At 61.0% G+C, this 375,943-nt stretch carries 346 protein-coding genes, 3 tRNA genes, 7 pseudogenes and 1 riboswitch (1 of these 357 cut by a window edge); of the genes and pseudogenes, 188 read left to right on the top strand and 168 right to left on the bottom strand.

The window, feature by feature from the left end; translation table 11 throughout:
• From AC1D1L_RS06295 to AC1D1L_RS06280, 4 genes are all read right to left on the bottom strand, one after another.
• On the bottom strand, positions 1–223 hold a 223-nt coding region (locus AC1D1L_RS06295; RefSeq protein WP_477339718.1), incomplete at its 3' end, for a hypothetical protein.
• 204 nt (positions 224–427) lie between these two features.
• Complete coding sequence (locus tag AC1D1L_RS06290; protein WP_477339716.1) at positions 428–727, bottom strand: DUF982 domain-containing protein; 300 nt, start codon at positions 725–727, stop codon at positions 428–430.
• A 143-nt stretch (positions 728–870) separates the two neighbouring features.
• Positions 871–1,380 (bottom strand): Hsp20/alpha crystallin family protein, encoded by a 510-nt coding sequence (locus tag AC1D1L_RS06285; protein ID WP_477339714.1) that lies wholly within the window; start codon positions 1,378–1,380, stop codon positions 871–873.
• Between the two features lie 86 nt (positions 1,381–1,466).
• On the bottom strand, positions 1,467–1,934 hold the full coding sequence (locus AC1D1L_RS06280; RefSeq protein WP_477339713.1) for an Hsp20 family protein: 468 nt from the start codon (positions 1,932–1,934) through the stop codon (positions 1,467–1,469).
• A 239-nt stretch (positions 1,935–2,173) separates the two neighbouring features.
• Between AC1D1L_RS06280 and AC1D1L_RS06275 the strand changes: the two genes are divergently transcribed.
• Positions 2,174–2,368, top strand: a complete 195-nt coding sequence (locus AC1D1L_RS06275) for a hypothetical protein (protein WP_477339711.1) — start codon at positions 2,174–2,176, stop codon at positions 2,366–2,368.
• Positions 2,369–2,550: 182 nt separating this feature from the next.
• Here AC1D1L_RS06275 and AC1D1L_RS06270 read toward each other — a convergent pair whose 3' ends face one another.
• The 3 genes from AC1D1L_RS06270 to AC1D1L_RS06260 all read right to left on the bottom strand — a co-directional run bounded on the left by AC1D1L_RS06270 (position 2,551) and on the right by AC1D1L_RS06260 (position 3,892).
• Positions 2,551–2,865 (bottom strand): DUF982 domain-containing protein, encoded by a 315-nt coding sequence (locus AC1D1L_RS06270; protein WP_477339709.1) that lies wholly within the window; start codon positions 2,863–2,865, stop codon positions 2,551–2,553.
• Positions 2,866–3,099: 234 nt separating this feature from the next.
• Complete coding sequence (locus AC1D1L_RS06265; protein ID WP_352561483.1) at positions 3,100–3,369, bottom strand: usg protein; 270 nt, start codon at positions 3,367–3,369, stop codon at positions 3,100–3,102.
• Between the two features lie 22 nt (positions 3,370–3,391).
• Positions 3,392–3,892 carry a hypothetical protein gene (locus AC1D1L_RS06260; RefSeq protein WP_477339708.1) on the bottom strand — a complete coding sequence of 167 codons (501 nt, stop codon included), beginning with the start codon at positions 3,890–3,892 and terminating at the stop codon, positions 3,392–3,394.
• Between the two features lie 186 nt (positions 3,893–4,078).
• On the opposite strand from AC1D1L_RS06260, the gene groES reads away from it, so the two are divergent.
• The 5 genes from groES to AC1D1L_RS06235 all read left to right on the top strand — a co-directional run bounded on the left by groES (position 4,079) and on the right by AC1D1L_RS06235 (position 7,042).
• Positions 4,079–4,393 (top strand): co-chaperone GroES, encoded by a 315-nt coding sequence (gene groES, locus AC1D1L_RS06255; RefSeq protein ID WP_352561487.1) that lies wholly within the window; start codon positions 4,079–4,081, stop codon positions 4,391–4,393.
• A gap of 59 nt (positions 4,394–4,452) precedes the next feature.
• Positions 4,453–6,081: a chaperonin GroEL gene (groL, locus tag AC1D1L_RS06250; protein ID WP_477339707.1), complete on the top strand. Its 1,629-nt coding sequence runs from the start codon at positions 4,453–4,455 to the stop codon at positions 6,079–6,081.
• A 58-nt stretch (positions 6,082–6,139) separates the two neighbouring features.
• A complete protein-coding gene (locus AC1D1L_RS06245; protein ID WP_477339705.1) occupies positions 6,140–6,370 on the top strand; it encodes a hypothetical protein in 231 nt (76 codons plus the stop codon).
• Between the two features lie 83 nt (positions 6,371–6,453).
• On the top strand, positions 6,454–6,768 hold the full coding sequence (locus AC1D1L_RS06240; RefSeq protein WP_477339703.1) for a DUF982 domain-containing protein: 315 nt from the start codon (positions 6,454–6,456) through the stop codon (positions 6,766–6,768).
• 25 nt (positions 6,769–6,793) lie between these two features.
• Positions 6,794–7,042, top strand: a complete 249-nt coding sequence (locus tag AC1D1L_RS06235; RefSeq protein ID WP_477339701.1) for a DUF982 domain-containing protein — start codon at positions 6,794–6,796, stop codon at positions 7,040–7,042.
• 138 nt (positions 7,043–7,180) lie between these two features.
• Here the strand turns inward: AC1D1L_RS06235 and AC1D1L_RS06230 are convergent, their stop codons facing one another.
• From AC1D1L_RS06230 to AC1D1L_RS06220, 3 genes are all read right to left on the bottom strand, one after another.
• The gene (locus AC1D1L_RS06230; protein ID WP_477339780.1) at positions 7,181–7,537 is read right to left on the bottom strand and encodes an ethanolamine utilization protein; all 357 of its coding nucleotides are present in this window, start codon (positions 7,535–7,537) and stop codon (positions 7,181–7,183) included.
• A 191-nt stretch (positions 7,538–7,728) separates the two neighbouring features.
• Positions 7,729–8,469, bottom strand: coding sequence for an SDR family NAD(P)-dependent oxidoreductase (locus AC1D1L_RS06225; RefSeq protein WP_477339699.1), 741 nt, complete (start codon positions 8,467–8,469; stop codon positions 7,729–7,731).
• A 375-nt stretch (positions 8,470–8,844) separates the two neighbouring features.
• A complete protein-coding gene (locus AC1D1L_RS06220) occupies positions 8,845–9,738 on the bottom strand; it encodes a LysR family transcriptional regulator (protein ID WP_477339697.1) in 894 nt (297 codons plus the stop codon).
• 154 nt (positions 9,739–9,892) lie between these two features.
• Between AC1D1L_RS06220 and AC1D1L_RS06215 the strand changes: the two genes are divergently transcribed.
• Positions 9,893–10,537 carry a hydrolase gene (locus AC1D1L_RS06215; RefSeq protein WP_477339695.1) on the top strand — a complete coding sequence of 215 codons (645 nt, stop codon included), beginning with the start codon at positions 9,893–9,895 and terminating at the stop codon, positions 10,535–10,537.
• A gap of 231 nt (positions 10,538–10,768) precedes the next feature.
• Here the strand turns inward: AC1D1L_RS06215 and AC1D1L_RS06210 are convergent, their stop codons facing one another.
• Complete coding sequence (locus AC1D1L_RS06210; RefSeq protein WP_477339693.1) at positions 10,769–12,769, bottom strand: CocE/NonD family hydrolase; 2,001 nt, start codon at positions 12,767–12,769, stop codon at positions 10,769–10,771.
• Between the two features lie 57 nt (positions 12,770–12,826).
• Entirely contained in the window at positions 12,827–14,389 is a 1,563-nt protein-coding gene (locus tag AC1D1L_RS06205) for an ABC transporter substrate-binding protein (protein WP_477339692.1), read from the bottom strand.
• Positions 14,390–14,493: 104 nt separating this feature from the next.
• Here AC1D1L_RS06205 and AC1D1L_RS06200 point away from each other — a divergent pair, with 104 nt between their 5' ends.
• Complete coding sequence (locus AC1D1L_RS06200; RefSeq protein WP_477339690.1) at positions 14,494–15,336, top strand: helix-turn-helix domain-containing protein; 843 nt, start codon at positions 14,494–14,496, stop codon at positions 15,334–15,336.
• A gap of 236 nt (positions 15,337–15,572) precedes the next feature.
• Here the strand turns inward: AC1D1L_RS06200 and AC1D1L_RS06195 are convergent, their stop codons facing one another.
• Positions 15,573–16,436, bottom strand: a complete 864-nt coding sequence (locus AC1D1L_RS06195) for a class I SAM-dependent methyltransferase (protein WP_477339688.1) — start codon at positions 16,434–16,436, stop codon at positions 15,573–15,575.
• A gap of 34 nt (positions 16,437–16,470) precedes the next feature.
• A complete protein-coding gene (locus AC1D1L_RS06190; protein WP_477339686.1) occupies positions 16,471–17,118 on the bottom strand; it encodes a TetR/AcrR family transcriptional regulator in 648 nt (215 codons plus the stop codon).
• A gap of 281 nt (positions 17,119–17,399) precedes the next feature.
• On the opposite strand from AC1D1L_RS06190, the gene AC1D1L_RS06185 reads away from it, so the two are divergent.
• The 10 genes from AC1D1L_RS06185 to AC1D1L_RS06140 all read left to right on the top strand — a co-directional run bounded on the left by AC1D1L_RS06185 (position 17,400) and on the right by AC1D1L_RS06140 (position 27,312).
• Entirely contained in the window at positions 17,400–18,293 is an 894-nt protein-coding gene (locus AC1D1L_RS06185; protein ID WP_477339684.1) for an NAD(P)/FAD-dependent oxidoreductase, read from the top strand.
• Between the two features lie 441 nt (positions 18,294–18,734).
• Positions 18,735–18,968 carry an acylphosphatase gene (locus AC1D1L_RS06180; RefSeq protein WP_352583499.1) on the top strand — a complete coding sequence of 78 codons (234 nt, stop codon included), beginning with the start codon at positions 18,735–18,737 and terminating at the stop codon, positions 18,966–18,968.
• A gap of 154 nt (positions 18,969–19,122) precedes the next feature.
• Positions 19,123–19,776: a Rieske 2Fe-2S domain-containing protein gene (locus AC1D1L_RS06175; RefSeq protein ID WP_477339682.1), complete on the top strand. Its 654-nt coding sequence runs from the start codon at positions 19,123–19,125 to the stop codon at positions 19,774–19,776.
• Positions 19,773–20,618 (top strand): aromatic ring-hydroxylating dioxygenase subunit alpha, encoded by an 846-nt coding sequence (locus AC1D1L_RS06170; protein ID WP_477339680.1) that lies wholly within the window; start codon positions 19,773–19,775, stop codon positions 20,616–20,618. The genes AC1D1L_RS06175 and AC1D1L_RS06170 overlap by 4 nt, the downstream gene beginning before the upstream one ends.
• Entirely contained in the window at positions 20,615–21,280 is a 666-nt protein-coding gene (locus AC1D1L_RS06165) for a glutathione S-transferase family protein (RefSeq protein ID WP_477339678.1), read from the top strand. Before AC1D1L_RS06170 ends, AC1D1L_RS06165 begins: the two co-directional genes overlap by 4 nt.
• Positions 21,277–22,656 carry an amidohydrolase gene (locus AC1D1L_RS06160; protein WP_477339676.1) on the top strand — a complete coding sequence of 460 codons (1,380 nt, stop codon included), beginning with the start codon at positions 21,277–21,279 and terminating at the stop codon, positions 22,654–22,656. Before AC1D1L_RS06165 ends, AC1D1L_RS06160 begins: the two co-directional genes overlap by 4 nt.
• A 26-nt stretch (positions 22,657–22,682) precedes the next feature.
• Positions 22,683–23,780, top strand: a complete 1,098-nt coding sequence (locus AC1D1L_RS06155; protein WP_477339778.1) for a BMP family ABC transporter substrate-binding protein — start codon at positions 22,683–22,685, stop codon at positions 23,778–23,780.
• Positions 23,781–23,783: 3 nt separating this feature from the next.
• Positions 23,784–25,307 (top strand): ABC transporter ATP-binding protein, encoded by a 1,524-nt coding sequence (locus AC1D1L_RS06150; RefSeq protein ID WP_477339674.1) that lies wholly within the window; start codon positions 23,784–23,786, stop codon positions 25,305–25,307.
• Positions 25,304–26,404 (top strand): ABC transporter permease, encoded by a 1,101-nt coding sequence (locus AC1D1L_RS06145; protein WP_477339672.1) that lies wholly within the window; start codon positions 25,304–25,306, stop codon positions 26,402–26,404. Before AC1D1L_RS06150 ends, AC1D1L_RS06145 begins: the two co-directional genes overlap by 4 nt.
• Positions 26,401–27,312, top strand: coding sequence for an ABC transporter permease (locus tag AC1D1L_RS06140; RefSeq protein ID WP_477339670.1), 912 nt, complete (start codon positions 26,401–26,403; stop codon positions 27,310–27,312). The genes AC1D1L_RS06145 and AC1D1L_RS06140 overlap by 4 nt, the downstream gene beginning before the upstream one ends.
• Before the next feature lie 378 nt (positions 27,313–27,690).
• Here AC1D1L_RS06140 and AC1D1L_RS06135 read toward each other — a convergent pair whose 3' ends face one another.
• The 6 genes from AC1D1L_RS06135 to AC1D1L_RS06110 all read right to left on the bottom strand — a co-directional run bounded on the left by AC1D1L_RS06135 (position 27,691) and on the right by AC1D1L_RS06110 (position 32,860).
• Positions 27,691–28,230: a HupE/UreJ family protein gene (locus AC1D1L_RS06135; RefSeq protein ID WP_477339668.1), complete on the bottom strand. Its 540-nt coding sequence runs from the start codon at positions 28,228–28,230 to the stop codon at positions 27,691–27,693.
• An 89-nt stretch (positions 28,231–28,319) separates the two neighbouring features.
• Positions 28,320–28,844 (bottom strand): hypothetical protein, encoded by a 525-nt coding sequence (locus AC1D1L_RS06130; protein WP_477339666.1) that lies wholly within the window; start codon positions 28,842–28,844, stop codon positions 28,320–28,322.
• A 2-nt stretch (positions 28,845–28,846) separates the two neighbouring features.
• The gene (locus AC1D1L_RS06125) at positions 28,847–30,055 is read right to left on the bottom strand and encodes an agmatinase family protein (RefSeq protein WP_112559951.1); all 1,209 of its coding nucleotides are present in this window, start codon (positions 30,053–30,055) and stop codon (positions 28,847–28,849) included.
• Between the two features lies 1 nt (position 30,056).
• Complete coding sequence (locus tag AC1D1L_RS06120; protein ID WP_477339664.1) at positions 30,057–30,878, bottom strand: ATP-binding cassette domain-containing protein; 822 nt, start codon at positions 30,876–30,878, stop codon at positions 30,057–30,059.
• Positions 30,875–31,687, bottom strand: coding sequence for an ABC transporter permease (locus AC1D1L_RS06115; RefSeq protein WP_436260852.1), 813 nt, complete (start codon positions 31,685–31,687; stop codon positions 30,875–30,877). The genes AC1D1L_RS06120 and AC1D1L_RS06115 overlap by 4 nt, the downstream gene beginning before the upstream one ends.
• Positions 31,688–31,795: 108 nt before the next feature.
• Positions 31,796–32,860 carry a putative urea ABC transporter substrate-binding protein gene (locus AC1D1L_RS06110; protein ID WP_477339661.1) on the bottom strand — a complete coding sequence of 355 codons (1,065 nt, stop codon included), beginning with the start codon at positions 32,858–32,860 and terminating at the stop codon, positions 31,796–31,798.
• Between the two features lie 100 nt (positions 32,861–32,960).
• Positions 32,961–33,076, bottom strand: a riboswitch (guanidine-I (ykkC/yxkD leader).
• A 307-nt stretch (positions 33,077–33,383) separates the two neighbouring features.
• On the opposite strand from AC1D1L_RS06110, the gene AC1D1L_RS06105 reads away from it, so the two are divergent.
• Both AC1D1L_RS06105 and AC1D1L_RS06100 read left to right on the top strand, forming a co-directional pair.
• The gene (locus AC1D1L_RS06105; protein WP_352590651.1) at positions 33,384–33,701 is read left to right on the top strand and encodes a plasmid stabilization protein; all 318 of its coding nucleotides are present in this window, start codon (positions 33,384–33,386) and stop codon (positions 33,699–33,701) included.
• Positions 33,698–34,173, top strand: a pseudogene (locus AC1D1L_RS06100) (PPC domain-containing DNA-binding protein). The gene AC1D1L_RS06105 and the pseudogene AC1D1L_RS06100 overlap by 4 nt, the downstream one beginning before the upstream one ends.
• 26 nt (positions 34,174–34,199) lie before the next feature.
• Here the strand turns inward: AC1D1L_RS06100 and AC1D1L_RS06095 are convergent.
• A complete protein-coding gene (locus AC1D1L_RS06095) occupies positions 34,200–34,808 on the bottom strand; it encodes a cysteine hydrolase family protein (protein ID WP_477339659.1) in 609 nt (202 codons plus the stop codon).
• A gap of 261 nt (positions 34,809–35,069) precedes the next feature.
• Here AC1D1L_RS06095 and AC1D1L_RS06090 point away from each other — a divergent pair, with 261 nt between their 5' ends.
• Complete coding sequence (locus tag AC1D1L_RS06090; protein WP_477339776.1) at positions 35,070–35,522, top strand: HD domain-containing protein; 453 nt, start codon at positions 35,070–35,072, stop codon at positions 35,520–35,522.
• 27 nt (positions 35,523–35,549) lie between these two features.
• Here the strand turns inward: AC1D1L_RS06090 and AC1D1L_RS06085 are convergent, their stop codons facing one another.
• The 6 genes from AC1D1L_RS06085 to AC1D1L_RS06060 all read right to left on the bottom strand — a co-directional run bounded on the left by AC1D1L_RS06085 (position 35,550) and on the right by AC1D1L_RS06060 (position 44,595).
• Entirely contained in the window at positions 35,550–35,957 is a 408-nt protein-coding gene (locus tag AC1D1L_RS06085; RefSeq protein ID WP_477339657.1) for a DUF427 domain-containing protein, read from the bottom strand.
• Positions 35,958–36,086: 129 nt separating this feature from the next.
• Positions 36,087–36,983 (bottom strand): alpha/beta fold hydrolase, encoded by an 897-nt coding sequence (locus tag AC1D1L_RS06080; RefSeq protein WP_477339656.1) that lies wholly within the window; start codon positions 36,981–36,983, stop codon positions 36,087–36,089.
• Positions 36,980–37,165, bottom strand: a complete 186-nt coding sequence (locus AC1D1L_RS06075; RefSeq protein ID WP_477339654.1) for a hypothetical protein — start codon at positions 37,163–37,165, stop codon at positions 36,980–36,982. Before AC1D1L_RS06075 ends, AC1D1L_RS06080 begins: the two co-directional genes overlap by 4 nt.
• Before the next feature lie 745 nt (positions 37,166–37,910).
• Positions 37,911–39,791, bottom strand: a complete 1,881-nt coding sequence (locus tag AC1D1L_RS06070; protein ID WP_477339652.1) for a polysaccharide biosynthesis protein — start codon at positions 39,789–39,791, stop codon at positions 37,911–37,913.
• Between the two features lie 748 nt (positions 39,792–40,539).
• Positions 40,540–43,986 (bottom strand): autotransporter outer membrane beta-barrel domain-containing protein, encoded by a 3,447-nt coding sequence (locus AC1D1L_RS06065; protein WP_477339651.1) that lies wholly within the window; start codon positions 43,984–43,986, stop codon positions 40,540–40,542.
• Positions 43,987–44,241: 255 nt separating this feature from the next.
• Positions 44,242–44,595, bottom strand: a complete 354-nt coding sequence (locus AC1D1L_RS06060; protein ID WP_477339649.1) for an ATP-binding cassette domain-containing protein — start codon at positions 44,593–44,595, stop codon at positions 44,242–44,244.
• 796 nt (positions 44,596–45,391) lie between these two features.
• Between AC1D1L_RS06060 and AC1D1L_RS06055 the strand changes: the two genes are divergently transcribed.
• Positions 45,392–45,616, top strand: a complete 225-nt coding sequence (locus AC1D1L_RS06055) for a hypothetical protein (RefSeq protein ID WP_477339647.1) — start codon at positions 45,392–45,394, stop codon at positions 45,614–45,616.
• A gap of 723 nt (positions 45,617–46,339) precedes the next feature.
• Positions 46,340–47,098, top strand: a complete 759-nt coding sequence (locus tag AC1D1L_RS06050) for a LuxR C-terminal-related transcriptional regulator (protein WP_477339775.1) — start codon at positions 46,340–46,342, stop codon at positions 47,096–47,098.
• 297 nt (positions 47,099–47,395) lie between these two features.
• Here the strand turns inward: AC1D1L_RS06050 and AC1D1L_RS06045 are convergent, their stop codons facing one another.
• Together AC1D1L_RS06045 and AC1D1L_RS06040 are read right to left on the bottom strand one after the other, a co-directional pair.
• Positions 47,396–47,674, bottom strand: coding sequence for a hypothetical protein (locus AC1D1L_RS06045; protein ID WP_477339645.1), 279 nt, complete (start codon positions 47,672–47,674; stop codon positions 47,396–47,398).
• A gap of 484 nt (positions 47,675–48,158) precedes the next feature.
• Positions 48,159–48,971, bottom strand: coding sequence for a LuxR C-terminal-related transcriptional regulator (locus tag AC1D1L_RS06040; RefSeq protein WP_477339643.1), 813 nt, complete (start codon positions 48,969–48,971; stop codon positions 48,159–48,161).
• Between the two features lie 493 nt (positions 48,972–49,464).
• Here AC1D1L_RS06040 and AC1D1L_RS06035 point away from each other — a divergent pair, with 493 nt between their 5' ends.
• The 7 genes from AC1D1L_RS06035 (at position 49,465) to AC1D1L_RS06005 (ending at position 58,619) form a co-directional block, all read left to right on the top strand.
• The gene (locus AC1D1L_RS06035; protein ID WP_477339641.1) at positions 49,465–51,255 is read left to right on the top strand and encodes a polysaccharide biosynthesis/export family protein; all 1,791 of its coding nucleotides are present in this window, start codon (positions 49,465–49,467) and stop codon (positions 51,253–51,255) included.
• A 275-nt stretch (positions 51,256–51,530) separates the two neighbouring features.
• Entirely contained in the window at positions 51,531–52,709 is a 1,179-nt protein-coding gene (locus tag AC1D1L_RS06030; RefSeq protein ID WP_477339639.1) for a GNAT family N-acetyltransferase, read from the top strand.
• Between the two features lie 125 nt (positions 52,710–52,834).
• Positions 52,835–52,919, top strand: a tRNA-Asn gene (locus AC1D1L_RS06025).
• A 349-nt stretch (positions 52,920–53,268) separates the two neighbouring features.
• Positions 53,269–54,111 (top strand): 4'-phosphopantetheinyl transferase family protein, encoded by an 843-nt coding sequence (locus tag AC1D1L_RS06020; RefSeq protein WP_477339637.1) that lies wholly within the window; start codon positions 53,269–53,271, stop codon positions 54,109–54,111.
• Between the two features lie 184 nt (positions 54,112–54,295).
• Positions 54,296–55,366 (top strand): TubC N-terminal docking domain-related protein, encoded by a 1,071-nt coding sequence (locus tag AC1D1L_RS06015; RefSeq protein ID WP_477339635.1) that lies wholly within the window; start codon positions 54,296–54,298, stop codon positions 55,364–55,366.
• A 32-nt stretch (positions 55,367–55,398) separates the two neighbouring features.
• Positions 55,399–57,405: a non-ribosomal peptide synthetase gene (locus AC1D1L_RS06010; RefSeq protein ID WP_477339633.1), complete on the top strand. Its 2,007-nt coding sequence runs from the start codon at positions 55,399–55,401 to the stop codon at positions 57,403–57,405.
• A 110-nt stretch (positions 57,406–57,515) separates the two neighbouring features.
• Positions 57,516–58,619 (top strand): acyl-CoA dehydrogenase family protein, encoded by a 1,104-nt coding sequence (locus tag AC1D1L_RS06005; RefSeq protein WP_477339631.1) that lies wholly within the window; start codon positions 57,516–57,518, stop codon positions 58,617–58,619.
• Positions 58,620–58,745: 126 nt separating this feature from the next.
• Here AC1D1L_RS06005 and AC1D1L_RS06000 read toward each other — a convergent pair whose 3' ends face one another.
• The 8 genes from AC1D1L_RS06000 to AC1D1L_RS05965 form a co-directional block, all read right to left on the bottom strand.
• Positions 58,746–59,585, bottom strand: a complete 840-nt coding sequence (locus AC1D1L_RS06000; protein ID WP_477339629.1) for a class I SAM-dependent methyltransferase — start codon at positions 59,583–59,585, stop codon at positions 58,746–58,748.
• Between the two features lie 28 nt (positions 59,586–59,613).
• Complete coding sequence (locus AC1D1L_RS05995; protein ID WP_477339627.1) at positions 59,614–60,936, bottom strand: lipopolysaccharide biosynthesis protein; 1,323 nt, start codon at positions 60,934–60,936, stop codon at positions 59,614–59,616.
• On the bottom strand, positions 60,927–62,204 hold the full coding sequence (locus AC1D1L_RS05990) for a glycosyltransferase family 4 protein (protein WP_477339625.1): 1,278 nt from the start codon (positions 62,202–62,204) through the stop codon (positions 60,927–60,929). The genes AC1D1L_RS05995 and AC1D1L_RS05990 overlap by 10 nt, the downstream gene beginning before the upstream one ends.
• Positions 62,205–62,213: 9 nt before the next feature.
• Complete coding sequence (locus AC1D1L_RS05985; RefSeq protein ID WP_477339623.1) at positions 62,214–62,978, bottom strand: hypothetical protein; 765 nt, start codon at positions 62,976–62,978, stop codon at positions 62,214–62,216.
• Positions 62,965–64,944: a hypothetical protein gene (locus AC1D1L_RS05980; protein WP_477339621.1), complete on the bottom strand. Its 1,980-nt coding sequence runs from the start codon at positions 64,942–64,944 to the stop codon at positions 62,965–62,967. The genes AC1D1L_RS05985 and AC1D1L_RS05980 overlap by 14 nt, the downstream gene beginning before the upstream one ends.
• Positions 64,941–66,086: a glycosyltransferase family 4 protein gene (locus tag AC1D1L_RS05975; protein WP_477339619.1), complete on the bottom strand. Its 1,146-nt coding sequence runs from the start codon at positions 66,084–66,086 to the stop codon at positions 64,941–64,943. Before AC1D1L_RS05975 ends, AC1D1L_RS05980 begins: the two co-directional genes overlap by 4 nt.
• 5 nt (positions 66,087–66,091) lie before the next feature.
• Positions 66,092–66,892 carry a glycosyltransferase family 2 protein gene (locus tag AC1D1L_RS05970; protein WP_477339617.1) on the bottom strand — a complete coding sequence of 267 codons (801 nt, stop codon included), beginning with the start codon at positions 66,890–66,892 and terminating at the stop codon, positions 66,092–66,094.
• A gap of 537 nt (positions 66,893–67,429) precedes the next feature.
• A complete protein-coding gene (locus AC1D1L_RS05965) occupies positions 67,430–69,007 on the bottom strand; it encodes a glucosamine inositolphosphorylceramide transferase family protein (RefSeq protein ID WP_477339615.1) in 1,578 nt (525 codons plus the stop codon).
• Positions 69,008–69,167: 160 nt separating this feature from the next.
• On the opposite strand from AC1D1L_RS05965, the gene AC1D1L_RS05960 reads away from it, so the two are divergent.
• The 9 genes from AC1D1L_RS05960 to AC1D1L_RS05920 all read left to right on the top strand — a co-directional run bounded on the left by AC1D1L_RS05960 (position 69,168) and on the right by AC1D1L_RS05920 (position 79,358).
• Entirely contained in the window at positions 69,168–70,421 is a 1,254-nt protein-coding gene (locus AC1D1L_RS05960; RefSeq protein ID WP_477339613.1) for a glycoside hydrolase 5 family protein, read from the top strand.
• Positions 70,418–71,500: a glycosyltransferase family 2 protein gene (locus tag AC1D1L_RS05955; RefSeq protein ID WP_477339611.1), complete on the top strand. Its 1,083-nt coding sequence runs from the start codon at positions 70,418–70,420 to the stop codon at positions 71,498–71,500. The genes AC1D1L_RS05960 and AC1D1L_RS05955 overlap by 4 nt, the downstream gene beginning before the upstream one ends.
• Positions 71,501–73,117, top strand: a complete 1,617-nt coding sequence (locus AC1D1L_RS05950) for a Rossmann-fold NAD(P)-binding domain-containing protein (RefSeq protein WP_477339609.1) — start codon at positions 71,501–71,503, stop codon at positions 73,115–73,117.
• 8 nt (positions 73,118–73,125) lie between these two features.
• On the top strand, positions 73,126–74,034 hold the full coding sequence (locus AC1D1L_RS05945) for an NAD-dependent epimerase/dehydratase family protein (protein ID WP_477339607.1): 909 nt from the start codon (positions 73,126–73,128) through the stop codon (positions 74,032–74,034).
• Between the two features lie 367 nt (positions 74,035–74,401).
• Positions 74,402–75,379 carry an NAD-dependent epimerase/dehydratase family protein gene (locus tag AC1D1L_RS05940; protein ID WP_477339605.1) on the top strand — a complete coding sequence of 326 codons (978 nt, stop codon included), beginning with the start codon at positions 74,402–74,404 and terminating at the stop codon, positions 75,377–75,379.
• Positions 75,379–77,301 (top strand): HAD-IIIA family hydrolase, encoded by a 1,923-nt coding sequence (locus tag AC1D1L_RS05935; protein ID WP_477339603.1) that lies wholly within the window; start codon positions 75,379–75,381, stop codon positions 77,299–77,301. The genes AC1D1L_RS05940 and AC1D1L_RS05935 overlap by 1 nt, the downstream gene beginning before the upstream one ends.
• On the top strand, positions 77,298–78,299 hold the full coding sequence (locus AC1D1L_RS05930; protein WP_477339601.1) for a GHMP family kinase ATP-binding protein: 1,002 nt from the start codon (positions 77,298–77,300) through the stop codon (positions 78,297–78,299). Before AC1D1L_RS05935 ends, AC1D1L_RS05930 begins: the two co-directional genes overlap by 4 nt.
• Entirely contained in the window at positions 78,296–79,003 is a 708-nt protein-coding gene (locus AC1D1L_RS05925; RefSeq protein WP_477339600.1) for an SIS domain-containing protein, read from the top strand. Before AC1D1L_RS05930 ends, AC1D1L_RS05925 begins: the two co-directional genes overlap by 4 nt.
• Before the next feature lie 13 nt (positions 79,004–79,016).
• Positions 79,017–79,358, top strand: coding sequence for a hypothetical protein (locus AC1D1L_RS05920; RefSeq protein ID WP_477339598.1), 342 nt, complete (start codon positions 79,017–79,019; stop codon positions 79,356–79,358).
• Positions 79,359–79,725: 367 nt separating this feature from the next.
• Here AC1D1L_RS05920 and AC1D1L_RS05915 read toward each other — a convergent pair whose 3' ends face one another.
• Together AC1D1L_RS05915 and AC1D1L_RS05910 are read right to left on the bottom strand one after the other, a co-directional pair.
• The gene (locus AC1D1L_RS05915) at positions 79,726–80,442 is read right to left on the bottom strand and encodes a class I SAM-dependent methyltransferase (protein WP_477339596.1); all 717 of its coding nucleotides are present in this window, start codon (positions 80,440–80,442) and stop codon (positions 79,726–79,728) included.
• Positions 80,443–80,754: 312 nt separating this feature from the next.
• Positions 80,755–80,887: pseudogene (locus AC1D1L_RS05910) on the bottom strand (cysteine hydrolase); the annotation flags it as partial.
• A gap of 768 nt (positions 80,888–81,655) precedes the next feature.
• Here AC1D1L_RS05910 and AC1D1L_RS05905 point away from each other — a divergent pair.
• The 8 genes from AC1D1L_RS05905 (at position 81,656) to AC1D1L_RS05870 (ending at position 93,805) form a co-directional block, all read left to right on the top strand.
• Entirely contained in the window at positions 81,656–82,003 is a 348-nt protein-coding gene (locus tag AC1D1L_RS05905; protein WP_477339594.1) for a hypothetical protein, read from the top strand.
• Positions 82,000–84,174, top strand: coding sequence for a family 16 glycosylhydrolase (locus tag AC1D1L_RS05900; RefSeq protein ID WP_477339592.1), 2,175 nt, complete (start codon positions 82,000–82,002; stop codon positions 84,172–84,174). The genes AC1D1L_RS05905 and AC1D1L_RS05900 overlap by 4 nt, the downstream gene beginning before the upstream one ends.
• Positions 84,175–84,281: 107 nt before the next feature.
• Positions 84,282–86,951, top strand: coding sequence for a type I secretion system permease/ATPase (locus tag AC1D1L_RS05895; RefSeq protein ID WP_477339590.1), 2,670 nt, complete (start codon positions 84,282–84,284; stop codon positions 86,949–86,951).
• Complete coding sequence (locus AC1D1L_RS05890; protein WP_477339588.1) at positions 86,938–88,365, top strand: HlyD family type I secretion periplasmic adaptor subunit; 1,428 nt, start codon at positions 86,938–86,940, stop codon at positions 88,363–88,365. Before AC1D1L_RS05895 ends, AC1D1L_RS05890 begins: the two co-directional genes overlap by 14 nt.
• 180 nt (positions 88,366–88,545) lie before the next feature.
• Entirely contained in the window at positions 88,546–90,048 is a 1,503-nt protein-coding gene (locus tag AC1D1L_RS05885) for a phosphomannomutase/phosphoglucomutase (protein WP_477339586.1), read from the top strand.
• Between the two features lie 13 nt (positions 90,049–90,061).
• Positions 90,062–92,362, top strand: a complete 2,301-nt coding sequence (locus AC1D1L_RS05880; protein WP_477339584.1) for an AGE family epimerase/isomerase — start codon at positions 90,062–90,064, stop codon at positions 92,360–92,362.
• A 264-nt stretch (positions 92,363–92,626) separates the two neighbouring features.
• Entirely contained in the window at positions 92,627–92,908 is a 282-nt protein-coding gene (locus AC1D1L_RS05875; RefSeq protein WP_477313983.1) for a hypothetical protein, read from the top strand.
• 252 nt (positions 92,909–93,160) lie between these two features.
• Positions 93,161–93,805, top strand: a complete 645-nt coding sequence (locus tag AC1D1L_RS05870) for a Crp/Fnr family transcriptional regulator (protein ID WP_477339582.1) — start codon at positions 93,161–93,163, stop codon at positions 93,803–93,805.
• 197 nt (positions 93,806–94,002) lie between these two features.
• On the opposite strand, the pseudogene AC1D1L_RS05865 reads toward AC1D1L_RS05870, so the two are convergent.
• Both AC1D1L_RS05865 and AC1D1L_RS05860 read right to left on the bottom strand, forming a co-directional pair.
• Positions 94,003–94,218, bottom strand: a pseudogene (locus AC1D1L_RS05865) (methyltransferase family protein); the annotation flags it as partial.
• 107 nt (positions 94,219–94,325) lie between these two features.
• Positions 94,326–94,649: a hypothetical protein gene (locus tag AC1D1L_RS05860; protein ID WP_477339580.1), complete on the bottom strand. Its 324-nt coding sequence runs from the start codon at positions 94,647–94,649 to the stop codon at positions 94,326–94,328.
• Positions 94,650–95,424: 775 nt separating this feature from the next.
• On the opposite strand from AC1D1L_RS05860, the gene AC1D1L_RS05855 reads away from it, so the two are divergent.
• From AC1D1L_RS05855 to AC1D1L_RS05840, 4 genes are all read left to right on the top strand, one after another.
• Complete coding sequence (locus tag AC1D1L_RS05855; RefSeq protein WP_477339578.1) at positions 95,425–96,744, top strand: epoxide hydrolase family protein; 1,320 nt, start codon at positions 95,425–95,427, stop codon at positions 96,742–96,744.
• A gap of 28 nt (positions 96,745–96,772) precedes the next feature.
• Entirely contained in the window at positions 96,773–96,937 is a 165-nt protein-coding gene (locus AC1D1L_RS05850; protein ID WP_477339576.1) for a hypothetical protein, read from the top strand.
• A gap of 413 nt (positions 96,938–97,350) precedes the next feature.
• Positions 97,351–98,928, top strand: coding sequence for a caspase family protein (locus AC1D1L_RS05845; protein ID WP_477339574.1), 1,578 nt, complete (start codon positions 97,351–97,353; stop codon positions 98,926–98,928).
• Positions 98,929–98,969: 41 nt separating this feature from the next.
• The gene (locus AC1D1L_RS05840; RefSeq protein WP_477339572.1) at positions 98,970–99,113 is read left to right on the top strand and encodes a hypothetical protein; all 144 of its coding nucleotides are present in this window, start codon (positions 98,970–98,972) and stop codon (positions 99,111–99,113) included.
• A gap of 530 nt (positions 99,114–99,643) precedes the next feature.
• Here AC1D1L_RS05840 and AC1D1L_RS05835 read toward each other — a convergent pair.
• Positions 99,644–100,315: a GntR family transcriptional regulator gene (locus AC1D1L_RS05835; protein WP_477339570.1), complete on the bottom strand. Its 672-nt coding sequence runs from the start codon at positions 100,313–100,315 to the stop codon at positions 99,644–99,646.
• A 137-nt stretch (positions 100,316–100,452) separates the two neighbouring features.
• Between AC1D1L_RS05835 and AC1D1L_RS05830 the strand changes: the two genes are divergently transcribed.
• From AC1D1L_RS05830 to apnL, 16 genes are all read left to right on the top strand, one after another.
• Positions 100,453–101,040, top strand: coding sequence for an amino acid synthesis family protein (locus AC1D1L_RS05830; protein WP_477304633.1), 588 nt, complete (start codon positions 100,453–100,455; stop codon positions 101,038–101,040).
• Positions 101,033–102,826, top strand: coding sequence for an alpha/beta fold hydrolase (locus AC1D1L_RS05825; protein WP_477339568.1), 1,794 nt, complete (start codon positions 101,033–101,035; stop codon positions 102,824–102,826). The genes AC1D1L_RS05830 and AC1D1L_RS05825 overlap by 8 nt, the downstream gene beginning before the upstream one ends.
• Before the next feature lie 5 nt (positions 102,827–102,831).
• Positions 102,832–103,881 carry an LLM class flavin-dependent oxidoreductase gene (locus AC1D1L_RS05820; protein ID WP_477339566.1) on the top strand — a complete coding sequence of 350 codons (1,050 nt, stop codon included), beginning with the start codon at positions 102,832–102,834 and terminating at the stop codon, positions 103,879–103,881.
• Positions 103,878–105,356: an aldehyde dehydrogenase gene (locus AC1D1L_RS05815; RefSeq protein ID WP_477339564.1), complete on the top strand. Its 1,479-nt coding sequence runs from the start codon at positions 103,878–103,880 to the stop codon at positions 105,354–105,356. Before AC1D1L_RS05820 ends, AC1D1L_RS05815 begins: the two co-directional genes overlap by 4 nt.
• An 83-nt stretch (positions 105,357–105,439) precedes the next feature.
• Positions 105,440–106,444 (top strand): ABC transporter substrate-binding protein, encoded by a 1,005-nt coding sequence (locus AC1D1L_RS05810; RefSeq protein WP_477339562.1) that lies wholly within the window; start codon positions 105,440–105,442, stop codon positions 106,442–106,444.
• 60 nt (positions 106,445–106,504) lie between these two features.
• Positions 106,505–107,365 (top strand): ABC transporter permease, encoded by an 861-nt coding sequence (locus AC1D1L_RS05805; protein WP_477339560.1) that lies wholly within the window; start codon positions 106,505–106,507, stop codon positions 107,363–107,365.
• A 1-nt stretch (position 107,366) separates the two neighbouring features.
• Positions 107,367–108,167 (top strand): ABC transporter permease, encoded by an 801-nt coding sequence (locus AC1D1L_RS05800; protein ID WP_477339558.1) that lies wholly within the window; start codon positions 107,367–107,369, stop codon positions 108,165–108,167.
• Complete coding sequence (locus AC1D1L_RS05795; protein WP_477339557.1) at positions 108,164–109,240, top strand: ABC transporter ATP-binding protein; 1,077 nt, start codon at positions 108,164–108,166, stop codon at positions 109,238–109,240. Before AC1D1L_RS05800 ends, AC1D1L_RS05795 begins: the two co-directional genes overlap by 4 nt.
• Positions 109,241–109,330: 90 nt before the next feature.
• Positions 109,331–109,498 (top strand): hypothetical protein, encoded by a 168-nt coding sequence (locus AC1D1L_RS05790; protein ID WP_477339555.1) that lies wholly within the window; start codon positions 109,331–109,333, stop codon positions 109,496–109,498.
• A gap of 109 nt (positions 109,499–109,607) precedes the next feature.
• On the top strand, positions 109,608–110,435 hold the full coding sequence (locus AC1D1L_RS05785) for a phosphogluconate dehydrogenase C-terminal domain-containing protein (protein WP_477339553.1): 828 nt from the start codon (positions 109,608–109,610) through the stop codon (positions 110,433–110,435).
• Between the two features lie 342 nt (positions 110,436–110,777).
• Positions 110,778–111,719, top strand: a complete 942-nt coding sequence (locus AC1D1L_RS05780) for a substrate-binding domain-containing protein (protein ID WP_477339551.1) — start codon at positions 110,778–110,780, stop codon at positions 111,717–111,719.
• A 94-nt stretch (positions 111,720–111,813) separates the two neighbouring features.
• Complete coding sequence (locus tag AC1D1L_RS05775; RefSeq protein ID WP_477339549.1) at positions 111,814–112,458, top strand: DUF2291 family protein; 645 nt, start codon at positions 111,814–111,816, stop codon at positions 112,456–112,458.
• The gene (locus AC1D1L_RS05770; protein WP_477339547.1) at positions 112,455–114,011 is read left to right on the top strand and encodes a sugar ABC transporter ATP-binding protein; all 1,557 of its coding nucleotides are present in this window, start codon (positions 112,455–112,457) and stop codon (positions 114,009–114,011) included. Before AC1D1L_RS05775 ends, AC1D1L_RS05770 begins: the two co-directional genes overlap by 4 nt.
• Positions 114,004–115,068 carry an ABC transporter permease gene (locus AC1D1L_RS05765; protein ID WP_477339545.1) on the top strand — a complete coding sequence of 355 codons (1,065 nt, stop codon included), beginning with the start codon at positions 114,004–114,006 and terminating at the stop codon, positions 115,066–115,068. Before AC1D1L_RS05770 ends, AC1D1L_RS05765 begins: the two co-directional genes overlap by 8 nt.
• Before the next feature lie 2 nt (positions 115,069–115,070).
• Complete coding sequence (locus AC1D1L_RS05760; RefSeq protein WP_477339543.1) at positions 115,071–116,105, top strand: Gfo/Idh/MocA family protein; 1,035 nt, start codon at positions 115,071–115,073, stop codon at positions 116,103–116,105.
• Entirely contained in the window at positions 116,102–117,937 is a 1,836-nt protein-coding gene (gene apnL, locus AC1D1L_RS05755; RefSeq protein ID WP_477339541.1) for a D-apionate lactonase, read from the top strand. The genes AC1D1L_RS05760 and apnL overlap by 4 nt, the downstream gene beginning before the upstream one ends.
• A 1-nt stretch (position 117,938) precedes the next feature.
• Here the strand turns inward: apnL and AC1D1L_RS05750 are convergent, their stop codons facing one another.
• Positions 117,939–118,652 carry a transcriptional regulator NanR gene (locus AC1D1L_RS05750; protein WP_142866853.1) on the bottom strand — a complete coding sequence of 238 codons (714 nt, stop codon included), beginning with the start codon at positions 118,650–118,652 and terminating at the stop codon, positions 117,939–117,941.
• A gap of 187 nt (positions 118,653–118,839) precedes the next feature.
• Between AC1D1L_RS05750 and oiaX the strand changes: the two genes are divergently transcribed.
• Both oiaX and AC1D1L_RS05740 read left to right on the top strand, forming a co-directional pair.
• A complete protein-coding gene (oiaX, locus tag AC1D1L_RS05745) occupies positions 118,840–120,090 on the top strand; it encodes a 3-oxo-isoapionate-4-phosphate decarboxylase OiaX (RefSeq protein WP_477339539.1) in 1,251 nt (416 codons plus the stop codon).
• A gap of 4 nt (positions 120,091–120,094) precedes the next feature.
• Positions 120,095–121,429, top strand: coding sequence for a four-carbon acid sugar kinase family protein (locus AC1D1L_RS05740; protein ID WP_477339537.1), 1,335 nt, complete (start codon positions 120,095–120,097; stop codon positions 121,427–121,429).
• Here the strand turns inward: AC1D1L_RS05740 and AC1D1L_RS05735 are convergent.
• Entirely contained in the window at positions 121,400–121,657 is a 258-nt protein-coding gene (locus AC1D1L_RS05735) for a hypothetical protein (RefSeq protein WP_477339535.1), read from the bottom strand. The two genes, AC1D1L_RS05740 and AC1D1L_RS05735, sit on opposite strands and share 30 nt — an antisense overlap.
• 48 nt (positions 121,658–121,705) lie before the next feature.
• On the opposite strand from AC1D1L_RS05735, the gene AC1D1L_RS05730 reads away from it, so the two are divergent.
• Positions 121,706–122,713 carry a dihydroxyacetone kinase subunit DhaK gene (locus AC1D1L_RS05730; protein WP_477339533.1) on the top strand — a complete coding sequence of 336 codons (1,008 nt, stop codon included), beginning with the start codon at positions 121,706–121,708 and terminating at the stop codon, positions 122,711–122,713.
• Positions 122,714–122,739: 26 nt separating this feature from the next.
• Entirely contained in the window at positions 122,740–123,381 is a 642-nt protein-coding gene (gene dhaL, locus AC1D1L_RS05725; RefSeq protein WP_477339532.1) for a dihydroxyacetone kinase subunit DhaL, read from the top strand.
• Positions 123,382–123,460: 79 nt separating this feature from the next.
• On the opposite strand, the gene derI is transcribed toward dhaL, so the two are convergent.
• From derI to AC1D1L_RS05680, 9 genes and pseudogenes are all read right to left on the bottom strand, one after another.
• Positions 123,461–123,898, bottom strand: a complete 438-nt coding sequence (gene derI / locus AC1D1L_RS05720) for a D-erythrulose-4-phosphate isomerase (RefSeq protein ID WP_477339530.1) — start codon at positions 123,896–123,898, stop codon at positions 123,461–123,463.
• A 24-nt stretch (positions 123,899–123,922) separates the two neighbouring features.
• Entirely contained in the window at positions 123,923–124,690 is a 768-nt protein-coding gene (locus AC1D1L_RS05715) for a triose-phosphate isomerase (protein ID WP_477339528.1), read from the bottom strand.
• Between the two features lie 83 nt (positions 124,691–124,773).
• Complete coding sequence (locus AC1D1L_RS05710; RefSeq protein WP_477339526.1) at positions 124,774–125,712, bottom strand: sugar phosphate isomerase/epimerase family protein; 939 nt, start codon at positions 125,710–125,712, stop codon at positions 124,774–124,776.
• Positions 125,712–127,229, bottom strand: coding sequence for a glycerol-3-phosphate dehydrogenase (locus tag AC1D1L_RS05705; protein WP_477339524.1), 1,518 nt, complete (start codon positions 127,227–127,229; stop codon positions 125,712–125,714). Before AC1D1L_RS05705 ends, AC1D1L_RS05710 begins: the two co-directional genes overlap by 1 nt.
• The gene (locus AC1D1L_RS05700) at positions 127,226–128,785 is read right to left on the bottom strand and encodes an FGGY family carbohydrate kinase (RefSeq protein ID WP_477339522.1); all 1,560 of its coding nucleotides are present in this window, start codon (positions 128,783–128,785) and stop codon (positions 127,226–127,228) included. The genes AC1D1L_RS05705 and AC1D1L_RS05700 overlap by 4 nt, the downstream gene beginning before the upstream one ends.
• Before the next feature lie 109 nt (positions 128,786–128,894).
• Complete coding sequence (locus tag AC1D1L_RS05695) at positions 128,895–129,836, bottom strand: substrate-binding domain-containing protein (RefSeq protein WP_477339520.1); 942 nt, start codon at positions 129,834–129,836, stop codon at positions 128,895–128,897.
• A 38-nt stretch (positions 129,837–129,874) separates the two neighbouring features.
• Positions 129,875–131,008, bottom strand: coding sequence for an ABC transporter permease (locus AC1D1L_RS05690; RefSeq protein WP_477339518.1), 1,134 nt, complete (start codon positions 131,006–131,008; stop codon positions 129,875–129,877).
• Positions 131,009–131,032: 24 nt separating this feature from the next.
• Positions 131,033–132,571, bottom strand: a complete 1,539-nt coding sequence (locus tag AC1D1L_RS05685; RefSeq protein WP_477339516.1) for a sugar ABC transporter ATP-binding protein — start codon at positions 132,569–132,571, stop codon at positions 131,033–131,035.
• Positions 132,568–132,852 (bottom strand): annotated as a pseudogene (locus AC1D1L_RS05680) (DUF2291 family protein); the annotation flags it as partial. The pseudogene AC1D1L_RS05680 and the gene AC1D1L_RS05685, both read right to left, overlap by 4 nt.
• Positions 132,853–133,041: 189 nt before the next feature.
• On the opposite strand from AC1D1L_RS05680, the gene AC1D1L_RS05675 reads away from it, so the two are divergent.
• Complete coding sequence (locus AC1D1L_RS05675; RefSeq protein WP_477339514.1) at positions 133,042–133,518, top strand: hypothetical protein; 477 nt, start codon at positions 133,042–133,044, stop codon at positions 133,516–133,518.
• A gap of 109 nt (positions 133,519–133,627) precedes the next feature.
• Here the strand turns inward: AC1D1L_RS05675 and AC1D1L_RS05670 are convergent, their stop codons facing one another.
• The 4 genes from AC1D1L_RS05670 to AC1D1L_RS05655 all read right to left on the bottom strand — a co-directional run bounded on the left by AC1D1L_RS05670 (position 133,628) and on the right by AC1D1L_RS05655 (position 136,470).
• Positions 133,628–133,996: a hypothetical protein gene (locus AC1D1L_RS05670; RefSeq protein ID WP_477339773.1), complete on the bottom strand. Its 369-nt coding sequence runs from the start codon at positions 133,994–133,996 to the stop codon at positions 133,628–133,630.
• Positions 133,989–134,645 (bottom strand): nitrile hydratase subunit beta, encoded by a 657-nt coding sequence (nthB, locus tag AC1D1L_RS05665; RefSeq protein ID WP_477339512.1) that lies wholly within the window; start codon positions 134,643–134,645, stop codon positions 133,989–133,991. The genes AC1D1L_RS05670 and nthB overlap by 8 nt, the downstream gene beginning before the upstream one ends.
• Positions 134,645–135,292, bottom strand: coding sequence for a nitrile hydratase subunit alpha (gene nthA / locus AC1D1L_RS05660; protein ID WP_477339510.1), 648 nt, complete (start codon positions 135,290–135,292; stop codon positions 134,645–134,647). Before nthA ends, nthB begins: the two co-directional genes overlap by 1 nt.
• Before the next feature lie 485 nt (positions 135,293–135,777).
• Complete coding sequence (locus AC1D1L_RS05655) at positions 135,778–136,470, bottom strand: TetR/AcrR family transcriptional regulator (RefSeq protein WP_477339508.1); 693 nt, start codon at positions 136,468–136,470, stop codon at positions 135,778–135,780.
• Between the two features lie 198 nt (positions 136,471–136,668).
• Here AC1D1L_RS05655 and AC1D1L_RS05650 point away from each other — a divergent pair, with 198 nt between their 5' ends.
• The 6 genes and pseudogenes from AC1D1L_RS05650 (at position 136,669) to AC1D1L_RS05625 (ending at position 142,792) form a co-directional block, all read left to right on the top strand.
• Entirely contained in the window at positions 136,669–137,538 is an 870-nt protein-coding gene (locus AC1D1L_RS05650; protein ID WP_477339771.1) for a shikimate dehydrogenase, read from the top strand.
• 19 nt (positions 137,539–137,557) lie between these two features.
• A complete protein-coding gene (gene dctP, locus AC1D1L_RS05645) occupies positions 137,558–138,544 on the top strand; it encodes a TRAP transporter substrate-binding protein DctP (protein ID WP_477339506.1) in 987 nt (328 codons plus the stop codon).
• Between the two features lie 76 nt (positions 138,545–138,620).
• Positions 138,621–139,139, top strand: coding sequence for a TRAP transporter small permease (locus AC1D1L_RS05640; RefSeq protein ID WP_477339504.1), 519 nt, complete (start codon positions 138,621–138,623; stop codon positions 139,137–139,139).
• Positions 139,136–140,437 (top strand): TRAP transporter large permease, encoded by a 1,302-nt coding sequence (locus tag AC1D1L_RS05635; protein WP_477339502.1) that lies wholly within the window; start codon positions 139,136–139,138, stop codon positions 140,435–140,437. The genes AC1D1L_RS05640 and AC1D1L_RS05635 overlap by 4 nt, the downstream gene beginning before the upstream one ends.
• Before the next feature lie 20 nt (positions 140,438–140,457).
• On the top strand, positions 140,458–140,913 hold the full coding sequence (locus AC1D1L_RS05630; RefSeq protein WP_477339500.1) for a type II 3-dehydroquinate dehydratase: 456 nt from the start codon (positions 140,458–140,460) through the stop codon (positions 140,911–140,913).
• Positions 140,910–142,792: pseudogene (locus tag AC1D1L_RS05625) on the top strand (bifunctional sugar phosphate isomerase/epimerase/4-hydroxyphenylpyruvate dioxygenase family protein). Before AC1D1L_RS05630 ends, AC1D1L_RS05625 begins: the two are co-directional and overlap by 4 nt.
• A gap of 633 nt (positions 142,793–143,425) precedes the next feature.
• Here AC1D1L_RS05625 and AC1D1L_RS05620 read toward each other — a convergent pair.
• Positions 143,426–144,343: a LysR substrate-binding domain-containing protein gene (locus AC1D1L_RS05620; protein WP_477339498.1), complete on the bottom strand. Its 918-nt coding sequence runs from the start codon at positions 144,341–144,343 to the stop codon at positions 143,426–143,428.
• A gap of 123 nt (positions 144,344–144,466) precedes the next feature.
• On the opposite strand from AC1D1L_RS05620, the gene AC1D1L_RS05615 reads away from it, so the two are divergent.
• The 14 genes and pseudogenes from AC1D1L_RS05615 to AC1D1L_RS05550 all read left to right on the top strand — a co-directional run bounded on the left by AC1D1L_RS05615 (position 144,467) and on the right by AC1D1L_RS05550 (position 161,425).
• Complete coding sequence (locus AC1D1L_RS05615; protein WP_477339496.1) at positions 144,467–145,507, top strand: aromatic ring-hydroxylating dioxygenase subunit alpha; 1,041 nt, start codon at positions 144,467–144,469, stop codon at positions 145,505–145,507.
• Positions 145,504–146,631 carry a 2Fe-2S iron-sulfur cluster-binding protein gene (locus tag AC1D1L_RS05610; protein ID WP_477339494.1) on the top strand — a complete coding sequence of 376 codons (1,128 nt, stop codon included), beginning with the start codon at positions 145,504–145,506 and terminating at the stop codon, positions 146,629–146,631. Before AC1D1L_RS05615 ends, AC1D1L_RS05610 begins: the two co-directional genes overlap by 4 nt.
• 47 nt (positions 146,632–146,678) lie before the next feature.
• Positions 146,679–147,800: an aminotransferase class I/II-fold pyridoxal phosphate-dependent enzyme gene (locus AC1D1L_RS05605; RefSeq protein WP_477339492.1), complete on the top strand. Its 1,122-nt coding sequence runs from the start codon at positions 146,679–146,681 to the stop codon at positions 147,798–147,800.
• Complete coding sequence (locus AC1D1L_RS05600) at positions 147,797–149,323, top strand: FAD-binding oxidoreductase (protein WP_477339491.1); 1,527 nt, start codon at positions 147,797–147,799, stop codon at positions 149,321–149,323. The genes AC1D1L_RS05605 and AC1D1L_RS05600 overlap by 4 nt, the downstream gene beginning before the upstream one ends.
• A pseudogene (locus AC1D1L_RS05595) lies at positions 149,316–150,392 on the top strand (DUF2817 domain-containing protein); the annotation flags it as partial. The gene AC1D1L_RS05600 and the pseudogene AC1D1L_RS05595, both read left to right, overlap by 8 nt.
• A gap of 165 nt (positions 150,393–150,557) precedes the next feature.
• Positions 150,558–151,361 carry an ABC transporter ATP-binding protein gene (locus AC1D1L_RS05590; RefSeq protein ID WP_477339769.1) on the top strand — a complete coding sequence of 268 codons (804 nt, stop codon included), beginning with the start codon at positions 150,558–150,560 and terminating at the stop codon, positions 151,359–151,361.
• Positions 151,362–151,436: 75 nt separating this feature from the next.
• Entirely contained in the window at positions 151,437–152,234 is a 798-nt protein-coding gene (locus AC1D1L_RS05585) for a transporter substrate-binding domain-containing protein (RefSeq protein WP_477339489.1), read from the top strand.
• A gap of 72 nt (positions 152,235–152,306) precedes the next feature.
• Positions 152,307–153,014, top strand: coding sequence for an ABC transporter permease (locus AC1D1L_RS05580; protein WP_477339487.1), 708 nt, complete (start codon positions 152,307–152,309; stop codon positions 153,012–153,014).
• 4 nt (positions 153,015–153,018) lie between these two features.
• Complete coding sequence (locus tag AC1D1L_RS05575) at positions 153,019–153,750, top strand: ABC transporter permease (protein WP_477339767.1); 732 nt, start codon at positions 153,019–153,021, stop codon at positions 153,748–153,750.
• Positions 153,751–154,749: 999 nt separating this feature from the next.
• Positions 154,750–155,934 carry an ROK family protein gene (locus tag AC1D1L_RS05570; RefSeq protein WP_477339485.1) on the top strand — a complete coding sequence of 395 codons (1,185 nt, stop codon included), beginning with the start codon at positions 154,750–154,752 and terminating at the stop codon, positions 155,932–155,934.
• A 111-nt stretch (positions 155,935–156,045) separates the two neighbouring features.
• Positions 156,046–157,356 carry an ABC transporter substrate-binding protein gene (locus AC1D1L_RS05565; RefSeq protein WP_477339483.1) on the top strand — a complete coding sequence of 437 codons (1,311 nt, stop codon included), beginning with the start codon at positions 156,046–156,048 and terminating at the stop codon, positions 157,354–157,356.
• A 172-nt stretch (positions 157,357–157,528) separates the two neighbouring features.
• Complete coding sequence (locus AC1D1L_RS05560; RefSeq protein WP_477339481.1) at positions 157,529–158,356, top strand: carbohydrate ABC transporter permease; 828 nt, start codon at positions 157,529–157,531, stop codon at positions 158,354–158,356.
• Positions 158,356–159,258, top strand: coding sequence for a carbohydrate ABC transporter permease (locus AC1D1L_RS05555; RefSeq protein ID WP_457153239.1), 903 nt, complete (start codon positions 158,356–158,358; stop codon positions 159,256–159,258). Before AC1D1L_RS05560 ends, AC1D1L_RS05555 begins: the two co-directional genes overlap by 1 nt.
• A gap of 25 nt (positions 159,259–159,283) precedes the next feature.
• Positions 159,284–161,425 carry a beta-galactosidase gene (locus AC1D1L_RS05550; RefSeq protein ID WP_457153240.1) on the top strand — a complete coding sequence of 714 codons (2,142 nt, stop codon included), beginning with the start codon at positions 159,284–159,286 and terminating at the stop codon, positions 161,423–161,425.
• Between the two features lie 363 nt (positions 161,426–161,788).
• On the opposite strand, the gene AC1D1L_RS05545 is transcribed toward AC1D1L_RS05550, so the two are convergent.
• The 3 genes and pseudogenes from AC1D1L_RS05545 to AC1D1L_RS05535 all read right to left on the bottom strand — a co-directional run bounded on the left by AC1D1L_RS05545 (position 161,789) and on the right by AC1D1L_RS05535 (position 163,794).
• Positions 161,789–162,145, bottom strand: a complete 357-nt coding sequence (locus AC1D1L_RS05545; RefSeq protein WP_477339479.1) for an L-rhamnose mutarotase — start codon at positions 162,143–162,145, stop codon at positions 161,789–161,791.
• A gap of 10 nt (positions 162,146–162,155) precedes the next feature.
• Positions 162,156–162,673 (bottom strand): annotated as a pseudogene (locus AC1D1L_RS05540) (SDR family NAD(P)-dependent oxidoreductase); the annotation flags it as partial.
• Positions 162,674–162,873: 200 nt separating this feature from the next.
• Complete coding sequence (locus tag AC1D1L_RS05535) at positions 162,874–163,794, bottom strand: LysR family transcriptional regulator (RefSeq protein WP_477339477.1); 921 nt, start codon at positions 163,792–163,794, stop codon at positions 162,874–162,876.
• Between the two features lie 125 nt (positions 163,795–163,919).
• Between AC1D1L_RS05535 and AC1D1L_RS05530 the strand changes: the two genes are divergently transcribed.
• Entirely contained in the window at positions 163,920–164,345 is a 426-nt protein-coding gene (locus tag AC1D1L_RS05530; RefSeq protein WP_477339476.1) for a RidA family protein, read from the top strand.
• 333 nt (positions 164,346–164,678) lie between these two features.
• Here the strand turns inward: AC1D1L_RS05530 and AC1D1L_RS05525 are convergent, their stop codons facing one another.
• Positions 164,679–165,572: a LysR family transcriptional regulator gene (locus AC1D1L_RS05525; RefSeq protein WP_477339474.1), complete on the bottom strand. Its 894-nt coding sequence runs from the start codon at positions 165,570–165,572 to the stop codon at positions 164,679–164,681.
• A 151-nt stretch (positions 165,573–165,723) separates the two neighbouring features.
• On the opposite strand from AC1D1L_RS05525, the gene AC1D1L_RS05520 reads away from it, so the two are divergent.
• The 6 genes from AC1D1L_RS05520 to AC1D1L_RS05495 are packed head-to-tail and all read left to right on the top strand — an operon-like array spanning position 165,724 to position 170,553.
• Complete coding sequence (locus AC1D1L_RS05520; RefSeq protein ID WP_477237010.1) at positions 165,724–166,914, top strand: MFS transporter; 1,191 nt, start codon at positions 165,724–165,726, stop codon at positions 166,912–166,914.
• A complete protein-coding gene (locus AC1D1L_RS05515) occupies positions 166,911–167,381 on the top strand; it encodes a cyclophilin-like fold protein (protein WP_477339472.1) in 471 nt (156 codons plus the stop codon). The genes AC1D1L_RS05520 and AC1D1L_RS05515 overlap by 4 nt, the downstream gene beginning before the upstream one ends.
• A 19-nt stretch (positions 167,382–167,400) precedes the next feature.
• Positions 167,401–167,796: a (R)-mandelonitrile lyase gene (locus AC1D1L_RS05510; RefSeq protein WP_477237006.1), complete on the top strand. Its 396-nt coding sequence runs from the start codon at positions 167,401–167,403 to the stop codon at positions 167,794–167,796.
• Between the two features lie 26 nt (positions 167,797–167,822).
• The gene (locus AC1D1L_RS05505) at positions 167,823–168,839 is read left to right on the top strand and encodes a zinc-dependent alcohol dehydrogenase family protein (RefSeq protein WP_477339470.1); all 1,017 of its coding nucleotides are present in this window, start codon (positions 167,823–167,825) and stop codon (positions 168,837–168,839) included.
• A gap of 57 nt (positions 168,840–168,896) precedes the next feature.
• On the top strand, positions 168,897–169,331 hold the full coding sequence (locus tag AC1D1L_RS05500; RefSeq protein ID WP_477339468.1) for a lipocalin-like domain-containing protein: 435 nt from the start codon (positions 168,897–168,899) through the stop codon (positions 169,329–169,331).
• A 31-nt stretch (positions 169,332–169,362) separates the two neighbouring features.
• Positions 169,363–170,553, top strand: coding sequence for an arabinose transporter (locus AC1D1L_RS05495; protein WP_477339466.1), 1,191 nt, complete (start codon positions 169,363–169,365; stop codon positions 170,551–170,553).
• A gap of 184 nt (positions 170,554–170,737) precedes the next feature.
• Here AC1D1L_RS05495 and AC1D1L_RS05490 read toward each other — a convergent pair whose 3' ends face one another.
• Positions 170,738–171,724, bottom strand: a complete 987-nt coding sequence (locus AC1D1L_RS05490; protein ID WP_477339464.1) for an aldo/keto reductase — start codon at positions 171,722–171,724, stop codon at positions 170,738–170,740.
• Between the two features lie 604 nt (positions 171,725–172,328).
• Here AC1D1L_RS05490 and AC1D1L_RS05485 point away from each other — a divergent pair.
• Positions 172,329–172,622 (top strand): hypothetical protein, encoded by a 294-nt coding sequence (locus AC1D1L_RS05485; RefSeq protein ID WP_477339462.1) that lies wholly within the window; start codon positions 172,329–172,331, stop codon positions 172,620–172,622.
• A 19-nt stretch (positions 172,623–172,641) separates the two neighbouring features.
• Here AC1D1L_RS05485 and AC1D1L_RS05480 read toward each other — a convergent pair whose 3' ends face one another.
• The gene (locus AC1D1L_RS05480) at positions 172,642–173,460 is read right to left on the bottom strand and encodes a hypothetical protein (RefSeq protein ID WP_477339765.1); all 819 of its coding nucleotides are present in this window, start codon (positions 173,458–173,460) and stop codon (positions 172,642–172,644) included.
• A gap of 232 nt (positions 173,461–173,692) precedes the next feature.
• On the opposite strand from AC1D1L_RS05480, the gene AC1D1L_RS05475 reads away from it, so the two are divergent.
• Together AC1D1L_RS05475 and AC1D1L_RS05470 are read left to right on the top strand one after the other, a co-directional pair.
• On the top strand, positions 173,693–173,896 hold the full coding sequence (locus tag AC1D1L_RS05475) for a CsbD family protein (protein WP_120018918.1): 204 nt from the start codon (positions 173,693–173,695) through the stop codon (positions 173,894–173,896).
• A gap of 611 nt (positions 173,897–174,507) precedes the next feature.
• Positions 174,508–174,804 (top strand): hypothetical protein, encoded by a 297-nt coding sequence (locus AC1D1L_RS05470; RefSeq protein ID WP_477339460.1) that lies wholly within the window; start codon positions 174,508–174,510, stop codon positions 174,802–174,804.
• A 1,644-nt stretch (positions 174,805–176,448) separates the two neighbouring features.
• Here AC1D1L_RS05470 and htpG read toward each other — a convergent pair.
• Together htpG and AC1D1L_RS05460 are read right to left on the bottom strand one after the other, a co-directional pair.
• Positions 176,449–178,338: a molecular chaperone HtpG gene (gene htpG, locus AC1D1L_RS05465; protein WP_477339458.1), complete on the bottom strand. Its 1,890-nt coding sequence runs from the start codon at positions 178,336–178,338 to the stop codon at positions 176,449–176,451.
• A gap of 956 nt (positions 178,339–179,294) precedes the next feature.
• Positions 179,295–181,532 (bottom strand): adenylate/guanylate cyclase domain-containing protein, encoded by a 2,238-nt coding sequence (locus AC1D1L_RS05460; RefSeq protein WP_477339456.1) that lies wholly within the window; start codon positions 181,530–181,532, stop codon positions 179,295–179,297.
• 735 nt (positions 181,533–182,267) lie between these two features.
• On the opposite strand from AC1D1L_RS05460, the gene AC1D1L_RS05455 reads away from it, so the two are divergent.
• Positions 182,268–182,879: a cell envelope biogenesis protein TolA gene (locus AC1D1L_RS05455; protein ID WP_477339454.1), complete on the top strand. Its 612-nt coding sequence runs from the start codon at positions 182,268–182,270 to the stop codon at positions 182,877–182,879.
• A 113-nt stretch (positions 182,880–182,992) separates the two neighbouring features.
• Here the strand turns inward: AC1D1L_RS05455 and AC1D1L_RS05450 are convergent, their stop codons facing one another.
• The 7 genes from AC1D1L_RS05450 to AC1D1L_RS05420 form a co-directional block, all read right to left on the bottom strand.
• A complete protein-coding gene (locus AC1D1L_RS05450; RefSeq protein ID WP_436258555.1) occupies positions 182,993–183,196 on the bottom strand; it encodes a hypothetical protein in 204 nt (67 codons plus the stop codon).
• A gap of 340 nt (positions 183,197–183,536) precedes the next feature.
• Positions 183,537–184,439, bottom strand: coding sequence for an ankyrin repeat domain-containing protein (locus AC1D1L_RS05445; RefSeq protein ID WP_477339452.1), 903 nt, complete (start codon positions 184,437–184,439; stop codon positions 183,537–183,539).
• A 237-nt stretch (positions 184,440–184,676) separates the two neighbouring features.
• Positions 184,677–184,904 (bottom strand): hypothetical protein, encoded by a 228-nt coding sequence (locus AC1D1L_RS05440; protein ID WP_477339451.1) that lies wholly within the window; start codon positions 184,902–184,904, stop codon positions 184,677–184,679.
• Between the two features lie 210 nt (positions 184,905–185,114).
• On the bottom strand, positions 185,115–185,354 hold the full coding sequence (locus tag AC1D1L_RS05435; protein ID WP_477339449.1) for a hypothetical protein: 240 nt from the start codon (positions 185,352–185,354) through the stop codon (positions 185,115–185,117).
• Between the two features lie 265 nt (positions 185,355–185,619).
• Positions 185,620–185,880, bottom strand: a complete 261-nt coding sequence (locus AC1D1L_RS05430) for a hypothetical protein (protein WP_477339447.1) — start codon at positions 185,878–185,880, stop codon at positions 185,620–185,622.
• 119 nt (positions 185,881–185,999) lie between these two features.
• Positions 186,000–186,401 (bottom strand): hypothetical protein, encoded by a 402-nt coding sequence (locus tag AC1D1L_RS05425; protein ID WP_477339445.1) that lies wholly within the window; start codon positions 186,399–186,401, stop codon positions 186,000–186,002.
• 60 nt (positions 186,402–186,461) lie between these two features.
• Positions 186,462–187,346 (bottom strand): IS1 family transposase, encoded by an 885-nt coding sequence (locus tag AC1D1L_RS05420; protein WP_477339443.1) that lies wholly within the window; start codon positions 187,344–187,346, stop codon positions 186,462–186,464.
• Between the two features lie 112 nt (positions 187,347–187,458).
• On the opposite strand from AC1D1L_RS05420, the gene AC1D1L_RS05415 reads away from it, so the two are divergent.
• From AC1D1L_RS05415 to AC1D1L_RS05395, 5 genes are all read left to right on the top strand, one after another.
• A complete protein-coding gene (locus AC1D1L_RS05415) occupies positions 187,459–188,142 on the top strand; it encodes a hypothetical protein (protein WP_477339441.1) in 684 nt (227 codons plus the stop codon).
• Entirely contained in the window at positions 188,139–189,317 is a 1,179-nt protein-coding gene (locus tag AC1D1L_RS05410; RefSeq protein WP_477339439.1) for a helix-turn-helix domain-containing protein, read from the top strand. Before AC1D1L_RS05415 ends, AC1D1L_RS05410 begins: the two co-directional genes overlap by 4 nt.
• Before the next feature lie 1,186 nt (positions 189,318–190,503).
• Complete coding sequence (locus AC1D1L_RS05405) at positions 190,504–190,695, top strand: hypothetical protein (protein ID WP_477339437.1); 192 nt, start codon at positions 190,504–190,506, stop codon at positions 190,693–190,695.
• 177 nt (positions 190,696–190,872) lie between these two features.
• Positions 190,873–191,157 carry a hypothetical protein gene (locus tag AC1D1L_RS05400; protein WP_183459484.1) on the top strand — a complete coding sequence of 95 codons (285 nt, stop codon included), beginning with the start codon at positions 190,873–190,875 and terminating at the stop codon, positions 191,155–191,157.
• Between the two features lie 155 nt (positions 191,158–191,312).
• Positions 191,313–191,663 (top strand): low affinity iron permease family protein, encoded by a 351-nt coding sequence (locus AC1D1L_RS05395; RefSeq protein ID WP_477339434.1) that lies wholly within the window; start codon positions 191,313–191,315, stop codon positions 191,661–191,663.
• Between the two features lie 817 nt (positions 191,664–192,480).
• Here AC1D1L_RS05395 and AC1D1L_RS05390 read toward each other — a convergent pair.
• Positions 192,481–192,669: a DUF3606 domain-containing protein gene (locus tag AC1D1L_RS05390; protein ID WP_477339432.1), complete on the bottom strand. Its 189-nt coding sequence runs from the start codon at positions 192,667–192,669 to the stop codon at positions 192,481–192,483.
• Between the two features lie 120 nt (positions 192,670–192,789).
• On the opposite strand from AC1D1L_RS05390, the gene AC1D1L_RS05385 reads away from it, so the two are divergent.
• On the top strand, positions 192,790–192,999 hold the full coding sequence (locus AC1D1L_RS05385; RefSeq protein WP_477339430.1) for a hypothetical protein: 210 nt from the start codon (positions 192,790–192,792) through the stop codon (positions 192,997–192,999).
• Between the two features lie 326 nt (positions 193,000–193,325).
• On the opposite strand, the gene AC1D1L_RS05380 is transcribed toward AC1D1L_RS05385, so the two are convergent.
• A complete protein-coding gene (locus AC1D1L_RS05380; protein WP_477339429.1) occupies positions 193,326–193,856 on the bottom strand; it encodes an inorganic diphosphatase in 531 nt (176 codons plus the stop codon).
• A 103-nt stretch (positions 193,857–193,959) separates the two neighbouring features.
• Between AC1D1L_RS05380 and AC1D1L_RS05375 the strand changes: the two genes are divergently transcribed.
• Both AC1D1L_RS05375 and AC1D1L_RS05370 read left to right on the top strand, forming a co-directional pair.
• A complete protein-coding gene (locus AC1D1L_RS05375) occupies positions 193,960–194,169 on the top strand; it encodes a hypothetical protein (protein WP_477339427.1) in 210 nt (69 codons plus the stop codon).
• A 514-nt stretch (positions 194,170–194,683) separates the two neighbouring features.
• On the top strand, positions 194,684–194,980 hold the full coding sequence (locus tag AC1D1L_RS05370) for a hypothetical protein (protein ID WP_477339425.1): 297 nt from the start codon (positions 194,684–194,686) through the stop codon (positions 194,978–194,980).
• Between the two features lie 849 nt (positions 194,981–195,829).
• On the opposite strand, the gene AC1D1L_RS05365 is transcribed toward AC1D1L_RS05370, so the two are convergent.
• The 10 genes from AC1D1L_RS05365 to AC1D1L_RS05320 form a co-directional block, all read right to left on the bottom strand.
• Positions 195,830–196,072 carry a hypothetical protein gene (locus AC1D1L_RS05365; protein WP_477339423.1) on the bottom strand — a complete coding sequence of 81 codons (243 nt, stop codon included), beginning with the start codon at positions 196,070–196,072 and terminating at the stop codon, positions 195,830–195,832.
• A gap of 1,028 nt (positions 196,073–197,100) precedes the next feature.
• Positions 197,101–197,703, bottom strand: a complete 603-nt coding sequence (locus tag AC1D1L_RS05360; RefSeq protein ID WP_477339421.1) for a hypothetical protein — start codon at positions 197,701–197,703, stop codon at positions 197,101–197,103.
• 269 nt (positions 197,704–197,972) lie between these two features.
• The gene (locus tag AC1D1L_RS05355; RefSeq protein ID WP_477339419.1) at positions 197,973–198,161 is read right to left on the bottom strand and encodes a hypothetical protein; all 189 of its coding nucleotides are present in this window, start codon (positions 198,159–198,161) and stop codon (positions 197,973–197,975) included.
• A gap of 254 nt (positions 198,162–198,415) precedes the next feature.
• Complete coding sequence (locus AC1D1L_RS05350; protein ID WP_477339417.1) at positions 198,416–198,682, bottom strand: hypothetical protein; 267 nt, start codon at positions 198,680–198,682, stop codon at positions 198,416–198,418.
• 239 nt (positions 198,683–198,921) lie between these two features.
• Positions 198,922–199,344 carry a hypothetical protein gene (locus AC1D1L_RS05345; protein WP_477339415.1) on the bottom strand — a complete coding sequence of 141 codons (423 nt, stop codon included), beginning with the start codon at positions 199,342–199,344 and terminating at the stop codon, positions 198,922–198,924.
• A gap of 380 nt (positions 199,345–199,724) precedes the next feature.
• Positions 199,725–199,847, bottom strand: a complete 123-nt coding sequence (locus AC1D1L_RS05340) for a hypothetical protein (protein WP_477339414.1) — start codon at positions 199,845–199,847, stop codon at positions 199,725–199,727.
• A gap of 146 nt (positions 199,848–199,993) precedes the next feature.
• Positions 199,994–200,218 (bottom strand): hypothetical protein, encoded by a 225-nt coding sequence (locus AC1D1L_RS05335; protein ID WP_477339412.1) that lies wholly within the window; start codon positions 200,216–200,218, stop codon positions 199,994–199,996.
• Positions 200,219–200,251: 33 nt separating this feature from the next.
• On the bottom strand, positions 200,252–200,461 hold the full coding sequence (locus tag AC1D1L_RS05330; protein ID WP_477339410.1) for a hypothetical protein: 210 nt from the start codon (positions 200,459–200,461) through the stop codon (positions 200,252–200,254).
• 43 nt (positions 200,462–200,504) lie between these two features.
• Positions 200,505–200,705, bottom strand: coding sequence for a hypothetical protein (locus AC1D1L_RS05325; RefSeq protein ID WP_477339408.1), 201 nt, complete (start codon positions 200,703–200,705; stop codon positions 200,505–200,507).
• Positions 200,702–201,577, bottom strand: coding sequence for an ATP-dependent DNA ligase (locus tag AC1D1L_RS05320; RefSeq protein WP_477339764.1), 876 nt, complete (start codon positions 201,575–201,577; stop codon positions 200,702–200,704). Before AC1D1L_RS05320 ends, AC1D1L_RS05325 begins: the two co-directional genes overlap by 4 nt.
• Positions 201,578–201,956: 379 nt before the next feature.
• On the opposite strand from AC1D1L_RS05320, the gene AC1D1L_RS05315 reads away from it, so the two are divergent.
• Positions 201,957–202,178, top strand: a complete 222-nt coding sequence (locus AC1D1L_RS05315; protein WP_477339406.1) for a hypothetical protein — start codon at positions 201,957–201,959, stop codon at positions 202,176–202,178.
• 630 nt (positions 202,179–202,808) lie between these two features.
• Here AC1D1L_RS05315 and AC1D1L_RS05310 read toward each other — a convergent pair.
• Both AC1D1L_RS05310 and AC1D1L_RS05305 read right to left on the bottom strand, forming a co-directional pair.
• Positions 202,809–203,681: a dihydrodipicolinate synthase family protein gene (locus AC1D1L_RS05310; protein ID WP_477339404.1), complete on the bottom strand. Its 873-nt coding sequence runs from the start codon at positions 203,679–203,681 to the stop codon at positions 202,809–202,811.
• A 17-nt stretch (positions 203,682–203,698) separates the two neighbouring features.
• Positions 203,699–205,054 (bottom strand): NAD(P)/FAD-dependent oxidoreductase, encoded by a 1,356-nt coding sequence (locus AC1D1L_RS05305; RefSeq protein ID WP_477339402.1) that lies wholly within the window; start codon positions 205,052–205,054, stop codon positions 203,699–203,701.
• Between the two features lie 137 nt (positions 205,055–205,191).
• Between AC1D1L_RS05305 and AC1D1L_RS05300 the strand changes: the two genes are divergently transcribed.
• The 6 genes from AC1D1L_RS05300 (at position 205,192) to AC1D1L_RS05275 (ending at position 211,804) form a co-directional block, all read left to right on the top strand.
• Positions 205,192–206,100, top strand: coding sequence for a LysR substrate-binding domain-containing protein (locus tag AC1D1L_RS05300; protein ID WP_477339400.1), 909 nt, complete (start codon positions 205,192–205,194; stop codon positions 206,098–206,100).
• Between the two features lie 258 nt (positions 206,101–206,358).
• Entirely contained in the window at positions 206,359–207,900 is a 1,542-nt protein-coding gene (locus AC1D1L_RS05295) for a trimethylamine methyltransferase family protein (RefSeq protein WP_477339398.1), read from the top strand.
• A gap of 62 nt (positions 207,901–207,962) precedes the next feature.
• Positions 207,963–209,612 carry an ABC transporter substrate-binding protein gene (locus AC1D1L_RS05290; RefSeq protein WP_477339396.1) on the top strand — a complete coding sequence of 550 codons (1,650 nt, stop codon included), beginning with the start codon at positions 207,963–207,965 and terminating at the stop codon, positions 209,610–209,612.
• A gap of 93 nt (positions 209,613–209,705) precedes the next feature.
• The gene (locus AC1D1L_RS05285; protein ID WP_477339394.1) at positions 209,706–210,398 is read left to right on the top strand and encodes a corrinoid protein; all 693 of its coding nucleotides are present in this window, start codon (positions 209,706–209,708) and stop codon (positions 210,396–210,398) included.
• A 73-nt stretch (positions 210,399–210,471) separates the two neighbouring features.
• Entirely contained in the window at positions 210,472–210,963 is a 492-nt protein-coding gene (locus tag AC1D1L_RS05280) for a hypothetical protein (RefSeq protein WP_477339392.1), read from the top strand.
• On the top strand, positions 210,932–211,804 hold the full coding sequence (locus AC1D1L_RS05275) for a M24 family metallopeptidase (RefSeq protein ID WP_477339390.1): 873 nt from the start codon (positions 210,932–210,934) through the stop codon (positions 211,802–211,804). The genes AC1D1L_RS05280 and AC1D1L_RS05275 overlap by 32 nt, the downstream gene beginning before the upstream one ends.
• 69 nt (positions 211,805–211,873) lie before the next feature.
• Here AC1D1L_RS05275 and AC1D1L_RS05270 read toward each other — a convergent pair whose 3' ends face one another.
• From AC1D1L_RS05270 to AC1D1L_RS05245, 6 genes are all read right to left on the bottom strand, one after another.
• Positions 211,874–213,220 carry an NAD(P)/FAD-dependent oxidoreductase gene (locus AC1D1L_RS05270; RefSeq protein WP_477339388.1) on the bottom strand — a complete coding sequence of 449 codons (1,347 nt, stop codon included), beginning with the start codon at positions 213,218–213,220 and terminating at the stop codon, positions 211,874–211,876.
• Positions 213,217–214,716, bottom strand: coding sequence for an aldehyde dehydrogenase (locus AC1D1L_RS05265; RefSeq protein ID WP_477339386.1), 1,500 nt, complete (start codon positions 214,714–214,716; stop codon positions 213,217–213,219). The genes AC1D1L_RS05270 and AC1D1L_RS05265 overlap by 4 nt, the downstream gene beginning before the upstream one ends.
• A gap of 2 nt (positions 214,717–214,718) precedes the next feature.
• Positions 214,719–215,624 (bottom strand): dihydrodipicolinate synthase family protein, encoded by a 906-nt coding sequence (locus AC1D1L_RS05260; RefSeq protein WP_477339384.1) that lies wholly within the window; start codon positions 215,622–215,624, stop codon positions 214,719–214,721.
• A 92-nt stretch (positions 215,625–215,716) separates the two neighbouring features.
• On the bottom strand, positions 215,717–216,778 hold the full coding sequence (locus AC1D1L_RS05255; RefSeq protein ID WP_477339382.1) for a GlxA family transcriptional regulator: 1,062 nt from the start codon (positions 216,776–216,778) through the stop codon (positions 215,717–215,719).
• Positions 216,778–217,899, bottom strand: coding sequence for a mandelate racemase/muconate lactonizing enzyme family protein (locus tag AC1D1L_RS05250; protein ID WP_477339380.1), 1,122 nt, complete (start codon positions 217,897–217,899; stop codon positions 216,778–216,780). Before AC1D1L_RS05250 ends, AC1D1L_RS05255 begins: the two co-directional genes overlap by 1 nt.
• Positions 217,896–219,446, bottom strand: a complete 1,551-nt coding sequence (locus tag AC1D1L_RS05245) for a trimethylamine methyltransferase family protein (protein ID WP_477339378.1) — start codon at positions 219,444–219,446, stop codon at positions 217,896–217,898. Before AC1D1L_RS05245 ends, AC1D1L_RS05250 begins: the two co-directional genes overlap by 4 nt.
• Before the next feature lie 314 nt (positions 219,447–219,760).
• Here AC1D1L_RS05245 and AC1D1L_RS05240 point away from each other — a divergent pair, with 314 nt between their 5' ends.
• Positions 219,761–220,762, top strand: coding sequence for a LysR substrate-binding domain-containing protein (locus AC1D1L_RS05240; RefSeq protein ID WP_477339376.1), 1,002 nt, complete (start codon positions 219,761–219,763; stop codon positions 220,760–220,762).
• A 179-nt stretch (positions 220,763–220,941) separates the two neighbouring features.
• On the opposite strand, the gene AC1D1L_RS05235 is transcribed toward AC1D1L_RS05240, so the two are convergent.
• Together AC1D1L_RS05235 and AC1D1L_RS05230 are read right to left on the bottom strand one after the other, a co-directional pair.
• Positions 220,942–221,361, bottom strand: a complete 420-nt coding sequence (locus AC1D1L_RS05235; protein WP_477339374.1) for a hypothetical protein — start codon at positions 221,359–221,361, stop codon at positions 220,942–220,944.
• A 377-nt stretch (positions 221,362–221,738) separates the two neighbouring features.
• Entirely contained in the window at positions 221,739–223,385 is a 1,647-nt protein-coding gene (locus tag AC1D1L_RS05230; RefSeq protein ID WP_477339372.1) for a type 2 periplasmic-binding domain-containing protein, read from the bottom strand.
• 150 nt (positions 223,386–223,535) lie between these two features.
• Here AC1D1L_RS05230 and AC1D1L_RS05225 point away from each other — a divergent pair, with 150 nt between their 5' ends.
• Positions 223,536–229,058: a trifunctional serine/threonine-protein kinase/ATP-binding protein/sensor histidine kinase gene (locus AC1D1L_RS05225; RefSeq protein ID WP_477339370.1), complete on the top strand. Its 5,523-nt coding sequence runs from the start codon at positions 223,536–223,538 to the stop codon at positions 229,056–229,058.
• Positions 229,059–229,409: 351 nt separating this feature from the next.
• Here the strand turns inward: AC1D1L_RS05225 and AC1D1L_RS05220 are convergent, their stop codons facing one another.
• The 5 genes from AC1D1L_RS05220 to AC1D1L_RS05200 all read right to left on the bottom strand — a co-directional run bounded on the left by AC1D1L_RS05220 (position 229,410) and on the right by AC1D1L_RS05200 (position 233,689).
• Positions 229,410–230,690 (bottom strand): HlyD family secretion protein, encoded by a 1,281-nt coding sequence (locus AC1D1L_RS05220; protein ID WP_477339368.1) that lies wholly within the window; start codon positions 230,688–230,690, stop codon positions 229,410–229,412.
• An 11-nt stretch (positions 230,691–230,701) separates the two neighbouring features.
• On the bottom strand, positions 230,702–230,905 hold the full coding sequence (locus tag AC1D1L_RS05215; RefSeq protein WP_477339366.1) for a DUF1656 domain-containing protein: 204 nt from the start codon (positions 230,903–230,905) through the stop codon (positions 230,702–230,704).
• Positions 230,902–232,845, bottom strand: a complete 1,944-nt coding sequence (locus tag AC1D1L_RS05210) for an FUSC family protein (RefSeq protein ID WP_477339364.1) — start codon at positions 232,843–232,845, stop codon at positions 230,902–230,904. The genes AC1D1L_RS05215 and AC1D1L_RS05210 overlap by 4 nt, the downstream gene beginning before the upstream one ends.
• A gap of 16 nt (positions 232,846–232,861) precedes the next feature.
• Positions 232,862–233,008 carry a hypothetical protein gene (locus AC1D1L_RS05205; RefSeq protein WP_477339362.1) on the bottom strand — a complete coding sequence of 49 codons (147 nt, stop codon included), beginning with the start codon at positions 233,006–233,008 and terminating at the stop codon, positions 232,862–232,864.
• A 213-nt stretch (positions 233,009–233,221) separates the two neighbouring features.
• Positions 233,222–233,689, bottom strand: a complete 468-nt coding sequence (locus tag AC1D1L_RS05200; protein WP_477339360.1) for a MaoC family dehydratase — start codon at positions 233,687–233,689, stop codon at positions 233,222–233,224.
• 119 nt (positions 233,690–233,808) lie between these two features.
• Between AC1D1L_RS05200 and AC1D1L_RS05195 the strand changes: the two genes are divergently transcribed.
• Positions 233,809–234,042, top strand: coding sequence for a hypothetical protein (locus tag AC1D1L_RS05195; RefSeq protein WP_477339358.1), 234 nt, complete (start codon positions 233,809–233,811; stop codon positions 234,040–234,042).
• A gap of 430 nt (positions 234,043–234,472) precedes the next feature.
• On the opposite strand, the gene AC1D1L_RS05190 is transcribed toward AC1D1L_RS05195, so the two are convergent.
• From AC1D1L_RS05190 to AC1D1L_RS05140, 11 genes are all read right to left on the bottom strand, one after another.
• Positions 234,473–236,128 carry a fatty acid--CoA ligase gene (locus tag AC1D1L_RS05190; RefSeq protein WP_477339356.1) on the bottom strand — a complete coding sequence of 552 codons (1,656 nt, stop codon included), beginning with the start codon at positions 236,126–236,128 and terminating at the stop codon, positions 234,473–234,475.
• A gap of 81 nt (positions 236,129–236,209) precedes the next feature.
• Positions 236,210–237,175, bottom strand: a complete 966-nt coding sequence (locus AC1D1L_RS05185) for a 3-hydroxyacyl-CoA dehydrogenase NAD-binding domain-containing protein (RefSeq protein WP_477339354.1) — start codon at positions 237,173–237,175, stop codon at positions 236,210–236,212.
• Between the two features lie 22 nt (positions 237,176–237,197).
• Positions 237,198–238,118 carry an SMP-30/gluconolactonase/LRE family protein gene (locus AC1D1L_RS05180; RefSeq protein ID WP_477339352.1) on the bottom strand — a complete coding sequence of 307 codons (921 nt, stop codon included), beginning with the start codon at positions 238,116–238,118 and terminating at the stop codon, positions 237,198–237,200.
• Between the two features lie 36 nt (positions 238,119–238,154).
• Positions 238,155–238,937 (bottom strand): enoyl-CoA hydratase, encoded by a 783-nt coding sequence (locus tag AC1D1L_RS05175; protein WP_477339350.1) that lies wholly within the window; start codon positions 238,935–238,937, stop codon positions 238,155–238,157.
• Positions 238,938–238,968: 31 nt separating this feature from the next.
• Positions 238,969–240,195: a CaiB/BaiF CoA transferase family protein gene (locus tag AC1D1L_RS05170; RefSeq protein WP_477339348.1), complete on the bottom strand. Its 1,227-nt coding sequence runs from the start codon at positions 240,193–240,195 to the stop codon at positions 238,969–238,971.
• Positions 240,196–240,220: 25 nt separating this feature from the next.
• Positions 240,221–241,075, bottom strand: coding sequence for an enoyl-CoA hydratase-related protein (locus AC1D1L_RS05165; RefSeq protein WP_477339346.1), 855 nt, complete (start codon positions 241,073–241,075; stop codon positions 240,221–240,223).
• Positions 241,076–241,137: 62 nt separating this feature from the next.
• Positions 241,138–242,343 carry an acyl-CoA dehydrogenase family protein gene (locus AC1D1L_RS05160; protein ID WP_477339344.1) on the bottom strand — a complete coding sequence of 402 codons (1,206 nt, stop codon included), beginning with the start codon at positions 242,341–242,343 and terminating at the stop codon, positions 241,138–241,140.
• A 152-nt stretch (positions 242,344–242,495) separates the two neighbouring features.
• On the bottom strand, positions 242,496–244,016 hold the full coding sequence (locus AC1D1L_RS05155; protein WP_477339342.1) for a mechanosensitive ion channel domain-containing protein: 1,521 nt from the start codon (positions 244,014–244,016) through the stop codon (positions 242,496–242,498).
• Positions 244,017–244,356: 340 nt separating this feature from the next.
• On the bottom strand, positions 244,357–244,974 hold the full coding sequence (locus AC1D1L_RS05150; protein WP_477339762.1) for a response regulator transcription factor: 618 nt from the start codon (positions 244,972–244,974) through the stop codon (positions 244,357–244,359).
• A gap of 82 nt (positions 244,975–245,056) precedes the next feature.
• Positions 245,057–245,431, bottom strand: coding sequence for a response regulator (locus tag AC1D1L_RS05145; RefSeq protein ID WP_477339340.1), 375 nt, complete (start codon positions 245,429–245,431; stop codon positions 245,057–245,059).
• Positions 245,428–249,927, bottom strand: a complete 4,500-nt coding sequence (locus tag AC1D1L_RS05140; protein WP_477339338.1) for a PAS domain-containing protein — start codon at positions 249,925–249,927, stop codon at positions 245,428–245,430. The genes AC1D1L_RS05145 and AC1D1L_RS05140 overlap by 4 nt, the downstream gene beginning before the upstream one ends.
• 190 nt (positions 249,928–250,117) lie before the next feature.
• On the opposite strand from AC1D1L_RS05140, the gene AC1D1L_RS05135 reads away from it, so the two are divergent.
• From AC1D1L_RS05135 to AC1D1L_RS05080, 12 genes are all read left to right on the top strand, one after another.
• Positions 250,118–250,348 (top strand): DUF1127 domain-containing protein, encoded by a 231-nt coding sequence (locus AC1D1L_RS05135; protein ID WP_477339336.1) that lies wholly within the window; start codon positions 250,118–250,120, stop codon positions 250,346–250,348.
• Positions 250,349–250,455: 107 nt separating this feature from the next.
• The gene (locus tag AC1D1L_RS05130; RefSeq protein ID WP_477339334.1) at positions 250,456–251,214 is read left to right on the top strand and encodes a sulfite exporter TauE/SafE family protein; all 759 of its coding nucleotides are present in this window, start codon (positions 250,456–250,458) and stop codon (positions 251,212–251,214) included.
• 171 nt (positions 251,215–251,385) lie between these two features.
• Positions 251,386–252,183 (top strand): alpha/beta fold hydrolase, encoded by a 798-nt coding sequence (locus tag AC1D1L_RS05125; RefSeq protein WP_477339332.1) that lies wholly within the window; start codon positions 251,386–251,388, stop codon positions 252,181–252,183.
• 271 nt (positions 252,184–252,454) lie between these two features.
• Positions 252,455–253,756 (top strand): epoxide hydrolase family protein, encoded by a 1,302-nt coding sequence (locus AC1D1L_RS05120; RefSeq protein WP_477339330.1) that lies wholly within the window; start codon positions 252,455–252,457, stop codon positions 253,754–253,756.
• A 114-nt stretch (positions 253,757–253,870) separates the two neighbouring features.
• Positions 253,871–254,677, top strand: coding sequence for an SDR family NAD(P)-dependent oxidoreductase (locus tag AC1D1L_RS05115; RefSeq protein ID WP_477339328.1), 807 nt, complete (start codon positions 253,871–253,873; stop codon positions 254,675–254,677).
• Positions 254,678–254,729: 52 nt separating this feature from the next.
• Positions 254,730–255,167 (top strand): organic hydroperoxide resistance protein, encoded by a 438-nt coding sequence (locus tag AC1D1L_RS05110; RefSeq protein ID WP_477339326.1) that lies wholly within the window; start codon positions 254,730–254,732, stop codon positions 255,165–255,167.
• A gap of 76 nt (positions 255,168–255,243) precedes the next feature.
• Positions 255,244–256,296 (top strand): alpha/beta fold hydrolase, encoded by a 1,053-nt coding sequence (locus AC1D1L_RS05105; protein ID WP_477339325.1) that lies wholly within the window; start codon positions 255,244–255,246, stop codon positions 256,294–256,296.
• 213 nt (positions 256,297–256,509) lie between these two features.
• A complete protein-coding gene (locus tag AC1D1L_RS05100; RefSeq protein ID WP_477339323.1) occupies positions 256,510–256,710 on the top strand; it encodes a response regulator in 201 nt (66 codons plus the stop codon).
• A 243-nt stretch (positions 256,711–256,953) separates the two neighbouring features.
• Entirely contained in the window at positions 256,954–257,580 is a 627-nt protein-coding gene (locus tag AC1D1L_RS05095; protein WP_477339321.1) for a VOC family protein, read from the top strand.
• 268 nt (positions 257,581–257,848) lie between these two features.
• Complete coding sequence (locus AC1D1L_RS05090) at positions 257,849–258,298, top strand: epoxide hydrolase N-terminal domain-containing protein (RefSeq protein ID WP_477339319.1); 450 nt, start codon at positions 257,849–257,851, stop codon at positions 258,296–258,298.
• 9 nt (positions 258,299–258,307) lie between these two features.
• Positions 258,308–258,718, top strand: coding sequence for a cupin domain-containing protein (locus AC1D1L_RS05085; RefSeq protein ID WP_477339317.1), 411 nt, complete (start codon positions 258,308–258,310; stop codon positions 258,716–258,718).
• A 40-nt stretch (positions 258,719–258,758) separates the two neighbouring features.
• A complete protein-coding gene (locus tag AC1D1L_RS05080) occupies positions 258,759–259,874 on the top strand; it encodes a redoxin family protein (protein ID WP_477339315.1) in 1,116 nt (371 codons plus the stop codon).
• Between the two features lie 554 nt (positions 259,875–260,428).
• On the opposite strand, the gene AC1D1L_RS05075 is transcribed toward AC1D1L_RS05080, so the two are convergent.
• Positions 260,429–261,091, bottom strand: a complete 663-nt coding sequence (locus AC1D1L_RS05075) for a transposase (protein WP_477339760.1) — start codon at positions 261,089–261,091, stop codon at positions 260,429–260,431.
• An 885-nt stretch (positions 261,092–261,976) separates the two neighbouring features.
• Here AC1D1L_RS05075 and AC1D1L_RS05070 point away from each other — a divergent pair.
• From AC1D1L_RS05070 to AC1D1L_RS05060, 3 genes are read left to right on the top strand one after another with little or no spacing between them, the layout of a single operon-like run.
• Complete coding sequence (locus tag AC1D1L_RS05070) at positions 261,977–263,317, top strand: DNA modification methylase (protein WP_477339313.1); 1,341 nt, start codon at positions 261,977–261,979, stop codon at positions 263,315–263,317.
• Positions 263,314–263,778, top strand: coding sequence for a DUF5681 domain-containing protein (locus AC1D1L_RS05065; RefSeq protein ID WP_477339311.1), 465 nt, complete (start codon positions 263,314–263,316; stop codon positions 263,776–263,778). Before AC1D1L_RS05070 ends, AC1D1L_RS05065 begins: the two co-directional genes overlap by 4 nt.
• Positions 263,771–265,210 carry a phage terminase large subunit family protein gene (locus AC1D1L_RS05060; RefSeq protein ID WP_477339309.1) on the top strand — a complete coding sequence of 480 codons (1,440 nt, stop codon included), beginning with the start codon at positions 263,771–263,773 and terminating at the stop codon, positions 265,208–265,210. The genes AC1D1L_RS05065 and AC1D1L_RS05060 overlap by 8 nt, the downstream gene beginning before the upstream one ends.
• Positions 265,211–265,685: 475 nt before the next feature.
• On the opposite strand, the gene AC1D1L_RS05055 is transcribed toward AC1D1L_RS05060, so the two are convergent.
• Complete coding sequence (locus AC1D1L_RS05055; RefSeq protein WP_477339307.1) at positions 265,686–265,892, bottom strand: helix-turn-helix domain-containing protein; 207 nt, start codon at positions 265,890–265,892, stop codon at positions 265,686–265,688.
• A 178-nt stretch (positions 265,893–266,070) separates the two neighbouring features.
• Here AC1D1L_RS05055 and AC1D1L_RS05050 point away from each other — a divergent pair, with 178 nt between their 5' ends.
• Positions 266,071–266,976, top strand: a complete 906-nt coding sequence (locus AC1D1L_RS05050) for a hypothetical protein (RefSeq protein WP_477339305.1) — start codon at positions 266,071–266,073, stop codon at positions 266,974–266,976.
• Positions 266,977–267,153: 177 nt separating this feature from the next.
• Positions 267,154–267,585, top strand: coding sequence for a hypothetical protein (locus tag AC1D1L_RS05045; RefSeq protein ID WP_477339303.1), 432 nt, complete (start codon positions 267,154–267,156; stop codon positions 267,583–267,585).
• Positions 267,586–267,968: 383 nt separating this feature from the next.
• Here the strand turns inward: AC1D1L_RS05045 and AC1D1L_RS05040 are convergent, their stop codons facing one another.
• Positions 267,969–271,976, bottom strand: a complete 4,008-nt coding sequence (locus AC1D1L_RS05040) for an AAA family ATPase (protein WP_477339301.1) — start codon at positions 271,974–271,976, stop codon at positions 267,969–267,971.
• Positions 271,977–272,124: 148 nt separating this feature from the next.
• Between AC1D1L_RS05040 and AC1D1L_RS05035 the strand changes: the two genes are divergently transcribed.
• From AC1D1L_RS05035 to AC1D1L_RS05025, 3 genes are all read left to right on the top strand, one after another.
• Positions 272,125–276,243 carry a GMC family oxidoreductase N-terminal domain-containing protein gene (locus tag AC1D1L_RS05035; RefSeq protein ID WP_477339299.1) on the top strand — a complete coding sequence of 1,373 codons (4,119 nt, stop codon included), beginning with the start codon at positions 272,125–272,127 and terminating at the stop codon, positions 276,241–276,243.
• 165 nt (positions 276,244–276,408) lie between these two features.
• Complete coding sequence (locus tag AC1D1L_RS05030) at positions 276,409–277,920, top strand: alkaline phosphatase D family protein (RefSeq protein ID WP_477339297.1); 1,512 nt, start codon at positions 276,409–276,411, stop codon at positions 277,918–277,920.
• Positions 277,921–278,346: 426 nt separating this feature from the next.
• Positions 278,347–279,417 (top strand): hypothetical protein, encoded by a 1,071-nt coding sequence (locus tag AC1D1L_RS05025; RefSeq protein ID WP_477339295.1) that lies wholly within the window; start codon positions 278,347–278,349, stop codon positions 279,415–279,417.
• Between the two features lie 136 nt (positions 279,418–279,553).
• On the opposite strand, the gene AC1D1L_RS05020 is transcribed toward AC1D1L_RS05025, so the two are convergent.
• The 4 genes from AC1D1L_RS05020 to AC1D1L_RS05005 all read right to left on the bottom strand — a co-directional run bounded on the left by AC1D1L_RS05020 (position 279,554) and on the right by AC1D1L_RS05005 (position 284,665).
• The gene (locus tag AC1D1L_RS05020) at positions 279,554–281,911 is read right to left on the bottom strand and encodes a hypothetical protein (RefSeq protein WP_477339293.1); all 2,358 of its coding nucleotides are present in this window, start codon (positions 281,909–281,911) and stop codon (positions 279,554–279,556) included.
• Positions 281,912–282,336: 425 nt separating this feature from the next.
• Positions 282,337–284,184 carry a hypothetical protein gene (locus AC1D1L_RS05015; protein WP_477339291.1) on the bottom strand — a complete coding sequence of 616 codons (1,848 nt, stop codon included), beginning with the start codon at positions 284,182–284,184 and terminating at the stop codon, positions 282,337–282,339.
• 10 nt (positions 284,185–284,194) lie between these two features.
• Complete coding sequence (locus tag AC1D1L_RS05010) at positions 284,195–284,392, bottom strand: hypothetical protein (RefSeq protein ID WP_477339289.1); 198 nt, start codon at positions 284,390–284,392, stop codon at positions 284,195–284,197.
• Positions 284,393–284,467: 75 nt separating this feature from the next.
• Positions 284,468–284,665: a hypothetical protein gene (locus AC1D1L_RS05005; RefSeq protein WP_477339287.1), complete on the bottom strand. Its 198-nt coding sequence runs from the start codon at positions 284,663–284,665 to the stop codon at positions 284,468–284,470.
• A 174-nt stretch (positions 284,666–284,839) separates the two neighbouring features.
• On the opposite strand from AC1D1L_RS05005, the gene AC1D1L_RS05000 reads away from it, so the two are divergent.
• Complete coding sequence (locus AC1D1L_RS05000) at positions 284,840–288,829, top strand: NACHT domain-containing protein (protein WP_477339285.1); 3,990 nt, start codon at positions 284,840–284,842, stop codon at positions 288,827–288,829.
• A 92-nt stretch (positions 288,830–288,921) separates the two neighbouring features.
• On the opposite strand, the gene AC1D1L_RS04995 is transcribed toward AC1D1L_RS05000, so the two are convergent.
• Positions 288,922–289,548, bottom strand: coding sequence for a hypothetical protein (locus AC1D1L_RS04995; RefSeq protein WP_477339284.1), 627 nt, complete (start codon positions 289,546–289,548; stop codon positions 288,922–288,924).
• A 359-nt stretch (positions 289,549–289,907) separates the two neighbouring features.
• On the opposite strand from AC1D1L_RS04995, the gene AC1D1L_RS04990 reads away from it, so the two are divergent.
• Genes AC1D1L_RS04990 through AC1D1L_RS04980 form a run of 3 tightly spaced genes read left to right on the top strand, consistent with a single transcriptional unit; the run spans position 289,908 to position 292,479 of the window.
• Positions 289,908–290,282, top strand: a complete 375-nt coding sequence (locus AC1D1L_RS04990; RefSeq protein WP_477339282.1) for a DUF3489 domain-containing protein — start codon at positions 289,908–289,910, stop codon at positions 290,280–290,282.
• Between the two features lie 5 nt (positions 290,283–290,287).
• Positions 290,288–290,794 carry a DUF2924 domain-containing protein gene (locus AC1D1L_RS04985; RefSeq protein WP_477339280.1) on the top strand — a complete coding sequence of 169 codons (507 nt, stop codon included), beginning with the start codon at positions 290,288–290,290 and terminating at the stop codon, positions 290,792–290,794.
• 2 nt (positions 290,795–290,796) lie between these two features.
• Positions 290,797–292,479, top strand: coding sequence for a recombinase family protein (locus tag AC1D1L_RS04980; RefSeq protein ID WP_477339278.1), 1,683 nt, complete (start codon positions 290,797–290,799; stop codon positions 292,477–292,479).
• Positions 292,480–292,697: 218 nt separating this feature from the next.
• Here the strand turns inward: AC1D1L_RS04980 and AC1D1L_RS04975 are convergent.
• A tRNA-Ile gene (locus AC1D1L_RS04975) sits at positions 292,698–292,773 on the bottom strand.
• A 134-nt stretch (positions 292,774–292,907) separates the two neighbouring features.
• Between AC1D1L_RS04975 and AC1D1L_RS04970 the strand changes: the two genes are divergently transcribed.
• Positions 292,908–293,618 carry an SIMPL domain-containing protein gene (locus AC1D1L_RS04970; RefSeq protein ID WP_477339276.1) on the top strand — a complete coding sequence of 237 codons (711 nt, stop codon included), beginning with the start codon at positions 292,908–292,910 and terminating at the stop codon, positions 293,616–293,618.
• A 249-nt stretch (positions 293,619–293,867) separates the two neighbouring features.
• Here the strand turns inward: AC1D1L_RS04970 and AC1D1L_RS04965 are convergent, their stop codons facing one another.
• Both AC1D1L_RS04965 and AC1D1L_RS04960 read right to left on the bottom strand, forming a co-directional pair.
• Positions 293,868–294,212 (bottom strand): hypothetical protein, encoded by a 345-nt coding sequence (locus AC1D1L_RS04965; RefSeq protein WP_477339274.1) that lies wholly within the window; start codon positions 294,210–294,212, stop codon positions 293,868–293,870.
• Between the two features lie 302 nt (positions 294,213–294,514).
• On the bottom strand, positions 294,515–294,961 hold the full coding sequence (locus AC1D1L_RS04960) for a YcgN family cysteine cluster protein (protein ID WP_112563363.1): 447 nt from the start codon (positions 294,959–294,961) through the stop codon (positions 294,515–294,517).
• Positions 294,962–295,163: 202 nt separating this feature from the next.
• Here AC1D1L_RS04960 and AC1D1L_RS04955 point away from each other — a divergent pair, with 202 nt between their 5' ends.
• Both AC1D1L_RS04955 and AC1D1L_RS04950 read left to right on the top strand, forming a co-directional pair.
• Complete coding sequence (locus AC1D1L_RS04955; protein ID WP_477339272.1) at positions 295,164–297,377, top strand: OmpA family protein; 2,214 nt, start codon at positions 295,164–295,166, stop codon at positions 297,375–297,377.
• A gap of 325 nt (positions 297,378–297,702) precedes the next feature.
• Positions 297,703–298,227, top strand: coding sequence for a TIGR00645 family protein (locus AC1D1L_RS04950; RefSeq protein WP_192259993.1), 525 nt, complete (start codon positions 297,703–297,705; stop codon positions 298,225–298,227).
• Between the two features lie 54 nt (positions 298,228–298,281).
• On the opposite strand, the gene AC1D1L_RS04945 is transcribed toward AC1D1L_RS04950, so the two are convergent.
• Positions 298,282–299,148: an SDR family oxidoreductase gene (locus tag AC1D1L_RS04945; protein ID WP_352589637.1), complete on the bottom strand. Its 867-nt coding sequence runs from the start codon at positions 299,146–299,148 to the stop codon at positions 298,282–298,284.
• Between the two features lie 177 nt (positions 299,149–299,325).
• Here AC1D1L_RS04945 and AC1D1L_RS04940 point away from each other — a divergent pair, with 177 nt between their 5' ends.
• Positions 299,326–299,592 (top strand): type II toxin-antitoxin system VapB family antitoxin, encoded by a 267-nt coding sequence (locus AC1D1L_RS04940; protein WP_352589640.1) that lies wholly within the window; start codon positions 299,326–299,328, stop codon positions 299,590–299,592.
• Positions 299,589–299,978: a type II toxin-antitoxin system VapC family toxin gene (locus tag AC1D1L_RS04935; RefSeq protein WP_477339269.1), complete on the top strand. Its 390-nt coding sequence runs from the start codon at positions 299,589–299,591 to the stop codon at positions 299,976–299,978. The genes AC1D1L_RS04940 and AC1D1L_RS04935 overlap by 4 nt, the downstream gene beginning before the upstream one ends.
• Positions 299,979–299,984: 6 nt before the next feature.
• Here the strand turns inward: AC1D1L_RS04935 and AC1D1L_RS04930 are convergent, their stop codons facing one another.
• Complete coding sequence (locus tag AC1D1L_RS04930; RefSeq protein WP_112563265.1) at positions 299,985–300,620, bottom strand: helix-turn-helix transcriptional regulator; 636 nt, start codon at positions 300,618–300,620, stop codon at positions 299,985–299,987.
• 8 nt (positions 300,621–300,628) lie between these two features.
• The gene (locus AC1D1L_RS04925) at positions 300,629–301,501 is read right to left on the bottom strand and encodes a S1C family serine protease (protein ID WP_477339267.1); all 873 of its coding nucleotides are present in this window, start codon (positions 301,499–301,501) and stop codon (positions 300,629–300,631) included.
• A gap of 226 nt (positions 301,502–301,727) precedes the next feature.
• On the opposite strand from AC1D1L_RS04925, the gene AC1D1L_RS04920 reads away from it, so the two are divergent.
• Entirely contained in the window at positions 301,728–302,678 is a 951-nt protein-coding gene (locus AC1D1L_RS04920) for a S1C family serine protease (protein ID WP_477339265.1), read from the top strand.
• A 2-nt stretch (positions 302,679–302,680) separates the two neighbouring features.
• Here the strand turns inward: AC1D1L_RS04920 and AC1D1L_RS04915 are convergent, their stop codons facing one another.
• Complete coding sequence (locus AC1D1L_RS04915; protein ID WP_477339263.1) at positions 302,681–303,592, bottom strand: arginase family protein; 912 nt, start codon at positions 303,590–303,592, stop codon at positions 302,681–302,683.
• A 95-nt stretch (positions 303,593–303,687) separates the two neighbouring features.
• On the bottom strand, positions 303,688–304,113 hold the full coding sequence (locus tag AC1D1L_RS04910) for a VOC family protein (protein WP_477339261.1): 426 nt from the start codon (positions 304,111–304,113) through the stop codon (positions 303,688–303,690).
• Between the two features lie 66 nt (positions 304,114–304,179).
• On the opposite strand from AC1D1L_RS04910, the gene AC1D1L_RS04905 reads away from it, so the two are divergent.
• The gene (locus AC1D1L_RS04905; RefSeq protein WP_477339259.1) at positions 304,180–304,806 is read left to right on the top strand and encodes a TetR/AcrR family transcriptional regulator; all 627 of its coding nucleotides are present in this window, start codon (positions 304,180–304,182) and stop codon (positions 304,804–304,806) included.
• Here the strand turns inward: AC1D1L_RS04905 and AC1D1L_RS04900 are convergent.
• On the bottom strand, positions 304,739–305,695 hold the full coding sequence (locus tag AC1D1L_RS04900; protein ID WP_477339257.1) for a LysR family transcriptional regulator: 957 nt from the start codon (positions 305,693–305,695) through the stop codon (positions 304,739–304,741). The genes AC1D1L_RS04905 and AC1D1L_RS04900 overlap by 68 nt on opposite strands.
• Before the next feature lie 108 nt (positions 305,696–305,803).
• On the opposite strand from AC1D1L_RS04900, the gene AC1D1L_RS04895 reads away from it, so the two are divergent.
• Entirely contained in the window at positions 305,804–306,445 is a 642-nt protein-coding gene (locus AC1D1L_RS04895) for an FMN-dependent NADH-azoreductase (RefSeq protein ID WP_477339255.1), read from the top strand.
• Between the two features lie 225 nt (positions 306,446–306,670).
• On the opposite strand, the gene AC1D1L_RS04890 is transcribed toward AC1D1L_RS04895, so the two are convergent.
• Positions 306,671–306,967 carry an HlyU family transcriptional regulator gene (locus tag AC1D1L_RS04890; protein WP_436260952.1) on the bottom strand — a complete coding sequence of 99 codons (297 nt, stop codon included), beginning with the start codon at positions 306,965–306,967 and terminating at the stop codon, positions 306,671–306,673.
• Between the two features lie 165 nt (positions 306,968–307,132).
• Entirely contained in the window at positions 307,133–307,807 is a 675-nt protein-coding gene (locus tag AC1D1L_RS04885; protein WP_477339253.1) for a PadR family transcriptional regulator, read from the bottom strand.
• Positions 307,808–308,080: 273 nt separating this feature from the next.
• On the opposite strand from AC1D1L_RS04885, the gene AC1D1L_RS04880 reads away from it, so the two are divergent.
• Complete coding sequence (locus AC1D1L_RS04880) at positions 308,081–308,338, top strand: DUF2798 domain-containing protein (protein WP_477339251.1); 258 nt, start codon at positions 308,081–308,083, stop codon at positions 308,336–308,338.
• 43 nt (positions 308,339–308,381) lie between these two features.
• Here AC1D1L_RS04880 and AC1D1L_RS04875 read toward each other — a convergent pair whose 3' ends face one another.
• The 4 genes from AC1D1L_RS04875 to AC1D1L_RS04860 form a co-directional block, all read right to left on the bottom strand.
• Positions 308,382–308,762, bottom strand: a complete 381-nt coding sequence (locus tag AC1D1L_RS04875) for a thiol-disulfide oxidoreductase DCC family protein (RefSeq protein WP_477339249.1) — start codon at positions 308,760–308,762, stop codon at positions 308,382–308,384.
• On the bottom strand, positions 308,762–309,826 hold the full coding sequence (locus AC1D1L_RS04870) for a DMT family transporter (RefSeq protein ID WP_477339247.1): 1,065 nt from the start codon (positions 309,824–309,826) through the stop codon (positions 308,762–308,764). Before AC1D1L_RS04870 ends, AC1D1L_RS04875 begins: the two co-directional genes overlap by 1 nt.
• A gap of 53 nt (positions 309,827–309,879) precedes the next feature.
• Positions 309,880–310,509: a sulfotransferase family 2 domain-containing protein gene (locus AC1D1L_RS04865; RefSeq protein WP_477339245.1), complete on the bottom strand. Its 630-nt coding sequence runs from the start codon at positions 310,507–310,509 to the stop codon at positions 309,880–309,882.
• Positions 310,510–310,605: 96 nt separating this feature from the next.
• Complete coding sequence (locus AC1D1L_RS04860; RefSeq protein WP_352589676.1) at positions 310,606–310,899, bottom strand: GYD domain-containing protein; 294 nt, start codon at positions 310,897–310,899, stop codon at positions 310,606–310,608.
• 321 nt (positions 310,900–311,220) lie between these two features.
• On the opposite strand from AC1D1L_RS04860, the gene AC1D1L_RS04855 reads away from it, so the two are divergent.
• Entirely contained in the window at positions 311,221–312,276 is a 1,056-nt protein-coding gene (locus AC1D1L_RS04855) for a TauD/TfdA family dioxygenase (RefSeq protein WP_477339242.1), read from the top strand.
• Positions 312,277–312,351: 75 nt separating this feature from the next.
• On the opposite strand, the gene rpoD is transcribed toward AC1D1L_RS04855, so the two are convergent.
• The 3 genes from rpoD to AC1D1L_RS04840 all read right to left on the bottom strand — a co-directional run bounded on the left by rpoD (position 312,352) and on the right by AC1D1L_RS04840 (position 317,256).
• Positions 312,352–314,379, bottom strand: a complete 2,028-nt coding sequence (gene rpoD, locus AC1D1L_RS04850) for an RNA polymerase sigma factor RpoD (RefSeq protein ID WP_352589682.1) — start codon at positions 314,377–314,379, stop codon at positions 312,352–312,354.
• Between the two features lie 419 nt (positions 314,380–314,798).
• Positions 314,799–316,739 carry a DNA primase gene (gene dnaG, locus AC1D1L_RS04845; protein WP_477339240.1) on the bottom strand — a complete coding sequence of 647 codons (1,941 nt, stop codon included), beginning with the start codon at positions 316,737–316,739 and terminating at the stop codon, positions 314,799–314,801.
• A 148-nt stretch (positions 316,740–316,887) separates the two neighbouring features.
• Positions 316,888–317,256 (bottom strand): RcnB family protein, encoded by a 369-nt coding sequence (locus tag AC1D1L_RS04840; RefSeq protein ID WP_477339238.1) that lies wholly within the window; start codon positions 317,254–317,256, stop codon positions 316,888–316,890.
• Positions 317,257–317,643: 387 nt separating this feature from the next.
• Here AC1D1L_RS04840 and AC1D1L_RS04835 point away from each other — a divergent pair, with 387 nt between their 5' ends.
• From AC1D1L_RS04835 to AC1D1L_RS04825, 3 genes are all read left to right on the top strand, one after another.
• Positions 317,644–319,308 carry a Na/Pi cotransporter family protein gene (locus tag AC1D1L_RS04835; RefSeq protein ID WP_192260027.1) on the top strand — a complete coding sequence of 555 codons (1,665 nt, stop codon included), beginning with the start codon at positions 317,644–317,646 and terminating at the stop codon, positions 319,306–319,308.
• 92 nt (positions 319,309–319,400) lie between these two features.
• Positions 319,401–319,610, top strand: a complete 210-nt coding sequence (locus AC1D1L_RS04830) for a DUF2061 domain-containing protein (RefSeq protein WP_142866937.1) — start codon at positions 319,401–319,403, stop codon at positions 319,608–319,610.
• A gap of 129 nt (positions 319,611–319,739) precedes the next feature.
• Entirely contained in the window at positions 319,740–320,921 is a 1,182-nt protein-coding gene (locus AC1D1L_RS04825) for an MFS transporter (protein WP_477339236.1), read from the top strand.
• A 24-nt stretch (positions 320,922–320,945) separates the two neighbouring features.
• Here AC1D1L_RS04825 and AC1D1L_RS04820 read toward each other — a convergent pair whose 3' ends face one another.
• Positions 320,946–322,322: an aminotransferase-like domain-containing protein gene (locus AC1D1L_RS04820; protein WP_477339234.1), complete on the bottom strand. Its 1,377-nt coding sequence runs from the start codon at positions 322,320–322,322 to the stop codon at positions 320,946–320,948.
• Positions 322,323–322,456: 134 nt separating this feature from the next.
• On the opposite strand from AC1D1L_RS04820, the gene AC1D1L_RS04815 reads away from it, so the two are divergent.
• Positions 322,457–322,843 carry a DUF983 domain-containing protein gene (locus AC1D1L_RS04815; RefSeq protein WP_477339758.1) on the top strand — a complete coding sequence of 129 codons (387 nt, stop codon included), beginning with the start codon at positions 322,457–322,459 and terminating at the stop codon, positions 322,841–322,843.
• A gap of 15 nt (positions 322,844–322,858) precedes the next feature.
• Here AC1D1L_RS04815 and AC1D1L_RS04810 read toward each other — a convergent pair whose 3' ends face one another.
• A complete protein-coding gene (locus AC1D1L_RS04810; protein ID WP_477339232.1) occupies positions 322,859–323,416 on the bottom strand; it encodes a GNAT family N-acetyltransferase in 558 nt (185 codons plus the stop codon).
• A gap of 55 nt (positions 323,417–323,471) precedes the next feature.
• Positions 323,472–323,921 (bottom strand): GatB/YqeY domain-containing protein, encoded by a 450-nt coding sequence (locus tag AC1D1L_RS04805; protein WP_477339230.1) that lies wholly within the window; start codon positions 323,919–323,921, stop codon positions 323,472–323,474.
• 252 nt (positions 323,922–324,173) lie between these two features.
• Here AC1D1L_RS04805 and carA point away from each other — a divergent pair, with 252 nt between their 5' ends.
• The gene (carA, locus tag AC1D1L_RS04800) at positions 324,174–325,391 is read left to right on the top strand and encodes a glutamine-hydrolyzing carbamoyl-phosphate synthase small subunit (protein WP_477339228.1); all 1,218 of its coding nucleotides are present in this window, start codon (positions 324,174–324,176) and stop codon (positions 325,389–325,391) included.
• Between the two features lie 4 nt (positions 325,392–325,395).
• Here carA and AC1D1L_RS04795 read toward each other — a convergent pair whose 3' ends face one another.
• From AC1D1L_RS04795 to ypfJ, 3 genes are all read right to left on the bottom strand, one after another.
• Entirely contained in the window at positions 325,396–325,614 is a 219-nt protein-coding gene (locus tag AC1D1L_RS04795) for a hypothetical protein (protein ID WP_477339226.1), read from the bottom strand.
• A complete protein-coding gene (locus tag AC1D1L_RS04790) occupies positions 325,598–326,863 on the bottom strand; it encodes a TCR/Tet family MFS transporter (protein WP_477339224.1) in 1,266 nt (421 codons plus the stop codon). Before AC1D1L_RS04790 ends, AC1D1L_RS04795 begins: the two co-directional genes overlap by 17 nt.
• 169 nt (positions 326,864–327,032) lie before the next feature.
• A complete protein-coding gene (ypfJ, locus tag AC1D1L_RS04785; RefSeq protein ID WP_142866943.1) occupies positions 327,033–327,965 on the bottom strand; it encodes a KPN_02809 family neutral zinc metallopeptidase in 933 nt (310 codons plus the stop codon).
• Positions 327,966–328,156: 191 nt separating this feature from the next.
• On the opposite strand from ypfJ, the gene AC1D1L_RS04780 reads away from it, so the two are divergent.
• The 4 genes from AC1D1L_RS04780 to AC1D1L_RS04765 are packed head-to-tail and all read left to right on the top strand — an operon-like array spanning position 328,157 to position 330,211.
• Positions 328,157–328,375 carry a hypothetical protein gene (locus AC1D1L_RS04780; protein WP_477339222.1) on the top strand — a complete coding sequence of 73 codons (219 nt, stop codon included), beginning with the start codon at positions 328,157–328,159 and terminating at the stop codon, positions 328,373–328,375.
• Entirely contained in the window at positions 328,363–328,866 is a 504-nt protein-coding gene (locus tag AC1D1L_RS04775; protein WP_477339220.1) for a hypothetical protein, read from the top strand. The genes AC1D1L_RS04780 and AC1D1L_RS04775 overlap by 13 nt, the downstream gene beginning before the upstream one ends.
• The gene (locus tag AC1D1L_RS04770) at positions 328,860–329,315 is read left to right on the top strand and encodes a hypothetical protein (protein ID WP_477339218.1); all 456 of its coding nucleotides are present in this window, start codon (positions 328,860–328,862) and stop codon (positions 329,313–329,315) included. Before AC1D1L_RS04775 ends, AC1D1L_RS04770 begins: the two co-directional genes overlap by 7 nt.
• Complete coding sequence (locus AC1D1L_RS04765) at positions 329,312–330,211, top strand: hypothetical protein (protein WP_477339216.1); 900 nt, start codon at positions 329,312–329,314, stop codon at positions 330,209–330,211. Before AC1D1L_RS04770 ends, AC1D1L_RS04765 begins: the two co-directional genes overlap by 4 nt.
• 40 nt (positions 330,212–330,251) lie before the next feature.
• Here the strand turns inward: AC1D1L_RS04765 and AC1D1L_RS04760 are convergent, their stop codons facing one another.
• On the bottom strand, positions 330,252–330,440 hold the full coding sequence (locus tag AC1D1L_RS04760) for a hypothetical protein (protein ID WP_192260049.1): 189 nt from the start codon (positions 330,438–330,440) through the stop codon (positions 330,252–330,254).
• Between the two features lie 100 nt (positions 330,441–330,540).
• Positions 330,541–330,996, bottom strand: a complete 456-nt coding sequence (gene mntR / locus AC1D1L_RS04755) for a manganese-binding transcriptional regulator MntR (RefSeq protein WP_181058845.1) — start codon at positions 330,994–330,996, stop codon at positions 330,541–330,543.
• Positions 330,997–331,239: 243 nt separating this feature from the next.
• Between mntR and AC1D1L_RS04750 the strand changes: the two genes are divergently transcribed.
• The 3 genes from AC1D1L_RS04750 to AC1D1L_RS04740 all read left to right on the top strand — a co-directional run bounded on the left by AC1D1L_RS04750 (position 331,240) and on the right by AC1D1L_RS04740 (position 334,388).
• Complete coding sequence (locus tag AC1D1L_RS04750) at positions 331,240–332,598, top strand: Nramp family divalent metal transporter (protein ID WP_477339214.1); 1,359 nt, start codon at positions 331,240–331,242, stop codon at positions 332,596–332,598.
• Positions 332,599–332,776: 178 nt separating this feature from the next.
• Positions 332,777–333,637, top strand: a complete 861-nt coding sequence (locus tag AC1D1L_RS04745) for a protein-L-isoaspartate O-methyltransferase family protein (protein ID WP_477339212.1) — start codon at positions 332,777–332,779, stop codon at positions 333,635–333,637.
• 100 nt (positions 333,638–333,737) lie between these two features.
• Positions 333,738–334,388, top strand: a complete 651-nt coding sequence (locus AC1D1L_RS04740) for a dihydrofolate reductase family protein (RefSeq protein ID WP_477339210.1) — start codon at positions 333,738–333,740, stop codon at positions 334,386–334,388.
• Between the two features lie 43 nt (positions 334,389–334,431).
• Here the strand turns inward: AC1D1L_RS04740 and AC1D1L_RS04735 are convergent, their stop codons facing one another.
• Positions 334,432–335,310: a LysR family transcriptional regulator gene (locus AC1D1L_RS04735; RefSeq protein ID WP_477339208.1), complete on the bottom strand. Its 879-nt coding sequence runs from the start codon at positions 335,308–335,310 to the stop codon at positions 334,432–334,434.
• Between the two features lie 87 nt (positions 335,311–335,397).
• On the opposite strand from AC1D1L_RS04735, the gene AC1D1L_RS04730 reads away from it, so the two are divergent.
• Positions 335,398–335,997, top strand: a complete 600-nt coding sequence (locus tag AC1D1L_RS04730) for a LysE family translocator (protein WP_477339206.1) — start codon at positions 335,398–335,400, stop codon at positions 335,995–335,997.
• A 189-nt stretch (positions 335,998–336,186) separates the two neighbouring features.
• Here AC1D1L_RS04730 and AC1D1L_RS04725 read toward each other — a convergent pair whose 3' ends face one another.
• On the bottom strand, positions 336,187–336,981 hold the full coding sequence (locus AC1D1L_RS04725) for an SDR family NAD(P)-dependent oxidoreductase (RefSeq protein WP_477339204.1): 795 nt from the start codon (positions 336,979–336,981) through the stop codon (positions 336,187–336,189).
• 181 nt (positions 336,982–337,162) lie between these two features.
• Here AC1D1L_RS04725 and AC1D1L_RS04720 point away from each other — a divergent pair, with 181 nt between their 5' ends.
• Entirely contained in the window at positions 337,163–337,627 is a 465-nt protein-coding gene (locus tag AC1D1L_RS04720) for a MarR family winged helix-turn-helix transcriptional regulator (RefSeq protein WP_477339202.1), read from the top strand.
• Between the two features lie 33 nt (positions 337,628–337,660).
• Here AC1D1L_RS04720 and AC1D1L_RS04715 read toward each other — a convergent pair whose 3' ends face one another.
• Entirely contained in the window at positions 337,661–338,839 is a 1,179-nt protein-coding gene (locus AC1D1L_RS04715; protein ID WP_477339200.1) for an MFS transporter, read from the bottom strand.
• A gap of 207 nt (positions 338,840–339,046) precedes the next feature.
• On the opposite strand from AC1D1L_RS04715, the gene AC1D1L_RS04710 reads away from it, so the two are divergent.
• Positions 339,047–339,403: an ArsR/SmtB family transcription factor gene (locus AC1D1L_RS04710; RefSeq protein ID WP_352589730.1), complete on the top strand. Its 357-nt coding sequence runs from the start codon at positions 339,047–339,049 to the stop codon at positions 339,401–339,403.
• Positions 339,404–339,437: 34 nt separating this feature from the next.
• Here AC1D1L_RS04710 and AC1D1L_RS04705 read toward each other — a convergent pair whose 3' ends face one another.
• On the bottom strand, positions 339,438–339,908 hold the full coding sequence (locus tag AC1D1L_RS04705) for a nucleoside deaminase (protein WP_477339197.1): 471 nt from the start codon (positions 339,906–339,908) through the stop codon (positions 339,438–339,440).
• A gap of 214 nt (positions 339,909–340,122) precedes the next feature.
• On the opposite strand from AC1D1L_RS04705, the gene AC1D1L_RS04700 reads away from it, so the two are divergent.
• The 4 genes from AC1D1L_RS04700 (at position 340,123) to AC1D1L_RS04685 (ending at position 345,843) form a co-directional block, all read left to right on the top strand.
• Positions 340,123–340,893, top strand: a complete 771-nt coding sequence (locus AC1D1L_RS04700) for a metallophosphoesterase family protein (protein WP_352589735.1) — start codon at positions 340,123–340,125, stop codon at positions 340,891–340,893.
• 149 nt (positions 340,894–341,042) lie between these two features.
• Complete coding sequence (locus AC1D1L_RS04695) at positions 341,043–341,879, top strand: SH3 domain-containing protein (RefSeq protein WP_477339195.1); 837 nt, start codon at positions 341,043–341,045, stop codon at positions 341,877–341,879.
• A gap of 259 nt (positions 341,880–342,138) precedes the next feature.
• Positions 342,139–345,642, top strand: coding sequence for a carbamoyl-phosphate synthase large subunit (gene carB / locus AC1D1L_RS04690; RefSeq protein WP_477339193.1), 3,504 nt, complete (start codon positions 342,139–342,141; stop codon positions 345,640–345,642).
• A 128-nt stretch (positions 345,643–345,770) separates the two neighbouring features.
• Positions 345,771–345,843: transfer RNA gene (locus tag AC1D1L_RS04685), tRNA-Ala, on the top strand.
• Between the two features lie 2 nt (positions 345,844–345,845).
• Here AC1D1L_RS04685 and AC1D1L_RS04680 read toward each other — a convergent pair.
• The 4 genes from AC1D1L_RS04680 to AC1D1L_RS04665 all read right to left on the bottom strand — a co-directional run bounded on the left by AC1D1L_RS04680 (position 345,846) and on the right by AC1D1L_RS04665 (position 349,755).
• Entirely contained in the window at positions 345,846–347,375 is a 1,530-nt protein-coding gene (locus AC1D1L_RS04680) for an ATP-binding protein (protein ID WP_477339191.1), read from the bottom strand.
• Between the two features lie 208 nt (positions 347,376–347,583).
• Positions 347,584–347,979 carry a RidA family protein gene (locus AC1D1L_RS04675; RefSeq protein WP_477339189.1) on the bottom strand — a complete coding sequence of 132 codons (396 nt, stop codon included), beginning with the start codon at positions 347,977–347,979 and terminating at the stop codon, positions 347,584–347,586.
• 259 nt (positions 347,980–348,238) lie between these two features.
• Positions 348,239–348,703 (bottom strand): cupin domain-containing protein, encoded by a 465-nt coding sequence (locus AC1D1L_RS04670; RefSeq protein WP_477339187.1) that lies wholly within the window; start codon positions 348,701–348,703, stop codon positions 348,239–348,241.
• Between the two features lie 308 nt (positions 348,704–349,011).
• Positions 349,012–349,755, bottom strand: a complete 744-nt coding sequence (locus AC1D1L_RS04665) for a DUF899 family protein (RefSeq protein ID WP_477339756.1) — start codon at positions 349,753–349,755, stop codon at positions 349,012–349,014.
• A 159-nt stretch (positions 349,756–349,914) separates the two neighbouring features.
• Here AC1D1L_RS04665 and AC1D1L_RS04660 point away from each other — a divergent pair, with 159 nt between their 5' ends.
• On the top strand, positions 349,915–350,259 hold the full coding sequence (locus AC1D1L_RS04660; RefSeq protein WP_477339185.1) for a hypothetical protein: 345 nt from the start codon (positions 349,915–349,917) through the stop codon (positions 350,257–350,259).
• A 201-nt stretch (positions 350,260–350,460) separates the two neighbouring features.
• Here the strand turns inward: AC1D1L_RS04660 and AC1D1L_RS04655 are convergent, their stop codons facing one another.
• Together AC1D1L_RS04655 and AC1D1L_RS04650 are read right to left on the bottom strand one after the other, a co-directional pair.
• On the bottom strand, positions 350,461–350,949 hold the full coding sequence (locus AC1D1L_RS04655; protein ID WP_477339183.1) for a GNAT family N-acetyltransferase: 489 nt from the start codon (positions 350,947–350,949) through the stop codon (positions 350,461–350,463).
• 5 nt (positions 350,950–350,954) lie between these two features.
• On the bottom strand, positions 350,955–351,890 hold the full coding sequence (locus tag AC1D1L_RS04650; RefSeq protein WP_477339181.1) for a transglycosylase SLT domain-containing protein: 936 nt from the start codon (positions 351,888–351,890) through the stop codon (positions 350,955–350,957).
• Positions 351,891–352,068: 178 nt separating this feature from the next.
• Here AC1D1L_RS04650 and AC1D1L_RS04645 point away from each other — a divergent pair, with 178 nt between their 5' ends.
• A complete protein-coding gene (locus AC1D1L_RS04645) occupies positions 352,069–352,638 on the top strand; it encodes a methylated-DNA--[protein]-cysteine S-methyltransferase (protein WP_477339179.1) in 570 nt (189 codons plus the stop codon).
• A 20-nt stretch (positions 352,639–352,658) separates the two neighbouring features.
• On the opposite strand, the gene AC1D1L_RS04640 is transcribed toward AC1D1L_RS04645, so the two are convergent.
• Entirely contained in the window at positions 352,659–352,985 is a 327-nt protein-coding gene (locus AC1D1L_RS04640) for a hypothetical protein (RefSeq protein ID WP_477262471.1), read from the bottom strand.
• A 298-nt stretch (positions 352,986–353,283) separates the two neighbouring features.
• Between AC1D1L_RS04640 and AC1D1L_RS04635 the strand changes: the two genes are divergently transcribed.
• Entirely contained in the window at positions 353,284–353,496 is a 213-nt protein-coding gene (locus tag AC1D1L_RS04635) for a cold-shock protein (protein WP_015316174.1), read from the top strand.
• Between the two features lie 380 nt (positions 353,497–353,876).
• Here the strand turns inward: AC1D1L_RS04635 and AC1D1L_RS04630 are convergent, their stop codons facing one another.
• Together AC1D1L_RS04630 and AC1D1L_RS04625 are read right to left on the bottom strand one after the other, a co-directional pair.
• Complete coding sequence (locus tag AC1D1L_RS04630) at positions 353,877–354,734, bottom strand: EAL domain-containing protein (protein WP_477339177.1); 858 nt, start codon at positions 354,732–354,734, stop codon at positions 353,877–353,879.
• Entirely contained in the window at positions 354,731–355,624 is an 894-nt protein-coding gene (locus tag AC1D1L_RS04625) for an EAL domain-containing protein (protein ID WP_477339175.1), read from the bottom strand. Before AC1D1L_RS04625 ends, AC1D1L_RS04630 begins: the two co-directional genes overlap by 4 nt.
• 275 nt (positions 355,625–355,899) lie before the next feature.
• Between AC1D1L_RS04625 and AC1D1L_RS04620 the strand changes: the two genes are divergently transcribed.
• Positions 355,900–357,102, top strand: a complete 1,203-nt coding sequence (locus AC1D1L_RS04620) for a pyridoxal phosphate-dependent aminotransferase (protein WP_477339174.1) — start codon at positions 355,900–355,902, stop codon at positions 357,100–357,102.
• A 122-nt stretch (positions 357,103–357,224) separates the two neighbouring features.
• Here AC1D1L_RS04620 and AC1D1L_RS04615 read toward each other — a convergent pair whose 3' ends face one another.
• Both AC1D1L_RS04615 and AC1D1L_RS04610 read right to left on the bottom strand, forming a co-directional pair.
• A complete protein-coding gene (locus tag AC1D1L_RS04615; protein ID WP_192257884.1) occupies positions 357,225–357,620 on the bottom strand; it encodes a (R)-mandelonitrile lyase in 396 nt (131 codons plus the stop codon).
• A gap of 42 nt (positions 357,621–357,662) precedes the next feature.
• Positions 357,663–358,211 carry a methyltransferase family protein gene (locus AC1D1L_RS04610; RefSeq protein WP_477339171.1) on the bottom strand — a complete coding sequence of 183 codons (549 nt, stop codon included), beginning with the start codon at positions 358,209–358,211 and terminating at the stop codon, positions 357,663–357,665.
• Between the two features lie 148 nt (positions 358,212–358,359).
• Between AC1D1L_RS04610 and AC1D1L_RS04605 the strand changes: the two genes are divergently transcribed.
• The 3 genes from AC1D1L_RS04605 to AC1D1L_RS04595 all read left to right on the top strand — a co-directional run bounded on the left by AC1D1L_RS04605 (position 358,360) and on the right by AC1D1L_RS04595 (position 362,749).
• The gene (locus AC1D1L_RS04605; RefSeq protein ID WP_477339169.1) at positions 358,360–359,217 is read left to right on the top strand and encodes an alpha/beta fold hydrolase; all 858 of its coding nucleotides are present in this window, start codon (positions 358,360–358,362) and stop codon (positions 359,215–359,217) included.
• Between the two features lie 254 nt (positions 359,218–359,471).
• On the top strand, positions 359,472–361,523 hold the full coding sequence (locus AC1D1L_RS04600) for an elongation factor G (RefSeq protein WP_477339167.1): 2,052 nt from the start codon (positions 359,472–359,474) through the stop codon (positions 361,521–361,523).
• A gap of 728 nt (positions 361,524–362,251) precedes the next feature.
• Complete coding sequence (locus AC1D1L_RS04595) at positions 362,252–362,749, top strand: methyltransferase family protein (protein ID WP_477339165.1); 498 nt, start codon at positions 362,252–362,254, stop codon at positions 362,747–362,749.
• Positions 362,750–362,768: 19 nt separating this feature from the next.
• On the opposite strand, the gene AC1D1L_RS04590 is transcribed toward AC1D1L_RS04595, so the two are convergent.
• Positions 362,769–363,665, bottom strand: a complete 897-nt coding sequence (locus AC1D1L_RS04590) for a LysR family transcriptional regulator (protein ID WP_181058731.1) — start codon at positions 363,663–363,665, stop codon at positions 362,769–362,771.
• A gap of 80 nt (positions 363,666–363,745) precedes the next feature.
• Entirely contained in the window at positions 363,746–364,720 is a 975-nt protein-coding gene (gene trxB / locus AC1D1L_RS04585) for a thioredoxin-disulfide reductase (RefSeq protein WP_477339164.1), read from the bottom strand.
• A gap of 256 nt (positions 364,721–364,976) precedes the next feature.
• On the opposite strand from trxB, the gene AC1D1L_RS04580 reads away from it, so the two are divergent.
• Positions 364,977–365,447: an Lrp/AsnC family transcriptional regulator gene (locus AC1D1L_RS04580; protein WP_477339162.1), complete on the top strand. Its 471-nt coding sequence runs from the start codon at positions 364,977–364,979 to the stop codon at positions 365,445–365,447.
• Here AC1D1L_RS04580 and AC1D1L_RS04575 read toward each other — a convergent pair.
• From AC1D1L_RS04575 to AC1D1L_RS04560, 4 genes are all read right to left on the bottom strand, one after another.
• Positions 365,444–366,094 (bottom strand): D-glycero-alpha-D-manno-heptose-1,7-bisphosphate 7-phosphatase, encoded by a 651-nt coding sequence (locus AC1D1L_RS04575; protein WP_477339160.1) that lies wholly within the window; start codon positions 366,092–366,094, stop codon positions 365,444–365,446. The two genes, AC1D1L_RS04580 and AC1D1L_RS04575, sit on opposite strands and share 4 nt — an antisense overlap.
• Entirely contained in the window at positions 366,087–366,659 is a 573-nt protein-coding gene (locus AC1D1L_RS04570) for a D-sedoheptulose-7-phosphate isomerase (protein WP_477339158.1), read from the bottom strand. The genes AC1D1L_RS04575 and AC1D1L_RS04570 overlap by 8 nt, the downstream gene beginning before the upstream one ends.
• Positions 366,660–366,667: 8 nt before the next feature.
• A complete protein-coding gene (gene rfaE1 / locus AC1D1L_RS04565) occupies positions 366,668–368,161 on the bottom strand; it encodes a D-glycero-beta-D-manno-heptose-7-phosphate kinase (protein WP_477339156.1) in 1,494 nt (497 codons plus the stop codon).
• A gap of 123 nt (positions 368,162–368,284) precedes the next feature.
• Positions 368,285–368,917, bottom strand: a complete 633-nt coding sequence (locus AC1D1L_RS04560) for a LysE family translocator (protein WP_477339154.1) — start codon at positions 368,915–368,917, stop codon at positions 368,285–368,287.
• A 132-nt stretch (positions 368,918–369,049) separates the two neighbouring features.
• On the opposite strand from AC1D1L_RS04560, the gene rfaD reads away from it, so the two are divergent.
• From rfaD to waaC, 3 genes are read left to right on the top strand one after another with little or no spacing between them, the layout of a single operon-like run.
• Positions 369,050–370,000 carry an ADP-glyceromanno-heptose 6-epimerase gene (rfaD, locus tag AC1D1L_RS04555; RefSeq protein WP_477339152.1) on the top strand — a complete coding sequence of 317 codons (951 nt, stop codon included), beginning with the start codon at positions 369,050–369,052 and terminating at the stop codon, positions 369,998–370,000.
• Positions 369,973–370,980 (top strand): lipopolysaccharide heptosyltransferase II, encoded by a 1,008-nt coding sequence (gene waaF / locus AC1D1L_RS04550; RefSeq protein ID WP_477339150.1) that lies wholly within the window; start codon positions 369,973–369,975, stop codon positions 370,978–370,980. Before rfaD ends, waaF begins: the two co-directional genes overlap by 28 nt.
• Complete coding sequence (gene waaC / locus AC1D1L_RS04545; RefSeq protein ID WP_477339148.1) at positions 370,977–371,951, top strand: lipopolysaccharide heptosyltransferase I; 975 nt, start codon at positions 370,977–370,979, stop codon at positions 371,949–371,951. The genes waaF and waaC overlap by 4 nt, the downstream gene beginning before the upstream one ends.
• Positions 371,952–371,975: 24 nt before the next feature.
• Here waaC and greA read toward each other — a convergent pair whose 3' ends face one another.
• Both greA and AC1D1L_RS04535 read right to left on the bottom strand, forming a co-directional pair.
• Positions 371,976–372,449 (bottom strand): transcription elongation factor GreA, encoded by a 474-nt coding sequence (greA, locus tag AC1D1L_RS04540; RefSeq protein WP_112561000.1) that lies wholly within the window; start codon positions 372,447–372,449, stop codon positions 371,976–371,978.
• Positions 372,450–372,736: 287 nt separating this feature from the next.
• Positions 372,737–373,276 carry a tetratricopeptide repeat protein gene (locus AC1D1L_RS04535; protein WP_352589817.1) on the bottom strand — a complete coding sequence of 180 codons (540 nt, stop codon included), beginning with the start codon at positions 373,274–373,276 and terminating at the stop codon, positions 372,737–372,739.
• A 217-nt stretch (positions 373,277–373,493) separates the two neighbouring features.
• On the opposite strand from AC1D1L_RS04535, the gene AC1D1L_RS04530 reads away from it, so the two are divergent.
• The 3 genes from AC1D1L_RS04530 to AC1D1L_RS04520 form a co-directional block, all read left to right on the top strand.
• Positions 373,494–373,919, top strand: a complete 426-nt coding sequence (locus AC1D1L_RS04530; RefSeq protein WP_112561002.1) for a DUF3775 domain-containing protein — start codon at positions 373,494–373,496, stop codon at positions 373,917–373,919.
• A 76-nt stretch (positions 373,920–373,995) separates the two neighbouring features.
• The gene (locus tag AC1D1L_RS04525) at positions 373,996–375,165 is read left to right on the top strand and encodes an extensin-like domain-containing protein (protein WP_477339145.1); all 1,170 of its coding nucleotides are present in this window, start codon (positions 373,996–373,998) and stop codon (positions 375,163–375,165) included.
• 105 nt (positions 375,166–375,270) lie between these two features.
• Positions 375,271–375,943 carry the 5' portion of an extensin-like domain-containing protein gene (locus AC1D1L_RS04520; protein ID WP_477339143.1) on the top strand. Its footprint extends 128 nt past the window's final position, so only the first 673 of its 801 coding nucleotides appear in the window; it begins with the start codon at positions 375,271–375,273; its stop codon lies off the right edge, out of view.

Genomic DNA, 375,943 nt, shown 5'->3' with positions numbered 1-375,943 from the left:
CTACATTGAGTTCGCGGACGATGGCTCCGGCGAATTCGCCTTCGGATGCGTCACCGGCCAGATCTTCGGCTCGGGTGACGGCAACAATGTCGCCTTCTCCTGGCAAGGCAATGACGAAATGGACGAAGCCCAGGGCAATGGATGGGCTGAAATCCAACCAGACGGCTCTATCAACGGACAAATCTGCTTTCATGGCGGCGACGAAGCAGACTTCGTCGCTCACAAATGGACTTCTTCAACAGCCTGCTAAAGCGTTGATAACGACAATGGTAGGCCTGTAGGACATATTTAGATCATTGATTTTATTGGCTTTTTCGTTGGCCAAAATCAGAAGTCCTCCCGTCTCGTTCCGTTTGGCTTCCGCGACCGAGCTCGTCCAGTCGAATTAAACGGCCTATGCGCGCCCAGGAGAAACCCTGAACTGAAGTCAGGGACCGCGCTCAGAAACGCGCAGCTTTTGATCAGCCCCGGCCAGTGGCGCAAAATCGGATTTGGCCAGCACCCCAGCTATCCTGGCAAAGCCGACAAATGCCTGCCGCGCCTGATCGGTTGTCATCTGACCAGCAATCGCGGCGTTGCAGCTTCTCACTGCGCAGCTGTATACCGGTCCCCGACGGGCCCTTGGCCATTGATTCAAGAATACCAGCGCCTCCCGCACCGAGTTGATGTCGTGTATCACGTCACTGGTCTTAACCCGCACGGGGGCACGGAAAGCCAGACTGGTCATTTGTTACCTCCCTGGGATTGCAAGGGTTGATTCAGCATCACATGATGCGGCTCTTTCGTTTGAGGCTGTCGGACGCCATTTGACCCATCCTCGCTGTCTGCAGGGGCCAGGGCTCGACGAGCCCCGGCCTTCCTTCGCGAACCTCATTTGCTGCCGTTGATTGCAATGCGTTTGGCGTTTGCCTGCGCCTTTTTGGTCTTCGGCAGTGTCACCGTGAGCACACCGTTCTTGAACGTGGCCGCCACCTTGTCGTCTTCAACCTCACGGCCGAGATTGAAGTGCCGCTCAAAGCGCCCATAATAGCGTTCACTGAACTGGCGGTCCTTGTCCTCGGTTTCTGCTTTCTTCTCGCCGCGAAGCGTCAGAACACCATCATCCAGCATGACCTCGACGTCGTTTTCATCGAGGCCCGGGATTTCGGCCGTCACCCGGATTTCCTTATCGGTTTCCGAGAACTCCACGCTTGGCCAAGTGCCATTGAGAGGAGGCATGCGGCCAAGAACCGAAGGCGTGTCAAAACCGCGGAACACCTCGTCGAATAGCCGGTTGACATTGCGGTGCAACGACAGGAACGGATCCATGTCGTCACTGCGATAAATGCTCGGTGCCTGGCTGCCGCCACGGCTCCAGGGAATCAGGTCACGTACGCTCATTTTCCTTCTCCTTTCCGTTTTATGGGTCGCACCCGGACCCCACCCACGACAGGACGGAGTGTCTGCTGCAGGCCGACCGCCAAAGATCAGGCCGCCGCGCTTTCAATGCCCTTGGAGGCCGCATTCTTGCCAGTATCGACATTAATCGCGATCCGGCGCGGCTTCATCTCCTCGGGAATTTCCTTCTTGAGGTCGATGATCAGCAGGCCGTTTTCGAGCTTTGCCCCGACAATGGTCACATGATCGGCGAGCTCGAAGCGGCGCGCGAACGACCTTAACGCCAAGCCATGATGGAGGTCCTGAACCCCGTCATTCTCTGTCTTGGCGCCCTCGATCACGAGCATGTTTGGCTCATGCGTGATCGCAAGCTCGTCTTCACCGAAACCGGCGACCGCGAGGACAATGCGATAGGTGTCTTCGCCGAGCTTGGCGATATCGTATGGCGGCCAGCTATCCGCGTTCTGCGGGGGGCTGGCGTTTTCGAGCAGGTTGAAGATGCGGTCAAAGCCGATGCTCGACCGATAGAAGGGGGAAAAGTCCAGGTTCGTTCTCATAGCTACATCCTCCTTGGAGCAACATAGATACGAGGGAACGCCAAGAAGCCCCCGGCGCTCCCTGACACATCGGCCCCTTGCGCGGCGACCGACAAAGATGAGTTGGGAATCGATTTCGGCCGTGTCAAGAGCGACCGCTAAAGCAGTTTCGCGACCGCCTTCGGATGGCAGGGTGGCAAGCTCTCCAGCGAATACCCCATCTACTTCGCAGGTATTTCGAACGGAGGAAAAGGATGACTATGACACGCCAAGACGTCGTCTCGGTCCTTGGATTCATATACGACGTGACGATTGCGGAGATCATCGCGTCCGGTGCCTCGCTCGAGGAATTGAGAAGGCTGGCCTGGGCCTTCGGTGATGAGGCGCTGATGAGCCAGGGGCGACCATTGCCGGGGACACGGGTGGCAGCGCAAGGGAACCGGGACGAAACGTGAAGATGCCGGCAGGTCCTGCCATTCATGCAGACGTGCTTAGTCGTGCGGTGCGATCCGCTTGGAAAGTTGTCCGTGCTGGAGGCATCTAATGAACAGACAACGACAAGGGGCTCGGCTTCCCGCTCCCCTCGCCCCGGTGACGCACCGCTTTGATGCTGCGGCGGTAGATTGCCGCCGCAGTACTAGCCCTGACTATCTATAGATGGTCTATTTTGCTGATCTTCGGCCCCTGTCATCCACTGCGGCGCCGCGGGCAGATCCTCGATGACGGCGACCCTGCGTGCCCAGGTCATAAAGGCCCTGTTCGCCGCCTCGACAGACTTCCGGCCATCGTACGCGGAGTAGCATGCATCCGACGCCGCAGCGTGGAGGAGGCCGCGCCTTTCAACCGGCCATTCTTCCAGAAACTCTATCGCATCCATGACACGGCCGATCTTTTGGACAACATGGCCCTCGTTTCTTACGAAAACCGGTTGTTTGAACGTCGCACTTTCCATAGTGACCTCCCTTCAACCTTGGGGCAACTGAATCTTGCCTCCCCGTGCGCGGCTCCCGGCAAACGATGTCGGCTAGCTTGGCGAACGCCACGGCAAACGGCGGAAACCGGATTTTCAAAGAGCATCGTTTCCATGCGATCCTTCGGCTCCTGCTAACCCGACATCCGGCAAGCCGCGCTGGACACATAAAGAGATTGGAAACGCCACTTTCCAGTTCAAGGGGAGCGGACCCGGCTATTGAATTGTGAAGATGCCGTCTACGGCCTGCCATTCGGAAGGCCGGATAAGGCGGTGATGGGCGACTCGCACGGAATGCAGCGCTCCTTCGAGTTCGCGCTCCCAGTAATCCAGAAACCCCTTGAGGGTCGGGAATTCCGGTGCCAGGTCGTATTCCTGCCAAACGTAGAGCTGCAAAAGGCTCGGATGATCGGGAAGGTGGTAGTGAATTTCCGCAGTTGTGAGACCGTAGCCCTCCATCTGCAGCCGGAATTCCCTGCTGACCATGCGTCTCTCCTATCGCGCGCGTTCAGGCATCAAGTCTTTGCGGGCGTTCTCGGGCCCGCCGTTGCTCGAGGTTACAGCCTACCTCGGCGCGACTATCGTCCAGTCGGCGAAGTGCATCCATGACGGCGTCAAATGTCACCGGGTTCGCAGCACCCGGTGGCTTTCGCAGCGCAGGCATGGAGTCGACGGCGCAAGCATCAGAAGCCCATGAGGCAAGAATGGCGCGCTTCTCCTGAGTGTCGAGCGTGCGGTCGCCCACCACCTCATCGGGGTGGCTAAAGTACCGCGCCGGAAACAGCAGGCGGTCAAGCGAAGGATCAGTGGTTTCAGGGGCGATCGAGGGGATGTTTTTTGGGAAAGTTCGTTCCATCGACAGTCTCCGCTTCCTAACAATCTCCTTGGCATTATTGGTGTTGCAGTGACCCTTTTCGGGTCCCCCAACCGCAAAAAATTTCGTGGAGTTCGGGCCGAATTTCAAGACCTGAAAATCGCGCGCCCCGCAAAAATAGCTGCATGAATTCATGCGGCTAGCACTCCGGAATGCCGAGTGCCAAAATTTTTTCAGCGACCTCTTGAAACGCAGAAAATGCAAAACTAGTTCGATATGCGCGCGATGCCTGAAAGGGGTCGCGGCGCCCCGCACTGGCCCGATATTGCCGGTCCGGTGTGGAGGAACTCAAAAAATCTGTTTGTCCTGAAGGAGAACGATATGACGTTCCGTCCATTGCATGACCGTATTCTGGTCCGCCGCATCGAAGCCGAGGAGAAGACGGCTGGCGGCATCATTATCCCCGACACTGCCAAGGAGAAGCCGCAAGAGGGCGAGGTGATTGCCGTCGGCCCAGGCGCCCGCGACGAGAGTGGCAAGCTCACGCCGCTCGACGTCAAGATCGGCGACCGCATCCTGTTCGGCAAGTGGTCCGGCACGGAGATCAAGCTCAACGGCGAAGATCTGCTCATCATGAAGGAAAGCGATGTGATGGGCGTGATCGAGCAGGCCGCGACGGTCAAGAAAGCCGCCTGAGCGAGGCTCTGGTCCAACCGCAATCCAGTCCGTGAACTGCCTAGTGAAGGAGTGATCCAATGGCTGCCAAGGAAGTGAAATTCCATTCCGACGCCCGCGAGCGCATGCTGCGCGGCGTCAACATCCTCGCCGACGCGGTGAAGGTGACGCTCGGCCCCAAGGGCCGCAACGTCGTCATCGACAAGTCGTTCGGCGCCCCGCGCATCACCAAGGACGGCGTGACCGTCGCCAAGGAGATCGAGCTCGAGGACAAGTTCGAGAACATGGGCGCGCAGATGGTGCGCGAGGTCGCCTCGAAGACCAGCGACATCGCGGGTGACGGCACTACCACCGCTACAGTGCTCGCCCAGGCGATCGTCCGCGAAGGCGCCAAGGCGGTCGCGTCGGGGATGAACCCGATGGACCTGAAGCGCGGCATCGACAAGGCCGTAGAAGCCGTCGTGGCTGAGCTGAAGACCAATGCCCGCAAGGTGACTAAAAATGACGAGATCGCCCAGGTTGGCACCATCTCGGCCAATGGCGACGCCGAGATCGGCCGCTTCCTTGCGGAAGCGATGCAGAAGGTCGGCAATGAGGGCGTCATCACCGTCGAGGAGGCCAAGACCGCCGAGACCGAGCTGGAAGTCGTCGAGGGCATGCAGTTCGACCGCGGTTACCTCAGTCCCTACTTCATCACCAACCAGGACAAGATGCGCGTCGAGCTTGAAGAGCCCTATGTGCTGATCCACGAGAAGAAGCTGTCCAATCTGCAGGCGCTGCTTCCGGTGCTGGAAGCTGTCGTACAGTCGTCCAAACCGCTGCTGATCATCGCCGAGGAAGTCGAGGGCGAAGCGTTGGCGACGCTGGTCGTCAACAAGCTGCGCGGTGGCCTCAAAGTCGCCGCCGTCAAGGCGCCGGGCTTCGGCGACCGCCGCAAGGCAATGCTGGAGGATATTGCCATCCTCACCGGCGGCACCGCGATCTCGGAAGATCTCGGCATCAAGCTGGAGAATGTCACGCTCAACATGCTGGGCCGCGCCAAGAAAGTGGTGATCGAGAAGGAGAACACCACCATCGTCGACGGCGCCGGCTCGAAGAGCGAGATTCAGGGCCGCGTCAGTCAAATCAAGGCGCAGATCGAGGAGACTACCTCCGACTACGACAAGGAAAAGCTGCAGGAGCGGCTGGCCAAGCTCGCCGGCGGTGTCGCCGTCATCCGCGTCGGCGGCTCGACCGAGGTCGAAGTCAAGGAGCGCAAGGACCGTGTCGACGATGCCATGCATGCGACGCGCGCTGCGGTCGAGGAAGGCGTGTTGCCAGGTGGCGGCGTGGCGCTTCTGCGTGCGGCCAAGGCACTGGACAGCGTGCAGCCCGAGAATGAAGACCAAAAGCACGGTATCGAGATCGTGCGCCGCGCGATCGAAGCGCCTGTGCGCCAGATCGCCGAGAACGCCGGCGCGGAAGGCTCGATCATCGTCGGCAAGCTACGCGAGAAGCCGGAATTCGGCTGGGGCTGGAACGCACAGACCAACGCGTTCGGCGACCTCTACAACGAGGGCGTCATCGATCCGGTAAAGGTGGTGCGGACCGCGCTCCAGGATGCGGCATCGGTTGCCGGCCTGCTGGTAACGACGGAAGCGATGGTTGCCGAGAAGCCGAAGAAGGAACCCGCCGTTCCGGCAATGCCGGCTGGTGGCATGGACTTCTGATGGTAACGGCTGTGTCCGCGCCCGATGGGCGCGGACACCCTGACAAATGGGTGGAGCCATGAACGTGATGAACTTGAACGTAATCCCCCCGCCGTCGCGTGCGGCCACCGATCTGAACTACGAAGCAGACCTGAAGGTTGCGCTTGGCCCGATACTGGTCGAGTTGCTCGACAGAGCGGAGGCCGCGGGTTGGGATCGGCGCAAAGCCGCATACACGGTGATGTTTCTGGCCGCGCGGAATCTTACCGACGGCAAAGGCCCTCCTGGAAACGGGAGTTCGGCAGGCTAAGGCGCGACGCACGCAACCTATCGCGCACGCGCCGTGGGAAAGGCTTCCGATCGATTGAGCTAACCACGTGAACGGAGGAAAACATGGAACACAATCAATTTCAGCATGCAGTGAGGGTGCTCGTGGGTCTTGGGTTTCCAACCGACATTCAAAGCGTAAAGGACGCCTTCGTCCTGCTTGATGAATGGCCGCCATCGAAGCGAAGCCCTGCTCATGGCGTCGCGCTCAATGCCTGTCGGGCAGCCCTCGCCGGCGAAGTGGATGCCGAAACCGCTCGCAGCACTTTTGTTGCCTTTGCCCGCCGCATGGATTTGCTTGTGCCGACCGCAGCGGACATCGTCGCGGCCAAGGCAGTCGGCACCTTCGCTGCGGGAGGCCATTTCGACAAATCGATGTAATCGATCTGTCGGAACGGAGGAAACCATGAGGGATATTCGATTTCCCGAACCAGTGAGACTGCGCGTGAGACCCTCAAGGGAGCGGGTGGTTGCCAGCAGTTGGGAAGCACTTGAGTGCCTTTATGACCAGTGGCCAGAATGGGCGAGAGGACCAAGCTATCGAGCAGCCTGCCGCACTTGCCGCGACTCCCTGGACGGATGGCAGGCCCCGCAACAAGCAAGAAGGGCATTCTTACAAGCAGCCCGTCGTGCAGGTTTGGTCCAGGCTTCATAGTGAGCTCAGATGCGCGCGAGCCGTCGCTGGGACAAAGCGGAGAGGCCTCGCGCCAGATCTGCGCAGGCGAGACCTCAACGCCTACTCGGATGAGCATGATCCGCCTGGACGTCGAACTGCGGCGTCACCCCGGAGGGCTTACCCCCGAGCCTCCTGCCAGTGGGGATAGGTGACATAGGCGGTGACCGCGCCTTGCTCGTGCGAGCGGATCGTGACCTTCTGGCCTTTGGGCATATGGACGATTTCGCCCGGCCCTGCGGTGACGCTGCCTGACTTTCCGGACACCGACAGCCGCCCCTCGAGGATGACCATCACATCATCGACGGCCATTGTCTCCTCAAGCGTCTGGTTCGGCCCATAGCGCCCGTACCCGATGGTGATCGGGGAGGCATCGTGCTGGTCGATCAGATTGCCCACAAATACGTCTCCGCCCTGCCCCAGGGAACGCTCCAGCACTGCGTCGGTGATGTTGAACTTGCGAACCTTCACGGCAATTGCTCCTTCTCGCTGGCGTGGTTGAGCGGTTGGCTCAAACTCCTGAGTCTCAACGCGGAGTCCACAGGGCTGCCTCCTTCACGTCGTCCTCGACCCGACTCTGTCAAGGCCGGGGCTTAGCGCGAATGGCGATGGGGCGCTCGATGCATTGCCGAGCACGCAATTGGCCCGCTTGCGAACATCAAGTCCGCTCAGGCGGTTGCGCCACCGTCGGCGGTCAGGATGGAGCCCGTGATCATGCTCGCGGCGGGACTTGCCAGAAAGACCACAGCGTTCGCGATTTCGCGCGGCTCGGCGTAGCGTCCCAGTGACGTCAGGCTTCGCTGGAAATCGGCAGCCTCCCCATCCGCCGGATTTGCATCCGTATTGGTCGCCCCCGGCTGCACGAGATTCACGGTGATGCCGTTCGGACCGAGTTCACGCGAAAGACCGCGGGTAAAGGAGGTAAGTGCCGCTTTGGACATCGCGTAAACCGTTATGCCTGGGAATGGGACCCGCTCTCCCAGGGCCGAACCGATCGTGATGATGCGTCCCCCTTCGGTGAGATGCGGGATAACTGCTGTCGCAAACAGCACTGGCGCTCGCACGTTGACGTCCATCACGGCCTGATAGTCGTTCACGTCGATCTCGGCGATCGTTCCGGTGTGGCCGATAGCCGCGCTGTTGACGAGGATATCGAGTCCACCGAGCGCCGAGACGGCTTGGCTCACGGAGCGCATGATGGCCTCCGGGGCGGCGCTGTCGGCTTGGATGGCGACTGCGCGACGCCCCATGTTTTCGATGGACTTGACCACCGCATCAGACTTCTCGGCGGAGCGCCGGTAAGTAAATGCAACGTCGGCGCCGCTCTCCGCCAGTGCTAACGCGATCGCGGCCCCGATGCCCCGCGATCCTCCAGTCACCAATGCACGCTTCCCACTCAGATCGATCATGTGTCCGTCCTTTTCTACCAACTTAGTTCAGGCATCCAATTGGTTCGCGTAGGATGCGACACCCGCTCGACGGCCTGATCCGGAATTTGGTGTTCTGCATTGGTCCCGATTAGTGTCGAGAAGTGCCAAACAGTGTTGCGGGGGGAGGAACGCTGCCCGATGGCTCACAAGGCAGCCAGGGTAATCATCCTCAGGAGCGATGGCCGCTTCGTCCTGGAGCCTAGGAAGCCACCGGCCCGGTAGAGTAGAGCCCGGGTAAAGCCGCCTCGGGCGGCCGCTGATGTGCGCCCGGATGGGTGACACCGCGCCCGCCCCGGTGCTGTCCCGATGATGGAAGTCGGTTCCTTGACAGGGCCTTGAGCGGTTCGCGTTCTACTAGGGGTCGAGACCCCAAACTTCCGGGTTCCTTTTGAAATACTCAGTCAGCATTTCGGTGAGCACCCGCACTTTCCGCGTGGGATGCTGACCCGGCGGGCGTACGACATACGCGGCCCCCGGAGGTACCGGATAGCGTGTCATGATCGGAACCAATGCACCGGAGGCCACATATTCATATGTGATGCAATCGGGGAGCCAGGCGATACCGAGGCCTGCCGCAGCAGCAGCGGCAAGCGCCGTGGCGCTGTCGGCCTTGAACCTGCCCTGCGGCTGGACCGTGACGATCCTGCCGCCATCCATGAACTGCCAGGCTTCCGTTCCCTGCATGAGGGCCTGATGGGTGATGAGTTCGTCCAGCGTCTCAGGTGAGCCATGCGCCTCGATATAATCCGGGCTTGCGACAAGCTTGCCATGGATCGGCCCCACGCGCTTCGCGATCAAGTTGGAGTCCTGAAGGTAGGCGCCCCGGATCGCGCAATCGAAACCCTCCGCAATGAGATCGACGAAGCGATCGCTGTAGGAGGTATGGATTTGAAGCTTCGGGTGCAGACGCGCCATTTCCGCGATCACCGGGGCGAAGTGGGTTGGGCCGAAAGTAAGCGGCATGGCAACCCTCAGGCGGCCGCGAAGGTCGCCGGTCGGGAGGATCGTTTCCCTGGCGGTGTCGATCTCGGCGCTGGCCCGGGCCGCATGGTCCCTGAACGTGATTCCCGCTTCGGTGAGCGCGGCGCCGCGGGTCGTTCGTGCAAGAAGCTGGACGCCAAGCTCCGCTTCAACCCGAAAGAGCCGTCGACTGACAATTGACTTGGAGACGCCAAGCCGGCGCGCGGCTGACGATATGCCCCCTGCATCGGCCACTGCGACGAATGTCTGTAGATCTTCGATGTCCATCCTGGCGTTCCTTGTTTCGCGACACAGCTCGCCCGACTATGGCACTACCGCATCACCAACAGGAACAGCAAATTGTGCCCAGGCAACGTCGCCCGCTGGCGCATGTCTCCCGTGAACCCATTCCCGTCCATGGCGGCAGAGAAAGGAAGTCCTGATGACCCTTCGTAACGGCCTCGATTCGCTTCTTCGTCCTGAAGACTCGGTACTCGTCCTGATCGATCACCAGCCCTATCAGCTCGCAAACCTGAACAGCCACGATCCGCAAGCTGTGGTCAATCTCACGACCGCGTTGGCGAAGCTGGCAAAAGCCTTCAATGTTCCGACCATTCTCACGAGCGTGATTGCGGGTCGCGGTGGCCTCCTCTTCAAGCAGATCACCGACGTCTTTCCGGGCCAGGAGGTGATCGACCGTACCTGGGTGAACACCTGGCAGGACGAGAAGGTCGTGAACGCGGTCAAGGCGACCGGCCGCAAGCAACTGATCATCGCCGGCCTTTGGACCGAAGTCTGCGTAGCGATGCCTGTGATCCAGGCCGCTGGCGAAGGCTGGGACGTGACCGTGATCACCGACGCGTCGGGCGGCATTTCGAAGGAATCTCACGAGGTTGCCGTCCAGCGGATGATCGCAGCCGGCGCGAACCCGATGACCGTGATGGCGCTCGCTGGCGAATGGCAACGCGATTGGGCGCGCACCGAGCATGTCGAGGAGTTGACCGAGATTCTAATCCAGCACTTCGGCGGCAGCGGCATCGCGTATCTTTGGGAGCAGCAGCTTCTCAACACGCCGGTAGCTGGCTGATCCCGGCCGGGATGGCGAGCATTTCGGTGAGGGTCGGACTCGATCCGTTTGCCGGCCCTCGCCATCGACGGTCACGACAAGACAATCGAGGCGCACGCCGTCGAGCGTCGCCTGGACGGGCATAGGCGAGAAGGTCGGTGAGGCCCGCCTGGTCCATGTTCTTTCCCGATTTGATGTCGGTGAACACCCTGATTGCGCTGGCCGCAGCTCACCCCTACATGTAGCTCACCCTTACATATGGTCACGCGGTATTCGAGCGCTGCGCTCGCGCTCGAATACCTTATGACCGTCAGCCAATGCTTCAACCCGCTCCGTAACCACCCATTCGGTCGCCGTGCAGGAGAGATGCGTGGTGCAATGGCTCTGCGTCCGCCAGCCTTCCCGCTCGGCACAGCACGTCCAGCGGACCTCTGCCGTCAGCGACACCGGGTTATCGGGCGCTATCGACCATACCTCCTGCCGGACGTCGCGCGTGCACAAGCCGTTGCCCGGATGGCGGCTAAGACCTGTGTCCTCGTGCACCCGATAGCGCGTCACGCCATTTTGCAGATCGCGTTCAACAGAGCGGTCCGACGATCCGTCTGTCAGGACTTCGTAACGGGGCAGAGGATCGGGATTGGATGGCTGCGGGATTTCGACCCTTCGATGCTCGCCAAGCAGCGGCAGTTCCAATCGCAGCGTGGCAAGATCGATCGTCAGCGTTGCGTCGCAGGGCTGGGGCAGGATCGTCGGCCAATACGCGCTCGACAAGGACAGACGCAGACGGTGGCCGGGCGCAAAACGGTAGCCGCACGCACCGAGCACCAACTCGATTTCGACCGTCTCGCCCGGCTTCAGAGGCTGTGGATCGGCATTGCCGTTGCGATGCGAGAGGTTGAGCACACCGTAGCTGACGCGCGTCGCCCCACCGTCGGGATGGACGTCGACGAGCCTGACGGCAAGGTTGGCGAAGTTGGCATCACTGGAAAGCGACAGCTTTGCGAGCGGCTGGCCAAACACGACGCATTCCTCAGCAAGGACGGCGCTTTCGAAGGTGATCGATCCAGCATCGTCGACACGCTGGTCGCCGGCCATTTCCGAATCCGGCCTCCGCGGGAAGAACTCTCCCCCAGCGGTGCCCGTATCCTGGGGAGAGCGCAGGAGGGTATTTCCTTCAGCATGCGATGAAGTGCTCCGAGCGAGCCTGCCCGACGCGTCCAGGCTAAGGACGAGTGTGTCGGGAACGTCCCATCTGTCCATGGCAACCCAATAGCCAAGGTCGGTCTCGCGCCGGCGGCCGGGTCGCGGCCCGTCCAGAATATAAGCACGCAGCCTCGGCGTATGATCCACCTTGTTGTCTTCTGCGCATAGCCAATGCCGCCACCATGAAATTGCCTCGGCATGGAAATCGACGCGGGGCTTCGGACAGGCGAAATGTGGATACTTGTGAACCCAAGGACCGATCAGGCCCCAGGCCATTTCCGGCATACCGGCGACCGCCTTCAAGGGCGTGTTGCGGTAGCCGTCGGCCCATCCGGCAATCACCAATGCGGGAACGGAAAAACCGTCAAAGTCCTCGCAGATCGAACCATGACGCCAGAAGTCGTCGCGGCGTTGATGGGACAGCCACTCCTCCATGAAGAACGGCTCGCCTTCCAGGCGCTCGAGCCACATGTCGCGCCAGCGTTCTCCGACGAGATCGGGATCGGGGGACCGCGACTGGAAGGCATTCATCGTCGCCGCCCATGACAGTTGCGCCGACAGATGCGCGCCATTCTTGTAGTGGATGTCGTCATTGTAGCGGTCGACGGTGGACGACAGGGAAATCACGGCCTTGAGAGCTGGTGGTTTTAGAGCCGCGACCTGGAGTGCGTTGAACCCGCCCCAGGAAATTCCCATCATGCCGACATTGCCGTTCGACCAGTCCTGCGCTGCGATCCATTCGATAACCTCGACGGCGTCGGCTAGCTCGCGCGCGGTATATTCGCCATCGATCACGCCGTCGGATTCTCCGCAACCGCGAATGTCGACACGCACGCCCGCGATGCCGGCCGCCGCGAAGACCGGATAGGTGGACTCGTCACGCGCGGCGGTGCCGTTGCGTTTGCGATAAGGCAGGAATTCGAGCACCGCCGGTACCCCGCCAGGAACCGTTTCGGGCATCCAGATGCGCGCGGCGAGCCGGGTGCCGTCTTTCAGGACAATCCACTCATTTTCAATGACACGGAAATTTATCGTTATGCGATCAACCACAAAAGCTCCACTCGGCGGCAACTATCGGCCGCCGGAATTGCACGATCATTTCCCGGTTCAAGCTTCCAGCCAGACCCGGCTGGCGATGCGGCCATTGGAGAAGTCATTGCCAATATCGGGAACAAAACCCTTAAGGTGGCTCGTGCAGGCGTTGATGAAATCGTTGAATACCGGCAGTATCAGGCCGCCCTCATCCCGCACCATCAGCGCCATGTCACGGTAGAGTACGCGCCGTTTGGTCTCATCCAGTTCACCGCGCGCCTTGACCACCATCTTGTCGAAGTCGGGCCGCTTGAAGCGGGTGTCGTTCCACTCAGCGTTGGAAACGTAGGAAGTGGAATAGCGCGCGTCCTGCGTCGGACGACCACCCCAAAAGGAGGTGCAGAACGGCTTGACGTTCCAGACTTCCGACCAGTAGCCGTCACTCGGCTCGCGCTGCACATTGATCTTGATACCAGCCTTTTCCGCGCTCAATTGGAAAAGCTGGGCCGCATCGACCGCGCCGGGGAACGCCGCTTCCGAGGTGCGCAGCAGGATTGGATCTTGAAGGCCGGACTTCTTGAAGTGGAATGCAGCCTTGTCGGGATCGTAATTGCGCTGCTCTATATCGGCAGGCGCGAGCGCATAGTTGGCGTTGATCGGGTAATCATTGCCAATGGTGCCGAACCCGCCCAGAACCCCCTTGAGGATAGCCTCGCGGTCTATCGCATATTTGAGCGCCAGACGCAGATCATTGTTGTCGAAGGGCGCGGTGTCCCAATGCATCAGGAAGGAATAGAACCCCTTGCCGGAGGTGCGCAGGATCTCGACGCCCGGAACCCGCTTCAGCAACGGCACGATCTTGGGTTCGACGGTGCTGATGAAATCGACCTGACCGGATCGCAAGGCGCTGGTCCGGGCGGTCAGGTCGTTCATCACGGTAATAAGGACGCTGTCGACGTAGCCACGGTCCTGGCGCCAGTCGTCGGTGTTTTTTTCGAAAGCAGCGCGAATGCCCGGCTCGAACGCAACCAGCTTGTAGGGGCCAGTGCCGATGGCAGCTGTCGGCTTCTCCACGCCGCCGCCCGGCTGGATCTGAAGATGATAATCGGTAAATATCAGCGGCAAGTCAGCATTGGCTTCCTTCAGCGTCACCACCATGTCGCCCGACCGTTCCTCGATGCGGTCTATCCCGGACAGCAGGCCGAGTGCGCCCGATTGCGATTTCTTCCCGGCGTGGCGGCGCAAGGTCTCGCCTGCATCGCTAACAGTAAATGCCTTGCCATCGTGGAAACGAACGTCTTTGCGTATCTTGAAGGTCCACTCCTTGGCGTCGGCCGACGGAGACCAGGATTCGGCCAGCGAGGGAACCGCCGCGCCCGTCTTGGGGTCGGATTCGACCAGCGTATCGCCCCAGCAATGCGCGATCACAAAATTGACGCTGGCGGACGCCAGGGCTGGGTCGAGCGTGTCGGCGGAGGCGCCGCCATCGAGCCCCAGCCGCAACTGTCCGCCGCGCACTGGCGTTTGCGCCGCGGCCGGTGACGCCAGCGAGCCTGCGGCTGCGACAAGGCCTAGAGCCACCCCCGCTTGAAGAAGATCACGGCGTGAGAGACTTGATAACCTGCTGGAAGCGCTCATTGGGTTCCCCTTTGGACTGAAGCCTTGTGGTCGATACTAGGCAGAGCCCTCGGCAACGCAATTTCGTCGCTTGAAGCGTTTTTAAGCGGGTTTATACTGTCTCCATGAGCAAGCCATGGGCCAATTTCAGCAGCAACCTGAAACTCGCCTGCAGCACGCACAGATCAGTATCCGATCTATGCCGCACCGTCGGTATCAACCGGCAGCAGTTCAACCGCTACCTCAATGCAGGAACCCTTCCTTCCGCCCATAATCTCCTGACGATCGCGGCAGCCTTTGGCCTCGAACCAGCCGATTTCGACCTTCCTCCGGGCGTGTTCCGCAGCAAATTGGGCGAGCGGCGCCGACACGCCGACCTTACAGGCCCGCTAGCGGATGCCTTTCCGGGCGACCTGCATGCACTCGAACCCTATCTCGGATTCTACCAGGCATGGCACACATCGCTGTCCTGGCCTGGCCGGATCGTCTGCGCCTGCGCTCACTTGCGCGAAAATGGCGGACAAGTTCTGGTTTCCACGCTTGAGCGCATCGAAGATTCCGAAAACGGCATCGTGCAGCGTTCACGGTACGTCGGGCTCGCGGCGTATCGCCACGAGCGCATCTTCCTGACGGAACTGACGCGCGGCGAGGCTCCAACCTTTGGACAGACGATCCTCATGCCGTTCGAAACGTACCAGCGGCGTTACCTGCGGGGCATTACTATGGGCATATCGTGGCGAGCCAACAATCTGCCCTACGCCACCCGAACCGTCTGGCACTATCTGGGGAAACGCGTCAACAAGAGGAGTCTTATCTCGCGTTGCGGCATCTATGCGCCCAATTCCGCAGCGCTACCCCCGGCCGTGCTGTCTTTCCTGACCGAGGCCCAGCCGGTTGCCGCCGCGCCTGTGCAGGCACCAAGGGGCTCTGTGGGCATTACTGCACTAATACCCGCTAAGGGAAGTTGACTTGTTTGGATTGAAATGGTTAGCGCGGATTGGCCTGAATCGTTCGAGGGGGCGGTCAATTTCGTTCCAGAGGTAATCGCCGATGAGCGCGATATAAACCAATGGCAGCGGTGCGACCTGGGACAAAAGCCCGCCGCCCTATTTCCTCTGCGTTCCGGCCGCAAGCAGTGCGGGTCGATCGCGTCACGGCCAACGCCGAGCCATCGAGACGGGGCGTCTACCCCTGTCAATCCCTGTCAGCTTGCCGGATTGCGCGCGGTGACGATCCACGCCGCGCCGTCGATCATCACCGGCCGCTCACCGGGGCAGTCCGCGAAGGCGGCACGAACCGCGGCCGAGGCGCGGGCCCGGATGTCGTCGGGCTGATCAGCGAGAGCGCGCGCCAACGGGCCGACCTCGAGTGTCATCTTCACCGCGTCGTCGAGCGCCGCGTCCCTCGTCTCCCCCTTGCCGAACGGGATGGAGGCATCGAATGGCGTGATAGCGACATCGGTGAAACCAGCCGCCGTTAGAATACGCGCCACCCGCCCCTGATCGCCAAACGAGAACGGGCCGGGCGCTTCGGGATCGGGCGGCGCCATCGGCGGGACAATGTCCTTGAGCGCGCCCATCGGCAAGCGCACCCAATCGTTCTCGGCCATGCCGCGCCAGCAGACGAAAGCGACCCGCGCGCCCGGCTTGAGCGCACGCCGCATATGAGTGAAGGCCGCTGTAGGATCGTCAAAGAACATCACTCCGAAGCGCGAGAACAGGATGTCGAATGCGCCCTCGGGCAACTCGGTGCTGCTGGCGTCGGCCACCTGGAACAGGACCGGCGTATCCTGCGGCGCTAGCGCGCGCGCTCTGCCGATCAGCGGTTCGGATATGTCCACGCCCAGCACATGGCCCCTAGCGCCGACGCGGGCGGCCAGATGCAGACTAGACGCCCCTGCGCCGCAGCCGACGTCCAGTACGCGTTCGCCCGTGACGGGCGCGGCGGCTTCGATCGCCGCCTGGCCGAACACCGCCATCATGGCATCGAGCCGGGCCTGGTAAGCGACCCAGCGTTCCCCGCTTTGGCCATTCCAGTCGGCTACCTGATAAACATTTTTCTCTGCCATGCCATATCCTTGTTCTGATCCGTTCTTAACTAGGCTATCCGCCCGCGTGGTCGTTGCCACCGTGCGCGGCGATGAACATGGCGACGGCCGACCGGCAATAGGATTCGATTTCGTTGTCGTCCTCTGCTCTCGCCTGATCGAAGCGTGCGATAATCAGGAGATCGGATCCTTTGATAAGCGCGGCAAACAAGCGGGCGGACCGGAGAGGATCGGGCACGTTCAGAAGCGCCTTCGCGTGCAACTGACGCAACAGGGCCTCGATTTGAGCGATGACATAGGCGGGGCCAGCTTCGTAATGGAGCTTGCTTAACGAGTTTTGATTCGTCTTGTCGGCCATGACCATGGCTTCGACACTGCGGACGTCCGGGCTCAAAAGCGTGCGAAGCAGGGATGTTCCCACCGCCATGAGTTGATGTTCTGCCGAACCGTCGACGCCTTCAATAAGAGCCTGTGGTGCAAACTGATGGCAGTGGGCCGCGATGGCCGCACTGAACAGCGCCTCCTTGTTCTCGAAGTGCCGATAGATGCTGAGCTTGGATATCCTCGCTCGCTGGGCGACCTTGTCCAAAGTCGTCGCTTGAAAACCCAATTCCACAAAGAGTTCGCACGCGGCGTCGACTATCGTTTGGCCAAGCGCCTCGTTGGCGGGCCGGCCGCGCCGGGCCTGGCTGTTTTCGGTCACGACAATTCCAGTCCTTGACAGTATCCTAATTCTTGCATTACGATACCATGTAGTATCTGAAATGTGCAAGCCAATGGGTAGGTGTCCTCCAAATCAAGTTTCCCCGGGGCCGCCCGGCGATATCGAATGCGGCATCGTCGGGCCGATCAACACAGTGAGGGGCGACTGTCTCGTCGATGCCGGAGCCCTGCTCGCTGCACGTCTCGAGCGCGTATCGCTGGACGCTATTTCGCGCCCCGCCCAACCCAACCCCCTCCATCCGCAACACGGAGCCCATCACCATGGATGACGTTATCATCATCGGCGGCAGCTTTGCCGGCCTCGCCGCCGCCCTGCAGCTCGGCCGTGCCCGCCGCAAGGTCACCGTTCTCGATACCGGCCTGCCGCGCAATCGCTTCGCCGGCCACTCGCATGGCCTGCTCGGCCACGATCACAAGCCACCGCTGGACATCCTGGCCGAGGCGCGGCAGCAAATGGCTCGTTATCCCACGATCAGGCTGCTCAATGCCCGGGCCGACAGCATCTCCGGCGCCATCGACGATTTCTCCGTCCTCACTGGCGATGGCGAGAGCCTCGGGGCGCGCCGCCTGATCCTGAGCTATGGCGTTGTCGATCAGATGCCTGCTGTTCCCGGCTTTGCCGAAAGCTGGGGCACATCCATCGTGCCCTGCCCCTATTGCGATGGCTTTGAAGTCGCTGGCCAGCATTGGGGTCTCGTCTGGTCCGGCCCGCAGTCGATGAATCAGGTCAGGCTGTTCCACGATTGGACCGACAGGTTGACGGTCTTCGCCGATGGTCACGACATTGAACCCGATATCCGGGCCGATCTGGCGCGCCGCAACATACCTGTCATTGATGGCCGGATCGCCGAGGTCGCCCGTCACGGGCCCCACAATGCCACCGTCAAGCTCGATAGCGCCCCGGATGTCGCAGTCGACATCCTGTTCGCGCATCCGCGCAACAAGCCGTCCGCAAGCCTGCATGAATCACTGGGTCTCACCACGGTCAATACGCCGACTGGCATCGCCCTCAAAGTCGACGAGCGCCGCGAAACCAGCATACCCGGCATCTACGCCGCCGGCGACCTCGCCAACCCCGGAATGCCCTCGGTCACCACGGCATCATGGCAGGGCGCGACGGCGGGTATCTCGGCCCAGCAGTCGATGCTGGTTTGAGAGCGCAGATTCCCTCCGGTTGCCGCAGGCAATCATATTCAGAAGGTTGCGGGCAGCGGAAGGGCCGGGCGCTCTACCTCGCTAAGACCTCCGGCCGCAATCGTGTGGTTACGGAGGCACCTGCCGAGCGACGCCTAGCCCCGCAACCTTCGTGCACTTAAGTCCCTGTCGGCGGGGATGATGTTGTTTCGAAGCAGCATCGATCACGCACCGTGGCTCCACAAGTCGGCTGCCCTCTGAATCGCCCTCCTTCGCGTGCAATCAGGCGATCCATCCGCTCGACAACCGTCACCTCGGCGCCGAAACGGCGGTACATCTGCGCGAATTGGCGCGTCGATAACCACTTCCGCCCGTTCAGTCAGACGCTATGCTGCTGACCATGACACCAAGGCGCGCGGTCCGTTCGTGATGAAGCGAAGTCAACACCACTTCCATGAGCGGATGACCATTCGCGGCCACCTCGAACCCGCGTCCTTCGTGCCTTGGATCATGCGCCATGCGGCCAAGCTCGGTCTCGCGCACCACATCGCTCATGCAAGTACCGATCGCATCGAACTCGATATTACCGGTGCGGCGGAACTGATCGACATGATGGAGATGGGATGTTCGCTTGGGCCCATTGAAGTCTGGGTCGAGACGATCGACCGCGCCCCTGTCGAGCAAAAAAACATATAGCTTTGTGTGTGGTTACCGTCCGTTTGCACTTAATTTAATCAATATTGCAATTGCGAAATAATTATGCATACGTCAGCCCATCGAGCGGTTCGCCAACTCCTTGCGCTGGCATCTCTGGTCGGCAAACAGTGGTATCAGTACGAAAGTTAAGGTCATGCTGTCCGACAAGACGGACACCTGGGTGCCGGTCGCCCTTTCCCAGGATCTGCCAACAGGACAGGCAATGCCGGCGCGGACGCCCGCCGGTCCCATTGCCCTCTGGCGAAGCCAATCGGGGCGCTTGGCGGCATCGGCGGATCGCTGTCCGCATCGCGGCATGCGCCTCTCCCATGGCTTCGTGCGCGGCGAGGCGCTCTCCTGCATCTATCACGGCTGGACCTATTCGCAGGCCGGTCAGTGTCTGCGCATTCCTGCCCATCCCAGCCTCACGCCGCCGGAGACGATTCGCGTTGCGACCCGGTCTGTCAAAGAGGCAGGTGGGATCATCTGGGTCGCTGATGGAGCGCCTGACGACAACCCACCCCTTTTTGAGGGTTACGTCCCGCTCCGTTCATTGACGGCCCGTGCCGGATGTTCGGCACTCTCTGTCGCTGCCGGTACGAAGGCCGCCGTTGAAGGATTCGTCTGGCAGGCGCCCGGCGCACCGGCAATCCGCCTGCTGCCCATCCCGCAGGAAGCCGGCGAGACGCTGATCCATGTCCTTGTTACAGCCGACTGCAGCGCGTCCGAGCGCATCGCCGCCTCGCGAGCCGCCGAGAGCCTTCGGCGCGTGGCCGAACGGATCGAGGCGAAAGGGGGCGTGTCATGATCGACGATGCGATGCGCGACGAATGGTATCCGGTCGGGCTTTTCAGCAGGCTCGACCGCGATGGGCGCGAGACCACCCTGATGGGCGGACCGATCAAGGTTGCGCTCGACGCCAATGGCGCGGCGAAGGTGACAGGCGAAAACGGGCGCGTGCTGCCGGTTTCGGTGCGCTATGGCCATATCTGGTCGTCGCTCGGCGAACCGAAGAAACCGGTCTTTCCGATTCCCGAGGCGGACCAGCCCGGGCGCCGTTTCGTCGATGTCGGTGTGGTGCGGGTGCGCTGCTCGCCGCTCCGCGCCGTCGAGAACTTCCTCGACATCGCACACTTCCCCTTCGTCCATACCGACATCCTCGGCTCGGAGCCGCATACCGAGGTCGAAGACTACAAGGTCGAGATCCGCGAGGAAGAGGACGAGGTCTGGGCGACCCAGGTGAAGTTCTACCAGCCGCAGGCGGCGAAATCCGCGAGCGGAGGTATCACGACGGAATACATGTACCGCGTGCCGGCTCCGACCTGCTCCGTCCTCTACAAGACCTGCCCGCCGCGCCCGGGCGAATGGGATGTCATTGCGCTATTCGTCCAGCCGCTTGCCGAGGATCTCTGCGACGTCTGGCCGTGGATGGCGCTTTTCGATGACGAGACACCACTGACCGACCTCATCCACTTCCAGCAGACGATTTTTCTGCAAGACCGCTCGATCCTCGAAAACCAGATCCCGCGGCTTCTGCCGCTCGATCCCGGCATGGAAATCCCCACGCGCGCGGACCTGACCTCGGTCGCCTATCGCCGCTGGCTGAAACGCCACAATTATACCTACGGCGCGCAGTTGGTGGCACAATGAAGCTTTACGACTACGTCCTCTCCCCCAGTTGCTACAAGGTGCGCCTGATGGCCGCGCTGTCAGGCGTGAAGCTCGAAATCCGTCCGGTCGACTTCCATCCCGGCGCCGAGCATCGCGGCCCCGAGCTTATGGCGCTTAATCCGGGAGGCTCCATCCCGATCCTTGAAGACGGCGACCTGATCCTGACCGAGTCTTCCGCCATGCTTGGCTATCTCGCCGCGAGGGCAGCACCGGCCTGGCTCGGCAGCGGCGCCCCTGAGGAGACGGCGCGCATCCAGCAATGGCTTTCCTTCTCGCACAGGCTGACCGCCAACCTCGGCGGCGCGCGCCTGCATGAGATGCTGCTGCGCCCCGGTGACATCGGTGCGCTTCAGACCAATGGCATAGCGGCACTACGCGAACTGGAAGCCAGCCTCTTCGAACAAAAAATGCGTGGCAATCGGTTTCTCGCGTCCGACCTGCCGACAATTGCCGACATTGCCTGCTTTCCCTATGTCGCGCTCGCGCCCGACGGGGGCGTTTCCCTCGACCCGTATCCCACGATCCGGCTCTGGTCGCGAGCGCTCCGCAGCCTCGACAACTTCATCGAGATGCCCGGTATCCACCGGCTGCACGAGTTGAAGCCCGAACCGCGACCCATGCCCGGACGAGGCGTGAGGTGACCGGCTATCTCCTGAAGAATTGCGCAGCGGTCATCATCGACGAGGGCAGGGGTCCGAGCGTCCGGCGCAATGTCGATGTGCTGACGAATGGCCCGCAGATCGAGGCAATCGGGGAAGGCCTGCACAGAAGCGAGTTGCCGGCCGGTACTATCGTGCAGGACGCCGACGGCTGGTTCGTCTATCCCGGCCTCGTCAACACGCACCATCACTTCTTTCAGTGCTTTGTGCGCAACCGTGCCGAACTCGACTGGACGAAGCTGTCGGTCATCGAATGGCTCGACCGGATCTATCCGATCTTCTGCCGGCTCAACGAGGATTGTTTCTACCACGCCTCGATCACGGCGATGGCAGAGATGATCAAGCACGGTTGCACGACGGCCTTCGACCACCAGTACAATTTTCCACGCCATGCCGGAAAGCGGCTCATCGACCGGCAGTTCGAAGCGGCCGACCTTCTCGGCATGCGTTTCCACGCGGGCCGCGGCGGCAACACGCTGCCAAAATCGGAAGGCTCGACCATTCCAGACGAGATGCTGGAGACCACGGACGAATTCATCGTCGACTGCGCACGCCTCATCGACACTTATCACGACACCAGTCCCTTCAGCATGCGTCAGGTCGTGGTCGCCCCCTGCCAGCCAGTCAACTGCTACCGCGAGACCTTCGTGGAATCGGTTTCGCTGGCGCGTGATCGCGGGGTGCGGATGCACACCCATGTCGGCGAGGGCGAAAGCCCGGTCATCGAGGCCCGCCATGGCATGCGCACGGTGGACTATCTCGAGGAACTCGGATTTGCCGGCCGAGACACTTTCTATGCCCATTGCTGGGATCTGACGCATGACGAACTACGGGTGATGGCGGCGAGCGGCACCGGTGTTTCGCATTGCCCAGAGCCGGTCTATCTGGTGGGTGCGGAGGTGACTGATATTCCCGCCATGTCCGCCTTTGGCCTGCGGGTCGGTCTCGGCTGCGACGGTGCTGCCTCGAACGATAATTCCAACCTCATGCACTGCATCCATTCCGCCTACATGCTGCAATGCCTGGCGGCCTCGACGCGCGCTCATCCCGTGCCTGCGCCGGCCGATTTCCTCGGCTATGCGACAACGGGCGGGGCCGCGCTTCTGGGCCGCAAGGACATCGGCCGACTGTCGTCCGGCATGGCCGCCGATCTCTTCGCGATCGACACCCGCCGCATGGATTATGTCGGCACGCGTCACGATCCATTGAGCCTGATTGCCAAGGTCGGCATCGGCATGCCCACCGACATGACCATGATCAACGGCCGCATCGTCTGGGAAAAGGGTGCGTTTACCGGGCTGGACGAGGCCCGGCTTGCTGCAGACGCGGAAGCCGCTCTAGCTGCAGTGGAATTCTAACAACTTAAAACAGGGGAACTGACATGCTGAACTACCTGACCCGCAGAACTCTGATGAAGGGCCTTGCCGCGACAGGGCTTGCCGGCGCGCTTGGCGGCCGTCCCGCCTTCGCGGCCGACGAGCCGCTCGGTATCACGCTCGTGCTCCCGTCGCCGGTCGGCGATGTCGGCTGGGGCCATGCGCTCGCCGCCGGCCTCGAGCCGGTCAAGGCCGCATACGGCGACAAGGTGAAGATCACCGTCATCGAGAACATCGCCGAGGGGCCGGACGCCGACCGGATCATGAACAAGACTGTCGCCGACGGTAACAAGTTCCTGATCGCCGGCTCATTCGGCTACCAGAATGGTGCACTGCAGATCGCCCGCCGCGATCCTGGGGTCACCGTGCTGCATGCCTCCGGCTTCCAGACCGCGCCGAATTTCTCGCCCTTCGCGGCGAAGTATTTCCAGGGCACTTACTTGCTTGGCATGGCCGCCGCAGCTCTTTCCAAGACCGGCAAGCTCGGCTCCGTCTCGGCCTTCGCCATTCCGGAGCTGATCACCTCGATCAACGCATTTACGCTCGGCGCACAGACCGTGAATCCCGCTATCGAACTATCGGTCGTCTGGGTGAACTCCTGGTTCGACCCGGCCAAGGAACAGGAAGCCGCCAAGGCGCTGATGGCACAGAACTGCGACGTGATCTTCTCGAACGCGCAGGACACGCCCTCCGTCATCTCGGCCTGCGAGGAGGCTGGCGTCTACGCGTTCAACCTCAATTCGTCGATGAAGAAATATGCGCCGAATAAATACCTCGGCTGCATCGCGACGGACTGGTCGCCCTTCTTCAAGGCTTCCGTGGATGCCCATCTCGCCGGAACGTTCAAGGGCGCCAACGCCTTCCTCGGTGTCGCCGAAAAGGTGGTGGAGGTCGTGGACTGGAACTCCGAGATCCCAGCCGACACGATGACGAAGATCAAGCAAGTGGCGGCGAAGATCGCCGACGGCAGCTTCTCGCCCTTCACAGGTCCAATCATCAAGGCCGACGGCAGCGAAGCCGCCGCCGCCGGTGCGACGATGGCGGATTCCGAGATCGTCGCGATGGACTGGCACGTCAAGGGTGTCACCACACCACTGCCGAAGTAAGTCATGACCCCGCCCCTTCTGTCGCTCCGCGGCATCTCGAAGAGCTACGGCCAGATCCGGGCCAACCAGGCCATCGATCTGGACGTGGCGCCCCAATCGATCCATGCGATCCTCGGGGAAAATGGGGCGGGCAAATCGACGCTGATGAAACTCATCTATGGCGTCGAACAGCCGGACGAGGGCACCGTCGCCTGGAACGGAGAGCCTCTGAGCCTTGCCTCGCCGGCCGAGGCACGGCGCAGGGGCATCGGCATGGTCTTTCAGCATTTCTCGCTGTTCGAGACGCTGACTGTTGTCGAGAACATCCAGCTCGTCGTGCCCGGCGGCAAGACGGAGCTGGCGGGGCGCATCCGCACCCTCGGCCAAGATTTTGGCCTTGAAGTAGATCCTCTCGCCGATGTGCACGCGCTCTCGGTCGGCGAGCGGCAGCGGGTGGAGATCATCCGCTGCCTGATGACGGACCCGAAGCTGCTCATTCTCGACGAGCCGACCTCGGTGCTGCCGCCGCAGGCGGTGAAGACGCTGTTCGACACGCTCAGGCGCCTTCGCGACCGCGGCGTCTCCATCCTCTTCATCTCCCACAAGCTGGAGGAAATTCGCACGATCTGCGACCAGGCGACCATCCTGCGTGGAGGTCACGTTATCGGCACCGTCGACCCGCGCGACCATGATGCGCACGACCTCGCCCGCATGATGATCGGCCGCGACATGCCGGATGTGATGCCGGCGTTGGCCATGCCCGAGGGAGAGAAGCGGCTGGAAATAATCGGCATGGACTACACGCCGGATGACCCCTTTGCCAAGCCGCTCTCCGGCATCAGCCTCACGGTACGATCAGGCGAGATCCTTGGCGTGGCCGGAATATCGGGTAATGGCCAAGGCGAACTTGCCGCGCTCATCTCAGGCGAAGCGATGCTGCCGAAGGAACAGCGCGACCGAATCTACATGATGGGCCGCGACGTAGGCACACTCGATGCGGCCGCCCGCAGGAGATTAGGGTTCGCCTTCGTGCCCGAAGATCGGCTCGGACGCGGCGCGGTCCCTGAAATGTCGCTCGTGCTCAACACCGTTCTTACCGCCCATCCTTTCGATCTCGTGAGGCGCGGCCTCATCAACAGCGCCGGAGCGACGGCTTTCACCAGCGAATGCATCCGACAGCACGACGTCCGCGCCTCCGGCCCGGATGCCGAAGCGGGCTCGCTGTCCGGCGGCAACTTGCAGAAATTCATCGTCGGTCGCGAGATGATGCTCTCGCCAAAACTGCTCTTCGTGGCGCAGCCGACCTGGGGCGTAGACATTGGCGCTGCATCCGCCATCAGAAGGCGGCTCATTGCGTTGCGCAACCTGGGCGTGGCGATCCTCGTTATTTCCGAGGAACTCGAGGAACTTTTCGAACTCAGCGATTTCATCCAGGTGCTGCATCATGGAATGTTGAGTCCGCCTCTGGTCACGCGGGATACGCGCCCCGAAGACATCGGCAGATACATGATCGGAGCACATGCCTTGCCAGAGAAGGTTCCTGCATGAGCGTTTGGGCCGCGACGTTCCTCCCCGCGCTCGTCCGCCGGGAGCATGCCTCGCTCGTCGCGGCCATGCTGGCCCCGGCTGCCGCGCTTGGCATGGCGATCATCCTCAATCTGGGCCTTTATGTGCTGATAGGCCGAGATCCGGCGGCCGTCCTGTACGCGATGCTTCTCGAGCCGTTCCTCTCCTGGGCATCGTTCACGGAGGTGCTGCTCAAGGCGGGGCCTCTTCTCCTCATCGCGCAGGGGCTGGCGATCGGTTTCCGCGCAAAAGTGTTCAACATCGGCGCGGAGGGCCAGTTCATCCTGGGCGCTATTTTCGCCTCGGCGATCCCCGTCTGGTTTCCGCAGGCGACCGGGCAGTGGATCTGGCCGCTGATGCTGCTTCTCGGTGCCGTCGGCGGTGCGCTTTGGGCATCTATCACCGCCTTCTGGCGCGTCAGGCTCAATGCGAACGAGATCCTGGTCTCCCTGATGCTGAGCCTCGTTGCGGCACAAGTCCTCAACTACCTGCTGCTCGGCCCCTGGAAGGACCCGGCCGGCTTCAATTTCCCACAATCCGTGATGTTTCAGAGCGACGCGGTGATGCCGACCCTGATCGCCGGTACCCGCGTCAACGTTTCACTGCTCATCACACTCGCGCTCTCGCTGGTGGCCTGGGTTTTCATGCAGCGAAGCTTCATGGGTTATAAGCTCAAGGTCGGCGGCCTTGCCCCGCGCGCGGCCGGTTACGCCGGCTTCAGCGAAGGGCGTGCGATTTGGCTATCGCTTCTGATCGGTGGCTTGGTGGCGGGACTGGCAGGCGCCGCGGAAGTCGCGGGGCCGCTCGGCCAGTTGCAGCGCTCGATCTCGACCGGCTACGGCTATGCGGCCATCATCGTCGCCTATCTCGGCGGCTTGCATCCGATCGGCATCATCTTTTCCGCGCTCTTTATGGCTGTCCTCTATATCGGCGGCGACAATGCGATGGTGTCGGCAAACCTGCCGATCGCAGCCGTCCGCGTCTTCCAAGGCAGCTTGCTGCTCGCCTATCTCGTCGCTGTGGCCTTCGTGCGCTACCGCATCGAATGGCGCCGCCCCTATCACCGGAGCCAGCCATGAACGCCGTCGAGTTCATTATTTCAGGCATGCTAGCAGCGGCAACCCCCTTTCTCCTTGCCGCACTCGGCGAGCTGGTGGTCGAGCGCGCCGGCGTCCTTAACCTCGGCGTGGAGGGCCTGATGGCCCTCGGCGCGGTGCTCGCGTTCATCGTCGTCTACCACGGCGGTGGACACCTGCTGGGCTTCGTTGCCGCCGGCCTCGGTAGCGCCGTCCTGTCCCTCGTCTTTGCAATGCTGGCACTAGGATTCCGGGCAAACCAGGTCGCGACAGGCCTTGCGATCGGCATCCTCGGCCAGGGCCTTTCGGCGCTGTTCGGCAAAAGCTACGAGAGCCTGACGGTCAAGGGGCTCCCGAAGCTTGCCTTTCCCGGCCTCTCGGAAATCCCGGTAGTCGGCAGGCTGTTTGTCCAGGACGTCGTCGTATGGCTTTCCCTTGCCGTGACGTTCGCGATCTGGGCGATGTTTGCCTATACGAGGGTCGGCCTTGTCGTGAGGGCAATCGGCGAGAATCCCAAGGCGGCCCACGCCATCGGCTATCCGGTCATCGCTATCCGTGTCGCGGCGATAGCCTTTGGTGGCATGATGGCGGGTTTTGCCGGCGCCTATGCGGCGGCGGTGTACACGCCCCTTTGGGCGGACGGTATGATTGCCGGACGTGGCTGGATCGCGATCGCACTCGTTGTCTTCGGTACGTGGCTCGCTGGCCGCATCTTCCTGGGTGCCTGCCTCTTCGGCGCGGTTTCGCTGATGAGCCTCGCCGCCCAGGCGACCGGTCTGGACGTGCCGTCGCAACTGCTTTCCAGCCTTCCCTATCTCGTTACGATCATCGTGCTCGGTGTCATCTCGGCAGACCGCCGCCTGCTCAGGCTGAACGGCGTCGCCTCGCTTGGCGAACCTTTCGAACGCTAGCCAGGACGCAAAGTGGATTTGCGAAACTCGGCGTAAGTTGAAGGGATTCGAAACGCCAACAGACGATCGGCACCCGATCCAAAGGGCAGAAACGCCAATCGCGGCGAAGGTATGCCCGGAAGGGTAGCGCTGATGCGACATTCCGCCGTCCACCAACAGAGTTTGCCCCGCAACAAAGCTTGTGGCCTCGGACGCGAGAAACACAGCGTCGCCGGCCAATCCATGTCCTCAATCACTATACAACGATAGTCAAAGTCGCTCGGCGCGGGCCTTCACCAGTTGATATAGCATGTCGCGAAGGCGACGAAGCCCTATTAGCCACTTCTGTCTCATCACCTTTTCGTCCCTGTTGAAAGCAACTTGCTTCGCAGACTTGATTCAGATGAACTGCGCGGCCGTGGCCACCCCGACCAGCGAAGTGGCGAGACCGGCGGTGCGGATGGCCCCCGGCCAACCGGCGAATTTGGTGGCGGACAACACGCCCACCGCATGCAGGGTCGAGGTGGCGAGGACGAAACCGACGGCATAAGCGAGGCCACTGTCGCTTTCGGGAATCTCAAGGCCATGGGCGTTTCCATGGAACAATCCGAACAAGGTCGTCAGCGACATGGCGACGGCCAGCGGCAAAGGCTTCGCCAGACCGACCATCGCCCCGAACACCACGAGCGACAGTGCGATGCCGGTTTCAAGGGAGGGCAAGCCGATGCCGGCGACTCCGAACAGGGCTCCGACGACTATAGCGGAGACGAAGAGCAACGGAACGAGAAGAACGGCGCGCCCGCCGGTTCTCGCGGCGATCATGCCGACAGCTACCATCGCGAGCAGATGGTCGATGGCGAACAGAGGATGCTCGACGCCGGCCAGGAAGCCATGGACGTGATAGCCGCCCGGATGGGCGAACGCCAGCGAGGGCGTCAAGACGGCTAAGGCCGAAAGGATAGTCATGCCAAGTCTTTGGAGCGTTTTCATGGTTGGGTCTGTCCGATGAATGAGGTTGGCGAATGAGTTCAATGTCCGGGAACGGCGAATTGCGAGGCAGCGGAACGGTCGGCAAGGGCGCGCGCCGCGGCGAAGCCGAGATGTTTTTGCTGGGTGCCATCGTGATAGATGAAAGCAAGGCGGCGGCGGTGCGATGTCAGGCGCGCCGGCAACGGATGATAGACGACGCCAGTACCGCCGACGAGCGGCATGACCGCGCCTACGTCGACCAGGTCCTCGGTCTCGACGCGTAGCAAATGAAGCCTCACGCCGTCCTCCATTTGACCAACAAAAGGTATGCCGGCGAGACGCAGAAAGCTGGATGGGTCCGGTGCTCGCGCAAATCCTTCCAGGAAGGCCGTTTCAACAAGATCGAGATCGACCGACGCGGGATCGACAGGCGACTCCTGGGCCTGGTCAGGTGGCAGATGCGGCGTCTGCCATTGCAGCGGCTTGCCAGCGGGTCCGTTGTGGCCAAGCGTGTGATGATCGTTCGGCCCATGGTGATGGTGGCCGTCGCGATGGCCATGAAAATGGTCATGATCGTCGTGCATGGTCAGAAACTCACCGGTTTGTCGATGATGGATTTATGCTTGCCGAGATTACCGTGGGCGACCATCGAACCGAGCGCCTCGACGACGACGCGCACACCGAACAGCGCAGTGATGTCCGACGTGTCGTAGGGCGGCGACACCTCGACCACTTCCAGCCCGCAGATGCCCGGCGCCGTCACCAGTCCGAGAAGCTTGAGTGCCTCGCGCGGCAGGAAACCGCCAGGCTCTGGCCATCCCGTGCCGGGCACGAAACCGCAATCAAGGCTGTCGACGTCGAAAGAGATGTAGACGGCATCGGTGTCCTTCCAGGCGAGTTCGAGAGCGACTTCCGCCGCCTTCTCAAGCCCCATCTGCTCAATATCCGAAATGGTGAGCACGTTAGTGCCCCGCTTCCTCGCCTCGGCGACGCCGTAGCGGGGAACCTGCCAGCCGCCGATGCCGAGTTGCACGAGATTGGTTGCCGAGACATTCGGCAGGTTGGTCGCCCAATACCAGGGCGTGGTGTGCATGCGCTCGTCGAGATCCTTTTCCTGGATGTCGATATGCCGATCGAAATGGATGATGCCGATGCGCTTCGAGGTGACGTCGGCGATGCCGCGCACACAGGGGAAGCCGATCGAATGGTCGCCACCCAGCATGATCGGCAGCGCGCCCGACGAGGCTACATGGCTGACGCCCTTGGTGATCTGGTCAAAACTCTTTTCGAGGTTGGCCGGAATGGTGAAGACGTCGCCGGCGTCGCAAAGCGTCATCTGTTCGCGCAGATCGACGCCGAGTTCGTAGTTGTAAGGCGTGTAGAGCGCCGAGATACGGCGGATGCCTTGCGGACCGAAACGGGTTCCCGGCCGGTAGGTGGTGCCGCTGTCAAAGGGAATGCCAATGACGGCCGCATCATATTTGCCGACATCGCGGACGTTTTCGACATAGGGCGCCTTCAGAAAGGTGTTGATGCCGGCGAAATGCGGCAGCTCGCCGCGCGCGAATGTCGGGATCGACTTGTCGATGATCGAGTCCGATCCGGGCAGGCCCATGTCGAGCGCCCATTGCTGCTCCTTGCGCCAGCCGCTTTCCGGCAGCTTCCCCTCGGCCTCGATCGACTTCCAGCCCTGCGTGCCGCGGGCATCAAAATCAGGATGGTGCAAACGCCGCGACGGCTCTCGGGCGACCACGCCCGCCCGGCGGTGGCTGCGTTCGGGGATATTTCCAAACATTCTAAGATCTCCCTTGCGACGCCGTCGTCGCCATTGCTGCATCCGGCCGGGCCGTCCCGACCATCGCGGCCACCTTGGCCACGTCTCGTGAGGAAGCCCGGTTCTTGCGGTCGAGCTTCAGATCGTAGGTGATCGTCGCGCCGTAGGCCGACGGGAACTGCGGGTCGTGGCGCACCTTGTCGAAGACCAGCACGCGGGTGCCGAGCTTGAAGGCCTCGCCGATGTCGTGGGTGACCATCACCACCGTCATGCCATGCTCGGTCCAGAGCTCGGTCAGCAGCTCGTGCATCTCGACGCGGATGCCGGGATCGAGCGCACCGAACGGCTCGTCGAGAAGCAGGATCTGCGGACGGCCGAGCAGGGTCTGCGCAATCGCAAGCCGCTGCTGCATACCCCCAGAGAGCGATGCCGGATAAAGGTCGCGCGCATGGGCAAGGCCAACCCGTTCCAGCATGGCCTCGGCCTCTTGCCTGGCGCTTCTGCGCCTGACACCGAAGACGCGGCCAAACGGCCCGCCCGAGCGAAAGTCTTCAACCAGCAGCAGATTCTGAATGGCGGTCAGATGCGGAAACACCGAATAGCGCTGAAAGACGATGCCGCGCTGCGGTGTCGGCTCGGGCACAATCGGGCTGTCGCCGACGATGACCACGCCCCCGCTTTGCTGTTCCTGACCGAGCAGGATGCGCAGGAACGTCGATTTTCCGCAGCCGCTGGCGCCGACTAGTGACAGGAATTCGCCGGCCTCGGCCGTAACGTTGACCCGCTCGAGCACCCGGGCATCGCCATAGCTCTTCTCCAGCCCATGGACGACGATGCGGCTCATTTGGCCTCCACCGGATGAGCCCAGGGAGACAACGCCCGGGACAGTCGCACCAGAAGCCAGTCGGTGATGACGGCAAGCAGCGTAATCCAGGCGACGTAAGGCAGGATGACGTCCATCGACAGATAGCGGCGGACGAGGAAGATGCGGTAGCCCAGTCCTTCTGTCGAGGCGATGGCTTCGGCGGCGATCAGGAACAGCCAGGCTGGTCCGAGTGCCAGCCGCACGCAGGTGATGAGCCGTGGCATGACCTGCGGCAGCACGAGCCTTAGAACCATGGTCCAGCTGTTGCCGCCGAGTGTCTGCGCCTTGGCGATCAGTTCCGGCGGCAACTCCATCACCCGGTTGCCGATGTCGCGCACCATCACCGGCGCCACGCCGATGGCGATCAGCGTGATCTTGGCCGTTTCGCCGAGGCCGAGCGCAATGAACAGGATCGGCAGCAGCGCCAATGGTGGGATGACGCAGACGACGGTGACGAACGGTAGCAGGAAGGCCCGCACTCGCGGTATGAAGCCGATGGCGATGCCGAGCGAAAGGGCGACCAGCGTGGCGGCGGCCACCCCCGCGAATAGCCTGACGAGACTAGCATAGGTATCGACCCACAGGATGAGATCGCCGGAGCGTTTGTCCGGAACCGTGGCAAGGTCCAGGAAAGCTGACCACATCTGTGCTGGCGAGGGCAACAGCTTGTCGGCAGGGTTGGCGTCCAGCCTTTTGCCCGACGCGATCAGATAGGCGCCCGCTGCGACCAGAAATGGCAAAGCGCCGAGAAACAACGCGCCACCTCGGGAGACCCTTGCGTTGATCATGCGAAGGCGCACCTTCGGCCCTGGCTGGGGAGGGCGCGTACCCTCCCCGCCCGCCTCGGAGACTGCATTCATGATGCCAATGCCCCTGGCTAGCATGTCATGCCTATGTCAGGGCGTTGCGGCTGCAGCCTCAGCCATGAAGGCTGGATCGAAACGCAGCTTGACGTTTTTGGCGTCGCCCAGCGTGGATCCGTCGGGAAAACTCATGCCGACCACATCGACACTCACCGCGTTTGTGCCGAGGATGCCGTGGCTGAACAGAAAGTTGCGGACAAGATCCATCGTCTTCGGCAGTTCGGCGCCCTTGGTGAATTCGACAGCCTTGGCGGGATCGAAGAACATCGCCGTCGAGGCAAGCTGCGCGTCGAAGCCAGCGAGGTCAGTGCCGGACGCCTTGGCCATCTCCTCCTTGGCTGCTTGGCCTTCCGGCGTGCCCGAGGTCATCAGACGCATCGCTTCGTACCATGCGCCAACAAGCGCCTTGCCCAGCGCGGGGTTGTCCTTCAGCGTCTCGGTGTTGACGACCATCATGTCGATGATCTCACCGGGAATCTGCGACGAATCGAACACCTTGTGAGCACCCGGCATGGCGACGATCTCGGAAACCAGCGGGTTCCAGGTGACGACGGAGGTGACGTCGCTGGTGCCATAGGCGGCAACCATGTCGGCATCCGAGGTGTTGACGACGGTGATGTCCTTCTCGGTGAGCTTGACCGTGTCCAGCGCCCGCGCCAGCAGATAATGCGAGACCGAGAGTTCGACGAGATTGACCTTCTGGCCGGCAATGTCGGTGAGTGCAGCTTTGTCCTTGAGGATGACGGCGTCGTTGCCATTGGAGAAGTCGCCGATGATCATGGCTGTGCTGTCGACGCCGCCGCCCGCAGGGATCGACAGCGCGTCCATGTTGGTCATCGCACAGCCATCGAAGCCGCCGGCTGTGTACTGGTTGATGCTCTCGACATAGTCGTTGATGCGAGTGACCTCGACATTGATGCCGTATTTGTCCGCCCATTTCTTCATGATGCCGCTTTCGGCAAGATAGCCCCACGGCATCCAGCCGACATAGATCGACCAGCATATCTTGAAATCTTTCTTGGGCGCCGCGCCTGCAGCGGAAACGATAGGAAGGCTGAGTGTTGCGGCTAGGATGATTGCGGCCAGCTTGCGAAGCATTGCGTACCCCCGTTCGCGATCCGGATTGCGTCCGGACTTTATGTTGGGGTTTACAGAGCGCGCATCCGGGAGAGGTTCGCGCCAGCAAACCCGTGCAGGGTTCTCCCGGGATTTTGGCCCGCCGTGTTCCGCCGGATGCCTCAATGCATCCTAGGCGGTCGCATCTCTTGGACCAGCACCGCTCTAACCGCAGTCGGAACCCTAGACGCTCTGCACGTAAAACAACATGCAAGGTGTGTGCCAGGTTCGAATGGCACGGTTTGCACGACATATTCGCGTGCGCCGCCCCTCGACCCGCCGCGCCGATGATAAAAAATTCATCGCGGCGCCCGAAGATTGGGCAACCTTGATCGCACACCAACCGATGACAGTCCTGATCTTCCGAATCCCTCGGCTCCATCCTGTCGATCTCAACGGCGCTCGGCCAGGTGGAGTTTGCTTTCTGACGTCCGGTTGGAACTCAGGCCCCGGCTTTTCGTTCAAACCCTGTCCAACAGGAGAAACGGCCATAGGAGAAACAGCCATGCCACGTGGAGAAAAATCGAAATACACCGACAAGCAGGAACGCAAAGCCGATCATATCGCCGAAGGCTATGAGAAGCGCGGGGTTTCCGAAAAGGAAGCCGAACGCCGGGCATGGGCGACCGTCAACAAGGACGATGGCGGCGGCAAGAAGGAAGGCGGCTCCGGTCGCGGCAAACATACCGGCCACCCCGCGGCGCACAAGGGCGGCAAAAGCGGCGGAAAGGCTTCGGCCTCGCGCTCTGCAGCCAGCCGGTCTGAATCGGCCAAGAAAGCTGCGGCAACCCGTAAGCGAAACGCCGAACACCATGCCCACTGAGGGGCCAAACTGATGTTCGGAGGACAGGCACGAAATCCCGGCTCGTCAACGAGGTCGGCGGTCAACGCACATTTGTCATCGTGCTCGACCCCGGCGAAGAGGCGTTTGCCACACTGATCGGTTTCGCAACCGAGCAAGGCGTCGACGGTGCTTTCTTGACTGCCATCGGCGCATTCGAAAGAGCCACCGTCGGCTGGTTCGACCTCGATGCGAAAACCTACCGCAAAATCCCGGTTCACGAACAGTGCGAGGTGCTGAGCGCGATCGGCGATGTTGCGCTGGGGATGATGGCAAACCAAGCCTTCACGTCCACGCGGTGCTCGGCCTGAGCGACGGCACCACCCGAGGCGGGCATTTGCTCGAAGCGATCGTTCGCCCGACGCTCGAAACCACATTGGTGGAAGCTCCCGGTCACTTGCGCCGCCGCAAACGCCCCGAAATCGGCGCCGCCTTGATCGACCTGGGCGTCTGATCGTCCAGATCAGATCGGTCGGATTTTCAAGTCCAGTTCAAGAGAACCACCTCCATCTCGACCGTCTCGACCTGCTGGGCAAATCGCTGGTGATATACGGTCAGCAGCGCGTCATGCGTCGCGTCGGAAGAACTGCACAGCGCGTCCGTGACGAGGACCACGCGATAACCGAAGTCGATTGCTCCGAGCACCGTGGCCAGAACGCATACGTCGGTTTCGCCGCCAGTTATGACCAGCGTATCGATGTCGCGCTCCGCCAGAAAAGCCCTGAGCCGGCCCTCAAACCAGGGCGAGTAGATGTGTTTGTCGATGACTGCCGCCGGCGGGCAGTAAGCGGCTAATGCCGGCAACAGGTCGACCATTTCGTCGCCGATACTTTCGATCGTCATCGTGGCCCAGTGCTCATAATAGCGCTTCCATGTGCCGACACCCTGCCCCGGCTTCTGGGCAGGCAGGAAGCGCGTGAAGACCGTCTGTCGCGCCTTCCTTTCGACCAGACTCTCGATGCGAGGGAGCACGCGGGTGATCCATGGAGTGGCCCACTGCGACGGCTCGGCAAACAGCCGCTGCATGTCAACACAGACATGCATGCAGCGGTCGCCCAGAGGCCCGTATGCCAAACCCGGCATCGACATCAGGAAGTCCGTACCCGGTCGGATTTTTTCACGAGCTTTTCCTTGCCGTCGAAGGCATGGATCAGAACGTCCCGTGCCGGCACTCGTTCCTTGTCGCTTCAGGAACCGACATCAGCCATCGACGTTTCCGCCTCATGGATCCGATGCCATCCGCTGATAGAGCGCATCGGTAAGGCGAACGGCGACCCGAGGAAATCCTCGAGGCAAGGAACAATGGCCACGGCAGCGACTTGGAGATGAACTCACAAGAAGTTCCTATGTCTGCAATTTATCAGCATCTCGAAAAGCGGCCGGGACGGCGACGATGAGCATTTTCTATCGAGCGGCCAAGAGGTTCACGCAGCGCAGCGCGACAAGACCGGGCGGCCCTATATCGAGCATTGCCGTCGTGTCGTCGATGCTGTCGAGACGATGGATCAGAAGGTCGTAGCCTATCTGCATGATGTCCTGGAAAAAGGCGAAGGCTGGTCACGAGCCAAGCTGGAAGCGACCGGGTTTGGACCGTCGATTGCTTCCGCGGTCGATGCCATGTCGCGCAGAGACGGCGAGGACTATTTCACGTTCGTGCGGCGGGCTGCATCGAATCCGCTGGCGCTGCCGGTAAAACGCGCTGACCTCGAAGACAACATCTGGCAGTCACGGCAAATTGGAGCCTCGACAGCCAGATACGAAGAAGCCTTGCGCATTCTCGATGACGAATTCTCCGGGCGCTAGCAAATGCCTGCCAGAGGTCCAACGATACTATTCCTTGACATGTGGCGTGTGCCGTTTGTCCTCCAACGGGTCGACGTCGATGCGCGCCTTTTCCGGATCAAAAGCGCCATGGCGTGCGATGGCCCGTGCTGCCGTATCCGGCGTCTCGTATGCCCACATGAAGTCATCGGCCGAGCCACCGACAGCATGGACACGCCAATAGCTCGCTGTCCCCTTCAACGGAGACTTGCTTGTCGTGTTTGTCTTTTCGAAAAGCTCGAAATAGATGTCCTCGAACGGAATATAGAACACCGGCTCATGTCCCTCTTCCCTGAGTACCTTCGCGCGCTTCGTGGCCGCGACTATGGCGTCGGAGAATCGCACCGTTACCGTGCCGGCAAACGGTTCTATGGTTAGTAGGCGGTGGTGTTCTGAAGTTGCGACTGAAGTTTGCATCCGAATTCTCCGTGGCTACCGAATGATCGCGACGGCGTTCCGGTTCGCCATCCATGGAGACGAAATGCGCGGCGATGCATCAGGTTCCAGCTTGTCCGATGAAGCCGAATGACTGCCGAGCCAGGCGCTTTATTGCCTGCCGTACCTGGCGAGAAAGCTCGCCAACAGCCCGGAAACCTCTTGTGGGGCCTCACGTGTTGGGAAGTGCCCGACCGCGTCCAGGACCACTCGTTTGTAGAAGGCAGTGAAATGCTCCTCCAGCCCTTCCGACGATGCGATCAGGACAACACGGTCGTCGCCACCATGAAGCGTCAAGGTCGGCACGGTGATGATCTTGACCGATGTTTGCCGGCGGGCCAGCTCCGCGTAGTGGGGATCGGGCTCCGCCTCACCCCAGCGAACCCGATAGGAATGCAATGTCACATCCGGCCAATCCGGATTTTCGAAGGATGCGGCCACTTCATCGAAAGTGGCATCGTCGAACCAGCCCAACGGGCTCCAGCTGTTCCATTGGAATCTGGCGAATTCCTTGCGGTTCTTTCTCACGAACTCGGCGCCGCGCGCCGTCGCCATGAACCATTGATACCAAAATGCTCTCGCCTGTTCAGGCGCTGGCGTTGCCGGCTTGCCGGGTTGCCAGCCAAGCGATAGCGCGGCACAGCAACTGATGCGATCGGGAAAAATCGAGGCCAGGAGGTAGGAGATCCGTGCTCCCCAGTCGTGCCCTACGACCGCAAAGCGGCTGAGGCCCAGCGCATCGGCAAAATCCAGTACGTCCTGCGCCATTGCGGCAATCTCGCCTGACCGCATGGTTTCTTTTGACAGGAACGATGTCCGTCCGAAACCTCGCAGCCACGGCGAAAACGTCCGAAAGCCCGCGTCATGAAGGAACGGCGAAATGCGCGCGTAGGTGGTCGCGTCGTCCGGCCACCCATGCAGCAGGACAACGGGCGCACCGTTTTCTGGCCCGCCACTGAGATAAGCGATGCGCAGCAGTGGCGTATCGCAAGATGAGACGGGGTTCATTTGCTCTCCGGCGCTGTAACCGGCTGGTCGCCGCCGGTCGTCGACTTGGATCTGGCATCCTGATCAACCTGCGGGTTCCTGTTGACCGTGTCGGTGTTGGCTTTCGTCGGTTCGACGCTGTTATCACAGGCGCCGAGCGCAAGATCAGCGGCCAACACCAGAAGCGACAAGGATCTCTTCATCGAAACCTCCTCTGACTGATATTCGACAAACCAGGCTCCGCGAATTTGGTTGTCTTGCTGGACGCTCGGGCCAGCCTTCAATCCTTCAAGCTTTTTGAGCCGGCGCTGACTGTCGGGTCGGGCACGACAGGGCCGCGTTCGGTCTCGGGACCTTCTCCCTCGATCTCCTGCACGGCTTGATCCCAGTGCTCCTGCTCGCGTTCAGTCGGACGGCCTCCCGTTCCCAGATTTCATAGGCACGCCGTTTTCCCGAGCACAAAAATGTCGGCCGACAGTATCTTCTTCCTGAGTTTCGGCCAATCATCACCCTTGCCCATGTCGGATAGCACACCGGCTTGATATCGTGATCGACCGAACGCACGATCCCGCCGGGCCGATTCCGGTCAGGCAGCTTTTCAAGAACCACCCTACGAATGCAGACGTTTAGGTCGGTTTGAATTGACGATCCATCGGCTGATGGACCGAAGTGAGAGCTTTCGCGACATCTGCGAGGAACTCGCCGATGCAGAGTTTGCGCTTTCGAAGATCGCCGAGGCCCCGTTGGCATTGCGCGAAGCCAGACGAGCCTAATGGCAGGAACTGGTGGATCGGTTGGTTGAAGAAGTAGGAGCAGCAGTGCTGAATACCGACGCTGCCCGGAAAACGGGTATCAACCCATGGTCGCCACGGTGAACATGCACGAATGGTCAGAATGAGGGTCTTCCGATTGTCAGCGGGCGGCAGTCGGTGGGCACCGCGATGAGGCTCAGTGCTTGCTCGAGTCCTTCCCGCTCATCAGCAGATGAATCTCGCTCCCCGGAGTAAACTCCCCGACGGTCGATTTCAGAAGCCGTAGGGCACCGGGCAAATCTTGGGCGTCGATCCTCCGCTTCATTTCGTCGAAGATGCGCACGATCAGCGCTTTCTCAATCGACCGTGGAGCTGCAGCCAGGATCCCCGACGCACCGGTCCCGCTCAAGGTTTCCTTGTTGTCGAAAAGTTCCTCGTAGAGTTTTTCCCCAGGCCGAAGCCCGGTGTAGATTATCTGAATGTCGGTGTCCGGGCGGCGCCCCGAGAGACGGATGAGGTTTCGAGCAAGATCCACGATCTTCACCGGCGAGCCCATGTCGAGAACGTAAATTCGGCCGCGCTCCTCCTGTCGTGCGTGGCTATGCGCCGCCGCCTGCAGGACGAGGAGGCAGGCTTCCGAAATTGTCATGAAAAAGCGTTCCATGTCCGGATGGGTAACTGTCACAGGCCCGCCGGCCCTGATCTGCTTCTCGAACAGCGGGACCACGGATCCGGCCGACCCCAGGACGTTGCCGAACCGAACGGTGACGAAACGTGTGCCGTTGACCTGCGAGTCGATATCCATCGCCTGGCAGAACATCTCCGCCATCCGTTTAGTCGCGCCCATTACGTTAGCGGGATTCACAGCCTTGTCGGTCGACACCAGAACCATCGTGGAGACGTTGGCCTGAAGCGCGGCCTCGGCAACATTGCGCGTCCCGATCGCGTTGGTGAAAAGGCCTTCAAGCGGTTGAGCCTCAACGATCGGTACGTGCTTTAGTGCGGCGGCGTGGAAGAGCACCTGGGGTCTGTGGGCCTGGACAATGGTGTTGACAGCGTCTTTTTCACGCACATTGCAAAGGGCAGCATGCAGTTCGAGGCTCGGGCGGGTGCCAGTGAGTTCAGTCGCGATTGAGTAGAGAAGGTGCTCGCTGGCATCCAAGAGAACGAGGGTCCGTGGGTTCAGGGCCGCGACCTGACGTGCCAGCTCGGATCCAATCGAACCGCCCGCGCCGGTGATCATAACGGTCCTGCCCTCGATCATCGAGGCGATCTTGGGCACATCAAGCTTAAGGGGCGGACGTTGCAAGAGATCTTCCAACTTGATCGGACGCAGTTCGATTTCAGCGTCGATGCTTTGCATCTCGAGGAGGTTCGGGAGCCTCAGGATTTCGACTTTCTGCTGTGCCGCGATCTCAACCAGCGCCTCGATGCTGGCGTGTCGCTGATAATCCTCGCGCGAACGTGTCAGGATGAGCGCCCCGGGCCGGCGCCCCTGGGCCTCGAATTGATCGAAGATTTGCGGCAGTCTTTCCAGCGGACCCAACACTGGAACCCCGCGAATAGAACGCCCGGTCCTGCGATCCCGTTCGTCGATTATCGCAAGGACCACGAATGACAAGGCACTGTTTCTCTCCTTAATGGTCCTCACGAAGGCGTCGGCGTTGTCGGTGGCTCCAACCAGCAGCACGAACTTACAGGTGCTGCGATCGAACAAGCGACCGGTGTCGTGGCGATTGCGATAGAGCCGATACGCGGCACGCGGCCCGGCTAGCAGCACGATCACGAAGGCCCACGCGATAAGGATCGAAGAACGGGGAATCAAGGTCAGTCGATCCAGCAGGAACTGGGCAACTGTGAAACTAGCGACGGACGCAGTAGCTGCATAGGTGATTGCCAGAAGATCCGACAGCGACGCATAGCGCCAAATACCACGGTTCAGTCCGAGCAAAAAACCTGCGCCGCCGACAATAATCCCAAATAGCACCGCCGCGCCAAGGAAATTCGTCAAGTTTTTAACAACTATATCAAAATCAAACCTCAACGCGATCGAAAGAAACATTGCGGCAGCACCCATTGTGCCATCGTGCACCAGTGCCAGGCCCCGCAATACTATCAGTCGAGAAACTCGCCAGGACCGAGTCGTTTTGTCTCCAGCATAAACATGCTTTCGCTGTTGCCATTCTTCTGGAGACACTAGTCTTAGACCTTTCGATAAAAGCCGGCGATCAACTCGATCCGCCGACGTCCAATGCTCGAACAGCCGAGGTTCGGTCGCTCGGAGTCGCAGTATAGGGCCCTGGCGCTGACATGTGCCAGTAACGTCTGAAAATGTGAATCGTCCACGCGGCGATTATCAACACTTCCCCGAGGAGGACGCCCAAGTTCAAGGCGATGGTCGAAGCCGGTGCGATGGGATCTTGTCGAGGCCACACTGTCTGGCAGGGCGCCGAAGACTTCATCGAGGAACTCGACCTTTCAAAGATCGCAATGTCGCCAAACGGGACAACGCGGTCCATCTTCGGCCAGACTGCGATTTTCAACCAAGCTGCTCCATACCCAGCTGACTCCATCAAGTGCCTTGACCTCGCAGAGAACGCAGGTATCCGAAAGCGTCGACAGCGCTCAAAATCGAGCGGCCGCCCCTTGACCCATTAGAGAACACTGTCGACGCTAAAGAGACGTAACCGATCGCTTCTCGCTATGCCCGCTAATGGCGCAACCGCGACCTCCAGCGCGGTCGCCGGTAATGTCCGCTTCAAGGCGGTGGCCGAGCTAACTTCAATGACCGACATGAGGCAGAGCTGCCGTTGACGCTGCCCTCGCTACCACTTCACACTGAAGCCGACCGAGCCGCCGATGGAATGGCTATCGCCGAAATCCTCCAGGCTGGTGCGAGCAAGCAACTCGCCATGCACGGCGTAGCGGTGATCGGCCCAGCTCAGCGAACCACCGAAACCCACCCCGCCCCAAAGCTGCTGCGGCTTGCTGGTCAGCCCGGTGCCCGATACGTCGACATGGGTGCCGTCGAGGAAGTCGTAGTAGAGATTGCCGATGCCGTAGACATGCGAGCGGCTGGTGCGGCCCATCTTGTCCTTCCACTCACTCTCATAGTCGGCGGAGAGGCCAAGGCGGCCGATCAGGCTGTCGCTGCTGTCGTTGGAGACACGGGCGCCATAAGGGTCGGTGAAGCTATCGAAGTCGACCGAGGCATAGCTGAGCTGCACCTGTGGCGTCAGCGACCAGTTGCCCTGCAGCGCGATCTTCTGCCCTGCCTCGATGCCAAGACCATAGCCGAAGCCGTTATTGCCGTCGGCAAGCGTCCGGCCAAGTGTGGCTGAGGACAGGTCGCTATCGAACCAGGTCAGCTCGGCCTGCGTGTCGACATAGAAGCCGTTCTTGCCGTACCAGGTCAGCGTGCCGCCGAAGCCATAGCCATTGGTGTCGATAGAGCCTGTGCCGAAGGACGAGGAGACATCCGATTTCACCGTGCCGTAATGGACGGCGAGGCCGCCGACCAGCATTCCCGTGGCCGTCTCGGACAGCAGCACGTCGAGGCCGGCCTGCAGCCGCCAGAGATCGGCGTCGTAATCGGTCCCGGTCGTGGTCGTGCCCGGTTCGAATTCGCTGTGCGAAGCCTCGATGCGGCCCCAGATCGGGCTGCCGCCTTCACTGCTCTCGCCTGTCGCCGATTGAGCGGCGCCGGTCCATGACCGGTTGCCCATGCGCTGCTGCAACGTGCCCAGCTGGGTAAAGCTCTGCAGCACGCCGGCATAGGCCTCATATATCGGCACGGCGGGCGAATAGAGCGGCGTCGTCGGGCCGCCCGGATCGACGGGATTGATCAGCGCCGAGCGCAAATACCAGTCGCCGTCGGCAGGCGTGCTGATGCCGTTCTGGTAGAGCCGGTAGGCATAGGCGCCGGCCACGACGGCCTGATCGCCCTGGAAGACATAGTCGCCTTGCAGGTTGAAGGCCCCGGCTGAGAGACCGCCCACATCGATGATCTTGATGCCGTTGTCGGTCTGCGCGCCGGCGCCGCCAAGGCCGATCACCTTGACGTTGGCACTGCCCGAGGTGTTGCCGGTGATGATGAGCTTGTCGGTGGAAGAAGCGTCGCCGTCGAGCATCGCCTCGATCTCGACCGTGCCGCCGGCGCCGGTGAAATTGCCCTGGACGGTGAGTTGGCCGATCGAATTGCCGGGCGCGATGACACCGCCGGCCTGGAGCGTCGTAGAGCCGACCGTGCCGTTGCCGCCAAGCGCGCCGCCACTTAGAATAGTGACGGCGGAATTGGCGAGCGAGCCGTTGACCGAGAGCTTGCCGGCCTCGACAGTGGTCGCGCCGCTCAGCGTGTTAGTGCCGGTGAGGTTGAGATTGCCGGCCCCCCTTTTGGTGAGCGTGCCGGTGCCTTCGATGATGGCGGCAAAGCTGGCGTCGGTCGATTGATCGAAAACGAGTGCCGCGTCGTCGAGGATGTTGCCGGTGCCGAAGCTCGTTGCCTGGCCGATCAGCGTGCCGGCGGAGATGGTGGTGCCGCCGCCGTAACTGTTCGTGCCGGCGAGCGTCGTGCTGCCCGCGCCCTGTTGCACCACGGCGCCGCTGCCGGAGATAGCGCCGGCAAAAGTCACGTCGTCGGAGCGGTCGAAGGCCAAAATGCCGTTGTTGACGACATTGCCGGCGATTGAACCGGTGGTGCCGCCATTGCCGAGCCGCAGCGTGCCGGCGGAGATCGTCGTGGGACCGCCGTAGCTGTTGTCGGCGGTGAGGATCAGCGTTCCGGCGCCGATTTGGTTCACGGCACCGGTGCCCGAGATTGCACCGGCGAAGGTATAGGTGTCCGAGCGGTTGAAAACGAGGGTGCCATTATCGATGACGTCGCCGACGATCGATCCGGTGGTCCCGCCATTGCCGAGCTGCAGCGTGCCAGCGGAGATCGTGGTCCCGCCGCCATAGGTGGTGGCGCCGGTGAGTATGGTCGTGCCGGAACCGATCTGATTTACAGCGCCGGTGCCGGAGATGGTGCCGGCGAAGATGGAGGTGTCGGAGCGGTTGAAGGCAAGCGTGGCGTTGTCGGTGATATTGCCGATGATCGAGCCGCTGGTGCCGCCGTCGCCGATCTGCAGAGTACCGGCTGAGATCGTCCAATTGGTGGTGGCAGTGCCGGTGCCGGTCAGCGTCCAGGTGCTGGTGCCGGCTTTCTCGAAAATGTCGAAGTTCTGGTACTGCCCGGAAGGGCCGATCAAGGACACATCGAAGCTGCTGTCGGTCGAGCCGCCGAGCCGCAGCGCATCGCTGGTGCTCAGGCTGCCGGCAAGCACATCGCCAATGATCTGCGAGCCGGCCTGGAGCTCCAGCGTTGACTTGGAACCGACGTTGTCACTGAACAGGATGGCGGTGGTCGACCCGATGCCAGCGCGGATCGTGCCGCTGTTGACGACCGTGACGTTCCAGATCGTGCTTTGATCACGACCGATTGCCGCCGCCCCGTTGCCGCCCTCCAACGTGCCGTAGTTGGTAATCGCGACATTGGTTCCACGGCTGCGGACGGCGAAATTGCCTGCGCTGTTTCCGGTCAGGTCCGAGCCGCCGCGGATCGTGCCGTAGTTGACGAGGGTCGTGGGTTTCGCGGCGGTGCCGGTCATGGAGACGCCGGCGCCGGCATATGCGCCCTGGGTGTTGCCGCCCTGGATCGTGCCGGTGGCACTGTTGACGATCGTTGCGCCGGAGTTCGAGATGTTCACGCCGGCCCCGTTGTTGCCGAGGCCTCCGCTGGTCCCTCCCGTTCCGCCAGTGACGGTGCCGTTATTGACGAAAGTCACGACATTGGCGAGCGAAGTGCCGATGCCGCCAGGGCCGCCTGCTGCTGCAGCAGCACCGCCCCTAATTGCCCCGTTGTTGATAAGCTGCGCGGTCGTGCCGCCGACCGTCGTTACGCCGCTGTCGAAGACCAGGCCGGTGCCGGCCGCCGTGGCACCAGACTGATCGGCGCCGGTGATTGTGCCCGACAAAGTCACCGTACCGCTTGTAAGGGTTCCGCCGCTGAACCTGACATTGCCCGAATTGGCCGGGACGCTGATGCCCGACAACGTAAAGCCCTGCGTGTCGATCGACAGCGATTTGGTCGGAACCGGCAGAGTGTTCGGCGCCGTCACGCCGAAGCTGTTCGTCATCACGATTGACGAGCTTGGGTCGCCGTCGGCATTGGCCGTGTTGATGGCGGCGGTCAGCTCTGTCTGGTTACTGACGAAGTAGGTCGCGGCTGAAGCCATGCCCGGAAGAAAGCAGGCGATAGCCGCGCCGCTCGCCCCCGCCAGCAGGCTTAAGCTACGAATGCGTCTGAATTCAATCCTGCCGCCGCTCACCCTCATAGCCCCTGCCAGCCCCCGTTAAATACGCTGCCAGCCACCACCGATAGCTGTTCTTTGCCGATGCCCGCCGCACCAAACCGCTAATAGGTTAATGCGACGTTTGTTCCCTGTCTCAATATTGAACTGGCAAGTACCGATTTTTTGTTGATAGTTACTTCAAAGCAACATTAGAAAGTTCGAATTTAGTAAGTATAAATATAAGAAGCTACTTGGATACGGCTGAGTCCTGGATGCTGAGTTCTTGCTCGTGCGGCGCGCAGTCGCGGATCGAAGCGACGAGCTCCAAATACTGGCGTCCCGAAAGCGAGCCGGCAATTCATGCGGCTCTATGGCGAGGCCAAATCCGGCCTTGGCGCGCTCCGGCGCTGCAGCGAGGTCGATACCGTCGATCATTACGCTGCCGTCGATCAATGGAATCTGGCCGGTGATTGCCCTGAGCAGCGTCGACTTGCCCGAGCCGTTGGCGCCGCGCAGGCCGAGTATATCGCCCCGGCCGAGCGAAATACCCATGCCGCAAGCGGCAGCGCCTTGAGGAAGGGCGCGAAGGCCCGCGCCAGGCAGAGCCCGGACACCGCGTTGCCGGCGACCGCTCGAACACGCTTCCAAGGTCGAACCAGATGCGGCGTCTCGCAGCGACGGCCATGACGAGCAGGGCCGCAAATATGATGTAGATCAGCGGAGACGACCCACCTAAAAAGGTCAGCGTCACGACGGCCGTCGCACCGAATGCCTGGGAAGCGACCAGGCCGATGATCAGCATTCCCCTGGAATAGTAGGCAACGACCAAAATGGCCACGACCACCAGCAGCCCTGGCAAGGACATCTGCATTGCGGAGCGGGAAAGAGAGCCAAAGGGCGTAGCCCGACACCCACATCTGCAGGACACGGGGCAAGTACTTCTACCTACGATGGGAACCAAGAGGTGGTCGTCCGCTCGGCGGAGGCTTGAAGACTGAATGGCTGCATGTCCCGCCCACGGCTGTCGCAAAACGCACGCGGCATGATCGCAGGACGTGAAAATAGGTGCCCTTTCGCTTTCGAGAGGGGGACCATCTAGTCGATGGACTCCTCGAGTTGTTTCGCGATTGCGGTCTTTTCGTAATCCGGCTCACGCCTCCTGCAAACGGCTAACCTCAATTCACGAACGCCTACTAAAGAACGCCTCGACCAGAGAAAAGGGTAATCTATACTAGGATTGCAGGTTGTTTTTGGTGCCAATCGCAAAACCCTGTGTTAATGATGAAATCGTGGGAGCGCTGGGCAACGGGTGGGTTGTTGGAGTGCCGGCACGAGGAGGAGAAGCGGTATGACCATTCAGGTTGTACGTAGCGCATTCGGTCCCAAGCAAGTCAGGCAACTCAAGGAAGTTTACGAGCGTGCGCGGGCCGTGGAGGCAAAGTACCCCGAGTCCCACATTGCCAGCAAAGCCGCCAAAAGGCTGATAGCCGCCTTCGAAGCCGCGATCCAGACGGACGGGACGGTTCTGGATGTGCACTGGCTAAGCGAGGCTGATCCTCAAGGAAACGCCTGAGACCAGGCCCCCATCCAGCGTCCGCGAAGCCTTCGGGCAGACGACTAATTGCTGTCGACGCCAGCTACGCCCTGCAGGCGGATTCTGCTTGCCGTTCCAAATCAAACTTCTCTGGGAACTGGCCTGACCGCGTGTTTGCCGCGCGGGGCGATAGGGGAGCCGTTGGGCGGGCAGTGACTCCCCTATCCTGTCCTCCGCGTTTTCGCCGCAGACAGGCAGCGTAAGCCTTGAGCACACGCCGGCATTCCAATGTTCAGCCTGGTGCATGTGCCGTCAACGAAGCTTTTGGAGGTAAGATGTAGTGTCGTCAGGGGATACGAGCAGATCCTGCTTCCGCCTATCGGATGAGGACCGGCCGAACAGTCGCAATCGGGGTGATCTGCTTGGCTGATCGGCTGACGGCATGATGTGTCCGACAAGGTACGGTGCTGGCTAAGCGTCCTCAAGGGATCGCAGCGCCTTGGGGTCCAGTTTGGCTACGTCTTTTCGAGGACTTAAAAATTTATAGAAAATTAACCTAAGTTAGAGACTGCTTATTAAGAACTCATAGACTGCTCAGGCTGTTCTAGGTGGCGGGCAGTGAGGAACTGCTCAAGGCTCCAAGCTGGGGTATCCAGCCTGAAGCTTTTCAATGGGCTGGGTATCAAATTTCAATCCAAAAGAATGAGGGAGCTCTATTGGGCCGCCACAGGCAGATCGCGTTGGGGAAAGGCGGGTATTAATATGGGTTCTACAGTAGGGTTGCATAATTACACTTCAACAAATCAGACAGGAGTTCCGTCCGGCGGAACTGAAAATGTCAACGAACAGGCGGGCAGGCAATGCCTCCTCATCCTGGACGGAAGGGCCCTAGACCGCGAGTGTCTCGCATCGGCCCTTGAGGACCACGAACTCGGCATGGCGGTCGTCGCCATGGGTTCGATCGGCGAATGGCGCACGAAGAAGGGCTCGGCCCCTCCCCTCGCAGCCATTCTATTCAACCTTGGCGGCCGGAAAGTCAGCGATCATGGCATCGCCGACGAGATCAGGAACATTTCGTCCGAGTTCAAGTCAGTCCCAGTGGTTATCCTGGCCGACACAGAGGATCTTGCACAGATACTGGCGGCGCTCGAATGCGGCGCACGCGGCTACATTCCGACTTCGGTCGGGATAGACGTGTGTGTCGAGGCGATCAACCTTGCGGCAGCGGGAGGCATCTTCGTCCCGGCGAGCAGTGTCCTATCGATGCGGCACCTGATAGATTCAGGCAGCTGCGACACGCGGCCTTTGACGGGCATGTTCACGCTCAGGCAGGCTGAGGTCGCCCAGGCGCTCCGGCGCGGCAAGGCGAACAAGATCATCGCCTACGAACTGAACCTGCGTGAAAGCACAGTGAAGGTCCACATCCGAAACATCATGAAGAAGCTGAAGGCGACCAACCGGACGGAAGTCGCCTACAAGGTCAACGATCTCTTCGCAGAAGGAGCTATGGTTGAAGAGTAATCGCGAGCGATCAGACGGCCCGCCTTGGTGAATCCTGGCGGGCCGTGTTCGTTTGTTCAGCCTTTGAAGGTTGAATGACCCATTGCAGGGAATACCAGCAGGGTCGGGCAGCAGCCACACCTACGCGGCGAGGATCTCGTCCTCGCGCCGTTTGGGGTGCCCTGTCTGGGAAGTCGACGAAGTCTGACAATCTGACAAACGGTTCAAGATCCCTCTGGCGACGAAGGTATCAGAACACTGGGCGAGAGGGCTCGCCGGGACCTGTACAGGGCGGCTTGCCGCCGCGGAATCTGCCGATCAATCTACAGCGGGAGCGAGCTCAGGGAAGGTGTATGTGCCCACCCATCTAATGGCTTCCTCGATCGTATCGAAGTTCTTGTGCTGCCCGCTCAGTAGCCCGAAGCCGGTCTCGAGAAACCATTTGCCTTTCGTGCAATAAGCTTCCTCGTCGATCTGGGTAAGGACGGCGACCAGCTGGTCGGATTTCCAAACCAGAACACCGGATTCTCCCCCCTCGACCGTTCCGATCCGGGCTTCGCTGAACGAAAATCCACGAGCAATTTCTTCTTTGCCCACGTTGATGCTTCCCCAACTTCAAAATGGATATGAAAATCCGTCGGCCTTGAATGGCTGGCCACTTCTGGAAGAGTCTTTTGGAGCGGACGTCACCCGACGGCGACAGTGGAATTTGTTAGCAGATCGCCCGGCAAGTTCAATGGCTCTTCGCGCGATTTGTTCGTTGATCCACCGTTAGTTTTTTCGCTCGGGAATTCGTGAAAAACCGCTAAAGAATTTTGTCTTCCGGAGTGTGAATGCCCCGGCGAAACTGGACTGCTGCCCGCTCAGCAACCCGAAGCCTGTCTCAAGGAACCATTTGCCCTTCGTGGAGTAGGCTTCCTCGTCGATCCGAGTAACCAGTTGGTCGAATTTCCAGACCAGAAGCCCCAATTCTCCGCCCTCGAACGTTCCGATTCGGGCTTCGTTGGGCCAAAATCCAGGAGCCCTCATCGCGGAGCCTGGTACTGGGGCAAGTGAATTCATCAGATCCCGAATAAAGCGGTCACATCGGATGAGCGTTCTCGAGAAAGTGGTACCCCTTTTGTGCTTCAAATAGATCTTGCGGATAGTGAGAGGGCTGAGTTGTCATCTTTTCGTTCCCGGACGGGCCAGACGCGAGAGTGAGCACACCATGGTTCATCGCCCAAACTGCAGCCTGCGTACGGTTGCGAACCCGAATCTTTCGAAGGATCGCCTTTACGTGTACCTTCACCGTAGCTTCGGCGATTCTAATCTCGCGTGCGATGGTTTTGTTTGACTCCCCTTCAACCAAGCAACGTAGAATACATTTTTCCCTGGCTGACAAAATTGATAGGTGTCTCTCCACATTCTCCATTTTAGCAGCCGCGCTTGTAAAATCGTCAGTCACCGCATCATATTTAAGATCAGACCTTATATCTTGAATAAACGCCGAAGGTTCCGCAGGTAACACCGTCTGCCCAAGCATAACCAATTCGAGAGCTTTGATGAACGTGTCGGAGGGAGCGGCTTTTGTCAAATATGCGTCAGCCCCCGCACGAAAAGCCGAAACTATATCGCTCGATCGACAGTGATCTGCTAGCGCAACAACATGACTGTTCGGAAAAATTGCCTTAAAGTCAGCAATTTGTGCGAATTCAGCATCTGCATCAGTACCGCCGACATCCATGATGAGCAAGATGGGCCGGTGCTGGGGTAGCGGCTTCTGCAGAAGATCGTGAACACAAGCCGCAGAGAAAAGAATACGAAACTTTGCTGTATCCAAGATTCGACTAAGGCCTTCTCGGAGTAACTCGCTCGGCCCGACAAGCACCGTTATAAAGGATTGTTTTGTCATCGTAGCTCCCCAACGCGCCCGGTAAGGCGCTCGGCGCGCCAACCGCATTAACGTTACGCTAGGAAAACCCTAAACCAAAATACCCCCTTTAGGCGTAGGGCAGCATCCTCGAGACTATCCGGCTTTCACAAACCTGTGGCCTTGGGGAAGGCATGATGCGGGCGGCGGGGCCGGCGCCATCGTGGCGTTGGATGCGCGGCCGTGAGGGTTGCCGGGCTTGGTTTCCCGCGATGCCGCTGCCGCGTGCCAAGCTGCTTCGGTAGGCCGGCTCTTCGTTGCGTTGGATCGCTTTTGCCATCGAAGAGGTTCTTCTGCAGCGCAGCACATTGGACGAGCTCGTCCAAGTCGGTGCTTCATCCAGAAGGAGTGCCCACAAAGGGATAGTTGTGCCGCAGGCGGTGAAGGGTCACGATAAGGGAGAGTCTTGCTCCGTCGACCTGTGCTCGACCAGTTTGGGAGGCATGGTCACCATTGAAGGTGAAAGCTACACGCCATGGCCACACAATACAATTCCGAGCCCGTCACTCCCTCGTCACAGGCCGGCGGCCGCAGGCGGATCAGGGGAATAAAGGCCATCCTGCTGGTCTTTGGACTCTCCGGAGTCGCCGCCCTGGGAGGGGGCGTGGTCAGAAACTGGGAGCCCATCAACTTGGAGGTCATCGGGGCTGTTTCCAGAGCCGCGGCGCAGAAGGTCGAGGATGTCTCCGGAGCCGTGGTGCAAAAGGTGTCTGCTGCTATCGATAGCTGGCAAGATCAACCGGTTCGAGCCACGGCCGAACCCCGGGCGATCGTGTTGGGACCGGATGCGTCGGCCGTGACGTTGGTCGAAGGGAGCGCCGCTCCTGCCGTCCCCACCAGTGCCGAGCGCCCAAAAACCCTCAGCACGGGACCGGATGCGTCGGCCGTGGCGTTGGTCGAACGCAACGCCGTCCCTGCCGTTCCCACCAGTGCCCAGCGCCCCCTCAGCACGGCGCCAGACGTGCCAACCGGAAGCCTGTTCGGCGTCGGCGACCGCCTCAAGGTCGTGTTCTACGAGCGCGTCGACGTCGAAGAAGACAAATGGGGGGGCGCGTCCTCAGCCTCGGCCCTGCGCGGTATCGTGCAGCGTCCGGAGCTGAGCGGCGAGTATACTGTCCAAGAGGACGGCACGATTTCCGTGCCCTTGCTTGGCTCCATTGCGGTCGCCAACCGGTCGGCGCAACAGGTACAGGCCGACCTAGCGGATACCTTCGAACAACTGCTGGGCCGCAAAGGACTGGTCAACATCCTGTCGCTGGAGCGCCCGCCCATTTACGTACTGGGGCCAGTCAAGAATCCGGGCTCGTTCAAGTACGCGCCCGGCATGACGATCCTGCACGCCATCGCTCTGGCCGGCGGCCTCGACCGGGGCCAGGGCGAGCCGTGGCAGAAGATCGAAGCCGTGCGTGAAACCCAGAGGCGGGGCGGGGCGATCGATGCAATCTCGAAGTTGCTCGCCCGCGTGACGGTGCTGAAAGCCGAGCGCGACGGCACGGCGCCCAAGATCCCGCGCCAGTTGCTGGAGTTGGCCGGCGCGACTGAAGCCGCCAACCTCGTCAGCGAGCAGAGCGACCGGCGCAAGGCCGTCGCCACGACCCGCAAGGACCGCGAGCGCACGATCCTGCGTGCACTGGAGGCGGCCAGGCAAGATGTTGCCGCGTATGGGCGGATGGACTCCCTCGACGAACTCGTTAGGCTGCGCGAGGAGCGCGTCAACAGCATGCGCACGCTCGTGAACCGCAACGTTCTCAGCATGACGGTGATGGATCAGGTCCGGAGCGAGTTGTCCGACGCGGAACAGCGTCGGCAGGACGCCCTCAACCAGTACGCGATGGCCAAGCAGCGCCTCGCTTCGCTGGAGGCTGAGGCGTTGCAGACCCAGGCCGACCTCAGGAACGATCTGGAGGTTGAGATCGAATCCACGGAGACCCAGATCGCGGCCAACATGCGCGACTTGAACGCCAGCGAGGGCGTCCTGGACACGTTGCCGATGACCCGCGCCCAGGCTGTGAACGCGAACAGCGTAACCTATCAAATCGTGCGGCAATCGGCAGCCGGGCCGGTCAGCATCGAGTCCCCCGGGATGACCCTGTTGCAGCCGGGCGACCTCGTCAACATAATCGTGGCCGAAGGCGAGCCAGACGCGCTGGGCGGTTCGCCGGTCCCGACCTCGTCGCCGACCGGCGAGAGCTCGCCGGCCGGGTCCACTCTCAACGATGCAGGGCCTGGCAGCGAGGTGGCGGAGCAGCCAATCGGTCCGAATTGATGCCCTGCAAGGAAACTGTTCTGCACGGCCTGGTCTGCGTGGATGAACTCGTCGGGCCGACGTGGGAAGCGCGCAACGATCACTCGCCGACAGCTTGAACCGTTTCACGAACGGGCATGTCCGCCTCCGCCGAGTTCGAAGTATGGCTTGGACTGCCCGTCGTGAGTAGTCAGCAATAGGGTCTTCACTTCTCGCGCTGGCGATACGAGACTTCGCCAAACAAGACAAACCCCGCGTGCTCCATGGCTGAGCGGCAAGGCGCAACGAGGATACCCTTGGCATCACCGCAGCAAACTTCAGTAGAGCAAGCCATGAGCCAGGATGCGGTCATCGACGTTACCGTGGAGGCCTTGCCGGACATCGCGAGACTTGAGACCATTTGGAAGGAGCTCGAAGCCCGAGCAACACACTCATTCTACCTGTCCTGGCTCTGGATCGGAACTTGGCTGCGGCATCTGCCGGGGGGCGCTCAACCACATGTTCTGGTCGCCCGAACGTCAAGCAGAATCGTTGGGTTGGCGATTATTTGCCGGCGGAGCGCCTGGAGTTTCGGGCCACATGCGCGGGCGCGTTGGCTACTCAATGAAACCGGCGATGTTCGTTTCGATCGATTGTTCATCGAGTACAACAGCATTCTTGCCGAGCGATCCCTGGCCGATGCCACCAGGGCGGCATGCCTCGAGGCATTAGCGCATCACCTGCGCTACTCTGACCAGCTGGTGCTCTCCGGAATTGATCCGGATTTTGAGTTGGCTGCTTGTCGCACCGCGGGCCGGGCTGGGCTCCATACCGAGGTGAGAGCGGACGATACGGCGCGGTGGATCGATTTCGCCAAAGTCCGCCGGAAAGGTGGAAATTTCCGCGCCACCTTGGGCCGCAACACTCGGCAGGCGGTAAGCCGCGCCATGCGGTTATATACTGAACGCGGCCCCATTGCGTTCCAGACTATGAAAGTCACGTCGGAGGCGCTCGCCGCGTTTGATTTGCTCGCCGAGCTCCATCAGGCGCGGTGGGGACGCAAGGGCGCCTTTGCCAATCCGAGCTTCCGTCGATTTCACGAGGACCTCATTGCACTCGGAGTTCCCACTGGGACCGTCCGCATCTCGCGGACGTTGGCTGGGGACCAGACAATTGGGGTCTTATACAATTTCGTGCATGACGGCCGTGTTTACAACTACCAAAGCGGCTTTCTCTTTGAGCGCGACGGCCGGCTTAAGCCTGGGCTTATCAGCCATGTTCTGGCTATTGAGGACAGCATCGGACGCGGGGAGTGCAGCTACGATTTTCTGGCAGGCTTCTCGGGGCACAAGTCGCACCTGGCTAATGCGGAGCATTCCATGAAGTGGATCGCAATAGGCAGAGACGGTCCAGAGCGCCGCATCGAGGCAAAGCTGCGCGGGGCCAAGCGGGTGCTAGGGACCATTGCTGCGAACATGAAAGAGGCCATGGCTTGAAGCGCCAACCAAAAAAGGAGCTCCACTATATAGCCCACCGGAAGAGCGGCTGTTTGAAGCACAGCGCGTATCCCGTTCAATTCGGGATCAGAGCACCAGTTCGCTCGGCGGGCTCTAATCTATGTTTCAGCGTGGCGGAATTGGTAGACGCACCGCACTGTTGATGCGGCGCCGACAGGCTTGTAGGTTCGACTCCTACCGCTGGAGCCATCATATTAGGTCGTTGAATAAGGGCATTTCGGCCCCTTCTGCCCGTGCGGGAGGTACTTTTGGTCCACCAGATCCGCCTCCCAGCAAGGAAATCACTGGAGCGCCAGTTCACTGTCCCTCCGGCAAGATACATCTGGCAGTTTCGCCTCCGGGCATACCCCCTTGCGAGCAGCAGTATGTCTGGGTCTTTTGATGTAGCCCATCCATACATCAAAATATCCACCAGGCGCTCCTTGCTTTCGCCCTTACGCGATTGTTTCATCAGGGAAATCCGCATGAATGGCGCTGCCGTTCATTAGAAAGAATTGCACTTGTGCGCATGAGCGCTCCCAGCGATCGGCATCCACGTATGACTCCTGACTTCTACCCTGAGCTCGACTTTATCCAATTTTCTGACGCGGACGGGGACGATCGCCATGGCGCATTGGGCGCGAGCTGGAATTTTCATGCTGCCTCGGTTCGGCCGGAACATCGATTAATTCGACCCGTCAGAATCGGCGTCAGTCAGCTTCTTGTGGAGCCGGCACCGCCCCCTCCAAACTTTTTGGATAAGGTCGAACTGAGACCCGAGATCATAATGCCGGTTCTTGAGAATGATGGTTTAGAGGTCGTGGCATTCATGCTCGATGCGGAGCAGAACGTCATCCGCGAGATAGGTGTTTGCCTCAACGAAGAGGAACGTCGGCGCGCCGAGGGGTTGAGACTGGAGCGGGACCGCCGGCGCTTTGTCGCTACCCGTGGGCAACTGCGCCGGGTCCTCGCTTCCAAACTGGGAATCTCGCCATCCGACGTCGAACTAGAATATGGGCACCTGGGCAAACCACACCTCTCGCACCGCATGCCTGCTCGCGATTTGTGCTTCAGCGTCTCACGATCCGGAGATGTCGCGGTCGTCGCCCTCTCGACCAGGCAGGAGGTCGGGGTGGACATCGAGGCAGTTCTCCCTGTGCCCGAAGCGGACGAGATCGCAGCGCTCTGCTTTTCCGCCTCCGAGTGTGGGTCCTACACCGACCTTGGTCCGGAAGACCGGCTGGAGGGCTTCCTCCGGCGCTGGACCCGGCTGGAGGCTATCTCCAAGGCCCTGGGGTGCGGCCTAGGACAGCCCTCTTCCCGGGATGAAGGGGATTGGGCGGTCCGTAGGTTCGTACCGAAACCTGGGTACATCGGGACGGTGGTAGTCCGGAATTGGTAGTCCGGAATTGAAGTGCCCGCGGTGCCATCATTCGCTTACGATGCACTGTGGATAAACGAGGGCACGCAAGTTCATTAACGGGGCATCGCTCCACAACGGGGCAGCGCTCCACTCACATGTCCCGGGCGTACGGAGAAAGAGGCGGCAGTTTCAGCGGTGAAACCGTCGTGCTGGGGGAGTTGGGATGCGGGTCGTGAATCATGAAGGAAGTGGTTCGGGAGGCCCTGTGTCGGCGGACGTGATGCAGATCCCGGAGCTTCTCGCAAACCTCGCGGTCAAGGACATCAAGGTCTGGGTAGAGGGCGACCGGCTGCGGTGCAACGCCCCAGCTGGCATACTGACGGCGGAGTCTTCCGACCAGTTGCGGAACCGGAAGGGCGAAATCATCGCGTTTCTGAACATGGCCACGGCGGCGGCCCGGCAACAGCCTGCAATCATTCCCCTGCAGTCTCGTGGAACACGCACGCCCATTTACGCCGTACCCGGGCATATCGGCGCGCCCTTCTCATTCTCGGACCTGTCGAAGCAGCTGGGCGGCGATCAACCGTTTTACGCACTCCAGCCGCCTGGCTTCGATGGGCAGAGCGAGCCGATGGACCGCGTCGAAGATATCGCCAATTACTTCGCCCGCCAGATCGTCGAATATCAGCCCACTGGTCCGTACATCATCGCCGGTTACTGCTCCGGCGCTGCAACCGCTTTCGAGCTGGCGAAAATCCTGAGTGGACGCGGAGCGGAGGTCCCTTGCATAGCGCTCTTTGGCCCTCTTCACCCCACCACCTATAACAAATTGCCGCGTCTGCTGTATTTCTATGCTAGCCGTAGCGCCGATTCACTTCTGCGAGAGATGGCGAAACTGCCGACATTCGCTGCCCGTCTCCGACATTTCGGCAGTCGCCTCCGGAATCTCGGCGAGCGCGCCATCGTGACCCCCATTCGCAGAAGCAAGGAGCCTGTCACGACAGATCCGGTGCTGGCGAGCAGAGCTCGACTCAAATCCGCGGCGATCACGGCTTTGCGGCGGTACATTCCCACTCCGTATTCAGGTCGAGTATGCATATTCCTTCCGAACAAGGCTTGGATGCGATCGGGTGCAGCACCGCACCGATGGCTTCGAGTGGTGCCCCATGCCGAATTCTATTTCGGGCCCGAGGACTGCAACGATACCCTTATGCTGGAGGAACCGGACGCACCTGCCATCGCAGAGCTTTATCGCCAAGCAACCCAAAAAGCTGAACGATTTGACGTGATTTGATTTTTTGATTTCTGCTATGGAGAGCGCATCTCATGAATGAAGTCCTACCTATCGCGGCGGAGGGCGTAGCGCTTCCCCTGCTGAAAGATGCCGATCATCAGGCGCTGGTTGTCGAGTACAACGCCACGGCAGCGCCTTACCCGTCGGACAGGACGATCATCGATCTCTTCCTCGACCAGGCGATGCGTAATCCTGACGCCGAAGCGATCCGCTTCGGCGACGCAACGCTGACGTACCAGCAGCTCAACGAACGCTCCAACCAGATGGCCACGCATCTGAGCTCGACCGGCGTGGGGCGGGGTCGGATTGCCGTTGTGTTCATGGAGCACTCCATTGAAGTCGTCGTCGCGATCTTAGGCGTCCTGAAGTCGGGCGCGGCCTATGTGCCGGTGGATGCGGCAACACCGAAGGGGCGTCTCGCAACAATCTTGAAGGACATTGCCAACGGGACCGACGGGCGGGCGCCGGTGGCGATCACCCAAACGCGCTTGCGGTCCGCCATTTCCCCGAACCTTGCCGACATTTTCGTGCTCGACGCCGATTTCGGGTCGATTTTGAATCAGCCAGACTCGGCCCGACCGTCTGCTGCCACTCCGGACGGCGCCGCCTATATCATCTTCACCTCAGGCTCGACCGGCACGCCCAAGGGCGTCGTGATCGAGCACCGGAACCTGGTGAACTACATCTGGTGGGCCGCTCGGATGTACAGTTCCGGCGAACGTCTCGCATGGCCCCTTTTCTCATCCCTCGCCTTCGACCTGACCGTCACGACGCTCTTCACGCCACTCATAACCGGCGGCAGCATCGTGGTCTATCTTGGTGATCCCGGAGTTCAGAGCATGGTCGTGCTCAAGGTCATCGACGACAACGCCGTCGATATCATGAAGCTGACGCCGGCGCATCTCGCGATGATCCGCGACCGCAATCTTGGGACCACAAGGCTACGCAAGTTCATCGTGGGTGGCGAGGACTTCAAGACCGAGTTGGCTCGCGATATCACGCAAGCCATCGCCCATCCTATCGAGATCTACAACGAGTACGGACCAACCGAAGCCACGGTGGGCTGCATGATACACCGTTTCGACATCGACCGGGATCAATCCGCATCGGTGCCGATCGGCGTTCCGGCCGCCAATGCGGGCATCTACGTCCTCAGCAAGGCATATCAGCCCACCACCCCCGGCATTGTCGGTGAGATGTTCATTGCCGGCGACGGTCTCGCGAGAGGCTATTTCAATCGCCCTGACCTCACTGACGAACGTTTCCTCACGGCCATCGATCCCCGAGATCGGTTTTCGAAGCTGCGGCTGTACAAGACGGGCGATCTCGCCCGCTGGAACTCGGAAGCGCGCCTGGAATTTCTCGGCCGCGCCGATCATCAGGTGAAGGTTGGTGGCGCGCGTGTCGAACTGGGCGAGATCGAAGCGCGGCTTCTGAAGCACCCGCACGTTCAGGAATGCGCTGTCGCTGCCATCGCCACCTCGGTGGTGAAACCGGCGACACAAGTCGGCCATGTCGAACCGCCAGCGGTCGAAGACGGCATCGCACGACTTGTGGCCTACTATGTCTCGTCGAAACCTGTGACCGTCGCGGACCTGCGCGCCCACCTTGCCGAAGAACTCATGGAGTCCATGATTCCGACACACTATGTTCGCCTCGAACGGATGCCGCTCACGTCCAACGGGAAGATCGACCGCGCCTCGCTTCCCGAACCGACGGCGGAAAATATCCAGCCTGCACAAGACTTCGCCGCTCCCTCGACGGAGACCGAGAAGATGCTGGCCGCGCTGTGGTGCGATCTCCTCAAGGTCGAGTCGATCGGCCGTGACGACAACTTCTTTGGCCTGGGCGGGCAGTCGCTCTTGGTGATGCGGGCGGTGTCGCAAATGCGAAAGACCTTCGGCGTCGACGTGCAGCTTCGCAATCTCTTCGAGCGCCCGACAGTGGCCGGACTGGCGGAAGTGATCGACGCAATGCGCTGGGTGGCCGATTCCAGAGCCCCTTCACTCGAGGGACCGAGAGAGGAAATCGAACTCTAGCCTATCGGACGGCCCTCCGAATGGCCTTGGGGCGGATGAAGATGATGGACAAAGCTTGGGTACCGTCGCGAGGACCGGGGCTGCCTTGGGCAGCGGGGGAGTATGAGCTCTTGCGGGACCAGGTCCGCCGGTTCGTCGAGGAGGAGATCAAGCCCTGTGCGGATCGCTGGGAAGAGGAGGGATTCATTCCCCGTCCGATCCTGCGCCGCATGGGCGAACTCGGCTTCTTCGGCATCCGCTACCCGGCCGAGTATGGTGGTGCCGAGATGGACGCGGTTGCATCGACGGTCTTCGCCGAGGAGCTCGGGCGCTCGACCTATGGCGGCGCCGCCGATGCAATGCTGGTCCATAGCGACATGGCTTCCATGTATGTCTTTCACGACGGGACCAAAGCCCAGCGCGACCGCTGGATGCCGGGCATTGTCAGAGGCGAGGTGATCACCGCGGTCGCCATCACGGAGCCGGATGCGGGCTCGGACGTGAAGGCCATCCGCACGCGCGCACTCCGAGAGGGCGACTCTTACGTCCTCGACGGCACGAAACTCTACATCACGAATGGCGTCCACGCGGATCTCTACTGCGTCGCCGCCAAGACTGATCCCTCGGCAGGAAGCAACGGAATCACGATGTTCCTCGTCGAGAAGGGCACGCCCGGCTTCAGCGTCGCGCGCGAGTTGGACAAGCACGGCTGGCGCTCCTCCGATACGGCGGAGCTCGTCTTCGACGGTTGCCGTATCCCCGCCGAGAGCGTGCTCGGCGCGGAGGGACAGGGCTTCTACTCCATCATGCGCAACTTCCAGAACGAGCGCCTTGTCCTCGCGGCCATGGCGATAGGGACGGCCGAGGCGGCGATCGATATGACCCTCGCCTGGGTGAAAGCTCGCCGCGCATTCGGGGGCGCCCTATGGGACATGCAGGCGATCCGTCAACGTCTCGCGATGCTCTCTGCGAAGGTGGAGGCAAGCCGCCAGTTTCTCTATGCCACCGCTTGGCGCATGGCGGCGGACGAAGATTGCCTGCGCGAGGTCTCGATGTTGAAGGCCATCTGCGGCGAACTCGTCAACGAGGTCGCCTATGCGTGTGTGCAGTTCCACGGCGCCATGGGCGTCATGCGCGAGAGTCCGATCGAGCGGATAACGCGTGACGCCCGCGTCCTATCCATCGCCGGCGGCGCAACGGAGGTGATGCTGGAGGTGGTCGCCTCAATGTCGTGAGCCTGATGCGCAGCATCCCACCGCGCCAACCGTCCTGCTCTCCAGGTCAGGTCGTTTCAACTCGAATTTCAATTCGTCATGGCTCGGCGGAATGGAGCACCGGTCTCCGAAGCTGGGTGTCGCCAGTTAAGTGTGGCCGAGGGGGCGGGTCGCTACGACCAGGGTTGAAACGCCGAATTTCCGCAAAGGCGTTTTTTCGATCCGTGGCATGAGCCGCCGGTAGGTCGGTATCACGCTAGCCGGCAGCCATTGATAACGCTCCAACACCGGCAGCACATAGTCGACCTTCTGTATCTCGAATCCCGCCGCAGCCACAATATTGCGCAATTCATGCGGCCAGTAGTTCCGTGCCGCCATAACGCGAGTCGACCACGAACTCGGCAGCCAAGGAAGCAGTGGGATAGGGAAACCGAAATCACGGCCCAGAAACCGCATCCCGTGGCCCTCGAATGGAAACCAGCGATTTGGACTCATCACGACCAGATGACCGCCGGGCCGCAGGACCCGCCAAATTTCGCGCAGCGTGGCCGCCTCGTTGGCGACGTGCTCAAGAACCTCATTCAACAATGTCGCATCAACGGACGCATCCGGTAATGGGAAGTCGTCGGTGCAGCAGTGGTATTCGATCGCATCTGGCCGCCGATTAAGCTTCTCATCATTCACCAGCTTGCGAGCGATGGCCTCGTCGATCCTCGATCGTTCAGGATCGACACCAATGGCTTTCTGGGCACCCCAGGCGACCAGGGCCTCGGTGTAGCCGCCCTCGGCACAGCCGCAGTCGAGCCAGACTCCCTGCAGCAGTCCCAGGTCTCTCAACTTGCCGAGCCTGTAAGCAACATTGCTTCCGATCGCGGTCGAGTCGCCGGGATGGGGGTAGCGTGGCGCAGTACGCGCGCGCGATAAAGAATTCTCGCTTGTCGCGATGACCCGCAGGCCATCCAATTGCGGTCGATAACGTTGCGCCATGAGCGGTGTCTCCTCAAGTCTCAGATTGTTACGCAACCGGCGGCCCTTCGTGCACAGGACCGCCGGCGGAATTCAGCTTCGTTGCGAAGGCCAAAACGAGGGCCGCGCACACGCCTTCGATGCTGACGGCGAGCGTCCAGCCCAGGACCAGGCCTTGAAGTCCGCCAAGCTTCGCCCCCGCGACCACGAGGCACAGCTCCAGCAATCCGCCAAGCGCGAACCAGCGAGATGCCTTGCGCATCCTGTCGCCCAGCCGCGCCACCGCGCAGGCATGAAACTTAAGCGTTGTTCCCAACAGGCTGAAGCCGAGGAAGCGCAGGCTCGAACCGGCGATCTCAGGATAGGCCGGATTGAAGACCGCAAGGATCGTCTGCGAATAGGTGAAGACGAAGACGGCGCAGACCAGTGAGAAGAGCAGTGACGCCATCACCGATAAGAGGATGTCGTGTCTGGATTGTTTCGGGCTCGCTCTCACTACGGGGAACAGGGCCGTGGCCATGGCTGCGGGAATCAATGAGGCCATGGTGACCAACATCCATAAGCATACGAAGGCAGCATTGATGGCCGGCGACAGGAGAACCAGCACGAGGTAGGGCATGCTGATGCCCGGGGCCTGCAAGGCCACGTCGAGCGCGTAGTGGTCGAAGACCTTCTTGCGGAGCGTTTGGAGCAGCTGGAAGTCGGGAGGCCCAACGAGTTGACGCGCACCGCCCCGGGTCAACAGGTCCACGCCGACGAGGGACGCCAGCAGGCCGACCGCCCAGCTCAGAAGAAGCGCGACATGGGAGGTGTAGCCAGCAGCCGCGGCGGCGGCGATCAGCATCAGCTTCAACGTGCCGAACAACATTAGCCGGATCATCCTGCCGGCGCTGCGCAGGTTGGCCAGGAATGCCTGGTCGGCCACGATGGTGAGAACGGTCAGACCGCAGCCGAGGACGAACGCAAAACCCTCGAACCAGTCGCCGATCAGCGCGGTCGAGCTGTAGAAGTACGCATGCCCGAAGACGAACAACAAGGCGAGGCCGACCGCCAGCGCCACCCCGACGCACGCCGCTGCGGCCACCAGGCCGCGCTCCTTGCCAGGATTCCGGACGATCTCGCCCACCAGCATGGTTCCGAGCCCCGCCTCCCCCAGCGTGCCGATAAGCCCCATCACGGACAGTAGCGCAGCGGTGTTGCCGATCACCTCCGGCGGAAACAGCCGCGCCGCGAGCCACCAATAGACAAACCCGAGACCGGCCGCTGCTGTCGTTCCGATTGCCAGAGCGCCGGAATTTATCACGAGCGCGGAACTCTTTCGAAGCTCTCGACGTACGCGAACAATGGCCGTTCCGGCGCGGTCTACCGACATGGTTGCTGTCCCGAACCTTGCTGCGCCGGCACTGCGGACCTGGCGGCGGCTGGGCGCAGGACGTCCCGGTAGACCTGCTCGATCCGGGTCACGACCGCTCCGGCCTTGAGACGCTCGACCCTGGCGAGGCTTGTCGCCTCCAGGCGGGCGCGCAAGGCGCGGTCGTCCAGAAGTGTCTGCATTGCGTTGGCGAGGGCGTGCGCGTCGCTACTCGGCACGAGAAGGCCTGTTTCGCCATGATCGACCATATCCGGCATGCCGCCGACGTCGGTTGCAACGACTGCTTTGCCGGATGCCATCGCTTCCATGATGACCGTCGCGCAAGCTTCGGGCCCGACCGACGGCAGCACGCCGAACAGTGAGCGCCGCCATGCATGCATGATGGCGGAATGCGGCCACGTACCGAGGACACGGACGTTCGGCGGAAACTCGGTTGGTGTATCGGCGGCCCGGCGCCCGATCAGGACCAGCTGCGGCGCCCGCTCCAGGCCGGCATAGGCTTGCAGAAGAACGTCAATGCCCTTGAGGCGCGCCATGTCGCCGACGAACAGGATGAATCCATCCCCGGGCAGTTCCCGCAGGCAGGGATCTTCCGGGCCAAGCACCCCGACATCGTCGGGCACGAAGTTGGGGATGACCTGGTAGGGGGCGTGGCCTTGGGTGAGTCCGGTGTGATACGCCACCGCGTGGCTCACCGCGATGAAGCGGTCCACCACGCGCCGAGTGGCGAAGCTCGACGCCCAGTTGCCCAAGGTGGTCCCGGCTGCCTTCACGGCCCCGTAGTGCCCTGTGGCGCAGGGCAGGCACTTCGCCAGCGCCGGGCCGCTGCAGAGATGGGCGCCCAAGTGCATGAAGTTCTTCTTGGCGCAGACAAGACCATAATCGTGGAGCGTAACCACGAGGCGTGCCCCACTCAGACCTTTGAGCGGCAGGAAGGACGCGTAAATCCAGTTATGGGCGTGAACGATGTCCGGCTCCTCCCGGGCTACCAGCCGCTTCAGGGCAAGCACCAGTTCGGGATCCGGGAAAGGCGGTGCATGGCGACGCTCGGGATCGGTGTGGAGGCCCGACAGGCGCTGGAGCGTGCCGCGCAGGCGATGCACGCGGACCGCGCCGTCCAGCTCGGTTTCGGGCGATCCGGGATGCATCAGGGTCCCGACGCTGACATGATGGCCCCGCTGCGCCAGCGCTGCGCCCAGATTGCGGACGTGCCGCTCCTCTCCCCCGATCACCGGAGGGTAGAACTGCGATAGCAGCAGGATGCGCATGATCGAACCTCATTTCAGATGCGCGGGCACCAGCGTCGAAACCCTGCGATAGAGCCGGTTATCCTCCGGTCGATAGAGCCGCGCCTCGGCCGTCTGGCGAGTTGCCAAGGCGGGCACCGGGATTTCTTGCGTCCAGGTGTCGCCCGGCGCGACGGCGACCGATCGGAAAACGGCGAACTGTTGCCCATCAACAGTGATTTCCAGGTCGAATCGCTGAGGTTGGGTCTCGGCGCTCCTGATGCCGACGGTGATCCGGCCGGCCCCGCCACTGGCCCATGGCAACAACCAGAACTCCGTGTATTTGAATTCCCGGTGGTCCGCTTCGTCCCGGACGGCCAGCGCATAGGCTCCGGTCGCCACAAGCATCGCCAGCATGACCGCGGCCCCCTGCCAAAGCCGCAGCGGCACCAGAGCCGGCCAGGCTGGCAGGTCGGGAGTGTCGCGTCGGATGGCGGCCACCAGCGCCGCGGCGGCCGTCACCACGCAGTACCAGACCGCCCAGCCGAGCGGCGTAAGGGAGCCTGTGGCGTTCAGGGCAAAGCCCCCGGCAATGGCGGCGGCGAAGCTTGCTCCGACCGCGTAGGTGAGGTGTTGCAGCACTGAGGTGGTCCGGACGCCAATGGCCCGCAGAATCGAGTGGCCCGAGACCAGGAACACCAAGGGCGCGCCCAAAAGGGTACGGAGGAACACGCTGTCGCTGACCGCAACGGCCGCCACCGTGGCCGCCGCCCACAAACAGGCGGCCAGAAGGTCCCGCTTGCTAGGAGTTCCCATGCAATCCCCTCACGTCGTAGATCACAATCGAGCCGTTGTCGTAGATGCGGGCGACGCCCGGGATATCATTGAACTTGAGCAGGGCTGCGGCCGAAAGCGGCAGTCCCTTCTGCCGTTGCCACGACTGAAAGTAAAAGCCGAGTACGGGCGGCGCCGTGGTCAGGCGCAGGTCCACCAGCAGGAAATCGATGTCGCTTCCCGCCAAGGCCCAAAACTCGTCAGACCCCAATGTCTCGCCCTCGAATATGCGCGCGGCATCGACGCCCTCTTTGATCTTGACCCTGACGTCCTGCCGGCCGTAGCTCGCAAGCAGAAGGCGGTTGATGCGGTCGGTGGTGAAGCGGTTTCCGGCACCGAGCCACTCCTTGGCCCAGCGTGCCGTTTCGATTCCCATGGGCTCAATTGAGTCCTGATCAGCGCCCACCCTGTAGCGCCCATGGATGGGATTGATCGTAGCGCTCGCGACGCCGCCCACGACGATGACCGACAGAGCGACGGCCGGCACGATGCGGCGCCACCCGCGCGGCGTGCGCCCCTGCCAGAAGTGGACAATGCTCACCGCGACCACCAGCCCGACGCCGATGAACACGAACGTTCCCATGCGGTTGCCGATTTCCCATCCAGCGCTGGTCAGTCGGAAGGCCACCGAGAGTGGGAGCCCGAAGGCCAGCAAGGTGAGGAGCACGAGGCGGCTGTCGCGCCAGCGGCGTTTGAGAATGGCCTGGATCGCACGCCAACCGGACCGCTCATCACTCGGCGCAGCCATGGCGAGTGACCGAAAGAATCCCGTTGCCAGGCCAAGTGCCAGCAGGAGGAGCGCCAGCAAGGTGGTCATTTGCATGTAGAGGGCCTTGTCCGGCGCTCCGAGGTGTTCCGACACTGGGGTGGCCACGCCCAGGATCTTCGCGAGCAAGGTGTCGATGCCGGCCTGGATCACCGGGCCGAAATAGGCTGCGAGAGGGACGCCACGGGCCTGCGCCCACAGGAACGGCAGACCTATTGCCAGGATCGCCGTGAGGCCCACGACGACCGCGGCCCCAATCCGCAGGGGGTCGTGCCGGCGCAACGCCTCGAGGCCCGCCAGCGCCGCGAAATAGATGGCGGCAAAGGCGGCCGAAAGATGATGCGTGACCGCGAGGCTTGCCAACAGCAAGGCAATCAGCCCGAGCGACTTCAGCCTCGGTCGCCCGACGAGATCCCTGGACGCGGCTTCGACCGCGAAGGTCAGCACGCACAGCACGATGCCGGCGCTCTCGTAGGAGAACATCGAGTCGAACAGGAAGAAGGTCGAGCAGCCCATATAGACGAGACAGGCGATGGCCGAGATGCGCGGCGATCCGGCGATGCTCTCGATGAACAGAAACAGGGCACTGATGAAGGTGCCCTTGAGGACGGCCAACAAGAGCGTCCCCGCCACAACCAAGGGCAGTCCCGTCAGATCGACGATCGCCGTCGTCAGGATTTCCAGGGCGGGATACGTTGGCCCGATGGGGAAAAGCGGGTTGGACAGGAACAGCCGGTGGGCCGTGATGAGATCCTGGGCTGCAATCCAGTGCAAGAACTCGTCGTAACCGCTGAAGCTTGTCGGGGAATAGACCCTCTTGCAGTAGAACAGGGCTTCGGCAAGCAGGAACAGAAGGCACAGGCGCTCGCCGCGGGCTGTCGTCGGCCCGGCGATGCGAAGGCTGGTCGGAACCACGAGGAGGACAACACCGGACCAGAAGAGCAGCGGCGCCACGTCATAGCCCCGGCGCCCGGCCGCGTGCCCGGCCACGACCAGGAGCAGAGCCGCGGCGACCGTCAGGCACAGAATCGCGATCCATCCTGAGTTGGCCCGTTGCGGCGGGGGATCTGCGCTGCCGCCGCGAAGGTCGGGGCCGATAACGGCCGAGATGAACCGTATCCCCGCCCTGATCGGGTTTATCCTGGCTCCCACGGTGAAATGAGCCGACATCATCAGCCTCATGCCCCCGTCGCAGGAGGCCACGAGATCACCCCGCCGGGAGGCAATCGGACCGCGGATCGGCTGCTCAGGACATCGCAATAGACGTCGCTCAGCTTTTGCGCGCAGGCATCCCAGTCGGGCAACGCCAAATCCGGCACCTCCCGATGGGCCTCCAGTTCCGCGGCCATGGCGGCGGCCAGTTCCCCCGGACCGGCGTTGCACGAAATCGCCCGGCACAGGCCATTGGCGGCCAGCTCCCGCAGACCGGACGTGTCGCTGACGAGGACCGGACGGCGCAGCGACAGGGCTTCCATCACGGCGACCGGATGGGCTTCGTACTCGCTGAACAGCACGAACAGCGCGGCACTCGCCAGCAGGTCTGCCATTTTCTGCCGCTCGGATCCGGGGATACCCGCAATTGTGACCCGCTTCTCGAGGCCGAGCGTCGAGACGAGGCGCCGCAATTCTCCCTCGTACGGGCCTGTACCTACGATGTGCAGCCGCACGTCCGGCACCCGGCGGATCAGTTCGGGCAAGGCCGCGATCGCCCGGTGATGGCCCTTGTAGCGCTCCAGCCTGCCGCCCGAGACGATCAGGTGCGGATCGACCTTGACGCCGGGGCTAGGAGCCGGCATCGCGGCCCCGTTGGGGATGACGACAAACCGCTCCCGCGGCACGCCCATCCTCGAGCTGAAGAAGTCGGCTTCGAATTCGGAGACGCCGATCAGCCGCGCGGCCCGGGCTACCAGCGGCCGGAGCAGCGTATGCTGGGTGCTGCGTACGGCGTTGCGCAGCCGGGAGGAATGCCCGCCGCTGTGGAAGGTCAGGACGAACGGCAGGTGCCCGCGGACGACCGCAAGCAGCCCGATCGGCGCCACGAAACTGCTATAACCCTGGAAGTGGACCAGATCCCAAGCCCCGCGCCGGATCGCGGTATAAATGCCGGGTGCCACATAGAGGTCCAGCTCCCTTGGCCAGGCCGGCACGCGCTTCACACGCATGCCGCACACCTCCTCCTCAACCGGCAGTTCCCCCGAGGGATCGGTAGTGAGCACGTCGACCGCATGGCCACGCGCCACCAAGCGGGGACCGACCTCCTGGATGTGAGTTTCAGTGCCGCCCATGAAGGGGTAGCAGCGAGCGGCAACCATCAGGATTCTCATCAGGCTTACCCGCCGTCATCACAGGCTGTCGCGCCTCGCCTGTGCTGTTGGTACACCCTCTCACGCAGGATGGTCTTGAGGACGCGCCAGCCGTCCGGGATGGCGCGCAAATGGCTCTCACCGCTGATGCGCGGAGCCTCGAAACTCGCCACCTCGACGATGTTGAGGCGGTTCTTCAATGCCCGTACGTTGATGAGGGTCTCTATCTCGAAGCCATCGCAGTCGCAATTCAGCGTGTCGACGTGCTTGGTCCAGAAGGCGATGTATCCGTAGCATAGATCGGAGAACCAACCGCCATAGAGCAGCCGCACGAACAGGGTCAGCCCCCTGTTGCCGAACATCCGGAACAGCGACATGTCGTCGGTACCGGCGCCCTGAATAAAGCGTGAGCCCTTGACGAGATCCGCGCCGGCCATCAGCACACTGACAAAGACAATCGCCTGCTCCGGGACCATGGAGCCGTCAGCGTCCAGCATGACGATGATGTCGCCTGTGGCGGCCCGGAATCCCGCTTGCAGTGCAGCGCCCTTGCCCGGCCGGGGTTCCATGACAACCTTCACGTCCGCGCGCAGGCGGCGCGCGACCGCGACCGTGTCGTCAGTCGAACGACCATCCACGATAATAACCTCATGCGCCCAGTTGGGGATGCGCGGCAGAAGCCAGGGGAGGTTCTCGGCTTCATTGAGCGTCGGGACGATAAAGCTCACTCGGGGCAGAGTCAGTGCTGGCTGCAGTGCAAAATCAATCGGGTCGGGCGGCGATACGGCACCGACGTGGGCGAGATTGCTGGGGAGACGCTCATTCATGGCAGCGCTGTGAGGTCGAGTGATGGGACCCAGGGGGCGGGCTGAAAGTGCGCCAAGACTGCCGGTATTGGGCGAGACCCCATGAGCACCCCGAAAGTCCGGTGCTCCCCATCGCGCGCACGCAAATGCGCTGCCGGCCACAAGTCGTAGGGACCGGTTCCAATAACCGCCACATCCACGGATGTACTCCAACCATTTGCGGACTCTGGGCCAAAACGAAATGAAGATGAGATGCAAGAAGATTGGTACGCTTGTGGTCGGCCATTAAAGTACACTTGTGGACCGCCCTTAAAGTTTTTGTCGTTGTGCGAGCATTACCGGTGAAGACTTGAAATGGAAGGACGATGGATGGTTAGGAAAGGACAATAGATGATTAACTCTTTTGGGGTATCCCTTAAGGTTGTTTTCAGCTCATACCACCAGCGCGGATGGTACGGCGGCGGCGATCACCTTCAGCAGCTGTGTTGGCAGGATCGAGCGCGCCCGACTCTTTGCAGGCGGGGTACCCTTGCGCTCGACCGCCTTGGCTGCGGATAGCTAACCCAGTGAGACCGGCCAGGAGAGGGGCGGCTGCCCACACGGCTCCGAGACCCCACTCAGTTCCGAGACCGGCGCGTCGGGCTCCAGCAACCGATACGAGGTCGTGACCTCTCGCAAACCCCGGATATGCCCGAACAGGTCGATCACCTCCAGGCCGGACCGGCGGTTGTAGGTGTGACATCCCAACGCTCCGGACCAAATGCGACCGATCGGGGTCTGGGCAAACTCCAACTCGCCCAGCGCATCGATCTGGCAGAACGTCACCGCGCCGCCATAGCCGCGCGCGCAGTCCTGGACCGGGCGTAGCGCGCGTCCGCGGTGTCGGATGACGGCGCCTGCGGGCCGACTGAGCCTGGCATCGAGCAGGACCGGGTTGGCGGCATGGGGCGTCCAGGACCCGGTCAGGCTCTCGGCATGGTAGAGGCTCAAGGCATCCCAGGACGTGGACCTCCATAGCCTTGGGCTGACGAAAAACCAAAAGCCGCCTTCATGACAGAGCGGCGTGGTATCGTAGCCCTCAATGCCTTCCATGAGGCAGGCCTCCCGTGTCCATCGGTAAGGGAACTCCACTGCCCTGTAGAGGCAGACATTCCTGGCCGCCCCCGATTCAGGGATCATCCAGATCTGACCATTCTGCTCGAACACGAACGGGTACGAGAGGTGATGCGGTTCCTCTACAACGATCCGGGGTGCACCGGCTGTCCCGTCCCGGTTCACTGCCACGACCGCAATGCACCCCCGGTTCTTCGAGTAGAGGTACTGCTCGACAAAGATGAAATCCTGCCCCTGGTGCCGGAATGGGAACGGGTCGGCAAGGTAGCTGTCGGCATTTCCGGTGAACACCCGGAAGGCTGCTTCGCCTTTGTCCAGCAGGCTCGCCGATTCGTCGAAGCGCCAGCCAATCCCCCACATCCTGCCGCCCCTCGCCAAGGCGTCCAGACGCCCGATCACCTTCGATGCAACCGTGCCGGTCGCCCTTGCGAGCGCCGAAAGCGCACCAAACGAAGGTAGTGCTGCCGTCCGTGGACCGGGGCTAGCGGACGCAGCTGAACCGGTTTCCTCGCACAGGGCCTTGAGGATCAGCGGCACAGCGCAGGAAAGGGCGCTGTCGAGCCTCAATGCCAACACTTGTCGGTCTGCACTGGTCGGGCGCGCCGTCCACGGTCGCAACGGGCGCGCCGTGTCATGCAGGTCGACGAGAAGATCCTGATGATGCACCCAGGCCGCCACGACACCGATCTCGCCGGGTGCGCCATTGAAGACCGGGGTGAGCACACGCCGCGCCGGCGGGAGCGATTCCGACCCGCTCAAATCGATCACCACATCCACTTGGCCGGCTGGAGGCGGCGGCAGGCACCGCAGCGCCGCCTCTACGGGGTCGATGGCGCCCTTCCCGCGAAAGCCATAGACCAGTCGTTCGAGTTCGAGCAGCAGACGGAAGATCAACGGCAGCGGGCGGCAGCCAGCCGCGAAAACGCAGGAGACCTCGTTGCCGGGCACTTCAGCGAGCGCCTCTGCCAGCCATAGATGCCAGCGCAGCAGCCGCGACGGATCGAGACTCAAGCAAATGCGCATTGTTGTTCTCACGTCAGATTTCAAGAAGACGAGAGCTTTGACGAGAACCCCCAGCCAAGCACCACTATGCCCGATCGACGCCGGTCTGTGCGAGGCCAGAGGAGGTAATCCTTAGGGGCGATTGCACTCGGCGCCCGGCCAGAGCCACATGCAGGGGATGATGATCGACTGGCAGTGGGCGAAATACGGACTGCGCAATGCGTGGCTATGTGCATTTGCGTTCGCGTTCGTGTCCGTTCTGGCAATCGCGAGCACCGCGAGCACCGTGGACAAGCCATCGGCAATGTCTTTCATCAAGACTTCCGGAACGAATTTCACGTTGGACGGCAAGCCGTTCTTCGTGACCGGCGTAAACAACCACTATCTGACCTATGGTTCGCAGGTTGAGGTCACCCGCGTTCTCGATGACGCGGTGGCGATGGGCGCCAATGTGGTCCGCACCTTCCTTCAGCCGGTGATCGGGTCGATCGACGGAAGCGTCCCTACGATCTGGGATTGGCGGCTAGAAGGCGAAGCCAGCAATCTCGCGGTCAAGGGCACGTACCTGCTCTACTGGGATCCAAGTCAAAACAGGATGGCGATCAATGACGGCACCAACGGCATGCAGAAGGTCGATTTCCTTATCGCCGAGGCCGGCAAGCGACACCTGAGGCTGATCATCGCTGTCGTGGATTTCTGGGGTTTCACGGGCGGCGCCCAGCAGATGCGGGCCTGGTATGGAAGCAGCGACGAGTCCGCGTTTTTCTTCACCGACCCGCGCACGAAGCAGGACTACCGGACTTGGGTCCGCCACGTCGTGGAGCGCGTCAACCCGCTCACCGGACTTGCCTACCGGGACGACCCGACCATCATGGCTTGGGAGTTGATCAACGAAGGCAATGCGCAGCCATTGGCCTTGCGGTTGAGCTGGACTGCAGAAATGTCGGCCTACGTGAAGTCCCTCGATTCCAATCACCTTGTCACCTCAGGGAATGCCAACATTTTGGATCCGAAGGTAGCCGATTTGACCATCCCGACCCTCGATTTCGGGACCTGGCACGGCTACCCGATCTTCTACGATCTTACGATCCAGCAATTCAACGACATGATCCCCGAGTTCTGCCAGCTGGCGGCCCGCGCCAAAAAGCCGGTTCTCCTGGAGGAATTCGGCCATGCCCGCTCCAACCAGAACGCGCCTGAAGCTTACGCCATGTGGCTCGACTCGGTGACGCGTGATGGCAACTGCGCCGGCTGGATGGTGTGGCGACTGGTGTCGCTGCAGGACAGCGGACGCTATCCCGCCGACGAACACGACCAGTTCGATATCCACAATGACGGCGGTGCGCTCTGGAACATCCTCAAAGCTGCCACGGCACGGGCAAGGCAGACACGCGAAACCAGCCTGGCCTCGGAAACCAGCCGGCGGGTGCCATGACTAAAGCCTCCGTCGTTGGCACAACCGCGCAGCCTGGATCGAAAACCGTGCAGCCCGAGGATGGCGTCAGCAGCGAACGCAGGCAGATTCCGCGCCGCCCCACGATCTCAGTGCTTATCTGTGCCTACACTGAGGACAGATGGGAGCTGTTGGTTCAGTCGGTGGCCTCGGCGCAGAAGCAGACCTTGCAACCCTGCGAGATCATCGTATGCGTCGACCAGCCCCTGTTCCGCCGTTGTGCCGCCTACTGGGCTGAATCCGCCGCATCCATCCCTCCGACACGGGTGATCCAGAACAAGTTTGACGGGCACCTGGGGGCGGCCCGAAACACGGCAGCCGAGGCGGCCGCCGGAGAGATCCTGGCGTTCCTGGATGACGATGCGGCTGCGGACAAGGACTGGCTCGATATACTCACCGAACCGTACCAGGATGAGCGCATCGGCGCCGTCGGCGGGCGTCCCATACCGGTTTTCGAGACTGGCCGCCCGGCCTGGTTCCCCGTGCAGTTCGACTGGGTGTTCGGATGTGCTTATGACGGCCTTCCGACCAGCCGAGGCCCTTTGGCTCACCTCATAGGAGCCAACATGTCGGTGCGGCGGACCCTCCTCAAGCAGGTGGGAGGGTTCCATTCCGACCGTCACGACGACATGGACATGTGCCACCGCGTGGCGCACATCAAGGGCAGTGAGGCGGTCATCTACGAACCGGCGGCGACCGTCCGCCACTTTGTACCCGCCTCACGGACGACCTGGAAGTACTTCTGGCGCCGCTGCTTCTTCGTCAATAAGGGGAAGGTCGAGGCCTTTGCCCAGATGGGCGATGCCGCCACACTGGGTGCAGAGACCCGCTTCGTCTGGTACACGCTGACCAAGGGCGTACCGCGGGAGATTTTGCAAGCTGCCAAGGGTGACGCCCACGGACTGGCCCGGATCGCGGCAATAATCGCTGGCGTGGGGCTGGCCGCGGCAGGCCACCTCGCCGGCCGGATCGAGCTGGTGCGGCGCTTGCGCCGGCGGCGCCAACAGGCCACCAAGCAGATACTGGACACGGCCGCGCAAGGCGGTGGGCCTGAGAAGTAGATGCCGTCTTCGATAATCATTGGTTCGGGTCCGGCTGCGGCCGCCGCCGTGTTGGCGCTGTCCGAGAACCCGGATGAGAAGATAACCGTGTTCGATCCGGGCACCGTGCTGGAGGCGGAGACGCGGGAGGTTATCTCCAGGCTGTCCAGGCTGCGTGTCGACAACTGGGATGAGGAGGACGTCCGCCGCGTCAGCCTGCAGCCCAAGCGGATCCAGCCCGATTCGCTGCCTGAAAAGAGAAGCTACGGATCCGATTTCCCGTTTGCCAACAAGGGCCAGCTCGACGGCGTCCACGCCGAGGGCAGAGTCAACCCAGCTGTCATATCAAGCGCCTACGGGGGTTTCAGCAATGTCTGGGGGGCCCAGATCATGCCCTTCAGCGCCGCCACGTTCAAGGGATGGCCGTTCGCCTTCTCGGATATGGAAGAGCACTATAGGACAATCCTGCGTCACATTCCTTTCGCTGGAGAGTCCGACGATCTCGAGGAGTGGTTCCCGCTCATAGGATCCCCGGACCCGCTTCCGCCGCTGGCGCCGCGGACTCAGATGGTCCTGGCCAACTACGCCCGGCACCGCGATCGAGTGCGCTCCACTGGAATAACGATAGGCCGCGCCCGGCTCGCCTTCTCAGCGCCGGAATGCCAACCCTGCGGCCTATGCATGACTGGATGCCCGCGGTCGCTAATCTTTTCGGCCTCGCACAGCTTCGATCGCTTCAGGCGCAGCGGAAGGATCGACTACCACAGCGGGCTGCTCGCGGTGCGGGTCGACCAGGAGGGCGACACAGCCGTCGTGCAGGCCCGGGAGCTGTCCAGCGGCCGGATCCATCGATTCACAGCCGACCGCGTCTTCGTGGGCTGCGGGGCAATCGGGACCACCCGGCTGATCCTAGGCTCGCTTGGATCGGACCAGCCGGTGCATCTTTCGGAATCGGCTCAGTTCGTTCTTCCAATGATATCCATGAGGCCGACCCCCGATCCACGTGCAAGGCGCGAGTTCACACTCAACCAGTTCACCATGGTCATCGGCCGGGACGACGAAGGCTTCGATGTCTCACAGATTCACTTCTATCCGTTCAACCAGGCATATTACGATGCGCTTCCCGGCTTCCTCCAACATCGCGCCGCCGCCTTCGCGACGGATCGGCTCCTGAGCCGGTTGACCGTTGGCCTGGGCTACTTGCCGTCCTGGGCGTCACCAAAGGTCCGGGTGAGCGCCCAGATGTCCGCGGTTCATGATGAGCTACCCCAGATCACCCTCACTTCAGAGGGCTTCAGCGAGGCCAAGGTCAGGGGCAAACACGTGCCTCCGATGCTGCCTGACGTAATAAAGCGGATCCGCAGGGCGGCACCCTACCTTGATTTGTGGCCGGTCACGCCGCAGATGCTGTGGTCGGGCGGGGCCAAGAGCTACCACTTTGGCGGCAGCTTTCCTCACGCCAGTGAGCCGGATTCTGGGAGCGCGACGACTGACCGCCTCGGGCGGCTGGCCCGCTGGGACCGGGTCCATCTCATCGACGGGTCGGTTTTCCCAAATGTTCCAGCTACTACCTTTACCCTGACTGTGATGGCCAATTCTCATCGCATCGCCCGCGAAGCGATGCAGCTGGCGAGTTGAGCGTTCAAATGCGGGTCGGCATCACAGGAGCCAACGGATACGTCGGGACCATCCTGCGCGCCATCTTCGCCGAAGAAGGGCATGAGGTCATCGCGTTCGTCCGTCCGAACCGGCTGACCTCCGGATCTGCCGCCGCAATGGCCGGCGTCGCCGAGTGGCGCCCCTATGAGATCAGGCGCCCGCCGTCGGGGAGCGCAATCAGCGACCTAGATGTGCTCATCCATGGTGCATGGGACCTGACTCTCGTCAGCGCCGGCGATGTGTGGGGTGTCAATGTGTCCGGCTCGCAGCACCTCCTGCGTAATGCCGCCGACGCAGGGGTTCGCCGGGTTATTTTCATCTCATCGATGTCCGCTTATGAGGGAACCCGACAGCTTTACGGTCAGGCGAAGCTGGCCTGCGAGCGCACCGCCAGCAGTCTGGGAGGTGTCTCCGCCCGCCTCGGACTGGTGTACGGCCCCGGTTGGGGCGGGATGGCGGGCGCGCTCCGCAAGCTCACTAACCTGCCGGTCACACCTCTCATTGGAGCGCGCTCCCATCAGTTCACCGTGCATGAGGCGGACATGGCGGCCGCCATAGTGCGTATTGCCGAGTCGGACATGCCCTTGCCGGAACCGGTAGGACTGGCCAACCCCGAACCGGTACCGTTCCGACGGCTCATGAAAGAGATCGCCGCATCACAAGGCAGAACACTGCACGCCGTCGCCGTGCCCTGGCAGCTTGTGAGTGGCGTCCTCAAGGCAGCCGAGGCCCTGCATGTCCCCCTACCCTTCCGATCCGACTCCATCCTTGGGCTGGTGCACCCGGCGCCAGAGGTTCCCGGTGCAGAGCGGCTCAAGCAGCTCGGAATCGAGTTTCGGAGCTTCTCGCTGGACGGCGATCGACCCTCATCTGGGACATTGCGTCGATATTCTTAGTCGAAGACCGGCTCGATGCGCCGGAGGCGCAAGTGGCGAAATTCTGCGGTCAGTCGCGCGTGAACAAACTGCAGAGCGCATTGACCGTTCTTGGGATGTCACTGGCGTCGCCGCGCAGGCGATGCGGCGCGATTCAATCCGGATAGCAAAATGGGGCTACCCCTGAGGAACGATCGCGGATCGGAGAAAACCATGCGATGATTCAGAAAGACGCGTGACACGCATGACCTTGGCGACAGGCGCAGCTTAACGCCCAATCCGGTCGAACTCACGGCTCTCCAGCGGCGAAGGCTTGCAAACGGAAGTCAATTGCAGAATCCGGAAGACTTGTGGCGAAACCCTGAGCACATAGGAAGGGGCAATCCGATTGGGTGATCCGCACGCCATCTTCATATCGGGAGTTGCGGGCTTTGTAGGAAGCAGGCTTGCAAGGATCTTTGTTGATCGTGGGTATCCGGTCTTCGGCTTTGACAACCTGTCGCGAGGTTCTCGGGAAAACCTGAAAGGGCTTCTCACGAATGAGAGGTTCATCTTTGAGAAAGTGGAACTCTCAGACGCGGGTGCGGTGAGAAGCCGCTTTATGAAATGTCACAGTCGCATTCCGATTTCCGAGGTTTGGCACATGGCTGCCAATTCGGACATTCCTGCAGGAATCGCCGATGCCTCTGTTGATCTGCGCGATACCTTTCTATCGACGTTCAACCTGTTGGACGCAATGAAGGAGGCAGGGGTTCCGTTCCTTGCTTTCGCTTCCAGCTCCGCCGTGTACGGGGACTTGGGGGAGGCTCCGATTGGAGAGAATGTCGGGCCGCTGCTGCCCATTTCCAACTACGGTGCCATGAAGCTCGCATCGGAAGCGCTAATCAGCGCTGCCGTCGAGAACTGGTTGGCCCGGGCCTTGATCTTTCGCTTTCCGAACGTGATCGGTGTTCCGGCAACACATGGTGTCATTCTGGATTTCGTGAGAAAGCTAAGGGTTTCACCAAACAAGCTGAATGTTTTGGGATCGGGCCGGCAACGGAAGGCATATCTTCACGTCAATGATTTGATTGATGCGATTGTCTACTTGCGTGCAAACGCATCCGAGCGGCTTGGTTGCTACAATATCGGTCCCGAGGACAAAGGGGTAACCGTTAGCTTCATAGCAGAAACGACTGTAGAGACTGTCGCACCGGGCGCCGGGATCGAATACGGCGTTGAAGATCGCGGTTGGACGGGGGATGTTCCCCGATTTTCCTATGACACAGCAAAACTTCGTGCGCTCGGTTGGCGGCCCGAGCTTGGTTCGGCCGACGCTGTCCGAAAAGCGGTCGTAGAAATCGTGCGTCAGGAAGGACACCTGTGATGCAGGCCGTTGTACTTGCAGGTGGTCGGGGGACGCGGCTCAGGGGCCGGATAGGCGATTTGCCTAAGTCGCTAGCCAACATTGGTGGCAAGCCACTTCTTGAGCATCAAATCATCCTCGCCAAGCAACACGGGATTGAGAAGATCTTGCTCCTGGTGAACCACGCAGCCGAGCAAATTGTGGAATTTTGCAAGCAGCGTGAAAATTGGGGGATTGACGTTCTTTGTGTGGATGACGGTGCGCCTCGCGGGACTGCTGGAGCAGTACTATCCGTTTTGGATCTGCTCGACGACGACTTCCTTACGATCTATGGCGACACGATGCTCGACGTCGATCTCACCCGCTTTAAGTGCTTCCATGAAAAACACAAAGCAGCAGCGGCAACAATTTTCACCCATCCGAATGATCACCCGCATGATTCCGATCTGATAGAAACGTCCGAAGATGGTATCGTTACCGCATTCCATCCGTATCCACATGATCCTGGTATCTTTTATCCCAACAAAGTCAGCGCGGCCCTTTATTACATTCGAAGACAAGGTTTATTGCCGTGGCGTGCCACGGCAACTCCGCTTGATTTTGGCAAGGACCTCTTTCCTGAAATGCTTCGCGCCGGCGCGGAAATTAGAAGCTATAGCAGCCCTGAGTATATAAAGGACGCGGGAACCCCGGCGAGATTTGACAAGGTTTGCGCCGACTTAGCATCGGGCCGCATAGCTCGAGCTTCACTCGCGTCTCCACAGAAAGCAGTATTTTTGGACAGGGATGGGTGCATCAATGTTGACTATGGACATATCGATCGTCCCGAACGCTTCGAACTGATTGAGGGGGCCGCGGACGCGATCGCCTGTTTCAACCGGGCGGAATACCGGACAATCGTCGTCACCAACCAACCCGTTGTGGCGAGAGGCGATTGCTCCTTACAAGACCTGCGGATGATCCATAACAAGATGGAGACTGAGCTTGGCCGCTGCGGAGCTTTTGTTGACGCCATCTATTTCTGCCCGCACCATCCAGATCGCGGCTTTATCGGTGAGGTAGAAGCACTGAAGATCCGCTGCAATTGCCGCAAGCCTGCTACCGGGTTGGTCGATGAGGCGGTCGAGGCATTCAATATCGATCGCAGTCAATCCTGGATCATCGGCGATTCCTCCTCGGACGTCGCTCTCGCAAAACGGTCTGGAATCAGATCGATCTTGGTCGAGACGGGCGCGGGCGGGTTGGACAGCAAGTATCATGTCATGCCCGACTACACCGTCTCGGACTTGTCCGAGGCTTCCAAGCTCATTCTCACTGTTCATCCGATCTTGATAGACACAGCATCTGATCTGATCGCGCATGTGAAGCCGGGTGATGTTTGTTTCGTGGGAGGGCTCTCCCGCAGCGGAAAGAGTGTTCTCTCCAGCGCTATCGCGGAGGTTCTTCGCGGCCGCGGCTTTGATGCGCAAGTCGTTGCTATTGATCGCTGGATACGGTCCGTCGCCGATCGCGAACCAACGGTGATGGGTCGCTACGATATGAACGAGATCAGGAAGGTTCTAAGCCGCCTGGTGGGAGTTCGTTCTCCAGAGACGCACGATCTGCCCTATTACGAAAAGCTGAGCCGCGTATCACATCCAAGATCGGAAAAGATTACCATTTCTCCAGAAACCGTCCTGGTCGTGGAAGGAGCCGTCGCTCTTTCGCTATCCGATATGGTTTTGCACGGCCGTGCACACACATTCTTCGTTGATATCGATGAGGACCTGAGGAGGTTCCGAGTAACGCGCGAATACTCGCGGCGAGGCGTGGATCGGGAGGCTGCCGCGAGTATCTACAGTTCGCGCCAGGAGGATGAGGCACCGATCGTGCTGGCATCGCGGGCGCGTGCCGAACATTGCATCCAATTGCGGGCGATCGAGCTGATTGAGGCAGTCGGATGATTATCAGTCAGACGCCGCTTCGAGTCAGCTTTGTCGGAGGAGGCAGCGATCTTCCTGCCTTCTATCGGCAGGAGGGCGGCGCCGTCCTGAGCGTTGCCATCGACAAGTACGTCTACGTGAATGTGAACCGCAAGTTCGATAACGGCACTCGAATCGCTTACTCCAAAACGGAAGAAGTGGATAGTGTTGAGGATATCCAGCATCCGATTGTCAAGGCGACTATGGAATATCTCGGTATTTGCGGAGGGGTCGAGATAACAACCATTGCCGATATTCCATCGAAGGGAACAGGACTTGGATCCTCAAGCACTTTTACTGTTGGCCTTCTGCACGCGCTGAACGCGTTTCGGGGGCAGTACGTCTCGAAGGCAAAGCTCGGCGCTGACAGTTGTCGCATTGAGATCGAACTTTGTGGCGCACCCATTGGAAGGCAAGATCAATACGCCGCTGCCTTCGGAGGGTTAAACCTTATCGAGTTCCACTCTGATGACAGCGTTTCGGTATCACCGCTTATATGCCCACGTGATTTCATCGCTTCAATTGAGAAGCAAGTTCTCATGTTTTACACCGGCATTACGCGCAGTGCTTCAGACATCCTCGTCCGACAGTCGGAAGGCATCGCAAGAGCACCGGACAAGCGGAAAGCGCTCAGCCGGATGGTCGAGCTCACGTATCAGCTTCGTGATGAGCTGCATCGATGTAACCTCAACGCCTTCGGTGAAATTCTGCACGAGAACTGGCTCTTAAAAAAGGGCCTCTCCGAAGACATCACGAACGATGCAATCGATCACTGGTACCAAACTGCGATGCGGGCGGGTGCCAGGGGCGGGAAGTTACTCGGAGCAGGTGCGGGAGGTTTTCTCATGTTCTTCGCGCCTCTCGATCGCCACGACGCAATCAAAGCAGCCCTCGGGGAGCTAAAGCACTTCCCCGTGAAGTTCGACTTCGCCGGGAGCCGCATCGTTCATTATCAACCGACATCGGAGTCCACCCAATGAAACATTTTGGCGGTAGTACTCAATCAACAGACATCGGAGCCCGCCCAATAAATCATCTTGGGGGGAGTGCTCAAGCTTATTTCAAGAGACTTGAGGTCGTCCTGGCTTCATTAGACCACCAAAGCTTCGACAACGCAGTGGCCTTGGTCGCGCAGGCACAGGAGGATGGCAAGCAGATAATCACGCTTGGAAATGGTGGCAGTTCACTCACTGCGCTCCATTTCATCACGGACTGGAACAAGAGCATCTATCTCTCCACCAAGCGCCCGTTTCGTGGCCGGACGCTAGTCGACAATGTGGGACTTACATTCGCGTATGCCAACGATGTTTCTTTCCAAGATGTGTTCGTCGAGCAGCTGAAGAACATCCTGAACGAGGGCGACTTGGTCATTGCAATTTCGGGAAGCGGAAACTCGGAAAATGTTTTGCGCGCCGTTCGATACGCCAACGATCATGGCGCAGTTACGCTAGGTCTTTGTGGATATGGCGGAGGAACGCTCAGGCAGATCGCCCAACACGTGGTTTGGGTCAATGTGAATGACATGCAACTGTCGGAAGATATACATTCCATGTTCGGGCATGTCGTTATGCAGACTCTTTGTCTTGCAAGCACACAAGAGTGGAGCGGTGGGGCGCAACGGCGCAGCGCTGCTGGCGACCTCAATCCAAATCGAACTGGCGCCGAAACGGGCTGGCCATCCTGATCGAGAACAAGCGATGCCGCACTATCTGTTCTACGTTCTGGACGAACGCGGCCAGTTCATTGGCGGGGTCAGCCTTGCCTGCATCGACGACAGTACGGCGAAAGAGCACGCCAGGCGGTTTGCCGACGGCCACGAGGTGGAGCTTTGGCGACTGGTTGCGCGGTTCAAAATTGACAAACCGCCGCGAGGCCGTCCCGCGGCGACGAAGCACCCTCGTGCCGTTGCGCCACGTTCCAGCCATTTGAACAAGCCCCTTAAGCGATCGCACTTGCCCCTGGGACACGGTTGCACATCTTTGCGCTATTCGGATCTTGAAAATATGATCGCGATACAGGCACGTTGGCGTTGTGATTGAACGGCCTGTCCAGCGCTGCAGGGGCCGCGCTCGATGATGGTGCCAGCCTTCCATTTTCGATGGTCCGAAGCGGAACGACGGCTGGCGCTTCGTGGACGCCGACCTTGGGACCGCGCAATCGTGCTAGACTAAGGCAACGCGGCAGAACAATTGCTTCAAAACGCGACGCCTACCAATCCCTTCCCCGGCAAGTCGGATGTTTCCGACTTGCTCACTCAAGAGCCAATCTCGGGAACACCCGAGATTGGTGGAGAGGAAAGGCGCCACCCTCGAGCAAAATTCGATACCGCAACGTCTTGCCCCTTGGGTCTCGCCATTTCCCTTGCCGCTCCGATTCGGTTGTTCTGCCGCCTTGCCCCACACCACCTCAGCTAGTGAGGACCATCAGCGAGGCGCCGCCGAGCAAGCGCACAGACAGGTCCTCTCCGGCAATAGTCCGGACAATGCGTCGCGCGGCGTTACCGAGGATGGCTGTCGTGGTTCGCCATTCGGGATGGATCTGGAGGATATCTTCCGCCGTCCTAGTGTACTGCGTGCCAATAATCTTAAAGCCCGTGTCGCGCAGAGTCGCTAGAGCTGTTGCCTGATCAAAGTAATGCAGGTGACCCACCTCCTTGCGTTGCTTAACGTGCTGACTGCGCAGAAGGCCGGTGATACTAATGTCGAGAGGAATATGAAACACATAGTATTTCGAACGTCCTCTGAGCTTTCGAAGAAATCCTATATAGTCATCGACGTGCTCGAAGACATCGATGCACAATAGAAGATCGTAATTTTCGTTGGTTTGCAAGAAGTCGCCGCAGTGAAAGCTTAGCTTGTCTCTTTCTCGCTGTTTGGCCATGTTTATGGCATAGGGAGCAATATCGTAGCCGATGGCGGTTGAGTCACGGAAGATGTCGTGCTGAAGAAGGGCATTCAGAACGGCTCCCGTCCCGGAGCCTATGTCGACGATTTTCTGGCAACTGATGTTGTTGGCGCGCACGATCTTGGCGATGTTCGCGGCCTTGACACCGCCATCTTCGTCATGCCAAGTCGGATTGGCAGCGGCATAACCTTTTCCGGTATAGAGGTCGTCACTTGACATAATCTCTGCCCTCTCCGTGTGTTTGAACCTAGGAAACAACCATTGGATCGAAATCTCTGCATGGCCCCAAGGCCGGCTCCAGAAGGGGAGTCCTCGTCAACTTTGAAGTAGCCCCTCCTGATCGAACTTCACATATTGGAGATGAACGAATTTTGGGACGACACCGGTCCGGCCTCGAGGTCGCTCCAGAGTTCGAGAGTCCCTGCCCCGGAGCTGCACACCACGTGCGAACCGCGCACCTCAGAAAGTGCGCGCAACTGAATAAAAAACAAAAACCTAGTCATGACAAATGTAACGACACTCTCGATGCCGTCAAGCCGCCCCTCTCGGGCAAGGCAAGGCAGCGATCAGTCGGCTCTCGTCAGATTGCGTGGGCGAAGGTGGGGCCGTTCGGCTTGTGTGCGGCGTGCATCATTTCCTGAGAGAAGGCGGCCGTCGGGTCGCGCGCGAAGCGCCCTCACGCCCAAGGGCCACGTTTCAGCCGTTTCAACAAGCCGCTTAAGCGATCGCATTTTCCCTTGGGATACGGTTGCACATCTTTGCGCTATTCGGATCTTGAAAATATGATCGCGATACAGGCAGGTTGGCGTTGCGATTGAACGGCCTGTCCAGTGCTGCAGGGACTGCGCTCGATAACGGAGCCAGCCTTGTACCTTCGACCATTGAAAGCGGATGATGCGGACATCGCCGCCATGCTGCCGGCGACCTCGCAGGAACGTCGTCAACGCCGCAAGGCGTCCTCAACCAAGCGCATTGACGCGCAAACGGCACAGTCGCCGGCAGCCCCAACAGACTCGACGCCTGTCCGGCACGCAGTAGGGAAGTCATCCCGGGCCCGCTTCTGGAGGACCTCATACGCGAACGACCCCCCTCGAACCAACGGGCGTCCAAGCCGCACAACATTTCAGCCGACGGCCGCGGTTTTGGTAGGACGTCCGGAAGGCTGTATCGAGACTCCTGTTCGATCACTTTCCATATTAGAACGTGTCAATAAGTTATATTAGGAATGTGTTAATAAGCGTTAACCAAGCCTCATTCTCGCCGCAAACCGTGGTAAGGTCCGGCTGGGTTTCGTACATCGTCCTCGAATGATCAATTCAGTAGGTGCAAGACGGCGTGGGCGAATAAGTAAATGAGCGGAAATGCCTGTGTTTTACTTAGGGGCGCGGGTGAAATGAAAAACAAAAAAGACGCAATAAACTAAGGAACTACCGTGCCTATACTAGACAGCAAGCTCGGCGGATCGTCCGCCGGGAGAGATGCGCTCAACTTAAATTCGGCCGCGGCTCGAACCGTCGAACATCTTGCGCGCGTTGTCAGCAACACCCTTTGTGGGTTCAAGGGCGAAGGCCCGACGAGCATTCCCGTCGACAACACACCGATGGCGAGTTCAACGTTAGGCTCGCTCGACAATCATGTCTGGGGCGAGGACTTCCAAATCTCCGCCAACTTTGAAATCCGTTCGCGGTGCCCAGTTGCGAGCATGCGACATGTCGCGCGCCTTGGCGATGCGTGGCAGTGGAACTCCCTGTTTTCAACGCCAAAGAGGATCACTGAATGACTCTTTCCGCACCCGCAGGCTTTGCTTCTAGCGACCTCGTCTTCGAGGAAAACTTCTCCGGTACGGCGCTCGATAGCGATTGGCATACCTATATCACCAGCAATGCCGCCAACGGCTGGCCATGGGCCAGCAATGGATCGGGCGGAAGCGGGATGGGCAACCAGTTTAATGCCGAGTACGAGATGCCGAGCCAAGTCTCCGTGAGCAACGGGACCTTGGATCTCACGGCGATCAAGCAGCCCATCAGCGGCGTCAACCAGGGGGGAGTGACACAAACATTCCCGATCACGTCCGGCGCCGTCAGCAGCTACGGCAACTTCGAATTCAACGGCGGCTACCTTCAGATCAGCATGAAGGCGCCGAGCGGCGATGGCGCATGGCCAGGCCTCTGGCTGATGCCCGGCGACGGCGCGGGCAGCAGCGGCGACAATTTCGAGCTCGATATTCAAGAGGGTGGATTTACCGGTTCGGGGCCGGCAGACCAGAATTTCTCCTGGCACCTGCACGGGCCATCAGGGTGGGTCGGCAACACCATCGACAGCGGCATCGACCTCACGGCCGGCTTCCATACTTACGGCATCAACTGGGTGCCCGGTGAATCGATCACCTGGTATCTGGACGGCAAACAGATGGCGCAAGTGACCAGCGCACAGGTCGCGATCCCGGATGAACCGATGCAATTGATGATGAGCATGTCGGTCGCGAATTCGAACGCGAGCGGATGGCATACGTCTCTGGATGGCTCGACCCCATCGTCGATGCAGATGCTGGTCGATGAGGTTCAGCTCTATCAGAAGGCGGGCAGCGGCGACACCGTCACGGGTGCCAACGTCACTCCCTCGACATCCTCATCGACCCAGCCCCCGACGACGCCAACGATCCAGCCGGCGGTGACGCAGGTCGCCGCTTCACCGGCAACGGGAATCGAGCATGCCGGCGATGCCATCACATTGACGGTCGCCTTCAACAAGGCCGTGACCGTCACGGGCACGCCCGCACTGTCGCTCAATGATGGCGGAACGGCCAGCTATGTCAGTGGCTCGGGCACCAGCGCGCTCACCTTCCGCACCACGGTCGCTTCGACCGACAAGGATACCTCGGCACTCGCCGTCACCGGGGTCAATCTTCCGAGCGGCGCGAGCATCAAGGATGCATCCGGTGTTGCGGCGAACCTCTCGGGCGCGGTGAAGACGTTCTCCGGCCTCCAGATCGATCCGGTCTTGCCGGCGGTGACGCAGGCCACAGCCTCGCCGGGAACCGGCACCGAGCACGTCGGCGACACGGTCACGCTGACACTCGGCTTCAACGAGGCCGTGGCGGTGTCGGGCACGCCGACACTATCGCTCAACAATGGCGCGACCGCCACCTATGTGGGCGGATCCGGAACGAGCGCGCTCAACTTCCGCACAACGGTCGCATCGACGGACACCGATACCTCGGCGCTCGGCATTACCGGGGTCAATCTGACGAACGGTGCGAGCATCAAGGACGCAAGCGGTGTCGCTGCGAATCTTGCGGGCGCAGTGAAGACCTTCTCCGGTCTCCAGGTCGGGACGTCATCGACAGCCCCAACTATCCCAACTACCCCAACTACCCCAACTACTCCGACCACCCCGTCATCGATCGCGCCGGTACTCAGCATCGCGGATCCCACGCTCAATGTGAACGGGGGAGGCGGTACGGTCGACCTGGGGGTCAAGGTGACAACGACCGACCCCAACGATGTCGTGACCGTGAACATAACGGGCTTGCCGAGGTACGAGACGATCACCGACAAACTGGATGGTAAGACGTTCAGGGGCGACAACATCACCTTGACGGCCGCGCAGGTCGACAGCGGATTGACGCTGCAATCGAACTACAGGGGCTGGGCCCATCCGGTGGCGACACTCAAGTTGACGGCAACGGCGAAGGACCCGGCCACCGGCGCCGTCGCGACAGCCTCGCCGCAGACCATGGCCATAACGGATCCTCGGCCTGCGGCCACCACGGCGGATCATCGGCATGCGACCGGCACGGCCACAGCGTCCCGGGCAAGCCACAGTTTTGCGCTGCTGAACCAGTACCTGGCCGGTCACTCCGGCCGGGCTGATCACGGTCAGATCGTGGCGTCCTTGTCGAATGGAGCCAACTGGAATCAGGACTGGAACCTGACCAGACCGCACCATTGATTGCCTCCGCACCAGGGGCTTCAGCGCCTGGTGCGGCACCGTCAAGTTCGCGAATGCTGAGAAGGAACATCGAACGCGGACGTGTATCCGCGAAGGGTTAAGCCAGAATGGCGATGCAGAACGAGAATGCCCACGCCGCAGACCTTGGACTTCGAGCCCTGGCTCTGTTCCTGCGCTTTCATGGCGTAGACGCTAAGCCCGATCAGATCCGCGATCGCTGCGGTGGCGGCGATGCGATCGGCATCCGTGCGATGATTCGCTGCGCCCGCGGGCTCGGGCTGAAGGTCGGCTCGCGCAAGACAAACTGGAAGCAACTTGGGAGTGTCCGGCTCCCCGGCATCGCGTCGCTGCGGAATGGCGGGTTTCTGCTCCTTGGAAAGGTCAACGACAAGGCAGCGGTTGTGCTTGATCCAACCTGGTCCCGTCCCAAGCAGATCACGCGCGCTGAATTCGAAGCAATCTGGGATGGCCGTTTGATCTTGGTTGGACCACGGACTGTTGCAAATCGGGTGGTTGATGCATTCGTCAAAATCAGTGCCCGCGGGCGCGACCTGGCGCAAGGTGCGGGCAATGCCTTGATGCGCGCTCGCGATACCTTGATGCGTGCGCGTGTCGCCGATCGACGCGATCTGGCGCCTCAGGCGGCGAGCAACGATTCTGAGAATGACGACTCAGGGCTACTTGCCCTGGCGATATTGCTACATTGCCATGGTATCGCGGCCGATCCGGGTCAAATTCGCCACCGGATGGGCGCGGCGCGCGCAGGTGTCACTGAAATCCTGCGCTGTGCAAGGGATTTCGGGCTCAAGGCTAAGGTACAGAGGACGAACTGGGATCGGCTCGCGGTTACTCCGCTGCCGGGGATCGCCGTGCTACGGGACGGTGGATTCCTGATCCTTGGCAAAGTCCTCGACGACAAACTCATCGTTCAGCGCCCGTCGTCACCGCAACCCTATTCATTGACGCAGGAGGAACTCGAGGCCATCTGGGACGGCGACATCATCCTGATGACACGGCGCGCGGCCCTGACGGATCTCTCTCGGCGATTCGATATCAGCTGGTTTCTCGGCGCGGTCCACAAGTATCGCCATCTTCTCGGCGAGGTGCTGATCGCATCGTTCTTCCTTCAGATATTTGCCGTCATCTCACCGCTGTTTTTCCAGGTGGTCATCGACAAGGTGCTTGTGCATCGAAGCATGAGCACGCTCGACGTTCTGGTCTCTGGTCTGGTCGCGCTGACCGTTTTCGAAGCTATTCTCGGCACGCTGCGCGTCTATCTGTTCGCGCATACGACGAACCGCATCGACGTCGAGCTCGGCGCCCGGCTGTTTCGTCACTTGATGGCGTTGCCGATCGCATATTTCCAGACACGCCGCGTCGGGGATTCAGTCGCACGCGTTCGCGAGCTCGAGAATATCCGCCAGTTCCTGACGAGCTCGGCGCTCACGCTTGTCATCGATCTCGTCTTCACCGTCGTTTTCCTTGTGGTGATGTTCTATTACACGACGTTCTTGACGCTGATCGTTCTGGCGTCGTTCCCATTCTACATCTGCATTTCTGCGGGAGCTGCACCGCTGTTTCGCCGGCGCCTTGATGAGAAGTTCGATCGCGGCTCGGAGAACCAAGCTTTCCTGGTCGAGACCGTCACGGGCGTCGAGACGCTGAAGGCCATGGCGGTCGAGCCGCAGATGCAGCGCCGCTGGGAGGAGCAGCTCGCCGCCTATGTCACCGCAAGCTTCCGCGTGCTCAGCCTGAACAATACGGCGAGCCAGGCGGTGCAGATGATCAACAAGCTGGTCGTCGCCGCAACCCTCTACTTCGGTGCCAGGCTCGTGATCGGCGGCGACCTGACCGTCGGCGGGCTCGTCGCATTCAATATGCTGGCGTCACGAGTGAGCATGCCGGTGCTGCGGCTCGCGCAGATCTGGCAGGATTTCCATCAGGCCCGCCTGTCGATCGACCGTCTCGGCGACATACTCAACACCATTCCCGAGCCAAGCTTCAATCCCGGCCGAGCCGCACTGCCGACGATCCGCGGGCAGGTGACATTCGAGCATGCGACTTTCCGCTACCGCATCGATGGCCCCGAGGTACTGCACGACGTGTCGTTCAGCGTCGAGCCCGGTCAGGTCATCGGTATCGTGGGCTCCTCGGGCTCAGGCAAGAGCACCGTCGCCAAGCTGATACAGCGGCTCTATGTGCCGGAGAGTGGGCGGGTGCTGGTCGATGGCGTCGACCTAGCAATGGTCGATCTAACCTGGCTTCGACGCCAGATTGGCGTTGTCTTGCAGGATAACGTGCTCTTCAACCGCTCCATTCGCGAGAACATCGCCCTCGCCGATCCGGCTATGCCCATGGAGCGCGTCATTGCGGCGGCATCGCTCGCCGGCGCTCACGATTTCATCCTGGAGTTGCCTGAGGGCTATGACACCATCGTGGGCGAACGCGGCAGCAGTCTTTCCGGTGGGCAGCGCCAACGCGTCGCAATCGCTCGCGCACTCATTACCGATCCGCGCATCCTCATCCTCGACGAGGCGACCAGCGCCCTGGATTACGAAAGCGAGCGCGCCATTCAGCAAAACATGAAACGAATTTCTGCCGGCCGAACCGTCTTCGTCATCGCTCATCGGCTCTCGACCGTGCGCCACGCGAACCGGATCATCACGATCGAGCATGGCCGTATCGTCGAGGACGGTACCCATGATGACCTAATCCGCTCGAACGGGCGTTACGCAAACCTCCACTATCTACAAGCCGGCATCCATGAAGTCCGCTAATCGAAATGTCGTCGAGTTTCCCAGAGCCCAGCTTCGGCGCCGCGAGCACGAAATTGCGTTCCTGCCGGCGGCGCTCGAAATCACTGAATCGCCGCCGTCACCGATCGGGCGCGCGATCGGGGCGAGTATCATTGCGGTCTTCTGCTTCGCCCTGGTGTGGGCGTCGCTGGGCACCGTCGATATCGTGGCAACCGCGACGGGCAAGATCGTGCCAGACGGGCGCACCAAGCTGATCCAGCCGTTGGAGTCGGGCGTTGTACGCGCTATCAACGTACGCGATGGACAGAGCGTGAAGGCTGGCGACGTTCTGATCGAGCTCGATCCGACCATGACGGAAGCCGACCAGGAGCGCCAGAAAAGCGAACTTCTTTCGGCCGAACTCGACGTCGCACGGCTGCGCGCGGCGCTCGCGGAGGATCCGCTTGCTGCTTTCCAGCCGCCGCAGAGGGCGAGCGCCGCGGAGCTCGAGATGCATCGTCAGTTTCTGATCAGTCAGCTCGCCGAACAGGACGCCAAGCTCGCCGAGATCGATCGCCAGCGAAATCAGAAGGAAGCAGAACGATCGACCACTTTGGCAAGCGGCGCGAAGCTCCAGGCGACGATACCGGTGCTGCAGGAGCGAGTCGACATTCGCAAGAAGCTCCTCGACGAGGCACTTTCTTCGAAGGTCGTCTATCTCTCCGAGTATCAGGAGCTGGTCGGCCTTCAGCAGGATCTCAAACTTGAGCAGGGCCGCCTGCGCGAAGCCGATGCGGCCATCGCGCTGCTAAAGGAAACGAGGGAAAGAACCGCCGCGGAGTATCGGCGCGCGACCTATGACGCACTCGCCAAAGCCGAGCAGAAGGCTGCGAGCGCTGAGCAGGAGGTGATCAAGGCAGAGCGGCTCACGAAGCTCCAACAATTGACCGCGCCGGTCGATGGCGTCGTGCAACAACTCGCCGTTCATACGGTGGGGGGCGTGGTGACGCCTGCTCAGGCACTGGCCGTAGTGGTTCCGAGTGAGAGTCATCTCGAGATCGAGGCCATGCTCTCCAACCGAGATATCGGATTCGTCCATCCGGGACAGAAGACTGAAATCAAGGTCGATACATTCAATTTCACCCGCTACGGGCTTCTTCATGGAGAAGTGCTCAGTGTTTCATCGGACGCCATAACTCGCGACAGGCAACAGAGCGCGTCGAACGACCCTGCGTCGGGCGTATCGCAGAGCGAAAGTGAGCCGAGAGGTCAGGAACTGGAATATGCCGCACGCGTTTCACTTGACCGTACGGACATGCAGGTGGATGACAAACTCGTCAAGCTCGGTCCCGGCATGGCGGTGACAGTCGAGATCAAGACTGGCACGCGCAGTATCATCGGCTATTTTCTCTCGCCGCTGGCGAAATATAAGCAGGAAGCGCTACGAGAGCGGTAAAAGCCGGCTTCCAGCCGACGAATTTCGTCCTCCCGTTGTCAACTCAAGAGCGCGGGGTGTGTTCCTATTGGATGAGTGGGCGCGAACCAGGGCGTTAGGGCTACCCCCAATTCGTCAAGGGGCCCGCGTCCGGGGCGTGCTACGACTGTTCCGCGCAATTGCAGAGCGGAAACCGCGACCGTGAACATAGTCGGCCAAGCCACGCCAAACACATTCACCTTCGAAACCAGTGCTCTCATCAAAGCCACTGGCTTCCGGGAATACGACGCGCGCTGGTGGTTCGGGCACAAAGAACCCGAACTCAACCTGATGGGCGTGCAGGCGATCGGCATGGGGCTCGGCACCTTGATTCGCCGAATGGGTGTCGGCCCGGACATCGTCACCGGCCACGACTTCCGTAATTATTCGATGGCCATCAAGATGGCACTGGTCTCCGGCCTGATGGCGGCCGGCGCGCGCGTCAAAGACATCGGTTTGGCACTTTCTCCCACAGCCTACTTCGCCCAGTTCGCACTCGACGTTCCGTCGGTGGCCATGGTGACGGCCTCCCACAACGAGAACGGCTGGACCGGAGTGAAGATGGGGGCGCAAAGGCCTCTGACATTCGGCCCAGAGGAGATGACAGCTTTGAAAGCGCTCGTGCTGGACGGCGATTTCGATCTCGTAGGCGGGGGAAGCTATGAACTCGTGCCGGGATTTCGCGAGAGATACATCGAAGACCTGACAGCCGGGAAGAACGTCGGCCGAAAGCTGAGGGTGGTGGCTGCCTGCGGCAACGGCACCGCGGGCGCTTTTGCGCCGCAGGTGCTGCAACGCATCGGCTGCGAAGTGATCCCGCTGGACGTAGAGCTCGACCACACCTTTCCGCACTACAACCCCAATCCCGAAGACATGCAGATGCTGCATGCGATCCGGGACAAGGTTCTAGAGACGGGTGCCGATCTCGGGCTCGGCTTCGACGGCGACGGCGACCGCTGCGGGGTGGTCGACAACGAGGGTAACGAGATTTTCGCCGACAAGGTCGGCGTCATGCTGGCGCGAGACATTTCCGGGCTGCATCCGAAATCCGTCTTCGTGGTGGACGTCAAGTCGACGGGACTTTTCATGACGGATCCCGTTCTCGCGCAAAACGGTGCAAGGACGGATTACTGGAAGACTGGGCATTCCTACATCAAGAGGCGCGTCGCTGAACTCAATGCAATCGCTGGTTTCGAGAAGTCGGGTCATTTCTTCTTCAACCCACCGATCGGACGCGGCTACGACGACGGGCTGCTCACCGCGATCGCCGTCTGCGAGATGCTCGACCGTAACCCGGGTAAGACACTCGCGGACCTTTACCGCGATCTGCCGCTGACCTTCGGCACCCCAACGATGTCACCCCACTGCCCCGACGAGGTGAAATACGGGGTGGTCGCGAAAGTTGTCGGGGAATTCACAAAAATGAAGGGGGATGGGATCGAATTCGCCGGCCAACCGCTGGCCAATCTCCTCACAGTGAATGGAGTGCGTGTCGTTGCCCAGGACGGCACGTGGGGTCTGGTGAGGGCCTCGTCGAACAAACCGGAAATTGTCGTCGTGGTGGAAAGCCCTGTCTCGTCGGAGCGACGTCGCGAGATGTTCGAGGCTCTCGATGCCGTGCTGCGCCACAATCCAGAGGTCGGAACCTACAATCAGACATTCTGAGAGGAACTGGACCATGCCGGACCGGATCGTAAGTTTTGTCATGAGCGGGGGCGTCGGCTCACGGCTGTGGCCGCTCTCGCGCGAAGACAATCCCAAGCAATTCCACGACCTTTCGGGCGACGGCTCCATGCTTGCAAAGACTGTTCGACGCCTCAAGGCGCGGCCGGACGGTGAGACGCCGATCTACCTGATAGCTTCCGAACGGCATGCCGACCGCGTTATTTCGGACATCAGTCCGCTCGGCCTGAACGGCGGCAGACCGATTTTCGAGCCCGTCGGCCGCAATACCGCCGCCGCGGTCGCCATAGCCACCTTGCAGACGATCTTCCAGCATGGCGGCGACGCGCTTGTGCTCGTGATCCCCTCCGACCATGAGATATCGACCGAGACGCAATTCTGGGAAACCGTCGAGGCGGGTATGCCTGCCGCCGATTCAGGAAGCATCGTCGTATTCGGCATCAAGCCGACACATCCCGAAACCGGGTACGGTTACATCGAGGTTTCGGAGAACGGTGGTGGAGTTGCCGCCGTTTCGCGTTTTGTCGAAAAACCCAATGCCGAGACAGCCGGCCAATATGTGTCTTCGGGAAGATTCTACTGGAATGCCGGCATCTTCCTGTTTCGCGCCGACACGATGCGGCAAGCATTCCTCGACCTCCGACCCGACATCTGGGAAAGCGCGGAACGGGCCTACAAGACCGCACGGACCGACGTCTCAGGGATCTACCTGCCCCAGGGCTTCTACTCGGCTGTCCCTTCGACATCGATCGACTACGCAGTCATGGAGCGCGCACGCGGCATCGCGATGGTTACGGCCTCCTTCCGCTGGAACGACCTCGGATCGTGGCAATCGCTGCTCGAAGCCAGCCCGACGGACCGCGACGGCAACGTCGTAATGGGCGACGTCGTCGCTATGGATTGCGGCAGCTCCTACCTCAGAAGCCAGGGCAGGCTGCTCACCGTCATCGGGATGAAGGATGTGGCGGTGGTGGCGACGCCGGACGCGGTATTCGTCGCTCCCGTCAGCCACAGCCAGAACGTGAAGAAAGTCGTCGAACAGTTGGAGAAGAGCGGACGCCTCGAGACGAAGTTCACCGCGTCGGAAGACCGGGTCGTTGTCAGCGGCTCATGGCGCAAGCGCGTCGAGCACTGGCTCTTCGAGGAGACCCTGCCGCTGTGGTCCACTGCAGGTGTCGACGATGTGTACGGTGGCTTCCACGAGGCGCTCGATTTCGATGCAAGGCCGTTAGGCAAACCCAAGCGCATGCGGACGATGGCTCGCCAGATCTACGCTTTCGCGGTGGCCAAGGAACGCGGCTGGGACGGACCTGCCGACAAGCTGATCGACCACGGCATCGACTTCATCGCGAAATACGGCCGGACCGACCGCGGCGGCTGGGTGCGCACGCTGAATGCAAACGGCAGCGTGGCTGACCGGGCGGAGGACGCTTACGACCATTCCTGCGTGCTCCTGGCACTTGCCCATGCTCACCGATGTGGCCATCACGAAGCCCTGCGGCTTGCACAAGAGACATTCCAATTCATCGACGTCCATCTTGAAGACGACAGCCTGAACGGTTTCCTCGAGACCCCGGGCTGGAAGGGGGTGCGGTTCTCGAACCCGCACATGCATATGCTGGAATCCTTCCTTGCCTGGCATAGCGTCACCGGCGACCGTGCATATCTGCGTCGAGCGGCACGCGTCATCGATCTCTTCCGGTGCCATTTCTTCGACCAGGAAAGCTGGACGCTTGGGGAACATTTCGACGTCGATTGGCTGCCATTGCCGGGTGACAAGGGACAGTGGACCGAACCGGGGCACCATTTCGAATGGGCCTCGCTTCTCGTCGATTTCGCGCGAGCGAGCGGGCAGAAGGACTTGGCAGCCTACGCAAGGAAGCTCTATTCGTCGGCGGTCGCCAGCGGCTTGAACCGGGCCACCGGTCTGGCATATGCGGCCGTGTCGCGGCAAGGATTGCCTCTCGACCGGCTCTCCCGCAGCTGGCCGCAATGCGAGGCCGTCAAGGCGGCAGTCGCCCTGGACGGCATTGGCGGACCGGATCTGAAACCCGAGATCGAAGCTCGTGTCGCCCGCCTCTTCCGATGGCATATCGATCCGGCACCGCTTGGCTTGTGGGTCGACAGGATTGACGAGCGCGGAAGGTCATTGGCGACGGAGGTCCCCGCGAGCATCTTCTACCACCTGGTGACGGCGTTGATGCAGTATCTGGACAAGACTGGAGGACAGGTCGAACCTTTCCCGCTGCCTGCTTTGGATAGGGGCGAGACGGTTCCGAAGCAGATTTACGGCTGACCGGAACTGGGCTGCTTTACTCGACGGCGGAATCCCACGCCGGCTGTGACGGCGGTGATGCTCCAAGGGGTAGGGAAGTAGTAGCTACGGCGAATTCGGTATCCCCTGCCCCTGTGTCGCGGCTGCGAACCGGGATAGTATGGTTATAAGAAATGCCTAAAAGAGAGCGTCGAACGCCCCCAATCCTGGAACTCTGGTCAACTCATCGAGGCGTCGTATTTTTGAGCCTGTGAACCTTCTTGTCCGAACGGTTGAGACGCAACTATGGCAAAAAAAAAATCGCGTGCCAGACCCAGCGGTGATCTCCTGAAACTGCTTGCTACCAGGCCGAGAGCGGTTGCGCTTGCTGCGCTGCACGTGAGTGAATCCGTGCTGCTGGAACTCGAGGCATCCCATCTGTTGTCAGCAGCAGAGATCAGAGGATTGCTCAAGGACGCGTCAACGACGCTACGCAATGCCGCCGATCAAGTGGACAACCGCAGCTGTGCCGTTGCCAGCGAAATAGTCGAGTCCATGCGGGAAAATTTCAAGAGAAACAAAGCCTGACAGTGCCCGGAACGATTTCAAATCGTGGCTTCGGCAAGCAAGCGGAACCTGCCCACTGCAACGAAAAGTGGCGGTCACGACACATTGCACTCGAAAGTTACCGTTGAACGGATACTCATCGCATCAAATCTGATGTACATACTATCGAGGGGAAAGGAAATTTGGGCGGGGTTCTAAATGACGTATGCTTCACATCCACCTTTGCGCGGAAGTGAAAATCGTCCAACGTACGTCGGACTCAACGACGACGATATGGCACTTATCAAGGCACTGGGGTTCACGCCGAAGCGCTACCCAGCGGAGACGGTCATCGTCAGTCAGGGCGAGGCCAGCGATCGCGTATTCATAGTCGAGTCGGGCTGGGGTTGCATTTCTCATGAGCTCGCGGGCGGGCAGCGGCAAATTCTGGATTTTGCCCTGAGAGGCGATATCGTCCTGCCTCAGTCATACCCGGGCAGCGCTCTTGAAACGTTTGTGGCTCAAACCGAGCTTTTGGTGTTGGTGGCTTCGACCAAGACATTTACCCTTGCTGCCATGAAGTCGCCCGACCTCTTCTCCCTTATTCTCGAAACCCTCGTGCGCCACGGAGCGGTTATCGCTCAACATCTCACCAATGTAGGACGACGCAGCGCCTTGGCGCGGACGGCGCATCTGTTCCTCGAACTCAGGGCGCGTTTGGAACGAATCGGCTCTGTCACCCGCAACAGCTATGAATGCCCCCTCACCCAGTACGATCTCGCAGACGCTCTCGGCCTCACTCCGATTCATGTCAATCGGATGTTGCGGGAATTGCGCGAGCGCAAGTTGCTCGAATTCCGCCAAGGCCATGTTCGCGTGCTCGATCAACCGGGCCTGACGAAGTTTGCTGGATTCGAGCACGAATATATCGAAAGTTGAGGCATATCGACCTCGGCGCCTGAAGTTTCTCCTCTCCCGACTTGCAAGGTACCGGCTAACAACCTTGATGCTCGAGGCCCGCCCGTGCTCTGCCAATCTGCGGGCGAGTTGAAGCAGCGGCGATCCGCAAAATCTCGAGGATAAGGCCCGTCGCTTAAATCAGAGTGCGCGATGACCGCCACTGCAGCCAGCCTGCCTCTTCGGGGGACGAGCATTCCGACTTGCCGGCGGTAGTTTCGGTACCTGTCGCCAAAGAGGGCGACGAGATCCCGCTCCTCGAGGAAGATCCCGAGCAGGATGTAGCCTGTCGTGGCCACTGAGAACAGCAGATGCCCCGCCGTCATTGACGGTGTTGCCCAAAAGCTCATGAGAAAGCCGAGATAGATCGGATGGCGGACCCATTTGTAGAACAGGTGTCAAACGGCTTCCAAAACTGATGTCGCTTGGCACTTAATTGTAAGAATGCGCCGGTTAGGCCCAAGCTTGGCACCTAATTGTGAGAATCATTGCTGCAAGATTCTCAAATTAAGTGCATCTGCGATGGAGCTTTCCACTTACGACCTCGGGCTATCATGTTCTCGGTGGCGTCAGTGAACCGGACCCAGTTGTCACCCATCATGTGCCCACGCAGCACCCGGAGCACCTCCGGTCCGGCACGCTCGACGATGGCAACGCCGGCGAGCAGCGCCAGCCGCAGGTGGAGCGGCAGGGTCCGCTTTGCAGGTGTGGGCAGGTTCTCCTGTCGCTCGGCGATGACATGGTCGAGATCGGGGATGACTGCGCCGAGCACCCGGAAGCGCCAGAGGTCGTGCTCGCGGGGTACAGGCGTTGGAACGCGTCGCATCAGGAGAAGCCGAGCAATGTCGGCTGGCGATGTCCAGGTTCCCATACCCCGTTCGGCTTCATCATCGAGCAGCCGTTCGCCATGAACCGCCGCAACGCGATGTTGCCGGAAAGGGGAGGCGAGTTCGCGAGAGCGCGCCAGCGCGCTGCAGCGCTTTGGATCGTTTGCGAGGACGTATATTCTCGCATGGGGTGTCTCCCTGAAACCGTTCTGAACTGCTCCAACGGAGAACTATTAACAACAGATCAAGTCCGGCACGCTATTATGCCGCCGTATGAAATGGGCACCCTTTCGGACACAGCCACTGACCGGAATCGATAACAGAGACGTCTATTAGGGTTGGACGACGGGCGACACCCTGCAGGTCGAACTCCGGTAGTATCGTGCCAGCGAGGTCGCCGAAGGTCCCACACGCAGATGAAAGCCCAAACGGGGCCAAAGAGACGTGCCGCTAGACCAGCTCGAAGGCGCTAAAGTGCATCAACGTTTCGAGCCGATCCAGCTTTGATACATCCGAAGTGCGATCCTCACCCTGCGCAGTCGTGCGCCCTCGGGGGTTGACCAGCGCTTCGCACCACTCCGTTGGTACAACTTGTTGCGTGCGAAGCCGCTCCCTCAGACGCGACTAAAATTCCGCAGACTGTCATGGAGTTCCGTAACCCACCAAAACCATGGTATGCTCCACACCATAGTGCAATAGATTTGCCTCGGCCGGCGGTTGATCTGTGTGTCCCGTTCGATCCGGTTTGGATTTGGCTGATACAGCAGAGGTCGCATGGTAAAGACTAATCCGCTTGAGACTGTCGACGTCGATCGTCGTCGTCTTCTGAAGACGACCGCAACGGGGATTGCCGTTGCCGGTGCGGCCAGCTGGCTTCCCACAAATTCGGCATTTGCGGCGAACCGGGATGACATCCAGCCCTTCAAAGTCGAAATCCCGGACGAGCAACTCGTCGACCTCCGCCGGCGCCTCGCGGCGGCACATTGGCCCACCAAGGAACTCGTCGAGGATCGGTCGCAGGGAGTGCAACTGGCGACGCTACGGGAGCTCGTCCGCTACTGGACGACCGAGTACGACTGGCGCGCGTGCGAGGCGCGACTGAACGCACTGCCGCAGTTCACGACCGAGATCGACGGGGTGAATATCCACTTTTTCCACGTCAGGTCCCGGCATGAGAACGCGTTGCCGCTGATTATGACACACGGCTGGCCCGGCTCGGTCATCGAACTCCTCGAGACCGTAGGTCCCCTGACCGACCCGACCTCGCACGGTGGCGCCCCGGAGGACGCATTCCACCTTGTGCTGCCGTCTTTACCTGGCTACGGCTTCTCCGGCGAGCCGACCGAGCTTGGCTGGAACTCCGGCCGCATCGCACGCGCATGGGCGGAGCTGATGGATCGCCTCAGCTACAAGCGCTACGTGGCCCAGGGGGGCGACGTTGGCGCCTCCGTCACGGATGCGATGGGTCGCCAAGCGCCCGATGGTTTGCTCGGCATCCACCTCAACTTGCTCTCCGGGGTGATCGGTATCAAGGACAAACTGCCGGCGGTGTCCGCGCAGGAACGCGCGGCGCACGACAAGCTCAACATGTTCGCGGCTGATGGCTACGGCTACTTCCTGGAGCAGTCCACTCGGCCGCAGACGATCGGCTACTCGCTGCTGGATTCACCCATCGGGCTGGCAGCCTGGATGCTCGACCACGACACCGACAGCTACTACAAGATCTCCCGCGCGTTCGTCGACCGCAAGCCAGTGGGCAATCTCACACGGAACAATATCGTCGATAACATCACCCTGTACTGGCTGACCGGCACCGGCGCCTCGGCTGCCCGCTGGTACTGGGAATTGGGCCGGGTCCTGACCGCAGCCCGTGAGACAGGTAAGGCTCCTCCAGCAGTCTCGGTTCCGGTCGGCTTTACGACGTTCCCCGGCGAGATCTGGGCTGCCCCGCGCAGCTGGGTCGAGACGGTCTACCCCAACCTCGCCTACTTCAATGCGGTCGACAGGGGCGGCCACTTCGCCGCTTGGGAGGAGCCTGAGCTCTTCTCTACCGAACTCCGAGCCGCCTTCAGATTACTTCGGCCCGCACGCTGAGCGATCGGCCTCCGCTGCGAGGGCCATCATGGAAGCGATGGGACACTCCTCCATGGCAGTCACTGACGAGTACGTGCGCGACTGCGACGCCAACAAGAAGCGCATCGCCGTAGATATCGCGAGAGCGATCAACCAGCGCGAACAAAGGCGCGATCAAATGAAGCGCCAGACAAATTTGCGGATCGTCCTATGATGGGAATCTCAAGAGCAAATCCTGGCCGACATGTAGGCGTCAGAACTCGCCGTGGGCCCAGCGTGGGCCTTCGCGCAATTTATGCAATAAAATCAAAGGTTATGGTGGGCCCGGAGGGAAAACAACCAAGTCTCCGGAACCGCAACAATATCAAAGACTTAAATGTCCGCGTTGGAGTCAATGTTGGAACCCACTCGCCACTGCAATCGCAAAGGCTAATCCGGCGTGAAAGGGTTCGCCTTAAGCGCCTTTGCTGATTCTGGCGACCTCGCGCGAGGGGCCTGGGCTACCTACCGCCTCGCGGTCAGAGCCCGCCAGCAAGCCGAGATTGGGTTTGCCGCACTTGTTTTGCTCTTCCCAATTGGGTGAACGAAGCGCAGGATTGGCTATCGTCCACTTGGGAACCTTGCGTAGTGCGCACGCTAAGATTCTGGGCCATTGGATTGTTATTCTTTGCTGCAATTGATTTGCTGTGGGCCGGTGCCTTTGCCGCCGAGACTAGGCGCGCCGCGCTGGTCATCGGCAACAGCAAATATGTCAACGCCATGCCTTTGCCCAACCCCGCCAACGACGCCCAACTGATCGCATCCACTCTGCATGATGCTGGGTTCCACGTGATCGAAGGTATCGATCAAGATATCGTCGGCATGCGCAATCTTATCAGCCGGTTCGCCGAGGAATCCTATCATACAGATCTCGCCGTCATTTTTTATGCCGGCCACGGCATGCAAGTTGACGGGAAGAACTACCTTATTCCGATCGATGCAGAACTGACGTCGCCCGCGTTTCTCAAGACACGGACCGTCCAGGTCGATGAGTTTATAGCGGCGTTGCCTCCCGATCCGGCAGTTGGCGTCATCATCCTTGATGCCTGCCGCGACAATCCCTTAGTAAGGTCCCTTGCGACCGCGTTGCCGAAAAGCCGCTCTCTTGGAGCAGGCCTTGCCCCGGTCGAAGCGAAGGCGGACGGCGTCGGCACAGGCGGTGTGCTCATCGCCTACGCAACAGATCCAGGAGCCATCGCCTTTGACGGCGACGGCGTTAACAGCCCGTACTCGCTAGCGCTCGCAAAGCACTTGACCGAGCCTGGTGTCGAGATCCAGAGCGCGCTGACGCGCGTGCGCGGCGATGTGACCAGGGCTACACAAGGACGGCAGCGGCCTTGGCACAATGCTTCGCTGGGGCGCGAAATCTTTCTTGGAAAACCGCCCGAGCAGACGCCGCAGTCGGACGTGGACGAGGCTCCAGCCGAACGCCGAAGCACGGATGGGCGTGGATGGGAAGTTGAGCAACGTGTGTGGGACGAGGCTTCGAAACGTAACGAGCTTGCCTACTATGAAGCCTATATGCAGCAATTTCCCGACGGGGCCTTCACTGATCTCGCTCGCCTCAACATCGGTCGGCTGAGGCAACCGAAAGGCGATACCGTCGCCATGGCCGCTCCGAAGGGCGAAAGCTTGTCGCCGTCTTCGGCTCTGGCCGACGCGCCGGAGGTTGGAACCGCGATTTCCGAATCTATGCTGGGGCTCGACAAGAGGGGCCGTGTCGACTTGCAGCTCCGCCTTCAGGTACTCGGGTATGACGTTGGCGATATTACCGACGCCTTCGGTCCGAAGACCCGGCAAGCCATCGGGGACTGGCAGAGATCTCAGGGTATGCCGCCATCGACCTTCTTTACCCTCAAGCAGCGTAGTCGGTTGATTGCCGAAACTCAGGCCTTGATGGAGGCCGCGCACCCCAAGGCGACTACAAAGAAAGCCAAGGCGTCAAACCCACCCCCCGCTCCGCGCACTGTTGCGCGCGCCGCCAAACCGGAGCAGCCTGCAGCGCCGACGAAAACGGCTCGCAAGATCAAGCCACCACCTCCAGTGCCTACAGTTGAGGCGCAGGATAGCAGGCGCAAATACTGTAAAACCACTGGCGGTAAAATCCCGTCCAACCCAGCGCCAGGGTTTCACCCAGCCTGCGGCGGGCGAGATACCCGATTTTAGGTTGATAACCGAGCTGGGCAGTGGTCACCAAGAATGACCAGATGATCGATCCCAAGCTACTCGCAGACGGCGCGAAGACCATGAACGCCCATGTCAAAACCATTGCGTCCAGCCATGTTCCGATGCTGTCGCACCCAAAAGAAGTAGCCGCGGTCATTCTGGAAGCGGTCGAAGCCGCCAAATGACATCTGGCAGCACGGCAGGTAGGGCGCTTCCTCCCGGCCAACAGGAACCTGCCGAGGCGTCAGGCAGATCGTCGCGCTCATAGCGCAACCCGGCATTGCAGAACTGAAAGCGCAGCGAGCAACTCGACACCCGCTGCGCTGACGTCGCGTCGCGAAACCGAATTCTAAAAGCCAGACATCTGCGCGCGGGGTGTGGGCCGGCTCCAGCGCCGACACGCGCACGGCAGGGGTCAGTTGTCTGGCCTGCGACCAATAAGTGGTAGGTCAGACATAGGGGTTCGAGTCCACGTCGTGGGCCACTCCAGAAAACTTCATTAAAATCAGTCACTTAAGTGGTCGTTTTGGTGGGCCCGGAAAGACGTATCAAGAACGTTGATTTCATGGGCTTTTTCGCGGGCCAGAACCAGAAATCTTCCCGTATCGTTCCATATGGTTCCGCCACAGTCGAACATAGCGCCCCTACGCCTCCTTCGCGCCAAGACCGGTCTTGAGCTCACATTGACGCTTGAGCTGCACAACAAAACGCGTCGTCACCTCGGGCGCAACAACTGCTGCGCGATAAACCAAGCTTGTTCGACATGATGTCGAGCGGCGGCCTCAGCTTTATCAGGGTCGCGCAACTTGATTGCGTCCATGATTTCGGTCATTTCGGCGATCGCCGGCTCGCGGCGGTTGTCCGAGGCAATGGTCATCGAACGCAGCTGGTTGATGCGGACATTCAGCCCGGTGACGATTTCCCAGGCAATACGCTTGTCGGCCGCTTCGAACAGCGCCTCGTAGAATTTGGTCGTCGCCCGCATCACCGCGACCGGCACGCCCGAAGCCCAGGCTTCGAACAGGTTGGTCAAAGCGCCATCGAGCAAGGCAATCTGCTCGCTCGTGGCCGACATGGCGCAAGCTCGCGCCGCGATGCCCTCCAGCAGCGCTCGCAATTCATAGATCTCGTCGGTGCGGCCGAGATCCGGCTTGGCCACGGCCGGTCCATGGCCCGGTATCATCTGCACCAGGCCTTCGGCCTCCAATTGCCGCAAAACCTCGCGCACGACCGAACGGCTGACCCCGAGCTGATCGCAAAGCGGCCGCTCGACCAGTCTCTCGCCGGGTTGGAAATGGAAATCCATGATCGCCTCGCGCATGCGCTCCAGCGCCAGCGTCCGCAACGTCTTGGCGGAGCGGTCGATCCGCAGCGCATCTTCTGACATTTTCTCGCCTCCCTGGTACGGCCACAAAACAGATTCCATGGCCAATTGACAAGGTTCTTGGCGCTCCATAGCATGGTATACCATAAGACGCGATAGACATGACGGCGCTGAACCGCGCTATCCGACCGAGGATTTTGATGAAGCCGGCCATTCGAAAGATCGTCACCTATATCGAGAACACGCTGATCGAAGGCGGAAAGGCAGCACCCCAGCCGCTGAGACTGGTCGGTGTAGCGGCTGTGCTGACGAACCCTTGGGCTGGCCGTGGTTTCATCGAGGATCTTTCTCCCGAGATCCGCGCCATCGCTCCCATCCTTGGCGAAATGCTGACCCGCGAGATCATCGCCGTCGCCGGTTCGGGCGAGGCGATCGAAGGCTACGGCAAGGCCGCCATCTGCGGCACCTCGGGCGAAATAGAGCACGCTTCGGCGCTGATCCACACGCTACATTTCGGCAATCACTATCGCCGCGCCGTCGGCGCCAAGACCTACCTCGCCTTTACCAATCTGCGCGGCGGGCCGAACACGCCAATCATGATTCCGCTGATGGACAAGAACGACGAAGGCCGTCGCTCCCATTATCTAACTGTGCATTTCCAGATCGGCGATGCGCCGGCGCCCGACGAACTGGTGGTGGCGCTTGGCGCCTCCATTGGCGGGCGCCCGCACCACCGCATCGGCGATCGCTATCAGGATCTCAAGGAGGTCGGGGACCTGCATGGCTGACGTCGCCGCCTCCGCATGGGTCCGGGACACGACTCCGGACGGAACCGGCTTCATCCGTGCCGGCTCCGGCGCGCCGGTTCTGCTCATCCACGGCGTCGGCATGAATGCCGCGATCTGGCAGGATCAGATCGCTTCGATGAAAGGCCGCCACGACCTGATCGCCATCGATATGCTCGGCCACGGCAACTCGCCGCTGCCGCCCGAAAATGCCGCACTGTCCGACTTTGCCGATCAGGCGCTTCGCCTGATCGATCACCTCGGTCTCGCCTCCGTATCGATCGTCGGCCATTCCATGGGGGCGTTGGTGGCCCTCGAAATCGCCCATCGCGCACCGTCGCGGGTCAGCTCCATCGTCTGTCTCAATGGCGTGTTCCGTCGTCCTGAGGCATTGGCGCAGGCTGTGCGCGAACGGGCGGCAGCACTCGGCAGTCATGGCGACCCCTCCGCCATCGCCGCAACGCTAGCCCGCTGGTTCGGCGATCCACTGCCAGCCAATTTGGCTGGCGCGGCCGCGACGGCCCGCATCGCGCTTGAAGGTGTCAGCGCCGAGGGCTATGCGCGCACCTATCGCCTCTTCGCCCACGCCGATACCCAGCATGTCGGCCGTCTGGCCGAGCTTGCAGCGCCGGCGCTGTTCATGACCGGATCGGAAGACAGGAATTCGACGCCGGCCATGTCGGCGGCGATGGCGCGGCTTGCACCGCGCGGCCAGTGCCTCGTGCTGAGCGGCGAAAGGCACATGATGGCAATCGCTTCGCCCGAAAAGGTGACTCACCACATCATGGCTTTTCTCAATGCTGGGAAAGACGCCGCCGCCAAGCCGGAGGCTCCTGCATTTGACCCCGGCGAATTCAGGCGGGCGCTGGGTTCGTTTCTGACCGGCGTCACCATCGTCACCACGGTCAGTGCGGAAGGCGAACCGCGCGGCTTCACCGCCAATTCCTTCACCTCGGTCTCGCTCGATCCGCCGCTGGTGCTTGTGTGCATCGCCAAGAAGGCGTTGGGGCACAGCGCGTTTTCGACCTCAAGAGGTTTCGCGATCAACATCCTCTCGGAGAGTCAGAAGGCCGAATCCGGCATCTTCGCCTCCAAAGCAGCGGACAAATTCGCTTCCGTTGCCTGGCAATCCGGACACACCGGCAATCCGCTGATCGACGGTTCCGTGGCCGTGTTCGATTGCGCCATGGAGCAACTGGTCGATGCCGGCGACCATTCGATCCTCATCGGTCGCGTTCGCGACTTCACCCACAATGGTGCGCAGCCGCTCGGCTATTGCCGCGGCACCTATGTCACACCAGGCCTCAGCCAGGAGGCGCTGGCGGCAGCACCTTCGGGAACCGAAGTTGGCGCCATCCTCGAAAATGAAGGTCGCGTGCTGTTCTTCGAAACCCCGGACGGTTTCCACGAATTGCCGGCGGGTCGCGGGCTGGGCTCGCCCAGGGATGCCCGCAGCCTCAAGGGATGCCTCGCCGCCAAGGCGGTCGACGCACAGCTCGGCTTCCTGTTTGCCGTGTGGGACGACGCGGCCGATCCGTCGCGCTCGCACGTCTACTACCGGGGAACGGTCACCGCCCCCGCCTCCAGCGATCGCCAGGTCAGGCTTGTCGACATCGACCATATCGCCGATCTCAAGGTCGCCGATGCGGCGGTTCGTTCCATGCTGACCCGCTATGTCCGTGAACGTACGGAAGATGCATTCGGCGTCTATGTCGGCAACGAGGTCGAAGGCGAAGTCCGGCCGCTCGCCAGGGCGGCGTCTTCCCAAGCTCTTACTGGTCTCAGGTGATGCCGATGAAATTTTCGCTGTTCGTCCATATGGAGCGCTCGGATCTGGCGAAGCCACATTCCGAACTGGTTGCCGAGCTGGAGGATCTGGTCCTGCAGGCCGAGGCGGCAGGCTTCGAGACCGCCTGGATCGGCGAGCATCACGGGATGGAATTCACCATCTCGCCCAACCCGTTCATCAACATCGCCTATCTCGGCGCAAAGACGACGCGCATCCGGCTCGGCACCGGAACCATCGTCGCGCCATTCTGGCACCCGATCAAGCTCGCCGGCGAAGCAGCAATGGCCGACGTCATTACCGGCGGCCGGCTCGATATCGGCATTGCGCGCGGCGCCTACAGCTATGAGTACCAGCGGCTTTTCCCTGGGCTCGAAGCCTGGGGCGCGGGTCAGCGCATGCGCGAGATGGTGCCGGCGATCCGTGGCCTGTGGGATGGCGACTTCGAACTGTCCGGCGAGTTCTGGTCGTTCCCGTCGACCACCTCATCGCCCAAGCCGCTGCAAAAGCCCTATCCGCCGATCTGGGTGGCGGCGCGTGACCCTAACTCGCACGACTTTGCCGTGGCCAACAAATGCAACGTGCAGGTGACGCCGCTTGCCTCAGGCGACGGCGAAGTGGCCAGCCTGATGGAGCGCTTCAACACGGCCTGTGCCGCCCATCCCGAAATACCGCGGCCGGAAATCATGCTCCTGATGCATACGTTCGTCGCCGAGGACGCGGCCGATGCCGATCGCCTGACGCAGGACCTGTCGCAATTCTACTGCCAGTTCGGCGCCTGGTTCCAGAACAAGAAGCCGGTGCGCCAAGGCGTTCTGGAAGAACTGACCGAGGCCGAGATTGCGGCCATGCCGCAATATGCGCCGGACAAGATCAGACAGAATCTGGTGATCGGCGAAGCCGACGAGGTGATCGCCCGGCTCAAGGCCTACGAAGCGCTCGGCTATGACCAGTATTCGATCTGGATCGACAGCGGCCTTTCGCACGAGCGCAAGAAGAAATCGCTGCAGTTGTTCATCGACAAAGTGATGCCGGCCTTCCAGGGACCGCGCGCGTGACGAGCACCGGCGAATTCAGGAATTACATAGACGGCCAGTTCGTGGAGGCCGCCTCGACCTTCGACAGCATCGACCCGTCGACCGGCGCAACATGGGCAAAAATGCCCGCTGCTTCAGCCGCCGATGTCGACCGCGCCGTCGAGGCCGCACATCGGGCACTGCGCTCCGGCCCATGGGCAGCGATGACCGCAACGGCGCGCGGCAAGCTTCTGGTGCGGCTCGGCGATCTCGTCGTCGCCAATGCCGATCGGCTGGCTGAACTCGAGACGCGCGACACCGGCAAGATCATCCGCGAGACCCGCGCCCAGATCGCCTATGTCGGCGATTACTACCGCTACTATGGTGGTCTCGCCGACAAGCACGAAGGCTCGTTTGTTCCTATCGACAAGGCGGATATGGAGGTGACGATCCGGCCGGAGCCGATCGGCGTCGTTGCCGCCGTCGTGCCGTGGAATTCGCAGCTCTTCCTGTCGGCCGTCAAGCTCGGGCCGGCGCTGGCAGCTGGCTGCACGATCGTCCTCAAGGCGTCCGAGGATGGCCCTGCACCGCTGCTCGCCTTTGCCGAACTCGTCCACGAAGCCGGATTTCCCGAAGGCAGCGTCAACATCCTGACCGGCTTCGGTCATGATTGCGGACACCGCCTGACCAGCCATCCGCTGGTCGCCCGCGTTGCCTTCACCGGCGGTCCTGGGACGGCGCGGCAGATCGTCAGGAACACGGCGGAAAATCTCGCCTACACCACGCTCGAACTCGGCGGCAAAAGCCCGGTCGTGGTGTTTGCCGATGCAGATCTGGACAGCGCCGCCAACGCCGTCGTCGCCGGCATCTTTGCCGCCACCGGCCAGAGCTGCGTCGCCGGCTCGCGGCTGTTGGTCGAGCGCTCGGTGAAGGACGAATTTCTCGCCCGGCTCAAGCGCAAGGCCGAGGCGATCCGGATCGGCGACCCGCAGGATCCGACCACCGAAATGGGGCCGCTCGCCACGGCACGCCAGCGCGAGTGGATCGAAAAGACCGTCGCCGAAAGCCTCACCAGTGGCGGCCGGCTGGTCACCGGCGGCAAGCGCCCCGAGGGCAAGGCGGACGGCTTCTACTATGCACCGACGATCATCGAGGCGCCTGATCAAAACCTCGCCTGCGTGCGCGAAGAGCTTTTCGGCCCGGTGCTCAGCGCGCTCGCCTTCGACACCGAGGCCGAGGCGCTATCGCTCGCCAACGATACGAAGTTCGGCCTGGCTTCCGGCGTCTTCACCACCAATCTTGCCAAGGCCCACCGCATGGCGCGCGGCATCCACGCCGGCGTGGTCTGGATCAACACCTACCGCGCCGTCTCGCCGCTGGTTCCGTTTGGCGGCTACGGCCAGTCCGGCCTCGGCCGCGAAGGCGGCATGGACGCGATCCGCGACTACACGCGTTCGAAATCGGTCTGGATACGCACATCGGACGACCCAATTCCCGATCCTTTTGTCATGCGGTAGCCGCCGCAGGCCGGGGATTCGCGATCAAGGCGAAAACGCCGATCGCGAACAACCAACAACGAAAACAAAAAGAGGAGAACGACATGAAACTGATCTTCACCGGCGTCCTTGCCGGACTGCTCGCAACGACGGCCGCCAAGGCCGACGAAATGGTCTTCACCAGCTGGGGCGGAACGACCCAGGAAGCACAGACCAAATCCTGGGCCGACCCATTTTCGGCCGCGTCCGGCATCAAGGTCCTGCAGGACGGTCCGACCGACTACGGCAAGCTGAAGGCCATGGTCGACGCCGGCAGCGTCAACTGGGATGTCGTCGACGTCGAGATGGATTTCGCCATCAAGGCGGCCAAGGACGGCCTGCTGGAGCCAATCGATTTCGCCGCCGTGCCGAAGGCCGACCTCGATCCGCGCTTCACCACCGACCATGCCGTCGGCAGCTTTTACTATTCCTTCGTGCTCGCCTGGAACAAGGGCGCCGTTTCGGGCGAACCTGCCGGCTGGGCCGACATGTTCGACACCAAGAAATTCCCGGGCAAGCGCACCTTCTACAAATGGTCGGCGCCCGGCGTCATCGAGATCGCCTTGCTCGCCGATGGCGTTCCGGCCGACAAGCTCTACCCGCTCGATCTCGACCGCGCCTTCAAGAAGCTCGACACCATCAAGTCCGACGTCGTCTGGTGGAGCGGCGGCGCGGAGTCGCAGCAGCTGATCGCTTCCGGTGAAGCGGCGTTCGGCCAACTCTGGAACGGCCGCGTCTTCGCGCTCCAGCATGACGAGGCAGATGTCGGCGTGTCCTGGGCCCAGAACCTGACTGCGGCCGACGTTCTGGTGGTGCCGAAGGGCGCCAAGAACAAGGATGCGGCGATGAAGTTCCTGGCTGCGGCAAGTAGTCCGGCCGGCCAGGCGAAATTTGCCGAAGCCAGCGGCTATGCGCCTGTTAACACCAAGGCCAAGGCCGAAATGGCGACCGATGTCGTGAAGTCGTTGCCGGACGCTCATGTCGAGGGGCAGATCAACCTCGACATGAACTACTGGGCTGAGAACCGCGATGCCATCGCGACGCGCTGGTACGCCTGGCAGGCGAAGTAACACCGCAACAGAACGGGACGAGACGGCGCAGGCTGTCTCGTCTACAATCAGGTTCCCGCCATGTCGGTCGAAACGCGTCAGAGCTTCGGAACATTAAAGATGCCGGCAGGCTTCGGTGGCCTGCTGCCGGCACTGATCCTGATCGCGCTTTTCTTCGTTGTCCCGGTGCTGGCCCTGCTGTTGCGCAGCATCACCGAGCCCGCGCCCGGCCTGCAGAACTACGCGACGCTGCTGGGTGACGGCACCTATGCCAGGGTGTTCTTCAACACCTTCCTGGTCGCGGCGGTGGTCACAGTCGTTACTGTTCTGGTCGCCTTTCCGGTCGCCTGGATGCTCGCCGTCATGCCGGCGGCGCTGGCCTCGATCGTCTTCGGCGTCATCATCCTGTCGATGTGGACCAATCTGCTCACCCGCACCTATGCCTGGATGGTGCTGCTGCAGCGCACCGGCGTCATCAACCGGACGCTGCTCGCCATTGGAATCATCGACCAGCCGCTGCCGCTCATCAACAATCTCACCGGCGTCACCATCGGCATGGTCTACATCATGCTGCCGTTCATGATCCTGCCGCTGGTCGGCACCTTGCGGGCGATCGACCCGATGACGCTGCGTGCCGCAGCATTGTGCGGCGCCAGCCATTTCCAGGCCTTCCGTCGCATCCTTCTGCCACTGTCGCTGCCCGGCATCGCCGCTGGCGGCCTGATGGTGTTCGTCATGTCGCTCGGCTATTTCGTCACCCCGGCACTGCTCGGCGGCACATCAAACATGATGCTGGCCGAAATGATCGCGCAGATGATCCAGTCGCTGCTCAACTGGGGGCTGGGCAGCGCCGCCGCCTTCATCCTGCTTGTCGTCACCATGGCGCTCTATGCGCTGCAGCTGCGCCTTGTCGGCGCCAGGCGCATGAGCGGAGGCGTCTGAAATGCTGCTCGACTATGACCGCATGGGATGGCTGAAAATTGCGCTGCTCGGCTTCACCGCGCTCGTCGCCGCCTTCCTCCTGTTGCCGGTGGTCTTTATCGTTCTGCTGTCGTTCGGCTCGTCGCGCTGGCTGGCCTTTCCGCCACCCGGCTGGACGCTCAAATGGTACCAGGAACTGTTTGCCGATCCGTCCTGGTTGGAGGCCGCGCTGACCAGCGCCCGCATCGCCACGATGACGGCGATCCTTGCCGTGGTGATCGGCCTGCTTGCCTCGTTTGCGCTCGTTCGCGGCCAGTTCCGCGGCCGTGAAATCCTTCGCGGTCTGCTGCTGACGCCGATGGTGTTGCCGGTGGTGGTGTTCGCCATCGCCATCTACGCCTTCTTCCTGCGCCTCGGTCTCGGCGGTACGACGATCGGCTTCGTCATCGCCCACACCGTGCTTGCCCTGCCCTTCGCGATCATCCCGATCGCCACGGCGCTCGAAGGCTTCGACAAGTCGATCGAGGATGCCGCGATCGTCTGCGGCGCCAGCCCGCTCGAGGCAAAGCTCAGGATCACCTTGCCGTCGATCCGCATCGGCATCTTTTCCGCCGCCATCTTTGCCTTCCTCGCCTCCTGGGATGAAGTCGTCGTGGCGATCTTCATGGCCAGCCCGACCTTGCAGACCTTGCCGGTCAAGATCTGGGGCAGCCTGCGCTCGGATCTGAGCCCGGTCATCGCCGCCGCCTCCAGCCTGCTCGTCGGTCTGACGCTTGCCCTGATGCTAGTGGCGGCACTCCTGCGCCGAAAGTTCCAGACATGACCCAGCCCTTCCTTTCCATCCGCAATCTGCGCAAGGCGTTCGGCGCGATCACCGCAGTGCATGACGTCACGCTGGACATTCCAAAGGGTCAGTTCCTGACCTTTCTCGGGCCGTCGGGTTCGGGAAAATCAACGACGCTCTATGCCATCGCCGGCTTCCAGGATCCGAGCTCCGGCGATGTCCAGCTGGAAGGCAAATCCTTGCTGGCGATACCCTCGCACAAGCGCAACATCGGCATGGTCTTCCAGCGCTACACGCTGTTTCCGCATCTGACGGTCGCCGAAAACATTGCCTTTCCGCTTCGGGTCCGGCGCCGGCCGGAAGCCGAGGTGAAGAAGAAGGTCGGCGACATGCTGGCCCTGGTACGGCTGGAAAGCTTTGCCGCGAGACTGCCTGGCGCGCTGTCAGGCGGCCAGCAGCAGCGCGTCGCGCTGGCCCGGGCGCTGGCCTACGATCCGCCGATCCTTTTGATGGACGAGCCGCTGTCGGCGCTGGACAAGAAACTGCGCGAGGAGATCCAGGCCGAGATCCGCCGCATCCACCGCGAGACCGGCGTTACTATCCTCTATGTCACGCATGACCAGGAGGAAGCGCTGCACCTCTCGGATCGGATCGCGCTCTTCAGGGACGGCCGTATCGAGCAGATCGGCACCGGCGAGGACCTTTATCTCCGGCCAGCGACCGATTTCGTCGCCGGCTTCATCGGCAATTCGAATTTTTTGGCTGCGGAACATCTGGAAACCGCCGGCGGTGCCGCCACCATCCGCCTTTCCGACGGCTCGCTGGTCTCGGGTATCAACGCAAATGGCAGCCTCGCACCGGGGCAAAAAACCAGATTGATGATCAGACCGGAGGCCCTTCGTCTGGACCGGGGACCGAAAAGTGTGGAGCTGGTCGTAGATATCATCGACGTTGCCTTCTATGGCGAACGGCGGCGCATCGTTGCGCGTACCAGCACTGGACAGGAGATCGACATCAGGCCGACATTCTCCGCCGCCGCTTCGCATGATGTGACGCCGAGCCAACGTCAGGTCTTTTTCGACCCGAGCGCAGCGTTCCTGTTTCCCGCCTGACTCACCACACCGGATGGAGGTCAGCCAGCAGTTCGACGAGTTACCGCTGGCTGAGGCAAGACGGCGGACGGCAAGGTTGCGCCGGCCCGCGTGTCGCCCACCATGCAGATCATCGGCCTACCACCGGGCGTCCAGGACATCGTCGTCATCTTCGTGCTCGCGCTGGCCGGACGCCAAGCCCTGACACGGCGAACGCCGCCCGAACCGCCAGCCGACGATGCTAATCCCGCCATGCAGCCAAGCGACCGGCAGGCATGACACGGCAATGAAGGCTCTGGTCAAACCCGGAGGTTGTGGTAGAGTGATCATACCAGTCAATAACATGACGATAGGCACGGCCATCGTTGGAAATCGGGAGCAAGCATAGATGACGACGATTGCGCTGTTCGGGGCCGGCGGGAAAATGGGTTACCGCCTGTCGACCAATTTTCGTGGGTCGCCGTATACGATACGCCATGTCGAGGTCAGCGATGCCGGCCGCGAGCGGCTGAAATCGGGGCTGGGCTTTGATGCCGTCAGTGCCGATGAAGCGCTCAACGGCGCCGATGTGGTGATTCTGGCTGTACCCGATACGCATATCGGCAAGGTGGCGGCCAGCATCGAGAGCAAGCTCGCACCAGGTACGATGGTCGTCGTGCTCGATGCCGCCGCACCGTTCGCCGGCCATTTGCCGCAGCGGCCGGACCTGACCTATTTCGTCACCCATCCCTGCCATCCACCGATCTTCAACGACGAGACCGACATGGCGGCCAAAAAAGACTATTTCGGCGGCGTCAAGGCCAAGCAGCATATGGTGAGCGCGCTGATGCAGGGGCCGGAAGAGGATTTTGCCAAGGGCGAGGCGATCGCCAAGATCATCTGGGCGCCGGTGATGCGCTCGCACCGTGTCACTGTCGATCAGATGGCGTTGCTGGAGCCCGGCCTTTCGGAAACCGTATGCGCCTCGCTGCTCGTCGTCATGAAGGAAGCCGTCGACGAGGTCGTGGCGCGCGGCGTCGACAAGCAAGCCGCGCTCGACTTCCTGCTCGGCCATATGAATGTGCTTGGCGCCGTCATCTTTGGTGAAACCAATGGCGTGTTCTCCGACGCCTGCAACAAGGCGATCGAATTCGGCAAGCCGGTGCTGATGCGCGACGACTGGAAGCGGGTATTCGAGCCGGAAGAGATCGCCGCGAGCATTCAGCGCATCACCTGAGGAAGACTTGCGCAGGCGCTTTCCGAAGCACCTGGATGCGTCGGCGAAACTGTCGCCGGCGCCCTGCCCAACGCTCATCAGGTACATATCATCTGAATTTGTGGTTGACTCATCATACCAGTTAGCTTTAGCTGTTCACTGGCTCGGATCGATCACGCTTCGCTGGGAAATCGAGGCCGGGACGAGTGGAGGATGGTGGGGAACGGGAGCGAGATCGTTTCGGATGAAAGCCGGCGAACGGCTTTGACCCCGAGCGAGGTGCTGCCTGCACTGCCTGACGGAATTCAACGCAGACAATGGCCTTGACCGATCAAGGCACGAATTTTTCAACGGGAGGACTTCATGAAACTCACACGCAGAATGACGCTTGCGGCTTTCGCCGGCATGCTGGCACTTGGTACGGCTATGCCGGCCTATGCGGCGGATCTCATCGCCATCATCACGCCTTCGCACGACAACCCGTTCTTCAAGGCGGAAGCCGTCGGCGCCGAAGCCAAGGCCAAGGAACTCGGCTACGAGGCGCTGGTGCTCGTCCATGACGACGACGCCAACAAGCAGTCGCAACTGATCGACACGGCGATCGGCCGTGGCGCCAAGGCGATCATCCTCGACAATGCCGGCGCCGACGCCACCGTGGCCGCCGTGCAGAAGGCCAAGGACGCCGGCGTGCCTTCCTTCCTGATCGACCGCGAAATCAATGCCACCGGCGTCGCCGTGGCGCAGATCGTCTCCAACAACTACCAGGGCGCCCAGCTCGGCGCGCAGGAATTCGTCAAGCTGATGGGCGAGAAGGGCAATTTCGTCGAACTGGTCGGCAAGGAATCCGACACCAATGCCGGCATTCGCTCCAAGGGCTATCACGACGTCATCGACGACTATCCGGACCTGAAGATGGTCGCCCAGCAATCGGCCAACTGGAGCCAGACCGAAGCCTATTCCAAGATGGAATCGATCCTGCAGGCCAATCCCGACATCAAGGGCGTCATCTCCGGCAATGACACGATGGCGATGGGCGCCTATGCGGCGCTTGTTGCTGCCAACCGCAAGGACGTCATCGTTGTCGGCTTCGACGGATCGAACGACGTGCGCGACTCCATCACCTCCGGCGGCATCAAGGCGACCGTCCTGCAGCCCGCCTTCGCGCAGGCGCAGATGGCGGTCGAGCAGGCCAACGACTTCATCAAGAACAAGAAGTCGCCGGCCAAGGAAAAGCAGCTGATGGACTGCGTTCTGGTCAATGGTGACAATGCTCCCAAGCTGGAGACCTTCGCGCTGACCAACTGAGCCAGCGTGACTTGAACAGGAGGGGCGAACCTCGGTTCGCCCCTCGTCTCCATTTTCTGTGGGTGCCGACCACCATGACGAACAACAGGCCGCTATGCTGAACAACAAGCCGACCTGGCCGATCCTTGCAGTGACCGTCGGCATCAGCCTGACCGCTTGCAAGATCCTGCCGACACAATCGGGTGGCGGCGGCAATGCACCCGCCTTCAACCCGGACAAGATGGTCGAGGAAATATGGGGCGCGAAGGTCGTTCCCTATCTCCACCAGAAGGCAGGACCGTTTCCCGAAGTTCACGCATTGGCGCAAGCCGACCCGGCGGCGGCCGGCGGCAAATACGGCAATCCCAACAAGCAGGCCAACTCACCCTGGACCTTCGCGGTGCGGCTGGAGGGCAAGATCGTCGCCGCCAACACGCAGTCGCGCGCGGCGACAGTGGACGTCGATGTCGACGGCGACGGCAAGGCCGACGCGCGGGTGCAGATCGGGCCGGCGGTGCGCGGCACGGCTTTGCGCGACAGCCTCGACTTCATCCAGTTCAACGACTTCACCAACCAGATCGACTTCGCCCAGTTCGGCAAGGCGTTCAACACCTATGCCGACAAGACGGTGCTGTCCAAGCTGCCGCGCGACGCACTCGAGGGCCGTAGCGCCAAGGTGCTCGGCGCCTATACATTGGGCAGTGGCCAGGACCTGCCGCTGGTGACGCCGGCGGAGGTCGAGATCGGGCCGAAGCCATGAGCGCGGCAGCGGCACGCGATGTCATCCTGAAGCTGGAGGACGTCTCCAAGGTCTATGCCGGCACCGTCGCGGTCAAGCACGCCAATTTCGAGGTGCGCAAGGGCGCGGTCAACGTGCTGGTCGGCGAAAACGGCGCCGGCAAGTCGACGCTGATGAAGATCATCGCCGGCGTCGAGCAACCGACGGCCGGCCGCATCCTGCTCGAGGGCGAAGAGGTCTCGTTCTCGTCGTCCGGCGATGCGGTGAACCGCGGCATCGGCATGGTGTTTCAGGAACTGAACCTGTTCGGCAATTTGACCGTCGCCGAGAACATTTTCGCCACCCGCGAGATCACCAACCGGTTCCGCAAGATCGACCGCAAGGAGCAGGAGCGCCGCGCGGCGCAATTCCTCGAGCGGCTGGAGGCCGGCATCCGGCCGGACATGCTGGTCGAGGACCTGCGCATCGGCCAGCAGCAGCTGGTCGAGATCGCCAAGGCAGTTTCGCTCGACGCGCGCATCCTGATCATGGACGAACCGACCTCGGCGCTGAGTGCGGCGGAAGTCGAGATCCTGTTCAAGGTGATTGCCGACCTCAAGGCGCGCGGCGTCGCCATCGTCTACATCTCGCACCGGCTGGAGGAGCTGATCCGCATCGGCGACTACATCACCGTGCTGCGCGACGGCCGCATCACCGGCCAGGAGGAGATGAAGAACGTCGACACGCGGTGGATCGTTCGGCAGATGATCGGCTCCGATGCCAAGGATTTCGCCAAGGCCGACGGCCATGTTCCGGGTGAAGAGATATTCCGCGCCGAGGACATCTGCCTGCCGCGCGCGACTGGCGGGCTGGCGGTCGATCATGTCTCGCTGTCGCTGCGCGCCGGCGAGATCCTCGGTATCTACGGCCTGATGGGCGCCGGACGCAGCGAGTTGTTCGACTGCATCATGGGCCGCCACGGCCAAGCCACCGGCGCGATCTTCATCGCCGGCAAGGAGGTGCGTGAGCGCGATACGACGCGGCGTATCCGGCGCGGCCTGGCGCTGATCCCCGAAGATCGCCAGCGCGAAGGGCTGGTGTCGATCCTCTCCGTCGCCAGCAATCTGACGCTGGCCAGCCTGTCGCGCTTCGTGCGCCTGTTCCACATCCGTGGCACCGAGGAGAAGCGGGCGGTGACGCAAATGGTGCGCGAACTGGCGATCAAGGTCGCCGACCCGGCGCAGGAAGTCTCGTCGCTGTCCGGCGGCAACCAGCAGAAGGTGGTGATCGGCAAGGCTCTGCTCACCGGGCCGAAGGTGCTGTTGATGGACGAGCCCAGCCGCGGCATCGATGTCGGCGCCAAGGCCGACGTCTTCCGCACCATGCGCAGGCTGTCCCGCGACGGATTGGGGATTCTCTTTGCGACCTCCGATCTCGACGAGGTCATGGCGCTGTCCGACCGCATCGCGGTGATGAGCAATGGAAAACTGACCGGCATGTTCGATCGTGCCGAGGCGACGGAGGCAGCCCTTGTCGCGGCCTCGGCACTTGGCCACGGACCGGTCCCGCATACGGAGACAAACGCCCATGACTGACATTCCGGCCAAGGCGGCTGCCCCCTCCGCTTCCAGCGGCTCCGCGTTGCTGACGTTGATGAAGCTTAGAACCTTCATCGCGCTGATCGCCGTGCTCGTCTTCTTCTCGATCGCGGCGCCGAACTTCCTGTCGACCGCCAACCTGATCCTGATGTCGAAGCATGTGGCGCTCAACGCGTTCCTGGCCATGGGCATGACCTTCGTCATCATCACCGGCGGCATCGACCTGTCGGTCGGCTCGATCGTCGGTCTGTGCGGCATGGTGGCCGGCTATCTCGTGCTCAACGGCATCGACCTGCAGATCGGCTACACCGTCTATTTCAACGTCTTCGAGATCGCGCTGATCACGCTGGCGGTCGGCATCCTGATCGGCGCCGTCAACGGGTTGCTGATCACCAGGCTGAACGTCGCGCCGTTCATCGCCACGCTGGGCGTGCTCTATGTCGCGCGCGGCCTGGCGCTGCTGTCGTCGGATGGCCGCACCTTCCCCAACCTGGTCGGCAAGCCGGAACTCGGCACGACCGGCTTCGGCTTCCTCGGCGCCGGCCGGTTGCTCGGCCTGCCGGTGGCGATCTGGATCCTGATCGTCGTTGCACTGGCAGCGGCCTATCTCGCCAAATACACGCCGCTCGGCCGCCACATCTTCGCGGTCGGCGGCAACGAACGGGCGTCGCGAATTTCGGGCGTCCGTGTCAACATGGTGAAGATGTTCGTCTACATGTTCTCCGGTTTCTGCGCGGCGATCGTCGGCCTGATCATCTCGTCCGAGTTGATGGCCTCGCATCCGGCGACGGGCGAGAGCTTCGAATTGAATGCGATCGCGGCAGCGGTGCTCGGCGGCACCTCGATGTCTGGCGGTCGCGGCACTATCGGCGGCACCATTGTCGGCGCCTTCGTCATCGGTATTCTTTCGGATGGGTTGGTGATGATGGGCGTGAGTTCGTTCTGGCAGATGGTGATCAAGGGCCTCGTCATCATCGTCGCGGTCGTCGTCGACCAGGCGCAGCGGCGGCTGCAGAGCCGGGTGACGCTGATGCAGATGGCAAAGGCAGGCTGAGCATGGCGGAGTTGCGCGGAGCGCTGATCGGCTGCGGCTTCTTTGCCGTCAACCAGATGCATGCCTGGCGCGACATTGATGGCGCCGCGATCATCGCCATCTGCGACCGCGATCCCGACCGGCTGCGGATCGTCGGCGACCAGTTCGGCATCGCAAAGCGCTACACCGATGCGGCAGAACTTTTTGCCGGCGAGAGCCTGGATTTTGTCGATATCGCCACCACGGCACCCAGCCATCGGCCGCTTGTCGAGATGGCGGCGCGGCACCGCGTGCCGGTGATCTGCCAAAAGCCGTTCGCACCGACACTTGCCGACGCCAAGGCCATGGTCAAAGCCTGTGCCGACGCTGGCATACCGCTGATGGTACACGAGAATTTTCGCTGGCAGTCGGCCATCCAGGCAGTGCGTGTCGTGCTCGACAGTGGCGAGATCGGCACGCCGTTCTTCGGACGGATCTCCTTCCGCTCAGCCTACGACGTGTTTTCCGGCCAACCCTATCTCGCCAAGGGAAAGCGCTTCATCATCGAGGATCTCGGCATCCATAGTCTCGACATCGCCCGCTTCCTGCTCGGCGACGTGTCGACGATCACGACGCGAACCGCGCGCATCAACCCCGACATCGCGGGCGAGGACGTCGCGACGATGCTGATGGACCACCAGAACGGCGCCACCTCTGTCGTCGACTGCAGCTACGCGACGAAGCTTGCCGTCGAGCCGTTTCCCGAAACGCTGATCGAGATCGACGGCAGCGACGGCACAATCCGGCTGGCGCAGGGCTACCGGCTCACCGTCACCGGCAGGAACGGCACACGGGTCACCGGCGTCTCGCCGCCGCTGTTGCCCTGGGCATCGCGCCCATGGCACAACATCCAGGAGAGCGTCGTTGCCATCCAGCGGCACTGGGTCGACTGCCTGGCTAAGGGGATAGAACCGGCGACCTCGGGCGCCGACAATCTCAAGACATTCGCGTTGGTCGAGGCCGCCTATATGGGTGCGGCGAGCCGGGGGCCGGTGCAGCTCGACGCTTTGCTGAAATGACCGCCGACGCCTTCCTCCTCTATGGCACGCATGTGGTCGAAGCCGCGCCGGTCAGGCTCAGCGCCGGCGCGCTCAGCGCGGACTTCGTCAATGGCAATCTGCGCACCATCCGTCTTGGCGGCATCGAAGTGCTGCGTGCCGTCGCCTACATCGTGCGCGATCGCGACTGGGGCACTTACCAGCCTGAACTGACGGACCTTGTCATCAACCAGGGCGCCGACACTTTCTCGGTCAGCTACACGGCAAATTGCACCGGGCCGGACGCGAGCCGGCTCGCCTTTCGCGCCACCATCAAAGGCTCTGATGGCCATCTGGCCTTCGACGTGAGTGCCCTGCCCGAGAGCGACTTCGAGACCAATCGCTGCGGCTTCTGCATCCTGCATCCGATCGCAGGCCTCGCCGGCAGTTCGGTCACGGTCGAGCACACTGACGGCAGCGTGGTGGCGACGAAGCTGCCGCTGTTGATCGACCCCTGGCAGCCTTTCAAGGATTTGCGCGCCATTTCACATGAGGTCCGGCCCGGCGTCACCGCCGAATGCCTGATGGAGGGCGACACTTTCGAGATGGAAGACCAGCGCAACTGGTCGGATGCGTCCTACAAGACCTATGTCCGGCCGCTGGCGCTGCCATGGCCCTTTGTGTTGCCTGCTGGCCAACCCGTCAGGCAGACGATCAGCCTGCGCATCATCGGCGAGGGGAAAATACCGGCTGTCGCGACAAGCACCGAACCGGTCCGCATCGAACTCGGCGAGGCCGGGCAGAGGCTGCCGGATATTGGCGTGATCATCTATCCGGATGAGGTGGAGGCAGCGCTCCCTAACCTTCCGACATTGGCCGCGCTCGGCCCACAGCAACTGATCCTCCACTACGATCCGACGCGCGGCCACGGGCTGGACGCGTTGCAGTCCTTTGCAAAACTTGCCGCTGCCTACCCGGTGCAGACGACGCTGGAATGCGTCGTTGCTTGCGCGGGCGATCTCGACGCCGAGCTTTCAGGTGTCGCCGCCATGGTGCGGCAAGCGGGACTGAAACTATCAGCCATTGCCGTCTCGCCTTCGGTCGACCGTCAGTCGACGCCGCCGGGCAGCGCGTGGCCGGACTGCCCGCCGCTTGAAGACGTCTATGCCGCCGCGCGGCGCGCCTTTCCCGATATCCGGCTCGGCGGCGGCATGTTCAGCTATTTCACCGAGCTCAACCGCAAGCGCGTACCGGCCGGCTTGCTCGATTTCGTCACCCACTGCACCTGCCCGATCGTGCATGCCGCCGACGATCTCAGCGTCATGCAATCGCTGGAGGCGCTGCCCTTCATCACCGCGTCGGCGCGGGCGATCTTCGGCGACAAACCCTACCGCATCGGGCCGTCGACGATTGCCATGCGCCAGAACCCCTATGGCGGCGCGACCAAAGCCAATCCGCACGGTCTGCGCATCGCCATGGCCGACCGCGATCCGCGTCATGCCGGCCTGTTCGCCGCAGCATGGACGATCGGCTATGCCGCGCGCGTCGCGCCGGCCGGGCTGGAGCTGCTCACGCTCTCCGGCTTCACCGGACCATTCGGCGTGCTGGCGTCATCCGGCGAACCCGTCGCGGAAGGAACGCCCCGGCCGATCTTCGATGCCATTAGGGGGATTTGCGAAATGGCCGGCCTTGCGCATGTGGCGGCAAGGACGAGCGATGAGACCAAGGTGCTGGCGCTCGCCGGGCGCTCCGTGTCGGGCAAGATCATCTTGTGGCTGGTGAACCTGACAGCGGGCGACGTGCCGGTCGACATCTCAGCGCTTGGTCGGGAGCAATTCTTGATGGCGCCTTACGCGATCGCGCGGATCAGCTAAGCTATTTTTCGGAATTCATCACATAGAGCGCGCGGGAGCGCTCGAGATGCTTGATCATCGCCTTCTCGGCGCCGTCGGCATCCTTCTTCTCGATGCGGTCGATGATCTCTTCGTGCTCGGTCAGCGTGAACTTTTCCTTGCCGGTCCAGATCAGCATTTCCGTATGATATTCCTTCAGCCAACCGAGCATCGCCTCGCTGACGGCGACATAGATCGGGTTGCCTGAAATCGCCGCGATCTGGGTGTGAAACTTCATGTCGGCGGAGATGAAGGCTTCGGAATCGCCGCGAAAGCCGCGCTGTTCGGCAATTGTGGCCCGCAGTCGCTCAACGTCCTCGGCGGTTGCGTTTTCGGCGGCTTCCCTGACCATGCCGCGCTCGAAGAAGATGCGCGCGGTTTTCAGGTGTTCCAGCGTGTCCTTCGACGACGACAGGATGATCTTGGCCGCGCCATCGACCTGTTTGATGATCGACTTGGCGGTCAACTGCAGCACCTTGGCGCGCTCGCCATGCGAGATCGCGACCAGGCCCATATTGCTCAGCGCCTGCATGGCCTCGCGGATGGCGGGCCGGCCGACCTCGAAGCGCTCCATCAGCTCGCGCTCCGACGGCATGTCGTCGCCGGGCGTCAATTCTCCGCTGGTGATCAGGCGCTTCAGCCGCAAAAACACTTCGTCGGAAAGTTTGCGCCGGACGATCGGCTCCGAACGGTTCATCGTCGCGAATCACTCCCTTGAACGGTGTCTATCTAGCACTGCCGCCACGATTTCCAGAATGCCTGCCAGCCAATCAGCCCATATCCTGCGAGCAGGATATCGCTTGCAAAGCTTATGTACTCATTATACCAGATTTCGACGATCAAGGAACTCTTTTCGAACCTCCTGCGGCCTCAGACAACGAACCATGATCACGCTCACCTACCGCATCGAGACATCAGGCAGCATCGACGCGCTGGCAGCCAAGATCGCCAGCGACCAGTCGACCGGAACCTTCGTTGCGCTGCCCGGCGAGACGGAGGAGCTCAAGGCCCGGGTGGCGGCGCGCGTCCTGGCGATACGGCATTTGCCCGACGCCCTTCGGCCCTCCATTCCTGAGGCTGGTGACGGGCCTTTCAAGCGTGCGGATGTCGATATCGCCTTTCCGTTCGATGCCATCGGCACCGACCTATCGGCGCTGATGACCATTGCCATTGGCGGCGCCTATTCGATCAAGGGTCTGTCCGGCATTCGCGTCGTCGACATGAAACTGCCGGAGCAGTTCCGCGGCGCGCATCCAGGACCGCAATTCGGCGTCGCCGGCAGCCGCCGGCTGACCGGCGTCACGGATCGGCCGATCATCGGCACCATCGTCAAGCCGGCGCTGGGGCTGCGACCTCATGAGACGGCCGCAATGGTGGGCGAACTGATCGCCGCCGGCGTCGATTTCATCAAAGACGACGAGAAGCTGATGAGCCCGGCCTATTCGCCCTTGGCGGAGCGGGTGAAGGCGATCATGCCGCTCATCCTCGACCACGAGCAGAAGACCGGCAAGAAGGTGATGTATGCCTTCGGCATTTCGCATGCCGATCCGGACGAGATGATGCGCAACCACGACTTTGTCGCCAAGGCCGGTGGCAATTGCGCGGTGGTCAACATCAATTCCATCGGCTTCGGCGGCATGGCCTTTCTCAGGAAGCGCTCTAGCCTGGTGCTGCACGCCCATCGCAACGGCTGGGATATCCTCACCCGCCATCCCGGCCTCGGCATGGACTTCAAGGTCTGGCAGCAATTCTGGCGGCTGCTCGGCGTCGACCAGTTCCAGATCAACGGCATCCAATCGAAATACTGGGAGCCGGACGCGTCCTTCGTCGAATCCTTCAAGGCGGTGACGACACCGATCTTTTTGCCTGAGGACTGCGCGCTGCCAGTGGCCGGCTCCGGCCAGTGGGGCGGGCAGGCGCCCGAGACCTATGCACGAACCGGCCGCACGGTCGACCTGCTCTATCTGTGCGGCGGGGGCATCGTCAGCCATCCGGACGGGCCGGGCGCCGGCGTGCGCGCCGTGCAGCAGGCCTGGCAAGCTGCGGTCGACGGCATTCCGCTGGCGGAGTTCGCCTTGGGCCATCCTGAGCTGACGCGGTCGATCGAAAAATTCGGCGACGGCAAGGCAGCCTGAAGCGATGCAAGACCTGCTGCTCAGCTATTATGGCGACGATCTCACCGGTTCGACCGACGTCATGGAGGCGCTCGAACTCGGCGGCGTGCCGACCGTGCTGTTCATGCGCCAACCGGACGCGGCCATGCTTGCGCAGTTCGCACATTGCCGAGCCATTGGCCTGGCCGGCACCAGCCGCAGCGAGACACCGCAATGGATGGACACGTATCTCAAGGACGCCTTCACCTGGCTGATGACGCTGAACGCCGCGATCTGCCACTACAAGGTCTGCTCGACCTTCGATTCCAGCCCGACGATCGGCAGCATCGGCAGGGCGATCGAGATCGGCCGTTCGGTCTTCGCGCAGGGCAGCGTGCCACTGCTGGTCGGGGCGCCTCAGCTCAAGCGTTACACCGCCTTTGGCCATCTGTTCGCGGCCTACCGTGAAAAGTATTTCCGCATCGACCGCCATCCGGTGATGAGCCGCCACCCGACGACACCGATGGATGAATCCGACATGCTGATCCATCTGTCGCGGCAAACGGAACTGACGTCGGGGCTGATCGACCTCGCGACACTGCAGTCGGCGTCGCGCTCGGAAACCTTCGATCGCTTGTTCGCCGACGGCACCGATATCGTGCTTGTCGATGTCGATAGCCGGGAGACGCAGGTGCTTGCGGGCAAGGAGATATGGCGCGTCCGCAAGCCGGGCGGTTCTTTCGTCGTCGGCTCGTCCGGGATCGAATATGCGCTGCTGGCCGAATGGGCATCGAACGGGACAGTCACTGCTGAACCAAAATTTTCGCCGCCGGGTGCTGCCGACCGGATCGCGGTTGTGTCGGGCAGTTGTTCGCCGACGACCGAACGACAGATCCGGCACGCTTTGACCGACGGCTTCGACGGCATCGAGGTTGATCCCGTCGAACTTGTCTCCGAAGCTTCCGGCGATGCGATCGCACGCGCAGCGGCAGCCGGTCGCGCCAGCCTGGAAGCCGGGCGCAGCGTTATCCTCTACACCGCGCTCGGACCCACGGCCGATCGCGGCGTCGAGATCGACCGCCGGGAAGGCGCTCGTCACAAGCTCGGCCGCAGCCTCGGTACGCTGCTGCGGCAACTGACCGAGGAGCAGGAACTGCGGCGCGTGATCATCGCAGGCGGCGACACGTCGAGCCATGCGCTCGGACAGATGCGCGTCGATGCGCTGGCGGTCAGGATGCCGCTGCCGGCATCGCCCGGCTCCCCGCTGTGCGTCGCCCATTCGCGCGTCAAGGCTATCGACGGGCTGGAAGTGGCGCTGAAGGGTGGGCAGGTCGGAACCGACCGCTATTTCTCAGCCATCCGCGACGGCGTTGGTGGTTAGAGCAATTCCAGGAAAAGTGTGAAACGGTTTTCCCGGGAAAAGCGCATAGCGCTTTCCCTTGGGAATTGCGTCAAAGAAAGAGATATAGCGGTTCGGCGTCGAAACGATGAACCGCTGTAGCGGCAAGCTGCCCCACCACGTCAAGGCGAAAGAAACAGCCAAGGCTTGCGTGCAGGCGTCGCGTGAAAAACTTGCCGCATGAAACTTTTCCTGCCGGGTGGAAATCACGATAACACCCGGTAGTATTTGCGAGATACCGAGATCGGGAGGATGCCGGTGCAGACCAAGAAGATCATCAACGACGGCAACCGCGCCGTCGACGAGATGCTGGAAGGCATTCTCGCCGCGCATCCCCGCCATCTCAAGAGCGCGGACGGGAGCCCACGCTCCATCATCGCCCGTGACGGACCGCGCCAAGGAAAGGTCGGCCTCGTCATCGGCGGCGGCTCGGGCCACGAACCGAGCTTTCTCGGCTTTGTCGGCAAAGGGCTGGCCGATGCGGCGGCGATCGGCAACGTCTTTGCCTCCCCTCCTCCCGATCCTATCCTCGAATGCGCCAAGGCGGTGAGCGGCGGCGCCGGGGTTCTGTTCATGTATGGCAACTATGCCGGCGACGTCATGAATTTTGACCTGGCGGCCGAGATGGCAGCGATGGACGACATCGAAGTGCGCACGGTGCTGAGCACCGACGACGTCGCTTCCGCGCCGCGCGGCGAAAGGCACAAGCGTCGTGGCGTCGCCGGCAATTTCTTCATCTTCAAGGCGGCCGGTGCCGCTTGCGACCGTATGCTGTCCTTCGACGAGTGCGAGCGCATCGCCACGAAGGCCAACGATCACACCTTCACCATGGGTGTCGCGCTTTCGCCTTGCTCGCTGCCGCAAACAAGGCGGCCGAATTTCGAGATCGGCGACGACGAGATGGAGATCGGCATGGGCATCCATGGCGAGCCCGGCGTCGCGCGGGGGCCGTTGAAAAGCGCCGACGAGGTCACCGACGAGATGCTCAACCATATTTTGCAGGAAATGGCGCCGTCGCGCGGCGACCGCGTCGCCATTCTCGTCAATTCGCTCGGCTCGACACCGCTGATGGAACTCTACATCATGAACCGGCGGCTGTCGCAAAGGCTGGCCGACATCGGCGTCGGCGTCCACGCAACCTGGGTCGGCAATTACTGCACCTCGCTGGAGATGGCCGGCGCCTCGATCACCTTGCATCAGCTTGACGGCGAGTTGCAGACGATGCTGGACCACCCTTGCGACTGCGCCATGTTTCGCGCCGGGTAAACTTGGCCAAAGGCAAGGAACAAGAGATGACGACAATTGACAGCGCCCGCCTCGCCGGGATGTTCGCGGCCATCGCCGATGCCATGTCAGCCGACAGGGACCGTCTGTGCGCGCTTGACGGCGTGATCGGCGATGCTGACCACGGCATTGCGATGGAGCTTGGCTTCTCCGCGGCACGCGATGCGGTGGCCGCACTGGACGCCGCCACCACCGATCCGACCGCCTTGCTGAACACGGCAGCGAAGTCGTTCCTCAACGCCGTCGGCGCATCCTCGGGTCCGCTCTACGCCACCGCGCTCATGCGCGGCGCTGCAGCCGTGAAGGGCAAGACGACGCTCGACGAAGCCGACACCGTTGCCGTGTTCCAGGCGATGGCCAAAGGCATACAGGATCGCGGCAAGGCTGAAACAGGCGAAAAGACGATGATGGATGCCTGGGCGCCCGCCGCGACAGCGGCGGGCGAGGCGCTGGCCGCCGGCAAGGGTCTGGCTGGCAGTCTTGCGGCTGCGGTCGAGGCCGCAAGGGCCGGCGCGGAAGCGACCAAGGCGATGATCGCCACCAAGGGTCGGGCCTCCCGCCTTGGCGAACGCTCGCTTGGCCATATGGATCCAGGCGCTGCGTCCGCCGTAACGGTGATCGAGGCGATGCGGGCCGCCCTGACGAGCTAGACCATATCCCTTCCGGGAAAGGTCATTTTCAAACAACAGGATAGAGGCTCAACTTGACTCTATCCGGAAAGACCCGTCTTCAGCGCTTGGCGTCGAGCTTGTCGATGGCATTCACGTTCCCGGCAGAGGGGCCGTTCGGATCGAACTCCGAGGCCAGCCACGCATCGGCGATCGACTTCGCCAGTTCGGGGCCGATGACGCGGGCGCCCATGGTGATGATCTGAGCATTGTTGGATTTTGCGGCGCGCTCCGCCGAATAGGTGTCGTGGGTGAGCGCAGCGCGAATGCCCGGCACCTTGTTGGCCGAGATGCTGACGCCGATGCCGGTGCCGCAAAACAGGATGGCGCGGTCGTAATTGCCGTCGATAATTTCGTGGCCAACTGCGGCGGCGATATCGGCGTAGTAGCCGGCCTGGCTGAGATCGACGACCTGCAACTCGGGCTTGGTGGCGAGATGCTTGGCGATGACATCGAGCAACGGCTTGCCGGCGCTGTCGGCCCCAAGTGCGATCTTCATGGCGATAACTCCTTTGCTTCGTGGTCAGCGCGCGATGGCGGCCGACGTCTTTTTAAGAATGTCGATATAGCCTTCCGCTTGCCATGCCGAGCGGCCGATGAACAGCCCGTCGATATGCGGCTGGCCGATCAGTTCGGCCGCGTTGCCGGGGTTGACGCTGCCGCCGTAGAGCACAAGCGGGGTCTGCGGCAATCGGCTGGCGGCGACCTGTTTGATCAGCGCCTGCTGCTTGTCGGCATAGTCGGCGCTGGCCGGGATGCCCTTCTCGCCGATCGCCCACACCGGCTCATAGGCAAACAGGATTTCCGCCGACAATTCATGGTCCGCGAGGCCTTGCAGCGCGCCCAGAACCTGCGCGGTCAGGATGTCATCGGCGCGGCCGCCCTCGCGCTCCGCCAGCGTCTCGCCGACGCAGATCAGCGGCACGAAACCGTTCCTGACCGCCGCCGCCGTTTTCAGTCCCACGGTTTTGTCCGTCTCGCCAAAATGCTCGCGGCGCTCACTATGGCCGAGTTCGATCAGGTCGAGTCCGCAATCCCTGAGCATCACCGGCGAAATCTCGCCCGTCCACGCACCGGCATCGGCCCAGTGCATGTTCTGCGCGCCAACCTTGACGCGTGTGTTGGCGAGCGCCGTCTTCACCTGCCGCACGGCGGTGAACGGCGGAATGACGAAAGGCTGTATCGCCGGATCGAAGCCGGGCACGAAGGCCGCCAATGCCTCGGCGAATTGCAACGCCTCCGCCACCGTCTTGTTCATCTTCCAGCTGGTGCCGACCCAATATGGGGTCATTCTTTTCTCCTTCGATCCGAAATTCGGACGACACGTGTTTTCTCGGCCAGCATCGGCGCCAGCTTTCGAGCCGGCGTTTTACCTCAAGCGCGAGGCTTGAGACTGTCGCGGCCGCTGTCGACGTAAGGCGCCCAGAAATCCACCGACTCGCGGATCATTGCAACAACCTGATGATCGACCGGTTCCCTCTCCCGAAAGGAAAGTTCAAGGCAAATCTCATTGTCGGTTCCGCCACCCGCTCGCACCGTGTCGAGCAGCTTCTGCGGAATGATGCGGCCATCCTTGTTGTACGCCGCCGTGAACGGCCAGTGTCCGCCCTTGTTCATCGACGACTGCTTGATGTGGATGATCGGCGATTGCAATGGAAAGGCTTTCGCCCAGGCATAGGGATCGGTGTCGTCAGGGTTGGGCGAGGTCACGTCGCCATGGTCGATGTCGACCATCATCTGCATCGGGATCGGCAGCTTGGCCGCATCGATGGCGCCCTGCAATTCGACGCAGCTTTCGATCGTATGGCCAAACTCGCGCCCCACCGACATCGGCTCCCAGAACAAATAGCTCAGGCCCGCCGCCTTGGCGTGCTCGGCCACCTCGCCCCAGCATTCGAGCGCGATGTCGAGAAGGGCCGCGCGTCGCTGCGGATCGTCAAAGTCCTTGTAGGTGAATATGGCGAACTGTGTGCCCATGCCCGACGCGCCAAGCTCGGCGGAAATGTCGGCAAAGGTCTTGAACCAGTCGACATAGTAGCGGCGCACATCCGCATCTGGATGACCGAAATGATTAAGTCGGCCATAGGGTCCGGTCATGCCCGAGGTGATACGCACGCCGGTCCGCGCCAGGGCGCTGTTGAACAGGCGCAGGAATTTGGCAATCGTTGCCGCCGGCCAGCCCGGGTTGACGAATTCATGCGTCAGCTGCACGTCGCGGATGCCGATGCCATAGGCGATGGCGTCGATCAGATCGTCCGGATCGGCGAAGCGATTCACCAGCGGGTTGGTATTGAGGGAGAGCGTGAAGGCCATCAGTTTGCCGCCGCCATGCTGTTAGCGCACCAGTCTTCGAACGTTTGGCGCTCGGCCGCATCGATATGCAGCCCGTGTTTGGTCCGGCGTTCGAGGACGTCGGCGGCGGTCATAGCCCATTCGGTGTCGAACAGGAAAACCGCTTCCCGCTCGTAGAAATCCGGGCCGAAACGGCGGCCGAGATCGGCTTCATTCTTGACGCCTTTCAGCAGAGCGCGCGTGCGCGTGCCGTAGCTTCGGGCATAATGCTTCACCAATGACGGGCTGAGCCAGGAAAACTCGGCGTGCAGATCGCTCAGGAATTGCTCGAAATCCGCGTTGGGCAGGTCGCCTCCCGGCAAGGGAATTTTGGCCGTCCAGGCCTTCTTCATCGTCGGAAAGAACGGTTGGATCCTTTCCAGCGCATGTTCGGAAAGCTTGCGGAAGGTGGTGATCTTGCCGCCGAACACCGAAAGCAGCGGTGCACCACCGTTTGGGGCGTCCAGCTCGAAGATGTAGTCGCGCGTCACCGCGCTCGGATTGTCGGCATTGTCGTCATAGAGCGGACGCACGCCTGAGAAACTGTAGACCACGTCCTGCGCTGTCAGCTGGCGTTTGAAGTAGCGATTGACCACCTTGATCAAGTAGTCGATTTCGCTGGCCTCGGCCGCCACTTCCTCGGGCCTGCCTTCATAGGGAATGTCGGTGGTGCCGATCAGCGCCAGATCGTTCTCATACGGGTTGACGAAGATCACCCGCTTGTCGTTGTTCTGGATGAGATAGGCCTGCCGTCCCTCCCAGAATTTCGGCACGACGATATGGCTGCCTTTCACCAGGCGAACGTTGCGGGTGGAATTCTGCCCGGCAACGCGGCTGACGATATCGTTGACCCACGGCCCCGCCGCGTTGACCAGCCCGCGCGCGCGGATCTTAGTGACAGCACCGGTGCGGCCATCCTGCATGTCGATCGACCACAGGCCGCCTTCGCGCCGGGCAGCAATACAGGCGGTGCGCGTGAAGACTTTTGCACCGCGCTGACTGGCGTCGAGCACATTGAGCAGCACCAGCCGCGCATCATCGACCCAGCAGTCGGAATATTCAAAGCCGCGCTTGAATTCGTCCTTGATCGGCGCCCCTTCCGGCGCGGTCCTCAGGTTCAGCGTCCGCGTCCCCGGCAGCCGCTTGCGGCCGCCAAGATGGTCGTAGAGAAACAGCCCGAGTCGCACCAGCCAGGCCGGCCGATCCTCGGGACTGTGCGGCAGAACGAAGCGCATCGGCCAGATGATGTGCGGCGCCGCCTCCAGCAGCACCTCGCGCTCGATCAGCGCTTCGCGCACCAGCCGAAACTCGTAATATTCGAGATAGCGCAGGCCGCCATGCACCAGCTTGCCGGAGCGCGAACTGGTGCCTTGCGCCAGATCATCCTTCTCGCACAGGATGACCGAAAGCCCACGACCGGCCGCATCGCGCGTTATGCCGGCGCCGTTGACGCCGCCGCCGATGACGAAGAGATCGACTACATCAGACGTATCGCTCAAGACTTTGCTCCTGTGCGGTGCGCCATGCCCTTCCACACCGGCCGCAGCGCCTGGCGCGCCGCGACGAAGGATGGAAACAGCGCATCGTAAGTGTGGGAAAGCGCCTCGTCATAGGCATCGCACTCACCCAGAAGCGGCGTCACCCATTCGGCGCAACAATCATCCATGGAGCGATAGACGCCGAGCCCGACCGCGGCCATCATCGCCGCACCCGCAGCACCTGCCTCCTGGCGGCTGCTGGTTCTGACTTGCGCACGGGTCGCAGCGGCGATGATGCGGCGCAGTGACGGGCTGCGCGCCGCACCGCCCGACAGGCGGATTTCGCGGGGCATGCGGCCCATCGCCTGGTAACAATCGCGTGCGGCGAAGGCCAACCCCTCAAGAACGGCGCGCGCCAGATCGCCAAAGCTGTGCTTGACCGAAAGGCCGATGAAGCCTGCGCGTGCGTCTGGATCGACGAACGGGCCGCGTTCGCCGGCGAGCGATATATAGGGCTGGTAGACCAGCGATCCCGGCTCCGATCCTTCGACCCAGGCATCGAGCGCTTTCAGCAGCTCGTCGCGCGAAGGTTTTACGCCACTGGCGGTCAGCACGTCGCGCGCCAGGCCAAGCAGCCAGTCGATGTTGAGCGTCGCCGCCATATTGGATTGCAGTTGCGCATAGGCGCCCGGAACCGGCATGGCGATCGTGTAGCCGGATGCGTTGTCGTTGAGCACGACATCGTCGGCAGTGCGCGCCAGGCGCGTGTGGATGCCGGTCGAGCCGATGACCGTGCAGCCGACATTGCCGCTCGGATCGTAGAGGCCGGCGCCAAGCGCGGTGCTGACCATGTCGACGTAGCCCAGCACCACCGGCGTGCCCTCAAGCAGCCCGGTCTCTCCGGCTGCCGACGTAGAAAGCGGATGATGGTCGGTGGTGCCCTCGAGCATGGGCGGCAACAGGCGGCGGTGCGTCGTCAGATCGAGAATGTCGAGCACCTCGTCGGAATAGCTACGCGAGCGGAAATCGCCGAAGGTGAAAGTGCCTTCCGAGGGATCGGTGGCGCGCTCGCCGGTCATCTTGAAATAAAGCCAGTCCTTGCAATGAAAGGCAGAGGTCGCCTTCTCAAGGACTTCCGGGCTGTTCCTCTTCAGCCAGCTGAGCTGAGCACCCTGCTGGCAGGCGTTGAGACCTGTACCGGTGATCTCGAACCGTATGCGGTCGCGGGCATCGCCACGCATCTCGTCCACCAGATGTCCGGCGCGGGCGTCGAGCCAGAGCCAGGCGCGCCCGACCGGCATGCCGTCACCATCGATCAGCCAGGTGCCGTCGCCCTGCCCGGTGATCGCGACAGCTGCGGTTCGCCGCGCGAGATCGGGAATTTTCGTCGCCAGATCGCAAACGGTCAGCACCATGTCGCGCCAGGTCTGATCCAGGTCCTGCTCGGCGCCGCCACCTTCCAGCGTGACGAACCTGTTGGTCACCGACGCCATCGCCAACTGCCGCCCCGAAAGATCGAAAGCGACCGATTTGATCACGGACGTTCCCGCGTCGATCCCGATCAGCAGGTCTTTCATGCGGCAAGTTCCGGATGGTTATGAAGGCAATTCACAAGGAGCAGTCTTTGTTGTCTGGAAGCCGTAGAAGAGGCAGGGAGTGTCCGCAAGGACACCCCCTGTGCAGGTTTTACTCCGACAGCACGAAGGGTGCAGTGTACTTGTCCACATTGTCCTTGGTGATGAGAAGGCAATCGAACAGCTGCTTCTCGCTGGTAGCACCGGTAGCGCCCGACTTGATGAACGAGTCGGCCTGCTGCACGGCCTTGGCCGAGAAGATGGCGACTGGCTGAAGCACGGTGTACTGCAGTTCGCCCGACTTGATGGCCGCAACCGCATCCGGCGAGCCATCGAAGCCGCCGACCTTGATGCCAGCCAGCTTGCCGGCTTCCTTCAGCGCGGCAACCGCACCAAGCGCCATTTCGTCATTGCCGCTGATCACGGCGACGATGTCGGGATTGGCCTGCAGCATGCTCTGCATCTTGTCGTGACCCTGGGTACGATCCCAGTTGGCAACCTGCGAAGCAGCCTTTTCGAGATCCGGGTACTGGCTCAGCACGGTCGCGTAGCCGTTCGAGCGCGTCGCGGCGTTGTTGTCCGACGGGGCGCCGAGCAGTTCGACATATTTGCCCTTTTCACCGACCGCCTGCACCCACTGCTGGGCACCGAGAGCCGCACCCTGCGCATTGTTGGAGACGAGCTGTCCCTTGGCGAGGCCTTCCTGGTTGATCTCGGCATTGACGAGGAAAACCGGGATGTTGGCGGCAATCGCCTTCTTCACCGCGCCGACCGAACCATCGGCATTGGCCGGGTCGAGGATGATCGCCACCGACTTGTTGGTGATGGCGGTGTCGATCAGATTGCTTTCCGTGTTGGTGTCGCCCTTGTGGGCAGCGACATTGGCCGTATAGCCGAGCTTTTCGGCCTCGGCCTTGGCGACGTTGCCCTCGGTCAGCCAGTACGGGTTGGCCGGATCGTTGACGATGATCGAGATCAGGCCGGCGGCCGATGCGGCTGCGCTAAACCCGACCACCATCGCGGCAGCAAGCAAACTTCTAAGCACGATTTTCATGTACATTCCTCCAATGATTTACGCGGCGTTGCTGCCAGTCACCTGGCAGTCTTCCCTTGGGCAGGATTGGCAGCTTCGGCCTTCCCCCGTTTCTGAGAAGTCGGTTGGCCGCCCGTCGAAGCCGGGAGCTTGCTACGGCGGCGATACTGAACGGCATTGAGGAGCACGGCGAGCACGATGACGGCGCCGGTGAACACTGTCTGCCAGTAGGATGAGATACCGATGATCACCAGACCGTCGGACAGGAAGCCGATGACGAAGGCCCCGAGCAAAGTGCCGCGGATGTTGCCGCGCCCGCCGGTCAGCGCCGCGCCGCCGATGACGACGGCAGCGATGGCTGTCAATTCGTAAGTGGTGCCCGCGGTCGGTCCGGCCGAGGTCAGCTGCGAGGACAGGATCAGGCCGGCAATGGCGGCGCAGATGCCCGAAAGCACATAGACGGAAATCTGCACGCCCTTGACCGGAACGCCGGAGAGTTCGGCGGCGCGCTCATTGCCGCCCGAGGCGTAGAGCCAGCGGCCAAAAGCGGTGCGGTTCAAGACGATGCTGCCGATCAGCGCGATGACCGCCAGAACCACGACGCCGGTCGGCACGCCGAACAGACGGTTGAAGCCGAGCGCGTCGAAGCCGGTATTGCCCAGCTCCGGCTTGCCGCCTAGATTGTTATAGGTCAGGCCGCTGGTCATCAGCAGCGCCAGGCCGCGCGCCATGTACATGACGCCGAGCGTGGCGACGAAGGCCGGAACCTTGAACCGCGCGATCAGCACGCCGTTGATAAGCCCGACAGCGGCGCCCAGCATGCAGGCCAGCACCGCGACCACCCAGACCGGCGGGTAGAGAACCACGCCAAGCCAGGTCAGCGTCACGCCCTGCATCAAGAATCCGGCGACGACGCCGGCAAGGCCGAGCGTCGATCCGACCGACAGGTCGATGCCGCCGTTGAGGATGACAAGCAGCATGCCGACGGCGAGAATCCCGAAGATGGCGACATGCGAGGCCATGGTCAGGAAGTTCGCCACCGAGAGGTAGTAGGGCGACAGGATCGAGAAGACGACGATGATGACGATCAGGGCAAAGAAGGCCCGGCCTTCAAGCAGCAGCTTGGCCACGTCGAAGCCTTCGCCGCCCGCACTGGGGCTGGACTGTTTGCTGGCCTGGCTGACATCGGTCATGATCGGGGCTCCGAAATTCTGTGATCAGGCGACCACGGCTTCGCCCGAGGCGGCCATGATCTGCTCTTTGGTGGCGTTCGCGCCGAATTCGGCTGAAATCTTGCCGCGCCGCATCACCACGATGCGGTGGGCAATACTGAGACACTCATTGACCTCCGAGGTCGAGAAGACCACCGCCAGGCCTTGCGCGGCGCGCTCGCTGAGCAAGCGGAAGACTTCGGCCTTGGCGCCGACATCGATGCCGCGGCTCGGCTCGTCGAGAAGGATGACCTTGGGATTTGTCGTCAGCATCTTGCCGATGACGACCTTCTGCTGGTTGCCGCCCGACAGCGATCCGATCATGGCGTTGCCGCCCGCGGTCTTGATGGTCACCTTGCGGATCGAATCGTCGATCAGTGCGCGTTCCCTGGGCCGGGACAGGAACAGGCCCTTGGCGAACGCCTCGATGCTGGCCAGCGACAGATTGCGGCCGACGGACATGGTTTGGACCAGACCATCGCGCTGGCGGTCCTCGGGGACCAACACCAAACCTCCGGCGATGCGCTGGGCAATGGTCAGCCCCGAGACGTCCTCGCCTTCCAAAAGCGCCCGCCCGCCCGCCATCGGCACGCGTCCGGCGACGGCTTCCAGCAATTCCGTTCGCCCGGCGCCCATCAGCCCATAGATGCAAACGATCTCGCCTGCCCTGACATCCAGCGACAGATGATCGACGACATAGCCTGAACCCGAAGCGTCGGTGATGCTGACATCCTCGATCGACAGCGCGACCTCACCGAATTCATGGCCGGTCGGCGGCGAGCCGAGGTCAAAATTCTCACCCACCATGTTGCGGACGATCCATTCGAGGTCGATGTCCTTGGCTTCGGCCGTCGCCGTGATCGCCCCGTCGCGCAGCACCACGGCGTAGTCGGTGATCTGCAGCGCCTCCTCGAGGTGATGCGATATGTAGACGATGGAGACGCCGCGGCTGGTCAGATCGCGGATAACCTTGAACAGCACTTCCACCTCCGTCGCGCTGAGCGCCGAGGTCGGTTCGTCCATGATCAGGATGCGTGAATCGACCGACAGCGCCCGCGCGATCTCGACGATCTGCTGCTGCCCCAGGCGCAGGTCCTCGACCAGGGTCATCGGATCGATGTCTTCCTCGAGGTCGGCCATCAGCGCGCGCGCCTGACGCGACTCCTCGGCGAAGTCGAGGCCGGTTCTGGTGCGCAGTTCGCGGCCCATGAAGATGTTGTCGCGAACGCTCAGGTTCGGCGCCAGGCTCAGTTCCTGGTGGATGATCGAAATGCCGCGATCGCGCGCATCCGACGACGAGGAAAAGCTGACAAGATTGCCGTCGAGGACGATATCGCCGGATGTCGGCGTCACCACGCCGGACAGGATCTTCATCAGCGTCGACTTGCCGGCGCCATTCTCCCCGAACAGTGTGGTGACCTTGCCGCGATGGATGTCGAAGTTCACGCCTTTGAGTGCGTGAACCCCGCCATAGGACATGACGACATTGCGCGCCGAAAGCACGGCGTCGCCGTTAGCGGGCTCTGTGCCGGAAGCCGAATTCATTTGACGTCCAGCCTCACTGGCGTGACCAGCCAGCTCTTCGGATTGACCAGCTTGAAGGCGCCGACCACGGCTATGGTCTTGCCGGTCAAGGCGCTGGTATCGACTTTCGCCAGCACCTCCTTCTTCATCTCGTTGTTTAGCGCCGAGCCGGCGTCCTGATACTCGATCTGGTTGGTGAACTGACCGAAGGTGATCTTGCCGGTGGCGTCGCGAAGCTCGGTTCCGTTGATCGCCGGCCCTGTCTGCACGCGGACCGTCAGCGTCTCCGGCAAACCGTTGACGACAGGATGAGATTTGAGGGCGATGTCGTCTTTGTCGATGAGGATCTGGGCCGTGTGATCGTGCAGGTGCTTGGCCGTGTCACGGTCGAGGCCAGTACGGTGGAACGGGTGCAAAAATTCCGCCGGAAAGGCAAGATGCCGCTGATCAATGAGACTAGCTAATTTAGCGGCAGCCATGGAGAGGAAAGGATGCGCGCCACAAGCCTGTTTTTCCTATTAGCCGGCACGATGCCAATTGCAGCCTTCGCTCAAGGCGAAGTATCTGTCGAACGAGGGTTGCAGGTATCAATCGTTGGTGGGTGCCACGATTGCCATACCGAAGGCTACAGGGAATCAGAAGGCAAGATTGATCCTGAAAAGGCTTTAATGGGCAGCTCGGTCGGCTGGCGCGGTCCTTGGGGTACGACCTATGCGACCAATCTTCGGATAGATGCTTCGGCAATGACCGAGCGTGGATTCGTAGGGATGCTGAAGCGCATTAGAACGTCTCCACCGATGCCTTGGTACAATCTTCGAGCGATGGAGGAGAGCGATATGCAATCGCTCTATCAATACATTAGGTCGCTCGGCAACCACGGGAAGCCGGCCCCGAGCCGCATTCGCTCTGACAAGGAACCGACGACGCCATACGTTCAACTTGTGCCACCTCAAATGCCGAAGAACTAATAAATATTCCTGATCGAGTCTCCTTTAAGGGGGGCAGCGGATGCGCGTCGGCCTTGCCGACTTCAAGCGTGTAGTCTTGCGGTTTCCACGGTCGAACCAGAAGGGGATTCTAGTCTGAAGCTTGGGTAAATCGGCCGCAGTCAAGCTCCACTGGCTGTCCGTGAGGAGTGTGCAAATATGCTCGCCGCCATTCGTCCCGACGGCGTGCCAGCTCCGCGCACGACACGTTCCCTGCAGCATCTAGAATATGTTCGAGTGCAGACAGCACGGCTGTGTAATACGTGCCTGCGTCGTCGGCGCTCCCAGCAAGACTTGCCAAGCGGACTTCCTCGCCCAGGGTTCCCGTCCATGTTGAGTGCGAGATCGTCCCCGATCCAATCAATAGATTGGCGATTGCCATTGCTTGGGCGTGCCATGGTTCAGCGAAGATTGGCTCGTCGTCTCGTCTCCTCAACGGCGCGTAGCCGGGATCAGGCACGCTCAAGGTAGCTCTCCCAAAGATCGACAAAAACGCGATCCCGCCGGTCCTTCGCTTCCGGCCACAGTTCCGATGCGGCGAAGCTGACGGTATAAAGGTGCTCCGCCTTATGTTCGCCCCGTGCAGACGCATCCGGGAATACATGCGCACCATGACAAGCGAAGATGCTTCCCTTTCTGCCGCGCACATAACCGGGAAGACGAGTATGTCCCGAGTGCCCCGACATCTTTCCGCGGACGGTCTCGCCTAGGGGAAACGATGGCCGAGCATCGATTTCGACCGCGTAGCTGCGTGGATTTCTCGCATAAGCTCTCGCCTCCTCCGCAGTCTCGGACGGATATCCTGGCTGCGGCGTGAATGTCGATGCCCCCGATTTGAGCTCCGCCAAAGTGATATAGCCCACGTCGATCATTTCAGCTGCAAGGGTGAGCAGCCAATGATCGAAATAGGATCGAGTCAGGTAGTCCGCCGGAACGATCAACTCGCGGCAGTGCCGGAACCAGTCTATCGACCAGTCGCTGTCGCCAGCGGCGGCCTGCGCTAATCCGAAGGCTCGTATTTCCCACTGTTCATGGAAAGGTCGACCATCGCCCAGGCGTTGAATCGGGCCAAAGCCTTCTCGTCCACCGAGATCATGAACGCCATCCATCAGCGGCCTCTCAGTGACGGCGAGAGATCCCTTTCAGTTCCGATCATCGAGTTGCGCGTCACCAGCCGCGCAAGAGAGTCCTCGTCCAGGCTCTGAGTGCCCTCCGGCTGTTGCGGCAGCACGAGGTATCGTCTTTCTGACGTCGAGTCCCAGACGCGCACTTCTATGGTGTCTTCGAGTTCGACGCCGAATTCTTTCAGGACGCCCCTAGGATCGCGTACGGCGCGCGCTCTGTACTCGTTGGACTTGTACCATGCGGGCGACATCCCCAGAATGGAAAACGGATAGCAGGAACAAAGCGTGCAGACGACGAGGTTATGAACATCCGGGGTATTCTCGACAACGTCCAAATGACCCGTCGCGTGGCCCGCGAAGCCCAACTCGTCGATCGCCGACGTAGCGTTTGCGAGCAGGCGCGCTTTGAAAGCGGGATCTTTCCACGCTCGCGCCACAACTCTCGCGCCGCGTTTGGGTCCGATCTCCTCCCTATACATCTCGATCCACGCGTCCATCGCTTCCGGATCGACCAAGCGCTTCTCGACCAGGAGACTCTCGAGAGCTTTCGCTCTCAGAGCCGGCTCAGACGGCAAGTCGTGGTGCAAGTCGTGATGAATCTTCGAAATCGTTTGCGAATTGAAACTCGTCATCGACGTCCCCCGATTTGAGGCCCAATCGGCGGAATTTATCATGAGCACAAGAAGGTTGCAAAAAAGGACCGAGTCGATGCCACCGGTAAGATCAGATCTCTGCAATGTTGAGAAGTTACTGACATGAGAATCCCATCGTAGCAGTGTAGAGCAATTAATCAGTAAGCCAGCCGCACGTGCGCCAGATCGGGGTACCGCATGGAATACCCTTACGTCCGAGGACGTACCGTAGGCTCGCCTCGGGGCAGTTAGGCGCCAGCAGCTTGGTCAGATCCAGCCCGTCGTCGAGGTCGGGTATGTCCGCATCCGGGAGCGGCTAAGGTAAATCGACTGTCCGATATCAGGCGCCAAGCCGCCCAGCAGCCTTTGGGCCGAAAGCGGACCGGCCGCTCTTGCGTCCGAAGATCGACAGGGGACGTGCAGGCCGGTGGGACCAAGGTCTGAAGCAGACCCGCAACAGCCTGAATATCAGGAAAGCACGACGATCAGGGGCGCGCCGCCCCACGAGTGCGCCCTTTCGCTCGATCGCGTTTCACCGCGAGGCCGACGACCATTTCCACCAAATGATTTCGGAGCGAGCGCTGCCCTTCCACAGTGTAGAGCATGCTGCCAAAAATGCGTGAGAAGGTGGCCTGGTTGGAGACGTTGAAGAAGCTTGACGCGCTGATGTGCCAGTGCAGTTCGAGTGGGGACACGTCGTCACGGAAAAGGCCATCCGCGCGCCCGCGCCGGCAAATCGCCTCAAGCTTCTGAATAGCTCCCGCATTCAACAGCCTGATCAACTCAGACTGTTCGAGATACACGCCATGATGGATGTTTTCGATCATCACGATCCTGATGAAATCCGGATGGCGGCTGTGGTGGTCGAAGGTGAACTCGGCGAGCCGCTTGAGTGCCTCGACTGGTGGCAGGTGGTCCAGCTCCAGCTCCTGCTCGCCCGTTCGCACCTGCCGGTAGGCTTCCTCGAGTACCCGGCCGTAGAGCCGTTCCTTGTCGCCGAAATAGTAGTAGATCATCCGCTTTGACGTATGTGTCTTTGCCGCGATCTCGTCGATGCGCGCGCCGGAAAGGCCGTTTGCGGCAAACTCGGCCATCGCCACCGCGAGTATGTTCTTTTGAACGCCGGCGGGATCCTGCTTCCACCCACTGCGTCCAGCCGCCGCCTTCTCGTTCAGCATTATCTCATCACTCATGTCCGCCACTCGCAATCGTGGCATCGGCACCTGAGCCTAGCAAATTAACTGAATAGTACAAAGTTGTTGACGAAATTAACCGGCTGGTACAAAGTTGCCGCCAGTTCGATTTGGGAGGATCGTTTGGCCTTGCTCGCCGCCACCACTGCGGAAAAATGGGAGCCGTCTCCCAATTCGCGCCGCATATTGGTCGGTTTGCTCGGACGTGGAATTCAGCTTTCCCGGACGCCGGCAATGCACGAGGCGGAAGGTCGCGCCCAAGGGCTCTCCTGCGTTTATACGCTGCTCGATACCGAAGCGATGGGCGAAACTGCGCCTCCTTTGGCCGAACTCATCACCTTCGCCGGGCACTTCGGCTTCACCGGCTTCAACGTCACATTCCCCTACAAACAGGAAATCATCCCGCTGCTCGACGAGCTTTCCGAGGCGGCCGAGATTCTTGGCTCGGTCAACACTGTGGTGTTCCGGGGCGGCCAGCGCATTGGCCACAACACCGACAAGTGGGGGTTCAAGGAGAGTTTTCGCCACGGGCTGGCCGGAGAGAAGCGTCGGGAGGTGATGTTGCTGGGAGCTGGCGGCGCCGGCGCTGCGGTGGCCCACGCCTTGTTGGAAAGCGGCGTCGAGACGCTGCTGGTCACCGACTTACAGGCCGACAGGGCCGAAGCGCTGGCGTCCCGGCTCAGGTCGGCCGGCGGCACGCAAAAGGTGCAGGTCGTCTCAGACCTTGCCGCAGCCTCGGCTCGCGCAGACGGTATCGTCAACGCGACGCCGGTCGGGATGGCAAAGTTGCCCGGCATGCCGATCGCCGCCGATCTGTTGCGACCGCAGTGCTGGGTCGCCGACATCGTCTACCTGCCGCTCGAAACGGAACTGCTCAGGCAGGCACGGCAGCGGGGCTGCCGCACGCTTAGCGGCGAGGGGATGGCCGTGTTCCAGGCCGTGCGGGCTTTCGAACTTTTCACGGGGCTTGCGCCCGATGTTGAACGGATGAAGGCGGCGTTTGCCGCCTTCGGGAGAGTCCGTGACCCAGCCGACACAGGATCTGGACAATAGCCAATAGGGAGGAAAGACCATGACTTTCAATGCCACACGGCGGGAACTCCTGGTCGGGGCGGGCGTGCTTGCCACGACGGCAGCCTTTCCCGCACTCGCCCAGGACAAGCCGAAGCTGCGCTTCTCGGCCGTGTTCTCCGAACAGGACATACGCGCCGACATGATGAAAATGTTCGCCGACTCGATCAAGGACGACTTCGTCTTTGAGGGCTACTACGGCGGCAATCTGTTCAAGCAAGGCACCGAGCTCGTCGCCCTGCAGCGCGGCAATCTCGAGATGGGCAACATCGCACCGCAGGATATCTCCAAGCAGATCCCGGCATGGTCGATCGTCACCGCCGCCTATTTGTTCCGCGACGCTGCGCATCTGAAAGCCTTCTTCGCCGGCGATCTCGGCGCACAGATGAAGAAGATGACCGAGGACCAGCTTGGCGTGCGCGTGCTCGGGCCGACCTATTTCGGCGCCCGGCAGATCGGCCTCAAGCCGGACAAGAAGATCACCACCCCGGCCGACATGGCGGGCATCAAGCTGCGCATGCCGGGCGGCGACGCATGGCAGTTCCTCGGCACCGCGCTTGGGGCCAATCCCGTCGCGATGGCCTACGCCGAGGTCTACACCGGGCTGCAGACCGGCGCGATCGACGGCCAGGACAATCCGCTGCCGAACGTCGAGAACATGAAGTTCTACGAGGTCATGTCGCAGATCGTGCTGACCTCGCACCTGGTCGGCTTCGATCTGCTGACCGTGTCGAAGAAGGTGTGGGACGACATGGGCGCCGACAAGCAGGCGAAGTTCCAGGCCGCCGCTGACGCCGCCATCGAATTCAGCACGCAAAAGCACCTTGCGCGCGAGAAGGAGCTGGTCGAGCTGTTCAAGGGCAAGGGCCTCAAGCTCTACGAGCCCGACATCGCTGCGTTCCGCAAATACGCTCAGGAGAAATACCTGTCGTCGGACCTCGCCAAGGACTGGCCGGCCGGCATGGTCGACAAGATCAACGCGCTCTAAGCTGGAGGCGCGGCGGAGATAACTTCCGCCGCGCCTCCTCGTTCCAGAAATGGCTTTCACAGGCGGAGAAGCCCGCGTGACACCTTCGCTCCGAAACCTTGGCCGCTGGCTATACCGGCGCGCCGAGAACGTCCTCGCCGTCATGCTGGCGGCAATGTTCGCGGCCTTCCTGCTGCAGATCGTCTTTCGCTATCTGCTCGACATGCCGATCGGCTGGACCAATGAAATCAGCGTGATCCTGTGGATCTGGCTGGTGCTGTGGGGTGCGGCCTTCGTTGTTCGCGAGGAGGAGGAGATACGCTTCGACCTCTTCTACGCCTCGGCCCCACCGCGCGTTCGCCGCATCATGTTCCTCATCGCGGCCGCATCGCTGATCGCGCTCTACGCGATTTCGTTTCCTGCCGTGCTCGACTACGTGACGTTCATGAAGGTCGAAAAGACCGCCTATCTGAAGATCCGCTTCGACTGGCTGTTCTCGATCTACATCCTGTTCGTCGTGGCTGTCATTCTCCGCTACCTCTGGCTGTCCTGGCAGGTCGTGTTCGGCAAGACGCCAAAGGAGTTCGATCCTACCAAGGCGGGATCGGGTGTATGAATCTCGTCAGCCCATTCTCGATCTCGGTCGTCGCGATCACCGTGCTTGCCTTCCTCGGGCTGCCGATCGGGCACTCCATGATCGTCGGCTCGATCCTCTATCTGCTGCTGGCAGGGCTGGATATGGGGACGGCGGCCGAGCAGCTTCTGAACGGGATGTACAACAACTATATCATCCTCGCCGTGCCGCTGTTCATCCTGGCTGCGGAGCTAATGAACATCGGCTCGATGACAGAGCGCCTGCTGCGCTTCTGCGATGCTGTGGTCGGCCGGTTCCGGGGCGGCCTTGCCTACGTCAACGTCGTCCAGAGCATCATCTTTGCGGGCATGTCGGGATCGGCCATCGCCGATGCTGCCGGCACCGGCAAGATGATGCAGATGATGATGACCAAGGACGGCAAGTACACGCCGAGCTATGCCGCGGCGCTGACGGCCGTGACCGCGGTCATCGGACCGATCATCCCGCCGTCTATCCCTATGGTCATCTACGCGCTCGTGTCCGATGCCTCGATCGGCTATCTGTTCCTCGGCGGCGTCATACCCGGTCTGTTGATGGCTGCCGCGCAGATGGGAATCGTGGCCTACCAGGCGCGACGCAACAACTTTCCGGTCGAGGCGCCGACATCGCTGCGCGAACTGCCGGGCATTACCTGGCGTGCCTTCCCCTCGCTCATGATGCCGGTCGTGCTGCTCGGCGGCATCTACTCCGGCGTCACCACGCCGACCGAGGCGGCGGCGGTTGCTGCGGCCTATGCGCTGGTCATCTCCGTGGTGCTCTACCGCAGTGTCAGCTTCGCCGACTTCTATCGTTCCGTGCTGGCCAGCGCGCGCACCTCGGCCTCGATCGGCATGCTGATCGCCGGCGCCCTGGTCTCAAATTATGTGGTCACCGTCGAGAACATCCCGGACTCGATCAAGGTCATTCTCACAAACTGGGATCTTTCGCCCATCGGCTTCCTGATGCTTGTCAATATCCTGCTACTGCTGCTTGGCTGCGTGCTCGAAGGCACCACGATTCTTCTCGTGATCGTGCCCGTCCTCATCCCGACGGCGCGCTCGCTCGGCATCGACATGGTGCATTTCGGCGTGATGGTGGTGGTCAACATCATGCTCGGCCTGGTGACGCCACCATACGGTCTGCTGCTGTTCATCATGACGAGGATCGCCGAAGTGCCGCTGAAGGACATCGTCCGCGACGTGCTGCCGTTCCTGTGGGCGATGATCGCTTCGCTGGCTCTCATCACTTTTTTCCCGGAACTCGTGCTCTGGCTGCCCCGGCTGCTGGGGTACCAGGGCTGATCGAAGACAAAGGAGCGGTCATGGTGAAGCCAATCTATGTGATCAACGGCCCGAACCTGAATCGGCTCGGCAAACGCGAGCCGGAAATCTACGGCACGACGACGCTGCCCGAGATCGAGGCCTTCTGCCGCGATGCGGCCGGCGACACGCCTGTCCGTTTCCATCAGTCGAACAGCGAAGGCCAGATCATCGACTGGATCCACGAAGCGATCGACGAGGGAGCCGGAATCGTCATCAACCCGGCCGGTTTCTCCTTCACGTCGATTGCGATCCTCGACGCTCTAAAAATGTTTCCCGGCCCGATTGTCGAACTCCACATCTCGAACATTCACAGGCGCGAGGCCCACTATCACCATTCCTACGTGTCGAAGGTCGCGACGGCGGTCATCGCAGGGCTGGGCCCGCGCGGCTATCCTGTTGCGGTTCGCGCGATCGCAGACCTGCTTGCGGCGGCATCGAAGGTGCCAGGGCCTTGAGGACCTCCATCGCCACCGTGTCGATCAGCGGCGATTTACGCGAGAAGCTCGCAGCCATCGCTGCGGCCGGCTTCGACGGGGTGGAAATATTCGAGAATGACTTTCTTGCCTTCGACGGCAGCCCTGCTGAAGTCGGGCGGATGATCAGGGATCATGGCCTGGAGATCACACTGTTCCAGCCTTTCCGCGATTTCGAGGGAATGCCAGAACCGCAACGTTCGCGCGCCTTCGATCGGGCGGATCGCAAGTTCGATCTGATGGGCGAGCTGGGTACCGATCTCATGCTTGTTTGTTCCAACGTCTCGCCCGCCGCACTCGGCGGCATCGACCGTGCGGCCGACGATTTCCACGCGCTCGGTGAGTTGGCGGCGAAACGGGGCCTGCGCGTCGGCTACGAGGCGCTCGCCTGGGGGCGGCATATCAGCGACCATCGCGACGCCTGGGAGATCGTCAGGCGGGCGAACCATCCCAACATCGGACTGATCCTTGACTCCTTCCACACCTTGGCCCGACGGGTGGATGTGGAGACAATCCGCGCCATCCCCGGCGATCGCATTTTCATCGTTCAGCTTGCCGATGCACCGCTGATTGACATGGACCTGCTGTACTGGAGCCGCCATTTCCGCAACATGCCGGGCGAAGGTGACCTGCCGGTGGTCGACTTCATGCGAGCGGTTGCGGCAACCGGCTACGACGGGCCGTTGTCGCTCGAAATATTCAACGACCAGTTTCGCGGTGGATCGCCCAGGTCCATCGCGGTCGATGGCCACAGGTCGCTTGTCTACCTGATGGACCAGGTTGCACACGCCGAGCCGGACATCGCGATCGACGTGCCGGCTTTGCCGGAACGTATCGCGGTCAGCGGCATCGAGTTCGTCGAGTTCGCTGCAAACGAGACCGAGGCTGAAGAGTTGGTGCTGCTGCTGCGTGCCATGGGTTTCTCGCTGGTCGGCCGCCACAAGCACAAGGACGTGGTGCTGCTTCGCCAGGGCGCCATCAACATTGTCGTAAACACCGAAAAGGAAGGGCTGGCGCACTCCTCATACCTCGTTCACGGCGCCTCTGCCTATGCGTTCGGCCTGAAGGTCGACGATGCGGCCGCAACCGTGGCCCGCGCTCGCGCATTGGCCGCGGAGCCCTTTGAACAGCGCCATGGTCCTGATGAGTTGGCGATACCGGCAATACGTGGGGTTGGCGGCGGGGTGATCTACTTCATCGACGGCAAGAGCGAGTTGGCAAAACCTGGGAGATCGAATTCGATCAGGTCACCGACGCCGGCGACGATGCCGGGCTGACGGCAATCGACCACCTCGCTCAATCAATGAACTATGAAGAGATGCTGACCTGGCTGCTTTTTTACACATCGATCTTCAGGACGGCAAAATTGCCCATGGTGGATGTCATCGATCCGGCCGGCGTCGTGCGCAGCCAGGTCGTGGAGAGCGATGATGGCGGGCTTCGGCTTACTTTGAACGGTGCGGAGAACCGCAGGACGCTTGCCGGCCGTTTTATCGCTGAGAGCTTTGGCTCGGGCGTGCAGCATCTGGCCTTCTCCTGCCGCGATATCTTCCAGACCGCTGACCGCCTGACCGAGCTCGGCTTCAATGCGTTGGAGATTTCCCCGAACTATTACGACGATCTCGAGGCACGCCTCGGGCTCGAACCAGAATTCGCCAGCCGGTTGCGAGACCGAAACATCCTCTTCGATCGCGATGAGGGCGGTGACTATTTCCAGCTCTATAGCCAGTCCTACGGCGAAGGTTTCTTCTTCGAGATCGTCGAGCGTCGCGGCTATCGCGGCTACGGGGCAGCCAATGCTTCGTTCCGCATCGCCGCCCAGAATCGAACACTGCGGCCAAAAGGCATGCCAAGGGTCTGACCGTTCGACGTGACCGAAAGGCGAAATGTCCACTCTGGGCGCAAGCTAACTTGGCTCCGCCTTCGCTACTGGTGCAAACGTGCCGCCTCGCCTGTGCGCTCGGATGTCTGCTTTTGGGATGCGGCTAGGTCTGCTCAACGACCGACAGGAGGCGCATTGCTGCCATTCGGTAGAAGATAAATGCGGTCAGCGAATGGCTGCATCAGCTTCTTGAATCAATTTGGGCGAACCGCGCCGCAACCCATTGACAAATAACGATTGTGTTAGTCGCTGAGGGTCAGCGCTTTCTACACAAAATCAATATGTTAGCGAATGGTTCGCCAAGCCGTTTCCTTCGTATTCTCTCGTATGGTCTGGCGAACCTAAGGACGATGAACGCGACTAACTGCAGGCTTCAAGATATCGCCGATGTAGCCGCATGTCGTCAGGAACTCCCTGACCGAAATTAGGCCGAGAGCCGCCCGACAGCTAGCGGTGAAAGAAGCGCGGAAAGCAGACCTTGATCGAGATTTCTGGGGCAAACTGAAGCAGTCCATAGGACCGCACACCGCCAGTGCCATTCGCGTATAGCGTTATCCGGACGTTCGAACATCGTTTTCGGACCCCGATATTCGTCTCCAGATCAGTGTTCGACTATCCTGCTAACGTAGCGCCCAGTCGCTTGGAAATCGTAACAATCCAGGCTCGCAACTCAGGACCAAAAGGCTTCTCCAGAATGGCCCGATCCCAAGCCAAAAAATAAGGTTCAGGCAGCCTGATCCGCTTGTCGAATGGGGCGACTAGCCTACCCGACGCGATATCGTCGGCAGCCATCGACAGCTGCGCCAGCACAAAGCCCCTTCCGTTGGTCGCCGCATCGATCGCCGCGCTCGACAGGGAAAAGGCCACTTCGCCAGATGTTCTGCGGTGCACCGCGCCGATGCTTGCGGCCCATTCCGCCCATGTCGGTGGCGAGCGGTGGTCGCGAGCCCACTCGATGCTGAGAAGCGGCAGATCGAGAATATCGGCGGGCTTGCTGACAGGATGTTTCGCCAGCAGCGTCGGCGAGCAGGCCGGCACCACCCAATCGGTGAACAGTTCGGTGTAGTGCTCGAAGTCACGATATTTGGTGCCGTATGAAATACGGAAGTCGACTTGTTCGGCGCCCAGCCGGGGCTCTGTCTCGGCGCCCACCAGCCGCACAGTCGCGCCGGGGTGGTCGATCTGCCAATCCAGGAGCTGCGGGCCGATCCATTTGCTGGCCAGCGACGGCAGGCAGGAGATGGTCAAAGTGTCCGCGGCTCGGGCTCGTTCGATGAGATCCTGGGCCTCGCGAATGTGTTCGAAACCGACGGAAACCGCTGCGTAGTAAACCCGGCCCAGCGCCGTAAGCGCGACAGTTCTTCCGCGCCGCTCCAAAAGCCTCGCGTCCAGGGCGTCCTCGGCCTTGCGGATCTGCTGACTGACCGCGCCGACGGAGACGCCGAGCTCGTTGGCCGCCGCCGTCACGCTCCCACGCCTGCCGAAAGCCTCGAAGGCCTGTATCGCACGTAGCGGAGGCGTCTTGTTCACCTGGGCAACGATCCTGGGGTCATCTTGATTTAGTTTTTCTAAAATAGAACGCAGATGCAAGCCCTATGTCGTCCCGAGCCCGCGAGATATTCGTTTAGACATTCGCAAGCTCGGGAGGACGCCATGTTTCTTCGAAACTGCTGGTACGTTGCCGCATGGGACCATGAGGTCGCCGACAGGCTGGTGCCGATACGGATTCTCGGCGAGGATGTGGTCCTTTTTCGCCGGACCGATGGCGTGGTAGCAGCGCTCGAGGATGCATGTCCGCACCGCAAGTTGCCGCTGTCCATGGGCCGCATCAAAGGTGACACTGTCGAATGCGGCTATCATGGGCTGACCTTCGACAGCACGGGGACCTGCACAAGGGTGCCGGGCGCGGAAAAGATACCGCATGTCGCCTGCGTCCGTTCGTATCCGATCGCCGAGCGTTATGGCCTGCTCTGGATCTGGATGGGCGAGGCGGCAAAGGCCGACCCCGCACTGATTTTCGCTGTCGACCACTGGGGCGATCCGGCATGGGGAGTCAATCGCGGCGAGTCCATGGTCCTCGATTGCAACTACCTCTACATGACCGACAACCTGCTTGACCCTTCGCATGTGTCGTGGGTCCACCAGTCCTCCTTCGGTGGCGTTCAGGCGATGGAGGACGCGCCGCTCGAAACCACCGTGGGCGCGAACGGCGTGACCGTGTGGCGCTGGGTGGTCGATGCCGCGCCGGCGCCCTTCTATGCGCCTTTCCTCAAATTCTCCGGCAATTGCGACCGCAAGCAGCACTACGAGGTGCGCTACCCCTCCAACGCCATCATCAAGGCGATCTTCGTGCCGGCCCGCACCGGCGGCGAGGGCAAGCCGCTCCACGAGGACGTGTTCCTCATGGACAGCTATAACTTCATGACGCCGGTCGATGAGAACCAGACGAAATATTACTGGTTCCAGATGCGCAATTTCGCCCCGGACGACTTGGAGGTTTCGCGTCAGTTCGCCACTTCCGTGCGCGGCGCCTTTGACGAAGACCGCACCGTGCTCAATGCTGTGCACAAAGGCATGGCCAACAAGCGCACCCCCAATCTCGATCTCAAGATCGATGTCGGACCGCTGCGCTTTCGCCGCAACCTGGCCAAGCTGATCGCCAGCGAGAGCCAGCAATTGGCGGCTGCCGAATGAATGCATTCACCGCTCGCGACACCATAGCAAGAAGCGGGTTTCGCGACCTGAAAGTGGTCGCGAAGGTGCGCGAAAGCGCCATCATCACTTCGTTCCATGTCGAGCCGGTCAATCCACAGGACTGGCGCGACTTCCAGCCGGGCCAGTTCCTGGTGTTCCGGATTCCAGTATCGCGGGAGGCAGCCGGCGAAAGCGAATATGTGCTGCGCAACTACACCGTCTCCTGTTCCCCCGACAGCACTCGCTATCGGATCAGCGTGAAGCGTGAAGCAGCACCCGCGCTGGGGCTGCCCGACGGGGTAAGCTCGTGCTTCCTGCATGACCGAATCGAGGTCGGCGATGTGCTTCAGGCGGAAGGGCCGCGCGGCGATTTCGTGCTTGACAAGGGCAGCAACCGTCCAGTCGTGCTGCTCAGCGGCGGCGTCGGGCTGACGCCGATGGTGTCGATGCTGCATGCGCTGGCTTCGATGCCGGATCGCCGAGCCGTCTTCATCCACGCTTGCGAGAACGGCGACGTGCACGCGTTGCGCGACGAGGTGACCGGGCTGGTCACGACCCGGCCCGGCCTGACTGCGCACTACTGCTACCGGTTCCCGTCCGAGCGCGACAAAGCCGAGCAGCGCTTTCACAGCGAAGGCATGATTTCGCGCGACGTGCTGCAGGGCCTGCTGCCCATCGATGACTATGACTTCTACCTCTGTGGCCCACCGCCGTTCATGCAGGCGATCTACGCCATGCTGCGCGAGCTTGGCGTGCCGAAGCATCGCATTGCCTACGAATTCTTCGGCCCGGCGACGGTGCTTGAGCCCGATGCCATGCGAATTCCAGCAGTTCCGGCGCAGCCGGCAAGGATAGAGCCGGCCGGGGAGGCAACAACCGTGGAATTTCGGAAGTCGGGCCTGACGGCTGTCTGGGATGGCTCAGCCGCATCTTTGCTCGACTTCGCCGAGAACCAGGGTCTGTTGCCGGAGTTCAGCTGTCGGGCCGGCATCTGCGGCACATGCAAGTCGCGACTGATCTCGGGCGACGTCACCTATTTCGAAGAACCGCTGGACGAGCTTGGGGCAGGTGAAGTGTTGCTGTGCTGCTCCAAGCCGCGCGGATCAGTCGTCCTGGATATTTGACAATATCGTCATACCGCGCGTGGGCGCGGGGAAACGGAAGTCGGGTTTTGGAACAGTCGGTCAAACCAGCATCGAGCCTGCCGCTCAATCCGCATATCGCCGCCTTGCCGCCCTACAATGCCGGCATGAACATCGCGATGGCGCGGGCGCTGAGTGGCCGCCACGATATCGCCCGGCTGGCCAGCAACGAGAACCCGGATGGATGCTCTCCTGCCGTCATGGCCGCATTGGCCTCCTCATCCTTCGAGCCATGGCGCTATGCCGATCCGGCCTGCACGGCGTTGCGGGCGGCACTTGGCGAAAAACTGACGGTCGATCCCAGCCTGATCGTTGCCGGCAATGGTTCCGAGGAGATGATCGCCGCCATCTCGCGCGCCGTCCTGGTGCCGGGCGCCTCGGTCGTCACGACGGTGCCGAGCTTCGGACTGCATGAGATAGAGCCGCTGGCTGCCGGTGCTGATGTCGTCAAAATTGCGATGACACCCGAAATGGGGTTCGATCTTGCCGCGCTCGAAACGGCGATCGCCGCCGGCCCACGGATCGTTTTCATATCTTCGCCGTGGAACCCGGTTGGGCCGGGCCTCGACCATCCCAGCCTGCGACGGCTGATCGGAGCCGTGCGGCCCGGCACGCTTCTTGTCCTGGATGAGGCCTATTTCGAATTCGCCGATCCCGGCGCACCCGACGGCATCGAGGTCCTGCGCGATAGTGGCATCGACCATGTGGTGCTGCGGACATTTTCGAAGGCCTATGGCCTGGCGGGACTGCGCGTTGGCTATGCCGTCTGTTCCGGCCTCGAACTGGCCAGAGTGATCGCGGCCGCCAAGACGCCGTTCAACGTCAATGCGGCGGCACAGACGGCCGCCATCGCGGCACTCGCCGATGAAAGCTGGATGAAGGCGTCAGCGGGCCGCGTCATGGCCGAGCGCGCGCGCACGGCCGCCGCACTTGCCGGCCTCGGCTTCGGGGTTGCAGAGTCGCAAACAAACTTTCTGTTCTTCGACTGCAAGGGCGACAGCTCTAGCCTTGCCGCCGGTCTCCTGAAGCAGGGGATCATCGTCAAAGCGTGGCGCGAAGCCGGCTACGAGCAGTATCTGCGCGCCACAATCGGCTTGCAGGCTGACAACGATCGGCTGATCACGGCGCTTCAGGGATTGGCGGGGCGATGAGCGGCCGCGCGTCTCCCAGGCAAACGAACTGGATCGAGCAAGAGGTGCCGTTGCCGGTTGTCGACGCGATCCGCGATGTCGTTGGCGCCCCGAATGTCCGCACAGGTGATGATGCCGGAGCGATCGACCTTGGTTCGAACGGCACGGATCGCGGCACCGGCATCGTCGTTGCGCCTTCATCTACGGATGAGGTCGCGGCTGTGGTGCGCATTTGCCGCCAGAACGAGATTCCCATCGTGCCGCAAGGCGGAAACACCGGACTGGTCGGCGGCAGCGTTTCGCGGCCGGGCGAGATCGTTCTTTCCCTGCTACGCATGAATCGCATCGAGCGGCTCGATCCGCTCGAACGCGTGGCCGTGGTAGGCGCCGGCGTCACCCTCGAGGCTTTGCAGGCCGCCGCGCTCGAACACCGGCTGGAACCGGGCATCGACCTTGCCGCGCGCGGCTCGGCGACGATCGGCGGCATGGTGTCCACCAATGCCGGGGGCGTGATGGCCTTTCGCCACGGCGTCATGCGCCACCGCGTGCTGGGCCTGGAGGCCGTACTGGCGGACGGATCGGTCTATTCAGATCTGACCCGGGTGGTGAAGAATTCCGCCGGCTACGATCTGAAGCATCTCTTCATCGGCGCCGAGGGCACGCTTGGCATCGTGACCCGCGTGGTCGTCAAGCTCGACCCTTCGCCACGAGCCGCCGCCACCGCGCTTTTCGGGCTGCCGTCTGTCGAAGCGGCTCTGCAAACCATTCGCCTGGCGCTTGAATCGGATGCCGGGCATCTGCGCGCGGCGGAGGCGATGTGGACCTCGTATTTCAGCCTGGCCGCCGCCGCGCATGAATGGTCCGAACCCGGCGTGCCGCTTGACCAGTCGCTGTTCCTGTTGCTGTCGCTTGGCGGCGCGCGCGAAGAGGCGCTGCACGAGGATTTCGAGCGGATCTATTCGGAAGTGATGGAGCGCTATCCCGAAGCCACCGGCATCATCGCCGGTTCGCGGCGGCAAGAGGACGACCTGTGGCGGTTGCGCGAGGACACCGGCGTGCTCTATCGCGCCCATCCCAATGCGCCTTCCTTCGACGTGTCGGTGCCTCTGTCGGAAATTCCGGCCTATCTCGACAGAATCCTACCCGGGCTCGCCGCGATCGAACCGGGTCTGGCGCCCTATGTCTTCGGGCACCTGGCCGATGGGAATCTGCATATCGTCCTCAACCGTCGAGGGCCGCTGGCGCCTGACGTGGCGGAGGCTGTCGAGGGCGTCCTGTATCAACAACTGCGGGAGATCGGCGGTTCCTTTTCCGCCGAGCACGGTGTTGGGTCCAAGCGCATCCATTCGCTGCTGGCGACGGCTGACCCGACGAAGCTCGCCATGATGGAGCGGGTGAAACTTGCGCTGGACGATCAGTCGATCATGAACCCCGACAAGGTGCTTGCCTCCGACGCCTGGTTCGTCCGGTCTTCAAATCAGCTCCTTTCCGGTAGCGAGCGCCGATTGCCACCTCAGAACGCGAGCGATCACAACGATGAATAGCCCTATGGTGGAACGACAGGGAATGAACGGATTGACCGCAACGGCCAGCGGTCCAGTGGGATCAACCATGCGCCATGACGAACCAGCACCAGCCTATGCCCGCGATTTCGCCACCCTTCGCAAGGGATTTCGCGACGCCGCTGAGCGGGCGGGCGCGGAACTGTTTGAATATGTTCATCCGCTGAACGGCCCGGATGGCGAGACGCTGGCGACTGATGTGGCGCTGCTTGGCCACCGCGATGCACGCAAGCTCATCGTGCTCATCTCCGGCACGCATGGTGTCGAGGGTCCGTTCGGCTCGACCTGCCAGACCGCCTGGCTCGGCCAGAAGAACCTGCGGCGCCTGCCCGGCGACACCGCGATCCTTGCCATTCACCTTATCAATCCCTGGGGCACGGCATGGTCGCGGCGCGTCAACGAGGACAATGTCGACCTCAACCGCAACTTCATCGACTGGTCTTCGAACACCCCGGTCAACAATGGCTATGCGGGCCTGCACGACGCCGTGGCCTATCGAGAATGGGAAGGGCCGGACCGGGTCGCGGCCGACGAGAAGCTCGCGGCCGCGCGCAAGAGGCTTGGGCATGCCGGGCTGGCGGCGATCGTCGAGGCCGGCCAGTATGAGTTCGCCGACGGCATGTTCTATGGCGGTGGTGGCCCGGTCTGGTCGAACCGCACGTTGAACGAAATCCTGAAGACCTTTGCCGGCGCGGCACGCCAGGTCATCGTCTTCGACCTGCATACCGGTGCCGGGCCTTATGGTTACCCGGCTCTGCTTTCGGTTGCGAGCTCGGAGCATGCCGGCCTTGCCTGGGGCAAATCCATCTTCGGGCCGGCGCTGGTGACAGTGCTAACCGGCCCGGGCGCCAAGACCGGCACCGGCATCGCGGCGACGGCGACAGGCTACGTCTCCGACGCCGTCCGCAAGGCAATGCCGAGCGCGCGCGTGCTGCCGCTTGTCGTCGAATGCGGAACGCTGGACGGGCCTGCCGTGATGGAGGCGGTGCAGGCAGACAACTGGCTGCACCTTTTCGGCAAGATCGAATCGTCTCTGGGCAAGCGGATCCAGGGCACGCTGCGCGCTGCCTTCCTTCCGGATGACCCGGACTGGCAACGCACCTGCCTGTCCAGCAGCCTGCGCTATTTTGACCGTGCGCTCGCGGATTTACACACTGTCGAGGTAACCCAGGACGCGGCCATCGGCGGCGAACAGACGCGGCCGACCGTTTCCGTCGTGGTGGCGGATCCGGCGCCGGTTGACGAGGCGAAGATCGCCACCCCTGCCGTGCAGATCGACGAGCTTCACAAGAGATTCGGCACGCTTCTGGTGTTGAAGGGCGTCAACCTCACCGCCCATGCCGGCGAAGTCATTTCCATGATCGGCTCGTCGGGCTCGGGCAAGAGCACGTTTCTGCGCTGCATCAATCTTCTGGAGCAGCCGGATGGCGGCAAGGTCGCCATCGACGGTGAGGTCATCAAGATGAAGCCGCTGTCGAACGGCCGTCTTGGGCCAGCCGATATGGCGCAGGTCGAACGCATCCGTGCCCGCGTCGGCATGGTTTTCCAGAACTTCAATCTGTGGCCGCACATGACGGTGGTGGAGAACATTGTCGAGGCGCCCCGGCATGTGTTGAAGGAACCTCGCGACAAGGCCATCGACCATGCGCACGCCCTGTTGAAGAAGGTCGGGCTCTCCGACAAGCACGCCCACTATCCGGGCCAGTTGTCAGGCGGCCAACAGCAACGTGCAGCGATCGCCCGCACGCTGGCGATGCGTCCCAAAGTCATCCTCTTCGACGAACCGACATCGGCGCTCGATCCCGAACTGGTCGGCGAGGTGCTGCGGGTGATCCGTCAACTGGCGGAGGAAGGCAACACCATGATCCTCGTGACGCACGAGATGCAGTTCGCGCGCGAGGTCTCCCACAAGGTTCTGTTTCTCCACCAGGGAAAAGTGGAGGAAGAGGGTGCGCCAGCGGAGCTGTTCGGCAGCCCGCGCTCGGAGCGTCTGCGCCAATTCCTGGCACGGACACTGTGAGGGAAGCCGCGTCCTCGAAACGTTCGGTTCGCACCGGACATCAACAATGAAGACCAACAACAAGGGGAACTGACTATGAGACTGAAAATCTTGACGCTGCTCGCATTTCTTATGGGGGGCATGGCAAGCGCCGCTGCCGCCGAAGGTGAACTGTCCATCGGCACGGAGGGTGCCTATCCTCCATGGAGCATGTCCGACGCCAATGGCAACGTCACCGGTTTCGACGCCGATGTCGGCGCGTTGCTGTGCACCAAACTCGCAGTGACGTGCCATTTCGTCGTGCAGGCCTTCGACGGGCTCATCCCGGCGCTGAAGGCCAAGCGCTTCGATGTCATTATCTCCGGCATGTCGATCACCGCTGATCGCAAGAAGGAGATCAACTTCAGCGTCGGATACGCCGAACTGGCCAACATGTTCGTTGCCGCAAAGGGCTCGGATCTTGCGGCAATCACCGACGTCGACACGCTGCTGAAATCGCTCGATGGCAAGAAGGTCGGCGTGCAGGCCGGCACGACCCATGCGCATTTTCTTGAGAAGCGGGCGCCCAACGCCGACCTGAAGACGTACGACACGCTCGACCAAATGCAGATCGACCTTGCCAGCGGCCGCATCGACACTGCTTTCGCGGATCAATCCGCATTGCAGGACTTCCTCGACAAACCGGATGGCAAAAACTTCCAGCTGGTCGGCGTCAAGATTCAGAGCACCTTCGATCCCACGCTTGGCGAAGGAATTGGCGTTGGCATCGGCCAGGAGAACACCGAGCTCAAGGCCAAGATCGACAAGGCACTTTGCGAGTTGATCGCTGACGGTTCGATCGGCAAGGCTAGCCAGAAATGGTTCAAATCGGACATTTCCCGGCCCTGCAAATAAACGCCTTGGAAACTTCGCATGCGCCCGGACCGCCGGGTGCATGCACTGGCACGACAGATTAGGGCAACGCAGATGGAATTCGGTCTCTGGCAGGTTTGGGATGCGGGTTGGGTGACCGCCATCCTGCGTGGCGCGTCGATAACGATCCTTGTGGGCCTCGTCAGCATGGCGGCAGGGCTGGTGATCGGCATTGTATGCGGCCTGATCAAATGGGCTCGGATATTTCCGCTCTCTCTGCTCGTTGATGCCTATACCTCGCTGGTGCGCGGAGTGCCCGAACTGCTGATCATCTACCTCCTGTTTTTCAGTTCGGTTGAATTCGTGACCAAGGTCGTGACCGCTTTCGGCTATGCCGGTGTCGCGGAGAGCGGCTATGCGTTCGTCATCGCCGTCATCGCCATCGGCGCGATCTCCGGCGCCTATTCGACCGAGGTCGTGCGCGGAGCCTTGGGGGCAATCCCCGAAGGGCATATCGAGGCCGCTCGTGCGCTCGGGCTATCGGGCGGGCGGATCTTTCGCCGCATCATCGCGCCGCAGATGCTGCGCATCGCGGTTCCCGGTATCAACAATGTCTGGCAGACCACGATCAAGGACACGGCCCTGGTCTCGGTGGTCGGCCTTCAGGAGCTGATGCGCATTTCATTCATTGGCGCCAATTCCACCCGCCACCCGTTCATCTTCTACCTGATCGCGGCTGTGGTTTATCTAGCCATTACGCTCGTCAGCCAGGCCGGGTTCGACGGCATCGAACGCCTCCTCCGAGTGAGGACGAGAAAGTAGTATGATGGATCTCATCCAGCTAGCGGTTCCCGTCCTGCTCAAGGGCCTGTGGGTGACGGCGGCACTGACGTTGGTTTCGGTGCTGATCGGCTTCAATCTGGGCCTCGGCCTGGCGCTGATGCGGCTGTCATCGAACCGCTTCCTGTCCGGCTTCGCCAAATATTATTCCAATGTCTTTCGCGGCACGCCACTGCTGGTGCAGATTTTCCTGTTCTATTATGGGCTTGGCCAGCTTTCCCTGATCAAGGATAACGCGGCTTTGTGGTGGGTAATTAGCGACGGCGCGCGGTGCGCCGTCCTGGCGCTTGCGTTGAACACGGCTGCCTACACGTCCGAAATACTGCGCGGCGGATTGATGTCGGTTCCGGTTGGTCTCGTCGAAGCGGCCCAGGCGTGCGGCATGTCGCGCATGCTGCGGTTCCGGCGCATCGAGTTTCCGCTCGCCATCCGCCAGGCGCTGCCGGCCTATGGCAATGAGCTCATCCTCGTCGTCAAAGGGACCAGCCTTGCTTCGACGATCACGGTGCTCGAAATAACCGGTTATGCCAAACGGCTCATGAGCCAGACCTTCGCCATCTTCGAGATCTTTGCTATTGCCGGTGTGCTCTATCTGGTGATCAATCTGGTGTTGATTGCAGTCATCCGGTCGATAGAGCGTTTTCTCATGCGCCACGAGACATCCTCTGGCCGACATTTGACCGCGCCGCAACCAAATCAGTCTACCATGATTTCGTGACGCCCTTACTCAGATAGGTGATCTGAAAACCGGCTGTCCGCTCTAGCACAACTTCGAACTGAACTTCGCTGTTGGCGACGTCCGCTTCCAGCCGGCGGCTACAGGTCCTGGATGGCCGAGATGAGGCGCAAAGCTGCCGTCCGCCAGAAATGGAGATCTGTGTCCAGTCAAAACCCCCCTATTCGCACGTCGTTGCCGCCGATCACCGCACTCATCACTCGGAGATCTTTCAGAGTAAGAGCATCTGCACTACGTGTTGCTGGTGCTAACAAGCAGGAGAATTTAGCTCCCGGATGAGGATGAGCGTTTGCCCTTACGCTGCACCGCTTCCGGGAAACGATCAAATGTACGAATAACTAACAACCAGCTCTCGATAGGCCCACTTTTGCGGCGAATTCGGGTTAACCCGCTGAAATCTAAGAATTTTGGTGGGCCCGGAGGGTCAGCGTTTTCTACACAAAATCAATATGTTAGAGGATTTCGCCAAACCGCTTCCTTCGTATTCTCTCGTATGGTCGGGCGAACCAAAGGACCAAGAAGACGACTAGTTTCGATGGGAGCGGTCCTCAGTTCTATCCACAAAGAAGGTCAATCAATGCATTCTGACCATAACGCTACGAGCGCGGCCGCATTGGGGCCGTTAACGGCCTGGCAGCTTTCAGGATGACTGGCAAGAAAGCCGACCGTTGCGTCCAGCGTTGTGCGGACCGCTTTGCGCCAAAAGCGGTCATTGATGATAGTTCCGCGCTAAAGGCGGACGAGCTCGTAACCGATTGAAGCAACCGGTGGCAGTCATTTGCACGAGTAAGCGCAGTGACTCCGGAGGGCTTGGGCGCCCGCCACGGATCGCCGTTATCATCGAACGGGCTACCGCGGTAGCTTTCACTGCGGAGCGACAACTGACGTTCGGCGTCATCAGAAAAAGGCGGACTCTGGCACGGTTCTGGTCTATGCCGACGCTCGTTGCCGGTCCGCCGGCCTTTTGCAACTGGTCCATGAATGAAGCGCCAGCCCACGACGTCGAGCCTGTTACGCCGACTCAATCGTTCGGCCGTGGTGGATTTGATCCGCACCGAAGGAGTGGCATCACCTTCGAGCCTCGCCGGGCGGCTGAACATCAGTCTGCCGACGGTGATGCGGGTGATCGAGGATCTGATTGCCGAGGATTTGGTGGCGTATGACGGGTTTGACGAGTCCAATGTTCGGGGCCGTCCCCGGGCACGCATCAAGTTCCGCGGCGCGGCGCATGCGATCATCGGCATCGAAGCCGGCAAGGGCGAGTTCTATGGCGCCGTGGCCAATCTCGAGGGCGTCGTGCAGACCGAAATGCACGAGACCGCCGACGATGATGGCGAGCGCAATTTCGAGAAGCTGGTCGGCCTGATCCGCCGGCTGATGGCGGCCCCCCGCCCGCGCGGCCAGACCATTCGCGGCATCGGCATTGGCCTGCCCTCGATCGTCAGGCAGCCGGAGGGCGAAGTGGTGCTGACGCTCGGGCTCGGCTGGCGCGACATGCCGTTGAAGGCGCGGCTCAGCGAGCATTTTCAGATGCCCATCGTCGTCGAAAACGGGCGCAACCTCGCCGCCGTGGGCGAATGGGGATTCGGAGCCGGGCGTGGCGCCGACAGCGTCGTGAGCCTCTCGATCGGGCCCGGCGCCGGCGCGGGCGTCGTGATCGACGGCAAGCTCTATGGCGGGCACTCGCATGCGGCGGGCGAACTCGGCTGGTATCTCGACGACCCCCTCCTCACCGGGCGGCCGTTCGAACATCTTGGCGACAAGCAATCGCTGCGCTTTTTCGGCATCCCCGAACAAGCGACCAAGATGCTCCAAGAGGCCAACACCCAGTATGCGGCGGGAAAGCTCACCCTGGCCGCCGTCACCGACCGGCAGGCGGACAAAATCGCGCCTGTTGTCACCGAGTTGCTCGACTATGCGACGATGGCGGTGGCCAGTGTTGCTGCCTTCATGAATCCCGAAATCATCATACTGGCGGGCCGGATCGTCGGCGGCGGTGATCTGGTGCTCGATGTGCTGCGGCATCGCCTTAAGGGCAATGTGTACGACCCGCCGCGCCTCGTGATAGGCGCGCTGGGTCACCGCGATATCGTCCTGGGCGCGGTGCGTCTGGTGCTCGATGCGACGACCCTCAATCCTGCCGACAGCCTCGTGATGGCCGACTGAAGATCAATCGATCGCAATTGACAGCAACTGTCGGTAGGCATTAAGTTTCTAACTGAAAGAAAAACTGCGCCCTGCGTCGTGTGGGAGCGTATCTTTCGTGGGAGGACTTCAATGACGAAGATTTTCAATCCGCTTGGGCGGATGATGCAGCGTCGTGACTTCTTGAAAGTTGCGGGTGCGAGCGTTGCGGTAGCGGGTCTGCCTGCGGCAGTTCGCGCTGCCGAGCCCGTCAAGGTGCTTGTGTGGTCGTGGGTGCCGAATCTCCAGCTTGAGGTAGACATGTTCAACGCCGCGCATCCGGGCATCCAGATCGAACTCGTGAATCCCGGCCAGGGGGACCCGTTGTATAACGCGCTCCGCGCGGGTGTGCAGGCGGGCAGCGGCCTGCCGGACGTCGCCCAGATCGAATACCAGCACCTCGAGAGCTTCCGCCAGGTCGACGCCCTCGCAGACATCGGCCAGTACGCCAATGCCCATAAGGGCGAGTTCCCCGAAGGCCTATGGGCGCAGGTCGCCATGGGCGATGTGGTCAACGCCACGCCGCAGGATTACGGTCCGATGGCGATGCTCTATCGCAAGGACATCTTCGACAAGCATGGGATCACGCCGCCCACCACCTGGGCCGAGTTTGCCGATGCGGGCAAGAAGGTCCATGCGGCCGATCCGACTGTGTTCATGACCGACGCGCCGTTCGGAGCCAACGCCGACTGGGTCTTGGGTCTGTTGTGGCCGATGGGCTGGAAGCCGGTTAGCCGCGATGGCGACAAGCTCGTGATCAGGATCAACGACAAGATTGCTAAGGACTTCGCCGCCTATTGGCAGGACCTTATCACCGCGGGTGTTATCGAGACCAAGCCGGGCTTCAACAATGAGTGGTACACCGGCCTCGACTCGGGTCGCTATGCCACCTGGCTCGCTGCGGGCTGGGGTCCGCTGTTCCTGACCTCGGTCGCCAAGACCAGCGTGGGCAAATGGCGTGCCGCCGATCTGCCGCAGTGGGACGCGAGCAAGTTCGTGACTGGCGCTTGGGGTGGCTCATCGCTGGCCGTGATGAAAGCGACCCAGCATCTGCCCGAGGCCGCCGAAGTCGCGATCTGGTTGAACACGAATCCCGAAGCCACAAAGCTCTACACCACCAAGCAAAACTTCTTCCCCTGCACCAACGCGCTGCTGTCGAGCCCGGAATGGGCGAGCGCCAAGCCGGAATTCTTCGGCGGCCAGGAGGTGAACAAAGTGTTTGCCAAATCGGCGAGTGCCGTGGCGCCGTTTGAGTGGAGCCCGTTCCAAGGCTTCCTCTACCAGTCGATGTCCGATGAATTCGGCGCCTCGATCAGCGGCAAGGGCACGCTGTCGGATGCGTTCGACCGCGTCCAGGACGCCGTGGTTACCTACGCGAAGGACCAAGGCTTCACCGTGGCCTAACTCCTCCCGGGCACCGGCCGGGCGCGCCTTGATCGGCGCGCCCGATCTCTTCATCTTGCCGGACGGGGGACCCATGGCAATGTCGAATTCGCCAACCGCACCGACGCGCCCAGCGCGATTGGGCGGTTTTACGTCACGAAAGCTCGCGCCCTATCTGTTCCTGGCGCCCTTCATGCTGCTGTTTATCGCCTTCATCGTCGCGCCGCTGGTCTATGCGTTCTACATGAGCCTCTACCGCGACACGCTGGTGGGCGGACGGCAGTTCGCGGGTGCAGCCAGCTACATCAAGGTCGCGGACGACGCCAAATTCTGGGGCGGCGTGTGGAACCTCGTTCTGTTCGGCATCGTGCAGGTGCCGATCATGCTGGCCCTGGCGTTGTTGTTCGCCATCGTGCTCGATCGTGGTCAGGTCTATGCCAAGGGAGTCTTCCGGCTCGGCTTCTTCCTCCCCTACGCTGTGCCGAGCGTGATCGCGACGATCATCTGGGGTTATCTGTACGGCCCCACCTTCGGCCCGTTCACGCAGATGGCCAAGGCGTTCAACCTGCCGCCGCCGGACTTCCTATCGCCGGGCGCGATGATCTTCTCATTGGCCAATATCGTGACGTGGGAATATGTCGGCTACAATATGGTGATCTACTACGCCGCGCTGAAGGCGATCCCGTCGGACCTCGCCGAGGCCGCGCGGATGGACGGCGCCTCGCCCTGGCAATTTGCCCGGCTGATCCAGCTGCCGCTGCTGTGGCCGGCGATCCTGCTCACCATTATCTTTTCGATCAACGGCACACTGCAGCTGTTCAATGAGCCGTATTTGATGCGCGCGCTCGCCAGTAACACCATCAATTCGAGCTACACGCCGAACCTCTATGCCTATTCTCTGGCGACTAAGAACCAGCAGTATGGCTATGCGGCCGCCGTTTCGTTCGTGCTTGGCATCGTGATCGCCGGTGCCTCCTACATCTTCGCCCTGATCGCCAACCGCCGTCGGCCGGAGCAATGATGACTGCGACCACCGACATCGCCACTTTCGAAGCTGCCAGGCGCCGGCCCGGCGAAAGGCGGCGCTCGCGGATCATGCTCACGCTGCTGCTGTCACTGTTCCTCCTCTACAGCTTCATGCCGCTGGTCTATCTGGTCCTATCGGCAACGAAGACGAATGGCGACCTGTTCACCACGTTCGGCTTCGGCTTCGGCACCGAGTTCAACCTCTGGCAGAATCTGAGCGATCTTCTGGCGCGCGACAACGGCGTCTTCCTGCGCTGGATGTTCAACAGCCTACTCTATTCGACCGTCGCCGGGCTCGGTGCCGCGATCTTGGCTACCGCGGCAGGCTATGCGTTAGCCAAATTCAAATTCGTCGGCCGCAATCTGCTGTTTGCGCTGGTCTTGGGCGCTGTGATGATCCCGCAGACGGCCCTCGTCGTGCCGACCTTCCTGCTGCTGGCGCTTTCGGGACTCAGCGACAATCCGCTGGGCGTGATCCTGCCCTCGATGATCTCGCCGATCGGCGTCTATCTGATGCGCGTCTATATCGAGCAGGGCGTCGACGACGAACTGCTCGACGCAGCGCGTCTCGATGGCGCCGGCGAGTTCGTGATCTTCCGCGCCATCGTGCTGCGGCTGGTGGCGCCGGGTATGGTGACCGTGGCGCTGCTCTCGTTCGTCGGGACCTGGAACAATTACTTCCTGCCGCTGATCGTGCTGCGCACACCGGAGTATCAGCCGATCACGGTGGGCCTTGCGACCTGGTATCAGCTCGCGCAACAGGGCGGTGGCGGCGGACAGGTGCTGTTCTCGATCATCATCACCGGCGCGCTGGTCAGCATCATCCCGGTCATCGTGGTGTTCCTGCTGCTGCAGCGGTTCTGGCAGGGCGGCCTCACCGCCGGCGCCATCAAATAGAACTATCGCCTGGAGTTTTCCGACTATGACGACTGCCTCGAAATCCGCCCCGCTCTCTGTCTGGCGGCCGATCGCGACCGACACTTTCCTCGTCGGTACCCCGCATTACCCGGAGCATGTCGATGAGAGCTATTGGCAACGCGACGCCGACCGCATGGCAGCCGCGGGCTTCAACGCGGTGCGACTTGCGGAATTCGCCTGGCATATCTTCGAGCCGCATGAGGGGACGTTCGACTTCGATTTGTTCGACCGCGCCATACATGGGCTGGGCAAGGCTGGCATCAAGACCATCATGTGCACGCCGACGGCGACGCCGCCGCGCTGGCTGACGGCGCGTTATCCCGAAGTGTTGCGCGTCGATGCCAATGGCCGCGCCATGTGCCATGGCTCGCGCCAGCATGCCAATCTTGCGAGCGGCGTGTTCCGCGAGCATTCAAAGCGCATCACTCAAGCGATGGCCGAGCATTATCGCGGCAATTCGCACATCATCGGCTGGCAGACGGACAATGAGTTCAATACCTCTGGATCGCTGTCCTACGGTCCGGTGACTCTGGCCGAGTTCCAGGCCTTCCTCAAGGACAAGTACAAGACCATCGCCGCGCTCAACGATGCGTGGGGCGGGCATTTCTGGGCCACCGCCTACGACGATTTCGATCAAGTGGTGCTGCCCCTCGACTACGCTCCTGCCCCGGTCGGGCCGACCCATGTGGTCGACTATCACCGCTTCCTCGCCTTCGTCACGGCGCGGTTCCAGCACGATCAGGTGCTGATCCTGCGCGCCACCAATCCAGACTGGTTCGTCTTCCACAATTTGGGCCGGATCGACGACATTGACTTCCGCGGCGAGTTCTCGACCGATCTCGATTTTCTCGGCTTCGACATCTACCCGCATCTCGATGACGAGATGCAGCGGGTCGGAAGCGTCGGCGAGGCGCAGGCGCTGCGTCTCGATCTCTGCCGCGGCTTCACCGGCAATTTCATCGTGCCCGAGCAGCAATCGGGCTTCGGTGCGCAGCCGAACTTCTCGACGCTGACGCCCGAACCCGGCGAGATGCGCCGCATGGCCTATACCTCAGTGGCGCGGGGCGCCGATGGCGTGATGTTCTTCCGCTGGCGGCCGGCGCATTTCGGTGCCGAGATCTATTGGATGGGCATCATCGATCACGACGACATCCCTCGGCGGCGCTATGACGAGGCCAAGCAGTTTGCGGGTGAGGTCACGGCGCTCAAGGACAAGATCCTCGGCACGCATGTGCGCATGGATTTGGGCATCGCCGGATCAGATTTCGACAATCAGGAGATGCACCGCTCCTGCCCTATCGGCATGCCGAGCCCCCAGGACGATGCGACGCTGCTGCACCGCTATTGCTACCGTCACAACATCGCCTGCGGCTTCATCCATCCCGAGGATGATCTCAGCAAGCTCAAGGCGCTCTACGTGCCGCATTGGCTGAAATGGACCGATGCGTGGACGGCGCGGATCGAGGGCTTCGCCAAGGCGGGTGGAACGGTAATCCTGGGCGGCCGCACCGGATCACGCGACGTCAACAACCACGTCATCCGCGACACCTCACCGGGTAAGAGGCTCTCGGCGCTGGCCGGGATCACGGTCGAGGAGTTCGGGTTGCTGACGCCGATCGGCGGCGAGGGCCTGTTCGAGCATGGCGGCCGCTTCGGCGCCAACACGGTGCGTAAGAAGCTGCCGGCGACGTCGGCGAGCCGCCAATACGAGCTCAAGATCGGGAATGCGCAGGTGACGGCGGCGCATCTTTATGAGCTGCTTAACGTCGCGCCCGGCACGGAGGTTATCGGCAGCTGGGCCAGCCGCTTCGCCGAAGGCCAAGCCGCGATGACTTCGCGCAAAGTCGGCAAGGGCAATGTGATCTACCTCGGCACGTACCTCAGCGATGCTCTGGTCGAGGTGCTGGCCGATCAGGTGCTGGCGCCCGCCGGTATCGTCCCGCTCGTCGCCGACATGCCGGCCGGCGTCGAGGCGACGATCCGCGAAAGCAAGGACCGCCGCCTGCTGTTCATCCTCAACACGCTGGGCGAACTGGCAAGCATAGGCAATGTCCCCGCGGGCAAGGATCTGCTCGGCGATGGCAAAGTACGCGGCGGTAAGCTGTCGCTCCCGGCCTATGGCTGCAGCATCATCGAACTCGACTAGGGATGCTGTCGCGAGGCCTTGGGCAACGCTCAATAACTTCTGTCCCGGTGATCTTAGATTGGCAGCAATGTCCACTCTAGGCGTCTTTGTGCCGCCAGGTCCCACGACTTTCGGTGCGACCATCACGAACACGCTCCTTTCGATCGTCGCAGGCAACGGCTGGCGCTGTGGACCCGTGTCCGCTTGGGCCAAACCCGGACATCATGTCGCCCAAGCCGAACGACGGCTTTGAGGAAACGGTGAATTTGATCTCAACAGCCGACAAGGCGCAAAGCGGTCATGTGCGCTTCTACTGAAGAGAGCCCGCTTTGGGACCCAATGCGGATACCGAAATCTCATGTGAACCTCGCGCCGAAAGCAAACTTACAGGCAACGGCTGCGAATGGCCCTGTCAATCATGGTGGAGGCCTCCACCATGCGTGCCCACCACTCGCCTTCGCCGCGGGTCTCGAGCGGCTCCTGCATGGGATCGCAGATCGTCCACCATTTCTGTATCGCCGGGTCTTGCGCCATCACGGCGGCATTGGCGGCGAAATCGTTGCCATGATACTCCCAGTAAGCGAAGAGGATGTTCTCGGGCTCGCGGAGGAAAATCGAGTAATTGCGAATGTTGGCCTTCGTGATTGCGGCAAGGACATCCGGCCACACGGCCGCATGCAGTTCCCGGTAGGCCGGGATCACGGCGGGCTTCAGTCCAATGCACGAACCCATTCGCTGCATTGTCGCTTCCTCAATAGGTGGTCCGGCCACCCGAAAGGTCGAAGACCGAAGCCGTCGTGAAGGAGTTATCCTTCGAGACGAGCCAGGCCACCATGGCGGCGGCTTCTTCAACTTCCAGGAAGCGCCCGCGGGGAATGCGCACCAGCATGTAGTCGATGAACTCTTTCGTGAGTGTTTCCAAGATCCGGGTATTAGCCGTGGCGGGGGTGATGGCATTCACGGCGATGTCGTACTTGGCCAGTTCCTTGCCCAGTGACTTGGTGAGCCCCAGCACGCCGGCCTTGGCGGCAGAGTAAGCCGACAAGCTCGGATTGCCTTCTTTCCGGCCACCGACGAGATGTTAACGATGCGGCCATAATTCCGCGCCTTCATCGACGGGATCACCACCTTGTTGACGTAGAAGGTGCCGTTGAGATTGATCTCGACGACCTTGCGCCATTCGTCGGGATCATAATCCTCGACGGTCGCATTCTTGCCGGCGATGCCGGCAGAGTTGACGAGGATCGACACCGGACCGACCTCGTTCTCGACTTCGGTATGGACGCGCGAAAGTACCAAGCCAGTACTTAGACGTCGCGTTTGGGGCCGTAACCGGACTGTCAGGTCTCGGCAGGCATTTGAGACAAACTGCCGTTCTCCATACGACCCCAACTCGGTCGTTCAACGAGCCCGGCCAAATGGCCAAAAGCGGTCAGCCCTGTTGAGAAGGCGTAGGTCCGCCGAGGCTGTCACAAATCCGTCGTTCGCCCGCTTTGCGCCAGACGTTGAACGAGCAGATCAATGAGCATTCGGACCTTCGAGGGCATATGGCGACGATCCGGGTAGAGCGCGTATACAGGTAGCGGTTCACCTTGATACTCTGCCAGAAGGGGGACCAACCTTCCCGCTTCGAGATCGGCCGCCACAATTGCGCTTGGCAGACTGGCGATGCCGAGCCCCCCAATCGCTGCGGCACGCAGGCCATCGGCGCTATCCATGACCATTCTCGCTTGCGCATGCCTAACTTTCACCAGTTCATCACCGGCCTGAAGCGACCAGGCCATTAAGTGGCCGTCGCGGCCAAATGCCAGATGGTCATGTTCGTTTAGCATTTCGGGGTTGTCTGGCTGGCCGCGTTTGGAGAGGTAGGACGGCGCGGCGCACAGGACTCCATCGATCCGATCAATGACGCGGCTCACAAGGCCGGTGCTGAATTCAAGTCCCCCTATGCGAACCGCGAGATCATAGCCGCCGCCAACGAGGTCACTGATGCGATCGGAAAATGTCACCTTTGCCCTGATCTCTGGCCATTGGAGGAGGTATTCCTGCAGAACCGGCAAGATGCGTAGCCGGCCATAGGCATCAGGAACGGACAGTTTTATCGTGCCACGGGGCTTTTGCTCACGGTGCCGGACTGCCGCCTCTGCTTCTTCCAGATCTGCCAGCAGCGAAACGCAGCGTTCGTAGAAAAGGAGGCCGTCCGAAGTGGGCGAAACTCGGCGCGTACTTCGGTTAAGCAACCTTGCGCCAAGACGCTCCTCCAGCCTGATAACGGCCTTCCCTACAGCCGATCGCGTTATGCGCAGCGCTCGCCCAGCCGACGTGAAATCGCCAGCGTCCACCACAGCGATAAACGCCCGGATGACTCCGATATCGAGTTCGTCTCGCAACAGGTATCCCCCGTCCGTTGTGTGGGGACACACATTCCCCAATAGATCGCTTATATCGCGAATTGTAGCGCCAGAACACCTCCCGTTCCCAGTCGCGCGTCAAGCAAACACGATGGAGAATAGCTATGTCCGCCATGTCCCCTCGCGATACCGCCCCGGTGGTTCGTCACAATCCGTCAACGATGTGGGATTCGACCGCGAACGGTCACTCACAAATCAGCGTCGCCCAGGCAAGGCGGTTGGCCTACCTGTCGGGGCAGATTGCATCCCCGCTCGACGGCTCGGCGGTGCCAGAGACAGTAGGTGGCCAAGCGGAGCTCATTGCCGATAGCTTGAAGGCTGCCCTCCAAGAACTAGGCGCCTCGACAGACGACATCGTTATGCTCCGCATCTATGTTGTCGATGGCACAACAGAGCGCTTTCTCGAGGCCTATGCACCGATCCAAGCGATGCTTGCCGGAACAATGCCGAGTCTCACCGTGTTGGGGGTGCAGTCCCTCTTTACCCCAATGTTGCAACTCGAAGTGGAGATGATCGTCCGCGTCCCATGACGAAGACAGGTGGAGGTCGGGGCCCAACCATGGCTGCTTTCAGGAGGACCTGAACGAGCCATGCGACGGTTGAAATGAGGGCGCTTTTCGGACAGGCAGCTTCGGGCCGACTGCAGACTGTCTGGTTCGGAGAGCCTCATGGGGATAGCAGCCGTTCGCCGGGTCCGATTCCGCTGTTTTCGCCGAATCTGGAGCTGCAGCACGAGTTGTAGCGCAGGTAAGGGAGCGGGTTTCCGCCCGCCCTAGTCTAGAATACGTCCGCGTCGTCCCCTCACCGAACCAGCGCAAGGCAAGCTGTCCGCAGCGTAGAAGTCAGAGTGGATTGGCTTGGGCTCAGATGCGATGTCGGAGCGCCTCGACGACTACCGCCATCGCAGGCGAGAGCTGCCGCCTACTCGGGTAGTAGAGGTGATAGCCCGCAAATGGCTTACTCCAGTCGTCAAGCACCAGCCTGAGGCGTCCGCTGGTGATGTGGTGGCTTACGAGATTTTCCGGGACATAGGCGATCCCGCAACCGCGTATCGCAGCCTCGATCATGGGTATGGACGAATTGAAGGTGAGTTGGCCTTCCACCCGCACGCGAAGGTCGCGCCCATCCCTGGCGAATTCCCAGGCATACAATCCGCCGAAAGTCGCCTGTCGCATGTTTATGCAGTCATGATCGACCAGATCCTGGGGTGCGGTTGGCACCGGATGGTGGGCAAAGTACTCTGGCGAAGCCACGGCCACGAGCCTCCAATCCGGACCGATCCGCACTGCGATCATATCCCTGTCGATGCTCTCGCCGAGCCGCACGCCTGCGTCAAAGCGCTCCTCCACAATGTTCTTCATGCCGTTGTCGCTGTAGAGCTCGACGCGCACGTCGGGATAGTCGCTAAGCACGGGCTGCAGCTTTGGCCAGACAGTCGTCTGGAGCGCATGGTCGGACAGAGTGATGCGGACCGTTCCGGAGGGTTTGTCGCGAAAGGCCACCAGGCTTGCAAGGTCGGCCTCGATTTCCTCGAAGCGGGGAACAAGAGATTGGAAAAGCCGCTCGCCGGCCTCGGTCGGGGCGACACTCCGCGTCGTGCGCGTCAGCAGACGGACTCCAAGACGAGCTTCCAGATCCTTGATTGTCGAGCTTAGGGTCGACTGCGAGGTACCAAGCTTGGCCGCCGCCTTGGTGAAGCTGCGCTCGCGAGCGACAGCCACAAACCAGATCAGATCTTTCATGCCATCGCGCTGCATGGTCGCCTCCTAACGGACATTTATATCACAAGCAGATAAGTCCATGCGAATTACTCAGACTAATAGAATGGGTTCCTCAGCGATATATTCCGGGCATGACGACGAGGAAGGCGACTGATCAGCCCCAGCTGCGTTGCAGGGATGCCAACTAATGGAAACGACCTACGACACCAGATTCATCGAAGACCGCGCCGCATGGGGTGCGGTGCTTTCGATGGCGCTTTGCGTCTTCGTGCTTATCGCGTCGGAATTCATGCCGGTGAGCCTGCTCTCCCCGATCGCGGCCGATCTCGACATCACCGCAGGCCGCACCGGACAGGCGATTTCGATTTCGGGTGCTTTCGCTGTCGTGACCAGCCTGCTGGTTGCCGGCCTCACGCGCCGGATTGACCGCCGGCTGGTCGTGACCGGCTTTACCCTTCTCCTCATCGTCTCCGGGCTCGCTGTCACTTTTGCGCCGAATTATGCGTCCCTCATGGTTGGCCGCGCGCTGCTCGGAATCGCCATCGGCGGCTTCTGGTCGATGTCGACCGCGATCGTCATGCGCCTGATGCCGCAGGACATCGTTCCAAAGGGCCTCGCCATGCTGAACGCTGGCAATGCCCTTGCCGCCACGATTGCCGCACCGCTGGGCAGCTTTCTTGGCGCCTATGTGGGCTGGCGCGGCGCTTTCTTTCTCGTCGTGCCGCTCGGTCTGCTGGCGCTGGTCTGGCAGTGGATCAGCCTTCCTGCGCTGCCCCCGCGCCAGAGGAAACGTCCAGGCAATCCGCTGGCGCTGCTGGGCCGTCTTCCAGTCGCCATCGGCATGGCGTCGATCATGATGCTGTTCATGGGCCAGTTCGCGCTTTTCACCTATCTGCGCCCCTTCCTCGAGAGCGCCACCCGGCTTGATATCGCCGCGCTTTCGGCGATCCTGCTGGCGATGGGGCTGGCGGGGGTCCTCGGTACCTTGTGCGTCGGCCGGCTTTTGCGGACGCGCCTGTTCGGCATTCTCATAGTCATCCCCCTGGTCATGGCCGCGCTAGCAGTTGCGCTCGTTGCCTTCGGTGCCTCGCCAGTTCCCACAGCGCTGCTGCTCGTTGCCTGGGGTTTCTTCGGCACGGCCGCGCCCGTTGGCTGGGGTACGTGGCTCAGCCGCACGTTGCCGGACGACGCGGAGGCCGGCGGCGGGCTGCAGGTCGCCGTCATCCAGCTCGCCATCACCGGGGGCGCCGCCCTCGGCGGCACGCTCTTCGATACGGTCGGCTGGTGGGGAGCGTTCACTTTTGCCTCGATGTTGCTCTGCGGATCGGCGCTCGCCGCCTTCGCCGCAGCGCATATGGCCCGGAGATCCTCGCAATGATCATCGAGCATGCGACGCTCAGCCGCCGGACATTGCTCGGCGCCGCGCTCGCGGTGGCGGCCTTGCCGCGCGCAGCCGCCAGCCAAGAGGGCAAGGCCCCAGCCAGCCAGGAGCCCACCGACATGAAGATAAGGATGACTTTTAACGGCCGCGCCATGACCGCGACGCTCTACGACAATCCGTCGGCGCGCGACTTCTTCTCCATGCTGCCGCTGGACCTCAAGATCGAGGACTACGCGCATAACGAGAAGATCGCCTATCTGCCGCGCAAGCTAACGGAGGATGGAAGCGGTCCGTTCGCCAACGAGCAGCCCTATGACCTCTGCTATTTCATGCTCTGGGGCAACTTGGCTATGTTCTACGCCGACTATCGCCATCCCGGGCTGATCAGGCTCGGCCGATTCGACGAGGGCGAAAAGGCCCTGCACATTCGCGGCGACTTCTCGCTCCGCATCGAACGCGTTTGATGACACAAAGGAGATCACCATGGACATTGTTCGCGCTGGAACGAGGCCTTCCGGCAAGGGGCCGGCTGATTGGTTCACCGGCACGGTGCGGATCGACCCGCTCTTCAACCCCTTCGACCCCGAGCGGGTGCAGGGCGCGCAGGTAACTTTCGAGCCGGGCGCCCGCACCGCCTGGCACACGCATCCGCTTGGGCAGACGCTGATCGTCACGTCCGGCCTCGCCCGCGTCCAGCGCGAGGGCGGCCCGATCGAGGAGGTCCGGCCCGGCGACGTCGTCTGGTTCGCGCCCGGCGAAAAGCACTGGCACGGCGCGTCGCCGCAGACCGCCATGACCCATATTGCTCTCCAGGAGGTCAAGTACGGTAAGGTGGTGGACTGGCTGGAACATGTCAGCGACGCCGACTACGGCGCCTGACGTCGATTGATCGAAAGGAAAGCAAAGTGCTCGCAACCCTTCTTTACAAGCCTGGCGACATCCGCTGCGAGGAAGTCGCCGATCCGAAAATCCTGCGCCCGACGGACGCCATCATCAAGCTCTCGGCAAGCTGCATCTGTGGATCGGACCTGTGGCCCTATAGAGGGCTCCAAAACGTAGACGGTCCCATGCATATGGGCCATGAATATTGCGGCATCGTCGTCGAGGTCGGTGCAGAGGTGCGCACGGTGCGTCCCGGCCAGTTCGTCGTCGGCTCGTTCTGCCTCTCCGACAACACCTGCCCGCATTGCCGCTTCGGTTTCCAGTCGTCCTGTGTGCAGCGCGAGTTCATGTCGGGCGCGCAGGCGCCTTACGCCCGCGTGCCGCTGGCCGATGGCACACTGGTCGCCACTGCCGAGGTGCCGTCGGCCGAACTGATTCCTGACCTGCTGGCTGTGTCCGACGTGCTCGGCACCGGCTGGTATGCGGCCGACGCGGCCGAGGTCCGCGAAGGGTCGACGGTGGTGGTCGTCGGCGACGGCGCGGTCGGCCTGATGGGAGTGCTGGCGGCCAGGGAGCTGGGCGCGGAGCGCATCATCGCCATGAGCCGCCACAAGAGCCGTCAGGACCTTGCCCGCGAATTCGGCGCGACCGACATCGTGGCCGAGCGCGGCGAGGAAGGCATTGCGCGCATCAAGGAGCTGACCAAGGGCGTCGGCGCGGACTCCGTGCTGGAATGCGTCGGCACGGGAGAATCCTTCGACCAGGCGCTGGCCTGCGCGCGGCCCGGCGGCACGATCGGCTATGTCGGCGTACCGCATGGCGTGAGCTTCGACGGCCAAAGACTGTTCTTCGGCCAGAAGCGGATGCTGGGCGGCCCGGCGCCGGTGCGCCGCTTCCTGCCAGACCTGATGGACCGCGTGCTCAAGGGCAGCATCAAGCCCGGCAAAGTCTTCGACCTCAAGCTGCCGTTGGCCGAGGTCGCCGAAGGCTACCGCGCGATGGACGAGCGCCGCGCGATCAAGGTCATGCTCTCCGTGTGAGCGAGGATCGGGAGCGACAGCCCGTTCGCGCTCACATCAGATAAGGAACAAAGACATATGACGATGAGATTGAAGATCGCCGCGTTTGCGCTTGCGCTTTCGGCCGCCACGCCGGCCCTTTGCGGGGAGTCCCCGATCGTCGGCGCGTGGCGCATGACGTCGCTAGAAGTCGGCGCGGGTGGAAACCTCAAGCCCGTACCGTATTCCGGTCAGGTTATTTTCACCAAGGCCGGCACTCTCTCGGTACAGGCGCAGAATCCCGAGGCCAAGGCGCCCGACACGCCTTACACAAGGAATGGCTACGAAGCCTATTACGGACCCGTCGCCATCAACGACCGGGACAAGACCTTCGTCATCACTGTCGAGTCTTCCCTGGTCCGCAATCTTGTCGGGCAAAGCATGAAGCGCAAATTCGAAGTCTCGGATAATAAGCTGGTCCTCACGCCGGACAATCCGGCCGAGGGCTGGCGCGTGACCTACGAGCGCGAGTGATCTGAACAGCCCGGCTCTTAAGGTGTTACCGATGGCCACGATGGCGCGGACCTCAGGCCGAAATGACGCGATGGCGGAACTGTTGCCGATCATGGCGGCTGTCTTCGCCGGCTTCCTGCTGATCGGCCTGGCGCTGCCCGTCCTGCCGCTGCATCTTCACCAGCGGCTCGGTTTCGGTCCCTTCGCCGTCGGGCTGGTGACGGGTAGCCAGTTCGTCGCCTCGATGCTGTCGCGCATTGGAGCCGGAAATTATGCCGATGGCCGCGGCGGCAGGCGGGCCGTCATTATCGGACTCATTGCCGCTGCGCTGGCGGGGTTCATTTATCTCGGCTCGCTGGCATTGCTTGACCGGCCGCTAGTGTCCGCGTCTTGGCTCTTCGCCGGCCGGGCGGTGCTGGGCGCGGCCGAGAGCTTTATCATCACCGGGGGCGTCGCCTGGGGCCTGGCCCTTGCGGGCGGACAGAACTCCGGAAAGGTCATCGCCTGGGTGGGTACGGCGATGTTCGCGGCGCTCGCGCTCGGCGCACCGATCGGATCTGCGCTTTACGCGGCCGGAGGCTTCGCGGCGATCGCTCTCGCGACGCTCGTCCTACCGCTTCCGACGCTGCTTGCCATCCTGCCGATGCGTGGTGCCAGCCCCGCCGCGAGCACTACGCGGCAATCATGGAAGAGCGTGGCGCGAGCGGTCTGGCTTCCCGGCATCGGAGCCGCTTTCAGCAGCCTCGGCTATGGCGCAATCCTGTCCTTCGGCGCGCTGCTCTTTGTCGAGCGCGGTTGGCAGCCAGTCTGGCTTCCCTTCACCGCTTATGCCGCTTCGCTGATCGCGGCAAGGCTATGCTTCGGCCACCTGCCTGACAGGTTAGGGGGCGCGCGCGTCGCCGTGATCTTCGTGGCGGTCGAGGCCGCAGGGCTGATGTTGATCTGGCTTGCGCCCGGGCCTGTACTCGCGGCCATCGGAGCGGGGCTGACCGGCCTCGGCTATTCGCTGGTCTATCCCGGTCTCGGTGCCGTGGCCGTAAGCAGTCTTCCGCCACGCAGCCGCGGCCTGGCCATGGGATTCTACACCGTCTTCCTCGACTTGGCGCTTGGCTTCGGCAGTCCGGCGCTCGGAATGGTCGCCGCGTCGGCCGGCTTGCAATTCGTCTTCTTCGCGGTCGCGGTGGCAACACTTCCGGCGTTTGGCATCGCTCTGCTGCTGGGACGCCATGACGCTCCGCTTTAATGCCGGATGGCTGCACTCGGGATCTCTGACCTGCGCTCCGACCCATTTGATCCTGGCCCGAGCGATTTGGAATTCCGACACAGATGGTCATAGACTTCGCAATTGCGAGGGGCCATCTGCAATCGGGCCGTCTCTAAATCTTCCAGCACGGTTGCTGTGTAGGTACAGCAGTCACTTCCACAACCTACCAGGCATAGGCCCCCGGCGCTTCGCCGCCGGGGCCTGGCCAAATCTTGTCCAGCCTCATCAGTGTTTCATTCGAAAGCTTCAGCAAGGGTGCCTTCAAGTTCTCGCGGAGCTGCACCACCGTCCGGGGACCGCTGATCACCGCGCTGACAATCGGATTGTGGAGCAACCACGCGAGGGCCACGAGGGCCGGCGCTTCGCCCAGTTCATCGCAGAGCGCTTCATAGGCTTCCAATTGCGGGCGCAGTTCGGCGACCCGCGGTTGAAGCGGCGTCGACGAGCCGTGCCCCTGGGCTGCCCCGCGGAGCACGCCGCCGAGCAACCCAGCGCCGATCGGTCCATAGGGGACGAGGCCCACCCCGTAGTGACGCAGCGCCGGGATCACCTCTAGCTCAATGGTACGCTGCGCGAGGTTGTAGAGGCTCTGCTCGGAAGCCAGTCCCAGCAGATTGCGCGACGCGGCCGTGCACTGGGCAGTGGCGATGTCCCAGCCCGCGAAGTTGCTGCTGCCCACGTAGGTGATCTTGCCCTCGCGGATCAGTTGCTCCATCGCCTGCCAGATTTCCTCCCACGGTGTGACCCGGTCGACGTGATGCATCTGGTAGAGATCGATGTGATCGGTTTTCAGCCGCCGCAAGCTGGCTTCGCAGGCCCGTCGGATGTGATAGGCAGACAAGCGGCGATCGTTGGGACCAGAATCCATCGGCTGGTAGACCTTCGTCGCCAATACAATCCGGTTGCGCCGGCCGCCCTGCGCGAGCCAGCGGCCGATGATCTCCTCGGAGGTGCCGTAGCCCTTCTCCATTTCGGGCGATTGCGGGCCTCCATAAACATCCGCCGTGTCGAAGAGATTGATGCCGGCGTCGAGAGCTTCGTCCATGATCGTGACACTGCCCGCCTCATCGATCTGCCAGCCGAATTCCATCGTGCCGAGGGCTATTCGGCTGACCTTGATGCCGGTCCGGCCTAGAGGAGTGTAATTCATGGCAAACACCTTAGATTTGTTTCAGGATAGCTACTTCTGCCCCCGTGACTTCCGATGCATCCATGCCATGCGCAACCTAGCTGAATACTCCGGCTACAAACCGCCCATCTTGTAACGCTACTCGCACGTACAGCGAAGCTCCGCTTTCCGCCCTAGGTGCCTAATTCTAGCGCGATGCAGCTAGGTCGCCCTCCGGGCTCACGTGAGTTCTTGGCGCAAAGCCGGCTACGGCCTCTGCCGGGGCGATGTCCGCTTTTTGTGAACGGACTGGACCGTATGAACGACTGCCATGAGGCGCAATGCCGACATTCAATCAAGGCCAACGGCGCTATCCGTCCGAGTTTGAGATGCGACCTCGCGACAGACTAACGCTTGAGCGTAGTCGACCTCGCTCTCTCGCAAATGTCTCGGACGATTGAATAGTTTCTAAAGCCGTTCCCCGCCTAAAGCGGCGGTGTAAAAACCCAGTATCCGGGTCTTGCTTAATGAAACTCTGAATCGGGGGCACCGTCGTGCCCCCTCCTCCCCTGGCTTCGCCGGACGATCACCGTCCTTTGGAACGCTCTGCCATCTTGGACATTGCATGGAAGCAGGAGGTGACACCATGCCCAATTTCCGGTTTGAGATCGTAGAGTTCGGCAAGACCACGACATTGGAGCAGGAGCTTTCCAGCGCCGACCTGGCCAGCCCGAGAGCAATCGAAATGGCCCATGCCGCGCTGTCGACAGGATCCTCGACCGGCGCTGATCAATCGGGCTCGATTATCAAGGTTTACGACGAGGCAGGCTATCTGGTTGCCACCGCCAATTTTTCCGACGTAGTGCGTGATAATTCCGAGCTGCTAACTCGCAGTAGTAATCCGCCCACCGAAGAGCCGGGTGTGATGCGGTCTGGTTGATTAGTGTCAAACAGCTATGTCAACCGCCCGTCTTGAGGGCGCGACTTTGTTTTCTGCGTTCGATGCTCCGGGCGTTTCGACGAGCAACTCTTAGTTCGGTAAGTGTCGGTTGCCACCAGCCCCTCGAACGTTCGTCCGCTCCTGGCGGACTGCGTGCGGGCCACGTCCTGACCAATTCGGGGAGCGTGGCCGAACGCCAGCGGCCCCAAACGTAGTGGACGTGTGCGCGCATCGCCATTGGAAATGAAGCCGTCAACTCAAACGGCTCAACCAATTCGCCGGACACTTCATTGAAAACGACTATGCCGTATTGCTCTGTCGCAACTGGCCGACCAAGAGGCGGCAAATCTTCAGCTGGCAGTGGATAGCGATGACGGCGACGTTCGGCATTCCGCTGTTGTGCGGCCTTGTAGGCTTCAGTCTCTCTAGCGACCTCTTGTCGTCGCTTCCTTGCTTCGGGTTCGGCATGTTGGGCAGCCCGTTCGATCCTGGGCCACCGTCGCCGTAGCTCTTCATACGATCGGAACGGCACCCGCCAGGCCCGCAATTCGTCGTCCCAACTTGCCCACGGAACTGCCCGCAGTTCCTCAAGAATCGTCTTCGAGTAAGGCGTGCGAACACGTAGGTCGTCCGACACCTCCAGGTATGGGCTCGATATTGGATCGAAGGCGAAGGCATCACGTCCCTTGCTGTCTCCGTGAATGGCCAACATCTCTGCCTCTTGCGCCAACCAGCGGTCGATCCGGCGGGTGGCCGTCTTTCCCGGGACGAACCAGCTCTTGCGTACATCGCTCCACCTCGCTCGCGGAAAAGCCTGTCGAAATCGCTCGACGGCCATTCTATCGAACGGAAAGCGCGCTTCGGCACCGGGAGGGCCTTGTTTCTGCGGCACGAGATTAGCGTCCGATTTTTCCGCAATGTGCCATCAATCTGTTTCGCACAGAACGATCCGCGACCCTTTTGGTTCATGCGTGAATGGAGACGTCGCCACACCTCAATAACCGCTCCCTCTGGAACCTAGGCGGTGACTGACCGTTTTGCATTTGTGTAAAACCAAGGAGGTTATTCACATGGACTGGAACCGCGTTGAGGGAAACTGGAAGCAAGTCAAAGGCAAGGTCAAGGAGCAGTGGGGCAAGCTCACTGATGACGATCTGGACCGCATCGCCGGCAAGCGCGACCAACTCGAGGGCAAGATCCAGGAGCGTTATGGGATTGAGAAGGATCGCGTGCGTCGGGATATCGACGACTGGTATACCCGACAAGGCTGGTAGAAGCCTTTCGGCAATCGATGGGGCGCTGTCGCATGGCAGCGCCTTTCTGTTGAGGGAACCCTAACCCACCGACACTTCGGCGCCAGCGTTCGATCAGCGTCCCCTAATAGATCGAGCACTTTCTATCGGGCGAAGGGCGGCGTGCAACGGCCGGGGGCCAAGCTGGGCTGACTTCCAGTAGGCGGTCGTTGGACAACCACAATTGGTGCGCGGGCTTGCCGGCGCATTTAGCCCAAGAACAACCACAGGGACGCGCCAGGACGCGGGCGCTTCCCTGGGGGCCGGCCGAAGCTCGCGCTGGTGAGGCTCGACACGGAAAGACAACGACTAACGCGCGGTGACCCTGCCCCACAATGGATCATTTGCCGCTGGCACCAGATTTGCAGTGTCAGAAGCGCCGAGTGTTGGGGCCCGGCAGTTGGGGCGGTTGGGGGCCTCGCCGCTTCGCGAATGGAGCGGCGAGGTTTTCCATTCAGCTAACTGCCTTCAGGCGACCCGGCAACCGGGCGGGTAGCCGGCAGTGCATCAGTTTGAAATTCGAGGGCCTTGACGCGGGCGTCGCCTTCGGACGTTGGCTCATATATGCTTAGCGGCACGAATGGGAGGGAAGGATGCGCGTCACCGGCCTGTTTTTCCTATTAACCGGCCTCACGATACCAATTGCAGCCCTCGCACAAGGCGAAGTATCGGTCGAACGGGGGTTGCAGGTATCAATCATCGGCGGGTGTCACGATTGCCATACCGAAGGCTACAGCGAAGCAGAAGGCAAGATTGATCCTGAAAAGGCCTTGATGGGGCAGCTCGGTCGGCTGGCGCGGTCCCTGGGGCACGACCTATGCGACCAATCTTCGGATAGATGCTTCGGCAATGACCGAGCTTGGGTTCGTAGGAATGCTGAAGCGCATTAGAACGTCTCCACCAATGCCTTGGTATAATCTTCGAGCGATGGAGGAGAGCGATATGAAATCGCTCTATCAATACATTAGGTCGCGCGGCAAACACGGGAAGCGGGCCCCAAGCCGTGTTCGCCCTGATAAGGAACCAACGACGCCATACGTTCAACTTGTACCACCTCAAATGCCCAAGAACTGACATGTATCATCCGGCAGCTCGCGCCGGCCATTTTGCGAGCCGCGATTGAATGGTGTAGTTATCCATTATCATGGACTCCATTGCCCAGTATCCACAGGCGACGGGCCGATCGGTAAAATTGTCCGGGTTCCGTTAAGGTCTTCCGCATTAGCGCCGGCTCATGGTCTCGATGTTGCCTAGCAACGAAGCCCGCTGCCGCCCCAACAGCCCACCCGCCCAGGCAGCGGGCTTTTTCCCTTCGCATTTTCAAACGGCTTATGTTTTCGGGGTTTGCAACAAGCGAACACGCGACCAGCAGGAGCAGGGCAAGGCCCTCCGCGAAGAGCCGCCCGCGCCAGGCCGCGCGAGACGCGGGCCTTCCTAATTCTCCGCTTGGCTGAATACGACAGCGCCGTCGTCCTTGCGAACTTCAACGGACACAATCCCATCGTCGCCCTTTCGGGTCTGGACATGGAGATTGCATAGTCTTTCGCGACCTTCTCGACGTCGAAAGTCATCTTGTCGACGATGCCCTGTCTTCCATACCAGATGACAGTGTAGGCCATTGTGGCTCCCCTACATTCCGCCGAAGCATATAGGCGTCCGGCTTGGTACGCACTTTGGCACCGGCCGCCGCCAGGCGGGCAGCCTGCGTCCACAGGAAAGCGCGAGGAAGCGCAAGGCGGAACGCGTCCACCTACGGCTGGGTAGTCTGGCTCGCCTTGCGTTTGTGCCCAGCCGATCTTGGGCACCCTCAGTCTCAATTGAAAATATCCTTTTGTCATCGGCAAGAAAGTCGAGATCGGCACGTGCCTATCAGTCGACTGTCTTACGTGCCGACGCTGTGTCGTCCTCGACGTGCCGGCACTCGCGCGCCGCCTGGGTGACCGGCTGCATGCACTGGGATCTGATCAAGGTGCTTTATTGCCAGCCCTGTCGCAAGGCAAGGCGCGACGACCACAAACCTGGTTTTCACAAACCACGCCGTGACGCCGGACAAGAAGCGCTAGACGCATTAGGCGCTCGCCTTCTACCTGTAGCTGCTCAAATCGCTAGCGAGATCCTGCTATGATCCCGAATGGCCGTCCGAATAGTGGTTGTCCTGGTGCTTCTCTTCGCCTTCGCCTATGGATTCGCAAAACTCATGGAACGTAACGGCAAGCTTGGCGATCTGCCCTCCCCGTGTGAGGAATTTTCATCAAACCCTGATTGCCCAGATCCAAAGGTGCCCGCAAAGTAGCTGTTCGGGCTTGATGATTTCAGGAGAAAGATGGCCGGCACACGCGGGGCCAGCCGTATCGGTATAGCCACCGGCCCGGCGCGAAGCCGAAGCTGCCTGATTTGGGCGGCCCGAGAGCATCAAATCATAGTGACGCTGAGCCTCTCCGGCCTCGGTTGGAGCCATTGGAGCCGAAGCGGTAACCCAAATCGGGTCGATCGCCGCAACGATCTGGAAGGGTCAGTTATGAAGTGAGCGACTATTACTTGGTCAGGCCGCGCGCGATCAGCCGCGCCAGACGCTGCGAAAACGCACTGGCGTCGGCTGGTTTGTCGCCGTCGAGCACGCGGGCCTCGTCGTAAAGAAGGTGGGCTGCATCGTCCTTAAAGGCCTGCTCGTCTTCGCCGAGGCTGGCGAGCGCCAGCACGCGCTCATGCCGTGGATTAATTTCCAGGATGGGCTTGGCCGCCTTGTCGAGGCGGCCGGCGGCGTTCATCAGCCGCTCGAACTGGCGGTCCGGACCGTGCTCGGGCGCGACAAGGCAGACCGCGCTTTCGGTTAGGCGGTCGGAGGCCTTGACGTCCGAGACGGCGTCGCCGAGAGCCGACTTCACGAAAGCCAGGAAGGCATCGACCTCCGGCGTTGCCGCCGTGTTCAGCTTTTTCCCGTCGTCGAGCAGCGGGATGTCCGATAGCTCCGCCACGCCCTGTGTCACCGACTTGAAGGGCTTGCCCTCGAAGTCCGGCGCCATCGTCACCCAGAAGCTGTCGACAGGATCGGTGAGCAGTAGCACCTCGATGCCGCGCGCCTTGAACCCTTCCAGCTGAGGCGAGGCTTCGAGCCGGGCGCGGTCGTCGCCGGCCATAAAGAAGATCGCCTTCTGGCCTTCCTTCATCGCGGCGACATAGTCGGCGAGGCCGCGCCAGCCTTCGCTCGAGGCAGTCGAGCGGAAGCGGGCGAGTTTCAGCAATTGCTCGCGCCGCTCATAGTCCTCATAGAGCCCTTCCTTGAGGACAACGCCGAAATTCTCCCAGATCTTGGAATAGGCCTCAGCTTCGGTTTCCGACAGTTTGCCAAGATCGCCAATCACGCGATTTGTCAGGCCCTTGCGGACCGAGGCTAGCAGTGGGCTTTCCTGGATCATCTCGCGCGAGACGTTGAGCGGCAGGTCGGCGGAATCGACCAGGCCGCGAACGAAGCGCAGGTAGCGTGGCAGAAGGTCGGCATCATCAGTGATGAAGACGCGGCGCACATACAGCTTCAGACGGCCCTTACGGTCCTGGTCGAACAGGTCGAAGGGACGCGAACCGGGCACGAAGGCTAGCACGCTGTATTCCTGCCTTCCTTCGGCGCGGAAATGAATGGTGGCGGCCGGCTCGTCATACTGGCCCGCAACACTGCGGTAGAAGTCGGTGTATTCCTCGGGCTTGATCTCGCTCTTCGGCCTGACCCAGAGTGCCGAGCCGTCAGCAATGTCGCGCGCCTCGGCGCCGGGTTTCTCGATGAGCGTTATCGGCACCGGCACATGGCCCGACTGCGACTTGGCCAACTGCTCAAGCCGGTAGGAACCGGTATAGGAGATGGCGTCGTCCATAAGGTGTAGCACGACGCGAGTGCCGCGCATGGGGGCTGCTTCAAGCGGGGCCGGCGCGATCTCATAAGAGCCTTTGCCATCGGACGACCAGCGCCAGGCCTCGTCGCTTCCCGCCAGGCGACTGATGACATCGACGCGTTCGGCCACCATGAAGGCGGAATAAAAGCCGACGCCGAATTGACCGATGAACTGCGTATCGTCGGCCGTGCCGCCTATGCCGACGCGTTCGACGAAGGCGCGCGTGCCCGAGCGCGCGATCGTGCCCAATGCTTCGGCCATATCGTCACGGCTCATGCCTATCCCGTTATCTTCGACGGTGATCTGCTTGTTATCGGCATCGGCGGAAACGGTGATCCGCAACTTCGGGTCGTCAGCTAGCAATTCGGGCCGACTGACCGCTTCGAAGCGCAGCTTTTCGCAGGCGTCGGCGGCGTTGGAAATCAGTTCGCGCAGGAAGACGTCCTTATCGGAATAGACAGAGTGCACCATCATGTGCAGCAGCCTCGAAACATCCGCCTCGAACGCTCTGGTTTCTTTCGCCTTCGTGTCTATCGTCATCTCACGTTTCCTGTTGTTTGCAGCTTGGTCTCCGCACGAGGTCGTGTCGGATGATCAATCGTTCAGACGGTGTTACTTGTCCCGGACGCGCCGCCAGCCAAATCCGCGGGCGCCGACGAACCATGGCGGCGGACGAAGGCAATCAGGGTTGCGCGGACGGTTCCGGCTCGCTCCCGCCTGCGATGCCGGCTTTGCGGCTGCAGGCCGGCTAATCCTGAAGCAGGGCATACGCTCCCACCACGCTCTCGATCTAGTCGGAAAACCCATTCCGGCGCGTCAAACTGCCTGTTAGTCATGGCTTGCGCTTACTCTCGACGGTGCAGGACTTGGAGCGGACCGAGCAGCAGAAAGCGCGGCCTTTCACAACCGGCCAGTGATCATGTCTCCACCTCCAAAACAATTTGTTTCATCACATGGCAATGGATCGTCGAAAGTGTTCGCGGTCAGCCACCAAATGCATCAGGCCGCCGATACCTGCTGCGCGGAGAGACACATCAGTGTTGACGCCACCGTGACCTAGTTTTCCCTTTTTTCGGTTTCAAGGGGCCGGCCAAAAAAATTGGCACTCACCGAGTGAGAGAGCCAACGGACTGTTATCATGCAGCTATTTTGTAAGAGCACCGGTATGCTGGTCTGTCGGAAGTGACCATCCCGCTCGCGCAATTGACGTCTCTTTTCGTTTACGCGTTTCTCCGGCGGCCAGACCGTGAACATGGATCGTCCGCCGGCAAAGGGTCGCATATTCGACGCGGACCCGTTCAGTCTCGCGCGCGGAGGAACGGCAGCTCTGCGCCTCATGGCAGTCTTTCCTACGATCCCGTCCATTCACCAAAAGCCGTCATCGCTATTGCAGAGGCCGGCAGCTTTGCGCCAATTCCGGTCGTTTGCGGTTATGGCGAACAAGGTCGCATGTATATCCCGCAAGCAGACTTTCGGCCTTCGCGGCATTTGGGAGTTCACTTGACGACCGAAAATTCGAACTGGTCCCAGCGGTAAACGGCCTTGTATTCGTCGTCGCGCCCCGGCGTCCTGAACACATTGCGATAAATTGCTCCACAGCTTGTCAGCTCTACCGGAAAGGCATTGCACAAGAAATTGCCTTGCACCCACGAGGTTCCTGAGCGGGTCCTTTGGCCAATGGTCTCGCTGACGGCGCCGTCGACGGAGGTCGTGCGCTGCATAGGCAGGAACTTGTCAAACGCCAATCTTCCGCGCGTTTCGTGGCCGAACATGAGAGACCTTATTTCCGCGCCTGTGAGCCGGTCCTTCGGATTCATGCCTGCACTTGCCAATGCCGGCAAATCGGGCACACCTGCCTTGGTCAGGCCGGCCAAAAGGCGTTCGATATCGGCCGCATTCTTGAACACCATGTAGTCCTGGGTGATCAACTGGCTCGCCCCGTATTCCATTCTGCGCGCAACAACCTTCCTAAACATTTCCAAGGCGGCCGCGGCCTGGTCGGTGCGCCCAAGATGCCCATAGGCCGAAACAAGGACTTGCAGGGCATAGAAGTTGGCCGGTGGATCGGGCGAAGCAAGGTCCATCTTCCCGATGGAGCGAACCGCGCCCTCGAATTTCCCTTGACCGAACTCGGCCAGTCCGGCCTGGTAGCGCCTGTAGTCCATCCACGAGATCGGGTCGACGCGCGCAGCCGCATCGAGATAGCTCAGCGCTTCCTTCGGCCGGCCGTTGAAATTCAGGGCATTGGCCAGCGAGAGATAATTCCAGGAATCGCTAGGATCGAGCGCCACCGATTTCAGAAGAACGCTGACTGCTTCGTCCGAGTTGTGCTCCCTGACCATCAACTCGGCGACCAGTTGATAATAACCCGGCGAAGGATGTCGGGCGGCGAGCTCCAGGGTTTCGTGGACTTTGTCATAGGCCTCGGCTCGCGTGAGCCCCATCACCACGGCCCGGTCGATGTCCGCGTCCCAATAGGCCCAGGCGAGTTGGGCATGAGCCGCGCCGAAATCGGGGTCGAGTTGCACCGCGTGCTGGAAATGCTTCACAGCCTGCGCAAACTCCTCGGGGGTGTTGATGTGGTTATAGATGTCCATCCCTTTGAGATAGACATCATAGGCCTCGGGATTGTTTGTGCCTCCCGCGCGGGCGGCCGGCGCGACGCTCAACAGGCGGAGCTGGAGCGCGCCGGCAATGCTGCCGACGACCTTGTCCTGCAGCGCGAACACGTCCGCCCACCGGCCGTCGAAGCGCTCCGCCCAGAGATGTCCGGATGTCGAGCTGTCGATCAGTTGCGCATTGATGCGCATGTCGCCGCCGACGCGGCGAATCGAACCCTCCAGCAGATAGCGGACGCCCAATGCCGCAGCAATCTCCGCCGGCTTCGTGTCCTTGTCCTTGTAGGCAAAGGCCGCGTTGCGGGAGACGACGAAAAGGCCGGGCACGCGCGCCAGTTCGGTCGTCAGGTCCTCGGTGAAGCCGTTGGCGAGATATTCCTGTTCCTTGTCGTCGCTGAGACTGTCGAAGGGCAGGACTACGAGCGACGGCCGGGCATCTACCGCCTCGCTGGCCGCGGGCGCAGCAGGTTGCGCAGGCCTCTCCCACGGCTGCCACCATGCCGCGGCAAGGCCGAGGGCCAGGATGAGAACAGCCGCCGCTACCGGAAGGCGCCAGGCGCGCGGCAGGCGGCGAGCTTTGAGGGTCGTGCCCGCTGCCGCTGGATCAAGCACCACGCGATAGGTCTGAACTGGTTCGGCAATGTTCTTGACCCTCTGCTCGCCCATCGGCTCGAAGGCGAAAGCCAGTTTCCTCTCCACCTCCTTGGCCACTTTTCCCGACACGCAGATGCCGCCGGGTTCCGCCAGTTGCTGAAGCCTGGCTGCGATGTTGACCCCGCCACCATACCGGTCCTCGCCCTCGACGATCACCTCGCCGAGGTTGATGCCGATCCGCACGTGAATCTGCTCGGTTTCGGGAAGCGAAGCGTTGCGCTCGCCAAGCCCGCGCTGCAGCGACGCCGCACATTCGACGGCATCGACGACGCTGCCGAACTCGGCCAACATCCCGTCGCCCATCAGCTTGAAGATATGGCCATGGTGGCGTGCAATTTCGGGTTCAAACAGTTCCTTGCGTCCGGCACGAAGGCGCTCGAACGTGCCGGCCTCATCGCGCTCCATCAGAGCCGAATAGCCCACGACATCGGCGGCGAGAATCGCGGCAAGCTTGCGGTCCATTGTTGGCCTGGCCCCGCAAGATCATAGTATCAGTTGTTCTGAAAGGAAACCGACCTCACCGGCGCTCAGCAAATCCCCTCTTTCCGCGCTTTCATCGACGGCTGATATGGCGAGGTTTTGCCAATGTCGTATTCACCACATTCGAGACATTCGAGCTTGCCTGCCGGAATGGCTCGTTTGGGTCAGGCCAAGGCATCAGTTCTTCTCACAGTTGCGTCCGCTATCGTTCTTCCGACGCCAAAAGCCGCCTTTCCGCTAACGGCCCTTTGCGGTCGTTCAGGATCGAACTTGAGCCAAGCCGTTTGGCGCTTAATGGGCGCGTTTCCCCGCGATGGCCGCACGCCGTTTAGTTAGCCACAATGTTATGATGCGATGGCCGCCCGACAGAACGTAGATCCGTTCGCTGAGGCGATCGATCCTACGGAGTAGACGACTGTCTTTTTCGATCGCTTCTCAACTACCCTGGCGTAACCAGTCTTGATGTCGGGAACCATGTCGGAGAGCTCGCCGCGTCCAAAGACGATCCCGTATCGGATTAGCAGCTAGGCGAAGTGCTTTGAGTAGACGTTCGCCAATGCTTTTGTCGTGGCTCCGCGGCTTCGAACCGGGCCGGCTGATGGGCAGCCATTGACCGAGGCGATACCATCGGTTGCTCTGCGCCTCTAGCAGTGTTTCACTATTTGCCTCCGGTGCGCAAAGGTCCATTCAAAGCGCAATCCAGAAGGTCTCTATCGGATGGCGAAGAAACTAAAGGTCTATCAAACCTCGATCGGCTTCTTTGACCTTGCCGTCGCAGCACCATCGATGAAAGCTGCCGCAGAGGCCTGGGGTGCCGACCCCGACATCTTTAAACGCGGATTCGCGAAACCGACAGAAGACCCCAAAGTGGTCGAGGCAACAATGGCCGCACCAGGCGTCGTGTTGCGGCGGCCGGTCGGATCGCATGGGAAATTCACTGAAAAGGCTGTGCTTCCGAAAGCACTCGAGGGGGTCCAGCGGGCTCCGCAGGGTCGGGCGCAGCGCGCGGACACCAGCAAGCAAGTCGACATGAAATCCGACGAGAAAGCGAAACGGAACGCGGCGGCCGCTCTCGAAAGGGAAAGAAAACATGAGGCCCTGGATCGCGCAAAGGCGGAGGCCAGGAGCGAGCGTGCGAAGAAGCAACGCGAGCGGATGATCGCCAAGGCTAATGCCGCGTTCGCGCGCGCTCGTAGCCGCCATGAGAGCACGACGAACTCCATCAGACAGCGACGAGAGGAGCTGGACAAAGAGGAAGCCAACGAGAGCCAAAGATGGGAGCGCGAACAGCAGGCGCACGGTGACGCGCTGAAGGAGGCAGAAGAGTAGGCAAGCGGTTCCCTTTGTTCCTTGCTCCTGCGAGCCGGCTGCTAACGCAAGGCTGGCGGCCTTCAGCACTCGGTAATAGCCATCGGTTGAACCTCTCCAGGCCTAGGAGATGTTTATCCGGCGTCAGGCGCGACGGATGGGCCGGAGCGTGGGGTTCTAGCCTCTTCGGCTACGACGAGCAAAGCCTCAAGTGTGATCGCGACTCCTGACATGAGGATGGCTATGTCGCCACTAGCACCGGTTAGCGAGAGCTCTGTCGCACGATTTTGCAAAGTGACGCTGAGTTCTTTAAGTCTCCTGCGGAGGTCGTCGTCCATTTGTGTTCTCCAAGGTTAGGCCTTGGAGCAACGTGCCTGCTGACAACCTGTTCCGACGTGGCGGCACGTAACAACGGCTGAACGAGATTACACTTTTGGCTTTCGCCTGCTCTTCGGCAGAACCGGTTTGGGATTAAGCCTTATCCACTGACGAGCCGCAAAATTTCTCGCGAAGTCTCGGTCTCGAAAAGATGCTGAGTGACCGCGCCGTTTTCCATGACCTGCACAGCCCATTGGCCGTCTAGGGCGTGGACTCATAAGCGCGCAGCCAAATGCGGATCGAAGCCAGCTTGAAGGGCAAACCGCCATGCGGATCACAGAACCCGCCAGACGAGAGCAATCAATTGTTGGGAAGCGGCAACGGCGTATCACTCAAGGTCCGTAGGTAAGCGATAAGGTCTGCTCGCTGTTTCTCGTCCTGCAGACCCGGGAAATCCATAGCTGTTCCAGGCAAAGTGAGTGCCGGGTTTGAGATAAAAAAATTGAGTTCCTCAAAGGTCCAATTGCCACCAGCGTCCTTTAGACTTGACGAATACTGGACATCGCTTTGCGAAGCCTTCCGCCGCCCTACGATGCCCCACAGATTGGGCCTGGGATTCTTGACCCCCGGCACTACAAGATGACAAGCCCCGCACGTTCTGTCGAAAATTTCTTTGCCCGATTCAGCGCTTGCCGATGCAAGTCGCGCCGAAATAGGCGCAAGGGCCGGCCGTCCGGCGCCATGACTGTGCAAGTAGGCCACGACGTCGTCGTGACCTCTGAGCTTGGCGAAATGTATGGGCGGACTTCCATTCGATAGTGCATTGACATCTGCTCCAGCATCCACAAGATAGATGACGCACTGAAGGCAGCCATTCTCGGCAGCCACGTGCAATGGGGTCTGAGCTTTCGCCAACTGATTTGGATTGGCCCCATTATCGAGTAACAGCTTCACGATGTCGGCGTGCCCACCCTTGTTGGCGGCGTAGAGTGGCGTTCTTTGCCAACTGACGGGCAGGTTAACGTCCGCCCCACGATTGATCAGAAGTTTCGCTAACTCGACATTTCCGGCTTCGCAGGCGATATAAAGCGCCGTAACACCGTCAATTTCGTTGATGGCGGCGCCCTTGTCCAAGGCAGAAGTCACCGCTGCGACGTCGCCCTTCCTGACAAGATCACCCAGGTTGCTCGCCTGGGCGGGGAGTGCAAAAAGCCAAAGGGCCCACGAAGCCCTTATCACCCACATGCGTCCCCGCTTGATCATTGTATCCTCCCTGACGAGAGTTCCATGACGGGTTTATCTTAGAACAAGGGCTTTGGCGACAACGCCCGAGCCGGCGGAAGAGGTTCTAGATACTTGGTCAATGACCGCTCCTGGCCCTTCTGCGGCATCGCAACGGTAGCCGAGAATGGCCGCTTTAGCCGCTTGTCGGTCGGTTCCCCGCCGCGTCGCTTACCGGGGATTGGTGGGCCGAGATCGGACAGCTTGGTCATTTTCGCCCTACGCCTTATCGACAAGCGGCGTTTTCCGCTTCGGCGTCACACAGCTCTCGACCAGGCGAACATGCTCAGCGTCGACAGTCACCAATGGCCGAAGGCTAATTGTCACTTTGTCGCCCTCGACGCGCGTGACCTTGCCGGTCAACTCCATGTTCTGGCCGATGACGGCCCTCGAAGACGAATCGACAACTGAATGTGGGAAGGCGTAGGAAGGAATGGTTACGCTCATGCGATCGGGTGTCACCCGACCGCGCACAACCGCTGTGACGGCAACCTCGTCGCCTACCTTAAAGCTGCCCCTAGCCATACCAAGAGTCTGGCGCGGCCTGCCGGTTAGTCAAGGGGTTGCTAATATGCGGTTCTCAGGGGCTTTATCCGTATGCTTTTCTCTGCCGGCGGCGCCACATTCTACTGTCGGCGGCGATACGGCTTTTCACCTTCAGGGCCGGCCCGCGATGACCCAAGGCATCCGGGTCAAGGAATCGACGAAGAAATCGCGTAAGGTTCCAAGACTCATGCATCCGGAACGTAAGTGATCGTCAAAGGTTTGTGCTGACGGCAGGCGCAGTTCCCTCAAATTCGCCTGCCGCAGGTCCAGCCCAAAAAGCGGGATCGACCCGCCGCTGCCGTGAATGGGGCGGCGGGTTTTCAGTAATGGTTGTTGGATGGAGCTGCTCACCGCTTCAATTCTTGGATTACGACTAGGAGGCCAATGGCCGTCTGGGACAACTGCATCGTGGAAGCGGCGAGTGTTACTCCGGCTCAAGTTTCGCAGATTACTGGCGCGCTCAGAACTATATCCGATTTCGAGCGCGGCAAAGGAGTCTGCGGTAGCTGCAACCAGTCCAAGACCGTGATCCGTCCAAAATAGCAACTTGGCAGAGAATGCATGCGCGGGCCATGACTTGGTGAGTTATCCCACAGCTAGTCCCCAGATGGCCGATCTAGGTGCCGAGCGGGGCACGAACATCGTCTGGAATATTCTGGACCAGGAGCGCTAGTGCGGTGCTGATATCCAGTCCAGTCATCCCTTCCGCGGTGCCGGCCTTGACGGCGCTGGTGAAAACCAGCGTGCCATAGTCCTCCCCGGCTGCCTTGAGATGTGCAACGATCGGATCGGGCGTGCGCAAGCAGTGCTCGACAGCCAATCTCTGGACCAGCCATTCGATCGCGCAAAGCCGGTCATGTCCGTCTGGAAATGACATTTTGTAGTCCCCCTTATCCCCACAAGGGCTGTGATAATGCGATATCTGTAGGCAGATTGTCGAATCCCGAGGCATGTGGGTAGTGGGTCAGTTTGAAATCTAGAGGCCGGGAGTGGGTCTCATTCCGGCTGGATTGAACCGGTGCTCATCGGCGCGAAGAAGCACGTCCACCTATATCTCTGGTAGGTCTCAAACTTCATGTGGGGAATGATCGTTCGATAAAACGTCATTAGACGCTCGCAGATGTGGTATCGATCATCAGGCGCAGCCTGGACACGTTCTCTCGGGATAAACCACTCTGTTTCTTGTGGCTCATTCAGGTAGGTAGGGTGCAGCCTGACAAAATAGCCGTCTTTAGTCTGCCTGACGTCGTTGGAATCGATGGGGCGGCAATCTTTGTTTCCGCAGCAGTCATAATGAATAACGGGATCAGTCTTGCCCGTATACCAATCATGGGCGTCTGCATCGCCGCCGGGTAGCACAAGCCACGCCAATGCAATTTGTCCTAGCACCTGCCTCATGGAACTAGCCCCTCACCATTTTGCCTATAGCATATTAGTGGGTGCTAATCATAGCCGCAGTTACCCAGCAATTCGCTTCTTGTAAGGGCCGCGAACCACTGACTGTTCGGCTTCCTTAGCTTCGATCAGCGCAACGATGTCGCCAATCTCCCAAAGCTTGCCAGTCACGCCAGCGGCCATCGCAGGGGTCATGCGCAACGTGGCATGGATACGAACAAAATTGTAATACATGAAGTGCAGGGCAACCGCATTGGCATGCGCTTCGACCTTCTTTGAAAAGCCATTGGTCAGGCGCGTGAAGCGGCGCATATGCATCCGCATGGTGAGATTCTGGCGCTCGGCAAATGACGTGCTGACGTGCTTGATGTCCGGATTACCTTCGATCCGCTCTTTCCTCGCGCCAGTGCATTCGGCTGGGCTATAGCGACCTTTGGCGCTGTCCGGCGAAGTGCCATAGAGCTTGATCAGCATGGCGTAGTCGATGTCGCCACCGAAAGCGCCTTCAACAGCCTCTAGGTAAGCCCTGTGGCCGTCGCTGGTCAGCTGGACGCGATTGGCGAGGCGGCGGGAAAGATCATCCATGAATGCCATCGCATATTCGCCGTCGCGACCGCCGACCAGCCAAGACATGACAAGCTTGGTGTCGGCATCGATTGCCGTCCATGTCCAAGTGTCGCCAGCACCTTCCGGTGCAGCCTTGGCGGCGGCGACGTTCTTTTGCTTCGCGTAGGTGAACGACCAGATTTCATCGACCTGCACCCGGCGGCTGGTCAGGTTGCGGAAAGCTTGGTCCTGATATGATGCACAAACTGCACCCGCGTCGTCCAACAGCTTCGCGACGGTGTTCTTGCTCACGCCAAGGACTCGCGTGATGGACCGGATGGACTGCCCCTCACAGAGAAGGTGCAAGATTTGCCCGCGCGTCTTTGTATCCAGCTTTTTCATACTGACCATTATGCATGACCGCTTTAGGAATTCAAATGAATTCAGCAAGACGCTTTACTTTTTGGCATGAAAAGACCATCATGCTGAAAATGCGGCGGAGATCAATGGCGAAATGGAATTGAAGGACCATCACCGGGAATTCGTGTTGAACGCGATCACCGAAGATATGCCCCAAGCGACCTGGCAGCGCATTCTTGACCGCGCGAAGGGCACTTACGGGTCATCCTACGGGATCGTGGCGTCCGATCCATCGCTGCTAGATGAGCAGCGCTCTCAGAAACTTTTCCAAGAGCGCTACTTCAAGATGGAACATGCCGTCATGGCAGCGGCTCGGGAAACTGGCGTCGCCGCATCTGCGAAGTTGATTGGCACGAACCAGTGTTTTTACGGGTACGTTGCCCGTGGTCGAGTGGGTTTTACCCAAAGCTACGTCAAATTCAGCGGGGAGATGCCGAGTCCGGCCGGTTTCCGCAAGCAGCTTGCCGAGATGGCCGAATTCAAGCGGGCATCCCGTCTTGATCTCGGCGACGAGCCGGTGGAATTGCTCACGCCGAAATCGATCAACGGGATCTTGCTGCACAGCCCCGTTGGCACGAAATTTTCCAAAGACCAGCAAATGCTCGGAGCAATCGGATTCTATGTCGCCTATGACGACTGGACCGGGTGGGCTGTCGAATTGACATTGTCTGAAATCCTTTCGGCTTATAAGCCCGCCGAAAACCGGGAAGACCGCGCGATTCTTCCGTTCAAGCGGCCGACCCCCAAGAAGACTGGCACTGACGAGGAACAGAAATGAAAGTCGGAACACCCGGATTTGTCGGTTCGCGATTGGCGGAAGCACGGCAAGCTCGTGGTTTGAATGGAACAGGACTGGCCGAGTTGATTGGCGTCACGCCGCAGTCTGTTTCGCAATACGAGCATGGTCGCCAGAGCCCTAGTCCTGAAATGCTCGGGCTGATCGCTGACAAGCTGAATATGCCGTTGTCCTATTTTATGCTTAGGCAGCGGACGGACGAAGTGAACCCGATCTTCTGGCGGGGCAGATCGACCGCAACTCAGGCCGCACGTTCGCGTGCGGAAATTCGGCTGATTTGGATGCGGGAGATTATCGACTACCTGACCGGGTTTTTCGAACTTCCGCAGTTCGATTTGCCGAAGATCGACGTACCGAAAGACTTCCGCCAGATCGATACCGAATTTCTCGACTTTGCGGCGGCGTCCGTTCGCGAGCATTGGCGGATCGGGTCTGGCCCTATGCCTGATTTGCTGCTCGAAATGGAGAACAACGGCATCATCGTGTCTCGTATCCATGTCGGAGTAGAAAAGCTGGATGCGTTCACCCAATGGTCGTCAGACTATCATATCCCGCTCGTTATGCTCGGCCGGGATAAAGCTAGCGCTGTTCGGCAACGGTTTGATGCAGCCCATGAGCTGGCCCATCTCGTGTGCCATGGCGACGTTGACCCGAAGCGGCTCAATTCGGCCAGCGATTATAAAATTATGGAGGATCAGGCCCATTATTTTGCCTCGGCTCTTTTGCTCCCGGCCGAGGAATTTTCGGACGAACTGTGGGCGCCGACGCTCGACGCTATGCTTGCTCTTAAGGAACGGTGGAGAGTTTCCGTTGGCGCAATGATCAAGCGCTGCGAAACGCTCGGGATCATTGAGGATGATGACGTCAGACGACTATGGATCAATTACAACCGGCGCGGTTGGCGCAAGGCGGAACCTTTTGATGGGAAGATTGAAAAGGAGCGGCCTCGCATTCTGCGCCGCAGCTTCAACATGCTTCTTTCCGAAGGCGAACAGTCAGTCTCACAAATATTGAACGCTTTGCCTCTTTCCCCCAAGGACGTAGAGGAAATGTGCGATCTAGACCCTGGTACGCTTACGGGAGAAACGGCAGACACTCGTGCGATGCCGGTTCTCAAAAAGATGAACGTTGTGCAGTTTCCGAAGAGAGTGGGTTAGTTATTTTTTCTCCCAACGTGCGCGCGCTGCTTTCCGCGCAATCTCCGTCCGCTGCTCCTGATCAAGCTTGTCGGCGCGCGCCTTGCCACCCTTGAGACCTCCCCGGCGACCAAGGCTAACGGCCGCCGGGTCTTTGCCATCATCGACAGCTTCAGCGGTATTCCCTGTTACGAGGTCGACTATAGATTTTGCCAACTGATTCGCATCGCGCGGGCGCTTGGGCTTAGGTCCGGTTGGCATGAATTACCTGTTTCTCGTTTCCGCAGTTGGAGCATCCGCCTAGCTGGCGCGTGAAGTCCGATGTCGTGCCCAGCGCTCCCGTTCGCAGCGCGGATTGCTGGCGAGCGGGAAGGTGAAGCGCCTCGGTGATGCAATCGTCACAGAACGCGGCCGGCGCTCGACCGGTCAGAAAGTCATTGATGTCCTGTGCGATTGACAAGGGACCTCTCCATGCTTCCTGTCAGCATATAGGAGGCCGGGCTGATATGTGAAATGCATATTGCATCCCGTCAAATTTCAGACTGACCCACTACCGGCATGTGATGACAGCGAGGTTATGGAGCGGCCCGGCAAAGGCTGGACGGCTTGGGAGGAAGGTCCGGTCTACCTCGAAATCGATAAGGTCTGGTGGGCGGCACGAGTTGCATTTTGCGAGACTCAACGTGACATGATGGTTTGACGGATCGGATCTCGTCGGCATCGAACACTGGGTTATCGGCGTCAGGAGACGCATGGGCCTCATGCGGTTCTGATCATCGCGCGGCGTAGCGGCGCAACCAACCTCTCTGCAGTTCGTTGACCTTTGCTGGCTCGCTCCAGCTACTCCAGACCAATTGCCCGCTGGCTTCGGCCGGCGGGCTTTTTGTGCGGCGTAGGGAACCTTGGAACATAGGCGATGTTGCGATAAGGCAGTGGAGTGGAACGGCTTTCCCATCCGCTGTAGACCGTAACTCCATGGACGGTCGGAGCCTGCTGCCGCGCGTCGAGCTCCCGGCAGCGGGCTTTTTCGCGTTAGGCAGGAATTACGAGTTTACCGTCATGTTGAGGATACGGCGGCAGGCTCTTCCCGGGACTGCCCCCAGACCAAGGTGCGGATCTTGGCCGGCCCGCGCCGCCTCGATCGAACGCGCGGGCCATTTCCGTTTTAGGGCTTGTTATCATGATCCTCCAGCGTGCCTAGAAATTTTTGGATGAATGGGTCGAGAAACACGACCTGATTCAAGGTTGCTCCGGCCGCGACCAGACAGAGATTGAGGAGCTGGCACGCCGCCTTATTGCCGACGCAGAGGCAGAAGGAATCAGTGAAATCGATCTCACCGAAGCCTTCAACGAAACTCGCTACTCGGCTTTAGCCGATCTGCTGATTCCGAAAACTTAAAGCCGCCATCTGACGATCGAACACCGTCGGAATCTGAAAGATCTCGCGCTGCCAAGCCGCGCTCGGCGCACATCGGAAGCGAATGCTATAATTTCAGGTTCTTTTGGAAACCTTTTTTCCCAGTCGGCATTGCATTAGCACGGCTGCATTCAAGCAGCTAATTCAGGAGGAATTTTGATGAACTCGAAAATGCTCGTTCTCGGCGCATCGCTTGCTCTTATGACCGGTTCGGCCTTCGCCGGAAGTTCCACCGGCACTTCTGCGCTCGATGACCCGGCGAAAATGTCTCCCTTCTTCACCGACGCCGGCATGAAGACCATGAAGTCGGAAGCGGATGCGAAAGCTGCGTGGACGGCCATGAGTGCGGACGACCGCGCCGCAATTATGAAGGAGTGTGCCGACGAAGCCGTCGCGAAGTCGCACGCAGATTTCTGCAAAATGGCCATGCAGATGGGCAAATAGGCCCAACTGAAAAGAGACAAGCCCGCTGACTCGCGCCGGCGGGCTTTTATGCTTTCCTGGAACACGAACTTTGCTGGGAAGTTTCGACGCGTGCAGCGCTCCGTCCAAGCTGTTAACGGGCGTCGCCGATTCCTCGAATTGACCTAGACGGGCATATGAATCTCAACCGCTACCTCTTTGCGTTGGCCGACTTTTTATCCCGCCCTCCGGGTTTTTATGTCATGCTGGTAGCCATGCTCGTTTGCACGGCACTGGTGCCATTCGGTCTGACAAATGTAATCACTTACGCATTGTCCGTGGCCGCCATTGTGATTACCGGAGTGGTCCTGATCCAAGGCTATCGCGACACAGCCGCTATCCACGCGAAACTTGATGAGATCATCGTTTCGCTGAGGGAAACAAGGAACGATGTCGTCGGATTAGAGCATGCCGAGCCGGAGCAGATTCGGGAGAAGCTTCGGACGCTGGAAGAAGAGGCAATAGCGCGGCAAGAAGGGTCCCCGTGACAATTCTGCAGAATTTCACAACGAGGGCGCGGTAGTGCCGATCTGATGGAACGACGGAGGCGGGTCCAAGTCCCTAATTTTTTTCACGCCCGGATGCTTGGCGCCGGAGGTTTTAGCCGCGCTTCGCGTAAGTGCACTGCCTGCAAATAGGCTTTTGCTGCGTGGTCGCACCTATGTCTTGATGGACCGTTCGTGCCGAGAATGACCTTAGCGGCGTCCTCGGAAAGCCCGTGCTTCTCCATGAAAAATTGGAGCTGATAAGGGTGGTTGTCCGCGTGGGGGTCACTACTGGGTTTGCGTCCTGGCATGTGTGTCATCTCCCCGGGCGGAATCTCCGCGTTGACCACGCGCGTGCCCGGGAGGTTCCGGTCCGGACTGGCGGCGGGTCAGGCTCGCTTCTAGTCGCTGCGGCGACTGAATTCTCATTCATGGGCTTTTCGTGCGGCCACGGAGACATGTTTAGGAATTCAGGCAGAAGCCCATCTCCTGCTTTTGCGGCGTGGACATGAAGCGCGCGCAGCAAGGAAAACATTGGGTGACCTCTCTAGTGAAGGCCGGGCTTAGCCGGTCCAAGGTCCGCAATTCTCGTCATTTGGCGAAATCCCCGGGCACGCCATCCTCGAGGCTGAATTCGTGGGTGCTTCTCGCCTCCTCATCGACCACACGAAACCAGTATTCCTGAAGGGCTCGAGGCGACACCCGTTGCCCAGTGACTTTCTCTACCGCTGATATCGGATCATCGGCGTTTGTGGCATGAGACGAGACACACTCGTCTCCATGCCACTCTTCCACTTGGTATTCTGGCATGCTGGCTTACCTATCGCTTTCCGATTGCCTTCGCTTCCCGCTCCAGCGTCGCGCGATCGTTCCCGTGCTTGGCGATCAGGTCCTTCACCTGCTGGGGAGTGATCCCGACCTTCTTGGCGAAATACTGAACCTCATAATCGTCGTCGGCTGAAACACGACCCCTATCGCGAGAATCTCGCTTGCTCTTGTCGTCGGCCATATCGATTCCTCCTGCGATCACCGCAACGTCCGGTTGACATGTTTGTTGCACCAAAAAGCCGATTTCCAGTTTTGGAACTATTTTAGCTCACGAAGCGATGGTGAGCGGCTGAGGTTCATCATGCCGCAGGAACCGATCCTGGTCGAGGTTGCCCCGATCAGCGACGACTGGCTGCACGAGATCAAATATGACGGCTTTCGCACCCAGCTGGTGCTGGATTGGGCCGGCGGCCGTGCCGGCGGGCGCCGCCACGACGACGCCCTTGGTAGTTGTCCATGCTTCGATGGGATCACTAAAAATGGACGGTTCCGGTTAAGCGGTCGGTCATAGTAAGCCAGCGGGCCTCAAGGGTTGGGATCGTCTCTCTGCGGGAAATCGCAGCAGGCAACACCCGAAGTCTGGGCGCCGCGGTAGCCGGCAGGCCTTTTTGTGGGCGGCGGAACTTGAAATTCGGCGGTAGGTTTGACGCGAGCAGCTTCCCCTCGCTGCGACCATTGGATTCGCTCATCGACTGGACCAGCGTGAGCCTCATTCCGGTCGCTTGAGATCAGCCCGCGTCGACAGAGGATTGAGATGCTGGGATTGGCCGGTCGCTAGTCGTCGCTCTGGATGATAGTGACCGCGAGCTGCCCGAGTGCCGCCGACGCCGCCCATCGTCATTTGCGGGCTGCAAAGGCTTTCATTCCCTTCTTGATTGACTTGCGCGCTTCTGCGGCGTCCTGCCAGCCCTTGAACCCGATCTTTTTGTCCGTTTCCAACACCGACGAGCGAAAGAACTGTTCGATCTCGCGCCTGAGATGCTCGGGCACTTCGTAGGCGACCGGCTCATCTTCCGCGTCCTCCTTGCGCGGGGAGAAGATATAGCGGTCATTGCGCAAGGCCGCGCCGCCTTTGTCCTTCTGCTTGACCCGCAGGGCGCCCAGCAGATCGCATTTGATGACGATGCCGGGGGCTGTGGCCGCTTGGTGGATGACGAGCCCGTCGAGCGGGTCGCCGTCCTCGCCGAGCGTCGAAGGAATGAAGCCCCAATCGTAGGGATAGGTCATCCCGACTGGCAGTGGGCGGACATAAGCAAAGGCCTGGATGGCCGGGTCGTAGGCCATTTTGGCGGCAGCGCCGCGCTGGGTTTCGATCACCACGCGTATGAGGCCTTTGGTCGTAGTCGGCAGTTTCAGATAGTCGGGCATCAACTTGTCTTTCGCGGATGACTCCGCATGGAACTTCAGCCAACGAAGAATGTTCCGAAGGCGGGCCCTGATTCTGAAGGCTGGACTTGATGGAGATAAGCGGATGACGAGAGCTGCTTTGCACCTGCTAAAGGGCGTCGGCTATCTGATTTCCATCGCAAGTGTGGTCCTGCTTGCGATCGTTAGTTGGTCGAGCGCCTCGCAAAGTCCGCTGCTGGTCGCTTGCCTGCTGGGGGGCGGCGCGGCTTCGATCGTCGGTATGTTCTGCCGGTGGCTCACCTATGAAATCGAAAAGCGACAGGACGACAAATAAAAAGGTCGGCGTCGAGCGACTGGTCGAAGGAGATGGATGTGGGTGCGCAGGAGGTGCGGGCGCGGAAATCGCGCCTCGTTGGCTCCCTAGCTGCGTGTGTTCGCCCTTCCGTCTCACCTGCAAAATCGTCGCACCGTCCTCCGGCTCTAGCGGCTTGCGCCCCGGAACTTCGTGATAAAACACTTGCCGGGCGTCGCGTTGATCGACCAGCCGCAGCGGGGGCAGTTGTAGAAACAGTCTCCCTCATCGGTGGGCTCGGCGCCGTGTCGTTTGCCTACACCATCATCAGATCGGCCGAACGGTAGTAGCGAACATTGCCACAGCTACATTCTGCTTTCACAAGCATGTTGTGCCGGGTTGCCTTGCCCAGCGTATCGATCGGTTCATGCGCCATGAGAACAGAAAAGGAACAATTCCTTGATCGTCAAGCCGGATTGTGGAATCTTTTCAGCATGAGCGACGAACCATCACGACTTGCCGAAGGTATGGCGACCGTCCCACGCGAGGCGCCACGGTGGGCAAGCGTATCGAGGAGCGCGTGACCCTGCATATCCTCACGGCCAACAATCCCTGTTCGATCATCGACCCAAAGGCGAAGCCTGGCGACAGGATGAGATTTGAGGGCGATGTCGTGTTTGTCGATGAGGACTCTGGCCGCGTTACCGTGCAGGTACTTGAGCGCGTCACGGTAGAAGCCAGTACGGTCGAACTGGTGAGGACGTTCCAACGGCCGAGAGGAACGGAGCCGTTGCGGCAGAAGCCAACTCAGCACAAACGATCGAGTACGCGCCGGGCTTACGCCTTAAATTAGCACGCGCTTAATTAGTTCCGGAACATTTTAACGAATCATTGACCGCGCCGTCCCAAAATAGGACGGCGCGGTCAAACCCTAACCTGACTGCGCAGGCGGCTCCGACAGCCCCAACCCAAGCCGCACTGTCGGAGCCGCTCCCACACCCCTCCTAATACCAGCAATGGTTGAATCAACGGTTACGGCACGTGGTTTCCAGTGCCTTTCGGCACGCTTGAAATCGTCACTAGGGTGCGCGATTGTCGCCGCTTGGGGAGATAGATTATCAATGCGCCGAACCGCAAAGGCTCATCCTTTTGTGCCGACAGAGATTCGTGTCAGCACCATGGAGGACGAGAGCGGCCTTATAGGCGTCCTTTCGATCCAGACGACCGAAGGCATCCTAGAGTTGGCCCTAGATCGCAGCACCGCAGATGCCATCGCAAACGCCGTCGATGATATCCGGTCAAAGTTAGCCTCTCAGACCTAAAAAGAAGCCCAGCTTGAAGCCGGGCTTTGGGAGGTAACGGGAATGCCGATGGGAGGATGGCGCCCCTTCGGTCAGCTAAATTAGCACTACCTTCATGACGGCTGAATGAAGCCAACATGGAGAAGCCCGCAGCGCGGTCAGGCAGCGGGCTTCCCAATGGGAGCGGCTACATTCCCCAAGGGAAATCGACCGCCGCTAATACAACTAGCGATACCGGCTCAGGTTGCAAACAATTTTAATGACCGGCCCGTTGCGGGCGGCTCACGGCCAAGGCATCAACCAGCAAATCAGCCGGTGCGCCCAGCCCTTGCATAGCCTTGTGTAAGGCAGCCGTGGCGGCTACTAGGTGATCTTCTGGCTTGCCGTTGTCGTTGGCGAAATCAGCTGGAACTGGCGGCTTCATGGGCTGAGTATGTGCCCACTCTAGCATTCTGGATACTTCGCACGATCCATTCCACCAAGTCAGGATCGACCGTATCATTCCCGGTGAGATCGCGGATCATCTGCGCCGCGTATTCGCGCCACTCGTCCTCGGGAATATTATCTTCAAAGACGGAATTTTTGAAAGCACTGCGCAGCACATCGCAGTCGAAAGCCGAAACCCGAACAACCAGCTTATCCATGGTGCAACCTCCCATCCAAGGGCTGGAAACAAAATGGTGACTGGCGATAATAATTCCGTCCTGTGGCGAATTCAATATGTGGGTCAACGCCATAGCGCTGGCAAACCCGCCGGGCGAAGACCCCCACGACCTCAAGCCCGGCGAGCCTACAAACCTGATCAAAATTTTCGACCAGGACCGGAGTCAGCCGGCAATCTTGGATCTGCAAGTCTGATGCCGCCGCTTCTCTCCCGAATTGGCACAGGCACGTCTTCAAGCCACGAGTCTCATTCGGGCTGATCTACTGCGATTTCGTGCCTTGTGGGTGTTGCCCATTCGGGCCAGAGGCACACCGTCATAGCCGTGAAGCCAGGTTGCTGAGTAAAACTCCGCAGGATTTCCGGTTCCGTCTGCCTTCAGGTTGAAAAAAGCCCGCCGGTAGAAGCCGGCGGGCAAAATCGACAGAAGCCGGTGGAGCACCGGAATATCGATAATGGGGTTCTGCGGCACGATAGCAAGAGCCAGCCCAGTGATTCACGCCTAAAAGCCCGCCAGCCGGATCCGGCGAGCGCCATGCTTTCATCCCAGCCGTGAATTCTGCCCGCTGTTGCCGGTTCGCTACAGCGAATTCTTGACAAGCTCATATGATGTTTGTCAGCGCTCTGGCTCCAGGTTGTTGGCGGGGGCCAATCCTGGGATCGGAGTGTAGTACGAGGGAGATGGCCCGCTGACTTTGGTCGGCGGGTTTTTCTTTTGGAGTCGCTGCACTTGGAATGTCAGCCTCGTAAAGCGCGCCTGCTTTGCGCTTCAACCTATCGAAAAGGGCGCGGCATTCTCTGCCACGTGCTATTTTGCATGGATCGCCGTAGGCCTGGTTGCAGTTGCCGCAGATTCCTTTGCCGCGCTCGAAATCGGATGTAGTTCCGAGCGCACTTGACGGCGCTGCTATCACGCCAATACACAGGAAACAAAAATGCCCGCCACCTTTCGGCAGCGGGCTTGCCATACGGCTAGGAGAGCGTTCGTAGCCGTACAGCGATGCTTACCGCTCAGCGTCGCGAGATCAACAGGCAGAGTTCCCGAAGGTCGCGATCATAGGAACCAGAGCTGCTAAGCACGTCCGCACAGCGCTTCTTCATACGAGTGATCTGGCTGCTCGACATGTCGGCAACAATACCCGGAAGTGCAGTTGTGCCAGGCACGCCCGGTGTGCCAGGGGTACCAGGCGTGCCTGGCACGCCGCCTATGCCAACACCGACACCAACCCCGACACCACCGGTGCCGCCGACGGTCGCGCCCAGTCCAGCCGTGATGCCGCCAGTGCCGCCTACGTTCGCTCCGGCCCCGGCAGCAATACCGCTGGTGCCGCCGATTGTTGCACCCGCACCAGCATTGACGCCGCTGGTGCCGCCAATCGATGCGCCGAGACCGGCGTTAACTCCGCTTGAGCCGCCGACCGAGGCCCCGGCGCCAGCGTTTACGCCACCACTGCCGCCAATCGATGCACCAGCACCGGCATTGATGCCGCCACTACCACCGACTGATGCACCGGCGCCGACACCAATCCCGTCGGCACCGGCGGGCATGCTAAGAACTGCAATCATTGCCCCACTCGCCAATGCGCTGGCGGTTCTCTTGAAGAAACTAGCCATGTCACTCTCCTTGTGGTTGCTTTACGTCCACCAAGCGTTCTGCTGGTTGCACATATTAGTAAACCCTGAGAGAGACTTCTTGATCCCTACTGCTTGGATCATTTTGGGTGACGTAGTTCCTAATTTCCGCAGTGAGAAGCGACTGTTTGTATCAGTTTGTCCTAATGTTTTATCATCTAATGTAGCCCGAGCTAACTATGGGTCTCCTGGCGCCTCGCTGTGGGCTGCAGGCAGCGCTTCTCGACACGTTCCCCTACGGCTGGGTAGCGCTACTTTCGCAAAATCCAGTCTAGCAACTCGGGATCGACATCATCGCTACCTTTAAAGGTGCGGATCAGAAGCGCGGCGTGTTCCCGCCAGCGCTGCTCGGGAATGCTCTCTTCGATGACGGATTTTTTGAAGGCGCTGCGAATGATATCGCAGTCGAGGGCCGATACTGAGACAACCCGCTTGTCCATGGTGCAACCTCCCATCTAAGGGCGGGAAACAAAATGGTGACGGGCGATTCATAATCCCTTTGATCAAGGTTTCAACGGAATTCTAATGTAAGGTTTTTTACGATCTCGTGAGCGCTCGTCCGCCTGTAGGTTGTTGCCGGCTTGTGCGTCATTGGCTTGGCTTGCGATAGGCGTTCGGCGTGGTGTCAGGCGAGTAGATCAAGCCGACTTTCTTGCTGCCGCACTTGGCGCATTTCAGCTTCGGACGGGCGCCCCTATGGCTGAAGCAGGTCGGCACCATATTGCGCCCACAACTGCTCGCAGTCTTTTGCCCTCAGGCTTGGCGTTCCCGGTTCGCCATAGAAGACCATCGCTGCGTGGACGTCATATCCAAGCACCGACGCATTGGCGACGAACTGGACGGCGTCCCCGAGGCGAGTGGCACCGAGCTTGGCTTCCGTTTGGTTGGTGAGATCAAGCACCCCAAGAATTTCCGCGTCGTCATTCCTCGCAGCCAACACCGCGCCTACAGTCGCAAGCATATCAGCCTCCGCTAATATGTTAACCTCGCAAGAGCGCACTTTGTTCCTCACAAAACTGACCTGCATGCGCTCAGACCGGCCGAATAGCTCGACGCTCTCGGTATTGAGGTCTGCCGCCCTAGAAGCGGCCGGCGTCGAGTTTCCCTGAGAATGGCGGCGGCGCCGGCGTGAGGTTGCGGAAATGACCGAAGGAATTGCGGGTACGCAAATGCTCGCGCCCGCGATCCCCTTAATATTGCCTATGCCTTCAGGTTAATCACCCGCATGACTGCAACGACGGTTCCGTTATTCGTTGCAGCTTCCTTTGTGCTACCCTTGCCGCAGCTCCATACGTCGCCTTCCTTGGCCGTGAACTCCTTGTCTCCGGCCGTCACCTGCAACTCGCCTTCGGTGATAGTGCACACCATGTCATCCATCATGACATCCCCCAACGGGCTAGATCCCTTTGGCTGATAGACGACGTCTTCCATGGCGACGGTCTTGTACCCCTTGATATGGGAGTCTCGTGTTCCCAGTTCGACCAGCCGAACGCCAGGGAAAATCTCTTTGCCATCAGTCGGACCGTAGGCTTTGGCCGATACTGGAGTGGGCTTTGCGACCAAAAGCGGAGCCGCCAAAGTGGTGGCGCCAAGGGCGAGAGCATTACGTCGATTCATCTTCATAACATCCTCCCTGAGTTAGATCGCCCGGTTGGGCGAACCTGATATTTTAGGCGCCCGGGCAGCCAAATAGTCAAAACACAATTGAGCAGGCAGCCACAGCGCCAGCGGAACCATGTCCCTCGCGTTCCGTTAGGTCAGTCGGAAGGGACATCCGACAAATGGTTGATGAGCAAAATAGGCCATCGGCGACGGATGGTGCTGCTCGCCGTCTTGTCAGCGAAACCGGCATCACCGAAGCACAGGCACGCGAGCTTATCGCCTTCCTTGGACCGCACAATTGGTCGTCGCTTGTGCGAGAGGCCCGCATTCTGGCCCCTACTTCCGTGTGATCCATTCCAGCCATGCGGGCTCGATGTCATCGCAGCCCGTAAAGTCGCGGATCAAGAGCGCGGCGTGTCCCGCCAGCGCTGCTCGGGAATGCTCTCTTCGATGACGGATTTTTTGAAGGCGCTGCGAACGATATCGCAGTCGAGGGCCGATACTGAGACAACCCGCTTGTCCATGGTGCAACCTCCCATCTAAGGGCGGGAAACAAAATGGTGACGGGCGATTCACAATCCCTTTGATCAAGGTTTCAATGGAATTTTCTTCGGTTTTTACGATCTCGTGAGCGCTCGTCCGCCTATAGGTTGGCGCTGGCTGGTTTCCGTCATTGGCTTGCCTTGCCGTAGGCGTTCGGCTTGGTGTCTGGGGTAAAGATCAGGGCGACCTTCTTACCGCCGCACTTGGCGTACTTAAGCTTCGGCGTGAGGTCATCGGCCATCGCTGGGGCATCTGGCCCGAACCGATCGCGATGCTTGGCGAGGTCGAGCGCCTGGTTATGGTGGCACGCGGAATTGCGACAGTGAGCTGTCACCGTCATCTTGTCGTCCATCAGCGGTTGAAACGTCCAGGCTTTTGACATCGATTAGCGGCCCAGAGGTTGCCTTGAAAGAGTAATCAGCTCCGCTTCGTCAACGACGCCGGCCATAAAATTGGCGATTATCCGAGAGGCCAGTCTGCTCTGAGAATCGGCTGACTGGTCAGGGGTTTTCATCTGCGCGAAAACTCGCGCCAGCAAGGCTAATTCGTCAGGATCAAAAATGCCGGCATCCACGGCTTTTCGTCTGATAGGCATCGATACTCCTCCCGGAAGTCTTGCAGGCGAAGCGTGGCGCTTGTTAGCGCAGGCCCTGCATGATGGCTTCGAAAATCTGGCCAATTTCTTCATCGATCTCCTGGCCCGGAATGCCTTGTGTTTCCGCCTCCCGTTTCGCGTCCACCGCCATGTCGATCACCAGCAAGACCGGGTCATCAATCGGATCGTCAGGCAAGCGGTCTGATATCCAATGATAGAGAAAATCACTCCCACGCTTGCTCATTCTTCGCGAAAGTCCTGCAGCGAGGCGTGGCGTAGATCCTCCTCGCCACGCAGATGCTTCACACGACCGATCAGACCAGGCTTGACCCATTGCGTCGCCGGCCGCTTCATGCCCTTGGGCGCCGGTCCAGCGTGTTCCTGAACGCGCTTCCATAGCCGGTCCCGGATTGCACCGCGCGAGTTGATGAAGGCCGAGCCGACATATTGCCCGGTCTTCCGATCGGCCATCAGGGCGAAGGCCGGCTTGCCCGGCTCTCGCTCGACGCCGAGCAAGTCGTATTCCGCCACCATGTAGCTCTTGATCTTCAGCCACGCTGTCGAGCGGCCGCTCCGATATTTGCTGTCTCGGCGCTTTGAGACAATGCCCTCAAGGCCTGCCTGGTCAACCAAGTGAAAGATAGACTTCGCCTCCCCTGGCAGAGGCTCGCTGAACTGGATGCGACTGCCCGGCTCGATCATGCTGGCCAGGATCTCGCGACGCTCTTCCAGCACCATATCGCGCAAGTCGTGGCCGTTCAGATGCAGCAGGTCAAAGGCTACGAAATAGAGGTCGTGTGGCCGGCGGGTGATGGCTTTACGCAGTTCGACGAAATCGGACAGTCCGGCATCGTTCAGCACGATAATCTCGCCATCAATGATAGCGCTCTCAACGCCGAGCTTGCCCGCCTTCACCAGGTCGCGGTATTTCGATGTCCAGTCGAGCCCGCGGCGGGTGTAGATGCGCGTACCGTCCTCGTCGATTATCAGCTGAGAACGGTAGCCGTCGAACTTGACCTCGTGAATCCAGGCATCGCCCTCTGGAGGTTTCTCCACGAGGGTCGGCATCAACGGCCGAATGAACTCCAACCGGACCCCGCCGGCACGCTTACGCATGGAACGCCCCAACAACTCGAATTTGTATAGTTATCACATGGTCGTTTCGGTTCCGTTAGCTGTCACTAAAGAAGCAAATCGGAACTTTTGGGCGAGGCTTTGGTTCCTTTCAACAGGAGGATACGGCCATGATGGACGACAAAAACAAAGGCAACTCTCACGACCGCGAACACGCTTCAGTCGAAGATGCATATGAAGTCGCCCACGTCGCGAGGAAATTTCAGCTGACAATGCCTGAGGCGCGATCCCTGCTCCGGAGCTGCGGTAACAATCGCACGACCTTGGAACAGGCGGCAAGAAAGCTCGTGTACCAGCCCCGATAAGGACAGGGTCCGGTTCTAAAAAAGCCTCGCTTTTTGAACTAAAGGGAGTTGAAGAAATGATACGCGCAATCGCTACAGCACTACTCATTCAGTTTCCAGTTTCGGCATTTGCAGACACTGCCGAATTTTGGGTCGCCAAGGATGCCGTCTCGAAACAGTGTGAGGTGGTCACGAAGCAGCCCGACGGAACCCTCGTCATAGAACTTGACAAGACGATCTATAAGACTGAGGCAGAAGCGAACGATGCATTGAAAAAAATTCCAGATTGCAAACGGTGAGAGCGTCTGCCTCCTTGAAGCCGAGGAGCGATGCGCAGTTGAATGTCGCGCAGATGGCACGCTTAAGCTGAAGAGCGCCGGAACTTTTACGGCGCCTCCGTGTTCAGTCGCTCATGACAAGAATTGCGGACCTTGGGACCACCTAAGCCCGGCAAGCCACACAGCCCCAAGAATAACGGCCACGACCGCTTTCACCTATGCCCGATATGCGGCCAGCAGGTCGACCGGCGCGACTTTCGCCAAGTGATGTGGCACGAGCAGCCGGACCACGAGCCGCTGGAATTGGATCAATGAAATGGCAATGCCTAAGCCGAAAATCACCAGCGATCCATCATCGGACCTTTGCCCATGCTAGCTTGCCTTCTTCATGGAAAAGCATGGGCTTTCCAAGGATGCTGCGGAGGTGATCCTGCACAGCAATGGCCCATCGCGGGCCCGTTGCGGCTATGCGGCGGAAGCGTTCCTGCGTTTCAAGCATATGCGCGAGGCGCGAGCGAAGCCGCCGGCGCCGAGTATCAAGGCGTAGAACACACTGGGGATTCACAGATTCGTAGCGCGGTTAGGGCGGGTCCGTAGCCAAAGCTTTAAAAAGCAGCGAACACGAACCTGGCCGTTGGCGGCGGCGATATTCTAGACGCCCAACGGTTCAAGCGAACGGCGAAGCTGCGCTTCCTGATCTGCCGATAGCTTTCTCAATGGGCTGCGAACATTTCCTGTTCCGTAGCCGCGCAGTTGCGCCGCTCGAAGTACCGACGGCGTATAGGGCGACCTCCAGATAAAGAGCAACGAGGGCAACATGCGCTGCCAGAGCGCAAGCGCCGGTTCGTATTCCTTGCGGTCCACCAATCTATATAGCTCGACCGCTTCAGAAGGCATGTAATTCGCACCGCCCCATATGACGCCGCGTGCCCCGGCCATCAACGCGTAGAGTGTGGTGGTGTCGCAGCCATTGAGGACCGTGCCGCTTGTCTGGAGGTATTCCTGATGGACAGTAAAGTCCCCTGCACTGTCCTTGATGTAGTTGAAGTTCTTCAACTGGCTCAGGCGCTCAAAGAGCTGTGGTGAAACCGAAATGCCGGTGGCCTGTGGGATGTTGTAGCCGACCAGGTCGATACCTAGTTCAGCATCGACCGCTTTGTAGAAGTCGAAGATTCCCTGCTCATCACTCGGACCCTCCAGGTAGGGTGGCAGCACCATCAATGCGTCGGCGCCGACGGACTCCGCGTGACGCGACCTTCTGATGACTTCGTCCATATTCAAAGCGGAGGTTTGGCAAATGACGTTGCAGCGACCGGCTATTCGCTTTGCGCCTACTTCGTAGAGGCGGTTGCACTCGGCCTCGGTAAGATAGGGATGTTGCCCGGTCCCTGCGCCAAGCACCAGCCCGTGAACACCTGCGGCGACGTACTTGTCGATCAGATCCTCGAAAATCGAATAGTTGATCGCACCATTCTCATCGAACGGTGTTTGCATTGCCAGATTTATGCCCTTCAGGTCGGCCATGATCTCTCTCGTTGTATCTAGACTTCAGCGCCGGCCTGTCGGAAACGGACCGCGGTTACGATGCGAACGCCCATCGCTGTGACAGGCCTGGGATAGGGTTTGCTGGGACTTGCTCGCGTCTTCAGGATGTCGACTACCGGCGATGATCGCCCTGACGCCAGATCGGCTACGGCCTTGCCGAAGGCAGCTCCTCGCGCGACGCCTGTTCCGTTGCAGAATGCGGCACCGTAGACCTTCTCTGCCAACTCGCCGAAGACCATTCCGCCATTTTGCGCGAGGGTAAGAAGGCCGCCCCAGCTGGCCTCGAAGCCGATCGACGAGAGCTCCGGCCACCGCCGATCGAAGGCGATCTGCTGCTGCACCCGAGCCCTCATCACGTCCTGCGTGGTGGTCTTGAAGTCCGTCGCATAGGAATAGACGTTGCGAAGGAAAAGCCGGTTGTCGATCGTGCGACGAACCGTCGTGCCGAAGCTGTTGGCTGGAATAAGTCCGTAGGCGTTCTTGCTTCCCACCCGCGCAAGCTCGCTCTCGGTGAGCTGTCGTGTCATGCTCGCAAATGTGTAGAGTGGTATGGCGCGGTTGTCGAAGAAACCAAACTTGGTCAGATAGCCTGACGCGCAGATGATGACCTTCGAGGCCCTGATCGTTCCGGCGGGGGTCTCGCAAATGTGCTTCGGCGCACCGAACTGCACCGCCACTATGGGAGTGTTTTCGTGAACGGTGACGTTCGCGGGCAGGTTTCTTGTCGCGTTCTTGAGATACTTCGCAGGCTGGACCAAGACGGTGCCGGGGTGATGCAAGGCTTTAATGTAGTGCTTGCTGCCGGTGATCGCCTGGATTTCCGGGGTCTCGACCCAGCTGTAATTCTGCCCAAGCTTATCCAGCGCCTCCGAAAAGCGGTGAAGGTCCTCCACACCGTGGGCGGTGGCGGCGCTGTGGTATTTTCCCTGCGCGTCCCAGTCGCAATCGACCCCATACTGCTCGACGGCGCTTCGGATGTAGGCGATGCCGTCCAGGTTAACGAACAGCTCTTCCTTGTTCCCTTTGATGTCTTCGACGAAATCGCGCTTCCGAGGATTGTGCGCGAGATCGATGACGAAACCCATGCACCGTCCGGATGCATTGTTTCCAATGCGGCCGGCGTCTACCAGGACAACCGAAGACTGCGGGTTGAGTTCGGCAAATCGGCGCGCCGCGTGCAGCCCCATCCAGCCGCCGCCAATCACCAGGCAATCACAAGCAACGTCGCCTTCCTGCGCCAGCAGCGCCAACTCCGGTCCTGCCGTAGTGTACCAGCCGGAATTAGTCGGTTCGGGATGGGGTGGCTGAACGACTTTGCGCTCTTTCGTCATTGTTTGGTTGAACGAATTCACTGCCAACTCGCTGGAGTTAAGGCGACCGATGACGAAGGCTTGGGAACAATCGGCGGTCGCGTTGTTTCCTGTTCAAATAGACCAGTTGGCGGGCGTCTCGTAGACGGAAAAGATAGCATCTGATATAGACCAGCTTCATGTCAAAGCTTCGCAGCCTGGTGCCTTCGACGCATTCGCTTTTTGTCTTTGAAGCGGCTGCCCGCACCCTAAGTTTCAAAAGCGCAGCCAACGAGCTCAACGTGACGCAACCGAGCGTCTCGCACTCGATCAAGTCGTTCGAGAAGCATTGTGGGACCGCGCTCTTTGTCCGTGATAATCGAGGGGTAGAGCTGACGGAGGCCGGCAGGCAACTTTACGATGAGGTGCGCACGAGTTTCCGCCGTCTGGAACAGCGACTTGAGACCATCTCAGATCGCGGGACGAAGTACATCACTTTTGCTGCGTCGACTTCTCTGGCAGCACATTGGCTTGCGCCTCAGCTCTATCATTTCCAGGAAGAACATCCGGACGTTAAGATCAAGGTTGTCGGCACCGATCGGGACATCGAGCCCGATCATGAAGTAGACGTCACCGTATGGGTGCGGCCACGGGATTTTGATAGGGTCAACAGCTGGTTCGTATGCGACGAGATCATTTTCCCCGTCTGCTCCCCCGCATATCTTCTGGCGCACCCCGCTCCAAAGAGCGTCGATGAGCTGGTTCGACATCAGCTCATTCATTCGTCCGATGCCTTTCGCAAGCGAATGAGCTGGCCCGAATGGGTCGCGCTTGCAGGCGGAGATGCCAGCGAGACCAAACCGAACATTGTTTTCAACGACTATCAGCTGGCGCTCCAGGCAGCTCTTGCAGGCGAAGGAATCTCGCTGGGATGGTCCCTGACCGCCCAACACCTACTTAACAACCGCCTGCTGGTTCGGCCCATCGCGACTGAGATCAAAACCGACCGCGCCTTCTTCCTCTTGTCCAATGATGACGCAGGCAAAAACAAGAGGTGCAAGGTTCTGGTGGATTGGTTCCTCGCTCAGTCAAAGGAATTACGCCCTTAGGCTAGACGGCTACCGGTCAACGCTCCCTCGGTTCTCATACCCACCTCCGCGTCGCTTTTCGGGCTGTCCTTACCAGGTAGCGAGTGCCTGCGCTGTCGACCCAGGCATAAACTGAGTTTAACACCAGCGAAACCTTTTGCGAATTCTCAGGAAGGTTGTTGGCCCCTATCATCACGTCAACGAACAGGGCCGCGTTCCGTACGCGGACCGAAGAAAGTTCTGTTGGCGAGGACCTTTTGCCCCCTCTGGGAAAACGCGATGATGGACACTGATATTCCCGTAATCCGGCGTCGCGGAGGACGCGCGTCGGTCGTAGCTGCCCGGGAAGCCGAGAAGAGGCCTCGCGTCTCGACCATCAAGTACGGCATTCGGCCCGTGGAGGCTGTGACTGCTGAGCAGCTTGAGCGCATTCACCAGGCTTCGTTGGCGATCCTGCGCGAGATCGGAATCGAATTCCGGGATGAGACGGCGATCCGGCAATGGAAGGAGGCTGGCGCCGATGTCCAAGGCCAACGTGTGCGCCTCGACGGCGAGATGCTGATGCATCTCATCTCGAAGGCGCCATCCCGTTTTGAGATGACATCTCGCGATCCGTCACAGCGTTTCGAGATCGCGCCGGACACAATGACCTTCGGCGCCATGCAAGGTGCGCCAAACGTCCGCGACCTTGAGGGTGTGCGACGCGCATCCACGATCGAGGATCTGCGGAACATGAACCGGCTGACCCAGATGCTGCCGGGGTTCCATATCGCCGGCGGGTTCACCTGTGAGCCGACCGACATCGCTGTTCCATGGCGCCATCTGCACATCAACCATTCGAGCCTGGTGGAAACGAACATGCCCTTCTTCGGTCTGACGACCGGGAAGCAGCGAGCCGACGATTCGATCGCCATGGGGCAGATCGTTCACGGCAAGGCTTTTATGGACCAGAACGCGGTGATGATCGGTCACGTATCGGGAAACTCGCCGCTGGTTTGGGATTCGACCATGCTGGAAGGGCTCCGCGCTTTCGTCGAGGCGAACCAGGTCGTCCTACTGTCGCCTTTTGTGCTCGGTGCCGCAAACACGCCCGCCGACATCCCGGCCACAATCGCCCAGTTGAACGCCGAGGCGCTCGCAGCGCTCGCCTACACCCAGTTGGTCAGGCCCGGCGCCAAAATGATCTATGGGCAATATTCAGTCTCGGTGTCGATGCGCAGCGGGGCCCCGATGTCCGGCATGCCCGAAGTCACTCTGATCAACGCCGTCATCGGCCAGCTGGCAAGGCGGTATGGTCTGCCGTGGCGAACGACTGCATCCCAGTCGTCCGCCAAGACCTTTGATGCTCAGTCCGGATACGAGTCGGCGATCGCCTACATGTCTGGGGCGAGCGCATGCGCGAACCTGATGATGCATGCAGGCGGCTGGGATGAGGCCGGCCTCGTATGCTGCATGGCGAAGTTTGTCGCCGATGCCGAACAGAACCTGCTGATCGAAAAATATGCGCGGGGGATTTCGTTCGAGCATTTCGACGACGCTCTCGAGGCCGTGCGGCGCATCGGTCCCGGCGGCCACTATCTCGGAGATTCCTTCACGCTCAAGCGCTTCAAGGACGCATTCTTCGCGCCGGAGATCCTCGATTACCTCAGCTACGAGCAGTGGAAGGTCAAAGGCTCCAAGGACATGGCGCAGCGCTGCCGTGAGAAGGCGAAATCGATTATCGCGAGCTACGAGCAACCGCCGATGGACCCTGCCGTGCGCGAGGAGCTCGATGCTTTTGTGGCGAAACGCCAGGAGGAGATTTCGCCAAGCATTGCCTGACGCTCTGCCTCCGACTCGACCAACAAAGTCAATCAAACGGGAACACAACAAGGGAGAACAAAATGGGATTTTTCAAAAGCAATGGGGACCGCATACCCGCTGCGATCGAGGAAATGGCGGGTGAGGTCAAGGCTGGCAGGATGGATAGGCGCGAGTTTCTGGCGCTCGCAAGCACCTTCGGCGCCTCCGCAGCGATGGCTTATGGCCTGATTGGAGTGGCCCTGCCCCAAACCGCGCGTGCAGCCGAACCAAACAAGGGGGGCACCCTACGCGTCTCCATGCCTGTCAAGGCGCAGAAGGATCCCCGCACCTACGACTGGGTGGAAATGGCCAACATTACACGGAGCTGGCTCGAGCCCCTCGTGACCTACACGCATAAGTTCACGTTCGAACCCGTGCTGCTCGAAAGCTGGGAGGTCAACGACGACGCCACCGAGTATACGCTTCACGTCCGCAAGGGCGTCATTTGGAACAATGGCGACACATTCGACGCCGATGACGTGGTCTTCAACATCACTCGTTGGTGCGACAAGGGTGTCTCGGGCAATTCAATGGCATCCCGTGTCGGTGCCCTGATGGACGCCAAGTCCGGCAAGGCGCGCGACGGCGCGATCGTCAAAGTCGACGACCACACGGTCAAGCTGAAGCTCAGCCAACCCGATATCGCAATTATCGCGAATTTTACCGACTACCCTGGACTGATCGTGCATCGCGACTTCGACAAGGACGGCGCCGATCCGATCAAGAAGCCGATCGGCACCGGAGCGTTCGAGCTCGTCTCATACTCGGTCGGCAGCAAGGCTGAGGTGAGGCGCCGGACCAATGGCAAGTGGTGGGGCGGCGAGGCCCTGCTCGACGGCGTACAGTTCATCGACTACGGAACCGACTTCCAGGCGACGGTGTCGGCCTTCGACTCCGGCGAGGTCGACATGAACCTCGAAACGCCGGCGGACTTCATCGACATCCTGAATAAGATGGACGTGGTCAAGTCGGAGGTCGCCACCGCGACGACGCTGGTATGCCGCACCAACACGACGAACAAACCGTATGACGACAAGAAAGTCCGCAACGCTCTTCAAATGGCAGTCGACAACAATGCTGTTCTTCAACTCGGCTACAACGGCCGCGGCATCGTCGGTGAGAACCACCATGTCAGCCCGATCCACCCTGAATACTATGCGTTGCCAAAGAAGGCGCGCGATCTCGACGGCGCCAAGAAACTGATGGCAGACTCGGGACATGCCAACTTCGAGCACGAGCTGATATCCATCGACGAGGAGTGGCAGAAGAATACCGGCGACGCGATTGCGGCCCAGTTGCGCGAGGCTGGCTTCAAGGTGAAGCGCACGGTGCTTCCAGGCTCCACATTCTGGAACGACTGGGCGAAATACCCGTATTCCCTGACCGTCTGGTACATGCGGCCGTTGGGCGTCCAGGTGCTCGCTCTGGCTTATCGGACCGGTGAGGCATGGAATGAGACCGCCTACGCTAATCCTGATTTCGATGCCAAGCTCAAAACGGCGTTCTCGGTCAGCGATCCCGCCAAGCGGAAAGAACTTATGAAGGACCTCGAAACCATCTTGCAGGACTCCGGCGTGATCATCCAGCCGTTCTGGCAGAGCCTCTTTGGTCACATGAGCAAGAAGATCCAGAACTACGCGATCCATCAGACTTTCCAGATGGATCTGCAGAAGGTCTGGATGGCAGCCTGATCAACTCCCAGGGCTGAGCCGGAAGCCTGGTCGGTGCCCCTTCATCACGAAGGGGTACCGATCTTTTGAATTCGCAGATCGGACGATTACCAAATGGCTGACGAAGAGATCATCCTTTCCGAGCTTTCCGACGACGAGTTGGTGCAGCAGATGCACGACGATCTCTATGACGGGCTGAAGGAAGAGATCGAGGAAGGGACGCGGATCCTGCTCGAGCGCGGCTGGTTGCCCTACAAGGTGCTGACCGAAGCACTGGTCGAAGGCATGCGCATCGTCGGCGAGGATTTCCGCGACGGTATCCTGTTCGTTCCCGAAGTGCTTTTGTCGGCCAATGCCATGAAGGCCGGCATGTTCATCCTGCGCCCGCTGCTCGCCGCCACCGGCGCGCCCAAGCAGGGCAAGATGGTGATCGGCACCGTCAAGGGCGACATCCACGACATCGGCAAGAACCTGGTCGGCATGATGATGGAGGGTGCTGGCTTCGACGTCATCGATCTCGGCATCAACAATGCGGTCGAGAAATATATGGCAGCGATTGAGGAGCATAAGCCAGACATCGTCGGCATGTCGGCGCTGCTCACCACCACCATGCCCTACATGAAGGTGGTTATCGACACGATGAAGGAAAAAGGCATCCGCGACGACTATGTCGTGCTGGTCGGCGGTGCGCCTCTCAATGAGGAGTTCGGCAAGGCCGTCGGCGCCGACGCCTATTGCCGCGACGCCGCGGTGGCGGTCGAGACCGCCAAGGACTTCATGAAGCGCAAGCACAACGTCCGCAACTGAGTGCCCGTACTGCCGATACCCGCAGAACAGAGGCACAGGCATTTTTTGGCCGAACCCATGAGACTTCGCCAACATGTCCTCGTTTTCGATCATCAGTCACAAAATCCATCCTACCAGGGGCGAGATCGCGCAAAGGCCTGATGGGAGCATCGACGACAATGATCGTGTCGAAATAGGACCGACGGACATCGCGTTTGCCGAGTGGGCTGCATTGGGTCTCTCGGCTCCCACCCTCGATCGGATGAGAAGCACGCGCCTCCAACGGATCGTGAGCCAGCTACGCAAGCGGGACTACGCCGGACTGCTGTGCTTCGATCCACTGAACATCCGGTACGCAACTGACTCCTCGAACATGCATATTTGGATCACCCACAATCCATCACGTGCTGTTTTTGTTTCAGCCGATGGATACGTTGTTCTTTGGGACTTTCACCGCTGCGGGCACCTTTCGGAGCATCTGCCATTGGTGAAGGAGATTCGTACAGACGGTGCGGGCTTTGATTATTTCGTGGCTGGCGACCAGGAGGAAGCCGTTGCCGAGAGTTTTGCAGGGCAAATTGAATGAGTTGTTGCGAACGCATGGGGGCAAGAACCGCCGCCTTGCCGTCGATAAGATCGAGATCCCCGGCTTGCGCGCCCTGGACGCCGCCGGCATCGAGATCTGCAACGGTATGCAACTCATGGAGCATGCAAGGGCTGTAAAGGGTATCGACGAGATCAATGCCATGCGCTGCTCCCTGGCAACGTGCGAAATCGCGGTTGCGAAAATGCGCCAGCTTTTGCGACCAGGTATTGCAGAAACTGAATTGTGGTCAGTTCTCCATGCAGAAAACATCGCGCGCGGAGGCGAATGGATCGAGACACGCATACTCACTTCTGGCCCGAGGACAAATCCCTGGATGCAGGAAGCAGGACCCCGAAGGAGAGCGGCAGGAGATCTGGTTGCCTTCGATACCGATATGGTGGGACCATATGGTATGTGCGCAGACTTTTCGCGAACCTGGTTTTGCGGTGATGGGCGCCCCAGCGATGAACAACGCAGACTTCACGCCATAGCTCTTGAGCATATAACGACCAACATGGAACTTTTGCGGCCAGGCATCTCCTTCACCGAGATCACCCAGCGCGGCCACAAACTACCTGAAGAATTCGTAGCTCAACGATACGGGGTCATGATGCATGGTATCGGGCTGTGTGACGAATATCCTGCGATCTACTACCCTCAAGATTTCATTCCGGGGGCGTTCGATTACATCGTCGAGCCAGGCATGACATTCTGTATCGAAGCTTACATTGGCGCCGTCGGCGGTCGTGAAGGCGTGAAACTCGAAGAGCAGGTCGTGATAACAGAGGACGGCTATGAGAAGCTTACGAGTTGTCCTTTCGACGCTGCGTTAATGAGTTGAGCCGCTGCCCAAAGCGTGCGACCGTCGAGCTAGACGATCGGCCAAGCAAGGTTAGTGATTTCGATATTGTTATTCCGCACGCGCTCTCCACTCTTTCCAACGGAAATAGAGGTTCGCGCCAATCTCGGCGAACGGCGACGGTACGAGCTTCGGCGGCTCTGGTTCAGCCATGAAATGCGCGGAAATCTTCGAGGGGCGGTTTAGCAAGATATCCGCAGCGGCGATGCCGGTTAGCGTGCTGCGCACCGTTCCCAGACCGTTGCAGCAGCAGGCCGAGAAAAGACCCGGCTCAAGTTCGCGCATCACCGAGACGCCGTTCCAGGTCAGGCATAGGTGCCCGGCCCAACTGTATTCCATCGGAACATCGGCGATGGCAGGAAAGCGGTCGGCGAATTTTCGCCGATGGACTTTTGCCGCTCGGGCGACCGCTGACTCCGACGGCACCATCCCGGGCAGATAGCTGGCGCAGGTCCGGGTAATGATGCGGTTTCCGCCCTGTGCGGTGTCGATACGCCTCATCGTGGTACCCATCGGATCGGAAGGGGTAACGCCCCAACGAGGCTGCCCTCCCAACCTGGAAAGGACTTCAGCGTCGAGTTCCGCAGTCATCGAGGCGTAGAGGAAAACGTGCATGAGGCGCTTGCCCAAGAAGCCGAAGCTCTCAAGGTGCCCGTTGTTGGCAAGAATGACCTTCGCGGCGGTGACATGGCCATTGGGCGTTGTAAGTATCCAATCCTGGTTCGCCTTTGCGAACTTTAAGACAGGGGATCCCTCAAATACGAAGACGCTTTCGCGCCGAAGGCCTGTACCAAGCGACCGGATATAGCCCGCCGGCTGGATCATCACTGTCCCGGGCGTGAAAAGGCCAGACGTGTAGTGGCGACTTCCCGTTACCTCATGCATCGCCGTGGCGTCGAGCATCTCGCTGGCCTCGTCCAATTCAGTAAGGTGTCTGGCATAGCTTGCGTTGAGGTTGCGCGCGGTCTCGCTGGCTGCGCCATTGATCTTGCCCGCCCGATCGAAAAAGGCGGGATCGATCCCGTACTCTTCGACGCACTCCTTCGCGAAGCCAATGGCCGCGCGATTCAGCGCGATCATTTTCTTGTCCTCCTCCACACCTTTTCCGGCGTAATCATCGGACTGCAAATCGTGAGGCAGGTCGATCATGAAGCCGGAGTTGCGGCCGGAAGCGCCATCCGCGAGACCGCCGGCCTCAAGAACCGCTATACGAAGGCTCGCGTCTTGTTGGCGCAGGCGTTTGGCGGCTGAAAGACCGGCAAAGCCGCCGCCGATTATGGCGACATCGATACGGATGTTGCCTTCGAGGGGCGCGGAACAGGGCTGGGCCGGGAGGATGGCGTTCCAGGCTGCCGGCCCCCGTTGGACCGGCAGCCTTTCAGCCTTATGGACAGTCACGCGACCGCCTCGTCTGCGTCATCGGTGAGATCAAGCCAGATGGTCTTGATTCTGGTGTACTGGTCGTGGGCGTGGATGCCGTTGTCGCGGCCGCCGAAGCCGGAAGACTTGAAGCCTCCGAAGGGGGTCGTGATGTCTCCCTCGCCAAAGCTGTTGACGGTCACGGTACCCGCCCGGATCGCCCGGGCTCCCCTTATGGCTCGTTTCGCGTTCGATGTGTAGATCGACGCACACAGTCCGTATTCTGTGTCGTTCGCGAGCGTGATCGCTTCATCGAAGCTCTCGACAGTCAGCACCGTAAGGATCGGTCCGAAGATCTCTTCCCGCGCGACCTTCGCGCTGCGGTCGCTGACATCCAGGATCGTGAGTTCCACGAACGCCCCCTTGGCCTTTCCGCCGAGTAGCACCTTCTGGCCCTTTTCGAAATAGGAGCAGACTTTTTCGAAGTGCGCCTTGGAAACCAGCGCACCCACCCGGTTCTCGGGATTCAGCGGGTCGCCCATCGGCCACTCCCGGGCATGCGCGATAACCCGCTTGAGGAGTTCGTCCTTGATGCCGCGTTGAACGATGAGCCGCGACGAGGCAGAGCAGTTCTGCCCCATGTTCCAGAACGCGCCGTTCACGACGTGGGCGGCGACGCGATCGATATTCTCCGCGTCGTCCAGCACGATGGCCGGGTTCTTGCCGCCCATCTCCAATGTCACTTCCTTGAGGTTCGAGTCCGCCGAATAGCGCGGAAAGCGTCTGCCGGTCTCCGTCGAGCCCGTGAACGACACCATATCCACATCCATGTGCCGCCCAAGCGGCTCCCCGACTTCGGAGCCACCACCCGGCAGCACGTTGAAGACGCCGGAGGGGATGCCCGCTTCCATCGCAAGCTCGGCGACACGCAGCGCGGTCAAGGTCGTTTCCTTGGCCGGCTTGACGATGATCGAGTTGCCCGCGGCGAGTGCCGGTCCGATCTTCCAGGCCAGCATCAGCAGGGGGAAATTCCAGGGCAGGACCAAGCCGACCACGCCGACGGGTTCGCGGACGATCATCGCAATGTGGTTGTCTGAGGCCGGCGCCACCTGATCGTAGATCTTGTCGATCAGTTCCGCATGCCAGGCAAGGCAGTGGATGGTTTCAGGGACATCGACGTTCTCGCAATCGTAGATCGTCTTGCCGCTGTCGAGGCTTTCCAGAACGGCTAGTTCGTGGGCATTGCGCTTCATGAGCTTGGTGAGACGGATGAGGGCGTCCTTACGTGCCGACGGATGAAGGCGCGACCACCGACCGTCCTCGAACGCGTCTCGCGCCTTTTGTACGGCAAAGTCGACGTCCTCGGGACCGCAGAAGGCAACCTTTGCCAGCACCTTGCCCGTGGCCGGGTTGGTCGTTTCGAATGTTTTCCCCGAGATTGCCGGTCTGAAGCTGCCGTCGATGAAGGCCTGTGTCGGAAACTCCAACTTGGCGGCAATCGCCACATATTCGTCGTGTGTCAGAAGATTGCCCATGCTCATGCCTCCGCTTCAATGTCCGCAATCGTGCGCTTCAGAACCCGCACAACCTGTTCCAGTTGGCGCCTATCGTCCTTGTTCAATCCCTTAAGCGGTGGCCGTGGGGGGCCGGCATGGAACCCGCCCATTTCGCAGCCGTGCTTGATGCATTGAATGAATTTCCCCCCCTGCTCCAGCACGCGCATCAAAGGCATCAGGGCGGACATGATGCGACGCCCCTTGGTGAAATTGCCCTCGACCGCACATGCGCGGTAAAGCGCGAGATGTTCCTTCGGCAGGAAGTTCGAGCCCCCGCAGACCCAACTGCCCGCTCCCCAGGCAAAGAACTCCAAGGCCTGGTCGTCCATTCCGCAGGACATCTGGATGTGCGGGTAGTCGCGGGCGAGCAGATGTACCCGGTTGATATCGCCGGAGCTCTCCTTGATGGCGCAGAAATTGCGGCTGCGGGCGACGCGGTCGAGGAAATCCTCGCCCATGTTGATCCCCATGCGGCCCGGGTAGTTGTAGAGCATGATCGGGAGATCCGCTGCCCGGTCGATCGCCAAGGCATTCAGGGCGTTTTCGCGCTCTGTGGGTACAGAATAGGGCGGCGATCCGACGAGAATGGCCGAAGCGCCGATCTTGGCCGCCGTCTCGGCCATCAGGATCGAGTCCGGCAGACGGATAGCGACTGTGCCGATGGTAAGAGACACGCGATCGCCAATGATTTCCTTGGCGAACTTGGCCATTTCGACGCGCTCGTCCATTGACTGCGCATAGTATTCGCCCGTCGACCCGCCGATGATGATGCCGTGCACACCTGACGCTATCAGGTGCTCGACAATTTTGACGAACGCCTCGCGATCAATTGAACCGTCGTCACGATGTGGCGTGATGACGGGTGTATATATCCCTTCGAATTTCATCAAATTCTCCTCAACCTATTCTGTCAGGCACCCGTCCTAGTCGGACGAAAAAACTTGCCGGCGAGACGAAGCTTTCGCTGCAGCTGGGCTTTTCACCCTAGTCCCGGCCCGACCCAAACTGGCACCATTGCCCGGCACTCCTGCGGCGAAAGGCCATTGACGATGCGGAAGCATTTGGCAAAATGTGACGCCGACATAAACCCGCAGGCAACGGCTATGTCTATGATGGGCATTCGCGTGCCTTCGATCAGGCGCTTGGCTTGGTCGATCCTGATCCGGAGGTAGTGACGAGCAGGTGGCTGATTTATGTGAGTTGCGAACAGGCGTTCAAGCTGCCGGCGGGAAATTCCAACCCGATCCGCAATATCACCCATCAAAAGCGGAATTTCGACATTCTCTTCCATGATGCGCATTGCCATCGCCAGCTTGTCGCAGACGCCTGCAAACGCCAGACCTGAAGGACCCGTCTGGCGGTTCGAACCGGATCGCTGGCCCTCTACCGTGGCATGACGGCACACTTCCTGGGCGATGTAGGCGCCCGCGTGACTGGCGATGAGATCCACCGCGAGGTCGAAGGCCGCCAATTCACCGGCGCAGCTTGAATATTGGCCATCCCTGACGAACAGGGAATCACGGATGCGTGGCTTGTGAAAAATCTCGGAGAAAGCCGCGAGGCGTGACCAATGAATGGTACAACGGGTATCCGTGAGCAGGCCCGTCTGGGCGAGCAGCCACGTCGCCGTGCCCACCGCCGATATCGATACCCCGCGCCGCGCCAGAAGCCGGAGGAACGTGTTCAGCTGAGGCGTCATCTGATTGTCGACCGGTTCCCCCGCCACGATGGCGAACTGGTTCAGCCTGCAGCTGTTGGACCCGCCCGCTGTCAATTCCTTGACTGTCACGTCCACCGGTATCGAAAGCCCGTTGGCGCCCAAGACCGCTTGGCCGTCGATCCCAGCAATCCGCCAGCGGAAGAGAGGAAGTCGGGAAACCGTGTTGGCTATGCGGAAGGGCTCGATATAGGCGTGAAGCGCCAGATGGGAAAATCCCTGCAACACGAGCACGGCAATTTCATGCGGCTCCCCCGACTCCTGAAGCGCAGCGTCAAGGTGGACGGGGCTGCTGGTTTCGTGGATGCGGGCCGGAGCGTTCATCAGCAACCATAGCTCGCTACCGGGACGCCAAAGACGCCGGCTTCTGGCTTGACCCCGAGGCCCGATCGCTGCGGCACGGCGATATAACCGTTTTCTATGACTACAGGGTTCGTATTGTCGTAGTGCCCATCGATGTATTCTTGCGCGATCCACGCCCCTTCAAAGCGACGTGGCTCGACCGTGGAAGCAAGATGAACGCAGGCGGCTGCTATAATGTCGCCGCCCCAAGCGTCGTCGCAGCTGTGCGGCAGCGACCGGATCGCACACATGTCGCGAGCGGTCATCATTTTGGTCAGTCCGCCTAGGCGAGTGACTTTGAAGCCAAAACCATCGGCGATGCCGGATGAGATGGCCCGCAATACTGCATTCAGATCTTCGGTGTTCTCGTCCAGATAGATGGGATGGGTAAACCTTCCCCGCAGAGTCGCGACCTCTTCCATGCTGTTGCAGGGCTGCTCGAACACACATGGGATGTTTTGGCAAAGCCGATCCAATTGCAGCGCAGACGCAACGGACATGCCACGATTGCCGTCCACAACGATGCTTGCCTTGAGGCCCACAGCTTCCCAGACCTTATGCGCCGTTGCCGCGTCCTTCTCCAGGTTGCGACCTCCAATCTTGATCTGGATACGCGGGTAGCCCGCTCTGACCTTGTCTGCCGCGATACGCGCAGTTTCGTCTGGAGAGCCCACAATCAGGGAGTAGTAAGACGGCACGCGGTCTGTAAGTGCTCCGCCCAGCAGCGTCGACACCGGCACACCAAGACGCTGGCCAATGAGGTCGAGGAACGCTATGTCGAACGCGGCCTTGGCATAGTTGTGCCCATTCAGTCTCTCATCCATCCGCTTGGCAAGATGTCGCGGCGACTGGGTCGACTCTCCAATCAGGCCCGGCGCGATCTCCGCTATCGCCGCCCGAGCGCCCAGCGCGTGATGGGGTTGATAGACTGGTCCGACGGGGCAGGTTTCGCCCCATCCCGTGATGCCGTCATCCGTCACGACCTCGACAAGGGTGCTGTCCAATGAGTGGACTTCGGTGCTCGCCATCTTATAGGCGCCACCCTTGGTGGGAAGCTGGACCGTGTAGATATTGATTCTGTTGATGCGCATGGTGTCGCTCAATGATCTTCGTTGAGCGCATCGACAGCCGGGATCTCGCGCGAACGTCGATCGATGTAAGCGCGCAGTTCTTCAGCTTTGGCCTGGTCCAGCGTGGGCTCCTGGTACTCTCCCAGGAGGTGCTTCGCGTGGTCGAGCGCCCTTTGCTTGATGTCCTTTGAGCCGTCGACCTTCCATTGCTCGATCGAATTGTTGTCGAACAGTTTTGGTATGAAAAATGCGCGTTCGAAGTTGGCCTGGGTATGCGGATGGCCGAGATAGTGGCCACCGGGTCCAACGTCACGGATGGCGGCCAAGGCCTCGTCGAAATCATCCCAGTGGATACCTTGGGTCATGCGATAGCCCATGGCACAAACCTCGGCATCGACGACGAACTTCGCGATGGAACAATGCATCCCGGCTTCGTTCCAGCCCGCCGAGTGCCAGATGTAGTTGGCGCCGGACATCAGCACCGCCATCATTGTCATGGCGCTTTCGTAGCCGGCCTGCGCATCGAAAATCTTGGCGCCGCCGAGCAGGTTCGATGTGCGCCACGGGACGTTGTAACGTCGCGCCATCTGGCCGATCATGAAGTTCATCAGCGATATCTCGGGCGTTCCAGCCATCGGGGCGCCGGACTGCATGGAGACCGTCGACAGGTAATGCCCGTAGATGGCCGGGCAGCCCTTGCGGATCACTTGGGTGTAGGCGAGTGCCGACAGTGCCTCGGCATTGAGCTGCGCCACCGCAGCCGCCGTCGACGCGGGCGTGTTTGCGCCGCCCAGCACGAATGGCGAGCACAGCACTGGCTGGTTGCGCCGGCAGAACGCCCGCATGGCGCCGAGCATGACCTGGTCCCACACGAGCGGAGAATTGCCGTTGCAGTTTCCGGTCGTGACCGCATGCGTTTCCATGAAGCCTTTGCCAAAGAGAATCTCGCACATGTCGAGCACGTCCTCGGCGTTCTTGGGCGAGGTGGTCATGCCCATGAAAATCTTGTCGGAATGCTTCATCGACGAGTAGGTGATGTGCAGATGTCGGTGCGCTACGACGATATCCATCGGCTCGACGATGTGGTGCGCCGATGAGTGCAGCGCCGGCATCATGTGCGCCAGCTTGTGGAAGGTTCCCAGGTCCGCAATGGTCGGGCCGCGACGCACGTCGTCAAGATCGCGCATGTAAGGCGCGCCGGTCATCGGCACGAAGATCGAATTCGGACCTCCCAGCTGGACGTTTTTCGCCGGGTTGCGAGCGAAATACTCAATGTCGGGCGGGATTGTTTTGATCAGCTCCATCACCAACGCGCGATCCAGATAGACTCGCTCACCGCGAACGTCGGCGCCTGCTCTCTTCCAGTCCTCAAGAGCGATCGGGTCGCGGAACACCACCCCTACCTCTTCCAGGATCGCCAGCGACGCTTCGTGAATACGTTCTACCTGCTCTGCATCCATGGGCTCGACTACGGGTAGCCCGCGCTTGAGCGTCGGCAGCATCTCCACTTTGGGCGCGGTCCGAATAATCCGGCGCGCATCGCGCCCTCCCCTTCGAGAGAGTTGCGCGTCTACGGTCATGCGGGCCTCCAAAAAGATACAACAATGCGGGCCGCAGCCGGACCGCGCGCGACTATTGCTGCAACCCGCCGATTTGACCTACTGCAAAAGTCTCACGCGCGGGTTGACTTATCTGCGGAAGTCCGTGGCTTCGCCACGTCGCTCGCGATGGATCACCATCGTCAGGAGAAACGCAGCTCATCACTGAAAGCTGGCCCGTAACACCCCCTGCAGAACTCTCGCCTTTAATGAGTTGCGACGGTCAGCATGTTCAGCGTGAAAATACCTGCAGTCCCGACGGCGCCAGCTTTCGGAAGGTGCGATCTGGTGTATGCATGGCAAAGATCGCTACGTCGTGTCGACGTCTCGCCTACGTCTTGCCGAAATCGCTGCGCGGCTCGGTTTTGGAATGTTTGGAGCCCAAGATGGTTCGCCGATACTATGACCTGCCTTCCCTGACAGCTCTGGCCGTCTTCGAAGCTTCCGCCAGGCACTTGTCATTCAAACTGGCGGCAGGAGAGCTGAACGTGACTCCCGGAGCGGTCAGCAGGCAGGTCAAGGCGGTCGAGGACGAACTTGGCGTTCAGTTGTTTGTGAGGCTGGGCTCAGGGGTGATGCTGACGAGCGCCGGCGAGGAACTTTATGGCGTTCTGGCGAGCGGCTTTTCGCGCGCAGCCGAAATTGTGCGCACCGTCAAGCGCGGCGATCGCTCCAAGAATGTCACGCTCGCCTGTTCTGACGCCTTTGCTACAATGTGGCTGATACCGCGCATGCCCGATTTCTGGACACGGTACGGCGAGATTGCGGTCGATCATCTGATTTCCGACAATCCGCGCGACTATCGAAGGGCCGAGGTGGAGTTGCGCATCCGATACGGATTCGGCTCGTGGCCTGACGAGAATGCCGAGCTTCTTTTCAGCGAAACCATCTATCCAGTCTGCGGCGCGGAGTTTGCCAAAGTGCATCGGGACGCGACGACAGCATCCTTGCCGGATCTTCCGTTGCTGAATGTTGACTGGGTTGATCCGAACTGGGCGGGCTGGGACGAGGTATTGCGTCGTGCGGCCGTGCCCCACGGTCCGAGCCGCGGCCGCCGTTTCGGCAAATTCTTTGTAGCCATGCAGGCGGCTCAGGCCGACCAGGGCGTTGCCGTGGGCTGGCATCACCTCGTGAAGTCACAGATCGAGGAAGGCAAACTGGTCAGACTGACCGAACTCGAGCTCCCTGCGCCAGGCAGCTACTATCTAACCTGGAACGATAACCGCACGCTTTCGCCCGCTGCAGAAATCCTGCGAAGCTGGATACGAGAAATCGCTGCGCAGGAGCGAGACTGCTAGAGTTCTTGCGCCGCGAAGCGCCCCTCGTGCCGCCGAATTGCTCGCCGAACTTGGCGTCTTCGCCGCGAACTGTGTCGCTATGTGGCGCCAATAGCGAAACGCAAGGTCGCATGATCCGCAATTCGGCTTCCCAAACCGGCCGACATCGCAGCGGGCGGCCTCGCCGATGCACTGAAGTTCTAGTTTGGATATTCCCAGAAATCGTCTGGAACCGAGTTTCCGATAGCAGCCCGCATGGCATCCCGAAAAAGTTTCGCTGCGGGCATTGGACGAAAAGCCACCGTGCGATCGACGATGAGTCCCTCGTCATTTTCTTCGATAATATCGAAACTTTCCAGCTCGTGACCCTGAATTGTTCCCTTCCATCTCAACAGGGTTCGTCGGTCGTCCAGTTTCCACTCACCGATATAGGCACCGTCTCGCAGCGTCGTCGACGCCGCGAAGATCTTTGCAACCACCGAGCGACCTTCTGCGGTCCGTATCAGTACCGGACTGTGAAAAACGACATTTGCAGTTAGAAGTTCTTCATAGTCAGCTACGGTGGCGTGGCCTGACTCACGAAGTTTTCGAATTGCGTGCATGGTGGACGATTCCTTCATTGCGCAACGACGCTGCCTGCTCGCGAGACTGGATCGCCTCGGCAGTCACGAAAATGCAGCCGAGCGCGCCCTCGATCGATTGTCCGATGGTGTTGACGATACCTTGGTATTAGCGAAGTCAGTTAGACATGGCGGTAGCAGTTGTCGCCGGATGTCGAAGTTCCGCGCGGAAGCCCAACGCGTGGATGAGGGCGCAGAAATGCCTGTTGCTCAGGGCGCGAGCAAGTCAGGATTCATACCCCCTATAAGCCGTTTGAGAGTCGTAATCTGTGCACATGCCTTCTAGAGCGAAGGGCCGGCACACGCAGGCTCCTTGGCGGACGACATAGTCGCCTCCTTTCAGGGTCCAGACCGGAATCAGTCCAGGCGCTGGGCGGCTACATGCCAAGCGACGCTTTATACAGCTTAATCTGATCGTCGCGACCGATCTGGTCCGTGATCTTCTCCCAGGCGGCGGCGATCGTGTCGGCCGTCTCCTGAGCGGAAGCGTACTGGCCCGAAATGCCCTTCACCAGCTCGTCCTCGAAGATCGAGTAGTATTGGAAAATGCCGGGGATGCGCGGCTCGATCGCGGCGTTGGGATGATTGTAGCTATCCGCGTTCGAGCCGAGATAATCCTCGATGTAGTCGCGGTCATACCCCGCCGCCACCCATTCGTCATAGTTGAAGTGCGAATTGCGATAGGGCTGGAAGCCGGACGGATAGGCGGCCATCCAGAGCGAAATGTCCTTGCCGCCGAGATGCGCCGCTGCCGACCATGCCGCCTTGCGCTTCATCTCATTGCTCGAGACACGGTTGGTGATGTAGATGCCCCAGCCGAGATAGGCCATATTCGGTGCGAAGTTCGGGCTCGCCGGCTTTTCCCACGCGCCGGCTCTGGAATTGTACACCTCGTCAGCGCCAGGGTTGATCGAGAAGCCGACGACACCGCCGACGACCGACGTCTCCGATGTGCGGGCATACGGGCCGACGTCGCCCCACCAGCACAGCGCTCCGCCAGTGCCTGCAAGGAACTGTTGAGACATTGTGGTGTTCGGATCGGCGTTCACTTGGTCCGGCGGCTGATCCGGCATCATGTCCATCACATCTTGGATCGCCCGCACCCACGCCGGGTTGTTGATGCGCGGCTTCATGGTGTCGGGCTCGAAGAGCCACGCAGGATCACCCGGATGCTTGGCGTAAGCCGCGGCACGGTCGGCCAGGAAGTAGTAGCCGAATCCGCCCCATTGGAACTTCAGCGGATCGAGGAAACCGTAGGCGTCGAGCCCTGTAAGCGGATCCTTCTTCCCCTTGAGGGCCTCGGAGAAGGCCTTCACCTTCGCCCACGTGTTCGGGGGCTCTAACATACCGCTTATCGATCCGTTGCCCAGATAGTCGGTACGGTAAGCGAAGGTGTGGCAATCGCCATCGATGGTGACGCGGTAAGTTTTTCCGTTCCAAGTTCCGACCGGAGGCTTTAAGTAGCCGACAAGGTCATCGGCGTCGATCTGCTTCGCCACCCAGTCGGGCATCTCGTCGAGAAGGCCCTTGCCGGCAGTGTCTCCCTCCAGTGGCGCACCCATCTCGAGGATGTCGAAGTCGATTGTGCCGGTAGCGATGGACTGCTGCAGACGTGGATTGTAATCGGCCTGCGCGAGGTCGATCCATTTGATCCTCGCGCCAGTATACGTCTCCCAGGGCGCGAGGAAGCCGCGAAAAAGGAAGTTGTGTTTCTGTTCATTGTTAAGACCCATAAAGGTCAACTCGATGCCGGCGAACTCGCCTTCGGCGACGGTAGCCTTTGTGCCTTCGAGGCATAACTCGCCGACCTTTTGCCAATCGGCGTCGGTCGGCTCGCCGTGTCCCACTCCAGGAATCTTCAGGATCTGCGCACGCAGGTTTTCATTCGCGAACAAGCGCGAAACCGTTCCGGGCACTCCCGACGACGATCCGGCGGCAAGAGCGGCGGCCCCTGCGGCACCCTTCAAGACGCGGCGGCGGCTCGCCTGAATTCTCATCAACCGTTCATAGACGTCGACCCTCATCGCTTTCCTCCTCCTCCCGGTCGTGATAAAGTTTGACAGCCACAAGCCTCTTCTGCACCTCGCCTGCTCAGGGTCGTTGGCTGCTGTGGCCGACCCTTGAATATCATGGACCCTCGCGGTAATCTCAAAGCTGGCGGAGTCTGGCAACTAGTGGCTTATTCGCAGACCACAGGCTATTCCAGCGCCACCTCTCAGGTCTTGTGGGAGGACGGTGAACGGGTTGTCTGCCGTGATTGGCGACTGGATGAGCAGGGCGAACGGCGTGCCGTTCTGATCGTCGTACCTGCCGTCGAACACCCGTCTCGATCAATCCTCGAACGGTTCAGCCACGAATACGAACTCAAAGACCAACTCGATGAATCTTGGGCGCTGCGGCCGTTGGACCTCGTCCATGGCGCAGGGCAGACCATCTTGGTGCTTGAAAATGTTGACGGCGAACCACTCGACATGCTGCTCAGCACACCAATGGAGGTTAGACGCTTCCTCAACCTCGCCACCGCAATTACGGTGGCTGTCGGCAAACTACACCAGCGCACTCTGATCCACAAGGACATCAAACCAGCAAACATTTTCGTCAATGTTGCCACGGACGATGTGTGGCTGACCGGTTTCGGTATCGCCTCACGTTTGGTGCGCGAGCGCAGGCCTCCCGAAACAATCGACGGCACGCTTGCCTACATGGCGCCTGAGCAAACGGGGTGGATGAACCGCTCAATCGACTCCCGTAGCGACCTCTACGCACTCGGTGTCACGTTTTACCGAATGCTCACAGGAATTTTGCCGTTTGTGGCCGTGGATTCCATGGAGTGGGTTCACTGCCATTTAGCAAGGCGGCCGATTGCACCTGCCGAGCGGCTGAAGGAAATTCCCGGCGTCCTTTCAGCGATCGTCATGAAGCTGCTCGCAAAGGAGGCCGAAGATCGCTATCAGACCGCCGCCGGCCTCGAAAACGACCTTCGCCGATGCTGGACTGAATGGATCGCGCACGGTCGAATCGACGACTTTCCACTTGGCGGGCACGACACATCCGCCCGCCTCGTAGTTCGCGAGAAACTCTACGGACGGCGAAAGGAGGTCGAGACGCTGCTCACTTCTTTCGATCGCGTGGTCAAAGGCGGCGCTCCGGAATTGGTGCTTGTTTCCGGCTATTCCGGCGTGGGGAAATCCTCGGTCGTCAACGAACTGCGACCGGTTCTAGCACAGTCGCGCGGCTTTTTCGCTTCCGGCAAGTTCGATCAGTACAAACGCAATATTCCCTACTCCACGCTGGCGCAGGCCTTTCAAAGCCTGGTTCGGCCCCTGCTCGGCAAGAGCGAAGCCGAGCTTGCGCCTTGGCGCAACGCGCTTCAGAAGGCACTGGGGGCGGACGCCGCGTTGATTGTCAACCTCGTACCCGAAGTAAAGCTCATTATCGGGGAGACGCCGCCCCTTCCCGAGCTTCCGCCACAGGACAAGCAACAGCGTTTCCAATTGGTCCTTCGCCAGTTTGTCCGGGTCTTCGCCCAGCCGGGCCGCCCTCTGGCGCTTTTCCTTGATGATCTGCAATGGCTGGACGCGGCGACGCTCGACCTGCTGGAAGAGCTGTTGATCCGGTCCGACCTGCGAAATCTCCTCGTCATTGGTGCCTACCGCGACAACGAAGTCACGGCAGCACACCCGCTCATGCATAGGCTCGAGGCAATTCGGAAAACCGGGAGTGTGCACGACATCAAGTTGGATCCACTGACAGTCGAGGACTTGGGAAGACTCGTCGCGGACTCGCTGCATTGTGAACAGGAGGAGTCCGCTGCCCTGACCGATATGGTGTACACGAAGACCAACGGCAATCCGTTCTTCGCGATCCAGTTTCTTCAAGTCCTGGCCGACGAGGGTCTCTTGGCATTTGACTATGCGCGGGCACGATGGTCATGGGACGTCGCCGGCATCTACGCCAAACAGTACACGGACAACGTTGTTGACCTCCTCGTCCCGAAGCTGAAGCGGCTGCCGCCCGATACGCAACATGCGTTACGGAGCCTCGCTTGCCTCGGCAACGTTGCCGACGTCGCGACACTCTCGATGGTCTTGAAGAAGTCTGAAGACCGGGTTCACGCCGCTCTCCTGGAGGCGCTCTGCCAACAATTGATCGAGCGCCTCGATGATACCTACAAGTTTGCGCACGACCGGGTGCAGGAGGCCGCCTACGCGCTGATACCGAAGAAGTCACGCGCCAAGATCCATTTGACAATCGGCCGGCTGCTGACAACGCAAATGCCGCCAGGAAAGCGCGACGAAGCAATCTTCGACATTGTCAACCAGTTCGATCAGGCGGCCGCGCTGATCGCCGAAGACGAGGAGCGTGAGCAGGTCGCTGGACTCAACCTGGTTGCGGGCAAGCGGGCAAAGGCGGCAAGTGCTTTCGCCGCGGCTCTGCGGTATCTCGAAGTCGGCCGCGCCCTGCTGGGCAAAAACGGATGGCAGCGCAATCACAGGCTCACCTTCGACCTCGATCTCCACCTTGCCGAATGCGAGCATTTGAGTGGGCGATCCGTAGAAGCGGAGCAGCGTCTTTTGGCGCTATCAGGTCAAGCTCAAACTTCGATCGACTCTGCTGCGGTCGCCTACTTGCTGGTCAATCTCTACATAATCTTGGATCGAAGCGACGATGCCGTCGCTGTCGGCCTCGCCTACCTGCGTCGGCATCAACCGCAATTGGCGCTCGGTCCAACGGCCGAGGACATCAGGCAGGAATGCAATCGATTGTGGAGCAAGATCGAGGGCTCTTCCGTCGAGGCGCTGCTCTACTTGCCATTGATGAGCGATCCAGAGCAGCGGGCGACAATGATTGTGCTCACATCTATGCTTTCAGCTGCCCAGTTTACTGATCTCAACCTCTTCCACCTCATTATCATTCATATGGTGGGCCTCAGCCTTGACCACGGCAACACGGAAGGCTCGTGCATTGCCTACGCTTTGCTTGGTTGCGTGCCGAGTCTCGATGCCGAGAAATCTCTAGCCGGCTTTCGTGTCGGCCAGATTGCCTTGGACTTGGTCGAGAAGCACAGATTTGATCGTATAAGAGGAGCTATCTCCTACTTATTTGCGCTTTTCACTGCGCACTGGACGCAGCCTTTGGAAACCTGCCAGAGGTTGTTTCGGAGCGCTTTCGAGGCCGCTGTGGAGGTTGGAGATCTCAAAAATGCGTCCTTTGCCCGCGTCGATCTGGTCACAAATCTTCTGGCAACCGGACAATCGCTCGACGAGGTGGAGCGCGAGGCGAAAAGTGCGCTTGCCTTCGTGCAAGGCGTCAGGTTCGGTCTGATCAGCGACGTCATCCTGGCGCAACTCGGGGTGATCCGAGCGCTCCGGGGACAGACGGCACAGCTGGGCTCGTTTAACGATGACGAATTTGATGAGAACATCTTCGAGCAGCATCTGGAAGGTGACCCCCGCCTCGCCGTGGCAGCGTCGCGGTATTGGATCCGCAAGCTGCAGCTCAAGGTCTATGCTGGCGACTACGCAGACGCCGAAATGGCTGCATCGAAAGCGGAATTGCTTCTTTGGACGCTACCCGCTCAACAGGAGCTGCCTGAGTATCACTTCTATGCCGGTCTCGCCTGGGCGGGGAATTGCGATACCACGGCGGCGACAGGTGCGGATGACGCCTTGAACCGGCTGAGAGCTCACCAGGGAAAATTCGCGTACTGGTCACTCGGCGGGCCGAGGAATTTCGCATATGGCGCAGCCTTGCTCGGCGCAGAATTGGCTCGGCTCGAACGGCGCGAAAGCGACGCGATGCAGCTTTATGAGGAGGCCATACGTTCGGCGCGAGAGCAGGGCTTCGTTCAACACGAAGGGCTCGCTAACGAACTGGCGGCCCGCTCCTATGCTGCGCGCGGCTTTTCGACGATCGCGAACGCATATCTACGGGAGGCGCGCTCATGTTATCTGCGCTGGGGAGCCGACGGCAAGGTGCGGCAACTCGATCAAATACATCCTCACTTGAGAACGGCGTCGATCTCTCAGCCTTCACTCGGCAGCATTGGCGCCCCTCTGGAACAACTCGATCTGGCGACCGTGATGAAGGTTTCGCAATCCATCTCCGCCGAGATCGTCCTCGAAAGGCTGCTCGACACTCTGATGCGCACCGCCATCGAGCACGCCGGCGCCGAGCGTGGACTGTTGATCCTTGCCCACGGCGGAGGATTTCGGATTGAGGCTGAAGCAACAACTAATCAGAACACTGTTCTGGTGAGCGTCAAGCCCGCTGGGGTGTCGGCAACCCTCCTGCCCGAGTCAATCTTTCATTATGTCGTCAGAACAAAAGAAAGCTTACTTCTGAACGATGCGTCCGCCGATGAGCGGTTTCTTAGCGACGAATATATACGGCGGTGTCAGGCTCGATCCGTCTTCTGCCTGCCGTTGCTCAAGCAGACCCGGCTTATCGGCGTTCTCTACCTCGAGAACAATCTCAGCACCGACGTCTTCACGCCTGATCGGATCAGTGTTCTGAAACTGGTCGCCTCCGGGGCAGCCGTTTCGCTTGAGAACGGCCGGCTTTACGATGACCTGAGGGAACGCGAAGCTCGGATGAGACGCCTCGTCGATTCGAACATAGTCGGCATCGCAATCGGCGTGCTGGCAGAGCAAATCATTGATGCCAACGACGCCTTTCTTGGGATTGTCGGCTATGACCGGGAGGATCTCGCGGAAGCACATGTCAATTGGACGGACCTGATACCTGTCGAATGGCGAGAGATTGACGCTCAGCGCATTTCGGAGATCAGATCGACGGGCCTTGTCGAACCTTATGAAACCGAGCTGACCAGGAAGGATGGAACCCGAATTCCGGTGTTGGTGGGCACTGCGCTCTTTGATGGACCGGAGAACCAGGGGGTCTCATTCGTTCTCGATCTAAGTGATCGCAAGCGCGCGGAAAAAGAGGCCCGCGAAAGCGAGCGGCGATACCACGAAATAGAGATTGAATTGGCACACGCAAACCGCGTCACCATGCTCGGGCAACTCTCAGCCTCGATTGCTCATGAAATCAGCCAGCCTCTGTCAGGCGTAATCATGAATGCAGGCACCGGCTTGCGGATGCTTGCCGCCGCTCCCCCAAACGTGGACGGCGCGCGTGAAACGACACGACGCACTATCCGCGACGCCAATCGCGCTTCCGAAATTATCCAGCGATTGCGAGGGCTTTTTTCTAAACACGAGGGCACTCGCGAGTTACTTGACCTCAACGAGGCCATCCGGGAAGTCATCGCCCTATCGAAGCCTGAGCTGCAGCAAATGCACGTCACTTTGCGCTGGGACTTGGCCGATGATCTACCAGCGGTAAAAGGCGACCGCATTCAGCTTCAGCAAGTGATGCTAAACCTCGTCAGGAATGCCATGGACGCGATGTCTGCGGTTGAAGATGATCAAAGACTGCTGCTTGTCAGAACGGCTACAACCGGCTCGGACTTGTTGGTCGCCGTCGAGGATAGGGGTCCTGGTCTGGACCCCGCCAGCCAGGATCGGATCTTTGGTGCTTTCTACACCACCAAGTCCGATGGGCTGGGGATGGGTCTATCCATTTGCCGCACGATCATCACAGCTCATGATGGCAAGCTCTGGGTCAGTGCCGCCATACCTCGGGGTGCAATCTTTCAGTTCACGTTGCCAGCGAGTGCGATCGGCGCCGTGTAGCTTTTGCTCAACCTGGGCAAGTTTCGCGAAGCCCGATCGCGCGGCTTCATTCCAAAATAGATGCACTTGGAACCGTCGATGGCACGGTGCATTGAGGCGAGATCCGTCAGGTTGCCTTGCATGATCTCGGCGCCGAGCTGCCGAAGCGCTTCGGCGCGTTTGTCCTCTCGTCGGATGAAGGGCTCTGGAGAGCCATCTGCACGGCTGAGATTGGCCAAGCTTGCTGATATAGCTTCCACCGACGATTGTTAAAGTGGATGCCATAAAGCCAGCCGCGCAGCAGCCTCAGATCGGGCGTGCGACTAGCATTTGCCGGTTCCCGAAATCGGACATAATCAGGCGGCCACGAGGTCAATCCTTGCGAGGTGCCGCCTGTATGCTGGAAGCCAGGCCGGGATTGATCTGGTCCGGCTCAAGCGTCGCCTGTGCTTCCCATTCCGGCACCGATTGCGCCAACTCACCGTCGGCCGTCTCCGTTGGGATACAGTCGGGCCGCGCCGAGGGGCCGTCGAACACGTTGGACAGACTCGCACTTGCGCTGTCGAGCCAGGTAGAATGTTCGGCGGCGGAGTGGTCCAGGACCGACACGGTTGCCGTCATGCCGGAGACAAGCGGTACGCCGGGCGGCACTTCGTCTATCGCGATGCGAACCGGAACGCGTTGAGCCAACCGCACCCAGGTATAGATCGGATCCACGTTCGGTAGCCCCTGAGCGCCAGTGGCTGCGTTGGAAACGCTGAGACCACGTGTGATCGTGCTGACGTGTCCGATGATCGGCGCCGAGTAGCCAATCAGCTTCGCCTCGACCTGGGCGCCCGTGCAGACGCGCGCCATCTTGGTCTCTTCGAAATATCCGTCGATCCAGAAACTGTCGGTATCTATGACGGACACATTGGCGATGCCCTGGCGGGCATAATCGCCGGCGCGCAGCAGGAGGTTCGTCACATATCCATTGACCGGACTGCGAATCTCGGTGCGCTTCAGGTTCACCTCGGCCAGGGCGACCTGGGACTGCGCGGCTTCGAATGCGGCCTCAGCCTGGATTGCGTTGCCGGCGTAGAGCTGCTGCTGTTCGGGGGTGGTCGCCAGGCTCGACAATTTCCCCTGTCGTTCGGATTGCCGCTGCTTTACCTGCACATCCGCCGCCCTTTGCTGCAGCGCAGCTTTGCTCGTCTGCAGGGCCACATCGAAATCGAACTGATCGAGCACGTACAGAACATCGCCCTTGCGCACGAACTGGTTGTCGGCAACGCGCAATTCCTTGATCCGGCCGGTAACTTCAGGAGCGACGCTTGCCACCTGAACGCGGACGCGCCCGTCGCGTGTCCATGGAGCGGCCAGGTAGTGGTCCCAGGCGATGAGGGAAACAAGCACTGCGATAAACGCCAGCGCCAGAGTGGCCAGCCGTTTCGCCACCGCTGCCAGCGCCGGGAGCATCGAGGCCCGTTGGCGGGTCACTTGGTCCGTGAGTATGAAACCTGTCTGAGCACCATCCTGCCGGGCAGCCGGTGCAACCAGCTTCAGGTTGGCTGCTTTTAATTCCTCATTGTCCGTTTGCGAAGGCGGCGCAGCGGGAGGCTCCGGGGCTAGCAGCGCCTCGCCAACAAACTTTTCCTTGAGTTGCGCGTCCATAACAGTCTCCTTCAAGCGAGAAGCACAAGGCCGCCAAGCACGACCACATAAAGGCTGAATTCGGCGATCGACACATGGCTGAAGATGCTGGCGAACCCGACTAGGTGCAGGATCGGCCGCAGCCCGAGAATGATGACGAGCGCGGCGACCGCGTAGATGATGAATGGCGCGAACATGACCCCGCCGATCACAAGCTCATGAAAATCATGCGTCATAACCTGGCTCCTTGAGTATCGATGGTGCCTGCGGGCGCCTGCTCGACAATTGCACTGGCAGTGACGAGCGCTGCACGCGCGGCGGCGATGGCATGATCGGTCTCGGCGCGGGCACGCAGATCGTCGGCGGCTACGCGGATAAGCTGGGGATCGAGCTCGGCCAAAGCTGCGCGCGCGTTCACGACCAATACGGCCATGGCGCGATCCGTCAGCTGGGCAAGCCTGGCTGCAGAACAGCGGATTGCGGCGGCTTGATCGAAATACGCCAGCGCGTGCTCGACCGACCTGCGGTACTCCGCCTCGTTCGGGCCGGCCGCGGCGATCTGCCCGACCCGCACGGCATCTCTGAATGCAGCCTCCTCGGGTGCGTAGCGCCGATCGGGACGATCCAGCAGCTGACGAAGATCATGCCTCGCCGACGCGAGCAGCCACCGCCTGCGCTGACGGTCCGATACCGGCGGGATGAGATACTGAGTTGCGAGCAGCACGCTTATCGCCGCACAGGTGAACAGCGAGGTGAAAAGGAATGCCTGCGGATTGTAGGTCTGCGGATTGCTTGCGGCGAATATCGCCGAGATGAAAATCAGGTTCACTTTTCCAAGACCCGACCAGACCGGGTTCGGCGAGGTTGCCATGAGCGCGGCTCCGATCAGGAATGGGGCAAGGCCGAGCGCCAGCAGCGGAAAATCGGAAACGCCGTTGAGGACGACGAACTCCAGGACGAAAGTCAGAGCGACCGCGATCGGCACGCCGATGAACCCGAGCGTTGTAAACATGCGCGGCGAAGGCGTAGTTGCACCCAGTCCGAGGGCGACTGCAACCAGGGAAAGCGCCGAGCTCGCGCTTGGCCAGCCGGCCAACACGAAAAAGACGGAAGCTGCTGCAACACATGCTGCCGCCCGGACTCCATTTTCTATCGCAATCCGCTGCGACCGGTAGAGGGGCGCGCGCCATGACCATGGTGGACGGACGACGGACTTCAGCGCCATAAGGTGAATCTGAACCTCTGCATCCCGCCGCATAAGTTCGCCGAACGCCCACCGAAGTGGCGTTTGATCGGCGTCGAGCGAGTCGGTTTGCTGATCGTGGGATGACACTCCCGAAAGGTCTCCGGAGCTGAAATCAAACGAGGAGGCCCACCGTTCGCGCAATGCCGTACCCGAGTTTGCCGGAAGGGCGGCCAAGGCGCGCGCCGCCTGCAGTTCCGCCACGAGCGCTACCATAGCGCTGCGGGCCGCGGCGCTTCTCACCGGACCGCTGCTCGATTCAGCTGCCAGGCTCGATATGTCTGGGCGCAGCGTGACGATCTCTCTGATCAGGGCAGCGACTGCCACCGCGTCGGTAACCTCACGACGAACGACTGCCCGCGCGTAGTTTCGAACACGCTGGTGCAGGGCAGCCAGCTGCGCCCCAAGCTGCGGATGACGATCAGGAGCCAACAGCAGATCATTCACCAGGGTGATCGACAGCACGCCAACTGCAATGGCAGCACCGCGCTCCGTTGCTACCTCAAAGACCCCCTGCGGGTTGTCGATCTGCTGTATGGCGATGAACGCGACGGTATATCCCGACAGCACCGCGGCGTAGGCGCGGTAGCCGTCGAGCAGGCCGCATGCATAGATGCAAAGGCCCATCCACAGCGCGAAGGCCACCAGGAGCAGATCGCGCGTCTGCGACAACGAGCCGACGATTGCAATCGAGGCAACCACGCCCACGAGGGTAGCGATCAGGCGAAATCCGGCCTTCTCCAGCGCCTGCCCACGCGTGGGTTCGGCCAATATCATGACGGTGAGCATGGCTGAGGCCGGCGCCTCGAGTTGAAGCCAGAAGCTCGCCAGCAAAGCAACGACCGAGGCCACCCAGATGCGGACGGCGAAAGCCCACGACCGGAGAGGAAATCCGGCGATAGCGAAGGGCAATTGTGTCGTCGTTGCGCTCACGGCCGGGTCCATTTCCTCACTGGAGGATCACGCTTGCGGCGGAAACCAGGATCCACAATCCGAACAACGGAATGAGTATCCACCGCGCCTGGGTGACGCTGATGTCGTTCGTCGTCCTGATGATTGCAGCGACGCGTGAGTTGCTAGACCGGGGATCGCTCATGACACATCTCCTCAATTGGATGCGCTAGAGATCGACTGGCGGCGGCCGCAAATCCATTGCACGATGGTGTCGGCGATACTTTTGGATTGGTCTGTGAAGCAGTGTAGCTCGACTTGATGCCGAGGCACGACAGATTGTCCCAAGGATCGGGTGCCGTCGCTTTGGAGGGTCGCCTGAGGTCGATGACCCGCTGCGGCTTGGGATCCGCAGCGCTTAGGTTGCAGCCCTTCGCGGAACCACGAGCTTGGCCGTGAGATTCTGAACCACCTCGCCACGCTGGTTGATCGTTCGGCTGACTATGGTGGCGATGCCGCGATCTGGCTTTGACCGGGAAGGCGCGATCTCGATGACTTCGCTCTCCACGTGCAGGACGTCGCCTGGCCGTGTCGGTGCCGGCCAACCTATCTCGCCCCCTGCCCCTATGATCCCGCCAGCCAGCGGCAGACCGCCCTCGACATTCAGCCGCATTGTGATGGCGGCGGTCTGCCAGCCGCTTGCCGCCAGCCCCTTGAACAAGGTGCCCGCGGCTGCATTCGCATCCATATGAAACGGCTGCGGATCGAATTGCGCGGCGAAAGCCTTGATCTGCGTTTCATCGATCGTATGGCAGGCGCTTACAAAGCGCTGCCCGACGTGGAGATCGTCCAGATAGAGACGGTCTGCCGGGATCCGGTCACTCATGATGCAGTTCCTCCCTGTATTCGGGACATATATATCTGCCAATCCCGCTCTAAAAGCGGTCCCCCGTCGTGTTTACCCCTGCTATGGTAATTGTGGTGGATTAGTTCGGAGTTCGAGGCATGGAGGCACGAGAATTGAAGGCGATTGCCGACACGTTGATGCGTGTTGTCACACCAGAGATGACGCCAAAGCAGCTAATGAAGGCGACTTGGAAAGAGCATCCGAAAGCCTCGAAAAAGGATATCGCCCGTGCGGCATTCTTCTCTATCATCGCCAACGCCGAAGAAGACCAAGGCAAGACCAAGAACCTACAGGCGTTTGCTATCGCGGAACGCTTGGCCGACGACAGTTAGTGGCTTCATGCAGCCGTCATGATGGTGATACAAATTTGGCTGACCGAAGGGGCGCGATACTCCTAAGTTCGGTGTTCCCAAAAATTACCTCCAAAGCCCGGTGTCAAACCGGGCTCTCTTGTCTAGGTCAAGGGGCCAACTTCGACCGAATTTCATCGACGGCGTTTGCAACGGCATCTGCCGTGGTGCGATCAAGGGCCAAGTCTAGAATGCCCTCCGTTGTCTGGATCGTAAGGACGCCTATAAGGCCATTATCATCCTCGACCGTACTGACATGAATCTCTGTCGGCACAAAAGGCTGAGCCTTTGCAGTACGGCGCATTGATGACCTATCTCCCCAAGCGGCGACAATCGCGCACCCGGGCTGCGATTTCAAGCCGGCACCAAGCTCCACAGCGGCAGGAAACGGATAGGCTCAATTTCAAAGGCACTACCCCATGTTGCCATAGGTCGCTCTGAGTTGCTTCTTGTCGAACTTTCCGACGCTGGTCCGGGGAAGTGTATCGACAAACAATATCTTGTCGGGAATGCCGACCTTCGAGATCGCACCTGAATCGGCAAACGACTTCAGATGCGCCTTTATCCGCTTGTCGTTGAGGTCGCTACCGGTCTTGGCATTCCTGATGACCAGAGCCAGGGGACGCTCACCCCATTTCTCGTCCCTGATGCCGATCACCGCAGCTTCAGATACACCCTCGCACTGGGAAATGAGGTCCTCGATTTGCAACGATGAGACCCATTCTCCGCCGGACTTGATGACATCCTTGATCCGGTCGACGACACGGAGATAGCCGCCGGCGTCGATGACGCCGATGTCGCCGGTATGCAGATAGCCACCGGACCACAATTGCTCGGACGCTTGCGGATCATCGACGTAGCCCTGCGTGAGCCACGGTGCGCGCACCACGATTTCGCCGGTGGTTTTGCCGTTGCGCGCCACCTCATCCCGGTTCCTGTCGACCAAGCGCAGGTCGACAAGCGGTGCCGAGATGCCGGCCATGGTTCGGATATCCAGCTGTTTGTCCACATCCGCAGTGAGGTCTTCGGTTCTGACCTGCGCAAGAGAAAGCAGCGGAGCAGTTTCGGACATGCCATAGCCGGCATAGACGTCAACGCCGAGAGCGAGGGCTTGCCTGGCGAGCGCCTTCGGCAGCTCCGAACCCCCGACAGCCATCTTCAATCCGGCAAGGTCGGTGTTTGCCGCCGTGGCGGCGCCGAGAAGCATTTGCAGGATCGTCGGCACGCCGTGCGTGACCGTAACGCCTTCAGTCTTGATCAGCTTGAGAAGCAAATGGGGATCGTACCGACCCGGGTAGACTTGCTTCACCCCGCTGAGCGTTGCCATCCATGGCAATCCCCACGAGTGCGCATGAAACATCGGGGTCATCGGCATATAGACGTCGTCGCGGCAGAAGCGTCCCTGTTTCGTGGCGGTGCCCAGGAAAGCCATTTGAGCGAGCGTGTGGAGCACCAGCTGTCGATGGCTGAAATATACGCCTTTTGGCTTGCCCGTCGTCCCTGACGTATAAAAGGTCGTGGCGAGGGTGTTTTCGTCGAAGTCCGGGAAGTCGTAGTCGTCCGAGGCGCCGGCCAGCAGGCCCTCATATTCGCCAGCAAAGGCGAGGCCGCCTGTCTGGGGGACAGCTCGGTCCGACATCAGGATCAGCGTCTTCACCTTGGGCAGTTGCTGGATGATACTTTCCAGGACCGGCACGAAGTCATCGTTGACGAGAAGCACCGACGAGCCTGCGTGATCGATCGTGTAGGCGATCTGCTCCGGCGACAGCCGCACATTCACGGTTTGCAGGACAGCGCCCATCATTGGAACCGCAAAATAGGCTTCCAGAAACCGATTGCTGTCCCAGTCGAGCACGCCGACAGTGTCGCCGGCTGCAACACCCAACCCGGCGAGGCTGGACGCGAGCCGCCCGATGCGTTCACGCAACTGGCGATAGGTGAAGCGCCTCACGTCGCGATAGACGATCTCCTGATCCGGCGCCTGCACGAGCGGTGTATGCCACAGCTGCTTTATGAGCAGCGGATACCGATATGCGGAGTTGGCGCCTGCTATGAGCCTGCCCGTCATGGCGGCATCCTCTGTAGTTTAGCGAAGCAAAATTGCAGGAGCGGCCGCGATCGGTGATCGCGGCCGCTGCCGATACTGAGCCTAAGCCGCGCGCGCGACAGCTGTTCCCGCGGCGTTGGTCCGCAATTCGAGCAGACCGAGCAGCAGCTCGTCGCGTTCCGCCTCCAACTCCGCCACTGTGCGCGATCCGATCTCGGCATGGACGCTGTCGATCAGCTTCTGCTGCACCTCCTTCGTCAGCACCGGCGCGCCGAGAGACTTCCACGAAGCGGTCATCGGGCCTGCGAACTGCTCGAAGAAGTGGTCGATGCCGCCCTGGCCGCCGCCGAGATGGTTGAGCATCATGTTGCCCATGATGCCCCAGCGCAGACCTGGCCCGTAGGACAGAGCCGTATCGACGTCGGCTGCGCTCAGCACGCCTTCGGCAACAAGGTAATAGACCTCGCGCGCCAACGCGCCCTGGAGACGGTTGGCGACGTGCCCCGGCAATTCCTTGTTGATGCGCACGGTTTTCTTGCCTATCGAAGTGTAGAATTCTTCTGCCCGCCGGATCGTCTCTTCCGAGGTCTTTGCCCCGCCGACGATCTCGACCAGCGGCATCAGGTGCGGCGGATTGAACGGATGGCCGATGACGCAGCGCTCGGGATGCGCCGGAGCGCCCAGTTGGATCTGACTCATCGGCAGTCCCGACGAGCTTGAAGCGATGATAACGTGGGACGGTAGCAATTCGTCGAGCTGGCCGTAGAGTTTCTGCTTGAAATCGAGCCGCTCAGGCCCGTTCTCCTGCACGAGGTCGGCGCTCTTCACTGCCTCTGCCAGATCGGCGGTAAAGACGAGCCGCAGAGGCGAGGCGCCGGGAACGAGCCCCAGCCTCTCGAGCGCCGGCCACGCAGTGTCGACAAACCGTCTCAAAGCGGCTTCAGCATTGGGTGCGACGTCGGTTGCGACGACGTCGAGACCTTTGGCCAGGAATAGCGCCGTCCAGCTCGCGCCGATAACGCCTGTTCCGATGACTGCGACTTGACGAATGGATTTGATGTCGGACATGGTTTGATCTCCTTGGGAATGGTCAGACGTAGGCAATGCCACTGAGGTTGCCCTGGGCATAGCGAAGCGTCCGCCTCTCAGTGCCGTCGAGCCTGGCGGAATAGACCGATCCGCCAAGATCGGTGATGAACATGCGGTCGCCGGCAACATCGAGGGCGATGCCGATGCCTTCCATCAGCCCGGCGAACAGGATCTCTGGCGCGCGACCGCGACCAGCCGGCGGCTCGATCGGCGCCCGGTTGACGGTGTTGCCGAAGGGAGGATCGCCGCGATCGGTCCAATAGAGGAAGCCGTTTTCGAGATCGAGTTCGAGGTCGATTGGCTCGGGTAGGTCGTCGAACAGCACCTGGATGTCTGAGCGGTTAAATCCGTCCTCACCTTTCGGAAAATCCAGGCCTGCCCGGAAAATTCTGCCGAGGCCCGCATTATCCGGACCCTTTTGCGTCCAGTAGACGTGGCGCCGGATCGGGTCCACGGCAATGCCGACGCACCATCTTGTCGCGTCGCCTCGATCGTCTTCGCCCTGCCCGGTCTGAACCAGTGTCTCGACGTCGGTGCCGTCGAGGTTGGCACGCATCACCCGCATCCCTTCGCGGTCGGACCAATAGAGCTTGCCGCTGCGCTGCTCGAGTTGAAGCTGTTTTGGCGTATGGGTGACGCCGTTCGGTATGATGATTCGACGATTGCTCCCGTCGAGATCGGCACGCTCGATGGAGCCGTCGTTGAGTTTGAGCGTCCCCATGTTGGTCCAGTAGATATGGCCGGCTTCAGCATCGACCACGATGCCGTCGGGAAACCGGCAGCCGGTGACGATGACGCTTTGGTCGGAGCCGTCCGAATTCATCGCGTGAATGCGACCGCCGCTGAGTTCCAGCACGAACAGCCGGCCCATGCGGGCCGCGCCCGAAATGGTCTTTGCCTCGGTAGCTTCTAATATGCTCATGACCTGTTCCTTTCATGTCGCGGATGGCGGCAACGCCTATTCAGCCGCCACCGCCGATGTCTTCGTGAAATTGGGTGGACGCTTCTCAAGGAAGGCAGACAGCGCTTCCTTGGCTTCGGCTGAGCGCAGTCGCTCGCTGAACTCCTGTCCTTCCGCGTCGATGGCCGCCTTGATCTGGTCGATGAAACCCCGTTTGAGGAGCCGCTTGCTGGCCTGCAATGCGCCACCTGGTTTGGCTGCAAGCTTCTGTGCCGTCTCCATCGCCGTGGCGAACAAGCCATCGTCAGGCACAACGCGGGTCACCAGACCCAGCTCCGCCGCCCGCACAGCGCTGAACCGCTCTCCCAGCAGGAACAGTTCCGCGGCGCGGAGATGCCCAATGCGCGCCGGCAGCGAGTAGCTAGATCCGAACTCCGGCGTCAGCGCCAGATTGATGAAGGGCAGCTGGAACCGCGCGCCTTCGCCGGCGTAGACCACGTCACAATGGGTCAGCATTGTGGTTCCGCCGCCGACCGCCGCGCCTTGTACCGCCGCGACGATTGGCTTTTCGAACCCTACAAAGGCGCGCATCAGTTGCGTCTGCGGAGCTTCGCCCGGCCCAGGCGGTGCGTTGAGGAACTCGCCTGCATCGTTGCCGGCGCAGAAGTCATCGCCCGCGCCATGCCAGAGGATGACACGGGTTTCCCTGTCCCCCGCGGCACCGATCAGGATATTCGCCAACTGCATGTACATGGCGCCGGTCATCGCATTCTTCTTCTCCGGGCGATTGAGCTCGACCCGCAGGATGCCGCCGGAACGTTCGGTGAGGATGTCGGTCATTGCTTGTCTCCGTACTGTCGTTTTCGATCCGCTATGCAGCGCGTTCCTGTGCCTTCGGCACGGCGCCGCTGGCCCGCAGGCTGTCGATGCCCTTGGCATCGAATCCGACCTGTCGCAGGATCTCCTCGGTGTGTTCACCAAGGCCGGGAGCACCCCTGGCGGGAACCTTGGTTACGCCGTGCACCTGAATTGGACTGCTGATCGTTTCGGTCAGCCTGCCTCCCGCGCCTTCGAGCGGAACGACGATGTCGTTCAGCCGCAGCTGCGGATCCTGGATTACCTCTTGCGGGCCGCGAATGGCGCCGAACGTGACGTGGACACCGTTGAAGACATCGTACCAATGCGCCATCGGCTGCTCGCCAAAGACTTCGTCGAGGATAGCCGTCAGTTGCGGTCGGTTTGCCGCGAGCTTTGCGTGGTCGGAAAAGCGTGGGTCTGCGAGGAGGTCTTCGCGCCCGATCGCCTTTGCCACATCCGCGACCTTGTCGGGGGTAATGATCAGGGCGAACCAGGTTCCGTCGGAGGCCTTGTAGATGTTAAGCCCCGCATTGGCGGGGTTCCCGCGGTCGTGCGGGGCGGCAAACTTGGCGCCGGCCAACGCACCCTGGATCGAGACGCTTGCCGACCAGACGCCCTCGGCAAGCAGCGAGGTCGTAACGTAGGCGCCCTTGCCCGTGCGCTCACGCCGATAAAGCGCCGTTACGATCGCCGAATAAAGCCCCATGGCCGTCGCGTTGTCGCCGCTGCCGCCCACCGGCCAGGTTGGCGGCGCACCGGCATCGCGCGTCATCGACAGCAGCCCGCTGCGGGCCCAATAGGAGGTGATATCGAAGCCGGGCAGGTTCGCGTCCGGCCCGTTTTCGCCGAAACCGGTTAGGTCGGCGTAGATCAGCCTCGGATTCCATTCCACGACATCGCTGTATTCAAGCTTGAGCTTGGCGCGGGCGTGGTGTGGCGTGTTGACGACGAGGACGTCGGCCCAGGCGACGAGCTTCTGCAGCACCTGCTGCGCGCTGAGTGATTTCAGATCGAGCGCGATGCTGCGCTTGTTACGGTTGGCGAGATGCCATTGATAGGGATCATCTGCCAGTGGCTGCGGTGCGACCTGGTGCCCGTGTCTCCAGGGGTCGCCTGTCGGCGGCTCGACCTTGATGACGTCGGCGCCGAAGTCCGACAGGATTACTGCGGCACTGGGACCGGCGACGAAGCTTGAGAAGTCCACCACCTTCAGCCCGGAAAAGATGTTGTCGGTCGTCATTTTCGTTCTCCTGAAATCTTGCGGTTCAGTGCCCGTGGAATTGGGGCGCACGTTTCTCGAGGAAGGCGGACGTGCCCTCCTTCTTGTCTTCTGTTCCGGCGCAGAGGCCGAAATAGGCGGCTTCGAGGGCCAGGCCTTCGCTCTGGCTCGTGTCCGTGCCCTTATGGGTGGCTTCGAGCGCGTAGCGCACGGCTATCGGTCCGTTGGCGGCGATCTGCTGGAGGATCGCTTCCGCGCGCGCCATCAGTTCGGCTGCCGGCACGATCTCGTTGACAAGGCCGATGCGATAAGCCTCCTCGGCGTCGATCAGGCCGCCAGTCAAAATGAGCTGAAGCGCGCGGCCCTTGCCGATCAGGCGGGGCAACCTTTGGGTGCCGCCGCCACCGGGGAGCAATCCCAGCTTCACCTCAGGCTGGCCGAATTTGGCTTGCGGCACGGCGATGCGGATGGTGCAGGCCATTGCCGTCTCGCAGCCGCCGCCCAGCGCAAAGCCGTTGATTGCAGCAATGACTGGCTTGCCAAGATTTTCCACCAGATCGAGCACTGCCTGTCCAAGACGGCTCGATGCCTCCGCCTCGACCGCGCTTACATGCGCCAGCTCGCTGATGTCGGCACCGGCGACAAACGCCTTGTCGCCGGAGCCGGTAAGAATGACGCCGCGCACCGCGGTATCGTCACGCGCGTCCTCGAACGCCGATCGAATATCCAGCCAAGTGGCCCGATTGAGCGCGTTCAGCACTTTCGGACGATTGATCGTCACATAGGCGATGGTGCCTCTTTTCTCGTAAAGCACATTGTCGAGAACCGGTCCGGTGCTCGGTTCGTTGACCGGCAAGCTCATGGCTTGCTCAAGTGTCTGCGCAATAGCGGGCGAGCTCATGGATCGTCTCCTGAGTTTGGAAGTGAATGACGGGATGTTTGACCGCTCCGGCAGTCAGCGCCTCAAACGAAGGCGCTGAAGCCGGTGGCGGCTTTGCCGACAATAAGGTTCTGCATCTGGAAGGTGCCCTCATAGGAGTAGAGCGCCTCGGCGTCGGCAAACAGGCGTCCGACATTGTTGTCGACGATGATGCCATTGGCGCCATGCACCTCACGCGCCCAGGCGACCGTCTCGCGCATCCGCTGCGTTGTGAATGCTTTTGCGAGCGACGCATGCTGGTCGAGAAGCTTGCCCTCGCCGTGGAGTTCCTCGAGGCGGAACATCAGCGCCTGGCACGCCGTTACATTGGCGAGCATTTTGGCGATGAGATCCTGGATCATCTGGAACGAGGCAATCGGCTTGCCGAACTGAATGCGCTGCTGGGTGTATTTCACCGCGGCTTCGTAAGCGCCCATCTGCACGCCGGTCGACATCCAGCCGACGCCGGAGCGAGTCTCGCGCAGCACGTGGGCGGTATCGCGGAACGAATTGGCGTTCTGCAGGCGGTTGGCTTCCGGAACACGACAGTTCTTCATGGTGATCAGACCGTTCTGGACCACCTTGAGCGCCATCTTGTTCTCGATCTTCGCCACGCTGAAACCGGACGTTGTCTTGTTCTCGACGATGAACCCCTTGACCTGGTTGTCATCCAGGTCGCGCGCCCAGATGATCGACACGTCGCACCAGGGTGCGTTGCCAATCCACTTTTTTTCACCGTTGAGGACCCAGCTATCGCCTTCGCGTTTCGCGGTCGTCAGAAGTCCGCCACCCGTCCCCGAGCCAACCAGCGGCTCGGTCAGGCCGAAGCAGCCGATGATCTCCAGCCGCGCCATGGGCGGCAGCCATTTCTGCCGCTGCTCCTCGGAACCCAGCAGGGCGATCGTCCCCATGGCAAGGCCGGTGTGAACACCAAAGAAAGTCGTGAACGAAGGGTCGACGCGCGACATCTCCATCGCCACCAAGCCCTTCAGCCTGGAGCTGTAGTCGCCAACGTTGAGGCCGCCAATATCGAGTGCCTTCAGCGGTTCGATCAACTCGAACGGAAAAGCATCTCTGACCCAGTAATCGTTGATGATTGGCGCGACCCTGGTCTCCATGAAATCGTGCACCTTGGTGAGGATTGCACGTTCCTCGGCACTCAACGTGTCCTCGATCTGATAGAAATCGGCGTTGGGCGCCGGCAGCGGCTTTGGCTCACGAGCCTGCTTCAAGGCAGTTGCAGAAGGCATATCGATCTCTCCATCGATGCACCGCCACCATGGCAGTAAATCCTTGCCTGGCAAGTCGGTGCGTTGAATTATTACCAATATGCAAAGCTAATACGCTCGAATAAATAGTACGATTGTATCGTAGATACTTTGGTATGGGGGTCAGAATTCAATCAAAGATGGAACAGATGCCGGATACGGGCGGTCAGACGGGGATCTAATTTCGGCAGTACAGAGCCGCCACGATCATCAAGCCTGGACTGCTCCGCTGCGGTCCGCCTGGACAGGAGCGAACCGAGCTCATCCGCAATAGTCGGCCGGTCCCGCATGAGCGGCGCCAACCCTTCCTGGGTGATCTCATAAACCACGACAGGGGTCAGCGCCGTGATGGAACCGGGTTCCCCCGCACCGGTCAGCAGACCGCCCTCTCCAAAGAAATCACCCGGCGCCAGCCTGGCCAGTTCGGCCGCCTCGTCGGTGACACCCTCGCGCCGTCGCGTGACCACGGCCACGCCGCTGCGAAGGATCATAAGGGATTTCAGCACGCTACCCTGCTCAACGAATACCTCGCCTTTGCGAAAGGTGCGGCGCGTCATCGTCGAAGCAAGGGCTTCCTTTTCATCCTCTGTCAGAGGCGCAAACAGTGGAACGGCGTCGAGCAGCCGCATCTGCGTGGCGCGAAGCCCGGCGGACAAAGCGCCCGAAGCCGATGCGGCAACGGCGATGCCGCCGTCGGGAGGTTGGGCGAGAACCAGCCCTGCGGCTTTCGCGTGGCGATAGGTCAGATCAAATATCTCGGTTTTTGCAACACCCACCAGGGACACGTCGGCAACTCTGAACGCTACCTCCAGTTCGACTGCGTTCGCATCGAGCGAGGTTACGTGAACACTAGGCTCTGGGGTTCTCAAGATGGACGTGCTGCTGAGCAGGACAGAATGCATCAAGTCGATCATGGCAGACGGCGCTGTTGTCGGCCGCAAACGTATTGTGAGTGTCACGCCGTGGCTGCGCTCGGGAGTGCTCAGATTTGTGAGTCGCGCTTTCGCGAGATCACTGTTGGGAACAATGACCAGATCATTCGCGCCGGTCAGCAAGTGTGTTGCGCGCCAATTGGTCTCGACAACCTTACCCTCCATCGCGTTGCCGAGTACGAGCCAGTCACCGATCCCGTACGGCCTGGCCAGATTGAGCGCGATGCCCGAGAACACGTCACTCAATGTGCTTTGCAAAGCTAGGCCAAGGATCACCGCGATGGCGCCGGAGGTGGCAATGAGGGTACCGATCGGAGCATTGAAGACATAGGTGACCACTGACAGCACTGCACCGATGTAGATGATGCCGACAACGAGATCCTGTAGAAAGCGACCTTCGCGAACACGTCCCTCGAAAATCACGAACACACGCACGAGGCTGATCAGCGACCAGGCTGCGCTGGTCCACCACGCGATCTTGGCGAGTCCTACGAAAAAGCGCAGCAGACCGGAGGCGTCCTGTGGCCCTGGCGCGTACGGAACGATGCCTTGGGATATCAGCAGAGCAGTGAGCGCGGCAAACAGAGCCAGTTGTCCGACCAGCTGGCGGTCGGACCGCTTGCGAAGCGCCAGCCGCGTAGACACCGTTCCCAGCGCGGCGAGCGTACCCGTCTGCACAATAGGGTCAGCAGCCAACTGAGCGACGTCGCCATAACTCGACATTGATCTGGTTCCTTCGGCGACTTACCTCTCCTCCCGCCGGTCGGACCGTCGGTCAGGCCTTGAAGCCACGATGGTTCCGGTAGGATCGAGCCGAAAGCGAGCGCCTGATGCTCCCGTGTCCAAACGCATATTTGGGCAGTGTGCCTGGATATCTATTGTACGTTGGTATCGACAACACTTTGGACTCGGGTTTGTCCGGTCCCCGAAAGCTGGCGACATCGCGACAGGTTTGTCCCCCTCCGTCGGCAGTTGATGTGAGACACCGCCTGGTTACGGGCCCCAGGCGCCAAAAATTTGGTGGGTGGTGGTGCTGAACAAACCGACCGTGTTCGGCGTGACGTTAGCGGCCGATGTGCAGCCTGCCGGCCATATTGACGAGATCGGCGAAGGATGCGGCCTGCATTTTTTCCATCACTCTGCCGCGGTGTGCCTTGACGGTGATCTCGCTGATGCCGAGCTCATACGCGACCTGCTTGTTCAGCAATCCCGTAATGACCAAGGCCATCACTTCCTGTTCGCGGCGGCTGAGCGATGCGTGGCGCTCGCGCAATGCCCGCATCTCGATTTCGAGGGCGAGCGCTGTCCTGCTCCGGTCGAGAGCCTGTTCAAGGGCCGCCAACATCTCGTCTTCGCTGAAAGGCTTGGTCAGGAACTCGACGGCGCCCGCCTTCATCGCCTTTACCGTCATCGGCACGTCGCCGTAGCCGGTGACGAAGATGATCGGCATCTCGGTCCGTTCCACGGAAACCAGCTTCTGCAGATCCAGGCCGTTCAAATCGGGAAGGTTGACGTCGAGGACCAGGCAGTTCGGAACCTGTGCCCTCGGGCGGGACAGGAAGTGCTGTGCCGACTCGAACATCTCAGCTTGCCAACCCGCTGATTGTATCAGCAGTTCGAGCGATTCTCGGACCGAAATATCATCGTCGACGACGAATACGAGAGGTTTTTCCTGCGGCATAGGCGTCAGCTCGGGTGAATTCGCCAGCTTCGTATGCACAACCATTTACCCTCCTTGCCACTTATCTATCAAGCGACGCGCATCAGTCCGGTCGTAGCGCCGAATTCAAAGCCTCCTGCAGAGCGTCCTCTGTGAACGGCTTGAACAGGCAATCTACAGCACCTTGCTCGATGAGACGCGGCCGCACGGTGTCATCCTTGAGAGCCGTGATGAAAATGGTTGGAATCTTCTGCCCGCGGCGCAGCAGCTCAAGATGCAACTCCGGGCCGGTCATCCCGGGCATAGCGACGTCGAGGATCAGGCATCTGGTTTGGCCGAGGTGGTCAGATGCCAGGAAGTCTTGCGCCGAGGAAAATGCCTTGGCGGTGAAGCCCAGCTCCTTGAGCAGATCGGGGAGAGATTCGCGTACGGATTCGTCATCATCAACGATCGACACGAGGGGCTGCGCAGATTTCATGAAAACTCCGATGGGATTTGGGCACTGCCGCGCGCCACCTTGGTCATGGCAACGTCGTCAACGGATGTTGCATCCGTTGAACAATGTGGAATCGAAAACGCGAATGTCGCTCCTGGGCCATCATTGGCTTGCGCCCAAAGACGTCCATTGTGTCTTTCTATGATGGAGCGGCTGACGGAGAGGCCAATACCCATGCGATCGCTCTTCGTCGTGTAGAACGCGTCGAACAGCTTTTCTGTTCCTTCAGACCCGAAACCCACACCGGCATCCTGCACGGACAGGCGAACCTGCCCGTCCTCATCACGGCTGGTCCTTATCAACAACAGCCGCCGGCGGTCGTTAATGGCGTCCATCGCATCTGTGGCATTGCGCAGGAGGTTCATGATCACCTGCTGGAGCTGGACACGATCACCGGCAACCAGCGGCAATTTGTCGGCCAGTTCGGTGCGCAAGACGACTCGACTGCGTTGCAGGTCTGCCGAAAACAAGGCGATGACCTCTTTCGCGGCGTCGTTGAGGTCGAGCGGCTCGATGGTTACCGCACGCTTGGTGAACAGCGCGCGCAATCGCGCGATCACGTCCGCAGCACGCTTGCCGTCGCGTATTGTGCGGCGCGCCGTTTCCTTCGCACCGTCGACATTGGGCGGGTCTGCCGCGAGCATGCGCAGGCACGTGCTGGCATTTGTGATGATGCCCGCCAGCGGTTGGTTGACCTCGTGGGCGATCGATGCCGTCAAGGTGCCGAGGCTCATGATGCGGGTGACCTGCGCAAGCTCCGATCTGAGCTTCTCGAGCGCCTCTTCCGAAAGCCGGCGTTGTGTGATGTCAAGAACGGCGCCGATATATTCGATCTGGCCATCGCCGTGGCATCCAGCCCGGTGCGCGATCAGGTGCAGATATTTGACCGACTGGTCGGGGAGCACGATCCGGGGCTGGTATTCGAATTCGCGGTCGCCTCGTTGCGCCCGCTCAATCATATTGACAATCATCGGCATGTCTTCGGGGTGGACCAGGCCAGCGATCCGATCGAGCGTCACGACCGTATCCGGCTCAAACTCGAAGATGCGGTAGAGTTGCTCAGACCAGATGATTTCTCCGCTGCTGACGTGCCACGAAAGATTGCCCATACGAGCGAGATGCTGGCCTTCCGCCAGGAATGCCTCGCTGCGTCTGAGGGCGTCTTCCGCTCGCTTGCGCGCCGTCATGTCGCGCGTGATACCAAGCTGTGCGATTGAACCATCGCTGTTGCGCAGCGGAGCGGCGTGCGTCTCCATGTGCCGGCGAATGCCCTGCGCATTGATGAGGTCGAACTCCAGAAAGCCTTTTTCGCCGGCGCAGATCTTCTCGTGGAACTGGTGATATTTTTCTCGGTGCTCGGGAGCTACGAAGTCGAAGAACCGCTGCCCGATGACATTATCGATGGATGGCACACCTGCCATTATCGCGCCGGCCGCATTTGTGCGCAGAACCGTGCCGTCGCGGGCGACCACTTTGACGCATTCGGGCGTCGTTTCCACGATGGCGCGGAAACCCTCTTCACTGCGCTTGCGGTCTTCGATGTCGGTGTTGACGCCATACCATCGGACGATGTTGCCGTAATCATCGTGCAGCGGATTGGCCCGGAACAGGAACCAGCGATATTCGCCATCATGGCGGCGCAGCCGCGCTTCGGTCTCCCCTGGTTTTCCCGAAGCCATGATGGTTTGCCAAGTATCAGCCAAACCAGCCATATCCTCGGGATGGACCGCGACCGCCCAGCCCCAATCCTGCGCGCCTTCGGCGGTAAGGCCGATATAGTCGAGGTAGTGCTTGTTAAGGAACTCGGCGGTGCCGTCCACACGCGCCGCCCAGGCAAGCGTTGGGATCGTGTCGATGGTGAGCTGCAGGCTGCGCTCGCTCGCCGTCAGTGCCTGCTCGGCGCGCTTTAGATCCTCGATGTCCGAGGTGACGCCGTACCAACGGATGACCTTTCCTGTCTCATCGCGCATTGGCCGGCGTCGGCCTACGTGCCAGCGATACGTCCCGTCGGCCATGATGGCGCGATATTCGCATTCGAACGGCTCCTCGGTGACCAGGCATTCTTGCCAGCGACTGTCGACGAGCGGCAGATCGTCGGGATGGAAAAGGCTCCGAAAATCGACGCCGCTGGGCTGGCCACTCAGCTCGAGCGTACGCTTGTTGACGTACACGTTTGTGCCGTCCGCGTTGTAAATGCCGACCCTTACCGGAATGCTGTCGATGGTTGCCTGCAGATTGCGCTCGCTCGCCACCAGGGCCTGCTCGGCTCGTTTTCGGTCCTCAATGTCGGAGCTGACACCGTACCAGTGGATCACCTTTCCTGTCTCGTCACGCATCGGCACACGGCGCCCCAGATGCCAACGATAGGTGCCATCCGCCATCCGTGCGCGATACTCAGCCTCGAAGGGCTCTTCCTTGGCGAGACTCTCGCGCCATAGCTTCTCCGCGAGCCCGACATCATCCGGATGGAACAGCTCCCTCCAATCGGCATCCCCCGGCAGACCACTGAGCTCGATTGACTGCCTGTTGGCGGAAACACGGATGCCATTGGTGTCGTGCACGCTGACCCTTGCAGGAATACAGTCCAGGATTAGACGTAATTCGCGTTCGCTCGCCGCTAGCGCCTGCTCGGCGCGCTTTCGATCCTCGATGTCGGTGCTGACACCATACCAGCGGATCACCTTTCCGGTCTCGTCGCGCATCGGCACTCGTCGCCCTATGTGCCAGCGATATGTGCCATCCGCCATCCGCGCGCGGTATTCGCATTCGAACGGCTCGCCGCTGGCCAAAGACGCACGCCAGAGTTCTTCGGCGCGTTCGCGATTGTCTGGATGGAAAACGTCCCTCCAATCAGACCCAATGGAGTAGCCGCTCAGTTCGAGTGCCCGCTTGTTAGCGGAAATGCGATTGCCCGACGTATCGTAAACGCCGACCCTTGCCGGGATCGTGTCGATTGTTGCTTGCAGGTTGCGTTCACTGGCCGCCAGAGCCTGCTCGGCAATCTTTCGATCTTCAATGTCATGTGCGATGCCGTACCATCTGACCACCTTTCCAGTGTCATCGCGCAACGGCACGCGACGCCCCAGATGCCAGCGATACGTGCCGTCAGCCATGCGGGCGCGGTATTCGCATTCGAAGGGTTCCCCAGTGGCCAGGCAGTGCTGCCATAGGCTCTCCGCGTTCGGAAGATCGTCGGGATGGAAAACCAGCCGCCAATCGGCAAAACTGGGAATGCCGCTGAGTTCGACGGTACGCTTGTTGACAGAGACGTGCGTGCCATCATCGCTGAAAACGCCGACCCGTGCCGGGATGGTGTCGAGGGTCGCTTGAAGGTTGCGCTCGCTGGCCGCCAATGCTTCCTGTGCCCGCTTCATGTCGTCGATATCGGTGGTAACCCCGTACCATTTGATGACGTTTCCTTTGTCGTCGTGCAGCGGGTTGGCGCGGAACACGAACCATCGGTAGACGCCGTCGTGACGGCGAAGCCGCGCTTCGCCTTCCCCTGGCATTCCGGAAGCCACGATCTTGCGCCAGGTCGCTACCATGCAGTCAAAGTCATCCGGATGCAGCGCGTCGAGGGAGTCCCAGGCCGGTATCTGATCAGGCGTGAGACCGACATAGTCGACATACTGCTTGCTAAGGAGCTCGTTCCTTCCGTCAGCGCGCGCCGACCAGGCCATTGCTGGCATCGTGTCGATCGTCAGCTGCAGATTGCGTTCACTGACCGCGAGAGCCTCCAGCGCCCGCTTGCGGTCGTCGATATCGATCATGAAGTGGAACCAGCGCAGGATTTGACCACGCGCATTGCGCAGAGGCATGCCGAGCACGTTAAACCAGCGGTAGACACCGTCGGCACGGCGGTGGCGACTCTCGACGTTGTAAGAGCCGCCGGTCTGATGCGCAGCAACCTGGGCCGCGATCGTGTGCTCGAGGTCATCGGGGTGGACGACTTCGGATTCCTTCCAGCCTTTCAACTCGTCGAACGTCTTGCCGAAATAGTTGAGCATCAGCTGGTTGAGACCTTCGACCTCGCCTGTTGGCGTGGTCACAGCGACTGGAATCGGAATGCTATCGACGGTCGCCTGAAAATCGAACTCTCTCTGCTTGAATGTCTCCTCAACACGCTGCGCATCCTCGACGTCGGTTGCGATCCCACACCACTTGTTGAGCTTTCCGGTGTTGTCGTGCACCGGGCTGCATTGGATGACAAACCTGCGATATTCTCCGTCCGCGCGGCGTACGCGTGCATCCATCTCGCTGGGCCGGCCGGAAGCGATGATCGATCGCCAGTCCTCGAGTAGGCCTGGCAGGTCGTCCGGATGAACCACGGCCTGCCACTCCCGCGCGCGCTTCTCGTTCGTTCGGAGGCCGCAGTAGTCGCACAAGCGTCGATTTAAAAGGTCAATGCTTCCGTCAGGCTGCGCAGTCCACGCCATGGCCGGCAGCGCATCCAGTACGCCACCCTGATCAGTCTTCATGCGCTATCCTTTCCAGCCTATCGGCTAAACTGCGCCAGCGTCCGGCAAACGTCTATTATGCCTTGGTGTTGGTTCCTCGGTTTCCACCCATGGACAGTCCAAAAGTATTGCCGACACTTTCGTGCAATCGATTCTTCTGCTGCGACGGGCCAGTTCTATGAGGGTTCAGTGGGAACCAGAGGATACGACAATGGCCACGATCAAGACAAACTACCTGATGCCGAAGGGGCGGAACGACGATCTCGAACAGACCTGCGACTCGGCTTTCTCAGTCACGTCCCGGATGGCCTGGCTGGAGCGGCAGGTGAAGAAGCGGCGCTCACGCAAGGCGCTGCTCGAACTGAGCGACGACCTGCTGAAGGACATCGGTCGATCGCGCTTTGAAGCCAACAGCGAGGCACGCCGCCGGTTCGTTGATTGAGGAACCGTGTTGGGCCCTGACGCAGCGGTGCCGTTGCTCGGTGCGCGTGCCGCCGGCAGCTCGGCTGAATCTCCAATACATAGTCAACGAGAAGCTGGAGTTTCCGCATGGAGCTGACGGCCGCCACGATAATTGTCGCTTTTGCCGGCGTCTTCCTGATCTCTTTCATGAGGGGCGCATTCGGCGGCGGATTCGCCATTATTGGCATTCCGCTGTTGTCGATCGTCATGGATCCGGTGACGGCGGGTGGTCTTCTCGCTCCGCTTTTCGTTGCCTCGGACCTGGTCGCTTTACGTTACTGGAAGTCCTCGACATGGTCGAAACCCGACCTTTTGCTGCTGTTACCGGGCCTCGTTGTCGGGATCGGATTTGGTTATCTGCTCTTCCGCGTTCTGGATCACCGTGCCATATCGATCGTAATGGCGGTGACCACCCTGGTCTTCGTCGGCCTCTGGTTTGCCGCGGGAGCGAACGTCACGATCCGTCCGCGCTCACCGCCGAAGGCAGTTGCAGCGGGTCTTACGTCGGGTATCACCACCATGGTGGCGCATTCGGGCGGACCGCCGGTTGCCATGTATCTGCTGCCGCTCGGCCTCAGCAAGGAAGTCTATGCAGGCACGACGAGCCTGTTCTTCACTGTCGGCAACATGATCAAGGCGGGGCCATGGCTGCTGCTGTCGAGGCCGGAAGGCAATACCTGGATCGTGATGGCCATATGTCTGCTCGCCATTCCCGCCGGCGTCTGGCTTGGTTGGCGGCTTCACGGAAGGCTGGACCAGCGCCAGCTTTATAGAGCCTGCTATGGATTGCTTATCGTGACGGCGTTCAAGTTGTTGTGGGACGGCGTGTCCGGCTATCTGATGTAGCCGGCGGGCACTTCCGACCCTAAGCCCAGAGCCATCTCCATGCCGTCCGTCGTGATCTGGAACCAATCCAAAAGTATCACCGATACCAACGTGCAATGGCACTGCGTTCTTCGAACGGGCATCTGTCCGGGCATCATAAGCAAATGATGTAGCCCACCAAGGAGAGAAGTCATGACAAGGATTGCGATCTCAAAATCTGGCATTCGGCGAGCAGGCATCGCGATGTTTGCAGGAGCTATGCTCCTCGCCGCCGCCGGCGGTTCGACAATAGCATCGGCGGAGACAGCCACAACGACAGTCGTTCTCGTCCATGGCGCATTCGCCGACGGCTCGTCCTGGGACAAGGTCATTCCACTGCTTCAGGCAAAAGGCCTGAACGTGGTCGCGGTTCAAAATCCGCTGACCTCGCTTGCCGACGACGTGGCCGCTACGCAGCGTGCCATCGCGCAGCAAAAGGGCTCTGTCGTTCTGGTCGGCCATTCCTGGGCAGGGACCGTCATTACCCAGGCCGGCAATGACGACCACGTCAAGGCGTTGGTCTATGTCGCCGCTTTCTCTCCTGGCGATGGGCAGTCGACGTCCGATCTCAACAAAAACTACCCCACCCCGCCCGGATTGACGCACCCGCAGGTTGACGCCGCGGGCTTTCTGACACTGTCGCACGACGATATCGCCAAATACTTCGCCCCCGACGTTCCCAAGGCGGAGTCCAACCTGATCGCGATCACACAAGGCCCTGTGCGCGGCGCGAACTTCGACGAGAAGGTGACAAGGGCCGCATGGAAGTCGAAGCCCAGCTGGGCGGTCGTCACCAAGAATGACCAGATGATCGATCCCAAGCTGCTTGCGGACAGCGCGAAGGTGATGAACGCCCATGTCAAAACCATCGCGTCCAGTCATGTTGCGATGCTGTCGCACCCGAAGGAAGTGGCTGCGGTCATTCTGGAAGCGGTTAAAGCCGTAAAATGACGTCAGGAGGCCGAGCATGGAACGGCGGCCTCGCCGCGTCCATGCGGCCTCGGGCTGGATAGTCCCAGCAGTCCATTATTGCCGATCTGAGCGCGGCGGGCGCCTTGGCGCCCGCGCGAGTCATGCATTGCTCCGTAGCTTCATCTCCAAATTGCACAATCATCAGACCAATCCAAAAGTATCGCCGATACCTTCGTGTAATAGATTAGGCGCCACTGAAAACAGAACTATGCAGAAGTCAAAAGAATTTTTCTTCTCATAGGAGCACGTTATGCCAAAAGATCTACTTTCCCCCACGAGGCGTGAGCTTCTCGCCGCTACGGCTGCGGTCGGCGTCATCAGCATGGTGCCGAAAGCATTGGGCGCGGCATCTGCGGAAGCGATCCGTCCCTTCAAGATCAATATCCCCCAGGAACAGCTCGACGATCTGCGCCGGCGAGTGGCAGCGACCCGGTGGCCTGACAAGGAAACCGTCCAGGACCACTCCCAGGGCGTGCAGTTGGCGACGACGCAGAAGCTCGCGCAATACTGGGCGACCGATCACGACTGGCGCAAGGTGGAGGCAAGGCTCAACGCCCTCCCGCAGTTCGTCACCGAGATCAATGGACTGGACATTCACTTCATTCATGTCCGCTCGAAGCATGAAAATGCCTTGCCCGTGATCGTGACACATGGATGGCCGGGCTCGATCATCGAACAGTTGAAGATCATCGGCCCGCTCACCGATCCGACGGCGCATGGCGGCAGCGAAGCTGACGCGTTTCACGTCGTGATCCCCTCGCTGCCCGGTCACGGATTCTCCGGCAAGCCGACAGCGCCTGGCTGGACCCCTGTCACCATCGGCCAGGCCTGGGCAATCTTGATGCAGCGCCTTGGCTACACGAAATACGTGGCCCAGGGCGGTGACTGGGGCAATGCCGTTTCCGAGGTCATGGCCGTGCAGCAGCCGAAGGGATTGCTCGGCATCCATACCAACATGGCGGCCACGGTCCCGGCCAACATCTCGAAGGCACTCGCGTTCCATGAGGCGCCTCCCGCCGATCTGACCACGGAAGAACGCAATGCGTGGGACCAGCTGGTCGAATTCTACGGCAAGGGTCTGGGCTATGCGCTGGAAATGTCGAACCGGCCGCAAAGCCTATACGGCATCGCCGACTCGCCAGTCGGTCTGGCTTCATGGATGCTCGATCACGACATCCGCAGCTACGACCTTATCGCTCGCGTCTTCGACGGGGCAACCGAAGGTCTGACGCGGGACGACATTCTCGACAACGTCACGCTTTACTGGCTGACGAACACGGCGGTCTCCTCGGCCCGGCTTTACTGGGATACGACGCAGATCTCGAATGGAGCAGGTTTCTTCGACGTTCGCGGCGTCAAGCTGCCGGTTGCCGTGAGCGCTTTCCCCGATGAGATCTACGCAGCGCCGAAGAGCTGGGCCGAAAAGGCTTACCCCAAGCTCATTCACTACAACAAGCTCGCCAAAGGCGGCCACTTCGCTGCCTGGGAACAGCCGAAAGTATTTTCGGAAGAGCTGCGTGTCGCGTTCCGGCCGCTGCGCCAGCAGATCTAAAGCGACAGAGCGGCTCCCCCCACCGCTCACTGCCGCAAGCGCGGCCGGGTCCCCCCCGGCCGCGCATCCCACAATCCATCGCCCCAGCCGGCGCAAACCTGATCGGAGAATGAAATGTCTACCACTTCCAAAGGGATCGCAGTTGTCACAGGCGCTTCTTCAGGGATCGGCGCGATCTACGCCGACAGGCTCGCACGCCGCGGCTACGACCTCATCCTCGTTGCACGCAGCCAGAAAAAGCTCCACGAGGCGGCGGGACGCATTTCTCGCGCCACAGGCCGCGCTGTCAACTTCATTGCCGCGGATCTCAACGACAGAGCAGACTTGAAGCGGATCGAGACGCTGCTCGCAACCGAGCCGGGCATCACCATGCTGGTTAACAACGCCGGCATTGGTTCGGTCGCGCCATTGCTGGAAGCCGATGTCGATGCAATGGAGCGAATGATTTCGCTGAACGTGACCGCGCTCACCCGTCTGACCTATGCCGCAGCTCCATCCTTTGCAGCGCGCGGCGGAGGGGCGATCGTCAACGTAGCGTCGATCGTTGCCGTCCGGCCCGAATCCCTGAATGGCGTCTATGGCGGCACGAAAGCTTTCGTTCTGGCGCTCAGCCTGTCGCTGTTCAAGGAGCTGGCCGCCAGCAACGTGCGCATCCAGGCCGTTCTGCCAGGCGCCACCGCCACGGATTTCTGGGACCTGTCCGGCAGGCCGCTCGAAAATCTTCCTAGCGAGATCCTGATGTCCGCCGAGGACATGGTCGATGCAGCTCTTTCCGGCTTCGACCAGGGTGAGCTGGTCACCATCCCCGCACTGCCCGACGCTGCCGACTGGGACGCTTACGAAGCGGCCCGTCAAAAACTCATCCCCAATCTGTCAAATCGCCTTCCTGCAGCACGCTACGGCGTAGCCGCAGCGGCCTGACGCAGGCTCCGCAATTTTTTCCCGACCATCTTCAGAAACCGAAGGAACGAACATGTCACAAGCAGCAACGGCCCCGCAGGGCGAGAAGCTCCTCTACACCGGCAAGGTTCACACGCAGGGTGGCCGCGATCACGGCATCGCCCACAGCGACGATGGCCAACTCGAAGTCAAGTTCTCGCCGCCCGGCTCCGGACGGCCGGGGACCAACCCCGAGCAGATGCTGGCGGCCGGCTGGTCGGCCTGTTTCGAAGGTGCGCTCGACATCGTGGCGCGCAAGCGCAGGGTGACGCTCGCCTCGGACCCGACCATCGACGCCGAAGTGGACCTGAACTATGGCGGCGAGGGCTTTTTCCTGCGCGCGCGCCTCAACGTCAGCCTGCCAGGCGTCGAGCGCGATGTCGCGCAAGCCCTCGTCGAGGAAGCGCACCAGATCTGCCCCTATTCCAAGGCGTTGAGCAAAAGCATCGATGTGACCGTCAGCCTCATCTGACGCGGCCGTTGGCACCGGCGACCGGCGCGCATGAAGCGTCGGTTGCCCGCAATTCAAAATGTGAGAGGCATTCGACATGAACACCGAAAAGGCTCCCGCAACCGTCGATGTCCGTCGTCGCCAACTGATTGGCGCTACGGCGATGACTTTGGCCGCCGCCGAACTGGGGCTGATCGTGCCGGCCAAGGCCGCCACCGCCCCGACGGATCAGGCAAAGGCAATGTGCAATAGTTTCCCCCCGTTAAAGCAGATCGATGCCGGGGCGCTTAACGTGAGCTATGCCGAAATGGGTCCGGCCAACGGCAAGCCGGTTATCCTGCTTCATGGCTGGCCCTATGACATCCACACCTATGCCGATGCCACGCATGTGCTGGCTTCGAAAGGCTATCGCGTCATCGTTCCCTACCTGCGTGGCTATGGTCCGACCCGCTTCCTGTCCGATACGACGGTGCGCAACGGACAGCAGTCCGTCATCGCCTCCGATGTCATCGCCCTGATGGATGCCCTTGCTATCGACAAGGCGGTCATCGGCGGTTGTGACTGGGGCGCCCGCACCGCGGGCATCGTCGCCGCACTGTGGCCGGAACGCTGCAAGGCGCTGGTCTCGGTGAGCGGCTATTTGATCGGCAACCAGGAGGTCGGCAAGCAGCCGCTGCCGCCGAAAGCCGAGTTGCAGTGGTGGTACCAGTACTATTTCAGCACCGAGCGCGGACGCGCCGGCTACGAGAAATACCGGCGCGACTTCGCCAAGCTCATCTGGCAGATCGCCTCGCCGCAGTGGAACTTCGACGATGCCACTTTCGAACGCAGCGCCGCCGCCTTCGACAATCCCGACCACGTCGACATCGTCATTCACAACTACCGTTGGCGGCTCGGCATCGCCGAAGGCGAAGCACAGTACGACGCCCTTGAAAGGCAGCTTGCCCAGGCGCCGGTGATCACCGTTCCTGCAATCACGCTGGAAGGCGACGCCAACGGCGCGCCGCATCCTGATGCTGCTGCCTATGCGAAAAAGTTCTCAGGTAAATACACACACCGCATCGTCAGCGGCGGCATCGGCCACAACCTTCCCCAGGAAGCACCTGAGGCCTTTGCCCAGGCCGTCATGGATGCAGACGCCATGAGCTAGGGAGGTCAGGCCCGGCTCTCGAGGTCGGGCCAGGCAACAAGGAGGAAGCGCCGGGAAGACCGAGGTGTCTGATGGCCCCCATGGGTCACAAGTTCCAGACTGCATATTAAGGGCTCAACGCGCACAGGCGTGCAGATACGCGTTCTCTTCGGCCGAGCAGTTTCTGGGGTCAGGCGTGGTCAATGAGACCAACTGTCTGCTTCTTGACGTCCCATGCCTGGTATGACGGGGCCTGATCTTGAGCGAGAGCTGGCGCGCAGAGGTCAGTCCATCCCAATCGTGTTCATTACGGCACCAAGAGATGAAACGGTTCGACCGATTCTCCTTAAGAATGGGTCGGCACGATGCCTGTTCAAGCCATTTAGCGACACCGCACTGCAGAAGGCACTCGACCTAGCCCTCGAGGCTGATTAAGCGCTGCGGACTTGGCGGCGTCCGACCAAAAGAAACCGGCGTGCCAGCCTCGCCACTGCCGTCCATGCGCGAAACCGCTGGCTCGATGATTACGGCCGTTGCCGTAAGCATTGCGATCTTCACTTGGTAGTCCAAAGGTATTGCCGACACCATCGTGCAATTGTTTTCCGCCCCGTGTCGGCAAAAATTTGGTCCGGGCATCTGAATTGTCACGGATGCAGCCACGCAACAAAGGAGATCAAGATGAACGCCATGCTGGCGAGCGGCGAAGCCGCGACCAAAATCCCGAAAGCGCGAGCCGTCGACATGAAGCTTGAGGTCGCCGTCATCCCGGTTGCCGATATCGATCGCGCCAAAAACTTTTACAGCGGCTTGGGTTGGCGGGTGGATGCTGACTTTGTCCGGGGTGACGGCTCTCGGGCCGTTCAGCTCACACCCCCAGGTTCGCCGTCTTCGATACACCTCGGTGAAAAGCCGGTGCTTTTTCTGGTCGTATCCGACATCGAGGCTGCTCGCGCCGAGCTTGCCGGACGTGGGGTCGAGATCACCGATGTTTTCCATCGAGGCAACTCGGGCCAGATCGATGGCCCAGCTCCGAACCGGGCAAGCTACGGTTCGCTGGCGTCGTTCAGCGATCCCGACGGCAACCGGTGGCTACTCCAGGAGGTCACCACTCGACTGCCAGGGCGCGTCGATACGAATGTAACGACGTTCACGTCGCCGGCCGAGCTTGCGGCTGCCATGCATCGTGCTGCAGTAGCGCATGGCGAGCACGAGAAGCGAAACGGCGGCGAGCGCGACGAGAACTGGCCCGCCTGGTACAGCGAATACATGGTCGCCGAGCAAGCCGGCAAACCGCTCCCTCTATGAGCACCGGCATGACGTCGGTCGCCCAAGATTGCCACCGACGTCCTGTTTCGCGCGATGTCGCCGGTGCTAAAGGCCGTGGACGCAGCGGTCGCGGTCTCTAATTTTTCCGCTGGCCATCGCACAAGGCCAGCGTCACCGATGCCGGTCGGCGGCCCCGCCGGTTCCCTCCCCCGCGCGAGATGATCTCGATTGGCATCGGTTCTCTTTCGCTCACAGCACGTTCTCGACGGCCTTTCCAGAAAACCTAACGACACCAGAGGATTGGACAATGGACAAGAGACAACCTTCAGAAGGTATCAACCAGGATCGGCGTCGACTTCTAGCCGCAGTCACGACGGGCGTCGTGGCTGCTGGTACGGCAAACCTTCTGCCATCGCCGCTACGTGCTGCGGCGTCCAACGACGCCATCCATCCCTTCCACATTCATATCCGAGAAGAGGAACTGGTCGATCTTCGCCGGCGACTTGCTGCCACGCGGTGGCCCGACAAGGAGACCGTGACCGACCAGTCGCAGGGTGCTCAGTTGGCCAAGCTGCGGGGACTGGTTCAGTACTGGGGCACCGATTACGACTGGCGCAAGGTCGAGGCGAAGCTGAATGCACTGCCGCAGTTCATCACCAATATCGATGGAATCGATATTCCTTCAGGCAGGCCTGACTATCTCACCACATCTCACCCGGCCGAACATTTGGCCGGATCGCCCATGACAAATTTGTAGGAGGCCGACATGAAGGCAAGGCAGATTGGTGCGATCATATTGATCGCTGGAAGCGGTACCGTATTCAACACAACCTGGGCGCAACAGACGGAACAGATGCCAGGGATAAAGCGTACGGACCTGCAGAGGCATGATCTCAGCATCCCGGGTCAGGAGGCCGTCCAGACACGCGTGGACTTCGCGCCTGGAGCGGCTTTTCCCATGCACAGGCATCCCGGTGAAGAGATCGTCTATGTCCTCGAAGGATCGATAGAATACGAGCTCGAGGGTAAGCCACCGCAAATCATCAATGCCGGCGGCGTGCTGTTTGTACCCGCCATGGTGCCCCATGCCGCGAAGAATGTCGGCACGGTCGACGCGGCTGAGGTCGGAACCTATGTCGTCGAGAAAGGCAAGCCGCTCGTCGAATTGGTGAAATGAGATTCGGAGGTCACAGTCAGACCACGGAAGGAGTTTCCGCATGACGACGAACCAATTGTTGGCCTCGTTCCTGTTCATCACCGCGATCGGCCTTCCGAGCATCAGCTTTGGAGCAGAAGCCAAGGAGCTATCGATGACATACAAAGGATCGCAAGGTTCATCTGTCCATGCCTCGATTCTCGGCTGGATTGCCGACCAATCGGAGTTGTCGTCTATTAAGGGAGCCAACGAGTGGCTCAATTCGGCGCCACTGACGCCGGAAGCGCTTCGCGGGAAAGTCGTCCTTGTCAGTTTCTGGACCTACACCTGCATCAACTGGATGCGCGTGCAGCCCTACCTTCGCGCCTGGGCGGAAAAGTACAAGGGCCAAGGCCTGGTCGTGATAGGCGTCCACTCGCCGGAATTCCGATTTGAGAAGAACATCGATAACGTCCGCCGCGAAGTGAAAGCGCTTGGCGTCGACTATCCTGTCGCCGTTGACAGCGAGGGAGCGATCTGGAGCGGGTTCAACAACAATTATTGGCCGGCGTTCTATTTCATCGATGCGCAAGGAAACGTTCGCGATCAACATTTCGGCGAGGGCTCCTATGAGCAATCGGAAATGATCATCAAGCGGCTGCTGGCAGAGGCTGGCGCCGAAGGCATCGGCCCCGATTTGGTATCGGTCGACGCGCGCGGCCTCGAAGCGGCTGCCGACAAAGCCAATCTCAAGTCTCGGGAAAACTACGTCGGCTACAAACGCACCCAGGGCTTTGCATCGCCGGGCGGTGCGGTGCGCAACAAGCCACACCTCTATGACGCGCCCGCACAACTGCGCCTGAACGAGTGGGCGCTGTCCGGCGACTGGACAATAGGAAGCGACGGCGCTTCTCCGACAGAGCCCAATGCCAACATCACGTACCGATTCCACGCCCGCGATCTTCATCTTGTAATGGGGCCGGCATCGCCGGGAACATCCGTGAAATTCCGCGTCCTGATCGATGGTCAGCCACCAGGCGGATCTCACGGCCTGGACGTTGACGAACAGGGCAACGGCACGGTGAGCCAGCAGCGTCTGTTCCAGTTGATCCGGCAACAGGGACCGATCACAGATCGCCAATTCGAAATCACGTTTCTCGCCCCGGGCGTCGAGGTTTTCTGCTTCACGTTCGGCTGATTGCCTATGTCGGTCTGCCTGGTCCCGATCGCCATCGATCGAGGAAGCCGAGCAAACCGGCACCCGCTCGAAAGGCCATCGCGCGGCAATATCGACCTTGGCTTCAACCCCGGTCTTTGCCGGAAGGGAAATACAATGAACGCTATCGTCAAAGCTGCCTCCGTTCAGATAAGCCCGGTACTTTACAGCCGGGACGGCACCATCGAGAAGGTCGTTAGGCACCGGTACAGAACATCATGGGATCCGAGCAGCAGAAATTGCTCGATCAAGCCGTGACGGTGCCGTCTCCGGCTGTCGATGCCATACGCGAAGCTGCCCGAGCGGCAGGAAGCACAGCGGGTTGTTCGCAGGTGCTGTGTCCGGAAACTATGTGCGGATTTCTATTGTTCGGAATACGCGATTTGCGCCGCCACCCGGCCATATTCCAGACTGCATATTATGCGACTTTGGGGCTAGAAGTACGAACTGGACGGACCGGCGCTGTTGCTAGAAAGAAGGCACGAGTTGCTCATTCGACCTCAGCGCTCAGCGGACATCCATTCTTGCAAGGAATTTCAACCGTTGAGGAGCTCCGCGATGAACGTTCTATGATCCGACGCGTACGAAGAGGTGTCGTTCGGCAAAGAATGGAAGGCGCAAGATAGCCTGTCCCCGTCACCCTCTCGTGCAAGTATTTTTCCATAGAGAAAAGGCTTATTCCGAATTCCAAAAGTATATTTCAATGGGGCGATCATCAGTTTTCGAAACGGCGACGCCTGTTGCTCCGCCCAGACAATTCTACTGTATTCAATGAAAAATTCGGAACGTTCGTCTTCTAGCAGCCTGAAGATTAGATACCATAATCCTTCCTTTGACCAGCGTGTGAAACGGCGATGGATGCTGTTCCATCTACCGTATTCTGTTGGAAGCCGTCGCCAATGGCTTCCCTCGCGGACCTTCCACAACACCGCATCGACAAATAGCCGATTGTTCACAGCAGTTCGCCCGGGGTCTGTCGGAATACCGCTCAGATAGGGGGCTATCCGTGCCCATTGTCGATCGCTCAGGATTTCGCGTCCTTCCACGTGCCTTCGCTCCGAAGCCTCGCTGCAGAATAGCGCCGCGTCGTTCCGATCTGAATGTCCACAGGTCTCACGATAATTGATACCCCTCAAGGGGGAGCGGTTCTGCACGTCCCGGATCCGCCGCGCTTCAGGACGCCAAGAGGATACCCCCATGCTCATTAGACCCAGAGTCTACCTTTCCCCTCTCCCGCATCAGAACAGCTCAGTGCCGAAAAGTATCTGTCTCACTCCAACTCAGCGTAAACGGCTAACTTCCGGAGTTCGAAAACTTCGTCTGGTTCCGATCTTGGTCGAGACCGACCTGGACACCGTAGGATCTGAATCCTCTCTACAATTGGCCCGCGATGCCAGCATCACTCACGTAATAGTCGCGACCTATCCTCTGCATCAGTCAAAGAGAGTCAAGTTCGAGTTCGGGCTCGCCCCAATCTCTGAACTGGCGAGCCTCGTCCCGCTTGGCCGGCGATCGCGGGCGAACCAACATAAGCTCCGCTTAGATGGCTCTGCATTGGTGGTTCTAGATGCACGGAGGCCATTTCCAATCGACGAAGATACCATGTGGGCTCTTCACCAACGGCAAGACGCATGGTGGCGCTGTCGTCAGGACCTGACCTTTTTCGAAGCCAGCCGGCCTCTCTGGCAAACTTTCGGTCACAAACAGTACGACGACGATGAAGGCGATTGCCTGCTCGATTTTTTCGATATCGACCTCACGACCGTGGGTGGCTCATACCAAGGTCACTGGGGGCCTCTACATGGGTATAAGGGTCCCTTCCCCTTTACTGCCTGTTTTCAAATCCAAAGAGGGCGCCAAATCCGATGGGTCCTATCTGTCATCGACCAGGTGGAGGATTGGTACGTCGGCATCGCGGAGGACATTACTCCACAGCTGGCGGCTCTGGAACGTCAGATCAGGTTTTACCTGCCCGAACCTCAGCGAGCCCGCTTGGTGGGTAATAGACCGCACTCTCAAGCCGGAGTTTTCCTGCACGTCCCTAGTCCTCGCGACACGAGCCCTACCCAGTTGGGAGCGGCCGAATGAAAAATCATCTCGAGATGAAACTCACTCCCATTTCGGAAGTGAGGGTGTCGCCCCACGCGGTTCGAAACCATGCAGGGGGAAAAATTCGCAAACTGGTTAAGCTTATTGAAAAATATGGGCAGATCAGTCCTATCATCACCGAAGGCGGCGGTTATGTCGTTGACGGTCATGCAAGGTTTGCAGCAGCACAAAAGGCCGGTCTGACCCATATGCTGACCATCGACATATCGCATCTGCCCGAGGCAGACAGGCGAGCCCTAAGGCTCGCGCTGAACCGGCTCGGCGAAGAGGGAATATGGGACAAGAAAGCACTGGCCAAAGAGCTTCGGTACCTGATGGAGGTAGGGTACGAACTTGACCTGACGGGCTTCGATACCCTCGAAATCGAAAACACGATCGAGGTAGATGTCGATGCTCCAGGCGATGTTGAAGAACTCGACGCACGTTTGCTTGTTGAGATGCCTGTCTCAAAGCTCGGCGATATCTGGGTGCTGACCAACGGTGCTTCGACCCATCGCCTGGCTTGCGGCGACTGCCGTGACGAGGGTTTGCTGCAACTTCTATTCGACGACTTGACTGCATCCGTATGCTTCACCGACCCCCCGTATAATGTCCCGATAGAAGGGTTCGTATCGGGTCTAGGCAAGGCAAGTCATCAAGAGTTTGCGATGGCCTCCGGAGAAATGTCACCGGAACAGTTCGGGGCATTTCTTGGGGCGGTTTTGACTGCAATCTTTGGTCGGCTAGCAGCGGGCGGGCTGGCCTATGTTTGCATGGACTGGCGCCACATTGCCGCTCTGGTGATAGCCGCAGAGGCATGTGGTCTCGAACTCGTGAACCTCGCTGTCTGGGTCAAGACCAATCCTGGCATGGGATCATTTCTGCGATCCCAGCACGAGCTTGTCGCGATATTCAAACGGGCTGGCGAAAAACACCGCAACAACGTGGAGCTCGGCAAGCACGGCAGGTCGCGCTCGAACGTTTGGCAGTACCGCGGTGTCAATGTCTTAGGTCCCGAACGCCACCTGCTGAACGAGCACCCAACGGTCAAACCGTCGGCAATGGTGGCCGATGCGCTGCGCGATTCCAGTAAAGCTGGCGACATCGTTTTCGACCCATTTTTGGGGTCCGGAACGACGCTGCTCGCGGCCGAACGATCCAGGCGGATTTGCTTCGGAGTGGAGATCGAGCCGCGTTTCGTCGATCTGGCCATTCGCCGATGGCAGACAGAGACCGGCCTTTCAGCCGTTCGGCTGTCTGACGGTCTAACGTTCGAGAAAGCCCAAGCTGCTCTGGCAGCCGTGCCATCCGACCTGTCGCCGGAGGCCTCACTATGAGCACCGAGGACGAAGACGAAAAGGTCGGTTACCGCAAGCCTCCGAAAAAGTCCCGGTTCAAACCGGGACAATCGGGCAATCCGCGAGGGCGACGCAAGCGTATTGAGAACATCGGACTTGCGGTCCTCACGGAGCTTAGTCAGCCCATCACGGTGCGTGAAAACGGACAGGAGCACGTTCTCACGAAAAGGGATGCGATAGCCAAGACGATTGTCGCCGGCGCCTTGGCGAAAAACGTCAAGATGATCCAGATCTTGATAAGTCTGGTCCCTGACCAGTTTCGGATCCCCGAAAGCTCAAAACCTGCTGTGTCAGACCTTTCTGCCGAAGAGGCCGAGATCTTGGAGCGCTTTGTTGCCGGAAGGCTGGGAAGCATGGTCGGCGGGCAAAGCCGAAGCGAACCAGCAATGACCCAGCCCGGGCATACGGGGCCTGCAGATGAGGGGGACAACCATGACTGAACGCTCTCGAGAAGCCTTTCTTGCGCTCTGCCGGACACATCTATGGGCGTTCAACGACCGGATGCTGCGCCTTTCCGTGCCGGGCTATGAGCGCTTCCCCTACATCGATCTCATGGCGCAGCATATCGAAGAGACAGTGCTGCGGCGAACGGATGGCAACCTCGTCATCAACCTGCCCCCGCGCCACCTCAAATCCTATACGGCGATTGCAACGATGGCCTGGTATCTGGGAAGATTTCCGAACCGAGAAGTCATGCTGGTCACCCACTCTCAAAGCCTTTCGAGAGACCTGGCAGCAAAGTGCGTGGCGATGATGCGGACCAAGGCATACGCAGAAATCTTTCCCGGATTGCAGATCAGCGACGAGAGGCAAGCCACCATGGACTTCCGCACCAAAGCTGGCGGCGCTCTGTTAGCCGGCAGCTTTGAGACGAGAATGACAGGACGAGGCGCCGACCTTCTTTTGATCGACGACGCCTTGTCGGCGCAGGAGGCCGAGTCCCAGGCTTCTCGTGACACGGTCATCAATGCGTTCGAGGCCGTCTTCTCGACCCGCGGGAACAATCCCGCTTGGAAATCGGTGGTCTCAATCGGGCACCGGGTCCATACCGGTGACTTGCCCGGCTATTTGCTGACACGCGATTTCGAGCATCTCAAGTTGCCGTTCAAGGCGGAGGATGACGAGTTCATTGACCGCGGCGAAATTGAGTTTCGTCGGAAGAAAGGCGAGGTCCTGCAGCCGAGCCGATATACGCCCGCCATCATCGCCAGAGAAATCGATACGCTGGCCCCCTATGTGTACGCGACCCAGTATCAACAACGCCCGACGGCCCGCGAGTCTGGCGTTCTGAAAGCCGCATACTTCCCCGTGGACGCAAGCGTACCCAGCGGAGGCGAGACGATTTTTTCCTGGGATTGCGCATCGAGCATAAGTCCCGGCTCATCCTATTCCGTCTGTCTGGTGTTCCAGAAACACGGTGCCGTGAGTTACCTGAAACACGTCAGTCGAACTCGCTTGGACTATCTCTCGCTCAAGGCTCAAGCCCTGGCGCTGAACGAACGATATCAGCCAACGCGTCATCTCGTTGAGATGACATCGAGTGGCATCGCTCTGGCGGGGGAACTCAGGGCGCGGGGTGCGAACGTCATCGAGATCGCCCCCGGCGGCCTCTCGAAAACCCAACGCCTTGATGCCGTCATGGGCAAGATCACGACGCAATACGTCCACATTGTCGCGGGTATCCCAGGCATCGATGCCTTTCTGGATGAATTGACTGCCTTCCCCTATGGATCGAACGATGACCAGGTCGACGCCCTGACGCAATATCTGCAATGGCTGTCCAGTTCAGAGCCCGCGGGTGTGCCTGACCCGGTCTTTCGGAGGATCGCGCCCAGACTCAGTCGAATCGAGCGCTACCGGCCAAGGACGTAATCGAAAACCGGTAAGCTGGGAAGGAGCGCGGCGCGCCCTCGACCGAGCCTTCAATTCAACAGCGTGTGTTCTATTGGCCTGTTGGACATTGCGAGCCTCCACCGGAAAACTTCTCTGATTAAAATTTTGTGACTGTCTTGGCTAGCATTACAAAGCCGGATTTCGCCAGTTCATTCCAGAACAGATACCGCTTCGGCAGCTTGTAGCGGGCAGTCTTGCAACCAGGCGTATCAATGTAGAGCGTTGTGGCGTCGATGCCTGGCGCAACCACACAACCGCAACACCGACCTCCCCCAGATTGCGTCTGGCACCCCCAACACGACGACTTCGCTGACTGGCAGCTTTCGACCCAACTGCGGTCATTCGAGAACTGGCGCAGATGGCTTCTGGGCAAAGCCGACACAGGTTCCAAACAGATTTCAGTGTAAGCCGAGAGTAGCGTCGCACCTGACGAACGACCGCTTCTGTTGCTCAATTATTCGTCCAGCAACTCCCCCGGACGCACCGCCAGGAAAACCGCCAGCCTTTCGACGATTGTAATGGTGGGGTTCCGAGCACCCCGCTCCAAATCACTGACATAAGTGCGATGAATACCGACTTTGTCGGCGAACGCCTCTTGCGACAATTCCGTCGCCTTGCGAAGGCGCTTAAGATTTTTACCGAGGCGTTTGCGAATGTCCACGGACGAGACATTCGTGAACGCCGACTATCAGTCTACAGACGATGAGTGACATTTTGCTTGACTTGCCCTGAAAAGCAAGGGCTTTGCTATGGCCGCCGAAATCGCGGTGGCGCTTCGCCGCGCTTTCTCTCGCGTGGCGTTTGCAATGTGCGGCAAGAGCACTGCTTGGAGGAGAACTATGATCCAGAGATCAAAAGCCCGGAGGTTTCTGTTTGCGGTCGCGGCGCTCTTTGGTGCCCAATCAGAAGCATCCACTGCTGCTGAGAACTGTACACCTCAGGTCCAATTTTTCGTCACCGGAAAATGGCGGCTAGTGCTCGACACAGACATATGGGCAGCCACTAAACCTACCCTCGATTTTGGCAACCTGTTGCTGAAGTTGAATGGCGATGGCTCGGCCACCTACCAATACAAGGCAGACGGTCGCCAGGTAAAATCGACGTGGCGGATCGAACAGGACAAAAATCCGATCACTCTCTGCCTGCCCAACAATCCGTTTGATCCAGACCAGGAGTGTCCATCTATTTATGAGTCTACTGCGGAGAATGACCGGACCAAGATTATCGGCTTTGCCAAGCAGTGCGCCGGAGGCCAGCAAGGGATCGAGGCATTCTTTGGTGTCGAACAGCCCCAAGCCGGTAGCACTGGTGCGGCGGACAGCGATCAGTCCGAAACAGGCCAGTCGGATAGTTCAGACGATCAAGCAGGCCGAGATGACGATCAGGCAAACGGGACCCAAGACTCGCAGACAGATAGTCAAGTTCCAAGATGCAGCGCTCCAGAGATAAAGGACACCGTTTCGAAGCTCTTGGCATCGGCGCCGTTAAGCGGCGAGCAAATACTGGCCCTCGGAACGGTTGGAAAAGGAACCGTGTCCTACGTTGTGAAGTCGGTTCGCACCGAAGGCGAGCTGCTGAATGGTTATGAATGCTCGGCTGTAGTGACAACCGGCACCTCCGGAAACCCGGATGTGATGGGTCAGCTTATGCTATCTCAGGAAGGCCTGCTCGGCGACAGGAACATCAACTATAGCGTAAAGCTGATGGACGATGGCCAAGTGATGGTGAACATCGAACCTTACTAGTCGGATTTTGTGCTGTCGCACCTTCGAAGGCGATGTCCAAGAGCGGATGCGGTCCTGAATTTACGAACATTTTTTGAGCCAGGGGTCAGGCGGGTAACTGGATCCTGGCCGGGGTGGCGATCGAAAGAGCAGGCCTCCACTTGGCGAGGACATCACAACACCATTCTTGAGAACCCTATGAACGCGACCGACGAGACGACCAATTCCCAGAAAGCGATCCATCGGGGAAAGGTTGGGTTCTTCTGGATTGTTCCCGACCGGCTTTGGCAAGACGCGATCCTTGGGGAGGCTATCGATCTGTCCCAGGCAGAAGCTTACGGCGAAGCCCTCACCCATCCAGGCGGACATTACGATTTCTGGCAGCAAATGAAAGCACGGGGCCCAGCCTGGCTACGCGCGCGGAACATCAGCGGCAGACTGCTGGCCACTGAGTACGAGGATTGGCCGCGGGGCAGGTTGGTCTTCTTTCCCGCTGAAAATGCCTTCACGCTCTCTGCTGATCGAAGGATCGTGACACCATCGCGGCTGAACAAGGTTCGGTCCATGTTTGAAGTGCCCGAGTTGAACCTCAACATGAGAGGCGATAGCCACTACGTGCAGATTCCCTAGAGCGGCCGCGGTTGGGCGGGCTAGCCGTTGCAGGCTTTCCTGCAGATCTCCGGTTCCCTACGCCAGGGGCCTTGAATCCAAATCAAGTGCGTTGGGAAGCGGGACATTTTGTGGGCGTCACAACGGCGTCGTGCGTTGAGATCACGACCCCGAAGAGCTTGTCACTGGGCGGCTTGGCGTCACGGTTTTTGACGCAACCGATTCTGTTGAATGATGATGGAGTGCCGCCAGGTGTTGGGTGCCGAATGATCTGACTAGTAGTCTGAAATGGAGCCAAGTGCGGACCGGCAGCTAAACGGCAGTGATTTCCATAGCCGGGCCCTAAGCCCCAGCAAGTGTCGAGACGACCGTGCGGACGATCGCGACGCCCCCCAAACGGGCTGCTAGACCCGATCTAGTCGGCGTCTTATCTCGGCCGCAATTATCGACGCATCCCGAAGCAACTCAAGGCGCTGAGCGGCCGCGAGCCCGCGTTGCCAGGCAGAGACAGCGAGTTCATTGCGTCCATCCAGCCAATGCGCTACGCCGACCCACAGCTCATGCTGCGGGGCGCCGACAGAAAATACACGACGATAGCGCTTGAGCTCGTGCAGCGCTTGCTGCTCCCAATGGCGCCATTGGTCATATTCTCGCGACAAGCCTGCCTCGCGGCCGCGCAGGAGTACTTCTGTCACACCAGTGATGCCGGGCAGCGTGCTGTGTACGGTCGGTCGACCCATATCGCGAAGTAGGCGTAGCGTCTCCACCACCGTCCGAATGCTCTCTGCATGTTGCCCAATCCGCGCGAGCGCGAGCGCGAGAGAGCCTTTCGCCGAAACCATGTCGGCGAGATCGGCGGATCCGACCATAGCGGACGTAGTCAGCCGCAGAATGTCGACCGCCTCACGAGGACTATCCGCCAGAAGGACGCACAGGGATTTGCATCGCAGCGCCCAGATTTCCTGCTGGAGGTTTCCGCTGTTCTGCGCCCGTGAAAGCAATGCCTGGGCTGTTTGCTCCAACTCGCCCGAGTGACCCCGGTAGTACAATGACCAGAAGCGTATAGCCTGCGCGTTACACCAACTCAGTTGATCTCCCGCCTGGAGACAAAGTTCCTGGGACTGATCAAGACGGCGATCCACCATCATCCAATCGCAATGTCCGATACGCCATAACGCATCGAGGTTGCAGAGGTGCGAATGGATTGATGGGTCTGCCAGGGTGATCGCGACTCGTTCCGCCCGCGCCATGAAATAGTGGCAGGCGCGCCACCACCCTAGAATCCCCAAACCACACGCGAGTTGTGCTGACGCCACCGCCATCTCGGTTGTGACCCCAGTTCGCTCTGCATAGGTGACAGCTGCGACAGTGTGTGAGAATGCGCGCGAGAAACGAAGTTCGAAAAAGTCGACGACAGCAGCCTGGTTCAGGCAGCGAGTGAGTTCCTGCTCCCAAGAGCCTGAGGCATCATCCTGATCTGATCGCGCCGACGGAGGAAATATCTGTTGGAATGCGAGGCGCAATCCACTTCCGAGCAGCCGAGTCAGAAGGGCCACTGATGAGCGTGGAACTGGCTCGCCTGCCAATATTAGCGCGCGTCTCACGGAAATGCCCTGACCATGAAGGTCGCCACGGCTATAGTGAGCCTCGCCAAGCTGCCTGCGCCAACGCACGGCCTGGAGCCTTTGAACGGCACTCCAAGGCTGCTCGGACTCGTAGCTCAGACAGATTCCCAGAAATGACTCGACCTCACGAAATGCCCCGATCTGCAGTGCCTTTGTCGCGGCGAGATTTGCGTATCTCACTACTTTTAAGCTGTCCCCCGCAGCCTCAAAGTGCTGGACAAGTGCCGCACTGTCAGCGCCCGTAGCAGCCGACTGGCTTGACTCTATCCATGCAGCCAATGCTCCATGAAGCCTCTGGCGCACTTCACCGGGGATTGCGCCATAGACGACGTCCCGGATCTGATCATGACGGAATTCATAATTCCCTGAACTGACGACCTGACGCACGAGGTGCGCGGCCGCCAGCGAGTCGACGGCCGCGGCAACCGCGTCGCCATGCAACACGCCCTTGAGCAACGTCATAAGCGCCTCGCGGCTGAAGGTACGGCCAATCACGGCCGCCGCCTTAATCGCGTCTTGCGCGGCGGCTTCAAGCCGATCGACGCGCTCGCGAATGACCCGTTCGACACCGTCGAAGTATCTAAGGCCATCCAGCGGCCGAATTGGGCGCCAGAAGCCATCGCGCACAGCGATGAGGCCCTGACTCTTGAGAGTGAGGGCTATCTCCTCCGCGAAGAACGGATTGCCGCCCGCCAATGCACAAACCCGGAGCAAGAGTTCGTCATGTGGCGGCGCAACCCCGAGCGTACGGGCGACCAATTCACAGATCAATGCGTCGCTGAGTTCCTCGAGATCCAAGATTCGACAAAAGCGCGCCGGATCGTCGGCCTCGGTTCCTCCCGTGTTCATGCCAGGTGCTTCGACCCGCTTGCGCAGGTTTTTTAGCTCCTCCGGTACCTCGTTTGAGCGCACGCACACGATCAAAAGCAGCGACGTTAAGGAGGAGAGGACCCACTCGACGAGACGCCAAGATGCCGAATCCAGCCACTGGCTATCCTCCAGTACCAATACCAGCGGGCGCGGTGACAGCGTATCCATAAGATCGCCCAGAAGTCGCATGGTCGCATCAGCGCGATTGGCTCCCTCCAAGTGCCTTGTAGCGTCGTTCTGCGGGATTTCGACGCCTAGCACATCAGCGAGCAACGGCAGTCGCGCAGCGACCGGCGGGTGGCCTTGAATACGCTCGGTTACACGTTGAAGAATTGTGACGCCATCGCTTTCGGAGGAGAGCTCAAGAACAGCCGCAAGCAGCCGTCGCCAAGGCAAGAGCGATGTACGGCGATCGTCACGTTCGGCGCCAGCCACAAAGACGGCGGTCGCTGTCAGCCGCAGTTCCTCCGTGAAAGCTTTGATTAACGCAGTCTTGCCGATGCCTGACTCGCCCAGGATCAGTACTAAACGCCTGCTTCCTTCCCGGGTTTCGTGAAATGCGCGTGCCAAGGCCCCCAGTTCGCTTTCCCGACCGAGGAGCGAGGTGGTGTTGTATTCGGGGGCGCGTTGGTCCGCCGGACAAAAGACGGTCGCCATTTCCCCTAGTCCTTCGAGTTGCAGGGTGCCGCGTTCCTCGAAGCGAAATGATCTCCGGCTAGCTCTCTCTGTCGGTGCATCGCATAAAATGTTTGTCGATGCGGTCATCAGCCGAGCCGCTCGATTCACCGGGGCTCCAAACACCGTGAGCTGCCGCCTGCGGGAGCTGCCGACGACACTAAAATACGCGTCGCCGGTAGCCACTCCCACGGACGCCGAAAGTCCCAAATGTTGAGCTGTCAGACTAATCGCGCGGGCAGCATCGACCGCTAGGCTGGGATCATCTCGGTGAAAGCTACCCCGCGCTCCGAACGTCGCAAAGAAAACCAAGCCCTTGTCACCCAAGAGCAGTTCGCCGGCCGGCCCGCCTCGCGAACGCAAATCTTCCTGCAAGGCTGTGTATAGCGATTGATAGCGAGCAAGGTCCTGAGGTTGGCGAGAGTCGAGTCCGACTATTCGCGCGAACAGAGCAGTGATCGGTCTTATTTCGGCAAGTGTGTCCAGGTGGAAGGCCGTCCGGCGATGTTCTGCGAAGCGGACCGGGCTGGCACTGCCTTCGGCTGCCTGGCCCGATCCAACGTCAGTGATCAGGTCCCTGAGTTGCAAAGGCAGAAACCTCGCCAGCCAGTCGGCTGGCGGATGGATCGTGGCTCGGGCATCCAAATGGGGTCGCGGCCCGTACAGCCCCGCGAGAGCCAGACTAGCCTTTTCCGAAACCACATACTCCCATCTGCGTGCAGCAGCTTGGGAGCGGGCTGCTTCCACAACCGCGCTGCCTCCGGCGAAGAGAGTCCAGATGCGCTGACTACCCAACGCCGCGGCCCAGAGGGGCCCTGCACCGACACCAACATGCAGTGCTGGTGCGACGTCGCCTTCGCCGTTGTCCGAGCGGTCGTTCTGGTTACCGCAGATAGCCTCGGCACAAGCGGTCGCCGCTCGGACAGCGCTTGCTAGTCCGTCGGCGTCCGCCGCCCAATAGGCCAACAACTCGTCGCCTGCGAGGTATAGAACCTCTCCTCCACGTTCGTGGACTTGCTCCACACAGCGCGAATACGACCGGCTGAGCAGGTTTGGAATTCGTTCAAGTCCTTCCTGTCCCCGGCGCGCCAGCTGCTCGACCAGGGCAGTATACCTCGACACGTCGACAAACATCACGGCAGCCGGAAACTCGACGGCCACCGGGCCGTCGGAGCGAACCGCGTGAATTCTCCCGAGTAACTTAAGGGGAAGGAAACTCCCCAGTAGCTCGTGAGTTTCCATCATGGCCCTCCGCCGCAGTCGCGGCCAACAGCGTCCAAGAATAGGAGGTCGCAGACATCTTGAAGAAAACCAGCACAATATGACGGGTGCGACTTCCTGACGTTACATCAAATTTCGCGTATAGTTCAGGCCCAATTAGGGAGGGACAATGTCCATCAATCTCGAGGGAGCAGCCGAATCGCCACGTGCAACAGTTTGGCTTTCGCGGGGGCTCGAAGCATTGGTCAACGATCTGCCTCAGATCGCCAATCCGCGGAGGAGACGGGCCAAAGACGAGTATGATTTTGACATCGTCATAGTTGGCAGCGGCTATGGCGGCTCCGTGGCCGCCGCCGAACTTAGCAATTGCAAGGATGCTCAGGGGAAATCGTTGCGTATCTGCGTGCTCGAACGCGGCAAGGAGTACCTAGCAGGAATGTTCCCGACCCGCATGGCCGATCTGGCGGGTCATGTCCGCTTCACGACACCCTTCGCGGAGCGGCAGCGTGGGGCGTTCGACGGTCTGTACGACATGCGCTGGAGCGACGACGCGGCTGCGCTTGTCGCATCTGGATTGGGCGGGGGCTCATTGATCAACGCCGGTGTCATGGAGATGCCGCACCCGCAGATTTTCCAGGAGGCGCGCTGGCCTGCCGAGATTCGTAACGAAACCAAGCTTGCAGAGATGGCTGAACGACTGCGCGCTTGGTTAGGAGCCAAGGCAATGGATGCCGCCGACGCCCCTTCCAAAACCGAGGCACTTGGCAGGCTGGCTGGCGGGATGGCACGACCCGTTAGTGTAACGGTTGCATCCGATTGCCGTACAAATTCGGCCGGGGTTGCCATGAGTCCGTGCCGCCGCTGCGGCGACTGCGCCACAGGCTGCAACTACAACGCCAAAGAATCGCTTGATCTAAACTTATTGCGCCTTGCCCAAGAAAGCGAAGTTCGCATCGTCACCGGCGCAACCGTCCTCCGCGTTTGGCCATTGAAAGATGGATGGCGGGTGGACGTCAACCACACCGACGGACAGTTGAGAGATCGCCAAGGTAAACCGTTTGCGCTGCGGGCAAGGCGCGTGATTCTCGCTGCCGGGACGTTCGGCTCCACGGAAATTTTGATGCGCTCGCAGGATGACCGCACGAGGTTCTCCGACCAATTGGGTCGCAAGTTTTCCGCCAACGGGGATATGCTTGTGGTGGCCCACGCCCTAGCGACACGGGTCAATGGTGTGGCGGATGAAACGCAGTTTCCGGCTCCTGGCTCTGCACATAACGGTGGCCGCGCGATCGGCCCGACAATAACCGCGATGATCGACCTGCGCGAAGGCAATGCAGACACTGACCTGGTGATTCAGGATCTGGCTGTGCCGGGACCGTTGCGCCGCCTTTTTGAGGAGAGCACCACCACATTCGATGTGCTGAATCGCGTTGCTGATGGCGATTGGGAGAAGCATGAGCCAAATCCCTTATGGTCCGACGACGCTGCCGTCGACCCCAAGGCCATTGCGAACTCCCTTGTGCTGGCGATGATCGGCCGCGACGACGCCGAGGGCGAACTGACCCCGGGCGGCGCCATAAATGACAACAGCGATGGAATGCTCACGGTGCGATGGCCGGAGTTGCGATTGGATCCCCGGTTCGAGAACCATCACAGGCGTCTTGGCGATTTGCTTCAAAAGTCGGGCTTGGGAGGGCGCTTGGTGAACAACCTGCTTTGGCGGCCATTGTCAGATCGATTGGAAGCCGTATTCGGCCGCCAGCGGGGTCCCCTGGTTACGGTACATCCGCTTGGGGGGTGCGCTATGGGGGATGACGTCCGACAGGGCGTTACGGACCATTGCGGCCGGGTGTTCGACGCAGCCGGGGCTGCCTCTAATAGTCTTCACAAGGGGCTGATTGTGCTCGATGGCTCGATTGTTCCCACATCGTTGGGCATCAACCCCGCTCTGACTATCGCTGTTCTTGCGTTGCGCGCAGTCAGTGCACTCAAGGAGGAATGGCAACTCATTGGCGGCCGCTTGATCAATAATCCTGTGCCTGGGAATTCCGCGAGCATCGCTAGACCAACTTATTCCACGCCGCGGACCAACCCCAAGCCCACTCCAACCAGGATCGAACTGACTGAACAGGTGCGAGGTCAGATACCCTTGGCCGCTCGCGGCAGCGGCAAGGCAAAACCACATTGGGTCGAAGTAACCCTCACCACCAGGCCGGTGGTGCTATCCGATCTTTTTTCCTTACAGATGCCAGGAGGCCGCGGTTTGCCGATCGCCGAAGGTCGATTGCGCATTCTGCGAGCAGGAAAGCGGTTCGACCCTGTCGCCGACAAGGCCTATGAAAGCGATGTCGCCCTCGAAGCCGAGATTTCGGGAACACTGCGTCTTTTCAATCGCGAAAGGTCTGGTCCTGTAATTCGCACCTGGCGTGCTTTGCTGGCTTGGGCGGTCAACCGTGGCTTTCGCGACGTCGCTTACACCTTGATCCAAAACGGCCAGAGATGGTTACGTCTCAAGCCTCGGGACAGCGGAGGGCCGTCCAGTGTCCGGTTGTTCGATATTCTGCACCTGTGCTCGCGTGCTGGTGGTGTACGGTTGATTGAATACGATCTGCGCATCGACAAAATCGTCAAAGCGGATGACCTTAAGTCGGCGGAGGCCGCTGCTGACGCAGGGTTTGACAGCTCGATGTTCCAACATGGGAAGATCAGAGCGGTCAAGAGGCTCACTTATGGGCGCGGCGCCAGTCCGTGGACGCAGCTGATAGAGATGTCGGTCGCGGCTTTTCCACGGATGCGTAAGACCGTGTTCGGCACGACACTACCGGTGCTGGAACTTAACAAGCGCTACTTGGCTCGGCAGTCGGTGCCGCTGCTGCGAATTGTCGGCCAAGAAAACCGCGTCGCCGCACTGGCGGATTTGATCTCATTCTTGCTCTACTGCCTACGCGTCGTCCTTCAGATACATGCGCTGAGTTTTCGCCGCCCCGACGCTGCATCGGAGCGGGTGCCACAAAGGCTGCCCGGGGCAATAGCGGGCTTACCGACTCCTCAAATCGAATGGCTGACCTTGGGCAGGGCGATGCCGTCTGTTCGCATCCGCCTTGCGCGCTACAACGGAACTTCCGCCGGATTGAACGAGAGTGATGTTCCGAAACGCCCGGTACTGCTCATCCATGGCTACAGCGCGAGCGGCACCACCTTTGCCCACGCTGCTGTACCGGGTAATCTTACCGAGACGCTATGCGATGCTGGTCGCGACGTATGGGTGCTTGACATGCGCTCTAGCTCGGGCCTGACCACGGCCACTGGCAACTGGCCATTCGAGACGATGGCGGAGCAGGATATCCCGATCGCCATCCGTCACGTGCTGGCTGTCACCGAGCAGGAAAAGCTTGATATCGTTTGCCATTGCATGGGTGCAGCGATGTTTAGCATGGCAATACTTGGCGGGACTGATGAAGAAAATCTGCATCAGAAAATTGGACGGGTGGTTTTCTCACAGGTTGGGCCGGCGATGCTTTTAAGTCCGTCTAACGTGCTCGCCGCCTATATAATGCGATATATCCAGTATTTTCTTCAAATTCAGGATTATGTGTTTAGCCCCCGAAGCGACGTTTCTTTGACCGGTCAATTGCTCGACCGTGCCCTTGCGGCGATGAGAATGCCGCCTGACGAGTTTCGGCGCGAAAATCCCCTTTGGCCTCCAGGTAAGGTGACGCCCTGGGTCGGGACGCGGCATCGGATGGACGCGCTGTATTCGCGCACCTTTTCACTCAGAAACCTCTCCGACGTCGTGCTCGACCAGATCGACGACTTCTTCGGCCCGCTTAGCGTCGAGACGGTCTCGCAGGTTATCCATTTCGCAGGTTTCAACACGGTCACCGACCGGGCTGGCATAAATCGCTATGTGCTACCCAACCGAGTAAGGGATCGACTGCTGTTCCCCATGATGTCGATCCATGGAGCGGAGAACGGTTTGGTTGACCCTTCGACCCTAAGGCTGATGCGAAACATGCTCAGCGGGGCCGGCGTGCCGCACTTGAATTCATCCTCGAAAGCCGTCGAGGAGCCACAATCGGAGGAAGCAATCAGGCAGGTTATCGATGAAAACCAATCACGTCTGGGTCTCGGCGCGTCCTCCTACCTGACCTGGTGCATACCTGGCCACGGTCATCAGGATTGTTTGATCGGCAAAGACGCCGCGTCCATCTGCGGCGTCATCGCGAAATACCTTGGAATTCCAGACACCCGGTCCAACCAGGAATCCGTTACGCAAGCGGTGGAGTGAGCTATGACGCGTTCTCTTCCGTTCGAGGCTAGGGCGCCAGCATATGGCGTGCGCATTCGGGTCGAAGGTGGCACGATCCGAGTGCAGGCAGCAGATAGCGGCGGGCGCGGGTTCCCTCATGCCGCCCTGCTTGTCCCTGTTCGCAGAGCCGGAAATCGGTTTTGCTTGATCGAGACAACGCCTGCACTTGGTCCTGACAAGATCGAACAAAAAGGCATGGGTTTCGGTGAATTCTACCTGCAACCAGGCGCATCCCCGTACATGTTCGAAGTTCCGCTTTACGAGTGGCCTGTCGCCGAGCAGGTCCTGGTTCTGTTGCTTTACGTACAGGCCGAGGGTATCGGCGGCCTTGCTCGATTACCGAAACTACCCGATTTGACGGATCAAACGCCTGATATCTTGGATACCGTTCCACACGCGCTGAAGGCAACGCAAGAGGCCGCCCAGGCTATTTGTGATGCGCTGGAGGCTGACACATTTGACGATTTGCGTTGTGGGCTGATTGTAGGCAATTCCGAAAAATTGCGCCGAAGCCAAGCCCGCAAAAGGGTCAACTGGCCAACAAATATTCGTTTCGCCCTCGCCAGTTGCCAATATCCCAGTGACTTCCTCGACCATATGCCCGACGGCGAGCATGCCACGCGAGGACCTGCCGATGCCTCTCTGCTTGCTCTTGCCGATCTGCTGGGGGAAAGCGGCGCCCCGACCTTGCTTCTTCTGGCCGGTGATCAGGTATACATCGACGCAACCGCGGGGCTTTTCGACCCCAAGGTGACCGATGATCGCTTCCGAATGACATATGAACGTCGCGGCCAGAGCCGCGGTGTCATGGCGGTAACGCAGCGCTTGGATCTGGTGGTCGAAACTATGTTGGACGATCATGAGATTCGGGACAACTGGGCCAATGACCCAGATCCTAAAATGCGTAGCAAAGACACCGACATCAAGTCAGGGAAGCAGGCTTATCTCAGATATCAACGTGGGAAAACCGGGCGCCTTCCAGCTCGCCTTTGGCGCAATTTCACACACGATGGCATACCGTTTTTTCTCAGTGATACCCGCACCGAGCGCGAGGGGCGGACAGCTTTGAATTGCCACCAAGCTAGGATCATGGGGCCGGAACAGTTCGACAAGCTATGCGAATGGCTGACAAAGCCCGAGTACGCCGAGCTGCCTAAATTTGTTCTTACACCTTCAGCCATCCTGCCACGTCGGCGGGACGTGGCCGAAGACCCCAGTTGTGCCTTGCATTCTGACGCATGGGACGGATACCCGCGCTCCATGCATGCGTTACTCAAGTTTGTTTGCGACAAGGAAGTCGGGCGCCTGGTCTTCCTGTCTGGTGATGAGCATCTCAGCAGCCTTGTTACCGCCCGCATAACAAACTGCATTACCGACAAGCACTGCATCTTGCATTCGGTCCATAGTTCGGGCTTGTACGCGCCCTACCCGTTCGCGAATGGCGTTCCTGACAATTTCCAAGCTAACGAGACCTTTCTCTTCCCCAGTTTGACGAGCGGGCCTTATCGCTGCGAAGTCCAGACAAGTTTTGCACCGGGCGACGGCTTCGCGCTAGTAGCGGCCGACCGCAGCCGATCGGGTTGGCGCCTAGATGTCGATTTCCATCATGCCGGCGGACTCAAAGCGAACGGATCCTTCACTCGGGAGTTGGGCTGACGCCAACATCATGATGTTGGGTTGAAAACTGGTCCTCGAATTCTTCTATCATGCCTGGACTCGCCCGCAGCGTTAGTCAGTCCTACGTTCGGCATCCATCCTTCCGTAGCTATCTTTGTCCGCTTCCAGGCGGGGCAGAGCTGACTTCAACGGTCGACAAGAGGCGCAAAGCTGCCCGTCGCTGAAGCTTGATCAGACTGAAGGTCTGGACATCGTCTCACGCCTCCTTCCGCAAATTCCTTGTCACTCATCTATATCTACTTTGCCGTAGCCAAGGTACCAAAATCGCTAGACCCATCCTTTCAACATGACGATCTCTCACTATAAAATTCCATTGCCATTCCATTGAAACTGAAGAAACCTCGTTGAATTGTAGGAGATTCTATGCCTTGATCTCTTCCAATTGCTCTTGGGGGGGTACACGGGATGTTCAAGCAGTCAATTTTACTGGCTTCCATTCTTGGTATGGCCGGTTGCAGCAACGTCCCTGCGTTCGACCTCACCGCGATCGGACCGTCGTATGCGCCCTCGGGACCAAAGATTGCAGCCCTTATGGCGAATTTGAAATGCGAGCTCTATCAAGCCGCTAACGACGATACGCATGTCCTGCCTCGCTATTTTGATGATCCCGGCTTGGCACGACGCGACGGCAGCAATGGTCAGACTGACATCACTGATAGAAGCTTTACTTTGAAAAATCTGTTCCAAGAAATTGAGTACGTTGGAGAGGCACAATTTCAACTCGATGCAACTTCGACCGTGGGATCTAGCCCATCAGCAAAATTTGCCAGTTTGGGTGCTATTTCCACCCCCCTCACTTTATCTGTAGACGGTTCGTTATCCGAAGGCGCTCATCGCTTGCTCACGTTATTTTCTTCGATTGACTTTGAGCGCCTGGTCCCGTCCCCGCCTCACAAGGATTTGAAACCGACAGAAGGGCAAATAGCCCACTTCGCTTACGGCCAATCGGAGCCTTCCGTGCCTTGCGGTCAGGGTAGAGAACTCGGCGGCTCGCTTGGAATACAGGAAATGCTAAACTATTATTTTATTTCCGCGGACATGAATGACATTTCAGTGTGGCCTACAAAAACCCCCGGCGGCACGGCGAAAATTACACAAGCAGATCTAAAGTATTCTGTCGGCCAAATTCAAACCACGATCGACTTCACGGTAACTTCGGGAGTCAAAGGCGGACCGAGCTGGGTTATTCAAAAATTTACCGGACCCAACGGCGGCGACGGCCTACTTAACTATAAGCGGGTTTCAAAAGATCAGATCACACTTACTTTCATCCCAATTTGCATAAGGCAAAAGTACAAGCCAATCAGTAAGGGTCCCAGTTTTGAATATGAGCCGAGGTTGGTCGAGGGAACACCGCGCTGGGCCAACTATCTTCCATCATGTACTAATTCCCAGGCTGCCAAGGTCGGCGCCGTCGCTGCCGCCCACACGCTTAACATTCTTCGAACGAACCCTTCTTCCACGTTGCTCCAGTAACCTTGATTTTTGACTGACTTCGGAACATCGCGAAATCACATTTGTTTTGACTTGATCGTTGTGATCGATCACTATCGCAATTTGGCTGGGGATGCCCGACGCAGGGCGCTATTTCTGTCGACAGTCGAGGGGCGCATTACTTCTTCAGGACCTTGCCAATGTCCTCTAACGTTAGGGACGGCACGAACTTCTTGTCGATGTAGTACTTGCGAACCTCGTCCGGATCGAGCGTATCAAGCGGCGCCCTGTTCGTTGCGGTCTTGCCGGCCGCCGTCCACGCCGAATCCCAGAGCATAGCTAGACCGCGCGCACCTTCGGCCATGACGTCGGCTGTCTGATCGCCGAACTTGTCCCACAGCCTTGTATACGTAGTCTGGTTGGATTTGCCACCGGCCTCGACGAAGGCCTCGACGATCTTCATTGGCTCAAGAACGCCGGCACAACGTTTCATGACCTCAAGGGTCGCCATGGCGACATCGCGGCCGGTCTTGGCAAGCGGCAATGGGTCCAATGCAGTAACACGTTTCTCTACCATCGGCAGCAGCTCCTTGGCCTTGAAGGCAATCATCGCCGTTTCGTACGCAGAATGGACGCCGGCACCGTAGTTTACGACCTCAACCTTGCCGGACACTGGGTGATGGAGCTCGACCGGACGCGCCGGGTCGCCATCTGCGAGAACCGAGCCATGAAGGGGCTGAGAGGCGTCGCCCATATAGTGAGAGGCGGTACCGGCGGCGGTAACGAAGCCAACGATGTCGATGGGATCGGACTTAAGGCAGGTGACCATGGCGTCGAAGAATTGCCAGAGCCGGAAGGGGAGGAGTCCGCGTTTGTAGGGATTTCGGAAGCCCTTGGCGGTCTTCTCGTCGCCCCTCGCATCGAAGACTTCGGCCGCGCCCTTATAGGCTTTGAGCCATTCTTCCGGGGTCATTCGATCGGGGTCACCGAGGAAGTAATCTCGGAAGAGCGGCGCGCCGTCAGCCTTGCTGATCGGTACGTCAATGTCGGCGTAGTGGTTGGGATGCTCGGGACCGCCATCGCCGAAATTGATATCCCGGCCGCCTTCGCGCGGGTTCTTGCCGAAATCGACCTGCTTCCAAATCTCGTCCGGCACGTCGGCGAGGGGCACGAATTTGTTTGCTGCAGCGAGTTGGCCGATCGACTTGTCGAAGTCCTTCTGGGCGATATCGTTGGCATCGAAGCTGATGAGCTTGAGATTGTTGGTGAGGAGCGTCCTCAGCCGGTCGTTGCTGATGGCAGAAATGGCGATGGAGGCAATTCCGTAGTGGCCGGTGCGGCCCCAATAGCCCGAGACGCCGCGGTCGACGTCAGTCAAAAGTTCGACATCGAGCAGGCGGCAGATGTTGGTGAGGCTAGTGGCGAGGGCAAAGGAGGCCTTGGACTTGCCATCGACAAAGACCTGGCCGCCCCATTCGATGGCCAGCGGGCGAAGGTCGCGGCGCTCGAGCGGAATCTCCTTGGCTTTGTGACTGGCCGGTGGCGGGGTCACGTCGAGATGCCAGACCATGCCGGAGTCGCCAGGCCGGGTCTGCACTTCACCAACGGGAGCGATGAGGTAGTCGGCAATGTAGTCGTAGCCGCCGACCGAGGCATAGCGGTAGAACAGCGCTTTGATCTTTCCGCGCAGCATGCCGGAGGCGCCGCCGATTGCGACGAGAGGCTGGTCGATGAGGCGCAGTGAGAGGTTCTGCACGCTGAGGTCGGCCATGGGGCCGAGCGGCGGCAGGCCATAGGTGTTGCTGGTCCAGCTCTTGACGCTGTCGATCTCGATGAGGCCGACATCGAGGGCGACGTAGGAGAGGCGGCCAGCAAAGCCGGGGTAGATCGTAGTGAAAGGTAGGCGGGTTAGCTGCTTGCCGGAGCTTACGCCGATCTGGCGCAGCCCGTCGCGAGCGCGGGCCTTGATTATCGTGCCGAACGGACCGGCGGCGTGGCGGGCGGTGAGGACGTAGGTGGTGTGGCCGTCACTGACGAGCGCACCGGCCGTCGCCACATGGTCCTCGCCCTGCACCGAGACCTCGATTGGCACGCCGCCACCGAACTTTTCGCCGGGCACGAGCACGGGGTCGATGGTCGGCGCATCGGCAGGGACATCGGGCGCCCAGACGATGCAGACGGGGACAGCCCGGCCGTCAGGCAGGAAGAGCGTCTTGGGCACCATGTCGGTGGCCTTGTATTTGCTGCCCTTGGCGCCGAACTCGGATTCCTCGATCCAATCGCGTACGAAGACCAGGACGCAGGGCCAGGAATAGTCGCGCACGCTTGAGTTGAACAGTGTTCTCGCGAAGGTCAGCTTGGGCGCCTTGCCTTTCTCGTCGGGCCAGCGCTCCTTGTCGCGGATCAGATAGAGGCCGAGCGCCGTGCCGATGACGTTGGGCTTGTGTAGTAGGTGGAAGTGGTAAGCGTCGCGGGCATCCAGCAGGTCGTGCAGCGACAACGAAGAGAAGCGATAGTCCAAATCGAGAACTGACATTGCCACCCCCAAATATTTCACAATAGATAATTGATAGGTATCATGCCGATTGTGCATGACGAAAACAAGACATCCCACATCAATTGCCAGGAAGCAGGCGAGGGCTCGGTGCTAGCAAGCAGGCGAAAGAACAGTAACTCGAAGTTCCAGCGACGAGATGATGCACCCTCGACCGAGGCCGAGTGGATCAGATAGTGTCGATCGGCGTCCTATCCTTCGGGATAGATCGTGATCATGACGGGATTTCCATCATGTCGATGTCGCTGGCGCTCGTGACGAGGGTGAAAACACGGCTATGCTTTCTGGGACGCCGCTTGGTCACTCGCCGTTCGATACGTTCGATATGGAACAGAAGTGTTCCGTACAGACTGAATGTCTGAAACACAGCGGTTCAGACATCCAAGACCATCTCCTCTAACAAGCTGTCAGGCCGCCTCCGGCTCCACGATGGCAAATCCATGTGCCTTAAGTTCTGCGCTGATCCACTTACGAGCCGTAGTCATGCTCTGGCGATAGTCATCCGCAGCAAGGGACAGGGATTCGGGAGAGGTTGCCCGATCGAGATCTTCGAGCGACCACCCGTCGACCAAGCGCTTGCTGATCGCGTAGCAAGTGGCTTTACCCACGCGGAAGGCCATCGACCGCTGTGCCGCTCTTAAGATGATACTGCGAAGCGTCTCCCCTTCTGCCTGCCCCGCGAAGTGCAGCTCGAGTTCTCCAGTCATCCTCTCGACGGCGGAGTACAGGCCGTTGATGAAAAGCGTTTGCGCATCTTTATAGTAACGACCAGCACGCCCTTTCATTTGCTTCTCGTCGATCTCTGCGGGATCGTCCAATATCTCGATCGTTGGAGCGCGCTCAAGTGACTGCGCCTCCTTGGAGAGCTTGGCACCCTCTGGTGCCTTGCGGATCTTCTTGTCCGTCGCCCGCAGTCCGTAGTTCCGCTCTCCACGAAGGAAGCGATCTTCTTCGTCGTCGATGCCATCGACGTCGGCCGAGCGGGCTTCGTCAAGGCCGATATCACTGTCGTGGGTGCGCTCGGGCCGCTCAAGTGACTTCACATAGGTTGAGGTTGGCAAGCGAAATTCGTCGAGTACCTTTTGCAAGTCTTTCTGTAGATCGTCCAAGTTTTCATCCCTTGGCGGATGCGCCTCTCTGATCACGTCTTTCACCCACTCGGGCATCAGCTCGCGGACCTTCGACGCGTAATCATCAGTCGTAATCGGATTGCGCTCCTCGACAGTCGTGAGGGCGTCACGATATTGGTTCGGAAAAGCTAGGCTTTCAGGGACGTATATCTCGACCGTGAGGGCGGTGGAACCGAAAGGTATCCCGTAGTTTGGGGCGACGGCCGACCATTTCTTCCCGGTGCGGAAGTCGTATCGCTCGCCCTTATGGATCAGTGCGCAGAACGATGTCGACGATGTCGCAGGGTTGCTAAGTGCGCTGATTGTGTGACTGTAGTTGGCGTGCTTCGGGTCATGCACGTACTGGATTTTCACGCCAGTCTCGCGACAGGTTACGATCTCAGCGTTTGGGAGCTGCGGGATTACGTCTTGCAGCGTTTTGAGCGTTCGAGTCCTTCCCATCTCATCGCGCCCTCCGCCTTTTGTCACTGAGACATCCAAAATCACTTTGACGCCCGGACGAAATTCCGCGAAACGCCGAAAGATCTGTGTTGCGACATAGCTGCGGTCGACGCGGATTCCCCTGCCGATCGGCTCCGATACCGTGTCATGGAGCTCGTCCTCGCCCATGAGAACGACCTCCGTCCAGTCGTGGGAAACGTCGGCAGTCTTCCGCACCGCCTCGGTGACATCGAACACGGAGTCCTGCCGTCCTTCAACCTCGTAGGCGAAACGAACAAACGTGTCCGCTTCATCGTCGAAGCCTATCGTCACTTCGTGGACCAAGCCGCCCTTGCAAGAACGATAGCGAATGCCCGCAGGCGAGACGGTCAGCCCAGATACCTTGGCGCCAATACCAAAGTTTCCGTTGAGCGACATTTCCTTGTTGATTGAGGCAGAGATGTTCGTCGCCGTCCGAAGCTCCCTCGAACCCATTCCCGGTCCCGTGTTCCAGAACGTCAACTTCCGAACGCCTCCGATCAGCGTGGGGTAGATACGTACGGTTCGATGGCCTTCGGGTGCCAGTTCCGCACTTTCTTGAGCATTCATAAAGAACTCTCGGACAAGGGTATGTCGCGGGGCCTGTCCGATAAGGCGATTGATTAGAAACCGGTCGTCCTGGATTGTCAGGCGTTCGAAGCTCATCGCAGAGACCCTAGAGTTTGAAGACGTCCTTCTCGGCTGAGGCCGTGGATCCGAACTTCCGTTCGAGATCGGACACAGCATCACGCAGCGCCTTGATGATTTTCCTCACGTCCCCCTCATCGAAGTCGTAGGCTCTCCGGTTCGAGAGATTCCCGATCTTTCGGATAGCTTCCAAAGCCGACCGGGTCCTTCCCTCGGCAAGTTTCACGAATTTCTCTCTTTTTTGAGACATGCTTCTCTCTCAATTTCCGCAAAACCATGAAACATCAGCGAACATTATATGTCAATATGTTCCAACAATCTCCAGAATTTCACCGAGAAATTCGCAAAAAAAGTTGGAAAGAAACGCCATGCTGCTGTGGAACGCCCATCGATAGGGCGTCGCAGAGTGGGCTAGGGAGGATCTCAGCGTGGCATCGGCATAGGTGCAGTGCGCATGAGAAGACCGGTCCATTTGCTCGTGCTCGACATGGGCGAGCATGGCACCAGTCCACTTGTTCAACTTGTATGGTATTAGGTTGTCCGCTCCACTAGAGGTCCTGAGGGAGACAGCAGCCCACGCTGAAACAATTTTGACACCTGATTATTAATGTCCGACCGACTAGTCCGTCAAATTGACCCGCGCCCGAACGACGAAATCGTGGCAGCCAAGCGCATGTCCGACTATGACAGAGCGCCGAATATCATTTTGATAGGAGACCCCGGTGCCGGCAAGTCTCATTTGTTCGATGAGCTAGCGCTGGCGGCAAAAACCACTGTCCAACGCGCTCGCGCCTTTTTGAATACGCCGACGGAATTTATGGGCACGACACTATTTATTGATGCTCTTGACGAACGTCGAGCAGGACGAACTGATCAGGATACTGTCGACCTTATTGTCAAAAAGCTATTTGAGATCAGACCTGAGCGTGTGCGACTTGCGTGCCGGGAACACGATTGGTTAGGGGAAACGGACGTGGCTTCGTTTCATTCCTACTTCGCCACGTCTGGTGGATACTTTGTCTTGGCGCTGGAACCTCTTACGGTAACAGAACAGCGCCACGTGTTACGCAAGGTTGGCGTAACGGATCCTGATCAATTTATTAAAGACGCCAATGGTCGGGCGTTGTCCGAATTTCTTACCAATCCACAAAATCTCATAATGCTTGCCGAAGTCGTGCTAAAGAAGGGTTCTTGGCCCACTAACAGGCAGGAGTTACTTGAAGAAGCGACCGACATCCTTCTCAAGGAGCACAACCGTGACCGAGTAAGAAGCGGTGGGGGGCAGTTTTCAGCTAAGGAGTTACGAGCCCCCGCAGGCGCCGTTTCAGCGGTGCGCCTGATTAGCGATGTCGACGGGATTAGCTTGGCAGAATCTGAACTTGATCCCTTGTATCCAAGCTATCGAACGATCCCTTTTGCCGAACCTGATCGCATATTAGCATCGTTAGGGCGTCGCGCATTCCGGGGCCTTGGCAACGAAGCGGTCGACTACTCACATCGAGTTACCGCCGAGTACCTAGCGGCTAACTGGATCGCACAGAAAGTTCGAAGCGGCTTACCCTTGAGCCGAGTGCAAGCTCTTGTGGGAATCGACGGAGTTCCTGCGCCCGAGTTGCGTGGTTTGCATGCCTGGCTTGCAGCGCTACTCCCGGAACGAGCCGATGAAATAATCGACGCAGACCCACTTGGAATTCTCATCCACAGCAGTCCCGACAGCTTCGACTTGTCGCTGCGCATTCGCTTGCTAGATGCACTTTCGAACCTTGCAAGTGAAGACCCCTATTTCAGGCCAGAAGATCGGTCACTGTCGGCGATCAGCGCGTTGTGTAGTTCTGACATGGCGCCGCATCTACGCAGTATTTTGAAAAGTCCCAAGGCACCATTCGGAATCAAAAAGCTTGTTCTCGAAGCGTTGGGCTCGGCTCGGCCGCTGCCCAGTCTCCAAGAGGATATTGCCGAAGTCCTAATCGATTCGGGTGCTCCTTTTGGATTGAAGACGCCCGCATTGGCCGCATTGGTCCGTCTGGGGCCAGCCGCAACCGATGGGATCGTGCAAATCTACCGCACCCTCGGTTCATCGGCCGACGACATTCGACTGCGCGCCAACATACTCGCTGCGGTTTACGTCGGTCATTTTACCGGTACTGATGTTTCCAATCTCTACAACGCAGCCGTCCACTGCGACGAAGAACTGGTGGGCGGGGCGCTCTGGCCAGTCTCACAGTCCATCCCCACTCACGACGTTCCGTTGGTCTTGGACGAAATTATCAAGGGCATTGAACCCACTAGAGAGCCCGGGATTCGTAACCGAATAGAGATCGAGCATTTCATCCAGCGCCTGGTCATACGAACCCTTGAGGAAGCTGCTGAAGGCATATCAGGCGCGCGTTTGTGGACATGGCTCCAATCGCGGAATGCAATCCGCGGCGAGTACTACAATCGGGAGTTTGAAGGCATAAAGCCACTGTTCGCAGAGCGGCCTTTAATGGCTCGCGAGGTCTTCGACGCGGCCGTCGACACTTTAGGGACTGATAGTGTCAGTTGGCGTTTCAGCCGGGCGCTTCTGGATTTTCTTCCGTATCCGCTAAGTGGTGAGCCTGTCCGCTGGTTGACTGATCGTCTTACTATAGGATTTGCGAACTCCGAGATTCGGAATGCCCTGTATGAGCTTGCTTTCCAATGGGCCTATGGGAATCCGGAAGACAACATTGAGGTCTTTGAATCGTTGTTTGCCCTTGCGGACTCGACGTCCAGCCTCCGACCTACCCGGGATAGGATGGTTGCTCAGGAAATTGAATCTTGGCGGGCCAAGGACCATCGGCGCGAATTCAAGGAGGTCGAAAAGCGCAAAGCAGGACGCCTGAAGAATCTGGAACAGTTCACAACGGACATTCAGATGATAGCCGAGGGCACGCATCGAGGCTGGATGACCTGGACTGCGGAGGTGTACTTCGGCCATTTCAGGGATGTTGATGAGACTCTATCTCCACGCGCGCGCCTGGAAGAAGAACTTGGTTCGGAATATACCGCTGTTGCCCTTGCTGGACTCAAAGCATTTGTGCGGACAGAACGGTTCCCTTCGCTGCAAGAGCTCGCGGAGGCCGAGTCGAAGAACAGCTACCCAAGGGTTTGGAATGCCCTGCTCGCCGGTATGGATGAGTTATGGCTCGAGAGACCGAGCGTAGCCGATTTTTCAGATGAAGCGCTGAAAGTGCTCGTTGGAATCGACCTGCTATTGCCAACGATGTCTCAGCGCAGGGATGGGGTATGGGCGCGCGACGAACACACTTGGAAAGACCATATAGTTTCGACAAGATCAGACTTTGTTAAAGATGTGTACCTGTTTCTTATCGAAGAAAGTTTGAAATGTGGCGGGGATCATAGATCTGGACTCTATGAAATATTGAACGTCGATCTATTCGAACAGTTTCGAGATGACGTTGCCGCCCACCTTCTAACTTCTTATCCAAATCAGCCTCCTCAACGCCTCGAGGAACTTCTTCAAATCGCCTTACCTGCAAACAGAAAGTCTTTCTTGAAGGATTTGGCGAGTAGGACAATCGCCGATACGACCTTAGTCGGCGACGAACAACGCCAAATTTGGATGGTGGCGGCCTATCTCTTGTCGCCGGAAGTCTATCAAGATACACTTGAGGAATATGTGAGGAGAGCGCCATCTATAGTGTGGCGTATGCGTGCTCTTACGAGTTATGACCGTGACACTCGGAAGAAGCCAGTTTTCGAGCTAGAGCCACCGCAACGCGAGTTCCTCGCTCGGATGGTTGCGAGTCACTTTCCAAACGCGCCATACCCCACCGGCGGATGGTCTGGAGATGAAAACCCGTGGGATGCTGCGGACTATGTCCGGAGCCTACTTAGTGCACTTTCTGCCGACAAGAGTGCAGAAGCCACCGACACGCTCGAGCGACTGCTTCGCGACCCGACGATGACAACCTATGCGGACAGCATCAGGCACGCCTTGGCCAACCAGCGGACCCGCTACCGCGAGTTGAGTTACAATGTGCCACAGTGGTCAAATACCATTAGGACGCTTTCGGGTGGAGCTCCAGCAAACGTCGCCGATCTGCAAGCTCTTATGATCGATCACCTTAAAGAGATTAGCAGTCGCATCGGCACTCAAAACATTGATGTTTATAAGCAATTCTGGAACGAAGACCATTACGGACGCCCGACTAATCCCAAGATCGAGGAAAGCGCAAGGGACGTGTTGCTCGGACTCCTCAAAACGCGTCTCGACCCCCTTGGGATCATAACGGAGCCCGAAGGGCATATGGTCACAGACAAGCGTGCCGACATCACAGCAATGATACCGGGGATCAAGCTCATCATTGAACTCAAAAGGGACGTTCACCCGGAACTTTGGAGTGCGCCGGCGACACAGCTAGACCGCTTTTACACTCGCGATCCGGAAGCGAGCGGATACGGAGTATTCGGTGTCTTCTGGTATGGAAACCACGGGGCTGTCCCACAGCATCCTACGTGCCAGGTTTCTCCAAAGACTGCGCTTGAGCTGGAACAGATGATCAACGATACCATCCTTGGGGAACAACGCAGCAAGCTCCGTGCAGTCGTCATCGACGTTTCAATTCCTGATGGACAGCGAGTCTCGCCTGCTGTGCAGAGAGCGAAAGGCACCGCATGACGCCGGAATGGCATGTATAAGCCACTCACGCCCGCGAAAGCGCAGCGAATAGATCCGCCTGCCTGGAAGCGAACGTTCGAAGCAATTGCCCGCTAGAACGGCAAGTTTTCCACTATGCCGGGTATTGTGGAAAAGATCATGGCGTTACGCACCCAAGGATCGCCTCGCTCTCCATGGGATAGCAGGGCGGTGGTTCCAGTCAGTATCCAGCTAGGCGGCTTGGGCTGACCAATTTGCTGCTTGAGCTTGCGACGGCAGAGCCCGATGAATTGGGTTATACGCTGCTGGATGGTTTCGTCAGCAATAAGAATCTTCGTCCGTCCGAAATCTTCTACGACACGATACCGCAGAAACGGCGGCAGTTGCTGGGATATATCCCACGCGATCAGCGGCACCGGCACAGCTGGAAAGCTCGACTCGCGCGGCAAGTAGTATGGCCCGATGTCTATCAGTCGGTTTTCCGCAACTGTCCAGTAATGGGCGTATCCGTCGCTGGCATTTGCAAAGCCTTGCAATCCAGCTTGGTTTCCCGACCTCGCAACCATAAACGCGAGCACGTCGCCACCTTGTATCGAGGCCGGGTAGCCCAATTCAGTCAACAATGATTGAATACCAAAAGCGGCATACATGCAGCGCTTGTAATAATCATCAGGAAAAGACTGCCGCAAGGCGCGATCAACAATCGCAAAAGAACGACCTAGAGCGCTTTCGAATCGCATGCCAGCTCCAAACATTTGCGACATTATATATTACTTATCAAAGGGGAGAAATTAAACTCGGCCCCGTACCGAGTTGAAGCTGGGGTAGGTGTCACACCACCGGCAGATGACGGTTTTCTGCCGGTTCACTAGCATGTACGTGAAGCAACCTCGTCATTGAGACTTTCAGCTTTATGCAGGCGCAAAACACCCTTTCGTGCTTTTAGGTTGGACTTCGTCGCCAAGCGAAGCATTGGTAGTACGTCACAGAAGAACGCGCGGATAGGCAAGTGTAGCAGAATTTCCAGCCCGCTAGGACAGCGGGCTTCAGTCAGTACAAGCGCCGGAATCGTCCGGTCTTGAACTGAAGGATATTTTAAATGTCTATCCTCAACAACACCACTATGACGACCGACAATGCTGAAGCCGCCCGTACTGCGTCCAGCGTCGACAACAGCACCCCAACACGGAAAGCGCGCGCTAAGTCGGGGGTGACCATCTCGGAGATGCCCAAGAAAACCAAGGACGAAGCGCCGGCGCCTTCGACCAAAACCGACATCGTTCTCAAGAAGCTGAAGTCGGCCAAAGGCATTACGGTCCAAGCCTTGATGGAGGCGACCGGATGGCAGGCCCACTCGGTTCGGGGCTTCCTCTCCGGCACCGTCAAGAAGAAGCTTGGACATAAGGTGGTGAGCGAAATCGGCAAAGACGGACAGCGGCGATACCGCATTGTCGAGGCGAAGACCGCCGGTTGACCTTGATGCGCAAGAGACAGGATTTGGATAGTGAGATCGCCGACGTCGGCGATCTCACGCGTGATGAACTCACAGCAGCCTGGACAAAGGCCTATGGCTGCCCGCCGCCCAAAGGGGTTAAACGTGGGTTGCTTGAGCGGTCGGCTGCCTGGCATCTTCAAGCTAAGCGATTGGGTGGTTTGCCTTCGACCGTCAAGAAAACACTCGGGACGAACAACACGCGTCGGACCAACGTGAATGCTATCCAACCGAGCAATAAAGGGCCGGATCGCCAGGACGGAGTTCCATCACTCCGGCCAGCGTCCTCGGATAAGGCATTGACGTCGCCCCCACGATCCCTTCCGCCAAAAGTCGGCTCCCGGCTGATGCGAGAGTGGAATGGCCGGATGCACATTGTCGAAGTGGTCAACGACGGCTTCGTGCTTGACGGCAAGACATACGGATCGCTGTCGGCTGTTGCTCGTCGCATTACCGGCGCCCATTGGTCTGGCCCGAGGTTCTTTGGGCTATGACGATGACCCCTCGCCTCAACTGCGCCATCTACACTCGCAAGTCCACCGAAGAGGGCCTGGAGCAGGAGTTCAATTCGCTCGATGCCCAGCGCGAAGCTTGCGCGGCCTTCATTGCATCGCAGATAGGTCTTGGCTGGAAGCTGGTGCCAGACCACTTCGACGATGGTGGCATCTCGGGTGGCACGATGGAGCGCCCTGCCCTGAAGCGACTGCTTCAGGATATCCGGGAAAAGAAAGTCGATGTGGTGGTCGTCTACAAGATCGATCGCCTCACCCGGTCGCTGATGGATTTTTCCAAGATCGTCGAGATCTTCGACGCCAGCTCCGTTTCCTTCGTGTCGGTCACGCAGCAGTTCAACACCACGACCTCAATGGGCAGGCTCACGCTCAACGTGCTTTTGTCCTTCGCTCAGTTCGAGCGAGAGGTCACAGCCGAGCGTATCCGCGACAAGATCGCCGCGTCGAAGAAGAAAGGTATGTGGATGGGCGGCGTGGTGCCCCTGGGCTATCGCGTCGAGTACCGCAAGCTGGTGATTGATGAAACCGAAGCACAAACAGTCAGACACCTGTTCGCCCGCTATCTCGCCCTGAAGTCCGTCCGGGATCTTGTCGACGAAGTTGCGAGTGACGGGCTCTCCACACGATCGCGACAACGCAAAGACGGATCCGTTGCCGTCACCATGCCGTTTGGTCGCGGCAATCTTTATCACCTTCTTTCGAACCCGATCTACATCGGCAAGATCAGCCACAAGGATCAGGTCTACGATGGAGAGCACGAGCCGATCGTCACGTCCGCCACGTTCGAGGAGGTCCAGACGCTCCTCGCCTCGCAGGCGCCGCGGCGGCGAAGCGATTCCAATGTAACGCAACCTCATCTGCTCACCGGTCTGCTCTTTGATGAAGCGGGCGAGAAATTGCGATCGGTTCATGCGAACAAGCAGGGTGTTCGTTACCGCTACTATGTCTCAAAGCACTTCGTCGACCAGCGCCGAAACGGTTCCGAGGGCTGGCGTCTTCCAGCGCCAGCACTTGAATCAGTTGTTGAGCATCGCCTGAATCGGATTCTCAGTGATCAAGCCCAACTGTCTGATTGGATTCGGCAATGGGCCAAGGCTGGCGAAATCCAGTCAGTGATGCGGCGAGCCGAAGAGTTGCGAGCGTGCTGGGCGTCGAGCACGGCGGACGCGAAGCGATCGCTGCTTCGAAAGGTCGTTCGCAATGTTAGGCTCAAGCCGGGGGCATTGATCATGGAACTTGATCGCCGCTCGCTTTCGGAATTGCTTCTCGACCGGATTCTGCCACCCAGCGATGGCGCGCAAGTAACTTCCATCGAATGTCCAATTGGTATGAAGCGGCGCGGCGTCGAAACACATATCGTGCTTACGGACGGGTCCAACAGCAACCGAGAACCCGATAGTGCTTTGATCGACCTTCTGCGTCGAGCCCACTTGTACCTAGCCCAATTGACGGACGGAACCAACCGCAGCCTCACCGAGGTTGCCATGCTCAACGGCACCGATACATCTGAGGTAAGCCGCCTCCTGCCTTTCGCTTTCCTCGCCCCCAAAATCAGCTCCAGCATCGTTGCCGGTGATCAACCAGTCGAACTAACGACGCACCGACTCTCACGGGTCTCGGAGCTGCCGCACACCTGGGGTAGCCAGGTCACTCTTCTCGGCTTCTGACAGCATCAACAGTGCATCTAACCCACATCACCGACCATCGCTTTGGCAAACACTTGGCTGCGGAATTCGCTCGACAGAGACGGACGACTAAAAGTCAGGCGTTTTGGGCGTTCACTGCGGCGTCTCAGCCAAGTGCTGCCCCCTACTCGACGCTAACCCACGGAAATTTCGGAGCTATTCTGAGACGGTCCAAAACCCCGCAGAACGGCGGGACTGGATGGTGGGCCCGGAGGGACTCGAACCCCCAACCAAGCGGTTATGAGCCGCCGGCTCTAACCATTGAGCTACAGGCCCCACGCGCGCTGGATTAGAGTTTTTCCTTGCGCCGCACAAGGCTTTCCGGACGGGCTGGCCGAGATCGCCCAAATCAGCCCATATTCGCATCCTAGTCGACAGGCGCGACTGGATCGCAGACCGAGGAGATTTTCATGACCAGACATCTTTTGCCGCTCGCACTTGCCGCCGCGATGGCTTTTCCGGCGATGGCAAGCGCCGCCGATTCGCCGCCCCCGCCCCGCATCATCGTGTCGGGTGAAGGCCAGTCCACCGTGGCGCCCGACCTGGCGCTTTTGACGCTCAGCGTCATGCGCGAGGCCAAGACCGCACGCGCCGCCCTCGACGCCAACAATGACGCCATGGCCGCCGTGATCGCCGCAATGAAATCGGCAGGGATCAAGGACCGCGACCTGCAGACCGCCGGCATCCAGATCAACCCGCGTTACAACTACACCAACAAGCCCGATGGCAGCCAGGAAGCCGAGCTTGTCGCCTACCAGGTGACCAACACGCTCTCCGTGCGCATCCGCGACATCGACAAGACCGGCGAGATTCTCGACAAGGCGGTCTCGCTCGGCGTCAACCAGGGCGGCGGCATCTCGTTCTCCAACGAGGATCCGAAGGCAGCCGTCACCGAGGCCCGCAAGAAGGCGGTCGCCGATGCCTTGGCCAAGGCCAAGACGCTGGCCGCGGCTGCCGGCGTCAGCATCGGCCAGGTGCTGGAAATCACCGAGCAGAACATCGCGCCGGCGCCGATGCCGATCAATGCCAAGGCCTTCGATGCGGCAGGCGCCGCGGTTCCGGTACAGGCCGGCGAGAATGCCTATGCCGTGCAGGTCACTGTCACCTTTGAGCTCAAGTAGGCTTATCCAAATCAGCAAAGGCCCGCGGCAGCATGCTGCGGGCCGAACTGGCCGGTATTTTAATTGGCACCAAATAAAAAACCCCGGAGGACATGGTCCTTCGGGGTTTTCTTCGAGCCGCACCGTTCCGCGCTATGGGAAAGGGGCTCCTGGCCGACCCTCGCAGAGGATCATGCCGCTATCACAGGCTGATCCTCGCAGAGGATCATGCCTCCAGACTGATCTTCATCAGCAGATCAGTCTCCTGCCTTAGCGATAAATAACCGGGCAGCCGCGCTCATTGGCGAACACGACCACCACGCGATCACCATACTGGCGGCCGGCGACCTTCACGACGCGGCGATTGACGTCGATGAGGCGGACGCGGTGCAGGCCCATGCGCTCGGCCTTGTCGAGGGCGCGCTCCGGCGAACAGCGGCGCCAATTACGCTCGCGGCGAAAGCCGTCATCGTCGTCGCCGGTATAGACGCCGACGCGGCGGTCGTGGTTGTTGCCGAAGCCGAGATAGATCGAGTCCGCATGGGCGGGCACGGCGGTAAGCGTGCCTAGGGCTACGAGACCCGAAAGGGCTGCCGTTTTGATCGTGTTGAACATTGTCTTCTCTCCTTGTTGAGGGCTGGCGCCCGTCTTCGTCGAACCGATGGGGGGAGAATGCTCCTTGCAATCTGAACTCTTTGCGAACCGGCCGTTCATTTTCGGTTAATCTGCCGAATAGGTCGAAAGCAACCGCCCCTTCCACCGCTGCAAACGACTTGGAGTGTCAAAAACGTCCGGTCATCCCAGAACGGGCGGCGGCTACTTCCGTTCCAGACGCTTGCGCATGATGCCGAAAAGTGTGAAGCGGTTTTCTCGGACAAACAGTGTTTGTCCAGACATCATGCTCTATCACTTCGAATCTAGGGCTCGTCGTCGAGCATATAGTCGAAATAGTCGTCCGGCTCGGCAAGATCGGTCTCGCTGGCGCGGACGCGGCCGCGCATGGAAATACCGGCCTCATGCACGGTCTCGGCACTTCCCGACACCAGCCTGTGCCACCAGTAGAGATCGTGTCCCTCGGCAACCAGCCGGTAGGCGCAGGTTTTTGGCAGCCAGCTGATGGTGCGCACATTCTGCGGCGTCAGCCCGACGCAGTCCGGCACGCGCGCCAGCCGGTTGGCATAGTCCGAACAGCGGCAGGTTTGCCCGTCGAACAGACGGCAGCCGACTGATGTCCAGTAGATTTCGCCGGTATCTTCGTCCTCGAGTTTCGACAGGCAGCATTTGCCGCAGCCGTCGCAGAGCGATTCCCACTCGGCCGGCGTCATCGCTTCCAGCGTCTTGGTTTTCCAGAACGGGGTTTCCATCATGGGCTGAGATGTGGCCCTCGCAGGCGGTGAGGTCAAGCTGTACCGCCGCCGCAAATGCCGCCCGCACCATACGAAAAACATGAAGTTGCCTTCAAAAGGCCGGTCAATCGTCCTTCGTTGTCGGTAATGTCCACGAACCGGAACCAATCCGGCTGATGAAAGTTTGGGCAGGGATGGGACCTCACAAGGAGAATTCGTGATGAAACGCCAACCACGGGTACTGGCAGGTACGGCACTTGGCCTGCTGATGGCATCCGCGCCGTTGGGCGCATCCCCGCTGCAGGGCAACGCCGTTTTCGGCCCCTTGCAGCACACGGCCGCGCCACTGATATTGGCTCAGGCCGCTTGCGCCGAGGGTGAATCGGCCGAGGCTTGCGCACAGAAACAGCAGGGGGAGCCGGAACAGCCCAAGAGAAAGAAGCGCGACCAGCAGCAGCAAACAGAATCCGCGCCGGCGGAGCAGGCCGCGCCAGCGCAGGGCGAGCAGCAACAGCAGCCGCGCAGGAAGAGGCGCGACCAGCAACAGCAGACCGAACAGGCTCCGGCCGAACAGGCCGCGCCTGCCGTCGAAGAGCAGCTACCGCGCAGGAAGAAACGCGATCAGCAGCAGCAGATCGAGGCCGCACCTGCCGAACAGCCCGCCGAGCAGGCGGCTCCGGCAAACGAAGAGCAGCCGATCAAGCCGCGCAGGAAGAAGCGCGACCAGCAGCAGCAGATCGAGGCCGCACCTGCCGAGCAGCCCGCCGAACAGGCAGCGCCGGCAAACGACGAGCAGCCGATCAAGCCGCGCAGGAAGAAGCGCGATCAGCAGCAGCAGATCGAGGCCGCACCTGCCGAACAGCCCGCCGAACAGGCAGCGCCGGCAAACGACAACAACTCGCAGTCCCTGCGCAAGAAGCGTAAGCAGGATCAGCAAATCGAAGCCGCACCCGCCGAACAGGCGCCAGCCAAGAAGCAAGCGCCCGCCGGCGAGCCGGTTCCGCGGGCCGAACCGCTTCAGCCTGAGCAGCAGGCAGCACCCGCCCAGGGCGAACAGCCTCAGGGCAAGAAGAAGCGCGGCAACAAGCCTGTCGGCGAACAGCCGGTGACAGGAGAGCAGCCGGCCACCGAAGAACAACCGTCGAAGGCAGAACAACCCGCCAATGGCCAGCAGCCGGTGACCGGCGAACAGCCAGCTCAAGGCGAACAGCCAGCCCAGGGCGAACAGCCAGCCCAGGGCGAAAATGCGGCCCAAGGTGAAGCCCCGGCCGACAAGAACGCAGCCCCCATCCTCGACAGCCAGAAGGACGTCCTGCGCAAGCGCAAGGGCAAGAACGGCCAGCAGGGAGGCGAGAATGCCAATGGCGAGCTGGCCAATCAGCCCGCCCAGGAGAATGGCGAGCAGGCGCAGAACCCGAAGCCGGCTCCGGTCGACCAGGGACCGCCGCCCACCGACGACAAGTCGGCCCAACAGGCAATCCAGCTTGAAAAGATCGCGCCGGTGACGGAGGAAAAGGGCACGCGCGTAGAGCGTGCACCCGATGAGAACGTTCGCGACCGCCGGCGTCCGAAAGGCGTCGACGTCGTCAGGGAACTGGGCGACCGCGTCATCCTGCAGTTCAACAACCAGACATTCGTCCAGAGCAATGACGCCCCGCGCATGACCCGCGGCGCCAGGAACGTCTACTATGAGGATCTGTCAGGCGATCGCACCCGGGAAATCGTCGAGCGTGACAACGGTGTCCGGATCGTCACCATCCGCAACCGCTATGGCGACGTCATCCAGCGTTCGCGCATTGCGCCGGATGGACGCGAATATGTGCTGAGCTATGTCGACGAGCGGCACTATGAGGATGACAGCGACTGGCGCGATCCCGGCGACGACCTGCCGCCGATGCGGCTCGACATCTCGCGTCGGGACTACATTCTGGATTCGGAGGATGTGGAGGATCCGGACGACTACTACACCTTCCTCGAACAGCCGCCGGTGGAGAGGGTCCAGCGCCTCTATTCGATCGACGAGGTCAAGCGCTCGGCGCGTGTGCGTGACATCGCGCGGCGCGTCGACCTCGACACGCTGAACTTCGAATTTGGCTCGGCCTCGATCTCCGACACCGAAGTGCAGAAACTGGAAGGCGTCGCCAGCGCCATGGAGAAGCTGTTGAAGAAGAACCCGGCCGAAACCTTCCTCATCGAAGGCCACACCGACGCGGTCGGAACGCCGGAGGCGAACCTTGCTCTGTCCGACCGCCGCGCCGAGTCGGTCGCCGAAGCGTTGACCAATGCCTTCGGCATCCCGCCGGAGAACCTGACCACGCAGGGCTATGGCGAGGAGTATTTGAAGGTGAACACGACGGCGCCCAACCGCGAGAACCGCCGCGTCGCCATCCGCCGCATCACCTCGTTGGTGGCGCCCGTGGCGAGCAACAATTGATCTGCTTTTCCAATAGCTTGAGTGGCTTTCTGGAATAGATCAACAAAAAGGACCCATCCCGGTAGACCGGGATGGGGTGGATGTACGAACCGCCAGCCCAGTCAACAAGAATTGTGCAAGCATTAGAGCCGGCTCATTGAATCGCGAGGCCGCTCACCCCAGATTCACGACTGGGCGTTCCCTGCCCCGTCCCGACTCCAGCGGGATGCACTGAGCCCCGCCGGCCCTCCCGGCGGGGTTTTTTTGCACTACAATTAGCCTTGCAAATCGGGGCGGGCTGGCCGAAATACCCATTCGACCTCAGAAAGCTGACCGGAACCGCTGCATGAAACGTCTCGAACTTGCCATCGAATCGATCATTCTCGCTTCGCGCTGGCTGCTGGTCGTTTTCTACATCGGGCTGGCCCTGGCATTGGCCGTCTACGCACTATCCTTCGGCAAGAAGCTCTATGAATTTATCACCCTGGCCTTTACACTCGGCGACACCGACACCATCCTGAAAATGCTCGGCCTCATCGATGCGGCACTTGTCGCCTCGCTGGTGGTCATGGTCATTATCTCCGGCTACGAGAATTTCGTCAGCCGCTTCGACGAAAATGACGGCGAGGTCCATTGGCTGGGCACGATCGATGTCGGCTCGCTCAAGGTCAAGGTTGCCTCGACCATCGTCGCCATTTCCTCGATCCACCTGTTGCAGGTGTTCCTCAACTCTGCCTCCTACACGACCGACCAGCTGATGTGGCTGACCATTATCCATCTCGCCTTCGTCGTTTCGGCGTTCATGCTCGCCTATATCGACCGGCTGATGGGCCTGGCCAAAGGCAAGAAGACTGAGGCCGTTTCCCCGTGAACGGAGAAGGTGCGGCAGACAGACGGGAGCCAGCGCAGACGCGCGTGAAACCGGCTAGTAAATGCTTTTGACGTTCGTTGGCGAATTCGCAAACACCTCGTCCGGCACGAAGAAGTCGCCGGCCAGCGATCCTGTCGCACCGGGCGAATAGATCGAAAAGTCTGTCACACCCTCGGCGCGCAGCACCTCTTCGTCGATGTAGAAATTGCCTGACGTCTCGCGCGATGGCCGCAGGAAGATGGCATGCGCGGCATCGGCCATGATATCGGGCAAACGGCTCATCGCCGCCACCGTCGCGCCGCCGAGCAGATTGCGCACCGCCGCCGTGTCGATGGTCGAGATCGGCCACAGCGAATTGACCGCGATGCCGTCCTTGGCAAACTCGGCGCTCATGCCCAGCGTGCACATCGACATGCCGAACTTGGCCATCGTGTAGGCGACGTGATTCTTGAACCACTTGGCCTTCATGTCGAGCGGCGGCGCCAGATTCAGAATGTGAGGATTGCTTGCCAACTTCAGGTGCGGAATGCACATTTTCGAGACCAGGAAAGTGCCGCGCGTGTTGATCTGGTGCATCAGATCGTAACGCTTCATGTCTGTTTCCAGCGTCCCGGTGAGCTGGATGGCGCTGGCATTATTGACGCAGATGTCGATGCCGCCGAATTTTTCCACGGTTCTAGCGACTGCCTCCGCAACCTGCGCCTCCTCGCGGATGTCGCACAAAACCGGTAGCGCCTTGCCGCCGGCCTGCTCGATTTCTTCGGCAGCCGTGTAGATCGTGCCTGGCAGCTTCGGATGCGGCTCGGCGGTCTTGGCCGCGATCGTCACATTGGCGCCATCGCGCGCCGCCCTGAGCGCAATCGCCAGCCCAATGCCGCGCGACCCGCCGGAGATGAACAGCGTCTTTCCCTTCAGCGACATTTTTCCTCCAGTGGCTTTGGTTCTTTGCGCGATCCTTGCCCGCGCGGTTGCGGGATACAAGGGCCTGCGGCGGGAAGCGATGGGTGACGCTGCGGAGGCTGACATCGATCTGCGCCCGAAAGCTGTAGGATTTGTCAGGCGCTTGGTATATATTCTATACAAAAAGGTGGAATATAGATGGCGCTGTCCATCAAGAACATGGAAGTCGAGCAACTGGCGCGCGAACTCGCCCGCCGCCGGCGCGTGACCGTTACAGAGGCTATCCGTCAGAGCCTCGAGCGCGAGGTCGCGCGCGAGCGGCTGGTGCCACGCGACGAAGCCAGCGACCTGTTTCAGCGGTTGATGGCGATTGCGGACAGTGCTGGAAACGTCCCGGAACGTGAAAACGCACTGACCGACGACGAAATCCTTGGTTACGATGAGTTCGGAATCCCGACAAAATGATCATCGACTCCTCGGTTCTGGTTGCCATTCTGCGCCTTGAGCCGGGCTACGACCGTTTCGTGCTGGCGATCACTCAGGCCAGGAGACGGCTGCTGGCAGCGCCAACTTTGCTTGAAACGACGATGGTGCTCGCTGGCCGCCGGGAAGATGAAATCTTGGATCGCCTCGACCAGTTCCTGCGTACCGCCTCGATCGAAACCGTCGCATTCACCGCCGACCACGCTGCCGTCGCCCGCCAGACCTTCCTGCGCTATGGCAAGGGCCGGCATCCGGCGGCGCTGAATTTCGGCGACTGCATCGCCTACGCCACGGCACGGCTCGAAGCCATGCCGTTGCTGTTCAAGGGCGATGATTTCCGGCTGACCGATATCGAAGCAGCGGTTTGAGCAACATCAGACCAGCACCAGGCCCTGCCGCATGGCAATCGCGATCGCATCGGTGCGGTTCGCCGCGCCGAGCTTGATCAGGATCGCGGCGACGTGGAACTTTGCCGTGTGCACCGAGATGTTCAGCCGTCGCGCGATCACCTTGTTGGGCGCGCCCTCGGCAAGCAGTGCCAGCACTTCGGCCTCGCGCGGTGACAGTGCCGGTCGGGGGGCATGTTCATCGGAGAGGTCTTCCTCGAAAGGCTCGCCATCGCCAGCATGAAAATCCCCATGGCGCCCGCCACCGCCGTCGCCCGAGACGCGATAGCCAGCCGCCGCCAGCCGCACCGCCGCGGCGATCAGCAGATCGTCGGCGCCGGCAGGCATGACCGCCATCACCTCGCCGGCAGGCCGTTCGCCGCCCGCACGCCCAGACAGCAGCACCCGCGGCGTGGCGGCCGGCACGGCATCAGCGCCGCTGCCGTCGATGATGGCGACGTCGGCCGCACCGCTGCCGGCCGCGACCGGCAACAGATCGTCGCTCGCGGCAAGCGCAGCAGCCAAGCGCTCAGCGCGAACAACGTCGCCAAGCGCGATCAGCACCACCAGCCGCCGCGAGGCGGGGCCGTCGGACATGATCCGATCGTTGGCGAGCGTGTCCATCACCCCTCTCAGCTCAGCGGCTTCTCGCCGATGGTTACAGCCACATCGCGCTGTTCGCCGCCGCGCACCACGCCGAGCGTCACCGCGGCACCTGCGCTATCGGGCCCAAGCTTGCGGATCAGCTCGCGCGGCCCATGTACGGCCTCGCCGTTCCACGCCACGATGATGTCACCGAGAGCAAGACCGGCGGCCTTGGCCGGGCCATTGTCGTCGAGGCTCATCACCATGGCACCGCGCGCCGCGCCGTCACGGATCGGGTGCAGGCCGGCGCCGAGATAGCCGCGCGCGACATGGCCCTTTTCACGCAGCGTCTCCACCGCCCGCTCGATCGTCTCATAGGGCATGACCAGGGCCCGGCCGCGCGGGCCGAACAGCAGCATGCCGATCAGCGCGCCCTTGGCGTCGAGCACCGGCCCGCCCTCGAAACGGCCGCCGGCATTGACGGCAAGATTGATGCGCCGGTCGATGGTGCCGCCGCGCATCGAGCGCCAGGCCGGACCGACCTCACCGACCGAGCCTGACACGGCCAGAGCCGAGCCCTGGCTGCTGCCGATGGCAATGGCCAGATTGCCGGGCCGCACCGCATCCGCTTTGGCAAGCGGCGCGGCGCTGACAGCAGCTGCCGGTTTCAAAAGTGCAACGCCGGTCGAGGGGTCGCGGCCGACCAGTTCGGCCTTGACCGTCTCGCCCGATGCCAATGCCAGTTCGATCTCCTCGCCGGCCTCCACGGCTTCCTCGGCGGTGACGAAATAGCCGTCACGCCAGTGGAAGGCGCTGGCGGTGCGATGGTGATGGGTGGCGAAACTTGCCGTAGCGGGTGCTGCCGCAGCCGCGACATCGGCGATGGCTGCGGAAAAGGCGCTGAGATTGAAGTCGCTCATTTTGGTCTCCTGGGTTTCTTGCATGCCCCAGATATCGCTCGGCAGCCGGCTCGCAGATACTCGCCTGACGGCTAGTTCATGGTTTCACTGGCCATCTGGTCAGGTCGCGGCGCTTCCAGCCGCTTCGCACATATAGTGCGTGTCGCCCAAAAGTGCTCAGCGGTTTTGGGATGACGACACGCACAGGAAAAAATCACGAACACGCCTGAAAACACGGAGCCCACCAATGGCCGTCGCCGCCGCCAAATTCCAACCGGACGACACACTGCTCGACGCCTATTCGACGACGGTGGCAGACGCGGTGGATCGCATCGGCCCCGCCGTCTGCCGCATCGAGCGCATTGGCGGCCAGGGCGGCCACGGCTCCGGCTTCGTCATCGCACAGGACGGCTTGGTCGTCACCAATTTCCATGTGGTCGGCGACGCCAGGACGGTGCGAGTCTCGCTGCCGGACGGCGCCTCCAGCGAAGGCCGCGTGCTTGGCCGCGACCCCGACACCGACATCGCGCTGGTGCGCGCTGACGGCAGCTTTGCCGACGTGGCGCCGCTCGGCGATTCCAAGCGGCTGCGGCGCGGCCAGATCGCCATCGCCATCGGCAATCCGCTCGGCTTCGAATGGACCGTCACCTCCGGCGTCGTCTCGGCGCTCGGCCGGTCGATGCGCGCCTCGACCGGGCGGCTGATCGACGACGTCATCCAGACCGATGCGGCGCTCAATCCTGGCAATTCCGGCGGGCCGCTGGTCTCGTCGGCCGGCGAGGTTATCGGCGTCAACACCGCCATGATCCATGGCGCGCAAGGCATCGCCTTCGCGGTTGCCTCCAACACCGCGAACTTCGTCATTTCGGAGATCATCCGCTTCGGCCGGGTGCGGCGCGCCTTCATCGGCATCTCCGCCGACACCACCAATTTGCCGCGCCGCGCAGCGCTTCTGTCACAGGTGTCGACCAACACCGCGGTACGGCTGCGCAGCGTCGAGAAGAACGGCCCGGCGGCAAAGGCCGGCCTGAAGGAGGGCGACATCATCGCCGCAATAGACGGCCGCCCCGTCACCGGCGTCGACGACCTCGTGCGCATGCTCGATGCCGAACGCATCGGCCGCGAGACGCTGTGCACCGTGGTGCGCCGCACCGGCGTCAGCCAGGTCACGGTGACGCCGGTGGCAAGGGCGAGCTAACCCTATCGCTGCTTGAGCACGCGCCCGAGCAGCGACACCAGCAACGCTGCGAGGTCGCCGTCCGGGTCGAGATCGGGATCGTAGATGGTCATGTCCATGCCGATGCAGCGCCGGTCCCCTGCCAGCGCCGACAGGATCGCAACGAGATCGTCGGGATCGATGCCGGGACAGCCGGGCGAATCCACTGCCGCCATGATTGTCTGGTCGAGCACATCAACATCGAGATGCAACCAGTAGGGACAATCGGCGCGCGTCAGCGTGGCTCGGGTCTTTTCCAACACTCCAGCCGCGCCGAGTTCCTGCGCGGCAAAGACATCGATACGCGTGATGGCGGTCGCATTGATGTCGGGCCAGGCAAAATCGGCATCGCGGCTCTCGCGTTCACCGATCTGCACCACCGTCTCGTCGGCAACAAGCGGACCGGCAATGCCGGGCCACTCCGTCAACAAAGGCTCGCCACGTCCGGTGGCAAGCGCCAGGTCCATGCCGGCGGCCGAGCCGAGCGCGGCATCGACGTCGTAATTGCCGGGATGGCGGAAATCGCTGTGGCCATCGACATGCACCAGCGCGACCGCGCCGGACTGTCGCGCGGCCGCCAGCGCGCCAAGCAGGATCGAACAATCGCCGCCGATGACCAGCGGGAATTCGCTTTGCCCGAGCGCACTTGCGACGATCTCGGCAAGGTCGAGATTGAAGCGGCGGATCGCCGGACCATTGCGTAGGCGGGTGCCCGGTTGCTGTTCGATGCTGTAAGCGGGCCTTTGGAGATCGACCACCCGCGCCGGCACCAGCACCTCGATCAGACCGGCTTCGCTCAGCGCCTGCGGCGCGCGCCAGGTGCCGGGCACATGGCCGGCGTGCAGCGGCCGAAGGCCGAGATTGGATGGCGCACGAACAAGGCAGATGTCACGCATGCAACAGGACCAGCTTCAGCATCATCCAGCATAGACTGCATCGCGTGACCCCGGCCACAGAGGCCGGAGCCGCTGCCGACACTTGCTGCCATCGCTTAGGTGCCCGCCGCGCCCTCCGCGAACTGCGCCAGAAACTCCTCGCTGGGTGGAATCGGCTTGATGACGTCGATCAGCACGCCATTGGGATCCCTGGTGATGAAATGTCGCTGGCCGAAGGGTTCGTCGCGCAGCGAGCGCAGGATCGGCAGGCCGGCCGCAACGATCCGCTCATAAACCGCGTCCGGATCCCTGACCTCGAAATTGATCAGCAGCCCCGACGTGCGGCCGCGCCCCTCTTCCGGGATCGTTTCGTGGTCGCCGTGGACGATGCCGAGATTGACCCGGCGATCCTCGGCCGACTGCAGATGTGCATACCAGTCGCTCGCAAACAGCGGCTTGAAGCGGAAGTGGTTGATATAGAAGGCTTTCGTGCCGGCTACGTCGCCCGTCATCAACACCGGATAATAGCTCGTCGTCTTCATCTTTCTTTCTCCCGTCAGCTAACATACAGTCTGCATGTAAATTGAAATAACATACAGGCTGCATGTATGCAACGAGAAACCGCGCGCCGCTCCAATCGCGATCGCACCGAGGCAACGCGTGCCGACCTGATCGCCGCCGCGCGCAAACTGTTCATTGAAAAATCCTATGCCGAGACCGGCACGCCGGAGATCGTAGCGGCCGCCGGCGTCACCCGCGGCGCGCTCTACCACCATTTCGCCGACAAGCAGGCGCTGTTTGCCGCCGTGGTCGAGCAGGAGGCAGAAGCTGTCGCCGCCGAGATCGATCGTGCCTCGCCGCCGTCGCTGTTTGCCCGCGACGCGCTGATCGCCGGATCGGACGCCTATCTCGCTGCCATGCGTCTCCCCGGCCGCACTCGGCTGCTGCTACTCGATGGTCCGGCCGTGCTCGGCCGTGCCGCCATGGACATGATCGACAACCGCCATGGTAACCGTTCGCTGCGTGAGGGTCTGGTCGCGGCGATGCGGGCCAACACAATGACGAGACTGCCGGCCGATGCGCTGACCGCTTTGCTCGCCGCCGCCTTCGATCGCGCGGCACTTGCCGTCGAGGCCGGCGCCTCAGCCGAAGACTATCGCGCCGTGCTCATGGCGCTGATCGATGGGCTGTCCCCGCCTCTTCCTCAGGCAGGTCGTCCGGTTCGGACTCGTTGAAGCAGCCGAGCTGGCGCTTGAACTGCTCGATCAGCCAGGCCGCCGCCGGCTTCGGGCTGCTGTCGTTGCGATGCATGGCAAACATCGGCGAGCGCACCTCGCTAAAGGGTTCGAGGTCGAGCTCCACCAGCCTGCCGCTGGCCAGATCGTCGGCGATCAGCCAGCGCGGCAGCCCACCCCAGCCCAGCCCCTCGCGCATCAACGTATGCTTGATGCGCACGTCCGTCAGGCGCCAGGTGCGATAAGCGAAGACACCGAAGTCGCGTCCCTTGGTGCGTTCAGACTGGTCGGTGACAACCAGCTGGGTGTGCTCTCGCGCATCCTCGATCGCCACCGGTTTCGGCAGCAGTGCCAGAGGATGGGTGGGGGCGGCAGCCAGCACGATCGACATGAAGCCGATGCGCACGAGATGCACGTCGACCTCGCCCAGCAGGCCACCGATACCAAGGTCGGCCTGGCCGCTGACAACATGATCGGGGATCACGCCGAGCGTGCCGATGTGCACGCGCAGCATCACGGTCGGAAAATGCGCCTCGAATGCTTTCAGCACCCGCACCAGCACTGGCGAAGGCAGCGCCGCGTCGACCGACAGCGCCACTTCGGCCTCCAGCCCCTGATGATGGCCATCGGCACGCGAACGGATGCGCTGCAGCATGCCGACCATGCGCCGCGCATCCTCCAGCATCGCCCGGCCGATCTCGGTCAGCTGTGGCTCGCGCGTGCCCTCGCGCTCGAACAGTTTTAGTCCAAGCTGTGCCTCGAGATTGGCGATGCCGTAGCTGATGACGGACTGTGCCCGGTTGAGCTTACGGCCGGCGGCCGAAAAGCTGCCGGTTTCTGCAACCGTCACAAAGATCTGAAGTTGGTCGAGTGTCGGATTAGGCTGCATAGACTTATCCGGATTATGGATCGATCATATAGAAAATATACCAGTTTTTCGAATGGGTCGGTAGCCCCATATCTGGCGGGACAATTCATTCCAACCTTGGAGAGCCCCATGTCGATCCTTCTCGTTACGTCCAGCCCGCGCGGCGCTGCCTCGCATTCGACCCGCATCGCCACCGAATTCGCTGAAAAGCTCCTCGCCGCCGATCCGTCGAACACGCTTGTCGTGCGCGACCTCGTCGCCAACCCGCTGCCGCATATCGACGCCGATTATTCGACCGGCATCTACACGCCCGTCGAAGCCCGCAGCCCGCGCCAGGCTGAAGTCGTCGGCGTCTCCGACGTCGCGCTCGACGAGCTGTTCGCCGCCGACACCGTGATCCTGGCCACCGGCTTCATCAACTTCAACATCTCCTCGACGCTGAAGTCGTGGGTCGACCACATCGCCCGTTCCGGCAGGAGCTTCTCTTACGGCGAGGGCGGCCCCAAGGGCCTCGTCACCGGCAAGAAGGTCTACATCGTGCTCGCTTCCGGCGGTATCTATTCCGAAGGCGCGGCCGTCCAGATGGACCACGCTGTCCCCTATCTGCGCTCGGTGCTCGGGTTCCTCGGCATGACCGATGTCGAAGTCATCCGTATCGAAGGCGTCGGCATGGGCGCCGATGCCGTTACCGCCGCGCTCGCCAAGGCGACAGCCAAGGTCGACGCCGTGGTGGCCGCGGGTGCTGCCGAGCGTGTTGCGGCGGCGGCGTAAAACGCAAGCCAGTCACTCACTTGAATTGAAAAAGGCAGGCGCCCATCGCCTGCCTTTTTTGTTGTCAACGCACCAGGCGCTAACAAGGGTGTGTTGAGATTCAGGTCAGGCCGAGCCGAGAATGGCTGTACCGAGAACCGGAGTGGAGCGTACTTTTCGTACGTGAGCATCGGAAGCGCAGGAAGCCGGCATTCGCAGGACGGCATCACCTGAATATCGACATACCTAGCCGAAAATCTTCTCGCCTTGCTCGTCGACGAGTTGGATGCCCTTCTTGATCGAGATGTCGACAGCGTCGTCAAGACCGGCGAAACGGTCGGCGCGGATGAAGCGGTGTTCCTTCATCACGCCGCCGATTTCCTTCGAAACCACGCCGCAAGTCTGGTACTGGCCATCAGCCTTGTAAGGTGTGGCGCTGATCAGAAAACCCTTGTGTTCGATCTGCTTTGCCGGAGCGGCGCTCTTGGGCTCGCCGGTGTCACTGCCGCCACCGCCGCCGAAAAGACGTTTCAGAAAAGACATGAGCAGCCTCCAACCGCAATCATCCCGCATCACATGGTGATGCGAGATGATTTTCACTAGCGGTCATCGGCTCAATCGGCAAGGGCCGCGGCTGCGCGGCCCGCTAATGCATGTCGCGCAAAAGTGCCCTGCGGTTTTGGGATAGCGACATGCACACAAACCAGCTCAGCCGCGCGACAGCGCCTCAAGAGCTTCGGCGGCGCCTTCCAGTATGGCGATCGCTTCGGCCTGCTTTTCGGCCGGCGCGTCGACGATTTCGCCGAGAGCGGCACGCAGCCGGTGGCGGACAGTGCGGAACTCGTCGCGGGCTTCCGAACGGGCGCCGCGGCCACGCCGTCCGCCTTCCTCGCCGTCGTCGTTCCAGCCGAACCACTCGCGCGCCTTGGCCATCTTGCGGCCGAAGCGCTCGAGATGCTCGAGCACGCCGTCGATCATTTCGCGATTTTCGGTGAGATGCACCTGGCCCGCCTCGGTGATCGAAAACACCTTCTTGTTGCCGTCGGCCGCAGAGGCGGCATAGCCGGCCTCTTCGAGGAAGGTCAGCGTCGGATAAACGACGCCCGGGCTTGGGCTGTAGATGCCGCTGGTGCGCTCTTCCAGCGCCTTGATGATGTCGTAGCCGTGGCGCGGCGCCTCGGCCAGCAGCGACAGCGTGATCAGCTTGAGATCGCCGTCGGCCAGCATGCGTCCGGCGCGAAACATGTCGCCCGGGCCGCCGCGTCCGCCGCCACGTCCGCCGTGACCGAATGGGCCGAAGCCGCCGCCGCGCCCGCCGAACTTGCCGGCCATATGGAGGAAAGCGCGCTCGGCGCGCTCGCCAAAGGGATGATGTCTGTGCATGGATTGCTCCTTGAGTTCTATCGTACGATATATCTTAAGTAGGCGTGCAGCATCGACGAGTCAAGATATATCTTACGATGTATCTAAGAGCGGCGCCAGAGCGGTTGATTTCACCGACGCTGACAGCTAGAAGGCGCGTGAGGGCTTTGCGCCTCTCCGTAAGCGTCTGACGTCAAGCAACGCATCCAACCCCGGTCCTTCCGGGCAATTCCGCCGGAATCCCGGCAGGAGTGGATGCCATGCGACGGACCGGATACTTCAGGGAAAATCCCAATGACCACGACCCGTAAGCGCGGCAAGCTGCCGGCCCGCTATGCTGCCATCGTCAGCCCACTGGTGCTGTCGCTGCTGATGACCTTCATCGTCTCGTTCATCTCGACGCTGAAAAGCCTTGGCCCTCAGCCCAACCTGCCCTCTGTCTGGCTCACCGCCTGGGGCTTGTCCTGGCTGGTGGCGTTTCCGACGCTGCTGCTTGTGTTGCCGGCCGTGCGACGCATCGTCGGCTGGGTATGCGAGCTGCCGGCCCGATAAGGCTCACGACGGCAGGCCCGAAGACAATTTCGGGCTTGCCCCCTTACCAACGTCCGTTGCGTCGATTCCAGGCATAGAGAAGGTCAGCAAAGCGATCATAGGCGAACCGCGTCAGCGGCAGCGCGACCGGATTGCCGAACAGCGCAGCCAGCCACCCCTCGCCCGGCGTCACCCTCCAGACGGCAAGCGCGACATCGGCGCCGACCAGCAGCTTGCCCTGATCATCCGTGGCATGCAGCCGGCGGCGGATGTCCTCCAGCGAGGCGCCGTAGCCGGCTAGAGCCGCCGGTTCGAGATTGATGTCACGAAACGCGATTCGGCCGGCCTTGATCGCCTCGATCAGCCGCCTTTTCTGCCTGGTGATGCCGCCATCGCAGACCGGGCAGCGCGTGTTGTACCAGACAGTCAGCAGAGCGCCCGCCATTAGCCGTGGTCGTGCCGGTGGTGCAGATCGGGATAGTGCGCGTGCGCATGACGCATCGGCACATGCCGATGCCGGTGCGAGTGCGGTTCTGTCACCATCCCATCATGATCGTGCTGGTGGTGCTCGTCATGCACATGACTATGCTCATGCTCAAGAGCCTGGTGATCATGCTCATGATCGTGGCGCTCGGACAGATGCAGCCACAGGCCTACGCCCATCAAAAGTCCGGCAATCACCAGCTTCAACGTCAGGGGCTCACCGAGGACAGACACGGCAAGCAGAGCGCCTATGAACGGCGCCAGCGAATAGTAGGCCCCTGTGCGTGCCGTGCCGAGATGGCGCAGCGCCAGGATGAACATAACCAGGCTGATGCCGATGGCGAAGAAACCGGCTGTCGCTGCCGCGGCGACGATGGACATAGCGGGCAATGATGCGCCGGCAATCAAGCCGAGCCCGACATTGACGATACCTGCCACCAGCCCCTTCAGCATGGCGATCACCACCGGGTCGGTAGCGGAGATTTTCCGGGTGAAATTGTTGTCCAGGCCCCATGCCAGGCAAGCTCCGGCAACCAGCAACGCGCCAAGGTTGAAGGCAACACCCTGGCCTTGCCATGACAACAGAACCGCACCGGCAAGGATGGCGAAGGCACCAAAAAGCAGTCGACGGTCGACATTCTCGCGGTAGATCAGCCAGGCTATCGCCATGGTAGCCAGCGCTTCGAGGTTGAGCAACAAAGCGGAGCTGGATGCGGTATTCAGTGTAAGGCCGAACATCAGAAGCACGGGGGCGACGATGCCACCCATACCGATCGCCAGCGCCAGCCATGGCATGTCCTTGCGGGCCAGTTGCGCTTCGCCGGCGGCTGCCTGCACGCCTCGAAGCAGGCGAAACACCGCCAGCCCTACACCCGCGCCGAGATAGAGCAGGCCCGCCAGCAGGAAGGGATTGACAGTATCAAGGAGCAGCTTGGATAGCGGCGGCGCCGCGCCAAACAAGGCGGCAGAGCCAAGCGCAAGCGGCACGCCGGGCCATAGATGCGAATGTGAGAGCGGTTCAGACATGACCCTCATTCTACCACGGCGCCGCGTCCCGTCTTCCCCTTGCGCGCCGCAAATCAGAAATCGTAGCCGAAGCGTTCGAAGTCTCTGACATAGAGCCGCCGCACGATCGCTTTCGCCTCCTCATCGTAGAGGGCGCGATAGTCGACCGGCGCCCCGACATTCGATCGCGGAAGCTCGCCGGGAAGGCCGAGCCGCTCGGCCAGGACATTGAACTGCTCGCCCAGCGTTTCGAAGCGCAGGACCTCGTCGATGATCAGCTTTCCATCCCTGTCCGAAATCCAGCTCGTCTGATCCACCCGCGCCAGCCGGTTCTTGCGTTCGAGGTAGCGCAGGAACGCCTTGAAGTCCCAGCGCTGCGCCTGGCGATGCCGGCGCCGCGAGGTTTTCCGGCGCAAATGCTGGTAGTTGGAAACGACCAGCTCGAAAGGGTTGCGCACCACGGCGAATTTGTAGGCGCCGTCATAGAGCCGGGAGGGCAATTTGCGCCGCAGCCAGGCGGCTCTGTCATGCTGCTTGAAATTGACCTTCTCCGGCGCTTCCGGCACCGGCAGACGCGACAGCAGACGCCGCCACGGCGTCGGCTTCGGCCTCAGGCACCATGGCCGCAGCGCACGGGTGATCGAGGTCCCCGCCGTCTTCGGGATATGGATGAAAATAAAGTTCTTCTCAAGCGAGAGGAGCATTTCCCCTCAATATCGGCAGATCAGGCGCCGTCAAGCGGCACCCCCATTGATCGCCCGGAAATGCTTCTGGCCTCGTTATTTCAAGCTACCTTCGCCTTATCCAAGCGAAGTGACGATCTCGCGATAGGCAAATTCCGGGAAAGCCTTGAGCGTTCGCGTCTTGACGCTGCCGCCAGTCGCCAGCATCAGCGCAAAGCGCGCCAGCACCGCATCGTCGGGCGCTTCGACTACGGCCACCATGTCGCATTCGCCCATCGTGAGATAAAACGCCTTGAACGATCCACCCATGTCAGCCAGTTGCTTCTTGGCGGCATCGAGCCGCTTCGGCGACTCGCGCACATTCCTCGCGCCCTGTTCGGTCCAGTTCATCAAAAGGATGTAGGTTGTCATCGCATACCTCCCTCCGGCGCCACGGAGCACGGCTCAGGTCGTGGACCTGCGCCGGGGCGAACATCCGGCTTGTCACCCAGAACACGCATCCGACGGGGAAGTATCCGCCCGCAGCGAGCTTCGTGCAAGGACCGTCGCGCCAGCCCCATTGATGCGTGAAGGCGATTTCTCCAAGCGCCAAGGCGGCGGCATGGTGACGACCGCAAACTGTCAGCGCCGACCAGGGAAAGCCGGTTTAATAATCCGCCTGACTACGGCAATCTCCGTTCGTGGCCATCGACCTGGCGGAAATCCCCGCCGATCCAGCCATTGGAGAGTTTCATGCGCGAGAGCATCGACCTGCCGCCCGGACAGATCGAAATTCCTGCCGCATGGACTGGCGAGGAAATAGCGAAGCATCCTGAAAATTGGCTGGTCGAATTGGACAAGCAGGATGTCGCGGAACTGGAATTGGCGGCAACCGGCTTTCTCGCCCGCTCGCAAGATATCGGCAGCCTGAGCAAGGCCGATTTCCCCTTGCCCCGGCTTGCCGGCCATCTCGCCGCCCTTCGTGAAAAACTCATCGCAGGCATAGGGTTCGAGGTGCTTCGCGGCCTTCCGGTCGAGACATATTCCGCGCAAATGGCGGCAACGATCTTCTGCGGGATTGGCGCGCATCTGGGAAGCGCACGGTCGCAGAATGCCCAGGGCCATATACTCGGCCATGTCCGCGACACAGGCGCCGACGCCAGGGACGCCACGACACGCATCTACCAGACGGCGGAGCGCCAGACATTTCACACCGACTCCGCCGACGTCGTCGGTCTGCTCTGCCTTAGAGATGCCATGCAAGGTGGCGAGTCCCTGCTGGTCAGCACGGTGACGATCTACAACGAGATGCGCAAACGACGGCCTGATCTGGTCCGCCTGCTGTTTGATCCGATTGCTACAGACCGGCGCGGCGAGGTACCCGAAGGCGAAAAGCCCTACTTCGAAATCCCAGTCCTCAACTGGCACGCGAGACTGCTGACCGGCATTTATCAACGCCAGTACATCGACAGCGCGCAGCGCTTCCCGGATGCCATGCGGCTGAGCCCCGCGCATGTCGAGGCGCTGGATCTCTTCGACAGCCTTGCCAATGACCCGAAGCTAAACCTGTCGATGCGGCTGCGGCCCGGCGACATGCAGTTTGTCTACAACCATTCATTGCTTCACGACCGCATGGGTTTTCGCGATTGGCCAGACTCCGACAAGCGGCGCCATATGCTGCGCCTGTGGCTGTCGATTCCCGGCGACCGCCCGCTGCCCGAGTGCTTCAGGCAGCGTTACGGCTCAATAGAAGTTGGCGACCGAGGCGGCATCATCGTCAAGGGGACGCGGCTGAACGTGCCGTTGTAGAGCAATTCGATGAACCACTTGAAACGAAAAGGGCGCCTCGATGGGCGCCCTTAATTTCCTTGCAATCGGCGAGTGTCAGCTGTCGAGGAAGCTGCGCAGCTTGCGCGACCTGCTCGGGTGCTTGAGCTTGCGCAGCGCCTTGGCTTCGATCTGGCGGATACGCTCGCGGGTGACCGAGAACTGCTGGCCGACTTCTTCCAACGTGTGGTCGGTGTTCATGCCGATGCCGAAACGCATGCGCAGCACGCGCTCTTCGCGCGGCGTCAGCGAGGCCAGCACGCGCGTGGTCGTTTCGCGCAGATTGGCCTGGATCGCCGCGTCGATCGGCAGGATCGCCATCTTGTCCTCGATGAAATCGCCGAGATGCGAATCCTCCTCGTCGCCGACCGGCGTTTCGAGCGAGATCGGCTCCTTGGCGATCTTCAGCACCTTGCGCACTTTTTCGAGCGGCATTGCGAGCTTTTCGGCCAGTTCCTCAGGCGTCGGCTCGCGGCCGATCTCGTGCAGCATCTGGCGCGAGGTCCGCACGATCTTGTTGATCGTTTCGATCATGTGCACCGGAATGCGGATGGTGCGCGCCTGGTCGGCGATCGAACGCGTGATCGCCTGCCGGATCCACCATGTCGCGTAGGTCGAGAACTTATAACCGCGGCGGTATTCGAATTTGTCGACCGCCTTCATCAGGCCGATATTGCCTTCCTGGATCAGGTCGAGGAACTGCAGGCCGCGATTGGTGTACTTCTTGGCGATCGAGATGACGAGACGCAGATTGGCCTCGACCATTTCCTTCTTGGCGATCGCGGCTTCGCGCTCACCTTTCTGCACCTGATTGACGATCTTGCGGAATTCCAGGATCGAGATCGCCGTTTCGGTGGCGAGGTTCTGGATCTCCGAACGCAGCTCCTTGATCGCGTCCTTCTCGTTCTTGGTGAATTCCTTCCAGCCGCGCGAGGTAAGATTGCCGATCGAGCGCGTCCAGTTCGGATCGAGCTCGGAACCCTGATATTCCTTCAGGAACTCCTCGCGGCGCACGCCATAGCTTTCGGCCAGGCGCAGCAGCTTGCCTTCGTTCTGCACCAGGCGCTTGTTGATGTCGTAGAGCTGCTCGACCAGCGCCTCGATGCGCGCGGTGTTGAGCGACAGCGACTTCACCGCCTTGATCAGCTGATCCTTCAGCTCCTTCAGGCGGCGGTCCTGGCTGGGCGACAACGTGCCGGCGGCGGCCAGACGGTTCTCGACCTGCTGGTCCTGCAGCTTGCGCAGCTTCTTGTAGGTGTCGGCGATGACGTCGAGCGTCTCCATCACCTGCGGACGCAATTCCGCTTCCATCGCGGCCAGCGACAGGCTGGCCTCGTCCTCGTCTTCCTCGTCGTCATCGACCAGGCCGCGCGTATCGGTGCCGACATTGGTGATGTCGTCTTCGTCTTCACGGCTGCCGCGGCGTGGCTTTTCCTCGGGCTTCGGGGCCTCCTCGATGCGCTCCACCACCGGCGCCTGCTTGGCTTCGGGGCCGGCATAGGTGGCTTCGAGGTCGATGATCTCGCGCAGCAGGATCTTGGATTCGTTGAGCTCGTCGCGCCAGATGATGATGGCCTGGAAGGTCAGCGGGCTTTCGCAGAGGCCCGCGATCATCGTCTCGCGGCCGGCCTCGATGCGCTTGGCGATCGCGATTTCGCCCTCGCGCGACAGGAGCTCGACCGAGCCCATTTCGCGCAGATACATGCGCACCGGATCATCGGTGCGGTCGGTCGGCTCTTTCTTGGTGGTCGTGGCGGCGACGGCGGTGCCGGTCTGCTCGGCCAGTTCGTTGGCGTCTTCCTCGGCATCGGCATTGCTGTCGGCGGCCTCGGGCTCCTCGCCCTGGTCGTCGTCCTCGACCACGTTGATGCCCATGTCGGACAGCATTGCATTGATGTCTTCGATGCGATCCGGATCGGTCTCTTCCGACGGCAGCACCGCATTCAGCTCGTCAAGGGTCACATAGCCGCGCTTCTTGGCGGCCTTGATCATCTTCTTGACAGCATCATCGGAAAGGTCGAGCAGCGGGCCATCGGTGGCGCCTTCACGTTCGGTCTCGACCTCTTCCTTTTCCTTTGTCGCCATAGTCTTTATCTTCTCCTAGCGGCCGAACATCGAAGCCGCGTAAGCTGCCGCACCGGTCAAATTATGCGCTCGTGACGAAACGCGCTTCACCGGGCCGGTAACCGCATCAACTCTTTTGTTTGGTTCATATCGTGCCCCAAAACCGGTTTTCACTTTTGGGCGACATGCATTAAGTCCAGATTAACCCTGATATCTGTGGCAGGCTAACAGCCTGTCCAGTGATCAGCACCTCACATCGCTGCATTTCCCATCGACGCCGGCACGGGTTAAGGTTTCGAATCGTCCTGATTCCGTCATTCTGCCAGAAGGTCAAGCGCCTCTCGCATGATTCGCATCAAAAAAGCGAATCAATTACCCGACTTAGAGGCGTCGATTCGACGCGCAGCACGTTTCAACTTCACTCTTGCGCAGGTTTCAACCTACACGCGTCCAGCCTTGCCCGAGGACACGCCGAACCCTTCGATCAGCGCTTCCGTTGCCTGCACATCACGAAATTGCGCCTGAATCTCGACGAGATGCCGGTAGTTTTCGTCTGTGGGATCGCTGGCGAGCGCTGCTTCCGCCTGCTTGAGCTCCTTATGTAAGGTGCGCGCGCTGCGCTGCAAGTGCAGCGCCTGGTTGAAGGCGTCACGGGCATCGTCAAGGGCGGCGGTTTCCAGCGCCGGCCATTGCCGGGCGCGTTTGATCAGCATCACCGCCCGCTCCCAGATATCGCTGCAGCCGGCGCGCTCGATCGTGGCGATCACCGCGTCGCGGTCATTGGCCATGTCATGCGCCATGGCATCGAGGATGGCGGCGTGCAGCCGCTGCAGATCGGTGTTGGCGAGATCGAGGAACTCGACATGGGCGAAATTCTCGTCGATCAGCGCGGGATGGTTGACCAGCGCCACGATGATCGTCGCCTCCCGCACCGACATCATCTCGCCGCCGCGCTTGACCATGGCGGAGCGGCCGAGGCTTTCGGTGATCGCGGCGCGCGCGCCAACGCCGCTGCCTTTCGCGAACTGGCCGCCGGGTGCCGGTGTTTTGCCCTGCCCCGGTTTCCAGTCCTGACGACCCTGGCGGGCACTGCGCTGCGAGCCGAAGAAGTTCAGCACGCGCTCGCGCATCTCCTGCTGGTAGTGGTAGCGCAGGCTCTCGTCGCGGATGCGGCCGGTCAGTTCGCGCAGCGTCTTTTCCAGCTCCGCCCGCCGCTCCGGCGTGTCGAAGACGCCGCCTGCCGTCTCGCGCATCCAGAGCAGGTCGGCCAGCGGCCGCGCTTCGGCAAGCACGGCGCGAAAGGCGTCCGGCCCTTCGGCCTTGACCAGATCGTCGGGGTCCTTGCCCTCGGGCAGCAGGGCAAAGCGCGCCGAGCGTCCCGGCTGGATCGACGGCAGCGCCATGTCGGCGGCGCGCCACGCCGCCTTCAGCCCGGCCTGGTCGCCGTCGAAGCAAAGCATCGGCTCGGGCGCCATGCGCCACAGAAGTTCAAGCTGGTTTTCGGTGAGCGCGGTGCCGAGCGGCGCCACGGCATTTTCGAAGCCGGCCTGCGCCAGCGCAATGACGTCCATATAGCCTTCAACGGCAATCACCGTACCGCCCTTTGCGAGCGCTTTGCGGGCGCGGGCGAAATTGTAGAGCACATTGCCCTTGTGGAAGAGCTCGGTGTCGGGCGAGTTCATGTATTTGGCCAGCGCATCGGCGGCCAGCGCGCGGCCGCCGAAGGCGATGATCTTGCCGCGCGAATCCGGGATCGGGAACATGATCCTGTCGCGGAACCAGTCATAGGAGACCGGGATGTCGTCGCCATGGCGCACCAGCCCGCAGGCCTCAATATCGGCCTTGGGCACGCCCTTGGCGGCAAGATGCTCCTTCAGCGCGTTGCGGCTGTCCGGCGCAAAGCCCAGCCGGAACGATTGCTGCGTCGCCGGCGTCAGCCCGCGGTCCCTGAGATAGGCGCGCGCCTTGGCGCCTTCCGGTCCCTGCAGCCGCTCCTGGAAGAAAGCGGTCGCCATCTCCATGACGTCGGTCAGGCTGGCGCGTTCCTTCTCGCGCTGTTCCTCCCGTTCGTCGCGCACCGGCATCGGCACGCCGGCCATCTCGGCGATCTTCTCGACCGCTTCGGGAAAACTCATGCCGTCGAGTTCGGTCAGGAATTTGAAATGATCGCCCGACACCGAGCAGCCGAAGCAGTGGTAGCGGCCCTTCTTGTCCTCGCAGTGAAAGGATGGGCTCTTCTCGCCATGGAACGGGCAGCACGCCCAATAGTCGCCGCGCGACGCGTTGGTCTTCTTCCTGTCCCACGCGACGCGCTGGCCGATAACCGATGAAATCGGCACACGGTCGCGTATCTCGTCGAGAAAGGCGGGTGGAAAGCGCATCGGGGAACTCGTTTCCCCAACATATAATCATGCCGGCGAAATCCGACGACCCCGAATACCGGCCATACCCGGTTTCCACAGGCAAAAAGAAAGGCGGCCGTTGCCGGCCGCCTGCCTCCTTTCAAGCTCCAGCAGTGCGCTGGTAGGCTCACTGCGCGGCAATGGCGCCGAAGATGATGCCGGACAGGATGCTCACCAGCACATAGTCGTTGCCGACGCGGATCCATTCCTGGCCGCGGCCGGGACGATGCAGGCCATATCGTCCATAGTCGCGGATCGGCTGGTGCTGCCTCCAGCTGGAATATTTCTGGCCATTGCGCCAATGGTTCCGCTTCACGACCACTTTCTTTTCGAAACGCTTATGGATCACGCGCTTCTGGCTGGTGGGCTTCTGCCAGTCGACGTTGGTGTAGTTCGACTGCGGTGCAGCCGGCGTGTTCGTCGGTGCGGCCTGGCCGGTAAGCGAAGTCGCGGCCAGCATCGAGAAAGCGAGGGCGGAAAGAACAATGCGTTTCATAACGGGGCTCCTTGGTTGTTGATGCCCAGGGAATAGCCCCCGAAGGATGAACTGAAACTGAACGTCAGCATTACAATTATGTAATGAAATCATTCGCTTATATCAGATATTTGAAGATCATCACAAAGGTTGTCGCCAAAGGCGCGGCAAACTTCGCCAGTCCACTGCCGTGCCATGAACCCGCCGTGCAGTCGTCTGCGCGTCCGTCTATTTTCCGACACGGCCTGTCGCGTCGCGACCGCCCTTGGAATCGACAAATTTTATTATCCGGCTAAAATATTCCAGCTAATATTAAGCGACTGTCATGACCATGATTCGCATCCTCGTTGTCCCCTCCAGGCGTCGCGCTGTCAGCATCGCGCGTCCTGTCCGCATGCAGGCGTTGACATGAGCGGTTCGGTCGTTCTCCTGCATCTGGCCGGCGCCGTGGCGTTGATGCTGTTCGCCACCCGGATGGTCAAGACCGGCGTCGAGCGCGCCTATGGCGACGTGCTGCGCCACCGGCTGCGCGCCACCATGCGCAATCCGATCATGGCGGTGCTGGCCGGCTGCGGCCTGTCGGTCGCGCTGCAGAGCTCGACCGCGGTCACGCTTCTCGTCGGCTCCTTCGCCGGCGCAGGCATCGTGTCGGGCATGTCGGGCCAGTTGGCGGTGCGCGGCGCCGAGATCGGCTCGGCGCTGGTGGTCAAGCTCTTGACCTTCGATCTGACGCTGCTGGTGCCGATCTGCCTTGTCGCCGGCACCGTCATGTTCATGGCGACCGAGCGGCGCGACTGGCGCCAGTCCGGCCGCATTCTGGTCGGCATCGGCCTTTTGCTTCTGTCGCTGGAGATGATCGGCCAGGCGTCCGAGCCGCTGCGCCAGAGCACGCTGATGCCGCTCATCGTCAACTACTTCTCCGGCGATTTCGTCACCGCCTACCTGCTTGCAGCCCTCATCACCTGGCTGTTCCACTCCTCGATCGCCGCGGTGCTGCTTTTGGTGACACTGGCCGGCCGCGGTTTCATCCCGCCGGAACTCGGCATCGTGCTGGTGCTCGGCGTCAATCTCGGCTCGTCGATCATCGCGCCGCTGCTCACCCGCAACGCCGAGCCTGGCGTGCGCGTCGTGCCAATCGGCAATCTGTTGATGCGCGGCATGGGCTCGCTGGTGATGCTGATCCTGTTCATGACGCTGAAGCCGCCGGTCGCCTTCCTCGGCGCCACCGTGCCCGACCAGATCGTCAACGCCCACATCCTCTTCAATGTGCTGATCCTGCTCGCCGGCCTGCCGCTGGCCAGTCTGGTCTATCGCGTTTCGGAGAAGATCGTGGCGATGGGCACCAAGTCCGAACCGGCCGCAGCTCTCGACGTCATCGAGCTTTCCGCGCTCAACGACAGCGCGCTGGACGTGCCGAGCCAGGCGCTGGCCAATGCCACCCGCGAGGTGGTGCGGGTCTGCGAAACGGTCGAGATCATGCTGAAGCGCATCATCGAACTCTACGAGAGCGCCGACGCCGACAAGATCAAGGCGCTGGCCGCACTTGACGACCGTGTCGACAGGAAGCACGCGGCGATCAAGCTTTATCTGGCCAAACTGACCAGGAACTCGCTCACAGAGGACGAGGCCCTCCGCTGCCAGGAATTGATCGGTGCCTGCGTCAAGCTCGAGCAGGTCGGCGACATCATCGTGCGCAACATGCTGGTGCATGTGAAGAAGAAGCTTGAGCGCGGGCTGGAGTTCACGCCCGAAGGCTGGCGCGAACTCAGCGCCTTCCATGCCTCGGTGCTGGCCAATGCCAGGCTCGCCTTCAATGTGCTGGTGTCCCGCGACCCCGAGGCCGCGCGCCAACTGGTGCTGGAAAAGGACCGACTGCGCGACCGCGAGAAGGAAACCAGCGCCAGCCATTTCGTGCGCCTGCGCGACGGCACCGCCAAGAGCGTCGAGACCAGCTCCATCCACCTCGACACCATCCGCGACCTCAAGCAGATCAACTCGCTGCTGGCCTCGATGGCCTATCCGGTGCTGGAAGAGCGCGGCCTGCTTGGTGGGTCGCGGCTGAAGGCCAGCTGAGCCCAAACAAGCGCCTGCTGCGGCGAAATTAGTCTTTGCGCGCCCAGCCCTCCCTCGGCTAAGCATCGGGTCAGTCCACCGGAGGATAGTCTTTGGATACCCATTCGCGCAGCTTTGCCAAGGCGCTTTCTTGGCGCGCCACCGGCACCATCGACACGATGATCATCTCGCTCGTCATCACCGGCAGCATCAAGCTTGCCGCGGCCATCGGCGCCACCGAGGTCGTCACCAAATCCTTGCTGTATTACCTTCATGAGCGGGCGTGGCTGAAAATCCCCTACGGCAGGAAGAACGCCGCTTAGACTTGGCGGGTGCCGCCAGCTGGGATGGGCCAGATCAAGAAAACCTAAAGCGGCGTCGACAATTTCTGCATTGCCGGCAGGCGCCATCCATGATTTGAGGCGGCCTCGTCTCAGGATCGCTTCCGCGCCATGCTTCCGCTCATTGCCCTGTTCATCGCCGCCTTCGCTTTCGGCACCACCGAATTCGTCATCGCCGGTGTATTGCCGCAAGTGGCCGACGGCCTCGGCGTTTCGATCCCGACCTCCGGCTATCTCGTCTCCGGCTATGCAGGCGGCATCGCGGTTGGCGGGCCGTTGCTGGCGCTCGCCACCAAAGGCATTTCCCGCAAAACCCTGCTGCTTTGCCTGACCGTCGCCTTCACCATCGGCCAGGCCGCCTGCGCGCTGGCGCCCGATTTTGCCTCGATGCTGCTCCTGCGCATAGCGGTCGCCGTCGCGCACGGAGCCTATTTCGGCGTCGCCATGGTGGTGGCCGTCGGCCTTGTGCCCGAGGACAAGCGCGGCATGGCTGTCGCCGTCATCCTCTCCGGCCTCACCGTTTCCAACGTCATCGGCGTGCCGGCCGGCACCGCGATCGGCAATCTCTGGGGCTGGCGCGCCACCTTCTGGGTGATGTGCGCGCTTGGCGTGGTGGCGTTTGCCGCCATGGCCGCCCTCCTGCCGCGCAAAACAGGCGCATCGCGTCCGTCCGCCAGTCTTGGCAGCGAGGTGCGGGTGCTGGCGCGCCAGCAGGTCTGGACTTCGCTCATCCTGATGCTGATGCTGATGATCGGGCAGTTCGGCCTGTTCACCTACATCACCCCGACGCTGCTTGAAGTGACCCATCTCGACGAAAACCTGATCCCCTGGGTGCTGCTGCTCAACGGCGTCGGCGCCACCATCGGCGTCTTCCTCGGCGGCAAGCTTTCCGACTGGAAGCTGATGCCGTCGCTGATCACCATGCTTGCCCTGCAGGCGGTGATGCTTGGCGTGATCTATGCCGTCAGCCCCTACCCGCTGCCGATGGTCATCGCCATCGTCATTTGGGGTGGCCTCAACTTCGCCATCGGCACGCCGATCCAGACCCGCATCCTGACCTGGACGGCGGACGCCTCCAACCTCGCCTCATCGCTCATCCCCTCGGGCTTCAACGTCGGCATCGCGCTTGCGGCATCGCTGGGTGCGGCCATGCTTAATGCCGGCTATGGCTATCGCAGCCTGCCGGTTGTGGGCGCCGCGGCCATGCTGGTCGCGGTGGCGGCGGCGCTGGCCTCCTACATCTGGGAGGGACGCAGCCGGGCAGCCCCGCCGCTGCCGGCCGCAGCCGAATAGCAGCACCGATCGCCATTGGCTCCATCAGACCGGAGCGGGCGCGTGTCCTGGGCTGCCCGCAAGGATCGACACGAGGCTGCGCAGGCCCTGTTCGAGTCTTTCGCGGCTAGCCGCCGCGCCGAGCGCCAGGCGCACGCCGTTGGCGCCATCGGGTATAACGGAAAACTCCTCTGCCGGACTAAGCGCCAATCCTCGCCGCCGTGCGAGATCGGCGAGTTCCAAAGAACCCAACCGCCCGTCGAGCGGATACCAAAGATGCAGGCTGGATGGCGCCGAGGCAAACCCTCGGGGCAGGATCATGTGCGCCACCTCCAGTCTCGCTTGCGCTTCGACGCGCACCGCGGTGGTGATCTCGACGGCAAGGCCATTGCGTATCCATTCGCAGGCAAGGCCAGTCATCAGCGGCGGGGCCATAATCGTGGTCCCGCGGATTGCTTCGGCTATCGGCTCGATGGTCTCGGCGCCCGGCCCCACCAAAAACGCGGTGCGCAGGAACGGGGAGACGCATTTCGCCATCGTCGCGATATGGATGGTGCGCTCGGGCGCTAGGCTTAGGAAGGACGGCGGATACGCTGCAACCAGGGGGCTGTACGGATCGTCCTCGATGATGGTCAGACCCAGCCTGCCTGCCACCCGCGCCAGATCGCGGCGTCGACCCTCAGGCATGACCAGCGCCGACGGATTGTGCATCGTCGGATTGAGATAGAGGACGCGGGCGCCGTGCCGCCGCACCGCGTCCTCGAGATAGTCCGGCCGCATGCCTTGATCGTCACGTCCCACACCGGCCAGTTCGCGCTTCGTCGTCCTGGCAAGCGCTTTCAGGCCCGGATAGGTCAGCGCATCGGTGACGACGGTGTCGCCCTCGCGGGTTTGCGACAGAAGAACGGCTGCCAGCAAAGCCTGCGCGCCTGAACCGACAACCACACGATCGACCGGCAGCCTGTCGCCGGATGCAGAGAGCCACGCGGAACCGGCGGCACGCTCGGCGGGCGAGCCTGGCCCGGGATGGTAGGCCAGAAGCGCCTCCGCGCTCGAACGGCGCAGCAGTCCGTCTATGCCGCTGCGGATCAATGCCGGCAGGCTGAGGCCCGCAGGCGCAGGCGGGATGTTCATGCTCAGATCCAGGATCGGTTCCTCGGCCTCGCCGGGCGTGACGAACGTGCCGCGCCCCGCGGCAGCGTCGATGAGATTGCGGCGGCGCGCCTCGGTGAACGCTCTCGTGACGGTGGTCAGATCGACCCCCAGCAACCGGGCCAGCTCACGCTGCGGCGGCAATCTGTCCCCTGGCTGCAGGCGACCGGTCGAGCGGGCGTCGGCAAGCGCGTCGACGATCCTGAGATAGATCGGCCCGGAGCCATCTCCCAACGCGGAAAACCATCCGAACTCGCCGTCACCAGTCATCCTGCTACCGCCTTCATTTCTCGTCTCCATACATTTTGTCGCATTGTATGCATACAATCATGATACTAGTATGTATCACGGACCTCAAGGCCGGATGAGAGTGCCCTTTGATGAGGTCGGTTGGAGTGACCATCATGCACGATCACGCGCACTATCCCCCGCTTGTGCCATGGCAAGTCGGAATTCGCGGCCGTTGCCCCCGCTGCGGAGAAGGCAGGCTGTTCAACGGGTTTCTGACGCTTGCGCCAAAATGCGAGGTTTGCGGTCTCGACTACTCTTTTGCAGATCCGGCCGACGGACCTGCCTTCTTCGTGATCTGCTTCGCCTGCGTGCCTTCCGTGCTGTTCGCCGTCTGGGCGCAAGTGACCTTTGAACCCTCCATGTGGTTCCATGTCTTCGTATCGTTGCCCGTAGTCCTTGCGACCTGCATTCCGCCGCTGAGGCCGCTCAAGGGTTGGCTCGTGGCAAGTCAGTTTTACCACAAGGCGGAAGAGGGTAGGCTGGCCAAGCCCGGCGAATAGCGCCTGACCCGCGCGCTACAAATCGATCCGGAATAACAAGCTCTCGGCGCCGCCATACACGGCGTCCTTGGTGAACGGCCCAACCAACCGGCCGCCATTGGCCAGCACCACCTTCTGCGAGGCCGGATTGTCGAGGTCGGTGGTGAGCTCTACATAGGCGAGGCCGACCGCCCTCGCCTCGGGAAGCATCAGCCGCAGCGCCTCGGTGGCATAGCCGCGTCCTCGCTTCCAGGGCACCACGGCATAGCCGATATGGCCGAGCACATGCGACGGCAGCGCAGCCGTACCGGGCTGCCAGCGAAAGCCGATCGAGCCGGCGGCCTCGCCGTCCCAGATCCAGCGCCGGAACCCGGGCAGCCGCGGCACCGTCGTGCCGTCGGGCAAGACGATTGGCGGCCCCTTGCCCTCGGGATCGTCGAGGCTTGCGAGGAACGCCATCGGATCCTCTTCGATCGCCACAAGCTGCTCGCGCGTTGCCTCTTCGAGCCGCACATTATCCGGCGACCAGCCGCGCTCGAGCGCGGCCTTGTAGGATGGCAGGTGTTCGAGCGCGGGTTTGACGATTTCGATCATGACGACAGACGGCTTGGAGTCCGGCCCGCAAGCCGGACGTAGCGAGAGACAATACCTACTGCAGGAGGCCTTTGACGATGCCGCTCGCCTTGCCGAAATCCATCTGGCCGGCATATTTCTGCTTCAGCGCGGCGATCACCTTGCCCATGTCCTTCTGGCTCGCCGCACTCGTGGCTGCGATCGCCTCGCGGGCCGCCGTCGTCACTGCGGCGTCGTCCAGTTGCGTCGGCAGGAAGCCGCGGATGATCTCCATCTCGCCGCGCTCCTGCGCGGCCAGTTCCGGCCGCTTGCCGTCTTCGAACGCCTTGGCCGATTCCTCGCGCTGCTTCACCATCTTGGCCAGTATCTGCAGGATCTCCTCGTCGCTGGCGGGCTCCTTGCCCGAGCCGCGATTGGCTATGTCGCGGTCGTGGATGGCGGCCTGAATGAGCCGCAATGTCGGCAGCCGATGCTTGTCCTGCGCCTTCATCGCGCTCTTCAGGGATTCGGCGATTTTTGCGCGCATGATGCTTTCTCCTTCGAACGGCGCGGACAATAACCATGGCGAACTCGTAAAGCAAACGCGCCAAGCCTCTGATATCGTTCGACGAAACAAATGCCCGCCGATTTGGCCCGGCATCATTGACCGCTCTGGCGCCTTCCCCTATGTACTCAGCCTTGCATAAGACAATGAATTGATGCGCGCAGGCTCGAGAGATCGGCCGCGCCGTTTGCTGCGCAGAACCGTCGAAACGCGCAACCTGACAGGAGCGCCGCCATGGCCGAGATGACGCCCGCGTTGACCCCCGCCTGGGCAACCGAAAAGCCGACCGCCCTTTTGGTGCTGGCCGACGGCACCGTCATCGAGGGTCGCGGTCTCGGCGCCGCCGGCTCCGCCGTTGCCGAAGTCTGCTTCAACACCGCGCTCACCGGCTACCAGGAAATCCTCACCGACCCGTCCTATGCCGGCCAGATCGTCACCTTCACCTTCCCGCATATCGGCAATATCGGCACCAATGACGAAGACATCGAGGACTTGAACCCGGTCGCCCGCGCCGGCGCCGTCGGCGCCGTGTTCAAGGCCGATGTCACCAACCCGTCCAACTACCGTGCGGCCGGCCATCTTGACCAGTGGTTGAAGAAGCGCGGCATCGTCGCGCTGTCCGGCATCGACACCCGCGCGCTGACCGCGCTGATCCGCGAGAAGGGCATGCCCAACGCCGTCATCGCCCATGCACCCAACGGCGTCTTCGACGTCGACCACCTCAAGCGCCGCGCCGCCGCCTGGTCGGGCCTCATCGGGCTCGACCTCGCCAAGGAGGTCACCTCCGGCCAGTCCTCGGTCTGGCGCGAAACGACCTGGGTGTGGAACGAAGGTTTTGGCGAACAGGCCGAACCGTCCATGCACGTCGTCGCCATCGACTACGGCGTCAAGCGCAACATATTGCGCCTGCTTTCCGGCCTCGGCGCCAAGGTTACCGTGGTTCCGGCGAGCACCGGTTCGGAAGAGATCCTGGCCATGCAGCCCGACGGCATCTTCCTCTCCAACGGTCCCGGCGATCCGGAAGCAACCGGCGACTACGCCGTGCCGGTGATCCAGGATCTGCTCAAGACCGACATTCCGGTGTTCGGCATCTGCCTCGGCCACCAGATGCTGGCGCTGGCGCTGGGCGGTAAGACCGCCAAGATGCACCAGGGCCACCACGGCGCCAACCATCCGGTCAAGGATCATACCACCGGCAAGGTCGAGATCGTCTCGATGAACCACGGCTTTGCCGTCGATGCCGACTCGCTGCCGGAAGGCGTCGAGGAAACCCATGTCTCGCTGTTCGACGGCTCGAATTGCGGCATCGCGTTGACGGGACGCCCGGTGTTCTCGGTCCAGCATCATCCCGAGGCTTCGCCAGGCCCACAGGACTCACACTACCTGTTCCGCCGCTTCGTCAATTTGATCCGCGAAAAGCGTGGCGAGGAATTGCTAGCCGAGCGGGCCTGAGCCTCTACGCCACCGGCCGGCCTTCGCTTGCCTCCAGAATGGCGAACCATTGCTGGCGGTCGAGATTGATCTCCACCATGGCTGACAGCCGCTCCGGCTTCATCGTTCCGGAGGCGCGCAGCGCCGTCGAGCAGGCGCCAGGCGCCGAAGACCATGCGCCACAGCGATACTCCCGTCCCTGGTCAGCGCAATGCGGCTGACGTGCCTCATACCTGTGCTCCATCTTCCGCAACACCGGTGGTGACATTTGCCCGGGCCGCCGGCCTCGCCACCTTTGTGACAAAGACGATGACTGCAAGCGTGAGGAAGCATGCGCCAACCAGATAAGGCGCGCCGCCAAAGGTCACCGGCGCATTCGGCCCGGTGAACCAGGAAAAGATTGCGGTGTAGAGCAGCGGCGTGACGATCGAGGTGATCGAGAAGATCGAGGTCATCGCGCCCTGCAATTCGCCCTGCGCCGAGGGCGGCACCTTGGCGGCGGCGAGGCTCCTCAGCGGCGGATCGGCCAGTGCTTCCAGGCAGCCGACGACGATCACCGCATAGATCATCCAGCCTTGCGAGGCGAAGGCGTAGCCGAAGGCGCTGGCGGCCGTGAATGTGAGACCAATGACCGCCGTCTTCCATTCGCCAAGTTTTGGGATCACGCGCGGCAGCACTGTCGCCATGACGATCGCGCCGCACAGGCCGAAGGCGCCGAGCGAGAAGCCGATCTGCTGCTCGCTCCAGCCATAGCGATAACTGGAGACGAACGACCACACCGCCGGATACATCATATGGCCGAGCGTCATCAGGAAGAAGGTGAGCCCGATCCAGCCGATGCCCTGGTATTGACGCATCTGCATGAGCGTGCCGACCGGGTTGGCGCGCTTCCATTCGAAGCGGCGGCGGTGCTTCTGCTCCAGCGTTTCCGGCAGGAAGAACAGCGCAATCAAAAAATTCACGAAGGCAAGCCCGGCGGCGAAATAGAACGGGACGCGCGGCCCGAACGTGCCGAGCAGCCCGCCCAGCACCGGACCGATGACGAATCCGACGCCGAAGGCGATGCCGAGCAGGCCGAAATTCTTCGCCCGGTTCTCGTCGTTCGAAATGTCGGCAATGAAGGCCGATGTCGTGGAATAGCTGGCGCCCGAAATACCAGCCAGCACGCGGCCGATGAACAGCATCGGATAGGACCAGGCGATGGCGCAGATCAGATTGTCGATGGAGAAGGTAAGCACCGAGGCAAGCAGGATCGGCCGCCGCCCGAAGCGGTCGCTCAAGCCGCCCATGATCGGCGCGAAGAAGAACTGCATCGCCGCATAGACGAAGAACAGCCAGCCGCCCTCGATCGCCGCTTCGCTGATGCCGACGCCGCTCAACTCCCTCAAGAAAGCCGGCAACACCGGCATGATCATGCCGAAACCGATAATATCGAGCAGCAGCGTGGTGAAGACGAGCGCAAGGCCCCGCCTGGCGGTTTTGGGGTCGATCATGATGGTGCCTGCTCCCTGGGCCGCCTTTGGGCGAAGGCGGGCGCCCCTTATAGGCGAGGCGTCATTCCGGAACAATAAGGGAACGCGCAGGAATCGTTGATCCTGACATTCCCTGACGGCAAGTTGGCGGTTGGTTTACGCTGGGAACTGCGGGCCTGAGACAGTCTCGTCAGATTGGACCCGTCAGCGTGTTGCAATCCGACAGCTTGCCGCTCTTGTAGCCACGCGCCAACCAGGTCTGCCGCTGCTGCGAGGTGCCATGGTTGAAGCTTTCCGGCACGACATAGCCCTGCATCTTCTTCTGCAGCGTGTCGTCGCCGATCTGCTTGGCGGCGTTCAGCGCCTCTTCGATGTCGCCCTGTTCCAGAATGCCTTTCTGCCCGGTGAAGTGTGCCCACACGCCGGCGAAGCAGTCTGCCTGCAACTCGATCCGCACCGACATCTGGTTGGCTTCCGCCTCGCCCATGGACTGACGCATCTGGTTGAACTTGGGCAGGATGCCGGTGAGGTTCTGCACATGGTGACCGACCTCATGGGCGATCACATAGGCCTGAGCGAAATCGCCCGAGGCGCCGAACTGCTGGTCGAGCTGCTGGAAGAAGGTGGTGTCGAGGTAGACCTTATGGTCGCCGGGACAATAGAAGGGGCCGGCTGCCGTCGAGGCGGAGCCGCAGGCCGAGCGGATCTGGCCGCTGAACAGCACCAGCTTCGGGTCCTCGTACTTCAAGCCCTGTGACTGGAAGATGCCGGTCCAGGTCTCTTCGGTCTCGGCCAGCACCGTCGCCACGAACTGCTTCATCTCGTCGGAAGCAGGCGTGCCGGCACCCTCGTCCTGGCCGCCGCTGTTGTCGGTGATCTGGCCGCCGCCCCCCGGCAGCACACCGCCGCTGTCGCCGCTGCCCAGGATCTGCGACGGATCGAAGCCGAAATACCATCCGGCCAGCACCACAAGGATGACGAGCAGGATGCTGCCGCCGCCACCGGTGCGGCCGCCGATCGGGACGCGGAACTGGCCAGGGCTGCCGCCGCCGAAACCACCGCCGCCGCTGTCGCTGCGCTCGTCCTCGACATTGTCACTCTGACGGCGGCCCTTCCAGAGCATGGCAACTCCCCGTGATGCAAAATTCCCGACAGACCCGGCCGATGGTATGGCCCTGTCCGACCCAACAAACGAATATCCCAATGGTTGCACCAAGTCACAGTATTTTTCGCGCCGCCGGCATCGCGGCTTCGCGCTCTGGTCGAGGCGGCCTGCGCGCTGTAGCATCCGGTTCGAATGGGGGTATCAGGGGCTTGCGGACGATCGGCCGATTTCTGTTGCTGGCGGCGCTGCTGTGCCTCGGCCCGTGGCCGGCGTGCGCCGTGACGCTCGATTCCAGCGTCGCCGTCACCGACCCCGACACATTGCAGGCGCTCGAGCGTGATGGTCTTTCCATCAGCCGCCGCTCGGCCCGGCGCTGGGTCTCACGCGTGAGGTCGACAATCGCGGCCTGTTTTCGGTGCGTGCGCTGACCCCGGTGCGCAACGCCGTCAAGCAGGAGATCGCCGACGAGCCCGCCGGCAGTCCCGACCCCTATGTCGCCGCTATGGCGAAGACGAAGGACCCCAGCCAGAAATTCAACCCCAACTACATCGATGACGATGGCTCGACGCTGGACCTGACTGGCGTCGTCAACCGCATGGACCGCGGCAATCTCGGCCACACCGAATGCGGCGAGATCAGGCTGATCTACCGTTTCCATTATTCGGTGGCGAAGAAGCCGGCGAAAGGGAAGACGGCACAACGCATTTCGTCGCGCCTGCCGCTGACCATGAGCCTGGTCTTCAACGCCAAGCCCGGCGAGGTTCGCGCCCGCGCTTCGAGAGACCGTCCAAGCGTCACCGCCGTGTCGTGTGCCGATGTCGCCAAGCGCTGGCTGGTCGCGGGGCAAAAAGACCTTCCACCCGATCAGCTGGCGGCCTGGCTGCGCTCCGATGAAGGTCCGCTGTCCACGCCATGCTGAATTCATCGCAGATCATGCGGCTCGAACTCAACATGCAGGTTCTCCGGCTGTCGGCCTCGAGCCGGCGCGATTTCGGCGGCCACGCCGAATATCTCCTCAAGATTTTCAAATGGGACCCGGCGACTTCCACCTTCCACGAATCGAAGATGGAGAACCAGATCGACAGGAAGATCGTGCTGGCCAACCGGCCGGGTTTCGCCAAATGGCTGCTGACCGATCGCAACATCTACGATCTCGATCGCGGCCGGCTGGTTATCGACGACAAATTCCTGGCGACCAGCGCCGTCTCGGTCGCGCCCGGCGGCATGAGCCGGTCGCAAAACAACATCGCCTATGGGCTGCTCGACGATGCCGATATCGACAAGGCGCTGCAGGACTATGTCGCCAGAGGCAACGCACTGCACAGCGTGAAATTGGTGGCCGGCTTAATCTTCGCCTCAATGAGATGACCTGCACCGGCTGCCATCAGACGCACGGCATTGCCGGCTTTCATTACACCGGCGCCGATCCGGCCAGCGAGCCGCGCCGCAACGCTGTCTTCGTACCGGGCTCGGCTGTGTTCTTCGCCGACCTGCCGCGCCGGCGCGCCATCGTCGAGGACTTCGCCGCCGGCAGCCATCCGGATTTCTCCCGCGGCTTCGCCGCCCGTCCCGATGCCAAATATGCCGAGGCGCTGAAAGGCACCGACCTCTACAATGGCTGGGGCTCGATCTGCTACAGCGGCGAGGACGCAAGCTTCAAGGACTGGAGCTGTGGTGAAGGCCTGCACTGCGCTAGCGTCCATGAAAGCGCCATCCATCCGGGCTTCGGCACCTGCGTCAGCAAAGGCGGCACCCAGATCGGAGATCCCGGCGAGTTCGGCGAGATCAAGATGTCAAAATGGGCCAGCGACCAGTATTGCCGCCTTTCGCCGGCCACCACAAAGGCCTGTGCCATCGATCCGGCGCGCGACAAGAAACCGCCGATAAAACTCGCCGGTTATGGCGCGGCGCGCCAGCGCTACGACAATCCCGAACAGAAGACCGGCGGCTTTCCCGGCGGCATGCTGCGCAAGGCAAGCTGCGACAAGCTTCCCGACGAGGCAAGTTGCGGGCGGCTGGCCAAGACCGGCTTCAACGACTGCATTGCGTCGGGCAAGGACCACAAATTCTGCACCAAGGAATTTGCCAAGACTGCCGCCCTGCGCGCCTGCGACAAGGCGCATCCCTGCCGCGAGGACTATATCTGCACCGCCGGCTACGACGATCTGGCCGAGGCCAAGCCCGGCAAGGGCCCTGCATCCCGCCCTATTTCATCTTCCAGTTCCGCGTCGACGGCCATCCGCGCAGCTGGGTGCAGGATGTGAGCGAAGAATAAGCCGCGCGTTGGCGCATGCGAGCGAGAACTCAGATCTTCTGCTTGGCGCCCGCGCTTTTGCCATCCGAGCTTTTGGAGCGTTCCTCGAAACGCGCGGCGCCCTTCTTCAGCGGCCGGCCGGTCTCGGCCTCGGTCTTGCGCTCGTCCTTTGCAGCTGCCTGCTTCAATCCCCTGGCGGCCTGCTTGCCTTTCGCGGTCGGTGCCTGTTCGACGCCCATGGTTTTCCTCCCTTGGCGCGCAACAATCGCGCGCGACGTCAGGAGCAACGAGCCTGAGGTGCAGAGGTTCCCGTGGACTTTGGTTCGAGGCTGGCAAGGCTCAGCGCGGCGCGATCATCGCCTTGCGGAAAGCTTCCAGCGTCTCGGCGCTGACATGATGCTCGATGCCTTCGGCATCGATCCGCGCCGTCTCGGCGCTGACGCCTAGCGAGCGCAAAAAAGCCTCCACCGTCTGGTGGCGGATGCGGCTTTCCTCCGCCACCTTGCGGCCGGCATCGGTCAGGAACACGCCGCGATACGGTTTTCTGGAGACCAGCCCGTCGGCGCACAGCCTGGTCAGCATCTTGGCCACCGTCGGCTGGGCGACGCCGAGCCGTGCTGCAATATCGACCTGGCGCGCCTCATTGCCGTCCTCGATTAGGTCGGCGATCAGCTCGACATAGTCCTCGACCAGCGCGCTGCGGCGCGCTTCGCGCGTATGCCGGAAGCCTTCGGAATGGACATCGGCGTCCGGAAGCGGCTCCTCGCGTCGAACCGGTTTATGCTTCAGCGCCAATACGTGTTCCCTCTTGGCTTTCGACAAATCAATCGCCCTTTGCCATTCATAGCACGGGCTTAACTGTTCCAGCCGTTTATTTGCATTCCATGGCAGGCGCAACCGGCGTTTGCGATCACCCCCTGCGCATCCATCGCCTGCCTCAACAAGAAGCACATACAATGAAATATAGCCTATTGCATAATGTTGAGCCCTGGCATAGATAGGATGACATCAACCAATCCATCCAGTGGAAAGCCGTACATGTCCGAAGCCGACGCAACCGTGGGATCAGCCTGGCGATTTGACAGGCCGGAGGACAATCCGCCGAGCCTGCGCGAGGTCAATTCCACGATCGCGGTGCCGCAGACCGGCGTCTGGTTCCGCCGCCTGTTCGCCTTCATGGGACCGGGCTACATGGTTTCGGTCGGCTATATGGATCCGGGCAACTGGGCGACCGACCTCGCAGGCGGCGCCCAGTTCGGCTACACGCTTTTGTTCATCATCATGCTGTCCAACCTGATGGCGATCCTGCTGCAGGCGCTCGCCGCCCGGCTTGGCATCGCCACCGGCCGTGACCTCGCCCAGGCCTGCCGCGCCTACTATCCCCGCCCGGTCAGTTTCGTGCTGTGGATCGCCTGCGAGCTCGCCATCATCGCCTGCGACCTCGCCGAAGTCATCGGCACGGCCATTGCGCTGCAGCTTCTGTTCGGCATTCCGCTGATCGGCGGCGCCATGCTGACGGCGCTCGACGCCTTCATAGTGCTTTTGTTGATGAACAAGGGTTTCCGCTATCTCGAAGCCTTCGTCATCGCGCTTTTGATCATCATCTTCGGCTGCTTCGCCATCCAGATCTTCGCCGCCGCCCCGCCGGTCGGCTCGATCCTGCATTCGATGTTCGTGCCGTCGACGGAGATCGTCACCAACCCGGCGATGCTCTACATCGCCATCGGCATCATTGGCGCTACGGTCATGCCGCACAATCTCTATCTGCACTCCTCGATCGTGCAGACACGCGCTTATGAGCGGACCGAAAAGGGCAAGCGCGACGCCATCAAATGGGCGACGACCGACTCGACCATCGCGCTCGTCCTGGCGCTGTTCGTCAACGCTTCGATCCTGATCGTCTCGGCTGTCGCCTTCCACGGCACCGGCCATCAGGACGTCGCCGAAATCGGCCAAGCCTTCGAACTCCTGTCGCCGCTGCTTGGCCTCGGCATCGCCTCGATCCTGTTTGCGGTGGCGCTGCTGGCCTCGGGCCTCAACTCGACGGTTACGGCAACGCTTGCCGGTCAGATCGTCATGGAAGGCTTCCTGCGCCTGCGCATCCCGCAATGGGCGCGCCGGCTGCTGACGCGCGGCATCGCCATCGTTCCAGTGGTGGTCGTCACCGCGTTCTATGGCGAAAAGGGCACCGGCCAGTTGCTTGTCTTCAGCCAGGTGATCCTGTCGATGCAGCTTCCCTTCGCGGTCATCCCGCTGGTGCAGTTTGTCTCCGACAAGAAGAAGATGGGCAACCTTGCCATTCCGCGCGGCGTGGCGGCCCTCGCGTGGGTGGTCGCCGCGATCATCCTGGTGCTCAATTTCAAGCTGCTCTACGACACCGTCTTCGGCGTCGGCTGAGTTTCTTCTCGAGTAGTTCGCCGTTTCGCGGAAGCGGCGACCTGCTCTATCTCTTTGTTTTAACGCAATTCCCAAGGGAAAGCGCTACGCGCTTTTCCCGGTAAAACCGTTTCACACTTTTCCTGGAATTGCTCCAGACCGCGACAAACTGGCGGCTTGCGCTATCTTGTTCGCCATCATGACAAGTGTCGAAGACGCCAGGAAATTCTATGCGCAGTTGATGGCGGCCAGTGCCGGCTCGGCCGATCCGCGTCTCGAACAGGCTTTCGCCACGGTGCCGCGCGAGGCCTTTCTCGGCCCCGGACCGTGGACGGTGGTTGCTGGCAGGGCGCTGATCACCGGCAACGGCAAGATCATGACGCCGAGCGCCGATCCGGTTCACATCTATCAGGACGTGCTGGTGGCGCTCGATGCCGACAAGGGCATCAACAATGGCGAGCCCTCCCTGCACGCCATGTGGATCGGCCGGATCGCCCCCAGACCGGGTGAGGCCGTCACCCATGTCGGCGCCGGCACCGGCTACTACACCGCCTTGCTGGCACGGCTGGTTTCGCCTGGCGCGGTCACCGCCTTCGAACTGGAGGCCGACCTTGCCGCCAAAGCGACAAAGAACCTCGAAACCTATGACAATGTCAGCGTCATTCACGGTGATGCCGTCACGAGCGATCTGCCGCCTTCCGACATCATCTATGTCAACGCTGGCGTCATCGCCCCGCCGGTCGCCTGGCTGCGAGCGCTAAAGCCCGGCGGCCGCATGATCTTTCCCTGGCGCCCGTCCCAGAGCGTCGGCCTTGCCGTGACGGTGACCCGCACCGACAAGGGCTTTGCCTGCGACCCGTTCATGCGCTCATGGTTCATCCCTTGCGTCGGCGCCTCGGTCGCCAACTCGGCGGCGAAAATCCCCGACCTCCAGCAAGCGGCGCGAAGCCGCTCCATCTGGCTGACATCAGACAGGGCCCCGGACCGCACCGCCACCGCTGTCATCGGCGACGTCTGGTTTTCGTCGCAGGCGCTTGGCGGCAGGCGACAGCGGCAATAGGTATCCTTTTTTGCCGTTACCTGTCGGAAGGCCGCCTGCCGGTCCGTCCTTGGATCGAAGTCCGGCCCGACGGCGCGGACCAAAGAGAAGGAAAAATCCAATGAGGAAGATCATCGCCGCCGCCTTCGTCAGCCTAGACGGCGTCATGCAAGCGCCAGGCGGTCCGGAAGAGGATCCGGTCGGCGGCTTCAAGTTCGGCGGCTGGACCTTCCATTACTTTGACGAGGTGGCGGGCGTGGCAATGGAGGAACTGTTCTCCAAACCCTTCGCTTTGCTGCTCGGCCGGAGAACCTACGACATTTTCGCGGCGTATTGGCCTTACCAGAAAGATCCGATCGGAGATGCCTTCAACCCTGCGACCAAATATGTGGCGACACATCGACCGGACAGCCTGACCTGGGAGAACACGCAATGGCTTGGGGAAGATATCGTCGCGGCGTTGCGCCGCCTCAAGCAGGAAGATGGGCCTGATCTGCTCATCCAGGGTTCGGGCGAGCTGATCCAGACTTTGCTGGCCAACGGGCTGATCGATGAAATCCGGCTGATGATCTTCCCGTTATTGCTGGGCAAGGGAAAGCGGCTGTTCGGCGACGATGCGATGCCGGCCGCCTTCAAGCTTGTCAAGTCGCAGGCGACAACCACCGGCGTCATCATGGCAACCTACGAACGATCAGATGAGATCAAGGTCGGGTCGTTTGCCACGCAGGAGCCGTCCGACGCCGAGCTCGAGCGGCGCAAAACCTGGAAGTAGCTGGGCCTATTTCCTCTCCCCCACGTCGTGAGGGAGAGGAGGTTCAAGCCGCCACAGCTCGCCGTGCCAGCCCATCCCTGATATACCGCGCAAACTCCTGCGCGGCCGGCGCTGCGCCGTACTTGGGCAGGTGCAAATTGATCGAGAAATTCGGCAGCGGCGGCAGCCCTGAATCGGAAGGCAGAATGTCGAGATCGGCCGGCACGGTGGAGGCGAGCCATGTGGTGACTGCGAGGTCGGAGCGCACCGTCGCGGTCGTGGCGTCGATGTTACCGTTTTCGAACACGGTGCGCCATTCCAGCCCGTGTTCGTTCAGCGCCGACAGCACCACCGGGCGGAAGGCGCAGGTGTCGGCGACGATCGACACCGGCAGCGGCCGCTTGGCGCGGGCGACGCCGCCCTTGGCTCCGACCCAGACCAGCCGGTCGATGACCAGGCACTCGCCCGCCGACGGACCCACCCGTTCCTCGATGACGGCAAGATCGATGGTGCCGGCCGCAAGGGCAGCGGCAAGGTCCGGCGAGGCAGCGCAGAGCAGCGAAATCTCGACCCGCGGATAGGTCTCCGCATAGGCCTTCAGCACCGGCGCCAGCAAGGTGCCGACGAGATCGTAGGGCACGCCGAGCCGCACCTGGCCGGCCACGTCCGTGCCCGCCATCTCGGCCCAGATTTCGTCATTGAGGCCAAGCAGCCGCTTTGCCTTGCCGAACAGCCGCTCGCCGGGCCGTGTCAGCCGCAAGCCGCGCCGGTCGCGCTCGAACAGGCAGCAGCCGAGTGCCTCCTCCAGCCGCTTCACCTGCTGGCTGACGGCGCCTTGCGTCAAATGCAGCGCGTTTGCCGCCGCCGTCATGCTGGCCTTGTCGGCGACGGTGACGAAGGTGCGGATCAGCGCGGTGTCGAGATTACGGATCATGACTAGCATTATATCTGCTAATGCCAGGCATCGCAAACATTGCATTTACTGAAGCAGGCGGCGGTCTACCATGGGGCCTTCGATGAAGGACGCCTCATGCTCCAGCCCATCCTGCCGCTTATCCTGTTTGCCTTCGTGGCCACCGCCACGCCAGGCATCGCGACCACCTTGTCCACCGCTTCGGGAGCGCAGTTCGGCTTTCGCCGTTCTGTGCCGCTGATGGCCGGCAGCGCTGCCGGCCTTGCCACGGTGACTGGTGCCGCCGCCGCCGGGCTCGCCGGCCTGCTGCTCGCCATGCCGTCGCTGCAGCTGGCGATGAAGATCATCGGCTCGCTCTATCTCGTCTGGCTGGCAATCAAGATCGGCCGAGCCGGGCCGCCCAATCTCGATGTGACGATGGCCAAGCCCAACAGCTTCTTCGGCGGCGCCGGCATTCAGTGGATGAACCCGAAGGGCTGGGCGATGGGACTGGGTGCCGCCGCCTCGTTCGCGGCGCTGGCCGACGGACCGGGACAACTGGCTTTGCTGCTCGGCTCGACCTTCGGCCTCACCGCCGCCATTTCGTTGTCGATCTGGTGCGTTGCGGGCATGGTGCTGGCACGGCTGCTCAAGACCGAATGGCAATGGCGCGCGCTCAACATCGTGCTGGCGCTGGTGCTGGCGGCGTCAATCATTCCGATGTGGCGGACTGCTTAATCTGTAAAGCTTGCGCCAGTACCCCCACCCGGAGCTTCGGTCCGACCTCCCCCAAGGGGGAGGTAGGGAGCGCGCCTGCTACCCTCCCCCTTGTGGGGGTCCGAAGGACGGGCGAGACCCGTGGCTCGCCTCGGCAAGTCGCGAACGAAGTGAGCGTGGGTGGGGGTTCGCGAAAGCGAACCAGCCTCCTCAAGCCGCGTAGCGCGCCGCCGGCTTGTCGGCGTGCAGGCTGCCGTAGAAGGCTTGCCGGGCGCCGAGGAAGGTGTCGAGCTTGGCCGCATCGGCAAGCGCCGGCACGGTGACGGCTTCACCCCTGGCGAGACCCACAAGTGCCGCATCGACCATATCGTCGGCGCTCATGATGATTTCCTTCGGCAGGTTGTCGATATCGCTGCCGGCAAGCTCCCAGAAATCGGTGCGGGTCGCGCCCGGCAGCACCGCCTGGACCTTCACATTGGTGCCGGCGACCTCGCGGTGCAGCCCTTCGGTGAAGTTGACGACATAGGCCTTGGTGCCGCTGTAGATGCCGCCGAACGAGGTCTCATAGGCGAGCACCGAAGCGATGTTGACGATGGCGCCGCGGTTGCGCGCCAAAAGCCCCGGCAGCACGGCGCGGGTCAGGCGGGTCAAGGCAATGACATTGACCTTGATCATGCGCTCGGCCTCGTCGGCGTCGGCGGTCGCCACGACCTGCTGGCCGCCAATGCCGGCATTGTTGACCAGCAGCGTCACGCTGTCGTCGGCGGCGATCGCCTGCTCGACGCGGCGCACATCATTGTCGTCGGCGAGATCTGCGGCAATCACGCTGACCTTGCGTTTGTAGGCATAACGCAGCTTTTCAGCCAGTTCCTCGAGCCGGTCGGCGCGCCTCGCCACCAGCACCAGATCGTAGCCCTGCCCGGCCAGCCTGTCGGCGTAGACCGCTCCGATGCCGGCCGACGCGCCGGTGATGACTGCGGTGCCCTTATTGTCCTGTCCACTCATTGTCCTGTTCCTTTTTAGCTGCCCGGCGAGATGGGATGTCCCCCGCTCGCCGCCTGATTTCCAATTAGTGGCATATACCACTATCTGGGAAGTAGGTATATGCCACCATCTTGTCAACGGAGGCGGCAGAAACTATTTCTGCGGCAGGCCGACAGACGCTTTTCGCCGGTGAGGAGTCGTGATGACCAAGACTGCGATGCCGGGATTTAGCCCTTGCAACAATGCCACGCTGCGGCGCGCCGCGCGCAAGCTCAGCCGCTTCTATGACGATGTGATCGCGCCTTCTGGCCTGAAGGGCACGCAATACGGCCTGCTCTACCAGATCTATGTCGGCAGCGAGCCGGCGATGGGCACCATAGCCGAAGAGATGGTCATGGATCTGTCGGCGCTCGGCCACACGCTGAAGCCGCTGATCCGCGACGGCTATATCGAGACCTTCGCCGACAAGGACGATCGCCGCATCAAGCGGGTGCGGCTGACAACCCAAGGCCTCGCCAAGCTCGAAGAGGCGACGAAACTGTGGAGCACTGCCCAGCAGCGCTTCGAGGACATGGTCGGCAGGCAACGGGCGGCCGATCTGCGCACCATGCTGGATGAAGTCGCGGAGCTGGATTACGAAGTACCACCGCCCGCCCCTTCAAGCTGAAGAAGCGGCCGGCGATCATATCTGGAAACGGCATTACTCCGCCGGCATGGCGACTGGTCGTGCCGCCCAGCGGCCGGCCACCACGACGCCGAGCCCGATAACCGGGAACACCGCCGCCACCACGCCGAGATCGGCCGGCACGCCGTAGCGCAGCACGGCACCGCCGACCACCGCGCCCAGCGCCACGCCGAGATAGAGCGCCGAGGCATTGAGCGACAGCACGATCGGAGCGGCGTCGGGCGCCAGCTTGATGATGCGGCTGGCTTGCGCCGGCGGGAACGCCCAGCCGACGATGCCCCACGGCACCATCATGGCCATCAATGCCGGCCCTGCGAGATGCTGCGGCAGGAAGGCGGGGATAACCGAGAGCATGACCAGCATGGCCGCGCTCAGCGCCAGCGACCAGCCGACGGTGCGCGTCGCGCCGAAACGGTCGGCCGCCTGGCCACCGGCAATGTTGCCGATGACGGCGCCGACGCCAAAGGCGAGCAGCATGCCGGGCAACGCAATCGGGCTGAGGCCCCCGCTTTCGATGGCCAGCGGTGCGACATAGGCAAAGACGGTGAAGGCACCGATCAGCGCCAGAGTCGTCGTCAACAGGATTGGCATGACGCCGGGGCGCACTGCTGCCGAAAGCCGTGCCCGTAGCGGCAGTCTGGTGCCGATGATGCCACGCGGCAGCCGATACCACAGGATGGCGCCGACCAGCGCGCCAAGCCCGGCAATGGCAAAGAAGGTGCCGCGCCAGCCGGCAAAGGCGGCGACCAGCGCGCCGAGCGGTGCGCCGAGCGCAACCGCCACGGTGGTGCCGCCGACGACCACGGCGATGGCGCGCGCCCGGTGATGGTCATCGACCAGCGCCACCGCCGTGCCTTGCGCGGTTGCGGCAAACAGGCCCGAGGACAGCGCCATGATGATGCGGGCAATGAGCAGCAGTTCGAAGGACGAGCTCAGTGCTGCCACCAGATTGCCGATGACGAAGAACGTCAGCGTCCACAGGATGACGCGGCGCCGGTCCCATTCACCGGTCAGCGTCGCCAGGATCGGCGTGCCGATCGCATAGGCGAGCGCAAAAGCGGTGATCAGCGTGCCGGCGAGCGGGATGGAAATGCCGGCGTCGGTGGCGATGTCGGGCAAAAGGCTGGAAATGACGAAGCCTTCGGTCGAGATCGTGAACGATCCGAGCGCAAGCCAGAAGAGGCGCTTGTCCATTGGGGGTGTCCTTAGTTCAAAGCTTATTGAACAATTGGACATAACAGGGCATGATGTCAATGAAGATGACCAAAAATAGCTGAACCCTGCTGACAGCCCTGTGTCAGGACAGCCGGCGGGCCTGATCGCGAAACGGAGAAACACTGTGCATGCGCGGGACAAGATGGACGCGTTGAAATCGCCACCGACTGTGCTTAGTTTCGGGCCATGACCTTGCCGCACCCCAATACAGACCAGATCAGCTTGCCGATCGTGCTCGGCGTGCTTGGCGACCCGACCAGGCTAGCCATTGTGCGCTATCTCGCCAGCAAGGAGGGCGTGGCGTTGAACTGCAGCCAGTTCCTCGACCTCGGCTCCAAGACCAATCTCAGCTATCACCTCGCCAAACTGCGCGAGGCCGGCGTCACCCGCGCCGAAGTGGTCGGCACCAACCGCATGATCACGCTGCGCCGCGCCGATCTCGACGCCCGCTTCCCCGGCCTGCTCGACAGCGTCATTGCGGCGGCTGGTGACGACCCTGCCCTTCCGGCGGTCGGAGGCCACGACATCGAACTGCCGGTTTGAGGCTGCAGGTTCGCAAGTAAGGTTTCTGTCGCTCCTAGCGCTGCCAAAAACCGATATGCGGGGCGAGAAGTTCCTCATCCATCTCGGGGAATGGGCCGTGGACCTCGACCGGCTTCTGCCCGGAGGCGAGGACTGTGCGCGACGAGAGGTTCATCGTCGGATTCTCGGCGTGATCGCCAGTCAGTGCGAGAAGCTTGGTCTCCTCGTACCCGGAGACCAGCCGGCCGATATTGGCCCAGTAGAGCGTTCCGGTGCACATCGCACAGGGCTCGCCGGTTGTGACCAGCGTGCAGGACCAGAGGAATTCCGGCGGATAGGCGTCCGCCGCACGCCGGGAGAGTTCGGTTTCGGCGTGGCGCACGGTGTTGATGTTGCCTTGCCGCATCAGGATGCGATCGTCGGGGCCGACGAGCACACAGCCGAAAGGATGATGCCCGTGCGCGGCAGTCTCGCGCGCGACGTCATTGGCGGCGCGGAGGTGGGCAACCATCTGGTCGCGGGTCATCGCCTGGTCCCTCCAAGGCTGTCTTGAGCAGATCTCCCCCCAGATGAACTCTGGAATGGCGTGGACGGTAGCAGATGGAGTGCTTCCGCAAAAGCCACGGGTGGGGCTACCGGCTGTCCCGAACGATCTCAAGGGCTTGATACCCAAGGCACGAGCTTGATAACGAAGACGGGCCGCAAAGCCTCCAACGCGGCTGCACCAGGGAGCCCGCCGCATGCGCATCGCCGTCCTCGCCGACATCCACGGCAACGTCCTGGCGCTGGATGCCGTGCTCGACGACCTCAAGCGGCGCGGTGGCGCCGATCTTACCATCAATCTCGGCGATTGCGTCTCCGGTCCGCTCTGGCCGCGCGAGACGTTCGAGCGGCTCGAAGCGCTCGACCTGCCGACCGTGCGCGGCAACCATGACCGCCGCGTCGCCGTCGATCCCGCCGACGACACGATGTGGGCTTCCGACCGCTACGCCCAGGAGCGGCTGACGGAGGCGCAGCGCGAAGCCCTGTTCGCCCTGCCCTTCACGCTGGAGATCATTCCCGGCGTGGTCGCCTTTCATGCCCGGCCCGACCATGACGAGAAATATCTGCTCGACGCGATCGTCGATGGCCAACTGGTGCGCGCACCGCTTGCCGCTATTCAGCGGCGGCTGAAGGGGCTCGCCTGCCGCATCGTGCTGTGCGGCCACAGCCACCGCCCAGAGCTGATCCGCATCCCCGACGGCCCCGTGATCTTCAACCCCGGCAGCGTCGGCGCCCCCGCCTATGACGACGACACCCCGCCGGCGCATGTTTCGGAGCAAGGCAGCCCGCATGCGCGCTACGGCATCGTCACCTTGGATGGTGAAGGACCCGACCGTTTCGAGACCATCGCCGTCGACTACGACCACGAAGCGGCAGCCAGGCAGGCTGAACAGGCGGGGCGGCCGGAATGGGCGCATGCGCTCAGAACCGGCTTCATGCCCAAATCCTCTGGGCAAGGCTCCGTTTGACGCCACAGCCGTGCCCTGCGCCGCCCTCCCGGCACCAAACATCGGACGCATTTTCGGACTTACATGACGCCGTATCGTCCCTTATAAAACCGCCTCGGCATGCGGCAGGACCTGCCGCGGCAAAGGTACCGAGTATCAGTGCACGGCCAATGATGAGGCGCATCGTTACGCTCCGAACAAGTTTGCATGCGCTGATTGCCGCTCCGCTGCTGACGGCGGCGTGGATGGCTGTTGTCCCGGCTCACGCCGAAGAGGTGCCCTTCATCTCCATCGTCACCGGGCTTGCCCCCGACGATCTGCTCAATATCCGCGCCAAGCCATCGCCGATGGGCAAGACCGAGGCGCGGGTGGCTGCCGGCGCGAGCGTACGCAACCTCGGCTGCAACGACATTGACGGACATCCCTGGTGCAAGATTGTTTCAGACAATCCCAAAGTCACCGGCTGGGCGCCGGCGCGCTATCTCATTCCGGTCAATCCGGCGACCGTGCCCGAATCTGACCAGCCAACAGATGCGTCCACTGTCGCCACGGCCACTGATGCCGGCCCGGACGCCACGACGCCTTCCCCACCGCCCGCACCTGCGCCGCCGCCTGACCTGACGCGGCGTCTTGGCGGCACGGATCCAGGCGCGCCGAAATCCGCCGCCGAGATCGGCAGGACCGCGATGGACGATGCCTATGGCATGGCGTTCGCGGCGATCGAGCCCTCCCCTGCTCCACCCGCGCCCGGCATCCCCTGCGCGCGCCATGTCGGCGAGCCGATGACCCAGTGCCAAATAAGCGTCGCCCATACCGGCGGCGACAGCGCCGTGACCGTAACCTGGCCGGACGGCGGCGCGCGCATCATCAGCTTCCATGGCGGCTTGCCAGTCGGCTCCGACTCTTCCGACGAATTCCGCTTCACCCGCGAAGGCAGCTTGAACATGATCCGCATCGGCACCTCCGAGCGCTTCGAGATCACCGACGCCGTGGCGGCCGGGGATTAGGGTTCGGCGCCGTCGCAAACTGGATTCTGCCACGACTGACCATTTGTCGACGCCGGCGCCCGGCAAGATGCGATTTCAAACTTGAACCGATTGCCGCGGTTGTGAAGCCGCGTGCAATCCCTCATTTTCGGGGTTACATCCGCCAAAACTCTTCCCTATAAGGCCCTCCTAGCCTGATACCAGAATCGCAAGCACAACCGGCCGGGTCTTCCCGTCCCGGTTTTTCGTGCAAGCCGCTCGCCGAACGGAACTCATAACGATGCCAAGACGCACCGACATCAAGTCGATCCTGATCATCGGGGCCGGCCCCATCGTCATCGGCCAGGCCTGCGAGTTCGACTATTCCGGCACCCAGGCCTGCAAGGCGCTGAAGGAAGAAGGCTTCCGGGTCATCCTGGTCAATTCCAACCCGGCCACCATCATGACCGACCCGGAACTGGCCGACGCCACCTATATCGAGCCGATCACGCCCGAGGTGGTCGCCAAGATCATCGCCAAGGAGCGCCCCGACGCGCTGCTGCCGACTATGGGCGGCCAGACCGCGCTCAACACCGCTTTGTCGCTGCGCCGCATGGGCGTGCTCGACCGCTACAATGTCGAGATGATCGGCGCCGATGCCACGGCAATCGACAAGGCAGAGGACCGCGCGCTGTTTCGCGAGGCGATGCAGAAGATCGGGCTCGAAACGCCGAAGTCGATGCTGGCCAACGCCACCGACGTCAAGAACACCGACCGCAAGACGCATGAGGCCGAGCGCGCCGCGCTGAAGGCCGAGGCGCCTGCCGATCTCGACGCAGCGCTCGACGCGCTGGAAACCCGCTGGAACCTCGGCGAAGGCGACCGCAAGCAGCGCTACATCAGCCATGGCATGGCGATCGCCGCCCAGGCGCTCGACCATGTCGGCCTGCCCGCCATCATCCGCCCGTCCTTCACCATGGGCGGCACCGGCGGCGGCATCGCCTACAACCGCGCCGAATTCTACGACATCGTCCAGTCCGGCCTCGACGCCTCGCCGACCACCGAAGTGCTCATCGAGGAAAGCGTGCTCGGCTGGAAGGAGTATGAGATGGAGGTCGTCCGCGACAAGGCGGACAATTGCATCATCGTCTGCTCGATCGAGAACATCGACCCGATGGGCGTGCATACGGGGGACTCCATCACGGTCGCCCCGGCGCTGACCCTCACGGACAAAGAATACCAGATGATGCGCAACGCCTCGATCGCGGTGCTGCGCGAGATCGGCGTCGAGACCGGCGGCTCCAACGTCCAGTTCGCCGTCAACCCGGCCGATGGCAGGCTGGTGGTTATCGAGATGAACCCGCGCGTCTCGCGCTCGTCCGCCCTCGCCTCCAAGGCGACCGGTTTCCCCATCGCCAAGATCGCCGCCAAGCTTGCTGTCGGCTATACGTTGGACGAGCTGGAAAACGACATCACGGGCGGCGCCACGCCCGCTTCGTTCGAGCCGAGCATCGACTACGTCGTCACCAAGATCCCGCGCTTTGCCTTCGAAAAGTTCCCCGGCGCCGAGCCGGTGCTGACCACCGCCATGAAGTCGGTCGGCGAAGTCATGGCCATCGGCCGCACCTTCCAGGAATCGCTGCAGAAGGCTTTGCGTGGACTGGAGACCGGCCTGACGGGTCTCGACGAGATCGAGATCCCCGGCCTCGGTCATGGCACTGCGCCCGCCAGCCACGTCGACGACCGCAACGCCATCCGCGCCGCTTTGGGCACGCCAACACCTGACCGGCTGCGCATGGTAGCGCAGGCGATCCGCATGGGCACCTCGCTGGAAGACGTGCACGCCATGTGCAAGATCGACCCGTGGTTCCTCGAACAGATCGCCGGCATTCTCGCCATGGAAGACCGCATCCGCGAGCACGGCATTCCGCAGGACGCCGTCAATCTGCGCATGCTGAAGGCGATGGGCTTCTCCGACGCCCGCCTCGCGTCGCTGACGAAGACCGACGCCGAAGTGATTGCGAAGATTCGCGAAAAGCTCGACGTTCATCCGGTTTATAAGCGCATCGACACCTGCGCCGCCGAGTTCGCCTCGCCCACCGCCTACATGTACTCGACCTACGAAGTGCCCTTCGCCGGCGCGCTCGCCAACGAGGCGCAGGTGTCATCGCGCAAGAAGGTCGTCATCCTCGGCGGCGGTCCCAACCGCATCGGCCAGGGCATCGAGTTCGACTATTGCTGCTGCCACGCCGCCTTCGCGCTTCGCGACGCCGGCTATGAGGCGATCATGATCAACTGCAACCCCGAGACCGTGTCGACCGACTACGACACCTCGGACCGGCTCTATTTCGAGCCGCTGACGGCGGAAGACGTGCTGGAGATCCTGCGCGCCGAACAGGCCTCGGGCGAACTGGTCGGCGTCATCGTCCAGTTCGGCGGCCAGACGCCGCTCAAGCTGGCGGACGCGCTGGAGAAGGCCGGCATCCCGATCCTTGGCACTTCGCCCGACATGATCGATCTCGCCGAAGACCGCGACCGCTTCCAGAAGCTGCTGCACAAGCTCAACCTGACCCAGCCGAAGAACGGCATCGCCTATTCGGTCGAGCAGGCCCGCCTCGTCGCCGGCGAGCTCGGCTTCCCGCTGGTGGTGCGCCCCTCCTATGTGCTCGGCGGCCGCGCCATGCAGATCATCCATGACGAAGGCATGCTGCAGTCCTATCTGCTCGACACCGTGCCCGGCCTGGTGCCGGAGGACATCAAGCAGAAATATCCCAACGACAAGACCGGCCAGATCAACACGCTGCTGGGCAAGAACCCGCTGCTGTTCGACACCTATCTCTCCGGCGCCATCGAGGTCGATGTCGACTGCCTCTGCGACGGTAAGGACACGTTCGTGTCAGGTATCCTGGAACACATCGAAGAGGCCGGCATCCATTCGGGCGACTCGGCCTGCTCGCTGCCGGTTCACTCGCTGCCTTCCGAGCTGGTGGACGAGCTGGAGCGCCAGACGGCGGCGCTTGCCCGCGCGCTCAATGTCGGCGGGTTGATGAACGTGCAATACGCGATCAAGGACGGCACGGTCTATGTGCTGGAGGTCAATCCGCGGGCATCGCGCACCGTGCCCTTCGTCGCCAAGACCATCGGCCGGCCCATCGCCAAGATCGCCGCCCGCATCATGGCCGGCGAAAAGCTGGAAGACGCCTTCGCCCACTACGGCGCCATGCCCGATCCGAGGAACCCCGGCCACATCGCGGTCAAGGAAGCCGTCTTCCCCTTTGCCCGCTTCCCCGGCGTCGACATATTGCTCGGCCCGGAAATGCGCTCGACCGGCGAGGTCATGGGCCTCGACCGCGACTTTGCGCTGGCCTTCGCCAAGAGCCAGCTGGGCGCCGGCGTCGACCTGCCGCGCTCCGGCACGCTGTTCGTCTCGGTGCGTGACGAGGACAAGAAAGGCATATTGCCGGCGGTCAAGCGCCTCGCCGGCCAGGGTTTCAAGGTGCTCGCGACATCCGGCACTCAGCGCTTCCTCGCCGAGAACGGTGTCGTAGCGGAGAAAATCAACAAGGTGCTCGAGGGCCGCCCCCACATCGAAGACGCCATCCGCAACCGCCAGGTCCAGATCGTCTTCAACACGACGGATGGCCAGAAGGCGGTGTCGGATTCGAAGTCACTGCGGAGAGCCACGCTGATGCAGAAGGTGCCGTATTACACGACGCTGTCAGGGGCAGCCGCGGTCGCCGAGGCGATTGCGGCGCTCAAGGCAGGGAGCCTGGAGGTCAGGCCGCTGCAGGAGTATTTTGCGTGAGGTCAAAACATTTTGGGAATTATCCCTTGAGACAAGTTGGCTTGACGTTGCGCCAGTTGGGCGTATAAGCCGCGCCACTTCTAAACACCAAAAGCCGGTAAGCCCTTCTGGACGTACCGGCTCTATGTGTGGTGGTAGCTCAACTGGATGAGCGCCCTTTTCGCAAAGGGGAGGATGGGGGTTCGAGTCCCCCGCACCCTTTCTCACCGGCCCCTTATGACGTAATGCGCATTCGGATCACGAGTTTTGGTCGTGACGAAGTCCAAGATATTGCGTTTGGTGAGACGGTCGAGGCGGCCCTTTGCGGTGTGCCAATCTGTAGTGCTTAGAATCCGAAGCGCTTGACTGACATTGATCCTCTTGTTCTCGGCCAGATAGTTGACGATCTTTCGCTCTTCTGCGTCGAGGGAGAAGGAAATCACCTCGCCCAAAATCTTGTAAGCCTCGCTGTCGAGGGTGTTGGTTCGGTTCGCAACGTCGTTTTGCAGGGTCGCGCTGATGCTTCGTGACGTCTCGAGGTACTGGGTTTGAGGCAGCTTGGCATTCTGCAATTCCCTACGAATGCGTTTGGTTCCCTCACTGATGCAGCGCACTTCGCCGAACTCGCGCAGAACGAACATCAGGAATGGATTGCGAGGCTTATGGATGAAGTTGTCTGGCGAGATCGACGGCATGAATGAGCCGGGGTTTTCAATCGTCAGCCTGTCATCGAATAGCTTCACAAAAATGGGCTGGGTTTTGGCGTGGTAGGAGCGATGGACACAAGCGTTTACGAGCAACTCATACCAAGCGTCGTGCGGGTATTCCGGGACTGTGAAGAATTTTCCATTTCGAAACTCGGTAAATTCCCTGAGGCTGGCGTCAATCGTTGCAGCAGCATCTTTGATGATATCGAGGATAGATCCCTCAATCATCCGGTCTTTTATGACGTTATATTCCTTGCCAGATTTTTCCTCTATGCCGGCGTAGCGGAGGAAGTGAACGTAGGAACCAGGGAACACCTCGCGCGGGTCTTTCGCAAAAATCAGAGCGCAGACATTGTTGGGAACGAACTTTCCTTCCCGAATTTTGCCAAGGCGCATCGCTTCCAAGACCGCGATATCGGGGAGCTCGATAGACCCGTCTCTCTCTCGCCTGATTTGCTGCGCGAACTTCTCAAGAAGATTGACGCGAAAGTCATCCGGCCACACCAGCGGACATGGCTCTAACTCGAAAGCACGCTCGCCCTTGTTGATCCGGATTTCCTGCTTTTCGGCATCTGTAAGTTTGCGGCTTCTGTCCGATTCCCGGCAGTAGGCATCGCCGTTGGTGAGTTCTACCAACTTGTCGTCAACAAAATGGATGCGTGCAAGAATGATGAAATCAGGCTCTCCCTTTCGGTTCTCCACCTCAAGCCGTCGAGTGGTGAAACGACCCGCGTGACAATGATCACGCCCCATAAACTCGAGGTCTTGGATCTTCTCGACTGAAAACTGCTGACACCCGCTTACAGTGCCGTCTTTCTCAATTCCAATAGCGACAACGCCACCTTCCACGGCAGGGCCGTTTCCAAAAGCAGACAGGCAGATGGCTAAACCTTCTGGTCTTATCTTCCCTGATTTCCGTTCAAAACGAGTGTTCTCAGGCTGGGAGACGACAAACCGCCAATCCTCGCTCTCGAATATCTGATCTGGCTTTATGAGCGCTTCGACAGTCGGGCGCTCGAGAATTTCGAGAAAGCTCAGTTGCTTCATTTTGCGCAATTTTCGTAAAGCTCGAGTACCCTCGAGTGATAATAAAGTTGCGCGACATGGCCTTTCCGGCTTCGCCCCGCGCGTCGTGGTAAGATCAAATCGCAACCACGCCGTGAATCTAGGAGCATCTTTTGCTAACGCTGAGTCAAGCGGTTAAGGAAGGCCAATTGGAGGATTTCATCCGCCATCGAGGCCGGCGTCAGCCCTTTCAATCTGCCAGCGCCACGCACTCAATCTCGATATCGAACTCCATCGGCCATGACGCCACCGGCACGAAGGTGCGCGATGGCGGGTTTTCAGGGAAATGCCTGGCGTAGACGCGGTTGATGGCGTTGTAGAAGCCGGCATTGGCGGCATAGATGCGCACCATCAGCACATTGTCGAGCGAGCTGCCGGCTGCTTCCAGGCAATGCTTCAGCGCTTTCAGCGACGCCTCGGTCTGCACCTCAATGTCGCCCTTGACGAGTTTGCCAGTCGTGAGATCGAGCGGCGGCGTACCGGAGACGAAGACCAGCCCGGCCCCCTTGGTCACCAGCGACAGCGGCACGCCCAGCGCCCGCACCGCCGCCGACAGCACCGGCACTTCGATGATTTCCCTGGTCATGAGGATCCTCCTTCGTGGGTTTGCGGCGAGCTTATCGCGGCGCCGGCGGAACGTCAGCGCGGTTCTTCCTTCTCCCCTTGTGGGGTCCGAAGGACGGGGCGAGACCCGCGGCTCGCCCCAGGGCGGTGGGTCGGCGCGATAGCGCCGAGACGGATGAGGGGTGTTCCAGGAAACACCGACGCCTCACTCCGCTGGAACACCCCTCATCCGTCGCCTTCGGCGACACCTTCTCCCACAGGGGGAGAAGGAGGAACCTAGCTCACCCCTGCCCCGGATACGGAGTCCCATCCTTGTGCAGGAACCTGCCGTCCGAACTCGGGCTCATCATGTCGATGTCGGAGCAGGTGATGACATCGTCTAGAGAGCGCGAACCGACTTCGAGGTAGCGCGCGCTGGCCGACGAGCGGTTGATCATGTGATGGCCGTTGCCGCTGTTCTTGGCAAAGGTCGCGCAGTCGCCTGCCCTGAGCAGCGTCTCGCCGCCATCCTCGACCAGCACCAGCTCGCCTTCCAGCACATAGACGAGCTCGTCCTCATGGCTGTGCCAGTGGCGCTGGCTCGACCAGCCACCGGGCGGGAGGGTCATCAGGTTGACGCCGAAATCTGTCAGGTCGCCGGCATCGCCGAGGCGCTTGCGCGTGCGGTCGGCGCAAGGGGCGTCGAAGGGCGCGGGGTAGCCGGAGCCCTTGCGGACAGGCACGGTGGACAGGTCGATCCTGGGCATGGGATGTTCCTCAATTCCACGTCGAAATTTACGTCAATCGCGCCCAGAGGACAGGGCGGCTAACCACAGATGTCAGCGCTGCCCCTCATTGCCCTGCCGGACATTTCTCCCCGTATAGTGACGGGGAGAAAGAGGCTTGCGCCCATAGTTTCGCCAACTGCCAGCGTTGCAGGAAGGGTGCCGGCGTTGCGGCCAGCCCCCTTCTCCCCGTCACTATACGGGGAGAAGATGCCGGCAGGCAGATGAGGGGCGGCGCCGGCGCCTGGTGAGCTGAAACGATGCCGGGGCAGGAGCGCCTCACCCTGTCCTCAATGGCAGCACGCCTCGCCATACTGCAGCTGTTCATGCCAATCCGGCCGCCCCTCCGGCGTAAAATCCATCAAATTCCACAGCGTCTCGCAGGTGCCGAGGCCGCGCGGATCCTGGCCGGGCTCCGTCGGCGCGAAATCCAGTTCCGAACTCCAGAAATGGCGGATGCCGTCCGCGTCACGATGAAACACCGACAGCAGCGGGATCTGCGCGCCGTCGGCACCCTCGGCATTGTAGTCGCGCTTGAAGCTATTGCCGGCGGAAGACACCAATCGCATGTTGCGCCAGCCCCTGTCGCGGCCAAGCGTGAGCAGGTTTTCGAGCGCGGTCTTGCCCACCACCGCGAAATTGAAGCCGGCCGCCTGAAGATGCCCGACCGCGCCGTCGAACTGGTCGAGCAGCGCCGTGCAGGACGGGCATGGCTGATCCTGCCGCGCAAGCTTGGCCGTGCCGCCGCTGGTGGCCACCTCGCGCTTCTCCTGCGGATGGCGCGGAAACATCATGTTGTAAAGGATGAGCGAGCCCTTGCCGGGCGCGAACAGCTCGGACAGTTTTATCTTCGCGGGCCTTCCTTCGGCATCCAGCCCGTCGAACTCATAGTCCTGGCGGATCAGCCCGCCCGGCGGCAGCGCGCGCCGTGCCTCGGCGACCTCCTCCATCACACGGCGTAGCTCGATTTCCTTGCGCAGCAGTTTTTCGCGGGCGGTGCGGTATTTCGCGGATTCGTTGGGGAAGGTGATCATGATCGTCTCCTTGGCCATTGCGCCGGCGTCCCGGTGCGGATTGCTCTACGACCCAAGGACGAGCCAACTCGACTGGTTCCGACATTCTTGATCCGGGAAACGAGCCCACCTTGCCGTATTCTTCCCGTCAGCTAGATCTCTGGGGGTCAGGGAGCACACATGCGCGAGCAAAACACCGAAGAGATCGACCTGCGTTGTCCGCAGATCGTTGCCGACAACGCAGCCAAGGGCCTGCGCCTGCGTAGAGAATTCGGGCGCGGCGGCACCGAGATCGGCGTCGCGCGCGCCACCGAACTGAAGAACCGCGAAAAGCTGGCGCCATCCACCATCCGCCGCATGGTCAGCTATTTCGCCCGCCACGAGGTCGACAAGCGCGGCGAGAACTATGGCAATGAAGACAATCCGTCCGCCGGCCATATCGCCTGGCTGTTGTGGGGCGGCGATGAGGGCCGCGCCTGGGCGCTCGATCTCAAAAAGAAGATCGGCAACGCTCCTGATATTTGAAGGCTGGCTGTAAACGACTGGCGGGCCCCAAACCCCCGCCTGGGACCCGCCAAGGAGTGGCTGAACACATGCCGGTGCAGCCCCTCCACATCAGCCAGTCGTCGATCCGCCATCGGCCGAAAGGCATGGATGGTTAGGTAGCATCCGGTTGCAGCGGCCTATGTGAAGCAGTTCACAATCCGGAGGTTTTCAACAGCCGCTTTAGCCTTCCCAAGGGACTTGAATCATGCCCAGCCGCTCGTAAAGCCTGAGCGCGGCGGCGTTCTCGACGGTGTTGGTCTTCAGGTCGACATGGGCAGCACCTCGATCGCGGAACGCGTTGAAAGCCTGCCACATCAGCGCTTCGCCAATGCCTTTGCCGCGCGCTTCGGGGTGAACGGCGAGGTCCTTGACGAAGGCCCTTGTCCAGCACAAAGCTGCCGCCGCCAGCCGTCCCTTGCCGTCGATGACCAGGAAGCACAGGGACGGGTCGAATTCGGCATCGCCTGAGATACGCGGCCACCATTCGTCGAATGGGCCATCGGTGCCGTCGTCGAACACCTCGCTCAGCAGAGCATGCAGGGGTTGCGCGTCGCCATGTTCGAAGCAGCGCATGGCAAAGCTGTCCGGCCAGTGCGGTGCAACGAGTGTCTCGTCGAGGATCTTGCGCAGCCGGATGTCGTTTGGAGCCGGCGGCCGCGGTTCAGGCATGGCGCTCAGGCGTCGGGCTGCAGCCGGCGGCGCCTGCGGTCAACACCGAGGCCGGTCGCCTCGAGCAGGCCTTTGCGCTTGGCGTCGAAATAATAGCCGGTCTGGTAGAGCCAGTCGGCCTTCTTGGCGTTGCCGTCGGCACACAGCCAGGCGCCGCGCAGATATTTGACCGCGTATTTCAGATTGGTCTCGGCGTCGAACAGGCCCTTGGCCGGCCCGTCATAGCCCATGCCGCGCGCCGTCGCGTGCTTGATCTGCATCAGGCCCCAATGGCCGTTATTGTAGGCCTTGGGATTGTAGGTGCTTTCGCGGTTGACGACATGGCGCACCAGATCGACCGGCACCTCGTAGAGTGCGGCGTATTTCTGGATCAGCTGGTCGATGTCGCCGCGCATGCCGGTGGCGTGCTCTTCTGCCGGCGCGGGGTTGAGCGGCGCGGCGGGGAACTGCACCAGGGCAGCCGGATTCTGCGGCCCGACATAGGCCACCTGCTGCACACCGGGCAAGGTTTTCTGGCCGCCCTTGGCGGTGGCCGGCATGACCAGCCCGGCGGTCGTGTATGTCTCAGCCGTGACTGGCTGCCCGGCTTTGGCAGGCGCCGGCGCCTGCCAGGCATTGGCGGTCATGACGGCGGGCATGGCTGCCACTGTCGGCGTCGCGCCGGCGAAGGCCGCGGTTGCAACAACCGGCTGCGCAGCGGCATCGAGTGCTGGTGTGGCAGGTGTCACTTCGGCCGCCTGGACGGGTGTAACCCCTGAGGATTGCGGCAGCACCGAAACCGTGTCGGGCAGCGGCACGGTGAAGCCGGCATCGCTGCCGGCGGCAGTCGCGGTTTCAGTCAGCGCAGGCGTAGCCTTCATCTGCGAAGTCGATTGGCAGCCGCTGAGTGCAGCCGCACCGACGATCACGCAGATCGCAATAAGGTTGAATTTTGCTGGCAAGCCGCGCGGGTCCGGTTTGTCGGGTTGTTAAGAAGTCCTTACACCAGCGATTCCTGGTGAGCAATCGGGGCTATCCGGTGGTTTTCGGGTGGCAAGAGCTGGGCCCAGATGCCATATTGTTCTGCATATGTACCGGTCGTTATGCCGGTTTTCGCCACTTTGCGGAAAGGAGTGCATCATGGAAACGACATCTTCGATCACAGCCGGCCACGCAGTGTTAGAAACAGTGATCGGCTTCATGGGCATCGCCTGGAGCGAAAAGGGCCTGATCCGGCTCTGCCTGCCCGAAAAGAGCCGCGAAGCGGTGGAGCGCCGGCTGATGCGCCATGCCGGTGTTGCCGCCAATACCGAGCAGCCGCAATGGGTCGTCGAGCTCATCGCCTCGATCAAGGCTTATGCCTCAGGCGAGGACGTCGATTTCTCCGGCGTACCGGTCGATTTGGACGGCGTCGACGACTTCCGCCTCGCCATCTACGACGCGGCGCGAAAGCTTAGTTATGGCGAAACCACCACCTATGGCGAACTGGCCAAGCGCGCCGGCCAGGCCGGCCTGCCGCGCGAAACCGGCGCCGCGCTCGGCGCCAACCCGGTGCCGCTCGTCATTCCCTGTCACCGCATCCTGGCCGCGGGCGGCAAGATCGGCGGCTTCTCCGCGCCCGGCGGCTCGGCCACCAAGGAAAAGATGCTGGCCATGGAAGGCGTGCGCGTCGGCCCGCCACCTCCGGCGCAGGTCTCGTTCGGGTTCTGAGAATTCAGATCCCGAACGGACTAACGCCGGCGCAGGAACCGCCGATGGAAATGGTCGTTCTCGATCCGCTTGCAGAGATAGACCGGGCACGATTCGGTATCGGCGCTCGGCACATAGGCGCGTTTCCTGACCTCGCCGATGTTGCAGAATTGCTGGCTCTGCACATAGCGGTCGAAGAGCGGCAGCCCCGGCACGCGCCTGGACTGATAGCGCAGGATCACCGCGCCCTGGCGGGCGATCGTGCCCTGCACCCTGTCGCAGCTCATACGAGTGGGGTCGTAGCGCGAAATCGCCTGCGCTTCGGCGGCCGCCAGCGTCAGGCAGACAGCCAGCAGAATGGTTTTCACGACGGTTTTCATGGTTGTCTCCCAAAACCGGACTAACGCCGTGGGGCGCCCCGATCTTCCCGATTGCTCAACGCTTTCATGCGATTGGGGCGGCCTTTGGGCGACGCCACGGTGGTGCCTTTTCTCGAGCCGTCTTGTTTTTGGTGCAAAACCTGCCTATATCAGGTCCATTGATATTTCGGCCGATCGATCCGGGCCTCGCGATCTTCGCGTTTGCTGACGTCTATCTCCAAAATCTCGATACACACCGGCTGAACCTCGGTTCGGTCAAACCAAAGCAAATGCGAGGACTATTCATATGGCAACTGGTACGGTCAAGTGGTTCAATGCCACCAAGGGCTTCGGCTTCATTCAGCCTGATTCGGGCGGCGCGGACGTTTTCGTCCACATCTCCGCTGTCGAGCGCGCTGGACTGTCGACCCTGGTCGAAGGCCAGAAAATCAACTTCGAGATCGAGCAGGACCGCCGCACTGGCAAGTCGTCCGCTGGTTCTCTGAGCAAGGCAGCCTGATTTTGCAAACAGCGCGCGCCGGACGAGAGTTCGGGGCGCGCGGCAAGTCACGGATGTACTGACAGTCGCGCGAGAAGCGCGCTGGAGTGGAAAGACCCGACCAGCTGGATCAGCAGATAGCTGCCAGCCCGGACTTAAAGCTCCCGATCAGGCTAGCGAAAATGGGAAGGCGGGATTTATCCCGCCTTTTTGTTTGTCTGGGGTTCAGACAATACAGCGTCCTTCTCCCCGTTCACGGGGAGAAGTGCCCGGCAGGGCGATGAGGGGCAGCGCCGACGCGAAGGACTGCCCCGTCACCAGACCAATTATGAAAGCCGGCGCCGCCCCTCATCTGGCTGCCGCCATCTTCTCCCCGTGAACGGGGAGAAGGACGCTCCTCATTAACGCCGCAGATGCAACGGCACCACTTTGTTGTCCGTGCCCAGCAGCGCTTCGATCGACAGCGGCTGCTGGTTGAAGATCGTGCCGGCCAGCGCCGGGCGGCCAAGGTGATACCCCTGCAGCAGGTCGACACCGCCATCCAGTGCGACGCGCAGATGCACGGATTGCTCGATGCCTTCGACCAGCACCTTGGCGCCGCGATCGTGCAGCGACGAGACAAGCGGCCGGAAGAAGCGCTCGGCAGCAGTGTGGCGGCAGAATTCGGCGAACCAGCCGCCGTCGATCTTGACGATATCCGGTTGAAGCAGGTTCATCCGCTCCGCCGTCGAATGGCCGGTGCCGAAATCGTCGATGGCGATGCGAACGCCGTGGCGTCGCATCTCGCGCACCAGCGAGGCGAGCACATGATCGTCGGCGGCCTGCTCGGTGATTTCGCAGACAAGCATGCCGGTGTGCAGGTCGAGATCGCCGAGATGCCGGGTCATCAGCCGGATCTCGGCCAGCGCACGTCCGAGATGATCGTTGATCATCGGGTTATAGTTGAAGAACAGGTCGAGCCCATCGACGCCGATGTTGCGGAAGTTTCTCAGATGCAGCATCCGGCACATCGTCTCGACAAACAGCCGGTCGCCTGCCGCGATGCTGTCGAAGAACACGGCGGGCGCAACCGGCCTGGCGGCGCGCTGCGGTTCGATCAGCGCCTCGACGGCGACCGCGGCCAGCGCGCCGCCGCGTGGCGCGAAGATCGGCTGGTAGGCGCTTTTCAGCCGGAATTCGCGATAGATGCCGTATTCGATGCCGATCTCATCGGCGAAGATCGCTTCGCCGACATCGCGCCGCCGCTCGCGCCCGGTCATGGCCCGGTCCTGCGCCCGAACACCCTGCCCGGCCGTGCTGAAGCGGTTCGGCCGGCAGGCGCCTTGACTGGCACGGCCGCCGCGGCAGGTGCCTGTGCATCCTTGCCGAAAACGCGAAAGCTGGTCGGCGCCAGTTCCGGCTTCGCCAGCACGAAACCCTGCACCATCGAGGCGCCCGATTTCTCGGCGAGTTCAAGTTGCCAGCCCTCCTCGATGCCCTCGAACACGGTGCGGATGCCTTGCTGTTCGAAGTTCGTCACCATGGTGGTCAACAGGGCGAAGCCGGCGCCTGACTCCATCAGCTGCGTGATCCAGTGCGCATCGAATTTGACGATGTCCGGCTTGAGTTCCTTGATGCGGTTGATGTCGGATTCATCGGCGCCGTAGTCGTCGACAGCGATGCGGAAGCCATTGGCCCGCAGCGCCTCGACGAAGCTGTAAAGCGTTTCCTGCGACGCCGACCTCTGCTCGGTCACCTCGCACACGATGCGGCGCGGATCGATCCCGGCCTCGTGCAGCACCAGGCGCATGTCGCGCAGCGCGTTGTCGACGACGGAGCGTTCGGTGAACACCGACGGGTCGAAATTGACGAAGATCGAGGCCTCTTGTGGCAGGCAGGCGCCGGCGTTGAGCAAATGCAGCGTGCGCGTCAGCGCCTCGATATGCAGGCGGTCGCCGGCCGGACAGGTCGAGAAGAAATTCATCGGCGATTGCGGCTCGCCGTCGCGGAACGGCCGGATCAACCCTTCGAACGCCACCACCGACAATTTGCCCTCTTTGAAGGCGAAGATCGGCTGGAAGGCACTCTGCAGGGTGTAGAGGCCCCAGACACCTGACGAGGTGCCGTCATCGTTACGGATGGTGTGGGCAAGCCCGATGCTGCGCGACAAGGGTCCCTCGCTCCGCGAGACAGGCGAAATGGCTGGCGATCCTGCCGTCAAAGGTTTTAGCGGCCGTTGATGAATTTATTCTTGCCGCGGATGCGCTCTGTGGATTGCTTCACACGAACGAGGAGAAATCCCGGCGCAGGCGCTGTCCCAAAGCCGATCTTCACACCTCCTTGACCCCTGGCTCATCCGACAATGCTTGCACTTGGCGGGTTGATGCGACATGAGAAGCGCCGCAGCTGTTCCCGCTGCGCCGACCCCTCTGGAGATATCTGGTCATGGCCTTTCTTGCCGACGCCCTTTCCCGCGTGAAGCCTTCCGCCACCATCGCGGTGACGCAGAAAGCCCGCGAGCTGAAAAATGCCGGCCGTGACATTATCGGCCTCGGCGCCGGCGAACCGGATTTCGATACGCCCGACAACATCAAGAATGCGGCGATCGAGGCGATACGCCGTGGCGAGACCAAGTACCCGCCGGTATCGGGCATCGTGCCGCTGCGCGAAGCGATCGCCAAAAAGTTCAAGCGCGAGAACAATCTCGACTACAAGCCCGAGCAGACCATTGTCGGCACCGGCGGCAAGCAGATCCTGTTCAACGCTTTCATGGCGACGCTGAACCCGGGCGACGAGGTCATCATCCCCCGCCCCTACTGGGTCAGCTATCCCGAAATGGTGGCGATCTGCGGCGGCACCTCGGTGTTTGCCGACACCTCGATCGACAATGGTTTCAAGCTGACGCCGGCCGTGCTGGAAGAGGCGATCACGCCGAAGACCAAATGGCTCTTGATGAACTCACCGTCGAACCCGTCCGGCGCCGCCTATACGGAGGCCGAGCTGCGCGCGCTGGCCGATGTCCTGCTGAAGCATCCGCATGTTTGGACGCTGACCGACGACATGTACGAGCACCTGACCTATGGCGATTTCGTCTTCAAGACCATCGCCGAGGTCGAGCCGAAGCTCTATGAGCGCACGCTGACCATGAACGGCGTCTCGAAAGCCTATGCCATGACGGGCTGGCGCATCGGCTATGCCGCGGGTCCGGTGCAGCTGATCAAGGCAATGGACATGATCCAGGGCCAGCAGACCTCCGGCGCCTGCACCATCGCACAGTGGGCCTCGGTCGAGGCACTCAACGGTCCGCAGGATTTCGTCGCCAAGAACAAGGCGATTTTTCAAGGGAGGCGCGATCTCGTCGTGTCGATGCTCAACCAGGCGCGCGGCATAAGCTGCCCCTCGCCCGAAGGCGCCTTCTACGTCTATCCGTCCTGCGCCCAGCTGATCGGCAAGAAGACCAAGGCCGGCAAGGTGATCGACACCGACGAGGCCTTCTGCTCCGAACTGCTCGAAGCCGAGGGTGTCGCGGTGGTGTTCGGCTCGGCCTTCGGTCTCGGCCCCAACTTCCGCATCTCCTACGCCACGTCGGAGACGCTGCTGGAGGAAGCCTGCACGCGCATCCAGCGCTTTACGGCATCGCTGACCTGATCAGGCCAGCCTGAAACAGAAAACCCGGCGTCACGCCGGGCTTTTTGTTGGCGCCTCATGCCTCTTGCTCCGGCATAGGCGGTGGCGAAGCGTTCGTGCATGCCGTTTCGCCCACCATGCGCTCAGCCGCCATATTGTTCAGGGGTTACCGCTTCCATCCAATCGGCATGGACGCCGTCCAGCGCCTCCTGCATGGCGACATGGGTCATCGTCGTCTTCGGACCTGCACCGTGCCAGTGCTTCTCACCGGGCTCGAACGAGATGACGTCGCCGGCCCTGATCTCCTGGATCGGCCCGCCCCATGTCTGCGCAAGGCCGGCGCCCGCGGTGACATAGAGCGTCTGTCCCAGCGGATGCGTGTGCCAGTGGGTGCGCGCGCCGGGCTCGAAGCTGACCAGCGTGGCGCGCAGCCGCGCCGGCGCTTGCCTCTCGATGATCGGTGTCTGCAGCACGCGGCCGGTGAAATACTTCTCCGGCGCGATGATGGTCGGCACGCTGCCACAGGCAATGATCTTCATCTGGCGATCCTCAATCCGGCAAACCCTACCCCCCCTTGCCTATCACCCCAGCCGCGGCCAGAACAGGCCGGCTCGGCCGCGATAGGCCTGATAGTCGCCGGCAAGCGGTGTACGCGAAAATTTCTTCTCTTCGTCGAGCGCGGCAAACACATAAAGGATGGCGATCCCGGCGACCGGCACCACCGCCCAGATCGACCACGTCGCGATCCCCCATCCGATCCAGAAGATGATGTAGGACGTATAGAAAGGATGGCGGACATAGCCGTAGGGGCCGTCGGTCAGCAGGCTGTGTGGATTGTCAGCTGCGAAGATGAAGCGTAGCCGCGCCTTGCGCGACGTGGCAATCGCCCACCAGAACAGGGCGGAGCTTGCCAGTTCGACGGCAAGTCCGATGAGCTTTGCCGAAACCGGCTGCGATTGGATCCACAGCATGGCGAGAAAGAACAGCGCAGTGGCGATGACCGCCGCCGATATCACCATGGCGCCTGGTGACATCGCCTGCAATTGGAAATGCGCCCGCATCGACCAAACATACTGGCCAAGCGTCGCGATGCTGCAGATCGAGACAAGGAGATCGAGAACTGGTTCCATTTTCGGGATTCCGCAGTGGTTGCCATGGAGCCGGTGGGCACGCCGATGGTTGATTTCTAGAAATCCTTTCTTAACCACATGTTTAAAGAACATATAGAGCCCGCGATGCGATGTTGGCCTTCAGGCAAATCTGAAGGTCTAATCCAGCATGAGCATCATTGACCGCACCATCCGCACGCCGCAGGCCGATTTGCGTCTCAGCCAGTCGTCGGGATCCGGCATGCCCATCGTCATGATCCATGGCTCAGGCAGTTCGCGCGCCGTGTTTGCCCGTCAGTTCGACAGTCCGCTCGCCGATGCCCATCGGCTGATCGCCTTCGATCTTCCCGGCCATGGCGAGTCATCGGATGCCCGCGACCCGGCAACCGCCTACACGATTACCGGTCTCGCCCAGACCACAGCCCGCCTTCTCGATTCGCTGGGCATCGACCGCGCCATCATCTTCGGCTGGTCGCTCGGCGGCCATGTGGCGATCGAACTCGCCAGCTTTCACCACGCGGTGAACGGCCTGGTTCTGACCGGGGCGCCGCCGGTGTCGAGAGGACCGCTCGGCATGCTGCGCGGCTTTCACGCCAATTGGGACATATTGCTCACCTCCAAGAAGGTCTACTCCGAACGCGACATCGAGCGCTTTGAGGCGCTTTGCTTCGGCGACACCGCCAGTCCGTCGTTCCGTGAAGCCATAAGGCGCACCGACGGCAGGCTGCGCGCCGGCGTGGCGCGCAGCATGTTTGCCGGCAGGGGCGCCGACCAGAAACAGGTGGTCGAACACGCCCCGTTCCCGGTCGCGGTGATCAATGGAGAGCATGATCCGCTGGTGCGGCTGAGCTACTTCGAGACGGTGGCCTATGCCTCGCTGTGGGAACAGTGCCATGTCATCCCGGACGCCGGCCATGCACCTTTCTGGGAACGCCCAAACCTGTTCAACCCGCTGTTGTCGCGCTACGCCGAAACGGTGGTGAAGCAGAGTGCAGCCACGCCGGCGCGGCGAAGCCAGGGCCGCTGAAAACTTCCCGACAAGTTTTCTAATCCCGCTTCCCGCCCTCTCCGCCTGACGGCGGCGCACGCCGATTTCTATTTTCCTTGCCCTACCGCCTAACCCGTGGGACGATGGGTTTGGGCAGGTGGCTAAATGAAAACAACCCCGCCCGCGACGGTCGAACAGGCCGGCCGCCGCTCAAAACAGGGTGCGATCGGCGCAAAACCGTTTCCACTTTTGCTGATCGTACTCCAAGGCCAACGCCTGAGTGGAGGTCAGCCATGGGTACTCGCGCCGGAGGACGACGCACGGGACCGAAATGCATTGCCATAGTCGGTCCCTTTGCAAGCGGTAAGACGACACTTCTCGAAGCCATCCTCGCCCGCACGGGCGCCATCCCCCGCCAAAATCCCGTTTCATCGGGAAGCACCGTTTCCGATCATTCGCCCGAGGCGCGGGCGCACGCCATGAGCGTCGAGGCGACCTTTGCCACAACCGAATTCATGGGCGAGCAGCTCACCTTCGTCGACTGTCCCGGATCGATCGAATTCTCCTTCGAGGCCGAGCCGGTGCTGGCCGCCTGCGACATCGCCGTGGTCGTCGCCGAGGCCGACGAGAAGAAGATCCCCGCCTTGCAGCTCATCATGCGCAAGCTCGATGATCTCGGCGTGCCGCGCATCCTGTTCCTCAACAAGGTCGACAAGTCCATCGCCGGCGTACGCGACACGCTGAAGATGCTGCAGCCGACAAGCGCGGCGCCGCTGCTGCTGCGCCAGATTCCGTTGCGCAAGGACAATGTGGTGATCGGTTCGATCGACCTGGCGCTGGAGCGCGCCTACATCTACCGCGAATATGCCGAAAGCCAGGTCGCCGAGATTCCGGGAGACGAAAAGGCGCGCGAGCTGGAAGCCCGCTTCTCCATGCTGGAGACGCTCGCCGATCACGACGACCAGCTGATGGAACAGTTGCTGGAGGAGATCGAACCGCCGAAAGACGCGGTCTTCGACGATCTGTCCGCCGACCTGCGCGCCGGCGTCATAACGCCGGTGCTGATCGGCACCGCCGAAAAGGGCAATGGCGTGCTGCGTCTGTTGAAGGCGATCCGCCATGACGCGCCGGATGTCGAGGCGACCCGCAAGCGCCTCGGCGTCCCGGACGGCAACCAGACTGTCGTCCAGGTGATGAAGACCATCCACACCGCGCATGGCGGCAAGCTGTCTGTGTCACGCATCCTGTCGGGCCAGCTCGCCGACGCCACAGAGCTTTTCCTGTCGAACGGCGAGACGGCGAAGGTCTCCGGCATCTACAAGATGCTCGGCAAGGACCAGTCCAAGCTCACCGCCGCCAAGGCTGGCGACACGGTGGCGCTGGGCAAGCTGGACGAGGTCAAGACCGGCCAGACGTTGAGCTCCACCAAGGGCGGCATCAAGCCGCTGCTTACGCTGACGCCGCCGCAGCCGGTCTTTGCTTTTGCGCTACGGCCCAAGGAGCGCAAGGACGAGGTCAAGATGTCGGCGGCCATCCAGCGCCTGGCCGAGGAAGATCCCTCGCTCACCCTGCGCCACAATCAGGACTCGGCCGAAACCGTGCTGTCCGGCCATGGCGAGATGCATCTGCGGGTCGTGCGCGAGCGGCTGGAAGGCAAGAACCAGATCCCGGTCGAAGGCCACGCGCCTGCCGTCCCCTATCGCGAGACGATCCGCAAGACGGTGCAGCAGCGCGGCCGCCACAAGAAGCAGTCCGGCGGCCATGGCCAGTTCGGCGATGTGGTGATCGAGATCAAGCCGCTGCCGCGCGGTTCCGGCTTCCAGTTCTCGGACACCATCACCGGCGGCGTCGTGCCCAAGACCTACATCCAGTCGGTCGAAACCGGCGTGCGCGATTATCTGAAATCCGGCCCGCTCGGCTTCCCTGTGGTCGATGTTGCCGTCAACCTCTCCGACGGCTCCTACCATGCCGTCGATTCATCCGACATGGCCTTCCAGATGGCAGCCAAACTCGCGATGAAGGAAGGTATGGCGGCGTGCTCACCGGTGCTGCTCGAGCCGGTAATGAAAGTCGAGATCGTCACCCCGTCCGAAGCCACCTCGAAGATCATCGCGCTGATCCCGCAGCGGCGCGGCCAGATCCTCGGCTACGACGCGCGGCCCGACTGGCCGGGATGGGATGTCGTCGAGGCGACCATGCCGCAGGCCGAGATCGGCGATCTGATCATCGAACTGCGCTCGGCAACCGCCGGCGTCGCCAGCTATCGCTGTGCCTTCGATCATATGGCTGAGCTTACGGGGCGTTTGGCCGACGAGGCGATGAACGCCAACGGCAAGGCTGCCTGACAGGTGGTGGCTGATCCGCAAAAAAACGGCGCCCGGATGATCCGGACGCCGCTACTAATGCGGACCGTCTTCTTGGGAGGAAAACGGCAGGTCCGCCGCATGTATCCGCCGCGCCTGGCGGCACTGGCAGACGAATAGGTTCGGACGCGGTAGCCGCCTGAGCCCGGGTCTTCCGAGTGATGCCCCCATCTCCCGGACGAACCACACCGCGTCCTATGATCTGCTTAAACGATGAATCGCGCCTGCGACATGTTACCTGATGTTACATGTCACTGTTACGCGGCAATTCCGGTCGGTTTTTCGCCGGTTGCGGCAGGCCTGAAAACAAAAAAGCCGGATCAACGAAGATCCGGCTGAGTTTGATTGGAAGTGCCTGTTAAGGCTAACCTCCAGAGGGGAACACTCGAGGGCGCTAATGGGAGGAGAACGCGCCCAGGAGATGGTCTATATATGTGCTCATCATGCCCAAGAAACAAGCATCTATTTTGCAACACACGCATGCAAAAAGGCGCAGGCTGTGGTCTAACCCATTTTTGGGCACGGTAGGACCAGAAAAAGACTTCAAATGGCCTGCGCGACCGGCCCATAGCTGTCACAGAACCGTAACCGGACCCGATTTATGCGCCAAAGCGCAAAAACGCCAAATGACATAGAATCAGGCAGAGCGCGTTTATTTTTGCGGCAGCGGCCAGAATCGGAGGGCCAGGCGCCGGCAAGGAAGACCTGAAATGCGGACATCCCAGGCGATCGCCGGCAGCGCGGTCTTCTTCATCGCAGCGCCTTGCGTCGTCGCCGGTGTGGTGCCCTGGCTGCTGACGGACCACTACCATCTGCCGCCATCGACTGTGCCCGGTTTCGTTCCCCTCGGCTGGCTTCTGATCGTCGCGGCCATCACCCTGCTCGTTCATTCCTTCGCCCGCTTTGCGCTCGAAGGTCTCGGCACGCCGGCGCCTGTCGCGCCCACCGAGAGGCTGGTGATCGGCGGCATCTACCGCCATGTCCGCAACCCGATGTATGTCGCGGTGCTGTCGATCATCCTCGGCCAGGCGCTGCTGTTTTCGAGCTGGACCGTCGTCGCCTATGCCGTCATCGGCGCGATCGTCATGGGCTCCTTCGTGAAGCTCTACGAAGAGCCGACGCTGGCCCGCCGCTATGGCGCCGAATACGAGACCTACCGCCGCAACGTCCCCGGCTGGTTGCCGCGGCTGACGCCGTGGCGGGAATAGCTACAGAGCATAGTGGGGATCAAAACGACCAGCTACGTGCTTTCGCGATGATGAAATCGCGGAACACGTGCAGCTTGGCCTGGTTCTTCATCGCGTCGGGATAGGCGAAATAGGTGTCGAAGGACGGCACCTCGGTCTCTGGCAAAAGCTGCACCAGATCCGACTCCTTGGAGATCACATAGTCTGGCAGCATGGCGATGCCAGCGCCGCCCTGCACGGCGCGCTTGATCGACAATATGTCGTTGATTTGCAGCGTCGGCACCCTCTGCCCGCCTTCGAAATCGCCGATCGTCTCCAGCCAGTTCAGCTCCGACAGATGCGACGGCACCGGCACGCCGAAGGTGACGATGCGATGGTTCTTCAGATCGGCGACCGAGGTCGGCTTGCCGTGTTTGCCGACATAGGCCGGCGAGGCATAGAGGTGGAAATGCACGGTGAACAGGCGGCGCTGGATCAGATCGGGCTGCTGCGGCTGGCGCAACCGGATCGCGCAATCGGCCTGTCGCATGGTGAGGTCGAGTTCCTCATTGGCCAGGATCAGCTGCAGGCTGATTTCCGGATAGAGCTCGATGAATTCCTGCACACGCTCGGTCAGCCAGCCGGCGCCAAGCCCGACAGTGGTCGTCACCCTGAGCACGCCGGACGGCCGGTCCTTGGCTTCGGTCAGCCGCGACTTGATGGTCTCTAGCTTCATCAGCACGTCATGCGCCGTACGGAACAGCATCTCGCCCTGCTCGGTCAGCACCAGGCCGCGCGCATGGCGGTTGAACAGCGGCACCCCGACATCATGTTCGAGCGCGCTGACCTGGCGTGAAATCGCCGATTGCGACAGATGCAATGTCTCGGCGGCATGGGTGAACGACCCAGCCTCCGCCGCAGCGTGAAACACGCGAAGCTTGTCCCAGTCCAACGCCATTGAGTTCCCCTCGTTCTGTTTTTGGCGTCTGAATGAAAAATCAGGCTTTTGAACGGCTTGCTCTGCCGTCTTGATAGATTTTATTCCGCCGCTTCGCGGAGCACCTCGATGCCGGCCAGGTACTTTTCCGCCTCGAGCGCGGCCATGCAGCCGAGCCCGGCGGCGGTCACCGCCTGACGGTAGATGTCGTCGGTCACGTCACCGGCGGCGAACACGCCGGGCACGTCGGTGCGGGTCGAATTAGGCGCCGTCCACAGATAGCCGTTCGGCTTCTGCTTCAGCTTGCCGACAAACAGCTCCACCGCCGGCGCATGGCCGATGGCCACGAAGACGCCGTCGGCCTTGAGATGGCTGATCTCGCCGGTCACCGCATTTTTAAGCTTCAGCCCTTCGACCGAAGGCGGCAGCGGCGTCTTGCCAGGCCGGCCGGTGATCTCGTCGACGATCGTGTCCCAGATGACGCGGACATTATCCTTCTTCAGCAGCCGCTCACGCAGGATGCGTTCGGCGCGGAAATCATTGCGGCGGTGAATGACAGTCACGCTCTTCGCCAGATTGGAGAGGTAGAGCGCCTCCTCCACCGCCGAATTGCCGCCGCCGATCACCGCGACATCCTTGCCGCGGTAGAAAAAGCCGTCGCAGGTGGCGCAGGCCGACACGCCGAAGCCCATGAAGGTCTGCTCGGTCGGAATGCCCAGCCACTTCGCCTGCGCGCCGGTGGCGATGATCAGCGCGTCCGCCGTGTAGGTGGTGCCGGAATCGCCCTTGGCGCGGAACGGCCGCACGTTGAGATCGACCTCGGTGATGATGTCGTTGATGATGTCGGTGCCGACATGCTCGGCCTGCTTCAGCATCTGCTCCATCAGCCACGGACCCTGGATCGGATCGGCGAAGCCCGGATAGTTTTCGACATCGGTGGTGATCATCAACTGGCCGCCCTGCTGCAGGCCGGCGACGAGCATCGGCTTCAGCATGGCGCGCGCGGCATAGACCGCGGCGGTATAGCCGGCGGGGCCGGAACCGATGATAAGGACAGGCGCATGTTTGGTGGTCATCTAAAGCCTCTGCGGGGCAGACAATCGAGTGTGCCTTGGAAAAAGACGTGAAATGTCGCTGGTAATGTAAGGGTTGCCAACCACGCCAGCAAGACGAACGGGCCGTCGTCCCCGGAAAGCTTCGGCCCATAGGCATATTCGCTCAATCGCCGCTTTCGTTACCGCCCTAAAATCGCCTAACCAAGGGCTGGCATCGACACAAAAGTCGTTTAATGACGAGATCGCGAAAGATTCTTGCGCTTAAGCTGAGACAGCCATGCCCGTGAAAGCCGACCTCGACGCCATCGACTGGAAGATTTTGCGCGAGCTTCAGGGCGACGGGCGCATGACCAATGTCGAACTGTCGAGCCGCGTCGGCATTTCCGCCCCGCCTTGCCTGCGCCGTGTCCGGCGGCTGGAGGAAACCGGTATCATCAGAGGCTACCGCGCCTTGCTCAACGCGCCGGCGCTCGGCATGGACGTCGTCGCCTTCTGCCTGATCGGCCTGCATCACCAGGCCGATGCGGAGCTCAAAACCTTCGCCGAGCGTACGCGCGGCTGGCCGATCGTGCGCGACGCCTGGATGGTATCGGGCGAATCCGATTTCCTGCTGCATTGTGTGGCGAGCGATCTCGGCACGTTCCAGACCTTCGTCATCGAGCAGCTGGCCTCGGCGCCCAATGTCGACACGGTGCGCACCGCACTCACCATCCGCCGCGTCAAGGACGAGGGACTGGTGGCGTTCTAAGCCACGCCCAACCCTGCGATTACGTCGCACAGTCTGCGGTAGTCATTGCCCGTCATCAGTTTGCGCGTCGTGAAACTGCCGTCCGGGGCCTTTTTGTTGAACCTGCCGCCGACGAGCCACCCTTCTACCAGCCCACCTCTTCGACCGGCTTCCATGTCGTCAGCCTTGTCACCAACGATGATCGATCGACCGACATCCACGCCCAGCAGATCACGAGCGCGCAAAAGCATGCCTGGATTGGGCTTGCGCATCGGATGATCGCCTATCGCCAGTTCACCCGTGCCGCTCGAATGATAGGCACAGGCAAGCACCATATCGATACGGCATTGCTCGACTTCGAGAAGTGCCAGCAGCCGGGCATTCACGGCGGCGAATTCAGGCCAGCCGAAGTAGCCGCGCGCAATGCCCGACTGGTTGGACACTATGATCGCAGGAAGGCCGACGATATTGGCGATTCGGATTACTGGCAGCATTTCCGGCCGCAGAACGATGTCAGCGGGATCATCGGGATAACCCGTATCGACATTGATGGTGCCGTCGCGGTCGAGGAACAGCGCCGGTGCGTTGGCTGGAAACACGCTCGAACCGACCCGCTCGACCCATAGGCCGGGCTCAGCCAGCGGATACGTCGACTTGCCGTCAGCCATCGCTGAGACGCGCTTCGACCACTTCGCAGAGATAATGGTAGAGGCACAGATGCCCCTGCTGGATGATCGGCGTCGAGGTCGAGGGGACGTTGAGCAGGATGTCGGTGAGCGGCTTGAGCTTGCCGCCGTTGTCGCCGGTCAGGCTGATCACCGTCATGTCCATCATCCGCGCCTGCTCGGCAGCGGCAAGAATGCTCGGCGAATTGCCGCTGGTCGAGATCGCCAAAAGCACGCCACCTGCCGCGCCATGCGCCTCGACCTGACGCGAAAACACCGTGTCGAAGCCGTAGTCATTGCCCCATGCAGTCAGCACGGCGGCATTGGCTGGCAGCGCGATGACATTGTAGGCCTTGCGCTCCCTAAGGAAGCGGCCGACCAGTTCGCCGGCAATGTGGATGGCGTCGCTGGCCGAACCGCCATTGCCAGCGATCAGCAAAGCCTTACCGGACGAAAGCGCGGTGACGATAGCCACTGCCGCCCGCTCCATCTCGCCGGTCAGGTCGCGCTCGACCATCGCGTTGATCGCAGCCGCCGAGCGGACAAGGTAATCGTTCAGTCCGGACATGAAATCCCTCAGTTGGTGGCGCCACCGGCGCGCAATTTGCCGATGGTTCCGGTGGTGCTCTTGCCGGCGACGAGGTCGACCAGCACGACACGTCCGCCCGCCTTCTGCACCACATCGGCGCCGACCACGGTTTCGACGGTGTAGTCGGCGCCCTTGACCAGAATGTCGGGCAGCAGCGCCTCGATCAGCGCCAGCGGCGTGTCCTCCTCGAACACGACGACGGCGTCGACGGAAGCCAAAGCGGCGAGCACACAGGCGCGGTCATGCTGGTCATTGACCGGGCGCCCCGGCCCTTTCAGCCGGCGCACCGAGGCGTCGCTGTTGAGCCCGAGCACCAACCGATCGCACCGGCTGCGCGCCGCGTGTAGCAGGCTGACATGGCCGGCATGGAGGATGTCGAAACAGCCATTGGTGAAGCCGACGGTCAAACCCTCATCCTTCCACGTCGCCACCATGCGCGCCGCCGATGCCGCATCGAGAATGGCGTCCTTGTGGGCGGTCGGGCCGTGCGAGCGGAACAGCGCGCCGGCGAGTTCCTCGACGGTGAGCCGCGCCGTGCCGCGCTTGCCGACCACCACGCCACCGGCAGCATTGGCGATGGAGGCGGCCATGACGCGATCGGCGCCCGCGGCCAGGGCCAGCGCGAAGCTGGCGATCACCGTGTCGCCGGCGCCCGAAACGTCGAACACTTCGCGCGCCTGGGTGGCGATGTGGCGCGCCTCATCCGCGCCGACGACGCTCATGCCCTTTTCGCTGCGCGTGGCGACGACAAAGTCGAAGCCGTGCGCCGTAATCAATTCGCGAGCCGCAGCCACAATCTCGTCATCGGCGAAAACCGGATGACCGACCGCTTCACCAAGCTCCTTGCGGTTGGGGGTGATGGCGGTCGCGCCGGCATAGCGCGCATAGTCGCGCCCCTTGGGGTCGACCAGCACCGGCTTCCCGGCCTCGCGGCAGATGGCGATCAGGTCGGCCGCCACGCCGTCGAGCAGGATGCCCTTGCCGTAATCGGACAGGATGACGATGTCGGCGCGAGAGAGCGCTTCCCGGAAATGCCGGATCAGGCCTGCCCGCTCGGCCACGTCGAGCGGCTTGATCTCTTCCTCGTCGAAGCGCAACACCTGCTGGTTGAGCGCGCTGAAGCGGCTCTTCGATGACGTCATGCGGCCGCGCTCCTGCGCGAGGCCCGCCGTATCGGCGCCGAGTTCGCGCAGCATGCGCATAAGATTGTCGCCGGCCACATCGGTGCCGATCACCGAGACCGGTATAGCGGCTGCGCCCAGCGAAACGATGTTGGCGACGACATTGCCGGCGCCGCCCATCGTCGAGGTCTCGCCGCGCCCGTGCAGCACCGGAATCGGCGCTTCCGGCGATATCCGCTCGATGACGCCATTGACGAAACGGTCGAGGATGAAGTCACCGACCACCAGCACGGCGACGTCGCCAAAGCGGGCAATGGCGCGGTGCAAAGGTTCGGGCGAAGGCGGATTGTGCTTGATCATGTCACTGGCAATGCGAGGGAGAGGCCAATCTCTGTCGTGCTGAAAATTGTCAATTTACGGGCCGGATCGTTCATGCGAAGCCGATATACCGCAAATCCATGCAGCGCAACGTCAAGGCAGCCGTCAGCTCTTCTGCAGCGCGACGTGGACGCCCAGTCCGACCAGCACCGCTCCGCCCGCCCGCTGCATCATGCGCTGGGCGCGGCTGGAGCGCTTGAGCCGGCCGATCACCAGCCCGGCCAGAAACACGCAGACAATGTCGGCCGAGGAAAACATCAGATTGACGATGGTGCCCAAAACGACGAACTGCAGCCAGACCGGCAACGCCGCCGAGGCATCGATGAACTGCGGCAGGAAGGCCATGAAGAAGATCGCTGTCTTCGGATTGAGCACCTCGACCGTGATGCTCTCGAAAAAGGCGCGGCGGGCCGATTTCCGCTCGATGATGGGCAAAGCTGCGTCGCCCTCCCCGCGCTTGCGAAACAGCGAGACACCAAGCCAGATCAGGTAGAGCGCGCCGATCAGCTTAACCGCCATGTAGAGCGGCGGCACGGCGTGGAACAGCACCGACAGGCCGGCGGCAGCGGCAAAGACGTGGACATAACCGCCAAGATGGATGCCGAGTGCCGCCGTCAGCCCCGACCAGCGCCCGCGCGCCATGGTCTGCGCGGCCGCGTAAAGCATGGCTGGGCCCGGGATGTAGGCGAAGATCGCCGTGGTGACGAAAAACGCAATGAGCAGTTCGGTCGACGGCATTTTTTGTTCCTCACTATGCGGGCTTCGACTGAGGCGGGAGCCTTGCAGCCCAGTGGCGCAACCGCCTGCTTCATCGACAGCCCGGCTGGGCTCCCTTATAAGGACCGGAATCGCAAGCAACCAGAGGCCTTCATGATCATCGTCACGGGCGGCGCCGGCATGATCGGCTCCAACATCGTCGCCGCGCTCAACGCCGAAGGCCATGACGACATAATCGTCGTCGATGACCTCACCGATGGCCACAAGATCGCCAATCTGGCCGATCTCAAGATCGCCGACTATCTCGACAAGGACGAATTCCTGCCGCGCCTGGAAGCCGGCGACCTCGGCCGCATCGAGGCTGTGTTCCATCAGGGCGCCTGCTCGACCACCACCGAGTGGAACGGCAAGTACATGATGGATGTGAACTACGCCTGGTCGAAGCGGCTGCTGCATGCCTGCCTGTCGCTTCGGGTCCCCTTCCTCTACGCCTCCTCGGCCTCCGTCTATGGCGGCGGTTCGGAGTTTCGCGAGGACCCGGCGCTCGAGCGGCCGCTCAACGTCTATGCCTATTCGAAGAAACTGTTCGACGACTATGTCCGTCGCACCGTCTTCGATACCGACCATTCGCAGGTCGCCGGCCTGCGCTACTTCAACGTCTACGGGCCGCGCGAGGCGCACAAGGGCGCCATGGCCTCGGTCGCCTTCCATTTGTTCAACCAGGTCGGGCGCGGCGAGAACCCAAAGCTGTTCGGCGCCTATGACGGTTTTGGCCCTGGCGAACAGAGCCGCGACTTCATTCATGTCGGCGATGTCGCCGACGTCAATCTGTGGCTGTGGAAGCGGGGCTCAAGCGGCATCTTCAACTGCGGCACCGGCCGCGCCCAGCCGTTCCGCGCCATCGCTGAAACCGTCATCGACACGCTGGGCAAAGGCGAGATCGAGTTCATCGAATTCCCCGACCACCTCAAGGGCAGCTACCAGAGTTTTACCCAGGCTGATATGTCCCGCTTGCGCGCAGCCGGCTATAACGGGCAATTCCGCAGCGTGGAAACCGGCGTCAGAGACTATGTCGAATGGCTGAAAGCCCAACGATCCTCGTGATCGGCCCACGCTGGGTGGGCGACATGGTCATGGCGCAGTGCCTGTTTTCGGCGCTGAAGGAACTCCATCCCAACGCCGCCATAGACGTGCTGGCTCCAGCCTGGGCAGCCCCCTTGGTCAAGCGCATGCCGGAACTGCGCCAGCAGATTGATTTTCCGCTGAAACCCGGCGCGCTCGAATTCACCATTCGCCGCCGCTTCGGCCGCCTGCTGCGCGGCCGCTACGACATGGCGTATGTCCTGCCGGGGAGCTGGAAATCGGCGCTGATCCCGTTCTTTGCCCGCATTCCACGCCGCTTCGGCAATTTGCGCGAAATGCGCTATGGCCTGCTGACCGACATCGTTCCGCTGTCCGACAGCGTCAAGCGGCGAACCGCGCAGGCTTATTTCGGCCTTGCCCAAGGTGGACATTTCCGGCCGCCGCACCTCACCGTCGATACCGGCAACCAGAAAGAGCTTCTGGCCCGCTTCGAGCTGCAGCCGGGAAAATTCGTCGCTATGATGCCCGGCGCCGAATTCGGCCCGGCCAAACGCTGGCCGAGCGAAAGCTATGCCGGCCTCGCCCGTGAGATGATGGCAAAAGGTTTTCAGGTCGCGCTGTTCGGCTCGAAGAATGATCGCGATGTCACCGCCGAGATTTCAGCACTGGCACCCGGCGTCGTCGATCTCGCCGGCAAGACACGGCTGGAGGACGCCATCGACCTGATCGCGGCGGCACGACTGGCGGTGTCCAATGACAGCGGGCTGATGCATGTCGCGGCTGCCGTCGGCACGCCGGTCGTCGCCGTCTACGGTTCGACCTCGCCTGAAAACACGCCGCCGCTGGCTAAACAGCGCGAGCTGATCTGGCTGCATCTGTCCTGCTCGCCCTGCCACCAGAAGACCTGCCCGCTCGGCCATCTCAACTGCCTGAAGACGCTCGACGTCGCCCGCGTGGCAGCGGCGGCGGATCGTTTGCTGGAAATCCCGGCCGCCGCATGAAGGTGCTGATCGTCAAGACATCGTCGATGGGCGACGTCATCCACACCTTCCCCGCTGTCGAGGATGCGCGCCGCAACCGCCCTGACATTTCCTTCGACTGGTGTGTCGAGGAGACCTTTGCCGGCATCGTCGCGCTGCATCCGGCAATCCGAACCATCCACAAGGTGGCGATCCGGCGCTGGCGCAAGCAGCTTTTCGACAGCGGTGCATGGCGCGAGATGGCCGGCCTGGGCCGGGAACTGCACGCGGCCCAGTACGATCTGGTCATCGATGCGCAAGGGTTGTTGAAGTCGGCCTTTGTCGCCATCCAGGCCGGCGCGCCGGTTGCCGGTTTCGATCGCGCCAGCGCGCGGGAGCCCTCGGCAACGTTGTTTTACAAGCGCAAATACGCCGTGCCGCGCGACCTGCACGCCATTGAACGCACGCGGCGGCTGTTCGGGCTGGCGCTTGGCTACAAGCCCGATCTTTCGACGCTGGCATCGGGGATTGCGCCTCCTCCGGCCGGCCTGGCCGGCATCGATGGCAAAACGGCCTTCCTGCTGCACGGCACCAGCCGCGAGGACAAGAAATGGCCGGCCGAAGACTGGATCGGAGCCGCTCGCCTGCTGGTTGGGCGGGGGATGACGCCGGTCACCACCTGGTCGAACGAGCGCGAGAAGGCCGTGGCCGAGGCGATCGCGCAAGCGGTGCCGGCAACAATCGTGGTGCCGAAATCGCCGCTATCCGACATCGCCGCGATCCTCGGCCGTTCGACGCTGGTCATCGGCGCCGACACCGGCCTGACCCACCTCGCCAGCGCCTTCGGCTTGCCGACCGTCGCGGTATTCCTGGCGACGGAGCCGGGGTTAACCGGCCCGCGCGGGCAATATGCCTCAACGCTGCTGGCCGCATCAGGGGAGCGCTTGACGCCGGCTGAGGTTGTGGCGGAAGCTGAAAAGCAACTGGCGCTCAAATCCAGAGCGCCGGCTTAGAACCTTTCGGAATTATCTGAGGTCCTAGATGAACTGCACCTGGACGATCTCGTAGCCCCGTGCGCCGCCAGGCGCATTGACCTCGATGGCGTCGCCGACTTCCTTGCCGATGAGCGCGCGCGCGATCGGCGACGAGATCGAGATGCGGCCCGATTTCACGTCCGCTTCCTGATCGCCGACGATCTGGTAGGTCTTCTTTTCCTCGGTGTCCTCGTCGACCAGCACCACCGTGGCGCCGAACTTGACCTTGTCGCCGCTGAGCTTGGTGATGTCGATCACTTCGGCGCGCGCGATATAATCTTCGAGCTCGTTGACGCGGCCCTCATTGAGGCTCTGCGACTCCTTGGCGGCATGATATTCGGCATTTTCGGACAGGTCGCCATGCGAGCGCGCTTCGGAGATCGCCTCGATGATGCGCGGCCGCTCTTCCTGCTGGCGCCAACGCAGTTCTTCCTTCAATGACGCGAACCCCTCGCCTGTCATCGGGACCTTGTTCATGATGCCTAACCTTTCCTGCCGCCACCCCCGCGTTTCGGGGAAAGCCTTGTCGATGGGTACAAAAAGAAAACGGGTCCGGCAGCCTCGGGCTAACGGAACCGTTTCACCGCAATTTCCCCTAATATAGCGATCTTCGCGCGCTTTTCACGCTGAAAAAGCGGGCTTTTGAAAAATCATGAGCCGATTGTGCAGTTGCCGTCGCGGCATGCGCGTTGTGTTGCGGCTGAGATAACAAAAAGCCGGCTGCGATTGCTCGCAGCCGGCCCAGAGAAGCCTTTGGGGTGGGGTCAGCTTCTCATGAAATGGTAGATCTGTTCGGCCAGCATGCCGTATTCGCGCGAACCCTTGCCGGTGCGCTTCTCGATTTCGGCCAGCTGCTCCTGGGCGCCGGCCAGGTCGCCGATCTGCAGATGCGCCTCGCCGAGATATTCGCGCACCAGCGTGTAGTCGGGATTGATGCGCAACGCTTCCTCGTAATAGCCGAGGCCGACCGTGACACGGCCGGAATGGCGGTGCGAATAGCCGAGATAGTTGAGGATGCGCGGATCCTGCTTGTTGGCGGCAAGGCTGAGCACGGCGATCGCCTCGTCATAGCGCCCGGCCATCGCGAGATCATGGCCCGCCTCATAGATGTTGTCGTCGTCGAGCATGCCGTATTTCGGCGCGACGCACTTCTTGAGCTTCTTGTCCCAGACCTCGCCCTTCTTGCATTTCGTGCTCCCGCCGTCGCTGCCGCCTCCGCCGCCTTCGCCGGCGGTAAATGCTGGCGCCGCAAACAGCGGCAGAGCGACAACAGCTAGAACTTGAATCAGCAAACGTCTGCGCATCGAAGCCTCCTTGAGGGATAATGATGAAATGCTAACGCCAGGCGGACGCCATTTCATCCCGGAAAAGCCGCGCCGCCAAAACTATTTCCGAAAACCACTTCAAAAGACGGGCGCGCGTGTCAGAAACCCGCCGGCGGTGAGCCAAGCCGGCCGAACGGACGTGACGCGCCCTGCAAATCCGCTATCATCCGGGAAATGACCAGCGGAGTGCGAGAGAGTGCAACAGCGCCGTGAACGGGAATGGGAGCTATCGATCGGCCCGGACACCGTGCGGCTGTTCATTCTCAAGGCAAAGGGTCTGAGCGCTGCCGTCAACGAAGACTATACCGACGGCGCCGAGCATGAGGTCGAGTTCGACGGCGACACGCACGACAATCACCACCATGACGGGCTTGCGGAAGAGAGCTCTGAAAACCTCACCGAGGAAGAGCTGCGCGAACTGATCAACGACCTCAATGTCGACGAAGCGGCCGAATTGATTGCGCTGGCCTGGGTCGGCCGCGGCGACTATGACGCAGCGGAATGGTCCGATGCGGTTGCCGCCGCGCGCGAGCGCGCCAACAAGCGCACGGCAAAATATCTGCTCGGCATGCCGCTGCTGGCCGACTGGCTGGAAGAAGGGCTGGAGGCGATCGGCGCGTAACGCCGGGGTAACCGATCGTGATCGGGCGCATGCGCTTTTCCCGGCAACCTCCGCAAGCCCACGCCGTTTAGGACCGATGGCGGCGCTTGTCTTTTCCAGAATGTGCGGGTTGGCGCTGGCCATGGTGGTGGCTGGATTGCTCACGACGCCTGCCGACGCGAAGCACAGACGGCCTCACAAGCCGTCCTGGGTTGAGCAACTGCTGACACAACGGGCCGACCAGCCGTCGAAGCCGCGCAGCAAGCATCGCCCGAAATCACGTGGCAAGCGGCATATCGTGTCGAACCAGGCGGAACCGAAAACGCCGGATCCGCAGCCCTCAGCTGACGACATTCCGGTGCCCAAGGCGCGCCCCGAGGAAGCGCAGAAGACCGACGCCGCAAAGACCGAAGAGCAAAAGACCAGTGGTGCGCCCAACCGGTCCGATGACGATCGGTTCAATGAAGAAAAATCTCGATATAAAAAACAGGCGCGGCCCGAACCGTCAGCCCCAGAGCCGTCAGGCTCGGAGCCGTCAACCAATACCGAGAATAGGTCCGAGCCGCCGGCAGTGGTGCCCGTTCCGACACAAAGGCCCGACGTCACAAAGCCGGAGGTAGAGCCGCCGGTCGTCGCCCCGCAACCGTCTGAAAAACCCGCGGATGCCGACGACAAGAAGATGCTTCCCGACCCTCGCTCGGGCGATTTGCCCGATGCAAAAATGCCGGCGGAGGAAGTTGCCTGTCGCGAGCGGCTGACGGCGCTTGGCGTCGAATTCGAAGAGCACAAGGCGGAAAGCAATCCCGATATCGGCTGCTCGATCCCCTATCCCATCGTGCTGAAGACACTCGGAAAATCCATCGCCATCGGCCCTGCCACCGAGCTCAACTGCCCGATGGCCGAAGTGGCCGCCCGCTTTGCCGCCAATGTCATCCAGCCGACGGCAAAGGCTGAATTCGGCGCCGACCTGAAATCGATCAACCAGGCATCGGCCTTCGTCTGCCGGCCACGCCATGGTACGCGCAAACTGTCGGAACACGCATTCGGCGACGCCCTCGATATCGCCAGCTTCACCTTGTCTGACGGCCGGAAGATCGAAGTCGGTCCAACGCCACCCGAAAAGGACGGCAAATTCCTCAACGCGGTGCGCACGGCTGCCTGCGGACCGTTCAAGACCGTGCTCGGACCGGGCGCGGACTCTGATCACGCCCTGCATTTCCATCTCGATCTCGAACCGCGTCGGCACGGCGGCACCTTCTGCCAATGATCGTCCGCCTGCCGCATTTCAGCCGCAGGCGTGAATGCAGCCGCTGAGTTTTCCTTTACCCTTGATCGTTAAAATACCGGACATCTAGGGACAGGGATTCCGCCCATGGCCGGAATATTTCGCGCCGCCGCGATGGTCGCGCGCCAATCGAAACGCGCAGCGATGGTGACCGCCGGCCTTGCGCTGGCCGCCGTTTCTGCCTGCAACACCGGCAGCGTGCTGTCGCTGCAGCCGGCCGTCGATGTCGGCGCCCAGACTGCTGCCGTGCCGCAGTATGAAGGCATGCAGAAGCTCGTCCCGTCCAATCCCTACATGACCGCCGCCTATCCGCGCATGGACGAGCCGATGTCGGCGCCCGAGCAGATGCCGGCCAGCGAAACCGACTGCCGTAGAGAATTGCGGCGCCTCGGCGTCGTCTACACCGATGTCCAGCCGATCCATGAGGGACAGTGCGGCATCGACTATCCGGTCAAGGTTTCGGCTATTGGCGGCATCCAGATGAAACCGGCGGCGACCTTGACCTGTGACATGGCCGCCAGCTTCGCCGCCTGGACCAGGAACGAACTGGTTCCCTCCGCCCGCTGGCGCTATTTCTCCGGCGTCAAGACCATTCACCAGGGCTCGAGCTATTCCTGCCGCAACATCGCTGGCGAGGGCGTCCTGTCCGAGCACGGCAAGGGCAACGCACTCGACGTCATGAGCATCGAGCTCAACAATGGCGACGACATCGACGTGCGCAAGCCCGGCCTATTCGCCTTCCGCACCCGTGGCTTCCTCA

The sequence above is a fragment of the Mesorhizobium sp. P2_D6 genome, from assembly GCF_056404315.1.
Note: the sequence above shows the minus strand (reverse complement) of the source record. Positions and strands in the feature narration are given on the sequence as shown.

What these genes read in the sequence shown, in the direction of transcription:
- AC1D1L_RS04885 (WP_477339253.1), bottom strand. Translation starts at nt 307,807, where the DNA reads ATGCACAGACATCATCCCTTTGGCGAGCGCGCCGAGCGCGCTTTCCTC.
- AC1D1L_RS04655 (WP_477339183.1), bottom strand. Translation starts at nt 350,949, where the DNA reads ATGCCTGAACCGCGGCCGCCGGCTCCAAACGACATCCGGCTGCGCAAG.
- AC1D1L_RS06010 (WP_477339633.1), top strand. Translation starts at nt 55,399, where the DNA reads ATGAATGAAGTCCTACCTATCGCGGCGGAGGGCGTAGCGCTTCCCCTG.
- AC1D1L_RS04965 (WP_477339274.1), bottom strand. Translation starts at nt 294,212, where the DNA reads ATGTTCAACACGATCAAAACGGCAGCCCTTTCGGGTCTCGTAGCCCTA.
- AC1D1L_RS05045 (WP_477339303.1), top strand. Translation starts at nt 267,154, where the DNA reads ATGAACGCGACCGACGAGACGACCAATTCCCAGAAAGCGATCCATCGG.
- AC1D1L_RS05300 (WP_477339400.1), top strand. Translation starts at nt 205,192, where the DNA reads ATGTCAAAGCTTCGCAGCCTGGTGCCTTCGACGCATTCGCTTTTTGTC.
- AC1D1L_RS05365 (WP_477339423.1), bottom strand. Translation starts at nt 196,072, where the DNA reads ATGGATAAGCTGGTTGTTCGGGTTTCGGCTTTCGACTGCGATGTGCTG.
- AC1D1L_RS06035 (WP_477339641.1), top strand. Translation starts at nt 49,465, where the DNA reads ATGGCCACACAATACAATTCCGAGCCCGTCACTCCCTCGTCACAGGCC.
- AC1D1L_RS05520 (WP_477237010.1), top strand. Translation starts at nt 165,724, where the DNA reads ATGGAAACGACCTACGACACCAGATTCATCGAAGACCGCGCCGCATGG.
- AC1D1L_RS04620 (WP_477339174.1), top strand. Translation starts at nt 355,900, where the DNA reads ATGGCCTTTCTTGCCGACGCCCTTTCCCGCGTGAAGCCTTCCGCCACC.
- AC1D1L_RS04525 (WP_477339145.1), top strand. Translation starts at nt 373,996, where the DNA reads ATGGCGGCGCTTGTCTTTTCCAGAATGTGCGGGTTGGCGCTGGCCATG.
- AC1D1L_RS06125 (WP_112559951.1), bottom strand. Translation starts at nt 30,055, where the DNA reads ATGTTTGGAAATATCCCCGAACGCAGCCACCGCCGGGCGGGCGTGGTC.
- AC1D1L_RS05160 (WP_477339344.1), bottom strand. Translation starts at nt 242,343, where the DNA reads ATGCCTTCTGCAACTGCCTTGAAGCAGGCTCGTGAGCCAAAGCCGCTG.
- AC1D1L_RS05035 (WP_477339299.1), top strand. Translation starts at nt 272,125, where the DNA reads ATGTCCATCAATCTCGAGGGAGCAGCCGAATCGCCACGTGCAACAGTT.
- AC1D1L_RS04935 (WP_477339269.1), top strand. Translation starts at nt 299,589, where the DNA reads ATGATCATCGACTCCTCGGTTCTGGTTGCCATTCTGCGCCTTGAGCCG.
- AC1D1L_RS04670 (WP_477339187.1), bottom strand. Translation starts at nt 348,703, where the DNA reads ATGCCCAGGATCGACCTGTCCACCGTGCCTGTCCGCAAGGGCTCCGGC.
- AC1D1L_RS04945 (WP_352589637.1), bottom strand. Translation starts at nt 299,148, where the DNA reads ATGTCGCTGAAGGGAAAGACGCTGTTCATCTCCGGCGGGTCGCGCGGC.
- AC1D1L_RS04665 (WP_477339756.1), bottom strand. Translation starts at nt 349,755, where the DNA reads ATGATCACCTTCCCCAACGAATCCGCGAAATACCGCACCGCCCGCGAA.
- AC1D1L_RS06170 (WP_477339680.1), top strand. Translation starts at nt 19,773, where the DNA reads ATGATCGACGATGCGATGCGCGACGAATGGTATCCGGTCGGGCTTTTC.
- AC1D1L_RS05385 (WP_477339430.1), top strand. Translation starts at nt 192,790, where the DNA reads ATGCCGCAGGAACCGATCCTGGTCGAGGTTGCCCCGATCAGCGACGAC.
- AC1D1L_RS05895 (WP_477339590.1), top strand. Translation starts at nt 84,282, where the DNA reads ATGGCGATGCAGAACGAGAATGCCCACGCCGCAGACCTTGGACTTCGA.
- AC1D1L_RS05860 (WP_477339580.1), bottom strand. Translation starts at nt 94,649, where the DNA reads ATGCGACGCGTTCCAACGCCTGTACCCCGCGAGCACGACCTCTGGCGC.
- AC1D1L_RS05510 (WP_477237006.1), top strand. Translation starts at nt 167,401, where the DNA reads ATGGACATTGTTCGCGCTGGAACGAGGCCTTCCGGCAAGGGGCCGGCT.
- AC1D1L_RS05150 (WP_477339762.1), bottom strand. Translation starts at nt 244,974, where the DNA reads ATGCCGCAGGAAAAACCTCTCGTATTCGTCGTCGACGATGATATTTCG.
- AC1D1L_RS05475 (WP_120018918.1), top strand. Translation starts at nt 173,693, where the DNA reads ATGGACTGGAACCGCGTTGAGGGAAACTGGAAGCAAGTCAAAGGCAAG.
- AC1D1L_RS05040 (WP_477339301.1), bottom strand. Translation starts at nt 271,976, where the DNA reads ATGGAAACTCACGAGCTACTGGGGAGTTTCCTTCCCCTTAAGTTACTC.
- AC1D1L_RS04910 (WP_477339261.1), bottom strand. Translation starts at nt 304,113, where the DNA reads ATGAAGACGACGAGCTATTATCCGGTGTTGATGACGGGCGACGTAGCC.
- AC1D1L_RS05005 (WP_477339287.1), bottom strand. Translation starts at nt 284,665, where the DNA reads ATGCTCGCCCATGTCGAGCACGAGCAAATGGACCGGTCTTCTCATGCG.
- AC1D1L_RS05460 (WP_477339456.1), bottom strand. Translation starts at nt 181,532, where the DNA reads ATGGACCGCAAGCTTGCCGCGATTCTCGCCGCCGATGTCGTGGGCTAT.
- AC1D1L_RS05985 (WP_477339623.1), bottom strand. Translation starts at nt 62,978, where the DNA reads ATGGGAACTCCTAGCAAGCGGGACCTTCTGGCCGCCTGTTTGTGGGCG.
- AC1D1L_RS05500 (WP_477339468.1), top strand. Translation starts at nt 168,897, where the DNA reads ATGACGATGAGATTGAAGATCGCCGCGTTTGCGCTTGCGCTTTCGGCC.
- AC1D1L_RS05545 (WP_477339479.1), bottom strand. Translation starts at nt 162,145, where the DNA reads ATGCAGCGAATGGGTTCGTGCATTGGACTGAAGCCCGCCGTGATCCCG.
- AC1D1L_RS06275 (WP_477339711.1), top strand. Translation starts at nt 2,174, where the DNA reads ATGACACGCCAAGACGTCGTCTCGGTCCTTGGATTCATATACGACGTG.
- AC1D1L_RS04985 (WP_477339280.1), top strand. Translation starts at nt 290,288, where the DNA reads ATGCGCAAGAGACAGGATTTGGATAGTGAGATCGCCGACGTCGGCGAT.
- AC1D1L_RS04745 (WP_477339212.1), top strand. Translation starts at nt 332,777, where the DNA reads ATGACAAGTGTCGAAGACGCCAGGAAATTCTATGCGCAGTTGATGGCG.
- AC1D1L_RS04865 (WP_477339245.1), bottom strand. Translation starts at nt 310,509, where the DNA reads ATGCTCCTCTCGCTTGAGAAGAACTTTATTTTCATCCATATCCCGAAG.
- AC1D1L_RS05965 (WP_477339615.1), bottom strand. Translation starts at nt 69,007, where the DNA reads ATGCGCATTTGCTTGAGTCTCGATCCGTCGCGGCTGCTGCGCTGGCAT.
- AC1D1L_RS04675 (WP_477339189.1), bottom strand. Translation starts at nt 347,979, where the DNA reads ATGACCAGGGAAATCATCGAAGTGCCGGTGCTGTCGGCGGCGGTGCGG.
- AC1D1L_RS05290 (WP_477339396.1), top strand. Translation starts at nt 207,963, where the DNA reads ATGGGATTTTTCAAAAGCAATGGGGACCGCATACCCGCTGCGATCGAG.
- AC1D1L_RS05610 (WP_477339494.1), top strand. Translation starts at nt 145,504, where the DNA reads ATGAATGCATTCACCGCTCGCGACACCATAGCAAGAAGCGGGTTTCGC.
- AC1D1L_RS05110 (WP_477339326.1), top strand. Translation starts at nt 254,730, where the DNA reads ATGTCACAAGCAGCAACGGCCCCGCAGGGCGAGAAGCTCCTCTACACC.
- AC1D1L_RS04870 (WP_477339247.1), bottom strand. Translation starts at nt 309,826, where the DNA reads ATGTCTGAACCGCTCTCACATTCGCATCTATGGCCCGGCGTGCCGCTT.
- AC1D1L_RS04960 (WP_112563363.1), bottom strand. Translation starts at nt 294,961, where the DNA reads ATGGAAACCCCGTTCTGGAAAACCAAGACGCTGGAAGCGATGACGCCG.
- AC1D1L_RS05165 (WP_477339346.1), bottom strand. Translation starts at nt 241,075, where the DNA reads ATGAGCTCGCCCGCTATTGCGCAGACACTTGAGCAAGCCATGAGCTTG.
- AC1D1L_RS04995 (WP_477339284.1), bottom strand. Translation starts at nt 289,548, where the DNA reads ATGCGATTCGAAAGCGCTCTAGGTCGTTCTTTTGCGATTGTTGATCGC.
- AC1D1L_RS06095 (WP_477339659.1), bottom strand. Translation starts at nt 34,808, where the DNA reads ATGTCGATGCCGGGTTTGGCATACGGGCCTCTGGGCGACCGCTGCATG.
- AC1D1L_RS05770 (WP_477339547.1), top strand. Translation starts at nt 112,455, where the DNA reads ATGAGCGCGGCAGCGGCACGCGATGTCATCCTGAAGCTGGAGGACGTC.
- AC1D1L_RS05350 (WP_477339417.1), bottom strand. Translation starts at nt 198,682, where the DNA reads ATGCTTGCGACTGTAGGCGCGGTGTTGGCTGCGAGGAATGACGACGCG.
- AC1D1L_RS05100 (WP_477339323.1), top strand. Translation starts at nt 256,510, where the DNA reads ATGCCTGGTATGACGGGGCCTGATCTTGAGCGAGAGCTGGCGCGCAGA.
- AC1D1L_RS05075 (WP_477339760.1), bottom strand. Translation starts at nt 261,091, where the DNA reads ATGGGGGTATCCTCTTGGCGTCCTGAAGCGCGGCGGATCCGGGACGTG.
- waaC (WP_477339148.1), top strand. Translation starts at nt 370,977, where the DNA reads ATGAAGGTGCTGATCGTCAAGACATCGTCGATGGGCGACGTCATCCAC.
- AC1D1L_RS05930 (WP_477339601.1), top strand. Translation starts at nt 77,298, where the DNA reads ATGATTATCAGTCAGACGCCGCTTCGAGTCAGCTTTGTCGGAGGAGGC.
- AC1D1L_RS06075 (WP_477339654.1), bottom strand. Translation starts at nt 37,165, where the DNA reads ATGAAGAGATCCTTGTCGCTTCTGGTGTTGGCCGCTGATCTTGCGCTC.
- AC1D1L_RS06020 (WP_477339637.1), top strand. Translation starts at nt 53,269, where the DNA reads ATGACTCCTGACTTCTACCCTGAGCTCGACTTTATCCAATTTTCTGAC.
- AC1D1L_RS05410 (WP_477339439.1), top strand. Translation starts at nt 188,139, where the DNA reads ATGAAAGTCGGAACACCCGGATTTGTCGGTTCGCGATTGGCGGAAGCA.
- AC1D1L_RS05970 (WP_477339617.1), bottom strand. Translation starts at nt 66,892, where the DNA reads ATGAATGAGCGTCTCCCCAGCAATCTCGCCCACGTCGGTGCCGTATCG.
- AC1D1L_RS06205 (WP_477339692.1), bottom strand. Translation starts at nt 14,389, where the DNA reads ATGAGCGCTTCCAGCAGGTTATCAAGTCTCTCACGCCGTGATCTTCTT.
- AC1D1L_RS06165 (WP_477339678.1), top strand. Translation starts at nt 20,615, where the DNA reads ATGAAGCTTTACGACTACGTCCTCTCCCCCAGTTGCTACAAGGTGCGC.
- AC1D1L_RS05400 (WP_183459484.1), top strand. Translation starts at nt 190,873, where the DNA reads ATGAACTCGAAAATGCTCGTTCTCGGCGCATCGCTTGCTCTTATGACC.
- AC1D1L_RS05830 (WP_477304633.1), top strand. Translation starts at nt 100,453, where the DNA reads ATGAAGCCGGCCATTCGAAAGATCGTCACCTATATCGAGAACACGCTG.
- AC1D1L_RS06225 (WP_477339699.1), bottom strand. Translation starts at nt 8,469, where the DNA reads ATGATCGATCTGAGTGGGAAGCGTGCATTGGTGACTGGAGGATCGCGG.
- dctP (WP_477339506.1), top strand. Translation starts at nt 137,558, where the DNA reads ATGACTTTCAATGCCACACGGCGGGAACTCCTGGTCGGGGCGGGCGTG.
- AC1D1L_RS05200 (WP_477339360.1), bottom strand. Translation starts at nt 233,689, where the DNA reads ATGAGTGACCGGATCCCGGCAGACCGTCTCTATCTGGACGATCTCCAC.
- AC1D1L_RS05060 (WP_477339309.1), top strand. Translation starts at nt 263,771, where the DNA reads ATGACTGAACGCTCTCGAGAAGCCTTTCTTGCGCTCTGCCGGACACAT.
- AC1D1L_RS05880 (WP_477339584.1), top strand. Translation starts at nt 90,062, where the DNA reads ATGCCGGACCGGATCGTAAGTTTTGTCATGAGCGGGGGCGTCGGCTCA.
- AC1D1L_RS06290 (WP_477339716.1), bottom strand. Translation starts at nt 727, where the DNA reads ATGACCAGTCTGGCTTTCCGTGCCCCCGTGCGGGTTAAGACCAGTGAC.
- carB (WP_477339193.1), top strand. Translation starts at nt 342,139, where the DNA reads ATGCCAAGACGCACCGACATCAAGTCGATCCTGATCATCGGGGCCGGC.
- AC1D1L_RS05050 (WP_477339305.1), top strand. Translation starts at nt 266,071, where the DNA reads ATGATCCAGAGATCAAAAGCCCGGAGGTTTCTGTTTGCGGTCGCGGCG.
- AC1D1L_RS05630 (WP_477339500.1), top strand. Translation starts at nt 140,458, where the DNA reads ATGGTGAAGCCAATCTATGTGATCAACGGCCCGAACCTGAATCGGCTC.
- AC1D1L_RS05795 (WP_477339557.1), top strand. Translation starts at nt 108,164, where the DNA reads ATGACCCAGCCCTTCCTTTCCATCCGCAATCTGCGCAAGGCGTTCGGC.
- AC1D1L_RS04680 (WP_477339191.1), bottom strand. Translation starts at nt 347,375, where the DNA reads ATGAAGCAACTGAGCTTTCTCGAAATTCTCGAGCGCCCGACTGTCGAA.
- AC1D1L_RS04635 (WP_015316174.1), top strand. Translation starts at nt 353,284, where the DNA reads ATGGCAACTGGTACGGTCAAGTGGTTCAATGCCACCAAGGGCTTCGGC.
- AC1D1L_RS04815 (WP_477339758.1), top strand. Translation starts at nt 322,457, where the DNA reads ATGCACGATCACGCGCACTATCCCCCGCTTGTGCCATGGCAAGTCGGA.
- AC1D1L_RS05935 (WP_477339603.1), top strand. Translation starts at nt 75,379, where the DNA reads ATGCAGGCCGTTGTACTTGCAGGTGGTCGGGGGACGCGGCTCAGGGGC.
- AC1D1L_RS05180 (WP_477339352.1), bottom strand. Translation starts at nt 238,118, where the DNA reads ATGAGCATATTAGAAGCTACCGAGGCAAAGACCATTTCGGGCGCGGCC.
- AC1D1L_RS05805 (WP_477339560.1), top strand. Translation starts at nt 106,505, where the DNA reads ATGTCGGTCGAAACGCGTCAGAGCTTCGGAACATTAAAGATGCCGGCA.
- AC1D1L_RS05295 (WP_477339398.1), top strand. Translation starts at nt 206,359, where the DNA reads ATGATGGACACTGATATTCCCGTAATCCGGCGTCGCGGAGGACGCGCG.
- AC1D1L_RS05130 (WP_477339334.1), top strand. Translation starts at nt 250,456, where the DNA reads ATGGAGCTGACGGCCGCCACGATAATTGTCGCTTTTGCCGGCGTCTTC.
- AC1D1L_RS05800 (WP_477339558.1), top strand. Translation starts at nt 107,367, where the DNA reads ATGCTGCTCGACTATGACCGCATGGGATGGCTGAAAATTGCGCTGCTC.
- AC1D1L_RS04795 (WP_477339226.1), bottom strand. Translation starts at nt 325,614, where the DNA reads ATGGAGCACAGGTATGAGGCACGTCAGCCGCATTGCGCTGACCAGGGA.
- AC1D1L_RS05380 (WP_477339429.1), bottom strand. Translation starts at nt 193,856, where the DNA reads ATGCCCGACTATCTGAAACTGCCGACTACGACCAAAGGCCTCATACGC.
- AC1D1L_RS04940 (WP_352589640.1), top strand. Translation starts at nt 299,326, where the DNA reads ATGGCGCTGTCCATCAAGAACATGGAAGTCGAGCAACTGGCGCGCGAA.
- AC1D1L_RS06115 (WP_436260852.1), bottom strand. Translation starts at nt 31,687, where the DNA reads ATGATCAACGCAAGGGTCTCCCGAGGTGGCGCGTTGTTTCTCGGCGCT.
- AC1D1L_RS04915 (WP_477339263.1), bottom strand. Translation starts at nt 303,592, where the DNA reads ATGCGTGACATCTGCCTTGTTCGTGCGCCATCCAATCTCGGCCTTCGG.
- AC1D1L_RS05120 (WP_477339330.1), top strand. Translation starts at nt 252,455, where the DNA reads ATGCCAAAAGATCTACTTTCCCCCACGAGGCGTGAGCTTCTCGCCGCT.
- AC1D1L_RS06285 (WP_477339714.1), bottom strand. Translation starts at nt 1,380, where the DNA reads ATGAGCGTACGTGACCTGATTCCCTGGAGCCGTGGCGGCAGCCAGGCA.
- AC1D1L_RS06245 (WP_477339705.1), top strand. Translation starts at nt 6,140, where the DNA reads ATGAACGTGATGAACTTGAACGTAATCCCCCCGCCGTCGCGTGCGGCC.
- AC1D1L_RS05585 (WP_477339489.1), top strand. Translation starts at nt 151,437, where the DNA reads ATGAGACTGAAAATCTTGACGCTGCTCGCATTTCTTATGGGGGGCATG.
- AC1D1L_RS04720 (WP_477339202.1), top strand. Translation starts at nt 337,163, where the DNA reads ATGACCAAGACTGCGATGCCGGGATTTAGCCCTTGCAACAATGCCACG.
- AC1D1L_RS04710 (WP_352589730.1), top strand. Translation starts at nt 339,047, where the DNA reads ATGACCTTGCCGCACCCCAATACAGACCAGATCAGCTTGCCGATCGTG.
- oiaX (WP_477339539.1), top strand. Translation starts at nt 118,840, where the DNA reads ATGATCACGCTCACCTACCGCATCGAGACATCAGGCAGCATCGACGCG.
- AC1D1L_RS04600 (WP_477339167.1), top strand. Translation starts at nt 359,472, where the DNA reads ATGGGTACTCGCGCCGGAGGACGACGCACGGGACCGAAATGCATTGCC.
- AC1D1L_RS06200 (WP_477339690.1), top strand. Translation starts at nt 14,494, where the DNA reads ATGAGCAAGCCATGGGCCAATTTCAGCAGCAACCTGAAACTCGCCTGC.
- AC1D1L_RS05170 (WP_477339348.1), bottom strand. Translation starts at nt 240,195, where the DNA reads ATGACGACCGACAACATCTTTTCCGGGCTGAAGGTGGTGGACTTCTCA.
- AC1D1L_RS05495 (WP_477339466.1), top strand. Translation starts at nt 169,363, where the DNA reads ATGGCCACGATGGCGCGGACCTCAGGCCGAAATGACGCGATGGCGGAA.
- AC1D1L_RS06220 (WP_477339697.1), bottom strand. Translation starts at nt 9,738, where the DNA reads ATGGACATCGAAGATCTACAGACATTCGTCGCAGTGGCCGATGCAGGG.
- AC1D1L_RS04835 (WP_192260027.1), top strand. Translation starts at nt 317,644, where the DNA reads ATGAGCGGTTCGGTCGTTCTCCTGCATCTGGCCGGCGCCGTGGCGTTG.
- AC1D1L_RS06130 (WP_477339666.1), bottom strand. Translation starts at nt 28,844, where the DNA reads ATGCACGACGATCATGACCATTTTCATGGCCATCGCGACGGCCACCAT.
- carA (WP_477339228.1), top strand. Translation starts at nt 324,174, where the DNA reads ATGGCCGAGATGACGCCCGCGTTGACCCCCGCCTGGGCAACCGAAAAG.
- apnL (WP_477339541.1), top strand. Translation starts at nt 116,102, where the DNA reads ATGACCGCCGACGCCTTCCTCCTCTATGGCACGCATGTGGTCGAAGCC.
- AC1D1L_RS05580 (WP_477339487.1), top strand. Translation starts at nt 152,307, where the DNA reads ATGGAATTCGGTCTCTGGCAGGTTTGGGATGCGGGTTGGGTGACCGCC.
- dnaG (WP_477339240.1), bottom strand. Translation starts at nt 316,739, where the DNA reads ATGCGCTTTCCACCCGCCTTTCTCGACGAGATACGCGACCGTGTGCCG.
- AC1D1L_RS06065 (WP_477339651.1), bottom strand. Translation starts at nt 43,986, where the DNA reads ATGGCTTCAGCCGCGACCTACTTCGTCAGTAACCAGACAGAGCTGACC.
- AC1D1L_RS05450 (WP_436258555.1), bottom strand. Translation starts at nt 183,196, where the DNA reads ATGGACGACGACCTCCGCAGGAGACTTAAAGAACTCAGCGTCACTTTG.
- AC1D1L_RS05020 (WP_477339293.1), bottom strand. Translation starts at nt 281,911, where the DNA reads ATGTCAGTTCTCGATTTGGACTATCGCTTCTCTTCGTTGTCGCTGCAC.
- AC1D1L_RS04970 (WP_477339276.1), top strand. Translation starts at nt 292,908, where the DNA reads ATGACCAGACATCTTTTGCCGCTCGCACTTGCCGCCGCGATGGCTTTT.
- AC1D1L_RS06145 (WP_477339672.1), top strand. Translation starts at nt 25,304, where the DNA reads ATGAGCGTTTGGGCCGCGACGTTCCTCCCCGCGCTCGTCCGCCGGGAG.
- AC1D1L_RS05355 (WP_477339419.1), bottom strand. Translation starts at nt 198,161, where the DNA reads ATGGACAAGCGGGTTGTCTCAGTATCGGCCCTCGACTGCGATATCATT.
- AC1D1L_RS05320 (WP_477339764.1), bottom strand. Translation starts at nt 201,577, where the DNA reads ATGCGTAAGCGTGCCGGCGGGGTCCGGTTGGAGTTCATTCGGCCGTTG.
- AC1D1L_RS05340 (WP_477339414.1), bottom strand. Translation starts at nt 199,847, where the DNA reads ATGGACAAGCGGGTTGTCTCAGTATCGGCCCTCGACTGCGATATCGTT.
- AC1D1L_RS05485 (WP_477339462.1), top strand. Translation starts at nt 172,329, where the DNA reads ATGCCCAATTTCCGGTTTGAGATCGTAGAGTTCGGCAAGACCACGACA.
- AC1D1L_RS05190 (WP_477339356.1), bottom strand. Translation starts at nt 236,128, where the DNA reads ATGACGGGCAGGCTCATAGCAGGCGCCAACTCCGCATATCGGTATCCG.
- AC1D1L_RS05105 (WP_477339325.1), top strand. Translation starts at nt 255,244, where the DNA reads ATGAACACCGAAAAGGCTCCCGCAACCGTCGATGTCCGTCGTCGCCAA.
- AC1D1L_RS05265 (WP_477339386.1), bottom strand. Translation starts at nt 214,716, where the DNA reads ATGGGCAATCTTCTGACACACGACGAATATGTGGCGATTGCCGCCAAG.
- rfaE1 (WP_477339156.1), bottom strand. Translation starts at nt 368,161, where the DNA reads ATGATCAAGCACAATCCGCCTTCGCCCGAACCTTTGCACCGCGCCATT.
- AC1D1L_RS05395 (WP_477339434.1), top strand. Translation starts at nt 191,313, where the DNA reads ATGAATCTCAACCGCTACCTCTTTGCGTTGGCCGACTTTTTATCCCGC.
- AC1D1L_RS04705 (WP_477339197.1), bottom strand. Translation starts at nt 339,908, where the DNA reads ATGACCCGCGACCAGATGGTTGCCCACCTCCGCGCCGCCAATGACGTC.
- AC1D1L_RS06015 (WP_477339635.1), top strand. Translation starts at nt 54,296, where the DNA reads ATGCGGGTCGTGAATCATGAAGGAAGTGGTTCGGGAGGCCCTGTGTCG.
- AC1D1L_RS05330 (WP_477339410.1), bottom strand. Translation starts at nt 200,461, where the DNA reads ATGCCTATCAGACGAAAAGCCGTGGATGCCGGCATTTTTGATCCTGAC.
- AC1D1L_RS04805 (WP_477339230.1), bottom strand. Translation starts at nt 323,921, where the DNA reads ATGCGCGCAAAAATCGCCGAATCCCTGAAGAGCGCGATGAAGGCGCAG.
- AC1D1L_RS05780 (WP_477339551.1), top strand. Translation starts at nt 110,778, where the DNA reads ATGAAACTCACACGCAGAATGACGCTTGCGGCTTTCGCCGGCATGCTG.
- AC1D1L_RS04700 (WP_352589735.1), top strand. Translation starts at nt 340,123, where the DNA reads ATGCGCATCGCCGTCCTCGCCGACATCCACGGCAACGTCCTGGCGCTG.
- AC1D1L_RS06185 (WP_477339684.1), top strand. Translation starts at nt 17,400, where the DNA reads ATGGATGACGTTATCATCATCGGCGGCAGCTTTGCCGGCCTCGCCGCC.
- AC1D1L_RS05525 (WP_477339474.1), bottom strand. Translation starts at nt 165,572, where the DNA reads ATGCAGCGCGATGGCATGAAAGATCTGATCTGGTTTGTGGCTGTCGCT.
- AC1D1L_RS05390 (WP_477339432.1), bottom strand. Translation starts at nt 192,669, where the DNA reads ATGGCCGACGACAAGAGCAAGCGAGATTCTCGCGATAGGGGTCGTGTT.
- AC1D1L_RS04560 (WP_477339154.1), bottom strand. Translation starts at nt 368,917, where the DNA reads ATGCCGTCGACCGAACTGCTCATTGCGTTTTTCGTCACCACGGCGATC.
- AC1D1L_RS05240 (WP_477339376.1), top strand. Translation starts at nt 219,761, where the DNA reads ATGGCAAAGATCGCTACGTCGTGTCGACGTCTCGCCTACGTCTTGCCG.
- trxB (WP_477339164.1), bottom strand. Translation starts at nt 364,720, where the DNA reads ATGACCACCAAACATGCGCCTGTCCTTATCATCGGTTCCGGCCCCGCC.
- AC1D1L_RS05480 (WP_477339765.1), bottom strand. Translation starts at nt 173,460, where the DNA reads ATGGCCGTCGAGCGATTTCGACAGGCTTTTCCGCGAGCGAGGTGGAGC.
- AC1D1L_RS05700 (WP_477339522.1), bottom strand. Translation starts at nt 128,785, where the DNA reads ATGAAAGACCTGCTGATCGGGATCGACGCGGGAACGTCCGTGATCAAA.
- AC1D1L_RS06070 (WP_477339652.1), bottom strand. Translation starts at nt 39,791, where the DNA reads ATGGGTGCTGCCGCAATGTTTCTTTCGATCGCGTTGAGGTTTGATTTT.
- AC1D1L_RS05125 (WP_477339332.1), top strand. Translation starts at nt 251,386, where the DNA reads ATGACAAGGATTGCGATCTCAAAATCTGGCATTCGGCGAGCAGGCATC.
- AC1D1L_RS04570 (WP_477339158.1), bottom strand. Translation starts at nt 366,659, where the DNA reads ATGTCCGGACTGAACGATTACCTTGTCCGCTCGGCGGCTGCGATCAAC.
- AC1D1L_RS04855 (WP_477339242.1), top strand. Translation starts at nt 311,221, where the DNA reads ATGCGCGAGAGCATCGACCTGCCGCCCGGACAGATCGAAATTCCTGCC.
- AC1D1L_RS05855 (WP_477339578.1), top strand. Translation starts at nt 95,425, where the DNA reads ATGGTAAAGACTAATCCGCTTGAGACTGTCGACGTCGATCGTCGTCGT.
- AC1D1L_RS04615 (WP_192257884.1), bottom strand. Translation starts at nt 357,620, where the DNA reads ATGAAGATCATTGCCTGTGGCAGCGTGCCGACCATCATCGCGCCGGAG.
- AC1D1L_RS04535 (WP_352589817.1), bottom strand. Translation starts at nt 373,276, where the DNA reads ATGCGCAGACGTTTGCTGATTCAAGTTCTAGCTGTTGTCGCTCTGCCG.
- AC1D1L_RS05995 (WP_477339627.1), bottom strand. Translation starts at nt 60,936, where the DNA reads ATGTCGGTAGACCGCGCCGGAACGGCCATTGTTCGCGTACGTCGAGAG.
- AC1D1L_RS05425 (WP_477339445.1), bottom strand. Translation starts at nt 186,401, where the DNA reads ATGAGGCAGGTGCTAGGACAAATTGCATTGGCGTGGCTTGTGCTACCC.
- AC1D1L_RS06000 (WP_477339629.1), bottom strand. Translation starts at nt 59,585, where the DNA reads ATGGCGCAACGTTATCGACCGCAATTGGATGGCCTGCGGGTCATCGCG.
- AC1D1L_RS05345 (WP_477339415.1), bottom strand. Translation starts at nt 199,344, where the DNA reads ATGAAGATGAATCGACGTAATGCTCTCGCCCTTGGCGCCACCACTTTG.
- AC1D1L_RS04575 (WP_477339160.1), bottom strand. Translation starts at nt 366,094, where the DNA reads ATGGCTGACGGCAAGTCGACGTATCCGCTGGCTGAGCCCGGCCTATGG.
- AC1D1L_RS05825 (WP_477339568.1), top strand. Translation starts at nt 101,033, where the DNA reads ATGGCTGACGTCGCCGCCTCCGCATGGGTCCGGGACACGACTCCGGAC.
- AC1D1L_RS04930 (WP_112563265.1), bottom strand. Translation starts at nt 300,620, where the DNA reads ATGGACACGCTCGCCAACGATCGGATCATGTCCGACGGCCCCGCCTCG.
- AC1D1L_RS05810 (WP_477339562.1), top strand. Translation starts at nt 105,440, where the DNA reads ATGAAACTGATCTTCACCGGCGTCCTTGCCGGACTGCTCGCAACGACG.
- AC1D1L_RS04860 (WP_352589676.1), bottom strand. Translation starts at nt 310,899, where the DNA reads ATGACAACCTACATCCTTTTGATGAACTGGACCGAACAGGGCGCGAGG.
- AC1D1L_RS04890 (WP_436260952.1), bottom strand. Translation starts at nt 306,967, where the DNA reads ATGTCTTTTCTGAAACGTCTTTTCGGCGGCGGTGGCGGCAGTGACACC.
- AC1D1L_RS05245 (WP_477339378.1), bottom strand. Translation starts at nt 219,446, where the DNA reads ATGACCGTAGACGCGCAACTCTCTCGAAGGGGAGGGCGCGATGCGCGC.
- AC1D1L_RS05870 (WP_477339582.1), top strand. Translation starts at nt 93,161, where the DNA reads ATGGCACTTATCAAGGCACTGGGGTTCACGCCGAAGCGCTACCCAGCG.
- AC1D1L_RS05230 (WP_477339372.1), bottom strand. Translation starts at nt 223,385, where the DNA reads ATGAGGGTCGACGTCTATGAACGGTTGATGAGAATTCAGGCGAGCCGC.
- AC1D1L_RS05515 (WP_477339472.1), top strand. Translation starts at nt 166,911, where the DNA reads ATGATCATCGAGCATGCGACGCTCAGCCGCCGGACATTGCTCGGCGCC.
- AC1D1L_RS05280 (WP_477339392.1), top strand. Translation starts at nt 210,472, where the DNA reads ATGTCCTCGTTTTCGATCATCAGTCACAAAATCCATCCTACCAGGGGC.
- AC1D1L_RS04730 (WP_477339206.1), top strand. Translation starts at nt 335,398, where the DNA reads ATGCTCCAGCCCATCCTGCCGCTTATCCTGTTTGCCTTCGTGGCCACC.
- AC1D1L_RS05565 (WP_477339483.1), top strand. Translation starts at nt 156,046, where the DNA reads ATGACGAAGATTTTCAATCCGCTTGGGCGGATGATGCAGCGTCGTGAC.
- AC1D1L_RS05820 (WP_477339566.1), top strand. Translation starts at nt 102,832, where the DNA reads ATGAAATTTTCGCTGTTCGTCCATATGGAGCGCTCGGATCTGGCGAAG.
- AC1D1L_RS04580 (WP_477339162.1), top strand. Translation starts at nt 364,977, where the DNA reads ATGCCCGTGAAAGCCGACCTCGACGCCATCGACTGGAAGATTTTGCGC.
- AC1D1L_RS04610 (WP_477339171.1), bottom strand. Translation starts at nt 358,211, where the DNA reads ATGGAACCAGTTCTCGATCTCCTTGTCTCGATCTGCAGCATCGCGACG.
- AC1D1L_RS05635 (WP_477339502.1), top strand. Translation starts at nt 139,136, where the DNA reads ATGAATCTCGTCAGCCCATTCTCGATCTCGGTCGTCGCGATCACCGTG.
- AC1D1L_RS04695 (WP_477339195.1), top strand. Translation starts at nt 341,043, where the DNA reads ATGATGAGGCGCATCGTTACGCTCCGAACAAGTTTGCATGCGCTGATT.
- AC1D1L_RS05685 (WP_477339516.1), bottom strand. Translation starts at nt 132,571, where the DNA reads ATGAATTCGGCTTCCGGCACAGAGCCCGCTAACGGCGACGCCGTGCTT.
- AC1D1L_RS04630 (WP_477339177.1), bottom strand. Translation starts at nt 354,734, where the DNA reads ATGACCGGGCGCGAGCGGCGGCGCGATGTCGGCGAAGCGATCTTCGCC.
- AC1D1L_RS05145 (WP_477339340.1), bottom strand. Translation starts at nt 245,431, where the DNA reads ATGAAATCTGCGCAGCCCCTCGTGTCGATCGTTGATGATGACGAATCC.
- AC1D1L_RS05655 (WP_477339508.1), bottom strand. Translation starts at nt 136,470, where the DNA reads ATGCTGAACGAGAAGGCGGCGGCTGGACGCAGTGGGTGGAAGCAGGAT.
- AC1D1L_RS05135 (WP_477339336.1), top strand. Translation starts at nt 250,118, where the DNA reads ATGGCCACGATCAAGACAAACTACCTGATGCCGAAGGGGCGGAACGAC.
- AC1D1L_RS05420 (WP_477339443.1), bottom strand. Translation starts at nt 187,346, where the DNA reads ATGAAAAAGCTGGATACAAAGACGCGCGGGCAAATCTTGCACCTTCTC.
- ypfJ (WP_142866943.1), bottom strand. Translation starts at nt 327,965, where the DNA reads ATGCTCTGGAAGGGCCGCCGTCAGAGTGACAATGTCGAGGACGAGCGC.
- AC1D1L_RS05765 (WP_477339545.1), top strand. Translation starts at nt 114,004, where the DNA reads ATGACTGACATTCCGGCCAAGGCGGCTGCCCCCTCCGCTTCCAGCGGC.
- nthB (WP_477339512.1), bottom strand. Translation starts at nt 134,645, where the DNA reads ATGGATGGCGTTCATGATCTCGGTGGACGAGAAGGCTTTGGCCCGATT.
- AC1D1L_RS05070 (WP_477339313.1), top strand. Translation starts at nt 261,977, where the DNA reads ATGAAAAATCATCTCGAGATGAAACTCACTCCCATTTCGGAAGTGAGG.
- AC1D1L_RS05490 (WP_477339464.1), bottom strand. Translation starts at nt 171,724, where the DNA reads ATGAATTACACTCCTCTAGGCCGGACCGGCATCAAGGTCAGCCGAATA.
- AC1D1L_RS04750 (WP_477339214.1), top strand. Translation starts at nt 331,240, where the DNA reads ATGTCCGAAGCCGACGCAACCGTGGGATCAGCCTGGCGATTTGACAGG.
- AC1D1L_RS04980 (WP_477339278.1), top strand. Translation starts at nt 290,797, where the DNA reads ATGACCCCTCGCCTCAACTGCGCCATCTACACTCGCAAGTCCACCGAA.
- AC1D1L_RS04925 (WP_477339267.1), bottom strand. Translation starts at nt 301,501, where the DNA reads ATGAGCGACTTCAATCTCAGCGCCTTTTCCGCAGCCATCGCCGATGTC.
- AC1D1L_RS05960 (WP_477339613.1), top strand. Translation starts at nt 69,168, where the DNA reads ATGATCGACTGGCAGTGGGCGAAATACGGACTGCGCAATGCGTGGCTA.
- AC1D1L_RS04810 (WP_477339232.1), bottom strand. Translation starts at nt 323,416, where the DNA reads ATGATCGAAATCGTCAAACCCGCGCTCGAACACCTGCCATCCTACAAG.
- AC1D1L_RS04605 (WP_477339169.1), top strand. Translation starts at nt 358,360, where the DNA reads ATGAGCATCATTGACCGCACCATCCGCACGCCGCAGGCCGATTTGCGT.
- AC1D1L_RS06215 (WP_477339695.1), top strand. Translation starts at nt 9,893, where the DNA reads ATGACCCTTCGTAACGGCCTCGATTCGCTTCTTCGTCCTGAAGACTCG.
- AC1D1L_RS06080 (WP_477339656.1), bottom strand. Translation starts at nt 36,983, where the DNA reads ATGAACCCCGTCTCATCTTGCGATACGCCACTGCTGCGCATCGCTTAT.
- AC1D1L_RS05080 (WP_477339315.1), top strand. Translation starts at nt 258,759, where the DNA reads ATGACGACGAACCAATTGTTGGCCTCGTTCCTGTTCATCACCGCGATC.
- AC1D1L_RS05775 (WP_477339549.1), top strand. Translation starts at nt 111,814, where the DNA reads ATGCTGAACAACAAGCCGACCTGGCCGATCCTTGCAGTGACCGTCGGC.
- AC1D1L_RS04590 (WP_181058731.1), bottom strand. Translation starts at nt 363,665, where the DNA reads ATGGCGTTGGACTGGGACAAGCTTCGCGTGTTTCACGCTGCGGCGGAG.
- AC1D1L_RS05175 (WP_477339350.1), bottom strand. Translation starts at nt 238,937, where the DNA reads ATGACCGACATCCTCACCGAACGTTCCGGCGGCATCCTGCGGGTCGAG.
- AC1D1L_RS05675 (WP_477339514.1), top strand. Translation starts at nt 133,042, where the DNA reads ATGCGCGCCACAAGCCTGTTTTTCCTATTAGCCGGCACGATGCCAATT.
- AC1D1L_RS05140 (WP_477339338.1), bottom strand. Translation starts at nt 249,927, where the DNA reads ATGAAGACTGATCAGGGTGGCGTACTGGATGCGCTGCCGGCCATGGCG.
- AC1D1L_RS05335 (WP_477339412.1), bottom strand. Translation starts at nt 200,218, where the DNA reads ATGGACGACAAGATGACGGTGACAGCTCACTGTCGCAATTCCGCGTGC.
- AC1D1L_RS05440 (WP_477339451.1), bottom strand. Translation starts at nt 184,904, where the DNA reads ATGAGCGTAACCATTCCTTCCTACGCCTTCCCACATTCAGTTGTCGAT.
- rfaD (WP_477339152.1), top strand. Translation starts at nt 369,050, where the DNA reads ATGATCATCGTCACGGGCGGCGCCGGCATGATCGGCTCCAACATCGTC.
- AC1D1L_RS04905 (WP_477339259.1), top strand. Translation starts at nt 304,180, where the DNA reads ATGCAACGAGAAACCGCGCGCCGCTCCAATCGCGATCGCACCGAGGCA.
- AC1D1L_RS05445 (WP_477339452.1), bottom strand. Translation starts at nt 184,439, where the DNA reads ATGATCAAGCGGGGACGCATGTGGGTGATAAGGGCTTCGTGGGCCCTT.
- AC1D1L_RS05950 (WP_477339609.1), top strand. Translation starts at nt 71,501, where the DNA reads ATGCCGTCTTCGATAATCATTGGTTCGGGTCCGGCTGCGGCCGCCGCC.
- AC1D1L_RS05235 (WP_477339374.1), bottom strand. Translation starts at nt 221,361, where the DNA reads ATGAAGGAATCGTCCACCATGCACGCAATTCGAAAACTTCGTGAGTCA.
- AC1D1L_RS05785 (WP_477339553.1), top strand. Translation starts at nt 109,608, where the DNA reads ATGACGACGATTGCGCTGTTCGGGGCCGGCGGGAAAATGGGTTACCGC.
- AC1D1L_RS05530 (WP_477339476.1), top strand. Translation starts at nt 163,920, where the DNA reads ATGTCCGCCATGTCCCCTCGCGATACCGCCCCGGTGGTTCGTCACAAT.
- waaF (WP_477339150.1), top strand. Translation starts at nt 369,973, where the DNA reads ATGGCTGAAAGCCCAACGATCCTCGTGATCGGCCCACGCTGGGTGGGC.
- AC1D1L_RS04790 (WP_477339224.1), bottom strand. Translation starts at nt 326,863, where the DNA reads ATGATCGACCCCAAAACCGCCAGGCGGGGCCTTGCGCTCGTCTTCACC.
- AC1D1L_RS05695 (WP_477339520.1), bottom strand. Translation starts at nt 129,836, where the DNA reads ATGAAAATCGTGCTTAGAAGTTTGCTTGCTGCCGCGATGGTGGTCGGG.
- AC1D1L_RS04825 (WP_477339236.1), top strand. Translation starts at nt 319,740, where the DNA reads ATGCTTCCGCTCATTGCCCTGTTCATCGCCGCCTTCGCTTTCGGCACC.
- derI (WP_477339530.1), bottom strand. Translation starts at nt 123,898, where the DNA reads ATGAAGATCGCACTTGGGGCCGACAGCGCCGGCAAGCCGTTGCTCGAT.
- AC1D1L_RS05325 (WP_477339408.1), bottom strand. Translation starts at nt 200,705, where the DNA reads ATGAGCAAGCGTGGGAGTGATTTTCTCTATCATTGGATATCAGACCGC.
- AC1D1L_RS04900 (WP_477339257.1), bottom strand. Translation starts at nt 305,695, where the DNA reads ATGCAGCCTAATCCGACACTCGACCAACTTCAGATCTTTGTGACGGTT.
- AC1D1L_RS04660 (WP_477339185.1), top strand. Translation starts at nt 349,915, where the DNA reads ATGCGCGAGCAAAACACCGAAGAGATCGACCTGCGTTGTCCGCAGATC.
- AC1D1L_RS05890 (WP_477339588.1), top strand. Translation starts at nt 86,938, where the DNA reads ATGAAGTCCGCTAATCGAAATGTCGTCGAGTTTCCCAGAGCCCAGCTT.
- AC1D1L_RS05455 (WP_477339454.1), top strand. Translation starts at nt 182,268, where the DNA reads ATGGCGAAGAAACTAAAGGTCTATCAAACCTCGATCGGCTTCTTTGAC.
- AC1D1L_RS06235 (WP_477339701.1), top strand. Translation starts at nt 6,794, where the DNA reads ATGAGGGATATTCGATTTCCCGAACCAGTGAGACTGCGCGTGAGACCC.
- AC1D1L_RS04715 (WP_477339200.1), bottom strand. Translation starts at nt 338,839, where the DNA reads ATGGACAAGCGCCTCTTCTGGCTTGCGCTCGGATCGTTCACGATCTCG.
- AC1D1L_RS06150 (WP_477339674.1), top strand. Translation starts at nt 23,784, where the DNA reads ATGACCCCGCCCCTTCTGTCGCTCCGCGGCATCTCGAAGAGCTACGGC.
- AC1D1L_RS06040 (WP_477339643.1), bottom strand. Translation starts at nt 48,971, where the DNA reads ATGACAAAACAATCCTTTATAACGGTGCTTGTCGGGCCGAGCGAGTTA.
- AC1D1L_RS06055 (WP_477339647.1), top strand. Translation starts at nt 45,392, where the DNA reads ATGACCATTCAGGTTGTACGTAGCGCATTCGGTCCCAAGCAAGTCAGG.
- AC1D1L_RS06140 (WP_477339670.1), top strand. Translation starts at nt 26,401, where the DNA reads ATGAACGCCGTCGAGTTCATTATTTCAGGCATGCTAGCAGCGGCAACC.
- AC1D1L_RS05430 (WP_477339447.1), bottom strand. Translation starts at nt 185,880, where the DNA reads ATGTCATTTCCAGACGGACATGACCGGCTTTGCGCGATCGAATGGCTG.
- AC1D1L_RS05415 (WP_477339441.1), top strand. Translation starts at nt 187,459, where the DNA reads ATGGAATTGAAGGACCATCACCGGGAATTCGTGTTGAACGCGATCACC.
- AC1D1L_RS05095 (WP_477339321.1), top strand. Translation starts at nt 256,954, where the DNA reads ATGAACGCCATGCTGGCGAGCGGCGAAGCCGCGACCAAAATCCCGAAA.
- AC1D1L_RS05115 (WP_477339328.1), top strand. Translation starts at nt 253,871, where the DNA reads ATGTCTACCACTTCCAAAGGGATCGCAGTTGTCACAGGCGCTTCTTCA.
- AC1D1L_RS04895 (WP_477339255.1), top strand. Translation starts at nt 305,804, where the DNA reads ATGTCGATCCTTCTCGTTACGTCCAGCCCGCGCGGCGCTGCCTCGCAT.
- AC1D1L_RS05000 (WP_477339285.1), top strand. Translation starts at nt 284,840, where the DNA reads ATGTCCGACTATGACAGAGCGCCGAATATCATTTTGATAGGAGACCCC.
- AC1D1L_RS04735 (WP_477339208.1), bottom strand. Translation starts at nt 335,310, where the DNA reads ATGCTAGTCATGATCCGTAATCTCGACACCGCGCTGATCCGCACCTTC.
- AC1D1L_RS04645 (WP_477339179.1), top strand. Translation starts at nt 352,069, where the DNA reads ATGGAAACGACATCTTCGATCACAGCCGGCCACGCAGTGTTAGAAACA.
- AC1D1L_RS06120 (WP_477339664.1), bottom strand. Translation starts at nt 30,878, where the DNA reads ATGAGCCGCATCGTCGTCCATGGGCTGGAGAAGAGCTATGGCGATGCC.
- nthA (WP_477339510.1), bottom strand. Translation starts at nt 135,292, where the DNA reads ATGACGAGTTTCAATTCGCAAACGATTTCGAAGATTCATCACGACTTG.
- AC1D1L_RS05570 (WP_477339485.1), top strand. Translation starts at nt 154,750, where the DNA reads ATGAAGCGCCAGCCCACGACGTCGAGCCTGTTACGCCGACTCAATCGT.
- dhaL (WP_477339532.1), top strand. Translation starts at nt 122,740, where the DNA reads ATGACGACAATTGACAGCGCCCGCCTCGCCGGGATGTTCGCGGCCATC.
- AC1D1L_RS06050 (WP_477339775.1), top strand. Translation starts at nt 46,340, where the DNA reads ATGGGTTCTACAGTAGGGTTGCATAATTACACTTCAACAAATCAGACA.
- AC1D1L_RS05195 (WP_477339358.1), top strand. Translation starts at nt 233,809, where the DNA reads ATGGAGGCACGAGAATTGAAGGCGATTGCCGACACGTTGATGCGTGTT.
- groL (WP_477339707.1), top strand. Translation starts at nt 4,453, where the DNA reads ATGGCTGCCAAGGAAGTGAAATTCCATTCCGACGCCCGCGAGCGCATG.
- AC1D1L_RS05945 (WP_477339607.1), top strand. Translation starts at nt 73,126, where the DNA reads ATGCGGGTCGGCATCACAGGAGCCAACGGATACGTCGGGACCATCCTG.
- AC1D1L_RS05980 (WP_477339621.1), bottom strand. Translation starts at nt 64,944, where the DNA reads ATGAGGCTGATGATGTCGGCTCATTTCACCGTGGGAGCCAGGATAAAC.
- AC1D1L_RS04740 (WP_477339210.1), top strand. Translation starts at nt 333,738, where the DNA reads ATGAGGAAGATCATCGCCGCCGCCTTCGTCAGCCTAGACGGCGTCATG.
- AC1D1L_RS05155 (WP_477339342.1), bottom strand. Translation starts at nt 244,016, where the DNA reads ATGTCGAGTTATGGCGACGTCGCTCAGTTGGCTGCTGACCCTATTGTG.
- groES (WP_352561487.1), top strand. Translation starts at nt 4,079, where the DNA reads ATGACGTTCCGTCCATTGCATGACCGTATTCTGGTCCGCCGCATCGAA.
- AC1D1L_RS05315 (WP_477339406.1), top strand. Translation starts at nt 201,957, where the DNA reads ATGATACGCGCAATCGCTACAGCACTACTCATTCAGTTTCCAGTTTCG.
- AC1D1L_RS06265 (WP_352561483.1), bottom strand. Translation starts at nt 3,369, where the DNA reads ATGGTCAGCAGGGAATTCCGGCTGCAGATGGAGGGCTACGGTCTCACA.
- AC1D1L_RS05760 (WP_477339543.1), top strand. Translation starts at nt 115,071, where the DNA reads ATGGCGGAGTTGCGCGGAGCGCTGATCGGCTGCGGCTTCTTTGCCGTC.
- AC1D1L_RS06105 (WP_352590651.1), top strand. Translation starts at nt 33,384, where the DNA reads ATGCCACGTGGAGAAAAATCGAAATACACCGACAAGCAGGAACGCAAA.
- AC1D1L_RS04920 (WP_477339265.1), top strand. Translation starts at nt 301,728, where the DNA reads ATGGCCGTCGCCGCCGCCAAATTCCAACCGGACGACACACTGCTCGAC.
- AC1D1L_RS06240 (WP_477339703.1), top strand. Translation starts at nt 6,454, where the DNA reads ATGGAACACAATCAATTTCAGCATGCAGTGAGGGTGCTCGTGGGTCTT.
- AC1D1L_RS05550 (WP_457153240.1), top strand. Translation starts at nt 159,284, where the DNA reads ATGACGACTGCCTCGAAATCCGCCCCGCTCTCTGTCTGGCGGCCGATC.
- AC1D1L_RS05090 (WP_477339319.1), top strand. Translation starts at nt 257,849, where the DNA reads ATGGACAAGAGACAACCTTCAGAAGGTATCAACCAGGATCGGCGTCGA.
- AC1D1L_RS06110 (WP_477339661.1), bottom strand. Translation starts at nt 32,860, where the DNA reads ATGCTTCGCAAGCTGGCCGCAATCATCCTAGCCGCAACACTCAGCCTT.
- AC1D1L_RS05710 (WP_477339526.1), bottom strand. Translation starts at nt 125,712, where the DNA reads ATGGCCTTCACGCTCTCCCTCAATACCAACCCGCTGGTGAATCGCTTC.
- greA (WP_112561000.1), bottom strand. Translation starts at nt 372,449, where the DNA reads ATGAACAAGGTCCCGATGACAGGCGAGGGGTTCGCGTCATTGAAGGAA.
- AC1D1L_RS05740 (WP_477339537.1), top strand. Translation starts at nt 120,095, where the DNA reads ATGCAAGACCTGCTGCTCAGCTATTATGGCGACGATCTCACCGGTTCG.
- AC1D1L_RS05255 (WP_477339382.1), bottom strand. Translation starts at nt 216,778, where the DNA reads ATGAACGCTCCGGCCCGCATCCACGAAACCAGCAGCCCCGTCCACCTT.
- rpoD (WP_352589682.1), bottom strand. Translation starts at nt 314,379, where the DNA reads ATGGCGACAAAGGAAAAGGAAGAGGTCGAGACCGAACGTGAAGGCGCC.
- AC1D1L_RS05920 (WP_477339598.1), top strand. Translation starts at nt 79,017, where the DNA reads ATGCCGCACTATCTGTTCTACGTTCTGGACGAACGCGGCCAGTTCATT.
- AC1D1L_RS05185 (WP_477339354.1), bottom strand. Translation starts at nt 237,175, where the DNA reads ATGTCCGACATCAAATCCATTCGTCAAGTCGCAGTCATCGGAACAGGC.
- AC1D1L_RS05840 (WP_477339572.1), top strand. Translation starts at nt 98,970, where the DNA reads ATGATCGATCCCAAGCTACTCGCAGACGGCGCGAAGACCATGAACGCC.
- AC1D1L_RS05975 (WP_477339619.1), bottom strand. Translation starts at nt 66,086, where the DNA reads ATGAGAATCCTGATGGTTGCCGCTCGCTGCTACCCCTTCATGGGCGGC.
- AC1D1L_RS05600 (WP_477339491.1), top strand. Translation starts at nt 147,797, where the DNA reads ATGAGCGGCCGCGCGTCTCCCAGGCAAACGAACTGGATCGAGCAAGAG.
- AC1D1L_RS05915 (WP_477339596.1), bottom strand. Translation starts at nt 80,442, where the DNA reads ATGTCAAGTGACGACCTCTATACCGGAAAAGGTTATGCCGCTGCCAAT.
- AC1D1L_RS05220 (WP_477339368.1), bottom strand. Translation starts at nt 230,690, where the DNA reads ATGGACGCGCAACTCAAGGAAAAGTTTGTTGGCGAGGCGCTGCTAGCC.
- AC1D1L_RS06175 (WP_477339682.1), top strand. Translation starts at nt 19,123, where the DNA reads ATGCTGTCCGACAAGACGGACACCTGGGTGCCGGTCGCCCTTTCCCAG.
- AC1D1L_RS06195 (WP_477339688.1), bottom strand. Translation starts at nt 16,436, where the DNA reads ATGGCAGAGAAAAATGTTTATCAGGTAGCCGACTGGAATGGCCAAAGC.
- AC1D1L_RS04820 (WP_477339234.1), bottom strand. Translation starts at nt 322,322, where the DNA reads ATGACTGGTGACGGCGAGTTCGGATGGTTTTCCGCGTTGGGAGATGGC.
- AC1D1L_RS06270 (WP_477339709.1), bottom strand. Translation starts at nt 2,865, where the DNA reads ATGGAAAGTGCGACGTTCAAACAACCGGTTTTCGTAAGAAACGAGGGC.
- AC1D1L_RS04950 (WP_192259993.1), top strand. Translation starts at nt 297,703, where the DNA reads ATGAAACGTCTCGAACTTGCCATCGAATCGATCATTCTCGCTTCGCGC.
- AC1D1L_RS06260 (WP_477339708.1), bottom strand. Translation starts at nt 3,892, where the DNA reads ATGAATTCATGCAGCTATTTTTGCGGGGCGCGCGATTTTCAGGTCTTG.
- AC1D1L_RS04840 (WP_477339238.1), bottom strand. Translation starts at nt 317,256, where the DNA reads ATGAAACGCATTGTTCTTTCCGCCCTCGCTTTCTCGATGCTGGCCGCG.
- AC1D1L_RS05360 (WP_477339421.1), bottom strand. Translation starts at nt 197,703, where the DNA reads ATGGCTAGTTTCTTCAAGAGAACCGCCAGCGCATTGGCGAGTGGGGCA.
- AC1D1L_RS04770 (WP_477339218.1), top strand. Translation starts at nt 328,860, where the DNA reads ATGCTGAATTCATCGCAGATCATGCGGCTCGAACTCAACATGCAGGTT.
- AC1D1L_RS04955 (WP_477339272.1), top strand. Translation starts at nt 295,164, where the DNA reads ATGAAACGCCAACCACGGGTACTGGCAGGTACGGCACTTGGCCTGCTG.
- AC1D1L_RS05215 (WP_477339366.1), bottom strand. Translation starts at nt 230,905, where the DNA reads ATGACGCATGATTTTCATGAGCTTGTGATCGGCGGGGTCATGTTCGCG.
- AC1D1L_RS05900 (WP_477339592.1), top strand. Translation starts at nt 82,000, where the DNA reads ATGACTCTTTCCGCACCCGCAGGCTTTGCTTCTAGCGACCTCGTCTTC.
- AC1D1L_RS04880 (WP_477339251.1), top strand. Translation starts at nt 308,081, where the DNA reads ATGACCACGACCCGTAAGCGCGGCAAGCTGCCGGCCCGCTATGCTGCC.
- AC1D1L_RS05750 (WP_142866853.1), bottom strand. Translation starts at nt 118,652, where the DNA reads ATGAACCGTTCGGAGCCGATCGTCCGGCGCAAACTTTCCGACGAAGTG.
- AC1D1L_RS05575 (WP_477339767.1), top strand. Translation starts at nt 153,019, where the DNA reads ATGGATCTCATCCAGCTAGCGGTTCCCGTCCTGCTCAAGGGCCTGTGG.
- AC1D1L_RS05375 (WP_477339427.1), top strand. Translation starts at nt 193,960, where the DNA reads ATGACGAGAGCTGCTTTGCACCTGCTAAAGGGCGTCGGCTATCTGATT.
- AC1D1L_RS04595 (WP_477339165.1), top strand. Translation starts at nt 362,252, where the DNA reads ATGCGGACATCCCAGGCGATCGCCGGCAGCGCGGTCTTCTTCATCGCA.
- AC1D1L_RS06280 (WP_477339713.1), bottom strand. Translation starts at nt 1,934, where the DNA reads ATGAGAACGAACCTGGACTTTTCCCCCTTCTATCGGTCGAGCATCGGC.
- AC1D1L_RS04725 (WP_477339204.1), bottom strand. Translation starts at nt 336,981, where the DNA reads ATGAGTGGACAGGACAATAAGGGCACCGCAGTCATCACCGGCGCGTCG.
- AC1D1L_RS05470 (WP_477339460.1), top strand. Translation starts at nt 174,508, where the DNA reads ATGCGCGTCACCGGCCTGTTTTTCCTATTAACCGGCCTCACGATACCA.
- AC1D1L_RS04990 (WP_477339282.1), top strand. Translation starts at nt 289,908, where the DNA reads ATGTCTATCCTCAACAACACCACTATGACGACCGACAATGCTGAAGCC.
- AC1D1L_RS05260 (WP_477339384.1), bottom strand. Translation starts at nt 215,624, where the DNA reads ATGAAATTCGAAGGGATATATACACCCGTCATCACGCCACATCGTGAC.
- AC1D1L_RS05850 (WP_477339576.1), top strand. Translation starts at nt 96,773, where the DNA reads ATGGAAGCGATGGGACACTCCTCCATGGCAGTCACTGACGAGTACGTG.
- AC1D1L_RS05555 (WP_457153239.1), top strand. Translation starts at nt 158,356, where the DNA reads ATGACTGCGACCACCGACATCGCCACTTTCGAAGCTGCCAGGCGCCGG.
- AC1D1L_RS05690 (WP_477339518.1), bottom strand. Translation starts at nt 131,008, where the DNA reads ATGACCGATGTCAGCCAGGCCAGCAAACAGTCCAGCCCCAGTGCGGGC.
- AC1D1L_RS05715 (WP_477339528.1), bottom strand. Translation starts at nt 124,690, where the DNA reads ATGACCCCATATTGGGTCGGCACCAGCTGGAAGATGAACAAGACGGTG.
- AC1D1L_RS04760 (WP_192260049.1), bottom strand. Translation starts at nt 330,440, where the DNA reads ATGGGCGTCGAACAGGCACCGACCGCGAAAGGCAAGCAGGCCGCCAGG.
- AC1D1L_RS05310 (WP_477339404.1), bottom strand. Translation starts at nt 203,681, where the DNA reads ATGGCCGACCTGAAGGGCATAAATCTGGCAATGCAAACACCGTTCGAT.
- AC1D1L_RS05205 (WP_477339362.1), bottom strand. Translation starts at nt 233,008, where the DNA reads ATGAGCGATCCCCGGTCTAGCAACTCACGCGTCGCTGCAATCATCAGG.
- AC1D1L_RS05560 (WP_477339481.1), top strand. Translation starts at nt 157,529, where the DNA reads ATGCTGCTGTTTATCGCCTTCATCGTCGCGCCGCTGGTCTATGCGTTC.
- AC1D1L_RS05085 (WP_477339317.1), top strand. Translation starts at nt 258,308, where the DNA reads ATGAAGGCAAGGCAGATTGGTGCGATCATATTGATCGCTGGAAGCGGT.
- AC1D1L_RS05925 (WP_477339600.1), top strand. Translation starts at nt 78,296, where the DNA reads ATGAAACATTTTGGCGGTAGTACTCAATCAACAGACATCGGAGCCCGC.
- AC1D1L_RS05065 (WP_477339311.1), top strand. Translation starts at nt 263,314, where the DNA reads ATGAGCACCGAGGACGAAGACGAAAAGGTCGGTTACCGCAAGCCTCCG.
- AC1D1L_RS05875 (WP_477313983.1), top strand. Translation starts at nt 92,627, where the DNA reads ATGGCAAAAAAAAAATCGCGTGCCAGACCCAGCGGTGATCTCCTGAAA.
- AC1D1L_RS05015 (WP_477339291.1), bottom strand. Translation starts at nt 284,184, where the DNA reads ATGAGCTTCGAACGCCTGACAATCCAGGACGACCGGTTTCTAATCAAT.
- AC1D1L_RS05285 (WP_477339394.1), top strand. Translation starts at nt 209,706, where the DNA reads ATGGCTGACGAAGAGATCATCCTTTCCGAGCTTTCCGACGACGAGTTG.
- AC1D1L_RS05990 (WP_477339625.1), bottom strand. Translation starts at nt 62,204, where the DNA reads ATGCGCATCCTGCTGCTATCGCAGTTCTACCCTCCGGTGATCGGGGGA.
- AC1D1L_RS06060 (WP_477339649.1), bottom strand. Translation starts at nt 44,595, where the DNA reads ATGGGTATTTCGCTCGGCCGGGGCGATATACTCGGCCTGCGCGGCGCC.
- AC1D1L_RS05025 (WP_477339295.1), top strand. Translation starts at nt 278,347, where the DNA reads ATGTTCAAGCAGTCAATTTTACTGGCTTCCATTCTTGGTATGGCCGGT.
- htpG (WP_477339458.1), bottom strand. Translation starts at nt 178,338, where the DNA reads ATGACGATAGACACGAAGGCGAAAGAAACCAGAGCGTTCGAGGCGGAT.
- AC1D1L_RS06180 (WP_352583499.1), top strand. Translation starts at nt 18,735, where the DNA reads ATGACCATTCGCGGCCACCTCGAACCCGCGTCCTTCGTGCCTTGGATC.
- AC1D1L_RS06085 (WP_477339657.1), bottom strand. Translation starts at nt 35,957, where the DNA reads ATGCAAACTTCAGTCGCAACTTCAGAACACCACCGCCTACTAACCATA.
- AC1D1L_RS05955 (WP_477339611.1), top strand. Translation starts at nt 70,418, where the DNA reads ATGACTAAAGCCTCCGTCGTTGGCACAACCGCGCAGCCTGGATCGAAA.
- AC1D1L_RS04875 (WP_477339249.1), bottom strand. Translation starts at nt 308,762, where the DNA reads ATGGCGGGCGCTCTGCTGACTGTCTGGTACAACACGCGCTGCCCGGTC.
- AC1D1L_RS04765 (WP_477339216.1), top strand. Translation starts at nt 329,312, where the DNA reads ATGACCTGCACCGGCTGCCATCAGACGCACGGCATTGCCGGCTTTCAT.
- AC1D1L_RS05615 (WP_477339496.1), top strand. Translation starts at nt 144,467, where the DNA reads ATGTTTCTTCGAAACTGCTGGTACGTTGCCGCATGGGACCATGAGGTC.
- AC1D1L_RS05835 (WP_477339570.1), bottom strand. Translation starts at nt 100,315, where the DNA reads ATGTCAGAAGATGCGCTGCGGATCGACCGCTCCGCCAAGACGTTGCGG.